A 461,373-nucleotide genomic window follows, 5' to 3' on the forward strand; every position below is an offset into this window, starting at 1 on the left:
GATTACACCGGACAATCAGGTGATGGCCTTAGCGGAAGACTTCCTGTCGCGCCGCCAATACGGCATTCGCTTCCGTAATTTGCAGAGCGGTAGCTGGTATCCGGAAGTGCTGACCAATGCGTCATCCAGCGTTGCCTGGGCCAACGATTCCCGCACGCTCTATTACGTGCGTAAGCATCCGAAAACGCTGCTGGCGTATCAGGTGTGGCGCCATGAGCTGGGCCATCCGCAATCTGACGATCAGCTGGTGTATGAAGAGAAGGATGACTCTTTTCACCTCAGCGTGCATAAAACCACCTCCGAGCACTTCATTCTGATTGCGTTGTACAGCACCAACACCAGCGAGATTCTGCTGATCGACGCCGAATATCCGGATGCGCAGCCGCAAACCTTTTGTCCACGTCGCCGCGACCACGAATACAGCATCGATCACTACAATCATCAGTTCTATATCCGCTCGAATCGTGATGGCAAAAATTTCGGGCTCTATCGCAGCGCGTGGCTGGCGGAAGCACGCTGGCAATCGCTGATCCCGGCGCGTGACAACGTGGTGCTGGAAGATTTTCAGCTGTTTCGTCATTGGCTGGTAGTCGAAGAGCGTCAGCACGGCGTAAACACCTTGCGGCAGATAAACTGGGAGAGCGGCGAAAGCTTTGGTATCGCCTTCGACGATCCCGCCTATGTCACCTGGCTTGCCTACAATCCTTCGCCAGAAAGCGACACCTTGCGCTACGGCTACTCTTCCATGACCACGCCGACCACCTTGTTTGAACTGAACATGGAAACCGGCGATCGTCGCGTGCTGAAGCGCACGCCGGTGCCGGGCTTCAAATCGGAGGATTACAAAAGTGAGCATCTGTGGATCACGGTGCGTGATGGCACAGAGGTTCCTGTTTCGCTGGTCTATCACCGCAAGCATTTCCAGCGCGGCAGCAATCCGTTGCTGGTGTACGGTTACGGTGCTTACGGCAGCAGCATGGATGCCAGCTTTGGCACCAGCCGCATCAGCTTGCTGGAGCGCGGCTTCGTCTACGCCATCATTCACGTGCGCGGCGGCGGCGAGCTCGGCCAGCAATGGTATGACGGTGGCCGCCTGAAGAATAAAATCAACAGCTTCACCGACTTTATTGATGTCACCGAAGCGCTGGTGGCGAAGGGTTATGGTCATCGCCAGCAGCTCTACGCGATGGGCGGCAGCGCTGGCGGATTACTGATGGGCGGCGTGGTGAACATGGCGCCGGAGCTGTTCCATGGCGTGGTGGCGCAGGTGCCATTTGTCGATGTGGTGACGACGATGCTCGATCCGACAATTCCGCTGACCACCGGCGAATACGATGAGTGGGGCAATCCCGAACAGGCGGAGTTCTATCACACCATTCGCAAATACAGTCCGTATGACAACATCGAGGCCAAAGCCTATCCGCATTTGCTGGTCACCACCGGTCTGCACGATTCACAGGTGCAGTATTGGGAACCGGCTAAGTGGGTGGCGAAATTGCGTGAGCTGAAAACCAACGATTCACTGCTGTTGCTCTGCACCGAGATGGATTCTGGCCACGGCGGCAAATCGGGCCGCTTCAAAGCGTATGAAGGGGTGGCGCAGGAGTTCACTTTCCTGATTGGCCTGGCGCAGGGCAGCTTGCCAGACCGCGTCGATTACTGATCGCTCTTCACATACTTGCGCAGCGCCTGCCGTAACGGTGGGCGCAAATCACGCACATTTTCCAGCACCCAACGCAGATAGCCGGGATCTTTACGCGCGATACTGCCAATACTCTGACCGCGATATTTGCCGAACGGGAACACATCGCCGCTCACGGGCGCGGGCTGGCACAAATTCGCCATCTGCTCGGCGTTCCAGCCGGAGGTTTCCATAATGCGGATCAGCAGCGCAGCGGTGACGTAGCAGTCATACAACGCGCGGTGCGCATGCAGTTCGGCCGGTGGCGTGACATCCAGCTTCAGGCTGTGGCGCAGCGCCTGATTGCCATATTTGATGCCTGGCCACAGCTGCCGCGCCAGCGTCATGGTGCAGATCCATTCGCCCGGCATAGTGGGCAACATGCGGCGATCAAAACTGGCGTTGTGCGCCACGTAATGCGGACTGCCGTGATAGCGGCCAATCGCTTCTTCGATAGTGGGTTTTCCCATCACCATCGCTTCCGTAATGCGATGTACCGCCATCGCCTGACGACTGATGGGGCGATCCGGGCAGATTAAGTCGCTCATCGGATTGACGATCTGACCATCAATGACATCCACCGACGCCACTTCCACCACGCCACCCTGCAGGCCGCAGGTTTCGGTATCAATTACACGTAACATAAATTACTTCTGCTTCGGTTCGTAGGGCAGGCGCGACAGGCTAAGCGAAGCCTGGCGATAGTTCATTAAGCGCTGACGAAACCAGTCACGCAGCGCTTCAGGCTGCTCGCGCTCCACCATTTCGGCAATCACCGGCATATTGTAGCGCTCTTTGAATGCAACGCCCGCGGCGGCCAGATCGACATTGACTTTGTCTTTCTCTTCCTGCGAGAGCAGGGCAAGGTTTTGGCTCATGCTTTTCTCCTGATAAACAGGGGCAAAAGTAATGGTTTCGGACCCTGGGATCAAGCGGATTGGATCGCACCGCAAGTCTCGACACCTGCGGATCGGCGGCGTATCCTGCTGCCACGTTTGCGGTGGTTTGCCGCATTTAATAGGGAAGAAGTCATGAAGAAAACTGCGTTCAACGCTGTCGTCGCGCTACTTCTGGCGTCATCAACGCTGGCCTTCAGCCAGGTTGCTATGGCACACGCTCACCTGAAAACCCCGGTCCCAGCCGACAAAGCGGTGGTGGAAACCTCCCCGCAGAATTTAACGCTGACCTTTACCGAGGATGTTGAAGCGGCATTCAGTGGCGTGGATGTGCTCAATGCACAACATCAACCGATGGCGGTTGGAAAAGCCAAACTCAACGATAAACAACACGATCAGCTGATTGTACCGATCAGCCAGCCGCTGCCGTCGGGCAACTACCAAGTGAACTGGCATGTGCTGTCCGTTGATGGGCATAAAACCAAAGGCAGCTATACCTTCAGCGTGAAGTGATTGATGAGTTTGAGCACGCTGTGGATTGGACTGCGAGCGCTGCATTTTATGTCGGTGCTGCTGCTCGCCGGTAGCGCCTTTTATACCGCGCTACTGGCGCCGCGCCGCTATCGTCCGCTGCTATCACAGCGTTTAGCTTTACTTCTCCGTACCAGCGCGCTGCTGAGTTTATTCAGCGCCCTGTTGATGCTGGCAACGCAAACCGGCTTGATGAGCGGCGACTGGCGTAATGTCAGTGACAGCGCAACCTGGCAGGCGGTGCTCAGCACGCGCTTCGGCCGGGTTTGGCGTTGGGAAATCGCGTTCGCACTGCTGAGCACGTTAGCGCTACTGCTGCGTGGCACACTGCGGCAAAATCTGCTGCTGTGCAGCGGCCTGTTGCAGTTGGTGGCATTAGCCGGTGTTGGGCATGCCGCGATGCGCGATGGCTGGCCCGGATTGCTGCAACAAGGCAATCACGCGCTGCATTTAATTACGGCTGCATTCTGGGCGGGCGGATTACTGCCGTTGTTATTACTGATGCGTGAAGCGCGGCAGATCGCTTTTCGCACCGATGCGATTCGCTGCATGATGCGCTTCTCGCGTTACGGTCACCTGGCGGTGGCGCTCGCGCTGCTGACGGGCATCATTAATAGCGTGCTGATTGCCGGTTCGCCGTTGCATTGGCAAGCCACGCTTTGGAGCGAACTGCTGGTGGTGAAAGTGCTGCTGGTCATTCTGATGATCGCTATTGCGCTGACCAATCGCTATCTGCTGGTGCCGCACTTTCGCCTGGCGGCCAGTAACGCAGCGCATCTGTTTATTCGCCTGACGCAGCTTGAGCTGCTGCTGGCCATTATTGTAATTGGGTTGGTGAGCGTGTTTGCCACGCTGTCACCGGCCTGAATGTAACATTCAAGAAGATAAATGAGGTCGATATTTTGCTGAAGAAACTGATTCCAGCTTGCGTATTGATGGCGCTGTGCAGCCAGGCGATGGCGGCACAGATTATTACCGTCAGCCGTTTTGAGATTGGAAAAGACAAATGGCCCTTCACCCGTGAAGAGGTGATGTTGACCTGCGAGAAAGACGGCGCGCTGTTCGCGATTAATCCAGGCACTTTGTTGCAGTATCCGCTCAACGATAAAGCCTTTGCGCGCAAAACGGCCGGGCAGGGCACGCTGCAATCGATCGACACCATTGTCGCTGTTGATAAAGCCCATCCAGGCCAGAAAATGAGTCTGCAACCGATCATCGACCGCGCGCAGCAACTGTGCGGTAAGTAATCCCTATATTCTCAGGCGTAGCGCACAATTCTGCCGCTACGCTTGCTTCCTCGTTCTGTCACCACGATCACAGAGTTGTCACCTTTCGCAACCAAACCGCATGATTGGCTGGAAAACCAGCAATCCTGGTCTACCTTTAAATGGCAAGGCGTCCTCGCCTGCAAAAATGCCAACTTTTAGCGCACGGCTCCCAAAGAGCCATTTCCCTGGACCCGATACAGGAATCGTATTGGGTCTTTTTTTATCTGTATAATAATAAATTGTCTGCACGCGTTAGGCTTACCTTTATGCTGGCATCTACACTTAATTCTCTAAGCAACTCAGGAGGATTTATGTCTGATAGACCGATTGAAGCGGATGAGCTTGAAGAAGATACTAAGGTGAAGCCGGATGAGCATGAAAAAGACGATGAGAGTCTGGCACCGGAGTCGGGCGACAAGCAGCCTGATTGATGATTAAACCCACTTCGGTGGGTTTTTTTATTTTCTGCCTTTCTTTTTTATATGAAATAAAAATTTTTTTACCTTGCTACCTGGTAAGATAAATGCGTTAATGCGTCGTCGGTCTGAATAGCAGACAGTTAGAAGGTTAGTTCCCATTGTATTTCTCATCCCGGTTAGTGCCGCTTCAAGCCCTTTCTCTTTGAGTCTTATCCTAAGTTCTGATTCGTATCTGCAACTCGGCCCTTACGCCAATAGGCTCATTTAAAAGGTAAAAATTATGTCTAATAAAATTCTTGGAACGGTAAAATGGTTCAACTCAGAAAAAGGCTTCGGCTTTATTTCTCCTGAAAATGGCAGCAAGGACGTTTTCGTCCACTTCTCAGCCATTCAGGGCACTGATTATCGCTCACTTGATGAAGGTCAGCGTGTTGAGTTTTCAGTTGAAGATGGTCCAAAAGGTCCGTCTGCAACAAATGTATTAGGTCTGTAATTATTCGCATTTATAATCGTTTAAGATGTCCGCATTGCCAGAGTTCACAATATCGCACCTCCGCGTTCGATATTACGAAAATGAACCCACATGGCGCTAAATGTATTTTCTGCAAATCATCAATGATTGTGTTGAAAACTGCGTAATAGCGGATATTCTGCCCTGATAATTATCAGGGCTTATCAGGCAATTGCCTGATATCAGAATCATTAGCACTGCTCAGGCAGTGCTTTTTTATTTTAAATACCCCCGCACATCTTCACTTATTCCCACGTTTACCCTCTTACCCACATGCTACTTTTTCTCTTATTCCGAAATAAATTACCGTCGTAGAGAGAATCTTGCGAGATGCACAAGCCCGTTATCCTGATCGCCTTGCTGCTGAGTGGTTGCGCACTGAAACAGTATCCGCAGTCCGCCAAAGTGAGCGATGCCGAAGCGCAAACCTATGACTGTGCAGCACTGAATCAGGAGATCGCTAAAAGCCAAAGCGTTCAGCAGCAGATTGATAAAACCGGTGAGTTTGATGCGCTAACGGTATTAGGATTCGTCGGGGATTTTGGTATCGGTAACGGCATTGCAAAGGTCAGCGCTAACAGCAAAGTGAAGGCGCGCCTGGAGCAGTTGCAGAAACTGCAATCAGTGCGTTGCGCGCACGGTGCAACTTAATAATTAGCCTTCTGAGCATCTACCCCGACAATTTTGCGGTCAAATAGCTGCAGCCAGCATGCATGAAAAATGGTATAAAGTTGGCGCATCTGTTTTATTGCCGGTTAATAAGGATCCTTCATGGCAAACACACAATATCTTCTTTGGGTAATGATTGGCACGTTAACTCTGCTTTGTATCTTTATTGGTGTGGTCGTTGGGCGGGCAAAAACGCCGCGTATTGGAACAATGACTTTCGCGGGTTTATTAGCCTTCTTCTTAGTGGCGATATTTTTAATTACTCGCTAAAGCATTGAACGCTGTAACGAGCAATATTTGCTGGGATCATTTCTGTACAGTGTCCCAGCGACTACCATTACGGATGTGCCCCCAGCGTGGGATAATCTCCTGTTCTAACTGATAAATCAGAGCAAGGATGAGATTAAGATTATATCGCGTGACTTCATTATGATGAGTGATGCAAGGCGATGCTGATTCGATCAAATTGAAGTTTTGATATTTTTCAAGCAACTCCAGGTGAGGCAGAATCTCCTGTTCACGCTGATAATCAGCGAGAGCAGTAAATAGGTAAATATTCTTGTCCGTTTGGCGATCGCGTCGAATAGCGTTCGGCAAAAGCTTATTTAATAGCGAGATGGCTGCGGGCGTTGTCGATCCCATCATTGCGTCACCCACATTCGGCCACATTGTGGCTGCATAATCCCCGAGATAAAACTGTGGTACGGCAGTAATGATATTTTTAATATTATGCCTAACACCGAAATAGAGCGCCGCGCTGCCACCTTTTGAGGCGCCAACTATGGAAACGTTTGAGGGTGTTGTCAGCTCAATTACCGAGCGAATAAGCTGGCTTACCCCATGCTCAATTTCAAAATTCATATTGTTGCACAGATAGTAAGCGGGCAAGCCGTTGAAATCATCCTTAATCCACAACACCGCCGATTGAGTATGCTCCAAAAGGGTGAAATCGTAGATGGTGGGATCAGGAAGGTTAAACCCTGACATCACAATCAATAAATGCTGATTGTCTACTGAAGCCGGTTTATAGCGATAGTGTATATCGAGATGAGGGCGAAAATTAAAAATGCAATCAGTCACGGTCAGCGGCTCAGAGAAGGAATTCGCCCAAGACAGGCGACCAATTTGTCTGATAATTAAGAATGGCGATAGATGGAATAACGACGTGGCAGCATCCTGCCGCCACGAGAATATTCAGAGCGGTTTACGCGCGGCTAGCAAGAACATCATCGGGCGATCGCGTTCTTCCGCCAGCGCGGGATTGAGTGCAACCATCTCTTCGCTCGGGCCCCATTCATCAAGATGCACGATCTCAAATCCTGCGCCAATTAACGCATTGATCCAGGTTGCCAGCTTGCGATGTTGCTTCTTCACGCCATCGGCAAACCAGTTGCTGATGCGTTCCCCTTCCTGCTGGTAATGATTAACTGGCCAGCTGCGCTGCTGCTGTTCATCCACAATCCACTGCTGTTGAGTAGGTGCAGTGTAAATCGGATGCTCACAGGAAAACACCAGCGCGCCGCCCGGCGTTAGCGCCTCAAACACGGTTGCGAAGAGTGCGTCAATATTGCTGAGGTAGTGCAGCGCCAGCGAACTGTAGGCGAGATCATAGGATTCGTTCAGTTGCAGCGATTCTAAATCGGCGCGCTGATAGCGAATCCCGGTTCCCTGCGTCATGGTCGCGGCTTGCGCTAACATCTTCTCGGAAACGTCCAGACCCAGCACCTCACGCGCGCCTTGCTGCTGCGCGTAGCGGCAAAACCAGCCGTAACCGCAGCCGAGATCCAGAATACGTTTATCATGCAGGTCGGGTAGTAGCGCACGCAGTGCGGGCCACTCTGGCGCGCCGTCTAATCCCTTAACGGAACGTGGCAAGGTGGCGTAACCGGCAAAAAAAGTGGGGTTGTCGTAAATATTCTGGCTCATACAGGCTCCTTTATATGATGCGCAAAGGAGTTTAGGCGTTTAGCGCGGAATGTAAAGTCGCGTAATTATCCCACAAATAACAGATGTACCAGACGAGCGAGTGATTCCAGCAGCAGCAAGCTACCGATGAAAATAACGATTAATACACCAATGAATTGCTTCCGTCCGCTCATGCTGTTCCCTCCGCTGGCTAACCTTGCCGGACTATACTTTAAGCCGGGCTCACTAAACTTCCAGTCAACCGGGAAAGATTACATGCTTTACCAAAAGGTGAACGCGCAAATGTGGCGAAATATTTGGGTGGTTGGCGATCTGCACGGTTGCCGCGCCCAACTCGATGCGCAACTGCTCAAGCGGGATTTCGATAAGCAGCAGGATCTACTGCTGTCTGTGGGCGATTTAATCGATCGTGGCCCGGACAGCCCCGGCTGTTTAGCGCTGATGCAGGAGCCCTGGTTTCGCTGCGTGCGCGGCAATCATGAGCAGATGGCGCTCGCTGCGCTGGATGGGCGCGACCAAACCTTGTGGATGATGAACGGCGGCGAGTGGTTCTGGCAACTCAAAGGCGCAGCGTTGATCGCTGCGCGCCATGCGTTGAAGCGCTGTGCTGAGTTACCGTTAATCCTGCATCTGGATTTCGGCGATCGCGTGGTGGTGATTGCCCACGCCGATTATCCCGCCAGTCATTATGCGTTAGGGCAAGAGGTTGACTGGCAGCAAGTGGTGTGGAGTCGCGATCGACTGGGACGCCATCAACGCGGCAGTTCAGCCCGCATCGATGGCGCCAGTGATTTCTACTTCGGCCACACGCCGTTAGAACAACCGCTTAATGTGGCGAATCAGCATTACATCGATACCGGCGCGGTCTTCGGCAATCGCCTCACCCTGGTGCAGTTGCAGTAACGCTTAGCGGAACAGACGTCCGTCGCGCACCAGTTCACGCGGATAACTGTTTTTAATCCGATTACCCACTTTCTTCGCCAATCCCAGCGGCTGCTGCTGGTAAGTGACGATCACCTCATCCCGGCTGGGCAACGTGTCCGGATGAATATCCTGACCGCGATACCAGGTTTCCGCTTCTGCATCGGTGAGTTCGAAATCCAGCGCACTGCCTGGTTGCGTCAACGCCACGACCGCTTCATGCTGCCAGCGATAGCCTTTCGGGAAGGTTTCGGCCAACTTGAGGCCGATGCGCGAGAAGCGCACTTTACCCAGCCAACCCTCCAGCGCCGCGGGGAACAGCCACAGCTCTTTATCGCGCTGCCATAGCGTGTGATTTTCATCCCACTGCAAGCCGACTTTGGCCGCGGCCTGTTGCACTTCGGCGCTCAGCTTGCGGCTGGCCGGAGAGAAGGGCAGTTTGCCGACTTTGTAGGTTGGCGTTGGCAGCGCGGGAATACTGGCGGTTTTACGCAGACGCGCAACGAAGAAACCTTCACTATCGAAAATCTGCGGGAATACGTGCAGGAAACCTTCGGCGGTTAACGCCTGATCGGCTCCGTCGAATAAACCGTTCAGCGGCACGATTTCAACCGCGTCGGGATAACGCTGCTGCAACCAATTAATCACCTGCTGATTCTCGATTTGATTCAGTGTGCAGGTAGAGTAAATCAGCGTGCCGCCTGGCTGTAAGGCATGGAAAGCGCTGTCGAGCAGATCGCGTTGGGTTTCCGCAATCGCTTCAGTGCTGGCCAGCGTCCAGTTACGCAACGCATCAGCATCTTTGCGCACCACGCCTTCGCCAGAGCAGGGCGCATCGAGCAGAATGGCATCGAAACGCTCCGGCAGCGCGGCGCCAAATACACGGCCATCAAAATGGGTCAGCGCAACATTGCTGACGCCACAGCGGCTGATGTTAGCGTGCAGCACTTTAACGCGGCTGGCCGAGTATTCGTTCGCCAGAATGGCGCCTTCATTGCGCATCAGCGCGGCCATCTGGGTGGTTTTAGAACCGGGCGCAGCAGCCACATCCATCACCTGACGCGCATCGGGTGCGGCGTCAAACAGCGCGGTAACCGGCAGCATCGAGCTGGCTTCCTGAATGTAGAACAGTCCGCTCAGATGCTCCGCCACGCTACCCAGCGGCAGCGATTCGTCGTCACGCTCGATCCAAAACCCTTCGGCGCACCACGGAATGGGCGATAAGCGCCAGCCATAGTCGGCGGTGCGGGCGAGGAAATCATCCACGCTAATTTTTAAGGTGTTGACGCGTAAGCTGCGACGCAGCGGTTGCTGGCTAATGGCGAGAAAGCGCTGCAGTTCGGCGTCGTCAGCAAGGCTGGCGCGCATCAGCGCGAGGAAATCTTCGGGAAAGCGATCGGACACGGGCATCTACCGGGAAACGAAATGAGCGCGAAGTGTAACACGCGAAAAAGAATCGGGCAGCCAGGCTGCCCGATTTGCTTAAGGTTGATGAGGGTCCGGAATCGCCGTGCCCCAGTCGCGCCACGCTTTCGGCGCTTCATCCTGTAGCAGGAAATGTTTATTGGCGCCGGCCTGCGGTGCTAATGGCACCGTCGGCGGGGTGGCAAACTGTACGCCGCCGCGAATGAACTGCTGGAAGGTGCCGGTTTTCAACACGCCGCCGATCAGACCGAAATCGAAGTTATAGCCGGAAGCCAGCCAGAACACCGAATTGTTGCGCACCAGATGCTGGTACTTTTTGCTGATACGCAGCGCGATCTGCACGCGATCCGCCATATTGCCCAGCGACGTTCCGGTGACGGTGCCCACTTCAACGCCCCGGAACAGCACTGGCGTGCCCACCGACAGCGATCCCGCGTCAGCGGCATCGACATATATTGTCAAGCCGTTCAGGTAGCGTGAATCGGTGATGGTGCTTTCCTGCAGTTCAAAGGTGCGCGCCGGCGAACCTTTGCCCGGATCGACGTTGAGATAAGGCTGCAGCAGCGTTTCGATATGGTTAACGCCCGCCGCAGAAATCTCCGGCGACACCACCGAGAAGCGGCTGCCGATGCGCGCAAAGTCCTGCACGTATTCCGGATAAAGCACCGCTTTGGCGACAACCTGATTGTTATCAGAACTCAGCGCCAGTGATTCAACCTGGCCAATATTGATGCCGAGATAGCGAATCGGCATGCCCGCCGCCAGTTTGCTGGCATCGAAGGTGTGCAGCGTAATCTGGCTGCCAACTGCACGCGCCGCGGTTTCTGACGAGTAGAGCACGCGTTTCACGCCTTTCGCCGCCTGCGCGCCGGTGAGATTATCGAAACTGATCGCGCCTTTGAGCGCGCGGTTGAGCGGGGACGCTTGCACCGTCAAACCGCTGCCGTTGAGCTGCACTTTGGCGCCACCTTCGGCCCAGAACACGCTCTCGCTGGTCAGCAACTTGCGATACTGCGGCTGGATATGAATCGAGATTTCAAACGCATCCGCGCGCGGCACTACATCCACCACTTCACCGACCTGGAATTTGCGGTACAGCAGCACTGAACCGGCCTGTACATCCGGCAAGCTTTTGGCGGTAAGTTTCAGCGTGGTTGGCGGCTGTTCACCCACGATGCCTTCTTCGGCACGTTCCGCATCCGCATATAAAGGATAACGACTGGAAGGATTGCCCTTCGCGCCAGGAATCAGGCGAATGCCGCCCTCAACCCACTCGCGCGCGCTGGCGCCCAGCACTTTCATCCCGTCAAGTCCAAACTTCACATCGAGGCGGCTATTCACCACAAACTTGCTGTCAGCGTGTACCAGATTACGGTGCTCCGGATTGATGGCCGCCACAAAGCTGATGCCATTTTCATCCAGCGTGCGTGAAATCACCTGACCGATTTTCATGCCATACAACATCACCGGCTGGCCGGCATCGATACCGTAGGTTTCCGGCGCGCTGAGTTTTACCGTCAGCACGTCAGGTTTCTGCAGCAATGTTTCGCTGGCTGGCAACACGGTAAAGTGATCCTGCGGCTCGCCTTCGCCTGGCACCAGTTCAAAAGTATTACCGGTTAACAGGCTGCTGAGATTGGTGTCGGTCAGGCTGATCTTCGGCGTGCGCATTTCAATGCGCGTCCCGCTGCGCATCAAACCGGTTACTGAAGGATCAACCGTCAGCTCGCCGGTGACTTTGCCGCCATCCAGCAGGTTGAGTTTGGTCAAGGTGCCGACTTCCAGTCCCTGATACATCAGCGGTGTGCTATCGGCTTTCAGGTTATCGCCGCTCGGCAGGTTCAGTTTCACTTGCACGCCGCGCTGACTGCGCGCCAAATCCGGATAGAGCTGGTAGTTGGCATCCACCTGAGCTTGCTCGCCGTCATTGGGTGAATCGAAGGCAATCGCGCCATTCACTAACGCGGCCAGGCTTTCCAGCTTCACTTTGGCACCGCTCAGGCTGACATCCGCATCAACGCCGGAAACATTCCAGAAGCGGCTCTGCTTTTTCACCAGATTGATAAAGCGGCGCTCAATCAGCACATCAATGGTAACGCCGTCGGTGCTGTTGTTGAGGCTGTAATCGTAAACGCGACCCACCGGAATTTTGCGGTAATAAACCAGCGAACCGGTGTTGAGCGAGCCGAGGTCGGGCGCGCGCAGGTGGATAAGCAGTTCGCCGGTATTAACGCGATACTTCGGTTGGGTATCGAGTGCGGTGAAGTGATCGCTCTCTTTACCTTTACCCGGCATCATGCCGATGTAGTTACCGCCGACCAGCGCATCAAGCCCGGAGACGCCCGCCAGTGACGCTTTCGGCGTCACCAGCCAGAACTGAGTGTCTTCACGCAGTGCATCGCGCATGTCGCTTTTGATGCTGGCTTTAATCTGGATGCTGCGATAGTCATCACTCAGCACAATGCCTTGCACCGTACCCACTTCCACGCCCTGATAACGAATCGGCGTACGGCCTGGCACAATCCCGTCGGCAGTCTGGAAGTTAATGGTGATCGTCGTACCGCGCTCCTGATAGTTTGTCCATAGCAGCCAGCCAGCAATCAGCAGGGCGATGATGGGCAATAACCAGAATGGCGAAATCTTGCGCTTGTTGCGCAGATTGGCGCTAGTCGGTGTAGTCGGCGTTTCCTGTTGCATGTGCATCCCAGATCAGGCGGCTATCAAGCCACTCTACAGCCATAATGGTCAGGACAACGGCGGCACCAAAATAGAAGGCGGCCGGTCCCATGGTGAAAGCCAGCAGCTGATCACGATTGACCAGCGACATGGTTACAGCAATGACGAACAGATCCAGCATCGACCAGCGGCCCACCCAGGTGACGGCGCGCAGCAGGCGAATGCGGGTTTTTAAGCCCTGTTCGCATTTAAAGTGAATGCTGAGTAACAGAGTCAACATCACTAACACTTTGGTAAAGGGCACCAGAATGCTGGCGATAAACACCACCGCGGCCACCGGTATATTGCCCGATGCCAATCCCAGAATGCCGGAGAAGATGGTGTCTTCACGGCGTGCGCCATTAACATAGACCACCGAAATCGGCAGCAAATTGGCGGGGATCAGCAGCACAATCGAGGCGATGAGCGCTGCCCAGGATTTCTGCAAACTGTGGCGTCGGCGGTAGTCAAGCGGCGTGTGGCAACGCGTGCAGCGCCCACGCTCATCGGCTACACCGGTTTGATGGCAATTCAGGCACACTTGCCACTCTTCAGGCGGGGAGGTGGGCATCGCTTGCGGATAATAGTGTTCCCACAGTTGCTCGACGTTCAGGTGGATCAGCGTCAGCAGGCTCAGCACCGTCAGTGCAATATAGGCCACTAAACCGTAGCCCACTTCCAGTGAGGCGTAATCCTGCACTTTGATCGATGCCACCGCCACGCCGACCAGATAGATATCCAGCATCACCCACTCTTTGAGCTTGTCCATCATCAACAGGACCGGGCGCAGGTTCATTCCGAGCGCGTTGCCCACCCACAGATAGAGAATGCCGATGACCAGCGTGACCGGCGCGCCAATGGTGCAAAACGCCACCATTGAAGCGGTGAGGATGTTGCCTTGCTGCGTCATTTGGATCACGCCCTCCAGCAGGCTGGCGTTAATGCGCATGCCAAGCAGACGAATATCAACCAAAGGCAAGCTAAAGGCGAACGGCATCAGCACGATCATGACCACCGCCATGGCGGTGAGTCGCGTCATCGACCAGTCACGACCGCTCTGAATTTGTGCATGGCAGCGCGGGCAATAGGCTGTCTGATGCGATTTCACATCCGGTAAGGAAAAAAGGGTATCGCATTGCGGACAACGCTGATAACGTGCGTGGGGCAACGTCTGGCTGATAGCGTGAATTTTCATAGGTGACGCAAGTGCCCATCGTTCGTTACGGTTACCGGCATGCTGAGTAGCGCAAAGTTGCCTGCAATATTCGGTGGTACCAGAATACGCTTATCCACCGACTGCTAAGGGTATAGTAACTAACAGAATGATTCACCTTCTGCGCCTGGATTATTAGTGCTTATTTTAACAACTGAGTGACAACAAGGTCACCCCAGTGACGAGTTATGGTTGAACAATGAACAAAAAAGCTTTTTACGAGGATTTGAATCGCGATGTCCGCGCTCTGTTGGCGGGTGAAACCTCGTTCCTGGCCGCGCTCGGCAATTGCAGTGCACTGCTTTTCGAACGCCTGGAAGGCGTGAACTGGGCTGGATTCTATTTACTGACGGAACCGAACACGCTGGTGCTGGGCCCGTTCCAGGGCAAAATCGCCTGCGTACGTATTCCGGTTGGTAAAGGCGTGTGTGGAACCGCGGTAGCCGAGGACAAAGTGCAATTGGTGGAAGACGTGCACGCGTTCCCTGGCCATATCGCGTGTGACGCCGCCAGCAATGCCGAAATCGTGATTCCTCTGAAAGTAAATGGCACCCTCGTGGGTGTTTTAGACATTGATAGTACGGTTTATTCTCGCTTCGATAGCGAGGACGAAGCGGGGCTGATGGCCCTTACCGACGGGCTTTGTGAAGTGCTGGCGGGCAGCGACATCGTAAAATTTATTCAGCTGACGCACAGCTAATCGACTGGATCACATAGCATTTGGCGATGTTGTCATTATAATGTCGCCTGTTCATGCCTGCTCTGGTCGGCAAATCCGTTGTAATCAGGAAATTTCATGGAAAATCAACCTAAGTTGAATAGCAGTAAAGAAGTCATCGCCTTTTTGGCGGAACGTTTTCCGCAATGCTTTAGCGCCGAAGGCGAGGCGCGTCCGCTCAAAATCGGCATTTTTCAAGATCTGGTCGAGCGTGTTCAAGGCGAACTGAGCCTGAGCAAGACGCAACTGCGTTCTGCCTTACGTCTTTATACCTCTAGCTGGCGTTATCTTTATGGCATCAAAGCGGGTGCCATTCGTGTCGATCTCGATGGCAACGCCTGTGGCGTGCTGGATGAGCAACACGTAGAACATGCGCGCAAGCAACTGGAAGAAGCGAAAGCCCGCGTTCAGGCGCAGCGCGATCAGCAGAAAGCGAAGAAGCGTGAAGCCGGTGAAGAGACCGCTGAACGTCGTCCGCGCAAGCCTGCTCCGCGTAAAGCTGCCGAAGGTGATGCAGCGCGTAAGCCACGTCCTCAGGCGCCGCGTGCGGCCGCGACTGAGCGTGCAGCCGCACCGCAGCCACCGCGGGCCAAACCTGTCACTGATACCTCAACGTTGCAGCCCGGCCAGAACATCAAAGTGACTGCAGGCAAAGGTGCAATGGACGCTACCATTCTTGAAATTACTAAAGATGGCGTTCGGGTTCAGCTCGCTTCCGGCATGGCTATGATTGTGCGCGCAGAACATTTGCAGTTCTGAAACGGAGGCTGACCCTGGCATGAACAACATTTTAAAGATCGGTATGATCGCGGGCCTGCTTTTAGCAGGCCCCACCTTTGGTGCAGATAATATTACCCGCGCCGACCAGATTCCCCAGCTACACGAAGAGCCACAGCATCCCACCGTCAGCGAACGCGTTACCTCGCGTTTCACCCGCTCTCACTATCGTCAGTTCGATTTGAATCAGGACTTCTCCGCGAAAATTTTTGATCGCTACCTGAATCTGCTCGACTACAGCCATAACGTGCTGCTGGCATCGGATATCGCGCAGTTCGCCGATAAGAAAACCACCGTGGGTGATGAGTTCCGCAGCGGTAAGCTGGATGTGTTTTACGATCTCTACAATCTGGCGCAGAAACGCCGCTTTGAGCGCTATCAATATGCGCTGAGCGTGCTGAATCGCCCAATGAATTTCACCGGCAATGACACCATTGACATTGACCGGGCAAAATCGCCATGGCCAAAGAGCGTCGATGAGCTCAACGCGCTGTGGGATGCCAAAGTTAAATATGACGAACTGAGCCTGAAACTGGCCGGTAAAGATGAGAAAGAGATCCGCGAAACGCTGACCAAGCGTTACAACTTTGCCATCCGTCGTCTGGCGCAAAGCAACAGTGAAGATGTGTTCCAGCTGGCGATGACTGCGTTCGCGCATGAAATCGACCCGCACACGAACTATCTTTCGCCGCGCAACACCGAGCAATTCAACACCGAAATGAGCCTGTCGCTGGAAGGTATCGGCGCAGTGCTGCAGATGGATGACGATTACACGGTGATCAACTCAATGGTCGCAGGCGGTCCGGCGGCGAAGAGTAAAGCGATCAGCGTAGGCGACCGCATTGTCGGTGTCGCTCAGCCGGGCAAACCGATGGAAGATGTGATTGGCTGGCGTCTGGATGATGTGGTTTCTAAAATCAAAGGACCGAAAGGCAGCAAAGTACGCCTCGAAATCCTGCCAGCGGGCAAGGGCACTAAAACCCGCACCGTCACGCTGACGCGTGAAAAAATCCGTCTGGAAGATCGCGCTGTGAAAGGCACCGTGCATAACGTCGGCAAACAGAAAGTTGGCGTTCTCGACATTCCTGGCTTCTACGTTGGTTTGACTGACGATGTGAAGGTGCAGCTGCAGAAGCTGCAGAAGCAAAACGTCGACAGCGTGGTGATCGATCTGCGTACCAACGGCGGTGGCGCGTTGACCGAAGCCGTTTCACTTTCGGGCCTGTTTATTCCAAGCGGTCCGGTGGTGCAGGTGCGTGATAACAATGGCCGCGTGCGTGAAGACAGCGATAACGACGGCATCGTCTATTACAAAGGTCCGCTGGTGGTGCTGGTCGATCGCTTCAGTGCTTCGGCTTCTGAGATCTTCGCTGCGGCGATGCAGGATTACGGCCGTGCGCTGATTGTCGGTGAGCCGACCTTCGGTAAAGGCACCGTGCAACAGTATCGTTCGCTGAACCGTATTTACGATCAGATGCTGCGTCCAGAGTGGCCAGCGCTGGGTTCTGTACAATACACCATTCAGAAGTTCTACCGCATTAACGGTGGCAGCACGCAGCGTAAAGGCGTAACGCCAGATCTGCTGATGCCAACCGGCGTTGAAGCGGCAGAAACCGGCGAGAAGTTCGAGGACAACGCGCTGCCTTGGGACAGTGTGAATGCGGCAAGCTACACCAAAACCGGCGATATCGCGCCGCTGGTACCGCAGCTGACCAAAGAGCATGCCGATCGCATCGCTAAAGATCGCGAGTTCCAGTACATCATGAAAGATATTGCGCGTTTCGATGCGATGAAAGACAAGCGTAATATCGTGTCGCTCAATCTTGCCCAACGTGAGAAAGAGAACCGTGAAGATGATGCACTGCGTCTGGAGCGCATTAACGCGCGCTATCAGGCGGAAGGTAAAGCGCCGCTGAAGAGCATCGAAGATCTGCCGAAAGACTATAAAGAGCCGGATCCGTATCTGGATGAAACGGTGAAAATCGCTAACGATATGGCGCAGCTGGAGAAATCTCAGCCTGCTGCCGCAAGCGCGAAGTAACCGTCTGGCTTGTGAAATAGCACCGCTTCGGCGGTGCTTTTTTTTACGCTAAAATCGTTGTTAAGCGTTACTGATGCAGCGAACTTCGCACTTCACTGCCTAATGTAAAGTTATGTCTTTTTAGGCACTTAAAGATTAAGGTTGCTTGAAATGCGCGGCGATGACCATAGGATAGATATCCGCGCATATGCGCGTGCACAACTGAGGAAGATTAACGTTTATGATGCGTATTGCTCTTTTCCTGCTCACCAACCTGGCGGTGATGTTGGTATTCGGACTGATTTTGAGTCTGACAGGAATCCAGTCAAGCAGTGTTATGGGTCTGATGATTATGGCAGGTCTGTTTGGCTTCGGCGGTGCGTTTGTTTCACTGCTGATGTCTAAATGGATGGCGTTACGATCCGTTGGCGGTGAAGTCATTGAACAACCGCGTAATGAGACGGAACGCTGGCTGATGGATACCGTCGGCCGCCAGGCACAACAGGCTGGCATTGCGATGCCGCAGGTGGCGATTTATCACGCGCCCGACATTAACGCCTTTGCGACAGGCGCACGCCGTGACGCGTCGCTGGTCGCTGTTTCCACCGGCCTGTTGCAAAACATGAGCCGTGATGAAGCTGAAGCGGTGCTGGCGCACGAAATCGCCCATATCGCCAATGGTGACATGATCACCATGACGCTGATTCAGGGTGTGGTGAACACCTTTGTCATCTTCATCTCGCGCATTTTGGCGCAGATCGCTTCCGGCTTCCTGTCGGGTAACCGCGACGGTGAAGAGAGCAGCAACGGAAATCCGATGGTGTATTTCGCGGTCTCGATGGTGCTGGAACTGCTGTTTGGCTTCCTCGCCAGCATCATCACCATGTGGTTCTCACGTCACCGTGAATTCCACGCCGATGCGGGTTCTGCCAAACTGGTTGGACGCGAGAAGATGATTGCCGCACTGCAGCGTCTGAAAACCAGTTACGAGCCGCAGGAGCCAAGCAGCATGATGGCGTTTTGCATCAACGGTAAAAACAAATCGTTGAGCGAGCTGTTCATGTCGCATCCGCCGCTCGATAAACGTATCGAAGCGCTGCGTAGCGGCGAATACCTGAAGTAGTCGGTAATAGACAGAAAAAAGGGCGCCAGATGGCGCCCTTGCTGTTTCTATGACTCAGCAGCCTGCCGCGACTGCGTCATGCGCGCCAGGCTCACCAAGGCAGCGACGCTGGCAAAGCTGCCCGCTAACAGCAGTGAGGCGTGTGTTCCGCTGTCGTTGAACAGATTAAACATTAGCGCCACTAGCGCCGCGCCGCTGCTTTGTCCCACCAGACGCGCGGTACCCAGCATTCCGCTGGCACCACCGCTGCGGTTACGCGGTGCTGCGGTGATGATGGTGTGATTGTTAGGCGACTGGAACAGGCCGAAACCGGCACCGCACAGCATCATGCGCCAGATGATATCCACGTCAGTTGGCTGCGTCGGTAAAAGCGCCAGCAGGAATAGCCCGGCAGCGAACATCGCTAATCCCAATCCGCCTAATAATCCGGCATGGAACTTCTCGATCAGGCGACCTGCAATGGGTGCCATCACCATGGTTGCCAGCGGCCACGGCGTGAGCAGCAAGCCGGTTGCCACTTCATCCCGGCCCAGCACGTTTTGCAGGAAGAACGGCAACGCCACCATCGCCAGCATCTGCGCGCAGAATGAGCAAATTGAGGTGCCGATCGACAGCGAAAAGATCGGAATGCGCAGCAAGTCCACCGGCAGCAATGGCACCGGCATCGCTAACTGGCGACGAACGAAAACAATGCCCACCAACACCAATGCCACCAATTCGGCCACAATCAGCCAGCCGTTTTGTCCCTGCGAGAAACCGCTCAGTGCAGATATGAGCAGGCCAAAGAACAGCGCATTCATTACGGCGCTTGGCACGTCGAATTTCTGTTGTTTGGCTTTCTGGGTGTTATCCGGCAGGAAACGCAACGCCAGCCACAGCGCAACAATGCCGAGCGGAATGTTGATCAGAAACAGCCATTTCCAGCTGGCAACAGACAGGATCGCCGCCGCTACGGTTGGACCGGCCGCGCTGGAGACCGCAACAATCAGCGAATTGATCGCCATACCGCGCCCGAGGAAGCGCTGCGGATAGATGATGCGGATCAGCGCCGTGTTCACGCTCATCAACGCGGCACCACCAAAGCCTTGCAGCACACGCGCCACGGTCAGCGTATTCAACGTTGAGGAGAGGGCGCAAAACAGTGAGGTAGCGATAAACAGCGCGAGTCCAACCTGATAGACGCGGCGGTAGCCGAGCATATCGCCGAGAAACGACAGCGACAGCAGCGAAATAACGATGGCGATTTGGTAGGCGTTAACAATCCAGATCGATTCGGCTGGGCTGGCATTCAATTCACGCGCAATGGTTGGTAAGGCCACGTTGGCGATAGCTCCATCCAGCACCGCCATCATAATACCGAGTGCAATGGTGATGATCGCGCCATAGCGCTGTGGAAGGGGTAATCCATCCTGGGCAACAGTAGAAGGCATAAGTAAAGTAAGTAAAGAGAGTGAATATCATCATGCTAATCAATTCGCTGCCGAAAAGCACCGCATTCATTGACATAAAATTACGTGTGGATGTGTCACTTAGCGTCAGTCGTTGCCGCCATCAGGCTGAAACGCATATACTGGCGCTTCTGTTCCGTTTTTTTTGAAACACTGTCAAAAAGGATACGCGCCATGGCGAGCAGTGATAATGATAAACAGCCAGACTCGGTTTCATCAGTGATGAAAGTGTTTGGCATTCTGCAGGCGCTGGGCGAAGAGCGCGATCACGGCATCACCGAATTGTCCCAACGCGTGATGATGTCAAAAAGTACCGTTTATCGCTTTTTACAGACCATGAAATCGCTTGGCTATGTGGCGCAGGAAGGAGAAAGTGAGAAATACTCGCTGACGCTCAAGCTGTTCGAACTCGGCGCCAAAGCGTTGCAGAACGTCGATCTGATTCGTAGCGCCGATATTGAGATGCGTGAGCTGTCGCGTCTGACTAAAGAAACCATTCACCTCGGCGCGCTGGAAGAAGACAGCATCGTCTACATCCATAAAATCGATTCTCTTTATAACCTGCGTATGTATTCGCGCATCGGCCGCCGCAATCCACTGCACACCACCGCGATTGGTAAAGTGCTGCTGGCATGGCGCGATCGCGCTGAAGTGCAGGAGATCCTCAGCGAAGTGGAATTCCGCCGCAGTACCGCGAAAACCATTGTCACTGCAGAAGCATTGCTGACGGTGTTGGATCAGGTAAAAGTACAGGGGTTTGGCGAAGATAATGAAGAGCAGGAAGAAGGCTTACGTTGCATCGCGGTGCCGGTATTTGACCGTTTTGGCGTGGTGATTGCGGGGCTAAGCATCTCGTTCCCCACCATTCGTTTTTCTGAAGAAGCCAAAAATGAGTACGTGGCGATGCTGCATCGTGCGGCGCGCAATCTGTCTGAACAAATGGGCTACCACAACTATCCTTTCTGAAATGAAAAACGGGCTGTTGCCAGCCCGTTTCAACGCTTAATTGTCGACCACTTCGCCACTTTTCTTCAGCAGTGGACAATCCGTTACGCCGACGATACCGCTGTCTGTGTGCAGATACTGTGCCGTAATCATACCGCGTGCGGTCAGATAGCTGCATTGCAGCCCCAATCCCGCCGCATTCTTATTGCTGCCGGTGAGTACGCCATAGCCGGTCAGCAGCATCGCTAACCAAATTAATGCCACCAGCATAATCGTCCGAATAAGTAGTTTCATCTTATCTCCTTGTGATACACAACGCAGCGCATCCAACGTTGCTGCGAATCTACTGTAGCAGCATGCCGCGCTTTAGCCATCGAATCGATCAGAGATAACTGAAAGAGAGGGCAGGCGGGATAATCTGCTTTCCGTCGCTACCCATTATCTTTTGCGTCGGCAGCGAGTAGAATCAGCGGCGGAGTAGATGTTTGATTTTTGACTATAGAGGCAGTTATGAACGAATTAGCCGCAAACACCAGCCCGCTGTTTAACTATGGCGTTCTGGCCATCATCATTCTTGTGGCCTTTATTGTCTGGTTCTTTGTCAACCGGGCAAGCGTGCGTGCCAGTGAGCAGATTCGTTTGCTGGAAGCCGTTATCGAAGAGCAAAAGAAACAGAATGCGCTCCTTCGCCGTCTGGTTGACGCACAGCCATCCACAGCAAAACCAACAGCGGATGAAGACGCGGATGAAAAACGCGATTTTATTCGGATGATCCCGGAACGTTAAGCCGTTAAAAGGGGGAAAATAATCGTCGTTATGGCAACCGCTGCGCACTGAAATGGTGCGTGGCGGGATAATGGCTTCTAATAATTTCCCTTCTAAGCCCGGTGTGAATAGCAACCATACCTGCCAGAAAGAATTTCAACTAAGATTTATCCTAAGGAGTTTTTGTTAAATCAAGCTCTTCAATGTTCTTTTTAACATTTAATTGTTGGGTAGATAGTTAAAATTGAGATAAATGCCACCTAATGTTAATGCGTTTATATGGGGCGCATATTATTGGTTTCTCCTGATTTTGGTGCAAAGCAATTAATAACTTATACCTGAGAAAACTATTTGTACAAGATTTGAACGGCGCGCAGTTGTTGTGTGGCGAGCGAAGTTTTCAGTGGAATATCTTATTGATGCCATATTAGTGCAATATTTTTGTCGTACTGTTAACCCCTAAAATTGTACCAATATAGACATTACCGCTGCGCTTGACTAAGCGGCAATCAAGCGCTAACTATACTGACTGATAACCTTTTTTTGCGCACCTTCCGCGCTGGGTGTCAATATGTTGATTGATGAAGTGCCGCGCCAATTAACTAATTATGTGCGTCACGTCGATCACCGTTTAAAAATGGCTTGCCATTAATTTACGGATATGTGATAACAAATCGTAGGTCAAACGAGGTACAGTTCTGTTTATGTATGGCATCTTCAGTAAAGAAGTTACGAGTAAAGACGTTGACGTTGAATACCGCTTCCTTGCCGAACCTTAAATTAGTGCCTCATTCAGTAATGTCTCTGGTTTATCTGTAAGTCTGCCTGCGGGCAATATAATCATTGAAAGGAAATTTGCGAAATGGCAAAGATTAAAGGTCAGGTTAAGTGGTTCAACGAGTCTAAAGGTTTTGGTTTTATTACTCCTGCTGATGGTAGCAAAGATGTGTTCGTACACTTCTCTGCAATCCAGGGCAATGGTTTTAAAACTCTGGCCGAAGGCCAAAGCGTTGAGTTCGAAATCCAGGATGGCCAGAAAGGTCCTGCTGCGGTCAACGTTACCCCAATCTGATTTCGCCCTCAGGCTCGGTGCCATGCACCACTGAAACGAATCCTAAAGCCCCGTTCACTGAACGGGGCTTTTTCTTTTATTCTTTCTGTAGCCAGATGATCAGGGTAAACTGCGCCGCGAATTGCTAACCCGGAGTTGTCTATGTCTTTGATTTGCCCACTTTGTCATCAGCCTTTATTGCAGCAGGCGAATAGCTTCCGCTGTGATGCAGGTCATCAGTTTGATCAGGCGAAAGAAGGGTACGTTAATTTACTGCCGGTGCAGCACAAAGGTTCGCGCGAACCGGGCGATAGCGCCGAGATGCTGCAGGCACGACGCGCCTTCCTCGATGCCGGACACTATCAGCCGTTGCGCGCGGGTGTCGCCGGGATCCTCGCTCAGCATCTGGGTGAGCAAGGTGCGCAGCTGTTAGACCTCGGATGCGGAGAAGGTTATTACACTGCGGCGATGGCCGATGCGTTACCGCAGGCGCAACTCTTTGGTCTGGATGTGGCGAAAGCAGCGATTCGCATGGCCGCTAAACGCTATCGTGCGGTGAAATTCTGCGTGGCGTCCAGCCAGCGTTTGCCTTTTGCCGATGCTTCTCTGGATGGCGTGGTGCGCATCTATGCGCCCTGTAATGAAGATGAGCTGAGCCGCGCGATCAAAGCGGGGGGTTACCTGCTAACGGTGACGCCGGGACCGCATCACTTGCAGCAGTTCAAGGCACTGATTTATCGCGAAGTGCAGCTGCACGCGGCGGAAGAGAAAGTGTATGCTGGCTTCAGGCAGGTCGATCAACAAAATCTGCATTACAGCATGACGTTGAGCGGAAGTGAGGCGGTGAGCTTATTGCAGATGACGCCATTTGCCTGGCGTGCACGCGAAGAAGTGTGGCAGAACCTGGCGGCATCCAGCGAGTTTAACTGTGATGCCGACTTTATGCTGACGTTATGGCAGCGCGATTAACGCGCTTCCACCAGCGTATTGTAGATCCGTTCCAGGTCATCAAGCTGTTTGACAGCAATCAGCAGGCGGCGCTGCTCCAGTTGCATCACCAGAATGCCATCCTCTGACAGATTCATACTCTGAATGCGACCGTAGTCGATCCACACGCTGCCAAAAAACAGTCCATTTTCTTTCATCAACAGCTTCGGGCTGCGAACCCAGAATAACCAAATCGCCATAAAGCACAGCACCATCAGCAAATTGGTGGTGAGTTGTGTGCCATGTTTATCCATGTTGTTCCACAGCAGAATCAGCAGCAGCACCACGAAAATGGCGCTATCGATTTTATGGCGACGGCGCAGTGCGACGCGCAGTTTTGTCGGGCCATTGCGGCGCGGCAGGATCGCTTCATCATAGATGGCGAACAGAATGAAGCCTGCAATCAGCAGCGCGATCAGGGTGTCAGTCAGTGACATTAGGTGTTCTTCCTCAAGCGAAATTATCTCAACGTGGGCGCTCAGATAATGCCGCTCAATATTAGCCGGGAGCAGGGCTCCCGGCGGGATGATTACAGACCGAGCAGGCCGATCCAGTAACCGAAGATACCGAGGGCGAAAAAGCCGACGATAATCCACAACGCATTCACCTTACGACGCAGCAGCCACATACAGCCAAAGGTTAGCAGCAGTGGAATCAGGCCTGGCATCAGCTGATCAAGGATAGATTGCACCGTGGTAACCGTGGTTTTACCGGTCTGGTCGGTGATGCGTGACACCACCAGCGGCACATTCACATGCGTCCACTTGTTAACCAAGGCCCCCATGACAAAGAGGCCGAGAATCGACGCGCCCTCCGTCAGTTTCTGCAGGAAACCGCCGCCCATATCGCTGACGATATCCACGCCTTTACGGTAGCCATATGCCACACCGTAATAACGCGTCAACAGACGCACGGCGTTAAACAGGATGAAGAACAGCAATGGACCCAGCAGGCTACCGCTCATCGCGATACCGGCACCCAGCGCAGCAAACACCGGACGCACGGTACCCCAGAAGATCGGGTCGCCCACACCCGCCAGCGGACCCATCAGACCCACTTTGATGCCGTTAATCGCCGCATCATCAATGGGCGCACCGTTGGCACGCTGCTCTTCCATCGCCATGGTAACGCCCAGCACCGGCGCAGCTACATAAGGATGGGTGTTGAAGAACTCGAGGTGACGTTTAATCGCCTGTTTACGTTCGTCGTTGTTTTCTGGATAGAGGCGACGAATCACCGGCACCATTGAGTAGCAAAAACCCAGCGCCTGCATACGTTCAAAGTTCCACGAACCCTGAAACAGGTTAGAGCGCAGGAACACACCGCGGACATCGCCGGGGGTGAGTTTCTTTGGAGTGTTAGTTGTATCAACCATGATTTCACCTGTTCCTAGTCGAGTTCGTTATCGAGGTCATTGTTTGCAGGACCGCTGGTTGCAGCACCTGCAACGCGGTTATATTTCGGTGCCAGCTGGATATACAGCACCGCCATCACCACGCCAATCACGCCAAGCGCAACCAGGTTAAAGTTGGTGAAGGCTGCAGTAACGAAGCCAAGGTAGAAGAACGGCATCAGGTAGCCCGCGCGCATCATGTTGATGACCATCGCGTAACCCACCACCACGATCATGCCACCGGCGATGTTCAGGCCGTTGGTGACCACGTCAGGAATTGAGTTCAGCAGTTCCTGAACCACGTGAGTACCGACAGAAATTGCCACGATCAGTGCTGGGATGGCAATACGCATCGCCTGCAGTACCAGCGCGGAAACGTGGATCCAGCTGATCGCCGTCAGGTTACCTTTCTCGGCTGCCTTATCGGCGGCGTGCTGGAAGGCCACGGTGATGGTACGCACGATGATGGTCAGAACCTGACCGGCCGCAGCCAGCGGAATCGCCAGCGCGATTCCGGCGCCCACGCTTTGACCACCGGCAATAACCAGAATGGTTGAGATAATCGAAGCCAGCGCCGCATCCGGTGCAACGGCCGCACCGATGTTCATCCAGCCCAGTGCAATCATCTCCAGCGTACCGCCGATGATGATACCGGTTTTCATATCACCGAGGACCGCACCGATTAAGGTACAAGCCACCAGCGGACGGTGGAACTGGAACTCATCAAGAATCGATCCCATCCCGGCAATACAGGCCACAATAAATATCAAAATGATTTGTAGCGTGGTTATCTCCATTGCATTTCTCCTCTGCAAGGTCTCTAAAATTCGCCCACGTATGCAGGCAAAGGGCGAACTACGGATTGACCTTGGCGATCAGGTCCATCATTTTCAGTCGCTGATCGCTGGACACTTTACGTACTTCCAGTTCGATACCGCGCTCGTTAAGTTTGCGGAACGCCGTGATATCTTTTTCATCTACCGATACCGCGTTGTTCACCTGCGTTTTGCCCTGACGGAACGCCATGCCGCCAATATTGACCGACTTAATGTCCACGCCTTGCTCAACAATCCTCACCACATCGGTGGGATTGGTGAACAGCAGCATCACTTTGTCATTGCCATATTTCGGGTTGTTCCACACGCGAACCATCTTATCGATATCCACCACGTGCGCGGTAACGCCCGGCGGGGCCACCTGCGTCAGCAGCGTTTTGCGCACATGATCGTTCGCCACTTCATCAGACACCACGATGATGCGGGTAACGTTGGTCTCTTTTGTCCAGCGCGTGGCCACTTGCCCGTGAATCAAGCGGTCATCAATACGCGCCAGGCCAATTTTCATGTGATCGCCTGCAGCCATTGGTTTTTGCGGCTGAGCAGGCGCTTTCGCTGCAACCGGAGCAGGCGCAGCTGCGGCTTGCGCTGGCGTTTCAGTTTTGAGGGCTTTAACGCCTTCACGACCGGCTTCCACCGCGATGTGAATAAGTTCTTCCAGCGATGGGTTGTCATCACGTCCCATCAAGGTTTCCACCAGCATCGGGATGTTGACGCCAGCGATGACATCATAGCCATCCTTATCCACCACAATGCGGCTGGCCGCATTAAATGGACTGCCACCCCAGGTATCGACCAGGAACAACACGCCCTTTGACGTGTCGAGATCGGCCAGCCGTGCCTGATACTTTTCGATTAGCGTTTCTGCATTTTCGCCGGGAACGAAATCAATCCATCCGACATTTTCCTGCTCACCCAACAGCATCTCTGCTGTTTTAAGCAACTGTTCTGCCGCCCAGCCATGTGTACCAATTACAATAGCAATGGTCACTTGCTACCTCCGTTCGCGTGAGAGATTCTCTGGCATTGCCGGGAATCATTGAATATTACCGTTAGTGTTTCAGGTGGATCGTTGATGATGTGATAGAGAAAAAGCATCAATAAATAAAACGCAACAATCCGCTGCACAGCGATAAGGTCGCGATTTATTTTAGTGATCGAAAAAATAAATTATGTGATGTTTGTCAGCTATTTCGCGCGTAACGGCGCTAATGTGCACTTTTGTTCGATATTCCTGCGTTAACGTAGATATTTGTAAATGTAATAAATTTTTTTGACGTCGTTGATGTAACTGATACATTAGCGTTCTGTTTTTTATTCAGGAGTACCGGGCTTCAGCTCACCTTTATGGACCGTCACCGACGTCGCTCAACATGTTCTCAGCGCTTTTCCGCGCCCGCTTCCACGCTCTTCAGCGTTATCACCGCCTGTAACGATCTCTCGTCTCGCCCTCTGGTGCAGACTCAACTTCGTGCGCCTTCACGTCCGTTAAGGAGTCATTGATGGAATTTCTCTTCGACCCCTCAATTTGGGCGGGTTTGCTCACGCTGATCGTGCTGGAAATTGTTCTCGGCATTGATAACCTGGTGTTTATCGCCATCCTCGCGGACAAATTGCCGCCGAAGCAGCGCGATAAAGCCCGTCTAATCGGATTGTCGCTCGCTCTGGTGATGCGTCTTGGCTTGCTGTCGCTGATCTCCTGGATCGTGACGCTGACGCGGCCCCTATTCAGCGTAGGCGATTTCAGCTTTTCCGGACGAGATTTAATTCTGTTGTTTGGTGGTTTGTTCCTGTTATTCAAGGGAACCATGGAACTGCATGAGCGGCTCGAGAACCGCGGGCTCGAACATCAGGGCAATAAGAGCTACGCCAGCTTCTGGGCGGTGGTGATTCAAATCGTGGTGCTGGATGCGGTGTTCTCACTCGATGCGGTGATTACCGCGGTCGGCATGGTGAACCATCTGCCGGTGATGATGACCGCCGTGGTGATCGCCATGGGCGTCATGCTGCTGGCCTCGAAACCGCTGACGCGTTTTGTGAATGAACACCCAACTGTGGTGGTGCTGTGTCTGAGCTTCCTGCTGATGATTGGTTTGTCGCTGGTGGCCGAAGGTTTTGGTTTCCACATTCCCAAAGGTTACCTGTACGCTGCGATCGGCTTCTCGATCATCATTGAGCTGTTTAACCAGATTGCGCGCCGTAACTTTATTAAGCATCAGGAACACCGCCCGATGCGTGAACGCACCGCAGAAGCGATTCTGCGTTTGATGGGTGGACGCCAGCGTAAGCAAGCGACGACAACTGAAGAAACCTCATTGACCGAAGCGATGCCGCAGGAAGCGTTTAAGGACGAAGAGCGCTACATGATCAACGGCGTATTGACGTTATCGCAGCGTTCAATCCGTAGCATCATGACGCCGCGCGGTAACATTTCGTGGGTGGATGTTTCGCGTCCGCTGGATGAAATTCGTATTCAGCTCCTGGATACGCCACACAGCTTGTTCCCGGTATGTCGCGGTGAGCTGGATGAAATCATCGGCGTGGTGCGTGCCAAAGAGCTGCTGGTGGCGCTGGAACACGGCATGGATGTGGCGACCTTTGCGGCTAACACGCCGGCGATAGTGGTTCCGGAAACCCTGGACCCAATCAATCTGCTGGGCGTGCTGCGCCGTGCTAAAGGTAGCTTTGTAATTGTCACCAACGAATTCGGTGTGGTGCAGGGCTTAATCACGCCGCTGGACGTGCTGGAAGCGATTGCCGGTGAGTTCCCGGATGAAGACGAAACGCCAGATATCATTGCCGATGGTGACGGTTGGTTAGTGAAGGGCGGGACCGATTTACACTCGCTGCAACAGCTGCTGGATCATCACGAGTTGGTGAAAGCCGATGAAGATCACGCCTCGCTAGCCGGTTTGTTGATTGCACAGAAAGGCCAGTTGCCGCTGCCCGGCGAAGTGATTGATTTACCGCCGCTGCACTTCCAGGTGATTGAGGCGACCGATTACCGTATCGACCTGGTGCGCATCACCAAAGATAAGCCATTCGATCACGAAGAACACGCCGGGTAAGTCATCGGAATGAAGTAAACAATAACGGCCACGCCAAAAGGAGTGGCCGTTTTTTTATGCGCTTAGCTGCGCCTGATGCTGCTCCAGCCATTGCGGGAAATCCTCAATCGGCATCGGGCGCGCGTAGAAATAGCCTTGCAGATGGTCGACGCCGCGCTCACGCAGATAGTGTGCCTGCTCGGCAGTTTCCACACCTTCCGCCACCAGTGAAATATTCAGGCGCTGCGCCAGCGAGATCACCATATCGGTAACGGTCGCGTTAATCGCATCGGTGCCAATGGCGGCGGTGAAAATCTTGTCGATTTTAAGCACATCCGGTTGGAGGTCTTTCAGATAAGCCAGCGAACTGTGGCCGGTACCGAAATCATCAATCGCCAGACGCACACCAATTTCATGCAGTTGCGACACCACCGATTGATCGATGATTGGCAGGGCATCACGCTCCGTCAGCTCAACCACCAGTTTTGGCATGGGATTGGCCGGCCACCAGATATTTTGCAGATCTTCCACAATGGCGCGATCGCGAAAATGGCTGGCGGCAACGTTAATCGCAATGTGGAACGACGGACATTGCGGCAGATTGGGCAGCTCAGCCACGACTTTCGCCAGCACGAAGCGGGTCAACGGCGCGATCAGGTTTTGCCGCTCGGCCAGCGGAATAAACACGTCCGGCGCAATCCAGCCCTGACGCTGGTTATGCCAGCGCAGCAGCAGCTCCATGCCGTCACACTCGCCGCTTTTGGCGTTAATCAGCGGCTGGCAATAAACCATAAATTCGTTAGCGGTGATGCCATAACTGATCTGCCAACTGAGGCTCATGCGATTGGCGGTCGCCAGCCAGACGATGTACCCCATCAGCAGGCTGAGCATCAGCGCCAGCGGCAGCTGTGAAGGTAGCGTGTTAAGCGCCAACCGGGCGGGAGAAGGGCCGTACAAGGTGATGCTAAACGGATAACGCAGTGATGCCTGATCGTACGCCACTTCATCTTCAGACGGTTCAGTTTGTTCAATCAGCGGATTACCGTATTCAAGGCTCTGACCACCCACATTGAATATGGCGCGCTCAACCCACGGCAACTGCGGCTCCAGCAGATAATTGGTCATCAATTCAATATTAATGACTTGCAGCAGACCTTCGCGATTATCCAGCGATTTTGGCGTCCACAGCAGCAGCACCGGCGAGCCTTTCAACAGATCACTGTCCGTGGCCAACATCATGCGCTGATTATTGATAGCTAATTCAGGATAGGTTTGGCTGAAGGAGAGGTTTTGCGGGCCAAAAATGCTGGAGCAGTAGAGCGCGTCGTCCTTAACAAGCAGCACGGTGCGCACGGTTTGCAGCGCGGCAATTTTCTCAATCAGCGGATAACGCACTTGCGCACAAGGTACGCCAACCAGACCGAGTGTGTTGTTGGCGGAAACATCCAGCGGCGAGAACATACGATCAAAGCGTTCAATCGCGCGGGTGGCGAAATTCAGCGACTGCTGCTCAATACGCGATTTCTCTTCGATATAACGAAAAGTTAGCGTCAGGACCAGAACCAGCGAGGCGATCACTAACGCAATAAGCAGTCGCTTACGGCGAAATTGACCCACAAATTGCTGGGGAATGAGCATCAGTAACCACCTTGCAAAACAAAGATTGAAGCCAAATTAACGTGTAGGTTATCGGCATTGAGGCGGCCAGGTTTAGCGCGGCTGAATAAAAAATACGGCACTAAAAAAAGCGCGGCCACAAAGGGCCGCGCTCAAAATCAATGTATCTGTTTTACTCAGTTGGAGGTAGCTACAGATGAATAAAAATAGCCAACTGTTGTTTAAATCACCAGCGAAGCGTTAATCGCACTGGACCTTAATCGCTAATCCGCCGCGAGAGGTTTCACGGTATTTAGCGTTCATGTCCTTACCGGTTTCGTACATGGTCTCAATCACTTTATCCAGCGACACGCGTGGTTCGCTGGTACGGCGCAGCGCCATGCGCGCGGAGTTAATGGCTTTTACGGAAGCGATGGCGTTACGCTCAATGCACGGCACCTGAACCTGGCCGGCGACGGGATCGCAGGTTAATCCCAGATTGTGTTCCATGCCGATTTCCGCCGCCACGCACACCTGTTCCGGGCTGCCGCCCAGCAGTTCCGCCAGACCGGCGGCTGCCATGGAACACGCCACGCCTACCTCGCCCTGACAACCCACTTCGGCACCCGAAATAGAGGCGTTCATTTTATACAGCACGCCAATCGCACCAGAAGAGAGGAAGTACCGGATGAAGATATCGGGCGTAACGGGTTCGATAAAGTGATCGTAATAGGCCAGCACCGCTGGCACGATGCCGCAGGCACCGTTAGTAGGCGCCGTCACCACACGACCGCCGGCCGCGTTCTCTTCATTCACTGCCAGCGCAAACATATTCACCCAGTCGATCACATCCATCGGATCTTTCGAGTGCTTTGAGGATGACACCAGCAGACGGCGCAGTGAAGCCGCACGACGAGGTACGCGCAACGGACCCGGCAGCACGCCTTCGGTATTCAGACCACGATCGATACAGGCCTGCATGGTTTGCCACACGTTGCCAAAATAGGCATAAATCTCGTCGCGAGTATGCAGCGCCAGTTCGTTTTTCATCACCAAACCGGACAGCGACAGCCCACTTTCGCGACAGTGGCTGAGCAGCTCTTTAGCAGAGTGGAAAGGCCACGGCACGGAAACTTCGTTCAACACCGGTTGGCCGAAATGCTCTTCATCGACGATGAAACCGCCGCCGATGGAGTAGTAGGTTTTGCTTAGAATGAGCAGATCACCCGCGAAGGCAAACACCGTCATGCCGTTTTCATGCAGCGACAGGTTTTCACTGCGGAACACCATGCCACCTTCACGCGGGAAATCCACTTCGCGCGCGCCGTTGGCTAATAGCAGACGCTCGCGCTGCTCCACGTCTTTAATGAACGCAGGAATGCCATCGATATCCACGGTGGCCGGTTCGAAGCCCGCCAGGCCCATGATAATCGCGATATCAGTGTGGTGACCTTTGCCCGTGAGCGACAGCGAACCATAGACGTCAACCGCCACGCGCGTCACGTCCTGCAATTTGCCTTGTTCGGCCAGCAGATCAACAAACTGCTTGCCCGCTTTCATCGGGCCGACGGTATGTGAACTGGATGGGCCGATGCCCACTTTAAACATGTCAAAAACACTAATCACCGGTGACACTCCTCACAAATCTTATTCTGCACGGCATAAGCCGTTTATGCGGCTAATAGTAATCGCCCATGCCGTATAACGAGCAGCTTTTCGCATGAAATAAACTAATTATAAACCCCAGAAATAGTTATCCGTTTGTACAGTTGTGAAGCGGATCGGTTTTCCCGGCGAAAGGCTAACGTTCAGCGCTGCGGATTGCCGGCCCAAAAGTGGCCCCGGCCTGCTCCGAAGCTTCAGTGTGTGCTGCTGAAGAGGGCACCTTTGCCTGAGCTCGCATCAGATCCAAAGCAAAAAGATATTTTAACTGGCAAGCATTAGGCGATTTACGGCAGGGCGATTTGTTGACCGAGCGCACGAATAATCCCGGCGGTCATGCCCCAGATAAAATAATCCTCATACCAGGATAACCAAACCTGATGTTGGCGATGACCACGGCGCAAGGTGAGATCGCTGTAGCGGCTCAAACGCAATGCTTCCGCCAGCGGCATGGCAAAGGCGCTTTCCACTTCGTCCGGATTGAGCTGCAAAGCAAAATCAGCCGGAATAATGCCCACTACCGGCGTCACAGCGAAACCGGTGCTGCTGGTCACCGGCGGCAGAACACCGATGATCTGCACCTGTTCCGGCTGAATTCCCACTTCTTCCTGCGCTTCACGCAGTGCGGTGTGGATCAGCGAGGTGTCAGTGGCATCCTGCATGCCGCCGGGAAAGGCGACTTGCCCGGCGTGTTTACGCAGGTGTGATGAGCGACGCGTGAGCAGCAAGCCAGGTTCTGCGCCGTCGATTACCGGCACCAGTACCGCCGCACGGCGTACGCTGATGGCACTTTTCGGCGCATGCAGCGGCGGTTGCAGGACAAAGCGGCTGAGGAACTGCTCAAGGGTTAAATTCATTTCAGGTCCCATCACGCAGGCTGGGCAAAATACGGTTCACCTTATGGAAGGTTTCCTGATATTCGGCATCAAGGTCGCTATCTGCCACTAATCCGCCACCGGCGGCGCAGTAAAGCTGATGGTTTTCCGCAATCAGCGTGCGAATGGTGATGCTGGTATCCATACGGCCACACAGGCTGATGTAGCCGATGCTGCCACACCACGCATTGCGGCGATGCGGCTCTAACTCTTCGATGATCTCCATCGCGCGGATCTTCGGTGCGCCGGTGATGGAACCACCGGGGAAGCAAGCACGCAGCAGATCGGTTGCGCTCAGCGTCTCAGGCAAACGTGCACGCACGGTGCTGACCAGATGATGCACCGCCGGGAAAGGTTCAACCACGAACAGTTCCGGTACGCTGACGCTGCCGGGCACGGCCACGCGGCCAATATCATTGCGCAGCAGATCCACAATCATCAGGTTTTCAGCGCGATCTTTCTGCGAGTTGGCGAGCTTCTCTGCCTGCAAACGGTCGGCCTCGGCATCAGCAAGACGCGGCAAAGTACCTTTAATCGGACGCGTTTCAATTTCCTGCTGCTGTAAAGCGAGGAAGCGCTCAGGCGATAAACTTAGCAGCGCGCTGTCCGGCAAACGCAGGAAGGCGCTGAACGGCGCGCGATTCGCCTGCGTAAGACGCAAAAATGCCTGCCACTCATCACCGCGATAGCCCGCCTGAAAACGCTGTGCCAGATTCACCTGATAGCAATCACCGGCTTGAATATAGGCCTGCACCGCGTGGAAGCGCTGCGCATACTGGTCATAACTGAGGTTGGATTGCCACTCGCTGGTCAAGGCGAAAGGCTCGGCGGGCGACGCGGTTTGTGCTTGCAGCCAGTGCCAGCGCTGCTCGGCATCGGTGAGCGAAACCAGCGTCAGTTTTTGCAGATGGTGATCGGCGATTAGCGCCCAGTCATAAATGCCCACCGCCATATCCGGCGTGGTGAGATCCTGCTGCGCGCGCTGCGGCAGGTCTTCAAAGCGTCGTCCTAAATCGTAACCGAACAGGCCAAGGGCGCCGCCCTGAAACGGTAACCCGGCATCAAAAGCCGGCGTGACGCCCAGCGCGGCACATTGCTGTTGCACCAGCAGCAGCGGATCGGCGGCGGAGTGAATGACGTCATCACCGCAGATAATTTCAGTGCTGGCACCGCGTGTAGTCAGCGTCGCGCGCGGATCGGCGGTGAGGATATCAAAGCGATTATCCGCGTGATCGGCCTGGCCGGAGGTCAGCAACATCGCCCAGCGTTGGTGGGCTAGCGGAGCAAAAAGGTGTAACAGCGTTTCGGGCGTATACTTCAGAACGAGGCTTTTTACCATCATGGGACAAATCACTTCAGCAAGCAGGTCGCTAGCCTGACATATTTTTTTGTTGCTGGCACCCGTTTGTTCCACGTGGTAATAATGCGTCCCCCATGCACCAGGAGTGAATTATGTTTACAGGTCTTCCAGCGTTATCCCATGAGCAACAGCAGCAAGCGGTTGAACGCATCCAGGAATTGATGGCGGGCGGTATGTCGAGCGGACAGGCGATTGCGCAGGTGGCGCAGGAGATTCGTCAAACCTATAAAGGTGAAGCCATTCGGGCGATGTTCGAAGACGACGAGGATGAAGAAGACGACAACGAATAACGCCCGAACGGATTTTACAGCGCGGCGATGATTTTAATTTCGACTTTATACTTCGGGTTCATCAAACCGGCCTGCACGGTGCAACGCACCGGCGCATTGCCTGGCGAAACCCACGCATCCCAGGCGCGATTCATCGCCGGAAAATCGCTTTTCTCCACCAGAAAAATGGTGGCGTCGAGGATCTTGCTCTTGTCCGATCCCACGCGCGTCAGAATGGCGTCAATCACCGCCAACGCATTGGCGGTTTGCGCTTCCGTATCTTCATCCAGGTTTTCCGGTACGCTGGTGTAATAGACGGTTTGGTTATGCACCACGGCTTCCGACATGCGGTGCTCTGGATCAATACGCGTAATGGTCATGCTGTTCTCCTTTAATTTTGCTGCGCTAGCCTGCCATATCCCAGGGGCGCATGTCATCTGTTGTGGTTGCCCGCCGGGAATCCTGACATAATTACAGTGGTTTTAATTTTTGATGTGAGGAAGTGTGGCAGACGATTTTGCAGCTGATGGCGCACTGGCGCAGGCAATTCCGGGCTTTAAACCGCGTGAAGCACAGCGCCAAATGGCCAAAGCGGTAACCGAGGCGGTGAAAACAGGCGGCGAGCTGGTAGTAGAAGCGGGCACCGGAACCGGTAAAACCTATGCCTATCTGGCGCCGGCATTGCGGGCAAAGAAAAAAGTCATTGTCTCCACCGGATCCAAAGCGTTGCAGGATCAGCTCTATAATCGCGATCTGCCTACCATCGCGCGTGCCCTGAAGTTCAGCGGCAAAACTGCGCTGCTGAAAGGACGCTCCAACTATTTATGCCTCGAACGTCTTGAGCAGCAGAATCAAACCGGCGGCGATCTCAGCGTTCAGGCGCTGGGCGATTTGATCAGCGTGCGCGGCTGGTCGTCAGAAACCACCGATGGCGACGTCAGCAACTGCAACGGCGTGGCCGAAGACAGCCCGATCTGGCCGTTTGTCACCAGCACCAACGATAACTGCCTCGGCAGCGATTGCCCGCTGTATAAAGATTGCTTCGTGGTCAAAGCGCGCAAAAAAGCCATGGACGCCGATGTGGTGGTGGTGAACCATCATCTGTTTCTTGCCGATCTGGTGGTGAAAGAGGGCGGCTTTGGCGAACTGATCCCGGAGGCCGATGTGATGATCTTCGATGAAGCGCATCAGCTCCCCGATATCGCCAGCCAGTATTTCGGTCAGCAGCTGTCGAGCCGTCAACTGCAGGACCTCGCCAAAGACATCATCATCGCCTATCGCACCGAAGTGCGGGATGTGCAGCAGCTACAAAAATCTGCCGATCGTCTGGCGCAGTGCGCGCAGGATTTTCGTTTGACGCTCGGCGAACCGGGTTTTCGCGGCAATCTGCGCGATCTGCTGAGCGATAACAACATCATGCGCATGTTTACCTTGCTGGATGATGCGCTCGAACTCTGTTACGACGTGATCAAACTGTCGCTGGGGCGCTCTGCGCTGCTGGACGCCGCCTTTGAGCGCGCGGCGTTGTATCGCACGCGCCTGAAACGGCTGCGCGCCATTGACGAGCCCGGCTTCAGCTATTGGTATGAGTGCAATAGCCGCCATTTCACGCTGGCGCTGACGCCGCTGTCGGTGGCGGAACGCTTCCGGGAAGTGATGGATAACCGCAAAGCCGCGTGGATTTTCACGTCTGCCACGCTGGCGGTGAATGAGCAGATGAGCCATTTCTCCAGCCGCCTTGGCGTGGATAACGCTACTACGATGATCCTCGACAGCCCGTTCGATTACACCCAGCAAGCGCTGCTGTGTGTGCCACGCAACATGCCGGAACCCAATCATCCCGGCGGCGCGCGCCAGCTGGCGCGCATGATGAAGCCGCTGATTGATGCCAACAAAGGGCGCTGCTTCTTCCTCTGCACCTCGCACAAGATGATGCGCGAGTTAGCCATTGAGTTTCGTGCTTCCATGACGTTGCCGGTATTGCTGCAAGGTGAAACCAGTAAAGGACAGCTGCTAAAGCAGTTCCTGGAAGCCGGTAACGCACTGTTGGTCGCCACCAGCAGCTTCTGGGAAGGTGTTGACGTACGCGGCGATGCGCTGTCGCTGGTAATCATCGACAAGCTGCCATTTACCTCGCCGGAAGATCCGCTGCTCAAAGCCCGCATGGAAGATTGTCGCCTGCGCGGCGGCGATCCCTTCAATGATGTGCAACTGCCTGATGCGGTAATCACCCTGAAACAGGGCGTGGGGCGTTTAATTCGTGATACCGAAGATCGCGGCGTACTGGTGATTTGCGATCAGCGCCTGGTTTCTCGCCCCTACGGCGGCCTGTTCCTGAACAGTTTGCCACCCACGCCGCGCACCCGCGATATTGCGCGTGCCATCGAATTTGTCCGTCAGCCAGTGGATCACTAATTGTGCCAGGCTGTGATAAGATGCGCGCCATTTTGACTCTCTGAGGTTGTTATGTCCGCCCGAATTTTAGCCCTGGACACGGCGACAGAAGCCTGTTCTGCCGCGCTGCAAAATCTGCAGCAGATTGATGCCCGCTTTGAAATCGCCCCGCGCGATCACACCCAACGTATTCTGCCGCTGGTTCAGGAGCTGTTGCAGGCGCAGCAGCTGGAGCTGACCGCGCTTGACGTGCTGGCGTTTGGCCGTGGACCGGGCAGTTTTACCGGTGTGCGCATCGGCATTGGCATTGCTCAAGGGCTGGCGCTTGGCGCGAATCTGCCGATGATTGGCGTCTCCTCGTTAGCGACCATGGCGCAGGGCGCGTGGCGTTTGACCGGCGCGACGCGCGTGCTGGCTGCAATCGATGCGCGCATGGGCGAACTCTATTGGGCTGAATATCAGCGCGACGAAAACGGTGAATGGCAGGGTGCGGAAACCGAAGCGGTGATCAAACCCGACGTGGCGCAGCAACGTATTGCCGCATTAGGTGGCGAATGGACGGCTGTTGGCACCGGCTGGCAAGCCTATCCGCATCTGCTCACCTCGCCAGGCGCGCAGCTTATTGCCTCAGAGGTATTGTTACCGGCGGCGGAAGATATGCTGCCGCTGGCGCTCAGCGCCTGGCAGCGTGATGAAGCAGTTGCGGTGGAGAATGCCGAGCCGGTTTATCTGCGCAATGAAGTGGCATGGAAAAAGTTGCCGGGACGCTAGGCCGCGCGCAACTTATCTTCGCGTGCTCAGTCTAATCAGAGAAATAACAGGAGAAGTGCTATGCCAATAAGTCGTAAAGGGATGTCTGGCGCTCTGTTAGCCTGCGCAATGCTGATCAGCGGCTGTGTTTCGGTGCCAGATTCAATTAAAGGAAGTTCTGAGCTTCCACAGCAAGATTTACTGCGCGTGATGAACGCGCCGCAACTGTTTGTCGGTCAGGAATCACGCTTCGGCGGGAAAGTGGTGAAGGTCACCAATCTCAACGGCTTAACACGCGTGGAAATTGCGACCCAGCCGCTGGATGAGAGCGCGCGTCCGCGTTTAGGCGCAGCTTCGGTTGGCCGCATCTTTGCTGACATCCGCGGCTTTGTCGATCCGGTCGATTTGAATAACCAATACATCACGGTGCTGGGCAACATCAAAGGCACCGAGAAAGGCGATATTGGTAAGGCCAGCTACAACTTTGTGGTGATCGATGTGCGCGGCTATCAGCGCTGGCATCTGACGCAACAGGTGATGACGCCGCCGCAGCCGATTGATCCCTACATCTGGTATGGCCCAACGCGCCATCGTCCGGGATATTGGGGACCCAATCCGTATTGGGGTATGAACCTCGGCCAACCGGCGCAGGTACAAACTATCCTCACCGAATAAGCTATTAATGGTGTTATTTACGGCCCGGTCGCGGTGCGTGCGAACGGGCCTTTTTATTGGGCGCGCAACCGATGCGCGAAATTTAGTGATGCGCTTCGCAACCTGAAAATGCCGAAACAGGCAAACTGGTACAATCAGTTAAAATATTGTTAACAACATTGATTGTCGAGGCGGCGATGGCTACGCAACAGGATTATCGGGGTGATTCTTTGAATAAGGTTTGGCTCAAACGCTATCCGGCAGATGTCCCTGCGGAAATTAATGCGGATCGTTACGCTTCTCTGGTCGATCTTTTCGAGCACGCAACAGAGCAATACGCCGATCAGGTGGCTTTCATCAATATGGGCCAGCCGATGACCTATCGGCAGCTGGAAAAGCAAAGCCGCGCCTTTGCCGCCTGGCTGCAGCAAGGTTTAGGGTTGAAGCAGGGCGATCGCGTGGCGCTAATGATGCCCAATCTGCTGCAATATCCCGTCGCGCTGTTTGGCGTACTGCGCGCTGGCATGGTGGTGGTCAACGTCAATCCGCTCTATACGCCGCGTGAACTCAAGCATCAGCTCGTTGATAGCGGCGCCAGCGCCATAGTGATCGTCTCGAACTTTGCCCACACGCTGGAAAAAGTGGTGGCCGAAACGCCGATCAAACATGTGATGTTAACGCGTATGGGCGATCAGCTGGCGCCGGTGAAAGCCACGCTGGTGAACTTCGTCGTTAAATACGTGAAAAAGCTGGTGCCAAAATACCATCTGCCGGGCGCGGTCCCGTTCCGCAGCGCCTTGTCGCAGGGCGAACAGATGACCTATCAACGCCCAACCGTGACCAATGACGATCTCGCTTTCCTGCAATATACCGGCGGTACCACTGGCGTGGCCAAAGGCGCGATGCTGACGCACCGCAATATGCAGGCCAATCTGGAACAGACTAAAGCTACTTACGGCAAGCTGCTGCGTCCGGGCAAAGAGCAAGTGGTGACCGCGCTGCCGCTCTATCACATCTTCGCGCTGACGGTGAACGGGCTGTTGTTCCTTGACCTTGGCGGCACCAACCTGCTGATCACTAATCCGCGCGATATTCCCGGCTTTGTTAAAGAGCTCAGCAAGTTCCCATTTACCGCCATTACCGGCGTGAACACCTTGTTCAATGCGCTGCTGAATGATGCCAATTTCAATAAGCTCGATTTCTCTACGCTGCGCCTGTCAGCCGGCGGCGGCATGGCGGTGCAAAAAGCGGTCGCCGAGCGTTGGGAAAAACTCACCGGACACTATCTGCTGGAAGGTTACGGTCTGACCGAGTGTTCGCCGCTGGTGTCAGTGAATCCCTATGACATTACCTGTCATACCGGCAGCATCGGTTTGCCGGTGCCTTCCACCGATGTGCGCATCGTCGATGATGAAGACAAGGATGTGGCGCCAGGTGAACCGGGCGAGTTGTGTATTCGCGGACCGCAGGTGATGACCGGCTACTGGCAGCGCGCCGACGCTACCGATGAAGTGCTGAAAAATGGCTGGCTGCATACCGGTGATATTGTTACCGTTGATAGCGAAGGCTTTATTCGCATCGTCGATCGTAAGAAAGACATGATTCTGGTGTCAGGCTTTAACGTGTATCCTAACGAGATCGAAGATGTGCTGATGCAGCACGAGAAAGTGCGTGAAGCCGCGGCGATTGGCGTTCCCAGCGATCTGTCGGGCGAAGCGGTAAAAGTGTGCATCGTGAAGAAAGATCCGTCACTGACGAAAGAAGAAGTGCTGGATCATTGCCGTCGCCAGCTCACCGGCTACAAAGTGCCGAAGATTATCGAGTTTCGTGACGAGTTGCCGAAGACCAACGTCGGCAAAATATTGCGTCGCGAATTGCGTGATGAGGCGAAGCGAGAAGGGCAGTAACGCGCCATTCTCCTCAGGTTAACGCCGGCACAGTCCGGCGTTTTTATTGCTTTTAACATGGAGCGCTGCGCGTTGTTTGCCGCAGCGAGAAAGACAACGTGAATTACACCCTGATCGACCAAAATGACCAACTGGCCGCCGTGTGCGAGAAAGCACGCCAGCACGCCGCCGTGGCGCTGGATACTGAATTCGTGCGCACCCGCACCTACTATCCGCAGCTCGGCCTGATTCAGCTGTTTGATGGCGACCAGCTGATCCTGATCGATCCGCTTAATATCAGTGACTGGACGCCGTTTGTGGCGCTGTTGCAGGACAAGCAGGTCACCAAATTCCTGCACGCCGGCGGCGAAGATCTGGAAGTGTTCCTGCATCGCTTTAAATGCCTGCCCGATCCCATGATTGATACGCAAATTCTGGCGGCATTTACCGGCCAGGCGTTGTCGTGGGGCTTTGCCTCGATGGTGATGCATTTCAACCAAATCGAGCTGGATAAAAGCGAATCGCGTACCGATTGGCTGGCGCGTCCGTTGACCGAACGTCAATGTGAATATGCCGCTGCCGATGTCGCCTATCTGCTGCCGATTGCCCATCAGCTGGTGGCGCAAACTGAAGAAGCCGGCAACATGGCGGCGGCGCTAAGCGAATGCAATATGCTGTGCCAGCGCCGCCTGGATGTGCTGCAACCGGAAGAAGCCTGGCGCGACATCACCAATGCGTGGCAACTGCGTCCGCGTCAATTGGCGGCGTTGCAACGCTTGGCCGCGTGGCGTTTAAACCTTGCGCGTCAGAAAGATATGGCGGTGAACTTCGTGGTGCGCGAAGAGAATCTGTGGAAAGTGGCGCGCTTTATGCCGGGCAGCCTTGGCGAGCTGGATCATTTAGGGCTGAACGGCCACGAAATCCGCTTCCACGGTAAAGCGATGGTGGCGCTGGTGGCTGAAGCGCAGGCGCAGGATGAAGCGACCTTGCCGCAGCCGCTGCCCAATCTGATCGATCATCCGCACTACAAGCAGGCATTCAAAGCCATCAAAGCGCTGGTGCAACAGGTGAGTGAAGAGAGTGGCTTCAGCCAGGAACTGCTGGCATCACGTCGCCAGATTAATCAGGTGCTGAGTGTGCATTGGGGATTGAAAAACGCGTCGCGCACACCCGAGTTACAGACAGGCTGGCGGGGCGACTTACTGAAAGCGGGTATCAGCGAGATTCTGCAGGCACTTTAATGCGAGCATTTTCCCCTGCGCAACACCGCAGGGGAAAATCAGGAAACCGCTTTAATCATTTAGGAACGTCTTCCGGCTCCGGCAGTGTCACGTTGAGCTCGAGGATCGAGATATCATCCCCTTTCTGATCCAGCTGAACGGTCACCATATCCGGGTCAATTTTTACGTATTTACAGATCACTTCCAAAATATCGCGCTTCAGCTGCGGCAGATAGTGGGGCTCACTGTCGCCCCTTCTGCGTTCGGCTACGATAATCTGCAGCCTTTCCTTGGCTATATTGGCTGTGTTCTTCTTACGGGATAAAAAGAAATCAAGTAATGCCATTGGTTATCCCCCGAACAGGCGTTTAAGGAAACCCTTCTTCTCTTCTTCGATAAAGCGGAAGGGGCGTTCTTCGCCAAGCAGGCGATCTACGGTATCAGCATAGGCTTTACCGGCGTCAGCGTTTGCGTCGAGGATCACCGGCTCACCCTGGTTAGAGGCGCGCAGGACAGATTGATCTTCCGGGATGACGCCAACCAGAGGAATGCGCAGAATTTCCAGCACATCTTCCATGCTCAGCATATCGCCACGGGTTACGCGGCCAGGATTGTAACGGGTCAGCAGCAGATGCTCTTTCACCGGATCCTGGCTGTTCTCTGCACGACGGGATTTCGAAGAGATGATGCCGAGAATACGGTCGGAGTCACGTACTGAAGAGACTTCCGGGTTGGTGGTGATGATGGCTTCATCGGCGAAGTACAATGCCATCAGCGCGCCGGTTTCGATACCTGCTGGTGAGTCACAGACGATAAAGTCGAACTCCATCGCCGCCAGATCGTTCAGCACTTTTTCAACGCCTTCACGCGTCAGTGCATCTTTATCGCGCGTCTGTGAAGCCGGTAGAATGTAGAGTTGCTCTGTGCGCTTGTCACGAATTAGCGCTTGATTCAGCGTTGCATCGCCCTGAATGACGTTTACAAAGTCATATACCACGCGGCGTTCACAGCCCATGATCAAATCCAGGTTACGCAGACCGATATCAAAATCGATGACGACGGTTTTCTTGCCTTTCTGCGCTAACCCGGTAGCGATGGCCGCGCTTGACGTGGTCTTGCCAACGCCCCCTTTACCCGATGTAACTACAATAATGCGTGCCATAAATGTTGATTTCCTTAACGAAAGAAAAGGGGCTTAATTAAGAGTCTGAATGGAAAGCGCGCCCTCTATCAGGCTGAGGCGCGCCGCTTTACCAAAGAATTCCGCCGGGATTTGATCGATCATCCAATATTCTCCGGCAATAGAGACCAACTCTGCGGCGAGGTTGGTGCAAAAAATCTGGCTGTCGCGTTGTCCGCCGACGCCGGCTAACGCGCGACCGCGCATCATGCCGTAAATATGGATGTTACCGTCGGCGACCAGTTCGGCCCCGGCGCTCACGCTGCTGGTGACGATGAGATCGGCATTGCGCGCATAAATTTGCTGGCCCGAACGCACCGGCGTATTAATGATGCGGGTTTTACTGGCGGCATCCGCCACCACTGCCGCAACAACCGGTGCGGCTTCAGCGACCGGCGCCGCGGCTTGTTTGCGGCTCTCTTTACCTTCAGAAAGGACCGGCAAGCCCGCGCGGGCGATCATTTTTTTCAGGGCTTCATCTTTGCATCCGCTGACACCCACGATACGCAGACCGGTCGCCATCACCGCTTGTTGCATTTGTTTCCAGTTAATGTCGCCGGTTAACGCTGATACATTTAGCACCACCGGCGCATTCAGCAAAAAGGCCGGTGCCTGATCGATTTTGTCCTGTAGCGCCTGACGAATCACCTCGGGTTGCGAATGATGCAGATGAACGACTGACAGGGTAAAACTGCTTCCCTTGAATTCGATTGGCGTTTGCGACATCTGTGCTGACTCAGTCCTGTTTTACGACCCTAAAATGCTCGCCGATAAAATCGGCAATAACATCAAACGGTCAATATTCGAAGTTCTGCAAGCATGTTATAGTTACTGCTATATTCAGGCAAGTGACGCCATCGGTTAATTCGAGTAAAAAATATGTTTTGTGTGATCTACAGAAGCCCGCAACGTGAACAGACTTATCTGTATGTTGAAAAAAAAGACGATTTCTCACGGGTGCCGGAAGAACTGCTGCGTGGCTTCGGCAAACCCCAGCTGGCCATGGTGCTGTCACTGGATAAGCGTGACAAGCTGGCTAACGCGGATATCAATAAAGTTAAGCAAGGTTTAAGCGAACACGGCTTTTATTTGCAAATTCCACCACCGGTTGAAAGTCTGCTCAACATTCATCTCGATCAGGGTAAAAAAGATTAATTCAGATTCCTCTGTAAATATATCCTGTAGAAATAATCAGTGCTATTTGCGTTAATTAACTGCCCGCTTTAACCCTTTATTGCGGGCAATTATCCCGGCGTTTAGCTGATTTTGTTGTATACGATTAACGACTTTTGACAATTTCCGCCACGCCTGCTGCCATAAACCCGCTAATATATTCCACCTCAGCGTGCCGCGTTCCGGCACTGAGCCAGACTTCATCGCCAGATGCACTGGCGGCAAACACAACCAAAGCAGGGGAATAGCATGTATCAGCATCGTAACTGGCAGGGCGCTCTGTTGGATTATCCGGTCAGCAAAGTGGTTTGCGTCGGCAGCAACTATGCGAAGCACATAAAGGAAATGGGAAGTGCCACGCCAACCGAACCGGTAGTGTTTATCAAACCGGAAACCGCGGTGTGTGATCTGCGCCAGCCGCTGTCAATCCCGGCAAATTTTGGTGAAGTGCATCATGAGGTGGAGCTGGCGGTGTTGATTGGCTCGACGCTGAAGCAGGCGAGCGAAGAGCATGTGGCGAAGGCGATTGCCGGTTATGGCGTCGCGCTGGATTTGACCTTACGTGACGTGCAGGCCGGGTTGAAGAAAGCGGGCCAACCGTGGGAAAAATCCAAAGGTTTCGATAACTCGTGTCCGCTGTCAGGTTTTATTCCGGTTGCCGAGTTCAGCGGCGATCCCCAGAACACCGAACTGAAGCTGATGGTTAACGGCGAAGTGCGTCAGCACGGGACGACCGCCGATATGATCCACAAAATTCTGCCGCTGATTGCCTATATGAGCCAGTATTTCACCCTGCGCGCGGGCGATGTGGTGCTGACCGGTACGCCTGAAGGCGTTGGCCCGATGCGTTCTGGCGATAAGCTGGAAGTATCGCTGGCGGGTCACGGTATTTCGACGCGCGTTCTGTAAAACTTGCATCACCGCACCTGAACCTTTATAAGGTGCGGTCTCTTTGCTAACCCGGACCGCCATCATGACTGAACAACCTTTCTGGCAGACTAAACGCCTTGACCAAATGAACGACGCAGAGTGGGAATCCCTGTGCGACGGCTGCGGCCAATGTTGCTTGAATAAGTTGCAGGATGCGGATACCGACGAAATCTACTTCACCAACGTGGCCTGCAATCAGCTGAATATCAAAACCTGCCAATGCCGTAACTACGAGCATCGTTTTGAGTTAGAAGAGAATTGCATCAAGTTGACGCGTGAAAACCTCACCAGCTTTGAATGGCTGCCTCGTACCTGCGCCTATCGCGTGTTAGGGGAAGGCAAAACCTTGCCGGCCTGGCATCCGCTGATCGCCGGTTCTAAAAAGGCGATGCATGCGCAGCGCATTTCAGTGCGTTTTATTGCGGTGCGTGAGAGTGAAGTGCGGGATTGGGAAGAGCATATAATCGATCGACCTGATCGCAACGGTTAAACATACAACAGGCAGCCAGGGCTGCCTGTTTTTTTGTGTTTAACGTCCGAACAGATCGCGGCGTTTCGGTTTGAACGGTTGTGCAATCAACACCAGCAGCGCCACCAGCAGATAAGCGCCGAAAATCACGATCATCCACTGCGGCATGCTCCAGGTCAGGAAAGTCCAGCCGCGCTCGGCGCAGTCACCGCTGGCCACAAACACCGAAGGCAACCATTTATCCAGTGGCAACCAGGCTGGGAAACGTGCGGCAAAGTCGCAGGTGACAAACGGATTGGGATGCAGCTGAATCATGGTGTGATCGTAAGAGAGGCGAGTGCCTTCAATAGCGCTATAAATCCAGATGAGGATCGCCGCCCAGCGCAGCGGGGTTTTCGGTGCAATCGCACCCACGATGCCCGCGCCCATCACGCCAAACAGCGCGCAACGCTCATAAATACACATTACGCAGGGTTGCAGCCCCATGACGTGCTGAAAATACAACGCCGTCAATTCAAACGCTAGCGCCGTCAGGGCCAGCAGAAGCCAGGCACCGCGTCCACGCGAGCATTGATTCAAATATCGCAACATATTGCTTTTCCTGTAACCGTTAATGTTTCGCAGTGTAAACCAAAAGCGCAACCGTGCCAGCCAGGTAAAGGGAAAAAATCATGTACAAAAATGACTTAAGTCGCGTTGAGGCCAAAAAAGATCCGGCCATGCGCTTCATCCGATAAGTGCAAGCCACGGACGCAGCGCAAACGTGTGCTTGCCAACGTTGTTTCATCTGAATTCACGGCTGAATTTTGCGACAGCGCGCGCTTTTAATCGGTTGGCAGGCTATTTCCGCTATAGCCGCTCTGGTATGATGAGTCGCATTACGATAAAGAAAGCAACGAGAAATAAATGCTATGGTGATTAAGGCGCAGAGCCCCGCGGGATTTGCGGAAGAGTATATTATTGAAAGCATCTGGAACAGTCGTTTTCCGCCGGGATCCATTCTACCTGCCGAACGTGAGCTTTCTGAACTGATTGGCGTGACCCGCACCACGTTGCGTGAAGTATTGCAGCGTCTGGCGCGCGATGGCTGGTTGACCATTCAACATGGTAAACCGACGCGCGTTAACGATTTTTGGGAAACCTCCGGTTTAAACATCCTCGAAACCCTGGCCCGACTCGATCACGATAGTGTCCCACAGTTGATTGATAATCTGCTGTCGGTGCGGACTAACATCTCTTCGATTTTTATCAGCCGTGCGCTGCGTCATCATCCTGATAAAGCGCGCGAAGTGCTGGAAAATGCACTGATCGAGGAAGACAAAGCCGAAGCCTATACCGAGCTGGATTATCGCGTGTTCCGCGGCCTGGCGTTTGCATCAGGTAACCCGATTTATGGTCTGATTTTGAATGGCCTGAAAGGGTTGTATACCCGCGTGGGTCGTCACTACTTCTCCAGTCTGGAAGCGCGTGAACTGGCGCGTAACTTCTATCGCCAGCTGGCTGACCTGTGCGTGGCTAATCCTTCGCAGGAGCAGATTGTCGATAGCGTGCGTGAATACGGACGCCGCAGCGGTGAGATTTGGCACAAGATGCAGAAAAGCATGCCGGACGATTTAGCCAGCAAGCGATAAAAGAAAAACCGGACTTCGACAGTCCGGTTTTTTTTTCCTTACAACGTTGGGCCGCGCGTGGGCGAACGATCCAGCAACTCGACGCTGCCGTCTTCATTCTGCTGTTCCAGAATCACATCAAAGCCCCACAAACGGTGCACATGCTTCAACACTTCTTTGCGGCTCTTATCGAGCGGCGCACGCTGTTGCGGCACATAACGCAGCGTCAGTGAGCGGTCGCCACGCAAATCCACGTTGTAGACCTGAATGTTAGGTTCCAGATTGCTCAGATTGTACTGCGCCGACAGCTGCTGACGAATGGCGCGGTAACCCGCTTCATCATGGATCGCTGCAATTTCGAGGAAATTGTTGCGGTCATCATCCATCACCGTGAACAAGCGGAAATCACGCATCACTTTTGGTGACAAGAATTGGCTGATAAAGCTTTCGTCCTTGAATTCACGCATCGCGAAATGCAGGGTTTTCAGCCAGTCGGAACCGGCAATGTCCGGGAACCAGTAGCGATCTTCTTCGGTCGGTGTCTGACAGATGCGTTTAATGTCCTGGAACATCGCGAAGCCCAGCGCATACGGGTTGATGCCGTTATACCACTGGCTGTTATACGGTGGCTGATACACCACGTTGGTGTGGCTGTGCAGGAACTCCATCATAAAGCGTTCCGACACTTTGCCTTCGTCATACAGATGATTAAGGATGGTGTAGTGCCAGAAAGTGGCCCAGCCTTCGTTCATCACCTGCGTCTGTTTCTGCGGATAAAAATACTGGCTAACTTTGCGCACAATGCGCAGCACTTCACGTTGCCAGGATTCCAGCAGCGGCGCATTTTTTTCCATGAAATAGAGCAGGTTTTCCTGCGGTTCAGAAGGGTAGCGCGATGCCTCAACGTGCACCGACTCTTTCTCTTTACGCGGCAGGGTGCGCCACAGCGTATTCACCTGACTCTGCAAATACTCTTCGCGGCTCTGCTGGCGCGCCTTCTCTTCCTGCAGCGAAATTTTCTGCGGACGCTTATAGCGGTCCACACCGTAGTTCATCAACGCATGGCAGGAATCGAGCAGCCGCTCAACCTCCTCCACGCCATAGCGCTCTTCGCAGTCGGTAATATAATTTCGCGCAAACAGCAGGTAATCCACAATCGAGCTGGCATCAGTCCAGCTGCGGAACAGATAGTTATTTTTAAAGAAAGAGTTGTGACCGTAACAGGCGTGCGCCATTACCAGCGCCTGCATGGTCATGGTGTTCTCTTCCATCAAATAGGCGATACACGGATTGGAGTTGATGACGATCTCATACGCCAGGCCTTGCTGACCATGCTTGTAGCGCTGTTCCGTTTCGATGAATTTCTTGCCGAACGACCAGTGCGCATAGTTGATCGGCATACCCACGCTGGAGTAGGCATCCATCATCTGCTCGGAGGTGATCACTTCAATTTGGTGCGGATAGGTTTCCAGTCCGTAACTTTTGGCTACGCGGTCAATTTCCGCCAGATAATCATCCAGCAGTTCGAAGGTCCAGTCGGGACCATCACTGAGTCGTTTACTGTTGCGGGTTGGCTCGTCAAAGATTGTCGTCATAGCGCACCTCTGTTTTGCAAGCGGCAGGAGTTACCTGTCACGATCGTTTAAGGCCTCATCCTGAGTAAAGATGGCCCAAAAAACTGAGCGAACACTTCAATGATAGTCCACTGTCGCCTATCCGAAACTGAATCTCAATCGAATTCTTTTGGCAGAAAATCATTCAAAAAGCGTTAGTTAAGCCAATACTGATGGCAAATGTTGGGTATTATTCATTTAGCAGAATAATGCTCTGTTTATAAGTGGATTGTATGACTGCGGCGCTTTCTCCTGAAAAAAGTCAAAACCGCTCCCTTCCGCATAATAAATGGCTGATTAAGGGATTTAAGGCATAAAAAATCCTGATTTTGCCGCTGTTGCATGATTTCAGTGTGCAGTCAGGTAAAAAACATGTGAAATAAGTCGGTCGAATGTAAGATTTCAATAGCGGTCGGGTTATGCTGTGTTGGGCTGGGTTAATAGTTAATTATTCTTTTGCTGCGACGAGGGGCTTATGCGCGTAGTGATTCTTGGTAGTGGTGTGGTTGGGGTAGCGAGCGCATGGTATCTGGCGCAGGCCGGACATGAGGTCACGGTTATCGATCGTCAACCTGCCGCCGCGCTGGAGACCAGCGCCGGTAATGCGGGACAGATTTCACCGGGCTATGCTGCGCCCTGGGCGGCGCCGGGCGTTCCGCTGAAAGCGGTCAAATGGATGTTCCAGCGTCACGCGCCGCTGGCGGTACGTCTCGATGGCAGCAAATTCCAGCTGGAATGGATGTGGAATATGCTGCGAAACTGCGACATGCAGCACTATCAAGAGAATAAAAGCCGCATGGTGCGCATCGCGGAGTACAGCCGCGACTGCCTGAAAACGCTGCGCGCCACTACCGGCATCGCCTATGAAGGTCGGCAGGGTGGCACGCTGCAGCTATTCCGCACGCAGCAACAGTTCGAAAGTGCCAGCAAAGATATCGCCGTGCTGCGCGATGCGGGCGTGCCCTATGAGCTGCTGGAAGCGCATCAGCTCAAAAATGTCGAACCTGCGCTGGCGGCCACGGCGCATAAACTCACCGGCGGTTTGCGTCTTCCTAACGACGAAACCGGCGACTGCCAACTGTTCACCCAACGTCTGGCTGCGATGGCAGCGGCGGCGGGCGTAACCTTCCGCTACAACACCTCGGTTGATCAGTTGTTGCGTGAGGGCAATCGCATTTATGGCGTGAAGTGTGGCGATGAAGTGATCAAAGCCGATGCTTACGTGGTGGCATTCGGTTCCTATTCAACCGCGCTGCTGAAAGACATTCTGGCCATCCCGGTTTACCCGTTGAAAGGCTATTCGCTGACAATTCCAATCAAGAATGCCGATGCCGCACCGGTTTCCACCATCCTCGATGAAACTTATAAAGTGGCGGTAACGCGCTTTGACGATCGCATTCGCGTGGGCGGCATGGCAGAAATTGTTGGTTTTAACACCAAACTGTTGCCGGCACGACGCGAAACGCTGGAGATGGTGGTCCGCGATCTCTATCCTGAAGGCGGTTTTGTCGAACAGGCCACGTTCTGGACCGGACTGCGTCCAATGACGCCAGACGGTACGCCGATTGTCGGGCGCACGCCGCTCTCCAATCTCTATCTCAATACCGGTCACGGTACGCTGGGATGGACGATGGCTTGTGGTTCCGGTCAGCTTCTGGCTGATTTAATTTCTGGTCAGAAACCGGCGATTGCCGCAGATGATTTGTCAGTGCTGCGCTACCTGCCAGGTTTTGAGCCACATTCTTCGCCACTGCGTAACGCCAGCGCGGCGCGCTGAGACCTCAGGGAGAGTAAAAGCATGTCACGTCCAACCGGTGCCACCATCAATCAACAGGCACTGCGTCATAATCTGGCCGTTGTTCGCCGGGCGGCCCCGCAATCACGCGTCTGGTCGGTGGTAAAAGCCAATGCGTATGGTCACGGTGTGGCTCGCGTGTGGCAAAGCCTGGCAGAAACCGATGGTTTCGCGCTGCTGAATATGGAAGAGGCGATCCTGCTGCGTGAGCAGGGCTGGAAAAAACCGATCCTGCTGCTGGAAGGTTTCTTTCATGCCGAGGATTTAGCGCTAATCGATCGTTACCGCCTCACCACCAGCGTGCACAGCAACTGGCAGATTCAGGCGCTGGCGAAAGCGCAGCTGTCGGCACCGGTCGATGTGTACCTCAAAATCAACAGCGGCATGAACCGGCTTGGCTTCCGTCCTGAGCAGGCTCATGCGGCGTGGCAAAAACTGCACGCTCTGCCGAACGTCGGTGCAATGACGTTGATGGCGCACTTCGCTGATGCGGAGAATCCGCAAGGAGTCGTTGAGCCGATGAAGCGCGTCGAACTGGCGGCGGAAGGGCTCAATTGTCCGCGTTCTCTGTCTAACTCTGCGGCTACGCTGTGGCATCCTGAAGCGCATTTTGACTGGGTGCGTCCCGGCATTATTCTCTATGGCGCGTCACCGAGCGGCGACTGGCAGGATATCGCCAGCACCGGATTGCAGCCGGTGATGACGCTCACCAGCGAAATCATTGGCGTGCAGCAGCTGAATGCCGGTGACGGCGTGGGTTACGGTTATCGCTATCACGCCAGCGGCACCCAGCGTATCGGCATTGTCGCCTGTGGTTACGCCGACGGTTATCCGCGTCATGCGCCCACCGGCACGCCAGTCAGCGTGGATGGCATACGCACGCAAACGCTGGGCGCCATCTCCATGGACATGATGATGATCGATTTAGAACCTTGCCCGCAGGCCGGCATCGGTTCAAAGGTTGAGCTGTGGGGCAATCAGGTGAAGATCGATGAGGTGGCAAAAGTCGCCGGAACGGTGGGCTACGAGCTGATGTGTGCGCTCGCGCCACGCGTTCCGGTTGAGGTTATTTAAGCGCGGTCACGCGACCGTGCATTTTCTTACTGCAGCGCCAGGCGGTCAGTGCCAGCGCTGCACCCAGCAGCATCATCAATGCCAGTGACGACTTCTCAGCAACGGGCAATGCTACGATTGCCATGCTGCCGCCCGCACCACACGCCATCTGAATAAATCCCTGCAGTGCTGAGGCCACGCCCGCTTGCTGCTGATACGGCTCCAGCGCGTAGCTGGTGGCGGGACCGACCGTGAACGCCAGGCCAGCAACGGAAACCGCCACGGGAATCATGTACAGCGCCCAATGGTTTTGCCACGCCGCCGGTAACAGCGTGGTGCCCATCATCAGAAGAATTGCGCCGATCAACATGGTGGCGAAACCCATCGCCAGGCAGAACGGGCGTCCCGCTTTGCGAATGGTTTTGTTTACGAACGCGCTAACCAGCATGATCCAAAACCCGTTGGCGCCAAAGGCGAAAGAGAATTGCAACGGCGTCAGGCCGCCTTCGGTCATCAGCACGTGTGGCGCCAGCGACACATAGGTCAGCACCATGCCCAGCGCGCCGGCATTGGCAAAGGCAAAGGCGAGAAAGCGCGGTTCACGGGCTATGGCAGCATACTGCGTCAGCGGTAAACCTTTAACGCGTAAGGTGTCCGCCGGGCGCGTTTCGGGCAGCCACAGCAGGACGATCAAGCCGATCACCACCGCATAGCCGCACAGGAACCAGAACGGCATCCGCCAGCCGTAGGCTTCGGCGAGGATCCCACCCAGCAGTGGCGCCAGCGCGGGAACGATATTCAGCGCACCATTGAGAAAGCCGTAAGCGCGTGCGGCATCCTCGCCACTGAGACGGTCACGCACGCCGCTGAAGGCCACCACCGCCGTGCAGCACACCGCGCAACCCTGAATGATGCGGGCGAGAAAGAACACCGGCCACAGCGTGCTCGTGGCGGCAATCGCGCTGCCAATGATGTAAAGCGCAAGACCAATTAACGCGAGCGGCTTACGACCAAAATTATCCACCAGCGGACCGGTAATCAATTGGCCAATGCCCATCACCAATAAAAACAGAGGAATCGTGATTTGGATGAGGCTCACCGGGCTGTTAAGACCTTCGGCGATTTGCGGCAATGTCGGGAGGTAAAGATCAATGCCAAGCGGCGCCAGCAGCACCAGGCTAAGAAGTATTAAGGTGAATTTTTGCATTACGAACCGGACGACCTGTTAAACAATCCGGAAGGGTAATGACTCTTAGGGGAAAAAGAAAGGGATAATAAAAGCGATGCCTGCCGAAATGCACAAGCATCGCCTCGAGGGTATTAGTAAGCGCCGTCGCGACGAACCACTACGCCAGCGGTTTTGAACAGAATTGCAATGTCAGTCCATAACGCCCAGTTTTTCACGTACCAGGAATCGAAGTAGACGCGCGTATCGTAGTCGATGTCGTTACGTCCGCTGACCTGCCACAAGCCGGTCATGCCCGGTTTCGCCATCAGGTAGTAATCCACATCACCGGCATAACGCTCCAGCTCTGCTTCAATCACCGGACGCGGACCGACCAGACTCATTTCGCCACGAATGACATTCCACAACTGTGGCAGCTCATCAAGGCTGGTTTTGCGCAGGAAGTTACCAATTTTGGTCACACGCGGATCGTTTTTCAGTTTGAAATCACGGTCCCATTCGGCACGCGCTTCCTCGCTGGTCGCCAGCAGGTTTTGCAGCACTTCCTGCGAGTTGGTCACCATTGAGCGGAACTTCAGGCACTTAAACTTCACGCCATCTTGCCCAACGCGTTCATGACCATAAATCGCATTGCCGCCGTCACGTTTCACCATCGCACACAGCAGACCAAATACTGGTCCGAGGAACAGCAGCAGCATGGATGCCACCACGATATCGAAGGTGCGTTTCAGGAAGCGCGAAGAGCGTTTCGCCAGGTTGTTGCTGACGCGCAAAATCATGACTTCATGGCTGAAGATGAATGACATATCGGTGCCATACAGCGGCACGCCGCGCAGCGTTGGGATCACGGAGATTGAACGGCACTTCATTTTGGACAGGAACTTCAGCCATTTATCGCGCACCACTTGCTGCTCAAATTCGGTGGCGACGATAAATTGGGTGTTGTCACGGTCCATGGTTTGCCAGTTGATGTCTTTCCAGGTGATCACCGGAACGCCATTAACCTTCTCATGCTGTTGGTCATCATCCAGCGAGATAAACGCCTGCACGTTATAACCGAGGATCTCCTCGCTCTGCAGCGCCGCATAAGCTTCCATGGCATTTTTACCGGAACCAATGATGATGGTTTCCTTCTGCCACTGACCTGCGCGGTTGATGGCGCGTTTTACCACGGCACGCATCAGCGGCAGCAGCAGCAGGGCGTAAGTCCAGCTAAATACCCAAACCATGCGCGAGAAGTCCCATTTTGAAAAGGCAATCAACGCCAGATCAAGCAGAGAGAAGACGAACAGGGTTTTAATCACTTCTTTCAGTTCAAACCAAAACGGCTTGCGATAAGTGTAGTGACGCATACGCACCCAGAACCAGGCGGTGCAAAGAATAGAAAGGCTAAATTGGGCAATAAACCGGTATTCAATCTGCTGGGGCGGAATAAAGGTATCCAGTTCGCCCCAAATACCTTGAACGGTGGCGGCAGATAAAAACAATGCCAGATTTAATGCAATTAAATCCGAGAAACTAAGTGCGACTTTTGCGATGAGGTTTTTGCGCAGTCCGCTCCACGAGCGGGTTGCATCATTCATTATCAAAGTACTTGCCATAAAACCTGCTCTCTTTTCTTAAGTAAAAGATGGCCTGACCAGAATCAAGTACGCGCTCAGGAGTGGTCCGCTGAAAAATGGAAAGAATAATTCTTTCAGCGAGATATAAGTCAGTGCTGCCATAAGCGCTGCAAGGAAAGGACCGTTTGAGACGTGATGCACGTCACGAAAAGCTGCAGCAACGTTTAAGAGTATGCAGGAGTTATTTGACAGAGTTAATATGGAAATAGTCTGAAAAGGAAATAAATGACTAAAGAAATAATTGGCTATTTAATTGAAATGTATGGTTAAAAGTTAATTAATCGCGAATATTACGCTTCATTTTAAGACACCTTTTCGGAATGACCGCCATTCACATCAATGGCGGCGCCAGCCAATCAGGCGGGTTTTTTTAATACCCACAGGTCCTGCTGCTTGTCATAGTGTCCGATTTGCAGATCGACAGCCTCTTCATCAATCCATGCCGGTACACTGGTATCCACATCCCAGCCGTCGAGTTGGTCACTCAGGCCGGGATTGGTATGGCAGGGAATACTGACAGTGTCGCCATTGTCACTATTGAACTCTGCATCAACGATTTCATATTGACCAATCTTCACCACGCGTCCCATTACATTCTCCCGTATTTGCTGGGTTGAATAGTGAGCATAGTCGTTCACACGCAGTTTACGAGCGATAAAGCCTCGGATTAATCCTTGTCTTCGCTGACGCGCACACCGACCTTCACAATCTGGTTATCTTCTTTCTCTGCCACCGTCCAGGTTAACTGCTTCCATTCCACCTGATCGCCAACCACTGGCGTGCTGCCGAGCAAACTCATTACCAGCTGTCCTAGCGACTGCTGATCGTTGGTCTGTTCATCTAACTCCAGGCCGTAAATTTGCGCCACGTCGCGCAGGCGCGCCTCGGCATCCAAAATAAAGTCGCCGAAGAAGCGCTGATCCAGCGATACCGGCGGCGATTGGCTGAACATTTTACCCAAGGCGGGGAGATCACGTTCACGGCCAATCACACACAGCACATCGCCTTCTTTCAGGCGCGTATTGCCGTTGGGATGCATTAACGCGTTATCGCGGAACAGGGCGGCGATGCGGGTTTCGCGCGGCATCTGCAAATCACGCAGCGCTGCGCCGACGCACCATTTGTCGGCGCTTAGCTGGTAAATAAATTGTTCCCACGGATTCTCCGGATGGATATCCAGCCCAACCCGGCTAATCGGCGAGGCGGTTGGTGGCACCACCACTTTGGCGCGTTTGGCGGCATAGCCCAGCGACGTGCCTTGCAGCATCAACGACACCAATACTACAAAGAAAGCGATGTTGAAGTAGAGCTTGGCGTTCTCCAGCCCGGCCATCATCGGAAATACGGCGAGGATGATTGGCACTGCGCCACGTAAGCCCACCCAACTGATGAAGATACGTTCGCGTCCGGTGAAGCCTTTGAACGGTAACAGACCAACCAGAATCGACAGCGGGCGCGCTACCAGAATCAACCACAGCGACAGAATCATCGCCGGCACCGCGATGTGCCACAAATCGGAGGGTGTCACCAGCAAGCCCAGCACAATGAACATGCCGATTTGGCTCAGCCATGCCATGCCGTCAAAGGTTTGCAAAATACCGTGGCGGTTGCGAATCGGGCTGTTGCCCAGCAGGAAGCCGCAAAGATACACCGCCAGAATGCCGCTGCCTTCCATCACGGTGGTGAGCGCAAACACGATGATGCCGCCACTCACCGCCAGCAGCGGATATAAACCTTGCGCCAGATTGATACGGTTAATCAACTGCTGCAGCGCCCAGCCGCCGCCCAGGCCTAATACGATGCCAAGACCAAACTGCTGCACCAGATGCACCACAAACATCCAGCTCAGGCCGGACTGGCCTTGCTGAATCATGTCGATCAGCGTGATGGTGAGAAACACCGCCATCGGGTCGTTGCTGCCGGATTCAATCTCCAGCGTGGAGCTGACACGTTCGTTGAGGCCTTTATCACCCAGCAGCGAAAATACGGCGGCGGCATCGGTAGAACCGATAATCGCGCCAATCAGAAAGCCCTGCATCAGATCGAGCTTAAACAGCCAGGCAGCGGCAACACCGGTTAACCCTGCGGTGATCATCACGCCAACCGTCGCCAGCGATAATGCCGGGCCGAGCGCCACCTTTAGCGAAGACGCTTTGGTGCGCATCCCGCCATCAAGCAAGATGATGGCTAAAGCGAGGTTGGAGACCAGATAGGCGACGGGATAGTTATCAAAGGCGATGCCACCGATACCATCAATCCCGGCCAACATGCCGAGAGCGAGGAAGATCACCAGAATCGGAATGCCAAGGCGTGATGAAAAGGAACTGAGCAAAATACTTGCTGCTACCAGCACGGACCCAATAATGAACAAACTGTAAATCATGCTGGTATTCAACGGCGTTCTCCTGCGGTGGGGCAAAAAAGACAAACTGCGGGCGATTCACACAGACAAGGTGGAAAGATAATGCCTTATCAATAGCTTGTCAGCGCTTAATTGCACATTTTTTCATTCTGTGGGGCCGCATCCCATATACAGCTAAATTTGTATGAAAAAACAACAGGAAATGGCGCGAAGTGAGCGGGGCTGCTGCAAAGAAAAAGCCGGTCAGTGACCGGCTTATGGACTCAGGCTTCTGCAGCCTGTTTGTGGAAAAGTTCTCTAAATACCGGATAGATGTCTTCTGGCTCGCGAATATGTTGGATTGCGAAGTTATCAAACATTGCCTGCAGATGTTCATACTCGCGCCATAAGGTCTGGTGCGCGCGACGCGTGATCTCGATATAGCTGTAATAACGCACAACCGGCAGAATATGTTTGGCTAAGATCTCGTGGCAGAGCGGTGAATCATCGGCCCAGTTATCACCATCCGACGCTTGCGCCGCATAGATGTTCCACTGTGACGGGTCATAACGCTCTTTAACCACCTCATCCATCAACTTCAGTGCACTGGAAACAATGGTGCCGCCCGTTTCCTGCGAGTAGAAGAACTCCTGTTCGTCGACCTCTTTCGCCTGAGTGTGATGCCGGATGTAAACCACGTCGACGTTCTTGTAGGTACGGCTCAGGAACAGATACAGCAGAATGTAGAAACGCTTCGCCATATCTTTGGTGGCTTGATCCATCGAACCTGACACGTCCATCAGGCAGAACATCACGGCCTGGCTGGAAGGTTCTGGTCGCTTCTCGAAGTTTTTGTAGCGCAGGTCAAAGGTATCGATAAACGGCACGCGGTCGATGCGCGCACGCAACTCAGCGATCTCTTTACGTAAACGCTCCTCTTCCAGTAACTGCGCCGGTTCGCTGGTTTCCACTTCGGATAGCGTAGCTTCCAGTTCGTTTAACATGCGGCGTTTACCCGCCGTCATCGCCGTACGACGAGCCAGCGAGTTCTGCAGCGAGCGCACCACGCTGATATTAGCCGGCGTACCGTTTGAGGTGTAGCCCGCGCGATGGGTTTTGTACTCGTTTAACTGACGATGTTGATTCTTACGCAGGTTTGGCAACGCCAAATCTTCGAACAGAAGATCGAGATATTCATCTTTAGATATCTGGAAGCTGAATTCATCCTGGCCTTCACCATCCTGACTGGCGTTGCCCTGGCCGCTACCGCCGCTGCCGCCGCCACCTTGCGGACGTTCAATGCGATCGTTTTGCACGAAATGATCATTCCCAGGATGCACGCGATGGCGACTGCCGCCGCGGCCCTGATGGAAGCTCGGTTCGTTGATATCGTCAATTGGAATCGAGACCGATTCGCCGCTCTCGACATCGGTCACCGAACGCTTGTTGATGGCCTCGGAGATCGATTGCTTGATTTGCGACTTATAACGGCGCAGAAAGCGCTGCCGATTGACGGCGCTTTTGTTCTTACCGTTGAGACGCCGATCGATAAAATAGGCCATAAAAATCCCCCAAACTGCATTGCAAGCTTAGGCCGGGAAAACCCGGCCTCCTGTTGCAGCACCGTAGCACCGCGACGCTTACAGATAACGATTATGAAGATTTACGCACGCGCAGATACCACTCGCACAGCAGGCGTACTTGCTTGCGGGTATAGCCTTTTTCCATCATGCGATCGACAAAATCATCGTGTTTTTTCTGCTCGTCCGTTGAGGTTTTGGTATTGAACGAAATCACCGGCAGCAACTCTTCGGTGTTCGAGAACATTTTCTTCTCGATGACCGTGCGCAGTTTTTCGTAGCTGGTCCAGTTCGGATTGCGTCCGCTATTCTGCGCACGGGCACGCAGCACAAAGTTGACAATCTCGTTACGGAAATCTTTCGGGTTACTGATCCCGGCAGGTTTCTCGATCTTTTCCAGCTCGGCGTTCAGCGATTCGCGGTCAAACAGCTGTCCGGTGTCGGGATCGCGGTACTCTTGATCCTGAATCCAGAAATCAGCGTAGGTAACGTAGCGATCAAAGATGTTTTGACCGTATTCCGAGTAGGACTCCAGATACGCGGTCTGAATCTCTTTACCGATAAATTCGGCGTATTTTGGAATCAAATAGCCTTTCAGGTGCTCCAGATACTTCTCGGCTTGATCCTGAGGGAACTGCTCGCGCTCAATTTGCTGCTCCAGCACGTAGAACAGATGCACCGGGTTGGCCGCTACTTCGGCATGGTCGAAGTTAAACACGCGCGACAGTATTTTAAACGCGAAGCGGGTTGAAAGACCGTTCATGCCCTCATCAACGCCCGCGTAATCGTGATACTCCTGCCAGGATTTGGCTTTTGGATCGGTATCTTTCAGGCTTTCGCCATCATAGACGCGCATTTTGGAGTAGATGCTGGAGTTTTCCGGCTCTTTCAAACGCGATAGGATCGAGAAGCGGGCCAGGGTTTCCAGCGTGCCCGGCGCGCATGGCGCAGTGGTCAACTCACTGTGATCCAACAGTTTGTTGTAGATCTTGATCTCTTCGGAAACGCGTAGGCAATAAGGCACTTTGACGATGTAAACACGGTCGAGGAAGGCCTCATTGTTTTTGTTATTACGGAAGGTGACCCATTCTGATTCGTTAGAGTGCGCCAGAATGATGCCGTTGAACGGCAGGGCAGAAATCCCTTCGGTACCGTTGTAGTTACCTTCCTGCGTGGCGGTCAGCAGTGGATGTAGCACTTTAATCGGTGCTTTAAACATCTCAACGAATTCCATCACGCCTTGGTTTGCGCGGCAAAGGGCACCTGAATAGCCGTATGCGTCAGGATCGTTTTGCGCGTGATTTTCCAGTTTACGGATATCCACTTTGCCGACCAACGCAGAAATATCCTGGTTGTTCTCATCGCCTGGTTCTGTTTTGGCAATTGCTACCTGCTCCAGAATTGACGGCCACACTTTCACCACTTTGAAGCGGGTGATATCGCCGCCAAACTCATGCAGGCGTTTCGCCGCCCAAGGCGACATGATGGTGCCCAGATAACGCCGTGGCACGCCATACTCTTTTTCCAGAATATTGGCGTCTTCCTGCGGGTTAAACAGGCAGAGCGGATGATCGTTTACCGGGCTGCGCTCGCCGTCGGCGCTCAGCACATAGATCGGCACACGCTGCATCAGCGCTTTCAGGCGCTCGGCCAATGAGGATTTACCGCCACCCACCGGGCCCAGTAAGTAAAGGATCTGTTTCTTCTCTTCCAAACCCTGCGCGGCGTGTTTCAGGTAGGAGACGATTTGCTCAATCGCTTCCTCCATACCGTAAAACTCTTCGAAGGCCGGGTAGCGTCCCATGACTCGGTTGGAAAAGATTCGGGAAAGGCGAGGCTCTTGCGCAGTGTCAACCATCACCGGCTCACCGATGGCCATTAATAGTCGCTCGGCAGCGTTGGCGTATGCACTGCGATCCTGTTTACAGATGGCGAGGAATTCCTGCAATGAGAACTCTTCGTCCTTGGCAGCTTCATAACGCTGACGATAGTGATCGAATATATTCATAGCGATGCCCGTCCTTTCGTTTTTAGCACAGGTAAAGGAGCGTAATAAAAGTTTGTAGCAGCTCCCGGAAGATATTCTTTATTGAGTACAGCAACCCTTATGCCAACCTGACGTTTTTTTATCGGGATACACAATTCTTATGGTTACTCTGCTCGTACAAAAAGTCTCGTCTTACATTTAACTGTAGAAGGCATTCAGAAAACCTGCAGCCACTTTTCTCCTTATTCGGCGATATATCAATAACAAAGTCTCATAAGCACTGAGGCAATCAACCTAAGCCGTGAGAGCGATGAAGCCACTGAGAATATTTCGCTATGCTGGTTAGAGAGCATCATTAAACGTTAACCGATAGCAAAAATTTGGTTAGACTCTGCGTGTGATTGTTATATTAATGGACTGAATAAATTGTGAACCAATTCAAACTTAAAGCGCTTACTCTGGCTATTCCTTGTTATTTTGCGGCGTTCGGCACTCATGCAGAACCCTTATCTCTTGGCGCTTCGGTGATTTATGCGCAGTCACCTTATCGGGGCGGACAAGACCGCTATCTGCCGATTCCGGTGATTAATTATGAAGGTGAAAACTTCTGGTTCCGTAGCCTGCAAGGCGGCTATTACCTGTGGAAAGACCCGCAGAATCAGCTGTCGCTGACGGTGCTGGGATCGCCGCAGCAGTACGATCCGAAAGACAACGATTTGGGTGACATGAAAGCGCTGGATAAGCGCCGTATGACGCTGATGGCCGGCGCCAACTATCGCCATGTTGCCGATTGGGGTATCGTGCGCACCGCTCTGCTGGGTGATGTCCTCAATAACAGCAATGGGTTAATCTGGGATCTCACCTATCTATATCGCTTTGATTTCGGCGCATTCAGCCTGACGCCGGGCATTGGTGCAATGTGGAACAGCGCCAATCAGAACCGTTATTACTACGGTGTTTCATCCCATGAAAGTGCGCGAACCGGCATCGCTGAGTATCATCCAGACGACAGCTGGTCGCCGTATGTCGAGATGAATGCCAGCTACCAAATCAGCCAAAGCTGGAACGCCAGCTTGTCTGGTCGTTACACGCGCTTCGACAGCGAAATCAAAGACAGCCCGATGGTCGATAAGAGTGGCCAGTTCACACTCTGGACCGGCATCAGTTACAGCTTCTGACGATTAAATAAACGCCTCGTAATGAGGCGTTTTTCTTACATTGCACCAATTCAGAGCCCCATATCAGCGCAACAGGAGGAGTGATGAAGACTATCCAATTTCACGGTGAATCAGCTTTACCCGCTATTGGTCAGGGAACCTGGTATATGGGTGAAAATGCAGCGCTGCGCAGCCAGGAAGTGGCGGCACTGCAGGCGGGTTTAGATCTTGGACTTAAGGTTATCGACACGGCGGAAATGTATGCGGAAGGCGCAGCCGAAGAGGTGGTCGGCGAAGCATTACGCGGCCGTCGCGATCAAGCCTGGCTGGTATCGAAGGTGTATCCCTGGAATGCCGGTGAAGTCGATGCTATCGAGGCCTGCGAGCGCAGTCTGCGTCGTCTGCAAACCGATTACCTCGATCTCTACCTGCTGCACTGGAGCGGCAATGTGCCCTTAGAAGAAACCATTCGCGCGATGGAATCCTTGCAGCAGCAGGGCAAAATCCGCTATTGGGGCGTCTCGAACTTTGACCATGACGATATGCTGGAACTGTGGCAAGAGCCCGGCGGCAAATCCTGTTTAATCAATCAGGTGCTGTACCACTTAGCGTCACGCGGGATCGAGTACGATTTGTTGCCGCAGTGTCAGCAGCGCGAGATGCCGATTATGGCCTATTGCCCGTTAGCGCAGGCTGGACGACTGCGACAGGCGCTGTTTGACGATGCGCATCTTAAACAGATTGCACAACAGAAGGGCATCAGCGTGGCGCAAGTGCTATTGGCTTGGGTGATCCGTCAACAAGGCGTTTTGGCCATTCCTAAAGCCAGCAGCGTTGCACATGTGCAGCAAAACGCGGCCGCGCTTAGCATCAATTTGACTGATGAAGAGCTGAGCATCATTGATCGGGCGTTTCCTGCGCCTCAATCTAAAACTGCATTAGATGTGGTTTAGCGGCGCAACGGCGCCGCATCTTATTACTTATTAACGATACGAATTGTGGTGCCCAAACGCGCAGGGGATTCACCCGCGCTTTTTAACGGCTTGCTAATGCGCGCCGTTTCCACGCACACCATGGTTTTATAGCCTTCATTTGGCATGTCCCCCATGCTGCATGATAACTCCGGACCTGGATTCCACGTGACAACGTCACTCTGATAATGGTGATAGACTTCAATCTGGCGTTTGCCCGCTTTATCGTGAATCACGCTGCAGTCATCCGCTGCGGTGTGAATACGATCTACGCGGTTGGGATAGGTCTGCTTGCCGTCGGATGCGCCAATCGCATTATCGTTAACCTTATCGATAAAGTTATTGCCCAATCCGCTCACTTCGACCTGTGAGATATCCGCAATCTGGAAGTAGCTGTGCAGCGCTGCGGTGGCTTCATAGTCGCCGTAAGCTTCCAACTCAATTTCACAATGCTCAGCAATCCGGAAGCGAGCAAGCAGGGTGAAATCGTGCGGCCAGAGCTTTTTGGTTTGTGCGTTGCTTTCCAGCGTAAAAGTCAGCATTACCGCATCTTCGTTTTCGTCATGGGCGGTCAGCGTCCACGGCATATTGCGTGCAAAACCGTGCGCCGGTTCACCTGCCGGACCAAACCACGGCCAGCAAATCGGCACGCCGCCGCGGATTGCTTTACCTGTGGTAAACGGGGTTTTTTCACTGAGCCAAATCACCGGTTTTTGGCCGCTAGGCTGCCACGAAAGCAGATGCGCACCTTGCAGGGCAATCGCCGCACGCACTTTAGGATGGCTGATTACCACAATCGGCAAATCATCCTGCTGGCGCTGTGACAGATAAGGGGTGATTTGATTCACTACCGGAAGGGTATAAAGCGTATCTTGCATGGTCAGACCTTCTCTTTTATCCAGTCGAAAAAAAGGGGCGACCGAAGTCACCCCTTGTCCGTTAAGCCGGTTAGCTTACTTAGAAGCAACCAGTGCAATCAGATCGAGAACTTTATGTGAGTAACCAGTTTCGTTATCGTACCAGGAAACCAGTTTCACGAAGTTGTCGTTCAGAGCGATACCTGCTTTAGCATCGAATACTGAAGTCAGGGTTTCGCCGTTGAAGTCGGTAGAAACCACGTCGTCTTCAATGTAGCCCAGAACGCCTTTCATTTTGCCTTCTGACTCAGCTTTGATCACTGCACAAATTTCTTTGTAGGTCGCTGGTTTTTCCAGGCGAACAGTCAGGTCAACAACAGACACGTTTGGAGTAGGAACGCGGAACGCCATACCGGTCAGTTTGCCGTTCAGCTCTGGCAGAACAACGCCAACTGCTTTAGCTGCACCGGTAGAAGATGGGATGATGTTCTGCGCTGCGCCACGGCCGCCGCGCCAGTCTTTGTGAGACGGGCCATCAACGGTTTTCTGCGTCGCGGTGGTTGCGTGAACGGTGGTCATCAGACCTTCAACGATACCGAAGTTGTCGTTGATAACTTTAGCCAGTGGAGCCAGGCAGTTGGTGGTGCAAGACGCGTTAGAAACGATGTCCTGGCCAGCATATTTGTCAAAGTTAGCGCCACGTACGAACATCGGGGTGCTGTCTTTAGATGGACCAGTCAGAACCACTTTCTTCGCGCCAGCGGTGATGTGTTTACGTGCGGTTTCGTCGGTCAGGAAGATACCGGTCGCTTCAGCAACAACGTCAACACCCACTTCGTCCCACTTCAGGTTAGCCGGGTCTTTCTCAGCGGTAACACGGATTTTCTTACCGTTAACAATCAGTGCACCGTCTTTCACTTCTACAGTGCCGTCAAAACGACCGTGAGTAGAGTCATACTTCAGCATGTATGCCATGTAATCGGCGTCGAGCAGATCGTTGATCGCGACGATTTCGATGTCAGAACGCTGCTGCGCAGCACGGAAAACGATGCGACCGATACGGCCAAAACCGTTAATACCTACTTTGATAGTCATATATTCCACCAGCTATTTGTTAGTGAATAAAAGGTTGGCTGTAAAATTACAAAAACCTTACCAGGCGTCAAGCGGAATCGTGTCAATTGTTGCGACAGGTCAATTCCAACACCAGGAATAATTCGTTGCGCAATCGCTTACGCAGCACCCTTATTGCGCGCCTATGTTACGCCGAATGCGGGCTGAAAAGGGATGACTTTTGCAAAGGGTGATCGCCATCACAAAATCGTGCTATGGAACAGATGTCAGAGGCGTTAGCACGAAAAAAGACCCGATAGATGTTGTACGTTTGTTAGAATACTAGTCGATTTTTTCAGAATGACACTCCGGAACTCAAAATGGCTAAATACACCGCACCCGACGCAAAAATTGCGCAGCTTTCCGAAATGCAGCGCTATGTCACTCAGCATCGTGGAACGGAGCCCCCTTTCTCGGGCGCCTTGCTGCACAACAAGCAGGAAGGGATTTACCACTGCTTAGTTTGTAATTCGCCGCTGTTTCTCTCCGAAACCAAATACGATTCAGGCTGTGGCTGGCCAAGTTTCTATCAGCCTTTCAGTGACGACGCTATCCGCTATCTGGAAGATGATTCACACGGCATGCACCGGGTTGAGATTCGCTGTGGCAACTGTGATGCGCATTTGGGACATGTGTTCCCGGATGGCCCACAACCGAGCGGCGAGCGCTACTGCGTGAACTCCGCCTCGCTAAACTTCACTGATGAGCAGGGCAATCAGCAAGAGGGCTAAGCATGAAACAGGAACTGGAAGCGATGCTGGAGGCGATGACGCCGGAAGTGTACGAGCGGCTCTCCACAGCGGTTGAAATCGGCAAATGGCCAGATGGCGTCGCGCTGACGCCAGAGCAGAAAGAGAATTGTCTGCAGCTGGTGATGTTGTGGCAGGCTCGGCACAATGACGATCCGCAACATATGACCATTAGCAAAGGTGGGGATATGGTGATGAAATCGAAGAAACAGCTGAAAGAAGAGTTTGGCATTGAGCCCGACGTCACGCGCATCAACCTGCACTAAAAATCAAAAGGGCTGGTTCTCACCAGCCCCTTATTTTCAGATTAATACCGCACCTTGTGCTTCCATCTGAGCGAAAGCAATTTCACTGTCATCCGGATTCAGGTTCACACCGCGGCAGCCCTCTTTAACCACCTCCACGTTGTAACCTAACTCCAGCGCATCCAGCACGCTGTATTTGACGCAGTAATCGGTCGCAATACCCAGCATCACTAAATCGCTAATGCCGCGCTCGCGCAGCCAACTGTCGAGTTCTGTCTTGCGTCGATGGCCGTTATCGAAGAAGGCGCTGTAGCTATCCACCTCAACATCGCCCCCTTTATGAAACACGGCATCAATCAGAGAGCGATCGAGATCGGGATGAAAATCCGCCCCGACAGAATTCTCAATACCGTGATCGGGCCACCAGATCTGCGCTAAACCGTTTAATTCGCCGAGCGTGTAGACCGGCTCGCCGGAGATCGAGGCGAAGCTGCCGTGATTGGCTGGATGCCAGTCTTGCAATGCCACCACACATTCACCCCGATCGTGAAACTCACGCGCAAATCGATTGGCGACGGCAACCGTTTGGTCACCCTCACGCACCGCCATTGGGCCGCCGGGGCAAAAATCGTTCTGAATATCGATGATTATCAATGCCCGCTTCATTGGTTTCGCTCCGTATCAATCTTCGGTCAGTTCGCCGCGTAAATTCTGCTGCATTTTGGCACGAATTTCCGCGCTGGTAAGGTTCTGACTCAATAAAAAATGCAGTTTGGTTAATGTGGCCTCAACGGTGAGATCAAAGCCGCTGATCACGCCCGCATGCTCAAGCGCATTGCCGGTGGCATAGCCGCCCATATTCACTTTGCCGGACATACACTGTGTCAGATTCACCACCACGATGCCGCGATCGCTGGCCTGTTGCAGTTCCGAAAGGAACTCGGCATTTTGCGGCGCGTTGCCAACGCCGTAAGAGCGCAGGATCAAGGCTTTCACCGGCTGACGCAGGAAATTACCCACCACGTCGGCAGAAATACCCGGATAAATCGTCACCACGCCAATCGGCTGTGGCGTAATCGGATGCACAATCAGCTCGCCATGACCTTGCGGTGCGGGCGGGGTATTTAACCGGCGGATATGAATACCCGCTTCCAGCAAAGGCGCAAGGTTTGGCGATGCGAAGGCATTAAAGCCGTCAGCATGTGCCTTAGTGGTACGGTTGCCGCGGAATAGCGTGTTGTTGAAAAACAGGGCAACTTCACTGATCGGATAATTGGCCGCCACATACAGCGAGTTCAGCAGGTTTTGCTGCCCATCAGAACGCAACTCTGCCAGGGGAATTTGCGAGCCGGTGACAATCACCGGTTTAGCGAGATTCTCCAGCATAAAGGAGAGCGCCGAAGCGGTGAAAGCCATGGTGTCGGTACCATGCAAAATCACAAAGCCATCGTAGCGATCGTAGTTTTGCTTAATATCGTTCGCAATCGATTGCCAATCCTGCGGCGTCATGTCCGAGGAGTCCATCAGCGGCTGATATTCATGGATGGTGAAATCCGGCATTTCAGGCCGATGGAATTCGGGCATGTTTGCCAGCTGCTGTTGCAGATGACCCGATACCGGAATGTAGCCCTGCGCAGAGCGCTGCATCCCGATGGTGCCGCCGGTGTAGGCTACGTAGATATTTTTCTTTTGCATGAAGGAACTCAGACTTGCCGTAAAACGCGCAGTATAAGGGGATTGCGAACGAAAAGCAGCCCGACCAGCGGCCGGGCTGTAAAGATTAGCGTACGTTGCCGCAGTTCAGGCAGAAAGCGTAGCGATTTTGCGGATCGTTGAGGTTATTCAGTAAGCCAGGTTGCTGTTTCAGTGCGCTCATTACGTCCAGCATTGGCGCAGGCAGCCAGACTTTCAGCGCAGCCGGCAACACCGACTGAACCGACGCGTTCATCTGATTCAGCAGCAGATCGATCATGCCCGGATCGTCCTGATACCAGCTCAACTCCGGCTTAGCGACTTTCGCCAGCTCAGCAGCTTTCGCCACGGCATCATCAAAGTCTCCCAACGCATCGACCAAACCATTGGCTTTCGCATCGCTACCGGTCCAGACGTGACCCTGCGCAATCGCATTGATCTCCTCAGGCGTTTTGTGACGCGAGGCCGCCACCAGGCCAACGAAATTACGATAGCCGTTCTCAATGGTCAGCTGCATCAGCTGCTGCACTTCAGTTGGCAGTGCTTTGGTGGTGGCGACGTCCGCCAGCGGTGATGTGGCAACGCCGTCAGTATGCACACCCACCGAACTCAGGCTGTTTTCAACGGTGTTAATCACGCCAAAGATACCGATGGAACCGGTCAGCGTGCTGGGTGCCGCCACGATGTAATCGGCAGGCGTTGAAATCCAGTAACCGCCGGAAGCCGCCATGCCACCCATTGAGACGACCACCGGTTTACCCGCATCGTGGGCTGCCGCCAGCTCTTCACGAATCGCTTCCGATGCCGTGACGCTGCCGCCAGGGCTGTTGACACGCAACACAATGGCTTTGATTTTAGCATCCAGGCGCGCATCGCGGATTTGCGACGCCGTGGTATCACCGCCGACGTTTCCGGCACTCTCTTCACCGTCCATAATCGCACCGCTGGCGAGGATCACGGCGATATTGCCATCCTGGCTCTGCAGCGGCTGTTTAACGGTGTAATCGTAGATACTCACGCTACGGTAATCGTTATTCGCCTTATCCCAGCCGAAGGTTTTCACCAGTTCCTGATCGGCGGCTGCACGCGTATCCAGTACATCCACCAATTTATTATTCAGCGCATATTTCGCGGTATCACCTTGCACCGCTTGCAAGCCGCTAATGATGCCGGCTGCACCTGGGAACAGCTGTTCTGGTGTAATTTGACGATTGGCTGCCACAGTATTCAGATAATTCTGCCACAGCTGGCCAATCCAGCGCCCATCAGCGTCGCGCGCTTCCGGTGACATATCGTCACGCAGGAACGGCTCAACCGCAGACTTATAAGTGCCTACGCGGAATACATGCGAATTAACTTTCAGCTTTTCCAGCAAAGTCTTGTAGTACAGGCCGTTGGTGGCGAAACCGTGTAGATCAACCGTGCCCTGAGGTGAGAGATACACCTTGTTGGCGTAACTGGCGATGTAGTATTGCGCCTGGCTGTAACTGTCGCCGACTGCATAAATAGGTTTGCCGGCGTCACGGAATTCGCGCAGTGCTTTACCCACATATTGCAGCGAAGGTTGATCGCCACCGGCAAAGTCACGCAGCTCCAGCACGATGCCAGTGATGTTTTTATCGGTTTTTGCCTGGCGGATCGCATCGACGACATCGAACAGGGAATTCTCCTGCAGGCGATCGCTATTTGCGCCTAACAGTTGACGGCTGATACGACTTAGACGATTGCTGACGGAAGGTTTATCGACCAGCACTCCACTCAGATCGATTTTCAATGCGCCTTGCTGTACAGGCTCACTGTTGTTGGAACTGGAAACCTGCAGCCAAATCCCGACGCCCGCCAGGATCAAAACAATAAGAAATAAATTAAGAATAAATTCCCGAATAAAATTCAGTACCCGCCAGGTCCAGCGGAACAGACCGGAAATAATTCGCCACAAAGTGCGCATAAACTCTCCATATTCACGTAGCAGGGCAGCCAGCACGCGGTCTGCCCCGATGTCGGGTTCATCCTAAAGAGCGGCGTGCGAAAAGTCAGCAGGAAATCGCGCCAGACTGTTACAAAAGATCGTGCTGTGCCAGGATTAGCCCACGCTTTTTATTCACGGGAGAAGAATAATGGATGCATTGGATTTATTAGTTAATCGCCGCTCGGCGTCTCGTCTGGCAGAACCGGCTCCGGCAGGTGAAGCGTTGCAAAATATTCTGCACGCCGCGATGCGCGCCCCCGATCACGGCACATTGCAGCCATGGCGTTTCATTATTGTCGAAAATGAGGGGCGCGAGCGCTTTGCTAACTTGCTGGAACAGGCCGCGCGTGACAGCAATCTTGAGCAGAAGGCGATTGACAAAGCAGCCTCCGCGCCTTATCGCGCGCCGATGATCATCACCGTGGTGGCGCATTGTGAAGAGAACGCCAAAGTGCCGCAGTGGGAGCAACTGGCGTCTGCCAGCTGTGCAGTGATGGCGATGCAGATGGCCGCCGTGGCGCAAGGTTTTAATGGCATCTGGCGCAGCGGTCCGTGGACTGATCATCCGTCCGTGCGCGAAGCCTTTGGCTGCCGCGAGCAAGATGCGATTGTTGGTTTCCTCTATCTCGGCACGCCACAGTTGAAAGCCAACACCACCGTGGTTGCGCCGGACACCGCGCAGTTTGTCAGTTATTTCTGACAGACAATGCTGGACTTTTGCGGCAGGTTAGGCGCCGTTGCAAAGATTGCACAGAGCCTGTGCGAAAGATCGAGGTTAGGTCGTGCAACACTTACTCCCAACTGACAGCCAGGCTAACATAGCGCCTTCTGTTCATCGCATAAGGAAGTCGCCATGAGTGAACCTGTTCGTTTAACGCAATACAGCCACGGTGCGGGTTGTGGGTGCAAAATTTCGCCGCAGGTGTTGGAAACCATTCTGCGCAGTGAGCTCAGTCCGTTTCACGATCCGCAACTGCTGGTTGGCAATGAAACGCGTGATGATGCTGCAGTCTACGATCTCGGCAACGGTACTGCGGTGGTAAGCACCACCGACTTCTTTATGCCGATCGTCGACGATCCTTTTACCTTTGGTCGTATCGCCGCCACTAACGCCATCAGCGATATCTACGCCATGGGCGGGAAACCAATCATGGCGATCGCTATATTAGGCTGGCCGGTGAATCTACTGAGTCCGGAAGTGGCGCAGCAGGTGGTCGAGGGCGGGCGTGCCGCTTGTCAGGCGGCGGGAATCGCCCTGGCGGGCGGCCATTCGATTGATGCGCCAGAGCCGATCTTCGGCCTGGCCGTAACCGGTATCGTCGATGTGGCGCGGGTGAAAAAGAACAGCGCGGCGCAGGCCGGTTGTCAGCTTTTCCTCACCAAACCATTAGGCATTGGCATTCTCACTACCGCCGAGAAAAAAGGCCTGCTGCGGCCTGAACACCGTTCGCTGGCTGCCGATGTGATGTGCCAGCTGAATAAAGCCGGAGCGGAGTTCGCCAAACTGGCGGGCATCAGCGCGATGACCGATGTCACCGGTTTTGGCTTGCTCGGCCATTTAAGTGAAATCTGCCAGGGTTCAGGATTGCGTGCCGAAGTGATTGCAGCGCAGGTACCGCGCCTGGCGGGCGTCGATGACTATATCGCTGCGGGAGCGGTGCCCGGTGGCACCAGCCGCAACTTCGCCAGCTATGGCGAGCAGGTTTCACCCTTAGATGACGCCACCCGCGCGTTGCTGTGCGATCCACAAACCTCCGGTGGTCTGCTGGTGGCGGTTCAACCCAGCGCCATTGAGGCATTCCAGCGCTGCGCCTCTGCAGCAGGCGTGCAAGCAACGTCGATTGGCGAACTGTTTGCCGCTAGAGCCGATCGTCCACTGATTACCGTAGTTACCTGACGTTAAGGAACGACGCCATCCATGCGTTTGTTTATTGCCGAAAAACCCAGCTTAGCGCGTGCGATTGCCGACGTGTTGCCAAAACCGCATCGACGCGGAGACGGCTATATTGCCTGCGGGAATGACCAGGTTGTGACCTGGTGTGTAGGGCACCTGCTGGAGCAGGCGCAGCCCGACAGTTATGACAGCCGCTATGCGCGCTGGAATCTGGCTGATTTACCGATTATTCCGGAAAAATGGCGCTTGCAGCCACGTCCATCCGTGGCTAAGCAGTTAAAAGTGATTGAAGGCCTGCTGCAACAAGCCAGCATGGTGGTGCATGCGGGTGACCCCGATCGTGAAGGTCAACTGCTGGTGGATGAAGTGCTGGATTATCTGCAGCTCGCACCAGAGAAACGCAAAGCGGTGCAGCGCTGCCTGATTAACGATCTTAATCCCTCGGCGGTTGAACGTGCGGTTGGGCGCCTACGTGAGAACCGCGAATTCATTCCGCTGTGTGTGTCTGCGTTAGCGCGTGCGCGCGCCGACTGGCTGTACGGCATCAACATGACGCGCGCCTTTACCTTGCTGGGCCGTAACGCCGGTTACGACGGCGTGCTGTCGGTTGGCCGCGTGCAGACGCCGGTGCTGGGTTTAGTGGTGCGCCGCGATGAAGAGATCGAAAACTTTATCCCTAAGGACTATTTCGAAGTTAAAGCGCACATCGTCACGCCAAAAGACGAGCGTTTTGTCGCGACATGGGTGCCAAGCGATGCTTGCGAGCCGTGGCAGGATGAAGAGGGGCGTTTGCTGCATCGTCCGCTGGCGGATCACGTGCTTGAGCGCATTAATGGTAAGCCGGCGCTGGTCACCGGATATAACGACAAACGTGAATCCGATACCGCACCGCTGCCATTTTCGCTTTCTGGCCTGCAGATCGAAGCCGGTAAGCGCTTTGGCCTCAGCGCGCAGAACGTACTGGATTGCTGTCAGCGGCTGTATGAAACCCATAAGCTGATCACCTACCCGCGTTCCGATAGCCGCTATCTGCCCGATGAGCACTTTGCCGGACGCCATGCGGTGCTGAACGCCATTCAGGCGCATCAGCCCAATCTGACACCGCCAGCGGATTTCAATCCCGATCAGAAGAACCGCTGCTGGGACGACAAAAAGGTCGATGCGCACCATGCCATCATTCCCACTGCGCGTGCCAGTAAGGTTAGTCTGACCGAAAATGAGGCCAATATTTACGGATTGATCGCCCGCCAGTATCTAATGCAGTTTTGCCCGGATGCGGTGTTCCGCAAATGCGTTATTGAACTTGATATCGGCGGCGGAAAATTTATCGCCAAAGCGCGTTTTCTGGCCGAAGCCGGCTGGCGTGCGCTGCTCGGCAGCAAAGAGCGTGACGAGGAGAACGATGGCACGCCGCTGCCGGTCGTCGCTAAAGGTGATGAGCTGCTGTGCGAGCGCGGCGAAGTGCTGGCGAAGCAGACGCAACCGCCGCGTCCGTTTACCGATGCGACGCTGTTATCTGCGATGACCGGCATCGCTCGCTTTGTGCAGGATAAAGAATTAAAGAAAGTGCTGCGTGCAACCGATGGTTTAGGTACGGAAGCGACGCGTGCGGGCATTATCGAATTGCTGTTTCGCCGCACTTTCCTGGTGAAAAAAGGCCGTTATATTCATTCAACGGATGCGGGCAGGGCGTTGATCCATGCACTGCCAGAAATGGCCGCCCGGCCCGATATGACGGCGCAATGGGAATCGACGCTTACCCGGATTAGCGAGAAGTCTTGTCGCTATGATGAGTTTATGCAGCCGCTGGTCAGCACCTTGATTGGGCTGATTGGTGAAGCACGCCAGCGGCCGTCGTTACAGGCCTTTCGCGGATTGACAGCGCCTGGGGCCAAAAAGAAAGCCAAACCGAAAACGGCTCGTCGCAAAACCAAGGAGACAGAGTGATGCGTTATGCAATGATGTTGCTGGGCGGATTGTTGTTATGCAGCACCTCGGCGCTGGCCAACCGCCAGCCGGAAAACAATCGTATGGGCAATACCGATGTGGTGGTGGATCTGCCGCCAGAAGCTTGGACACAAGGGCAAAACAATCGTCAGAGCAATTGCATGCAGTGCTGTACCTATGAGAACCGCAGTTATTCTGAAGGTGCGGTGGTCAAAGCAGAAGGCGTGTTATTGCAGTGCGGCAGGGATGAGAAGGTATTAGGCACTAATCCGCTTATCTGGAAAATCATCAAATAAAAGCGCGTGGCGCCAGACGCCACGCTGCTTCATCACAGCTTAAATGTCGACCAAACCGGGGCGTGATCCGACGGTTTTTCCATGCTGCGGATATCGTAATCGATGCCACTCTCAATGCAGCGCGAGGCAAGCGGTTGGCTTGCCAGCAGCAGATCAATGCGCAGACCACGGTTGTCGTCAAAGCCTTTCGAACGGTAGTCAAACCATGAGAAACGATCGTTGGTTTCCGGGAACTTAGCGCGCCAGGTATCAACCAAACCCCACTTTAGCAAGCGATCCATCCACTCGCGCTCCTCAGGCAGGAACGAGCATTTTCCGGTACGCAGCCAGCGTTTACGATTGTCTTCACCAATGCCGATGTCAAAATCGGTGCTGCTGATGTTCATGTCGCCCATGATCAATACCGGTTTATCCACGGCTAGCTGTTGCTCAAGATAGCTTTGCAGATCGCGATAAAACTTCTCTTTCGCCGGGAACTTGGTGGGATGGTCGCGGCTTTCACCCTGCGGAAAATAACCGTTCATCACCGTGATATCACCAATCGGACTCGGGATTTCCGCCATGATCAAACGACGCTGTGCATTTTCCTCATCGCCAGGGAAACCACGGTAGACGTTGACAGGCTCAGCTTTGGTCAGCAGCGCGACGCCGTAATGACCTTTCTGTCCATGATAAAACACGTGATAACCCAGTTTGCTGACGTCTTCGAGCGGAAACATATCGTCATGCACTTTGGTTTCCTGCAAGCCGATGACATCGGGTTGATGCTGTTCAACCAGCGCGGCTAATTGATGAGGACGCGCACGCAAGCCGTTGATGTTGAAAGAGACAAATTTCATTTCGCTGCCATTTTTATCCGCAAAAGTATGGCGCGATGGTAACGAGTTTTTGGGGAAAAGTCATGGTGTGAATCAGGAGGTTACAACGATTAAAACAAGTGGGAAAAACAGGAGAATGGTATTGATGGTGGTGGGAGAAGGATTCGAACCTTCGAAGTCTGTGACGGCAGATTTACAGTCTGCTCCCTTTGGCCGCTCGGGAATCCCACCGGGGATATGACATATTGTGGCTTCAGGCAGAGACGATTCAGATGGTGGTGGGAGAAGGATTCGAACCTTCGAAGTCTGTGACGGCAGATTTACAGTCTGCTCCCTTTGGCCGCTCGGGAATCCCACCACTGGCCTGAATCATTGCGTCTTAAAGCGGGGCGCATCATAACAAATGCGCTCAGCCTGTAAAGCGCCGTCACTGAAAATAAAAACTGTTTGCCCACTTTTTATGCGTGGCGCTGAAGAGTTGTGCAGTTCAGCGCCGAAGTGGTTAAAGAATGATCGTGCGGTTGCCGTAAACGAACACGCGCTGGCCTAACACTTTATACAGCGCGCGGCTCAGCACATTCTTCTCAACGTCTCGTCCTGCACGCATCATCTCTTCTGCGGTGTAGCTATGATCGACGTTGATCACGTCCTGCATGATAATTGGACCTTCATCGAGGTTATCGTTCACGTAGTGCGCGGTAGCGCCGATGATTTTCACGCCGCGCTCATAAGCCTGATGATACGGACGCGCGCCAATGAACGCCGGCAAGAAGGAGTGGTGAATATTGATGATCTGGTTTGGATAACGTTGCACAAAGGCGGGCGTCAACACGCGCATATATTTTGCCAGCACCACGTAATCAGGCTGATAACGGTCAATTTCATCCGCCATGCGGTTGTCGTGCTCTTCACGCGTGTGGCCTTCGTGGCTCACCATCACAAACGGAATATCGAAACGTTCAACCAGTGAACGCAGCGTTTCGTGGTTACCGATGACTGCAGCAATCTCCATATCCAGACCGCCAAACGCGCTTTTCATTAGCAGATCGCCCAAGCAATGCGCCTCTTTGGTCACCAGAATCACGACACGGCGACGACCGGCACTTTGCAGTTCACGCACTGAACCGACGGGTAGCGCGCTATCGAGATCGGCCAGCAAGGTATTGTCGTTGAAAATGCCTTCCAGCTCGGTGCGCATGAAAAAGCGTCCGGTGCGGTGATCGACAAACTCATTGTTCTGCACAATGTTGAGTTCGTGCTTGTAGCAAATGTTGGTGATCTTGGCGATCAAACCTTTCGCATCAGGGCAAATGGTTCGTAAAACTTTTCGTTGGATGGTTTGCGCTTGCATCTCGATCAGAGTCCTGTCAAAGCGATGAATGGTAAAGCTGTTGTGTATCTGTCCAGATTACCCACAACATTTTTTGTATTTTTTATCGGCGCCACAAGGACAGCGATCGTTACGTCCCAACTCAGGCGTTGTTCCGTCGACATAGTACCAGCGTTGATCCTCGCGAAGAAAGCGCGAACATTCATAGATGGCTGAAGTGCGGCCTTTTTCGAGGTAACGCGCAAAAAACGTCACGAAGGCTTCATTCTCATGGCTTCCATGATTACAACGAGTTACATTCAAGCCCAGCCATTCAGTACCGGCAAAACTTTCGGATAATAACGTCTCAAGGTCGGCCACGCGTTTACTGGAGTGCCAGGTTTTCGCCAGCCACGCGGCATCTTTCACGACGTAAGCGGTGTAACGTGAGCGCATTAATTGTTCCGCGCTGGACGGGTTCGCTTGGCCATTCAGAAAGGGCTGGCAACATACGCTATACTCCTTTCCGCTGCAGCAAGGGCACTTTTCAGACACGTCATCTCCTGGAAGTGATTAAAGTAAATTTAAGCGTGCGCTATGGTAGCCGACTGTCAGGCGTGATGCTACGTACCATGCCAATCATGAGGTGAGATGAGAAAGGTCAGGATTGGGCTGGCACTGGGTTCAGGTGCTGCCAAAGGTTGGTCGCACATCGGCGTGATCAATGCGCTGGAACGCGCAGGGATTGAAATCGATGTGGTGGCCGGATGTTCTGTTGGCGCGTTGGTCGGTTCGGCTTACGTGAATGGACGGCTGGGCGTGATGGAGAAGTGGGTGAGTGCATTCCGTTATTGGGATGTCATTCGATTAATGGACCTGTCGTGGCAGCGCGGTGGTTTATTGCGCGGCGACCGGGTGTTTAGCCACATCCGCCAGCTGATTCCCAACGACCTCATCGATGAGTGCGATAAGCCATTTGGCGTCGTCGCGACCAATCTCAGTACCGGACGAGAAGTGTGGTTGACCGAAGGCGATTTGCATCAAGCTGTGCGTGCGTCCTGTAGTATGCCAGGCTTATTGCCACCCATTGCTTACAATGGATACTGGTTGGTGGATGGCGCGGTGGTGAATCCCGTGCCGATCTCATTAACCCGCGCATTGGGTGCTGACATCGTTATCGCCGTGGATTTACAGCATGACGCACATCTGATGCAACAGGATTTATTGTCAGTTACGCCGCAGAGCGGTGAAGAAGCGGCGGCAGTAGAAGCGCTGAGCTGGGGAAAGAAACTGCGTCAACGCCTGATTGGCCTGACGCATCGCCGTGCTAATCAAACGCCGGGTGCGATGGAGATTATGTCGACATCAATCCAGGTTCTGGAAAATCGCCTGAAACGTAACCGCATGGCGGGCGATCCGCCGGATGTGCTGATTCAGCCGTTTTGTCCACAAATTTCCACACTGGACTTCCATCGTGCAGAAGAAGCCATTGCGGCTGGCAAGGCCGCCGTTGAGAAAAAAATGGATGAACTATTACCGCTGGTCCGTGGCAGATAGTCAGGTTGTTCATTCACAGGTGTTGCGACTTCAGCCAATTCTGAAAGGCGCAACGGCATTTTATGAACCACTATTGAATTATCTGGTACGCAGGGGGAGAGAATGGAAAAACCGCTAATCGGCAAAAAGATACTCATTGTCGAAGATGAGGTCGTTTTCCGTTCATTGATAGACAATTTATTAACCAGCTTAGGTGCAACAACGCTTGAGGCAGGTGATGGTGTTGATGGCTTAACCTTGTTGTCGGCGCAATCAGTGGATCTGGTTATTTGCGATCTTGAAATGCCGCGTATGGGCGGTATCCCGTTCGTTGAGCGTCTTCGCACGCGCGGCAACAATGTGCCCATTCTGATTATCTCCGCCACACAAAATATGGCGGATATCGCGCATGTGTTGCGTTTGGGCGTGCAGGACGTATTGCTAAAACCGCTCAAAAATATGGAACGTTTCCGTGAAGCGGTGTTTGAGTGTCTCTATCCATCCATGTTTACCTCCAAAGTCGAGGAGGATGAACAGCTCTTTCAGGATTGGGATGCGCTGGTCAGCGATCCGCTGGCGGCATCTAAATTACTTAAACAGCTCCAGCCGCCGGTGCAGCAAACCATTGCCAATTGCCGTATCAATTACCGTCAGCTCACCATGGCGGAACAGCCGGGTTTAGTACTGGATATCGCGGCGCTATCAGATAACGATTTGGCATTCTATTGCCTTGATGTGACGCGCGCTGGCGATAATGGCGTGTTAGCCGCGCTGTTACTGCGCGCACTGTTTAATGGTTTGCTGCAGGAGCAGCTCTCCGGCCAGAAGCAGCGACTGCCTGAGTTAAATGGGCTGCTGCGTCAGGTCAACATGCTGTTAAGGCAGGCGAATCTCAGCGGGCAGTTCCCGTTGCTGGTGGGCTATTATCATCGCCAGTTAAAAAACCTAATCCTGGTTTCAGCAGGGCTCAACGCGACGTTGCATGTCAATACTCATCAAATCCAACTCAGTAATGGTGTGCCGCTTGGTACTATGGGCAGCACTCATCTTAATCAAATCAGCCAACGTGCCGACGCCTGGCAGTGTCATATTTGGGGCGCCGGAGGCAGGTTACGTTTGATGCTTTCAGCCGAAGAATAACCGGTTAGATTTAATTTTTCCGTGGGTTAAAGACAGGACCAGGAGCAAGCTTTACACTTGGGTAATAGTCCTAAATTCCGTGGATTAACTTCTTCCAGGATAATTCCACCTGATAGTAACTGATATACTCATTTCGTTTTTAAACCGACATATCAAGTATTAACTTGAACGGCCTATTAAGAGAGGTATTTTTGATGTCTGCCTATAAGACTAAAGTTAAAAAAGCGGTAATCCCAGTTGCAGGCCTCGGCACGCGTATGCTGCCTGCGACCAAAGCTATTCCAAAAGAGATGTTACCGTTGGTCGATAAGCCGTTGATCCAGTATGTCGTAAATGAGTGCATTGCAGCAGGCATTAACGAGATTGTGCTGGTTACGCACTCTTCTAAAAACGCCATCGAAAACCACTTTGATACCAGTTTTGAGCTGGAATCTATGCTGGAAAAACGTGTTAAGCGTCAGCTGCTGGACGAAATCCAGTCAATCTGCCCTCCACACGTCACCATCATGCAGGTTCGTCAGGGTATCGCGAAAGGCCTGGGCCACGCAGTAATGTGCGCACATCCGCTGATTGGTGATGAGCCATTCGCCGTAATCCTGCCAGACGTAATCATCGACGAATACGAATCTGATCCAACCAAAGACAACCTGGCAGAGATGCTGGCTCGTTACGAAGAGAGCGGCCGCAGCCAGATCATGGTCGAGCCGGTTGCTGATGTAACCGCTTACGGTGTAGTTGATTGCCAGGGTGCTGAACTCTCTGCAGGTCAGAGCGCGCCAATGGTTGGCGTGGTTGAGAAGCCTAAAGCTTCAGAAGCCCCATCAAACCTGGCCGTTGTAGGACGTTACGTGTTGTCTGCTGAAATCTGGCCGCTGCTGGCGAAAACGCCTCCAGGTGCAGGTGGCGAAGTTCAGCTGACTGACTCCATTGCGATGCTGATGGAAAAAGAGACCGTTGAAGCTTATCACCTGAACGGTGTCAGCCATGACTGCGGTAACAAACTGGGTTACATGCAAGCGTTTGTTGAGTACGGCGTTCGCCATCCAGTGCTGGGTAAAGATTTCACCCAGTGGCTTGAAGGCGCGGTAGGCAACAAAAAGTAACTCAATAAACACAGGATAATTCAATGAAAGTCACTGTATTTGGTATCGGCTATGTCGGTCTGGTTCAGGCTGCGGTGTTGGCCGAAGTCGGACATGACGTTCTCTGCATTGATGTCGACGAAAAGAAAGTCGAGAACTTAAAGAAAGGCAATATTCCGATCTTTGAACCAGGCCTGACGCCGCTTGTTATGTCTAATTACGAGTCGGGTCGCCTGAAGTTCAGTACGAATGCGGAAGAAGGCGTTAATCATGGCGTGATGCAATTTATCGCCGTGGGTACGCCACCGGATGAAGACGGTTCTGCCGATCTGAAGTATGTGACTGCCGTTGCGCGCACGATTGCGCAGCACATGAACGATCACAAAGTTGTTATCGACAAATCTACTGTACCAGTGGGTACCGCAGATCGCGTGCGAGCGGTAATGACGGAAACCCTGCAAAAGCGTGATGCAAACATCGCCTTTGACGTGGTTTCAAACCCGGAATTCCTCAAAGAAGGTGCGGCAGTCAATGACTGCATGCGTCCTGAACGTATCGTTGTCGGTACCGATAATGATGAAGTGGTTGAGCTGTTACGCGAGCTGTACGAGCCGTTCAACCGTAATCATGATCGTATGATTTTGATGGATATCCGCAGTGCAGAGCTGACCAAATATGCGGCTAACTGCATGCTGGCAACCAAAATTAGCTTCATGAACGAGATCTCTAACCTGGCAGAACGTCTGGGAGCCGACGTTGAGAAAGTTCGCCAGGGTATTGGTTCAGATTCACGTATTGGTTATCACTTCATCTATCCTGGCTGCGGCTATGGCGGTTCTTGTTTCCCGAAAGACGTGCAGGCGCTGATTCGTACTGCTGAGTCAATTGGTTACACTCCGCGTCTACTGCAGGCGGTTGAAGACGTCAACGATTCGCAGAAGAACAAGCTGCCAACCTTTATTAAACGCCATTTTGGCGACGATCTGCGCGGCAAAACCTTTGCTCTGTGGGGACTGGCGTTCAAACCGAACACTGACGATATGCGTGAAGCCTCCAGCCGCGTGCTGATGGAGACGCTGTGGGAAGCAGGGGCAACGGTTCAGGCGTTCGACCCAGAAGCGATGGACGAAGCGCAACGCATTTACGGCCATCGTAACGATCTGAAGTTGATGGGTACCAAGGAAGCAGCGCTGCAGGGTGCGGATGGCTTAGTGATCTGTACTGAGTGGCAAAACTTCCGTGCGCCAGACTTTGACGTCATCAAAAGTGCGTTAAAAGAACCCGTGATTTTTGATGGTCGTAACCTGTATGATCCTGAGCGTATCAGCAAGCGCGGTTTCACGTACTATGCAATCGGCCGCGGAGCGTCAATTAAAATCATAGAATAATGAGGGATGTATGAAGTTTCTGGTCACCGGCGCGGCAGGTTTTATTGGATTTCACGTCAGTCAGCGTTTGCTGGCCGCTGGTCACCAGGTTGTCGGTATCGATAACCTGAATGACTATTATGATGTCAGCCTTAAACAGGCTCGTTTAGACCAGAACACCCAACATCCTGATTTTATTTTCGTAAAAATGGACCTGGCGGATCGCCAGGCCATTTCCTCTTTATTCGCTGAGCATGCGTTTGAACGCGTTATTCATTTGGGCGCTCAAGCCGGCGTGCGTTATTCAATCGAAAATCCCCATGCTTATGCCGAAGCAAATCTAATCGGCCACCTCAATATTCTTGAAGGTTGCCGTCATCATAAAATCGGCCACCTTTTGTATGCCTCATCCAGTTCAGTTTATGGCCTGAATCGCAAAATGCCTTTTTCAACGGACGATTCCGTTGACCATCCGGTTTCACTTTATGCGGCCACAAAAAAAGCCAACGAATTGATGTCGCATACCTATTCACACCTTTATCAATTGCCCACTACGGGATTACGTTTCTTCACCGTGTATGGCCCATGGGGCCGTCCGGATATGGCATTGTTCAAATTTACACGCGCGATGTTAGCGGGTGAGCAAATTGACGTCTATAACAACGGACAAATGACGCGTGACTTTACGTATATCGATGATATTGCTGAAGCAATCGTGCGCTTGCAGGATGTGATTCCTCAACCGGATGAAAAGTGGACGGTGGAAGCAGGTTCTCCCGCCAGCAGCTCGGCTCCTTACCGCGTTTACAACATTGGTAATAGCCAGCCGACCAGCTTAATGACGTATATTGAGTCGCTGGAAAAAGCATTGGGCATTGAAGCGAAAAAAAATATGCTGCCCATGCAACCTGGCGACGTACTGGGCACCAGCGCTGACACGCAACCTTTGTACGACGCGATCAATTTCCGTCCTCAAACTAGCGTAGAGCAAGGTGTTCAGCATTTTGTTGATTGGTATCGCCGCTTCTATCAACAATAATTAAGCATGAAAAAAGGAAGCCATTGGCTTCCTTTTTCTTACCTGGTCAAAGTGAATTAGCGATGAACTAATTACAATGCTGAGCGCTGGAATGATTACAGTAGGAAATCGTCCAGTTGTTTACCTTGTTCTTCAATTGCTTTTTTAATCACAGCAGGAGTGCGGCCCTGGCCAGTCCAGGTACGGTTTTCACCGTTTTCATCAACGTAAGAATATTTAGCTGGACGCGCAGCGCGCTTAGCTTTGCCCGGAACTTTCGTTTCAGATAATGCCTGTAACAGATCATTTGGGTCAATACCATCGGCAATTAGCATCTCGCGGTATTGTTCGAGTTTGCGTGTGCGTTCTGCATTTTCCGCTTGTGCATGAGTATCATCTTCACGACGCTCATTGACCACAACTTCGAGTTTTTCAAGCATCTCTTCCAATGTTTCCAGAGAGCATTCCCGAGCTTGTGCGCGCAATGTACGGATATTATTAAGAATTTTAAGTGCTTCGCTCATTGTCCTAATCTCAAAATATAATAAATGGGAGTTGTTCTGCCGACTCATAATAATGGTGCAAAAAAATAACTGCAATAGCCAGATTTAAAAGCAAAACGTAAAAATAAAAAAGAAGGGCAGATTGATAACGCTCTTCAGAATATATTTACTTATTTGGTAATCTTTTCTAACTTGCTGACCAGACTGAACGCTGAACCTGACGCTTCGGCTTTAATTTAAATGAATAAAATATCGGCGTAATCGTTATTTTGTCAAAACGTGCTTTCTTTCAATAGTGACTGTGATATCCATCTTAATGGTGATGTTATTTTGAGCAGATGATAAAAATAATGCATCGCTACAGCTATACAGGTTTATGGTAAACTGCGCCGCAACAGATATAGGCTGCGATGAGATTTTCTAATGGCTCAACTTTATTTTTATTACTCTGCGATGAATGCGGGTAAATCAACGGCTTTGCTACAGTCTTCTTATAATTATCATGAACGTGGTATGCGATCGTTGGTTTATACCGCCGAGATCGACAACCGCTTTGGTGCAGGCAAAGTCAGTTCACGTATCGGGCTTTCGTCTCCTGCATTTTTATATAACGATGAGACAAAGCTCGATGAGGAAATAGCTGCAGAACATGCGAAGCAACCCGTGCATTGCGTGTTAGTCGATGAAAGCCAGTTCCTTACGCGCGAACAGGTCAAAGCATTATCTGATGTTGTCGACAATCTGGATATTCCGGTGCTTTGCTATGGCCTGCGCACCGATTTCCGTGGAGAGCTGTTTGTTGGCAGCCAATATTTACTGGCATGGGCGGATAAGCTGGTTGAGCTTAAAACCATCTGCCACTGTGGCAGAAAAGCCAGCATGGTGCTTCGTCTTGATGCTAAGGGTAAACCTTTCAGCGAAGGTGAGCAGGTGGTGATTGGTGGCAATGAGCGTTATATATCGGTCTGTCGTAAACACTATAAGCAGGCAATCGATGAGGGTTCACTTCAGGCGATATATGGCTCACAATCGCCGCAGGTTTAACTCATCAGCAAGCCATAAAAAAACCCGCCGTAGCGGGTTTTTTGTTTAAAGCGGTTTACGCTTTTTTGGTTTTCTTATCAATTTTCACTTCGGCTTTAACTTCTTGAGCATTCTCACTTAATGACTCAGAAAATTCACGGCCGTAGAAGGTATCCAGCATGATTTGTTTTAACTCAGCAATCAGCGGATAGCGTGGGTTCGCACCGGTACATTGGTCATCGAATGCATCCTCAGCCAGTTTGTCCACTTTCGCGAGGAAATCAGCTTCCTGCACGCCCGCTTCGCGGATTGAGGTTGGGATGCCCAACTGCGTTTTCATCTCTTCAAGCCAGGCGAGCAGTTTTTCAATTTTCTGCGCGGTGCGGTCGCCAGCGGCGGAGAGTCCCAGATGGTCAGCAATCTCAGCATAACGACGACGTGCTTGTGGGCGGTCGTACTGGCTGAAAGCCGTTTGCTTAGTCGGGTTGTCATTGGCGTTATAGCGAATGACGTTTGAAATCAGCAGGGCGTTTGCCAGACCGTGTGGAATGTGGAACTCCGAGCCCAGTTTATGCGCCATTGAGTGACACACACCCAGGAAGGCGTTTGCGAACGCAATCCCCGCGATAGTTGCCGCATTGTGAACGCGTTCACGTGCTACCGGATTTTTTGCGCCATCGCGATAACTGGCTGGCAGGTTCTCTTTCAGCAGTTTCAGTGCTTGCAAGGCCTGGCCATCAGAATACTCATTCGCTAATACGGAGACATAGGCTTCGAGTGAGTGCGTTACCGCATCGAGGCCACCGAAGGCGCAAAGTGAACGCGGCATATCCATCACCAGGTTGGCATCAACTATGGCCATATCTGGCGTCAGCGCATAATCCGCTAATGGATATTTCTGGCCGGTCGCATCGTCCGTCACCACGGCAAACGGCGTTACTTCAGAACCCGTACCGGAAGTGGTAGTGATGGCCACCATACGCGCTTTAACACCCATTTTCGGGAACTTATAGATGCGTTTACGGATGTCCATAAAGCGCAGTGCCAGCTCTTCGAAATGCGTCTCAGGATGTTCGTACATCACCCACATGATTTTTGCTGCATCCATCGGTGAACCACCGCCGAGTGCGATAATCACATCAGGTTTAAAGCTGTTCATCTGCTCTGCACCTTTACGGACGATGCTCAGCGTTGGGTCAGCTTCTACTTCGAAGAAGACTTCGGTTTCAATACCGTGAGATTTCAGTACGCGAGTCACCTGATCGGCATAGCCATTATTGAACAGGAAGCGGTCGGTAACGATAAAGGCGCGTTTGGCACCATCAGTTGCCACTTCTTCCAGAGCAATCGGCAGTGAGCCGCGACGGAAGTAAATAGACTTCGGAAGTTTATGCCACAACATATTCTCAGCTCGCTTGGCCACGGTTTTCTTGTTGATGAGATGTTTTGGTCCCACGTTCTCAGAAATGGAGTTACCGCCCCATGAACCACAGCCCAACGTCAGTGATGGAGCCAATTTGAAGTTGTACAGGTCACCGATACCACCTTGTGACGCCGGCGTGTTAATCAGAATACGCGCGGTCTTCATTTTGTCGCCGAAGTAATGCACACGCTCGATCTGATTATCCTGATCGGTATACAGACATGAGGTGTGGCCAATACCGCCCATGGTTACCAGTTTTTCAGCTTTATCGACCGCGTCGTGGTAATCCTTCGCCCGGTACATCGCTAAGGTTGGAGAGAGTTTTTCATGCGCGAAAGGCTCTGATTCATCAACCAGTTTCACTTCACCAATCAGAATCTTGGTGGTTGCCGGCACGCTAATTCCCGCCAATTCGGCAATCTTAGTCGCCGGCTGGCCGACAATCGCCGCATTCAGCGCGCCATTCTTCAGAATGATATCCTGAATCGCTTTCAGCTCTTTACCTTGCAACAGATAGCCGCCGTGGCTGGCAAAACGCTCACGTACCGCGTCATAGGCCGAATCAACCACAATTACGGATTGCTCAGACGCACAAATCACACCGTTATCGAAGGTCTTCGACATCAGGATGGATGCGACAGCGCGTTTGATATCCGCTGTTTCATCAATTACGACTGGCGTGTTACCGGCACCAACACCAATTGCGGGCTTACCGGAACTGTAAGCGGCTTTGACCATGCCCGGACCGCCGGTTGCAAGGATCAGGTTGATATCAGGGTGATGCATTAACTGATTAGAAAGTTCGACGGATGGGGTGTCGATCCAGCCGATGATATCTTTTGGCGCACCCGCCGCAATCGCTGCCTGCAGCACAATGTCAGCGGCTTTGTTAGTGGCATCTTTCGCACGTGGATGCGGAGAGAAGATAATGCCGTTACGGGTTTTCAGGCTGATCAGTGCTTTGAAAATCGCCGTAGAAGTTGGGTTGGTGGTAGGAACGATGCCACAGATCAGGCCAATCGGTTCAGCAATAGTAATCGTGCCGAAGGTGTCATCAGTGGCGAGAATACCGCAGGTTTTTTCATCTTTATAGGCGTTATAGATGTATTCAGAAGCAAAGTGGTTCTTGATGACTTTATCTTCAACAATACCCATACCTGATTCGGCAACGGCCAGCTTGGCCAGTGGAATTCGTGCGTCTGCAGCGGCGAGGGCGGCAGCGCGGAAGATTGCATCAACTTGTTCCTGACTAAAATTAGCGTACTCACGCTGTGCCTTTTTTACACGTTCAACCAGTGCATTAAGTTCGGCAACATTAGTAACGGCCATAGTGCTCTCCTGAAGGAAGTTAAACTCTTTTAGTAAACAAGCCTGAATCCAGAAGTATAGTCACGCTATGCTTATATATTGGGCAGGTAGGCGTCTGTTTTGCCGTTGCTTACTAAAAGGGTTTCCTGGTCAAGATACTTAAGCGTCAGGAAGTTGTTTCGACGGGGTAAGATTACCCCTGATGAGGTAGGTAAATTTTGATGCAGATCAATCCGGATCTAAGCTGACACCTTTCAGCACTAACTTTCGCAAGTAAAGTTAGCGCGATGTGCCACATATTCTGCACGCATCGGCTGCATCGCAATAACCAACGGTTAACAGCAGTTGAAAAAACTGGCTCAAAGCCAGACGTATAGCATAAATTTCTGCCGTCAACTCTGGTTTTTCGCCCGGCTTATGCACTACATTAAGCGCGCTTTTCTACTCAGACTTTACCGGAGCCTACTTTGAATCCCGTGCTACTCGATCTTTCCGGCTACATTAAGTTTTTTGTCGGTTTGTTTGCCCTGGTAAATCCGGTAGGTATCATCCCGGTCTTTATCAGCATGACCAGCTATCAGGCGGTGGTTGAACGTAATAAAACTAATCTTACCGCCAACCTGGCCGTGGCCATCATCCTCTGGACGTCACTGTTTCTTGGCGATGGCATCCTGCATCTGTTTGGCATTTCGATAGATTCATTCCGTATTGCTGGCGGTATTCTGGTGGTCACTATCGCGATGTCGATGATCAGCGGAAAACTGGGTGAGGATAAGCAGAACAAGCAGGAGAAGTCAGAGAGCGCTATTCGCGAAAGCATTGGCGTGGTACCGCTAGCGTTACCGTTAATGGCTGGTCCCGGTGCAATTAGTTCAACCATTGTCTGGAGTACGCGTTATCACAGCTGGCAGAACTTAATTGGTTTTAGTATCGCGATTGCCATTTTCGCCTTTTGCTGTTGGCTGCTGTTCCGCGCAGCACCGCTGATGGTGCGGGTGCTTGGACAAACCGGGATTAACGTGATTACCCGTATTATGGGCTTGTTGTTAATGGCGTTGGGCATCGAGTTTATTGTTACAGGTATGAAATCTATTTTTCCTGGTTTGCTGAATTAAACGAAGTTATTTTTTTCTTTTAAGAGATTTCACGATCCAAAATGGTGCATATCTTCATTTTATTGCACCATTTTGGTTAATTTATTCATTAACCTTAACTGCAAACGTCCAGCATCACTTTTACTACTATCCTCATCCCATCCGAGTAAAACCTCACACTAAACTGTGATAATTGTCACAGATAATTGTTCTGCATATAACTTTGAAATTAGCATTTGAGAAAAGTTGATAAGTTAATCGATGACTCTTTATGCGGATAATGGCTATTTTTATAGTCGAATTCGTAAAAATCATATTGAAAGAACAATAACGAGTAAAATACATGCAGTTATCCTACAAATAACTTTAAAATCATTTGGTTAATCGATAATTCAATAAAAGAATTAACACTTCTCCTACTCTCGCGAACGTGATAAAAGAGAATCTGCTAACATTTTTGCAGTTTAGCTTTGGCGTGCGGGCATCGGTTCTGATAATTTTCGGCACATCACAAATTTTTTATCTGATAGTGACAAATGTGTACGCTTCTTGCTTACAGGCTATCAGGCTTATGATTAAGGTTGATATTTGTTGATGAAATGCATGGTAGCGAAAACGGCCGTACTTTCAGTGCTTGCCTTCTGCCTTACAGACGCACTGGCAGCAAGCCAGGCAGCCCAAATTCCCGCGGGCACGCAATTATCAGAATTACAGCGTATCGTGATTAATAATGGCGGTGAGGTGGCAACGCTTGATCCGCAGAAAGCAGAAGGCGTGCCGGAATCCAATGTCATGCGTAATTTACTGGAAGGCTTGGTTGAAACCGATAATAACGGTCAACTGGTCCCCGGCGTGGCTAAGCAATGGCAAAGCGAAGAAGGGCGCATCTGGATTTTCACGCTGCGTGACGATGCGCGCTGGAGTAACGGCCAGCCTGTTACTGCTCAGGATTTCGTCTACAGCTGGCAGCGCCTGGCCGATCCTAAAACAGCTTCGCCTTACGCCAGCTACTTACAGGCTGCGCATGTGGCGAACGTTGACGCCATTCTGTCTGGCAAAGCCGCACCCTCTGAACTCGGCGTTAAAGCCCTCGATAATCGTCATCTGCAAGTCACCCTTTCTGAACCCGTTCCCTACTTTGTTGCCATGCTGGCTCACAGCGCGATGCAACCGGTCTACCGTCCGGCGATAGAACAATGGGGCGAGCAGTGGACGCAGCCGCAACATTATGTTGGCAACGGCGCTTTTACGCTGGCGGAGTGGGTGGTAAATGAAAAAATCGTGGTGAAACGCAATCCACAGTATTGGGATAATGCCCACACGGTGATGGAAGAGGGCGTATTTTTACCGCTCTCCTCAGAGAACAGCGATATCAACCGCTATCGCAGCGGTGGCACTGATATGACCAACAGCGTTGTGCCGCCGGAAATGTTCAAAAAGTTACAGCAGGATCTCGGCGATGAGGTCAAAATCAGTCCGCTGCTGTGCACCTTCTATTACGAAATCAATAACAAAAAAGCGCCATTCGATGACGCGCGCGTACGCGCCGCGCTAAAGTTAACCCTCGATCGCGACATCATTGCGCAGAAGATCATGGGCCAGGGCCAGATTCCTGCCTACGGATTGACGCCGCCGTTTACCCACGGTATCACGCTTTCCCCACCGGCCTGGGCGCAACAAACGCAGTCCGAGCGTAATGCCAGCGCCAAACAGTTATTAGCCGATGCCGGCTTTAATCAGCAAAACCCGCTGCGTTTTACGCTGCTGTACAACACCTCCGAACAAAACAAGCGACAGGCGATTGCTGCGGCCTCGATGTGGCAAAAAAATTTGGGGGCGGTGGTTACATTGCAGAACCAGGAGTGGAAAACGCTGCTGGAGACGCGCCATCAGGCGCAGTATGACGTGGTGCGCGCCACATGGTGCGCGGATTACAATGAACCTTCTACCTTCCTGAATATGCTGTTGAGCGGTTCGTCCAATAACACCGCGTTTTACCACAGCCCGGCGTTTGACCAGTTGATGAAGCAAACATTAACCAGCGCAGACGAAGCAAAGCGCGCCTCGCTTTATCAGCAGGCGGAAGCGCAACTCGATAAAGACTCGCCAATCGTACCGGTCTATTACCGCGTTAGCGTGCGGTTGGTAAAACCCTGGGTGGGTGGTTTTACCGGCAAGGATCCGCAGGACATGCTGGCGTTGAAATACTATTACATAAAGAAACATTGAGTAATGGGCCGATCCGGCGCTACAGTCGGGCGGCACTTTACCGTGGTAAACCCTGAAGGGTGATTAGGGTCTTCGTTCAGACACGCGAAGATCACCTGGAAACGGGGTACGCCGGGCGTTAAATCGACCCGGTAAAGATAATAAAACTGGAGCGTAATAATGAACAACATCACAAAAAAAAGCCTGATTGCCGCGGGCGTATTAGCCGCAATCGGCGCGCTGGCAGGGAATGCCGCGCTGGCAGCAACAGTGCCAGCAGGCGTTGAATTGGCAGCAAAACAGGAACTGGTTCGCGGTAACGGCGATGAAGTACAGTCGCTGGATCCCCACAAGATTGAAGGTGTACCCGAAGACAACATCGCGCGTGACCTGTATGAAGGTTTAATCACCAGCGACAGCGATGGCAAACCGGTACCGGGCGTGGCAGAAAGCTGGGAAAACAAAGATTTCAAAGTCTGGACTTTCCACCTGCGCAAGAACGCTAAATGGTCCAACGGTGAGCCGGTCACTGCACAAGATTTCGTATATAGCTGGCAGCGCCTGGTCGATCCGAAAACCGCATCGCCTTACGCCAGCTATCCGCAATACGGCCACATCGTCAATGTTGACGACATCATCGCCGGTAAAAAGCCAACTTCCGAGCTGGGCGTAAAAGCCATCGACGATCACACGCTGGAAGTGACGCTGAGCGAGCCCGTACCCTACTTCTATAAGCTGCTGATCAACTCCGTGATGTCTCCGGTGTATAAGCCGGCGATCGACAAATTTGGCGATCAGTGGACTCAACCGCAAAACTGGGTCGGTAACGGCGCCTTTAAACTTGAATCGCACGTGATCAACGAACGCGTAACGCTGGTGCGTAACCCGCAGTATTGGGATAACGAGCACACCGTGCTGAACAAAGTCACCTTCCTGCCAATTAACTCCGAAGTCAGCGACGTTAACCGTTACTTCTCTGAGAACGGCAGCGATATCACTTACAACAACATGCCTATCGAGCTGTTCAAAAAACTGCAGCGGGACAACGGCAAAGAGTTGATGGTCAAGCCATACCTGTGCACCTATTACTACGAAATCAATAACCAGAAAGCGCCATTCACCGATCCACGCGTGCGTACCGCGCTGAAACTCGGTCTGGATCGCGACATCATGGTGAACAAGGTTCTGGCACAAGGTCAGCAACCGGCTTACAGCTTCACCCCGCCAGCCACCGATGGCATGGAACTGCTGCCGCCGGATTGGTTCAAGTGGGATCAGAACAAGCGTAACGAAGAAGCGAAAAAGCTGCTGGCTGAAGCGGGTTACACCGCGGATAAACCGCTGACCTTCAACCTGCTGTACAACACCTCCGATCTGCACAAAAAACTGGCGATCGCCGCCTCTTCTATCTGGAAGAAAAACATCGGCGTGAACATTAAGCTGGAAAACCAGGAGTGGAAAACCTTCCTCGACACGCGTCATCAGGGCAACTTTGATGTCTCTCGTGCGGCATGGTGTGCGGATTACAACGAACCGACTTCATTCCTGAACATCATGCTGTCTGACAGCAGCAGTAACACCTCGCATTACAAAAGCGCTGACTTCGATAAAGTTATTCACGATGCGGTTAAAGCCACAGACGATAAAGCGCGCGTAGCGGATTATCAGAAAGCTGAGCAGATTCTGGATAAAGACAGCACCATTGTACCGGTTTACTACTACGTCAATGCGCGTTTGGTGAAACCTTACGTGGGCGGTTACACCGGCAACGATCCGCTGGATAAAACCGTCGATAAAAACCTGTATATCATTAAACATTAATAGCACTCAGGCTATCGACAGTGGCGGTGCTGCGGCACCGCCTTTTTACTTTGTGAAGCAACAGCCTGGTAGGTACGGCAATGTTAAAATTCATCCTGCGTCGGCTCCTTGAAGCCATCCCGACGCTGTTTATCCTCATCACCATCTCTTTCTTTATGATGCGACTGGCACCCGGCAGTCCATTTTCCGGCGAACGTGTCCTCTCGCCGGAAGTTATGGCGAATATCGAAGCGAAGTACCATCTCAACGATCCAATTGGCAAGCAGTACCTGAGCTACCTGGTGCAGTTGGCACATGGCGACTTTGGCCCTTCGTTTAAATACAAAGATTACTCGGTCAATTATCTGGTCGGCCACGCCTTCCCGGTGTCAGCCAAACTTGGTCTGGCTGCCTTCTTCCTCGCCGTGGTGCTGGGCGTAACGGCTGGCGTGATCGCCGCCCTGAAGCAAAACAGTTTGTGGGATTATGCCGTGATGGGGGTCGCGATGACCGGCGTGGTGATCCCCAGCTTTGTCGTGGCACCGTTACTGGTGCTGGTGTTTGCGATTACCTTACGCTGGCTACCAGGCGGCGGCTGGAACGGCGGCCAATGGAATTACATGTTGCTGCCGATGGTGGCGCTGTCGCTGGCCTACATCGCCAGCATCGCGCGTATTACCCGTGGTTCGATGATTGAAGTGATGCATTCAAACTTCATCCGTACCGCGCGCGCTAAAGGACTGCCATTGCGTCGTATCGTGCTGCGTCACGCGCTTAAGCCTGCCATGTTGCCGGTGCTTTCCTATATGGGACCGGCGTTTGTCGGCATCATCACCGGTTCCATGGTGATTGAATCCATCTATGGTTTGCCGGGCATCGGCCAGCTGTTCGTTAACGGGGCATTGAACCGTGACTACTCGCTGGTGATGAGTCTGACCATTCTGGTTGGCGTGCTGACCATTCTGTTTAACGCGATCGTTGATGTGCTGTACGCCGTGATCGATCCGAAAATCCGTTACTGATTGTGGAGCTCGCCCATGATGTTAAGTAAGAAAAACAGCGAAGCTCTGGATGCCTTCAGTGAAAAACTGGAAGTCGAAGGGCGCAGCCTCTGGCAGGATGCGCGTCGCCGCTTTATTCACAACCGCGCAGCCTTCATCAGCCTGCTGGTGCTGCTGGTGATCACTTTGTTCGTGGTGTTCGCCCCGATGTTGTCGCAGTTCAAATATGACGACACCGACTGGGCGATGATGTCTGCCGCGCCGGATACCGTCTCCGGCCACTGGTTTGGCACCGATTCATCGGGTCGCGACCTGCTGGTGCGTGTTGCGATTGGTGGCCGTATCTCGCTGATGGTGGGCATTGCCTCCGCGCTGATCGCGGTGCTGGTGGGCACGCTGTATGGCTCACTGGCGGGTTATCTGGGCGGTAAAATCGACTCGGTGATGATGCGTATTCTGGAGATCCTCAACTCCTTCCCGTTCATGTTCTTCGTTATCCTGCTGGTAACCTTCTTTGGTCGCAACATTCTGCTGATCTTTGTGGCGATCGGCATGGTGTCGTGGCTGGATATGGCGCGTATCGTACGTGGGCAGACGCTGGGCCTGAAGCGCAAAGAGTTCATCGAAGCGGCGCAGGTCGGCGGTGTGAGCACCTTCAAAATCGTGCTGCGTCACATTGTGCCAAACGTATTAGGCGTGGTGGTGGTGTATGCCTCGCTGCTGGTGCCGAGCATGATCCTGTTCGAATCTTTCCTCAGCTTCCTTGGCCTCGGCACTCAGGAACCGCTGAGCAGTTGGGGCGCATTGCTAAGCGATGGCGCCAACTCGATGGAAGTGTCGCCGTGGTTACTGATGTTCCCGGCAGGTTTCCTCGTGGTCACGCTGTTCTGTTTTAACTTTATCGGCGATGGCTTGCGTGATGCCCTCGACCCGAAAGATCGTTAAGGAGTTTCCCGATGACCATTCATGAATTTCAGCCAGCCCTGGCTGCACGTGCGGGAAACAATAACCTGCTGCTTGATGTAAAAGACCTGCGCGTCACCTTCAGCACCCACGATGGCGATGTCACCGCTGTGAACGACCTCAACTTTTCACTGCATGCGGGTGAAACGCTGGGCATTGTTGGCGAATCCGGCTCGGGGAAATCGCAAACCGCGTTTGCCTTAATGGGCCTGCTGGCAAAAAATGGGCGCATTGGCGGTTCAGCGAAATTTAACGGCGCAGAGATCCTCAATCTGCCGGAAAACAAGCTCAACAAACTTCGCGCAGAGCAGATTGCGATGATCTTCCAGGATCCAATGACGTCGCTTAACCCTTACATGCGCGTCGGCGAGCAGTTAATGGAAGTGCTGAAGCTGCATAAAGGCATGAACAGCGCGCAGGCGTTCGAAGAGTCGGTGCGCATGCTGGATGCGGTGAAAATGCCGGAAGCGCGTAAGCGTATGAAGATGTTTCCGCATGAGTTCTCAGGCGGTATGCGTCAGCGTGTGATGATTGCGATGGCGCTGCTGTGTCGGCCGAAGCTGCTGATTGCCGATGAGCCGACTACGGCGCTCGACGTGACCGTACAGGCGCAGATCATGACGCTGCTGAATGAGCTGAAGCGCGAATTCAATACCGCGATTGTGATGATTACCCACGATCTCGGCGTGGTAGCGGGTATCTGTGACAAAGTGCTGGTGATGTACGCCGGTCGTACCATGGAATATGGACGCGCACGCGATGTGTTCTATCATCCTGCCCATCCATACTCGATTGGCTTGCTGAGTGCGGTGCCGCGTCTGGATGCTGAGGAGGGCGAGTCGCTGACCACCATTCCAGGCAACCCGCCAAATTTGCTGCGCCTGCCGCAAGGCTGTCCGTTCCAGCCTCGCTGCGCCTACGCCATGGACATTTGTGCCAAGGCACCGCCGCTGGAGCCTTTCGCTGAAGGGCGCTTACGTGCCTGCTTCAAGCCGGTGGAGGAGTTAGTATGAGCACCGTAGTCGAAGAGAAAAAAGTCCTGCTGGAGATCGCCGACCTTAAGGTGCACTTCGAGATTAAGGATGGCAAACAGTGGTTCTGGCAGCCACCGCATACCCTGAAAGCGGTCGACGGCGTCAGTCTGCGTTTGTACGAAGGTGAAACATTGGGCGTGGTAGGCGAGTCAGGCTGCGGTAAATCAACGCTGGCCCGTGCCATCATTGGCCTGGTAAAAGCCACAGAAGGGCGCGTCGCCTGGTTAGGACGCGATCTGCTCGGGCAAAGCCAGGAGCAATGGCGTCAGGCGCGCAGCGATATCCAGATGATCTTCCAGGATCCGCTGGCATCGCTCAATCCGCGTATGACCATTGGCGATATCATTGCGGAACCGCTGCGCACCTATTACCCAAAGATGCCGGGCCAGCAAGTGAAGGATAAGGTGAAAACCATGATGATGAAGGTCGGGTTGTTACCTAACCTCATCAACCGCTATCCGCACGAGTTCTCGGGCGGCCAGTGTCAGCGTATTGGCATTGCGCGTGCGCTGATTCTCGAGCCGAAGCTGATCATCTGCGATGAGCCTGTATCGGCGCTGGACGTGTCGATTCAGGCGCAGGTCGTTAACCTGTTGCAGCAATTGCAGCGAGAAATGGGGCTGTCACTGATCTTTATCGCGCACGATTTGGCGGTGGTAAAACACATCTCCGATCGCGTGCTGGTGATGTATCTCGGGCATGCGGTTGAGCTGGGTACTTACGATGCGGTGTATAACAATCCGCAGCATCCGTACACCCGCGCGCTGATGTCAGCGGTGCCAATTCCCGATCCGGACCTGGAGAAGAACAAGCAAATCCAGCTGTTGGAAGGAGAGCTGCCATCGCCGATCAATCCGCCATCGGGATGCGTGTTCCGCACCCGTTGCCCGATTGCCGGACCAGAGTGCGCGAAAACCCGGCCGCTGCTGGAAGGCAGCTTCCGTCATGCGGTCTCTTGTTTAAAAGTCGATCCGCTGTAAATGAAAACGCCGGGCGATTGCCCGGCGTTTTTTTGTCTGTCGCTTACTCGCGCCACAGGATGTGGCAGAGTTTGTGATCTTTCTCGCGGCAAAGCAGGACGCGTGCGAACACATCAGTGATCGGCTCGCCGTCGGCTTCACCTAAGCCAATCACCACTTCTGCGAAGAAGTCTGGGTTGAGATCGAAATCAACATGTTCCTGCCAGTCTTCTGCAGGATCGAACAGTTCTGCGCCACCGCGCTCTTCAAACTGCAGATTGAACAGAATTATGTCAGCGGGATCGAGATTGTCGCCAGCCAGCTCAAGAAAAATATCGTAAGCCTGCTCCAGCGTTTCATCTTCAGTAAGGCGATTATTTAAATCCATGGTCATTCCTGCTTGCCTTGAGGCGGTAATATTTTCGCTCGTTTTACAGTAAAGGACTAAAGAAGTAAAACAGTCGTTCAACGATGCGTTGCCACCAGGCACGTTTAGCCCAGCGAGCACCATCCAGTAAGCGTGAGCGGGCGATGTAATCATCCTGCACGGTAGCGAGATCGCTGCCAAAGCCGTCATCATCAACCACCAGAGTGATCTCAAAGTTGAGCCACAGGCTGCGCATATCCAGATTTACCGTGCCGACCAAACTCAGCTGCCCGTCAACCAGCACACTTTTGGTATGCAACAGGCCATCTTCAAACTGGTAAATCTTCACGCCGGCTTCCAGCAGTTCGGTGAAGAAGGCACGACTCGCCCAGCCTACCAGCAGCGAATCATTATGGCGCGGCACAATGATGCTCACTTCCACCCCGCGTAACGCTGCGGTACAGATGGCGTGCAGCAGGTCATCGCTCGGCACAAAGTAGGGCGTGGTCATAATCAGCTGCTGACGCGCGGAGTAGACCGCTGTGAGTAACGCCTGGTGGATCATATCTTCCGGGAAGCCGGGACCAGAAGCGATCACCTGAATGGTATGCCCGCTCTCCTGTTCGAAGGGCATCACGTTGCCATCCGGCGCGGGCGGCAGAATGCGTTTACCGGTTTCAATCTCCCAGTCGCAGGCATACACAATGCCCATGGTGGTGGCCACCGGGCCTTCCATGCGCGCCATCAGGTCAATCCATTGGCCCACGCCGGCTTCCTGCTTAAAGAAGCGTGGATCGACCAGATTCATGCTGCCGGTATAAGCGATGTAGTTATCGATCAGCACCACTTTGCGATGCTGACGTAGGTCCATGCGGCGCAGGAACACGCGCAGCAGGCTTACCTGCAATGCTTCAACCACGTCGATGCCGGCATTGCGCATCATATTGACCCACGGACTGCGGAAGAAGGTGACGCTGCCCGCTGAATCCAGCATCAAACGGCAATGTACACCGCGACGCGATGCAGCCATCAGCGATTCCGCCACTTCATCGGCCAGCCCGCCGGGATGCCAGATATAGAACACCATCTCGATATTATGCCGTGCCAGCTGGATATCACGGATCAGTGCGTGCATCACGTCATCGGAGTTGGTCAGCAACTGCAGCTGATTACCTTTCACGCCGGCGATGCCCTGACGATGGCGGCACAAATCAAACAGGGACCGCGCCACGTCGCTGTGTTCAGTGGCGAAGATATGCCGGCACTGTTTGAGATCGTTGAGCCATTTGGCGGTGGAGGGCCACATGGTGCGCGCTCGTTCAGCACGCCTTTTACCTAAATGCAGCTCACCAAAAGAGAGATAAGCGATTATACCCACCAGCGGTAGAATGTAGATGATCAGCAGCCAGGCCATTGCTGAGGTGACTGCGCGGCGTTTCATCAGAATACGTAGCGTGACACCCGCAATCAGCAGCCAGTAACCAAACAGCAGCAACCAACTGATTAGGGTATAAAATGTGGTCATTAAGTGGACGTCCTGTTCGCGCTTTGTTGTGCAAAGTTTACGTGCTGATCACAGGGAGTGAAACCTTTAATCGTGAATGACGTTTCGATGAAGCTTTCGATTTGGCATTTACTGGCAGATCTTTATAATGCCTGCCGAGTTTAGCCTGTCTGAGAGGATGTGATGAGACGCAGCAAAAATGAAGTGGCGCGCTGGAGAATGTTACGTCAGGTACACCGTCGTCGTTCTCGCTGGCTGGAAGGGCAGTCGCGTCGTTATAAGCGCATCCATACCATTCGTCATCAGGTGGCGCAGCAACATCGCCGCTCCATCCTGTTTATCTCGCAAATGGACTGATGGGTTTACGCGGCCATCATGCGCCGCGTAGCACCCGGATGACATTGACCATCTCTACTGCCGCTGCCAGCACAATCAACATCACAATGTGCTGACGAGCGTTGCGCCAGCCTTACTGACGCCATAGCCAAAGTGCTCTGCCGATGAGAGCGAATGCTATCACCAGCAGTAAAACTGACAGCCACATAGATTAGAAAACGCGTTTGAACGGTTTGACCGCGACTTTCTCATACACGCCTGCGGCAATGTAGGGATCATCCTTGGCCCATGATTCCGCGACTTCCAGTGAAGAGAATTCGGCGATGATCACGGAACCGCTGAAACCGGCCGGGCCTGGATCGTTGCTGTCAACTGCTGGCAGCGGACCCGCAGCAATCAGTCGACCTTCATCTTGCAACAGCTTCAAACGAGCAAGATGCGCGGGACGTACCGAGTTGCGTTTTTCCAGTGAATCAGCGGTATCTTCCGCATAAATGACGTAAAGCACGATGGGATACTCCCGTTAGACTTGCCGAAATTGCGTGACACGTTAAGTGATCGTTGATCAGAGTGCAAACGAAAGATAAATACGCTGTCATTCAGCGCAATCAGGGTTAAAAAAGACCTTTCTGCGGGGCGCTTGCACATCGCTTATTGAAACTGATTGCTATTTGCATTTAAAATCTGCGCTTCACTCAATGAACATGAATGATATGACCACGTTGACTACGCCTTTACCTTCACGTACCCCCATTGCTGTAATTTTATCCGTGGTACTTCACGGTTCGTTGATCGCTGGCATTCTCTATGCATCGTTTCATCAGGTGATTGAAGTTCCAAAAGCGTCCCAGCCTATCAGCGTTTCGCTGGTGGCTCCGGAAGTGCAACCCGAACCTGCGCCTGCCCAGGTCACGCCGCCGCCACCTGAACCTGAGCCGGAGCCTGAAGTGGCGCCAGAGCCGCCGAAGGTTGAGCCGGTACCGATTCCTAAACCGGAGCCTAAGCCGAAGCCAAAACCTAAACCGAAGCCAAAGGTTGAAAAGAAGGTTGAGCCGAAACCGCGTCAGCAAGTGAAGCCGCAGGAAAATCCGTTTAAGCAGGAAGCGCCAACCACGCAGACGCGTCCAACAACCGCGCCGAAAGCCAATCCGACCGCAACGCCGAGCATTTCAGATGGTCCGAAAGCGATGAGCGTCAGCAAGCCTGCCTATCCGGCACGTGCGTTCGCGCTGCGTGTTGAGGGACGTGTGCGGGTGCAGTTTGACGTTGATAGCGACGGTCGTGTGGATAACGTCCAGATTTTGTCGGCAGAACCGCGCAACATGTTCGAGCGCGAAGTGAAGCAGGCGATGAAGAAGTGGCGTTATCAGCCAGGTCGTCCGGGCAAGAATCTCACCATGAACATCGTATTCCGCATAAATGGTGGCGCCAATATCGAATAAGCACTCGTGGCTGAGAGGCAATAAGAAAGCGGTCAGATGACCGCTTTTTTAATGTTACAGATCGCTTAAATTGCTTCTGCCGGGCGGCAACGGGCGAGATTGACCGGTATTGTCCACAGCGACGTAGACAAACACCGCTTCGGTTGCGCAGTAGGTCTGTCCAATCGGTTCGGACGACACTTTCTTGATCCACACTTCGACGTTTATGGTCATGGAACTGTTGCCGGTGCGGATGCAGCGTGCGTAGCAGCTCACCACATCGCCAACCGCCACCGGTTTAAGGAACGTCATTCCGTCCACGCGCACGGTGACGACACGTCCTTCGGCAATCTCTTTCGCCTTAATTGCGCCGCCCATATCCATCTGCGACATCAACCAGCCACCAAAGATATCTCCGTTAGCATTGGTATCCGCTGGCATGGCCAGGGTACGCAACACCATCTCGCCTTGCGGCGACTTATGTTTTTCGTCCATTGCTCAGTTCTTCTGCAGGTGAAGAGAAGCCCGACGCTGTCGGGCGGAGTGGCATTATTTTTGTTCTTGTTGCGGCATCTGTCGCCAGATATACACGCCGCTTAACAGGGTAAAGAGTAGGGTCAGGCCGGTCAGACCGAACACCTTAAAGTTAACCCAAAATTCCTGCGATAACCAAAACGCAACATAAATATTCGTTAAGCCGCAGGCGAGGAAGAAAATTGCCCAGGCAATGTTGAGATTGCGCCACACGCCTGAAGGCAGTTGTAACTCTTTACCCAGCATGGTTTGGATCAGCGGTTGCTTCATAAACCACTGGCTGTAGAGCAGCGCGACGGCAAACAGCGAATAGATCACCGTGACTTTCCATTTGATGAATTCATCGTTATGGAATACCAGCGTCAGCGTGCCGAATACCGCGACCAGCACAAAGGTAAAAATGGTCATCTTTTCCAGCTTGCGGTAGAGCACCCAACTGACGACCAGCGCCAGACCGGTGGCAACGATCAGTGCGCCAGAAGCAACAAAGATGTCGTACAGCTTGTAGAAGATGAAGAAAACCACCAGGGGAAGAAAATCGAGTAACTGCTTCATAGCGTTTCCAAGTAGGCAGGAGCGTACAGTTATGGCGCCCGGGTGAGCGCCATAACGATTAACGTAACAGCATATACAGCCGGTACAGGTAGATAATCAGCACTGCGGAGACCAGGTTACCCAGCGCGTTCAACACCACGGAGGCGATATTGGCGGGCAGCACGGTCAGCGATGAGAAGAAGAACATCAGCACAATTTTGGCCAGCAGCCACAGCACAATAGCCGGTGCGATAACCTTAATATTCTTCCAGGCGAGACGCATGCTGGCACGCATCGCGCCAATCACGCCGAGCTTCTCATTGGCGAGAATCACCGGTGCCAGTGAAAACAGGATCGCCAGAATCACGCCCGGTACCATCAGCACCATAAAGCCCAATTGAACCAGCAGGGTAATCAGGAAGGTCTGCAGCAGCAGCTTTGGCAGGATGGGCGCAGATGCACCAATAGCGCGCAGCGCGCTGACGCGTTGTCCGCCCGATACCATAGGGATCAGAAGCAGCATGCCACCCAGCAGCAGCGTGTTGCCAATCAACGCAGCGAACGTGCCTGCAGCGGAAGCGCGCAGCAAAATGCGCTGCTGATCCGGAGACATATTTTGTACCAGCTCAAACAGCGACGATGCGCTGTCATCGGACTGGCTCAACAACGAGAGCTGGTCTTCACCTGGCGTTAACGCGTGGCCGACGATCACAGTAATGAACGAGGTCAGCAGCGCCAGCAGTAAAATAGTAACCAACTGATGGCGCAAAAAATTTCCTGTGTCACGGTATAACGAGCTTGCCGTGATAGACATGTAAACTCCTTGAAAGAACCGGATTAATTAACCCGGCGATTGTACATGTTCTACTGGCGTGCTGGCACCCGCATTGGGATAACTTTCTGTCATAACAGGTAAAGAAGGGTGAAAAAGCGCAGGAAGACCGTAGCGAGCACGGGCGCGATCGCAAGCTTCGTTCTGTTCACCGTTCTCGCCGGACATCGAAAACTCCCGACAGGGCGAAGGGCGCTGCTGATAAATGCCGCAGGATACGCAGCCGCCGACGTCGCCCTGCAGCGCAATACAGCGCGGCTGGCGTTGGTTGGTGCCGCGCATATTGCGCATAAACGGGGTTAACGGTTCGGTTAATTCAACGGGAACAGCACCGGCGCCATCATCGGCTTCGGCCCAGTAAAATGAGACACGGAAGTGCGCGCAGCATGCGCCACAGGTCACGCAAGGATTTAGTGAATCGCTCATCTGATCGCCCGCCACCTTTAAGGTATCGAACCAAAATCACACAGGGGAAAGTTAAAATAGTCACGGCGAAAAATTTTCGCAAGCGGACTTTTATTACGTGCTGTAAAGCCAAAATTGATCTGAATCAATTCATTGTTTTTTAAGTGATTAATTTAGATTGATGCAGATGATCTTTTACCAAAAAAGGGGTAAATGTTGTGCCGCATTCAACATTGTGACCCATCTTTATTTGGCAAAGGAGTGATTATGAAACTGGCAAAATGCGCACTGCTGATGGCGCTGGCAATTCCGCAACTGGCTCTGGCTCATGTAGCCGGTGATTTCTTTATGCGTGCAGGTAGCGCCACCGTTCGTCCGACCGAAGGCTCTGACAATGTGCTGGGTATGGGCGGCTTTAACGTTAGCAACGATACGCAGCTGGGCTTGACCTTCACCTATATGGCAACGGATAACATCGGCGTTGAGCTGCTGGCTGCAACCCCGTTCCGTCATAAGGTTGGACTGGGCGCCACCGGTAATCTAGCCACCGTGCGTCAGCTGCCGCCAACCTTGATGGCGCAGTACTATTTCTTTGATAGCAAAAGTAAAGTCCGCCCGTACGTTGGCGTCGGTATCAACTACACCACCTTCTACGATGCCAAATTCAACCAAACGGGTGAGGATGCCGGATTAAGCGACCTGAGCGTGAAAGACTCGTGGGGCATGGCGGGCCAGGTTGGTCTGGATTATCAAATCAACCGCGACTGGATGCTGAATGCATCGCTGTGGTACATGGATATTGATACCGAAGTGAAATTTAAAGCTGGCGGTGAGCAGCAAAACATCAACACGCGTATTGATCCGTGGGTGTTCTTCTTTGGTGCGGGATATCGATTCTAATCGGCAACCAGAAATGAAGCGGGCGACCAAAAGGTCGCCCGTTGTGTTATTTGATCTGCATATTGTTAACCACAGATTTCACGCCCGCCACGCTACGCGTTACGGCCACCGCGCGATTTGCCATCTGCGGTGAGCTGACAAAACCGCTCAGCTGAACTTTACCCTTGAAGGTTTCAACATTGATTTCGGTCGATTTCAGCGACTCGTCATTTAACAGTTGAGCCTTAACTTTGGTGGTTACCACGGTATCGTCGATGTAACCGCCAGTGCCTTCTTTGGTTGCTGTGGGTGCACACGCGCTAAGTGCCAGCGCCATTACCGCAGCCATCATAAATCCTGCAACGACTTTGAAAAATTTCATTGGTTATCTCCCTGTCTTAGATGATGTTTCGCCGCAATGGGGCGGCGCAGTTAATTGTGGTCTGGAGATGCGAAATCAGCAAATCGGCGCGCGCGAAAAAGTCAGAAAGAGGGCATTTTTACCACTTAATGATCCAATCGCAGTTTTCGCTGGGCATGAAAATCTGAGAGTAGACGGGAATTTGAGTTTGGGGATAATTGTGGCAATAAAAAGGCCTTATCCGCACCAGCGAATAAGGCCCTGAAGATTTTAGCGGGTGGCTGCTTTCAGACTGCTCACAAAGGCTTTCAGTTCGCTGAGCAGCGTTGCCGGATCGTTCTGGTTACGCTCAATAATTTTCACAATTGCCGACCCGGAAATGGCACCCGCCGCACCGGCGGCGATGGCTTCTTTCACCTGGCCGGGTTCAGAGATACCAAAGCCCTGCAGCGGCGGCGCAGCGTTAAACTCACGCAGCTTTTCGATCAGGTGATGCAGCGGCAGGCTGGCACGATTTTCCGAACCGGTGACGCCTGCGCGTGACAGCAAATAGGTATAACCGCGACCGTGCGCAGCGATCTCACGCAGCAGTTCATCGTCAGCATTTGGTGGACAGATAAAGATCGGCGCCACATTGTGGCGCAGCGCAGCCTGACGGAAGGGAGCAGACTCTTCCAGCGGCACATCCGCAACCAGCACGGAATCGACGCCCACCGCTTCACACTGCGCATAAAAGTTGTCGATACCTTTGCTGAACACCAGATTGGCGTACATCAGCAAGCCAATCGGCAGCTCGGGATATTTCTGACGCACGGTCGCCAGAATTTCAAAGCACTGCGCCACGGTGGTGCCGGAAGCAAAGGCACGCAGCGTCGCGCCCTGTATGGTTGGGCCGTCGGCCAGCGGATCCGAGAACGGAATACCGAGTTCTAGCGCATCCGCACCGCCTTCCAGCAGGGTATCGATAATTTTTAGCGACAGTTCAGGTGACGGATCGCCGAGAGTAACGAAGGGGACAAACGCGCCTTCTTGCTGCGCCGACAGACGTTGAAACAGCTGATTATAACGTTCCATCAGATCTCTCCCTTGGCTTTCAAAATATCGTGAACGGTGAAGATGTCTTTATCGCCGCGACCAGAAAGGTTAACCACCAGCAGCTGCTCTTTTTCCGGATTTTCGCGGATCATTTTCAGTGCATGTGCCAGCGCGTGTGAGGATTCGAGCGCAGGAATAATCCCTTCAGCACGGCACAGCTCTTTAAAGGCGCTGAGCGCTTCGTCATCGGTGATCGAAACATATTCCGCGCGGCCGATACTGTTAAGATGCGCATGCTGAGGACCCACTGACGGGAAGTCCAGACCTGCAGAAATTGAGTAGGATTCTTCAATCTGCCCCTCTTCGGTCTGCATCATCGGCGCTTTCATACCGAAATAGATCCCCACGCGACCGTGCTTGAGCGGCGCACCGTGTTCTCCGGTTTCGATCCCGTGACCGGCCGGCTCTACGCCGATCAGGCCAACACTTTCTTCTTCGATAAAATCAGCGAACATGCCGATAGCGTTCGAACCACCGCCCACGCAGGCTAACACCGCATCCGGCAGGCGACCTTCGCGCTCCAGAATCTGCGCTTTGGTCTCTTCACCAATCATGCGCTGGAATTCACGCACGATAGTCGGGAACGGATGCGGGCCAGCGGCGGTGCCGAGCATGTAGTGCGCGGTTTCATAGCTGCCAGACCAGTCGCGCAGCGCCTCGTTACAGGCATCTTTCAGCGTGGCTGAGCCGCTATGCACCGGAATCACTTCCGCGCCCATCAGACGCATACGGAATACGTTTGGCGACTGACGCTCAACATCCTTGGCACCCATATAAATGCGGCACTTCATACCCAGCAGGGCACAGGCTAACGCTGACGCGACACCGTGCTGACCGGCGCCGGTTTCCGCGATGATCTCGTTTTTGCCCATGCGCTTAGCCAACAGCGCCTGACCCAGCACCTGGTTGGTTTTATGCGCACCACCGTGCAGCAAATCTTCACGCTTAAGATAAAGGCGGGTTTTGCTGCCTTTAGTCAGGTTGCTGCACAGCGTCAAAGCCGTTGGGCGTCCAGCGTAGTTTTTCAGCAGGTCAGTAAACTCGGCCTGAAACTCGGGATCGCGCTGCGCTTCAACAAACGCATTTTCCAACTGGCGCAAGGCTGGCATCAGGATTTGTGGTACGTACTGGCCGCCAAACTCGCCAAAATAGGGATTCAATAACGTGGTCATTTTTTCATCTTCCTTATTCGGCCCGCGCCATGGCGGGCAAGCGAAATTAATAGGCGCGCAGCGTGCGGAATACCGCCGCGACTTTGCTGGCATCTTTAATGCCTGGCGCAGATTCTACGCCGGAGTTGAAATCGAGGCCGGCACAGCCCAGCTGCGCGGCCTCTACGCAGTTGTCAGCGCTTAGGCCACCGGCCAGCAGCACATTGCTGAGATCCTGGCCTTGCAGCAGTGACCAATCGAAACGCTGGCCGGTGCCGCCCTGGCCATTATCAAACACGTAACGATCGACGTGCGGCCAGTCGCGCGCAGGTAACTGCTCTTTAATGCTCAGCGCTTTCCAGATTTTGGTGTCTGCTGGCAGCGCCTGACGCAATTCTGCGACGAACGCCTGATCTTCATCGCCGTGCAGCTGTACCGCAAAAAGTTTTAAACTTTCCGCTAGCGTGACAATGTCACTTGCTGCATTGTTGCGGAATACGCCAACATACTTCAGCGGGGCAGCCGCCTGCACAATCTGCGCCTGCTCGCGGCTGATTTTACGCGGTGAGCCTTCAGCGAAGATCAAGCCACCGTAAATGGCGCCGGCTTCCTGCGCTGCGCGTGCATCTTCGGCGCGGGTCAGGCCGCAGACTTTATTATCACCGAGCAATACGCGTCGCACGCCAGCAGTGAGATCGGCTTCTTCCATCAGCGCGGAGCCAATCAGGAAGCCGTTAGCGAAGTGGCTCAGCTCACGTACCTGCGCATAATTGTGAATGCCAGATTCGCTGATGACGGTGACGCCATGTCCGAGGCGCGGCGCTAACTGACGCGTGCGATTCAGGTCGATGGACAGGTCGCGCAGGTCGCGGTTATTAATGCCGACGACTTTGGCTTCCAGCGCAATCGCGCGTTCCATCTCTTCTTCATTACTGACTTCGGTCAGCACGCCCATTTTCAGGCTGTGCGCCACGGCGGCGAGCTGACGATATTGCTCATCATCGAGCACCGACAACATCAGCAAAATGGCGTCGGCCTGATAATGACGTGCCAGATAGATTTGATACGGATCGATGATGAAGTCTTTGCACAACACCGGTTGCGTGATGGCGGCGCTAACAATCGGCAGGAACGCAAAATCGCCCTGGAAGTATTTTTCATCGGTTAACACCGACACCGCAGAAGCGTAATGACGATATACGCCAGCGATGGTGGCGGGATCGAAATCCTCGCGAATCAGCCCTTTGGAGGGCGATGCTTTTTTGCATTCCAGGATGAATACGGTGCGTGAGCCACGCAGTGCATCGTAAAAATGACGTTCCGCAGGCTGCAAATCGTTCTGGAAGGTGGCCAGCGGCTGCTGTGCTTTGCGCGCTTCAACCCAGACGGCTTTATCTTGTACGATTTTCTCTAAAACAGTGCCCTTAATACTCATCTCATCCTCTCGCTGCCAGAGCGACAACGCGCTTGTAGGCCTGTCCGCTGCGAATGGCAGCGATGGCGCGCTGTGCGTTGTCGCGCAAATCTTCATTTCCGAACACTTTCAGTAACATTGCGACGTTCACCGCCACCGCCTGCTCATGGGCGGGCTGGCCTTTACCCTGGAGTAAACGGGTCAGAATGTCACGGTTTTCTTCCGGCGTGCCGCCTGCCAACGCGTCTTTATCATGGAAGCCAAAACCGAAGTCTTCTGGCGTCAGCTGATAGCCAGTGATTTCGCCATCACGCAGCTCGGCGACCTGCGTTGGGCTGTGCAGCGCCACTTCATCCATGCCGCCGCCGTGAACCACAGCCGCACGTTGATAGCCGAGCACTTTTAGCGTTTGGGCGATTGGCAGTACCAGCTCCGGGCTATACACGCCAATCACCGCTAGCGGTGGACGCGCAGGGTTAATCAGCGGACCCAACACGTTAAAGATGGTACGGGTTTTCAACTGCTGACGTACCGGCATCGCGTGACGAAAACCGCTGTGATACTGCGGAGCAAACAGGAAGCAGACGTTGAGATCGTCCAGCGCCTCACGTGCTTGTTCCGCAGGCATATCCAGATTGATGCCAAATGCCGCCAGCAGATCGGAAGAACCCGATTTGCTGGAGACGCTGCGATTACCGTGCTTTGCCACTTTCAGGCCGCAGGTTGCCGCAACAAAGGCGCTGGCGGTCGAGATATTGATGCTGTTGCTGCCGTCACCGCCGGTACCGACGATATCGGCAAAGGTGTAATCCGGGCGCGGGAACGGTTTTGCATCGGCCAGCAGCGCGGAAGCGGCACCAGCGATCTCTTCCGGACGCTCGCCACGGACTTTCATGGCAATCAGCGCGGCGGCTAACTGCGTCGGCTCCAGCTGACCGGTAATAATAGCGCTAAATAGCTGGTGGCTCTCGCCCTGGCTCAGCGTCTCAGACTGATAAAGTTTTTCCAGAATAGTTTGCATCATAATCTCCCTATTACTTCGCCAGCGCCCAGGCTAACGTCTGTTCTAATAAGCGCGCGCCTTGAGTGGTGAGAATGGATTCGGGGTGGAACTGGAAGCCACAGACGCGGTCGGCATCGTGGCGCACGGCCATCACCATGCCGTTGTAGCTGGCGTTAACGGTCAATTCGGCTGGCGTATTGCTACCGACCAGCGAGTGATAGCGCGCCACCGGCAGCGGATTGCTCAGGCCAGCGAACATGCCTTCGCCATCGTGGGTAATAGAAGAGGCTTTGCCATGCAGGATCTCGCCGGCCTGGCCGACATGGCCGCCGTAAGCTTCAACAATCGCCTGATGACCGAGACAGATGCCGATAATCGGCAGACGACCGCGCAGCGCTTGCAGCAAATCTGGCATGCATCCGGCATCTTTCGGCGCGCCCGGACCCGGCGACAGCATCAGAATCGGGTTTTCCATCTGTTGCAGGCGTTCAATCAGCACCTCAGCGGGCACGTTGTTGCGGTAAATCACCACGTTATGGCCAAAGGTACGCAGCTGATCAACGAGGTTGTAAGTAAAGGAGTCGATGTTATCGAGCAGCAGGATATCGGCCATCAGAAAATCTCCTTGCAGTGATGGGCTGTTGCGATTGCACGCAATACCGCGCGCGCTTTATTGCGGCTCTCGTCCGCTTCTGCCTGAGGCTGGGAATCCAGCACCACGCCGGCACCGGCTTGCACGGTGGCTACGCCGTCTTCAACCCACGCGGAACGGATAACGATGCAGGTATCAAGATCGCCGTTAGCGGTGAAATAGCCGACTGCGCCGCCGTAGCTGCCGCGACGTGTGCCTTCTTTCCCGGCAATCAGTTGCATCGCACGCACTTTCGGTGCGCCGCTCAGCGTGCCCATGTTCATGCAGGCGCGGTAGGCGTGCAGCACGTCGAGATCTGCGCGCAACGTGCCGACCACGCGTGACACCAGATGCATCACAAACGAGTAGCGGTCAACTTTAGTCAGGTCTGCCACGTAACGGCTGCCCGGCACACAGATACGCGCCAAATCGTTACGTGCTAAATCCACCAGCATCAGGTGCTCAGCCATCTCTTTATGGTCGGTGCGCATTTCCAGTTCGATGCGGCTGTCGAGATCGCGATCCAGCGAGCCATCGGCATGGCGGCCGCGTGGACGCGTACCGGCAATCGGGTAGATCTCAATCTGACGCGACGTCGCGTCATATTTCAGTGAGCTTTCTGGCGAGGCACCAAACAGCGCGAAATCCTGATCCTGCATAAAGAACATGTAAGGACTTGGATTGCTGTTTTTCAACGTGTCGTAAGCGGCCAGTGGAGAAGGGCACGGCAGCGAGAAGCGACGTGAAGGGACAACCTGGAAGATTTCGCCAATGCGAATCGCTTCCTGCATCTCACGCACCACGTTGCAGTACTCTTCATCGCTCTGACTGGTGCTCAGCGTCATGTGCTCGACGCGCTGGACCGGCAATGCGGGCGCTGCTTGCGTCATCTGGCCGCGCAGTTGTTCGATGCGGCCTTGCAGACGCTGGAACTCGCTGGTCGATGGGCTGAATAAGCTGGCCTGCAGGCGAGCAGTGCGCTGCTGGTGGTCGATCACCAGTAAGGTTTCGGCCAGATAGAAGCAGTAATCCGGGCAACGCTGTTCGTTGCGCAGTTGCGGCAGATCTTCGAAACCGGCCACTAAGTCATAAGCGAACAAGCCGCCAAGTAGCATCGCTTCACGCTCCTCTTCCGGGCTGTTCACCAGCTGCGGGATCAGGCGCAGCGCATCAAATACGGAAAGGGCCTTCAGGCGGGAATCTTCGTCCTGCATGCCTTGCGGCTGGGTGAAATGCAGCTCGCGGCCATCAGGGCGCACCTCGATACGCACCTCAGAGGGCAGCGCCTCGTCCAGCAGCGGCAAGATGGCGCGACCATTTTCCGACAGCGCTTTGATGGTGACGATGTTGCCCAGCGCACTGACGCGCAGCGCGCTATCGACGATTAACAGGCTTTTCAGGTTTTGTTTGCTGTCGATATCTGCGGATTCAAGCAGCAGAGTTGCTGGACGTGCGCCGCATAACTGATGAAACACTGCGGCCGGATCTTCGCGGTAGGGCGCGGTACCGGTTATCAACTTCAATGTAGGTTTCGCAATAGCCATAATGGATTCTCTGAATTTCGCTCAAAAAAAAGCCCGCTCGGCGGCGGGCTTAGGTATCAATCTGCACTGCGGTTACGCAAATTGTGCACGACGACGTCGCCCGATAAAGGGATCTTCGCGCCACCAACCATTTAGATGCGTACCAAAAATAGTCATGATTAAATACCCGTTACGTGTGAACTTGTGTACTAGTTAACTGGTTCGGGCGAAAAATGTCAATACTCTTTTTCAGCCAGGGGCAAAATCGTTATCATGCCTGCCGGTTTATGCAGTTGCTGGAGTTATTTTGTCGGACATCGCTCGTTTTCCCCTTTACGATTTACACAGCCATACGCTGGCTTCTGACGGCTTATTGACGCCGACCGCGCTGGTGCAGCGCGCGGTTGAGATGAAAGTCGGTGTGCTGGCGATTACCGATCACGACACGGTGGCGGGCGTGGCAGAAGCGCAGGCGGCAGTGATGCAACAGGATCTACCGATCCGCGTGCTAGCCGGTTTAGAAGCATCAACCTTATGGGAAAATCACGAAATCCACATTGTGGGGCTGAATGTCGATTGCCAGCATCCCGCGCTGACTGAATTCCTTGCGCAGCAGTATCAGACACGCCTTGATCGTGCGCAGCAGATTGCTGAACGCCTCGAGCGCGCTCGCATTCCTGATGCGCTAGCCGGTGCGCAGCGACTGGCGCAGGGCGGCTTGATCACGCGTGGCCACTTTGCGCGTTATCTGGTGGAGATTGGCAAAGCCGACAATATGGCGCAGGTATTCAAGAATTATCTGGCGCGCGGGAAAACCGGCTACGTGCCGCCGCAATGGTGTACAATTAAACAAGCCATTGATGCTATTCATCATTCTGGCGGCTATGCCGTTTTGGCGCATCCCGGTCGTTATGGTTTGTCGGCTAAATGGTTAAAGCGGCTGATTGCGCATTTTGCCGACGTGGGTGGCGATGCCATGGAGGTCGCGCAGTGCCAGCAAGCGCCCAACGAGCGCACGCAGCTGGCAACCTATGCGCGTGACCATCAGTTAGCCGGGTCGCAGGGATCAGATTTCCACCAACCTTGTCCGTGGATAGAACTGGGACGCAAGTTATGGCTACCGGGCGGCGTGGAGCCGGTTTGGGAACGCTTCCCCGCATTGGCGCCCAGCATTGCTGTTACAGACAGGTGATATGAGGTTTTTATGAGTCAATATTTTCACATTCATCCCGACAATCCGCAGCCGCGCCTGGTAAATCAGGCCGTTGATTATCTCAATAAAGGCAGCGTGATTGTTTATCCAACCGATTCCGGCTATGCGCTGGGGTGTCGTCTGGAAGAGAAAAATGCCATGGAACGCATTTGTCGCATTCGCCAGTTGGATGGCAATCACAACTTTACGCTGATGTGCCGCGATCTTTCGGAGCTGTCGACGTACGCGCAGGTGGATAACTCCGCGTTTCGCCTCCTGAAAAACAACACGCCGGGCAACTACACCTTCATTTTGAAGGCGACGAAAGAAGTGCCGCGTCGTCTGATGAATGACAAACGTAAAACCATCGGGCTACGCGTGCCGTCCAACCCGGTGGCGCTGGCGCTATTGGAGCGCCTCAACGAGCCGATGATGTCGACTTCGCTGATGCTGCCCGGCAATGATTTCACCGAGTCCGATCCGGAAGAGATTCAGTACAGCATTGGCAAGCTGGTGGATCTGATCATCGATGGCGGCACGCTGGGACAGCAGCCGACCACGGTGATCGATCTCACCAGCGATGCGCCGGTGGTGGTGCGCGAAGGTGTCGGTGACACGCGCCCGTTCCAGTAATCATGCATGGTCAGGCGTGGCTTCCTGCGTCTGACCAATATTGGATTCCAGCCAGGTTTTGAAATCCCCGTACGGAATATATAGCGAGACATCTTTTAAGATGACTTTCTTGCTGCGAACGTTAGATATTTCATGGCTGTAACCGACAATCACCCCGCCAATAGTTTGGTCCGCATTATATACCGCGCCACCCGACATCCCTTGCACCACGCCAGCATTTGATGCCATCGCCATACAGGGCTTTTTATTCCATTTATTGGTAATGGCGGTACGCGCTAAATTAACGCCGCTCGATTCCACCGGCATAGCGGAAATAAAGCTGTAACCGTACATTTTAATCGGTTCGCCAATAGCACCGTTGCGGAATTTCGCCAGCGTTTCTGGACTGTTTTTATGATAAATAATCGCGACGTCGCAATAAGGATGATAGGCCTTGACACGCTGCACGGCCGTTTTTGCCACGTGCGCCGCCGTCAGGCTGTATTCTGGCGTCAAAGGAATGGTTGTACCGAGAATGCCCAAACCCAGCACGGTCGGGATGCCTGTCACGCTCATATCAACGTGTTGCATCGCAGTACGACTGTACTCAGTGTGGCCCACGGAACAACCGCTCAGTGCCAGCGCAGCGAGCGCAGGCCAAAGCAGAGAGGTTTTCATGGCTGTGATCTTCTTTAAAGCATGTCCGTAAAATCCCTGGTGAAGACTTTCGACATGCAAATTAAATTCATTCCGTAAATGAATAAACGCGTCTAATCCCGCGCGCGCCGGTTTGTAATATCAGTGAAATTACACTGTGGTTCGTTAATGATTTGTAAGTTGAACGAATATAAATAGTAAATGAAAGCTATGTTATTATGACGACGCACTGGATTTCAGGCTTAAATTTTACACAGTTTTTTCTGCAGAACAATTCATCAAATTTAATATTAATCAAATAATACAAAAATACAGACTTAATCCAACCTGTAGTGCCAATAAACTATCAGTTTGCATTTATTACTGTAATGGACCTTATTTAATGCTATTAAATAGTTTTTTATGCTGTTTTATTGTTTTTACTTAGATTTAAAGTTTGTGATTATCCTTAAGCGTGGCGAGCAATAGCGGTTAAGCAGTCTTTCAAAGCGCTAATGTATCAGTTGTCTTAAGTTGATAACAGGCTCAGGCGGGAAAGGTTAGGGACAAGTAATAATAATTCAGTCACTTGGCGTGGATGCTGCGGATGCAAATAAGATCGATCTATCAGCCAGCTGAATGTTTATCGTCATGGTCTTAATGGCCATGTTTTTACCAGACCCTCTGTTATCGGCAGCAAAGGAAAAGGTGTTAACGAAACTTGCGTTAGTGTAAAATCGCGGGCCGTCTGAGATTGCAGCAGCGATGCAGAGCGGTAACAGATTCTGATATGGGAATTGGTAATCCCTGTATCGCACCTCTTCTTACCACGACGCCTGGGAAGGCGACAACGAGGCTCCATGAGCGAAAAATTACAGAAAGTATTAGCGCGCGCCGGTCACGGTTCGCGTCGCGAAATCGAAACCATGATTTCAGCCGGACGCGTCAGCGTTGACGGCAAACTGGCGACGCTTGGCGATCGCATCGAAAGTGATAAATCCCTGAAAATTCGTATCGATGGCCATCTGGTTTCCATCGCTGAGTCGGCGACCGAAGTGTGTCGCGTATTGGCGTACTACAAACCAGAAGGTGAACTCTGCACGCGTAACGATCCGGAAGGGCGTCCAACCGTATTTGATCGTCTGCCGCGTCTGCGTGGTTCACGCTGGATTGCCGTCGGTCGTCTGGATGTGAATACCTGCGGTTTGATGCTGTTCACCACCGATGGTGAACTGGCTAACCGTTTGATGCACCCAAGCCGTGAAGTGGAGCGTGAATATGCGGTTCGCGTGTTTGGCGAAGTGGATGACGATAAAATCCGTCAGCTGAGCAAAGGCGTGCAGCTGGAAGATGGCCCGGCATCGTTCAAAACCATTAAGTTTGCCGGCGGCGAAGGCATTAACCAATGGTACAACGTGACGCTGACCGAAGGTCGTAACCGCGAAGTGCGCCGTCTGTGGGAAGCGGTTGGCGTGCAGGTTAGCCGACTGATGCGTGTGCGTTACGGTGATATCCAGTTGCCAAAAGGCTTGCCACGCGGCGGCTGGATCGAGATGGAATTACCGGCAGTCAACTATCTGCGTACGTTAGTCAGTATGCCGGAAGAGACGGTAACGAAAGTGGCCGTTGAAAAGGATCGTCGTCGCACCAAAGCTAACCAAATTCGTCGTGCGGTAAAACGTCACGGTGTGGTGAGCAACAATCCGCGTCGGAATAACACCAAACGCGGTTCCTGATCCTAAGCCTGACGCCGCGCTCTGCGGCGTCAGCGTGTTACCAATCTATTCCGTGCTGTGCCTGAATTCCCGCATCAAACGCATGTTTCACCGGACGCATTTCCGTTACGGTATCAGCCAAATCCAGCAACGTGCGATGACAGCCTCGACCGGTAATGATTACGCTTTGCTGAGCAGGGCGCTGTTGCAGCACATCGACCAGCTCCGCTAAATCCAGATAATCCATGCTCACCATGTACGTGATTTCATCCAGGATCACCAGATCGACGCGGCTATCGGCCAACATACGACGCGCCTGCTGCCACACCAACTGACAGGCGGCAGTGTCGGTCTCGCGGTTCTGCGTATCCCAGGTAAAACCGGTGGACATCACCTGAAATTCGACGCCGTGCTGTTCCAGCAAGTTACGTTCACCGTTGGGCCATTCGCCTTTAATGAACTGTACCGCCGCCACTTTTTTACCGTGTCCGCAGGCGCGCAACGCGGTGCCAAAAGCCGCGGTGGTTTTCCCTTTGCCGTTACCGGTGAACACCATCAAAATGCCGCGCGTCTCGGTGGCGGCGGCGATTCGGGCATCAACCTGCTCTTTTAGTCGCTGCTGGCGTTGCTGATGGCGATCATTCATGCGGTTGCCGGCCCCGCTTTGCGTCCCGGCTGCGCATCAAAGCTGGTGCCGGTTTTACGTCGGCTGTCATCACCCATCAAATAGAGGTAGAGCGGCATCAAATCCGCGGGGGTTTTGAGTAAATTGGCATCCTCATCCGGGAAAGCGCTGGCGCGCATTTTGGTGCGCGTACCGCCAGGATTGATGCAGTTCACCCGCAAGTGACGGTTTTTATACTCGTCGGCCAGCACCTGCATCATACCTTCGGTGGCAAACTTCGAAACCGCATACGCGCCCCAGCCTGCACGGCCGGTGCGGCCCACGCTGGACGTGGTAAACACCAGCGATCCGGCATCTGATTTCAGCAGCAGCGGCAGTAATGCTTGAGTTAAATAGAAGGTGGCATCAAGGTTAATCTGCATCACGTCACGCCAGATCTGCGGATCGAGCTCCTCCAACGGTACGATTTCGCCCAGAATGCCAGCGTTGTGCAGCACGCCATCCAGACGCGGCACCAGCGCAGTAACCTGGTCGGCTAACTGCTGGCAGCTTTCTGGCGTAGCTTTGGCCAGATCCAGTAATAAAGAAGCGGCTGGCTGCTTATTTAACTGGTTAATGGCCTGCTCCGTTTTCTGCAGGGTGTCGGCGTTGCGGCCCAACAGGATGACGCGCGCGCCGTAGCGCGCATAGGTCAGCGCCGCTTCACGGCCGATGCCATCGGAAGCGCCGGTGACGAGGATGATGCGATTTTCCAGCAGATCGCTTTTCGGTTGATAATGCACAGCGATGTCCTTTGCTCGGGTCAGAAGGTTTTTGGCTTTATGCCTGAATTTGCCGCGCGGTGCAACGCTTGAGCCTCGCATTCTGTGCCGCCTGCGGGCATTTCAGGCGACGACAGCGCGTAAAGCGGGTAAACTTACAGCTGTTGTAATTTACTGTTTAATAAGGCGGCAGAATGGATTTTTTCTCCAGTTATGGATTATTTCTGGCTAAGGCCGTTACCGTGGTGGTGGCGATCGCAGCTATTGTTCTGATTGTGCTAAATGCCGCGCTGCGTAAACGTCACAGCAGCGGTCAGCTGCGTTTGACGCATCTCGATGATGATTATCGTGAGATGAAGGAAGATCTGCAGCTCGCCAAAATGAAGCCACAGGCGCAAAAAGTGTGGCTCAAGCAGCATAAGAAAGAAGAGAAGCAAAAGGCGAAAGCCGATAAACGCAATGCTAAAGCGGGCGTGAGCGAGACGCTGAAGCCCACGCTGTATGTGCTGGAGTTCAAAGGCAGCATGGACGCGAGTGAAGTCACCTCATTGCGTGAAGAGATCTCCGCGGTGCTGGCAGTTGCGGTGCCGGGCGATGAAGTGCTACTTCGCCTGGAAAGCCCCGGCGGCGTAGTACACGGCTACGGTTTGGCGGCTTCGCAGCTGCAACGCCTGCGCGATGCCGGTCTGCAATTGACGGCGGTGGTGGATAAAGTCGCTGCCAGCGGTGGTTACATGATGGCATGCGTGGCGGATCGCATTGTGGCCGCACCGTTTTCTATTATTGGTTCAATTGGCGTGGTCGCGCAGATTCCCAACTTCAACCGCCTGTTAAAGCGTAACGATATTGACGTCGAGCTGCATACCGCCGGTCAGTACAAACGGACTTTGACGCTGTTTGGTGAAAACACCGAAGAAGGGCGCGAGAAATTCCAGGAAGATCTTAATGAAACGCATCAGCTGTTTAAAGATTTCGTGCAGCAGATGCGTCCGTCGCTAGATCTGAACAAAGTGGCGACCGGCGAGCATTGGTATGGCCGTCAGGCGCTGGATTTGGGTTTAATTGATGAAATCGGCACCAGCGATGCGTTGATTATCAAGCATATGGATCGCTTCACCGTGCTGGGCGTCCATTACGCACGTAAGCGTAAAATGATGGATCGCTTTACCAACAGCGCCAGTCTGGCGGCAGAACGGTTGATTCTGAAAATATGGCAGCGCGGCGAGAAGCCGCTGTTGTAACCGGGCCCGGCAATTGCCGGGCTTTTTTATGCCAGATGATATTGAGAGGAGAGTTCAACCGCGAGGTGCTTAAACACGTTAAATACCGTGGTGGTTTTGGCGGTGGGTAAGCCTTCATCATCGAGAAAATAGGGACCGCGAAACACCAAAACATCACCTTGCTGAATCACATCATTGGCTTCTAATCCGACAAAATAATTTTCGTGCTGCGTGATTATCTGATTGGCTATTTCCAGTAACGCCTGGCGTGAAATAGATTCCGTTGGCACTGACATTTTTCACCTCTTTTTTGACAGCCATTTTTCTCCTTCTATATTACTTGCGAGCTATCGCGTTCAGCAAATCAGCATGGCGTCACAAAACTGGCGCAAAATTAGGCAGAATGCTAATTAAGTTGCGTAACGGATTTTATCAGGTAGAGTGTGGGCGATTCAGCTTTCAGGGAGATCACACCCGGATGTGTGGTTCTGTCAGATGGAAAACTCGCTCCTAATCATAAAGTTGCAGAAGTCGACGCAATCTGACCTGAGATTATCCCTGCTGCCTTGAAATGCGAAATGCCGGCAGCAATATTGAACCCATTGGGTTTTGGGACCTCCAATTCTCTCCCGTTTATCAGGACGTTTCATTTAGGTAAAGGTACATATGGGTAAATCACTCGTAATCGTTGAGTCCCCGGCAAAGGCCAAAACAATCAATAAATACCTCGGTAATGACTACGTGGTGAAATCCAGTGTCGGTCATATCCGTGATTTGCCGACCAGCGGTTCAACTGCCCGTAAAAGTGCCGACGGGGAAAAAGCGAAATCTGGAAAAAAGGTTAAAAAGGATGAGAAAGCCGCACTCGTAAACCGCATGGGTGTAGATCCCTGGCATGGTTGGGAAGCGGATTATCAAATTCTGCCGGGCAAAGAAAAAGTTGTCGCTGAGCTGAAAAACCTGGCTGCCGATGCAGACCACATCTATCTCGCAACCGACCTTGACCGCGAAGGGGAAGCCATTGCCTGGCACCTGCGGGAAGTGATCGGTGGGGACGATAAGCGCTTTAGCCGCGTAGTATTTAACGAAATTACCAAGAATGCGATTCGTCAGGCGTTTGACAAGCCTGGCGAGCTTAATATTGAACGTGTCAACGCACAGCAAGCGCGCCGCTTTATGGATCGCGTGGTGGGTTACATGGTGTCGCCACTGCTGTGGAAGAAAATTGCCCGCGGCCTGTCAGCCGGTCGCGTTCAGTCGGTTGCGGTGCGTCTGGTTGTTGAGCGCGAGCACGAAATCAAAGCTTTTGTGCCAGAAGAGTATTGGGAAATCGATGCTGATTTCGCCACGCCGAAAGGCGCCGATCTGGCCATGCAGGTGACGCATCAGAATGACAAAGCGTTCCGTCCGGTTAATCGTGAGCAAACTCACGCGGCGGTAGCGATTTTGCAGAAAGCGCGTTACGAAGTGCTGGATCGTGAAGACAAGCCGACCAGCAGCAAGCCTTCTGCACCTTTTATTACCTCAACGCTGCAACAGGCGGCGAGTACGCGTTTGGGCTTCGGCGTGAAGAAGACCATGATGATGGCGCAGCGTTTGTATGAAGCGGGCCACATCACTTATATGCGTACCGACTCCACCAACCTGAGCCAGGATGCCGTGGCGATGGCGCGCGGTTATGTTGAGAGCAGCTTCGGTAAAAAGTATCTGCCAGAAGCGCCGAATACCTATGCCAGCAAAGATAATTCACAGGAAGCGCACGAAGCGATTCGTCCTTCTGATGTGAATATCGTGGCTGAGCAGCTGAAAGATATGGAAGCTGATGCGCAGAAACTCTATCAGCTGATTTGGCGCCAGTTTGTTGCCTGCCAGATGGTTCCGGCTCAGTATGACTCCACCACGCTGACCGTGGGCGCGGCTGAATTCAAATTGAAAGCCAAAGGCCGCACGCTGCGTTTCGATGGCTGGACGCGCGTGATGCCTGCGCTGCGTAAAAATGATGAAGATCTGACGCTGCCGCCGGTAGATGTTGGCGACATGCTGGATCTTAAAGAGCTGATGCCAAGCCAGCACTTCACCAAACCGCCGGCGCGCTTCAGTGAAGCATCACTGGTGCGTGAGCTGGAAAAACGTGGCATTGGTCGTCCATCGACGTATGCCTCGATTATCTCCACCATTCAGGATCGTGGTTACGTGCGTGTTGAGAACCGCCGTTTCTACGCTGAAAAAATGGGTGAAATTGTTACCGACCGTCTGGAGTCTAATTTCCGCGAGCTGATGAACTATGACTTCACCGCGCGCATGGAAAATAGCCTCGATCAGGTGGCGAATAATGAAGCCGAATGGAAAGCGGTACTCGACTCATTCTTCAGTGATTTCAGTCAGCAGCTAGATGATGCTGAGAAAGATCCGGAAGAGGGCGGCATGCAGCCGAACCAGATGGTGTTGACGTCAATTGATTGTCCAACCTGTAGCCGCCCGATGGGGATTCGCACCGCCAGTACCGGCGTGTTCCTGGGTTGCTCGGGTTATGCTTTGCCGCCGAAAGAGCGCTGCAAGCAGACCATCAACTTGATCCCGGAAAATGAAGTGCTCAACGTGCTGGAAGGCGATGATGCTGAAACCAATGCGCTGCGCGCTCGTCGTCGTTGCCAGAAGTGTGGCACCGCGATGGACAGCTATCTGATCGATAACCAGCGCAAGTTACACGTCTGCGGTAATAACCCAGAGTGCGACGGCTACGAGATTGAGCAGGGCGAATTCCGCATCAAGGGCTACGACGGTCCGATTGTTGAGTGCGAGAAGTGTGGTTCTGAAATGCATCTGAAAATGGGTCGTTTCGGTAAGTACATGGCGTGTACCAACGACGAGTGCAAAAACACCCGTAAGATTTTGCGTAACGGTGATGTCGCGCCGCCAAAAGAAGATCCGGTGCCGCTGCCAGAATTGCAGTGTGAAAAGTCGGATGCTTACTTTGTGTTGCGTGATGGTGCAGCGGGCGTGTTCCTTGCCGCTAATACCTTCCCGAAATCACGTGAAACGCGCGCGCCGCTGGTGGAAGAGCTGCAACGCTTTGCCGACCGCCTGCCAGAAAAGCTGAAATATCTGTCAGAAGCGCCAGCCGCCGATCCGGAAGGGAATAAGACGATGGTACGTTTCAGTCGCAAGACCAAACAGCAATACGTCTCTTCCGAAAAGGATGGCAAAGCCACTGGCTGGTCAATGTTCTATGTTGATGGCAAATGGCAGGAAGCGAAAAAGTAATTCCCCGCAAGGCCAGCATTCGCTGGCCTTTCTCTTATCCTTATAGCTAATCGTTCTACATTCTTCCTTTAACTGATATAGTAGTTATAGAACTCTTTTCGTTTCGCTGACTCGCTTTCCCTCCCTCACCGCAATTAAAGCGGAAACACGCCTGCCGGGAATGCACCTCTGTCGCTACCAGGAAGATATAACTATGAAATTGCAGCAGTTGCGTTACATCGTCGAAGTGGTTAATCACAATCTTAATGTCTCATCGACCGCCGAAGGCTTATATACCTCGCAGCCAGGCATCAGTAAGCAAGTCCGTATGTTAGAAGATGAGCTGGGCGTGCAGATATTTGCACGCAGTGGTAAGCATCTGACGCAAGTAACGCCTGCAGGTGAAGAGATTATCCGGATTGCGCGCGAAGTGCTGTCCAAAGTTGACGCAATTAAATCTGTTGCTGGTGAACACACCTGGCCAGATAAAGGCTCGCTGTATGTAGCAACTACCCATACGCAGGCACGTTATGCGCTGCCAGGCGTGATTAAAGGCTTTATTGAGCGCTATCCTCGCGTCTCTTTGCATATGCATCAGGGATCGCCGACGCAAATAGCTGAGGCGGTTTCAAAGGGCAATGCAGACTTTGCCATTGCCACAGAAGCGCTGCATTTGTATGACGATTTGATTATGCTGCCGTGCTATCACTGGAACCGCGCCATTGTGGTAACGCCAGATCATCCGTTGGCGGGTAAATCAAATGTGACGATTGAAGAGCTGGCGGATTTCCCGTTAGTGACTTACACATTTGGCTTTACAGGCCGTTCAGAGTTGGACACCGCGTTTAATCGCGCCGGATTAACGCCACGCATCGTCTTCACTGCGACGGATGCTGACGTCATTAAGACGTACGTGCGTTTAGGCCTGGGCGTTGGCGTAATTGCCAGTATGGCGGTTGATCCGGTTGCAGACCCCGATTTGGTGCGTATTGAAGCTTCAGAAATCTTTACGAATAGTACGACCAAAATTGGCTTTAGACGTAGCACTTTCCTCCGCAGCTATATGTATGATTTCATTCAACGTTTCGCACCACACCTGACGCGTGATGTGGTGGATGCGGCGGTCGCATTGCGCTCCAATGAAGACATCGAAGCTATGTTCCGCGACATCAAGTTACCCTTCAAGTAAATTCCTAACTCATTCTTTTGCCAAGGTGTCCAGTGGGCACCTTCGGAATCCCTTAGCGCTTAGCGCCACGAGTACTTCAAAAAAAATCATTATTTTTTTGTAAATGAAACATGGGTCACATGTTTTTTCATTGTTATCTATTAAATGCGAATCAGTACACAATTTTTACGATGCTGCTTTGCAGCTCGCCAGGAATATTCCCATACTCTAGTTAAGAGTTGATGAAGAAGGGCTTTTTAACTGGCATGGTAAATTAAACTCAAATTTAGATTGGATCTAATTTGCTGTTAACCCAAATTTACAATGTAACGATTTAATTAATAGTTGTGTTGGTAATTAAATTTATCTCATCAATTTTTGGCGTTTTGATAAATAGCGTTAATCGTTGTGCTCAATAAAAATAACTGGATTTTCGGTCTTAACAAGTTTAGGATTCGTCCTAAATCTTAATCGTCGTCATCAATCGTTTTATTGAGAGTGATTATCAAAAACTATGAATACGAGAATAACTGTACAGCCGGGCTTCCGGACTAAAAGCACCAAAGTTGAGCGTACTGGTAATACCCGTCGCAAAGCTTGGATGACTGTCTTCGCTGCTTCAGCACTGTTCTGGGTAGTGGTGGCGTTAATGATTTGGCGTATGTGGGGTTAAGCCATGTGGGCAAATACACTCAGTCGTAAGCATCCGGTTTCTGCACGTCAGCCGCAAACGCCTGCGTGCAAAGTTAAAGACGTTGTATCCACTGAACCTCAGGTCACCATTCCGACTTCGTGGGAACTCAGCGAGAATCAGCGCAACTTTATTGAATCCTTCATGGATATGAAGTCGAAATAACGCAGCATGCGTTCCGTACTATATTTAGTCGTTTAGTCCCTCTTTTTGCCGGATTATCCGGTGGGCAAGTTAAAAGCCCGTCCTTTAACACTCAGCATTAAAAAAACGGTGTCATCAGTACAACGCTGAAGACGGTGGACTTTTTTTGCCCGGAATCCGGGAGGGAGTGAATTATGAGCATCAATACAACAACATTATCCTGGGTGAGCGTTTATACCTTTTCCCTGGCTTTTTGGGCCGCCGCCTTTTGGGCGATGATTTAAGCCCTAACTCAAATTATACTGAATTTTATAAATGCCCTGACAAACGTCGGGGCATTTTTCATTGTGTTTTAATGTGTCTATTCGTGTTGTTATCAAAACGTTAACGGCAATGTAGTCTATCTTTAAGTTAAACCTTGCAGTCACTGAGGTTTAAAAAAGATTCACTTACATGGAGGCGCTATGTCGTTAACGTTACGCGAGCAGAGTCAGGACACGCTGGATGTTCGGGCAAAAAAATATCATTACTACAGCTTGCCCAAAGCAGCTCAGCAACTGGGCAATATCGATCGCTTGCCCAAGTCGATGAAAGTCCTGCTGGAAAACCTTTTACGGTGGCAGGATGGTGATTCTGTCACGCTTGAAGATATTGAAGCGCTGGTCGCCTGGCAAAAAGATGCTCACGCCGATCGTGAGATTGCCTATCGTCCCGCGCGTGTATTAATGCAAGATTTTACCGGCGTACCGGCGGTGGTAGATTTGGCTGCCATGCGCGAAGCGGTGAAACGCCTTGGCGGCGACGTCGCCAAAGTCAATCCCTTATCCCCGGTAGATTTGGTTATCGACCACTCTGTCACCGTGGACCATTTCGGTGATGACAAAGCCTTTGATGAAAATGTGCACCTCGAAATGGAGCGCAACCATGAGCGCTACGTTTTCCTGCGTTGGGGGCAAAAAGCCTTTAATCGATTCCGCGTAGTACCCCCGGGCACCGGGATTTGTCACCAGGTCAATCTGGAATACCTCGGTAAATCTGTCTGGCATGAGACGCTGAATGGGCAAGAGATCGCCTATCCCGATACGCTGGTGGGCACCGATTCGCATACCACCATGATCAATGCGCTCGGCGTATTGGGTTGGGGCGTTGGCGGGATTGAGGCTGAAGCGGCGATGCTTGGCCAGCCGGTCTCAATGCTGATTCCTGACGTAGTCGGTTTCAAACTCACTGGTAAATTGCGTCCGGGCATCACCGCAACGGATCTGGTGTTAACCGTTACGCAAATGCTGCGCAAACATGGTGTTGTGGGTAAATTCGTAGAATTTTACGGCGACGGCTTAGCCGACCTGCCGCTTGCCGATCGCGCCACCATCGCTAACATGGCGCCTGAGTATGGTGCGACCTGCGGCTTTTTCCCCGTCGATGATGTTACCCTGAGTTATATGACGCTCACCGGCCGCGATGCGGAGCAGGTTGAACTGGTTGAGGCTTATGCTAAGCAACAAGGTATGTGGCGTAACGCGGGTGATGAGCCGGTGTTCACCAGCTCTCTAGCGCTGGATATGGGCGACGTCGAGTCCAGCCTGGCCGGTCCAAAACGTCCGCAGGATCGCGTATCACTCGGTGATGTTCCTACTGCCTTTGATGCCAGCAACGAACTGGAAGTTAATCAGGCGCAAAAACCGCATAAAAACGTGAGCTACCGCGATAGCGAAACCGGAGAAAGCTATCAGCTTGATGACGGTGCGGTCGTGATCTCGGCGATTACCTCTTGTACCAATACCTCTAACCCTAGTGTGCTGATGGCTGCCGGTTTACTGGCGAAGAAAGCCGTTGAACGCGGTCTGATGCGCAAGCCCTGGGTTAAGGCCTCACTGGCACCCGGTTCCAAAGTGGTTTCTGACTACCTTGCTGTGGCCCAGCTTACGCCATATCTGGACGAGTTAGGATTCAATCTGGTCGGTTACGGTTGTACTACTTGCATCGGTAATTCCGGCCCGTTACCGGACGCGATAGAAAGTGCGATTAAAGAGGGTGATCTCACGGTTGCCGCGGTGCTTTCGGGTAACCGTAACTTCGAAGGCCGTATTCATCCGTTAATTAAAACCAACTGGCTGGCTTCGCCGCCGCTGGTGGTTGCTTATGCCTTAGCGGGTAATATGAAGCTCAATCTGCAATCCGATCCGCTCGGCCAGGATCGCCAGGGCAACGATGTTTTCCTCAAGGATATCTGGCCTTCACCGGAAGAGATTGCGGAAGCGGTGCAAAAAGTCACCAGCGATATGTTCCACAAAGAGTATGCCGAGGTGTTTAACGGCACGCCTGAGTGGCAGCAGATCAAAGTCAGCGAAGCGGCAACCTACGATTGGGATGGCGATTCCACCTACATTCGTTTATCGCCATTCTTTGACGACATGGAGAAAACGCCGAAGCCGGTGCAGGATATCAAAGGCGCGCGCATTCTGGCGATGCTGGGTGACTCCGTCACCACCGACCACATTTCTCCAGCGGGGAGCATCAAAGCCGAAAGTCCAGCCGGACGCTATTTGCTGTCGCATGGCGTTGAGCGCACCGATTTCAACTCTTACGGTTCGCGTCGTGGTAACCACGAAGTGATGATGCGCGGCACTTTCGCTAATATCCGTATTCGTAACGAAATGGTGCCGGGTGTAGAGGGCGGTTATACCAAACACTTCCCGACTAACGAGCAGTTGGCGATTTACGATGCGGCGATGAAGTATCAGCAGGAAGGTGTGCCGTTAGCGGTGATTGCTGGTAAAGAGTACGGTTCAGGCTCAAGTCGTGACTGGGCAGCAAAAGGGCCGCGCTTACAGGGCGTGCGCGTGGTTATCTCCGAATCCTTCGAGCGTATTCACCGCTCTAACCTGATCGGTATGGGGATTCTGCCGCTCGAGTTTCCGGCTGGCGTGACGCGTAAAACGCTGCAGCTTACGGGTGAAGAGTTTATAGATGTGGCAAATCTGTCGCAGCTTAAGCCGGGTGGCACGGTAACCGTAATTCTGACGCGTGCGGATGGCAGCCAGGAGACGCTGGAAACGCGCTGCCGTATCGATACGGGTAACGAGCTAACCTATTACCAGAACGACGGCATTTTGCACTATGTGATACGCAATATGCTGAACTAAAAGAAAAAGCCGGGATTTCCCGGCTTTTTTTATCTGCTATAAAGACCGCTTACGACTTTGGCAACAGATGACCCATTTTTTCGGCTTTCGTATCGAGATAGTGCGCGTTTTTCGGGTTACGCCCGACAACCAACGGCACGCGTTCGACGATATTGATACCGGCTTCACTCAGGATCTCAACTTTGCGCGGATTGTTTGTCAGCAAGCGCACTTCATTGACGCCCAACAGTTTGAACATATCTGCACATAGCGTGAAGTCACGCTCATCAGCGGCGAAACCGAGCTGATGGTTGGCTTCGACCGTGTCGTAGCCTTTATCCTGCAATGCATAAGCACGAATTTTATTCAGCAAACCGATGTTACGACCTTCCTGACGGTGATACATCAGAATGCCACGACCTTCTTCCGCAATCGCCGTTAACGCCGCTTCCAACTGGAAACCGCAGTCACAGCGTAAGCTGAACAGGGCATCGCCGGTGAGACATTCGGAATGGACGCGCGCCAGCACCGGATTGTGATCGCTAATATCACCATAAACCAGCGCGACATGGTCGTGGCCGGTTGCCAGTTCTTCAAAACCAACCATCAGGAAATCTCCCCATGGCGTGGGCAGTTTGGCTTCTGCTACCCGTTTAAGCTGCATGTGACTCTCCAGAACCTTCAGAGGATGCGCTATCATCATGATAACGCACGGGCCATGTGGCCCGATGAAACTTACGCTATTGTGCCACAACCCGAACGGCTGCCGTTAATCGGTCAGAGTGATTGTAGTGATAAAGCACAATTATCCAAGCCGCAACAGGTATGTTATTCTTTTTTCAGCTAAAGTTATGCTTAACGCACCTGTTAATCCGGATCTAAAAGGAAGCGAATGTTAAAGATCATTCAGCGCACCACCTTAGGGGCGTTTTTATTGTTGTTGATGCCGTTGGGCGTGTGGATATCAAACTGGCAATGGCAACCCGGGGAAAGCGGCAATCTACTTCGCGTGCTGTTTTGGATGACGGAAACCGTTACCAGTCCGTGGGGTATCCTCACCAGTATCATCCTCAGCGCCTGGGTGTTGTGGTGTTTACGCTTTCGGCTCAAACCCGCGATTCTGCTCATTCTTATCATGAATGGTGCGATTCTTGCTGGTCAGTACACCAAATCCTCAATCAAAGAGCATGTGCAGGAACCGCGCCCCTACGTCATCTGGCTGGAAAAAAGTCATGGCATTAACGGTGATGAGTTTTATCAGCTTCATCGCCAGCAGCGCGGCGAAATGGTCTCAACTTTGCTGGCCAATGACACTCAGCTGCCGCAATGGCTGAAGAATCATTGGGCATTTGAAACCGGTTATGCGTTTCCTTCCGGGCATACCATGTTTGCCGCCAGCTGGGCGCTTTTAGCCATCGGCCTGTTATGGCCGCGCCGTCATTTTGCCACCGTTGCCGTATTATTCGTTTGGGCGACCGCGGTGATGGGCAGCCGTTTAGTGCTGGGTATGCACTGGCCGCGTGATTTAGTGATGGCAACGCTGATATCCTGGTTATTGGTGACCGTAGCTACGCTGCTGGCCCAGCGTTTCTGCGGCCCGCTCACCATTCCACCAGAGGAACATCGTGAGATCGCGCAACGTGATGATGGATTGTAATCAGCCTATTCATCCCCATATGATTGATTGTGCTTGTAGAAAAAAGCGCTAACTGATGTGGGGATAAGCAGCATCGACGGCGGTTTTTTGGCATACTTCTATTGGATAACCTCTCGACAGGACGCATTGTGAAATATTTGCTTATTTTTCTCGTGGTATTGGTCATTTTCATCATCTCCGTCACGCTCGGAGCGCATAACGACCAAATCATCACCTTTAACTATCTGCTAGCGCAGGGCGAATTCCGCATTTCAACACTGCTCGCCAGCTTGTTTGGCGCTGGATTCCTGCTGGGATGGGCGATTTGCGGTCTGTTCTGGTTACGCTTACGTGTTTCTCTGGCAAATGCACAGCGTAAGCTTAAACGTATGCAGGCACAGAATGAACAATCTACTGCAGTGACCCCATCACCAACTGCCAGTCGTCGGGATTAATTTTCGATGCTTGAATTGCTGTTTCTGCTTCTTCCTGTTGCTGCGGCGTATGGCTGGTATATGGGCCGCCGCAGTGCACATCAGGATAAGCAACAGGAAGCGAACCGCCTGTCGCGCGATTATGTGACCGGCGTAAACTTCCTGCTCTCCAATCAACAGGACAAAGCGGTTGATCTCTTTCTCGACATGTTGAAAGAGGACAGCGGCACGGTTGAGGCGCATCTGACGCTTGGCAATCTGTTCCGTTCGCGTGGTGAAGTTGATCGCGCCATTCGCATTCACCAATCCCTAATGGAAAGTGCGTCGCTCAGCTACGAGCAGCGCTTGCTGGCGATCCAGCAACTCGGCCGCGATTACATGGCAGCCGGATTGTACGATCGTGCCGAAGATATGTTTGGGCAACTGGTTGAAGAGACCGATTTCCGTATTGGCGCGTTGCAGCAGTTATTGTTGATTCATCAGGCAACCAGCGACTGGCAAAAAGCCATCGACGTGGCGGAAAAGCTGGTTAAGCTCGGCAAAGACAAGCAGAAAGGGGAAATTGCCCATTTTTACTGTGAGCTGGCGTTGCAGGCATTAAGCAGTGATGACCTTGATCGGGCGATGAGCTTGCTGAAGAAGGGCGAGTCAGCCGATCATCAAAGTGCGCGCGTCTCAATCATGATGGGCCGCATTTTGATGGAGCAGGGCGAGTACGCCAAAGCCGCCAGCCGACTGCAGCGCGTGCTGGAGCAGGACAAAGAGCTGGTGAGTGAAACGTTACCCATGCTGGAAACCTGCTACCAGCGCCTGAACCAACCCGAAAACTGGGCGCAATTTTTACAGCGTTGTGTCGACGAGAATACTGGCGCCGCAGCAGAGCTTTATCTCTCTGATATTCTTGAGCAACAGCAGGGACCGGAAGCGGCACAGCTGTATATCAATCGTCAGCTTCAGCGTCATCCGACGATGCGTGTGTTTCATCGTTTGATGGATTTCCACTTACACGAAGCGGAAGACGGACGTGCGAAAGAGAGCTTGATGGTGCTGCGCGATATGGTCGGCGAGCAGATCCGCACTAAGCCGCGATATCGCTGCCAGAAATGTGGCTTCACTGCCCATGCTCTGTACTGGCATTGCCCATCTTGTCGCGCCTGGTCTTCAGTTAAACCCATCCGTGGACTCGACGGCCAATAAATGGCCGCATCACGCGTCTGGTTACATCTATTTAGTTACAACATACTTGTGAGTTTGATTAAGAAACTGCCCTGGCATCGTGCAGCCAGCAGTCAAACAGGCAAGTTCTGGCGGTAGCGTGATTGTCGGCACCGGCCTGCGCAGGTAGAATGCTTGCCGTTTGTCCATCGCGCCTGCGGGTGCCAGTTACTGAGGAAACGTTATGCCTGTAACCACTTCACCTATTCTGGTGGCACTCGACTATCATGATCTCAACAGCGCGCTGCAGTTTGTAGACCGCATCGATCCAAGCCAGTGTCGCCTGAAAGTGGGCAAAGAGATGTTCACACTGTTTGGTCCATCGCTGGTGAAAACGCTGCAGGAACGGGGTTTTGAAGTGTTCCTCGATCTCAAGTTTCATGACATCCCAAACACCACCGCACATGCAGTCGCGGCAGCGGCGGATCTTGGCGTGTGGATGGTGAACGTGCATGCCAGCGGAGGCGCTCGCATGATGAACGCGGCTCGTGAAGCACTGGTACCATTCGGCAACGATGCGCCGCTGCTGATTGCCGTCACCGTATTGACCAGCATGGATGAAGACGACCTCAAAGGTTTGGGCATTACCTTATCTCCAGCCGCGCAGGCTGAGCGGCTGGCACGTTTGACCCGCGATTGCGGCCTGCACGGCGTGGTTTGTTCGGCCCAGGAAGCCGCGCATTTTAAGCAGGTGATAGGTCAGGATTTCGCGCTGGTTACGCCAGGCATTCGTCCGGCCGGCAGCGATGCGGGCGATCAGCGCCGTATCATGACGCCGCAGCAGGCAAAACACGCCGGCGTGGATTATATGGTCATCGGGCGTCCGATCACCCAATCCGCCGATCCGGCCGCCACGCTGCAGCAAATCCTGCAAAGTTTACAGGAGGCTTAATGGCTCAGGACAATCGATTGGTGTATTCGACCGATAGCGGTCGTATCACCCATGAAGAAGAGAAAGCGCCACGACCTAAAGGCGATGGCATCGTGCGTATTCAACGCCAAACCAGCGGACGTAAAGGTAAGGGCGTGTGTCTGATTACCGGTGTCGATCTGGATGATAGCGCTCTCGAAAAACTGGCTGCTGAACTGAAGAAAAAGTGTGGTTGCGGTGGAGCAGTGAAAGAGGGCGTGATTGAGATTCAGGGCGATAAACGCGATTTGATAAAAACGCTGCTGGAAGCCAAAGGCATGAAAGTCAAACTGGCGGGCGGTTGAAGCAGTTCGGGCCACTTTTAGGTGGCCCGTTGTTAAGTAGATGCGCTGCGTAGCCTGATAATTATAATTTATTTGCTGATCTGGTGGCCGATGATGCCGCCGACAGCTGCGCCACCAACGGTACCAAGTCCGCTACCGTTGGTCAGCACTGAACCACCAATGGCACCTGCACCCGCACCGATTGCGGTATTACGGTCGCGTTTAGACCAATTCGAACAGCCGCTCAGCGCGACAACTAGTGTTGTTGCCAATACGGCAGCAGTAAGACGTTTCATTGTTGTAGTCATTAACTTCTCCTTGATTGTTAACACCGTGGTAACCATATAAGTATAGATGTTACACCGCACTCGGCAGGGTAAAACGGTCCTAAAATGCGAGTTTGCAAGCCACTTCTTGTTTAATCATCAAAACCAACCCGCGCCACACATTTAACGCCTTAGCCACTTTCCGCAGCTTTTACAGCCGTTCCATCCATAACGCTTTTTCTTCCTGCTCCGCACAATTCAGCTATCACAGTTCGCAGGAGAAAAAAGATGCTGGAAGCGTTAAAGCAGCAGGTGCTGGAAGCCAATCTCGATTTACCCCGTTACAACCTGGTCACCTTTACCTGGGGCAACGTCAGTGCGGTGGACCGCGATCGGGGTTTACTGGTGATCAAGCCGTCGGGCGTGAAGTACGAGCAGATGCAGCGCGACGATATGGTGGTCGTCGATCTCGCCAGCGGCGAGGTGATAGAAGGGAAAATGCGCCCATCTTCGGATACCGCCACCCACCGCGCGCTCTATCTTGCCTGGCCAGAGATCGGCGGCATCGTGCATACGCACTCGCGCCATGCCACCATTTGGGCTCAGGCTGGACGTGAAATCATCGCGTTAGGCACCACGCACGCCGATGATTTTTACGGCACCATTCCCTGCACGCGGCAGATGAAGCGCGAAGAGATTGAGCAGGAATACGAGTGGAATACCGGCCAGGTGATCATTGAAACTTTTGCGCAGCGCGGAATTGAACCAACGGCAATCCCCGCCGTGCTGGTGAATTCCCACGGCCCGTTTGCCTGGGGTAAAGATGCGCATGCTGCGGTACACAGTGCGGTGGTATTAGAAGAGGTGGCCTATATGGCATTGCATACCGAGCAGCTGCGCACTGAGTTACCGCCGATATCGCAAACACTGCTTGATCTGCACTATCTGCGTAAGCACGGTAAAAATGCCTGGTATGGGCAGAATTAAAGTCAATTCTGAAACATATACGCCTGCTGGCGTAATGCCAGTTAATTAAGCTAATGGTGAGCGCGCAGGCCGGGGGCACTTTTGGTCCGGCGGTCCTCGCGCCGCTAGCGCGGTACCTTCACTTCGTTCGTCTGCCTGACGGACCGGCGGAGACGGGACGTCCTTGTCCCGGCTCCGCCTTTCGCCTGCGTCCTGCGGGCTCTCCTGGCCTCCTCGCTTCGTTCAGCGCTGCGGATTGCCGGCCCAAAAGTGTCACCGGCCTGCTCACGAGCTTCAATACGAGTTGTTGACAAGGGCAGATGCGTCAAAGCCCGCACAGATAATCCATCCCTACAGAAAAAACGCCTCCCGGTGCCTCTCATTTAACTTCCAATCATCTGGTATGGCGATGCGTATCATAAATACAAAATGATCGATCAATAAAAATAAAACAGCGTTTCATAAATGCATTTGCGATCACTTTTTTCCTTTCTGCCAATCGTTATCTTGCTCGCCATGCCATCTGGCAATTCATAAAAACACCTCCCTCTGGCTCAGTTAAGGTGACACCTTTATGCATATCAAACGTGCAATCGATAAAATTCCTGGCGGCATGATGCTGATTCCGCTGTTTTTGGGCGCGCTGTGCCATACGTTCTCTCCGGGCGCAGGTAAATACTTTGGTTCGTTCACCAATGGGTTGATGACCGGCACCGTCCCGATTCTTGCAGTGTGGTTCTTCTGCATGGGCGCATCCATCAAACTCAGCGCCACCGGCACAGTACTGCGTAAATCGGGCACGCTCGTGCTCACCAAAATTGCGGTGGCGTGGGTAGTAGCGGCGATTGCTTCACGTGTGATGCCGGAAAATGGCGTGGAAGTGGGCATGTTTGCCGGTCTCTCGACGCTGGCGTTAGTGGCGGCGATGGATATGACCAATGGCGGTTTATACGCATCCATCATGCAGCAATACGGTTCGAAAGAAGAGGCCGGTGCGTTTGTCTTGATGTCGCTGGAGTCCGGGCCGCTGATGACGATGGTGATTCTCGGCACCGCAGGCATTGCGTCGTTTGAGCCACATGTCTTCGTTGGCGCGGTACTGCCGTTTATCGTCGGGTTCGCGTTGGGTAATCTCGATCCCGAACTGCGCGAGTTCTTTGGCAAAGCGGTGCACACGCTGATTCCGTTCTTTGCCTTCGCGTTGGGCAACACCATTGATTTAACCGTTATCGCGCAAACCGGTCTGCTGGGCATTATGCTGGGCGTCGCAGTTATCATTGTCACCGGCATTCCGCTGATTATTGCCGATCGCCTGATTGGCGGTGGCGATGGTACGGCGGGAATTGCGGCATCGAGTACCGCCGGGGCTGCGGTGGCCACGCCAGTGTTGATCGCCGAGATGCTGCCACAGTTTAAACCGGTCGCACCCGCCGCAACGGCGTTAGTCGCCACGTCGGTCATTGTCACCTCCGTCATTGTCCCCATCATCACCGCGGTTTATTCACGACGCGTTAAGCGTTCTCATGTTGCTGTGGGGCAACGCGCTGCCATCAAGTAAGCCCGCTAATGCTTCCCCGGCCGCTGGTCGGGGATATCTCTGGATTTTGCTTTATAAATCAATCTCTCATTTGGTCTGGCCTCACTCTGGATTACGCTGATGTGGCGTTTAACGCACTACATAAACATAAACAGAGGATGAGACAATGACAGTAATTAACCAACCAACATGCAGACTGTTCACCGAAGTTGGACAAACCACACAGCTCGCGGCCTACTATGAAGAGGGTCGCCGCACCATGTGGATGATGCTGCGTGCGCAACCCCGTCCGAGTTTTAACCACGAATTAATTGAGGAGATCATGAACCTGAGCTATTCCGCTCAACGTTCCGGTCTGCCGATTGATTTCTGGGTGACGGGTTCGTTAGTGCCACAGATGTTTAACGCCGGAGGCGATTTGCGTTTCTTTGTGGAATGCATTCGCAACAACCGTCGTGAAGCACTGCGCGCTTATGCGCGTGCCTGTGTCGACTGCATTCACTCCGCAGCGCGGGGTTTCGATACCGGTGCGGTCACGCTGGCGATGATTGAGGGCAGTGCGCTCGGCGGCGGCTTTGAAGCGGCGCTGGCACATCACTTCATTCTGGCGCAGAACAGCGCGCGCATGGGTTTCCCGGAGATCGCATTCAACCTGTTCCCGGGTATGGGCGGCTACTCGTTAGTGGCGCGTCGGTCCGGCATGAAGCTGGCCGAAGAGCTGATTATGGAAGGTGAGTCACACAGCGCGGAATGGTATGAAACGCGTGGTCTGGTCGACAAGGTGTTCCAGCCGGGCGATGGTTATCGCACCACACGCACCTTCATCGATACGTTACGTCCAAAACTGAACGGCGTGCGGGCAATGCTGAAAGCGCGTCAACGCGTATTGCAGTTATCACGCGCTGAGCTAATGGATATCACGGAGGACTGGGTCGATTATGCCTTCACACTGGAACCTAAAGACATTGCTTACATGGAACGACTGGTACAACTGCAGAACCGTCATAGCGCATCCTTGCGCAAAGCCGGCTAATCTCGCAGACCAGCGTTAAACGCGGGCAGGATGCTTAGCCAGCCAATGCCCGAGCTGTTCTGCGGGCATTGGTTTTGCATAATAATAACCTTGACGCCCATCAACACCGTTGGCCATAACAAACTTCTCTTCGGCTTTGGTTTCAATGCCCTCGGCGATCACCTGCAGCTTCAGGGCTTTGGCCACCGCGACAATCGCACGCACCAGCGACTGCGCCACGGGTTGTTTGTTGATATTACGTACAAAGCTCTGATCTAGCTTAATGGCATCAATCGGGACGCGCGCCAGCTGAGAAAGTGAGGAGTAACCGGTACCAAAGTCATCCAGATGCACCTGCGCACCCAGCTCCTGAAACTGTTTCATCAGCATCAGCGCACCAGCTTCGTTCTCAATCAAACAGCTTTCCGTCAGCTCAATATCAATTGGACACTCGGTCAAACCGGCTTCATTCAATGCCTGTTTCAAATCGGTGTAAATGCTCTGGTCGATCAGCTGCTTGGCCGAGACGTTAACCGCGACGCGCAGAAAGATGCCTTCGCTGCGCCATTTAATGATCTGCTGCAGCACGTTGAGCATCACCCAGCGGCCCAAGGGCACAATCAAACCGGACTCTTCGGCGTAGGAGATAAAATCGCCCGGCGGCACCAGACCACGCTCTGGAGAATTCCAGCGCACCAGCGCCTCGGCGCTCAGCACTTCGCCTTCGGCATTGAGTTTTGGCTGGTAATGCACCACCAGATGATCCAGCTCGAGCGCTTTGCGCAGGTTGGTATCGAGCCACAGATACTCAAACACGCGCTGATTCATCTCATTAGCGAACACGCAAAATTTGCCGCGGCCGTTTTCTTTGGCATGATACATCGCGGTATCGGCGTTACGAATCAGGCTTTCACGATCTTCACCATGCAGCGGGGCGAGGGCGATACCCAGCGAGCAGCCGCTGTAAACCTCAATCAGGCCAATGCGGAATGGCTGACGCAGCCGCTCAAGAATACGCGACGCCATCGCTTCCAGCGCTGCCTGGCTGGTGTGTTCCGCCAGCACCACGAACTCATCGCCACCAAGGCGCGCCAGCGTCTGGTCTTTGCCAAGACAGCTGAGGATGGCCAGCGACACGGCTTGCAGCAGCTGATCGCCAAACATATGGCCGTAAGCGTCGTTCACCTTCTTAAAATTGTCTAAATCGAGGTACACCACACCGGTTTGACTGCCATTCGCCAGCTCCAGTGCCAGACTAATCTGCTGATGGATCGCGTTGCGATTGGGTAAGCCGGTGACGGTATCGGTATTGGCCAGCACGCGCAGACGTTCCTGAGCGCGGCGCTCTTCGGTTATGTCGGTTCCGGAACAGATGAGGAAAATTTCATTTTTCCCGCTGCCGCTGTGAACGAACTTATTACGAAACAGAAACAGTCGCTGACCTTTACGGGTTTTTATCCAGCGTTCAACTTCGTAAGAACTGCCTTCACGGAAGAAACCGGCGATATTACGGCGTGATGCCTGCGCTTCCTGCTTGGTCATAAACAGCTGGAATACGTTGCGGCCAATCACTTCCTGCTCTTTCAGCCCGGTGTACTCTTCACTCAAACGGTTGAAACGCTGGATATTGCCGCGTTGATCGAGGATCACGATGACGGAATTCGCCTCAGAAACCACTTGCTCGGCGAAGGATAAACCCAGCGTCAAATCACGCGCGACAGACGACGTATCGCCCCAGGCTGACGAGGTGCCTGCCCAGGTAGATTGATTGACTTTACGGCCGACAAAATGCATCGGAACAGGTTCGCCATGCAGCGACAGCGTGAGGTTAATACTTGAGGTAATGACCGTCATCGCACGTAATAAACTGGCTTGTGCGGGAGTCAGCGGCACCGCCATATTGGTGTTTGCGTTCTCATCTTCGGCAAAATGCAGAGCATCACTATCTGAAGTTAAACGCCAATGAGGGCTGGTGGTGCCAAACAAGGTATATAGCAATGTTTGCCCTTGTTCATCGGTCATGGAAACTTCCTCCGGGGGAATGCTCAGCGGGCGGTATCTCATTATTTTAGCAACAGTATTCAACCTCCTGCGTCAGCACAAGATGCAATCCAAATATATTTTTGTTTTTATTAAAGAATGGCACGAAAAAGCCCCGACAAGCGGGGCTAATCGCTGTTAGCAAGGGCACTTACCGAGTTTTCCGGCCTGGCTGGGAAAGCGGGCATCGAGGCAGTGACGGTGAAAAGCGCGCTCATCCATGGGGGCGATCGTTGGATGATGTTCGCGCATATGCTTCAGATAAGTTTGATAGTCATGAACGCCGACCATTAAACGAAAACTTTGCTGCAATCCCCGCCAGATGCGCTGCCAGCGCGTAAGATTTTGCCCAGCCGTGGCGGGGGCGATTGGTAAGCACTGCTGAATGTGCCACGGCCCGTTGGGTTTTCTCCAGTGATAAATGGACTCAGACATTTCGCACCTCTTTGCGCAGTGAGATCTCAGATTCATGGGTGGTTGGCACCGTGCTGTTGAGCGCCCGACGAATCACGAAGAAGGCCGCCACCAGCATGGTCACCGCCACCAGCATGAAGAAGGCGCACAGGGCCGCGTTAATTTGATTGCTGAAGACGATGGTTTGCATGTCAGCAACACTCTTCGCCGGGGCGATGACGATGCCGTCATCAATGCCTTTGCGGAACTTGTTGGCCTGCGCCAGGAAACCAATCGAAGGTTTTTCGTGGAAAATCTTCTGCCAGCCCGCGGTCATCGAGGTAATGAACAGCCAGGCGGTTGGAACAATCGTCACCCACGCATAACGCTGCTTCTTCATTTTGAACAGCACCACGGTGCCGAGAATCAGCGCCATTGACGCCAGCATCTGGTTGCCGATACCAAACAGCGGCCACAGCGTATTGATGCCGCCGAGCGGATCGACCACGCCCTGATACACAAAGAAGCCCCAGCCAGCCACCGCGACGGTGGTTCCCGCCATGTTGCCCAACCATGAACGGTTATTCGCCATCGACGGTACCACGGTGCCCACCAGATCCTGCACCATAAAGCGACAGGCGCGGGTGCCGGCATCCACAGCGGTCAGGATAAACAGCGCTTCAAACAAGATGGCGAAGTGATACCAGAACGCCATCATGGCCCGGCTGTTAAACACTTCGGTAATGATATGCGCCATGCCGACCGCAAAGGTTGGTGCACCACCGGCACGCGAAAGAATGGTGCTTTCGCCGACGTCGCGCGCAATGCCGCTCAGCATCTCGGGCGTCACCACGAACCCCCAGCCATTAATCACCTGCGACGCATTTTCCACCGTGGTGCCAATCAGCGCGGCAGGGGAGTTCATGGCAAAGTAGACGCCCGGATCAAGCACCGATGCGCAAATCAGCGCCATGATCGCCACAAAGGATTCCATCAGCATCGCGCCGTAGCCGATAAAGCGGATATGACTTTCGCGCTCCACCAGTTTCGGCGTGGTACCGCTGGAAACCAGCGCATGGAAACCTGAAATGGCGCCACAGGCGATGGTGATAAACAGGAACGGGAATAACGCGCCGGAGAAGACCGGCCCGGTACCATCAATAAATTTGGTCACTGCGGGCATCTTCATCTCGGGCATGGCAAACACGATGCCAATGGCCAGACCGATGATCACGCCAATTTTCAGGAAGGTGGAGAGATAATCGCGCGGTGCCAGCAGCAGCCATACCGGCAGCGAAGAGGCGACAAAACCGTAGATCACCAGCACCCACGTCAGCTCAGTGCCTTTCAGCGTAAACAGTGGGCCCCAATAGGGATCGGCCGCCACATTGCCGCCGTAAATAATCGCCGCCATCATCAGCACGAAGCCAATGATCGACACTTCCGCGATTTTTCCCGGACGCAGGAAGCGCATATACACGCCCATAAACAGCGCAATCGGAATGGTTGCGGCAATGGTGAACAAACCCCATGGACTGTTGGCCAGCGCCTTCACCACCACCAGCGCCAGCGCGGAGAGGATGATGATCATCACACCCAGCGCGCCGAGCATGGTGACCACGCCAGCGAATGAGCCGAGCTCCTGACGCGCCATCTCACCCAATGAGCGGCCATCACGACGCGTTGAGATAAACAGGATCAGGAAATCCTGCACCGCACCGGCAAACATTACGCCAACCAGAATCCAGATGGTGCCCGGCAGGAAGCCCATCTGCGCCGCGAGAATCGGGCCGACCAGCGGGCCCGCACCGGCAATCGCCGCAAAATGGTGGCCGAACAGCACCCATTTATTGGTCGGCACATAATCGAGGCCATCACTTAAGCGCTCCGCCGGCGTGCGACGGCGATCGTCCAGTTCGAAAATACGCTTGGCGATAAACAGGCTGTAAAAGCGATAGGCAATGCTGTAGCAGGCGACGGAGGCAATCACCAGCCACACCGCGTTGACGTGTTCGCCACGGCTGAGGGCCAGCATGGCAAATGCGCCCGCGCCAATTAACGCCACCGCTAACCAGATGAGACTGGTTTTGACGTTGTTCATGAGTTAACTCCTTGTAGGGACCGGGAAAAGAGGCGATCGAATACAACAAGTTAAAAGTAATGTAATGAATTGTTAACGACAGACAAAGGCATTAGAAATGTGAAGCGGAATGCAAATTTAACATTTGCTAAAGCGGGCGGAGAGAAATGCGGGATAACGGCTGTTATCCCGCGAGTTTTCATGCTCAGGCGGCAGGACGCGCGACCACGCTGCGGGTTTCCATACGCACTTCGGCGATGGTCACGTCGATGATGTCAGTGACACGGTAAGCGACTTCACCTTTTATCTGCACGGTGCCGCTTTCCTGCGAGCACACCAGCTCATCACGCACCGCGTGGATGAACGGCGCAGGAATGAAGGCTACCGCGCCATTCTCCAGCAGACGAACGCGCATGCCGCCGCGAGACACGTCGATGATCTCGGCGCTGAACTTGCGATCGGTAGCGGCAAACGGTGCGAGGAAGCGGGCATACAACCAGTCCCCAACATCGCGCTCGGCCATGCGGTTCAGGCGACGACGTTCGCTCATGATGGTGGTCAGCTCATCCTGCGGACGGCCAGTGCTTTCACCGCGCACAATTGCCTTCAGCAAGCGATGGTTGATCATGTCGCCAAACTTACGAATCGGCGAAGTCCAGGTCGCGTAGGCTTCGAGGCCAAGACCAAAGTGCGGGCCCGGCTCGGTGCCGACTTCTGCAAACGACTGGAAGCGACGAATGCGGCTATCCAGATACTGGGTTGGCTGCGCATCGAGTTGACGACGCAGCTGGCGGAAGCCTTCCAGCGTGGTAATCGCCTGCGGATCCACGGTGATGCCATGCCCCGCCAGCACGCCAGCGGCCTGCTCAGCATTGGCCAGATCGAAACCGGTGTGCAGGTTATAGATACCGAAGCCCAGTTTCTCCTGCAGCACTTTCGCGGCACAGACGTTAGCCAGAATCATTGACTCTTCCACGATGCGGTTCGCGATGCGACGTGGCTCAGAGATGATATCCAGTACTTCGCCTTTTTCGCCCAACACAAAGCGGTAGTCCGGACGATCTTTAAACACCAGCGCGTGGGTTTGACGCCATTCGCTGCGCGCCAGGCAAACCTGATGCAGCAGGCGAATCTGCTGAGCAATGGCGTCGTTTTCAGGCTGCCAGCTGCCGCTGTTTTCCAGCCAATCAGAAACTTCGTCATAAACCAGCTTGGCTTTCGACTCGATCCACGCAGCAAAGAAATGCACGTCATCAGCCAGGCTGCCATCTTTCAGCACGGTAACGCGACAAGCCAGCGCGGGACGACGCTCGTTCGGACGCAGGGAACAGACGTCGTCAGAGAGTTCGCGCGGCAGCATCGGAATGTTGAAGCCCGGCAGATAGTTGGTGAACGCGCGTTTCGACGCCAGCTTATCCAGCTCGCTGCCTTCTGCCACGTAAGCGGTTGGATCGGCGATAGCGATGGTCAGGATCAGATTGCCGTCGGCAGCCTCTTCCACGTACAGCGCATCATCCATATCCTGGGTGCTGGCGCTGTCGATGGTGACGAAGTTCAGTGCGGTCAAATCTTCACGCTGCAGATTTTCGTCGAGCATCTCACCAAAACCGACGTCCGGAGCCTGACGTTCGAGGTTATGGCGCGACAACGTTACCCACCACGGCGCGAGGTGATCGTCCGCAGTGACAATGAATTCGGTCAGCTCAGCATAGAAACCGCGATCGCCTTTCAGCGGGTGACGACGCATCTCTGCTACCGCCCAATCGCCGTTCTGGAAATCGTGGGTCACGCCACGTTCGGCGCGGCACTGAATCGCCTCTTTCAGCAGCGGATGATCCGGCACAATTGACAGGCGATCGTCTTTCTTCTGCACGCGGCCGACAAAGCGGGTCAGGAACGGCTCAACCAGGGTTTCCGGCTCGACACTCTCGCGGTCTTTATCGGTGTGGATCACGGCCGAAATACGGTCGCCGTGCATCACTTTCTTCATCTGCGGTGGCGGAATGAAGTAGCTTTTCTGGGCATCAACTTCGAGGAAGCCAAAGCCTTTTTCCGTACCTTTAACAACACCTTCGACGCGCGGAGTCTGCGCGTGAAGCTTCTCTTTAAGCTGCGCGAGCAGCGGATTATCCTGGAACATAATTTATATAGTTTCGTGGCCTAAGAGCGGCTGACAGTTTTACGCGAATCGGGTCCGCGCGGCAAGGCCAAAACAGGCTAAAAAGCCGCTTTACGCGGCTTTTTACCTTCTGATAACGCTTTGGTCAGGCGATACGTTGTGACGGTGTGGCGGCGCTTAATGCCAGCTTCACCGGCACCGATTTTGAGGTCGGCGTACCGCTGCCGTCGCCAAAACTCGAGAGCGGCACCAGCGGGTTGGTTTCCGGATAATACGCCGCGAGGTTACCGCGCGGAATGTTATACGGCACCAGCTTGAAACCGCTGACGCGACGGGTTAAACCGTCATTCCACAGCGTCTCGATATCCACCAACTGGCCTTCAGTGACGCCCAGCGACGCCATATCATCCGGATGGATAAACACCACTTCGCGCTGACCGTACACGCCACGATAACGGTCATCGAGGCCGTAAATCGTGGTGTTGTACTGATCGTGTGAACGCAGCGTTTGCAGCGTGAACGGCACCGCGACATCGCCCAACTGCGGGAACAGCGACGTTGGCAGGGCGGCGGCGCTGAACTCGGCGCGTTTGCTTGGCGTATTGAAGCGCAGCTCGGCGGCAGCGCTACCCAGGTAGAAACCGCCCGGAATGTCGCACTTATTATTGAAATCAGCAAAGCCGGGAATCGTGGCGGCGATGTGATCGCGAATCAGATCGTAATTGCCTGCCATCGCCAGCCAGTCGATTTTATCGCTGCCTAATGTCGCATGGGCGATGCCAGCCACAATCGCGGTTTCAGAGCGCTGCGTCTCCGCCAATGGAATGCCGACGCCTTCTGAGGCGTGCACCATGCTGAACGAGTCTTCCACGGTAATGTACTGATTACCGCTTGCCTGACGATCGCGTTCGGTACGGCCCAGCGTTGGCAGAATCAGCCCTTCGCGGCCTGGCACCAAATGGCTGCGATTGAGTTTGGTGCTGATGTGCACGGTCAAACCGCAATGCTGCAACGCTTCTTCGGTGACTGGTGAATCCGGTGCGGCCGCCGCGAGGTTGCCGCCCAGCGCAATCAGCACTTTCACTTCGTCACGTAGCATCGCGTTCAGCGCCTCAACGGTGTTGTGACCATGCTCGCGCGGGGGTTCGAAATCAAAGTGCGCGCCGAGTGCATCGAGGAACGGCTTGCCCGGCTTCTCATCGATGCCCATGGTGCGGTTGCCCTGCACATTACTGTGGCCGCGCACCGGACACAGGCCTGCGCCTTTCTTGCCCAACTGACCAAACAGCAGCTGCAGGTTGGTGATCTCGCGAACGGTATCCACCGAGTGTTTATGCTGAGTAATGCCCATCGCCCAGGTGACAATCACGCGTTCAGCACTTTGATAGATCGCCGCCGCCTCACGAATCTGCACTTCGCTGAGACCGGATTGGCGCACGATATCGTCCCAGCGGGTGTTATCAACGGCGGCAAGATACGCATCAATGCCATGAGTGTTGGCATCGATAAACGCCTGATCGAAAATGCCTTCTTCACCGGCAGCTAAACGTGCACGCTGTAGCTCAAGCAGGGCTTTCACCATGCCGCGCACCGCCGCCATATCGCCGCCCAGATTAGGTTGGTAATAGGCGGAACTGATGGTGCCCGCCATCGACGTGACAATCTCCAGCGGCTTTTGCGGATCGGCAAAACGCTCGAGGCCGCGCTCGCGCAGCGTGTTAAAGGTGACGATTTTCGCGCCGTGATCGGCCGCGTGCCGCAGGCTGTGCAGCATGCGCGGATGGTTGGTGCCCGGATTCTGACCCAACACGAAAATCGCGTCGGCGTGATCAAAATCGTCCAGACGAATGGTGCCTTTACCCACGCCGATGCTGCGTTTCAGGCCGGTGCCGCTGGCTTCGTGGCACATGTTGGAGCAGTCGGGAAAGTTGTTGGTGCCCATCACACGGCCAAACAGCTGATAAAGCCAGGATGCTTCATTGCTGGCGCGGCCGGAGGTGTAAAGCTCCATTTGATTTGGATGATCCATCGCCTTCAAATGGCGAGCAATCAAGGATAACGCATCGTCCCAGCTGATCGGTTCGTAGTGGTCGGTCTCGCTGTTGTAGCGCATCGGATGGGTTAAGCGTCCCTGATACTCAAGGAAGTAATCGCTCTGTTGATAAAGAGTGCTGACGCTGTGCTGGGCAAAAAATTCCGGCGCAACCACACGACGCGTGGCTTCCCACGTTACCGCTTTTGCTCCGTTTTCACAGAAGCTGAAGGTGCTTTTGTTGTCATCGCCCCATGCGCAACCTGGGCAGTCGAAACCGCGCGCTTTATTCATGCGCATCAGGTTTCGCATGTTCTTCAGGGCAGCTTTACTATCAAAGACGAAACGGGTGGTGGCTTCCAATGAACCCCAGCCGCCCGCAGCAGCGCGATAGGGTTGAATCTTACGTTTAAATTTCATAGTTGCAGGCTTATTTGTTTATGAGTTGTTATCAGAATATGTCTTCTGTTAGCGGGAAGTGTGCGACTCTCCTTAAAAGTTGTCTAATTGATTGGTTTAATGGTGCGATAGGCGGCGTTTATCGTGAAACGCACGCAAAGCGTGACCTAAGTCAAACTTCCCCGGCTGTTAAGGGGCGGCAGTTACGTGCTGCTGAGATAACTGACTAATAATTGCTCTTTCCATTCTGAAAAGGGCACGCAGCATGAAGAATCTGGCAAGCCAAATTCACGCCTTCGGTAAAGCCTTAATGATGCCCATCTCGGTGATTGCTGCCGCAGGGATCTTTCTTGGCCTGGCCGCCGCAATGCAAAATCCGGCCATCACCGGCGATGCCTTCGCCAGTCTGCAGGTGCCACAGCTGATTATCGGGTTTATCCGCAAGGTGGCGGGCGCGCTGTTCGCCAATTTGCCGCTGTTCTTTGCGGTGGCCAGCGCCATCGGGCTGGCGAAAGCGGAGAAACCGACCGCTGCCTTTGCCGCCGTAATTGGCTATATCGCCATGAATGTTGGTATCAGCTCCACGCTGGCGTCGAAAGGTTTGACAGCCGCTACCACCACGCCAGAAGCGCTGCAGAAAGCGGGTATGGATCAAACTGCAGCGATGATGACGTCGGCCGAATACATCGACATGCTCGGCATCTTTACTTACAACATGAGCGTGCTGGGCGGCGTGATTGCTGGATTGATTACCGTGCTGCTGCATAACCGTTTTTACACTCAGCAACTGCCGACGGCGATCAGCTTCTTTGGTGGACGCCGCTTTGTGCCGATCGTGACCGTGGTGGTGCTGCCGCTGGTGGGCGTGCTGCTGGCGTTGATTTGGCCGACCATCGGCGAAGGCATCGCGTGGGTGGGTTTGATGATTGGTAAAAGCGGGCAATACGGCGCCTTCCTGCTTGGCACCAGCGAACGCTTACTGATTCCCACCGGTTTGCACCATATCCTCAACGAAACCGTGCGCTTCACGCCAATTGGCGGCATGGCAACGGTTGATGGACAAAGCATCGTCGGCGCGCTGAACATCTTCAACACCTCGCTAACGCATCCCGGCGCCATCCCGGACGATACGGTGCGCGGCGCGACGCAGTTCCTCGCGCAGGGCAAAATTCCGGTAATGATGTTTGGCTTACCAGCCGCCGCGCTGGCGATCTACCACACTGCGCGCCCTGAGCATAAGCAGCGCGTTAAAGCGCTGGTGCTGGCCGGTGCACTGACTTCCTTTACCACCGGCATCACCGAGCCGCTGGAGTTCTGTTTCATCTTCGTGTCGCCGGTGCTGTATATCCTGCATGCGCTATTAACCGGCCTGTCATTTATGTTGATGTCGATGCTGCATTTGATGATTGGCAACGTGCAGGGCGGCGCCATCGATCTGGTGGTGTTCGGCATTCTCGGTGGCAGCAAAACGCATTGGTGGTGGACGATTGTGCTCGGCGTAATTTATGTGCCGATTTACTACTACGGCTTCCGTTTTGTCATCACGCGGATGCGGGTTGAAACGCCGGGACGGGAATCCGATGAAGAACACAAACCCGAACAGGTGGCGGCGGATGAGCGCACCAAAGTGATCATCAGCGGGCTGGGCGGCGAAGCCAATATAGAGGACGTCGATTGCTGCTTCACCCGGCTGCGCGTGCGGGTCAAACAGATGAATGAGGTGGTCGATCAAACGTTACTGACCACCGGCGCGAACGGCATCAATCGCGTCAGCGAACACGATATCCAGGTGATTTACGGCCCGCAGGTCGAGAAGATCGCCAACGACGTAAAAAGTGCCTTGGGTGTGGCGTAACACAATGGCCGCTGCGCGTGGACGCAGCGCAGCGGCAACCGCCATGATACACTGCTGTTTTCCAGCCAATTCTGCTTTCCATGGACATCAAACAATTAATCTATCTGACAAATCTTGAACGCGAACGCCACTTTGGCCGCGCGGCAGAGGTCAGCTTTGTCAGCCAGCCGACACTATCGATGCGCCTGAAAAACCTCGAACGCGAATTAGGGCTTTCGCTGATCAACCGCAGTAATAATTTCGATGGCTTTACGCCGGAAGGCGAGCGCGTGCTGACCTGGGCGCGGGAAATTGTTTCGGTGTATCAGGGATTGAAGCTGGAAGTGGAGTCGCTCAAGCATGGCGTCAACGGCACCTTGCGGCTGGGTGTTATGCCGCAGTGCAGCGTGGCGCTGCCTGCGTTGTTGAAAGCGGTTGAAGCGCGTTATCCACAGCTGGATTATCGCGTGGCCGCGATGAGCGCCGATCAGCTGCTGGAAGCGCTTAACAGCCACACCGTGGATGGCGGTATCGGCTTTTTTGAACTGACGTCACTGCGCGAGCTGCATTTTCAAACTGCGCTGTTGAAAGATCCGGGCGTCGAGGCGCTGTTCAATCCGGCGCACTTTCCGGCGCTGCTCGAGCAAGAGAACATCTCGCTCGCCACGCTTGCCTGCCAGCCGCTGTGTCTGGCTGAGCCCACGCGCTATTTTCGACGTTATCTTGATGGGCAGTTGCGGGAAACCGGCTTGATCCCACGCGTGATCGTTGAGAGCGCGTCGATTATGCAACTACTGCAAAGCGCGCAGGTTGGTTTGGGCGTGATGGTGTCGCCATGCGGACATCTGTTGCCGGAGCTGATGCAGAATCTGGCGCGGCGGCCGATTGAGATGGCGCCGATGGGCCGGCAGGCGGCATTAGTGATTGCCGAGCCGGGCAGAGCATCGCCGCTGGCTCAGCATTTCTTTGATGAAGCGCGGCGACATCTGCCCGATTAACGGGTTTCGCCTAGCGCCATCAGCAGGCGATCCTGCCAGCTGGCGAAAGCCACCGCTTGCAACAGCGTGAAGATGCGTTCGCTGCCCCAGCCCGCGTTCAGCAGCGGCTGCAAATGCGCAGCGCTGAAGCGGTCGGGCAGGCGAGTGAGCTGGGCGCTGAGTGAAATCACTGGCGATGCTGCGCCAGCGCTTTCGACATCCTGCAGCAGTGCGTCACGCCATTCATCGGTAACAAAATCAAACTGACGTCGACAACCCAGCACGCGTGCGCTAACCGCCTGCGCCAGCGCTTCTTCCCCGGCAAAATGTTCACTCAGCCGCTGTTTTAGCGTGGCGAAGCCATACAGCACTTGCGCATCGTGCACCAGCAGCCAAATGGCATCATCCAATCCCTCAATACCCTGACAGAAAGTAACCGCCGCCAGTTGATCGGCGCTGGCATAGCGCAGTTCAACCGGTTTCAACGCGTGCTGCCAGCCGTCGTTGCCGGTAAACAGCGCTGCGCTGGCGTCCGGCGGCGGTGTTACGCCCGGAATCCAGCGCACCGGCAAGCCCATCATCGCCTGCAGCGATGCCACCACGCGTGACTGATAGCTGACATATCCCACCAGTTGATTCAGCGTGACGATATCGGGCTCGGTTAAGCCCACCGCGTCCAGCGCGCTGATGCTATTGGCGGTGATCAGTTCCGGCTGCATCGCCAGCTGACGCGCATATTGGGTGATTTGCGTCAGGCGATTATTGCTTTCACGTGATGAGTCCGGACCCGGCAACGGATTGAGCCGGGCTGAGTAGTGATTGCACAGGCGCTGCACGCCGGCGACCTGCGCCACCGTTAGCGCGGTGCTGAGACGATCGTACAGCGTTAAGGTGTGGGTCAAACTGGTGGCAAGCGTATCGGGAAACAGAATCTGGCTGAGATCGCGCGCGGCCAATAACGCAGGCTGAAAACGCGACAGCAGCGGCTGTAACGCGGTCGCTTCCTGTTGCAAACCGAGTAAGAAACGATCGTCGATATAGGCGGCTTCGGGCACCAGCGGCGCAGTGGCGGTGCTATTCGGGCGAGTCTGGCTTTCATAAAACCAGTGGTCATGGCCGGGAGAACGGCGTTGTTCCATGGTCATTCCTTGCGCTAAAAACGGACTTGCTGCACAGCGTGCGAATCTGAAAAGCAGGCATGCAACAAAGGGCTAGCTTATCGTCGCTGAACGGCTGTCCACGGCAAAAGAATGTTGGGGAATAATTAATAGCTTACGAGTATAAGGAGGGCGTTATTTGAAGAGGAGGTCGCCATGAAAGGCGACCTTAGGTAAATCTTATTTCAGTTCCAGCTCGTTCATTGCGGCAATGCTGAAGCCGCCATCAACGTGTACCACTTCACCGGTGATACCACCCGCCAGATCAGAGCACAGGAATGCAGCTGAGTTACCCACGTCTTCGATGGTAACGGTACGACGAATCGGGGTAACCGCTTCGCAGTGCGCCAGCATTTTACGGAAATCTTTGATGCCTGATGCAGCCAGCGTACGGATTGGACCGGCAGAAACGGCGTTAACACGCGTGCCTTCTGGACCCATCGCGTTCGCCATGTAGCGTACGTTAGCTTCCAGAGACGCTTTCGCCAGACCCATCACGTTGTAGTTCGGGATGGCGCGCTCTGCACCCAGGTAAGACAAGGTCAGCAGGGCGGAATTCGGGTTCAGCATCGCACGGCACTCTTTCGCCATCGCAACAAAGCTGTACGCGCTAATGTCGTGAGCGATCTTGAAGCCTTCACGGGTCACGGCATTCACGTAATCGCCATCCAGCTGATCGCCAGGTGCGAAACCGATGGAGTGAACGAAACCGTCAAATTTCGGCCAGGTTTTTGCCAGTTCGGTGAACAGCGCAGTGATGCTCTCGTCTTCCGCCACATCGCATGGCAGAACAATGTCTGAACCCAGATCTTTAGCAAACTCTTCCACACGACTTTTCAATTTGTCGTTCTGGTAGGTGAAAGCCAGTTCTGCGCCCTGTTTGTGCATCGCCTGCGCAATACCGTAGGCGATTGAGAGTTTACTGGCAACGCCAGTAATCAGAATGCGCTTACCGGAAAGAAAACCCATAGCTGTAATCCTTTTGGTCATTGTTGTTGGCGGTCGCGGTGGTTGAAAAACAGGCGACCGACGTTAATCTCGTGCGAAGTCTAGCACGTCTCTATAAATGCGGTAAATCGCACCGCGTTTTCGGCGCCTTAACGCTCGCGGCGCCAGGCTTCAGCGGTTAAGGCTTCACCAAAGTGGCTGGTGATCAGGCGCTTGGTGAGATCGTGCAGCGGCGAGGCCAATACATCGGCGGTGCCGCCGCGCTCGACCACTTCGCCCTGATGCATCACCAGCACCTGATCGCTGATGTGCTTCATCATGCCGAGATGCTGCGTGACATAAATATAGGCGATGCCGTGCTTCTCCTGCAGTTCCAGCATCAGGTTTACCAGCTGTGAACGCATGGTCATATCCAGCGAGGCGAGGGCTTCATCGGCGACGATCACTTTTGGCTGCAGAATCAGCGCTCGCGCCAGCGCCAGGCGCTGCTTCTGGCCCGGCGCCAGCATGTGCGGATAGTATCCGGCGTGGTCGCGCAGCAAACCGACCTGACGCAGCGTGGCGATGATGCGTTTTTCACGCGCGTCATCATCCAGCTCCGTATTCAGGCGCAGCGGGAAATCGAGTATCTGGCTGATGCGCTGGCGCGGATTCAGCGAGGTTGAAGGATCCTGAAAAATCATGCGAATGCGCTGGCTGCGATAACCATAATCACCGTACTCCAGCGGATGATCGTCAATCAGCATTTCGCCCTCGCTCGGCTCGACCATGCCGCTGAGCATTTTTGCCAGCGTCGATTTTCCCGAACCGTTTTCACCAATCACCGCCAGCGTCTGTTTTTCACGCAGGGTAAAACTGACGCCTTTCACCGCCTCAACGTGCTGACGACGGAACAAACCGGTGCGATAGCGGTAGGTTTTACTCAGGTTGCGCACTTCCAGCAGCGTTTCCATTTTTACTGGCTCTCCATATTCAGCGGGAAGTGACAAGCAAACAGATGCGCTTTATTGCCGGTCAGGCGCGGTGTTTCGATGCACTTACGCTGCGCATACGGGCAGCGCGGCCCCAGACGACAGCCAATTGGCAGATGTTCCAGTGAAGGAATCGCGCCAGAAAGCGTGTTGAGGCGGCTTTTGTGCGGCAGCGCGCTACCGAAATCGGGCATCGCCCGGATCAGCGCCTGCGTGTAAGGATGATGCGGTGACTCCATTAACTCTTCGCTTTGCGCGATCTCCACCGTCTGGCCGCAATACATCACATTAATGCGGTCGGCCCAGTGGCTCATGGTGCGCAGATCGTGGCTGATCAGCAAAATAGTGGTGTTATTATTCTGATTGAGGCGGCTCAGCAGGCGGAAAATTTGCGCCTGCGTGGTCGGCTCCATCGCATTGGTTGGTTCATCGGCGATCAGCAAACGCGGCTGATTGGCCAGCGCGATGGCGATCATTACCTTTTGGCATTCGCCGTCGGTGAGTTCATACGGGAAACTGCGCATGATGTCTTTATGATCTTTGATGCCGACGCGATGCAGCAGCTCAATGGCGCGCACTTTGCGCCAGAACCACAGACGTTTAAACCAACGGCCCTTATGTGTCCAACGCGGAATCGCCTGCATCAGCTGGCGACCAATACTTTCTGACGGATCAAGACAGGATTGCGGCTCCTGAAAAATCATCGACACATTATGGCCGACAATCCGACGGCGTTCGCGCGGTGACAGGCGCAGCAGATCAATATCATCAAATACCATGCGATCGGCGGTGACGCGCCAGTTATCTTTAGTGACGCCGCAAATGGCTTTGGCGATCAGGCTTTTACCTGAACCCGATTCACCCACCAAACCGCGGATTTCGCCTTCGCTTAGCGTCAGGTTGATGCGATCAACCGCTTTGACCGGACCGTCAGCGGTCATAAATTCGATGGTCAGGTTACGGATATCCAGTAGCGGCATTATTCAACTCCCGCTTCTACAGCGCGACGAATGCCGTCGCCCAGCAGGTTAACGATCAACACGCTGACCATCAGCGCCACGCCCGGCAGCATGACCGTCCACGGCGCAACGTAGATCAGCTCCAGCGCGTCACCCAGCATCGCACCCCATTCGGGTGAGGGCAGCTGCGCGCCAAGATCGAGGAAACCGAGTGCGGCGATGTCCAGAATCGCCATCGACAGCGAGCGGGTAAATTCGCTCACCAGCAGCGGCAGCACGTTAGGCAGCACCGCATTCCACAAGATATTCAGGTTGCGCGCGCCATCGAGACGCAGCGCCACCACATACTCTTTTTCCATCTCATCATGCACAGCAGTATAGATCTCGCGCACCAGACGTGGGATCAGCGCGAGAAACACCGCCAGCATTGCGTGTTCCAGGCGCGGGCCGAGAAACGCCACCACGATAATCGCCAGCAGCAGCGAGGGAATCGACAGTAAGGTATCCAGCACGTGATTCATCACCGCCGAGCGCATGCCGTGCGTGATACCGGCAAACACGCCAAGCACCAGCGCACAAATTGCCGCCAGCACCGTCACCAAAATCGCCGATCCCACGGTCGGCGCTACGCCGCTCAGCAGGCGGCTCAGCACATCACGGCCTAAATCGTCGGTGCCGAGGAAAAAGGAGACATCGCCGTAGCGCGACCACGATGGCGGCAGCAGCTGATAACCCAGGAATTGCTGATCGATGCCATACGGCGCCAGCAGGCCGCCAAACAGGCACAGGAACAGCAGCAGGCCAAAGCCGTATAAGCCGACCATGCCGCTGGTATCGCGATACAAGCGCTGCCAGCTGCGACGCAGCGTGCTGGGCAGCCGCTTCTCGTCGTAGACATTATCTAAGGGCATACCATTCCTTATGTTTCAGCGGGTTAAGCGCCGCACCCAGAATATCGGATAACACGCTGACCAGAATCACCAGACCGCCCACCACCATCACGCCAGCGGAAATCGCCGCGTAATCCTGCTGGCGAATGGCGTTAATCAGCCAGCGGCCGAGGCCCGGCCAGTTGAACACCACCTCGGTGATCATCGCCAACGTCAGCATGGTGGAAAATTGCAGCCCAAGGCGCGGAATCACCGGCGGCAGCGCATTGTGCAGCACGTGGCGGCGGATCACCGTGAAGCGCGACAGGCCGCGCGTGGCGGCGGCTTTGACGTAGTTTTTGTCCATCACATCGCTGGTGCTGCTGCGCAGTAAGCGGATCATCTCGGTAGCAGGCGCAACGGCGAGAACGACCACCGGCAGAATCATGTGCGTTAAGGCGCTGACCAGCATTTCATGACGCCATGGCGACGGGCTTAGCCAGGCATCAATCAGCGCAAAGCCGGTAACGTTTTGCACCGGATAGAGCAGGTCGAAACGTCCGGACACCGGCAACCAGCCGAGCGTTAACGAGAAGAACAGCGTAAACAGCAGCGCCAGCCAGAATACCGGCATCGAGAAGCCAAGCAGCGCCAGCGCGCTAATGGCTTTATCCTGCCATTTTTTGCGCATCACGCCGGCGCAAATTCCCAGCGGAATCCCCACCAGTAGCGCCAGAATAAATGCCATTACGCACAGCTCCAGCGTGGCGGGAAACACTTCGCGCAGCTGAAGATCAATCGGCTGGCCGTTGGTGCTGGAGACGCCAAAATCGAACTGCAGCAAGCCCTTGAACCAGAACCACCACGCATCAAACAGCGATGCGCCTTCGAGCGGGGCGTTTGGTGTGAAGTAGCTCAGACTGAAGCTCACCAGCGACAGCAAAAACAGGGTGATGAGCAGCAGCACCACGCGACGCAGAATATAGATAATCATGCTTACTCCTCGCTGCTCTCATCGCGGTAAACGCCGGCGAACGAAGCGTTACCAAACGGGCTCAACACCAGGCCTTTGATGTCATGCCGATAGGCTTGCAAACGCAGCGACGACGCCAGCGGCAACACCGGCAACTCCTGCGCCAAAATCTGCTGCGCCTTGTCGTAACTATCAATGCGCGCCGACAGCTGCTGGGACAGCAGCGCGTGCTGCAACGCCTCATCAAAGGCGGGCGAGCACCAGTGTGCGTAGTTGGTTTGCGAACGGATCGCCGCGCAGCTTAACAGCGGACGGAAGAAACTGTCGGGATCGTTACTGTCGGTTGCCCAGCCGGTGAGCGTGAGGTCATGGTTCATCTCCATCAACTGCGCTTCCTGGAAGCGGCCTTCCACCGGCGCGATAGTGACGCGCACGCCAACCTGAGCCAAATCCGCTTGCAACAATTCAGCGGTTTTTAGCGGGCTGGGATTCCACGACTGCGAGGAAGAGGGCACCACTAAACGTAAATGCAAATCTTCCAGCCCCAGCGCTTTCAACTCTTCACGCGCTTTAGCCGGATTGTATTCGGTGACGCGCGCATCGTTGTCATACGCCCAGGACGCACGCGGCAAAATGGAGGCGGCAGTTTCGGCGGTGCCGTAATAGATCGACTCCATCAGGCGTTCGTTATTGATCGCCAGCGCCAGCGCGTGACGCACTTCCGGGCGATCCAGTGGCGGTTTGCGCGTGTTGAACGCCAGATAGGCGATGTTCATGCCAGGACGCAGCGTCATGCGCAGGCGCGGATCGTCACGCAAAATGCTCAGCTGGCTGGCGGCGGGATAGGCCAGCACATCGCATTCGCCGGTCAGCAGTTTGGATAACCTTCCGGTGCCGCCGACGCCCAAATCAATCACCACCTGCTGCAGACGCGGCACGCCCTTCCAGTACTGCGGATTACGCGCCAGGCGGAGATATTGCCCGGTACGATATTCGCTCAGCTGGAACGGGCCGGTGCCGACCGGTTCGCGGTCCAGCTGTTCCTGCTGGCCTTTAGCGCTGAGTTTATTGGCGTACTCCTGCGACAAAATCGGCGCGTAATGCGTCGCGATATGCCACAAGAATGAGGCGTCCGGGCTGTTCAGGCGGATTTCAACCGTATCGCTATCCAGCTTTTTCACACTCTGCACTGAATCGGCAAACTGCAGGCTATCAAAATAGGGATAGCTGCCGCCGTTGACGTTGTGCCACGGATGCTTGCGATCAAACATGCGTGCAAAGCTGAACACCACATCATCGGCGTTCATTTTCCGCGTCGGTTTAAACCAGTTAGTGTGCTGGAAGGCGACATCTTTACGCAGGTGAAAACGGTAGGTTGCGCCGTTATCACGCACTTCCCAGCTCTGGGCGAGGTCGGGAATCAGTCGATAAGTATAAGGATCCACGTCCAGCAGCCGGTCATACAGCTGCGCCGCCAGCGTATCAACGACTAAGCCGCTGCTAACCATTTGTGGATTGAAGGTATTAACCGTGCCGTTAACGCAATAGACAAAACCGCTGTTGCGGATGTTGTCCGTTGGCGCGGCCCACGCTGACGCGCTCATCATGCTGAGACCCAGCAGCAGAGAGGGGAATAATTTTGGCATAGAACTCAACGATTCTGAGGCAATAGCGTGAGTGTATCTTAAACGCCACGTACTCCCCAAATTCGCGACGCTTCTGCTGTGTTTTTCGCCAAACTGGCGATGGGGTAATCACAATCTCTGTGTGGAGATGAGAAAAATTCTCAATTAGGGGTTTACAGATGATAATAAGAATGATTATTATTCTTCTGCGCTTCGACGGTGGCTCTACCGAAGAAGAGCACGACATTGCTCACATTGCTTCCAGTATTAGTTGCCCGCGTTAACCCGCGGGCCTTTTTTCGTCCTGTTTCGAGCGGCTGCCGCGTTGGCTGCGCTCGTCCACCCTGGTCACATACTTATGTATGCTCCCAGGGATGTCCTCGCTTGCCGCCTTGCATCCACTCGAAACAGTTAGAAAAAAACACCGTGCGATTTGCTTTAAAAAAGAAAAATCAAATGAATACGTATAGGCGACGTTTATGGCGATTTGGCTAATCCTCGTCGCGTGCCTGAATACCGTGCTTTTTCATCATGGCGCGCAACTGATGGTACGTCACACGCAATAACTCGGCGGCGCGGCGCTGGTTGTATTTGGCTTGTTGCAAACTCGCTTCAACCAACTCGCGTTCCTGTTGATTTTGCCACTGACGCAAATCCAGCGGCAGGGAAGGCAAGGCAGATACGTCCGCCTGGGCAATGACGTCGGCGGGCGGCGTGCGGGGGGCGAACGGGTTAATGATAATGTTATCCAGCTCATCGTCGGCGCTGTGATGGCGATAAACCGAACGCTCGACCACGTTCTTCAGTTCACGCACGTTGCCGGGCCAGCTGTGATTGAGCAACGTCAGCTGAGCGCGATCGCTGAAGCCGGGGAACAGCGGCAAGCCCAGTTCGCGGCACATCTGAATGGCGAAATGGTTAGCCATCACCAGTATGTCGCTGCGGCGTTCACGCAGCGGCGGCAGCTGCACCACATCAAAGGCGAGGCGATCGAGCAGGTCGGCGCGGAATTTACCGGCGGCGGCAAGCGCCGGTAGATCTTCATTGGTGGCGCACACCAAACGCACGTTCACCTGCAAAGATTGATTACCGCCAACGCGTTCCAGCTGTCCGTATTCAATCACGCGCAGCAATTTCTCCTGCACCAGCATCGGCGCGGTGGCGAGTTCATCAAGAAACAGCGTGCCGCCATCAGCGCGTTCGAAGCGTCCCAGATGGCGTTTTTGCGCCCCGGTAAACGCGCCCGCTTCATGACCGAAGAGTTCGGAATCGAGCAGGTTTTCATTTAGCGCGGCGCAGTTCAGTGAAACAAACGGACCTTCCCAGCGGTTTGACAGATAATGCAGGCGGCTGGCAATCAGCTCTTTGCCGGTGCCGCGCTCGCCAATCACCAGCACTGGTTTTTCCAGCGGCGCTAAGCGCGAAACCTGTTCCAGTACTTCCAGAAAGTTATTCGATTCGCCTAACAGGTTGTCTGAACTGTTCGCCATGATGAAATTCGCCACTGATTAATCAATTTCACTACCTTAAGCGATGTTCTGGCGGATGTAAAATAAACAAATTGCGTAAAATCAATTAATTAAAAGTTGGCACACGAATTGTATTAGTGAAGAGCGCCTCGCGCACCTACATACAAAATTTGAGGAACATCATTATGGGTATTTTTTCTCGTTTCGCCGACATCGTGAACGCTAACATCAACTCTCTGCTGGAGCGCGCCGAAGATCCGCAGAAACTGGTACGCCTGATGATTCAGGAAATGGAAGATACGCTGGTAGAAGTCCGTTCAACCTCAGCCCGTGCGCTGGCCGAAAAGAAACAGCTGCTGCGCCGTAGCGAGCAGGCTGAAATTCAGCAGGCCGAATGGCAGGAAAAAGCGGAGCTGGCAATCAACAAAGGTAAAGAAGATCTGGCGCGTGCTGCTTTAATTGAGAAGCAGAAGCTGACCGATTTGATTGCTGCGCTGCAGCAGGAATCGACCCAGGTTGAAGAGACGCTGGACCGCATGAAAGGCGAGATTGGTGAGCTGGAGAAAAAACTCACTGAAACCCGTGCGCGTCAGCAGGCGTTAACGCTGCGTCATCAGGCAGCATCGTCATCACGTGATGTGCGTCGTCAACTCGACAGCGGCAAAATTGATGATGCGATGGCACGTTTCGAATCCTTTGAACGTCGCATCGATCACATGGAAGCAGAAGCAGAAAGCCAGCGTTTTGGTAAACCAAAAGGTCTGGATCAGGAGTTCGCCGAGCTGAAAGCCGATGATGAAATCAGCCAGCAGCTGGCCGCGCTGAAAGCCAAAATGAACCGCCCTGAGTGATCGCCACGGGCCTGATTGCGGGCCCGAGTTAAAAATGGTGTTAGTGATTAAGGAGAGTCAATGAGCGCACTTTTTTTAGCCATACCTTTAACGATTTTCGTGCTGTTTGTCGCACCAATTTGGTTATGGCTGCATTACAGCAACAAACGCAACGGCGGCGCCGATCTATCGTCGAGTGACCTGCAGCGTTTGCAACAAATTACCCAGGATGCGCGCCGCATGCGTGAGCGTGTTGAAGCACTGGAAGCCATTTTGGATGCCGAACATCCAAACTGGAGGCAACCATGATGAATGGCCGTAAACTGTGGCGCATTCCGCAGCAGGGCAAAGTACGCGGCGTCTGCGCGGGTATCGCCGAGTACCTCGACATTCCGGTGCGCTTGCTGCGTGTGATTGTGGTGCTGTCGCTGTTCCTTGGGCTGTTTATGTTCACCATCGTCGCCTATTTTATTCTGGGCTTTGTGCTGGACGAGAAACCCGTTGATGCGACATCTGAACGGGCACCCAGCGCACGTGAACTGCTCGACGAGCTGGAAACAACGCTGCAAAGCGATGAGCGAAAGGTGCGTGAAGTTGAACGCTACGTCACTTCAGAGACGTTTAGCGTGCGCAGCCGCTTCCGCCAGATTTAAATTCCCGGGCTTTCGGGCCCACTTCTTCTATTGTGATAAGAGGCTCTATGCAAACTCAACGTTTTACTGCTCTGCGCCGTCGCGCGACACCTGCGTTGATGTCGGCGGGGAAATTTATCATCATTAGTGCAGTAACTTACGGGCCCGGCGGTATCGCTGGCTGGGCGGTGAAATCGGTGGCGCGCCGTCCGCTGCGCCTGTTGCTGGCGGCCGCCCTGGAACCGTTGCTGAGCAAAGCGTTTAAACGCTTATCGGCACGATTCATCAGGGAGAACGATGAAAAGACTGCAAAATGAATTTGTGGCGTTGATGAACCGCGGTGTTGACCGCCATCTGCGCCTGGCTGTAACCGGTTTAAGCCGTAGCGGCAAAACCGCGTTTATCACTTCGCTGGTTAACCAGCTTCTCAATGTTCACAGCGGCGCACGTTTGCCGCTGTTTTCCGTGGTGCGCGAAGATCGCCTGCTGGGCGTCAAGCGCGTGCCGCAGCGTGAACTCGGCACGCCGCGTTTCACCTACGACGAAGGTCTGGCGCAGCTGTACGGCACGCCGCCGATGTGGCCGACGCCGACGCGTGGTGTGAGCGAAATGCGTCTGGCGCTGCGCTATCGTCCGGATGAATCGCTGCTGCGCCATTTCAAAGATACCGCCACGCTCTACCTTGAAATTGTCGATTACCCCGGCGAATGGCTGCTGGATCTGCCGATGCTGGCGCAGGATTATCTCAGCTGGTCACGCCAGATGGTGGGCTTGCTGCAGGGCGATCGCGCGGGCTGGTCAGCACAATGGCGCAGCTTGTGCGCCGATCTCGATCCTTTTGCGCCCGCCGATGAAAATCGTCTGGCAGCGATTGCCGCTGCCTGGACCGACTATCTGCACCAATGCAAAAGCGAAGGTTTGCACTTTATCCAGCCGGGCCGCTTTGTATTGCCGGGCGATATGGCCGGCGCGCCCGCGCTGCAGTTCTTCCCGTGGCCGCAGGTCGACGAGATGCAGGTTAGCAAGCTGGCGCAAGCGCCAGCAGGCAGCAACTTCGCCATGCTGCAGCAGCGTTTCAACTATTACTGCCAGCACGTGGTGAAAGGATTCTATAAAAATCATTTCCTGCGCTTCGATCGCCAAATCGTGCTGGTCGATTGCCTGCAACCGCTTAACAGCGGGCCGCAAGCGTTCAACGATATGCGCCTCGCCTTGACGCAACTGATGCAAAGTTTCCACTACGGTCAGCGCACGCTGTTCCGCCGTCTGTTCTCTCCGGTGATCGATAAGCTGCTGTTTGCCGCCACCAAAGCCGATCATGTGACTTCGGATCAGCACGCCAATATGGTGTCCCTTTTGCAGCAGCTGGTGCAGGACGCGTGGCAGAACGCGGCGTTTGAAGGCATCAATATGGATTGCCTCGGTTTAGCCTCGGTGCAGGCCACAGAAAGTGGGCTGGTTGATCATCGTGGCGAGAAATTACCGGCGTTGCGCGGTCATCGTTTAGCCGATAATGAAGCGCTGACGTTTTATCCCGGCGAAGTGCCGCCACGCCTGCCTGGCCACAATTTCTGGCAGCAGCAGGGATTTCAGTTTGAACAGTTCCGGCCGCAGCAGCTGGATGTCGATCGCCCGCTGCCGCATATTCGCATGGATGCCGCGCTGGAATTTTTACTGGGAGATAAATTGCGATGAGCGACGAAACACCTTTGAAAGGACGCATTGATTTTGCCCGTCCGCTGACGGTGGAAGCGGAAAAACCGCTGCGCGCCGCACAAACCTTTAGCGCGGACAGCGAGAAAGCCTTTCTCGCCACGGCGGAAGCCGAGCCGTTGGAAGAGGGCGAAGGCGAAAAAGTGGTGGAAGCCGCGCTGCGGCCGAAGCGCAGCCTGTGGCGTAAAATGGTGGGCGTTGGCCTCGCTATTTTCGGCGTCAGCGTGGTGGCGCAGGGCGCGCAAACGCTGCACGATGCGTGGCTGCTGCGCGACTGGTTTACCCTCGGCACCGGCGTGGCAGGCACATTGATAGTTGCCGCCGGGGCGGGTGCGCTGATTGGCGAATGGCGGCGTTTATATCGTCTGCGTCAGCGGGCCGAAGAGCGCGATATTGGCCGCGAATTGCTGCACAGTCACGGCGTCGGAAAAGGTCGTGCGTTCTGTGAAAAGCTGGCGCAACAGGCGCAGCTTGATCAGGCGCATCCTGCACTGCAGCGCTGGCATGCGGCGCTGCATGAAACCCACAACGATCGTGAAATCGTCACCTTATATGCCCAACTGGTGCAGCCAGTGCTGGATCGTCAGGCGCGCCGGGAAATAAGCCGTCACGCCGCCGAATCGACGTTAATGATCGCCGTCAGCCCGCTGGCTTTGGTCGACATGGCGTTTATCGCCTGGCGCAATCTGCGGCTGGTCAATCGCATCGCGGCGATCTATGGCATTGAGCTGGGTTACTTTAGCCGCATCCGCCTGTTCCGCTTAGTGCTGCTCAATATGGCGTTTGCCGGGGCTTCCGAACTGGTGCGCGAAGTCGGGATGGATTGGATGTCACAGGATCTTGCCGCACGCCTGTCAACCCGCGCTGCGCAAGGGATTGGTGCCGGTTTGCTCACCGCACGTCTCGGCATTAAAGCCATGGAGCTGTGTCGCCCGTTACCGTGGCTGGAAGATGATAAGCCGCGTCTGGGCGATTTCCGTCGCGAGTTAATCGGTCAGTTGAAAGAATCCCTGGTAAAAAGTGGGGATAAAGTAGGGCAGGCTGCTAAATAATCAGCACTTGCGTACCTTTCACGCTGCAACTGGCGTGAAAGGTAAAATTATCTGTGTTACCACGCATATTCGGCGGGATTTTTGTTGGTCGCTCCGTTACACTTCCCTTTATCACCTGCCTCTGGCTGTCAACTTTTCCTGACAGGCCTCTTCTGAGGCGCTGCAAGTTAGCGTATTATCACTAAAATCAAAACCTGACTAAGGCTCATCGCAATGCGTTTGGAAGTTTTCTGCCAGGACCGAATCGGTCTGGCGCGCGAGTTGCTCGACCTGCTGGTTGCCCGCAATATCGACCTGCGCGGCATCGAAATTGCGCCACTCGGTCGCATTTATCTCAATTTTACCGCGCTGGAGTTTGAACCCTTCAGCAATCTGATGGCGGAAATCCGCCGTACACCTGGCGTGACAGATGTGCGTACCGTTTCGTTTATGCCCTCTGAACGCGAGCATCGCGCATTGAGCGCGCTGCTGGTGGCGATGCCAGAACCGGTGTTATCCATCGATCTGAAATGCAAAGTCGAGCTGGCCAATCCGGCAGCACAGAATCTGTTCACCCTTGATGAACAGAAGCTGCGCAATCAAAACGTTGGCACCCTAATCACCGGCTTCAATTTCCAGCGCTGGCTGGAGAATGATCGCGTTGACGCACAGGCGCAGCATGTGGTGATTCAGGGGCGCGATTTCCTGATGGAAGCGCGACCGATTTATCTGGCAGAAGAAGAGGGCCAGAGCGATCTGCCGGTCGGCGCGATGATCACCCTGAAATCGACGGCGCGTATGGGCCGACAGCTGCAAAATCTTACCGTTACCGATGAATCGGAGTTCGATCATATCGTGGCGGTTACGCCAAAAATGCGTCAGGTGATTGATCAGGCGCGCAAACTGGCGATGCACGATGCGCCGCTGTTGATCGTCGGTGATACCGGCACCGGCAAAGATATGCTGGCACGCGCCTGTCATTTGCGTAGCGCGCGTGGCAAAAAACCGTTCCTGGCGCTGAACTGCGCCTCATTGCCGGATGATGTGGCGGAGAGCGAGCTATTTGGTCACGCTGCCGGTGCATATCCCAATGCGCTGGAAGGCAAGAAAGGCTTCTTCGAGCAGGCTAACGGCGGCTCGGTATTGCTGGATGAGATTGGCGAAATGTCGCCACGCATGCAGACCAAACTATTGCGTTTCCTCAACGACGGCACGTTCCGCCGCGTGGGCGAAGAGCATGAAGTGCACGTTGATGTGCGCGTGATTTGCGCCACGCAGAAGAATTTGATTGAGCTGGTGCAGCGTGGTGAGTTCCGCGAAGATCTGTTTTATCGCTTGAATGTGCTGACGCTCAATCTGCCGCCGCTGCGCGAACGTCCACTGGATATTCTGCCGCTCACCGAAATGTTTGTCGCGCGTTTCGCCGATGAACAAGGCTTGCCGCGTCCGCGCCTCTCATCGCAGCTAACGCCATTCCTGACGCGTTATAACTGGCCCGGTAACGTACGCCAGTTAAAGAATGCGCTGTACCGCGCGCTGACGCAGCTGGAAGGTTACGAGCTGGGACCACAAGATATTGTGTTGCCAGAGCAGGCGCTGGATGTGTCATTGGGCGAAGAGGCGATGGAAGGTTCGCTGGACGATATCACCAGCCGTTTCGAACGTTCGGTGCTGACGCGTCTCTATCTCTCTTATCCCAGCACGCGCAAACTGGCGAAACGCCTCGGCGTGTCGCATACCGCAATTGCCAATAAGCTGCGTGAATATGGGTTAGGGCAGAAGCGCAACGAGAGCGAGTAATAGAGCGCGTGCATCTCGCAACGCTGTTCTACGTTTACGTTCACCATTCATGGCGTAATGCCTGTTAGTTAAGCCAACGACGAGTGCGCTGGCCGGAGCTTCCGTGCGTGTTGTTGAAAAGGGCACATTTGCCAGAGGCGCTGGCGCGTCTGCTGCGGCAAAAGGGCCATTCGCAGCGCTGAGGCTTTTACGTTGGGCCAGGAGCCTCACGCATGGATGCGTGAGGCAGTTCGGGGCCGGCCAGGACGGCCGATCCCCGAATGGTCCGTTGGCACAACGTGAAAGCCGAAGGTACCGCGCTAGCGGCGCGAGGACGGCCCATGACGCAGCAGATGTGTCAGTTCCCGCACTAGATTTAAAGCAACATGCTCTCTAACTGACAAGCATTACGCCATTCATGGCGACCTTTCGTAAATCTGCATCTACTCTGGCACGCGGATGTCTACCTGACTTCCTGCTCTCGTAAACACCGGAATTTCACTCAGTGGCGCGGCGACGCTGATGCGTTGGCCGCCTTGATAGCACTCACCATTGCGGGTAATCCATTGTTCACCAGCAGGTAACCACACTTCACGTTCACGCTGCCCGGCGTGCAGTACCGGCGCGATCAGGAGGTCGCGGCCCAGCAGATACTGATCTTCCACTTGCCAGCTCTCTGGCTGCTGCGGGTAGTGATAGAACAGCGGGCGCATCACCGGATCACCGAGCTCATGGGCTTCGCGCATCAGGCCATCAATATAGGGGCGAATCTGCTCACGTTGCAGCAGGCAGCTTTTCATCAGCGCGTAATTCTCCTCACCGTAACTCCATACCTCATTGGGTGAGCCGCTGTTACACTGCGCAATACCATCGCGCCAGGCTTCTTCAGGTGCAATTTGTGGCTCGCGGTAACCATGCAAACGCATCACCGGACAGAATACCGCCCATTGGAACCAACGGATCAACAGTTCATGAAACGCCGGATCATGAATATTCCCGCCCTGAAAACCGCCGATGTCGGTGGTCCACCATGGAATACCTGCCATCGCCATATTCAGCCCGGCAGTAAACTGATTACGTAAGGCATGGAACGAGGAGTGAACGTCGCCCGACCAGGCAAGCACGCCGTAACGCTGGCTGCCCGCCCAGGCGCAGCGCACCAGATTGACGACCTCGCTCTCGCCCTGTTGTTGCAGACCTTCATAAAATCCGCGGGCAAACAGCTGCGGATAGATATTGCCCACTTCCTGTACCGGGCCGAGATGATAGCGGTAATTATCAAAATCGTAGGCGCGGTATTCTGGCTCTGCTTCGTCGAGCCAAAAAGTGCGGATGCCGTGGTCATAATAGTTGCGCTTAACTTCCTGCCAGACGAACTCGCGAGCGGCGGGATGCGTGGCGTCAAAAAAGGTGGTGTTGCCCATAAAATCAAGGTTCACCGATACGCCGCGCTCGCTGTTAACCAGCAAGCCTTTGGATTTCATCAGACGATAGTTATCACTGCGGCTATCCACCGTGGGCCACACCGACACCATGGTTTCGATGCCCATCTCTTTCAGCTCCTGCACCATAGCACGCGGATCCGGCCAGTCGCGCGCATCGAAACACCAGGTTCCCTGATTTGGCCAGTGGAAAAAGTCGATGACGATCACCGAGAGCGGTAGCTGCAGGCGGCGATATTCGCGCGCGACCTCCAGCACTTCCTGCTGAGTGCGATAGCGCAGTTTGCATTGCCAGAAACCGGTCGCGAAGCTGGGCATCATCGGAGCTGTGCCGGTGGCGCGTCCATACTGACGCACGATCTCAGCGGGTGTGTCGCCTGCGGTGATCCAGTAATCCATCTGATCGGTTACTTCGGCTTGCCAGCGCGTGCCGTTTTTACCAAAGGTCACTTCGCCGATGGCCGGATTATGCCACAGCAAGCCGTAGCCGAGATTGGATACCATAAACGGCACGCTGGCCTGCGAGTTGCGCTGCGCCAGCTCAAGCGTGCAGCCTTTCAGATCGAGACAATCCTGCTGATACTGGCCCATGCCATAGATTTTCTCTTCGGCACGCGCTTCAAAGCGCACGCTCAGCTGATATTTCCCTCCCGGAATCGGTCGAAAGGCGCGCGCATCCAGCTTGAGGGCGCTGATGTATTTGTCCTGGCTCTTTTCGCTGGCACCGATGCCCACGGTGCTGCGCTGACGCCAGAACTCCTCGAGCAGCAATTCGCCGTGCTGATTATAGAAAGCCAGCTGGCCGCGAATATTCAGTGTGGCGGTGATATTGCCGTTACGCAGGCTGAGAGATTCATGCTCGCGCTGGATCTCCACCTCGCAAGCCGCAGGCGATAACAACGCCCAGTCATGGTCGATCAGTTCGGGCTGACAGGTGGCTCGTACTCGCAGGCTATGCGCGCCCCAGGGTTCGATAACCAGCGTCTGACGGTCAAATGTCCAGATAATACGCTGGGATTCGGCGCGTAATTCACTCATGACAACTCCTGTGGTTGTAAAAGGGGGGAAGCAGTGGCAGCCGGTTGGGCTGACACTTTGTGCTGATTGATGGTGCGCATGGTGGCATCGTTAAGTTTGTAGCCGCGCATCGCCAGCGCGCTTAACAGCGACAGCAGGCCGGGAACCACCGAAAACAGCGCCACGATGGCCATCATGGCGGCGGGTTGCTGATGCGGTGCCTGAGCGACGTAACCGCTCAGGCCAAGCGTCCAGCCGACAATCGCACCGCTGATGGCCATGCCCATTTTCAATACGGCGAGCAGAGTCGAGAAGACGGTGCCATCGAGGCGTTTTCCCTGACGATATTCACCGTAATCCACCACGTCGGCCATCATCACCCACATCAGCGTGGTGGTGACCTGATAGAAGCTGGAGACGATGAATGTCATGCCAACCAACAGCGCCAGCGAGCCGGGCAGGAACACGATGCTGATGCTTAGCACGCCAGCAGTAATGGCGCTGAGCGTAAAGGCGGTGATTTTGTTCAGGCGGCGCGTCAGCAGTTTCGCCAGCACGCTACCGACGCTTTTGCCGACAATATGCGCGGCCAGCAGCCACATGAAGAGGCTGGCATCACCCAGAAAATAGGTGACGTAGTACATCATCGCGCCGAGCCGCACCACGCCGAATGAGATATTGCAGAACACCAGCAACGCGACCACGCGCCACTGATCGTTACGCAGCAAATCGCGCAGATCGGCAAGAAAGTTGCCGTGGTTAGCGGGAGCATTGATGCGTTCGCGTGTATTGAGAAAACAGATAAAAAACAGCAGGGTTGCCAGCGTCGCCATTATCGACATTGCTGCGAAGTAACCGTCCAGTTTGTTACCGCCGCCCAGCCAGGTGGCGAGCGGGATCATCAGGAAAGTGGACATCGCGCCGCCCAGCGTGGCGAGGAAGAAGCGCCATGATTGCAGGGAGATGCGCTGATTATCATCGGCGGTGATAATCGCCCCCATCGAGCAGTAAGGAATATTGATGGCGGTGTACATCAGCATCATCAGGCTGTAGGTCACGGCGGCGTAAATCATCTTGCCAGTCAGCGACAGGCTTTCCGGCACCGCATAAATCAACATACAGCTGACGCCGAACGGTACCGCGAGCATCAATAGCCAGGGACGGAATTTGCCCCAGCGTGAACGGGTTCGGTCAGCCACCATCCCCATCGCCGGGTCGATCACCGCATCGGCGACGCGCGCCAGTAAAAACAGCGTGCCAACAAAGATTGCGGGCAAACCCACCACATCGGTGTAGTAAAAGGTGAGAAAAATAATGACGTTATCGATGGCGATATGGCTGGCCATATCACCGAGGCCGTAACTAAACTTTTCTTTAATGGATAAGCTTGCTTGCATAAAGATTCCCGCCTGTCTTTAAATCGCTTAAGTGCAATTGACGGTTAGTTATAGGTAGCGATGCTGATGGGAACAATTGCGGGATTTGTTACAGGTTTTATGTTTTTTAATTAATGTGATACGGGTAACAAGAATCACAGTAAAAATGCAACATGGCGGGAATAAGTGCTACGTATCGCGATAAATCAACAGGTTGAAAATTGAGCCATCCTGAAGGTGAGCATAAAAAAAGCACCGACGCGTTAATCATTCGGTGCTTTTTGTTTCGCCTGGCAGGCGAGAGATTTACTTCAGCGCAGCCAGCGCGGCATCGTAGTTTGGCTCTTCGGTGATTTCATTCACCAGCTCGCTGTAAATCACTTTATCGTTTTCATCCAGCACCACAACCGCACGTGCGGTCAGGCCTTTCAGCGGGCCATCAGCAATCGCCACGCCATAGTTTTCTTTGAACTCAGCGCCGCGCAGGGAAGAGAGCGTGATCACGTTGCTGACGTTCTCTGCGCCACAGAAGCGTGACTGGGCGAAAGGCAGGTCGGAGGAGATGCAGAGCACAACCGTGTTGTTCGCTTCACCTGAACGCTCGTTAAACTTACGCACCGATGCCGCACACACGCCAGTATCAATGCTTGGGAAAATGTTCAGAACTTTGCGTTTGCCTGCATAATTAGCCAGGGATACGTCAGTAAGATCTTTTGCGACCAGGTTGAAAGGTTTAGCTTGCTCGCCAACTTGTGGGAACTGGCCTGCAACCGGCACCGGATTGCCCTGAAAGTGAACAGTCTGAGACATGCGATTTCCTTTTTTAACGATGAAATATCTGACTTTTGGAACGTCAGAACAGGTATAGCGCTTGTTTATGACATAATTTTTAAGGGTTTACGAGCGCATTTCCTGCCGATAATCGAGCCGGCTCGCATTAAAGCGACGGATTTAAGGAGAAATAATGAGAACAGTGAAGAGTTATCCGGAAGCCTGGCCGTTACATTCGCCTTTTGTTATTTCGCGCGGCAGCCGCACCGAGGCGCATGTTGTGGTAGTGGAAATCGAGCAGGATGGCGTTAAAGGTGTTGGCGAAGCGACGCCTTACGCGCGCTACGGTGAAAGTGAGGAGTCGGTGCTCAAGCAGATCGCCTCGCAGCTAAGCGCGTTGCAAAGCGGCATGACGCGAGAAGCGCTGCAACAGGCGTTACCGGCGGGCGCGGCACGCAACGCGATTGACTGCGCAATGTGGGATCTGGCACGACAGCAGCAGGGCGAAAGTCTGGTGCAATTGTGCGCGGTGCAACTGGCTGACGAGATTGTCACCGCACATACCATCAGCATCGATACGCCAGATGCGATGGCCAGCAGCGCGCAGGCGCTGTGGCAACATGGCGCGCGTTTATTGAAGATTAAAATGGATGATCACCTGATCAGCGAACGTTTGGTGGCGATACGCAGCGCGGTACCTGACGCGACTTTGATTGTCGATGCCAACGAATCCTGGCATGCCGAAGGCCTGGCGGCACGCTGTCAGCTGCTGGCCGACCTCAATGTCGCGATGCTGGAACAGCCGCTACCGGCCGCAGAAGACAGCGCGCTGGGCAACTTTATCCATCCGCTGCCAATCTGCGCCGATGAAAGCTGCCATACGCGTGAAAGCCTGCCGCAGCTGAAAGGGCGCTATGAGATGGTGAATATCAAGCTGGATAAAACCGGCGGATTAACGGAAGCGCTGGCGCTGGCAGAGGCGGCGCAGCAGCAGGGATTCGCGATTATGCTCGGCTGCATGCTCTGCACGTCGCGGGCGATTCGTGCGGCATTACCGCTTACGGCGCGCGCGACCTTCGCGGATCTCGACGGTCCAACCTGGCTTGCGGCCGATGTTGAACCGTCGCTGCATTTTTCTCACGGCGTACTCAAGCCGCTGGCTGCCAGCGCAGCAGATTGATCATCGCTTCCAGATAGACTTCGGTGGCTTCGTCCACCGAAATCGGCGGCATCTCGGCGGTAATGCATAACAGGCCGAGGTCGTCGCACCAGCTGCCAAACGAACCCGGCGTAGCATAACCCACGCTGCTCACCACCGGCAGCGCGGTCTGCTGCGCCAGCCACTGCGCTAATTCGCTGTGGTGCGGATCATCAATACAGGCCAGCGGCTCATGCCACGAAACCACCCAACGCGGTTTGATCTGATGAATGAGCTGGCACAGCGCGCGGGTTTCTGGTTCGGAAGAGGGCGCTGATCCGGTTGAAAGCACCACATCACGCTCATCCGCTTCGCTGTTCCAGCGATACACCGTGTCGCCATGCTGCCAGTTAGCGGCGGGGAAGTTACGGTTGAGATCGACGCCATTGGCGTTGGCGCGCAGCCCCAACTGACAACCATCGGGATTGACCGCCAGAACAACGTGATGACGCCGCAGCCCGTCCGGCAAGGTGCGCATCGCGCCCGATAAGGTGGCAATCGCGGCATTCTCGTCGCCGTGCGTGCCAGCAATAATCAGCCCGCTTTCGGCATCGGCGGCGGGTGCCGGAAACCACAGCAGCGGTGCACCCAGCACCGATTGCCCGTATTGTTGCCAGACAGCGTCCAGCTTGCCGCGCAGCGGACGTGGATGGTATGACGACATGACGTTCCTCTATGAAATGCTTCCAACACCGCCAAAAGCCTTCTGGCGCTCAAGGTAAAAATGTGACCGGGAATCCAGCCTCAACATAACGGTAAATAGCCTGCGGGGAAATAGCTATATATCAATCAGCAATTTGCGATAAAGTGCCAAAAGTTGCTGGCGACACAATCTCTTCGCGGTCGCCATTTTTTTCGCGTAAAGGAGTGGTGATGAAACTAACGTTCAGCAAAACGCTGACTGCCTTAATTGTAGCCAGTGCAGCCTCACCCGCATTCGCCGCCAACGTGCCGCCGGGCGCACAGCTGGCCAGCACCCAGGAAATTGTTCGCCATATTAAAGATGAACCCGCTTCACTCGATCCGATGAAGGCGGTTGGTTTGCCAGAAATTCAGGTGATGCGCGATCTATTTGAAGGGCTGACCAATCAGGACGCCCACGGAAACATCGTGCCGGGCGTAGCGCTAAGCTGGAGCAGCAACGACAACAAAACCTGGATCTTCACCCTGCGGAAAGATGCGCGCTGGTCAAATGGTGAGCCGGTTACCGCGCAGGATTTTGTCTATAGCTGGCAACGTTTAGTTGAGCCGAAGAACAGTTCGCCGTTTGCCTGGTTCGCCGCCTTAAGCGGCATTGAAAACGCCGAAGCAATCACCAAAGGACAGATGAGCGCCGATAAGCTGGGCGTAACGGCAACCGATGCGACCCACCTTAAGGTGACATTGTCACGTCCTGTACCGTGGTTCCCGAGCATGGTCGCCAACGCCGCGATGTATCCGGTATCGAAGCAAGTGATTGAAAAAGAAGGCGATAGCTGGACATCACCGGGCAAGCTGGTGGGCAATGGCGCTTATCAGCTGCAGGATCGCGTGGTGAACGAAAAAATTGTATTGGTGCGCAACGCTAACTATTGGGATGACCAAAAATCGGTGCTGACGAAAGTCACGTTTATTCCGATTAATGAAGAATCCAGTGCTACCAAACGCTATCGTGCCAACGATATCGATATCACCGAATCCTTCCCGAAAAACATGTACGCGCTGCTGAAAAAAGAGTTGCCTGGTCAGGTGTATACGCCGGATCAGCTTGGCACCTATTACTACGCGTTCAATACCGAGAAAGGGCCAACCGCTGATGTACGCGTACGCAAGGCGCTGTCGTGGAGCATCGATCGTCGCATCATTGCGGAGAAAGTATTGGGCACCGGCGAAAAACCGGCCTGGCACTTCACGCCGGACGTTACCGCCGGTTTCACCCCGATGAAGAGCTATCTGCAGCAACATAGCCAGCAGGAGCTGAACGCGCAGGCCAAAGCATTGCTGACAGCGGCAGGTTATGGACCGGGCAAACCGCTGCATTTGACGCTGCTCTACAACACCTCGGAAAGCCATCAGAAAATTGCTATCGCGGTGGCGTCAATGTGGAAGAAGAATCTTGGCGTAAATGTCACCTTGCAAAATCAGGAGTGGAAAACCTATATCGACAGCCGTAACAGCGGCAATTTCGATGTGATCCGCGCTTCATGGATCGGCGATTATAATGAGCCTTCAACCTTCCTCAGTCTGCTGACCTCGACCCACACCGGCAATATCGCGCGCTTCCGCAGTGCCGATTACGATGCGGTGATCACCAAAGCCAGCACTGAAACCAGCGTGGCGGCGCGTAACACCGATTACAACAAAGCCGAGCAGATCATCGCCGATCAGGCACCAATCGCGCCGATCTACCAATACACTAACGGCCGCTTAATCAAGCCGTGGGTGAAAGGTTATCCGATCACCAATCCTGAAGACGTGGCGTACAGCCGCGAGCTGTGGATTGAGAAGCATTAATCCTGCACATCCGCAGGCGGTGATTGTCACCGCCTGTCATCTTTGCTCACAGCCTGATGATTGCAACTGGTCTGCGCCACGCTAGACTGTATCGTATTGATTTTGATAGTGAGGCGAGTTCGTGAACGTCATTGAAGGAAAAGCGTTACAAGTATCCGATGCCATTGTGTCCTGTCAGCTGGATGGCGCAGGCGGCATGATCCCCATCGAAGATAAAGACGTCATCAACTGCGAACGTCCCTGCTGGTTGCACCTCAATTACACCCAACGACAAAGTGCGGAATGGCTGCAAAACACGCCGCTGATCCCCGATTCGGTGCGTGATGCGCTGGCGGGCGACAGCATGCGGCCGCGCGTGGCGCGGCTCGGTGACGGCTTCATGATTGTGCTGCGCAGCGTGAACCATAACGCCGATTCACGTCCCGATCAGCTGGTGGCGATGCGCGTATTTATCAACGACAAGCTGATTGTCTCGACGCGCCGTCGCAAAGTGTACGCCATTGATGCCGTGCTGACCGATCTACAACAAGGTAACGGTCCTGTTGACGGCGGCAGCTGGCTGGTGGATGTGTGCGATGCGTTAACCGATCACGCCAGCGAATTTATCGAAGAGATGCACGATAAAATTATCGAGCTGGAAGATGCGCTGATGAATCAGGAAGTACCAGCGCGCGGCGATTTGGCGCTGCTGCGTAAGCAGCTGATTGTGATGCGTCGTTATATGGCACCGCAGCGCGATGTCTATGCGCGGCTGGCTATCGAGAAGATGGCGTGGATGAACGACGACGATCGTCGCCGTATGCAAGAAGTTGCCGATCGCTTAGGTCGCGGATTGGACGATCTCAATGCCGGCGTGGCGCGTACTTCGATTCTGGCGGATGAAGTGGCGTCAATACTTGCGGAATCGATGAATCGCCGCACTTATACCATGTCGTTGATGGCGATGATTTTTTTACCGGCCACGTTCCTTACCGGCTTATTCGGCGTCAACCTCGGCGGCATTCCGGGCGGCAATTGGGCGCTGGGCTTTACCGCTTTCTGCGTGCTGCTATTGGTGATGGTTGGCGGCGTGGCGATATGGCTGAAACGGCGGAAATGGTTGTAAGGCAGAAAAGCGGATTAAACCTGATCGATATCAATATCCCGCCAGCGCAATCGGGGCAAACTCTTTCCCGCAGGTGAATGCAACGTCAAGCGATGGGCGTTGCGCTCCATATTGTCTTACTTCCTTTTTTGAATTACTGCATAGCACATTTGATTCGTACGACGCCGGCTTATCCGCCGGCTTTTTTTTGCCCGCCTGGCTTGCTCGGCCAACCTTTCCTATGCTTAAAGAACATTCAGCGACAAGGAGAAGGGCATGCAAGAGATCATTGCCAGCGAACCGATTCCTACCGATCCACCACCGATTCCCGAACCGATTCCACAACCGCAGCCGATACCACCCGCACAGCCACCACACGATCCCGAATTCCCACCGATCCAGGATCCTCCGCCGCACCGTTAATAAAAAAGGCGCGTAGCCGAAGCGACGCGCCTTTTTCACAGCAAAACCGATTACTTAATTTCCAGCACATCAAGACGTACGCTGAGATTCGGCGCATCATCCTCTTCTGGCTGCCAGCCCGCGGGCTGCACCGGCAAGCTTTCGCGATCAAACGCCAAATCACCGCCATCCACCACGGCATCACCGTGTTTGATGCCTTTGAAATCGAACAAATTAATGTCGGCCATGTGTGATGGCACCACATTCTGCATCGCGGTAAACATGGTTTCGATACGGCCCGGATAACGTTTATCCCAGTCACGCAGCATGTCGGCAACCACCTGACGTTGCAGATTCGGCTGCGAACCGCATAGGTTGCACGGAATGATCGGGAACTGGCGCGCTTCCGCAAAACGAATGATGTCTTTCTCGCGGCAGTATGCCAGCGGACGAATCACGATATGTTTACCGTCATCGCTCATCAGTTTTGGTGGCATGCCTTTCATCTTGCCGCCGTAGAACATGTTGAGGAACATGGTCTGCAGAATATCGTCGCGATGATGACCTAAGGCGATTTTGCTACAACCCAACTCGGTGGCGGTGCGATACAGAATCCCCCGGCGCAAACGCGAACAGAGCGAGCAGGTAGTTTTGCCTTCAGGAATCTTATCTTTAACGATGGAATAAGTGTCTTCGTTAACGATGTGATACTCAACGCCCTGTTGTTCCAGATAGGCCGGCAAAATATGCTCCGGGAAACCGGGCTGTTTCTGGTCGAGATTCACCGCCACCAGCGAGAAGTTCACCGGCGCGCTCTGCTGCAAATTACGCAGGATCTCCAGCATGGTGTAGCTGTCTTTACCACCAGACAGACAAACCATGATGCGATCGCCTTCTTCAATCATGTTGAAGTCAGCAATGGCTTCGCCAACGTTGCGACGCAAACGCTTCTGCAGTTTGTTGAGGTTGTACTGCTCTTTTTTTGTTACTTCTTGATTTTCTGACATTATTTTCACGCTTGAGAGTGAAGGCGAGGGCCGTTAGCGGCTGAAGCAATCTTCAACGGCAATAAACCCTGTAAACATGACTGCGTATGGTACGGATTGCGGGCGCGAATGCTAGCCTGAAGTGATCTCTTTTCTGATGATAACTCATTGCGCTTGAGACAAAGGCGCACACTTTGTCAGAACAATCTGGCTATTTATTGATCTGGGCAAATATTTACCTCATCTGGGCCTGACAGGATGGCCGAAGTGCTTTTTTTACTTTCTTTAGGTGAGGAGCGGCAAATGCAAACGTACGATATGGTTTTTGAAGAGGCGTGTCGGCTGGTGGGGCAATGTTATCTGGAGCTGGCACAGCGAGGCGCAGCAACCGAGAAAGAGGTGCTAGCCAGCGAGTTGCGCAATCTACAGTTGCGCTATCGTGAACTCACCGGCTCACCGAATCGGGCGGTAGAGATGGCCATCGTTCAGCTCAAGCCGTGTTAATCCATCAACATTAACCCAGCAAAGAAACGCCCGGCCATCGCGCCGGGCTTTTTCATCTACTCGCTTTTCTCGGTTTTCCCGGCTAACTCGGCCAGCCGCTGATAACGCTGACTGGCGGCTACCGTTGCATCACGCCACAGCTGCGACGCTTCTTCTGGCCGCTGAGTTTGCAATTGGCGGAAACGCTGCTCGTTCATTAATGCTTGTTCGAGTTCCGAGGTCGGCGGACGCGAATCCAGCGCCAGCGCGGCTTTACCTTGCTCGGCGCGTCGAGGATCAAAACGATAAAGCGGCCAGAAACCGCTGGTGGTCAGCAGGCGCATCTGCTCGTGGCTATAAGCCAGATCGTAGCCATGCTCTTCACACGGGCTGTAAGCGATGATCAGCGAGGGTCCCGGCCAGGCTTCCGCTTCCTGAAACGCTTTCACGGTTTGATTGAGCTGCGCGCCCAGCGAAATCTGCGCCACATACACATGCCCGTACAGCAGCGTCGACATGCCGAGATCCTTGCGCGCCTTGCGTTTCCCCTGTTCGCCAAACTTGGTCACCGCGCCGAGCGGCGTCGCTTTTGATGCCTGGCCGCCCGTATTGGAGTAGCACTGCGTATCCAGCACCAGCACGTTAACGTTTTCGCTCAGGCTCATCACGTGATCGAGGCCGCCGTAGCCAATGTCATACGCCCAACCATCGCCACCGATCAGCCAGACCGATTTCGCCACCAGCGCATCCGCTGTGTCGTTTAGGGCTTTGGCTTCAGGCTGCGGTGAAGCCGCGAGCAGGGCGCGCAGCTGTATAATCTGCTCGCGTCGTTGGGAAATGGTGACGCTGTCACCTTTTAATGCGTCAACCAATGCCGCCGGTAGCTGCGCAGCGCATTGATCAAGTAGTCTGAGCGCGCGCTGTTTCTGCTGGTCGACGCTCAAGCGGAAGCCCAGACCAAATTCGGCATTATCTTCAAATAGCGAATTCGCCCACGCCGGACCGCGACCTTCAGCATTGGTGGTGTAAGGCGTGGAAGGCAGATTACCGCCATAAATGGAGGAGCAGCCGGTGGCATTGGCAATCAGCAAGCGATCGCCATACAGCTGCGTCAGTAGTTTGATATAGGGCGTTTCCCCGCAGCCCGAGCAGGCACCGGAATATTCAAACAGCGGCGTAATCAGCTGCGAGGTGCGAATATCAATACGTTCCAGCTGCTCGGCGGTGATCTCCGGCAGCGCAAGGAAGGCAGCGTAATTGACCTTTTCCGTCTCAACATGCTCCAGGCGTGATTTCATGTTGATGGCTTTGATTTCCGGATGCTGGCGATCGCTGGCCGGGCACACTTCCACACACAAATTGCAGCCGGTGCAATCTTCCGGCGCCACCTGCAGCACGTATTTCTGTCCGCGCATATCGCGCGATTTCACATCCAGAGAAGCGAGCGAAGATGGCGCATCGTCCAGCGCTGCAGGATCAACCACTTTGGCGCGAATCGCCGAGTGCGGGCAGGCGGCGACGCAATGGTTGCACTGCGTACAGAGATCGGGCTGCCAGATCGGCACGGCTTCGGCGATATTGCGCTTTTCCCATTGCGTGGTGCCAACTGGCCAGGTTCCATCAGGCGGCAGCGCCGAAACCGGCAGTTTATCGCCAAGGCCGGCAAGCATCGCTGCGGTGACGGTTTTGACGAAATCCGGCGCGCTATCGGCTACCACCGGCGGGCGATGCGGACTGCGAACGTCTACCGGTTGCAGCGGCACCCTCTGCAGCGCTTGTTGTGCCATCGCCAGCGCTTGCCAGTTGCGCTGCACCAGCTCTTTGCCTTTGCTGCTGTAGCTGCGCGCAATGGCGTTTTGCAGTTCGGTTAACGCGCTATCGCCCGGCAAAATCTGGGTCAGCTGGAAAAAGACCATCTGCATCACGGTGTTGATGCGTGCGCCCAGCTGGCATTCGCGCGCGATACGCGCAGCGTTGATCACATAAAATCGCGCCTGTTTATCGTTGAGCTGGCTCTGCACTTCCTGCGGCAGGTGCGGCCACACCTCCTCAGCGCTGTAGGGCGTATTGAGCAGAAAAATCCTACCCGGCTTAAGCTGATCGAGCATCGAATACTTATCGATAAACTGCAGCTGATGGCAGCCAATGAAGTCGGCTTGCTGAATCAAATAGGCGGATTGAATCGGATATTCACTGACGCGCAAATGGGAAACCGTCAGGCCGCCGGCTTTCTTCGAGTCGTAGACGAAATAGCCCTGCACCTGCCACGGCGTGGCGTTACCGATTATCTTCAGGTTGTTTTTACTGGCGCTAACGCTGCCGTCGCTGCCCAAACCATAAAACAGCGCTTCGAGCCGTGCGCGATTCGGCACGATATTGGCTTCCAGCGGCAGCGAAAGATGGGTGACGTCGTCGTAAATGCCGACGGTAAAACGCGCTGGCGGTGTTTCGCGCAGCAAGGCACGAAACACTGCCAGCACCGCATCGGGTGCGAACTCTTTCGACGACAAACCATAGCGACCGCCGATCACCTTCGGCAGCGACACACGCTCGCCACGGCTGTAAGCTTCAGCCAGCGCGGTCATCACATCCAGGAATAGCGGTTCGCCGAGCGCACCGGGCTCTTTGGTGCGATCGAGCACCGCAATCCGCTGGGCGGAAGCGGGGATCTTTTGCAGCAAGTGCACCCCCGAAAACGGACGATAGAGGCGCACTTTAACCAGCCCGACTTTCTCGCCGCGCTGCAGCATCTCATCAATCGCATCTTCAGCCGTGCCGCAGCCGGAGCCCATCATCACCATTACGCGCTCGGCCTGCGGATGGCCGTAAAACTCAAACGGCTGATAATGGCGGCCGGTATTTTCGCCAAACGCGGTCATTGCAGCCTCAACGTGCTGGGTGCAATCGTCATACCAGCGGTTGGTGGCTTCGCGTGACTGGAAATAGGTATCAGGATTGGCGGATGTGCCGCGAATCGTTGGACGATCCGGCGTCAATGCACGGGCGCGATGGGCGTTGATTGCCTCGGCGGGCATCAGCGCCTGCAAGGTTTCATCGCTGAGCGGCACGATCTTGTTGATCTCGTGCGAGGTGCGGAAGCCATCAAAGAAGTGGATGAAAGGGATGCGGCTATTCAGTGAGGCGATTTGTGCAATCAGGGCAAAATCCTGCGCTTCCTGCACGCTGGAGGCGCAGAGCTGCGCGCAGCCGGTTTGTCGTACTGCCATGACATCGGAGTGATCGCCAAATATCGACAGCGCGTGCGTCGCCACGGTCCGCGCCGCGACGTGCAGCACAAACGGCGTCAGCTGGCCCGCCAGTTTGTAGAGCGTCGGGATCATCAACAGCAATCCCTGCGACGAGGTGAAGGTTGTTGAGAGTGCACCGGTTTGCAGCGCGCCGTGCACCGTGGCAATCGCGCCGCCTTCAGATTGCATCTCGACCACGCGCGGCACATCGCCCCAGATATTACGGCGGCCTTCGCCGGACCAGCTATCCGCCAGCTCGGCCATGGTTGAGCTGGGCGTGATGGGATAAATGGCAATCACTTCGCTGGTGCGGAAGGCGACTGAAGCCACTGCACCGTTACCGTCGACGGTAATCATAAATCGTCCTTTGCTACGCTGAGAAACCCGCAAACTTTACGGGGGTTATCAGTTCAGTTTAGCAAAGGGCTTGGACGCGACTTTTTCATCTGTGTGCTAGCGAGATGGCAGCGCACCGCAATCTAACATTGATGATTTTTACATCATCTCTAGCGATTGAACGCCTTTGATTTCCATCACTTTGTCATAGATATTATGCATTGGTGTACGTCGTGACAACGTCACCTCAACGCTCAGTTCGCACAGACCAACCTCTTCATCACGGTTCACTACGGCGATGTGACCGTAGCGCACATTTTCGCGTTGCAGCACCAGCAGCACCAGCGGCACGCTTTTGGGTTTGAGGTGCACCAGCAGCGTATGGTGACGGCCAATCAGCCAGTGACTGATGCGACGGAACGTCTCCAGCACCACCAGCGCCAGCACGGTGCCGTAGATACCGATTTCATACATGCCGCTACCGATCACCAGACCAATCGCCGCAGTGACCCATAAACCGGCGGCGGTAGTAAGACCTTTCACCACTTGCTTCTGAATAATGATGGTACCGGCGCCAAGGAAGCCCATGCCGCTCACCACCTGCGCCGCAATACGGCTGGGATCGAGCGCTACATGGTCGCTGACTAACATATCGGCAAAGCCATATTTCGATACCAGCATAAACATCGCGCTGCCGATACCGACCAGGATATGGGTGCGCAAACCGGCCTCTTTGGCGCGCAGCTGCCGCTCTAGCCCAATCAGTCCGCCGAGAATTCCAGCCAGCGCGATGCGGATAAGCATATCCGTCAACATCGTTCTCTCCTTAGTTATTGAAAAACAAACCCTCTGCCGGGCGAAAAGGGCGGAAATAACTCAAACAGGATAATTCTGCTTGCAAACAATGAAATTAAATTTTGTAAAAAGCTGTGTCGCCTATCGATCCCTCAGCGCACCTGACATATGCTGGTGCGACTTTTTCGCTCAATCCCCGGAGCCCCATCGATGAAAGCCGCTCTCTTCCTGCTGGCTGGCGCCACCTTGTTACTTTCTGCCTGCAGCAGTAACAGTGACAACGAACCGCCGCAACAAGCTACTGCCGCCCACGTACAACCGCGCGTTGTGATGTCATCAATGGCTGAAGTGAATTGCAGTAATGCCGGGGGATCGCTGGCGTTTTCCCGTCAGTTAGACGGTTCACGCATCGGTATGTGCCAGTTGGCGAATGGTCGTCGCTGTGACGAACAGGCGCTGATGGGTGGAAGCTGCGCCCGCTAAGGCAGGCGCAGAAGGGTTAGGCGGTGACCTGATTCGGGCTGATTTCGCCGCGTTCCAGCTGTTGCAAGTTGCTGAGCGTGGTTTCTGAAATTGCCGTCAAGGCTTCGGCGGTCAGGAAAGCCTGATGGCCGGTGAACAGCACGTTGTGACAGGCCGACAGACGACGGAACACATCATCCTGAATCACGTCATTCGATTTGTCTTCAAAGAACAGATCGCGCTCGTTTTCATACACATCCATCCCCAGCGAACCAATCTTCTGCTGTTTAAGCGCATCAATTGCCGCTTGTGAATCAATCAAACCGCCACGGCTGGTGTTGATGATCATCACGCCATCTTTCATTTGGCTGAACGCCTGCGCGTTAAGCAGATGGTGGTTTTCCGGCGTAAGCGGACAGTGCAGCGTAATCACATCGGCTTCAGCGAACAGCGTTTTGAGATCGACATATTCCGCGCCCAGCTCCAGCGCCGCCTGGCTTGGATAGGGATCGAACGCTAACAGGCGCATGCCAAATCCCTTGAGAATACGCATCGCCGCGATACCAATCTTGCCGGTTCCGACTACGCCCGCGGTTTTGTTATGCATGTTGAAGCCGGTTAAGCCATCCAGCGAGAAGTTAGCGTCGCGCGTGCGTTGATAGGCGCGGTGAATGCGACGATTCAGCGTCATCATCAGGCCAACCGCATGTTCCGCTACCGCTTCTGGCGAATATGCCGGGACGCGCACCACGTTTATGCCGAGCGCTTTCGCCGCCGACAGATCGACGTTATTGAAACCGGCACAGCGCAGCGCAACGTGCTTCACGCCCAGCGCCGCCAACTCTTCCAGCACCGCTTTGCTGGCATCATCGTTGACGAAAATACACACCGCATCACAGCCCGCGGCGTTCTTTGCCGTCGCCGGTGTCAGCAGGAAGTCAAAAAACTGCAGCTCAAATCCGTAGCTGTCGTTGACGTGTTCAAGGTATTTTTGGTCGTAATGCTTGGTGCTGTAAACCGCAACTTTCATTGTTTCGCTCCTGAAAAATGCAACGTCGGTATCACAACAGGATAACGTTTTCCGCGTCATTTTGCTGTGCTTCAGCCAGACTATGTCGCTAACACCTTCATTTGCCGGACGTAACATGCCATCATTTGGCTCCTCGTCAGGATTGTGTAAAGAACAGGAACGTTAACTGCCATGACGCGTGGCCTTCGCCGAACACTTGCTGCGCTGCTGGCGCTGATACTGCTGCTATTGGGATTGCTGCTGACGCTCACGCAATGGTTGCCGCGTCTGGCCGGTATCTGGCTGCCTGAAAACACCCGAGTGGAACTTAACGGCACGCCGCGCTGGCAGCAAGGCGCGCTGCATTTCCCGGCGGTGCGCTATCTGGCGGGCGATTGTGTACTGGCAAACGTCAGCGATGCGGCGCTCGGCTGGCAGCAAAAGCGCTGGCAACTTAGCGCGGGAGAAGTCCAACTCAATAGCGACTGCCTGCAATCGCTGCCGCACAGCGAAGCCAGCGGTGCGCCGCGCAGCCTGACTGACTGGCAGAAGATGTTGCCTGGCGCCGATGTCCACCTGCAAAAAATCACCATTCTGCCGTGGCAACAATATGCCGGACGTTTCGATCTCACCTTAAATAACGATGTGCAGCGGCTGCATTATCAGGGCGACAACCTGAGTGTGGATGCGCGGTTGCAAGGCCAGCTGCTGCAGATTGCCCAGCTGCAGCTCAGTCATCCTTTACTGCCCAAACCGCTCAACCTGCATGGCGATGTCACCTTGCCAACCTTTGCCGATGGTTTGCCGGTAGCGGGCGAACTCAGCGCTGACCTCAATATTGTGCAGTGGCCGCAGCCGCTAGCGCTGGCGCTCAACTGGCAGCAACAGCAAGGCACCTTGACGGTGAAGCAGCAGGATGACGATCAGCCGCTGCTGCAGCTGCCGTGGCAGGTCGATGAGCGGCAGATTCGTATTACGCAAGGTCAATGGCGTTGGCCGCAGGCCGATCAGCCGCTATCAGGTGGCATGGCGCTAACGCTGGAAAACTGGCAGCAAGGACTGGAAAACACGCTGGTCAGCGGGCGATTTAATTTGCTGACGCAAGGGCGCGGCGGCAAAGGCAATCTGGTATTGAGCGTTGGCCCGGGCAAACTGAGCATGGTCGATAGCGCCTTGCCGTTCCAGTTGACCGGCGAGAGCAAATTCGCCGATCTGCAGCTGTTTGGCAGCATGCCGGGCTTACTGCACGGCGTGCTGACCGATCCGCAATTGACCCTGAAACAAGGCGCGCTGCTGCGTTTGCGCGGTCGCTTGCTCTCAACGCTGGAAGTGGATGAAGCGCGCTGGCCGCTGGCGGGCGTGACGGTGGCGTCGAGCGGAATTAATGGTCGCCTGCAGGCGATACTTAAGGCACACGATCCCAGCTTTGGTCGCTTCAGGTTGCATCTCGATGGCCGCGCCAGCGATTTCTGGCCCGACAGCGGCGTGTGGAACTGGCGTTATTGGGGGGACGGCCTGATCGAGCCGCTCACCGCCAAATGGGACGTGAAGGGCACCGGCAGCTGGCAGGACACTTTGATCAGCCTCGACACGCTGAATACCGGTTTCGATCAGCTGGCGTACGGCATGGTGCAAGTGGCTAAACCGCGCCTGACGCTCAATGCGCCGGTGCGCTGGCAGCGCGATCCCTCGCATCCGGCGTTTAACGGTGGCTTCACGCTCAAATCCGGTCAAACCCAGTTCAGCTACGGCGGCTGGCTGCCGCCATCAGAACTTAATTTTGAAGCCAAAGGCAGCGATCCCAGCCAGTTTATCTGGCGCGGTCAGCTGACGGCGGAGGATATTGGCCCGGTACGCGTGCATGGCCGCTGGGACGGCGAACGTCTGCGCGGCGAAGCCTGGTGGCCGGCGCAATCTTTGACGGTGTTCCAGCCACTGCTCAGCAGCGATTTAAAAATGCGTATCCAGTCGGGTGAACTGCGCGCGCAGGTGGCATTCTCGGCGGCTAGCGAGCAGGGCTTTGAAGCGGGCGGTCACTGGACGGTGAAAAACGGCAGCCTGTGGATGCCGGACAGTGAAATCAACGGCATCGATTTCTCGCTGCCGTTTCGGCTGAAGGATCATCAATGGCAGCTTGGACGGCGCGGCCCGGTTTCACTGCGTATCGCCGAAGTAAAAAATCAGTTCTCACTGCAAAACATCACCGCTGATTTGCAAGGTCACTATCCATGGCAGGAGCGCCAGCCGCTAACGCTCAGCAACGTCAATCTCGATCTGTTAGGCGGACACGTCAGCATGCCCGAACTGCGCATGCCACAGCATCAAGCGGCGCGCGTCTCGCTGAAGGAGATCAATCTCAGCAAGCTGGTCAGCGCGATCAAACCCAAGCAGTTTGCCATGTCTGGCAAGGTCAATGGCGAATTGCCGCTGTGGGTGAATAATCCGCAATGGCTGGTTGAAAAGGGCTGGATCGCCAACAGCGGTCCGCTCACCTTCCGGCTGGATAAAGATATGGCGGACGCGATTGTCAGCAATAACTTTGCGGCCGGAGCGGCGCTGGATTGGCTGCGCTACATGGAAATCTCGCGTTCATGGGCCACTATCGATCTGGATAACTTCGGCAATCTGATCATGCAATCGGAAGTGAAAGGCGTCAGCCAGTTCAGTAACCGCCGACAGACCGTTAATCTGAACTACCGGCATCAGGAAAATTTGTTCCAGCTGTGGCGCAGCCTGCGCTTTGGCGATAATTTGCAATCCTGGGTGGAGCAAAATGCCACCTTACCCTCGAAGAAGGATCCCCAACCATGAGCCTCAGGGCATTACTGGTGCTGGCAGCCTGGCTGCCGCTGATTGGCTGCGTGCCGCGCATTGAAGTTGCGGCGCCGAAAGAGCCCATCACCATCAATATGAACGTCAAAATTGAGCATGAGATTCACATCAAGGTGGATAAAGATGTGGAAGCGCTGCTGAAGAATCAGAGCGGACTGTTTTGAGGAGAAGCATGATGAAACGCAAGGGGATCGCGCTGCTTGTGGCGCTGCTGCTGATGCCGTCTGCCTGGGCGCTCACGCTGGATGAGGCGCGTCAACAGGGGCGCGTGGGCGAAACGCTCAGCGGCTATGTGGCGGCGCGTCAGCAGGACGAAGAAACGCTGGCGCTGGTCAAGCGCATCAACGATGGCCGCCTGCAGCAATATCAGCGCGTGGCGCAGCAAAATAACCTGACTGCCAGCGAAGTGGCGCGCATCGCCGGCGAAAAGCTGGTGAACCGCGCAGGTAGCGGCGAGTATGTGCGCGGCATCAATGGGCAGTGGCTGCGTAAGTAAAGCGACTTGTTTTTACAGCGGCTGCCGGGCAAAGGCCGTTTTTTACGCATAGTAGGGCTTGGGTTAACGAATATATAAAGTGAAGTAAATGTGTAGCTGTTATGCGTTACCTGCTGGTTGAAATAAATGACTAATTGATTTGCCAAAAATTCAATATAAGTTAAGCATTCTTAATCAACTGGCCCTTGTTTTCCAAAGTGCTCAGTGTATGATTTTCGCCATTCTGATGCTTACTGACTATGTGATAAGACAAAATCTTGAATTGTCTTGAGAGACTTAATTATTTAACACAACATAAAATGTAATCATAATCTCTGAATTACGAGTTCGCGTGAAGCATCAATCAACTTGCCCCACACTCCGGACAGACTCCGCCCGGGTGTGATGCGCGATTTAGTTAATTACTTTAATTTAAAACTTTAAGGCATGTTATGGCAGAGTACTCTTCATCAGAAGATGACAGTTCACAAGCTTATATTCTCAAATCACTTGAGGATATGCGGCGCAAGTTACTGGATTTAACTTCACGCAACAGGCTGCTAAATTTCCCGGTCGCTCAAAAACATTCTTCATTACGGATTGTTGATGAGTTACCCGATCAGCTTTTTAGAACCTTGATTTCGGAAGAGCCTATGCAGTTTGCAGGCGTTCCAGACCCTTCAAGACATCAGCTCCAAAAGTTTGGCTTTCTTGATAAAAACCAAGATTTGACAGATGAGAAAAATAAAAAGTCGATGCCTGATGCCAAGAGCTGGGCGGCAAAATTAGGCATTAATACAAGCTATGAATTGCTGAGCCAACCAAAAGACAATGTGTCTGCTGAAGATTACCAACAGGTGGTCAAAGCCTGGCAGGATATTCTTGATTCACTGAAAGATAATGCTACATCTCGACCGGGGGCATGGAATAACGCATTGCAGTCTGAGCCACCAGCTGAGCGACTGATCGCTACACTTATGCAACTCGGTTATAAAGATTTAGGTGAATTCGAACGCGATGCAAAAGCGGGAAAGCCGCTTCGCACCCCTTCTATACGTGCATCCCTAACTGATACTCAAATTCAGACACTTTATTATCCTTCAGAGCTTGAGGCCATGTTGCGCTCATTGCATGGCAAAGCCCAAGTTGCGATTGAGGAAACTGGAGCTGGAATTCTTTATCTTGCTTTGGGATTTTTAGAATGGTTTGAAAGTGAGGATTCCGATAAGCCGAGGCTGGCGCCTCTTTTCACTATTCCTGTTACTTTGGAAAAAGGCAAACTTGACCCGCAGGCAGGTCTTTACCGATATCATTTGCGGTACACAGGTGAAGATATTCTGCCAAATCTTTCTTTGCAGCAAAAACTTCAGGGTGATTTTGGTATTGCGCTACCTAATCTAAGTGATGACATGTTGCCTGAAACCTACTTCCAACAAATCCAGGCGATCATAGAGAAAAGTAAACCACGTTGGTCTGTTCGTCGTTATGGCGCGTTAAGTCTGCTGAACTTCAGCAAGATGCTAATGTATCTCGATCTCGACCCTGACCGTTGGCCGCAAGGCAGCAAGAATCTACTAAACCACGAAATTATCAAACGACTTTTCACCTCACAAGCTGGAGATGTTCCGGACTACACCTCCGGCGGGTCAAATGAGTATTCGATTGATAATTTCAGCGATATTCATGAAAAATTCCCTTTGATTTATGACGCTGACAGTTCCCAGCATAGTGCACTTATCGACTCCGTTAATGGAGAAAATCTTGTCATTGAAGGTCCACCTGGGACGGGCAAATCTCAGACGATCACAAACCTGATCGCTGCAGCAATGCTGAACGGTAAGAAAGTTCTCTTTGTTGCTGAAAAACTTGCGGCTTTAGAGGTGGTAAAACATCGCCTTGATAAGGCTGGATTGGGCGATTTTTGTCTTGAGTTACATAGCCATAAGTCCCACAAGCGTAAGGTAATAGAAGATATTCAGAAGCGATTGCTTAATCCAGCATTGCAGCAATCTCCTGCACAAATTGATGCAGAGATATCACGTTATGAAGACCTAAAAAACCAGTTAAACAGTTACGCCCAGGAAATCAATCAAGGATGGAAAAATACAGGCCTGACGATTCACCAAATCCTTACGGGGGCAACGCGCTATCGACGCGAATTGGGTATTGAACCCACGCTTCTACATATTGAAAACTTTTCGGGACAGACCTTTGATCGTGTTTCACAGTTGAGACTGCGAGATCAAATTAAACAGTTTAAAGACGTCGTGGTCGAGTTTCGCCTGCAAGTCGGCGAGCAAGCTGAATTGGCCGAACACCCGTGGTATGGCGTCAACAATATTGACATCCCGCTATTCGATTGCGATAGGATCGTTGCATTGCTGAGTGAATGGAATGCCGCGCTATTTTCCTGGCAGGAGGCACTTTCTGATTTTCTACAAAAACATTCAATTTCCTCAACAAGCTATGATGATCTCTGCTGGCAGACTCAACTAATTGAATTAACCGTACAACTACCGCAGCTTTCTGACAACATCGAGTTTGACGCTTATAAAAAACTCGATGAACACAGTATTGAACAACTGAAAAAATGGTTAATTAATTACGACGAAGTTCAAGCCGACTATGTTCAACTAGCTGGTTTTGTTGCCACTGAAAAATTGCATTTTCTTGAAGAGGATGCTGCCGTTAAAGACTTACCCGATATTGCAGTAACGTTTGGCCTTGAAGGTACAATTACACTTGCTGATGTTGTGCGCTTAATCCGGGGGCTTGAACAACTGTACGAAGATTTTGAGTCCGATAGTGCGGGCTTATCTGCACTACTCGAAGCGTTGCCTCCAATAGTTGCTCAAAAGTTTCCAGCTACTGCCCAAGGATTTAGCCAGGTTATCACCTTTATTGATATCGCCTCTGCGCTACCAGCCGATTTAGTCAAATTCAGACACGACAGATTTGATGATGACAGCATTGATTCGGTACTCAGTGACTTATATCAGCGTCTGGCATCATTGCAGATATTGCGTGACCAGCTCAAACCACGCTTTGTTTTAAGCCGAGTCACAGATGATGAACAGCTAAAAAATATAGAAATTAGCTTACATGACTCTGGATTGCTGAGTAGATTGAGTAGTACCTGGCGCCAGGCAAAAAATACGCTTATTGGATTATCTACCGACTCCACCGCCAAATGGAAAACACTGAGTGATGAGTTACCTAAACTTCGCCAGTATGCGCAAGAGCTGGCTGAGCTTGAAAGTCGAAACTTCAACCAACTTTTAGGAGAGCTTTACCTAGGGCTTGATACGAATACGGATCACCTGAGGCAAATCCGTGATTGGTATTGCAACGTGCGCAAAGCCTGGGGTATAGGATTCGGAACTAATGTTGCGATTGGCAGTGCATTGCTCACGTTAGACGGCCAGATTTTTAGAGGCATTCAGCATTTAAAACAGCAGGGAGCAGACGCACAAATCTCTCTGCATCTTGCCCGCCTTAAAGAGCACGAACGGACGTTTTCATCGGGCATGTTGATTGTGGGTAATGATCAGTTGCTGGCCGGCGAGATGAACTTATTTACACCGATTATTACAAAGCTTAAAGAGGCGCTAGTACCGATTCAACAATGGTTTACGGCTGAGCAGCTTACGCTGAATACGGTAAGTGAAAAAATTTCAATCCTGAAGCAGTTACATATTCGGCAGCGTGCTTTAATCGATAATACACTGCCCGCCGAAATCTTTGCCGCTGCTGGTGAAATCGTTTTAGGCGTGAATAAAAATAACGCATATCCTTTAAAAGTTATTAATGAAACCATCACGTTTACCGAACAGTTACGCGATAAAATTCATAGTACCGATCTGGCTCGCTGCATTAAAAAACTCAACGGTGGTGATGCTTATCGCAATTTACAGTCTGAATTAGTCTCTCTTCAGCGCGTGTGGCAAGCGCATGTTGATGCTCAGGATAACTTTGTAGGTGAGACACAACTAACATTGGCCGAATGGTATCAAAAAAGCGGCAACAGCCTTGATGCGCTGATTGGGCGTAATAAAGATGCCATTAATAAGCCTCGATGGCTCAATGGCTGGCTTAACTTCATACGCAGATCGAAAGAAATAGAGAAAAGTGGACTGCAGCGTATTCGTGATGTAGTCATGAACCATACGCTCGCGATTGAGCTTAGTGATGCTGGATTACAGGTGGCGGTCTATGACCAGCTAGCACGTGAAGTGGCTTCGGAGCGTCCACATTTGCTTCGTACTTCAGGCAATAGCCGTAGCGCACTGCAAAAACAATTCCGGGATTATGACAAAGCGTTACAGAAACTGCAGCGTGAGCGCATTGCGGCTATTATCGCCAGTAACCCAGTTCCTCAGGGCTCAGCCGGGGGGCGAAAAACTGATTACACGGAGTTAGCTCTAATCCGTAACGAGGCAGGTAAGAAGACGCGACATATTCCAATTCGGCAGCTGATTAACCGTGCTGGCCAGGCGCTACTTCAGCTGAAACCGTGTTTTATGATGGGGCCTATGTCTGCGGCTAACTATCTTGAACCTGGTGATATAGAGTTTGATCTGGTTGTGATGGATGAAGCGTCACAGGTTAAACCTGAAGATGCGTTAGGAGTTATTGCTCGTGGAAAGCAGATTGTTGTAGTTGGCGATCCCAAACAGCTTCCTCCAACGAGTTTCTTCGATCGCGCAGGCATTGATGATGACGATGAAGACACTGCGGCTGTAAGCCAGACAGACAGTATCCTAGATGCCTCTCTGCCGCTTTTCAAAATGCGTCGCCTGCGATGGCACTACCGATCAAAACACGAAAGCCTAATTGCCTATTCTAATCGCCATTTTTATAACAGTGATTTAGTTGTGTTCCCTTCGCCGAACGCTAAGGCACCAGAGTTTGGCGTTAAATTTAGCTTCGTCCAAAACGGCCGCTTCGTTAATCAGCAAAACATTGAAGAAGCTCGCGTCATTGCTAAGGCGGTTGCCCTACATGCAATCCAGTCACCTGATGAGTCACTAGGTATTGTTGCGATGAACTCTAAGCAGCGTGAACAGATTGAGCGTGCCATTGACGAAATGTGCCGTGAGGATGCACAGGTAAACGTTGCCATCGACCGCCTGAGAATTAAAAGTGATGCACTGTTCGTTAAAAATCTTGAAAACGTGCAAGGTGATGAGCGCGATGTCATTTTCATTTCCTTCACTTATGGGCCGGGTGAGACCGATGGCAAAGTTTATCAACGCTTTGGCCCGATAAACTCAGATGTCGGTTGGCGTCGATTAAACGTGCTTTTCACGCGCTCTAAAAAGCGTATGCATGTGTTTAGCTCAATGCGCTCGGAAGATGTGCTTCTAAATGAAACGTCTAAGCGAGGTGTGCAAGCGCTGCGCGGATTCCTGCACTTTGCTGAAAAAGGCAATATGGACGGACTCGGTCAATCCACAGGGAAAGCCCCAGACAGTGATTTCGAAGTTGCTGTTATTAATGCGCTCGAGCACGCGGGCTTTAGCTGCGAACCTCAGGTAGGTGTGGCAGGCTTCTTTATTGATATCGCTGTGCGAGATCCTGGCAAGCATGGGCGCTATCTCATGGGGATTGAGTGCGATGGTGCAACATACCACTCAGCAAAATCGGCTCGAGATCGTGACCGCCTGCGGCAGGATGTTTTGGAAGGACTGGGCTGGAGAATTCGTCGTATTTGGTCAACTGATTGGTTTAGTAATCCAAATGAAATCTTAGATCCAATTATTCGTGAATTAAATCAGTTGAAAACGCTTATCGACAAAAACGATTATTCCGAAGAAGAGGCGATTGCAGAGTTAGTTGCAGAAGAAAGAGAAAGCTGTACCGATCTGGCTGATTACAGCGATGTCATGGAGCCCCTTAAAATACGGCTTGAGCGGTTTGCTCGAGAAGTCATTGATGTAGAAAACCCATTCATAGCGGATGAAAGCAAGTTACTTAGGCCTGCCATGATCGAGGCTTTGGTTGAGCACCAGCCTCTTTCGCGATCGGAGTTTGTAGAACGTATTCCCAAATACCTAAGGGAAGCTACCGAAAGCAAAATGAGTAAGGCCTACCTCGATAGTGTACTGGCTATTATTGATGGCCAAGAGATACTCGATTAGCGTTGTATGTGAATTCCGCCTGGAGCATATGTGCCTCAGGCGGAATAATTAACGCCTCTACGAAAGGGGACTTAAGAACAATTCTTTTAATTATCCAGTTGCTTAACTGCTTCATGCACCGGCACTTCACCGCCGGTTAACTCAATGATCACCCGGCTGACCGCCGGTTGATCGATGATTTCAGCCAGCGTCGCCGCCACGTCATCGCGAGGAATATCGCCATACGGGATGGCCAAACCAGCACGCACCCGGCCTTGGCCTTGCTCATCCGTTAGCCTGCCGGGGCGTAAAATCACCCAATCCAGATCGCTTTGCGCCAGCTCGACATCTGCTGCTTTCTTCACGCGCATGTAGTTTTCGAAGCTGGCGGAGAGGTTTTTGTTTCTGCCGGCTTCAGGGAAAGCCGAAACCAGCAGAAAGCGTGAGATGCCGGCCTGCTGCGCGGCAGCAACTGCGGTAGTTAATCCTTTGCCATCAATGGCGTTCGTCATCTCTTCACCGCCTTTGCCACCGGCACCAGCGGTGAAGACCACCACATCGCTGCCCTTCATCAGCGCGGCCAGCGATGTTGCGTCCAGCGCGGTTAAGTCGCCGTTAACCGGCTCAGCACCCCGTTCACGCAAAGGCTGCTCCTGTTCCGCTTTGCGAAACAGCGGGCGCGCAACGTGCCCGTTTGCGGCCAGCAGTGATGCCAGACGACGGCCAATGTTGCCTGCGCCGCCAATGATAAATACCTTGGACATGAGTACCTCTTCAATTGCGTGGATAACAGCGAGTCAGTATAGACAACGTCAATTTGCGGAGAAAAAGCAGCGCAGCTTTTGCCTTTCGCGTCCGTGCTGATCCATATTCTCCACCGCCAGCCATTGGCTTAAAGCCTGCTGAATCGGCGGCCATTCACCATCAATGATCGATAACCAATCGGTATCGCGATTGCGCTGTTTGCGCGTCATGGCCTGACGAAAACGACCTTCAAAGGTAAAGCCGATACGTTCAGCTGCGCGTCGGGACGCCAGATTTAGGGAATCACAACGCCAAGCCACGCGGCGATAACCGAGCGCGAAGGCCTGCTGCAACAGCAGATATAACGCTTCAGAGCCCAATACGTTGCGCTGCATCAGCGGCGACCAGGTCACATGGCCAATCTCAATCGCGCCGTTCTGCACGTCGATATTGGCGAAACAGACCGCGCCAACCGCTTGCTGATTAGCCTGATCGATCACCGCATAACTGACCAATCCACGGTCACCTATTTTGTTAGCAATCCAATCGTTCATCTCGGCTAACGATTGCGGCTGCGATGCGCCAAGCCAGGTCCAGTCGCGATCGTCGGGTGCCAGCAAAAAGGAGGTCAGCAGGGCAGGCGCGTGATTGAGTTGAAGCGGTGTGAGATGGCAAAAGCGGCCAGTGAGAATAGCAGCGGGCGGGAAGATTGCGGGTTGCCAGTCGGGTAGCGCAAAACCGATAGGCTGACCATATTGATTGTGTTGTGTCACTTCATCTCCTTTCGCTGTGCTGAAAAATAACAGCAAAAAAAATGCCCGCCAGTTAAGCCTGGCGGGCATTGATCATGCGAAAAAAATGATTACGCAGCAACGATTTGTTTGATGGCGTCTTTTGCATCGTTAGCCGCTTTGGTCGCCACTTCTGGACCATAAGCGATGCCTTCCGCGAACACGAACTCCACGTCAGTGATACCGATGAAGCCGAGGAACAGCTTCACGTATGGCGTCAGCAGATCGCTGGCAGTATCTTTATGGATGCCGCCACGGCTGGAGAGAATCACCGCACGTTTGCCGGTCACCAGACCTTCCGGGCCTGCTTCGGTGTAACGGAAGGTCACGCCAGCGCGGGCAATCAGATCGAAGTAATTTTTCAACTGAGTTGGAATGTTGAAGTTGTACATGGGTGCGGCAATAACCACGGTGTCATGGGCTTGCAGTTCAGCAATCAGCTCATCGGAGAGAGACAGCGCTTCCTGCTGACGTGGTGACAGTGGGGCATCGGATGGGCGCAGCGCGCCAACCAGCTCACCATCCAGCACCGGAATCGGCTGCGCGGCTAAATCACGTACGGTAACCGAGTCACCTTTAGCGCGTGCTTCGTCAGCGTAGAAGTCAGCCAGTTGATTTGACTGAGAGTAACCAGCGAGGATGCTTGATTTCAGAACTAAAACTTTGCTCATGGTATTTTCCTGTGCGTTACGCGGTTGGCTTACCGCTCAATGCTTTACACTGTACGGAGTTAGCCCGCGGGGTAAAAGCGCAATATTTCGAGATCAATGTTCGAAATAATTGAATAACCTCGCACGTCCCGTTCAGGCAGGTGTTCCAAATTGTGCTATGATGCCGACCATTAATTGCTTGAATCCGCCGGGAAATCATCTGCCCGCTGCAACAACAGGTACGCATCGCTATGTCATCATCCGACTCTTCACCTTTAGCCTCCCTCTGGCCGCGGCTCGATAATCTGACGCTGCGCGACAGTCAACGTCTGCGACGTCGACTGCTGGGCGCTGCAAAGGTGAAAAATCCTGCGGCGCAGCAGGGCATTGTGGCTGAACTGGAGCCGGAATTTGTCGCGGCGGAGCAGCGCCTGGCGCAGCGCACGGCGGCGACACCGCGCATCACTTTCCCGGACAACCTGCCGGTAAGTCAGAAGCAGCAGGACATTGCCGATGCGATCGGTCAGCATCAGGTGGTGATCGTTGCGGGTGAAACCGGATCGGGTAAAACCACGCAGCTGCCGAAAATCTGCCTGGCGCTGGGGCGCGGGGTTAAAGGGCTGATTGGTCATACTCAGCCGCGTCGTCTGGCGGCGCGCACCGTGGCCAACCGCATTGCCGATGAGCTGGAAACCTCGCTCGGCGGCACCATCGGTTACAAGGTGCGCTTTAACGATCAGGTGAGCGAAACCACCCAGGTTAAGCTGATGACCGACGGTATCCTGCTGGCGGAAATCCAGCAGGATCGCCTGTTGCTGCAGTACGACACCATCATTATCGATGAAGCACACGAACGCAGTCTGAACATCGATTTCCTGCTCGGCTATCTGCGCGAACTGTTGCCGCGTCGTCCTGACTTAAAAGTCATTATCACGTCAGCGACCATCGATCCGCAGCGCTTCTCACGCCATTTCCACAATGCGCCGGTGATTGAAGTGTCCGGCCGGACGTATCCGGTCGAAGTGCGTTATCGCCCAATGGTGGAAGAGGCTGACGACACCGATCGCGATCAGCTGCAGGCGATTTTTGATGCGGTCGATGAGCTGGGACAAGAGAGCCGCGGCGATATCCTGATCTTTATGAGCGGCGAGCGCGAAATCCGCGATACTGCCGATGCGCTGATGAAGCGCGATATTGCGCACACCGAGATTCTGCCGCTGTATGCGCGCCTGTCGAACGCCGAGCAAAACCGCGTGTTCCAGTCGCACAGTGGACGCCGCATCGTGCTGGCGACCAACGTGGCGGAAACCTCGCTGACCGTGCCTGGCATCAAATATGTTATCGATCCTGGCACCGCACGTATCAGCCGCTACAGTTTCCGCACTAAAGTGCAGCGCTTGCCGATTGAGCCGATTTCGCAGGCTTCCGCTAATCAGCGAAAAGGGCGCTGCGGCCGCGTTTCGGAAGGTATCTGTATTCGCCTCTATTCCGAGGATGATTTCCTCAGCCGCCCGGAATTTACCGATCCCGAAATTCTGCGTACTAACCTCGCCTCGGTGATTCTGCAGATGACCGCGCTGGGACTGGGCGATATTGCGGCCTTCCCATTTGTCGAAGCACCGGACAAGCGCAATGTTCAGGATGGCGTGCGCCTGCTGGAAGAGCTGGGTGCAATCACGCTGAGTGAAGACGAAACCTACAAGCTGACGCCTTCGGGCCGCCAGCTCGCACAGTTGCCCGTCGATCCGCGTATGGCGCGCATGGTGCTGGAAGCGCAAAAATTTGGCTGCGTACGCGAAGCGATGATCATCACCGCGGCGCTATCGATTCAGGACCCGCGCGAGCGTCCTTCGGATAAAAAGCAGGCATCTGACGAAAAACATCGTCGTTTTGAGGATAAAGAGTCTGATTTCCTCGCCTTCGTCAATCTGTGGAATTACCTGCAGGAGCAGCAAAAAGCGCTCTCCAGCAATCACTTCCGTCGCTTGTGTAAAACCGAGTTCCTTAACTATCTGCGCGTGCGTGAATGGCAGGATATCTACACGCAGCTGCGTCAGGTGGTGCGGGAACAGGGGATGCCGGTCAACAGCGAACCTGCGCCGTATCGTGAAGTGCACTGCGCTTTGCTCACCGGCTTGCTGTCGCATATTGGTCAGAAAGATAACGACAAGCAGGAGTTTACCGGCGCTCGCAACGCGCGCTTCGCCATCTTCCCCGGTTCCGGGCTGTTCAAGAAGCCGCCGAAGTGGACCATGGTGGCAGAACTGGTGGAAACCAGCCGTTTATGGGGCCGCGTTGCCGCCCGTATCGATCCGGAATGGATCGAACCGCTGGCGCAGCATCTGATTAAACGCAGTTACAGCGAACCGCACTGGGAAAAAGCACAGGGCGCGGTGATGGCGACGGAAAAAGTGACGCTTTACGGCCTGGCAATTGTGCAGGCGCGTAAGGTTAATTACAGCCGCATCGATCCGCAACTGAGCCGCGAGCTGTTTATCCGTCATGCGCTGGTGGAGGGCGATTGGCAGACGCGTCACGCGTTCTTCCGCAATAATCTGAAACTGCGCAACGAAATTGAAGATCTGGAGCACAAATCGCGTCGTCGCGACATTCTGGTCGATGATGAAACGCTGTTCGCTTTCTACGATCGCCGCATCGGCAGCGACGTGGTGTCTGCACGCCATTTCGATAGCTGGTGGAAGCAGGCCAGCAAAGAGAATCCGGATCTGCTGAGCTTTGATAAGCAAATGCTGATCAAAGACGGCGCGGACAAAGTCAGCCAGCTCGATTACCCCAACTTCTGGCATCAAGGCAACCTGAAACTCAAACTGAGCTATCAGTTTGAACCGGGCGCAGATGCCGATGGCGTGACGGTGCACATTCCGCTGCCGCTGCTGAACCAAATCGAAGAGACCGGTTTTGAGTGGCAAATTCCGGGCGTGCGCCGCGAACTGGTTATCGCGCTGATCAAATCGCTGCCCAAGCCGGTGCGCCGCAATCTGGTACCCGCGCCCAACTACGCCGAAGCGTTTCTCGGCCGCGTTACGGCGATGGAACTGCCGTTGCTGGATGCGCTGGAACGCGAATTCCGCCGCATGACCGGCGTCACCATTGACCGGGAAGCCTGGCAGTGGGATCAGGTGCCCGATCACCTGAAAATGACTTTTCGTGTAGTTGACGAACACAACCGTAAGCTGCAGGAAGGCAAAAATCTGCATCAGCTGCGGCTGCTGCTGAAAGGCAAAGTGCAGGAAACGCTGTCGAAAGTGGCGGATGATGGCCTGGAACAGAGCGGTTTGCACATCTGGAGCTTTGGCGATTTGCCGCAAAGCTACGAGCAGAAGCGCGGCAGCTATCAGGTCAAAGCCTGGCCGGCGCTGGTGGATGAAAAGGACAGCGTGGCGATTCGCCTGTTCGATAGCGAAGTGGAACAGCAGAAAATGATGTGGCGCGGTCAGCGTCGCCTGCTGCTGCTCAACATTCCGTCGCCAACCAAGTATCTGCACGAGAAGCTACCGAACAAAGCCAAACTCGGTTTGTACTTCAATCCCTACGGCAAAGTGCTGGAACTTATCGATGACTGTATCGCCTGCGGCGTGGATAAGCTGATGGCGGAGGCGGGCGGCCCGGCGTGGCAACAGGAAAACTTCGAACAGCTGCGCGACAAAGTGCGTGCTGATTTGAATGAAACCGTGGTCACCATCGCTAAACAGGTCGAACAGATCCTGACCTGCGTGTTCAATATCAACAAGTTCCTTAAAGGACGCGTGGATATGTCGCTGGCGCTGGCGTTAGGCGATATCAAAGCGCAAATGAATGGCCTGGTGTATCGCGGTTTCGTCACCGGCAATGGCTGGTCGCGTCTTGGTGATTCGCTGCGCTATCTGCAAGGTATTGAGCGTCGTCTCGAGAAGCTGCCGGTCGATCCTCACAGCGATCGTGCGCGTATGCTGAAAGTGCAGGCGGTGGAGCAAGCCTGGCAGACGTGGCGGAATAAATTGCCGCCTCAGCGTCAGGATGATGCCGACGTGCAGGCGATTCGCTGGATGCTGGAAGAGCTGCGAATTAGCTATTTCGCCCAGCAGCTGGGCACGCCTTATCCAATTTCGGATAAGCGTATTCTGCAGGCGATGGAGCAGTTGAGTTAATTGTTAGATGGCGCGATAAATCGCGCCGCTACGAAACAGCGCGGTTTTAACATCGCACAATTCTCGAAGAAAACGGCAAGACGGTGCAGAGGCCCCAGGGATGGGTCCACGGCGACTTTACGTAGCGGCCCCGCCTTTTTGCCTGAGAGGGCGGAATTACTGAGCTAACTCTTCCAGCTTATCTTTAAAGGACGGCACCGCAATCGCGCGGTTATCGGCACGGTAACGATCGGCCGGCGCGGGTGCTGAACTCTGTACCGCAATCAACTGCCACTCATCACCGTTCTTTAACAGCAGCGGCGAACCGCTGTCGCCCGGCAAGGTATCGCACTGATGCGACAACACTGCACGCTGTGCCCAACCGGTCACTAAACAATCGCTGTGCGAATAGAGCGTATCCAGATGATCGGCCGGATATCCGGCTTGCGTCACTTTACGTTGCGTGGTTTTCAACGCGGCGGTTAAATCGCCACGCGAACCCTCAAACAATGGAATCGGCACAATGCCGGAAGGCGGGTTATGCAAAATAACCAGCCCATAATCGTAGGGTGCGGCTCCCGGCGGCACGATCCAGCCTTCGCCGTCTGCCTGCAACCGGCGCGCTAAAGAGGGTTCAACGCGCGCATCAATATCATGAATCTCGTAGCGCCAACCTTTCGCGCTGGCCATAAAACGCAGCGCCACCGGCTTATCAAACTTGCCGGGCGGAGCCAATAAACAGTGTCCGGCGGTCAACGCCAGATGGGCAGAAATCAAGGTGGCAGTGCAGAGGTTACCGCTTTCGGTCTCTAACTGACCGATGGCATCCCAAGGCGCGGCGCTCACGTCGCTGATCGCCTGGCGATGATCTTTGCCAAAAAACAACGTTTTGATGTCTTCCGGGCTTGGCCCATCTTCATCATCGGCATGTGCTGTGTGGGTAAAACTGAAAAGACCAACGAGTAACAGGATAGCCAGGCGCATAGTTCTCTCAATGGCGAGAATAAGTAGAAGTTGTTGTCATCACGCTTGAGCGATAACTATAGTCGGTGAGCGGTGAAAAAGGGAGAAATATTGGAGTAATCAGCACGCTACAACGACTAGATAAAAAAGCTGGCTGCAACTATGCCACAGAGGATCATCACAATCAGAATAATTTCGAAGCGATAGCGACGCACCATTTTTCGCTACTCCAGTAAATAAACACCCGGCATAACCGGGTGTTTTCAATCATCAATACGGTGTTGGCGCTAAAGCGATCTTATTTAGCTGCTTTTTTCACTTTGTGGTGCTTTTTAGCAGCCTGAGCTTTCTGCGCAGCTGGCTTGGTTACTTTGTGGTGCTTTTTAGCAGCCTGAGCTTTCTGTGCAGCTGGTTTGGTTGCTTTGTGGTGCTTTTTAGCAGCCTGGGCTTTCTGTGCAGCTGGCTTGGTTGCTTTTTTGTGGTGCTTTTTAGCAGCCTGGGCTTTCTGTGCAGCTGGCTTGGTTGCTTTTTTATGATGCTTTTTAGCGGCCTGAGCTTTCTGTGCAGCTGGCGCTTTCTTCTCTACTTTTTTGTGCTTCTTAGCAGCCTGCGCTTTCTGAGCAGCAGGTTTCTTATGATGTACTGCTTTGTGTTTCGCTGGCGCTGCAGTGGTTGCTGGCGTTGCTGGAGCAGCTGTGGTCTCAGCAGCGAAAGCAACAGAAGACATACCCATAGCAGCGGCGATCACCAGTGCAAATAATTTTTTCATTGCAAAATCCTCGAACTATTTTTTCATGTGTAGCCCACTGCGGGGCCGGTGAAAACACTATATGAAAAACAATTCAGGCTTTCCGTGAGGCATTGGTATCGGCGTGTAACGGATTGTACAAAGCGGCGTAAAGGAAGTGAAAAGGGCGGCCGCATCGGCCGCCGCGCAGTTTACTCAGAGAGATAACGTTGTTCAAGGTGCTGACGGAAATAGCGCGGATTCAGCGCTTCGCCGGTGGCATTGATCAGCAGCTGCTGCGTTGGGAAACGGCTGCCGTGCTGCCAGATGTTCTGCTGTAACCAGTCAAACACTGGCTGCAACTCACCTTGCTGGATCAGCGTCTCAACCTGCGGAATGGCACGTTTCACCGCCTGAAACAGCTGGGCTGCATACATCGCACCCAAGGTGTAGGTTGGGAAATAGCCAAACGCACCGTCGGTCCAGTGAATATCCTGCATGCAGCCATCGCGATAATTACCACACGTATCAATGCCCAACGATTGCTGCATCTTCTCGTCCCACAGCGCCGGGATATCTTCAACTTCAATCTCGCCTTCAATCAGCGCGCGCTCGATTTCGTAACGTAAAATCACGTGCGCCGGATAACTCAGTTCATCAGCGTCGACACGAATAAAGCCCGGCTTCACGCACTGCGCCTGACGGATAAAGTTGTTTAACGTCAGCGCAGGCTGATCGCCCATCAGCGCCACCACCTGCGGATGAATATGCTGAAGGAAGGCTTTACTGCGCCCCAGCTGCATCTCCATAAACAGGCTTTGTGACTCATGAATTGCGGTAGAACGCGCTTGCGCCACCGGCTGACCGCGCCACTGTTTTGGCAAATTCTGCTCGTAGCGCGCATGGCCGGTTTCATGGATCACGCCCATCATGGCGCTGAGGAAGTCGTTCTCGTTGTAACGCGTGGTAATGCGCACATCTTCCGGCACGCCGCCGCAGAACGGATGCGCACTCACATCTAAACGGCCGTGATTGAAATCGAAGCCCAGCGTTTTCATCACGCTCAGGCCGAGCTGTTTCTGCGATTCGATAGCGAACGGACCCACCGGCTGCGCGATCGGGGTTTGCTGCTGCTTCGCCACTGCTCTTTGTAGCAGGTCGGGCAACCAGCTTTTCAGATCGCCAAAGGTTTGATCCAGCTGCGCGCTGGTCATGCCAGGCTCAAACACATCCAGCAGCGCGTCGTAGCGCGATACGCCGAGTGCATCGGCACGTAGCTGCGCCTCTTGACGACTCAGCTTGACCACTTCTTTCAGATTGGCGGAGAAACCTTGCCAGTCGTTCGCCGGACGCTGTTGACGCCAGGCGTGTTCACAGCGCGAACCGGCCAGCGACTTGGCTTCAACCAGTGAGGCGGGCAGCAGCGTCGCTTGCTGCCAGGCGCGCTGCATCTCGCTCAGGTTAACCTGCTCGACATCATTCAATGATTCCTGCTGCGCGGCATCAAACAGCCCGCCGAGGCGTTTATCGGTCAGCACTTCGTGCATGAACACACTCAGTTCGGCCATCGCTTCACCGCGCGCCTGGCTGCCGCCCGGCGGCATGGTGGTTTGCATATCGACACCGGCAATGGCGCCTAAATGGCCAAAGCGGGAGAGACGCTGAAAAGTGCGGCTAAGTTCTTGATAAGCTGAAGTCACGTAAAAAGCTCCTTATGACGGTAAGCGTGGCGCAATGTCCCGCAAGGGTAGATCAACCGGCCAGCAAAAGCGAACGCTGGCGCCGCCAAGTGGGCTGCTCTCAATCGAGACCTTTCCCTGCATGGCCAGCGCAATGGAGTGCACGATCGCCAGACCCAAACCACAACCGCCGGTGGCGCGATCGCGGCTCGGATCGAGGCGTACAAAAGGTTCGAACACGCGGGCGCGCTCTTCCTGCGGAATGCCCGGACCGTCGTCTTCCACCTGCAAACAGCCCAGCGCGCCATCAAACCATAAGCTGACGCGCAGGCGCTGTTGCGCATAGCGCAGGGCGTTATTCACCAGATTATCCAGCACACGCTCCATCAGGCGCGTATCAGCGCTGCCGACGTTCTCCAGCTGCGGGATATCCAGCGCAATCTGCGTCTGCGGATTCATGGTTTGCACGTCTTCAATATGTACACGTAGCCATTGCGCCAGATCGAAGGATTGCAGATGAAGATCAACGCGCGGACGATCGAGGCGCGCATACGTCAGCAACTCCTCAATCAAACTCTCCAGCTGGCCCACATCGCGGTTCAGCGCGGCGGATTCCGTGGCGGTGAGGTTATCGCTCATCTCCAGCCGGTAGCGCAGTCGCACCAGCGGCGTACGCAACTCGTGTGCGATGCCGTCAATCAGCTGTTTCTTGCTGGCAACCAGCGTGTTGATGTTCTCCGCCATCTGATTAAACGCTACGCCAAGACTGTGCAGGCTGGAGGTGCTTTCAAAATGGGTGCGCACGTCGAGTTCGCCACGGCCAAAACGCTGCGCGGCTTTCTCTAGCCGCTGCATCTCTTGCCAGTGCGGACGCAGCCAGATAAACACCGGCAGCGCCAGCGACATCCCGATAAATGCCAGCAGCGCGATATCCAGAATGCGCATCTGATGCAGATAGAAAAGATACGGAATCGGGCCAACGGAAAGCACATAGTGGCTGCGCGGAATATGCTGTAAGAAGGTGTACTGATCGTCAATCGCCACGATTTCCCCGGCGCGCAGGCGCTTCATGTCTGCATCACCCAGCTGATATTTGCTCATCGGTTCAATATTCAGATCAAACGACAGGTCAAGATCGAGGCTGCGAATGGTTTTGCTCCAGTCGCGCGGTGGGATCTCGCGCAGTTCGCTGCGCATCAAAAAAAGCGAGCTGGCCATCAAGTCGTTCATCGACTGGCGTCCGGCGCGTTCGGCGGTGAATTTGTATACCAGCCCAACCAGCAGCGTCATCACCAGAAAACAGACGAACAGCAGCAAATAGAATTGAATAAAGAGCTTTCTCATGCGGAACGGGTATCCCAGGCCTGCGGCGCGAACAGATAGCCTTTGTTACGGATGGTTTTAATGCGGAATGGCTCGGTGGCGCTGTCGTAGAGTTTTTTGCGTAAGCGAGAAATCGCCACGTCGATGCTGCGATCCATGCCATCGTAGGTCACGCCGCGCAGGGTTTTCAGCAGCGCATCGCGATTGAGGATCTGTCCGGCGTGATTCGCCAGTTCCCACAGCAGATCGAAATCGGCGGTGGATAGCACAATATTTTCCTCAAACAGCGTCACCTGACGATTGAGCGAGTCGATGGTCAGGGAACCAAAACGCAGCACGCGTTGTGAGCTTTGTAGGGCGGGCGTCACTTCCGGCTGACCGACATGCGCCTGACGCAGATGCAAACGCAGGCGCGCCAGCAACACCGCCGGCGGCGTGGTTTTGAGGATGTAATCGTTAGCGCCCATCTCCAGCGACAGAATGTGGTTCATGTCGCTATCGAGCGAGGTGAGCAGCACAATCGGACCTTGCCAGCTAGCACGCAGATCGCGGCACAATGTCATGCCATCTTTGCCGGGTAACATGATATCCAGCATCACTAAATCGGGATCGTGCAGGGCGATGGTGGCTTCGGCGCGGTCACCGCGCGTTTCAACAATAACTTCAATATCGTGGCGGCCAAGATAAGCGGCGATCAGTTCGCCTACTTCTGGCTCATCTTCCACATAGACGATTTTGTTCATAATTCACTGTGACGGATGAGAATCTCAGCAGCATAGCTTTTCCTGGTCCTGAGCTCTACGCTATCGCACGAAATATCCCTGCGTGACTGGTATGTATACCGTGAAATGTGCCATCATTAGCGGCGCGTTGTCGCGCAAGGTTCGGAACCGTAACGAAAAACAGGAGGAGTGCGAGAGTGTCTGATAAAGAGCTGGCTTCAGCCGGATACAGTGATCGCATCTGCTTCAATTACAGTGATTTTCTCTCCGCTTCCTGCAAAAAACGCTGGAGTTTTGTCGATGCCATTTATGGCGTGATGCCTATTTTTGGCATGGTGACGCGTAAATCGGCGCACAATCTTCAGGCCAGCGACGACCATCTGAAAGAATTAGCATTACAAATCATTTCAACACAGGTGAGCGACGAGATTAATATCGCGCGTTTGATAACCCTGGCCGAACAACAACACATCAGCCGCTTTGATATTCAGCTGCCGTATCCGCTGTCAGCGGAGCAGCTTGACGCTATTCATCAGGAATACCGTAAGCCGCTCAATCTGACACAGCAGGATGACCTGCTGTGCGTTTCCATTCCCGTCCAGCCGCACTAATTCGTTAGCTGCCACAACGCGGGCAGTGACGCCGCAATCAACAACACAATCGCGATGCGCTCCAGCTGTGACAACATTTTGTCGCCACGGCCGCCGCGTCGTGCGTACAGAAACAGCAGCAATCCGGGCGCATAGAGCACGACTGAAAGCAGCAAATGCAAAGGACCCGATGCATACAGCAGCCAAACGCCATACGCGCTGGCACCGACGCCGGTAAACATCGCCCAGGGTTTGTTCTGCCCGCGTACTACCTTAATCAGATACAGACCCACCAGCAGATAGGGCACCAAAATCATTTCTGAAGCGATGGTCAGCAGCGTGTTGTAATCCGCACCGGTTAAGGCGATCAAAATCAGGCAAACCTGCACGCTGCCGTTGGTGAGCCATAACGAGGCAGAAGGGGAGTTGTGGCGGTTCTGACGCGCGATGCTGCGCGGGAAGGCACCTTGTTGTGCGGCGAGGAACGGCACTTCAGCGGCCATAATCGTCCAGCTCAGATAAGCGCCGCACACCGAAATAATCAATCCGACCGCAATCACCGCATCGCCCCAATGACCGAGCAAATGCTTCATCAAACCCGCCATAGAAGGATTGCGCATCTGCGCCAGCTCGGCACGCGGAATCACGCCTAACGACAGCAGCGTAACCAGCAAGTAGACCAGCAGCGCGGCCAGCACCGCCATCAGCGTGGCGCGTCCGACATCCTGTTTATTACGCGCACGCGCAGAAACCACCACCGCGCCTTCCACACCAATAAATACCCACAAGGTGATCAGCATGGTTTGCTTCACCTGCTGCCACAGCGGCTGACCGAGTTCCACGCCGCTGAAATCAAAGCGGAAGCGATCGTAGTTGAATGCCAGCAGCGCCAGCACCACAAACAGCAACAGCGGCACCATTTTTCCCAGGGTCGCCAGCACATTAATGCTGGCCGCAGTTTGCACGCCGCGCAGCACCAGACAATGCACCAGCCACAGCAGCACCGACGCGCCGAGCATCGCCTGCCACGTATTGCCATCACCAAACACCACGCGATCCGGCGTGTCGGTAAAGAAACTCAGCGCCGAGAAGACAATCACCAGATAAGAGACGTTGGCAATGACCGCACACAGCCAATATCCCCACGCCGAGCAGAAGCCCATCAGCTCGCCAAATCCGGCGCGCGCATAGGTAAAGATGCCGCCATCCAACTCCGGCTTCAGCCGCGTCAGCAACAGCATGGCGAGCGACAGGAAGATGATGCCAACGCCGGTGATGAGCCAGCCGATCAGCAGCGCCGCCGGGCCGGCAACCGCTGCCATATTTTGCGGCAGGCTGAACACGCCAGCGCCCAGCATAGAGCTGAGTACTAACGCGGTGAGCGCACTAAGACCTAATTTTTTATCCAAAACGCCCATCCTAAACAGCAGAGTATGCTGGGTGGTGACGATTCCGCTGGAGTGTCGCGTGGCAATGAGCCAACTTTGAAACGGAATCCCCTAAAAACAGGCGGCAGATTTTACGGAGTGCAAACGGCGAAGGCAATGCAAGACTATGCAAATCTGCGCACAGATTATGCAGTTAGTATCAAGGAGATTTTGAAAAGGGCGACGGACGCCGCCCTTAATCGCTATTACTTGAACAGATCGGCGGTGACGGTCAGGTTACCGCCGCTCTGGTTCTGCCATTGACGCGTGATGTGGTAGTACTTAGCGCCTTTTTCCACTGCGCGTTTGCCAACCGCTTCCGAGATTTCGGTTGGGGTACCAAAGTGATCGGAGAAGGTGATGGTGTCAAACGGCTGCATCTGCGCAGCAGTAATCGCATTTACTTCCTGCACGCTACGGCCATCGGCAGTTTTCACCGTGTAACGTTGGCCGGTTGAGCTTTGCGTTTCGAAGAAACGACCAACGTTGCGGCTTGGGGTATCCGAAGAGGCCACGCCAGGAATGGCCACTTTAGTGGCGGCGGTGCCACCAGCGGCCAGTGCTGCTTTACCGGCTTCAGAATCTGCTGGGATTGAATCAGAGGTGTTCTGTACTTTACGCTCTGGCGCATCAGCCTTGTAAACATACGCGGTCACGTACTGGTTGCCGCCGTTGTTCGCATCAACCTGACGCACGATAAAGAACGATGCCGCACCTTTATTTTTGGCTGCCTTGGCAATCGCTTCATTAACATCTGGCTGGCTGGAGAAAAAGCCATTTACCGACACGGTGTCATACGGCTCAAGGCGATAGGCTTCTGCTTTCGGCAGCTCTTTCACGCCTGAGAAGGTGCGATATTTAGTGGAGTCATCCGCTTTTGGTGCGTTAGCTTTATACAAATCAGCCGTTACGCGCCAGTTACCGCCGTTGCCGTTGCTATCATTAATACCCTGAACATAGAAAGAGTCAGCGCCTTTGGCATCGGCTTGTTTGGAGATGGCATCAGTTGCATCGCCAATCGCATTGAAACGGCCGCTGATATTAATACGTTCGAATGGTTTCAACGCGGCCGCTTCCTCTGGCGTTAACTCTTTAGCAGCAAACGCATTCGCTGCCAGCAGTGATAACAAGGTTGACGCCAGAATGGTGTTCTTCAGCTTCATAAAAATGATCCTTCGCCTTACGCAAAATGAGTACGAAAACGTGCTGGACTCTTGATGTATAACAGATTAGCCGCTGATTATTGCATGTAATAATCGGCCTGTCTCAGCCAATTTAAGCGCATAACATTGACAATCTCTGCCGTTTATTCATCGACCTGTCATTGACTTATGTTACGGCTCTTTTTTGCACAGATAACCACTTATTCTGGTAACACTTAGTGCCATAATAGTTAACGCATTGTTAATTAAAGGTTTTTAAAAACACTTAATTCGACATGACACGATTTTGCGCAGCAGAATATTTTTTAATAAACACCAAATGCAGTGGCAAAACATGGCATTCAATCTTTGTGTCTGAATATTTGTGTGAATGTCATAAGTGGGCGTTATCGCTGTGGATCACTCTTCATATTTTCAGTAGGTTATAAAGACTTTGTTTCATTGTGCATTTTGCTCATAAAAAGCTGAAACACTGTTTCGGCTTTTGAGCTTTTTGCCACTTACAGAACCTCATCCTTTAATTGTTGAAAGGAAACAGTATGTTAATTGGGATACCCAAAGAACGGTTAGCCAACGAGTCGCGCGTGGCCGCCACGCCAAAGACCGTTGAGCAACTGATCAAGCTGGGATTTAGCGTCACCGTTGAACAGAGCGCAGGACTTCGCGCCAGCTTTGATGATGAAAGCTTTATCGCCGTCGGCGCCACCATTACTAACACTCACGATGTGTGGCAATCGGACATCGTTTTGAAGGTGAATGCGCCGGACGATCAGGAGATTGAACTGACGCGCGCCGGTAGCACGCTGGTGAGCTTTATCTGGCCTGCGCAGAATCCCGCGCTGTTAGAAAAGCTGGCAGCACGCAACGTCACCGTGATGGCGATGGATTCGGTGCCGCGTATTTCTCGTGCGCAGGCGCTGGATGCGTTGAGCTCAATGGCGAACATCGCGGGTTATCGCGCCATCGTTGAAGCCGCTCATGAATTCGGCCGCTTCTTCACCGGCCAAATCACCGCTGCCGGTAAAGTGCCTCCAGCCAAAGTGATGGTGATCGGTGCGGGCGTCGCGGGATTAGCGGCCATCGGCGCGGCAGGCAGTTTAGGTGCCATCGTGCGTGCGTTCGATACGCGTCCGGAAGTGAAAGAGCAGGTGCAGAGTATGGGCGCCGAGTTCCTTGAGCTGGACTTTGAAGAGGAAGCGGGCAGCGGCGATGGTTATGCCAAAGTGATGTCTGAAGCCTTTATCAAGGCAGAGATGGAGCTGTTTGCCGCGCAGGCGAAAGAAGTGGACATTATCGTCACCACCGCGTTGATTCCTGGCCGTCCGGCCCCGAAGCTGATTACTGCCGAGATGGTTGCCAGCATGAAACCAGGCAGCGTAATCGTCGATCTGGCTGCGCAAACTGGCGGTAACTGCGAATTGACGGTGGCCGATCAGGTGACCTTAACCCCTAACGGCGTGAAGATTATTGGTTACACCGATTTGCCAAGCCGCCTGCCAACCCAATCCTCACAACTTTACGGCACCAACCTGGTCAACCTGCTGAAACTGCTGTGCAAAGAGAAAAACGGCGAAATTACCGTGGATTTCGACGACGTGGTGGTGCGCGGGGTGACGGTGATTCGTGATGGCGAAGTGACATGGCCAGCGCCGCCGATTCAGGTTTCCGCCGCGTCGAAAGCGCAACCCGCCGCACAGCCGCTGCCGAAGGCAGAAGCCAAACCGGTTTCACCATGGCGCAAGTATCTGCTGCTGGCGCTGGCGGTGGTGCTGTTTGCCTGCCTGGCCAACGTCGCGCCGCCGGACTTCCTGTCACACTTTACCGTGTTCGCGCTCTCTTGCGTGGTCGGCTATTACGTGGTGTGGAACGTGAGTCACGCATTGCACACGCCGTTGATGGCCGTCACCAACGCCATTTCCGGCATTATTGTGGTGGGTGCGGTGCTGCAGATGGGCCACGGCGGTTGGGTCACGATTCTGTCGTTTATCGCTGTACTGATCGCCAGCATCAATATCTTCGGTGGTTTCACCGTCACCCAGCGCATGCTGAAAATGTTTCGTAAGAATTAAGGGGTAGCAACATGTCTGGCGGATTAGTTACTGCAGCATATATTGTTGCCGCGATTCTGTTTATTTGCAGCCTTGCCGGTCTCTCGAAACACGAGACCTCAAAGCAGGGTAATATTTTTGGTATGAGCGGCATGGCGATTGCGCTGCTCGCCACCATTTTTGGCCCGAACACCGGGAACGTTGCCTGGATTCTGCTGGCGATGGTGATCGGCGGTGCGATTGGTTTGCGTCTGGCGAAAAAAGTCGAAATGACCGAAATGCCGGAACTGGTTGCCATTTTGCACAGCTTCGTGGGTTTGGCGGCGGTGTTAGTGGGCTTCAACAGCTACATCGATCACGCGCCGGGCCTTGCGCCGGTGATGGAAAATATCCATCTGACCGAAGTGTTCCTCGGCATTTTCATCGGTGCGGTGACCTTTACCGGTTCACTGGTGGCGTTTGGCAAACTGCGCGGCAAGATCTCCTCATCAGCGCTGATGCTGCCACATCGTCATAAAATGAACCTCGCGGCGTTGGTGGTCTCTTTCCTGCTGATGCTGTGGTTCGTACAAACTGATAGCACCGGTGCGCAGGTGTTTGCGCTGCTGCTGATGACCGTCATTGCGCTGGTGTTTGGCTGGCATCTGGTGGCGTCAATTGGCGGCGCGGATATGCCGGTTGTGGTCTCGATGCTGAACTCTTACTCCGGTTGGGCGGCGGCGGCGGCAGGCTTCATGCTGAGCAATGATTTGCTGATCGTTACCGGTGCGCTGGTCGGTTCCTCGGGTGCCATCCTCTCTTACATCATGTGTAAAGCGATGAACCGCTCCTTTATTAGCGTGATCGCCGGTGGTTTTGGTACCGACGTAAGCGTAGACGGCGAAAGCGATGAAGTGGGCGAGCACCGTGAAATTACGGCGGAAGAGACGGCAGAAATGCTGAAAGCCTCTTCTTCTGTAGTGATCACGCCGGGTTATGGCATGGCGGTGGCGCAGGCGCAGTATCCGGTTGCGGAGATTACCGAAAAGCTGCGCGCGCGCGGTATCAAAGTTCGCTTTGGTATTCACCCGGTTGCCGGTCGTTTGCCGGGTCACATGAACGTACTGCTGGCGGAAGCGAAAGTGCCTTACGATGTGGTGCTGGAAATGGACGAGATTAACGATGACTTCAGCGATACCGATACCGTTTTGGTGATCGGCGCGAATGACACCGTTAACCCAGCCGCACTGGAAGATCCGCGCAGTCCAATCGCTGGCATGCCGGTGCTGGAAGTGTGGAAAGCGCAGAACGTGATTGTGTTTAAACGCTCGATGAGCACCGGATATGCGGGTGTCCAGAATCCGCTGTTCTTTAAAGACAATACGCAGATGCTGTTTGGCGATGCAAAAGCGAGCGTGGAAGGCATTCTGCGCGCGCTGTAAAAAAGCAGGGCGGTGATGTGATTCACCGCCCTGAGTAGAAATAAGTAGGGCGGCCATGGCGAGCCGCCCTTTTTTTAATCAATCGTCTTCATCTTCTTCGTCATCGTGATCAATCGGCGATTTGAAATCGTCTGGCTTGATCGCCAGCAAATCACAACGCAGATGATCAATCACCTGTTCCGCAGTGTTACCCAGGAACGCGGCTGACAAACCGGTACGGCCAATGGTGCCGAGCACCACAATGCCGGCGTCCAGATGCGAGGCAATATCCGGAATCACTTCCTCAGGCAAACCTTTCGCCACGTGGGTGAACTCTTCACTGATGGAGAATTTTTGACGCAGCGCTTTCATCGCCACTAAATGCTGGCCGCGAATCGCGTCGTTGTAAACGCTGGGATCAAAGTCGGGCAGTTCGATAGCAATATTGATCGGGGTGATGGGGTAAGCGCCGACCAAATGCACTTCGGTGTGATTCACCATCTCGGCAAGCAGCGTGGTTTCACGAATCAGCTTCTGATTCAGCTCATCATGATGCGGCTCTTCGCTGGCTAAGTTGACCGCTACCACCGCTTTGCCGCCTTCAGGCCACGCCTGATCTTTCACCATCCACACCGGACATGGACATTTACGCAGCAGATGCCAATCCGTCGGCGTAAATATTACCGCTTCGAGGCGATCGTGCTGGTGCGCCATTTTCAACACTAAATCATGCTGATGTGCCAGAATTTCCTGAATAATGGCTTCATACGGACGGTTATGCCAAACCACTTTGATTTCAATTTCAACGCCTGCCTCAATATATGCCTGGGCCTGTTGGCGGATCCATTCGGTACGTTGGCTGATCACCCCTTTGCGCATATTGGAGCGCTCGTCGGGCGACAGCAGCGTGGTCATTTCATATGAGAAGTCGTAAATAGGCAGGAAAGCTTTGATTTTTCCGCCGATTCGTTGATTGAGATAAACCGCACGACGCAGCGCGGGCTGATCGTCCTGCTGGGCATCAATAGCCACCAGAATATTTTGGTACCGGGACATAAGCCGATCTCCTAAAACCAAAGCAAGTTGGGTTAAAGATAGCCTAAGTTTGGACAGGGCAGAAGCGGAAAAGTTGTTGCCGGATCAATAAAATAACTTTTATTAACCCGGCACAGAATCACGCGGCTTGTTCGGTCTGGCCAGCTAATTCTGCCAGCAGAGCGTGGTTCTCAATGGTGATATATTTGCCTTTTACGGCCAGCATGCCACTTTTCTGGAAGCGACCCAGCAGACGACTGATGGTTTCTACGGTTAGTCCCAGATAGTTACCAATGTCGCCACGCGTCATGGTCAAACGGAATTCACGCTGTGAGAAGCCGCGCTGACCGAAACGACGCGACAAATTCCAGACAAACGCCGCCAGACGCTCTTCGGCATTTTTCTTCGACAGCAGCAGAATCATATCCTGATCGCCTTTGATTTCACCGCTCATCAAACGCATCATCTGCTGACGCAGCGCCGGCATTTTACCGGAGAGGTCGTCAAGCGTTTCAAACGGGATTTCGCACACCATCGCCGTTTCCAGCGCTTGCGCAAAGCTTGGATGTTTGGCACCAACAATGGCGTCAAAACCCACCAAATCGCCTGCCAAATGGAAGCCAGTAATTTGCTCGTCGCCTTGTTCAGTGATGGTGTAGCTTTTGATGGTGCCGGAGCGGATTGCGTAGAGAGATTTCAGTTCATCACCGGCTTTGAACAGCGTCTGGCCTTTTTGAATCGGCTTTTTGCGCTCAATGATGTTATCCAGCTGATCCAGTTCGTGCTCGTTCAGCGTGAAGGGAATACACAATTGGCTGATACTGCAATCCTGACAATGGATGGCACAACCGCCAGACTGAATACGTCGAATGCTGCGTTTTTCCTGGATCATATAGTTACGCTCGATGATTATTGACTGCGGTCAATTTTAACATTTTTCTAAGCGAAGGGAACTCATCCGAGCAGTAAATGTCCTTAAAACCCCACAAATGTCAGGTATTACGGGGTTTGCGCTGGTCTGACTGAAGCGCATTTATTGATCTGGAACGTTTTGTTGCCAGGTTTACAGCTAAAGCGCGCTTATTACAGCGCAAAAAGTGACAGATGTTTTGCCCATAATCCTTTGCTACTCTTTTGCTTTAGCGTCGAATTGGACGCGCAGGCAAACACCAGGCGAGAGGAAACACCATGAACCTTGATGATGAAGACCTTTTCCGTGATGCCATGGGTGATGTGACACCATTAAAAAATTGCGCTAATACCCAATGGCTACGCGCACCTTCGCCTAAAGCGCCGCGTGCGCCGCAGGAAAGTGACGAGCAGGAAAATTTCCTCACGCGTGGCTATCTCGACATCGTTCCGCTGACCACACCGCTGGAATTTAAAGTTGATGGCGTACAGCAAGGCGTGCTGGATAAGCTGCGACTGGGCAAATATCCGCCTGAAGCCAGCCTTAATCTGTTGCGTCAGCCAGTAGAAACCTGTCGTCAGGCGCTGTTCAGCTTTATGCAGCAGGCCAATAAACATGGGTTGCGCAATCTATTGATTATTCATGGCAAAGGGCGTGACGATGAGTCGCACGCCAATATCGTGCGCAGCTATGTGGCGCGATGGTTGCCGGAGTTTGCAGAAGTGCAGACGTTTTGTACGGCGCAGCCGAAAGATGGTGGGGCGGGCGCGCTCTATGTCGGTTTACGAAAAACCGAACAGGCGCGCCTGGAGAACCGTGAGCGTCATGCAAAACACAGTCGCTAGCTGTGGAATTTGCGGATGGTCGCCATCAGCACTTCGGCGCTCAGGCTTAATGGACTGCCGCTGCGCGTAATAATGCCCACCGGTTCGCCCGGCCCCGGCGAGGCAATCGGTAGCGCGCACAACGCATCGTGATTCAAATCTTCTTTGATGGCGCCAGAAGGCACAAACCACACATAGTCGTAACGCAATGCCAGCTGTCGCGCCAGCGATGTCGATGAGGTTTCAACGCAGTTTGCTGGCAAGGTACAACCTTGCTCATTCAGCATATGCTGCGCGATACGGCGCGGTGCGGTGCCTTCCGGCGAAATCACTACTGGCCACTGCATCGCGCGCGACAGCATAACGTTCTCGCTTAATAGCGGATGATCGGGGCGCACCACCAGTTTGAGTGATTCCAGAAACAGCAATTCATAAGTGAGTCCGGCCATCATATCGCTGTCCGCCATACGACCAATCCCGACATCAAACTCACCGGCACGTAAACCGGCCAACAACACGTTGTTATGCAATGTCGCAACCTGCACCGTGGTGTTAGGTTGCTGTTCATGGAAGCGATCGAGAATTTGCGGCAGCATGCCCATCGCCGCAGTCGTCAGCGCGCCGAGTCGAATCACCACCGGTCGGCCCGGCTGCGGCGCGTTGAAGCTTTGACCAGCATGATTAAGCGCATCCAGCACTTTCACCGCATGAACCAGAAACTGTTCGCCCAGCGTGGTGAGCTGCGCGCCGAGTCGTCCGCGCTCAAACAGTCGCGCACCTGCCAACTCTTCCAGCTCATTCAGTGTTTTCGATAAAGCGGGCTGGCTCAGATTGAGCGTTTCAGCGGCACGACCGAGCGTGCCTTGCTGCGCCACCGCCACAAAGGTATGTAAATGACGCAAGCGAATGCGCTGATTGAAAAGGATATTTTTGTCCATACGCCCAACATAATGAGTTATGCCGAAGAGCAGCAATGAGGAAACGTTAATTATGTTAACTTGCCTGCAAATTTATATTAACAAAAACACCGCTATGCAAGCTTCGCCGCTAACCTGATGTATTTATGAATAAAGTTGAAAAAAGACACTTTTTGCAGCATATTCGCGCGCTATAAAATCAATAACATACAGCGTGAAAAGTTGAATAATTCTCAATTACATCCAAAAAGAGTGCCTGTTATTGTTAACGATGAGCTATGATAAGCGCCGTTTTTTTTACTAAAACTGATGCCCTAAACGGTTAAAAGTGCAGGAGTCGTTACGTGACCAGCGTTGAAGCAGTAGACGTTCGCCAGCTTATCAATAAGAGTGCGCTTAGCAGCTGGCAGAAGCGCTTAATCGCGCTGTGCTTCGTGGTAGTGGCGCTGGACGGCATGGACATTGCGCTGATGGGCTTTATTGCGCCCACGCTGAAAGCCAGTTGGGGCGTCACGAATCATCAACTCGGCATGGTGATCAGCGCGGCGCTGATTGGTCTGGCATTGGGGGCGATGGTCGCTGGACCGCTGGCCGATCGCTATGGTCGCCGCGTGATGATCCTCATCAGCGTGCTGTTTTTCGGTCTGTGGACGCTGGCCACGGCGATGGCGCAGAACATCGAACAGATGATGCTGTTCCGCTTTCTCACCGGCTTAGGGCTTGGGGCCGCGATGCCCAACGTGGGCACGCTGGTGGCCGAATACGCGCCCGAACGTCGCCGCTCATTTATTATTACCGTGGTGTTCTGTGGCTTTACCTTTGGTGCCGCGACGGGAGGCTTTGCCGCTTCGTGGCTGCTGCCGCGCTATGACTGGCACTCCGTTATGCTGATGGGCGGCGTGCTGCCGCTGCTGGTGCTGCCTTTTTTAGTGCGCGGCTTACCGGAATCGGTACGTTTTCTGATTAGCCGTCGCGCGCCTGCCGCACGTATTCACGCCATCCTCGAACGTATGCTGCCCGGCAGCGTGCAGCCGGATAGCCATTATCAAAGCACTGAGCTGCCGACCGCGCGTAAAGGCTCGGTGGCGACCGTGGTGTCGCGCCGATATCTGTTCGGCAGTTTGATGTTGTGGGGCGGCTACTTTATGGGGCTGTTCCTCGTTTACCTGATTGGCAGTTGGATGCCTTCATTGATCAGCACGCTCGGCATGTCGGTGACGGAAGCGGCGATTGTCACGGCGATGTATCAGGCTGGCGGAACCCTTGGCTCGCTGTTTGCGGGTTGGTTGATGGACCGCATCAACGCCAACCTGGCGCTGGCGGTGATCTATTTCTGCGGTGGCATTGCCATTGTGGCACTGGGTTTTTCACCCGCGCAGGTCGGCTTAATGAGCGCCATCGCTTTCTGCAGCGGCTTCTGTTTTAACGGCGCCAATACCGGCATGAATGCGCTCTCCGCCAGTTATTACCCAACTCATGCGCGTGCCACCGGCTCCAGCTGGATGCACGGCATTGGTCGCATCGGCGCCATCATTAGCGCCTTTGTCGGTGCCGAGTTGTTAACGCTTGGCTGGACGTTCAGTCAGATCTTCCTGCTGCTGGCGATTCCCGCCGTGTTAACCACCATCATGCTGGTGCTGAAATGTCGCTTTGGTGACCAGTCAAACCTCACCGAGTGACAAGGCGATCACAGTTCCATGAAATTGTTACCCGCCGCTAAAGGGTTGATCTACAGTAGCAACAACCCGTTAGCCCAAGGTGATGATGATGCCAAACTTTCTCAGCAGCGATGCCATCCGCACGCTGTTCTCGCAGGCAATGTCGACCCTGTATCAGCAGGAAGTGCCGCAATACGGCACGCTGACGCAGTTGGTCACCGCTGTTAATGAACGTACGCTGGAAGCCAATCCCGAGTTAAAAAACCGCTTGTCGGCCGCCGATGAACTGAGTCGCCTGAGCGTCGAGCGTCACGGTGCGATTCGCGTCGGCAAGGCTGATGAACTCAGCACGTTGCGCCGGATGTTCGCCGTGATGGGCATGGAAGCGGTGGGGTATTACGACCTGTCGCAAGCCGGTGTGCCGGTGCACTCCACGGCGTTTCGTCCGGTCAGCGATCGCGCGTTGCGCCATAATCCATTCCGCGTTTTCACTTCGTTGCTGCGTCTGGAACTGATTGATGATGCGGCGCTGCGCGAGAAGGCCGCTGCAATTCTCGCCGCGCGCGATATCTTTACGCCAGGTTGCCGCGCGTTGATCGCTAAGCATCAGCAGCAGGGCGGTTTGAACGCCGCGGATGCCGCCACTTTCGTGCAGGAAGCGCTGGAAACCTTCCGCTGGCATGCGCATACCACCGTAGACAGCGCCACTTATCGCGCACTGAGCCAGCAGCATCGTCTGATTGCCGATGTGGTGTGTTTCCGTGGTTGCCACATCAACCATTTGACGCCGCGCACGCTGGATATTGATCGGGTGCAAGCGCTGATGCCTTCGCGCGGCATCGATCCCAAAACCCTGATTGAAGGCCCGCCGCAGCGTAAAGTACCGATTCTGCTGCGCCAGACCAGCTTCAAGGCGCTGGAAGAAGCGGTGCACTTTAACGATGGCACGCCGGGCACGCATACCGCGCGCTTTGGTGAGATTGAACAGCGCGGCGCGGCGCTCACCCCAAAAGGACGCGAACTTTACGATCGTCTGCTGGCCGAAGCCGGTACCGGCAGCGATAACCAGCATCACCAGCAACATCTTAGCGCGGTGTTTAGTGATTTCCCCGACGACGAAGAGTCTTTGCGCGAGCAGCAGCTGGCGTGGTTCCGCTATCGCCTGACCGAAAAAGGCGAGCACCTGCCGCCACGCGCGGGCGAAAGCGTGACGCAGTTGCTGGCTGAAGAGCGTTTGAGTGCCGAACCGATCGTTTACGAAGATTTCCTGCCGGTCAGTGCTGCGGGGATTTTCCAGTCGAATCTGGGGGATGTGGCGCAAACACGCAGCGCGGGGAATGCCAGCCGAGCGGATTTTGAAAGCGCGTTAGGTTGCGCGGTGCAGGATGAAATGGCGTTGTACCAGCAGATGCAGCAGCGCAGTCTGGAACGCTGTGGCGTGGCCTGAGGAGAAATGTTACAGCCGGTCTGAAATTCAGCAGACCGGCTGCTTTTCTTGTGGTTATTGCAAGCGCGCGTCACGCACCAGCGTGTACTTCCCGGCACCTAAAAACATAATGGCGAGCGCACCCAGCAGGTAAAGCGCTTCTGTCTCCAGCGCCCACGCACCGACGTCGGTGCGATGCCAGACAGCGCCCATTTTTACCAGCAGTGTCGCAACAATCATGTTCACCGCAATAATGAACGCCGCAGGGCGCGTCAAAAATCCGATGATCACCATTACAGGTGCCGCTATTTCCCCGATGTAAGCACCGTAAGCGATGAAACCTGGCATTCCTTTGACGGCGAGCATGTGCGCAATCCAACCCACGCCATGCACCACTTTGAACGCCCCATGAAACAGCAGCAATCCGCCAAACGTCAGGCGCAAAAGCAGTTTGCCAAGGTCCGGGTGATCGCACATCCGGTTGAACATTTGATTAATGCCACCAAACATGGTGTTTCTCCGTCGCGCCAGGTTAACTTGTAACCTTAAAACAAATGGCCTCGATGGGGTTAGCCAAAATATTTGATGGAGTTGTTCAAAGAATCGCGCCGCGTTTCGGCTTAATCTGCAAATGCTTTCAGAACATGGACATTCGTCCAAGGCCTGCAAATAATGGAACGATGCATTATCAGGGAACCCGAGATGAAAAATGAACGACGTCTGAGGATCATGACCGCAGAAGGGGAACTCAGAGGCCTGATGGACGAAGATCTTTTTGTCTTTAAAGGAATACCGTACGCAGCTGCACCTACTGGCGCTTTACGCTGGCGACCGCCGCAGCCGGTCCAGCCGTGGCAAGAGGTGCGTGATGCGACCGAATGGGGCGCAGCAAGCTGGCAAAATCGTGACTATTGCGTGGCCGCCGGCGGTGGCGATCCCGGTCGCTTTAGTGAGGATTGTCTTTACCTGAATATCTGGACGCCGGATGTTGAGCCTTCGCGGCCGTTGCCGGTAATGGTCTGGTTGCATGGCGGGGGATTTTCCATCGGCGCCGGTAATCTTGATCCTTATCGCGGTAAAGCGCTGGCGGCGCAAGGTGTGGTGGTGGTAACGCTCAATTATCGCCTTGGTCACTTCGGTTTCTTCTCTCATCCGGCGCTGGATGCGCAATACCCCGACGGGCGCGTGATCAACAACTTTGCCTTACTCGATCAAATTGCTGCTTTGCAGTGGATTCAGCGCAACATTCCTGCCTTTGGCGGCGATCGCCATAACGTGACGCTGTTTGGTGAATCCTCCGGTGCGCGCAGCGTGTTATCGCTGTGCTGCTCGCCGCTCTCCGAGGCGCTGTTTCACAAAGGCATCGTACAAAGCGCCTACAGCCTGCCCGACATCCCGCAAAAGCAGGCACAACAAATCGGTTTGCAGGTCGCGGCGCATTTTGCGTTACCCGAAGATGCCAGCGCCGAGCAGCTGCGCGAGCTACCGGCCGAACAATTCTGGCCGTTAGAACGCCCGCTGGCGCTCGGCCCGGTGCCCATCAGCGGCGATGCGGTACTGCCGAAACCGATGTTAACCACGTTTATCTCCGGCAAGCAGCATCGCATTCCGTTAATGATCGGCAGCAACAGCGATGAAGCCAGCGTACTGGACTATTTTGGCGTGGATGCCACGGCAGTATTGCGACAGATGCGCAGCAAAAACCGCATCAGTTATCGCCTGATGAAGTGGCTGTACGACATTCATGATGATGCGCTGCTGGGACGTGCGGTGGCGCGCGATATGGCGTTCACGGTGTTACCGTTAATCATCGCTCAGGCGCAGCACAATATCGGCCTGCCCGCATGGCGTTACTGGTTCGATTACGTCTCCGAAAATGCGCGCGACCTCTATCCGCACGGAACATGGCACGGCAACGAAATTCCCTATGTCTTTAACACGCTGGATACGCTAGCGCCGCCAGCGGAACGCAGCTACAGCGAGCAGGATAAAGCGTTCGCCTCCACAGTCAGCGCTTATTGGGTCACCTTCGCGCGTGAAGCCAGCGAGTTCAGCTCGCACTTAGCGGGTGAAGTAGATTGGCCAGCCTGGCGACCGGGCGACGATCTGACGCTGGCGCTGGGCGATCAGGGCAAAGCCCAGGCGGTGGTGAAGGCGCGCTTTATGCGTGGACGGCTGCGTTTGTTCCGTTTGATGATGCGCAGCCACGTTAAGCTTTAATGAGCGTGCTAATGGTGTAATCTGGCAAATCAATTTATAAGGCAAATTTTCGCCTATCTTGCTGATAAATCTTAAAAGCGCATATTCCTCACCCGCGTCAGTAAGCAATTAATTAGCTTACAAAACCGTTACATTTTCCCAATCCGATGCCGATAAACGCAATATGCCCGATTTTATCGGGCCTCCTTCGCGTTTCACACCAAGGGATTATGTATGGGTATCTTAAAAAATTTCACCATCCGCGCCGTATTGCTCACCATTCTTGGGCTGTTTTGCCTGCTGTGGTGTGCCGTTGGGCTGTTTAGCGTCCACTCACTGAACGCCCTCGGCGAGGGCAACGAGATTGACCGCCAACTGGTCAATCAAATGACGATTTTAAGCAAAGGAAATGATCAATATTTTCGTGTCGTTACGCGTCTGTCTCGCGTGATGGAAGGCCGCGCCTCAGGCAGCGCAGTCGGTGCTGATGCTTTTACCCCGGTGCAACAAGCGCTCGACAATATGAAAACGCTGCTGGCGCAGTTTAAAACCATGGCGCCAGGTCCGATGGATGCGGAGACCGCCAATAGCGTCATCACCAACTGGCAAAAACTGCTCGATGAAGGCATCGCACCGCAGGTTTCGCTGGCGCAGCAGGGCACGCTTGAAGCCTATCGTGCGCAAGCCAATAACGTCACGCCGCCGCTTAGTCGTGCGTTTGGTGCCAGCGCGGAAGCTTTCAATAAAGCCGCAGGCAGCAAACTGGATGAGACGCGCGTCACCGTCGATAAGCTCACCAGCATCACTAAAGTCATTATTCTGGTGGCGGTGGTGATTGGCTTGTTTATCTTGCTGTTTACCGATCGCTATCTGGTGGCGATGCTGGTGAAACCACTGGAGAGTATCCGTAACCATTTCACGATTATTGCGCAGGGCGACCTCAGCCAGCCGGTGGAAGATTTTGGCCGTAACTGCGTCGGCAAGCTGGTGCCGCTGCTGCGTGCCATGCAGGACAGCCTGCGCGAAGCGGTAAGCGCGATTCGCAGCGGCACTGAAAACATCTATCGCGGCGCAGCGGAGATCTCCTCTGGCAACAACGATCTCTCATCGCGCACCGAAGAGCAGGCTGCAGCGCTGGAGCAAACCGCGGCCAGCATGGAGCAGTTAACCGCTACCGTGAAGTTCAACGCCGACAACGCGCGACAGGCCAGTTCGCTGGCCGAAACCGCTACCGGTACCGCGCAGCAGGGCGGACGGTTGGTAGGCGAAGTGGTTACCACCATGCAAGGCATCTCCGGCAGCTCGAAGAAGATCGCTGAGATCACGAGCGTGATTAACAGCATCGCTTTCCAGACCAACATCCTGGCGCTGAACGCCGCGGTAGAAGCCGCACGCGCCGGTGAACAGGGCCGCGGTTTTGCCGTGGTGGCCAGTGAAGTGCGCAATCTGGCACAGCGCAGCGCCGGTGCGGCGAAAGAGATCGCCACATTGATCGAAGATTCCGTGCAGCGCGTGGAAAAAGGGTCGGCGCTGGTGAGCAGCGCGGGCAGCACCATGCACGACATTCTTAAGTCGGTGCAGGATGTAAATGAAATCATGAAGCACATCGCTGCGGCGTCAGAAGAGCAGAGCAAAGGGATTTCGCAGGTCGGTACCGCCGTCACCGAGATGGACAGCGTCACTCAGCAGAACGCCTCGCTGGTTGAGGAAGTTTCTGCCGCTGCCAGCGCGCTGGAGCGCCAGACGCAGGAGCTGCAGGCCTCTGTGGCGAAATTCCGTCTATCGGACAGCGCGCCGGTAAATAAGGCCGTGGTATCGCCAACCGCGCTGCGTCGGCCGGTGTTGACCGGCGCAGGCCTTGCACAGCCGAAATCAGCCTCTGACGAATGGGTCTCGTTCTAAACCTCAGATAACCACGCCACCAGTTCCGGCAGGAACGGTGGCGCATCTTTTTCCGCCCGCTGTAACAGGCTGTAGCTTGCGCCGGTCGCCACACTGGTGGCAAACGGCGCAATCAGCCGCCCATTAACCACATCGTTCTGCACCAAGGTGACATCCGCCACCGTGATGCCAAATCCCTGAATCGCAGCGCTGATCGCGAGATCCATGGTGGCGAAATGCTGATTGCGCGCCATTGGTAACGCGGCATCCAGCCCGGCCAGCCAAAGCTGCCAGTCGCGTGAATCCGGCGTGGGATGCAGAAAAGTAAACTTCGCCAGTTCGCCAATCTGCGTTGGCGGCGTGACGCTGCTGGCCATCACCGGCGTTAAACGCTCCTCAAACAGGCAAATCGAACCGGCTGGTGACGGGCCAAACACAATCGCCGCGTCAAAATTATCGAGCTGCGAGCCATGATCGAGTGTGGTGGTCAACGCTACGTGAATATCTGGCCGCTGCTGTTCCAGCGCCACCAGACGCGGCACCAGCCAGTGCATGGCGCAGGTAGGCGCTTTCAGGCGAATCGAGGCATTGCTGCGGCTGGCTTTTTCTGTGGCATTCACCAGCATGGCGAAACCTTGCTGCAATTCCGGCAGCAGCGCGGCACCTTGTTCGGTGAGATGTAGACCACGTGCGTGGCGGGTAAACAGCGCGAAGCCCAGCCAACTCTCCAGCGTGGCGATTTTACGGCTCACCGCGCCTTGGGTGATGCACAGCTCGCTGGCGGCACGCGTCAAATTGAGATGGCGCGCGGTGACCAGAAACGCGTGGATGGCATTGAGCGGCAGAGCAGAGCGGGACATAACAACCTCAAGCTATGATTTTTAATCATGGCTATTATGACAACAATTCGCTTGTCGACTCAAGCCGCACACCGTTGAATAGAAATCTACTTTCGATACGTGGTTATGCAACCTTACGAGGCACCGATGACCTTGAACAGCAGTGTGAACATCTCTTCCAAACAGCCCGATGTCGGCACGACGATTTTTAGCGTCATTGGCCAGCTGTCGGCGCAGCATAAAGCCATTAACCTGTCGCAAGGCGCACCCAACTTCCCGTGTGATCCACAGCTGGTTGATCTGGTCAGCCAGGCGATGCGTGACGGTCATAACCAATACGCTTCAATGACCGGCCTGCCGTCGCTGCGTGAAGCGCTGGCGGAGAAAGTTCACACGCTGTATGGCCAGCACTATGATGCCGGCAGCGAAGTGCTGATCACCGGCAGCGCCAGCCAGGGCATTTACATGGCGATTTCCGCGCTGGTCCACGCAGGCGATGAAGTGATCTTCTTCGAGCCGGCGTTTGACAGCTACGCGCCGGTGGTCCGTCTGCAGGGCGCTACGCCAATTGGCCTGAAGTTGCAGGTGCCGGATTTCGCCATCAATTGGGACGAACTGCGCGCCACCATTACGCCGCGCACCCGCATGATCATCATCAATACGCCGCACAACCCCAGCGCGCAGGTGCTGTCAGCTGCGGATCTGGATCAGTTAGCCGCGTTGACGCGCAACACCGATATTGTGGTGCTGTCTGACGAAGTCTATGAACACATCCTGTTTGATGGCCGTACGCACTGCGGCATGGCAACGCATCCGGAACTGGCGCAGCGCAGCGTGGTGGTTTCCTCCTTCGGTAAAACCTTCCATGTCACCGGCTGGCGCGTGGGTTATGCGCTGGCACCGGCAGCGCTGATGGAAGAGATCGTCAAAGTCCATCAGTTCATGATGTATGCCGCCGATACGCCGATGCAGGTCGGTTTTGCTCACTATCTGCAAAATCCGAAGAACTATCTGCAGCTGTCGCCGTTCTATCAGGAGAAGCGCGATCGCCTGCTGACCTTGATGGAGGATTCGCCGTTTAAACTGCTGCCGAGCGCCGGTTCGTTCTTTATGTTAGCCAGCTACGGACATTTCAGTGACGAAAGTGATAGCGAAATGGTAAAACGTCTCATCGTCGATCACGGTGTGGCCACCATTCCGTTGTCGGCGTTTTATATGGACGGCACTGACAATAAATTAATTCGCCTGTCATTCGCAAAAGACGACGCAACACTTCAGGCCGGTGCAGAAGCGCTCTGCCAGGTCAAAGGGTAACTTAGGGGTAAATATAATGAAAAAATTGAACGCACTGTTTGTCGCTTTGGGCATGCTGACTTCGGCGCACGCGCTGGCGCAGGAAACCTTACGCTATGGTCTTGAATCGCAGTATCCGCCCTTTGAGAGCCGCAACGCGCAGGGCGAACTGGAAGGTTTCGATATCGAACTGGGTAAAGCGATTTGTCAGGTAGGCAACTTCGACTGTAAGTGGGTGGAAAGCAGCTTTGATGCGTTGATTCCGGCGCTGCAGGCGAAAAAATTTGATGCCATTAACTCCGCAATGAACATCACCGAAGCGCGGGCGAAAAGCATCGACTTCACTAAGCCGATCTACCGCATTCCGACCATGTTAATCGTGAAAGAGGGCGAGAAGCTGCTGCCAACCGCCGAATCACTGAAAGGGAAAAACATCGGGGTGCTGCAGGGTTCGATCCAGGAAACCTATGCCAAGAAGCACTGGGAAGCGCAGGGCGTTACAGTGACCTCTTATCAGGATCAGAACCAGGTTTACAACGACATGGTTGCCGGTCGTCTTGACGGCACGCTGGTGATGTCAGCTGCCGGTCAATCGGGCTTCCTCGAAAAGCCGCAGGGTAAAGGTTTCGCCTTTGCCGGCAAGCCGGTAGAAGATGACACCATTCTCGGCACCGGTATCGGTTTTGGTCTGCGTAAAGGCGATGACAAATTGAAACAAGAGCTGGATGCGGCAATCACCAAGGTGCAAGCCGATGGCACCGTCACTAAGCTGGCGGCGAAATTCTTCCCTGGGATTGATGTTTCAGCGAGCAAATAACCTAAAAAAGGTCGCCATGAAGGGCGACCTTTTTTTATTTCGCGGCTAAATAACACAACGCTTCGGCCACCTGATACGACTTCACAAACGAGGGAACCGGCAAAAACTCAAAGCGCGAATGGAAATTGTGCGCGCCGGTGAAGAAGTTCGGCGTCAGCAGCCCTTTCGCTGACAGCGCTGCACCGTCGGTGCCGCCGCGCATCGGGATCACCTTGGGTTCCACGCCCACTTGCTCTAGCGCGGCAAAAATCAGGTCAATCGCACGACGATCTTCACCAATTGCATTACTGATATTGCTGTAAATATCGTTAATCGTCAGCGCTACATGGCCGGTGGGATAACGCGCGGCGATTTCATCGGCCACTTCCACCAGTTGCTGTTTCTTCGCATCAAAACCCTGCAAATCGAAATCACGAATCGAGGCTTTCAACACCGCGCGGCTGGCGTTGGCATTCATATCGTTGAACCAGATATAACCTTCGCGGCCTTCGGTGTGTTCGGGGGTTTTTAAGCGATCGAAGCGGGAGATAAAGTCATGCGCCATCAGCAGCGGATTGACCAATACGCCTTTGCCCGACATCGGATGCGCCGGCACGCCGGTAAACACCAGCTCAGCGGCGGCGGCATTGAAGTTTTCATACACCACTTCACCCAGCTCGCAGCAGTCGATAGTCCAGGCGAAATCGACGTTAAAGCGCTGCTCCAGATCCAGCGCTTTAGCGCCGCGCAGGCCAATCTCTTCATCGGGCACAAACGCCACCACGATATCACCGTGATCGCCGCGCAGGTTCTCCAGCAACGTCATCACCACCGTCACCGCTGCTTTGTTATCGGCGCCCAGCACGCTGGTGCCGTCGCTGAAGATAATCTCCTGCCCGAGATAAGGTTTGATCTCCGGATGTTCCGCCACGCGCAGCCAGATGTCCTGCGTGCTGTTAAGGCACAGATCTTCCCCGGTGAACCTGAGGGTTTGCGGGTGGATATCCGGCGACAGGCCAACATCCACGGTATCAATATGGGTGATAAAACCGATACGCGGCGCATCAGGGCGATTACCGGGTTTCACCGCAGTGACCGTGGCGTGCTGGTCAATCACGATATCCTGCAAACCCAGTTCGCCCAGCTCCTTTGCCAGTAACTCCGCCATCGCATGTTGGGACGGCGTACTCGGCAGCGTGGTTGATTTGGCATCGCTCTGGCTGGAAACCGCCAGATAACGGTAGAAACGCTGGGTCAATTGGCTGGCAAGTTGGTCTGTCATCACAATTCCTTATTAGCATTGCGGCGTCTGTAGTACGCGTGCTGGTTAAATCATGTTATTTATTAATCAGATGAACATTACATAACGAAGCAGACTCATGGAAGTCAATAAAAAGCGAGGATCATGATGAAAAAAATGATGGCAAATCTCACTCTCACTGCAATCGGCTTGGCGGTCGCGGGCGGGGTTTCGGCAAAAACGCTGGTGTACTGTTCAGAAGGATCGCCAGAGAACTTTAACCCGCAATTGTACACGTCGGGAACCAGCGTCGATGCCAGCGCGGTACCGATTTTTAACCGACTGGTGGACTTCACGCCCGGCACCACCGAACTGGTGCCGAGCCTCGCCGAGAGCTGGGATATCAGCCCGGATGGTAAGGTCTACACCTTCCATCTGCGCAAAGGGGTGAAATTCCAGAGCAACAAGCTATTTAAGCCGTCGCGCGATTTTAACGCCGACGACGTAATCTTCTCGTTTATGCGCCAGATGGATGCCAAAAACCCCTACCACAATGTCTCCGGCGGTAACTATGCCAACTTCGAAAGCCTCGAGCTGGCGAAGCTGATCACCAGCATTGAGAAGGTCGATGACAATACCGTGCGCATCACCTTAGCTCACGCTGAAGCGCCATTCCTCGCCGACTTAGCTTGGTATTTTGCCTCGATCCATTCGGCAGAATACGCCGACCAGATGTTTAAAGCCGGCACGCCGGAGAAGGTCGATATGGAGCCGATTGGCACCGGGCCGTTTGAGCTGGTGCAGTATCAAAAAGATTCGCGCATTCTCTATAAAGCCTTCCCGGAATACTGGCAGGGCAAGGCGAAGCTCGATCGTATTGTCTTCTCGATCACGCCGGACGCCTCGGTGCGTTATGCCAAGCTGGAGAAAAATGAATGCCAGATTATGCCGTTCCCCAATCCGGCCGATCTGGAGAAGATGCGCACCAATCCCGATTTAACGCTGGAACAGAAATCAGGCCTGAATACCGGTTTCCTGTCGTTCAACACCACCAAAGCGCCGCTGGATAACGTCAAGGTGCGTCAGGCGCTGGCGATGGCGATTAACAAACAGGCGATCATTGATGCCATCTTCAAAGGTACTGGCACGGTAGCGAAAAACATCCTGCCGCCGGACGTGTGGAGTGCAGATAAAGATCTGAAGGATTACGACTACGATCCGCAGAAAGCCAAAGCGCTGCTGCAGGAAGCGGGGATTAAGCCGGGCACCGAAATCGCCCTGTGGGCAATGCCGGTACAGCGACCGTATAACCCGAATGCGCGACGAATGGCGGAGATGATTCAGGCGGACTGGGCCAAAGTGGGTATCAAAGCCAATATCGTCAGTTATGAGTGGGGCGAATACCTCAAGCGCGTGAAAGGCGGTGAGCATCAGGCGGCGCTGATGGGCTGGACCACGGCGACCGGCGATCCGGATAACTTCTTCGGTCCGCTTTACAGCTGCACCTCGGCAAATGGCGGCTCCAACTCGTCGAAATGGTGTTATCAGCCGTTTGAGAAGATCATTACCGAAGCGCGCGCCGAGCAAAATCACGACAAACGCGTGGCGCTGTATCAGCAAGCGCAGCAGATTATGCATGATCAAATGCCAGCGGTGATGATTGCTCACTCAACCATCTTCGAGCCGGTGCGCAAATCGGTGAGTGGTTATCAGGTCGATCCGTTCGGTAAACACATCTTCTACCCGGTGGATATCAAGAACTGAGTCACGGCTTCCAGCGCTGGCGCAGCGGTTCCTCTAACGCATCCAGCTGTTGCAGCATAAAGGTGAGAAACACATTCAGGGCGGCACTGCGAGGTCGCCCTGATTGCGTCTGCAGCTGCAAGATGCGCTGGCTCAGCTGATCGATGCCTACCGAGCGCAAAATCAAACCGTGCGTTTCCGCTTCCTGTAGCACGGTAAAGGCGCTGCAAATTGTCACCGCCTGCGGCGTGCGCAGCAGGAATTGAAACAACATCGAAAAGGTATCGCAGGTCATCACCGGCTCAACCAGGCTGCCGTTCATATGGCTGGCGAGCTCAAACAGTTGCCGCACGGTGGTGTTTTGCTGCGGCAAGGCCAGCGGATAGTGACTGAGATCGGCGAGCGTGACCTGCGGCGCGTTGGCCAGCGGATGCGTTTGATGCATCACGATTAATACCGGTGCCGGCCACGAACCCATCACTTCCACACCGCGCTCAGCGTGAAGACTAAATTGCAGCGCCACGTCACACTCGCCGTTGCGCAGCGCTTCCGCCACGCCTTGCGTGCTGGCGACTTTCACATCAAACAGCACGCCCGGATTGTCATTGCGAAAATCTGCGATCAAACGCGGTAGCAGCGTAAACGCCAGCCCATCGGTGCAGGCCACGCGAATCAACGTGCGGCGCACCGCTTTCAGTCCCTTAATTTCCGCCAGCGCATACTCCATATCCAGCAGGTTCTTTCGTACGTGATGTGCAAAAATTTCGCCCGCTTCGTTCAACACCATGCCGCGCGCGTGACGCGCAAACAGCGGCACGCCAACCTGATTTTCCAGCCGCTGAATTTGCCTGCTAATCGCCGACACCGCCACAAACAGCTGTTCGCTGGCGGCGCTGAGCGAGCCAGTATTAGCGACGGCGAGAAAATAGCGGATTTCACTGCTTAACATGCGGATGCCTCATGGTGGTGCATGCCTCGAAATCGGGCAGGCTAGCTTTGCTATAAAAGCAAATCTTACTCGATAAATTGATAATTGTGGCAAAGCAGTGTTTCCGCAAAGATGCCTTAACGACAAAACAATAAAAGACAGGGCAAACATGACAGCACAACGGGCGGTTCAACAAGCCACCGCTTATTTTGACAGCGGGGAGTTTCAACGAATTTTGGCGCGTCGCGTGGCGCAACGTACCGAAAGCCAGCGCGACGATCGTGACAACGAATTACAGCGCTATTTGCAGGATGCGATCGGTCCGCAGCTGATCGCTTTGGGCTTCACGTTGCATTTCATCGACAACGCGGAAGCCGCTAATCGACCGTTCCTCGTGGCGGTACGCATTGAAGATCCCATGCTGCCAACCTTGCTCAGCTATGGTCACGGCGATGTGGTGTTTGGTGATGATGAAAACTGGCGCGACGGCTTATCGCCATGGCAGATGGTTGAAGAGGGCGATCGCTGGTATGCGCGTGGCAGCGCAGATAATAAGGGCCAGCACTGCGTCAATCTGGCGGCGCTGGAGCAGGTGTTTGCGTTGCGCGGTGGCAGCCTGGGCTTTAACTGCAAAATACTGTTCGAGATGGGTGAAGAGATCAGCTCGCCGGGGCTGGCGCATTTGTGCCAGCAGCATGGCGAGCTGCTACAAGCCGATCTGTTTATTGCTTCAGACGGTCCGCGTCTCAATGCGGTTCGTCCGACGCTGTTCCTGGGCTCACGCGGCGCGGTTAATTTCCGTTTGACCGTTAACGCGCGTGACAACGCCTATCACTCCGGCAACTGGGGCGGATTGTTGAGCAATCCGGGTACGCAGTTGGCCAACGCCATCGCCTCGCTGGTCAACGCGCAGGGCGTGTTGCAGGTTGAGGCGCTGAAACCCAACTCTTTGACGCCGCAGGTGCGCGATATTCTCGGCGATATCGAGGTGGGCGGCATGCCGGGCGATCCCGATATCGATGTGCACTGGGGCGAGCCGGGACTGACGCCAACCGAACGCCTGTATGGCTGGAACACGCTGGAAGTGTTGTCGTTTCTCACCGGCAATCCGGCGCGTCCGATGAATGCTATTCCGGGCAGCGCCACCGCCGTTTGTCAGTTGCGTTTTGTGGTGGGTACCGACTGGGAAAATCTCGCTCAGCATGTGCGCGCCCATCTGCATCAGCACGGTTTTGACTATGTGGAGGTGGAGTTTATGCGCGGATCGCCCGCGACACGCCTTGATCCCACCGATCCGCTGGTCAACTGGGTGCTGACCAGCATGGTGGAAACCAGCGGCAAGAAACCGGCGCTGCTGCCTAATCTTGGCGGCTCGCTGCCCAATGACGTGTTCTCCGACATTCTCGGTTTGCCAACCTTGTGGGTGCCGCACTCGTATCCAGCTTGCGGCCAGCATGGCGTCAACGAGCATATGTTGAAATCGATTGCCCGCGAAGGTTTGCAGATTATGACGCGTCTGCTGTGGGATCTCGGCGAGCAGGGAACGGAACTGGTGGCGCAGCATCGTGCGCACGTTGGAGGTGGCCAATGAGTACATTAAATACCACGATGCCGTTGAACGCAGCGAAGCCCAATCTGCACAAAACGCTGTTCGCGACCTGCATCGGTAACGCGCTGGAGTGGTTTGATATCGCCGTGTACGGCTTTTTTGCCAGCTACATTGCGCATGCCTTCTTTCCTACCAGCGATCCGTCGGTTTCAATGTTGCTGACCTTTGGCAGTTTTGGTGTGTCATTCCTGATTCGTCCGCTGGGCGCGATTGTGCTGGGCAACTATGCCGATCGTCACGGTCGAAAAAAAGCGCTGCTTTTATCGATCAACCTGATGATGCTCGGCGGCGCGGTCATCACCTTTATGCCGAGCTACAGCAGCATTGGCCTGATGGCACCGCTGCTGATTTTGCTGGCGCGTCTGGTGCAGGGGTTCTCTGCCGGGGGCGAATTTGGCAGCTCGACGGCGTTCCTGGTTGAACACTTCCCGGAGCGCAAAGCCTTTATCGCCAGCTGGCAGTTCGCCACGCAGGGCGCCAGTACGTTGATGGCGTCGGCATTTGGACTCGGACTGACGCAGATTCTCAGCGAAAGCCAGATTCAGGATTGGGGATGGCGTATTCCCTTCGCCTTCGGCCTGCTGATTGGCCCGCTGGGGATCTATATCCGACGTCACGTACATGAACCGGCGAGCTTTGCTGAGCACAAACCGGAAGCCGCGCCGCTGAAAAGTCTGTTTGGTCGCCAGAAGGAGTTGATGCTGTTGGCGATCGGCCTAATGGTGATTTCGACTGCGGTGAACTACATGCTGAACTATGTGCCGACTTACGCCACCAAAAATTTGCACCTGTCGGGCAGCGTGGCGTTTACTGCTACCTTGTTGGCGGGCGTGATTCTGACGGTGGTCACGCCCATTATGGGGTTATGGGCCGAGCGGGTGGGGCGCGTGCCGCTGATGTGGGGATCGTTGGTTTTGCTGATCGTCACCATCTATCCGGCGTTTAAGCTGGTGGTTGATCACACCACGCCGACTACGTTGATTTTGCTGGTGTGCTGGATGGCGCTGCTGAAGTCGATCTACTTCTCAACGGTGCCGTCGGTGATGGCGGATCTGTTCCCGATGGGTACGCGCGCCAGCGGCATGGCGATCAGCTATAACGTGGCGGTTACGGTGTTTGGTGGCTTTGCCCCGCTGATTTGTACACTGCTAATTAGCGTGACCGGCACCAGTCTGGCGCCCGGTTATTATCTGATGGCGATGTCGGTGTTAAGCGGCCTGGCGCTGCTGCGCAGCCAGAAGCGGGTTTTATAAAGGTTTCAGGGTTACAGGTCGCCACTTATGGCGTAATGCTTGTCCGTTAAGAAACCATTTTGCTTTAAATCTGGTGCGGGCTCTGACACATCTGCTGCGGCAGAGCCTCTGGCAAATGTGCCCTTTTCAGAAACACGCACTGAAGCTTTAAAGCAGGCCGGGGGCACTTTTGGGCAGGCAATCCGCAGCGCTGAACGAAGCGAGGAAGCCAGGAGAGCCCGCAGGACGCGGGCGAAAGGTGGAGCCGGGACAAGGACGTCCCGTCTCCACCGGTCCGTCAGGCAGACGGGCGAAGTGAAGGTACCGCGCTAGCGGCGCGAGGACCGCCGGACCAAAAGTGCCACCGGCCTGCGCCCTCGTCGTTGGCTTAATTGACAAGCATTACGCCATGAATGTCGATCCTAAGAGAACTGCAAATATGCCACGTGCGTCTGCAAGAACTCTTCCAAACCGTGACGGCCATCAGCACCGCCAATGCCCGATTTACGCCAGCCCGCATGGAAACCTTGCATCGCTTCGAAATTCTCGCGGTTGATATAGGTTTCTCCAAACTTCAACTTACGCAGGGCAACCATCGCGGTGTTGAGGTTCTGAGTGTAAATCGATGAGGTCAAACCATATTCACAGTCATTCGCCAGCGCTATGGCTTCATCAAGGGTTTTAAAGGTCATCACTGGCAGCACTGGACCAAAAATCTCCTGCTGCATGATCTCCATATCCTGACGCACGCCCGTGATAATGGTTGGTTCAAAATAGAAGCCTTTGCTGCCTGCACGCTTCCCGCCCAGCACTACTTTGCCGCCATCCGCGACCGCGTTCGCCACTTTCTGCTCAACGCGTTCCAGCGCGGCCGCAGTGATTAGCGGCCCCATATCGATATCGTTTTGCTCGGCCGGATTACCAAACTTCACCTGCTGCATGGCGGTAGTCAGCGCGCTGATAAAGCGGTCGTAGATGCCTTCCTGCACGTAAACGCGCTCAGCACAGTTACACACCTGTCCGGTGTTGATCACGCGAGAGCTAACAATCGCTTTAACCGCCAGATCGAGATCGGCATCATCCATGACGATGGCTGGCGCTTTTCCGCCCAGTTCAAGCGAGACTTTGGTAACGTTTTTCGCTGCGGCTTCCATGGTGGCTATACCGGCGTTGACGCTGCCGGTCAGACTGACTAAGCCGACTTTCGGGTTGCCTGCCAGCTCCTGACCAATCTCCGGGCCATAGCCGTAAACAAAGTTGATCACGCCTTTCGGCAGACCAATTTCATGGATGATGTGCGCAAAAATCGCCGCATTGTTAGGCGTCAGCTCACTTGGCTTGATAACAATGGTATTGCCGGTTACCAGCGCGGGCGCGGCTTTACGTGCAATCAGGAAGAAGGGGAAGTTCCACGGCAGAATGCCGGTGGTGACGCCAATCGCTTTCCTGAACACAAAGATGTTTTCGTTGGGACGATCGCTATTAACGATCTCGCCATCATAACGGCGTGCCCATTCGGCCATGTACTCAAGATAATCAGCTGTAAACAGTACTTCAGTTTGCGCCAGACCCTGGGTTTTTCCGCCTTCGGCGACGATAGTGGCGGTCAGTTCTGGTTCACGCTGACGAATAGCAGCGGCAATTTTGCGCAGCCAGTTGCCGCGTTCAACGGCGGGGAGCGCTTCCCAATTCGGCTGCGCCACTTCAGCAGCGTCGATGGCCTGCGCGGCGTCGTGTTTACTGCCTTCCGGCACGCGCGAAAGTAATGCCTCAGTTGCTGGGTTAATCACTTCTATCCACTTATCGTTCTGATCGGCAACAAACGCGCCATTAATATAATGTTGATGGTGTGTTGTCATGTGCAGGTTCTCCGCGATCGGTTTCGTTAAAGATTTGTGAATTGCAGAGTGAAACAGATCAGGGTGTAGCACCTTTTTGCTATTGCCAATGCGACTTGAGGGATGGCAAAGAAGGGAAGAACAACACGACAGACGCAGCATTCCTGGCGAAATGCCGCGCTTTCAGCGGCTTAGTAGTGATTTAAGGTATGTTAAAAAATGTCAGGAACCTGGCATCGCCGCGCCGCTGACAATAAACCACGCCAAAAAACTGACGCCAGCAATGATGATGGCAATAGGGAAAAGCAGTCCGATTTTCATAGTCATCCCGAGAGTTAAGCGATCTGCACGATCGCGCGATGGGTTTTCATCATACTGAACAGCTGGAATTGCGTGGCGTCGTCGACCTGACGCAGATGCTCACCTTTCTGATAATGAATCGCATGAACGTGACCCAGCTGTCGCCACACCACAATCACCGAAGCCAGCAGGGCGCAATTCTCCTCGCTCTGCACGCAATCCAGCGTGGCGTAATGTGCTTCATCTAATCCATTAATAAAGACGTTCAGCGCCTGCGCTGGCACGATGGCCCGGATGTCATCCAGCATCACGCGGCTCACCGATTGTGACAGCAACAGCCGCAATCTTTTGGTATTCATCTCAATCCTTCGTCCTGATGATTTTCCCAACGTTATACGGATTAAACGCCTGCGGGGAAAGTCTGGTACGCGGCTTTGTGTGACTGCCATGTTAACTGTTGCAGTGGCAGTGAATCAAAAACTGTGCTGATCGGCACAGCATAATAGAAAAATATGTTGAAGAATAAGCCACTTATAAAAATCACCCCGTGACCTGCCTGCGAATGCGATTTTGTGATCCTTATGTTGACGACCCACCGAATTTTGCCAGCAACCTCCGCTTTCCGGCAGCCATCCAAAGGCTGACGAAAAGCTGCCCACCGTAGACTGCCGGTAATCGGGAAACCGCCGGTTTCCTGTTGGCCTCAACCTTACGAAGGAATAACAATGAACAGTGCCATCATTGCAGGTATTTTCTGGCATCTGGTGGGTGCCGCCAGTGCCGCCTGTTTTTATGCTCCATTTAAGCAGGTGAAAAAGTGGTCCTGGGAAACGATGTGGTCGGTAGGCGGCGTCATGTCGTGGCTGATTCTTCCCTGGGCAGTCAGTGCGGTATTATTGCCGAACTTCTGGGCGTATTACGGCAGCTTTAGTTTCTCCCAATTGATGCCAGTATTTCTGTTTGGTGCCATGTGGGGCATCGGTAACATCAACTATGGTTTGACCATGCGCTACCTCGGGATGTCGATGGGCATTGGTATTGCCATCGGTATCACGTTAGTGGTGGGAACCTTGATGACGCCGCTGCTGCAGGGCCGCTTTGTCGAGCTATTCAGCTCACCAGGCGGACGTATGACACTGCTCGGCGTGTTAGTTGCGCTGATCGGCGTAGGGATTGTATCGCGTGCCGGTCTGTTAAAAGAGCGGGCGCTGGGCATTAATGCCGAAGAGTTCAATCTGAAAAAAGGGCTGATTTTGGCCGTAATGTGCGGCATCTTTTCGGCCGGCATGTCGTTTGCGATGGATGCCGCTAAGCCGATGCATGAAGCCGCAGCCAATCTGGGTATCAATCCACTCTATGTTGCGTTGCCAAGCTATGTGGTGATTATGGGCGGTGGTGCGTTAATCAATCTGGCTTACTGCTTCATCCGTCTGGCGGTAAAAACCGATATTTCAGTACGCCGTGATTTCTCAGTCGCCAAACCAATGCTGCTGGCCAATATCGCGTTTGCCGTGCTGGGCGGCACCATGTGGTATCTGCAGTTCTTCTTCTATGCCTGGGGACACGCCAAAATTCCGGCACAGTATGACTTCATCAGCTGGATGCTGCATATGAGCCTCTACGTGCTGTGCGGTGGTTTGGTTGGTCTGGTACTAAAAGAGTGGAAATCGGCGGGTCAACGTCCGGTTCGCGTTCTCTCGCTGGGTTGTGTGGTGATTATCATTGCTGCCAACATCGTTGGATTAGGCATGGCAGCCTGATGTAAAGCCTGACGCCGCTACGGCACGTCAGGCTTTCACTTTCTCTGCTGAGAGTTCACGCTGCGGCAGGAAACGCTGCCGCCAGGCGCTCGGCGTTAAACCGGTTTCCCGCGTAAACACCACCGAAAAGTAGTTACTGTCATCGAAGCCGCAACGCGCGGCCACTTCACTGATTAAGCAATCCTGCGTCCGCAGCAGGTATTTCGCCTGACACAGCTGTAGTTGCCGCAGATAGTGTCCCACGGTCATACCGGTTTGCTGGCGAAACAGTTGCTTCAACGCACGCTCGCTCAACTGATTCTGCTGGCAGAACACTGCCAAATCGAATGGACGGCTGATGGCACCTTGCAGCGCCGACATCAGCAGATCTAATTGTTCTCCTTCAGGTAATGCCCAGGGCCGATCGGCAGCATAACCGTGACGGCGCAGAATCAATGCTAATTGCAAAAACAGCGCCTCAGAGAGTTGAATCGATAGCGAATCACTTTTGCGGCTTTCGCGTTCCAGCTGGCTAATCACACCGCGCGCTAACGCCATCCCGCGGGTGGTCAAACGCCAGCAGCCCGGCGAATCTTCTTCTTGCGGCGGCAACAACTGGCTCCAGTCAAGGCTAAGACGAAAGCGATCGCGGCAGTAAAGAATGTTATCCAGCGCCAAATCGTTGACGCTGTCATAGCTGTGGCAGTCGTTATCGTGAATGTAAAAAACGTCGCCGCAGGTTACCAACCATGGACGATCGTTCAACACATGCAGGCCGTTACCGCGCCAGACGATAACGATTTCACTGAATTCATGACGGTGCGGAGGAAAGGAGGGCTGCGGCATGCGCTCGGCCACCGCAATCGGCAGATTGGAGGCCGGAAAATAGTCTTCCCGCGTTAAGATCAGCGACATGAGGAAACGCTCCAGTTATAGCATCTGCTGGCGCTCCGCTCTGGGCGCACAGCCAAATTCCCGCCGGAACAGCGTGGAGAAGTGATTGCTGTCACCAAATCCACACTGGTAGGCGATGTCTGTAATGCGCATATCGCTATGACGCAGTAAATGCCGCGCCTGTAACAGGCGAAGCCGATTAAGGTAACGCTGCGGTGTATTACCGGTTTGCTGCTTCATCTGGCGGTGCAGAGTGCGCAGCGACAATGAAAAACGATCGGCTAATGCATCCCACACAATCTCTTCACTGTAGTGCTCATTGAGCCAGTCGAGCAACCGATGTAAGCGTGCTTCCTGATCCTGTAATTGATCGTTGTGAGCCGCTTCGCGCAATAACACCAGCAGTTGCAGAAAAAGTTGCTCCTGGCGTGCGTGACGTTCCAGTGACCACACATCTTGCTGCTTCATCTGCGTAACGATTTGTAGCGCCTGCGCCATCACCTTGTGATTAATGCGCCAGTGCGACGCGTAGTGATCCTCTTCTTCGCGCGGCAGGAGCGCCTGCAAACCCGAGAGAAAACGAAATGACGCCGGACTGCGATACAGCACGTTGGTTAGACACAAATTTTCCGTTTGCTCATAAAGATGACGATCGTGATCGCGCACAAAGCACACGCATCCTGCGGATAAAGCTTGCGGCTGACCGTTAAACACATGAATGCCAGAACCTTGTTCCACCAACACGATTTCATGGAAATCATGATGGTGCTCCGGAAATGCCTGCTGCGGCACACGCGGCTCGATGGCGATGGCGTAATTCCCTTCAGGGAAGAAATCTGCGCTATGTAGAACGGTCATGATTCGCCTCTTAATTAACTCAACCGTTGCCGAGTCTACGCAGGCGCCCCGCACCTTACCTTGAATTTTCATCTTAGTGACGCAGGAAAATGGCTAATTTTTCAAGATCTCACCGGCGATTGACAGAAATGCGGCAAGGCTCACATCTCGCCACTTGTGTGGTTCTGTGAGCTTTCTCACGAACTTCTTTGTCAGCCTGCCAGTGACTATTACGCACTGGCAGTAAGGGGAAGGTGGCAAAAAGCGGAGATTTCTAATCTGTAGTCATCTCATTACAGGAAGAACACGCCATGAGTATGCGTAACATTGTTGCCATTGATTTAGGCGCATCCAGCGGGCGCGTGATGCTCGCACAATGGAGTTCAGCGAATCAGCAGATCAGCCTGCGCGAAGTGCGTCGCTTCACCAATCAGCGTGTGCGCCGTGCAGATTATGATTGTTGGGATTTGGATCGCCTGGAGCAAGAGATTCGTTTAGGGCTGGCCCAGCTTGATGATGAAGGCATTGTGCCGGACAGCATTGGCATCGATACCTGGGGCGTTGATTTGGTGCTGCTGGATGCCAACGGTGAACGCGTCGGCGAGGCGGTAAGTTATCGCGATAAGCGCACAGAAGGGCACATGGCTCAGGCCATTAACGATCTCGGCAAAGGTGCAATCTATCAGCGCACCGGCATTCAATTCTTGCCGTTCAACACCCTTTATCAACTGCACGCACTGCATCAGCAGCAGCCAGATTGGCAGGAAAAAGTGCAGTATGCGCTGATGATTCCTGACTATCTGCACTATCGCCTTACCGGCCAGATGAACTGGGAATACACCAACGCCACCACCACACAACTGCTCAATATTCACAGCGGCGAATGGGACAGCGATTTGCTTGCTTGGGCTGGCGTGCCAGCTAAGTGGTTCGGCAAACCAACATCGCCAGGTAACACTGTCGGTTACTGGACCAGCGCCAGCGGCAATCACATTCCGGTGATCGCGGTTGCGACTCACGATACGGCGAGCGCGGTTTTGGCCACCCCGTTAATGCAGGATGATGCCGCTTATCTCAGCTCGGGAACCTGGTCATTGATGGGGATTGAGAGCTTGCAGCCTTGTGTCAGCACGGCGGCGCTCAATGCCAACGTAACCAATGAAGGTGGAGCAGAAGGCTACCGCGTTCTGAAAAACATTATGGGTTTGTGGCTGCTGCAACGTGTCTGCACTGAGCTGCAAATTACCGATCTCTGTTCGCTGATCAAAGAAGCCGCAAAAGAGCCCGCCTGTCGTGCGCTGGTTAACCCCAATCATAGTCGTTTTATCAATCCAGACAGCATGGTTCAGGAGATTCAAAACGCCTGCGCCGAACAGAACATGCCCGTACCGCAGACGCCGGCTGCGCTGGCTCGCACCATCTTCGACAGTCTGGCCTTACTCTATCGCCAGGTTATTGGCGAACTCGGCACACTGCGCGCGGCACCGCTGCGTCAACTGCATGTGGTGGGCGGCGGCAGTCAGAACCCGCTGTTAAATCAATTGTGTGCCGATGCCTGCCAGCTGCCGGTATTGGCGGGGCCGATTGAAGCCTCGACGCTCGGCAACGTCGGCTGCCAGCTCATTGCTTTGGGCGAACTGCGTGACGTCAGCGATTTACGCCGCTGCATTAGCCAAAACTTCCCGTTAGAAAAATTTGAACCGTTGAACAACAGCGCCTTCGCTGCCCATCAGGCACGCTTTACCGCGCTCAGCCAACCTGCTAAGGAACTTGCATATGACTAAGCTGATTGAACAGGCCTTCGAACTGGCCAAACAACGTTACGCCGCCATCGGTGTGGATGTGGAACAGGTAATGGCGCAGCTGGATGGCATTCCGGTCTCGATGCACTGCTGGCAAGGTGATGACGTGCGCGGCTTCGAAAATCCGAACGGTGAACTGACCGGCGGTATTCAGGCTACCGGCAACTATCCGGGACGTGCACGTAATGCTGATGAGCTGCGCTCTGATGTTGAAAAAGCGATGTCACTCATTCCGGGTGCTAAACGCCTCAACCTGCATGCGATTTATCTGGAGAGCGATAAGCCGGTCGAACGTGATGCGATTGAACCGAAACACTTCAGCAACTGGGTGGAATGGGCCAAAACGCACAAGCTGGGCCTCGATTTTAATCCAAGCTGTTTCTCCCATCCGCTGAGCGCCGATGGTTTTACGTTGTCACACGCCGACAAAGGGATTCGTCAGTTCTGGATCGATCACTGCAAGGCCAGCCGTCGTATCTCTGCACACTTTGGTGAGCAACTGGGTACCGCATCCGTCATGAATATCTGGGTGCCGGACGGAATGAAAGATCTCACCGTCGATCGTTTAGGACCGCGTCAACGCCTGGCGAGTGCGCTTGATGAAGTGATCAGTGAAAAACTCAATCCCGCGCACCACATCGATGCGGTAGAGAGCAAACTGTTTGGCATTGGCGCAGAAAGCTACACCGTGGGTTCCAATGAATTCTGCCTGGGGTATGCCAGCAGCCGCCAGACCGCGCTGACTCTGGACGCCGGCCACTTCCATCCAACCGAAGTGATTTCCGACAAAATTTCCACGGCCATGCTCTATGTGCCGCGCCTGCTGCTGCACGTAAGTCGTCCGGTGCGCTGGGACAGCGATCACGTGGTGATTCTCGACGATGAAACCCAAGCCATCGCTACCGAGATCGCGCGCCACAAATTGTTCGACAAGGTGCACATCGGTCTCGACTTCTTCGATGCGTCAATCAACCGCATCGCGGCGTGGGTAATTGGGACACGCAATGCCAAAAAAGCGCTGCTGCGTGCTCTGCTGGAACCTACCGACCAGTTACGCAAGCTGGAGAGCGAAGGGGATTACACCGGCCGCCTGGCGATGATGGAAGAACAAAAATCGTTGCCGTGGCAAGCGGTGTGGGAAGCCTGGTGTCTGCGCCACGATGTCCCTGCTGATGCTAGCTGGCTGAGCGAAGTCCGTCATTATGAACAACAAACACTGCGTCAACGTTGAGGGACAAACCATGCAAAATATTCTCTCTTCCGCTTTTGTTCAGGGAATGGTTAAAGCGACCAGCGACATGTGGTTGAAGGGCTGGGATGAACGTAACGGCGGCAACGTCAGCTTACGTTTACTGCCGGAAGAAGTTAAAGATTTCGCCGGTGATTTCTATGCCGAGCCGCGCTGTATTGAGCTAACCAAACCTGCTCCAGCACTGGCCAATGATTGGTTCCTGGTCACCGGGTCGGGTAAGTTTTTCCGTAACGTTCAGCTCGACCCGGCCGACTGTCTGGCGCTGCTTCAGGTGGATGACAAAGGCTTGTCATACAAAATCCATTGGGGTTTGAGTAACGGCGGCCTGCCAACATCAGAGTTGGCAGCCCACTTCCAGTCGCACAGCGTGCGCAAGCAGGTCTCAAACGGCATTGATCGCGTCATCATGCATTGCCACGCCACCAACTTTATGGCGCTGAGCTATGTGGTAAATCTGGATTCCGCACGATTCACACGCCTGTTGTGGGAAGGCAGCACCGAATGTCTGGTGGTGTTCCCGGATGGCGTAGGTATTCTGCCATGGATGGTTCCCGGTACCGATGGAATTGGTCAGGCAACGGCAGACGCAATGGCAAATCACAGCATTGTGATGTGGCCGTTCCACGGCATCTTTGGCGCGGGTCCAAACCTCGACGAGACTTTCGGCCTGATCGATACGGCGGAGAAATCCTCCGAAGTGGTGGTAAAAGCGCTGTCAATGGGCGGTATTCGTCAAAGCATCACTACTGAGCAGCTGATCGCGCTGGGTGAACGCTTCAACGTTAAGCCGTGGCAAGCCGCGCTGCAGGCGGAGCGCAGCGATGTTGCGTAAAGCCTTTGTGATGCAGGTGCATGCACACTGTCACGATGAGTATCTGCGCCGTCATACGCCAATTTGGCCGGAGCTAGCTGAGACGCTAAAAGCGCATGGCGCGCACAATTACGCTATCTGGCTGGATGCTGAACGCAATCTGCTGTTTGCCAGCGTGGAAATTGAGTCTGAAGCGCGCTGGGAAGCAGTGGCAAAAACGGAAGTGTGTCAGCGCTGGTGGGCATCGATGAAGGATTTAATGCCATCGAATCCGGATAACAGTCCGGTGAGTGCAGCGTTGAAACCGATGTTTTTCCTGCCTTAACGCGCGCTCGCCTAAGTATTCGTACGGAGGCAATAATTTTAGGCCGACACGGAAGTCGGCCTGAATTTTATTTGGTGCTCAATTCACAATATCCCGCCAGAGCGGGCCAGATTGCCATCTGCGTATCCACGATCTGGTCAAGGTCCTCACGGTTAGCGCCTTCACGCGCACGCACCGACATTCCCTGCAGTAAACACGCCAGGTAGCGGGCTAACCTTGTACTATTGGCACATTGCGGTAACTCGCCGCGCTGCTGCCGGGTATCAAGAAATGCTTTTAACGCTGATTCCTGCGCGTGATGCTGTTGAGCCAGCATTTGCGCCACTTCTTCTGAGCCGGAAGAGAGCGCGCTCGAGGTACAAATGAAGAAACAACCAGCAGGCCTATCACATGCGGTGAAGCATGCGGCGGTTGCGCGAAAATAGGCTTCAATGGCCGTTTTCACGTCTAAAGCATCATCATTTAGCACGGCGTTGCGTTGTGCGCTGAACGTTTCAATGTATCGCTGCATCGCCGCACGGAATAACCCTTCTTTATTTTCAAACTCAGCATAAAGGGTTGGGGCCTTAGCGCCGGTAGCGTTAACCAAATCGGACAGCGAAGTGCCTTCATAGCCATGCGCCCAGAACAACATCAATGCCTTGTCCAGGGCATAGTTGCGATCAAACACTTTCGGACGGCCGCGCGTTTTCCTGTTCACCACATCGATAACTTCTGTCATTGGGCACCTCAAAGCGTAGAAATACCCCATTAAATTACCGATCATTAAATAAATATGCAAGCGCAGCCGGGAATGAGTCTATTCGTCTTTGCCCGTTTGTGCTTTTTGCTTGCGAAAGCACCCAAATGGATAAGTCAAAAAGGGCTGGGAAGCCCATAATCACGCCACTTCAGATTAAAATAATGATCGTTAATAAAATGATTAACGCGCGGGTCCATTCGGCAGTAGCATTTAATTAACGGTTGTTAACTTAATCGCGACCGACCCCAATTCACCCGTTTAAGAGAGCAAAATTATGAAAAGCATCAAACTGACTTTGGCCGCTGTAGCATTGTCTTCAATCGCGTTTGGTAGCATGGCTGCAGACTTAGTAAACGAAGCGCCGTTGAATCAACAACAGATTGGTGTGGTTAGCGCATCAGGTAGCACTAACCTGACATCGCTGGAGAATCAGCTAGCGGAAAAGGCCAGTGCTGCCGGAGCAAAGTCATTCCGCATCACTTCGACCTCTGGCAACAACAAGCTAAATGGCACAGCAGTAATTTATAACTAAGAGAATTGAGCGGAGGGCAATTAAGCATCCCGCAGGAAGTGAATAAAAGGCTTCAGAAGATAACCTTCTGAAGCCTTTTTTCTTATCCGTTAGAACGCAGCTGAGGATAGCGGCGGAAGATAGCGATACACCAGAACAGTGCGGCGAGGCCAATAATGCCGCCGACGTTACCAACATCCGACATTTGCATATGCAAACTGACCTGATTACCCAGCAGCGCACCCGCGCCGATACCGATGTTGTAGATACCCGAGAACAGCGACATCGCGACGTCGGTGGCATCCGGTGCCAACGCCAAAACGCGCACCTGCATCGCCAGACCAATCATCATCATTGCCATGCCCCAAATGATGCACAGCACGGTGATTGCAGCGGGACGTACAGCAGCAAACACCAGCAAGCCCATGCTTAGCGTGATCATCGCAATCGCGGCGATCAGCATCGCAGAAGGGAATCTATTGCCCAGCGTACTAAACAGCACGCTGCCGAGAATGCCCGCTGATCCAAACAGCAGTAACAGCAGCGTGGTGAAATTATTATCGGCATTAGCCACCACCTGCATAAACGGTTCGATGTAGCTGTAAGCGGTGTAATGCGCCGTCACCACCACGGTAACCAGAACGTACATTGCCACCAGCGCCGGACGGCGGAATAGCATCGGAACGCTGCTCAGTGAACCCGTGTGCTCGCTCGGCAGACGCGGCAGTATGCGCATCAGCAAAATCAGCAATACCAAAGCAGACAAGCCGATCATGCCAAAAGTAGTGCGCCAGCCAAGATATTGACCGACGATACGCCCAATCGGCACGCCCAGCACCATCGCCAGCGCGGTACCGGTTGCCAGCATACTCAACGCCTGAGTTTTCTTGCCTGCAGGCGCCACGCGAATGGCCAGCGAAGCGGTAATTGACCAGAACACGGCGTGCGCTAAGGCAATACCGATGCGCGAGATAACCAGTGAGGTGAAATCCCATGCCAAAGACGAGAGCACATGGCTGGCAACAAACACAATGAACAACACCGCCAACAGCAGGCGACGCTCAATATTGCGCGTTAACAGCATCAACGGCAGTGACAATAGCGCGACAACCCACGCGTAGATGGTCAGCATAATGCCAACATCGGCAGTCTTCATGTCATAGCTGGCGGCGATATCCGACAGCAGACCGACAGGCACGAATTCTGTGGTGTTAAAGACAAAAGCAGCAATAGCCAGCAGTACAACGCGTAGCCAGGCCGTTTTACGGGAAACAGTAGTAGATTGCATGGAGTTCAAATCAGTCAGACGGCAAATGAAAGGGCAAAAAGCACCCCAGAAAGTGACCGGAGTCACAAATTGCCGCTATTGTGGAGCATTAATGAGCGGAGGGAAACCGTTTGTCGGGCTTTTATTACTGAATATTTTTTATCAAGAGTGGCGTAATTAATAGCCTTACGTTTTTACGCTTTCTGTCATCAATATGAGCGCGAACAAGATCAAAAACGGGGAGATAGAGGCGACTGGACCTGACGCCACTTTGAGCGCCTTAAGGTCCAGTTATTATTACACTTAAATTTATAGTTATTATTAAACGCCGCAGTGCTGCTTAACAAAAGAGTTAAGTCTGCTGACCACTCTCACATCATGATTATCAGAGTCGCACCATGTGTTTTAGTGCCACACTATTTTGAGTCGTCATGTTTTTTTTTAACCCCACCGGACAGCAGTGCTCGCAGCCCAGCGCGCTGGCATAAAATTTACGCGCTTGCTGAATGGCGGCATTTGGCGTGTAGAAAGTCCCAAGAAAACGGCGTGCCTCATCGGCGGGTAGGTATGGGCATCCCGTTGCGTGTACTACATGGTTGTCGTTATAGCCGGCATGCTTATCGACGTAATAATAGAGTCCCATCTATCGTCCTCATTGCTGTGAAATAATAAAAGTCTAACTATTGTTGGAATGGAATGAATTATAGCGACGAATGGCCGTTTTGTTTTATCTGGGACTGTGAGATCACCGGATGGCGTGGACTTGATGAGAGAACGGGGCGCATTAGCCCCGTTTAACAGATGAAAGGTATTACAGTTTCCGGCACTGCAATCGCCAGCCGACCAACAAAGCCATTAATAATAGCAAGCTAATGAATGCCGTAACGCCCATCCAGCCATAGCTGTGCCAGAACACGCCGCCCAATGTACCCGCGACGCTGGATCCGACGTAATAGCTAAACAGATAGAGTGACGATGCCTGGCCTTTAGCCCGACGCGCACGCGGGCCAATCCAGCCGCTGGCAACGGAGTGCGCCGCAAAGAATCCGGCGGTGAACAACATCATGCCGGGTAAAATCAGCCACAGTGAGTTAAACGCCGTCAGCAGCAATCCCGTCAGCATAATCGCAGTTGCGCCAATCATCACCGGACCGCGTCCAAAGCGGCTGGTCATCGCGCCGGCTTTCGGTGAACTCCAGGAGCCGGTCAGATAGACCACCGACAACAATCCCACCACCGCCTGGCTCAGCGACCAGGGCGCACTCAGCAGGCGATAGCCGATGTAATTGAACAGCGTGACGAACGCGCCCATCAGCAGGAAGCCTTCAGCGAACAGCAGCGGTAATCCTTTGTCGCGCCAGTGCAAACGGAAGTTGATCAGCAAACTACGCGGACGCAGCGAGGCTGGACGGAAATGACGCGACGCAGGCAGGATTTTCCAAAACATCAGCGCGCCCGCCAACGCGAAACAGCCAATCACGCCCACCGCAACGCGCCACGAGAAGAAATCAGTCAATACGCCCGTCAACAGGCGTCCGCTCATGCCGCCAATCGAGTTACCGCTGATGTACAGCCCCATGGAAAAGGCGATAACGCGTGGATGAATCTCTTCACTCAGATAGGTCATGCCAACCGCCGCAACCCCGCTCAGCGATAAGCCAATCAGCGCGCGCATCAGCAAAATCCCCTGCCAGCTGCTCATGGTGGCGGAAATCAAGGTACAGATAGCCGCGAGCAACAGCGCGGTAACCATCACCGATTTACGCCCAATCGCATCTGACAGCGGCCCGGTAAACAGCAATCCCAATGCCATTAAGCCGGTCGATAGCGAGAGAGAAATACTGCTTTGCGCTGGAGAAACACCAAACTGTTGCGATAACACCGGCAAAATGGGCTGTACGCAATACAGCAGGGCGAAAGTGGCAAGACCGGCAGAGAACAGCGCCAGCGTCACGCGCATAAACTGCGGCGATCCACGTTCAATCCATTCTGAAGGGGCTGCAGCTGGAGCAGGCTTTACGGACAACTCGTCTTCATCGAGTATCACCGCCTGAGAAGAGCGACTCACGGAACATCCTCGTTTGAACAATCATGCCGTTACTGTAGGAAAGGGCGAATAGGTTGTACAATATATTAATAATCTCAAATGAGACGTTTAAAATATGAATGTTGAGTTGCGTCATTTACGCTATTTCATTGCCGTCGCGGAGGAGTTGCATTTTGGCCGCGCCGCGCAGCGCCTGAATATTTCGCAACCGCCACTAAGCCAGCAGATTCAGCAGCTGGAGCAGGAAATTGGCGCGCAGCTGTTTACCCGCACCAATCGCAGCGTACAGATCACGCCCGCCGGCGCGCTGTTTTTGCAGGATGCGCGTGCCATTTTGTTACAGGTGGAGCAGGCCACCCGCCGCGCCGCACGCGTGCATAGCGGGCAGGAGGGCGAGTTGCGCATCGGCTTTACTTCCTCAGCGCCGTTTACCGGTCTGGTTTCTGACGCGCTGTACCAATTCCGCCAGCGTTGGCCAGAAGTGCACATTCAGATGCAGGAGAACAATACGCGGCAGCAGCTTGCGCCACTTCATGACGATCGGCTCGACCTCGGTGTGATGCGCAATACGCCACTGCCCAGCGATCTGCAACACCGCGTGCTACTGCGTGAGCCGCTATGCGCGGTAGTGCATTGGGCGCATCCGCTGGCCGATGCAGAGTCGATTTCCATTCAGGCATTAGCCAACGAGCCGTTTGTATTTTTCGATCCGCAAGGCGGCACCGCGTTGTACGGTGAAATCCTGGCGCTGCTGCATCGCTATCAAATCAAACCTTTTATTACGCAGGAAGTGGGCGAGGCGATGACCATTCTTGGTCTGGTGGCGACCGGACTCGGCGTGTCGATTCTGCCGGCGTCATTCAGCCGTGCACGTCTGGCCGATGTGGTGTGGATCCCTTTGCAGGAGAGCGACGCGATTTCTGAAGTTTGGCTGGTCTGGTCAGCGACGCGAGAACCGACGGCGCAAATGACCAATATGATGTCGCTGATGCTGCAAAATGCAGAGAATTGAGTCCGCAGTGGAATGAGGGCCCAAACTTTATGTGCGATAAATCACATTTCTAATCAAATATTTGACGCTGCTGGTCAATCTGCATCACCATAGCTGCTGTTTATTTAGAAGCGCGAAAATAATGGGAGCTGGGCGTGAATCTGTACAGTCAACCTGGTCATATTGATCAGATAAAACAGACCAACGCAGGTGTGGTTTACCGACTGATTGACCTTTACGGCCCGATTTCGCGTATTGAGCTTTCTAAACGTGCCCAGTTAGCACCCGCCAGCATTACCAAAATCGTGCGTGAAATGCTCGATGCCCATCTGGTTCAGGAAACTGAATTTCAGGAGCCGGGCAGTCGCGGTCGTCCCGCGATTGGTTTGATCCTCGATACGCTCGCCTGGCACTATCTCGCCGTTCGCATTCAGCCCGGATTCATTACGCTGACGCTGCGCGATCTCAGCAGCCGCGCGCTGCAGGAAGATCGCCTGCCGCTGCACGCCAGCGCCGACAAACCACTGCTACAAACCTTGCACGAGACAGTGAATGACTTCTTTATTCGCCACCAAAGCAAGCTGGAGCGTTTGACCGCCATCGCCATTACCTTGCCAGGATTGATCAACGCCGCTTCTGGCGTGGTCCATCGCATGCCGGGTTATGACGTGCAGGATATGCCGCTGGGAGAAACGCTGGCGCAGCGCACCGGTCTGCCGGTGTTCGTGCAGCATGATATTTCCGCCTGGACGTTAGCCGAAGCGCTGTTTGGCGCATCCAGTGGCGCGCAACATGTGATTCAGATTGTGATTGATGAAACCGTCGGCGCGGGCGTGATCAGCGGCGGACAATTGCTGCACAAAAATGGTCGTACGCTGGTGGAAATTGGTCATACGCAAATCGATCCTTACGGCCAGCAGTGTTATTGCGGCAATAATGGCTGTCTGGAAACCGTCGCCAGCATCGGAAGCTTGCTTAATCTCACCGCCCAGCGTTTGCCGTCGCAGCCGGACAGTGTATTGCATCAGACGCCGTTGACGATTGAGAGCTTATGCGCAGCCGCGCAGCAGGGCGATCGCCTGGCGCGTGATGTGATTGCGGGCGTCGGACACCATATTGGCCGTATGCTGGCGATGATGGTAAACATCTTTAATCCTCAACAAATCCTTATCGGTTCGCCGCTGAATCAGGCCGCCGATGTGCTGTTCCCTGCGGTGAGCAGTACCATTCGACAACAAGCCTTGCCCGCATATAGCAGTGAAATCCAGCTCACACCAACGGCTTTCAGCGATCCCGGCACCTTTGGCGGCGCCGCACTGATAAAAGACGCGCTCTATAGCGGCCATTTATTGGTAAAACTGTTGCAGGGATAATTACAGCTCACCTTAAGTTTGTCCTAACGCAATCTGCCCGTGAAAACATTTCCTTAAACTGCCTCCTTCGCACGTTACACATCGCTTTAATGAAGGAGGAGAATGGTGAAAACGCTTTTTGTCACCGGTACCGACACCGCGGTGGGTAAAACCGTGGTATCACGCGCATTATTGCAGTGCTTTGCCAAGGCGAATCTGTGCGCCGCAGGCTTCAAACCTGTCGCCAAAAGCGCGCAACTCACATCTGAAGGCTTATGTAATAAAGATGCCCTGTTATTACAGCAGGCTTCAGGTCTCGCTCTCGATTATTCCGCCGTCAATCCTATCGCCTTACAAGAGGATGAAATCAGCACCAGCGCGTCGCAGCGTATAGATTATCCGTTGCTCAGCCGCAGTCTAAACGATTTGCAGCAGCGCGCCGCGCGCGTGGTGGTAGAAGGCACCGGCGGCTGGCGCAGTTTAATGAACGACTTACAGCCTTTGTCCCACTGGGTGCGGCAGGAACATTTACCCATTGTGTTGGTAGTCGGCATTAAAGAAGGTTGCATCAGCCACGCTTTACTGACCGCCGAGGCGATTGCGCAGGATGGATTGCGACTCGTGGGTTGGGTAGCCAACCGTATTAATCCCGGTCTGGCGCATTACGCTGAAATTATTGATGTTTTGAGAGAAAAGCTAGGCGCACCTTTACTAGGCGAGTTGCCTTATCTGCCGCGCGCAGAACAGCGGGAACTGAGTGGTTATCTGGATATTTCACTGCTCGATGAAAATTTTACGCACGACAACAGTGCAAAGCCTGCGGCTTGATGAAACAAAAAGCCGCAAATGATCAATGGCTGAATCTAAGATTTCAGATTCAGCCCTCCTCTTTACTGAATTAATTGCCATAATATTCAATATCTTACTTACAAATTTTAATAAACCCCTTGTTCTGGCGTGATTCATGCATCAGCAGCTCTGATGAATATCTTGCCGGAGCACCTGTATGTCGCAATCAGATGAGAAAGGTTTGTTGTATGGGCTGAATGACCGCATCGGTCCATTGCCTGCATTTTGTGCCGCACTGCAACATGTGTTGGCCAGCGTAGTGGGCATCATTACGCCGCCGCTGATTATTGGTTCCGTGTTGGGATTACAGGCATGGATCCCTTATCTGATCAGCATGTCGCTGCTCGTTTCCGGTCTCGGTACTTTCCTGCAGGCGCGCCGCTTTATGGGCATTGGCGCAGGCATGATCTGCCTGCAGGGCACCAGCTTTGCCTTTCTCGGGGTGATTCTGTCGGGCGGATTGATGGTCAAAGCGCGCGGCGGATCGCCAGAAGAGGTCATGGCGATGATCTTTGGTTGCAACCTGGTGGCGGCGATGATTCCGATGTTGATCAGCCGCTGCATCTCGCCATTACGCAAAGTGTTGACGCCGGTGGTTACCGGCACCGTTATTACCTTAATTGGTATCAGCCTGATTAAAGTCAGCATCACCGATTGGGCTGGCGGCCATAACGCCAACGATTTTGGCGCGCCCGGCAATCTGGCGCTCGGTGCCTTGACGCTGCTGGTGATTATCGTACTTAACCGTTCGCAAAATCGCTGGACGCGGCTGGTTGCGGTGGTGGCCGGCATTGCTGCGGGCTGTATCGCCGCAGCGTTAACCGGCCATCTCACCCTTAAGCCAATGGGTGATACGCCGTGGCTGGTAATGCCGGCGCTGTTCCGTTTTGGTTTTGCCTTTGACTGGACCATCTTCATTCCCATCGCGCTGGTATCGGTGATAGCCGTGATTGAAGCGGTGGGCGACCTCACGGCGAACTGCATGTTGTCGCAGCAGCCGATTGAAGGCGAAGCGTTTGAGCGCCGCATGCAGGGCGGTATTTTCGCCGATGGCATCAGCTGCTTGCTCGCCGCCGTGTTCTCTGCCTTTCCCAACACCACTTTTGCGCAAAATAATGGCGTCATCCAAATGACCGGCGTTGCCAGCCGTTATGTTGGCATGGTGATCGGCGTAATGCTGGTGCTGCTCGGTATGTTCCCGGCGATTGGCTATATGCTGCAGCAGATTCCACCGCCGGTACTGGGCGGCGCGACCATCGTGATGTTTGGTAGCGTGGTGGCGGCCGGCATCCGCGTGATGACGCAAACGCCGCTTGGCCGTCGCGAGATGCTGATTGTTGCCGTGTCTTTTGGTATCGGTTTGGGTGTCGAAGCGGTACCTGAAGTGCTGAAACAGTTCCCGACACTGATCAGCAACCTGTTTGGTCACGCGGTGACTACTGGCGGGATACTGGCGATTATTTTGAATGTCGTGCTGCCTTCAGAGCGCAGCGAAGCAGTGGCGGCAAAAACGGCTGAGGAGTCGCGTTAACAAAGCGCACGGAGTCAAATAGCCGAGGGGCATATGGCAGAGGAGTAAAGCATCCCGCGCCAGGGAAGGCGCGGGCTGAGCCTCAGGGATGATTTATGGCGACTTTACGATCTGCCATATGCCCCTCGGCGACTGCTTAGGGTTTTACGGATTCAACCGACGGCGCGTACGTCCAGAACTGAGATAATCGGCAATGTAATCCTGCGATATCTCGCCGCTATAACGACCTTCCTCATCGACGATCGGCATCCACACCGTGTTGTGCTCATACAGCTTCGACAGCACCACGCGTAGGTTTTCTTCCGCTTTGCCGGTCACTTTAAAGGTATGCAGCATCTCTTCGCAGCGGCCAGTGGCGCCGCGCGCTTCACGCCGCTTCACAAATCCCAGTGGCTTGCCATCTTCATCAACTACCGTCACCGAACGCATATCGTTATCGTCCATGGTGGCGAAGGCCTCCTGCAGTGGCGTATTACGCTGCACGGTGATGGTGGGCTGCTGATCGGTGACATCGCCGGCCTGCACCAGCAACAAACGTTTCAGCGTACGGTCCTGACCGACAAAGGAGCCAACAAAGTCGTTCGCCGGTTTGGCTAACAGCTCATCCGGGCTGGCGCACTGCACAATTTTCCCCTGACCAAACACCGCAATGCGGTCGCCGAGCTTCAGCGCTTCATCAATATCATGGCTAACCAGCATCACGGTCTTCTTTAACTGGCGCTGCATCTCAAGGAATTCGTTCTGAATCACTTCACGGTTGATTGGGTCGACCGCACCGAAAGGTTCATCCATCAGCAATACCGGTGGATCCGCAGCCAGCGCGCGAATCACGCCAATACGCTGCTGCTGACCGCCGGACATTTCGCGCGGATAGCGATGCAGGAACTTGGTCGGATCGAGCGCCACCATGCTCATCAATTCCGTGGCGCGTTCGCGGCAGCGCTTCTTATCCCAACCCAACATGCGCGGCACCACGGTAATGTTCTCCTCGATGGTCATATTCGGGAACAGACCAATCTGCTGGATGACATAGCCAATATTGCGGCGCAGGGTGACGGTATCTTGTCCGCTGGTGTCTTCACCGTTGATCAAAATCCTGCCGCTTGAGGAGGGAATCAAACGGTTAATCATCTTAAGGGTGGTGGTTTTGCCACAACCCGATGGGCCGAGCAGCACGCACATTTCCCCGGCAGGCACTTCAAGGCTGACGTTGTCCACGGCATTGAGTGATGTGCCGTTCTTTTGAGTAAAGGTTTTCGTCAGGTTTTCCAGTTTTATCATTATCGAATCCCCTTAGGAGTCAGCGCCGACTGCAAACGGTGCAGCAGCCAATCAAGCACAATCGCGAGCAAACAAATCATCAAGGCACCGGCAATCAACATGCGCACATCGCTGCCGCTGATCCCGTCGAGCAGTTGCAGGCCCAAACCGCCCGCACCAATCACGGCGGCAATCGCCATCACGCCGACGTTCATCACCACCGCTGTACGAATACCGCCAAAAATCACCGGCAGCGCCATCGGAATTTCTACCCAGCGCAGACGCTGCCAGAAGGTCATGCCAATCCCGCGACCGGCTTCACGCAGTCCGGGAGACAAATTCTCCAGCGCGGTGTGGGTGTTACGCACAATCGGCAGCAGCGAGTAGAGGAACACGGCGGTGATAGCGGGAAGGGCGCCGATGCCCTGACCGATCATAGAAAACAATGGAATCATCAAACCAAACAACGCGATGGTGGGAATGGTTAACACAATAGTGGCGATGCCGAGCACCGGCGTGGCCAGCCACTTAAAGCGCACAATCAAAATGCCCAGCGGTACGCCAACGATGATGGCGAAACCGACCGCCACCAGTACCAGCCACGTGTGTTGCCAGGTGAGCGTCATCAAGGTGTGCCAGTTATTCATGATGTAATGCAAGGTATCCACAGCGCCTCCTTACAGCATGTTCTTGGATTGAAGGAAATCACGCGCCACCTGTTGCGGCGACTGATGATCAATATCGACACGCTTATTCATCTCGGTGATCGCTTCGTCATTAATCAACGCGGAGAGCTGATTAAGCGCCGTATCCAAACCCGGATGGCTCTCCAGCACATCCTGACGCACTACGGGCGTGACGTTGTAACTTGGGAAGAAGTGCTTATCATCTTCTAACACTTTGAGTTCGAACCCTTTCACGCGGCCATCGGTGGTGTAGATCAAACCGGCATCAACAAAGCCATCGCGAATCGCGTTGTAAACTAAGCCGGGATCCATCTGGCGAATCTGCGGACGATCGAGCGGCATGTTGTAGGCTTTCTGCAATGGCTTAAGACCATCGGAGCGGCCCGAGAATTCCAGGTCCAAACCCAGTTTCCAGTTATGATCCGGATCGTTCTTGCGTACCTCTTCCAGCTTCGCCACCAGTTGCGACATGGTGTTGATGCCTTCTTTCTCTGCGCGATCGCGTTGCATGGCAAACGCATAGGTATTGTTCATCGGTGCAGGATTAAGCCACACCAGGCCCAATTTCGCATCCAGCTGTTTTACCGTTTTATACGCGTCTTCGGTCGACATCGGCTTATTGATGTGGTTAAAGATGATCAGCGAAGTTCCGGTGTATTCCCATGTCATATCAATCTGTTTATTGATCATTGCGTTACGACCAATAGTGGTGGCGATATTGGTCTTGGGGATCACCTGAAAACCTTTCTTCTGCAACCAGATCACCGTCATCGCGGAGAGGATGTGCTGCTCCGTAAAGCTCTTGGTTGCCATGGTAATCGGTGTTGCAGCCGCGGCGCTTTGGCTGATTGCCAGCGTCGCGGTGAGTGCCAGCGCAGTACGTTTAACCCAGCGCGCCAGCTTATTGGCAGTGGCCATCACAAAACTCCTTGTGTTAAGCCGCAGAGTGCGGGCTGAGATAACGTCCCAATGCCGCGAGCAGCATGTCGAGCACCAGCGCAACCAGTGCGGTGGCCACAGCGCCGAGGATCAGCGTAGGGAAGTCGTTAAGGTAGATGCCGGGGAAAATCAGCTCACCAAAACTGCTGGCACCGATCAGGAACGCCAATGGCGCGGTACCGACGTTAATCGCCGTGGCGATGCGCACGCCTGCCAGAATCACCGGCAGCGCATTAGGAATTTCCACCTGACGCAAACGCTGAAACTTCGTCATACCTATACCGTTGGCGGCTTCGATTAGCGACGGCGGTACCGCGCTTAAACCGGCAAAAGTATTACGCACAATCGGCAGCAGCGAAGCGAGGAACAGGGCAATCAGCGCGGGACGATCGCCGATACCGACAATCACCATCGCGAGCGCTAATACCGCCAGCGGTGGTAGCGTGTTACCCACGTTGAAGATTTGCATCACGTACTCTGCCCAGCGACGAGCAAATGGACGACTCAGCAGGATGCCGCTGGGAATGCCTACCAACAGCGCAAAGAACATTGACCAAAACACCAAAAACAGATGCTGCTGCCCGAGATAAACCAAATCTTCCCGCCGGTCGCGCAGCGTATTCAGCCCCAGCCCCCAAACCAGCAGGGCAATCACCGCAACAATCGCGAGCAGAGCCAGCCCAGCGCGGCGGGCGAGCGATGCATTTTGCATAGCCAGTGTCTCCCTGATTCAAGAAATCGTTCGATAGGTAATGTCATTCCCAGGATGACGGCGCAGTGTTAAAACGCACACATACGAAAATCCTTCACCCCGTTAAATTGCAGTTAAAATGACTGTTATCAGATGCTTTTTCAGTGAATATCTGGAAAGCACCGCTTAGACCTATAGCAATGCTTGTCGATAAGCGCTAGTTTTTGCGGCAAAATCAGACAGATAGAAATAATAAAAAACGCCATCTAACCCGCGTGGAATAAGGCATCATCCGACAATAAAAAATTTTCATCGAAGTAAGTGACGTCGTCACAGATGGGGCGCACGCAGAGGAAACTGGTCTGATGAATTTTCAGCTAGCCTTATTAGAAATTAAGGAGACGTATGACTGAAACTGCAGAATTGAACACGGAACATCGCCACTGGATTCTTATCGGCTGCATGCTCGCTATGTTTATGGCGGCGATTGAAGTCACCATCGTAGCCACCGCCATGCCGACCATTATTGCCGATCTTGGCGGCTTTTCGCAGTTTGGCTGGGTATTTTCCATCTATCTACTGACGCAAGCCGTCAGCGTGCCGCTGTATGGCCGACTGGCAGATATGTGGGGCCGCAAACGGCTGTTGTTTATCGGTGTTTCGCTTTTTTTACTGGGATCGATTCTGTGCGGATTTGCCCACAGCATGGCGTGGCTGATCCTGTTTCGCGCTTTTCAGGGGTTAGGTGCCGGGGCGATTATGCCGCTAACGTCCACCATTGTGGCGGACGTCTATTCGCCGCGCGAACGCGCCAACGTACAGGGCTGGCTCTCCAGCGTCTGGGGCGTGGCGGCAATCATTGGTCCGCTGAGCGGCGCGTGGCTGGTGCAGCACTTTAGCTGGTCGGTGATTTTCTGGGTCAACGTGCCGATTGGCGCCATCGCCATGCTGCTGCTGGGGCGTTTTCTTCCATCGCGTGAACAAAATCAGGCCACCACGCTCAATCTCACCGGCAGCTGCTGGCTGATGATCTGCGTAACGGCGTTGCTGGTCGCGCTGCTGCAGGCAGAAGTGCTCGGTTTCTGGCTGGTGCCATTCCTGCTGCTGGCGGTCATTGCTGCCTGGCGTTTAAAACAGCATGAACAGCGTGCTGATGCGCCGCTGTTCCCGCTGGAAATCTGGCGCAGCCGGCTCATCGTTGCTGGCAACATCGGCAACCTGATCATCGGTGCCAGTATGATGGGCATCAGCGCCTTTCTACCAACCTGGATTCAGGGCATCACCGGCGGCACGCCGCTGCAGGCCGGCAGCGCACTGGCGATGATGTCGATTGGCTGGCCGCTGGCCAGTACATTGAGCGGTAGGTTGATGCTTATCACCTCCTATCGCTTCACCGCGCAGTTGGGCGCGCTGCTGCTGATTGCGGGCAGCGCATTACTGCTGCTACTGCGCAGCGACAGCTCAATTGTGCAGGCCGGATTCACCGCCTTTGTGATTGGTACCGGCATGGGCATGACCAGCACCACGTTTCTGGTATCGGTACAGAACCATGCGCATTACGACATTCGCGGCATTTGCACCGCCTCAATCATGTTCAGCCGCATGATCGGTTCGGCGATTGGTACCGCGTTATTGGGCGCGGTGCTGAACCTCAACTTGTCGCTGCGTCTGCCGCAGGCCGACGATCCGATGCAGAAAATCATGTCGCCTGAAAGCCGTCAGGCGCTGTCGGAGGCGACATTGCATGACTGGACCGGACAAATCGCCAGTTCTTTACATTGGGTGTTTGTCGTGTCGTTGCTGATTGCGCTGCTAACGTTGTGGGTGGCGTGGATAATGCCGCGGCAAAGGCCGGAAGTTGAATAAAAGCAGGGCGGCCAGAGAGCCGCCCGAAAGTTTACTGCGCTGGCGTATCCTGAGAGCTTCCCGCGCTGTCTGGCACGGTGCTGTCACCATCACGGCCATTTTTCTTGTAGACGATTTTCTGTGTGTCGTTCTCACAATGACCCACAACCTGGCCGCCGACCTGATCGGCTTGATCATTGGCCACGATATCCAGCGTGAAATCCGATTCGGCGACGCCGTTGTTAATGATTTTTTTGCTGATGTCCGCTTTAACGCTTTCACAAGAAGCTTGCGCCAATACCGGCAGCGACAACATCGCCATCAGCAGAACTGCATTACGTTTTTTCATCATTCACTCCTTTGGTCAGAAATCCTGTCAAAACTATAGCAGTGATAAACGATTAAGGTGCAATTGGACGTCCGGTGCGGCGGTCGAGGCAGCGCAGCGTATTCGGTTCCCAATAGGCGTTAACGTTGTAGCTCTTTTCGCAGGAGTCGCGGGTATCAAAGGCTTTGTCCGCTTTATCGAACTCTTTCTCAACGCGCGTATTGACCTTATTACGCAGGTTTTTGGTATCGTTCCACTGCTCTTTGCTCTGGCGCGCAGCTTCATTACTGGAGGCGCTGCTGCCATCTTCAATAATCAGGCGATCGGTTTTGGCCGCAGCGATGGGCGCAGCCATTAACAGGCTCGACGTCACCAAGGTAGCCAGCAGGGCGGAAAACAGTTTTTTCATCGTCATTTCCTTCAGTTAACACCAGCACAGCCGGGATCGCGGCTGTAACAACCATGGGCGCTAGTATATCATCGCTGCTTCTTTGCTCACCAGCGGTGAGCGCTTTGTTTAGCTTAGCGAGAGATTTTCTATGCTGGTCAAAACCGCCTTGCTGTTTTTTATCACTGCGATAGCGGAAATTGTTGGCTGTTTCCTGCCGTGGCTGTGGTTGAAGAAGGGCATGACGGCGTGGCTGCTGGTGCCGGCCGCGGCAAGTCTGGCGCTGTTTGTCTGGTTGTTAACGTTGCATCCCGCCGCGAGCGGGCGCGTTTATGCGGCCTATGGCGGCGTATATGTGCTGACGGCGCTAATCTGGCTGCGCGTGGTGGATGGCGTAAAACTGAGTACGTGGGATTGGGTCGGCGCGCTGGTCGCCTTGAGCGGCATGTTGATTATCGTGACCGGTTGGGGCCGCGCGTAATCATCGGCCACACCGGCGTGCGATATCAGGGGGGAAACATCCCGATGAGGTCGTCGCGGCGAAAGCCGCCGGAGCGCCTCACAGGATGGTCGCCCCGGGTATTACGATTAACCTTTATGCACCTTCAGTCCCGCGGTGGTTTGCGTCACCGGCATAATCTCCAGCGTATTGATGTTGACGTGCTTCGGCAGCGTCGTTACCCAATAGACCGCTTCGGTGACATCTTCCGCCGTCAGCGCGGTGGTGCCTTCATAAACCTGGCCCGCTTTATCGTCATCGCCCTTGAAGCGCACGTTTGAGAACTCGGTGCCGCCCACCAAACCTGGCTCGATATCGGTCACGCGCAGCGCGGTGCCGTGCAGGTCGGTACGTAGATTCAGGCTGAACTGGCGCACGAACGCTTTGGTCGCGCCATACACGTTGCCACCCAAATAAGGCCAGCTACCGGCAATCGAACCGATATTCACGATATGACCGACATTGCGCTCAACCATTGCCGGCAGCACCGCACGCGTCATGTACACCAAACCTTTATTGTTGGTGTCGATCATATTTTCCCAGTCTTCGATATTGGCTTTGTGCGCCGGTTCCACACCCAACGCCAGGCCAGCATTGTTAACCAGCACATCAATATTGCGCCATTCAGCGGGCAGGGAGGCGATCGCTTCATCGATGGCGGCGCGATTACGCACGTCCAGCTGAACGGTATACAGATTGTCGCCCAACTCATCTTTCAGCTCTTTTAAACGCTCAGCGCGACGTCCGCTGGCGATCACTTTGTGACCTGTAGCAATGAAGCGGCGGGTGATACTTTGACCAAAACCAGCAGTTGCGCCAGTAACAAAAATAATCATCTCACTGTTCCTTATACGATTTCAGGTTATCAGCCACACCTTAGCATTAACCTCGAACCCATGCTCATGAAAACCCAAAGCAGCGTGTTGCAGGATTTTTCCTGCACATTACGAGTGCAATGGCGCACCACAAAGACGCATCCCAACAGGCGATAATCACGCCATGCGCACTAAAACTCGCCGCAATGTTAAATAGCAACCGTTTGCTATAGCAGGCAACCGGTTGCGCATACGTTTGCTCGTTAAGCTTGACACAAAAACGCATCAGAACAACCTATTACATTGAAAGTAAACAGTATTTTTTGTTCTTTGCATTGGCATGCGCTTTGCAATCTATCTTTAAGGCAATCACCTGCACTCATAAAAAAGCATCAAGGAACCATTATGCCTTACGCACCCGAAACGCTGCTGCGCGCCAGCTTCTTTGATTTCACCGCTCTGGCCGCGCAGCCAGACGACATCGCTGCCAATGCGCGCTATCTCGAAGATGGCTTATTAACGCTGCGTGACGGCAAAGTGGTCAGCCTGGAAAGCTGGCAAATCGCGGAAGGGCGCGTTGATCCCACGCGCGTTACCGATCTGCGCGGTAAACTGATCGTGCCCGGCTTTATCGATACCCATATTCATTATCCGCAAACCGAGATGATCGGCGCCTTTGGCGAACAGCTGCTGGAGTGGCTCAACCAATATACCTTCCCGGTGGAGAGCCAATATCACTGTCCCGATCACGCGGCAAAAATGTCGGCGTTCTTCCTGCACCAGCTGCTGTCGAACGGCACCACCACCGCGTTGGTATTCGGCACCGTGCATAAGCAGTCGGTCGATTCGCTGTTCAGCGCCGCGCAGCAGCTGGATATGCGGCTGATCGCTGGCAAAGTGATGATGGATCGTAACGCGCCGGAATACCTGACCGAAACGCCGGAAGAGAGTTATCAGCACACGCGTGAACTGATTGAGCGCTGGCATCAGCGCGGTCGCCTGAGCTATGCGCTCACACCGCGTTTTGCGCCGACCTCGTCGCCGGAACTGCTGGATAAAGTGCGTCAGCTGCGCGAAGAGTTTCCTGATGTCTGGATGCACACGCACCTAAGCGAAAATCCGCAGGAGGTCGCCTGGGTAAAAGCGCTATTCCCGGAGCGCGCAGGCTATCTTGATGTCTATCATCACCACCAACTTACCGGCAAACGCAGCGTGTTCGCGCACTGCCTGCATCTGGAAGATCAAGAGTGGCAATGTCTGCACGACACCGATTCATCGATTGCCTTTTGCCCGACCTCAAACCTGTTCCTCGGCAGCGGCTTATTCAACATCAAACGCTGCTGGCAGCAGGGCGTGCGCATGGGCATTGGCACCGACGTGGGCGCAGGCACCACCTTTAATCTGCTGCAAACGCTGGGCGAAGCCTACAAAGTCGGCCAGCTACAGCAATACAAACTCAGCGCCTGCGAAGCGTTTTATCACGCCACCTTAGGCGGCGCGCACGCGCTCGATCTGGATGACGTTATCGGCAATTTTAACCCCGGCAAAGAGGCCGATTTCGTGGTACTCGATGCGGCTGTGTCGCCGCTGCAGAAGCTGCGCAATGCCAACAGCAAAGACATCTGGGAGCGGCTGTTTGTAATGATGACGCTTGGCGACGACCGCAACATCGCGCAAACCTGGGTGAGCGGCAAGCCGGTTTGGCAGCGCGAAAGTGAGGAGCAAATCGCATGATCCAATTCTTACTCAACGATCGTTTAGTCACCGAACACGAGCTTGATCCCAATCTCACCGTGCTTAACTACCTGCGCGGCCAGCAGCAGCGTCGCGGTACCAAAGAGGGCTGCGCGTCTGGCGATTGCGGTGCCTGCACCGTCACGCTCGGTAAAGTCGTCGATGGGCAGATGCAGTATCAGGCGGTGAACAGCTGTTTGACGCTGGTCAGCAGCCTGCAAGGCAAGCAATTGATTACCGTGGAAGATCTCAAGCAGGGCCGCGAACTGCACAGCGTGCAGCAAGCGATGGTGGATTGCCACGGCTCGCAATGCGGCTACTGCACGCCGGGTTTTGTGATGTCGCTGTTTACTCTGCAGAAAAACAGCGCTGGCTGGGATCGACATCAGGCGGAACAGGCGCTGACGGGTAATTTATGTCGTTGCACCGGCTATCGTCCGATCATGGATGCGGCGCAGCAGGCGTGTGAACAACCAGATGCAGATGCCTTCCGTGCTAATGCACCCGCGCTAGTGCAGCGTTTACAGGCGCTCAGCAACAATGAAGTACAGATCATCGAAGCCGCGGGCAGCCGCTGCTATCTGCCGAAAACAGTAGCGCAACTCGCCGAACTCTATCAGCAACATCCTGAAGCCCGCCTGGTAGCCGGCGGCACCGATCTGACGCTGCAAATCACTCAGCAATATCAGCGCTTGCCGCTGCTGATCGCGCTGGAGCAGATTGATGAGTTGAAGGTCTGCCACGAAGATGAAACGCTTCTATATCTCGGTGCTGCCGCCTCATTGCAGCATTGCTATCAGTTTTTAGCACAGCACATTCCAGCGTTTAGCAGCATGCTGGAGCGTTTTGCCTCATTGCAAATTCGTAATCAGGGCACGCTCGGCGGCAACATTGGCAATGCATCGCCGATTGGCGATTGCGCGCCGATGCTGCTGGCACTGAATGCGCGTCTGGTTCTGCAGCAGGGTGAAAAGAGGCGAGAAGTCCCGCTCGACCATTTTTTTACTGCATATCGCCAAACGGTCTTGCTGCCAGGTGAATTCATTCGCAGCATCACCATCGCCAAAGTGACGGTGTCACCCAACTTTGCGGCGTGGAAAGTGGCTAAACGGCTGGATGATGATATTTCCGCGGTTTTCGCCGCCATCAATCTGCAAATTGAAGAAGGTGTGATTGTGAAAGCGCGGCTCGCCTTTGGGGGTATGGCCGCCACGCCGAAACGCGCGCTGGCGGCTGAAGCACAACTGCTGGGCCAGCCGCTGCATCTCAGCGCCATCGAAAAAGCCTGCGCCGCGCTGAGTGAGGATTTCCAGCCGCTAAGCGACTTCCGTGCCAGCGCCGATTATCGCCTGCAGGTGGCGCGCAATCTGTTGCGCCGCTACTACGCACAAGCGTCTGGCGAGCTGACCATTACCGAGGTATCGCGCTATGTCTCATAACCGTCCGGAACTGAACGAAACGCTGCTGAAAACCCAGTTCGCCACCGGCATGCAAACGGGCGTGGGGCGCAGCAATAAACACGAAAGTGCCGACAAGCATGTCTCCGGTGAAGCGCTGTATATCGACGACAAGCCGGACCTGCCAGGATTGCTGCATCTCTGTCCGCGTCTGAGCGAGCATGCGCATGCGCGCATCACCAAACTGGATGTGCAGCCATGTTACGCGGTGCCGGGCGTGGTCAGCGTGCTGACCTGGCGCGATGTGCCGGGACTCAATGATGTCGGTCCGCTCGAACCGGGCGATCCGCTGCTGGCGCAGGATAAAATCGAATATTTCGGTCAAATCGTCATTGCCGTCGCCGCTGATTCACCGGAAGCGGCGCATGCCGGCGCCGCAGCGGCGATCGTTGAGTACGAAGCGCTACCGGCCGTCCTCGACGTGCGTGAAGCGCTGGAACAGCGTTTCTTTGTACAGCAGCCGCATATTCACCAACGCGGTGATGCCGACGCTGCGCTGGCGCGGGCGTCACGCCGTATTCAGGGCGAATTTCACATCGGCGGTCAGGAACATTTCTATCTGGAAACCCAGACGGCGCTGGTGATCCCCGGCGAAGATGACAGCTTGCAGGTGTTCTCTTCGACGCAAAACCCCACCGAAGTGCAGAAACTGGTGGCGGAAGTGATGGGCATCACCATGAACAAAGTCACCATTGATATGCGGCGCATGGGCGGTGGCTTTGGCGGCAAAGAGACGCAGGCGGCGGGCGTGGCGTGTTTGTGTGCCATCGCCGCGCGTCAGCTGCGAAAACCGGTAAAAATGCGTCTGGCGCGCCGCGACGATATGCAGATCACCGGCAAACGCCATCCGTTTTTTGTCCGCTACGATGTCGGTGTCGATGACAATGGTCGCTTCTGCGGCGTGAAGATCGATCTGGCCGGCAACTGCGGTTATTCACTCGATCTCAGCGGATCGATTGTCGATCGTGCGATGTTCCACGCCGATAACGCGTATTACCTCGGCGATGCACTGATTACCGGCTATCGCTGCCGCACACATACCGCCTCGAACACCGCGTACCGTGGCTTCGGCGGGCCGCAAGGCATGGTGGCGATTGAGCAGATCATGGATCACGTTGCGCGCGAAGTAGGAGTAGATCCACTCGAACTGCGCAAACGTAACTATTACGGCAAAACCGATCGCAACATCACCCATTACCACCAGCAGGTGGAAGACAATCTGCTGGATGAGATGACGGAGCAATTGGAAACCAGCAGCGAATACGCCGCGCGGCGTTGTGACATCAGCGCATTTAACGCCAGCAACCGTTTTATGAAACGCGGACTAGCGCTGACGCCAGTGAAATTCGGCATCTCTTTTACCTCCAGCTTCCTCAATCAGGCCGGCGCGCTGATTTTGATTTACACCGATGGCACGGTGCAGCTCAATCACGGCGGCACCGAAATGGGCCAGGGCTTAAACACCAAAGTGGCGCAGATTGTGGCGGAAGTGCTGCAGATTGATATCAGTCAGATTCAGGTGACCGCCACCGATACCGGCAAAGTGCCCAACACCTCGCCAACCGCAGCGTCCAGCGGGGCCGATCTCAACGGCAAAGCGGCGCAAAATGCGGCGCAAATCCTGCGCGATCGCATGACCGAGATGCTGTGTCAGCAACATCAATGCGCGGCAGACGCGGTGCATTTCAGCAACGGTATCGTGCGCGTCGGCGAGAAACACTTCACCTTCGCCCAGGTTGCACAGCAAGCGTGGCTTAATCAGGTGCCGCTGTCGGCTACCGGTTTCTACAAAGTGCCGGGCATCCATTACGATCGCACCGCCGGACGCGGCAAACCGTTCTATTACTTCTCCTACGGCGCGGCCTGCTGTGAAGTGCTGGTGGATACGCTGACCGGCGAATATCGTTTGCTGCGCGCCGACATTTTGCATGACGTGGGCGCGTCGCTGAATCCGGCCATTGATATCGGCCAGGTTGAGGGCGGTTTTGTGCAGGGCATGGGCTGGCTCACCTGCGAAGAACTGGTGTGGAACGACAAGGGCAAATTGCTCACCGATGGCCCGGCCAGCTACAAAATCCCGGCGATCAGCGATGTGCCCAGTGATTTGCGCGTCACGCTGGTTGAGAACCGCAAAAACCCGCAGGACACGGTGTTCCACTCCAAAGCCGTCGGCGAACCGCCGTTCATGTTGGGCATCGCCGTGTGGTGCGCGCTACAGGATGCGGTTGCCAGCGTTGATAACTATCGTCGCCATCCGCAGCTGGACGCGCCCGCCACGCCGGAGCGGGTATTCTGGGGGATTCAGCGCTTATCAGGAGCGGACCATGATTTATCATGACTGGATCGGCGTATTGCACAGCCTGCGGGAAAAACGCGAAAGCTGTGTACTGATTACCGTGCTCAGCGAGCGGGGCTCCGTGCCGCGCGATCGCGGTAGCAAAATGGTGGTCAGCGCCACTGACACTTTTCTCACCATTGGCGGCGGCCATCTCGAATATCAATGCATTGCGCAGGCGCGCGAGATGCTGCAGCAGCGCTGCACTCAACCGCGCAGTGAAGAGTTTGCGCTGGCCGCGCGTCTCGGCCAATGCTGCGGTGGTCACGCCACTTTGCTGTTTGAACCGCTGATGCAGCAGCAGCCGGAAATCCAGGTGTACGGTGCAGGTCACGTTGGCCAGGCGCTGGTAAATCTGCTTGCCACTTTGCCGTGCCGCATCACGTGGATTGACAGCCGCGCCGCGCAGTTTCGCGCCGTGCCGCCCGGCGTGACGGTGCGTCAGGTTGAGGATCCGATTGATTGCGTGCAGGAAGCCGCGCCCGACAGCTATTTTGTGGTGATGACGCACGATCATCCACTCGATCTGGCGCTCAGCGAAGCGATCTTGCGCCGGGGCGATTTTCGCTATGCCGGTGTGATTGGTTCTGCCACTAAAGCCCAGCGCTTTCGCTATCGCTTAGAGGGCAAAGGCATTGCGGCAGATTCCCTCGCACGTTTGCGCTGCCCGATTGGTTTGGCGGATGTGAAGGGGAAGTTACCGGCGGAAATTGCCGTCGCGGTGGCGGGAGAAATCATCAGCGTTTATCAGCAGCAGGCGATAAGTTGTTGAGTGACGAGGAAACTGCCAGGATAGAACCATCCCGCCGCCACCGTGCGGCGTTGCTGATTATCAGGAGCGATAATGAATTCACGAGCTAATCCGTTTTTCACCGCCAGCACCTTGCCGTATCAAACCCCGCCATTTGACCAGATTCAGGAAGAGGATTTTCTGCCGGCGCTGGAAGCGGGGATTGAAGAGAAACGGCGCGAAGTGGCGGCGATCGCCAGCAATCCTGACGCGCCAACCTTCGCCAACACCTTTGAGGCGCTGGAGCGTAGCGGCCAGTTGCTGAAGCGCGTGAATCTGGTGTTTGGTGCCATGACTTCCGCCAACACCAGCGATCGCCTGCAGGAAATCGATGAACTGATTACCCCGCAACTCACCGCGCTCAATGATGAAATCTACCTGAACAGCCAGCTGTTTGCTCGCCTCGATACCGTTTACCAGCATCGCGGCTCGCATTGCCCGGATGCCGAAGCGATGCGGCTGGCGGAAGTCACCTGGCAGCATTTTCAGCTGGCCGGTGCCAGCCTGAGCGAAGCGGATAAAACCCAGCTGCGCGCCTGCAATCAGGAGCTGGCGAGCCTCAGCACCCGCTTCGGCAATAAGTTGCTGGCGGCCACCAAAGCCGGTGCTTATGTGGTGAGCAATGTTGCGGCGCTGGCCGGATTAAGCGAGGAAGAGCTGGCGCATGCCAAAGCGGCGGCCGAAGCACGCGGCTTGCACGGCGAATGGCTGATTGCGCTGCAAAACACCACGCAGCAACCGGCGCTGCAGGCGCTGGAAGTGCGCGCCACGCGTGAAGCGCTGTTCCAGCAGGCGCTAACACGCAGCGAGCAGGGCGATGATAACGACACGCGCGACATCGTGTTACGCATGGCGCAACTGCGCGCGCAGCAGGCGAGTTTGCTCGGTTTCAAAACCTATGCCGAATGGAGCATGCAGGATCAGATGGCGAAAACGCCGGAGGCGGCTTTTGCCTTTATGCGCAATATTGTCCCTGCCGCGCGGGCCCGCGCGGAACGCGAAGCCGCCGACATTCAGCAGGCCATTGAAGCCGCGCATCACCGTTTTCCGCTGCGCGCATGGGACTGGAGTTTTTATGCCGAGCAGGTGCGTAAAGCCCAATACGCGCTGGATGAGAGCCAAATCCGCCCGTACTTTGAGCTGAATAACGTGCTGGAAAAAGGTGTGTTCTGGTCGGCCAGCCAGCTTTTTGGCATTCGCTTTAGCCAGCGCCACGATCTGCCGGTTTATCATCCGGACGTTAACGTCTACGAGATTTTCGATGCCGACGACACGCCGCTGGCGCTGTTCTACACCGATTTCTTTAAGCGTGATAACAAAAGCGGCGGCGCGTGGATGAGTAATTTCGTCGACCAAACCACGCTGCTCGGCACCAAACCGGTAATCTACAACGTGTGCAACTACACCAAGCCGCAGGCGGGCCAGCCGGCGCTGCTGAGCTGGGATGAAGTGATCACGCTGTTCCACGAGTTTGGTCATGCGCTGCACGGTTTGTTCGCCACGCAACGCTATCCGAGCTTGTCGGGTACCGCCACGCCGCGCGACTTTGTCGAGTTCCCGTCGCAGATTAATGAGCATTGGGCCAGCAACGAGGCGGTGTTTGCCAACTATGCGCGCCACTACAAAACCGGCGAGGCGATGCCTGCTGAGCTGCGTGACAAGATGGTTCGCGCCGCAAAGTTCAACAAAGGTTACGACATGACCGAGCTGCTGGCCGCCGCGCTGCTGGATCTGCAGTGGCATTCACTGACCACGCACGACAATCCGCAGGACGTCAGCCACTTCGAGCTGCAGGCGCTGGCCGCCGAAAACATTGCGCTGGCGACGGTTCCGCCTCGCTATCGCTCCAGCTATTTCCGCCATATCTGGGGCGGCGGCTATGCAGCCGGTTATTACGCCTATATCTGGACGCAGATGCTCGCCGATGATGGCTATCAAGCCTTTGTCGAACGCGGTGGATTAACACGTGAAAACGGTCAGCAGTTCCGCGAACATATTCTGTCACGCGGTAACAGCACCGATTTGCAGCATCTGTGGCTGGCGTGGCGCGGCAAAGAGCCGGAGATCGGCCCTATGCTGAAAAATCGTGGATTAGAGTCGTAGAACCGCCATTGATGGCGAGCTGGTTTAACCCAGCGGACCGCCTTCAATGGTATCGCACATGCCGGCCAGCACGCGCTCGCCGGTTTCGTTTTTCAAATCTGCATACCACGCCGCCGTCACTTCCGCGTCTTTAGCGTGGGTCACATCGCAGCGCTTACGGGCTTTCAACACCAAATCTTTGGTGCGATCCACACGACGGGCTTCATAACGCAACAACGCATCCTCAATCCCTAAAGAGTGTGACGCCAGCGTCTGCGCCAGCACCACCGCATCTTCCATCGCCGCACAACCGCCTTGCCCGATATCCGGCGTGGTGCTGTGTGCGGCATCGCCCAGCAACGCCACGCGACCTTTAACAAAACGGCTAAACGGTTCGATGTCGTGGATTTCCACGCGGTTGGTGGTTTCCGGATTGAGGCGTTCAATCAGACGCTGCACCGGTTCAGCCCAGCCGCTGAAGTAGCCTTTGAGATCGTTTTTCAACGTTGCGCGATCTTCCGGCAAGCCTTTTGGCAGAGGAACATCAAAGAAGAAGTAGAAGCGGTTATCGCTGACCGGCATCAGCGACACGCGTTTGCCTTCGCCGACAAAAGTGGTCCATTGATCGGCGGGCGCAATCGCTTCATCAATCGTCACCAGGCCGTTCCAGTTGACGTAACCGGCGTAACGACGTTCCACGCATTCACCCAGCACATAGTGGCGGATCACCGAGTGCGTACCATCGGCGGCAATCAGAAAATCACCTTCGGCCTGGCTACCGTCATCAAACCAGGCGGTGACGCCATGCTCGGTTTGCTCAACCTGCGTGACGCGTTTACCAAAGCTAATGCGCGAACGTCCGTAGGTATCGATCAGCATCGCCTGTAACTCCGCGCGCGCCACCGGATAGGGATATTCCCCCACCTGCTGCACCAGCGGTTTCATGCTGAAGCGGGTGAGCGTGCTGCCGCTGTGCGCATCGTTGTAGGCCATAAACGCCATGTTGCCGCCCAGTGCGCGCAGCGGCTCTTTCATGCCCAACGCGTTGAGACATTTCACGCCGTTGGGCCAGATAGAGATCGCCGCACCCACCGGCTTCATCTCTTTCACTGCTTCAAACACCGCGGTGTCAAAACCCGCTTTCTCCAGCGCAATCGCAGCACTCATACCGCCAATGCCCGCGCCAATCACAATCGCTTTCATATCCGTCTCCTTTGCTATGCATTAAAGATTGCAACTTTTGTACCAGGTTGGAAGATTGGCCAAATGAAGGCTAACTCATTGATTTTAAATTAACGAAGCAGCATCTGATCTTGCCACTCTGCACTACAGTGGCGCACGCCCATGCACTGTAGCAGAGCAACTTCTGTGAAAGAGTGAATCGATTGTTTCAGCATGGTAATTGGCCCCGCAGCAGCCATACTCATTACACCCGTTCTGCGAGGACTCAATCATGAAATGGATAATGGCTTTTACCTTGCTGTTCAGCGCCAGCGTGCTGGCACAACCGCAATGGCAGCCGGAGCGAAAAGCACCGGTGGTGCAGTTGACGCCGATTGCCGCGAAGTGCGATGTTTCAGCCTGTCAGCAAAACTGCTATGTGCAGCAATCACAGTGTAAAAATGACAATAACGGCGGTTGCGGCTCGCTGGCACAAATTTGCGTACAAAACTGTGCCAGTCAGTGTCGTTAAATGAAATAAATCTGTCATAACCGAGTGCTAGCGTGTTTCCCCGGCAAGGTAATATTTTGATAACAGGGGAAAATAATGAAAACCCGCTTCACACTGATTGCAACGGTTATTCTGCTGGCACAGCAAGCACATGCGGTTTCACTGCCCGATGCGGCCGCATTGGCAGGCTTAACCTCTACCGGTTCCACCTCCGCTTATAGCGATCTCGAACAGCAATCGCTGCAGGCTGAACGTCAGGCGCTGCAAGGTGACAGCAGCACGTTGACGCGCGAGCAACTGGAAAAAGCCAAACAGACCGCGAAACAGGCAGACACGCAGTGGCTGAAAAACAGCGGCTACGATTTCAAAATGAAAGAGAACCAGCAGGCCGGAATTGCGCTGCTTTCGGGCTTTAGCACGTTGCCCGCCAGCGTACTTGATGCCAGCCAAGCCACCGCCACCCACATCAACCTGAACGCCACGCAAAATGTGCGTCATCAGGCTCTGGCCGATGCAGAAGCCATCAGCTATCTCTATTTCCTCTCCGATGCGCTTGGTCCGCGCCTTGGCAAAGCCTTCCTCGCCGCTTACGACAAAGGTGAGATCGGTAAGGCCGCCGCGCTGATTAAAGCCAGTGAAGTCAGCACCAGCGCGGCGAAAAAGCACTTCAACTATCCGCGGCCGTTCCTGCGTAAAGGCAACAGCATCCATCTGGTGCCGGACGATGTAGTGGTGAAGGATAACGTGCGTTACACCGCCGACGGCGGCTCTTTCCCGAGTGGTCACACCAACACCGGTTATACCGATGCTTTGTTGCTGGCCGAAATGGTGCCGGAACGTTTTGAAGCATTGGTGACGCGCGGCGCACGCTACGGTTATTCGCGTTTAGTGTTGGGCGTGCATTACCCGCTGGATGTGATGGGTTCGCGCATGGTGGCGCAGCGCAACGTGGCGAATTATCTCAACGATGCGCGCTATCAGGCACTGTTTAGCGAAGCGCGTAATCAGTTGCGTGCCGCGCTGGAAAAAGAGTGTGGCACGTCGCTGGCAGAGTGTGCGCGCAGCAATGGCAAGGACGATCCGTATCGCTCACCGGCGATGAAGCAGTTCTATCGTTTCACCATGAGTTACAACCTGCCGAGAGCCAATGTGCAGAACGCGCCTGTCAAAGTCCCGCAGGGCGCGGAGATCCTGCTAAAAACCGCGTTGCCGCAGCTGTCTGATGCGCAGATTCGTAGCCTGATGGTGAAAAGCGCGCTGCCAAACGGCTATCCGCTGTCTGGCAATGATGCAGATCAGTCATTCTGGCAACGTGTGGATTTAACGGCGGCGTATGCTTTAGCGAAACCGGCGCGTTGATAGGTAGGTCGCCATGAATGGCTTAATGCTTGTCAGTAAAGACATGAAAATCCCTAATTACCGAGAGCACACATTGTAGCGGCGCAATTCATTGCGCGATAAATCGCGCCGCTACGGAATGTGCGGTGATTTGTTACGATGCTTAACTGAGCAGCATTACGCCATGAATGGCTATCCTCCGAAAGCCTTGTTCATCCTTTAATCCGGCGATCAAGCGCGAAGGGCGATGACGTGGCTTGTGCCAGAAGGGCGGCAGCGGCGGGGTGGTCGGGATTGAGAATGGCGTTGTCTTCGCCGGTCAAAATGCTGGGTACCGTTAATAGCAAAGGAAAGCCGCCTTGCACATCGAGGAATGCGGCGCCAATCGCCTGTGTCTCTTCTTGCTGCTGATACTTTTGCCAATCGTCGGGCAGTTTATTGCTGTCCAGCGCCATGATTTCGCTCTCAGGAATCGGCAGAGTAAAAATCACAAAGCGACTTTTCTCCAGCATCGCTTTACCGGCATGCACCACCAGTTCCAGCGTGGCGAGCGCCTTTGAACTGCTGAGGTAAACCGTCTTAATACCGGGCGGATTCCAGCGTCCGCCCCATTTTTCAGCGCCAGCGCCGCTAAATGCCTCGCTGGCGTACTCTTCTTTCACGAGTCGATAAAACAGCCGATAAGGAGCATCCGGTTCCTTCCGTTGCGTCATTACACAATTACTCCGTGTTCCAGGCGACCAATCAGCGTTAACACCGCATCACAACCCGCAGGCGTGCTCAGCATCTCCATCGGCAATGCATCATCCAGTGCCAACGCAGGTTGATACATCCAGCGCATGGCAGCGTCAACGTCACCGGAAAATAATTGCAAAACGGCATCCAGAATTTCGAACACCTGATACACGCGCGCACCTTGCTCCACCGAAAGTTGCGATCCGGCTTTCTCGCGGCGGCGATAGGTATTGCGATCGATAGAGACCATTTGGGCCACATCCAGCGGCGTTGCTTTCAGCACCGTGGCCGCGCGTTCAACGATGCCGACATCCAGACCTTCGGTGATCAACTGGTGCGCTTTCAGCGGATTACGCGGTAAGCCCATTTGATCCATAAACGATTGCTGAGCGTGCTGGATCAGCGTGGGATCGAAGACGCGTGCGGCATTGCCGTGATTGAATGGGGATGCAGTTGTCATAACAACCTCCTGAACAATGTTCATTTGAACATTTTGATAGCTCAAGTGTACATCACTGCGCAGGGGTTGTCATTTTTTATACGATCTTAAAACTAATGCATTGTTAATAAACAATAATCAACTGGCTTCCTGCCACATCTCGCGCATCGCCAGCTCCAGCTTTTTAAACACCCGATAGCGTACGTCGTGAAACGCAACGCGCTCTGGTCGCGGCAACAATTTGCCGGGATTGATCTGCACCGCCTGCTGCGCGGCCTCGGCAAGATTGCGCCACGCGCCGACGCCCACACCGGCACACAAGGCGGCGCCCAGCGCGCCGGTCTCTTTGCACTCCGCCACGCGAATCGGTATGCCTAACACGTCAGCAAACATCTGCGGCCAGATGCAACTGCGCGCCGCGCCGCCCGACAAAATGGCCTGCGTAAAAGGGATGCCTGCCGCACGCAAGCGATCAATATGCGCCCGATGGGCAAAGGTCACGCCTTCAAACAGCGCAAACAGCATATCGGCGCGCGTATGCCAGCCGCCTAAGCCATAAAACCCGGCCTTGGCCGGTTCCGATTTGCGTCCGGAATAAAGATAAGGATGATAGAGCGGTAGCTGGGCATTGGGTTGCACGTGCGCCACGCTATCGCTGCTGCGCGCCGCGCCCTGACCGCCGCGACCATCGTCAAATTCGCGCAGGAACCAGTCGAGATTCGCCGCCGAGGTGGCGCTGGCCTCAATCGCCATATAACGGTCGGACTCAATAATGGAGTTCATAAATACCGGGCGCAGATAATCGGGTTTATCTACCACCACCTGATTGATGCTCCACGTACCGGCGACAATCGAGGCTTCACCGGTGTTCACCACGCCAGAACCCACGGCGCTGGCCACCACATCAAATATGCCCGCCACCACCGGAATGCCCGCCGGTAATCCGGTGAGTTGGGATGCACGTTCTGTGACATGGCCAACCACCTCGCAGGATTCACGCAGTGCGGGCAGCAGGGCGAGCGCGTCTTCGATGTCGTACAGCGCCATCAATTCACGGCTGTAGCTGCGCGCACGATAATCAATTAAGCCGGCACCGGCGGCATCTGAAAAATCAGCGCTAATCGCACCGCTGAGAAAATGGGCGATAACGTCTTTCGCCAGCAATAAATGTCCGATTTGCGCCCAGCGCTCGGGTTGATGTTGCTTAATCCAGCTGATCAATACCGGCGTTGCCGCAGGCCAGGGTTTTTGCAGCGAAATCTGGTAGATGCGCTTATCCGCGCCGCTCATTTCCAGCGCGTGCACCTTGTCACAAGCTCGATGATCGATAGATTGAATACCAAAAAGTGGCTGCTGATGCTTATCCAGCGCGTACAAACCGTTGCCGTGACCGGCCGCGCCAACCGCAATCACATCACTGGCGGGCGTCTCCGCCTGCTGCAGACAACGGCTCACCGCATCGCTGACGCCATGCCAGATATCCGCCACCGGCCGTTCGGCGTAGCCTTCCTGCGGACGATGCGTTTCTCCCGCGCACTCGGCCACCGACAATACGCGACCGCTGAGATCAAACAGCACCGCTTTGATCATGGTGTTTCCGGCATCAATACCGACTATCTTCATATCCGACTCCGTGCAACTGGCGAAGACGGCGCACCGCTTAAGCGCCGGTGCAGGTAAGGCTCAACCCTGCTGATAGATTTCCAGGGCGTCCGCGCCGCTGACGCCCTGATGAATAATCGCCATCAGCGCTTTCACCACGCGTGACGGATTATCGTGTTGATAAACATTGCGGCCATACACCATACCGCTGGCACCTTGCGCCATCAGCGCAGCACTTTTCGTCAGCACGCCAGCCAGTTCACCTTTGCCGCCGCCGCGTACCAGCGTGGGACAGCGTGCCGCTTCCACCACGCGATGAAAATCTTCCACGTTCTCAGTGGGATCGGCTTTGATGATATCGGCACCTAACTCACGCGCCAGCCGCACCAGCGGCACAATTTTCTCGACATCGCCGAGTGAGCCGTAAGCCGCGCCTTGTCCGGCGGGGGCCATCACCAGCGGCTCAATCATCAGCGGCATGGCGTAGCGATCGCAAGCCTGGCGCAAGCGGCCAATATTTTCGACGCACATGCGGAAAATGCCCGGTTCATCCGGGATCAGATAGAGATTCACTACCACTGCGGCGGCGTCCATCTGCAACGCGGCAAGAATCGGTTCATCCGGATTGTGCAGCACTGCCCACATTTCACGGTGACGCGCCGCGTTATAGGCATTGCCCACATCGGTGCGCATCACCAGCGCCGGTTTACGTCCCGCCACACGCTGCAGCAGATCAGCCTGACCGTAGTTGACCTGAATCGCATCCGGCTGCGCGGCGATCAGGTTATCCATCACGCCCTCAATATTCTCCAGACCGATGAGAAAATCGGGCTCGTTGGCGATACCGTGATCAATGGCGACATCCAGGCATTTACCGTGCTGAAACAGACGCTGCATGCGCACTTTATTGGTTACTAACATGTCGTGTTTCCTCCTGAAAAACCGTGGGGTAAAGGCCGGTAAGTCCGTGCAACCGTGCCAGATTGGCGCAGCCGCACTGCAGCTGCTGAGCGCGTTCGCTATCGCTCCAGCCGAGCGCTGCGGCCATGATCTGCGCGATCTCCTGCACCAGCGGCGCGGTGAGTTCACCGCAAATCGCCAGCGAGGTGCGGCGCACCAGCAAATCCTCCAGCTGACAAACCTGCTCGTACTCAATCAGATACCGTAATTCGACATCGCTGTAGGCGGCGTGATGCTGCAACATTTGCTCGCCGTGCTGCTGGATCAGCGCCAGCAGCGGCAGGGCGCGGCTGCCGTAACGTTTGGCGAGTTGCATTACGCGCGGTAGCGGCACGCCATAACGCTGCGCCAGTTGCGCCAGCCACACGGTTTGTCCTGAAGGTTTGGGGAAATCACGTCCGCCGCCAATCGGCACATCACCACTCGAGACCTGACGTTTTTCGCCGAGCAGCCGCAGCACGCGATCTGCCGCCTCTTCACCAAACTGGCGGAAAGTGGTCCATTTGCCGCCGACTAAACAGAGCGTGCTCCAGGCGCGATTGGCGTCAGCAGGCAATACCACTAACGAGTGATTGCGCGAGATTTGGCCGTTAAGTTTGGCCTCGCTGGCGGGCAGCGGACGCACGCCGCAGAAGGTGTAAACGATGGCGGAATCCGCCACCTCGATATGTGGGAAGACGAAGCGCAGTGACTCCAGGATATAACTCTTTTCCTCCTCTTCGCACACCACTGCATCGGGATCGTCCACGCGGATATCGGTGGAACCCACCAGCACCTTGCCAAACCACGGAAACATGATGCAGACGCGGCCTTCCTGGTTTTCGAAATAGACCATTTCGCCGTCCAGCATCTGCAGCAATTCGGGATGGTCGAGGATCAGATGCGATCCTTTGGTGCCGCCAATCAGCTTGGGCAGATCGTTGCGTGAAGAGATGCGTTGGTTGAGCTGATCGATCCAGGCACCACCGGCATTCACCAGCACATGCGGTTGCAGGCTAAATCGCTCACCGCTCAACGCATCCTGCAAAATAACCGTTTCGCCCTCGGCGCTGACCAGCTGCAGATAATTGAGCGCCAGCGCCTCTGGACAGGCTTTTTCGGCATCATCAATCAGCTCAAATCCCAGCCGCTCGGGCGCGCTGATCCAGGCATCGTAATAGCTGGCGCTGTATTTCACCCAGGGCGCGAAACCCGGCCAGCGGTCACGCGTGGCGGCTTCATTGCGCACCTGATGCTTCGGCATCGATCCATATTGGCGGGTGTAAATGTCATACAGGCTAAGCCCGGTTTTGATCAGCAACGCCCCGCGCCGCGTCGGTTTATCGCTCAGGCGCAGAAAACGGCGCGTGGCATTCACTAAACCGCCAGCGAGATTATCGATCGGCACCGTGGTGCGTAGGGGGAAAACATAGTGCGAGGCATTTTTCAGCAGGCGATCGCGCTCGGTGACCGACTCTTTGACCAGCGTAAATTCACCGGTTTCCAGATACCGCAAACCACCATGAATCATGCGCGATAGCGCACCGCTGGCGGCCTGACACCAGTCGCCTTTTTCCACCAGAATCGCCGGAATGCCCTGCAGCGCCAGCTCACGAAAAGTGCTGATGCCGTTGATGCCGCCACCGACAATCAACACCGGTGTCGATGAACGCAGGCGCAGGGCGCTCAGGCGTTGTTCGCGGGTTTTGATGTTATCCATGAGATGCTCCATTTCCAGTACGTCAGGATGAGATCGTAGTCGCTGGAGCCGCGCTGAAGGACGAAAGGTGAACGAATTGTTAATGGAAGGATTGAGAGTTGAGAGGTCGGTCACTTAACTCGTCTCTGAGAAACTGACAAATCTGTGTCAAGCGATGGCATTACCCGCTTTCAGAAGGAGAACGGGTAGGGGGAGATTAATAGCTGGCAACTTGAATTGCGTGAAGTTAACTTCACTCATATTTATTTCATTTCAAGGAGATGGTTGATGCTCATCACGTTTAGTGGATTACCCGGCACCGGCAAAAGCACCATTGCGCGCTTATTAGCGCAGCAGATCGGTGCGGTGTATTTACGCGTCGATACTATCGAACAGGCGTTGCGATCGGGTGAAGAGAGCGAGAAAGCGATCGGGCCGGAAGGATATTTCGTTATCTACGGATTGGCACGCGACAATTTGCTGCTCGGTTCCACCGTTATTACCGACTCGGTTAACGACCTGCAACTGATCCGCAACGCTTATCGCGATATCGCCTTGTTGAGCGGTGCGCCGCTGCTGGAAGTCGAAGTAATCTGTTCCGATCGTAACAAACATCGCTTTCGCGTCGAAAATCGCGCTTCCGATATTAAAGGTTTGAAGCTGCCGGATTGGCAGGCAGTTGAACAGCGCGAATATCAAGCCTGGGAGCGCGATCATCTGCAGCTTGATAGCGCCTTACTCTCGGCGCAGCAGTGCGTGGATGCCATTCTACAAGCGCTGCCTAAAACGTCACAATCCTGATCTTTCAGTGGTGGCGTAAAACGCGCCGCCACTTTCACCTGAAACCCATTCTTCGATCTTAATGTGATCAACCTCCGGATTCGGCGGTTGCATTATTGTTTATTGCTGCGCATTTGTTATGAATGAAGCGTACTTTAGTTTCGAATGAAACGAGCAAGTTAACGAATCGGAGCATGTCATGAATCATACTTTCACTTCATTACAACAACCTGATGATTTCAAACATAACGTTCGCCTGATGAAAAGGGTGTTAAGAGAGCAGATCGGCGATGTCGAAGGTCTGTTTGAACAAGTCAGAAGCAAAATCGTCAGCGAAATTGCCGCTGCTCGCGCGGAAGAGGCGCAAAACGGCAGCGCGTGGCCGCAGGTGAGTCAGCAGGATATTGCGGCGGGACGTATCACCGATGAGGTGAAGGATCATATTCGTCGACGCGGTTGTGTAGTGGTGAAGCAGACATTCCCGCGCGATCAGGCGCTGGCCTGGGATGAATCAATGCTCAAATACCTCGATGACAATGATTTCGACAACGTCTACCAAGGGCCGGGCGATAACTTCTTTGGCAATCTTGATGCGTCACGTCCGGAAATCTATCCGATTTACTGGAGCGATGCGCAGATGTCAGCGCGTCAAAGCGAGGCCATGGCCCAGACGCAATCCTTCCTCAATCGCTTGTGGACGTTTGAGTCGCGCGGCACGCGCTGGTTTGAACCTGACGTTAGCATCATTTATCCCGATCGTATTCGTCGTCGCTTGCCAGGCACCACCTCCAAAGGTCTTGGCGCGCACACTGATTCAGGCGCATTGGAGCGTTGGTTACTTCCAGCATATCAGCAGGTGTTCAGCAAAATTTTCACCAACCAGTTTGATCAATACGATCCCTGGGATGCGGCGCATCGCACTGAAGTGAATGAGTATCAATCGGGGACTACCACCAAGTGCTCGGTATTCCGTACCTTCCAGGGCTGGACCGCGCTGTCGGATATGCAGATTGGTCAAGGCTTGCTGCATGTGGTGCCGGTGCCGGAAGCGATGGCCTATTTGTTGCTGCGTCCGTTGTTGAAAGATGTACCGGAAGATGAGCTTTGCGGCGTTGCGCCGGGCAAGGTGCTGCCGGTTTCAGCGCAGTGGCATCCGGAACTGATTGAGGGCTTGTGTTCGATTCCCGCGCTGCAGGCTGGCGATTCGGTTTGGTGGCATTGTGATGTGATCCACTCGGTCGCGCCGGTAGAAAATCAGCAAGGCTGGGGCAATGTGATGTACATTCCCGCCGCACCGCTGTGTGAGAAAAATGCCGCCTACGCTACCAAAGTGGCGCAGGCGCTGGCCAGCGGTGCGTCGCCTGGCGATTTCCCGCAGGAGGATTATGAAACGCAGTGGCGCGATCGCTTCACCCTCGACGCGCTGAATGCCAATGGTCGCCGCAGTCTGGGATTGGGCTAAATTTCTGGTAAGCTTGACAAAAATTTCACAGCAGCGGGTGTTATGAACGCACGTCATCAGCAGATTATCCAATTGGTCAGCGAGCGCGGCAGCGTCAGCGTAAATGAGCTGGCGCACACCACCGGCGTCTCAGAAGTGACGGTGCGTCAGGATCTCAATCTTCTGGAGAAAGGCGGCTTTCTGCGCCGCGTGCACGGTTCCGCCGTGGCGCCAGAAAGTGATGATGTTGGCGCGCGTATGCAAACCCGCTTCGCGGTGAAAAAGCGTCTGGCCGAGTACGCGGCGTCGCTGGTGAACAGCGGTGAAACGGTGTTTATCGAAGGCGGCAGTACTAACGCTTTGCTGGCGCGTGAACTGAGTGAACGCAACGATATCACCATCATTACCGTGAGCCATTACATCGCCGGATTGCTGCGCGAAAAGGGCGGCGATGTGATCATCCTTGGCGGCCTGTTCCAGAAAAGCAGTGAATCGGTGGTGGGGCCGCTAACTCGTCTGTGTATTCAGCACCTCAATTTCCATAAGGCGTTTATCGGCATTGATGGCTGGGATGCGATCACCGGCTTTACCGGCCGCGATATGCTGCGCTGTGACGTGGTCAACGCCATCATGGAAAAACCTACACACACCATCGCGCTGACGGATTCCTCAAAGTTTGGCCAGATTCATCCGTTTGCGCTGGCACCGCTTCAGCCGTTTAACCAACTGATCACCGATGCCGAACTGGAGGCGAGCTATCAAAAAGCGCTGCGTGAGAAGGGCGTGGAAGTGAGTTTGGTCTGATTCACGCGATCAGCTATTCAAGTGAAAAAGGATTGATGAACTGCCTGTGCCACAAGCTTTCCCGATCCACCTTGCTCAAATCGGCTTCATCACAAACATGATGCCAATAGGTTTCAATCGACGTTTTTAACAGCATGAAATGCGCATGCGCGTCAGCGCGACTCAAAGCAAAGTGATGAGCGGCATCCAGGCAGCTGCTTAAGCGACTAAGATTATTGTTGCCACTAATCAGCATCGCCTGTGAGGCTTCGTTGCCAGCACGACCTTGCGGGCAGATATCATAAGCAGGCGTAAGACTGAAGCTTTTACCATCCCAAAAGGCGGCATGATTGCGGGCATGGTCATCGGTATTGCCGCAGAGAATATTGAAGCAAAGCCGTTTATACAGCTCTAGCAAAGTCTCTTTGGGCGAGGCAAAACGTTGACGAATAATTTCAGCGAGTGTTTCGTAGCTGGCATAGCGCGCCAGCATATCGTCGAGTTCAAATAGGGTCAGCGCCGAAAGCATCACTTTTCGCGTCCATCCATCGGCTTTATGTTCGCGGTCAAAGCGCTCAATCATGATCACATCGCGTCCGGCGGCTTTGACTAGCTTCACCGGAGCGACATGCAATCCTGCCAACTGCGCCAACCGCATCGCCAGGAATTCGCCTTTCACCACGTTCCAGATATCCGCACTGGCAGAAAATTTCGCGATGTATTTTTTTCCCTCGGCCTCGATCAGCGCTTTTGGCCGCGCGCCACCGATCGACGTCCCATGGAAAAGCGCCTGATCCAGTTCGGGTGTTAGCGGCACGCCTTTTTCAACCCGATCAGCCGACTCCAGTAATTCAGGAAGGGTGACATTCGCAGTTGAGCGCGGAATGTATTCCGTTGCCGAGTGCTGGAAATCCAGGGCACCAATGCGATCTGAACCGGACTCAATGAGATACGTCAGCTCATCGAGTATTCCGATATCGACGTTGGCGCCTTTCCGTACCATTCGACGGTTGATAATGACCCGGCGTCCCCAGGCATCAGGTGCGCTGTCACGGATACAGCCCGCAATGTTTAACCCATTCAGCGGCGGAATAACGCCAGTCCGCAGAGGAAGTTCATTGGGATTGAGCGGAATGCGGTTTTCTCGCTGCAGATAACTACGACCATAGTTGAAAAGCAGCGTATCGCCTTCAGCCTCAAGCCTGCCCGCCACCACTGGTGATGTTTCACCAGGCAGCCATATCCATACGTAAGCGTCTCTAAAACGCGCTTCAGAAGTCATCCTTCACCTTCCTGCTACTCTTTTTTTTACTGGTGTGTTTGGGTAACAGCTTGAGCTTTTCCTCAACGCGATTTCGATGACTGACCAATGATGGCAAACTCACCTCTGCATCAAACAGGGGAATGCCCAATATGGCCGCAATCTCGAAATAACTGCCAATCTGACATTTCACGTCGCCTTGCTCAATGCGATGTAAAGTCCCACGCGAAATACCGGCTCTTTCTGCTAACTCAGATACTGGAATTTGCTTCTCGATACGTTCAGCACGAATCAAGGAAGCTAATAGAGCAATCGCTTCCTGAGCATAGCGTGAGGTGGGTGAAGTGATAGAAGCCATGACTTGTTCCATACAGGGTACCAATAAACGTAATTTGTACTATATATGGAACATCTTAGCCTGATGTGAAGAGTTTTTTCAACGGCGCATAATGTCAGAGATGTTCACTGTGTAGTACCAATTACGCTTATTGGTACTACACAGTGAACATTTATCATTGCAATTCAGCCCACTAATGCCTGCGCGGTGACCTCATCAGTGATCAAACCGGTCACCAGACCGCTGGCCAGCACTGCGCGAATCGCGGCGACCTTACTGGCGCCGCCCGCCAGGGCGACAATCTCTGCGCGATGCGAGAGATCGAGATCCACCGACAACGTGCGGGCCGTTAAGTTGGTGTGAATCATCTGTCCGTTGGCATCGAAGAAGTGGCCCAGCAGCTCGCCGACCGCGCCGGATGAGGAGATATCGTTGATCTCCGCTTCATCAATCATGCCGGCTTCAACCAGCTGAGCCGCGGGTTCCACGGTGCCAATTCCCACCAGTTTGACTTCACTTTGCGCCGCCATGGCAAACACCTCGCTCACGCCGCGCTGCGCCAGTAACACTTCGCGATCTTCCTGGGTATTGGCAAAGAAAGGCACGGGCATCATGTAGGCCTGCGCACCGGTTTTCTCGGCGATGCGGTGCATAACGTCGTGAGGATTGAGCGCGTAGTTGCGGGTTAAACAGCCGAGCAGCGAGACAAAGCGCATATGCGGCGCATCAATACGTGGCAATTGATGGATGGCGGCGGAAAGGGTGCGACCATGCCCCAGACCTAAGGTGGTAGAAGGCGACGCGGTGATCAGGTTACGCAGGTAATCCGCGCCCGCCATGCCCAGCGTGCGCACCGGCAAGCCTTCTTCGCCGAGATCGGGTGCGACATGACAGAAGTTAAGCGCGAATTTCGCGCGCAGACGATCTTCTAATTGGACGCAGGCGACGATATCGCCATCAATCGACACCTTCACCGCGCCTTCCGCCACCATGCGCGCAATCATGCGGTGCGTTTTCACCGACGGCAGCCCGAGTCGTTTCGCCACTTCCGCCTGCGTTAAACCGCCGACGTAGTGCAGCCAGGCGGCGCGCAGCGCCAGAGATTCGTCGCGTTCAGTCGAGTTTGGTGCCGGTTTCATGGGTTGTCCTTTGGTTTATATGGTGCGCTTAAGCCCTCATCCCAACCTTCTCCCACAAGTGGGAGAAGGGGCCGTTCGAGCAGCGTGCGCGGACAGTTCCCTCGCCCGCTTGCGGGAGAGGGTTAGGGTGAGGGGGAAACCGCGCACCTCACTCCGCCAAATGCAGATCCTGCACGCCGGTATCAATATGCCCGGCCCAGAAGGCGACGCTTTCGGCGATCTCCGCCACCACGTTGCTATCGGTTGGCTCGCGCTCTTTAAAGCTCAGCTCAAGGCAGATCTCATTATCCTGCGCTCCGCCGCGCGCCAGCGCGTCCAGCAGCGGCTGCGGCTGAATGCGGCCGCCGGCATTGTACTGCAATGTAAAAGGTCTGTGTCCGCCTTTATCCAGCATGCTCTGTTTAATATGGATAATCGGCGAGTAGCGCGGCACCGCTTCAGCCCACGCATAAGGATCGTAATCGCGCGGATCGGCGGAAGTGACATCGCCGTGATCGATATCCGCCATCATCCACATCGGCAGCGCCATTGAGGCAGCACTCAAACGCTGCTGTAGCGCCAGACAGGCCGGAATGGTTTCGCCAAACTCGCGGCCCACGCTCATGGGTTCCCAAAACAGGTATTTCAATCCGGCGGCTTTGGCGTGTTCGGCAACGTCGGCCCAGCAATCAATGGCGATGTCGATCAGTGCGTCGCGGCGCGCAACATCGTTGAAATCCTGCTGGGTAAAGATGGCGAACTGCGAACCCACCGCGTCGCCGCCCAGCTCGGCGGTGATATCAGCGAAGGTTTTAAACCAGCCAACATAATAGCGGCGTACTTCGACATCAGGATGACCAAAATGGTTGAGGCGACCATAGGGGCCGGTCATGCCGGAGGTCACGCGCACGCCGGTGGCGCGCAGCGCCTGCTGCATCTTGCGCGTCATGCGCGTGAGGGTCGCAGCAGGCCAGCCGGGATTGATAAATTCATGGGTGAGCTGCACATCACGGATGCGGATCTGCTGCGCCACGGTGGTAATCAAATCCTGCGGGTCGGCAAAGCGGTTCACCAACGGATTAGTATTCAGTGACAGCGTTAACGGCATGATTCACCTCTTATCCGGCATGCGCACGCAGCGGCGCGGGAGCAGCAAAGGTGGCGTTGAACCACTGGGTGAAAGCCTGTTGCTGCGCGTCATCGAGGTGCAACTTATGCTTGGTGCGGCGCCACAACACATCCTCGGCCTGCTGCGCCCACTCGTTTTCCACCAGATAACGCACCTCGGCTTCGTACAGCTGCCCACCAAAGTGGCGGCCAAGATCGCCCAGCGCATTGGCATGACCGATCAGCTTATCGATGCGTGTGCCATACAGCCGCGCATAGTGTTTGCGCAGCGCCTGCGGTAGCCACGGCCAGCGCGCTTTGACCTGCTCTAAGAAACTGTCGAAATCGGCATGTGGCATATCGCCGCCCGGTAAGGTGGCGCCCCGCGTCCAGTCCGCGCCCATGTTGGGGAAGAACGGCGCCAGTTTCTGTATCGCGTGTTCAGCCAGCTTGCGGAAGGTGGTGATCTTGCCGCCAAACACATGCAGCAGCGGGGCGTTTTGTTGATCGTCGAGATCAAACACGTAATCACGCGTCACCGCCGATGGATTGCCTTTGCCGTCATCAAACAGCGGACGCACGCCGGAGAAGCGCGTGATCACATCACTGGCGCGCAGTTTCACCTTGAAGTAGCGATTCACCACGTCGATCAGGTATTGCTGCTCGCTGTCGTCGGCGGTAACCGCTTCCGCTTTGCCTTGCCACGGAATATCGGTGGTGCCGATCAGCGCTTTATCGCCTTCATACGGGTTGATAAAGATCACCCGCTTGTCGGTGTTCTGCACCAGATACGCCTGCTGACCTTCCCAGAATTTCGGCACGATGATGTGCGAGCCTTTGACCAGCCGCACGTTGCGACTGCTTGTGGTGTGCGTGACCTGATTAACGATATCCAGCACCCACGGCCCGGCGGCGTTGACCAACACTTTGGCAAACACGGTGCGTGAGGTACCGCTGGCATCCTGCAGGGTGATTTCCCACTTGCCGTTATGACGTGTCGCCGCTACGCAGCGGGTACGCGGCAGAATGGTGGCGCCGCGCTCGGCGGCATCCAGCGCATTCAGCGTCACCAGCCGCGCATCATCCACCCAGCAATCGGAGTACTCGAATCCTTTACTGTAACTGTCCAGCAGCGGCGCACCTTCAGGATCGCGGCGTAAATCCAGCGAACGCGTGCCCGGCAGTTTCTGACGGCCGCCAAGGTGGTCATATAAAAACAGGCCAAGTCGCACCAGCCACGCCGGGCGATCGGTTGGGCTGTGCGGCAAGACAAACCGCATCGGCCAGATGATATGCGGCGCGGCGTTGAGCAGCACTTCGCGCTCGATCAGCGCCTCACGCACCAGTCGAAACTCGTAATACTCCAGATAACGCAGCCCGCCGTGCACCAGTTTGCCGGAGCGCGATGACGTGCCCTGCGCGAGGTCATCTTTCTCACACATCATTACCGACAATCCGCGACCGGCAGCGTCACGCGCGATACCGGCACCGTTGATACCGCCGCCAATCACAAACAGATCCAGCATGTGTTCACTCATGATTTACTCCTTAAAACTGTTTTAGCGCGTGCCAGGCGGCAGGAAGATCGTTACGCAGCTGCTGATAGGTGGGGAACAGCTGGTTGTAGCGCTGCATCAGTTCGCTCGCGGGCGCTTCGGGCGCATCCAGCAGCGGCATTACCCAGGTTTTGACGCAGCTCTCCATCGACGGATACGCGCCAATCGCCACCGCCGCCATCATCGCGGCACCGGCCGCTCCGGCTTCGTCGCGCTGGCTGATGCGCACCGGCGCACCAATGCAGGCAGATAAAATCTGGCGTAACGGCTGCGAACGCACCGCGCCGCCGGTTAAACGGATTTCTCCCGGCAAACTGCCCATCGCCTGATAGCAATCGCGCGCTGCAAAACCGATGCCTTCAATGACCGCCCGCACCAGATCGCCAAAATTGTGGGTGTAACTCAGGCCGGTAAAGCTGGCGCGCGCCTCGGCATTAACAAACGGCCCGCGCTCACCGGCAATCGAGATATACGGGTGATAGAGCAGGCTGCCGGGCTTCGCCGCGTTGAGCCAGCGATCGATATGGCCCACCAAACGGGCATGATCGATTTCACAGCCAAAGCTGTTAAGCAGATCGCTGGCGAGATTCAGTAGCCAGTCAAGATTGAGCGTTGATGCCATATTGGTTTGCACCTGCGTGACATAACCCGGCCACGGCAGTGGGATCACGTAGCCGGTTTGTGCCGGATTCAGCCACACCTCATCAATGGTGACGCTGCGCAGATGTACGCCGGTCGAGCCAACAATCGAGCAGGCGGTATTGGCTTCGCCGGTATGCACGCCCGCGCCGAGCGCGGTCATCGCCATATCGACATAGCCGAGGCAGATCGGCGTGCCAGCCCGTAAACCGGTGGCCTGCGCGGCTTCCGCGGTTAACGGATGCGTGGTTTCTGTGCCTTCAATGACCTCCGGCAGCAGATGACGATGCTGTTCCAGGCCTAGCGTGGCAATCACCTGATCGTCATAGCGCTGGTGGCGGAAGTTGCCAAAGGTAAAGCTGGCCTCAGAGGGGTCGGTGGCGCGGATGCCAGTGAGATTGAGGTAGAGCCAATCTTTGCAGTGCAGCGCCACTTCGCTGTTAGCTAACAGCTCGGGATAGAAGTGATCCATGTGCGCCAACTGCGATCCCTGCTGACAGGTGTTGAGTCCGGTGCCGGTAGCGCGAAAGCGCTCGGCGGCTAACGGGTGCTGATTGAGTTTTTCAACCGTTGGTGCCGCACGCGCATCCAGCCAGATCCAGGCATCGCCGACCGGCTGATTGTTGGCACCCACCAGCCAGCTGCCGTCGCCTTGTGCGGTGACGGCCACCGCAACCACCCGCGCGGCCAGGTTGTCGACGCGTTCACCCAGTTTGCGTATCGCTGTGACCGCATCCTGCCAGGTTTGGCTCATTGACTGCTGCGCTGCGCCGCCTTCGCTGCGGTAATAACGGTTACGCACCGATGCGCATGCCAGTTGCGTGCCTTCCAGATCAAACGCCACCGCTTTAACCACTGAGGTGCCGGAATCCAGACCCAGAATGATATCGCCACTGTCCACATACACCTCCGAAAGAAGAAGAGTTCAATTCATCGCCGCCAAAACCGAAAGGTGTTAACGGGCTGTGATGAATTTGCTAAATAATGTCTTACACCACTTCTCACTGAGATAACATATCAACTGTATTATTTTTCGATAAAACCAATAAATTTCACCTGAAATAGCGATTGTGATCACGAATCAGGCGTCAAAACCTTACAGATTGAAATGAGATAACACGGTGAACAGGCTGATAGAGCGGGGTTTATTGCGCTTTGTGATGGGGCCGACATCAATTAAGCGATCCAGATCGCTCTCCTGAAAAAATTGCGCGTCACCTGTTGACAATTTAGTCACATCAGCACAATTCTCATCACACAAGTTATCACATTTATAACATTATCGGCGCGATTATCGCAGCTGATGTCAGTGAGAGGTCACGTTATGTCCGATGTCTCAATCCAGGCCCAGCAAATTTCCCGCAAGCGCGTCCAGCGTTATGCCACCCTTGGCGTGATGGTGATTGCGCTGATCGCGGCGATGGCGCTCGACACCAAGGTGGTAAAAATTGGCTCCGCCGATGATGCGCAGGAGCAAGGCTTCTCGCCCGAGAGTTACGGCCAGAAAACCTTCCCGACTATCCAGCAGGATGTGGCATCACGCGCAGTAGACGCCAAAACGTTAGCCGATGCGCTGCAAACTAATCAGCAGGAAGCGGTGCAGAAATATGGCGTTGGCGCACCGCTGCCGGTCTTTGCCGTCAAGTTCTCCGGCGTGGTGCAAGCCGGGCAGATGGGCATCTTCCCGCTGAAAATCGATGGATTAGCAGGTGATATGCAGGTGCGGCTGCAAACCGGTCCAGCGATCACTGGTACCGATCTGCGTGACGCTAATGGCAAGATCCAGTTCGGTGATTTCACGAACCAAATCGAATATCAAAATGCCGGTTCCGCCATCAATCGTGCGATGAAAAGCGCGGTGCTCGACAAGCTGGATCGTGATGCGTTGCCGGGCAAAACCGTGCAGGTGGTTGGCGTGTTCCGCTTACTCAACGCGAAAAACTGGATGGTGACGCCGGTCAGCTTGGAGGTGAAATGAAACCGTTCAACCTCAATCCCGCCTTGCTGAAAGGCGAAGTGATCCTGCAAGCGCGCAACGTCAGCAAAGTGTACGGCTCCACGCACGCGCTGAAGGGCGTCAATTTCGAAATTCGGCGTGGCGAAGTGACCACGCTGTTTGGTGAAAACGGCGCGGGTAAATCGACGCTGATGAAAATTTTGTCTGGTGTGATTACGCCAACAACCGGGGAAATCTTGCTACACGGCGAGGAGAAGACCTTTCGATCCGCCACCGAAGCGCGTGACTGTGGCATCTCGATTATCCATCAGGAGCTGAATCTCGCGCCGAATATGAACGTGCGCGACAACATCTTTATGGGCCGCGAAATCATGAAGCCGGGCGGCGTCGATTATGCCGAAGAGGCGCGCGTGACGGCGCACCTGATGGCGGCGCTGGAGGAGGAGATCGATCCGCTGACGCCGGTGGAAAACCTGCGTCTGGGACAGCAGCAGATTGTGGAGATTGCCCGCGCGCTGTCGGTGAATTCGCAGATTCTGATCATGGATGAACCGACCTCGGCACTGAGCGCGGCGGAAGTGGCGGTGCTGTTTCAGGTGATCCGTGATTTAACCAGCCAGGGCGTGGCGATTGTCTATATCTCGCATCATCTGGAGGAGGCGCTGGAGATTACCGATCGGGCGGTGGTGCTACGCGATGGCGTGATGACCGCCTATGCCAAACGCGATGAGATCGATCTCGAATGGATCGTGCGCAACATGGTGGGCGATCACTTTGATCTGGGATCGCCGCCGCAGGGCTACGACTTCGGGCTGCCGGCGCTGACGGTGAAAGATCTGACGCTGAAAAGTAAAACCGGCATTCGGCTGGTGGACAACTTATCGCTGGCGGTGCAAGCCGGGGAGATTGTCTGCATTTACGGGCTGATGGGCGCGGGGCGCACCGAGCTGCTGGAGTGCATCGCCGGACGTCTGCAGCAAAGCAGCGGTCACATTCTGCTGCAGGACACCGATATCTCCGCGCTAACCATCTCACAACGCATTCAAATTGGGCTGGCGCTGGTGCCGGAAGATCGGCAGCGCGATGGCCTGGTACAAACCATGTCGGTGGGTGAAAACCTGTCACTGGCCAGCATCGGCGACTTTGTACGCGGACTGGTGCTCTCCAGAAGCCGGGAAAAACAGCTGGTCAACGACAGCATTCGTAACGTGACGGTGAAAACCGCTGGCGGCGATGCGGCGATTGGATCGCTCTCCGGCGGCAATCAACAAAAAGTGGTGATCGGCAAAATGCTCGCCACCCGTCCCAAAGTGATACTGCTGGATGAGCCGAGCCGCGGCATCGACATCGGCGCCAAAGCGGAAGTGTTTCGCCTGCTGGCGGAGAACGCCAAAAAGGGGCTGGCGGTGGTGTATACCACCTCGGAAGTGGGCGAATGCCTGAGTATTGCCCATCGCATTGTGGTGATGAGCAAAGGGCGCATCTCCGCCATCTTCGACGCCAGCGTCAGTAAAGAACGCATTATGGCCGCTTCAGGCGAGTCTCTGGTGGCATGACATGAAAAGTGGAGCAAAAGGTATGACTGACAGAACCCAAACGCTGGACACGCCGCCGGTGGTAAACAAGAAAAAAAGCGACAAGCAGCTGAATGTGGCGCGTCTGCTGCTGGAAGGGCGCGCGTTTATCGCGCTGCTGGTGATTATCGCTACCTTCTCCATGTTGTCGCCCAACTACTTTACCGGCGCTAACTTTCTCACCATGGCGTCGCACGTGGCGATCTTCGGTTTGCCGGCGATCGGCATGCTGCTGGTGATCATCAACGGTGGCATTGATTTATCGGTGGGCTCCACGCTGGGTCTCGCTGGAGTGATGGCCGGATTTATGATGCAGGGCATCAACCTCGAAGCGCTCGGCGTGGTGCTCTATCTGCCGGTGTGGGCGGTGGCGATTTTGACGCTGGTGGTGGGCGCGCTGGTGGGATTAGTCAACGGCGTGCTGATCGCCTGGTTCCGCGTTCCGGCCTTCGTCGCCACGCTCGGCACGATGTATGTGGCGCGCGGCATTGCGCTGCTGATCACTAATGGTCTGACCTACAACAAACTCTCAGGCAGCGAAGCGCTGGGGAATACCGGCTTCGACTGGCTCGGTTTTAATCGCCTCTTCAATATCCCGGTTGGCGTGCTGGTGCTGGGCGTGGTGGCGCTGGCGTGTGGTTTCCTGCTTAGCCGCTCAGCGTTTGGTCGCTGGCTGTACGCGTCGGGTGGTAACGAACGTGCGGCCGATCTGTCGGGTGTGCCGGTGAAGCGCATCAAAATCAGCGTCTATGTGTTGTCTGGCGTCTGCGCGGCACTCGCCGGGCTGGTGCTCTCCTCACAGCTCACCTCGGCCGGCCCAACTGCTGGTACCACTTATGAACTGACTGCGATTGCGGCAGTGGTGATTGGTGGTGCGGCCCTGACCGGTGGACGCGGCAACGTGCGCGGCACGCTGCTTGGCGCGTTCGTGATTGGTTTTCTCTCTGATGGCCTGGTGATTATCGGCGTCTCTGCTTACTGGCAGACGGTGTTCACTGGTGCCGTGATCGTGCTGGCGGTATTGCTCAACACCTTGCAATACGGACGACGCGCTCGCTAACTCACGCGCGCTGTTTCAGCAGCGCGCGGATATCCGTAAAACCTGTACCCCAAATAATAACGGAGCACCAACTATGTTCACTAAACGTCTCTTCATCGCGGCTGCGGCTATGGCCATCACCACTTTTGCTGCACCCACCTGGGCAGATAACGGGTTAATGACCATCATCGTTAACGATCCTTCCAACCCTTACTGGCTAACGGAAGGCCAGGTAGCGCAGAAAGCGGCGGAAAAGCTGGGCTACAGCGCCAAAGTCAGTGCGCACAAAGGCGATACCAATACTGAAAGTCAGCTGATTGATACGGCGATCACCAATAAATCGAAGGCGATTATTCTCGATCCGGCGAACGCCGATGGTTCGGTCGGCTCGGTGAAAAAGGCCATCGCCGCCAATATTCCGGTATTTATCATCAATGCCGAACTGAACCAGAGCGGGCTCGCCAAAGCGCAGTTGGTTTCTAACAACGCGCAGGGCGCGGCGGTTGGCGCAATGGAGTGGGTGAAGCAGGTGGGCGATAGTGCGAACTATGTCGAGCTGGTCGGCCCGCCGTCAGATAATAACGCCGCTACCCGCGCCAACGGTTTTGATACGGTGCTGTCGCAATATCCCACGCTGAAGAAAGTCGGTCAGGAAGTGGCTAACTGGGATCGCACACAAGGCTTCAACAAAATGCAGTCACTGCTGCAAGCCAATCCCAACATCAAAGGCGTGATCAGCGGCAACGACGAAATGGCGCTGGGCGCGATCGCTGCGTTGAAAGAAGCTGGCAAGCTGAATCAGATCAAAGTCGGCGGTTTTGACGGTTCACCGGATGCGGTTGACGCTGTGAAAGCCGGTACGCTGGCCTACACTGTGATGCAGCCGGTGGCGCAGTTCGCGCAGAAAGCGGTAGAGCAGGCGGATAGCTTCCTGAAAACCGGTAAGACCGGTGCGGCCTCCGAGAAGCAGCTGTTTGACTGCATCCTGATCACTAAAGAGAACGCCGGTAACTTTGCTTCACCGTTTGTTCTGAAGCAGTAAAAGTTGCGCAATAAATTGCGCCACTACGCTATGTGCGTTTTTTATAACAACCACCTTTGAAACGCACGTATTCGTAGCGGCGCGATTTATCACGCAGTGTAACGTTAGTCGCAATTTGCCAAAATCCGTATTAAACGCTGTAATGAGTGCCGAAAACGCTTCTCGCTTCACTTTCCCGGATGAAATATGGCGCATAACCCGCAGGACTCTTCACTTGGCGTATTTATGGCCGAAACCTTACCCAGCGATAGCCGCCAGGCGCGTCAACTGGCCCGTCGCCAGTTAATCGCCGAAGCGGTGATGGCAGAAGGGGCGATCCGCATCGAAGACATCACCGATCGCTTCGGCATCAGTTTGATGACCGCCCATCGTGATATCGACGAAATGGTTGAGCGCGGCCTGCTGCATAAATCGCGCGGCGTGGTGTCTGCGACGCCAACCAGCCTGGTTGAATCCAGCGATATCTATCGCGCCACGCGTCAGCTGGAAGAGAAACAGGCGATTGCCGATGTCGCCGCGACCTACCTCGAACCGGGACAGGCGATTTTCCTCGATGATTCCACCACCGTGCAGCAGATGGCGCGGCTGCTCTCGGCGCGCGCGCCGCTGACGGTAATCACCAATTCCCTGACCCTCATGAACGAGCTGCGCAATGGCCGCGATATCACTTTGATGGGCCTCGGCGGGCAGTTCTATCACTGGTGCAATGCTTTTATGGGCCGCATGACGCGGGATGAAATTGCCAGCCTGCGCGCCGACGTGTTTTTCGTCAGCATGTCAGCGATTATCGATGATGCAGTGTTCCACCAATCCGCAGAAACGGTGGAGACCAAACGCGCGATGTTTGATGCCGCGCAGAAGCGCATTCTGATGATGGATAACACCAAGTTTGAACGCCGGGCGCTGCACCGTTTTGCGCATCTGAGTGAATTCGATGTGGTAATTGTTAATCAGGGCACGCCAGTGCCTATTTTGCGGCGTATGCAGGATTTAGGCGTGAATGTGGTGGTCGCCCCGATGAAAATAAATCATTCGGTTAATTCCTGAAAAGGCGGGCATCCTAAATGGCGACCTTTATATGACGTGCCAATCTTTACATTAATTTAAATATATCCCGCCTCGTTGATTTTTTTTACTTTCTTTAATCTGCTCAGCGTCTTATTCGGGGATTTCCTGGTTATGTACGCCGCGTAGTGCTCTATGGTTATTATTCGGCCCTGGTTCAGAATAATGAGGTATCTGATGCTGATTAAACTTAAACGCACACGAACGCATGATGAGGACAGGAATCTGGCAATGTGGCTCGCCACGGCCGCCGGTGTGCTCAATGCAATCGCCTTGGGGGCGTTTGGCTTTTTCCCCTCGCATATGTCAGGTAATACCTCTCAATTATCCAGTGAAGTATCGAACGTTAATTTCCGTGATATCACCTTTTTAGCCACCATCCTGTTTGCCTTTGTTTGTGGTGCGGTCACGGCGAGAATGGTGGTGATCAGCGGATTAGCCAATGGCAATCGCATTATATTCTGCCAAATATTGTGGGTTGAAGGGCTGGCCTTAATAGCGTTATCGCTGTTTGAAATGTTCTTTTATTCGTCGGCCAACAACCGGGAAGTTATTGTCATTCTGGGCTTCCTGATGGGCGTGCATAATTCAACCTCTACGCAGTTATCCAATGGCCGCGTACGTTCAACCCATATTACCGGCACGCTGACCGATGCAGGAATTTCGCTGGCATCGGTATTAGCCGCGCTGTTCCGCCGCGATCCGTCGAAACAGCTGTCGGGTCAGAAACGTCAGCTGTGGACGCATCTGACCACGATATTTTCCTTCCTGATCGGCGGGATTGTCGGCCTGATGATGTTTAAACATCTAGGTTTTAAAGCCATGTCGATGGTCGGCGGCATACTGCTGATTGTTGCCACATTGGCGATGGTGAGAACGGTGGCACGGGTAAAGCGGGCGGCTTCCTGAAATGATGGAGTGTGTGCAAGGCGGCGACTTTTTCGCCGCCTCGCTAGTGCCAGCCGCAAATAAGAATTTTTACCTTCCGTCTCATCATAAAACACCTTAAATTCACGCCGACGAGCAGTGCCAGTCACAACAGATTGGGTATTTTAACAACAATCAAATAAACACTTTTGCATGCCATCTATTCATGGCAGTGAGGCTTTGTATGCTTTTAAAACGCAGCTGTAATATTGCTATTGTCGTACTGGTCATGTTTTCTGTTACCGCGTGTGGCATGTCGCATCGTGGCAGAAATACCGCGATTGGTGCTGGTATTGGTGCGGTAGGCGGTGCGGTACTTACCGGTGGTAGCACCTTCGGTACATTGGGTGGCGCGGCGATTGGTGGTTTAATCGGGCACGAAGTTAGCAGGTAAGGCAATATTCTCGCGTAACTATGAACTTTATTTCACTCTCATTTATGCTGCATAGGATATCAATACTGTTCCTACCGCAAAAAGAGGTGATGACATGGAGTTCCACCGTAAAAACTGGCATGAGAAAGCCTTCGATTTAGCGAATCGAGGTATTTCACTTGGTTCGCTGGGTGAGCATCAGGCTGCAGCCTGTTCATGGGGTGCAGCCGCTGAATTAGCCAAAGCGCATCTGCGAGATGACGATATCTATTTCTGGATTATGAGCGGCTATGGCGCAATATTAATCCAGTGTCAGCGCTATCAAGAAGCAATTGAAGCGGCGAAAGAAGCCCTCGATTGGGAAGCGCAACAAAACCAAATACTTTCCCGAATGACGCTTGCGCGTGCGCTCTATGCTCTGGGCGCAGTTGATGGCGCAAAATTTTATTTTCAGCAAATTTATGACATGCAAGGTGATGGCATTTTTGCTGCATTACCCGAATTCGAGCACGCCACCCTGAAGGATTTAGTCCGTTTCAGGAAATAACCGGAGAGGCTTTCTCTCCGGTTATCCTTCAGAAAACCAGCTGGACTTTAGCCGCACGCTCTTTATCCGCTGCCAGCTCCAGCGCGAGTGCGGCATCCTGCATGGGCATTTCGGCTGAAAGCAGCGGCAGCGGATTGATTTTGCCTTGCTCAAGCCAGCGTACTGCGGTAGTGAATTCGCTGGTGAAGCGGAAAGATCCGCGTAACTGTATCTCTTTGACCAGCAACGGCCCGATGGGATAGTTTACCTCTGCCGCGCCCATGCCAAGCTGCACGATAATGCCGCCCGGACGGGTAAAGGCGACCAGCGAAGCCACCGCCGCGCCTGCGCCGGAAGCTTCAAAACAGACATCAAAACTGCCGCCATTTTCTGTCCAGCGCTCAATTTGCTGTTCGTCACGCGGATCCAGCGCCGCGCTGGCACCCATATTGATCGCCAACTGACGACAACGTTCGCTGATGTCGGTAGCCACCACTTCGGTGGCACCCGAAGCCAGTGCCGCCGCGATGACCAGACAACCGATCGGTCCGGCGCCGGTGACCAGCACGCGCTTGCCGGTCAGATCGCCAGCCTGGCGTACCGCATGAATACACACCGCCAGCGGTTCGGCAAAGGCCATCACTTTGGCATCCGCGCCATCGCTGTACGGTACGCACTGCACGGGATTAACCGCCACATATTGGGCAAATCCGCCGTTAACATGCGGGAAAAACTGCGCGCTGCCCATAAAGCGCATTGAGCGACAAAGATTCTGTTTTCCTTCCTGACACAGCGCGCACAGCTGGCACGGTTGGGAAGGATTGATCGCCACGCGCTGGCCAACCTTCAGGTCGCTGTTTTCTGGCACTTGCTCGATGATGCCAACAAATTCATGGCCTAAAATCATCGGCGCTTTCAGTACCGACATGCCCGCGCGGCCATGCTGGAAATAGTGAATATCCGAGCCACAAATCCCGCCACGCTCAACTTTGACTAACACTTGCTGCGCGTTCCACTCAATTTCCCGCGACTCACAGCGCACATCATGTGCGGCATTGACGATCACCGCGTTCACTGTTTTCTGCTGCATTATGCTTCTCTCTATGCGTTTGAAGGGGTTTCAAATTTCTTTTTATTTTCAGCCGGTTGTTCGCCGGGCGGCGTCATCACTTCAATTTTGCCAACCAGCAGCAGGTAGGCCAAAAAGCCCATCAGTGCGACGGCAGCGATGTACCACATCGCGTATTGGAAGTTGTGGGTGCGCTGCAAAATAACGCCGATGATGATCGGACTGACAATACCGGAGAGATTGCCAAAAATATTCAGAAAGCCGCCGATGGTGCCGATTAAGTGGCGCGGAATCACATCGCTGCACACCACCCAGCCGAGATTAGAGAAGGCGTTGGCGAAGAAGGCGATAGAGAGAATAGCGATGGCAATTATCGGGCTGTCCTGGAAGAAATTCACTAGCGCAATCGAACAGGTGAGCAACATCCCCAGCATTACCGGCAGCTTGCGTGCAAAGGTGCGGCTGCGGCCACGCTTGAGCAGGAAATCACTCAGCGTTCCGCCGCACAGCACGCCAGCCATCGCCATCAGATAAGGGAACATTGCGCCAATCCCCGCTTTATCGATCGACAGATGCAGCCCTTTTTCCAGATAGACAATAAACCAGGTCAGGAAAAAGTAGAGCGTCGATGAGGCCGCGAACTGCGCGATAAACAAACCCCAGGTGGTGCGCTGGCGCAGAATGTATTTTACCGACAGCCAGTTAACCTTGCCGTTTCCGGTTTGCTGATTCACTGAACTGTGGCCGCCGCCTTTGCGGATGATATCGAGTTCCGCATCATTCACTTTGCTGCTGTGCTGCGGGTCGCGATAGACAATCAGCCAGTAAATGCCGAACACAATGCCCACCAGGCCAGAGAGATAAAATGACATCTCCCAACCCCATTGAGAGACGATAAACGACAGCACCGGCGTCAGCAGCGCCAGACCAATGTATTGCGCGCTGGAATAGGTTGCCGTTGCACGCGCACGTTCATGGTCGGGAAACCAGGTGGCGATGATTTTGGTGTTGGAGGGAAAAGAGGGCGCTTCTGCTACGCCAATTAGCGCGCGGCACACCAACAGCATCATAAATGACGCGGTGGCGGTGGTGAAAAAGTGATGCGACGCCAATCCCATTAGCAGGGTAAACAGGCTCCACAGCACAATCGCGCTGCCGTACAGCCAGCGCGAACCAATACGGTCAAGCAGATAGCCGACCGGAATCTGGCTCAGAGCATAAAACCAGGTAAACATCGAAAACAGTAAACCTAACTGCGTGGCGGATAAGAAAAACTCGCCCTGAATATGAGAACCGGCTACCGCCAGGTTAGCGCGATCCATATAGTTGATAGCGGTGACAATAAACAGCATGAATAAAACGCTTAAACGCGTGCGCGTGGGTTTCATGGTCATGACTTCATTCTCTATGAGTGTGCAGAGCGGGTTTGTGCCGTTGGCATGCTCAGGCTACTAAAGGTGGTCAGTGCGGTGAGTAATACCGCCACAACCAGCGATCCGCCCATAAATACATAAGAGGCCGCTGGGCTGCCGGTCAGGCCATTGAGATAGCCCACAATCCATGCGCCGACGAAGGATCCCAACGCACCGAAGCAGACCACGAAGGACATCGCGCCCGCTACAACGTTGCGTGGCAGCATCTCAGGGATCGCAGCGAAGAAGGGTCCGTACGGCGTGTACATCGCACCGCCCGCGATCACCAGCAGCACCCATGAGAACCAGAAGTGCGTCGCACCGAGCGTAAAGGAAGCAATGAAGCACACCGCGCCCAGCCCAAGGAAAAGCAGCACGATGTTTTTACGCTGCTGGTATTTATCGGAGAACCAGGATGCGGTCAGCATCAGCGGCACGGCGAGCAGATAGGGCGCGGCTGAGAGCCAGCCGGTCGCGACAATACCCATGCCGGACGCGCTCTTCAGCATGGAAGGCAGCCACATGATGAAACCGTACATGCCGATATTCCAGAAGAAGTGGATAAACGCCAGCGCCAGCACTTTAGGCGAGCAGAAAGCTTCACGGTAATTCTTAACCGGTTTGATCGACTGCTGCTCTGCCGCCAGCGCGTTTTCCACCGCGCGCTTTTCGGCCTCGCTCAGCCATTTGGCATCACGCGGTCGGTCGGCATAAATTTTCCACCAGATAAACGCCCACAAGATGGCCGGCACGCCTTCGATAATGAACATGCCGCGCCAGCCAAAGGCGTTCACCAGATAGCCGGAGAGAATCGACATCCACAACACGGTAATCGGATTGCCGAGGAACAGAAAGGTGTTGGCTTTGGAACGCTCCGCGCGCGTGAACCAGTGGCTGAGGAAGATCAGCATCGCTGGCATCACCACACTTTCCGCTACGCCGAGCAGAAAGCGGATCACCGCCAGCAGCGCCACACTGTGCACCATGCCGGTGGCGGTGGCCAATGCGCCCCACAGGATCAGGCTCCAGAAAATCAGCTTCTTCGCCGAGTGCTTTTCCGCGTAAATGCCGCCCGGCACCTGGAAACAGAAATAACCGAGGAAAAACAGTGCGCCGAGTAATGCCGAAATGGCGGGCGTGATATTGAGATCTTCAGCCAGACCTGCGGCGGCACCAAAACCGTAGTTGGCACGATCGAGGTAGGCGAGGCTATAGGTAATAAAGGCAATCGGGATGAGTTTTCCCCACCGACTAGCCGGTAAAATCCCTGCAATATTCTGGTTCATGCTATGACCTCAGGTCGCTTGAGTAGGATACAGCTGAGTCTTGATGCCCAGCTTAGGTCGTTTAAATCGGTCCGTTATAAGGTGGCGAGCCAGCCGCCATCCACGTAAATCATCTGGCCATTGACGTAATCGGAAGCAGAGGACGCCAGATAGATGGCGGTACCAACCAGTTCGTCGGGTTTTCCCCAGCGACCAGAAGGATTACTGCTGCAGACCCATTTATTGAACTCTTCGTTTTCGATCAGCGCTTCGTTCATATCGGTGAGGATATAGCCCGGCCCAATGCCGTTGGTCTGGATATTGAACGGCGCCCATTCAGCCGCCATCGATTTGGTTAACAGCTTGATGCCGCCTTTTGCCGCAGTGTAGGGCGCGACGGTAGGGCGCGCGGCTTCGCTGGTCAGCGATCCGATATTGATAATTTTCCCACCGCGCTGGCGTTCCACCATGCGTTTGGCTGCAGCACGTGAGACGAGGAACGCGCTGGTGAGATTGACATCCAGCACCCGCTGCCAGTCGCTCAATGCCAGTTCCAGCATCGGTTTGCGGAACTGAATACCTGCGTTGTTGATCACGATGTCGACGTGAATATTCTCTTCATCAAGCTGCTGGAATACCGCTTCAATCGCGGCTTCATCTGCCACATTGAATAGAAAGCCTCGGGCATCCAATCCCTGTTGCTGTAATTGCTCCAGCGCCTTATCCATGTGCTCCTGACGCGTGCCATTCAGCAGCACTTTTGCGCCGGCTTGCGCCAGGCCTTGTGCATAAGCAAATCCCAAACCGCGCGTTGAGCCGGTAATCAGGGCGGTTTTCCCGGAGAGGTTAAATAAGGTCTGCATAACAAAACGTCCTTCATGTAACATGACTAACAAGTTGGATGAGTTACTTTTACGTTATGCGCAGAAAGGCAGCAATTGGCAGGCGAGAGATTTGTAAGATATCTCACAATTTTTTAATGTCATCGTCAGAAGGTAATTATCTACTTTTGAAGATTAACCTAATGAAAGTAATAGTTAAATTTCGGGGTTTTCCAGTATCGCTTTTGCTGCGCGAAAAATTGCTGCTTGTGTTGCAAGCAGTGACGCGTTAAAAAGCGGTAGACATGTAGGACAAGTGAGTAAAGCCGTGGCGCTGGAAAGTATCCAAAAACATAACGTGGTTGATGTCATCTACGAGCAGATGAAGCAGAACATTCAGGATGGTCTGTGGGAGCCGGGCTGTAAGTTGCCGTCAGAAGCGGAATTGACCGCAACCTTTCAGGTGAGCCGCGTCAGCGTGCGGAGTGCCGTGCAGAAGCTGCGAGACCTTGGCGTGGTGGTGACGCATCAAGGGAAGGGTACCTATGTTACCCGCGAAGTGGCGCGCTACGGATCGTTCAGCGATAACCAGCCCATTCTGCACCTTTCGCAGGAAGAGTTTGATGATATGCGGGTTTTCCGTCAGACCGTCGAGTTCAAATGTATGGAGCTGGCAGTGCAGAACGCCACAGATGAGGATGTCAAAGTGCTGGAAAGCGCCCTAAATCGCATGCTGGTGAGTAAAGATGACTACAAGAAGTACTCGCTGGCGGACTACGATTTCCATCTGGCTATTGTGAAAGCCTCGCACAACAAAGTGTTCATCCACGTCATGGAATCCCTCAAGGGGATTTATGTGCATTACCTCGAAGAGTTGAACCGCGTATTGGGCATTACGCTGGAAAGCGTTGAAGCCCACATTAAAGTCTTTATGGCGTTGAAAAACCGCGATGCCTCGCTGGCAGCCGAGACGCTTAATAGCGCGATGACACATAACGTGCACGCCATCGAGGATGTACGCCATAACTGAATAACCAAAAGCCCTGCACAGGGCTTTTTAATACACATAACATGTAGGACATCATACAGCATGTTATCCAGATACTGTGAGGATCATGATGAGTAACCTGAAAATTACCGATGTAAAAACCATCCTTACCGCGCCAGGCGGCATCGATTTGGTGGTGGTAAAAATCGAAACCAGCGAACCCGGTTTATACGGTTTGGGCTGCGCCACCTTTACTCAGCGTATCTACGCGGTCGCCGCCGCGATTGAAAACTACATGAAGCCGTTTTTGATCGGCAAAGACCCGGCGCGTATCGAAGACATCTGGCAATCGGCGGCGGTCAGCGGTTACTGGCGTAACGGTCCGGTGATGAATAATGCGCTCTCCGGTGTGGATATGGCGCTGTGGGACCTGAAGGGTAAAGTTGCCGACCTGCCGGTGTATGAACTGCTTGGCGGCAAATGTCGTGATGGCGTGCCGCTTTATCGCCACTGCGACGGTGCCGATGAGATACAAGTTGAAGACAACATCCGCGCGCGCATGGAGGAGGGCTATCAATATGTGCGCTGTCAGATGGGCATGTATGGCGGCGCGGGTACCGATGATTTGCGTTTGATCGCCGGCAAGCTGGCCAAGGCGCGCAATATCCAGCCGAAGGTGTCACCGCGTAATCCTACTCACGGCATCTATTTCGATCCGGATGCTTATGCGCGTGCCGTACCGCGCCTGTTTGATCATCTGCGCAACAAGCTCGGTTTTGGCGTTGAGTTTATTCACGATGTGCACGAGCGCATCACGCCAATCGCTTCGATTCAGTTGGCGAAATCACTCGAACCGTATCAGCTATTTTTCCTCGAGGATCCGGTTGCGCCAGAAAATATCGACTGGCTGAGTAAATTACGTAGCCAAAGCAGCACGCCAATTGCCATGGGCGAGCTGTTTACGCAAATCAACGAGTGGAAGCCATTAATTCAAAACCAGCTGATCGATTATATTCGCTGCCATGTCAGTACCATTGGCGGCATTACACCGGCGAAGAAGCTGGCGACTTTTGCGGAACTGTTTGGCGTGCGTACAGCGTGGCACGGTCCGGGCGATATCTCACCGATTGGCGTGGCAGCAAACCTGCATATTGATCTGAGCATCACCAATCTTGGCATTCAGGAGTACACGCCGGTGAATGAGGCGCTGCAGGAAGTGTTCCCAGGTTGTCCGGAGATTGATCGCGGTTATGCCTACCTCAGCGATCGTCCGGGGTTGGGCGTGGATATCGATCTGAAAGAGGCGGCGAAATATCCGGTGTCAGGTGGTATTCCGGACTGGACTAACGCGCGTCTGCCAGATGGCACGGCGGCACGTCCGTAAACGTATTTAAGATTGGAGAGGAACCACTGATTAGTTCCTCTTTTATTTAGTTTTCAAAACGTCCTGAGGTTGCTTCGAATCGAACGTTTCCGCAAAGGCATCCGCAGGTGAAATGGCTCATGAATTTTATCCGTAATGATGATGTTGAGGCGAATATCCGAATTTAGCCGTTACAAACCAAAGAGCGCATAATGTATATTATGTTAAATGAATCATCTCATTGCGCACTTCAACCATCATCCGCTCATCATCTGCCTTCTTTCACCTCCGTCACCAACAATCCGTAACCCGCGATCATCCCGGCGACGGACTGTTGAACGCACGTTGCCGTTATCTGCGCCCTTTAATCACCGACGCCTTCCAGTTGAAATCACTGACTTCACTCTCTTTCAACGATTCAGGTTTCTTCCTGCGGGTTGGCGTTTTCTTTGCCTTTTCAGCCAGCGCTTTCTCTTTGGCCAGTTTCGTCGTCATAATCTGCTGCCGGGCTTCCGCAGTGAACTCTTTCTCTTTCTTTGCATCCGGCTCTTTGCCAGTGCGCTGGCGATACTTCTCCATCAATCCCTTAAACGCTTCTTCTACTGCAACGCGTTCACTGAGATTGAACTGATCGATGGAAATCATTTTCTTGTCGTTCATAGCGTACCGTCCAATAGTGATTTTCTGGCAACAAGTGTACAGCATTTACCGGCAATGAAGATCGCACCATTGCCGCTTACGTGGCTTTCTTGTAACCTTTGCCGTCAACATTTTAAGGATTTCCTATGAACGATCATCGCTCCAAAGATCCCTTGCACGGCGTCACGCTTGAGATGCAAATTAATGCGCTGGTCGCCCATTATGGCTGGGCCGAACTGGGTAAGCTCATTAATATCAACTGCTTCAAAAGCGATCCAAGCGTTAAATCGAGCCTGAAGTTTTTACGCCGCACACCCTGGGCACGCGCTGAGGTTGAAGCACTGTATCTGGATTCACTGGATGATTTTGCTGCGGATAAGGCAGATGATTCCGCGCCAAATCCCTGGACCATGGGCAAAGATAAGTAATTTCAGGCGACAAAACCGGCAGCGCTACGTGAATTCTCGGCAACTTCCACCCTGCTCTTTTTGCAGAATTCACGTAGCGACATCATATAAGTTCTCCCATTTATCCTCCGCTCTGTCACTTTCATAACTTCCAACCTTGCCCGCGTCATCACATTTTCCAATGACCGATCGTATTGTAAGTTTCCATGCTGCATGACAATATCGCTACATGTATATACATGTACCACCAAGAGAAGCCACATCACACTAACAATAATTTCCCACCTTTAGCCGCTTCAGCGAGGAAACTATGTCAGCCGAATCACCTGCAGCAGATTACGCCGGCGCAGAGAAAAAGCGCCTGTCAGAAACGCGATCCATTGATTACATTCCTCCGAGCGAACGCCACGGACATCCTTTCAGCCAATTCACCTTGTGGTTTGGTGGCAATTTGCAGATCACCGCCATCGTAACCGGCGCGCTGGCCGTGGTGTTGGGCGGCGATGTGGTGTGGTCGATCATCGGCTTGCTGGTTGGGCAAGTTGTGGGCGCGGCGATCATGTCACTGCATGCCATTCAGGGACCGCGTCTCGGATTGCCGCAAATGATCACCAGCCGCATGCAGTTTGGCGTATACGGTGCGGTGATTCCGTTGGTGTTGGTGTGCATCATGTATGTCGGATTCTCTGCCAGCGGCACGGTGTTGGCCGGACAGGCGCTCGCCAAACTGATTAATACCAGCAATGCGTCAGGCATGATCCTGTTCAGTGCGATTATCGTCGTCATCGCGGTGCTGGGATATCGCGTGATTCACAAGCTCGGTAAAGTAGCCAGCGTGATTGGCGTGCTTGCCTTTGTTTACCTGTTTATCACGCTGCTCTCAACCCATGATCTGTCCGCGGTGTGGCAGAACCAGCATTTCACGGTCGCTAACTTCCTGCTTGCGGTTTCGTTGTCGTCGTCATGGCAGATTGCATTTTGCCCGTATGTTTCTGACTATTCGCGCTATTTACCGGCTAACGTCTCAGCCAAAAAACTTTTCAGCTGCGTTTTCTTCGGCACGGTTTTAGGAACGCAGGCTTCAATGACGTTGGGTGTAATTGTCGCGGCGATTGCCGGTAAGGCTTTCTCTGGCAACGAGGTTGGCTATATTGTCAGTTTAGGCAGCAGCGCTACGATGGCGATGGTGATCTATTTTGCGATCTGCTTCGGCAAAATCACTTTCACCACGCTGAATGCTTACGGCAGCTTTATGTCACTCACCACCATCGTTTCTGGCTTCCGTCAGAAAACCGCATTAAGTCGTGGCGGCCGCATTCTGTTTGTGGTGTTGATGGTGACGATTTCTTGTGTGATTGCGCTGATTAGCGAACCCGCTTTCCTGAAATCATTCACCCATTTCCTGCTGTTTTTACTGGCCTTTTTTGTGCCGTGGAGCGCAATCAGCCTGACCGATTTCTACCTGATCACCAAAGGTAAAGTCGATGTACCGGCACTCTCCCAGCCCAACGGACGTTACGGTCGCTGGAACTGGGCGGGCATAATTGTCTACTTCTGCGGCGTGCTGGTACAGTTGCCGTTCATTGATAATCCACTGCATCACGGTTCGTTAACCTGGATTTTTGCCGGTAATGATGTGTCGTGGATTATTGGCTGGATTGTCACCGCACTGTTGTGGTTAGCCGCAAGAAAGGTCGATCGTCGAGGGACTTTGTCGCACTCTGCTTACCCCAATCAGTGACATTGTCACGTATGTCATATTAATGAATCGCGCTCACAAGTGCTTGCGACTTTGAGCGCATTATCATTCAGCCAGCCCACCGCTACACTTTAACTAACGAGAAATATAAGCAACTGTAAGGCGCACCTGGTCGCCATTAATGGCAATCCTGAGGGATTATTTGTAACTCACCACCGTCACCCAATTGGCGTCACCGCCGGCCGGTGCTTTGCCAACGCGCTTTAGCGCCCCGCTTTCTTGATCAATGGCATAGCTGCCGGTCACCGCACTCTTTTCGCCGCTGGCAATCAACCAACGTCCGTCAGCGGTGATCGCGATGCCGCGCGGCTGTTTCTCGACTTGCCAGCTATCAATCAGCGTCAGTTTGCCGTCTGCTTTGTTAATCCGGTATCCGCTGATGGTGCTGCTGGTCCGCTCGCTGACATAGAGAAAACGGCCATCCGGCGTCAGACGAATATCGGCCGCCCAGATGCGCGGCGTGGTGTCGCTGTAGCCCGGCGGTCGCTCTTTGCCGTGTTGCAGTTGATATTTTTCCGCTACCGCATTTGGCGTCTCCGCTACTTTCACCAGCTCACCGCTGGCTTCACGACGAAACTGCGTAATGATGCCGCCCATTTCACCGATGTTGTAGAGATAGCGATTATCCGGCGACAACACCGAATGGCGCGGTCCGTTTTCTGTCGCCGTTTTAACATAGCCGTTGCCTAACCCCGAAAGCTCGCCCTCGGCGCTCAGTTTCAATTGCAGCACGCGATCGGTGCCGAGATTGCCGACATAAGCCTGCTCGCCGCTCGCATCAACAATCACCGAGTGCGCGGCATGTCCGGTTTTGTAACTCCCGACCGGCGGCGCAATCAGCTTGCCGTCGCTATTGAGTCGATAAACGTGCACCACATCGCCATCATAGGAAGCGCCCAGCAGAAAACGACCCTGCGGATCCGTGCTGATGTAGGGATAACTGGCCGCAGCGGATACGCTATTCAACGGGCTGAGATCGCCCGTTTTGCTGTCGATGTTCCAGCTCACCAGTTGCAGCGGTTTACTGCGAATCGCGGCGTAAAGATGTTTGTGATCGGCGCTCAACGCCATCGGCATCACTTTGCCGCCGACCTGAGTGCGTCCTAATAGTTGCAATGCACCGGTTTGCTCATACTGCGCGTAGCGCGCGATGGTGCCATCATCGGCTTCTGAAACGTAGACAAAAGTCTGCGCCAGCAACGGCGCGCTGGCGGCCAACGATGCTAAAAGCGTCGCCGCGCGTAATAGGTTCTTCATGCTGCTTCCTTAGCGTACCAATGACGGACGTTTGGCGTCATAGCGCCAGTTATCGATCAAAAACTGCATCCCCAGCGCATCGTTGCGATTTTTATCCGGCAGCGCGTTATATAGCGCATGCGCCTGTTCGATGCGATCCATATCCAGCTCGATGCCCAATCCCGGCCCCGGCGGTAACTCCAGATAACCATCGCGGATTTGCGGCGGTTGACGCGTAAGCTGCTGACCATCCTGCCAAATCCAGTGCGTATCAAAGGCGGTTTGACGATCGCCAGGCGCGGCGGCACCCAAGTGCGCCACCATCGCCAGCGAAATATCAAAATGGTTATTGGAGTGGCAGCCGGTTGTCAGCCCCCATTCGTTGCACAGCTGCGCCACCACGTTGGCGTTACGCATCGTCCAGAAGTGCGGATCGGCGAGCGGAATATCAATGGCATTCAGTTGCAGCGCATGATGCAGCTGGCGCCAGTCGTTGGCGATCATATTAGTCGCGACCGGCACGCCGGTGGCGCGGCGAAACTCGGCCAGCGTTTCCCGACCGGAATAGCCTTGTTCAGCGCCACAAGGATCTTCCAGATACGGCACCTTCCCCGCCAGCTGCTTGCCAAAGCGAATCGCCTCATCCACCGACCAGCTGGCGTTAGGATCGACGGTGACGCGTGCTTCAGGGAAGCGCGACAGTAGCGCTTCCACCGTTGCCACTTCCACTTCGCCTGCCTGCACGCCGCCTTTGAGCTTGAAGTCGCGGAAGCCATATTGCTCAACTGCCGCTTCGGCCAGTCGCACCACGGCATCGCTGTCCATCGCCGCTTCATGACGCAGACGGAACCAGCCTTCTTGCTCATGCTCCCCTGATCGATAGTGCATATTGGTGCGCTTGCGATCGGCGATGTAGAACAAATAGCCCAGCACCGGAATGCGATCGCGCTGTTTACCGCTGGCAAGCAGGTCCGCCACCGGCAGGTTAAACAGTTTGCCTTGCAGATCCAGCAACGCCGCTTCAATGGCGGCGGCGGCGTTATAAAACTTCTCCGGATTCATTTGCGGGATATGAATGTCGTTGGTGTGCGAGGTTTGTTGCTGACGCGCTTCGCTGCTGAACAGCTGGCTGAGTGTCGCGTTGAGACGCAGCAGCGAACTACCTTCTATCAGCGGGCGAAACTGTTCCAGCAACTGCAAGGTGGATGCATGACACGGCGTTTCGCCTACGCCGGTATGTCCGGCGGAATCGGTCAGTATCACGATGATGCGCGTGAAATAGCAGTTATGGGCGCCGCCAATGTTCAATAACATGCTGTCGTAGCCGGCAACCGGCACGATGCGCATCGATTTAATGACTGGACTGTCTGACATGGTTTCTCTCCGTGTGACCGAAAGCGGGTGGAACAGGTTTGCGACGCAGCAGCAAATAGAGTCCGGTAACCACAGACACGCTGGTTAGCGCGTAAAGTCCGCCGGTGGTGCTGCCGGTGTGCATTTCGAGGTAGCCGAATACCGTGGGCGCAAAGAAGCCACCGAGGTTGCCAATCGAGTTGATCAGCGCAATGCCGGGCGCGGCAATCGAGGCGGGTAATTCACTTTGCGGCATCGGCCAGAAGAACGCCGCGCTCACTTTGGATCCGATGCAGGCCACAATCATCGCCACAAAGCCAAACCACGGCGTACCCAGCGTAGCCATAAAGGTGCCGCACGCGGCGATCAGCATGGCGATGCCGAGCCCTTTATCCAGTTTATCGCGATAGCGGTCGGTGGCTTTGCCGAGCAGAAACAGCGCGACGATAGCGAACAGCCACGGCACGGCGGTCAGCAATCCGGTTTCAAAGCTGTTGAAGCCCTGAATACGCTGAATGATTTGCGGCAGCCAGAACACTAACGTGTAGCCGGTCATGGTCATGGTGAAGAAGATCAGGCAGTAAGACAAAAGGCTGCGATCGCTGATCAAGCCCCAGCGGCCGTGTTTCACCGCGTGCTCTTCGCGCGCATCATCTTCCAGCGCTAACTGCTGCGCCAGCGCTTGTTTCTCGGCATCGCTCAACCATTTCGCGCCTTGCGGTTTGGATACCAGCACAAAGGCGGCCAGCAAGCCGATCACCATCGATCCGCCGCCTTCCACAAACATCACCCATTTCCAGCCCGCGATGCCGCCAACATCATGCATCATCAGAATGGCACCGGTGAGCGGACCGGAGAACAGAAAAGCGCTGGCGGTAGCGCTTAACACCATCGCGGTAGCTCGCCCTCGCCACGCATTCGGCACCCATTGACGAAAATAGAACAGCACGCCAGGGAAGAAGCCGGCTTCCGCCACGCCGAGCAGGAAACGCAGCAGATAGAAATGCAGCGGCGTACTCACAAAACCGGTAAGCACCACCACCATGCCCCACGTAATCATGATGCGCGTCAGCCACACGCGTGCGCCGAGTTTCTTCAGCATCATGTTGCTCGGCACTTCAAACAGCGCATAGCCAATAAAGAACAGCCCCGCGCCTAAGCCGAAGGCGGCCGCACTAATGCCTGCATCCGTTTGCAGTTCGGCTTTTACGAAGCCAATGTTAGCCCGGTCAATTTGGTTCACAATTAACATCAGCGCCAGCATCGGAATGATGCGGCGGAAGAACTTGCCGATAGCCGAGGCGATATGCGCGTCATGATCGGGCGATAATACGTATTGTTGTTGTGTCATGCGTCACCTGTAGGGAGAAAAGCATCGCTATAGGTATACGCAGCAGAGTGTGGCCAGGTGTATGTGGCATTGCCCGATACCGCTTAGGCAAATGCCCTATGATTGTTAAAATTCATGGTGTTATATTAATTCGCGTCGACAAGTTTACGCTTGGTTTGTGCGCTGGCTCACTGGCATTTTACCAGGTGCGCATAAATGCGCACCCTACAGATATTTCGTAAGGCCGTCATTAATGGCGACCTTACCCTCAAACTTGCCTTTTCCTCGTCTACACTTGCCTCACGTGGAAACGCTAATAGAGGTAAAAATGTCGCAATCTACTCAACGTAATCAAGCTTGGCTACTAGCCTCACGCCCGCATGGCGAACCGGTAAAAGAGAATTTCCGCCTGGTAGAGCAGCCCATTCCTGACGTGAAGGACGGCCAAATCCTGCTGCGCACGCTCTATTTGTCGCTTGACCCCTATATGCGCGGGCGCATGGATGACAGCAAATCTTATGCTGCACCTGCTGAACTCGACCAACCGATGGTTGGCGGCACGGTGAGCGAAGTGGTGGAATCTAAACACGCGGATTTCCAGCAAGGCGATGTGGTCCTCGCGCAAAGCGGCTGGCAAAGCTATGCGGTTTCGGACGGAAACGGCGTGGCGAAATTGGGCGATCTGCCCCATCCTTCTTGGGCGCTGGGCATTCTCGGTATGCCGGGCTTTACGGCCTATATGGGCTTGATGGATATCGGCCAGCCAAAACAGGGTGAAACCCTGGTGGTCGCGGCGGCTACCGGCCCGGTCGGTGCAACGGTGGGTCAGCTTGGGAAACTCCAAGGCTGCCATGTCGTAGGCGTTGCGGGGGGTGAAGAGAAGTGTCGTTATGCGATTGAGAAGCTCGGTTTCTCCGCCTGTATCGATCACCATCGTGACGACTTTGCGGAACAACTGGCGGCTGCCTGCCCGGACGGCATTGATATCTACTTCGAAAACGTTGGCGGCAAAGTGTTTGATGCCGTATTCCCGTTGCTGAACACCGCAGCGCGCGTGCCGGTGTGTGGCCTGGTTTCTGGTTACAGCAGCCGCGAATTACCGCCAGGCCCAGATCGCACCCCGCAAATCATGGGCGGCATTCTTAAACGTCGTATTCGCATGCAGGGCTTTATCATCTTCCAGGATTACGGCAATCGTTATCCTGAATTCCTCAAAGCGATGACGCCGCTGGTGGAGCAGCAAAAAATCCACTACCGCGAGCACATGATCGACGGGCTGGAAAATGCCCCGCAGGCGTTTTTCGATATGCTGAAAGGCAAAAACTTCGGTAAAACTGTGGTGAAAGTCGCGCAGTAAACCGTTGTGTTAACGCTATTTTTCACTTTGCATAGCCGCAATTGAGATATGGCGCGCGCTGAGCGCATGAGAAGATATTTTCCCTACATCGTCATTATCGGGAGTTCTCATGTCGCTCAGCCAAACCCACATCCTGAAGGTCAATTCCCAACAGCCTGAAGCACCCGTTCCCTTACCTGCTGAACCGGCGCATATCATTCGTGATGATGCCGAAGCCATCGAGATTGCTCAACGTCTGGCCACAGAGTTTGCGCGTGACGCCGCACTGCGCGACCGCGAAGGCATCTTGCCGCTCAACGAATTGGATGCGTTCTCACAAAGTGGCTTGTGGGCGATGGCGATCCCTAAAATCTATGGCGGCGCGGGCGTATCCTGGGTGACGGTGGCGAAAGTCATCGCCATCATTTCGGCGGCAGATTCCGCGCTCGGTCAGCTACCGCAGAACCATTTAGCCGGCGTGGCGCATCTGGTGGCGGATGGCAGCGAGGCGCAGAAACAAGAACTACTGGGCGAAGTGCTGGCTGGCTTGCGCTGGGGCAACGCTTTCTCCGAGAAGAATTCACGCACCGTCGCCGATTTCCAGACGCGTTTTCAGCGTGAAGGTGATGACGTGGTGATCAACGGCGAGAAATTCTACGCCACCGGCGCACTGCTGGCGCATCGAATTCACGCAGTGGCGCTCGACGATCAGGATCGCGCGCATCTGATTGTGCTGGATCGCAACACGCCGGGCGTGACCATCATTAACAATTGGTCGAGCTTTGGTCAGCGCACCACGGCATCGGGCACCGTGCTGCTGGAGAACGTGCGCGCGCCGCTATCCCGCGTGATCCCGGCTTATCAGGCGTTTGAGCGCCCGACTGCCGCCGGTCCGATTTCGCAGATTATTCAGGCGGCGGTGGATGTGGGCATTGCTCGCGGCACTGTTGAAGACACGCTGCATTTTGTGCGCGAGCGGTCACGTCCGTGGATTGATAGCGGCCAGGAGCGCGCATCCGATGATCACTTTACGCTGGCGGCAGTCGGGGATTTGAAAATTCGCCTGCACGCCGCTGAAGCCTTACTGTGGCGCGCTGGCGAAGCGATTGATCTGGCGCTGCGGCAACCCGATGAAAGCACGGTTGCAGCAGCAACGGTTGCTACCGCTGAAGCCAAAGTGTTAACCACCGAAATCGCTATTCTGGCAGGCAACAAGCTGTTTGAACTTGCGGGTACACGCTCAACGCTGCAGGAGTTCAACCTCGATCGCCATTGGCGCAATGCGCGCACCCACACCTTGCACGATCCGGTGCGCTGGAAGTATTACCACGTTGGCAATTATTACCTCAATGGCACCCCGCCGCCGCGCCATGCCTGGAATTAACGGTGGCGAAAACGTGCCGCTGGATGGTCAGCCGTGAGTCGCGGCTGACCAAACAACCGTTCGCGCAACGTCACGGCTTGCGCGGGCGTTTCACGGATAAGCCCTCGGCTACGCAGCACCGGCATCACATGCTGGATAAAATCCTCAAAGCTGCCGGGACTAATCGCCCACGCCAGATTGAAGCCATCAACACCCGACTCCGCGGCAAACTGTTCCAGCTGATCGGCGATACTCTCCGGACCGCCGATCAGCAGCGGATGCAATCCGCCAATGCCGATGTAGCGCGCCGCATCACGCAGCGTCCAGCGTTTTTGATCGTCAATGCGCGTCAGGCTGGCTAAGGCTGAGCGACAGGCATCGGTTTCACGAAACGCTAGCGGCGTATCCAAATCCTCCTGTGACCAGTCGATACCGGTCCACGCAGAGAACAGCGCCAGCGCGGCCTCTTCGCTGATGTACTGCTGATAATCGCGATATTTAGCCTGCGCGGCTTCATCACTCTCTGCGGTGATCACCGTGATAGCCGTTACGAAACGCAGCGAAGCCGCATGGCGCCCTTCTGCTGCGGCTAACTGGCGAATGCGTTGGATATCCGCAGCAATGGCCTGCGGCGTAACGCCGCCGAGAAATATCACTTCCGCGTTGCGTGCAGCGAATTGCGCCCCGCGACTGGAGGTTCCCGCCTGAAACAGCACCGGCGTGCGCTGCAGACTGGGCTCGCTTAGGTGCGCATCCGGTACCTGATACCAGCGCCCGGCATGCTTGATAGCATGCACTTTGGCCGGATCGCTATACACGCTGTTTTGCTTATCGCGCCGCACCGCGTCCTCTTCCCACGATCCTTCCCACAGCTTGCCGGTGATATCGAGAAACTCCTGCGCGCGATCGTAGCGTTCATCGTGCGGAATTTGCTGCGTCAGCCCCAGATTACGTGCCGCTGAATCCAGCATTGACGTCACCACATTCCAGGCGATGCGCCCGTTGCTCAGGTGATCAAGCGTGGTGAATTTGCGCGCAAGCAGATACGGCTGTTCGTAGGTGGTAGAAACGGTGATGCCAAAGCCCAGATGTTGCGTCACCGCTGCCATTGCAGAAACCAGCAATAGTGGATCGTTAACCGGCATTTGTGTCGCCAGACGCAACGCCGCGTCCGGCTTGTTTTGCCACACGTCCAACTGACCCAGCGCATCGGCGATGAACAGCGCATCAAACCCGGCGCGATCCAGCTGTTGGGCAATATCGGTCCAGTAACGCAATTCGGTATAGCGATGAGCCTGATCCTGCGGATGCCGCCACAATCCTGCGGAGATGTGGCCCGGCACATTCATCATAAAACCAAACAGTAAAAACGGTGCCCGGCTCATCTTTGACCTCTCTCAGCTGTGATGACGCGCGCGCAGAGCCCCGACGGCCAGCACAATGAAAATTAATCCGCCGGTGGCGACCTGTTGCCAGTAAAAATTCCAGCCGACCAGCAGCAAGCCGTTGGCGATAAAGCTCAGCAGCACCACGCCAAGCAGCGTGCCTAACACATTGGGCCGACGTGATGGCGCGAAGGTGGCGCCAATAAAACTGGCACCAATCGCATTCAGCAGATAGGCATTGCCCGACAGCGGCACCCAGGCTTTGACGTTGGCCGCCAGAATCAAACCGACGATACCGGCAATCAACGCCGCGAGAATAAACGCCAGCGCAGTGAGTCGTTTCACTGGCACGCCCGAATGCTGCGCAACGCTGTACTGCTCGCCCATTACCCGCAATGAACGGCCGGTGGCGCTGCGATGCAGCAACTGATAGAGCGCCAGCGCTACCAGCAACAATAGCCACAACGGCAGCGGAATGCCGAGCAGCGCGCCGTGACCTATCGCCGAAAAACCATCGGGCAGTTTCTGGCTCAGCAGATAAACCGGTTGTCCGCCATTTGACGACAGCTGCTGCACGCTTTGTCCGATAAACAGCGTGCCAAGCGTGGCGAGAAACGGCTCCACGCCTAACTGTGTCACCAAAAAGGCGTTAAACACGCCAACCAGCAGCGCGGCAATTAATGCCGCGAACAGCGCCACTGGCAAACTGACCTGATGCAGCACCAGTGTCACCAAAACCAGACAGGCAATATCGATCGCCGTGCCCACCGAGAGATCAATCGCGCCAATGCGTGTCACCAACGTCATCGCCAGGGCGACGATCGCCAGCGGCGCGACGTTATTGAGCAACACACTGCGAATATTGGAGACAGTGGCAAAAGCGGGCACCGCGATAATAAAGAACACGAGCAGCGCTACAAAGGTCAGCACGATGATGGCGCGCAGCCAGCCGGTCTGGCGCGGGCGTGGCGCGACAGGTGATAACAAAGAGTCAGACACCTTGCGTTCTCCTTGACTGGCGACGACGTAACAGCGCGGTTAACGCCACCACTAATAGGATCAACACGCCTTCGACGCCGTTTATCCAGTAACTTGAGACATTGATCAGCTGAAAGCCGTTGGCAATCAGGCTGAGAAATAGCGCGCTAATCAGTGCGCCGCCAAGTGTCGGCACCAGACGACGGGAAAACACCACGCCCAATAGCGCCGCCGCGATCACCATCAACAGATTGTCGTTGGCGCCAGGCGAACTGCCGCTTAGTAGCGACACCGACGCAATTGCCGCGATAGCCGCGCTGACGCCACACAACACGTAGCTCAAACCCTGATAGCGTTTAACGCCGATGCCCGCCGCATTCGCCGCCTGCGGATGGCTGCCCACCGCCTGCAAGCGCAGGCCAAAGGACGTCAGGCGGCTCAAGGCGATCATGCCAAACGCCAGCAGCAGAAACGACCAGCCCAGCCACGACACCGCTAAAGGGCCGTTGCTTAACAACAGATTTTGCAGATCGCTGCTGGCCGACACCGAGGCGTTGCTGGTCAGCACCATTTCCAGGCCGATAGCGATATTCATGCTGGTGAGCGTTGCCAGCAGCGGCAAAATCCCCAGCCAGACAATCGCCAGCGCGTTAAACAAACCCACAGCCGCACCGGTAAACAGCGTCAGCAGCAAGGCAATCGCGATGGGCTGACCGGCGTTGAGCTGGCTGGCAAACACCGCCGCACTTAGGCCAAGGTTGGCGGCAATCGACAGATCAATGCCGCCGGTAATACCCTGCAAGCCGCCGCCGCTTAAAACCAGCGTTAAGCCAAGCGCCAGCGTGCCAACCACCGCGGTCTGCTGTAGCACGTTGCCAAGATTCATCACCGTAAGAAAAATCGGCGACAGCCAGGCAAAGACGGCTAAAACCAGCACAATAATCAGCAGCGAAACGTGTTGCAGCCACTGCTGACCACGCACGCTGCGCGGTGCTACAAGCGGTGCAGATTGGGTAACATCACTCATGAAGCACGCTCCGTTAACGCGCCGGTGCCCGAAGCCCAGGAGAGAATTTCCTGATGGCTGGTGTGCTGTGCCTCCAGCGTGGCGACATGTTCGCCGCGCGCCAGCACCATAATGCGATCGGCCAGCGTTTGCAGTTCGAGTAAATCGGTGGAGAACACCAGAATCAGGGCGCCGTCATCAGCCAACTGCTGCAATGTGTGATAAATCGCCGCCTTAGCCGCAATATCAACGCCCACCGTGGGCTCATCCAGCAAATACAGACGCGCACCGGTGTTTAACCATTTGGCCAGCACCGCTTTCTGTTGGTTGCCGCCCGAAAGCTGACGCAGCGCCGCCAGCTGCCCCGGCGTGCGGATATCCAGTTGCTGAATGTTCTTCGCCACCAGTTCGCTCTCCGCCTGACGCGAAACGCCGCCCCAGCGCAGCAAGCGTTGCACCGTGGTTAAGGTGACATTGTCACGCAATGACAAATTTAACGCGACGCCGTTGGCGCGGCGATCCTCCGGTACAAAGGCGATACCGCGCTTCACTGCGGCATGTGGAGAAGCCGGCACGCCGCTCACTTCGCCCAGCGTAACCTTGCCGCTGACGCCGTTTTCCAGCCCGAACAGCGCGCGAATCAGCGCTTTACCGCCGGAACCTAACAAGCCGGTGATGCCGATGATTTCGCCTTGTCGGCCGGTGAACGACACACTGTGAAAACTGCCGGGCGCGCTGAGCGCAGTAACCTGCAGTACTTGCGCACCGGCGCGGCGCGACTGACGCGGTGCCAGTTCATGACGCGCGTCGCCTACCATCGCCGCGATCAGTGCCGCCGGTGATAGTTGATCTGCGTTGAACTGCGCCACGTCTTTGCCGTCACGTAGCACCGTGACGCGTTGGCACAGCTCCTGAATTTCATCGAGATAGTGCGAAACATAAAGCAGCGCGATGCCCTGCTGGCGCATGCGTTCAATTACCCGGAACAGCGCATGCACTTCATGGCGCGCCAGCGCGGCGGTCGGTTCATCCAGCACCACCACGCGCGGCGCGTTTTGCAGCACGCGACAGATTTGCACCAGTTGCTGCTCCGCCACGCTCAGCGTGGCGATCAACGCATCAGGATCGAGTTGCAAACCAAAGTGCTGCTGCAGCTGCTGCTCTGCCTGCTGGCGCATACGACGTCGCAGGATAAACGGCGTACCGGCTAAGCGCGGTTCGTTGCCAAGCCACAGCGCTTCCGCCACCGTTAGCGAGCCGGGCAACAATCGCTCCTGATGCACGATGGCGATGCCCTGGCGTTGCGCCTGCGCGGGCGTAGCGAGCGTAAGCGGCTGGCCATCCAGCTCGATGCTGCCGCGATCGGCGGCGTGAATGCCGCCTAACACTTTGATCAGCGTCGATTTACCCGCACCGTTATGGCCAATCAAGCCGTGTACTTCACCGGCATGCACGCTGAGCGACACCGATTGCAGCGCAGGCACGCCATCAAAAGCTTTGCTGATGGCGTGCAGTTGCAACAGCGGCGCGTTATTTACCATCCGTTTGACCCAGGGTTTTCTGCGCTTCGGCAGCGTTCTCTTTAGTCACCAGAATCGACGGCACATAGGTTGCGGGCGGCAACGAACGATCGCCAGCGAGGTATTTCGCTACGTTCTGCACCGCCGTTTGGCCAATCACATACGGCTGCTGCGCCACCACCGCTGCCGCGCTGGATTTGGGATCTTTAACCAGCGACACCACATCCGGGCTGCCATCCACCGCGTACGTTTTGATTTCGTTGCGTCCGGCAGCGTCTACCGCCTGCGTGGCGCCGATTTGCGGCACATCCCACGCCGCCCAAATCGCCTGCACCGAACCTTTCGGATATTTATTTAGTAATTGACTGATTTGCGCATACGCATCCTGCACGGTATTCGGGATGACATCGCGCAATTCAGGTTGGATAATTTTAATTTTCGGATACCACTTCAGCACGGCTTTTAACTGGTCGTAGCGCATTGCGACTACCGGCACGCCATAGAAACCGTTAAATACCAAAATATTGCCTTCGCCGCGCAGGTCGTTTACCAGTTTTAATGCTAACTGTTCGCCAATATAAAAATTATCCGATGTGGTGACGTTAATACTGGATGGGCTGGCGGTATCAACGGTAAATAAAGGAATGCCCGCTTCGCGTATTTTTTTCAGCCAGGGTTCCAGCACCGACGCTGTGCCAAGGGTTTCAATAATGGCATCCGGTTTTTGCGCAATAAGCGTCTGAATCTGCGCAATTTGCTGCGACTCTTTACGCCCGCCATCCAGCGCAATCGGCGTTCCGCCAAGGCGCTTCACCTCATCGATTTGTCCCTGATAAGCTTTCAAATCCCAGTAGTGATCGGTACCCGCGACGGTAATGCCAATGCGTTTACCCGCCAGCGACGGAATCGGTTGATCCTCGGCGTGCGCCATTCCTGATAATAGTGATAGAGAAGCCAATAACAGACCTGCCAGGCGGTGCTTTTTCATTCTTAATATCCCTGGAAACAATAAAATAATGTTGTGTGACGCCTGTTATCTGGCGTGTGAAATAAAAATTATCACAGCCATTTTTTATCCATAATGCTATTTTCTCCTTAGGCTAGCTGGCGATTGGTAATAGCCAATACGCACTAGTTCGGTGCGTTTTTTCCCGCTGCGCTTTGTCGGTTTTTTATGCACAGTTACGTAAAGATACTGGTAATCCATACAGATAAGGTTCAGGATGGTCACTCATCCTGGATTAGCACCCACGGCCATTCACCCTCTATCTGAGGGCTCGTAATGAACTTTTATTCAACTGAAACCGTTTGCGCCATTACCGGTGCCAACCGCGCCAATTTACGTCGCTGGTTGCGCGGTGGATTAATTTCTGAGAATCACGTCAATAAGGACTGGAGCCGACATCAGGTTGATGAAGTGCTCGCCATGATGGCATTGACCTCGGGTGGCGCCACGCTGTGGCAAATCTATCAAGGCCGACACTGCGGGCTCGATTACTCTTCGTCTGGTTGGGTGGCACGCCGCGGCGATCTTTTACGGCAGCTGGAGTTAGGCTCTGATCGAGAACTGGCGCGTACTGTGCGCAATCTGGCGGGCGATTACAGCAGCGACGATTTCGTCAATGTGCTGATGAAACCGCTCAACCGCTGGCTGCGTGATGATACGCGTCGCGGGGCATCACGCAGGTTAACGCGCTTTCATGAAGCGATCGTTCATCACAGCGACTGTGTAAAACGCGCTTCAGCCCGTCAGCAGCAGATGCCACTGTTACTGGAAGTGGTCAGCACCGGCGATGAAACGGAAGTGTGGCTGGAAGCCATTCGCCTTACCGGACAAGGGTTCTGCGTCGAGGTGGATCAAACCTCACAACCGATGCTGTACAGTTCAGAAAGCCGCCACGATCATCACCTGCTGTGGTGCGGTGCCGGTATCAGCCATGAACGCATGACCCAGTTCCAGCGCGGATTACGCTCCGGTAAACCGGTGATGCTGAGCGGACCCGATCGCAGCGTTCATCCGGCTGTCGCTGAAGCCAGAGTCGCTTAGCCGGTGCTTTATGCACCGGTCTCATCGCTTATCCCATTCCGCACTTTGCTTATTCAAAAGAAGTAGTTAGCCACGGCAACAACGGTTAAGTCACATCACTCTCTCTTCTGCTACGCTCTCGCCTCCCAATCAGGAGGATCTATGAGTTCATTAATCGATATTTTCACCAGTCATAAAAGCGATCGCAGTTTTACCGACCTTCCCGTTGCGGATGCGGTGCTGGATCGCATCATTTCGGCCGCCTATCGCGCGCCAACCTCGGTGAACTCGCAGCAGGTCTCTTTGGTGGTGACGCGCGATGCTGAAAGACGGGCACAAATCTCCCAGATTGCTGGCGGTCAGCCGTGGATTGCCAAAGCGCCGGTGTTTATTACCCTGGTGCTGGATATGCATAAATCGCGTCTGGCGATAAACGCTATCGACCGCGAGCAGATCGCGCAGCAGAGCATCGAAAGCATTGTGTCGGGCTCAACCGATGTGGGTATTGCGTTGGGTTCTATCATGGCGGCAGCGCGTGCGGAAGGTTTGGGCATTGTGCCGATTGGCGGTATTCGTCGCGATGCGCAGGCGTTAATCCGCTTGCTGGATTTGCCGGAATATACCTTCCCGGTGGCGGGCGTGGTGATTGGCCATGTCGATCAGCCTGCGCATCAGAAGCCGCGTCTGCCGCTGGCTACCTTCCGTCATGAAGAGCGCTATCAACGTGATGGACTGGAGCAACACATCGCTGCCTATAATCAGGAGATGGTGCAGCACTGGAAAAATACCGGACGTGAGGATGGCGAGAGCTGGAGTGAAAGCGTTAGCGGTTATTATCACAAGATTTACTTCCCGCACGTGCTGGACGCGCTGAAGAAGCAAGGGTTTGGCAACGACAAGTGACGGCTTTTCCCCGCGCGCTGTGCGCGGGGAAAGAAAATTAACGCCCTTTCTTCTTACGACCTGGCTGGGCGAAACGCTGGCGATTAGCCGGTTTTGCTCCCGCTTTCTCACCCGGTTTAGCGCCAACCGTCGCGGGCTTTTTCGCCGCGCTGGCGGGTTTCTTTTTCGCCTGCGTCTTCTGCGTTTTTTGATCTTCGGATGATGAGTCTTCAATCAGTTTGAACAGATCAATCAGCTCGTCATCGGTCAAATCGCGCCACTCGCCGAGCGGAATGCCTTTCAGGCTGACGTTCATGATGCGCGTACGTTCAAGCTTGGTCACTTCAAAGCCGAAGTGTTTGGTCATTCGACGAATCTGACGATTCAGCCCCTGAACCAGAATGATGCGGAAGACAAAGGTCGACTCTTTTTTAACTTTGCACTTTTTGGTGACGGTGCCGAGCATCGGTACGCCCGCGCCCATTCCGGCAATAAATTCATCGGTGATCGGTTTATCAACGGTGACCACATACTCTTTTTCGTGGTTATTACCGGCACGCAGGATTTTATTCACCAGATCGCCGTGGTTGGTGAGGAAAATCAGTCCCTGCGAATCTTTATCCAGGCGACCAATCGGGAACACGCGCTTGCTGTGATTAACGAAATCACCAATGTTGTCACGCTCACCCTCTTCCATGGTGGTGATGATGCCCACCGGTTTGTTCAGCGCAATCAGCACTAAATCTTCTTCGTCACGCGGCTCAATCAGCTGCCCGTTCACTTTGACTTCATCCCCTGCAAACACCTGCGCACCGACGGCAGCGCGTTTACCGTTAATGAAAACGTTGCCTTGCTCGATGTAACGATCGGCATCGCGGCGTGAGCAGATTCCGCTCTCGCTGATGTATTTGTTCAGGCGTGTGGATGAGTTAGGCAGCATGGTTCCTCCGAAAAAAAACGGACTATACAGCAACCTTAGGCGTTGGTTAAGCCTCGCGACAATCATCAGCATTTCTCTTACCACGATATAACAGCACACTAACAATGTGGTTGTTGTCAACGGATCGATCAGCGACAATTCGCACCCATCGTTTTTTCTTATGACAGAGTGATTCCCTCATGACAAATCAGCCATCGGTGACGTGGATAACCTCCGTGCGCATCTTTCTGGCCCGCCTTTGGCCCCATCCGTTACCGGGAGGCAGAAAGCAGATGGTCATCGCCAGCATTGGCGCGGGATTGGGTTTAATGATGACCAGCCTGACCAGCCACTGGCTGCTGGGTGGAGTGAATCTGTGGTTTGTCGCGCCGATGGGCGCTTCAGCGGTATTACTGTTTGGTCTGCCGAACAGTCCGCTGGCGCAGCCGTGGTCAATTGTCGGCGGCAATTTGGTGGCGGGCGTTGTTGGCGTCACCACCGCGCTGTGGGTTCCCCATCCCGCGCTGGCGTGTGGTATCGCGGCCTGTGTGACGATCGCGTTGATGTTTCAACTGCGCTGTTTGCATCCACCGAGCGGCGCGGTGGCGCTGACCGCAATTTTGGGCGGTAACGGCGTCCAGCAACTGGGTTACCACTTTATTCTGACGCCGGTGCTGTTGAACTCGGTTTGCCTCGCGCTGCTGGCGTTGCTGTTTAACAATCTCGCCGGACGTCGTTACCCGCATCCGCTGGCGGCAACGGAAACCAAAGCGCCGCCTGTGGTGATCGACGTAGCGATTACGCGTGAAGACCTGCATCAGGCGCTGGAAAGCGGCGAAGTGCTGGATATCGATGAGGATGATTTGCAGCAGTTGCTCCAACGCGCCGAAGAGATTGCGACACTTCGTCAGCGCGGGCAGATGCCGGCATCATCATGAGTGGTCGCCATAAATGGCGACTCGACACCATATTCTTTCACGATAACTTCATCGCCCTCAATTTCAACCACCGCAAACGGCACCTCTTCTGCCCCATCCAGCATCCCTTTGAGCGTATAGAAGCCTGTTTGACCGATGCGCGCAAAGCCGCCGCGATGATCGTGTCCAGAGAAACAGCATAGTATGTTGTAACTAGAAAGCAGCTCTGCCAGCACGCTGCCGTTGAGTAAGTTGTGGCTGTTATGCGGCGCCAGCGGATAATGCCCAAACACCACCACTTTCTCCCCTTGCTGCTGGGCTTGCTGCAACTGCTGCTCAATCCACGCCAGTTGCTGCGTTCCTACCGCACCGTTCCAGGGTTTCGCCTGCGGCTGCTGGCGCGCGGTCAGGTCCACCAGCATCGCCTCCGCCTGCTTGCGATCGTCACCGTTCTGCGTGTTGCAATAGAGGCTGATGTCGTTGCCGTCATAAACAATAAAACGCCAGCCCTGCAGCCCAAAGGCGTAATAGCTTTTGGGTAGCGCAGCGGCTTCGTTGAGATGCTGCGCGATGGTCTGCGCATCGTGATTACCCAGCACCACCGCATGTGGATGTTCGAGGCGATCGTAAATCGGCAATATCGCCGCGTAGCTGTTCCAGTCGCGATCGACTAAATCCCCCAGCGTAACGACAAAATCCAGCGGCTGCTGATTCAACACCGCAATCGCCTGCGGCAGCTTATGCAGCGCGTGACGATAGTAGAGATTTTTCGCCATATCGGCGTCGATGTCGGCATATTGCGGATCGGCAATCAAACCAAAACGCAGCGTGCTGCTCAGCGGCGCGGAACGCACATCGGGCAAGGCATAGAGCTCGGCGACATCGCCCAGCAGTTCACGCTGCAGTTCAGTCAGCGGATGCGGATAAGACACGAAAAGCACTCCTTAGCGAATACCAGCACGCATAAAAGATTGAATAAACTGACGCTGGAAGATCAGGAACAGCACCAACAGCGGCAAGGTGGTCATTAACGTAGCAGCGCCAATCAATGCCCATTGCACGCCCTGCTCCGGCGCCGAGAACAGTTGCAGGCCCACGGTGAGCGGCCGCACGTTGACCGAATCGGTGATCACCAGCGGCCAGAGGAAATCATTCCAGTGGAAACTGATCGACACCAGCGCAAACGCCACATAGATCGGCTTCGCCAGCGGGATGTAAATCTTGCGCAGAATGTAAAAGCGGCTGGCACCTTCCACAATTGCCGCCTCTTCCAATACCAGCGGAATACTTTTAAAGGTCTGGCGTAGCAGAAAGATGGCGAAGGCCGATGAGAAATACGGCAGCGCGATGCCGGTCAGCGTATCGCGGAAACCCAGCGCGCCGATGGTTTTGTAGTTATTCAGAATCAGCACGTCGGGGCTGATCATCAGCTGCAGCAGGATCAGCGCGAAGATCGCGCCGGAGAATTTCAGGCGGAAGCGCACTAATGCGTAAGCGGCCATGGTCGCCAGAATCAGCTGCACCACCACAATCATCAGCACCAGCAAGCTGGTATTGAGGAAGTAGCGACCAAAGGGCGCGGCGTGCCAGGCATTAACGAAGTTCTGCAAGGTCAGCGGCGAAAAAAGCGAAAAGCTCGCCTGATCGGATGCCGGATGAATCGCCACCCAGATCGCCACCAGAATCGGTAAAAACCACAGCAACGCGGCAAGCCCAATGCCCATATTCAGACACAGGCGACCAAACGTGATTGTTGGCTTCATTGGTAATGGGCTCGCTTGTCCAGTAGGTTGAATTTAAGCAGTGCAATCGCGGCGAGGATCACCAGCAGTACCACCGTCATTGCCGCTGCGGCGGGCATATCCCAGAAGCTGAAGGCAGTGCGATAGATGTAGAACAGCAGCAGGCTACTGCTGTTATTCGGCCCGCCGTTGGTCATCGCGATCACCTGATCGACGATGCGAAACACATTCATCGAGGCATTGATCAGCACAAACAGCGTGGTGGGCATCAACAGCGGCCACTGCACGCGGCGGAAGAAATAGCGGCGTGACGCCCCTTCTATCTGCGCGGCTTCGCTCAGGCGCGGATCGATCTGCTGCAAAGCGGCGAGATAAAAGATCATAAAGAAGCCCGCTTCGCGCCATACCGATACCGCCATCAAACAGTACAAGGCACTACCCGGTTCGCCGAGCCAGTTCATCGCCGGCAAGGAAAACAGCGCCAGCAGCTTATTCAGCAAACCCAGCTGCGGCGTGTAGAAGAACAGCCACAGATTGGCGATGGCGATCATCGGCAGCAGCGAAGGAATAAAGAACGCGGTGCGCACCAACGCATTGGCACGCATGTGACGATTGACCGCCAGCGCCATCAGCAGCGCCAGCATGACCGCCAGCGGAATGGTGATCAACGCATACAGCAGATTATTCCACAGCGACTGGATGAAGATGTCGTCATCCAGCAGCGCGAGATAGTTATCCAGCCCAACAAAATGGGCTGGACGACCGTTACGTGCTGCGCTGAACAGGCTTTCCCATACGGTCGCAACCGCCGGATAGTGCGTAAACAGCAGTAAAAAACTCAGTGCCGGTAAAATCAGCAGGTAGCCATACAGCTGCATCGACCATAACCGGGGACGACGAACCGGCGCAACGGTGAGAATCGTGCTCGTCATTATTGATAAGACTTCAGCAGACGATCGGCTTGCTTCTGCGCGCCTTCCAGCGCTTCGGCTGGCGTTTTCGCCTGCGTCACCGCCGCTTCTACCGCGTGATTGAGCGCATCCTGAATCTGCACGCTGTTGTAAGTCGAGAGTTCTGGCTGCGCATACTTCAGCTGTTCACGCGCCACCAATGCCTGAGGAACCTCTTTAACGTAATCCTTCATCACCGTGGTATCCCATGCCGCCGGAGAGGTCGCTACATAACCGGTGGCGATACTCCAGCGCGCCGCCTGCTCGGGTGAGGTTACCCAACGGATAAACTCCATCGCCGCTTTCTGCTGTTCTGGTGAGGCATTTTTAAAGACATACAGGTTACCGCCGCCGGTTGGGCTGCCGCGCTGGGTTTTCTCCGGCAGCATCGCCACACCGAACGGGAATTTCGCATTATCACGCACGTTGGTCAGGTTGCCGGTGGTGGTCACCATCATGGCAGTTTTGCCGCTGATGAAGTCCTGCGGCGTGGTGCCCCACGCAATGGCACCCCTCGGCGACACCTCCTCTTTCTGGCCGAGATCGGTCAGCCACTGCAGCGTTTCCACGTTGCCCGGCGTATTGAAGTGCACCGCGGTGCCTTTGCCGTTATCCAGGCGACCGCCGTTGGTGGCGGACAAGCCCTGGAAGTTCCAGTAGCCGTTTGGCGTGGACGGAATCTCGATGCCCCATTGGCTGACGCCGTTAGCATCTTTGATCGTGAGCTTCTTACTGAATTCGACCACTTGCTGCCAGTTGGCCGGTGGCGTATCGGCGTTCAAACCGGCTTTCTCAAACGCCTGTTTGTTCCAGTACATCACCACGGTTGAACGCTGGAACGGTACGCCCCACACTTTGCCGTCAATGTGACGCAGAAACGCCGGATAGAAACCGTCGATCCATTTTTTGCCTTCCTCACCCTGCGCTAAATCGCTGGCCGCCACAATCGCACCGGCATCAATCAGTGAATACGCTTCGATATCACCGATCACCGCCAGCTGCGACGCGTTGCCACCACGAAAGGCGGTCAGCGCTTTGGTCACGGTGGTGGCGTAGTCACCGGTATACACCGGCTGAATGCTCACGTCCGGATGCACTTTCTGGAAATCCGCCACCAGCGAATCCACGGTGTGGCTCACTTTGCCGCCCACCGCGATCGGGTAATACATTTGCAGCTTGACCGGTTCAGCCGCAAAAGCTGAGGTGGTGACGGCGAGAACTAATGCAGAAAGACGTGAATAACGAATCGCAGACATGATTTTCCCTTGGGCAAATGACAACGGTTAAACGGCGTATTTTTTCTGTGAAGCAAACATCTGTTGTTCGGCTGGCACGCAGCGCTTACCGCTCTCGCGATGAAAAAGATATTGCCGCGCGGCTGACCACTGCAATCCCACTTCACTGCCATCGGTGAAGCGCTGCATGCCCGGCACTTTAATGGTCAGCGGTTCGCTGATGCCAGCAAGCAGGCACACCAGCAAGGTATCAGCGCCCATATATTCAGAACTGATCACCCGCGCGGTCAGCGCCGCCTGTTCTGCAGCGATCGGCTGGATATCTTCGGCACGCAATCCAAGGCTCAGCGGCGCGTCGCGGTATTCCACTACCGGCGCGGTGAGATGCAGCAGATAGTGATGCGCGCCATTGCGCTGCAGCGGCAGGATGTTCATCGGCGGTGCGCCAATGAACTGTGCGGCAAACACGCTGGCGGGATTGTTGTAGAGATCGTCTGGCGTGCCGTGCTGTTCAATGTGGCCATCGTTGAGCAGGATAATGCTGTCGGCCATGCTCATCGCTTCAGTCTGATCGTGCGTGACGTACAGCATGGTCAAACCGAGTTTTTTCTGCAGCGCGCGGATTTCACGGCGCATGCTTTGCCGCAGCCTGGCGTCGAGGTTCGACAGCGGCTCATCCATTAAACACAGCGTGTTATTGGCGATCACCGCACGGCCCAGCGCCACGCGCTGTTGCTGTCCGCCGGAGAGCTGCGACGGCAAACGATCCAGCAGCTTATCCAGCTCCATCAGCTTGCTGACGTTATCCAGGCGGGCAGCAAACGACTGTTTCTCCTCGCCGCGCGCTTTCAAACCAAACAGCAGATTTTCACGCACGTTAAGGTGGGGAAACAGCGCATAGGACTGAAACACCATCGATAGCTTGCGCTGCGACGGCGGCAGATGGGTGATGTCGGCGTGTTTAAAGTGGATCGCCCCGCGATCGGCTGTTTCCAGTCCGGCGATGGTACGCAGCAGCGTCGATTTACCGCAGCCCGATGGACCGAGCAGCGCGACAAACGCGCCTTCTGCCGCGTCGAAGCTGATGTCGTCCAGGGCGGTTTTCTCGCCCCAGGCTTTAGTGATGTGGTGAAGCGAAAGGTGGCTCATGCATCCGCAATCCAGAAATCAGAATGGCGGTAAGCTAGCGGAAGGAAATGAAGGTTTTATGTCATTGCGGTGACCGCGCGGTTAATCAGATGCGCAATGCATTACGCCGCTACAAATAATTGCACGCTTAGTAGCGGCAAGGTTCACGCGCTCTTTTGCTTTTTACTGATTGAAATAGTGCTGATGCAAAATCGCAGCCCCATCATCAATCGCTTTCATCAATATCTTTTCACTGGTAACCGCATCGCCGGCCTGTAACGCTTCCAGCAGGTGATCATAGTTATGATGCCCATTCACCACCTCGGCCGGCTGCGGATAGAGATAGTTAAAGCACGGACCGATCTGCACCCAAAGCTGTTCGATCAGTGCCTCCAGCGTTGGCATTTGCGCATAGCCATAGAGCGTAAAACGGAACGCGCGATTGGCTTCTAACGCCGCCTCGGCATCACCGCTTTGTTTGGCTTGCATAAAGCGCGCGCAGAGTTTTTTCAGCTCAGAAATCTGTTTTTTTCCCAAAAATGGCGTCGCCGCCCTCACCGCTAAACCTTCAAGCTGCTTACGAATCAGCGTAATCTCATCAAAGCGCTGGCGCGTCATTTCCGGGACCAGAAACGCCGCAGCTGGCGTGGCGTCTAATGCTCCGGCAGAAACCAATCGCAACAAGGCTTCACGCACCGGCGTGATGCTGGTACCCAATTGAGCTGCCAAATCGCGCGTCACCAGCCGTGCGCCAGGTTTTAACTTGCCAACAATCAGCGCGCTGCGCAGTGACGATTCCACCTGCGCGGTCAAACTCATGCGCTGCGCTTTATCCATTTCGATCATACGTTGAGGGCCTTCTACTGAATTTCGCAAATGGTAAGTTATTTTTAATGTTTTATTGCCAACTTGCCAGATTATAGGATATATCATGTATTACAAATAAGCACAGTCTTGATTCTGGCAGTATCCACTCTTTTCACTACCTTGCCGTTGGCAATTTTGGGAAACGTTATGAGATTACCTGCAGTGAAGTTTGCCACCACCGCGTTGCTATTTGCTCTGATGCCAGCCGTACAGGCAGCGGAACTGACCATTGGCCAACCCACGTCTGCCACGGCGATGGATCCCGGCTTTCTCAAAGAATCTGCCACCTTAGTCGACAACCTCTTCGATACCTTAGTGCGCCGCGCCGATGACATGTCATTACAGCCGGGCTTAGCCACTGAGTGGAAAGCGATTAACGACACCACCTGGCAATTTACCCTGCGCCAGGGCGTGAAATTTACCGATGGCGAGCCGGTGAACGCCGAAGCGGTGAAGTTCTCCATCGATCGTATTTTAGACCCCGCCAATCACGCACCGACGATTTCCTATATCCGCACCATCAAATCGGTGGACGTGATCAACGATTATCAGGTGCAGATCCACACCAACGGCCCGGATCCTCTGCTGCCCACGCGCATGAGCCGCTACCCGGCTTACATTGTGCCGCCCGCCTACGTGAAGAAGGTCGGCGCCAGCGAGTTTGCGCGCAAACCGGTGGGCAGCGGCGCTTACAAGCTGGATAGCTTTATCCCGGATGAAAAAGTGGTGATGGTCGCCAATGAAACTTACTGGCGCGGCAAACCGGCGATCGACCGCGTTACCTGGCGTCCGATTCCCGAAGCCACCGCACGCCTCACCGCGCTGCTGACCGGCGAAGTGCAGCTGATTGAAAGCGTGCCTGCTGATTTAGTGCCCGCGCTGAAAAATCGCCCCAACGTCGAACTGGAACAGGTGAAAGGCGGCGGACTGACGATTTACCTCGGCCTGAAAGATGATGAGAAACCGCTGAGTGATGTGCGCGTCCGTCAGGCGCTTTCGCTGGCGTTAAACCGTCAGGCTTATACCCAACAGCTGCTGCACGGTTTCGGTACGCCAACCGGCACCATGGCCGGTGCTAATGACTTTGGTTATCTGGCGGTTCCGGCCACCGCGCAGGATGTGGCGAAAGCCAAATCGCTGCTGGCTGCAGCCGGTTACGGCAACGGCTTTACCCTGCGCTTCCAGGCGCCGCGCCGCTATATTGCCAGCGCCGATGTAGCCCAAGCCATCGTGCAGGATTTAGCCGCCATTGGCGTGAAAGCCGAGCTGGAGGTACCGGAATGGTCGGTTTACACCCAGCAGGTCGCGTCCCAGAAACAGGCTCCGATGTATATGCTGGCGTGGGGATCCACGCAGACGCTGGATGCCGATGCCGCGCTGTTCCCGATTCTGCGCAGCGGCGAGCCCTATTCCACCGTGCATGATGCAGAGCTGGATAAGCTGCTCGATCAAAGCCGCCAGATTGTCGATCCCGTTGCGCGCAAAAAAGTGCTAGAGCAGATACAGCAACGCGTCGCGGAACAACAGCCGCTGCTGCCGCTGTACCGTGAAGACACCTTGTATGCGCACAGCACGTCGCTCAACTTCAAAGGCCGCGTCGATGCCCGCATCCCGCTGTTTGATCTGAGGCTGAAATGATTTCACCGGGCACCGTGCTGCAGCGCCGTCCACGCCGCCTGATTTACGGCGATGCGGTAATCGGCAGCCTTTTGCTGATCGTGGTGATTGCCGCGGCGCTGCTCTCTCCGTGGCTGCCGTTGCCCGATGCCTTAAGTAACAATCTCAATGAGATGTTCCTGCCGCCGGGTTCACCCGGTGCGCAAGCCACGCATTGGCTCGGCACCGATCAACTGGGCCGCGATCTGCTGGCGCGCATTCTCTCCGGCACGCGCTTGTCGCTGCTGGTGGTGTTGGTCGCGGCGGCGATTGGCGCGGTGATTGGCGTCGCGCTCGGTATGATCGCCGGTTACGCCGGCGGTTGGGTTGATGCGCTGATCATGCGACTGATCGACATCCAGCTGGCGGTGCCGTTTATTCTGTTGATTCTGCTAGTGATTGCGCTGATGGGCGCATCACTGACCAACATCATTGTGATTATGGGCTGCACCAGCTGGGCGATTTATGCCCGCGTGGCGCGCGCCAAAACCTTAGAGATTCGGGAACTGGAATATATTCAGGCGGTGCGCGCCATGGGCTTTTCGCCGCTGCGCATACTGCTACGGCATATCCTGCCCAATCTGCTGACGCCGCTGGTGGTGTTGCTAACGCTGGATATCCCACGCCTGATCGTGCTCGAAGCCTCAGTGGGTTTTCTCGGTATGGGCATTCAGCCACCCACGCCAACGCTGGGCAACCTGACTGGCGAAGGTCGCTCTTACATGCTGCTGTCGCAATGGCTGGTGCTCTATCCCGGTTTGGTGATTGCGGCGCTGGTGATTGGCTGCAACCTGCTCGGCGATGCGCTGCTACGTCGCACGCATACAAGGCTGGATTAAGATGCTGAACATTCTGCTCAATCGCCTTGGCCAATCGGTATTAGTGCTGCTCGGCGTGTCGCTGCTGATTTTCTTTAGCCTGCACATGACGGGCGATCCGGCGGCGCTGATGATGCCGCCCGGCTCCAGCCAGCAGGAGATCGCTACTTTTCGTCATAGCATGGGCTTTGATCGTCCGCTGCTGTGGCAATACAGCCACTATCTTGGCGGCGTGCTGCACGGGGATTTTGGTGAATCGCTGCGCTACAGCCAGCCGGTATTGGCGTTGATTGCCGAACGTCTGCCGGCGACGGCGCTGCTGGCGGTGAGTGCGCTGGCATGGAGTTCGCTGCTCGGTCTGCTGCTCGGCATTATCAGCGCCCTGAGACCGCACAGCCTGTGGGATTTGTTATGTCGCCTGCTGGCCTTCTCCGGCCAGGCGATTCCGGTGTTCTGGCTCGGGCTGCTGCTGATTCTGCTATTCAGCCTGAAGTTACAGTGGCTGCCCTCCAGCGGTTACGGCACTTTCGCCGCGCTGGTGATGCCGGCGCTCAGTCTGGGTGCGTTTTACATGAGCGCCGTGGCCCGCCTGACGCGCGCCAGCCTGCTGGATGTGCTGCAACAGGATTATATCCGCACCGCGCGCGCCAAAGGGCTCAGCGCCTGGCGCATCGTGGTACGCCACGGTTTGCGTAACGCACTGATTCCGGTGATCACCGTGCAAGGCATGTATTTCGCCTCGTTGCTTGGCGGCGCACTGGTGACTGAGATTATTTTTGCCTGGCCGGGCATTGGTCGTCTGGCGATTCAGGCGATTCAAAACCGCGATTTCCCGCTGGTGCAGGCGATTGTGTTGCTCGCCGCCGTGGTGTTTGTGGCGATCAATTTGCTGATCGACCTGCTCTATCTGGTGCTGAACCCGAGGATTCGTTTATGAGTCGCCTTGACGCCACGCTTGAACTGCTGAGTGAACTGACGCGCTGGCCAAGCGTAGCCGGTCAGTTATCCTCGCAGCGCGGGTTGGCCGCCTGGCTGGAACAGTGGATGGTGGCGCAGCTGAATGCCGCGATCGTCTATCCGGTGGCGTCTCAAACCGATGATGTCCCGCCGCTGGTCCATGTACGCATCGATAACGGCAGCAGCAAAACCGTGGTGCTGTACAACATGTATGACGTAATGCCTGCGGATGATGCCGGCTGGGATGTGCCGCCGTTTGTCGGTGGCGTGTGTCACTGGGACGATCTCGGCGCGGTATTTGTCGGACGCGGTGCAGAGAACAATAAAGGCCCGGTCGCCGCCCTGCTGATTCTGCTACGCGAACTACAGCAGAGCCAGCAGCTCGATTTTAATATCGAAATCCTGCTTGAAGGCGAAGAGGAAGTGGGCAGCGGCGCGCTTCGGCGTTATCTGGCGCAACAGCCTTGCCCAATTGCTCCCGCTGAAGCCGTGCTGTTTCCGTCACTGTGCGAATACGGTGGCGGCGCACCGCGCGTCTATCTCGGCTTTACCGGACTGGCCAGCGGACGCCTCAGCGTCACCGGCGGCGCATGGGGCGGACCGTCCTCCGCGATTCATGCCAGCAATGCCGGTTGGATCGCCAATCCGGCGTGGCGTTTAGTACAGGCATTAGATGCCATCGCGCCAGCAGAACACAGCGGCGTATTGGCGTGTCACGCCACGGACGATGAGGCGAATCAATTATTGGCGACCTTAGCCGCCGAATTCAGCATCGATGACGAACTGCAGTTCCGACGCAGTCAGCGCCTGATGATCGCCGGCGATACGCTGAGCTGCCTGCAAACGCTGCTTGGCAGCGCGGTCTTGACGCTGGCAGAACTGCACAGCGATCCGCCAGGCGGACGCGGCGTCATCCCGTTCCGTGCCAGCGCGGAACTGGCGTTTCGCATCCCGCCGGGTTTCGATCAGGACGCGATGATTGCCGACGTGCAGCAGCGGCTGGCACAAGCCGATTTAGCCGGCAGCGAGCTGCACCTGTTTGATCGCTATCCCGGCGTGCGCTTTAGTCGCAGCGCCAGCGGCGTCGATGCCCTAATCGCCAGCTATCAAACGCTGGGCGCGGCACCGCAAATCTGGCCGTGGGCGCCGGGCTGTGCGCCCGCCTACGCTTTCGCGGCCGTCGCGCCCGCTTTTTTGATTGGCGGATTAGGCCACGGCGGCAACGCGCACGCCGTCAATGAGTTTGTCACGCTGGCGGGACTCGAACGCTTCCAGCAATCCATGAGCCTGTGGCTCAACGCATTCAATGATTCGGCCATTGGCCGGGTCGCGCCACACCAGGGAAACACCGCAGTACACAAAAATAAAGGTAGTAAATAATGAAATCAGTAGAAGAGTTTGAACGCGTTCCGCTCGGCTTCTTCCCCACTCCTCACGAGCCGCTGCCGCGGCTCAGTGAGGCACTTGGGATTACGCTGACGATCAAACGTGATGACTACAGTGGCTTCGGCGGCGGCGGCAACAAAGTCCGCAAGCTGGAGTATCTGATTGCGGAGGCCTGCAAAACAGGCGTGAATGTGGTGATCACCACCGGCGGGCATCAGTCGAACCACGCCCGCATGGTGGCTGCCGCCGCACGCAAGTTTGGTATGCGTCCGGTGCTGGTGCTGCGGGGCAATCCGCCCGCAAGCTGGCAGGGTAATCTGCTGCTGGATAAGCTGTTCGGGGCCGAGGTGCAGTTCCTCGATCCCGACGGCTATTTCAGCCAGATTGAAGGTGCGATGCAGGCGCACGCGGATGCGGCTCTCGCGCAAGGTGAAACCCCCATGATTATTCCGCTGGGTGGCGCAACGCCACTCGGCGCATTGGGTTATGTACGCGCAGTGGAAGAGTTAGCGGCGCAGCTGGCACCCAGCCAGATGCCCGCACCCGATTTCATCGTCGCGCCCACCGGTTCCGGCGGCACGCTGGCGGGATTGCATGTGGGCACGCGTCGCTATTGGCCCAATACTAAGGTGATTGGCGTGAGCGTCAGCGCCAAAGCCGACTGGTTCCAGCCACGCATTGCCGGCATGGCGCAAGATTGTGCCGATCTGCTGCAATGGCCGCAGCAGTGGCAGCCGGAGGATATCTGGATTGAGGATGGTTATGTCGGTCAGGCGTACGGCGTGCCATCGGACGGCGGCATCGCTGCCATCTATCAACTCGCCCAACAGGAAGGCGTGCTGCTGGATCCGGTTTACACCGGTAAAGCGATGCACGGCCTGTTCTCGCTGGTCGAACAGGGGCGCATTCCGCAAGGATCGCGCGTGACCTTCGTGCATTGTGGCGGTTCTCCGGCGCTCTATCCCTTCGCCGATCGCCTGCTGGAGCAGTAATGGAAGCCTTATTGCGTGTACTGGATGAAGCCACCGTCGCGCAATTAGGCGGCGGGGATATCGCTTTGGCGCTGGAAGACGTCAAAGCGGTGATTCAGCTGATGCGTCTTGGCGAAGCGCAGATGCCCGCTGAAAATCACATCGATCTCGGTACGCCGCTCGGTAAAGCTTATGCCTTACCGGCGCGCGTTGGCGGCAGCTACAATGCCGCAGGCGTGAAGTGGACGGCACATCGTCCACAGCGACCAGATGCGTTGCCCGCCGCCCTAGCCTTGACCCTGATTAACGATGCGCAGAGCGGCATTCCGCGCGGCTTGCTGGCCAGCGGGGCACTCACCGCGGCGCGCACTGCGGCGGTGAGCGCACTGGCGTTACAGCTGGCCGCACCGCGTCCGGTAAAGCGCGTGCTGCTGCTCGGCGCCGGTTTACATGCTCAGGCGCATCTGCGCATGCTGCAGCAGCTGTTTCCGCAGCTGGAACAGATTGGCGTGTGGAATCGCTCCCCTTTTAAACTCAGTGCGTTGCGCGAAGTGCAGATCGAAACCGATCTGCCGCTCGCTCTGGCGCAGCCTTATGACGCCGTGCTGACCTGTACCAGCGCCGACCAGCCGATTGTCGACGCCGCAGCGGTACGTCCCGGTAGGATCATTGTGCAGGTCGGTTATCACGAAGTGAGTTTTGCCGCCATCAAAGCCAGCAGCAAGGTGGTGGTGGATGCGTGGGGCGATTTTGCCCAGCGCAGCGCCAAAAGCCTGTTCCAGATGTTCCGCGCCGGGGAGTTTGCTGAACAGGATGTGGCGGCCGATCTCGCCGCGCTGCTGCTGGATCACTGGCGTCCACAGCCCGATGACAGCGTCTATTTCTCCTCATTTGGCCTCAACGTGTTTGATATCGCCCTCGCCGCCCGCGTGTTACAGGCCGCTGAGCACGACGAGCTCGGTTCGTTGCAGTCGCTGTTTTCAGGAGTCCTGCATGATCATTGATGTGCTTTCACTGCATCAGCGCCAGGCGCACGGCGAAGCGTTTCTGCTGATCGATGTCCGCGAATTTGCCGACTGGCAACGCGCCACCTTGCCTGGCGCGCAGCACTGTAACGTCTACGACTATTTTATTGAGGATTGCAGCGAGGCAGGTTTAGCGGTGATGGCAGCCGAAGCCGCCACCGCGCTGCAGCCGATGTTTACCGCGTATCCCAACGCCACGCCGGTGTTTTTTGAGCAGCAGGTTGGCATGCGTTCACCGCGCGGCGCCTGGTTCGCATGGCTGCTCAAGCGTGATGATGCGCTGATTCTGGATGGCGGCGTCGATGCCTGGATTGCGGCAGGCTATGAGCTCGCGCCGGGATTGGGATTAAGCCGTACCGTGGCGCATCCACCGGCAGCCAACGCACCCGCGTGGAATCGCGAGCTGGTGTGCAGCCGTGAACAGGTACTAGCAGCGGATGGCGTGGCGGTGATCAACGTGGATGCCCGTCGCCCCAGCGAGTTTGACGGCAGCTTTGCGCATGCCTGCTGTCAGCGCGCGGGACGGATTCCACATTCTCAGCTGCTGTTCTGGGAAGATGTCATCGCCAGCGGCCATTTCTTATCAGCGCCGCAGATTGCCGCACGCGCCGAGGCGGCAGGACTGAGTAAAAACGCGAAGTTGCAGGTTTATTGCCATCGTGGTGCCCGCGCCGCCACGGTGTTGGCGGCGTTAAAACTGGCGGGCTATCCCCATGTTTCGGTGTATGTCGGTTCCTGGCACGAATGGGCCGAACATCACGAACTGCCGCTGTTACACGGCGGCTGATCGCAGCGCCAGCGCCTGCTGCACGTCGGGCGCAGCGGCGAGCAACTGGCGGGTGTAATTGTCCTGTGGATGGTTAATCACGCTGGCGGTTGCGCCGGACTCCACAATCCTGCCGTGATACATCACCACCACGCGGTCGCACAACTGACGCACCGCGCCGAGATCGTGGCTGATAAACAGCACCGATAATCCCAGCTTGTGGCGCAGCGTATTAAACAGCGCCAGAATCTGCCCGCGCACCGATAAATCCAGCGCCGCTACCGCTTCATCCGCCACCAGCAGCTTCGGCTCCATCGCCAGCGCGCGTGCAATGGCAATACGCTGACGCTGGCCGCCCGAGAACACGCCCGGCAGACGGGTGGCATGTTCGGCTTTCAATCCCACCAACGCCAGCAGCTCTTTGACTCGCGCATCCACCGCCGCGCCTTTGCGCAGTTGCCAGACGCGCAGCGGTTCGGCGATCTGCTCACCAACCGGGATTTTCGGATTCAGGCTGGCATAAGGATCCTGGAAAATAATCTGCGTGTGGCGACGTAAGCTATGCAGCTGACGTCCTTGCAAATGCTGCCCCTGAAAATGCACTTCGCCGCCATCCGCCGTAATCAGGCCAATCGCCGCGCTGCCCAATGTGGTTTTACCGGAGCCGGATTCGCCAATCAGTCCGACAATTTCGCCCTGCGCAATCGACAGATTCGCCGGATGCAACACGGTTTGCCGTTTGGCCGGCCACAGCGGCATGCGGCGCGGCAGCGGATAGCTTTTACTGATGTCGCGCAGCACCAGCAGCGGCGGCTGTGCAACCGGCGCAGTCGCCTCGGGGATTTGCGCTGCCGAAGCAGCAATCAATTTGCGCGTGTAAGGATGCGTTGGCGCGCCGAGCGTACTCAGTACCGCGCCCTGCTCAACCAGCTGCCCTTGCTGCATCACGCAGACGCGGTCGGCGTAGCGCGCCACCACCGAGAGATCGTGGGTGATCAACAAGATCCCCATGCCCATCTCCTGCTGCAACTCCTGCAACAGTGCCAGAATCTGCGCCTGAATAGTCACGTCCAGCGCGGTGGTCGGCTCATCGGCAATCAATAACTCCGGCTGACCGCTAATGGCGCTGGCGATCATCACCCGTTGCCGCATGCCACCCGACAGCTGATGAATATACTGCCGCGCGCGCTGCGCTGGATTGACGATGCCGACGCGATCCAGCAGCGCTATCGCTTCCTGCTGCGCCTGTTTCCAGCCAAACTGACGATGCCGCACCAGCACTTCGGCAATCTGTTCACCAATACGCAGCGTGGGATTCATGCTGGTCATCGGCTCCTGAAACACCGTGGCGATGCGGCAACCACGCAATTGCTGGGTTGTGCGCGCATCCAGCGGCTCGCCATTGAACACCACGCGGCCGCCACTCTGCTGCACGCCCGCCGGCAACAAACTCATCAGCGCCAGCGAGGTCAAGGTTTTGCCAGATCCCGATTCGCCAACTAACGCCAGGATTTCCTTGCGATCGAGATGAAAAGAGATGTTATCCACCAGCAAGCGCTGATCGTGAGTGTGCAGCGAGAGATTTTCAACCGAGAGCAAGCGCGCGTTAGTCATCAGGCAGGGATTCTCAACAAAGAAAAATACATGATATATCCTGAACATAGCACGAACAAGACCGTTAAGTTATGGCACTGCGCGTGGCGGAATAAGGCTGTACGCCAGGTTTAAAATACGCCGTATTAACGGCGATGATCGCCGTTGATGACCTAATGAATAAACGCAGTGAACCGTTTAACTAAACTTTCTCCTGCGACAAACTCAGAATGGTGCGGATGTTCTGCGCGGTGGTGGCGATAATATCAATCGCGCCAGTGCGCAGTGCGCCGAGGATCGCCATCGCTTTGGTATTTTCCGCGGCAATGGCAATCACGCAGGGAATCTTGCGTAGTTCATCAATGCTCAGCCCAATGACGCGATCGTTCATCACGGTATCCACGTGCTGGCCCTGCGAATTAAAGAAGTCGTAGCCGGCGACATCGCCCGTCACGCCCTGATTAACGCTGGCGTCGATGATTTCGTGCGGTGTGAACCAGCCGAGTTTCACCATATAGCTGTTTTCGTTCATGTCGCCGATGCCCACCAGCGCCACGTCGGCTTTACGCGCGCGGTCCAGCGTCTCTTTGATGGTGCCGTTTTGCATAAACGCATCGCGCAACGCGCGGTTCTCAACATAAGCGGGCGCGTAAAGCGTTTCGCTGATGCCGCCGAACTTCTTCGCCAGACGACGGCTGATATGGTCAGCGTTAATGGCATCACCGGGACGATGCGTGCCGCCAATACCGCTGATAAACAGACAATTACGCGTCGGCACCTGGCCGGGATAATCGGCGACAGCGGCCACGTTGCGTCCTTGCCCAACGGCAACAATGGCGTCGTCTTTCAGCGACTGCGCTAAATGTGACGACACCAGCGCGGCGACCTGACGTCGCTGCTCTTCCTGATCGGGCTGATCGAGCGCTATCAGCGCACGTTGCAGTTGTGGGAAGCGATTTTGCAGCTGTTGTTCGAGGCGGGTGCTGAAGACGGGATGGTAGCGCACGTTGATTTCGACGATGCCCTCTTCGCGTGCGCGTTTGAGCAGCCGGCCGACTTTAATGCGGGAAATACCAAACTTACGCGCAATCTCCTCCTGGGTGATTTCGTCCTGATAATAGGCGACAGCTATTTCCGTCAGCAGCTCGGAGTCCTGAGAAAGCGTGTTTTTTTCCATCCGTAACCTGTCTTATTTGAGATCGTGTATTAATGCCATTCGGTTAAGTACTGATTGCAATAACCGCACCTACTGTAGCGGCGCGATTCATCGCGCAATAAATTGCGCCGCTACAGTAGGTGCGTGCTGTTTGGTCTTAACTGACATGATTACACCAAAGGAAGGAGTTATATCATTGATACGACTCGCTTCGCCAGACCACAGCGCCGCGAGTCGATCGAGCGTCACGCTTAGCGCTTGATGGCGTCGATTTTCAGCATACGGGCAATCACGATATCCAGCTCTTTCTGATCGAAGATCTGTTTCCAGTCAGGTTTCACAATCTTCTCACGACCGTACTCCATGGCGATCATGCAGGCATCCGAGAACGGGTTGGTCGCGCGGAACGCCACGGCGAGCGCGATCTGAATATGGCCGTACAACATCGCTTTAGCCGCTTCTTCCGGCACGCCGCTGTGCTTAACGGTTTCATCCAGCGCCTCTTTCATAAACGCACCCACCATGCAGGCTACGGTTTCCACCAGCGTCGGTTCCAGATACGCCAGCTGCGTCACGGTGACCCAATGCACCTGCTCCACCGGGCCGTACATCACGCTGATCACCTTGCTCAGCTCGGCTTTCTGCTCATCAGAACCGGTTTCATAGGAAGCCGCCACGTGCTGAATCGCCGCGATACCGCCAAAGGCATCGGCATGTTCTTCTTTGGTGTAACGCTCAAGGAATACCGACGGATGGCAAGGATGCGCCACCGCGTATTCAATGCCATCACGATGGGCGATCAGATTGGCGTAGGCCGCCGCCGGATCCAGCGTCAGCAGAATCGCGCCCGGTTTCATCTGTGGCACCACGCCTTCAGACACTTTGCCCAGCACGATATCCGGCACCGCCAGAATCACCACGTCGCTCAATGGCACCACGGAGGCGGCATCAGAAAGTTCGCGCCCCTGCGCGCTCACCTGCTCTTGCGCCTTGAGTGAGTTCTCACAGTAAAACACCTGGTAATCGCTTTTCTGGAAGTTGGCAGAAATACGCATACCCATTTTGCCGCCCGCGCCAATCACGGTGATGGTTTTCAGTTGCACGCTCATGTTGTTACTCCTGATCTTGTTTACTACGTAAGAATTCCACGGTGCGGCGAGTCCATTCGGCTTCTCGCTCGCAGGTTACGGCGGCATCGTCTTGCCACGGCAACCAATGTTCGACGATTTGGTTAATGCCTTTATCCGCCGGGCGCACGCTGGCAATCATCCGGTCGTAATCCAGCAAGCCTTCGCCCATCGGGCAGCCGGCAAAGGTAAAGCCGACCCAGCCATCACGGCGCGTGAAGGCAAAGTCTTTGATGTGCAGATTGCCGACGCGCGCGGCGGTGTTGGCAATCACCTGCTCTGGCAATTCGAGTCCGGCGACACAGTTAGCGGGATCGAGACACACGCCGAGCCACGGCGACAGGAACTTGTTGATCACTGACATCATCGCGCCGCTGTTCACCTGCTCGTATGTCTCCAGACAGAGACGCACCTGCTGGCGGGCAAAATCCGGCAACACCGCGCCAATCAGCTCGGCGGCTTCGTCGAGCGTGGGACGGTGATCGGCGGTGTAGAACATCGAGCGTATGACGCGCGCATCAAGGATTTCCGCCATGTGCAGATAACGACGCAGATGCGCAGTGCCGAGGCCACGCGTGCCGAGTTCCAGCGTGATGCCGAGCGCATCAGCCTGCTGACGCAGCGTCAGCAGTTGTGCGTCAGTCCAGCTTTCAATCGCCGGGTAATCGCAGATTTGAAACACCGACACATCCAGTTCGGCGGTCTGTTGCAGCATCTGCTCCAGCGTCAGCGGATGAGGGACTTTCGATGACATGCGCCAGAAAAAGGCGTAGGTACTGAGTCCAATACGGCTCATTAACGGCGCTCCTGAGCCAGCTCACTGGCTTCATCAATAATTTGTGCCAACGCTTTGGGATCGTGGGCAAAGCGCCCCAGAAACAGGCCATTTACATCCGCGCCAAGGCGCTGAATCAGTCCCGGACCGGCACTGCCGCCGTAAATGATTTTCAGGGTGATGCCGGGCGGCGTGGCGAGTTGCTGCAATCCGGCGCACACGGCGCGGATGTAGCTGTCCGGTGCCGGTTGCGGCGCACCAATCGCCCACTGCGGTTCGTAGGCAAAGAACACCTCGCCCTTTAAGCCTTGCTGCGCTGACTCAGCCAGCGCTTCGGCCAGCTGCTGTTGGCACAGCGCGATTGCCTGCTGCGGTTCTGCCTGCACTTCTTCGCCAATGCACAGCACCGGCGTGATGCCGTGACGCAGCGACATCGCCACTTTGGCAGCAATTTGCACTTTGTCTTCGTGGAAATGACGACGGCGCTCAGCGTGACCAATTTCGGCCAGCGAGCAGCCTAACTCCTGCAACATACTGGCGCTGACTTCGCCGGTCCAGGCTCCGTTCTCAGCCTGGCAAACATCCTGAGCGCCGAAGCGCACCGGCGTGTCAGCGAAGATGGCTGCAACCGCCGGAATCGCCGGATAAGCCGGCAACACAAACAAGCCCACGTCGCCGTTTTTCACCGCAGCATGGTCGGCTAATGCCGCTACATCACGACACCATTGCAAGGTTTGCTGATAGCCGAAGTACATTTTTAAACTGACGCCGAGCCAGATTTTTGGCTGAGACATGCTTCAAGCTCCTTGTTCAGAGGCACTGTGTTCTTTTAGCAGATCGCCGACGGTATTGACGATCAATGCCAGCGAAATGGCTCCGGCATCCGGCGTGCCTACGCTTTTTTCTGCCAGCGGACGCGCACGCCCCATTTTTGGCACCAGCTGCGCGGTGTCCTGCGCAGCTTTATCAGCCACCTGCGCCGCCTTCAGCCAGGCGTCCGTTAACGACGCACCGGCGGCAACCGCCTCATTCAGGCTGTCGCTGAACGGCACCAGCACATCCACCATGGTTTTATCGCCAACGCGCGCTTTACCAAAGTGCATAATGCCTTCTTTTGCTTCACGTACGCCGGTGGCCACACGCTGTGCATCTGGTGTCTGACGATCGCCAAGCGCCGTACCCAATGCAGTGAGCGCCACGCCCCACAACGCGCCGGACGTGCCACCCGCTTTATCCGCCCAGGCATCTGCCGCGCGGCACAGCAAGCTGCCCGCCCCGGCACCGCGCGCAGCGACTTCACGCGCTTTCTCAACCGCGCCCAGCACGCCGCGCTCCATGCCGATACCGTGATCGCCGTCACCGGCCACCGCATCGATATCGCCAAGGCGTTCAGCGTTACGCTGTAACATTCCCGCCACGGATTCGAGTAACTGAAGTACGCGTTTCGCGCTCTCTTGCGATTCCGCGGTGGCTGCTGGCAAGGCTTCTTCCGTGCTTTCAACGCGCTCAGCGGCGCTTAACGGTTCGGCCACCAATACGCTGCCTTTGCGGTACGCTGGCGTATTAGTCGGCGCGCGCCACAAGGTTTCCAGCTGATCGTCCAGCCACATCAGCGTCAGTGACGCACCGGCCATATTGAAGCTGGTGACAAACTCGCCGACGTCCGGCTCAACCACCTGCAGGTTGGCGGCCTCCAGCAGTTGCGCGACGCGACGATAGACAACAAACAGCTCTTCATATTTCACCGAGCCCAGACCGTTGAGGATCACCGCCACGCGCTGACCTTCGGCCTGCGGGATATCGGCTGGCAGTTCATTGAGCAAGCGCTCCACGAAGATCTCGGCCAGCTCATCCGCACTCGGCATGTCGGTCTCTTTGATCCCCGGCTCGCCGTGAATGCCCAGTCCCAGCGCCATGCGCCCTTTTTCCACTTCGAACAGCGGATGCGAAGCGCCCGGCAGGCTGCAACCGGAAAACGCCACGCCAAAGGTACGCGTGCGTTGATTCGCGTGCTGTGCCAGCTGCAGGACCTGTGATAAATCGTGACCCGCTTCAGCCGCGGCGCAGGCGGCTTTGAACACACACAGATCGCCAGCCACACCGCGACGCTTCTCCAGTTCATCTTTACCTGCGCTGGAGATATCGTCGGTCACCGCCAGCACTTCACAGGCAATGCCTTCCGCCCGCAGACGCTCGCACGCCTGGCCGAAGTGCAGCACATCCCCGGCGTAGTTACCGAACATCAGCAACACGCCCGCGCCGTTGTGGGCCGCACGCGCTACGTTGTAGATCTGCTGCGCTGATGGCGAAGCGAATAAGTTACCCATCGCCGCGCCGTGTGCCAGACCTTGTCCAACCAACCCGGCGAACGCCGGATAGTGACCGGACCCGCCGCCCACAATCACCGCCACCGTATTCGGCTGGCTGCGGGTGCTGCGCACCACGCCTCCGGCGACCTGACGGACTTTATCGGCGTTGGCGGCGACAAAGCCTTCGATAAGCTCAGCGGCAAAGGCTGAAGGTTGGTTAAACAGGTACGTCATATTAATGCTCCTGAGCTAAAGAGGTCGGCTGAGACGGCGAGCGACGGCGATTAAGTAACAGCATGAGGAACGCGGACAGCAGCATGAATCCACCCACCACAAACATCGGCAAGGCGTAGCTGTTGGTGGCGTCATGCAGCGCGCCGGTGATGTAGCCCGCGGAGAAGCCCGCTACGTTTCCTAAGGTGTTGATCAAGGCAATGGCTGCGGCGGCAGACGCGCCGGTCAGGAACTGCGTGGGTAAGGTCCAGAAATTCGGCAGTGCAGCGAAGATGGAGCTGGCGGTGATCGCAATCACCATAATGGTGGTGAACGGCGAATCCATATACAGCGCCAGCGGCACGCTGATGCCGCCTGCCAGCGCTGGAATGGCGATATGCCAGGTTTTGCAACCGCGACGCGTGGCATCTTTCGACCAGAAGAACATCACCACCGCCGCAATCAGATACGGCACGCCGGTAATCAGCCCTTTCTGCATCACGTTAAAAGTGGTACCGAACTGCTGCTGGAAGCCCGCGATAATGGTTGGCAGGAAAAACGCCAGCGCATACAGGCCATAAATAAAGCCGAAGTAAATCAGGCACAGCATCCAGACGCGGCCGTTGCCCATCACCGAGCGCAGGCTGTGTTTTTGATGGCCCTGCTTCTGTTGATGCTCGGCTTCCAGTTCGGTGGTCAGCCAGGTTTTCTCTTCGGCGGTCAGCCACTTGGCCTGACGCGGCGAATCCACCAACCAGAACAGCGCGACGATACCAATCAGAATCGCGGGAATTGATACGCCCATAAACATCACGCGCCAGCCTTCCATGCCGAACAGGCCGTGCTGCTGAATCAGGGACGCGGCTAATGGCGCACCGAACACCACCGTCAGCGGCTGGGCAAGATAGAACAGCGACAGGATTTTGCTGCGATGACGTCCCGGCACCCACATGCTGAGATAGAGAATCGCGCCTGGGAAGAAGCCAGCTTCGGCGATACCCAGCAGCAAACGCAGCGTATACAAGCCTTCCACACTGCTCACCCAGGTAAACAGCAGCGAGACAATGCCCCAGCTGATCATGATGCGCGCCAGCCAGCGACGCGCGCCGAACTTATGCAGCGCCAGGTTGCTTGGCACTTCCAGCAGAATGTAGCCAATAAAGAAGATGCCCGATGCCAGGCCAAACTGCAGCGCGGTGAGGCCGAGGTCTTGCGTCATGCCGTTGGGGCCGGCAAACGAAATCGCGGTGCGATCGAGGAAGTTGATAAAGAACATCAGCGCCACGAACGGCACTAAGCGCCAGGAGATTTTTCTGATGGTGGATTGTTCCACCGCTGTCATTGATGGTTGGTTCATAACGCACCTCCACGACGTGCGTGAGTGATCATTTCTTGATGTGGTGTTGACCAATCGCCAAACAGGCGCTGGCTGCAGGAGTACTGAGAGGTACGGTGTAAATGACACATGTTCGAGTCCTCGATGGGTCTTCTTGTACATTGGTATAGTCATGCGAACATATGAACACTACACGGATAATTGTGCATCTCTCAACTGCAACACGCGAAAGTGTGAGCGGCTTCATGAGATCGGATTTTGGTCAATTTATCGGATTACTGCGCCCAAAGGGCTCGACACAGGCGGTTTAACAGGGTTTTCTGAGGCATTCAGGCGCGATCCTGAAGGCAATTCATATGAACAACCATTGAACATATGATTGATTTTGTGGCAGGCTAACTATGAACATCTTCTCGCCTGCTGAACAAACGTGCAGGCGTCATTGCACACCCTGCTGGAGAACGACGATGAAAACTATCGCAATTGGCGCCGATGATGCGGCTATCGAATTGAAAAATGTGATTAAAAAGCTGCTGGAAGAGAAAGAGTATGTGGTGACGGATTACACCAATGACGCGCAAAACGACCGTCCGATGTATCCGGATGTGGCATTTGCGCTCGCCACCGCTATCCAGAAGAACGAATTTGAGCGCGGCATTCTGCTGTGCGGCACCGGCATCGGCGTGGCGATTGTCGCCAACAAGGTGGAAGGCGTGCGCGCGGCGCAGTGTCATGACACCTTCTCTGCTGAGCGTGCTCGCAAGAGCAACAACGCGCAGATCATGACCATGGGCGCGCGCGTCATCGGGCCTGAGCTGGCGAAGAACATCGTGAATGCCTGGCTGGCATCGGAATTTGAAGGTGGCGGCTCAACCGCCAAAGTAGACAAGATCGGTTACTACGAACAAGTATCCCACGCTAAATAAGCGCCGACGTCGCACCTCTGGAGAACCTTATGTCTACACGCCGGGAAAGAGCCAACGCCATCCGCGCTTTGAGTATGGATGGCGTACAACAAGCCAATTCGGGACATCCGGGCGCCCCGCTGGGCATGGCGGATATCGCTGAAGTGTTGTGGCTCGACTTTTTGCAGCACAATCCACGCAATCCTCACTGGGCTAACCGCGACCGCTTCGTATTATCGAACGGTCACGGCTCAATGCTTATCTACAGCCTGTTGCACCTGAGCGGTTACGATTTGCCGCTCAGCGAATTAAAAAATTTTCGTCAGCTGCACTCCAAAACGCCGGGCCATCCGGAATATGGCTACACGCCGGGCGTTGAAACCACTACCGGCCCGCTGGGTCAGGGCATCGCTAACGCAGTCGGTTTTGCCATTGCCGAGCGTACGCTGGCAGCGCAGTTCAACCGTCCGGGTCATGACATCGTAGACCATAATACCTACGTGTTTATGGGCGACGGCTGCATGATGGAAGGCATCTCACACGAAGTCTGCTCCATCGCCGGCACCCTGAAGCTGGGCAAACTGGTTGCCTTCTACGATGACAACGGCATCTCCATCGACGGTCACGTTGACGGCTGGTTCACCGACGATACCGCCAAACGTTTTGAAGCCTACGGCTGGCACGTGGTGCGCGGCGTGGACGGTCACGATGCGGACGCGATTAAAAAAGCGGTGGAAGAGGCCAAAGCGGTTTCCGACAAGCCTTCGCTGCTGATGTGCAAAACCGTGATTGGCTTCGGTTCGCCGAATAAAGCCGGTACGCACGACTCGCACGGCGCGCCGCTGGGTGCCGATGAAATCGCGCTGACCCGCAAGCAGCTCGGCTGGAACCACGGTCCGTTTGAAATCCCTTCAGACATCTACGCGCAGTGGGATGCCAAAGAAGCCGGCCAGGCGAAGGAGTCCGCGTGGGACCAGAAGTTTGCCGCCTACGCCGCCGCGCATCCGGAGCTGGCTGCCGAGTTTAAGCGCCGCGTCAACAACGAGCTGCCGGCGAACTGGGCCAGCGAGTCGCAGAAGTTCATCGAGCAGCTGCAGGCCAGTCCGGCGAAAATTGCCAGCCGTAAAGCCTCGCAGAACGCCATTGAAGCCTTCGGTAAAATCCTGCCGGAATATCTGGGCGGCTCCGCTGACCTGGCGCCAAGCAACCTGACTATGTGGTCTGGTTCTAAGCCAATCAACGAAGACGCGGCGGGCAACTACATCCATTACGGCGTGCGCGAATTCGGTATGACCGCCATCGCCAACGGTATCGCGCTGCACGGCGGCTTCCTGCCGTACACCGCCACCTTCCTGATGTTCGTCGAGTACGCGCGTAACGCTGCCCGCATGGCCGCGCTGATGAAAATCCGTCAGATCATGGTGTACACCCACGACTCGATTGGTCTGGGCGAAGATGGCCCGACGCACCAGCCGGTTGAGCAGATGGCCAGCCTGCGCGTGACGCCAAACATGAGCCTGTGGCGCCCGTGTGATCAGGTTGAGTCAGCGGTGGCGTGGAAGTACGCGATTGAACGCGTTGATGGCCCGTCGGCGCTGATCTTCTCGCGTCAGAACCTGGCGCAGCAGGATCGTAGCGCTGAGCAGCTGGCTAACGTGGCGCGCGGCGGTTACGTGCTGAAGGACAGCGAAGGTACGCCAGAGCTGATCCTGATCGCCACCGGTTCAGAAGTGGAGCTGGCGGTGAGCGCTTATGAGCAGCTGACAGCGGAAGGCCGCAAGGTGCGCGTGGTGTCTATGCCATCCACCGACGCCTTCGACAAGCAGGACGCGGCGTACCGTGAATCCGTGCTGCCAAAAGCCGTTGCCGCACGCGTGGCGATTGAAGCGGGTATCGCGGATTACTGGTTCAAATACACCGGCCTGAACGGCGCGATCGTCGGCATGACCACCTTCGGTGAGTCAGCGCCTGCGGATCAGCTGTTCAAAGAGTTTGGTTTTACGGTTGAGAACGTGGTTAACACGGCGAGATCGGTTTTGTGATTTGAGGTCGCTAAATAGCGACCCAACAAAATAAAAGGCGGCTCTGTTGAGTCGCCCTTTTTACTACGCGGTAATACGAATGATTTTTTGCGTCATGCTCATGGCGGAATCAAATGGGCCGGTATTGCGCACGATTTTCACCATCAGGCTGGCGCCCACCCACAGCTGATACAGGCTCTCCGCTACACGCACAGGTTTGTCATCGACAGACAGCGACCCTTCCTCAACACCCGCTTCTAGCGCATCCGCCAGTCGCGCGATAATGCCGGCCGTGCCGGTCTGTAGCGTGCCGCGCATGCTATCCGAGAGATCGGCAACTTCCGCGCCCAGCTTCACCGCCAGACACTTGCCCTGACAATCGGAGAACGATTGCGATTCACGCCACAGCTGCCAGTAATTCATCAGCCGCTGCGCCATCGTCAAGCCCGGCTGGCTCAATGTCGCGTCTAGCTCAGCCAGATAATCATCGAAATAGCGCGCCAGCATATCCACCCCAAAAGCCTCTTTCGAGCTGAAGTAGTGATAGAACGAGCCTTTAGGCACACCGGCATCGGTGAGGATTTCATTTAATCCGACAGCCGAAAAACCCTTGCCGGCCATAATGCGTTGGCCAGTGGCAAGGATGTGATCGCGGATTTCATTGCTATGCAATTGGGATGTAGTCGTCATAGCGTTAGATTACCAAATACTAGACCAGTCGTCTAGGCGCTAAACATGCGTTTACTGCTGCGATAAGGGAGGCGGACAGCGGTTCGCCTCCCGATTCGTCTATTGCGCCAGTTGCTTGATCAACTGTTGCGCCGTCTCTGCTGAAGACGTTGGGTTTTGTCCGGTAATCAGCAAACCATCGCTGACGACATAGGAACTCCAGTCCGCGCCTTTCGAATACAGACCGCCCTTCGCAATCAGCTCGTCTTCCACCAGGAAAGGCACCACCTGAGTCAGACCAACCGCTTCCTCTTCGCTGTTGGTAAAACCGGTGACTTTACGGCCTGCTACCAGCGGTTTTCCTTGCGGGGTTTTGACGTGGCGCAGCACGCCCGGCGCATGACACACCAGTGCAACGTGCTTGTTGGCGGCCAGGAAGCCTTCGATCAGCGCGATTGAGTGCTGATCTTCTGCTAGATCCCAGAGCGGACCGTGACCGCCTGGGTAAAACACCGCGTCGAAATCGGCTGGCGATACGCTGTCCAGACGCACGGTGGCGGCAAGTTGCGCGGTTGCTGCTGCATCAGCTTCAAAGCGATGCGTTTGCTCCGTCTGGAAATCGGGTTCATTGCTTTTAGGATCTAACGGCGGATTGCCGCCTTTCGGTGACGCCAGCGTGATTTCTGCGCCAGCATCTTTGAAGGCGTAGTAAGGCGCGGCCAGCTCTTCCAGCCAGAAACCGGTTTTGCGGCCGGTATTACCCAATTGGTCGTGTGAGGTTAGAACCATAAGAATCTTCATCATCCATCTCCTGCTTGCTGGGTTTAAATTTCTAAACTAGACCAGTCGTCTAGCGCTTAAATTCAAAGTAACAGCTAATAGACCAGTCGTCTAGAGGTTAATTCATTTTTATTATTGAAATGGAATGCGCTGCTGTTTCTTACCTTTCGATCCGCTTCGGCGTACTCTGTCCCGGTTTGCCCTTTCTCACGGAACCGAAAAAATCATGTCCACCCTACGTTTACTCATTTCTGACTCACACGATCCCTGGTTCAACCTCGCAGTAGAAGAGTGTATTTTCCGCCAGATGCCGACAACGCAGCGCGTGCTGTTTCTCTGGCAGAACGCCGAAACCGTGGTTATCGGTCGCGCCCAGAATCCGTGGAAAGAGTGCAACACGCGACGCATGGCGGAAGACGGCATCAAGCTGGCACGACGCAGCAGCGGCGGCGGCGCGGTGTTTCACGATTTGGGCAACTGCTGCTTCACCTTTATGGCCGGCAAACCGGAATACGATAAGTCAGTCTCCACGGCGATTATCCTGCGCGCGCTGGAACAGCTCGGCATTCCGGCAACAGCCTCCGGTCGCAACGATATCGTGGTGAATGTGGATGGCGAAGTGCGCAAGATTTCCGGATCTGCTTACCGTGAAACGCCGGATCGCGGTTTTCATCACGGCACCTTTTTGATGAATGCCGATCTGTCGCGTCTCGCCGATTACCTCAATCCAGACATTAAAAAATTACAGGCGAAAGGCATTACCTCGGTGCGATCGCGCGTGGCCAACATTGCCGATTTGGTGCCAGGCATCAGCTTTGAGGCGATCTGCCGTGAGGTGATTGCCGCCTATTACGATTACTACCAGGAAGAGTGCGAGCCGGAGCATATCTCCCCCGCCGCACTGCCTGATTTGCCCGGTTTTGAAGAGCAGTTTGCGCGGCTAAGCAGCTGGGAATGGAATTTTGGTAACGCACCGGATTTCTCGCATCTGCTGAATGAGCGTTTTGTCTGGGGCGGCGTTGAGATCCACTTTGATGTCGAACGCGGCGTGATTTCTCGCTGCCAGATTTTCACCGACAGCCTGAACCCTTCGCCATTAGAAGCGCTGGCGTTGCGTCTGCAGGGCGCGATGTATCGACCTGAAACCCTATTGGCGCAATTAGCGCAGTTGAAAGCAGAATATCCTCAGCAGATGAATGAGCTGAGCGAGCTGGAAAACTGGCTGGTGGCGAGTGTGAGCTAAGCGTAAATTGGTCGCCATAAATGGCGACCAAACATTACTTATTCTCGGGCTGTACGACTAAATCCGGTTCTTTGCCTACCAACATCAATGTCAGACTAAACGACATAATAAGCGCAATGGCGACGCCGGAAATGGCCCAGATAAAGTACGGGCCAATATAGGCCGGCAAACTGAATATACTGGAAAGAATATAGCCGTATAAACGCACGCCAAAGAAACCGATAAAGGCCGAAGCCAGCGCACTGGAAACCGTTGCCGCAATAAAGGCTTTTTTGTAGCGCGTTAGCACGCCAAACAACGCCGGTTCTGTAATGCCTAATAATGCTGAAATGGCGGCTGAAAGTGTGACCACTTTGTCCTGACGATTTTTAGTCAATTTCCAGATAGCAAATGTGGCTCCGGCAATCGACATATTTGCCATAAACATCATCGGCATCAACATGTCATAACCGCGATCGCTGAAATTCTGTAACGCAATCGGTGTCATCGCGTGATGCATGCCGGTTAGCACCGCAACGGGGCGAATGGCACCGACAATTAAGCCAGCAAAGCTCGCTGAGATACTGAATAAGCCCTCAATAAACAGCGCCAAACCTTTGCCAAGCCAAATACCCATCGGGCCAATTACCACCAGCGCGGTTAATGCCGCCAGGAACAGCGTTAAGGTTGGGGTAAATACGGTTTTCAATACTTCCGGCATAATGCGATCCACCCCGCGATGGATATAGCTGAGAGCCAGAATAGAGAAGATGACCGGAATAACGCTGGAAGCATAATTAAATACCGAAACCGGCAGCACGCCCATCAGCCAAAATGCGCTTACTGCGCCCTCCTGATGCGCCGCCAGCGATTTTGCCGCATCGATTAAAGAGGGATACATTAAACACGCCGCCACGGCTGCGGCTAAATACTCGTTGGTTTTAAAAATTTTGGCGGCGGAGACCGCTAAAAAGAACGGCAGGAAATAGAATACGCCGCTGGCGATTAAATCAATCACCATCACCGTATCGCTTTTGGCCGAAACCAGCTGTAACGCCACCAATCCGGCCAGCAAACCTTTGATCATCCCGGCGCCAGCAATGGCGGGAACAATCGGGCCAAATACGCCCGAAACGGTATCCATAAACAGCGATACCAGACTTTTGCGCGCTTTCTCGTTTTGCGCGGGCTGAACGCCGTCGTTATTTAACACCGGTACGATTTGCTCATACCAGCTATTGACCTTGGGCCCGATAATAATCTGGAATTGTTCACTCTGCATTTGCGCGCCCAATACGCCGGGCAAGGTTTTAATTTCGCTCTGGTTAACTTTATTGTCATCAATAAGGTCAAAGCGCAGACGCGTCATGCAATGCCAGACTTTATTGATATTATTCTTCCCACCCACTAAGTGGATTATATTATTTATTACTTCCTGCGTTCCCATACGTGCTCCTGAGGGAAGAAAAACAGCCTGATGAAATCTGCACTGGATGGTAATAAATGACGCACATCAAAACAAACCAATAAATCATGACTGCGATCACAAAACCCGCCGCAACAGGGACATTAAGTTTTAAAATAGCAAATTGGTCTGTTTTATCGCGATAATCACTCTTTTTCACTGACCAATATTTATTGGCTGAAAAAGGGTTTGCGTCTCAATAAAAACCCGGTAATGATACGCCAAAATAGCTTATCAACAGGCCTTGAAATTGAGCGCAGTGACTGCGCCACAGGAGTATTTCACGTGACCCCAACCCTTATTGAAAGTATTGAGTGTTTTATTACCCGCCCCGATCGCCATAACCTTATTACCGTACGTGTTACCACCAATAAAGGGATTACCGGTCACGGCTGCGCCACCTTTCAACAGCGTCCTTTGGCGGTAAAAACCATGGTGGATGAGTATCTGGTGCCGCTATTAGTTGGACGCGATGCCAATAATATTGAAGACCTGTGGCAGATGATGAACGTTAATGCCTATTGGCGTAACGGGCCGGTGACCAACAATGCCATTTCGGGCGTGGATATGGCGCTGTGGGATATTAAATCGCAGTTAGCCGATATGCCTTTGTATCAGCTGTGGGGCGGCAAAGCGCGCGATGCGATTGCAGCTTACACCCATGCCAGCGGTGAAACGCTGGAGGAACTTTATACCTCCGTTGATAACGCCTTAGAGAAAGGCTATCGCCATATCCGCTGTCAGCTGGGCTTTTACGGCGGAACGCCGAAAGAACTCCACGCACCGGAAAATAGCACCTCCGGCGCTTATTACTCGCAGCAAGAGTACATGACGAATACGGTCGAGATGTTCCGCGCGTTGCGGGAGAAATACGGTCACTGTTTTGAAATATTGCATGACGTGCATGAGCGCTTATTCCCGCAGCAGGCCATTCAGCTGGTAAAACAGCTTGAGCCATATATGCCCTACTTCCTTGAGGATGTGCTCCCACCCGCGCAAACTGGCTGGCTAGCGCAGTTGCGTCAGCAAAGCGCGGTGCCGTTAGCGTTAGGCGAATTATTTAATAATCCCGCAGAATGGCACGAGTTAATTGTCAATCGTCGCATCGACTTTATTCGTTGTCACGTCTCGCAGATTGGTGGTATTACGCCGGCATTGAAACTGGCGGCACTGTGTCAGGCATTCGGTGTGCGACTGGCATGGCACGGACCGGGCGATATGACGCCAATTGGCGTGGCGGTTAATACACATCTGAATATTCACCTGCACAATGCTGCGATTCAGGAATTTATTCCACGCTCAACGCTGACGGATGCCATTTTCCCTGGCGCGCCGGAAATTAAAAATGGCTATCTCTATCCGCCGCAAGCATCAGGTATTGGCGTCGGCTTTGATCAGGCGTTAGCGGAAAAATATCCGGTGGTTTATCGTCCGCATGAATGGACGCAGAGTCGCCTGCCAGACGGCACCATGCACACGCCATAAGTTAGCGCTGTTGCTGGCGGAAACGCAGATTATCCGGGTTATGCGGAATCAGATAGGTGCAGGTGTAATGAATATCAACGATGTCGCTGATTTCATACACCTGCCCGCCCTGCAAAATACCACGATTAATAATGTGCATCGCCGGACTGCCTTTTTTACAACCCAGTAGCGTCGCCTGTTCGCGGTTAACGCTAATCGCACGATAGCTGGTGAGTAAATGTGAGATTTGGTAGCCTTTGGACAACACATATTGCTGTATCGAGCGCTCAATAATCTCACCGTTGAGATCGGTAAATAAGGTTGCGGGCATACGCGATATTTCAATTTGTACTGCCACATTATCGACATAGCGCAGGCGGGAAAACTCCCAGATAAAGGCGTTGTCGTTAATGGCGAATATCTGTTGCTCATCACTATCGGGGCGTCTTTTACGCAGGTTGAGTGAGCGGTAATGCATCTGATCAAAGCGCTTTTCGGTGATCGAATTATAAACCAGCGGGTTATTACGCACCGTTTCATTAATCCAGATACCTGATCCCTGCACGATACGCACCGCGCCGATACTCACCAGTTTCTCCAGCGCCTGGCGGATAGTGAAACGCGATACGCCATATTCTTCGGCCAGCTGGCGTTCAGGCGGTAATTTGCGTGGCGCGGAGGTATCTTCCTGATAGATCTTGCTCAGCAAATCCTGGGTAACGAACTCTTTCTTTTTCATTGAATTACCCTCCTCCGGTGTTTTATCCGCAGATGATAGCACGATGTTATGAGGAGGATGGGTTAGGTGCCCATGAATGGGGCTTTACAGGCTTTTCTGCACCAGAAACGCAATCAGCGTTGCATCCCGCTCGCCCATCAACGCTGGCAAAGCCTTGTTATCGCTGACGGAATCGCCTTTGTGCAACCGTTCATTATCCATACGCACAATGCCGTCCAGCACGGTAATCCAGCTGGAAAAGCCTGCACGCTGTGGCACATCCACCTGTTTGCCGCGCTCCAGTTTCAGGTCATAAATGTATACCGCCTGATTCAGCGCCAGCGGCGCCTCGCTGCCGTGCGGCCCTGCCAGTAACGTCCATGCGTTTACTGCCGCACCGTCCGCGCGGGTAAAGGTATTGACCTGCGGCTCACCGCCGGTTTGCGCTGGATTAATGGTGGCCTGCAACATCTCGGTTTCGATAAAAGGCGCAGACTCGGCAAAGCGCATGCCGCTACCGGCACTCAGCAGCAGCGCGCGTTTGGCGTTAAGGGAGTGCGTTTCACCCTGCTCGGTGCTGTGCAGCAGCGAACCGCGCCAAACGTAGCTGAAAATCTCGCTATCCTGATGAGAATGCAGCGGGATAGTGGCATCCAGTTGCAGCGTCATTTGGTCGACAATCGCCAGCGGTCCAAACGCTTCGCCGGGACGCTGACGGCGAATGGTGAAAGGACCATATTCAAACAGCTGATCGCGTTGAGCGCGCAGGATGTTCATGATGTTATTCCTTGATGTTTTTTTCTGTCCACCATCATAGAGGTCTGAAAAATCATGAACAGCAGGCAAAACTGCTCGCTTAAATCAAAAAAACTGAACAACGCTAAAGTGCCGAAATAATCAGGTTGGGTTAATGTTTTTATTCATCGCCAGTACAGCTTTAATTGCGTAAAATAGCCGCTTTATTCTGCGAGTGTAATAATCATGAACCGAAGCGAACAGATCCTGGCCGCCGCCGAGCAATGCATGCGGCTGAAAGGCTTTCACCAGACATCGATTCAGAATATTGCCAGCCAGGCCGACGTCAGTATTGGTTTAATTTATAAATACTATAAAAACAAAGAGGCGATCATTGAGGCATTAGTCACCAATGTGGTGCAGCGGATGATCACGCTACTCAATGCCGACTTTGAACGTATCGCGCATATGAAAGGACATTATCACGAAGCGGAGGATATTGTGCCGGCGGCAGTGGAAAACAGTATTATTCTGCTGATGGAAGTGTCATCTGAAGCCACGCGTAATAATCGCATCCAACAAATCATGCTCGATGCCTGGCATGATCTTAAAAATAATTTTATTACTCAGGAGCAGACGCTGCACCCCGAGCAGGACGCCAATGCCATTCACACCCGCTTATATGTGATGTCGCTAATTATTGACGGCATTATTATTCGCCGCTGCATGAAGCAGCGCGATATGGCGCCGGGCTTTATGCCGTTTTTCAATGCGGTGGTGAATGATGTCTATCCGCACGGTGCGATGTAAATTCAGCCGAACAGATGTTGGCTGAGAACGCCGTTCACCCGCTGCATTTCATGTTGGTTCAGGTCGCTATCGCTGAAGGCGCGACAGGCGACGCCATCGACCAGCAGCAATAAAAATTGAATACGATTGGCGCGCTGTGTTGGATCGATATCAGGTTGTTGCGCGCGAAAAATAGCCGCTAACTCAGCAAGTAATAATTGCTCCTGCTGGGCCAGAATGGTACGCACCGATTCATTACGCGACGCCTCAGAATACATTTCCAGTAATAATTTCCGGTCCTGACTCGGCCAATGCTGCCAGAATGGCGAATCAGCGTTGATAATATCCTGAGTCGATTGTTGTGCGGGCAAGTGTTGTATTAAAAACAGGCGCCAATTCTGCGCGATGCTTTTTATTGTTTCCATCACAATAAGCTCTTTACTGCTAAAGTAACGATATATTTGCCCTGCCCCTAACGCAGATTCACGGCTAATATCCGCCATGCTGGCGCCATGAAATCCGGAGCGACTAAAACAGACTTTCGCCGCAGAAATCACCTGCTGCTGACGCTGTAAGAGAAAATCGTCATGTTCAGAGTGACTCACATTGGCTCCGAAAAAGAATTTATCGTTTATTCCCGTCATCATACGTGATGCGTTTCCGGTGAGAAACCCAGACAATGTTTCCAATTCTTGCTTCCCCGCACGCAGGCATTGTAGCGGCGCAATTTATTGCGCGATAAATCGCGCCGCTACGAAAAGTGCAATTATTGCGCGCTCATTATTTCAGATTCTTTCAACGCCGTGCCGCCACCCATCACTTTATAGAAGGTGATCAAATTCAGGTAATAGGCTTGCTGCGTACTCACCAGATTGGTTCGGGCACTGTACAGCGTGCGCTGCGCGGTTAACGCATTGAGGTAGCTATCAACGCCGTTGCGGTAGCGCAGATCCGCCAGATGATAATAGGTTTGCGATGCCGCTACATTACGCTGCTGACTGCTGAGCTGATCGTTGATGGTGCCACGACGCGCCAGCGCATCCGCCACTTCCTGGAAGGCGGTTTGCACCGCTTTCTCATACGCCGCTACGTAATACTCTTTCTGTGCTTTGGTGTATTTCAGGTAAGAGACGTTGTAGCCGCCCTGGAAAATCGGCAGTGAAATGCTCGGTGCAAACGACCAAATGCCCGCCCCGTTTTTAAACAGCGTCGACAGATCGCTACTGCCGACTCCGCCGCTGCCCGTCAGCGTAATGCTCGGGAAGAAGTTGGCACGCGCCGCGCCGATACTGGCGTTGGCAGACTTGAGATTATGCTCGGCTTGCAACACATCAGGACGATTCAGCAACGCATCTGATGAGACGCCCGCAGGCACCTCGCGCAGTGCGTTACCGATCGACTCAATGCTGTCAGGCAGCAGGTTATCCGGCACGCTGCGGCCCACCACCAAATCCAGCGCGTTTTTATCCTGCGCCACCAGCGTGCTGTAGCTGGCGACATCGGCCTGCGCGGACTGATAGGTGGTTTCCGCAGACGAGACATCCACCATCGAGGCGATGCCATTTTCCATCTGCTTGCGCGTCACCTGCCACGATTGTCGCGCGCTCTCGGCGGTCTCCTTGGCAATCGCCAGATTGCTGCGATCGGCGGCGAGCTGCAGCCAGTAATCCACGGTGTTGTACAACACCGTCAGGCGCGTGCTGCGTGCGCCCTGCAGCGTGCCGAGATAGGTTTCATACTGCTCGCGCGTCAGGCTCTGGTTTTTGCCAAACAGATCGAGTTCAAACGAACTGACGCTGCCTTCTGCCGAATAACTGTTGCTGATGGCGGTTTGATTGCCTTCGCCTGTTAACGCGCGCGAACGCGTGCCGCTCACGCCGGCGCTAATAGCCGGGAACAGATTGGCGCGCTCTTCACCGTATTGCGCATGCGCGGATTTAACGCTGGCCACCGCTTCACGCAAGTCGCGGCTGCTATCCAGCGCCATCGCCACCACCTGCCGCAGTTTGGCGTCGAGCACATAATCCTGCCAGCTCAGGTCGCGGTAGTTGCTGGCTGGTGTGCCTTGCAATGAACGATAGGCTTCACCGCTCGGCATCTGGCTGCTGACCGCGCCTTGCGGGCGCTCATAGTGCGGATCGAGCGACACACAACCCGACAGCAGCGCGGGAACCAATACCATTAAGAGTTTTGCCGACATGTTATTCCCCCGCCTTGGCCACAGATGCATGATTATCGTCATGCGGTATCGCCGGGAACACGCGACGCACCAGAACAAAGAACAGCGGTACAAAGAAGATCGCCAGCAAGGTAGCGGTCAGCGTGCCGCCAATAATACCAGTACCAATCGCAATACGGCTGTTGGCGCCCGCGCCGGTGGAAATCGCCAGCGGCAATACGCCAGCGGTAAATGCCAGCGAAGTCATAATGATGGGCCGCAGGCGCATCGATGCCGCGTGCGTCGCCGCCTTCACCAGGCTTTCCCCTTTGCGGTAATTGTCTTCGGCGAACTCAACGATCAGAATCGCGTTCTTCGCCGACAAGCCAATGATGGTTAACAGCGCCACCTGGAAGTAGACGTCGTTTTCCAGCCCGCGCAGGCTGATCGCCAGCAGCGAGCCGATCACCCCCAGCGGCACCACCATCATCACCGAGAACGGCACCGACCAGCTTTCATACAACGCCGCCAGGCACAGGAACACCACAATCAGCGAGATGCCATACAGCGACATCGCCTGGTTGCCGGAGAGTTTTTCCTGATAGGACAAGCCGCTCCAGGCAAAAGTGGTACCCGCCGGCAGCTTCGCCGCCAGTTTTTCCATCGCGCTGATCGCATCCCCGGAACTCTTACCGGCCGCCGCCGAACCTTCGATTTCGTAGGACGCGAGGCCGTTATAACGAGACAGCACATCCGGGCCGTACGCCCACTCTGAGGAGGCAAACGACGCAAACGGCACCATGGTGGTATTGCTGTTGCTATCGCTGCCGCGCACGTACCAGCGATCGATATCTTCCGGCTTGCTGCGGAACTGCTGATCGCCCTGCATGTAAACCTTCTTCACGCGGCCACGATCGGTGAAGTCGTTGATGTAGCTGCCGCCAATCGCCGCACTGAGCGTGTCGTTGATGTCGCTGATGGTGAGACCTAGCGACTGCGCTTTTTCATCGTCGATATTGACCTGCAGCTGCGGCAAATCCGGCAAGGTGTTGGCACGCACCGCGCTGAGCAGCGGATCCTGATTGGCTTCAGCAATCAGCTGATTGCGCATTTGCAGGAGCTGATCGCGCCCGGTGGCACCACGCGCCTGCAGCTCAAAGGTGAATCCGTCTGACTGCCCCAAACCGGACACCGACGGCGGCGACAGCACGAAGATCTGCGCATCACGAATGCTGGCAAGATTGGCCATTGCACGCGCGGCAATGGCATCGGCACTGTTTTCAGCACCTTTACGCTCGCTCCAGTTCTTCAGCGAGATAAAGCCAATCCCGGCGTTCTGGCCGCTGCCGGCAAAACTGAAGCCATTCACCAGCATACTGACGTTGACGTTGTCTTTTTCTTTGGTGGCGAAGTATTCCTGCACCTGACGACGAACCGCGCTGGTGCGGTTTTCCGTCGCGCCCGGTGCCAGCTGGTATTGCACCATGATATAGCCCTGATCCTCAGTCGGCAGGAAGCCGGTCGGCAAACGCATATACAGCACCGCGCAACCGATCAGCAGCACCGCGTAGAGCAGCAGATAGCGCACCGAACTGTGCAGCACATGACCCACGCCGTTGTGATAACGCGCCTGCACGCGCTCGTAGCTGCGATTGAACCAGCCGAAAAAGCCCTTTTGGCAGCCTTCTTCGTTGTGCGGTTTGAGCAGCGTGGCGCACAACGCCGGCGTCAACGTTAACGCCACAATCACCGACAGCACCATCGATGACACAATGGTGATGGAGAACTGACGATAGATAACGCCGGTTGAGCCGCTAAAGAAGGTCATCGGCAGAAACACCGCCGACAGCACCAGCGCGATACCAATCAGCGCGCCGGTGATCTCTTTCATCGATTTCTCAGTGGCCTGACGCGGCGGCAAACCCTCTTCGCGCATCACACGTTCGACGTTCTCCACCACCACGATTGCGTCATCCACTAACAGCCCGATGGCGAGCACCATGCCGAACATGGTTAAGGTGTTGATCGAGTACCCGAACAGTGACAGCACGCCAAAGGTTCCCAGCAGCACCACCGGCACGGCAATCGCCGGAATCAGCGTAGTGCGGATATTCTGCAGAAACACGAACATCACGATCACCACCAGAATCACCGCCTCGATCAGGGTTTTCACCACCTCTTCGATCGAGATTTTCACGAAGTCGGTGCTGTCGAGCGGATACGCCACTTCATAGCCCGGCGGCATGCTGCTGCGGAACTCGTCGATGGTGGCTTTCACCTGTTCGGCGGTTGACAGCGCATTGGCGCCGGACGCCAGCTGCACCGCGATCCCTGAAGCCGGGTGACCGTTCGCCAGCACGTTGGCGCTGTAATCCTCATCACCCATTTCTACGCGAGCCACATCACTCAGATGCACCACCGATCCGTCGCTTTGGCTTTTCAGCACGATATTGCGGAACTGTTCCGGCGTTTGCAGACGTGAACGCGAACGCACGGTCGCCACCAGCTGCTGCTCTTTGCTGGCCGGTTGCGCGCCCAGCTGACCGGAGGAAACCTGGGTATTCTGGCTCTCCAGCGCGCTGGTCACATCGGACGGCATCAGCGAATAGGAGGCGAGTTTGGCGGGATCGAGCCAGATGCGCATGGCGTATTCGGCACCAAACACCTGCACGCTACCGACGCCCGGCACGCGCGCCAGCGTATCTTCCATGTTGCTGACCATGTAGTCCGCCACATCGGCCGAGGTGCTTTGGTTGGTTTTATCGTACAGCGCCAGAATCAGCAGGAAGTCGCTTTGCGCCTTCTCCACCGTCACGCCTTGCGTGGTAACGGACGTCGGCAAGCGGCTCTCGGCCTGCTGCACTTTGTTCTGCACCTGCACCTGCGCAATATCCGGATCGGTGCCCTGCTGGAAAGTGACGCTGATTTTTACCTGGCCGGTTGAGGCGGTGCTGGTGGAATCGAAATAGAGCAAGCCGTCGAGGCCGGTGAGCTGCTGCTCGATCACCTGCGTGACGCTGCTTTCCAGCGTTTCCGCCGACGCGCCGGTGTAAGTGGCCTGAATACTGATCTGCGGCGGTGCGACGTCGGGATATTGCGCAATCGGCAGGCTTTTAATGCTGAGCACACCAAACATCATGATGCAGATGGCGATCACCCAGGCGAATACCGGCCGACGAATAAAGAACTGAGCCAACATAATTACTGGCCTCCGCTGCGGGCGCTGTTTGGCGTCACTTCAACTGCTTTTACCGTCATCCCGGCCTGCACTTTGGCGGTGCCTTCGACAATCAGCTTGTCGCCGCTGTTTAAACCGCTGGTCACCAGCCAGGTGTTGCCGATAACCCGATCGGTCACCACTTCCCGGCTTTGCACTTTGTTCTCGTTATCCACCACCAGCGCCGTGGCGTTGCCCTTAGCATCACGCGTGATGCCCTGCTGCGGGGCCAGAATCGCATCCTTTTTAACGCCGTTAGTGACGCTGGCGCGCACATACATGCCCGGCAACAATTCATGCTGCGGATTAGGGAAAATGGCGCGCAGCGTAACGGTTCCGGTGGCTTCATCAACCGCCACTTCGGTTAGTTCCAGCTTGCCGGGATGATCGTAATTGCTGCCGTCTTCCAGCTTTACCGTTACTGGCACCACATCGCTGCTCTGCTGGAGGGAAGCCTGCTGACGCTTCAGTTTCAGCAGTTGCACGCTGGATTGCGTGAGATCGACATAGATCGGATCGAGCGCGCGAATGGTCGCCAGCGCCGTGGTTTGCGCCGAGGTCACCAGCGCGCCCGGCGTCACTGACGAGATGCCGATGCGGCCAGAAATCGGTGCTTTGATTTGCGTGTAGTTGAGGTTGATGCGGGCGCTTTCGACGGCGGCACGATATTGATCAACCGACGCCACGTTCTGTTGATAGGTTGCCAGCGCATCGTCGGCATCCTGACGCGATACGCCGTTCTCTTTCACCAGCGCGCTATAGCGCGCAGATTTTAACTGGCTGCTTTTCACTAGCGCCTGCGCATTTTTCAACTGCGCAACGGCCTGATCGTAGCTGGCCTGATAGCTGGCCGCATCGATTTGATACAGTATCTGACCGGCTTTGACTTCGTCGCCTTCGGTAAACAGGCGCTTCTGGATGATACCGTCCACCTGCGGACGCACTTCCGACACCATGCTGCCCACAACGCGTCCGGTGAGTTGGCTATCGAGCGTCACCGACTCAGTTTGCAGCGTTTTCACGCCGACTTCGGTGGTCATGTCACCCGCTGGCGGGGCGCTATTTTGGTCACAGGCGGCGAGCAATAACACCAGCACGGCGATGGCCGTGCGCTGAAAATTCTTCATGAATAATCCTGTAGTGAACGTTCATTCTCAATCGAGAGTCTACCAAATCGCGGATGTGGGCGTATGTCAGGAAAATGAAAAGAGCGCTCCTGAAAAGCGATAGCAGAATAGCGTCCTCTTTGATTGAGGATTTTTAAAGGTTAAATCGCGATAGGTTACAAAGTGTTGCTAACGATAATGAGTTATAACCACTAATGCAAATGATTATTATTTACATGAAAGTAAACGTTAACCTGATGCGCGGCCTTGCATGCGCACCCTACGAAAAATTATGTACCACCTTTAACGCCAGCTGCGGGCTGGTTAACGGCTGACTATCGGCGCTAAACAGCCTGGACGCCGCCGCCATGGAAACCTGGGCCAGCGCCACATGATCTGCGCCCTGCTGTTTCCCGTCTGCCACCGCTTGCGCAATCATTTGCAGATACGCATCCTGATGACCCGCTTTAAACGCCGCCCATGCGCCAGGAATCAGCTGCACAACAGGGTGCTGTTCAACCGGCAGCGTCGCTGGGCAAAACAGCGCTCGCGTTGCCGCCAGCGTGGATTCCGCCGCACACAGCACCAGAGATTTACCCGGCAAACGGTGCACCTCATCGGCCAGCATGCGATCGGTGCGATACACCGGGCAATCATGCCCTACAACGTTAAAATCATCGGCGACCGGACCCAGCGTCGAGCAGGTAATCAGAATCGCGTCGAACCACGGCGTCAGGCTGCGTAACAGCTGTTCCAGTTTGTGCTGCTGAGAAGCGGTCATGCCACCGGTCAGCTCGGCTTCCGCCAGCAAATGCGGCATCACGATATGACTCAGTGCGCCGTTGCTCATGCCCAATGAGTGCGCGGCGTCATCGAAAATAGCGATATTACTGGCGGCGGTATGCAGGCAGGCGATAGTCATACAGTTCCTTATCAGTGGCGTCTCTTAGGGATGCTCAATATAACCTGACAAAAACAAAAAAAGGCGCCACAGCGGGCGCCTTATTCTATTTTACTGCGATTACTTCAAACGGAATGCCACAACGCTGTCACCCGCCTGGGTGCCGAGCGAACCGTGACCGCCTGCGGCAATCACCACATATTGCTTACCGTCTTTACCCATAAAGGTAGACGGCGTGGCTTGCGCACCGGCACTCAGCTCGGTCTGCCACAGCAGTTCGCCGGTGGTGCTGTCGTAGGCGCGGAAGAAGTTATCCGCAGTTGCACCGTGGAACACCAAATCCCCTGCGGTCAGCAATGGACCACCGTGCGCCACCATGCCCATCGGGAAGCCGATGGGGAAGCGGCCAGGCAGGAAGCTGGTCTTCAGGTTTTTGGTGACGCCCACACGGCGCAGCCATTCGGTTTTACCGGTCTTCAGATCCACGCCCACCATGCGGCCCCAAGGCGGCGCAACACAGGGAATGCCGAGGCCTGACGCCATCTGCTGGATATGGATCGCGTAGTCACCGTGGAAGTTTTCGTTCCAGTATGGCGTGCCATCTTTGGTGAACAGGCGCTCGGTGGCGGTCTGCTCGGTGCGTTTGATCAGGTTGTATTTGTAGGCCAGACGCACTGGCGCGGCAATCAGCATTTGACGCTGCGGATCAACCGCAACAGAACCCCAGTTGAACACACCAATGTTGCCAGGGAAGATCAGTGAACCGCCTTCCGTTGCGGGCGTCCACGGATTGCCATCATAGCGCAGGCTACGGAAATCCATGCGGCATGACATCTGGTCAAACGGCGTGATGCCCCACATTGACTTCTCGGTCAACGGCTGCGGGATGAAGTTTAGGCTGGAAACCGGCTGAGTCGCCGCAAATTTCTCACCCGCTACGCCACCTTCAGTCGAAACCTTCACCTGGTTTACCGGATACACCGGCTGGCCGGTAAGACGGTTCAGCACAAACAGGTTGCCGGTTTTGGTCGGCAGGATCACCACAGGCTGCTTCTGGCCTTGATAATCGATGTCCACCAGCGAAGGCTGTGACGGATTATCGCGGTCCCACAGATCGTGGTTGGAGCTCTGATAGCGCCATTTGAACGCACCGGTTTGCAGATCCAGCGCCACCAGCGCATCACGGAACTTCTCGGTGTTGCTGTTTGGATCGCGTTCAATGCCCACTTCATCCGGTGAAGCGTTACCAAACGGCACATAGACTACGCCATTTTTCAGGTCAGCACTCAACGTGCCCCACGCCACTGGCGTGTCCTGCGGGTAGTTTTGACCGGCAGCAATTGGCGCGGTGTTTTCCGGGTTAGCCGGATCAAAGTTCCACACCAGACGACCGCTTTGCACGTCATAGGCACGAATCACGCCTGACGGGTTGCCGCTGTTGAAGCCGTTATCCATCACGGAACCGCCAACGATCACCAGCTTGCCCGCCACCAGCGGTGCTGCGGTTTGCATCAGCGCATGTGGACGCACTTCACCCATGTTGGCGTGCAGATCAACCACACCGTTCTGACCGAAATCTGCGCACGGTTTACCGGTATCGGCATCCAGCGCAATCAGCTGCGCATCGGTGGTGGCGTTAAAGATACGCTTACGGCAGATGGCCGGATTTGCGGCGCTATCCTGTGCGGCAACCGGGGTTTCTTCGTAGTAGCTTACGCCGCGACAGGTCTGATGCTGCTGCAGGTAAGAGCGGTCTTTATTTGGCGTAAATTTCCACTTCACCGCGCCGGTTTCCGGATCAAGCGCATGCACTTCGTTATGCGGCGTACAGAAATACAGCATACCGTTGGCTTTCAGCGGCGTAGCTTCGAAGGTGTATTCGGTGGCATCCGCATCCTGGCGCAGATCGCCGGTGTGGTAGGTCCATGCAACTTCGAGGTTTTTGACGTTCTCTTTGCTGATCTGATTCAGCGCCGAGAAACGCAGGCCGTCAGACGAACCACCGTACGCGGTCCAGTCGTTAGCGGCGCCCTGCTCGCTGTTCTGCTCGCGGGCATTGCTGATGGTGCCTTGCTGCGGAACCGGATCGTAGAAGCACAGACCAATCACCACCACGATCATGATAATCACGGTGCCGCCGAGGAAGCCGTGGAAACGGCGTTCGCCGCGATACAGCGGTTTCACCACCCACGGCATCGCCAGCCACAGGCCGATAACGCCGAACAGGTCACCGCGTGGGATCCACTGCCATTTATCAAAGCCCACTTCCCAGATAATCCAGGCGAGCGTAATCCACATCAGCACCGCATACAGCGCCAGCGCGCTGCGCTGGTTGCGGAACAGTAATATTGCGGTGATGAGTAATCCCACCGCCATCAGCGCATAGAAGGCGCTGCCGCCCAGCATTAACAGCTTGCCGCCCATGTACAGCAAGGCAATCGCCAGAATCGCGAGCACAATACTGGTTAATTTGTTAACCATGCTAATCCCTCAACCATTTTCATCGAAAAACCTCAAAAATAACCCCACATAAAATCAACAGAATTTTAACGTACGTTACCGTTTAGTAAAAACCCGTTGCGAGGTGTGTCGTTAGCTCCGCTAATGAATGTAGTTTGGCTAATGGCTGCCAGCTACCGCCTCGTTCAATCTGTGACTGAAATCACGTTTCATTTTCGTTGAGAGAATTAATCATTAGTGAGGAAAATTCGCATTTTTTGATAACGAAAAATGGCGAGGATGCGCGATTTGGGGGCATTTGCGCCTGAGACATAACCTTGCGCAGATTTGTTACTACGCCCGCTGTAGTAGAAAACTTACGCTGTTTTCTTTTTACCCGGGAAACGTTATGAAAATCACTTTATTAGCCAGCTCATTGTTGCTCCTCGCGGTGACTTCTCACGCTGCAACTGACCCACTGATCGTCGGCGATCAAAAAGGCAATGCTCGCGCGGTGATGTCCGCCGCTGGCGAGCTCAACAATGTGCCGTATGAAATTAAATGGTATGAGTTCCCCAACGCTGCGCCGCTGCTGGAGTCGCTCAACTCCCAGCATCTGGATGCCGGCTTAGTCGGCGATGGTCCGCTGTCGTTTGCCGTGGCCGCAGGCGCGCAGATCCGCGCCATTCAGGCATCGCAATATCTCGGCAATGCCATCCTGGTGAAAAAGGACAGCGCCCTGCACAGCATCGCCGACCTAAAAGGCAAGAAAGTGGCGACGGTAAAAGGATCGGCCGGGCAAAACATGGTGCTGAATGCGCTGCACGAAGCGGGTTTGCCCGACGACAGCGTCAATTTTGTCTTCACCACGCCGTCGGAAGCCACGCTGGCGCTGGATAATGGCGCGGTGGATGCGGTGGCAACCTGGGAACCTTATGTGTCCTTTGCCGTGGCGCAGTCCGGCGATCGCATCGCCATCGACGGCAAAAATTCGCCGGTTTCAAACTATCTGGTGGCGACCGATAGCGCCATCGCCAGCAAGCGTGAGCAGCTCACGGACTTCCGCGAGCGCCTGATTCGCGCACGTGCGTGGGGCGTGGCGCATCCACAAGCCTACGCCAGCGAGATCGCCAAACTGCTGCGTCTGCCAGATGCGGTGGCGCTGAGTAAAGTGCAGCGTGAAAACAACGCGCCGGTAGAAGATTACGCGTTGGTAGAGAAACGCCAGCAGCTGGCGATTGATACCTTCACCCGCGGCGGCCTGATCAAACCCGGCTTAAAAGCTGACAAACTGGTGGATGCCTCCTTCTTTAACGCCAACGGAGCCGCCAAACCATGATGAATCTGGCGCTCTACCTCGACTCCGGCATTCATCAGGGCGGCTGGCGCCATCCCGATTCAGCTGCGACCGGCGGCAGTAACTGGCCGCTGTACCGCAAAATCGCCCAGCGCGCCGAAGACGCGAAGCTGGACATGATTTTTGTCGCGGACAAGCTGGCGATTGATGATGTTTACGGCGGGCATCTGGCGCACACCGTGCAGCATCGTCAGGTTGGCTGGTCTGAACCCTTAACATTATTAGCCGCGCTGGCGGCGGTGACTGACCACATCGGCCTCGGCGGCACGGTTTCCTCCTCCTATTCGGTGCCTTACACCACCGCGCGTCAACTGGCAAACATCGACCATATTAGCGGCGGGCGCGCAGCGTGGAACGTGGTTACCTCGCTGAGCCACGCCGAAGCGCGCAACTTTGGTCGCAGCGAGCACTTCTGCCATGAAGATCGCTATCGCCGCGCGGCCGAATTTATTGATGTCATGAAAGCGCTGTGGGACAGCTTTGAAGAGGACGCGCTGATTCTGGATAAAGCGCAGGCGCACTTTGCCGACCCGGCACGCTTCCATAGGCTTGATCATCAGGGTGAATCTTTCAACGTGCAGGGACCGCTTAATCTGCCGCGTCCGCCGCAAGGTCATCCGGTGGTGATCCAGGCTGGCGTATCGGAAGCCTTTATCGATCTGGCCGCGCAACAGGCGGAAGTGCTGTTTGTGGTGCAACCTAATCGGGAACGCGCGCAGCAGTTTTATCAAACCCTGAAACAGCGTGCGCTGCAGTATCAGCGTCAGCCCGATCAACTGCGCATTCTGCCCGGCATGGTGCCGATTGTCGGCAATACGCAGCGCGATGCCGAGGAGCGTGCGGCGTACCTGAAATCATTGATTACCGTGGAATCGGGCCTCAGCTTTGTTTCGGCCAGCATGAATATCGATCTTTCGCAGTACCCCATTGACGGGCCGGTGCCTGACCTGCGTGAAAAGATCACCGGCAGCAAAGGCCGTTTTCAATATGTGATCGCCAGCGCCATTGAGCAGAACCTGACGCTGGGCGAGATGGCGAAACGCTACGCCGAGAGCTTGTCGTTCCCGGCACCGACCGGCACAGCGGATAGCATTGCGCAGCAGATGATTGACTGGTATCAGCATCAGGCCTGCGACGGTTTTGTCATTCTGCCCACCTACATTGACGAGAACGAAGATTGCTTCCTCGAACAGGTTGTCCCGCGCCTGCAGGCTGCGGGCGTCTTCCGCAGCGACTATCAACCGGGCACGCTGCGCGATCGTTTAGGCTTAGTAAAGCCGGAAAATCGCTTTAACCGTTCATCATCAATTGAAATAACTTAATTAATCATTAATGCGCTGCTGCGATTATTCCTGGCAACAATTATCATAGCAGCGCGAATAAGTGCGGTTTTATTACAGTTTTATTTATCCCCTCTTCATTTAATCTTTTTTAAATTGATTAGCCATTGCGCCGCAATGACTTTTTGAGAGTTTCCTCAGCCTGTTATCCCGGATTAAGCGTGATATAAATCACGTAACTGCTCTGCGGCAAGGCCGCTAATAAAAAGAAGGTTATGATGATTAGCGCAGATTTCTTTTATCGTAAATTACGTTTTCCTTTTAAACTCACACACGCTGCTTTTAAGTTTCCGGTTGCCAATGCGCGAGCCCGGCAATATCAGGTGATGTCGCCTGAACAGACCATTGACCTGCTGCTTAGCAACCACAAGCTCTCCGTAAGCCGCTATGGCGACGGCGAACTGGAAATGACTTTGTTCAAGAATATCGGCTTTCAATCTTTTGATGAACGACTCTCTATTCGCCTTAAAGAGATATTACGGCGCGGGAGTCAGCCGAAGAATTCGTGTTTATTATGTATGCCCGATGCCTTTCGTGGCACCGCGAATATGCGTTTTGGTTCGGCCCTATTCTGGTTTTTTCATAAAGCGTTTTATTTTCGCCATTATGAAAGCTTATTAAAGAAAGATTATCGCTACGGCAACACCTCCGTTACGCGTCCCTATCACGATTATAAGGATAAGCAGCAGGCGGTTCGCGTATTTAATAAGTTCAAACAGCTGTTCAGCGATAAAAAGATATTAATTGTGGAAGGCAGCGGCACGCGTCTCGGCATCGGAAACGATCTGCTCGATGGCGCGCGGGAGATTAAACGCATCACCACGCTCAATCGCAACGCCTTCTCGGTTTACAACGATCTCTACAGCTCGGTGCTGGCGCACGCACGCGATTACGATATGGTGCTAATGTCGCTCGGCCCCACCGCCACGGTGCTGGCTTACGATCTCAGCCAGCATGGCATTCGCTGCATTGATACCGGCCACATTGATATCGAGTACGAATGGATGCGCAGTGCCGCGCGTGACAAGGTGCAGGTGGCTGGCAAGAACGTCAATGAAGTGGGCGTGTTACTCAGCGACGATGCGCGCGACGCCGACAATCATTATCGCCAGCAGATTTTGCTGCATGTCGGGTTGCCGCAGGAAGCGGTGCTGTCGGTGATGGTAATGCATCCGCCGATCTAATCCACATCGCAAGTAATCGCAAAAATAGGGCATTTTGAGATTGCTTGCGATAACGCTGTTACCCTTCGCGCTTTTTCAGCCACTCCTGCAGCTTGCGCAATGAAACAGGCGCCTGATACACCGTTCCTTTCCCCTCCTTTAGTGGACGCAACAATCCCTGTTCGGTGAGGTTTTTCAGGCGCGCACGCGCGGTGTTATCCGCGATGCCGAGCCGCGATTTAATCCCGGCAGAGCTGAGTAACGAACCCGGCGCATTCAGCGCGATGGCCATGATATCCAGCTCCCCTTTGGCTAAAGTCATATGCTCTTCCACCCACGTCACTAAACGCTCCCGCTCTTTGTGTAGCGTGGCGATTTGCTCGGTGAAGGCAGTCACCGCGCGCATGACCACTTCGCATTGAAACTGCACGAAATAGGTCAGATCCATCTCATCAGTTTCGCTGTAAAGATAGGAAATGCCGTATTTTACCGCGGCGGCTTTCAACAGCTTGCTGATGGAGATGTAGCGGAACGCGCTGTAACCGTGACGAATCAGATGATGGTAGAACAGCCCGCGCGCGGTGCGCCCGTTGCCATCATTGAACGGGTGAATGTAGCCGATGGCAAAGTGCATCACGCAGGCCACCAGCAAAGGATGCGTGCCCTGCTGCTCCAGCCAGGCAACTTCGGCGCATAACGCGTCCAGCAGGCTATTGAGCCGCTGATAATCCGGCGGCTGATGAATGATTTCGCCGTCGCGCCCGGCAACAAACACATCGTTATTGTCGCGCACGGCGCCAGGCCGATATTTTTCATCATTAATGCCGGCGCAGGCGATGTGATGAATTTCCAGAATATCGGCGCGCGTCAGCGGCGCGTCACCCAGCGTGGCAATGTGCTGCATCAAGCGCCAGTTGCCCATGATCATGCTTTCATCTTCGTTGCGCGGTGCACGCCCCACCGCCAGCAACTCCATCGCCACGCGCGAGGTGGTCGCCGCGCCTTCCAACTGGCTGGATGAAATCGCCTCTTCCATGATCAGCTGTGACATCAGGTAAGAAGCCGAGTCCTCATCCGTTGGTTCGCCGTTGCGCGCAAAGGTCATACGATCAACCATCGACATCGCCGCCGTGATTTTGGCCGTAAGATTACAGGTCACGGTTTGATCGGCGATCACAAAGTGCTGCGCGCTGCTGCGGCGCTTGAATTTCAGTGCGCTCCACACTTTCTCACGCGTCTGACTATCTCTGACACGACGATACAACTCATCGAAATGCAGATAGCGCTCATCCCACTCGGCATGACTGGCGAGGAGCGAATTAATCTCACTGATACTCAGCGAATCAATAAGTTGAGCGGGTGGGCGGCGCAGCTTCATCTCAAGCAATCTCAAAAACAGGGTATTATGAGTTTACTTGAGATTCGCTGCGACGACAAATGGCGCTTGCAGCGCGGTTAGCTGCCGTGCCGCTGGCAAAATGCGCGAAGATCGGAGGATTGGAAATCGGCCAGATTCGCCATCAGCTTCTCCAGCGGCCAGTTCCACCAGGCAATCGCCTGCAGCTGCGCGGCAATATCCGCCGCGAAACGTGCACGGATCACTTTGGCTGGCACGCCACCGACAATGGTGTATGGCGGCACCTCTTTCGTCACCACCGCACCGGCCCCCAGCACCGCGCCGTCACCCACCGCCACGCCCGGCAGTACGATCACGCCATGCCCAATCCACACATCATTGCCAATGATCACGCGATCGGCGCGACGGTCAGCAAAGAAGCCATTATCGCGTTCCGCCTGCGCATCGTAGTATTCCGGACAGTAGGTGAAACGGTGCTGCGAGGCGCGATCCATCGGATGATTGGGTGCGCCAATCCGTACATGATTGGCAATGGCGGTAAAGCGTCCGATTTGCGCATCGGCGACGCAGCAATGTTCTCCGAGATAGGAGAAGTCGCCCAGTTCGCTGTATTCGATATAGGTTTCGGCCAGCACTTCACATTGCGCGCCAATCTGGGTTTCGCGCATGCGCACGCTGGGATCGATAACGGTGTGTTGCAGTTTTGTCGGTTGCACAGCAGCAAGTGCCATAATCAAAGCTCCGTGTGGTCAGATGTCTGGATGACCGGTTGCGACTGGGCAACCGCGAGCGACAACACTACAGCGGCAAAATGACACTAATGCTATTGTGCGTATCTGTTTCAGGCGATTCGAGGAAAAGGAATGAGAACACCGTGGTCAATACTGGCGCTGTTATGGTCAGCCGGACAGGCATCCGCCGCGCTGCCCGCCGACATCAAGGCCGGTGATATTGTGCAAGTGCAGTTAGCGCAACTCCATCCAACGCAGGCTGCGATTGGCTATCGTCAGCTGGATTACAAACAGCATCGTTATGAAGCCGAACCGAAAAAGCTGTTCGATGATTATTGCGAAAGTATGGGGCAGAAAGGCGTTGATAAAATTGACAATAAATCACGTCTCTCGCAGCCCAGCAGCTTCAGCTGTAAAGCGCCGGTCGGCAGCGAACCGGGGCCGATGAAAACGGCGGTGATTGCGCCGGATAACGTGCTGTACCTTACCGATGGTCATCATACTTTCAGCAATTTCGCCGATATCGCCGGTCTTAACACGCCGGTGCAAGTGCGCATCACCGATGACTTCCGCAGCCTGAAAACCATGTCCGCCTTCTGGCAAAAAATGGAAACGGCACATCTGGTGTGGCTGGATACGCCAGCTGGCAAAATTAAACCGGACGCGCTGCCGAAAGAGTTGGGCCGCCAGCATATGCAGAATGATGAATATCGCTCGCTGGTCTATTTCGTGCGCGATATTGGCTTTGAGAAGGAGCAGAATCCGCCGCCGTTCCTCGAGTTCTACTGGGGCAAATGGCTGGAAACGCAGCTGCCGCTGAAGAACTTTGACCTCAATAACCGCAACGGTTACGCCAAAGCGCTGGAAACCATCGCTGAGAAGATGACCAGCGTGCCGAAAGACACGGTGATTGCGCACAGCGATAGCGGCCCGCTGACGGCGGATCGGTTAGGCGCACGCAAGAAAGTGAACGAGAAGAAGCTGGAGAAGCTGGTCTCTGACAATGGCAAACTGACGTGGGCTTTTGCGCAATAATCGTGTGGTCGCCATTCATGGCGTAATGCTCGTCAGTTGAGACATGAAAACCCTTAATTATCGAGAGCACACATTGTAGCGGCGCAATTTATTGCGCGATAAATCGCGCCGCTACGGAAGGTGCGGTGATTTGATACGGCGCTTAACTGATCGGCATTACGCCATTCATGGCGACCCATTTACCCATCAACGCCCTTTCAGCGTTAAACCAATTCGCAGTTTTTCACACCCGCCGATGGCGCCAGCAGATTTTTATCAAATGCGCGCAGTGCCACGCCATCACGAATACGCATCGGCCAGTCGGGATTGGCTAGCGCGCTTTTGCCTATCGACACATAATCCGCGCCCTGCTCCAGCGCCTGCGCCGCCGTGCTGGCATCACTTAACGCGCCATTGGCGATAATCGGCAATTTCGGTGCTGCCTGGCGCGCAATTTGCACCAGCGACAGCGGCGAATCGGCAAATGCCGGTTGCAGCGCGTCATATTCAGTCAGATGCAGATAATCCACGCCGGCCTCAGCAATCGCGGCGAATACCAGACGCGCGCCCGCTTCACCTTCTTGCCATTTGTGATGAAAATCATTCACTTTGCCCTGTGAGAGGCGAATTCCCAGCGTAACATCCTTGCCTACGCGCTGGCGCACCGCGGCGATCACCGCCAGCGTCAGAGACAAACGTGCCACGATATCGCCGCCCCAGCGATCGTTGCGCTGATTGGTGTAATCGGTAAAGAACTGGTCAAGCAGATAGCCGTTAGCGCCATGAATTTCGATGCCATCAAAACCCGCTTCGCCGATTGCCCGCGCCGCAGTGTGCGCAAAGCTGTCGATCACCTGCTGGATCTGCTCTTCATTCATTTCGCGTGGCAGCGGATAGGCGCCATGACCGTGATAGAAACCGAGTTGTTCCCCGCGCGGCTGCACCGCTGAGGGCGCGAGCGTGTCCGGTCGATAGATATTGCCCTGCGATATCGCCCCGGCATGCATCAACTGCGCAATGATTTTGCCGCCATGCTGATGCACCCGATCGGTGATCGCACGCCAGCCGGCGCTCTGTTTAGCGTTAATCAGCCCCGCCTGAAACGCATAGGTTTGCGACCAGGCTTCATCGATATAGATGCCTTCGGTGATGATGGCGCTAAAGCCGCCGCGCACGAAGCGCTGATAGTAGTGCTGCATACGTTCGCCCGGTATGCCGTCAACGCTGGCGGAGATGCGCGTCATGGGCGCCACCATAATGCGATTCTTCAGCGCCAGCCGGTTCAGTGTGCCGCTCTGAAAAAGATGTTTATCACTCATATTGCTCTCTGGATGCGGATTATCTACAGAGCGCAGTATATTCGGTCGCCACAGGGACAAAAATGGCCGATGATGATACGTCTGTATAACGGAAATCGTTACAATGAACTCAAAAGATGTTGAGGTGTTTCTGATGGTCACCCAGACGCGCAGCTTGACGCAGGCCGCGCGGCGACTGAACACCACGCCGATGACGGTCTCACGCCGACTCGCCTCGCTGGAAGAAGATCTCGGCGTGCGCCTGCTGCATCGCACCACCCGCGCCATTGCGTTAACAGATGAAGGTGAAGAGTTTCTGCCCTACGCCAAAACCCTGACGGAAACCGAACAGAGCGCGCGCAATCTGTTCTCGCCGAATAAACAGGGCGCCACCGGCCAGCTGCGCATCACCGCACCTTCTGGTTTTGGCCGCCGCACCATTATTCCGTTGCTGCCCGCGCTGATGGCGGAGAATCCCGAACTGAAGATCGATTTCCAGCTCAGCGATAACGTCACCGATATTGTTGGGCTGGGCTACGATGTCGCCATTCGCATCGCCCCGCTGCGGGATTCGCGCTTAGTCGCGCAGCGGCTGGCGGATAATCCGCGCGTGCTCTGTGCTTCTCCAGACTATCTGGCGCGCTTCGGCACGCCAAAACTGCTGGCAGATTTGCATCAGCATAACTGCCTGCGCTTATCCGGCGTGCCGCAATGGAGTTTTATAGTCGACGACCATATTTCCAGTGTCAGCGTTGAGGGCCGTTTTAGCGGCAGCAATGTGGAAGGCGTGCGTACCTTATGCGTAGCGGGCAGCGGCATCGCCCAGCTCTCTGCGTGGGATGTGCAGCAAGAGTTGGCGGCAGGTGAACTGACTGAGATTACCTTGCGAGATGCCCAACCGCAGCTGCTCGGCGTCTGGGCGCTGTTTCCCACCGCACGGCATCTGCCAACGCGCGTCACGGTTTTTCTAAACGCCCTAAAACAGGCGATGGCACGTTAATTCAGAAAATGTGAATGGCGAATCAGGGGCAAAATCTGGATGCGGAAGAGGTGGGATTAACCGCGAAGAAAATTAAAATCGATGCGTTTCTTGAACTGATTCTGGCAGGAAAGATCAGCGATGCGACAACGGTCACCGCGTTTCTGTTGGCGCGAGCGAAAGGGTTAATCGACTGATCTCTCTACTTTATTCCAGGTGCGCATGAATGCGCACCTTACGAATACAACATCGATGTTGTGCCGCCATTCAGGGCGATCGATTACTCCGCAGCAATATCCGCTAACACCGCTTCTGCCTGCGCCTTATCCACCGCCACGCCATCAATAAACAGCTGACGCTGTTCGCCCGGCGGCAATGTAACGTTCAGCGTTTGCCAGGCTGGCTGGAAGCTACCTTTGCGCTGGAAGTTGAGGTGAATCGCCTCAGCATCGCTGCGCATTTTCCAGTAGAGCCACAGCGCATTGCCCTGCTGATAACCCCAGCTTTCGCCATCATCCTCAAACAGCATACCGTGGCTGACACCTTTGCCTTTCAGCGGGAACAGCTGCAAGGTGCGGCGATCGTCAGTTTTAGTGTCAACATGACGCAGGCGCTCGCTGAGCGGTAAGCCCGCTCCGGCACGCACCAGCATCGGCTGGGTTTCCAGCGGAGCCGCCAGCGTGATCCATTGACCGCCTCTGAACCATTGCTGGGTAGCGAAGTCATACCAGCCAGTTTGGTTGTCGGGCAGCCACAGACGACGCTCGCGCTGGCCGGGTTCGACCACGCTGGCCACCAGCAGATCGCGGCCCAGCATAAACTCATCGCACTCGGCGAACGTCTGCGCATCCTGTTCATGATCGAGGAAAGTCGGACGCAGCATCGGTTCATCGTCAGCATGCGCCTGCCACAGTAACGTATAGAGGTAAGGCAGCAGACGATAACGCAGTTCAATCGCGGCGCGGATCGCAGGCGTAGCCGCCGGATACATCCAGGGTTCATTGACGGTGTGATCGTCATTCCACGAGTGAATGGTGAAACGCGGATGCATCACGCCGTTTTGTACCCAGCGCACAAACAGTTCTGCATCTGGTTTATCGCCGGAGAAGCCACCGACGTCGTGCCCTACGTTGTACAAACCGGACAGGCTCATACCCAATCCCATGCGGATGTTGTAACGCAACGTGGTCCAGTTGGTGCGGTTATCGCCGCTCCAGGTTTGCACATAGCGCTGCATCCCGGCGCAACCCGAACGGGAAATCAGGAAAGGACGTTTTTCCGGCGCGAAGCGCTGTTGCGCTTCCATCGAGGCGCGCATCATCAGCAGCGGCATCACCGGGCGAATGTGTTTGATGGCAATTGGCGTGCCGAAACCGTGACAACGCGCTTCGCCGTCCCACACTTCATATTCGTTATTATCGTTCCAGGTGGAATCGATGCCCTTTTCCAGCAGCTGTTTGGTGACGTTTTCCTGCCACCAGGCGACGGCTTGCGGATGGGTAAAATCGAGATGTGAACCTTCGTCATCCCAGAACACCGAACGTTCAGGCGCATCTTCTTCGGAGTCACGAATAAACAGCCCTTGTTCCGCCACTTCGTTATAACGCGGATGATCCTGCAACAGACACGGTTTGATATTGGCGGCGAGGCGCAAGCCGGCGTCGTGAAACGCCTGGCTCATCACCTCCGGCTGCGGCACTTTGTCGTAGTTCCAGTTGAACACGTAGCGCTTGTTGTTAATTGAGGTGTAGCCGGACGAGAGCTGGAATGAATCGCACGGAATTTCGTGCTCTTCGCAGAGACGAATGAAGTTCATCAGCTGATGTTGTGCATCCGGCGCATCGGTGTAATGCATGGTTGAACCGCTGTAGCCGAGGCTCCATTTCGGGCCGAACAACGTTTTACCTGTGAGACGCACAAAGGCTTTGGTGACATCCAGTACCTTGTCACCAACAAACAGGTAATAGTCGATATCACCGCTTTCCGCCTGCCAGCGGCGATACGGTTGGTGATAGTTATCGAGTTCATTACCCAGATCAAACCAGCTGCTGCTGAGGTTATCGTAATAGAGACCAAAGCTAACATCGGTACGACGGGTGATGGTAAAAGGCACATGCTTGTACAGCGGATCGGTGGAGGCCGCGTTGTAGCCCATCGCATCAAGGTTACGCATCTCATAGCGCTGGCCATTACGCTGCAAATCGCCGGTTTTCTCGCCTAGACCATAATAGCGATCGTCGTTCATGCGGCACTGATAGTGCGCCACGCCATCCCCGTGCGCGTTGATTTGATAAGCGCTGGTTGGACGGTCGCAGGTCAGCAGCTGCCATGCGCCGTGGCTGTCGCAATATTGCCACTCCAGCGCCAGCGGTTGATGGACGATCACCCGCAGCTTATCGGTGGCCACCACCAGCGTGTCGCCCTCTTCTTCCAGCGTGAACGATGGCAAGGTGAATCCGGCCAGGCTGTCACGCTGACGCCCTTCCCACGGCACATCACTTTGTGGCGCGATGCTCCAGGTGCGATCGAGGCTGTATGCGCCATGACGTTTAATCGCCACGCGGAACATGCCCGTTTCCAGCACATACAGACACAGCGTGTGTTTGCCGTCGACGGTTAACGCCACGTGGTGTGCATCGGAACCGGCTAATGACCAATTTTTTAACGTTTTCATCGTTACCCACTTTTTCATGCGCGCTGGGCGCGACGTTCAGCAATAAAAGCAATCAGGAATACGGCGCCAATCAGGTCGAAGAAGCCCATGGCGACAAACAGCGGATTAAAGCCAATGGTGTCGGCGGTAACGCCGATCAGCAGTGAGAACAGGAAGCTGGAGATCCAGGCGAACGAGCCGCGCATGCCGTTGACGGTGGCCATCTGGCCTTTATCAAACTTCTCCACCACCAGCGCGCTCAGCATGCAGGAGATGATCTGATGGCCGAAACCACCAATCGAGATCAGCGCAATCGCTACGTAAGGATCTTTAGTGACCGCCACCAGCGCCAGCGACAGCATCAGGAAAGCGCCCGTCACCGAACTCGCCACCACGGAATTAACCTGGGTAAAACCAAAGATTTTGGTGTAGAGCCGCGTCAGATAGCCGCTGGCCGCGCTGCCTAAATCGGCGGCGAGGAACGGCAGCCAGGCGAACATAGCAATCTGCTTCAGATCCATACCCAGCTCTTTCGCCAGATAGAGCGGCACCCAGAAGCTCAGCACGCCCCAGGCAGGTTCAGCCATAAAGGCGGGAATGGCGATGCCGTAAAAACGTTTGTTTTTCGACACGGTTTTCAGCGCGGTAAAGAACGGCAGTTTCACTGCTGGCGGTTCATTATCCTGACGAATAAATTCCAGTTCCGAGGCCTGCAGATTGGGATGCTGCTCCGGATCGCGATAGAACAACCACCACAGCACCACCCAACCCAACGCCAGGCAGCCGGTGAACAGGAACGCGCCCTGCCAGCCAAAGGAAGCGTGCGCAAAGTAGATAATCGGCGGTGCCAGCATCGCGCCAAGCGAGAAGCCCACGCCCGCCCATCCGGCGGCGATAGGACGCTCTTTTTTCGGGAACCATTCGCCAATCACTTTGGCGTTAGCGGGCGTGGCTGCTGCTTCTGCACCGCCCATGACAAAACGCAGGATAGCCAGATGCACCCAACTGGCCGCGCCAGCGTGGAACAAACAGGCGACGGCCCAAATGGTGGCGCAGATCAGGAAGCCGACTTTCAGGCCAATAACGTCGATCAGCCAGCCGCAAATCGGTTGAAAGAAGGTATACGCCAGCTGGAATGCGCCAACGATCCAGGAATATTGTTCGGTGGTGATGTTGAGGCTGGTTTTGAGCTCCGGTGCCAGCAAGCCCAACGAGTTACGGGTGATGTAGTTGACCGTGACGCCTGCTAAGAACAGCACCAATACCCACCAGCGCAGATTGCGCAAGGTGCGTTTGGTGCCTGCGGCGGTTATCCCTGGGTTTAAACTGCGGTTCATCTGATTCTCCGTTAGTGAGTCATTTATAACCATCCGCCAGGAGTGAACCACAGTTGCGAAAAGTGGTCGCCAGATTGATGTCGCAAATGTGATCTGGTTAACCAAAATCACTTACCAGGTTGACTTAACCCCGTAAAGAGCAGAGTTTTAATCCGGAATCGCGTAGTTATTATCTGATGTAGCGCGCTAATAAAGAATATTGGTCAACCAATAGTGAGTGAGGTAACAACATGAAGCAGACCTGGCGCTGGTACGGCCCCAACGATCCTGTCTCTCTGTCCGATGCGCGCCAGGCGGGCGCAACCGGCATCGTCACCGCACTGCACCACATCCCTAATGGCGAAGTGTGGTCAGTCGACGAAATCATGCAGCGCAAGGCGCAGGTGGAAGCCGCCGGTTTGGTGTGGTCGGTGGTGGAGAGCGTGCCGATTCATGAAGAGATTAAAACAGGCAGCGGCCGCTGCCAGCACTGGATCAGCAATTATCAGCAGTCGCTGCGCAACCTGGCGCAGTGCGGCATTAAAACCGTGTGCTACAACTTCATGCCGATCCTTGACTGGACGCGCACCGATCTCGAATATCTGCTGCCGGATGGCGCGAAAGCCCTGCGTTTTGATCAGATTGAGTTCGCGGTGTTTGAACTGCACATTCTGCAGCGTCCCGGCGCGGAGCAGGATTACAGTGCGCAAGAGATCGCCGAGGCTGCTGAACGCTTTGCAACGATGAGTGAAGAGCACCGTAACCGCCTGATGCGCAACATCATCGCCGGTTTGCCGGGTGCGGAGGAAGGCTACACGCTGGATCAATTCCGCGCCCAGCTGGCGCGTTATCAAGGTATCGGTAAGGCCGAGCTGCGAGAGAATTTTGCCACCTTCCTGCGCGCCATTGTCGCGGTGGCGGAAGAAGTGGGCGTACGCATGGCGGTACATCCAGACGATCCGCCACGCCCAATTCTCGGCTTGCCGCGCATCGTTTCCAACGCCGACGATCTGCAATGGATGATCGATACCGTCAGCAGCCCCGCCAACGGTTTCACCATGTGTACCGGCTCGTACGGCGTGCTGGCAGAGAATGATTTAGCCGGCATGATCAAGCGCTTCGGCCCACGCATCTACTTCGCGCATCTGCGCTCCACCAAGCGGGAAGAGAACCCCAACAGCTTCCACGAAGCCGCGCATTTGGGTGGCAATGTCGATATGTTTGCGGTGATCAAAGCGATTGCCGAAGAGGAACAGCGACGTAAAGCCGCGGGGGAGGAAGATTTGATTCCAATGCGTCCCGACCACGGCCACCAGATGCTGGATGACCTGAAGAAGAAAACCAATCCCGGCTACTCGGCGATCGGTCGCCTCAAAGGATTGGCGGAAATTCGCGGCGTCGAACTGGCGATCCACCGCGCCTATTTTGCTCAGGAAGCCCAATAATGCGCTTTATGGATGAAGATTTTCTGCTGCAGAGCGACGTCGCGCGGCGCTTGTACCACGACTTCGCTGCGGATATGCCAATCTACGATTATCACTGTCACCTCAATCCTCAGGAGATTGCTGAAGATCGTCGCTTCGCCAACCTCGGCCAAATCTGGCTGGAAGGCGATCACTACAAATGGCGCGCGCTGCGCGCTGCGGGCGTCGATGAGTCGTTGATTACCGGCAAGAGCACCAGCGACTACGACAAGTATCTCGCCTGGGCGCAAACGGTGCCAAAAACCCTCGGTAACCCGCTCTATCACTGGACGCACCTTGAACTGCGGCGCCCGTTTGGCATCACCGATACGCTGTTTGGCCCGGACACCGCGCCTGCGATCTGGCAGCGCTGTGCGGAACAGCTGGCGACGCCGGAATTTTCCGCGCGCGGCATCATGCACCAGATGAAGGTGCGCATGGTCGGCACCACCGACGATCCGGTTGATTCACTGCACTATCACCGCCAAATCGCCGATGACCGCAGCTTTGATATTGACGTTGCGCCGAGCTGGCGTCCGGACAAGGTCTTCAAAATCGAGCTGGAGGGTTTTGTCGACTATCTTGCTCGTCTGGAAGCCGCCGCCGATGTCGCCATCGACAGCTTCGAGGCGCTACGCCGCGCGCTGTTACGACGCCTTGACCACTTCTCCGCCCACGGTTGTCGCGCCTCAGACCACGGTATTGAAACCCTGCGCTTTGCGCCGGTGCCGGACGACCGCGTGCTCGATACGATTTTGGCGAAACGTCGCCGTGGCGATGCGCTGGATGAATTGGAAATCGCCCAGTTCAGCAGCGCAGTGTTGGTGTGGCTTGGCAGCGAATATGCGCGACGCGGCTGGGTAATGCAGCTGCACATCGGCGCGATCCGTAACAACAGCACGCGCATGTTCCGCCAGCTCGGGCCAGACAGCGGGTTTGATTCGATTGGCGATAACAATATTGCCTGGCCGCTGGCGCGCCTGCTGGATGCGATGGACCTCAACGATCAGCTGCCGAAAACCATTCTCTATTGCCTCAATCCGCGCGATAACGAAGTGCTGGCTACTATGGCGGGCAACTTCCAGGGCGCGGGCGTTGCCGGCAAGGTGCAGTTCGGTTCCGGTTGGTGGTTCAACGATCAGCGCGACGGCATGCTGCGTCAACTGGAGCAACTGTCGCAAATCGGCTTGCTCAGCCAGTTTGTCGGTATGCTGACCGATTCACGCAGCTTCCTCTCCTACACGCGCCACGAATACTTCCGCCGTATTCTGTGCAATCTGCTGGCGCAGTGGGTAAAAGACGGCATTGTGCCGCACGATGAGCCGATGCTCGGCAACATGCTGCGCGACATCTGCTTTAACAATGCCGAACGCTATTTCGCGCTGAAAGCCCAGTGATGGTGGCCTGGTCACTGCGCGCCGTGACCAGGCCGATTCTTATTCGCTATGCTATAGTGCGCGTCTCTGAGTGAGGCTGTATCAGAGATTGTGAATCCTTTAACACACAGAAAAGAGCACGATGAAAACTCAAACTTCAGCACAGCGCCCTTATCAGGAAGTCGGGGAAATGCTCCGCCAGATGATCACGCAGAAGCAGTATGCGGTGGGCGAACGGCTGCCGCCGGAGCGCGAACTCGCCGCGCTATTGAATGTGACGCGTACGCTGGTGCGTGAAGCGCTGATTATGCTGGAGCTGGAAGGATTAATTGAGGTACGTCGCGGTGCGGGCATCTATGTGATTCACGATTCGCCGCAGCAACCTGTTTCGCTTCACAAAGCCAGCAACGATGCCGGACCGTTCGAGATGTTGCAGGCGCGTCAGCTGCTGGAGAGCAATATTGCCGAGTTCGCCGCGCTGCAGGCGACGCGTGAAGACATCATGAAGATGCGCCAGGCGCTGGAGCTGGAAGAGAAAGAGCTGGCGTCGGGAGCGGTCAACCAAAGTGAAAACGGTGATCGCAATTTCCATCTGGCGATTGCCGAAGCCACCCACAACAGCATGCTGGTTGAGCTGTTTAAGCAATCCTGGCAGTGGCGCGAAGATAACGTGATGTGGAGCCAACTGCATCGCCATCTGGTCAACAACGATTACCGCAAACAGTGGCTCGACGATCACAAAAAAATCCTCGCGACGCTGATCAAAAAAGACGCGCGCGCCGCCAAGCTGGCGATGTGGCAACATCTGGAAAATGTGAAACAGCGGCTGCTGGAGTTCTCAGACGTTGATGATATTGATTTCGATGGTTATCTGTTTGAATCCTGGCCGCTGTACGCCACCCATAATCCCCCTAACTAATTTGCGTTAACGGCTTACCTTGTAAGGCTAATTACCGAGAGCACACATTGAAGCGGCGCAATTCATTGCGCGATAAATCGCGCCGCTACGGAGGGTGCGCTGATTCGGTACGGCGCTTGACTGATCGGCATTACGCCATTCAGGGCGACCTCACGACATCAACTCACCACGCTAAACGCCTGATCCTTTGCTAAAAAGAACGGCCTTAGATACGCCACGCTATTCGATAAAGGCAAGATATCATCGCTGAGCTGAATGCCGATGGTTTCCCGCAGATAACGGCGGCGGATTTCGATGCGCTGCCACAGCGCCGGATAATGGTTGCGGATGTCGCTTTGCAGCGCCGCATCGGCCAGCACCACGCACTCTTCGGCGCTGGCACCGCTGTAGCCCGGCACTGACGGGATGATGTCAATTTGCAGCATCATGCCGCTCTCGAGCAATTCGGTGGACTGATGATAAATCGGCGACGACATCCACTCTTCGTCCGCCACCAGATGTCCCGGATTGAGGTGCCAGCCAAAACGGGCCTTCGGCAAAACCTGCTCGATAAGCTGGTACAGCGCACCACCGCTCATGCCGCAGCGAATGTTTTCCAGCCAGGCCACCACGGCTGAGAAATAGGGTTTGGCGATGCGCTCCAGATAATCTTGCTGGCCTGGCGGCAGCTCACTTTGATCGGCAATGACGAAGCCGCTGCGGCTGGAGAGTCCGCCTTTGAAGGCGGTGGTTAGCGAGAGCGGATCGCCGCGCTGCACTTTTTTGTCGGTGGGATAGAGGTTCGCTTTGTCGAAACGGTTGCCGGTGGCGGCGATAGTCACCACCGTGTTGCATTGCCCTTCGGCGTGCAGTAACGCGCCCAATTCTGTTTCACGCACGCCTACCTCGATGGCATTCAGCGCGTCCAGCATGCACTTTGACGCGAGGTTTGCGCCATATTCGTAATGGGCAATTTCATTGGCATTGCAGGTGGTGCGCGCGCCGTTATCGCCAATAAACAAGTGGATGGCATTTTCTAACATGGCGTCATCGTTGAGCGTGCGCTGAATGGCATCGACAATAAAGTACGGCAGATCAAACATCGCACGCCCATTGCCGGCGGCGGGCGTAAACATCTTCCATCCCACCAGCCCGACTTTATGGCCGTTCGCTAAGCCCGCATCATTGAAGAGACTTTCCAGCGGCACTTCATTGTCCATGGGCTGATTGGGAAGTGAGAAGTACGGCGTGTGCAGCAGCGCGGCCGCTGTGCGTGAGAAGCACGCCATTTTCAGGTTTTCGTTGCCCAGCACCAGCGTGCAAGCTCCGGAGTGATTCAGTAGCAGCAATCCCTCTTCAAAACGCGGGATAAATCCGCTCAGATATTCGAAATTGCCGCCGTGTTCCTTGTCGGCATAGATCACCAGCCAGTCAAAACCCTCGCGCCGCATGCCCGCCAGCAGCGCGTTCTTGCGCTGCACAAGCGTATCATCGGTGAGAAAAACCGGTTCAACGTCGCTGAACGTCATCGGCGCGGTAATTGGCCCAAACGTGATTGCCATGATGCACTTCCTCGCATTACAGAATGAGATGAGGATAGTCGCATTTTTAGCGCAGCGGATTTTGATCCACGCGAAAAAAGGCGGAGGGGTGAGCTCCGCCTTGTCTCAAGTTCCAGTCAGTGTGCCTGACCGGTCAGTTGCAAAAGGGCAACGATGATTTGAAGAATGATGCGGACGATGTCCAGCAGCAATCGAACAATTTCCATCACTTTCCTTCTCCTCTGAGAGGAGCGCGCCTTTCAGCTGCCGGGGCTTTGACTCCACCCGCCGACCGCCTAAGCACAATTGTGAGGAGTGCTGAGCGGCTCTCATTGTAAAAGCCACAGGCCAGCACCACCTGAAACCTGCCGGGATTTAACTATCCGCGCCCCTGGAGTCATCAGAAAAACAATGAGGCTTCGCTCGTCACTCAACACCTGTATAACCATACAGTATTATGGCAAAACTTGAAATATCTCGCCGCACATTTTATTATCGCTGTTGTGAGGAGTGCTGAGCACCCCGTTCGCGGCGCGGTTACCAGCCGTTTAGCGGACATAAAAAAAAGGATTTGGCTTAATGCCAAATCCTTTTTTATTACCTGCGATTAATTATCTGGCGGAACTGATACGCCAAATGGTATTTCCCGCATCATCGGCAATTAATACGCCGCCCTGCCGATCGGTGGCTAAACCAACCGGCAAGCCGCGCACCTGCTTCTGATCGTCGGTGAGGAAACCAGTCACCACCGGCTGTGGTTGTCCCACCGGTTTCCCATTCTCGAATTTCACCCACACCACCTGATAGCCGTTGAGCGGCGTACGGTTCCAGCTGCCGTGTTCGCTGATAAACGCCCCGCCGCGATACTGCGGCATATTATCCGCGCCGTAGAACAACAGACCGAGTGGTGCGACGTGCGAACTCAGGGCGTAATCCGGTTTAATCGCCTTCTCTACCAGATCCGGCCTCTGCGGCTGCGCGCGCTCATCCACGTGCTGGCCATAATAGCTGTACGGCCAGCCGTAGAAGCCTTTGTCCTGCACCGACGTCATGTAATCCGGCACTAAATCAGAACCGATCTCGTCGCGTTCATTCACAATCGCCCACAGCTTGCCGCTCTGCGGCTCCCACTGCAATCCGGTGGGATTGCGCAGGCCGCTGGCATAAATCCGGCTGGCACCGCTGGCCGCATCCACTTCCAGCACCGCCGCACGGCGATACTCCTCGCCAATGCCGTTTTCCGTCACGTTACTGTTCGAACCCACGCCAACGTACAGCTTGCTGCCGTCGGGGCTGGCGAGCAGCGATTTGGTCCAGTGATGATTAATCGGCCCGCCCGGCAGCTCGGTCACTTCCACCGGCGGCGTGCGGATCTCGGTTTGCCCGGTTTCATACGGGAATTTCACCAGGCTATCGGCGTTCGCCACATACAGCGTGTTGCCCACCAGCTGCATACCAAACGGCGCCGTCAGGTTGTCGATAAAGCGATGTTGCTCCCATTTGCCGTTAACGTTACGCAGCAAGGTAATGCGATTACCGCCCTCGCCGCCCTTGCCAGACGCTTTCTGCACAATGCCCATAATCAGCTGCTTCGGTGCGGTGGTCGGTTTCGGTGTGCCATTGGATTCCGCCACCAGCACATCATTGTTCGGCAGCACCAGCACCTGACGCGGATGCTGCAGATTGTCGGCGATCTTTTCGATCTTTAACCCGTCTGCCACTTTCGGCATTTCACCGGCTTTCCACGGCGTGCCTTCCGGCACCTGCATCGGCGGCATAAAGAAGTTTTGCGCCTGCGGCAGTTCAGGATTCGCACCGATTTGCTTTTGAGGATCGATCAGCGCCCCGTCGTCACAGGCGCTGAGCAGCATCGCGATGGCTACCGCACTGAGTAAGTGTTTCATACGCGACCTCCTTGCGTGCGACGTTGGCGCAACACCAGCTGCACGTTAGCGATCAGCAGCAGCGCCACCACCAGCGTCGACAGCGTGATGCCCAGTGGCACCACCGCGTAAGCATCGCGACTGTGAATGAAGGCATTCACCACCGCCAGCACGATCGCCAGCAGCGACAGCCAGAAATGGGTTTTCTCGGTCGGCCGCGCGCCACGGAATAAATAAACCAAACTGATTAAACGTGGCAGGATGGCCAGCACCAGACCGATAGTGATCAGCCAACTGGCGGATTTGGTCCACATGATGACGAAGGTTTGCAAATAGAGGATATCGAAAAACCAGGCGGCGACAAAAAAGCCCAGCGGCAACGGTTCCAGCAGCGTATACAACGTCACACCGAACACCGATCTTCCTGAGGTATGAAACATTACTCTCTCCCTTACCGTATTATTGTCAGATGGTGCACGCGTTTCGCTTTTATAAAACAACGTGCAGCCACCTGTGAAATATTAGTAAAGATAAACAGTAACGTTTAACACTTATCTAACACACTCTAACTTAAGACTTATCTGCCGGCAGGCTTACCCAATAACCCGGTTGATACGGCAAAGGCAGAAACTTTTCGTGGAACTCACGGAACGTGGCGTCCGGATCAAGATCGGCAAACAGTTCAGGATGTAGCCACTTCGCCAGCGCCTGAATCGCGACAAACTGATACGGGCTGTCGTAGAACTGATGCCAGATGGCATGCGCGTTACCGTTGTGCGCCACCGGCAGTGTTTTGAAGGCATCACGCATCATTAGCAGGCGTAAACGCGCCGTCGCTTCTTTCACATCCGCACCGGGCCCCACGCCAACCCATCTACCCACGGTGTTGTAGTTTTTCCAGTTCGCGCCTGTCACCACCACCACATCGGGACGGCTGGCGATGATCTGCTCGGGATTGAGTGTGCCGAACGTGCCTGGAATCAACGCTTTGGCGATGTTGCTGCCGCCCGCCAGTTCTACCATCTGACCAAAGTTCTCGTTACCAAACGACATGCAGCACTCGTCGCTGTAGCCGCCAGCACGATCAATCATCACTTTCGGGCTCGTGCCGTTAAAGTTTTTCAGGCGATCGGTCACCTTTTCGATTTGCGCACGGCGGAACGCCACGATCTCTTCGGCGCGCTGTGGATTGTTAACCAGCTCGCCCATGATGCGGATGCTTTGCTCAGCATGTTCCATCGGCTTCTCGCGGAAGTCGATAAACACCACCGGCACGCCCACCGCTTGTAGCTTCTCGATCAGCTTGCCTTCGTCGGTCGCGGCTTTGGATTCGAGGTTCATCAGCACCAAATCGGGCTTCAGCGTCAGCGCCTGTTCGACGTTAAAGGTGCCATCTTTCGCGCCACCAAAGGTCGGCAGCTTTTTGATCTGCGGATATTTCTTTTCATACGCCATATAGCCGTCGTAGTCGGCTTTATGGAAATCGTCACGCCAGCCCACCACGCGCTGGAACGGCGCAGCGGTGTCAAACGCCGCCAGCAAATACATCTGACGCCCTTCGCCGAGAATGATGCGTTTAGACTCCTCCTTGACCTCGACCTGTCGTCCAGCCACATCGGTAATGGTTTTCGCCGCAGCGTGACCCGTCACCGCCAGTAATCCCAGTGCTATCAGCCATGATTTCATTTAATACACCTAGAATGATAATGATTATTATTTAAATTTCGCGGCGTCACTATTACCTGGCAGACAGGAAATGAAAAGCCCTGGATACACATTTTTTTACATTCCCCGCGCTTTTTCCCACTGTGCAATCGCTCACAAAATGCCCTTCATTCGTGAAAAACCTCACAGCTTACCGGGCAAATGCCCAATTAATCGCCGCGCTATCCCGCGCTTTGGCTAATGCGTAAACAAAATGCGAACGCTAAATTACAAAATGAAACGATGTTTTATTTTTTATGTTAATGCCTGATTTGGGCAAGCCACTGAGTTGAAGGAGGAGTTACCGTGAAGATCAGTGCCATTGATGTCACCCTGTTTAGCTACCCCACGCGACGCGTCTCTGACAGCGCCGGACATTCGCATCCCGGCGCAGAGACCGATGCCCAAATGGCGCTGCTAACGATCGCCAGCGAAGATGGCGATTGCGGCTACGCGTTTGCCCCCGCCGAAGTGATTCGGCCGCACGTGGTGAATGCCTTCTTCCGCAAAGTGCTCATTGGGCAAAATGCCTTTGATCGCGAGCGTCTGTGGCAGGATCTGGTGCACTGGCAGCGCGGTAGCGCCCATCAGCTCACCGAACGTGCGTTATCGGCGGTGGAACAGGCGTTGTGGGATTTGATTGGTCGCAAGCTCAAACAACCGGTCCACAAACTGCTTGGCGGTTATCGCGAGAAAATTCCCGCTTACGGCAGCACCATGTGCGGCGATGAGCTGGAAGGCGGTTTATCCACGCCCGATGAATACGCGCAGTTTGCCGAAAAACTGGTCGCGCGCGGTTATCAGGCCATCAAACTGCACACCTGGATGCCGCCGGTTTCATTCGCGCCCAGCACCCAAATGGACATCAAAGCCTGCGCCGCGGTGCGCGAAGCGGTCGGCCCGGACATCGCCCTGATGCTCGACGGCTATCACTGGTACAGCCGCAGCGAGGCGCTCACCATCGGCAAAGCGCTGGAAAAACTCAATTTCGCCTGGTTCGAAGAGCCGATGGAAGAGGAAAGCATGGCGTCATACGCGTGGCTGGCGGAAAACCTCAGCATTGACGTGCTCGGCCCGGAAAGTCTCGGCGGCAAACACCACAGCCGCGCCGATTGGGTGCGCGCTGGTGCCTGCGACATTCTGCGCGCTGGCGCTAACGGCGTCGGCGGCATCTCCGCCACCATGAAGGTCGCCAGCCTGGCCGAAGCCTTTGGTATGGATTGCGAAGTACACGGCAACGGTGCCGCCAGCATCGCGGTGGTCGGCGCTATCCGCAACTGCCGCTGGTACGAACGCGGTCTGCTGCATCCGTTCCTTGATTACGAACAGCCGCCGGCCTATCTCAACGCGCTGGTCGATCCCATGGACGCAGAGGGTTTTGTCCATCTGCCAACGCGTCCCGGACTTGGGGAGGACATCAATTTCGCGTGGATTGAGACACACACGCTAAATCGCTGGTAAGCGCCCAACACAAGCAGTACGGCATAAAAACGATAAACCTCTGACCTGCTGGACTTTGCTTATGAACCTGATGAACCCCTGCAGAGCGTGGTGCGCCGCGCTGCTGCTGCTCACCTGTAGCCCATCGTTGCTGGCGGCCACGCCAGACGACCAGCTGATTGTGGGCATGAACATGAATAACCTGCTCACGCTCGATCCCGCCGCCATGACCGGCAACGAAGTGGTCGGCATTGTCGTCAATCTCTATGACGGTTTAGTCGAGTTAGATCCGCAACAGCTCACCAACGTGCGCCCGGCGCTGGCGGAGCGCTGGGAGATCAGCCCCGACAATCGTCAACTCACCTTTCATCTGCGTGACAATGTCACCTTCCACTCCGGCAATCCGCTGAGCAGCGCCGATGTGATCTGGTCGATGCGCCGCGTGCTGCACCTGAATCTGGCGCAGGCCTCGGTATGGAAATCTTACGGCTTCAGCAAAGAGAACGTGGATGAGATGATTAGCGCGCCGGATGCGCGCACGGTAGTGATTCGCCTGCCCAAGCCCAACGATCCCAAACTGGTGCTCTACTCGCTGGCGGCGCTCGGCAGCATGGTGGTGCTCGACAGCAAAACTGTGCAGGCGCAGGCGGTGAATAACGACTGGGGCAATCGCTGGCTCACCACCCACGAAGCGGGTTCCGGACCGTTCCGCCTGGATGTGTGGCAGGCCAAAGATGTGCTGCGCATCAGCCGCGATGCCCACTACTGGCGCGGTGCGCCGAAGCTGACGCGTGTGGTGTTCCGTCATCTGCAGGAGTCGCAAACCTTGCGTCTGATGATGGAGAAAGGCGATCTCGATATTGCCAGCAACATGGCGATCCCCGATGTAAAAGCGCTGCGCCACGATCCCGATCTCACCATCGACGCGGTACAAAAAGGCACGATTTATTACCTGGCGATGAGCATGAAGGACGATCACTTCGCCCATCCGCAGGTACGCGAAGCACTGCGTTATCTGGTGGATTATCAGGGGATTAACAAAACGCTGATGGCCGGTTACGGCACGCTGCATCAGCGGCCAATTCAAGCCGGCATGCCGGCAACGCTGCCCGATCCTGGCTACAAGCTGGATGTGCCGCGCGCCAAAGCCTTGCTGGCCGCCGCCGGTTATCCCAACGGGTTTGATACCACGCTGCGCGTGCTGGCCGATCAGCCGTTCCTCAATGTCGCGATTGCGATTCAGTCCACGCTGATGCAGGGCGGCATTCGCGCCAAAATCATCACCGGCACCGGTAACCAGATTTACGGTGCGATGCGCGATCGTCAGTTCAATCTACTGGTCGGGCGCGGCGGCAGCGGCGTGGAGCCGCATCCGCACTCCAGCCTGCGCGCGCTGGTGTACAACCCCAATAACGCCGACAGCGCGCGCCTCACCAATTTTCAGGGCTGGCGCACCGGTTTTTATGACGCGCAGCTGAACAGCATGATCGATAAAGCGCTGCTGGAGCGCGATGTAAAACAGCAGCAGCAGGATTACTTCGCTATCCAGCAGCGCTACGACCAGCTGATTCCGGCGCTAATGCCAATCTCGCAAATGACCGATTCGGTGGTGGTGAATAATCGGGTGCAGGATTACGTGCCGCATCCATCGGCCACCACTTTCCTGCGTGACGTATGGAAAACGCCAGACAGCCTGGCGGGAGGTGCGCAATGAAGCTGACAAAAAGCCACTGGCGGCGCCTGCGTAGCCGCACCGTTCAGGTGGCGATCACGCTGTTTGGCCTGCTGTTGCTGACCTTCTTTATTGGTCGTGTGATGCCGCTCGATCCGGTGCTGGCGATTGTCGGGCCGGATGCCGATCACAACACCTATCAGCAGGTTTATCACCAACTCGGCTTCGATAAACCGCTGTGGGTGCAGTTTGGTATCTATCTGCAAGGCCTGCTGCACGGCAACCTGGGGCTGGCGCTACTGACCGGGCAGCCGGTGATCAACGATATCCTGCGCGTCTTCCCGGCCACGGTAGAACTGGCGACGCTGGCGATTGTGATTGGTACCGGCCTCGGCGTCCCGCTGGGCGTGTGGGCCGCCGCACGCCGCAACAGCGTGATTGACTATCTGGTGCGCATCATCAGCCTGGCGGGTTACTCCACGCCGATCTTCTGGGTGGGCATGGTGGGTCTGCTGCTGTTTTATGCCCATCTCGGCTGGGTCGGCGGCGCGGGCCGTGTTGATTTCAGTCTCGATGGCATTGTGCCGCGTCGCACCGGTTTTCTGCTGATCGATGCCTTGCTGGTGGGCGACTTCACGGTGTTCAGCAATGCACTTAATCATCTGATTCTGCCCGCCTCCCTGCTCGGCTTTCACTCGCTGGCTTACATCAGCCGCATGACGCGCAGCTTTATGCTGGCGCAACTGTCGCAGGAGTTCATTTTGACGGCGCGGGTGAAAGGACTCAGCGAATGGCAGGTGATTTGGCAGCACGCGTTCCGCAATATTCTGGTGCAGCTGCTCACGGTGGTGGCGCTGGCGTACGGCTCGCTGCTGGAAGGCGCGGTGCTGATTGAAACCGTGTTCTCATGGCCCGGTTTTGGGTCCTATCTCACCGGCAGTTTGATGCTCGGCGATATGAATGCGGTGATGGGCTGCGTGCTGGTGGTCGGCCTGATATTCGTGCTGCTCAATCTTCTCTCTGACCTGCTCTATCAGGTGTTCGATCCGAGGACCAAAGTATGACGATTTCTCTCGATACGCCGTTAGCCAGCCAGACGCGCGAACGGCTGGCGCGCTGTCGCCGCACCGGCGCGCGCATCGGCCATTTTCTCGGGCAAATGGCGCGCAACCCGCTAACCGCGATTGGCGGCGGCATCATTTTGCTGCTGCTGGTGGTGGCGCTGTTCGCACCCTGGATCGCGCCCTACCATCCGCTGATTCAGGATCTCAACAACGCGCTGACGCCGCCCAACGCGCAGCACTGGTTTGGCACCGATGAGTTTGGCCGCGACATCTTCAGCCGGCTGGTGTGGGGCGCGCGCATCACGCTGTATATTGTGCTGCTGGTGTCGATCACCGTGGGTCCGCTGGGCTTGCTGCTCGGCGTCACCGCCGGTTACTTCGGCGGTAAAGTAGATAGCGTATTGATGCGCGTCACCGACATCTTCATCTCCTTCCCTAGCCTGGTGCTGGCGCTGGCGTTTGTCGCCGCGCTCGGTCCGGGGCTGGAGCATGTGGTGATCGCCATTACGCTCACCGCCTGGCCGCCGATTGCCCGCCTGGCGCGCGCTGAAGCACTGTCGCTGCGTCAGGCCGATTTTGTCTCCGCGGTGCGCTTACAGGGCGCCTCGTCACTGCGCATTTTGTGGAAACACATTGTGCCGCTGTGCCTGCCGTCGGTGATTATCCGCATCACCATGAATATGGCGGGCATCATTCTCACCGCTGCCGGACTCGGTTTTCTCGGTTTGGGCGCGCAGCCGCCGGATCCGGAATGGGGTGCGATGATCGCCAGCGGCCGCACATACATGCTGGAGTGTTGGTGGGTGGTGACGGTGCCAGGTCTGGCGATTCTGATCAACAGCTTAGCGTTCAACTTCTTAGGAGATGGCTTACGTGACATCCTCGATCCCCGCAGCGAATAGCGCTGCACCGTTGCTCGACTTGCAGGATTTACAGGTCAATTTCGTCAATGGCCGGCTGGTGACGCCCGCCGTGCGCGGCATCTCCTTCCAGTTGGGCAAGGAGAAACTGGCGATTGTGGGTGAATCCGGTTCCGGCAAATCCACCGTTGGCCGCGCGTTGTTACAGCTGCATCCGCGCAGCGCGCAGGTCACGGCACAGCGCATGCAGTTTGGTGACGTGGACCTGCTGTGTGCCACGCCGGCGCAGATGCGCGCCATTCGCGGCAAGCGCATCTCCATGATTATGCAGGATCCGAAATATTCGCTGAATCCGGTGGTACGCGTGGGTGAGCAGATTGCTGAAGCCTGGCGCAGTCATCATCCCGGCCAGCGCGAGGTTGCGCGGCAGCGGGCGATGGAGATGCTCGACGTGGTGCAGGTGCGCGATCCGGGCCGCATCTATCAATGTTATCCGCATGAAATTTCCGGTGGTCAGGGCCAGCGCGTGATGATCGCCATGATGCTGATTACCGAGCCTGAGCTGCTGATTGCCGACGAACCCACTTCGGCGCTGGATGTTTCGGTGCGTTTGCAGGTGCTGGCGCTGCTGGATGATTTGGTGAAACAGCGCGGTCTGGGGCTGATTTTTATCAGTCACGACATCAATCTGGTGCGGCGTTTCTGTGACCGCGTGCTGGTGATGTATGCCGGGCGCGTGGTGGAGTCGCTGGCGGCCAGCGAACTCGCTCAGGCGCAGCATCCCTATACGCAAGGCCTACTCGCCGCGCTGCCCGATATGGACCAGCGTCGCGCCCGTCTGCCGGTGCTGCAACGTCAGGCCAGCTGGCTGCAAACCTAAGGAGCAATGATGAACGAGATGATCCGCGTGAGTAATCTCAACCTCAGTTTTGGTGAGGAGGAGCGACGTAATCAGGTGCTGTTCGACGTCAATTTGTCGATTCGCCAAGGTGAAATCTTTGGCCTGGTTGGCGAATCCGGATCGGGTAAAACCACGGTGCTGAAGTGCCTCGCCGGGCTGTTCACCCACTGGCACGGCGAGCTGGCGATTGATGGCGTGCCGCTGGCGCATCGCATCGCGCGCGAGCGCTGCCGCAGCGTGCAGATGGTGTTTCAGGATCCGTACGGATCGCTGCATCCACGCCACACCATCGGCGATATTCTCGAGGAGCCGCTGCAGATTCACGGCATCGGCCAGCGTCAGCAGCGCGTTATCGCCATGCTGGAGAAAGTTGGCCTCAATCGCGCGTGGCAAACCCGCTATCCGCACCAACTTTCTGGCGGTCAGCGCCAGCGCGTTGCCATCGCCCGCGCGCTGATTCTCGAACCGCGCGTATTGCTACTGGATGAACCGACCTCGGCACTGGATGTCTCGGTGCAAGCGGAGATCCTCAATCTGCTTAGTGATCTGCAGCAGCAGGAGAAGCTGACCTACTTGATAGTGACGCACGATCTCGGCGTGGTGGCGCATCTGTGCCATCGCGTGGCGGTGATGCAACACGGCAAAGTGCTGGAGACGCTGGATGTCGATGCGCTGGTGCACAATCGCGCGCAGGTGGCGTATACGCAGATGCTGGTGGATGCGAGTCGGCAGGATAACGGGGTTTTAGCGTAGGATCGCCATTTATGGCGTAATCCTTACTGATAAGGACATTTTGCTTTGAATAGGTAGCGGGCTCTAACACATCTGCTGCGTCACGGGCCGTCCTCGCGCCGCTAGCGCGGTGCCTTCGGCTTCCACGTTGTGCCAACGGACCGTTCGCGGATCGGCCTTCCCTGGCCGACCCCGAACTGCCTCGCGCATCCATGCGCGAGGCTCCTGGCCCAACGTAAAAGCCTCAGCGCTGCGAATAGCCCTTTTGCCGCAGCAGACGCGCCAGCGCCTCTAACCTATGAGCCCTTTTCAATAACACGCACTGAAGTTTAAGCAGGCCGGGGCCGCTTTTGGGCCGGCAATCCGCAGCGCTGAACGAAGCGAGGAAGCCAGGAGAGCCTGCAGGACGCGGGCGAAAGGCGGAGTCGGGACAAGGATGTCCCGTCTACGCCGGTCCGTCAGGCAGACGAGCGAAGTGAAGGTACCGCGATAGCGGCGCGAGGACCGCAGGACCAAAAGTGGCACCGGCCTGCGTACTCGTCACTGGCTTTAACTAACATGCATTACGTCGTCTGTGGTGACTTGAATGAACAATTGAGACGTCTGCAACGGTTGGTCGGTAGGATAAATACGCGTGACTGTTGAATCGAAGGGATAACAAAGTCGAGTGCTTCACTGACTCTGAAGCTGCCTAACTCTTAACGTCTTCTCCGACATTTTTTCCGACATTTCCTCCAACATTTTGATGCCGGAGTGCAAATGAAGAAGGACATAAACAGCAAAGCCAGGTTTCCCTGGCTTTGCTTAACCGATATTGATTACTGCGTCAGTTCACGCACAAAACCCACGATCTCCTGATTCTGCCCATGTTCAAACAGGCAATGCTGCAGGCGCGGGCCGCTCACTGCGGTTTTCACCAGCTCAGGATCGATGGCGCGCAGTGAATCAAGGTAATTCTCTTTCAGCAGCGCCGCTTTCACTTCGTTCAGAATGCCCGCATTACGCACCTGCGGCTCTTTGCGCTCTGGCGGGTAGCCGTGCCCTTTTTCACCGATAAAGGCTTTTTCGAAGATAAAGCGCAGGTTTAGTTCCGCTCCCCAGCCGAAACCTTTGGCGAACGGCAGCGACAGCGCATTGCCGTTGTTGATTTGCGCAAACAGGTAAGCATCCGCCGGATCGATGCAGTAGCCGCACACCACGCCGGGATGCAGGTTGAGCGACATCAACGCGCCCTGGCCGGTGCCGCAACCGGCCACCACGAAGTCCACCGCTTTGCTGTTAAGCAGTACGTTGGCCATGATGCCGAGGTGAATATAGGTAAGATGGTGATCCTGTTCGTCGCTCATACCGACGTTAAACACCTGATGCCCGAGCGGTTGCGCCACAGACTGAAGCTCTTTCAACACCGTTGCGTTCTTCGCAGCCTGGCTGTTTTCCATCATCAAAGCGATTTTCATGATCCATCCTCAGATTAAATTGAAACACCGTTTCATTTTAATCAAAGAACGTTAAAATGCAGCCTTTAAATGCCTTTTTGACTGTGAGTTAAGTCACATATTGACGATGCAACCTGCAAGGAGAAATCATGTTTATCTTTAAAAGCGCAACCCGACTGGACGATTTAGGTAACGGCGTAACGCGCCGAATACTGGCGCACGGCGGCACCCTGATGGCGGTGGAAGTCACCTTTAAGCAGGGTGCTGTCGGTCCGCTGCATCACCATCCGCATGAGCAGCTCACCTACGTGCTGTCCGGACGTTTTGCCTTCACCATTGATGGCGTTACCAAAGAAGTGAGCGCCGGCGATACGCTGTATAAAGCGCCGAACATTGTGCACGGTTGTGTGTGTCTGGAAGCGGGCGTATTGCTGGATACCTTTACGCCGCAACGCGAGGATTTTCTGGCGGCACCTTAACGTGCCGCCAGAACGATTAGCGGGAAGCCCACCAAAGTCGCAGTTTCAGCCCCCAACCGCTGGTCCAGCCGCTGCTGGTGCTGATGACTTTGCCCTGATGCAGCACGATAAAGGTCGGCGTGGCGTTGATATCCCAGCGCTGGCCGATCGCCCCGCTCTCATCATTGATCGCCACGCCTTGCAGCCCTTTCTTCTCCAGCCAGGTTGCCACGCGCGCGTCACTGCCGGAACGCAGCGCCACGCTCACCACCTTGTCACCTTCCTGACTCATCGCCGCCACGGTTGGCGTGGTGAGTTTGCACACCCCACACCAGGTTGCCCAGACGTACACCAGCAGTGGCCGTTCCTGACTGAGTTCCGCCAGATTCACCTCACCTTGCAGCGAGGTCAGCGGTTGTTGCGCCAGGTCGGCAGACAGCTGCGGTGCCCGCAGCCAATCCATGCCCCACAGCGCAGCCGCGACAATCAGCACCAGCAGCAGTGCCTCACGCAGCCAGCGCTTTAATCGACTCATTGCTTCGCCTGCAGCGCGCCTTTCACTGCCGCTTCCAGCTGCTCATATGGCACCGCGCCGCTGATCATCTGGTCGCCCACCAGCGTGGCTGGCGTGCCCTGAACGCCGAGCTGCTGCGCCAGCGTCAGGTTGCTGTTGATGGTATCGAGGCTCACTTTGCTTGGCTCTTTCAGCTTGATGCCGGTTTTCTCCAGCGCCGCGTCGATGCTGGCGTTATCGTGATTGCCCTTTTTCGCCATCAAACGCTCATGCAGCTTTAGGAAGTTTTTCGGCTGCTGCTCCCACACGGTGAGCGCCAGACGCGCCGAGGTGAGAGAGGTTTCAGCACGGTACGGCAGCGGTTTGATCACCACCGCTACCTGCGGATAAGCCTTAATCAGTTTTTCGATATCGGCTTCAAACTTCTTGCAGAACACGCAGTTGTAATCGGTGAAATAGACCAGCGTCAGCGCCGGTTTTTCAGCGCCAATGCGCGGTGAACCGGCGTCGTTGAACAGCGCATCGTGGTTTTTCTTCACCATCTGCGCCACTACGTTTTGCTGCTGTTGCGCTGCTTCTTTATCAAAGGCATCAGCGGCTTCCGCCAGAATCGACGGATTCTGCACCAGGGTTTCACGGATCAATTCTTTGATGCGCGCCTCCTGCTCAGGCGTAAAAGGCGCGGCCGCCAGTGCAGGCATGGCAAGAAACATCAGTGGCAGTAACAGGGATTTCTTCATTATTTTTTCGCCTCAGAGAGAGTGGAGATCACCGCTTCACGACTCAGCAGCGGTGACAAAATCTGGCCTTGCGGCAGTGCCGGGCCATAAATTTGGTTAAAAGGGATCGCCACGCGGTCGCGGCGGCGCAGGAATTCACCAATGGCGGGATCGGGCTGCGTCCAGTCGCCGCGCAGCAGTACCACATCATCGGCTTTGAGCGCAGCACGCACATCGGGCTGATTCAGGACGCGAGATTTATTCACTTTACAGGTGATGCACCAGTCGGCGGTGACATCGACAAACACCCGTTTATCCTGCTCAAGTGCCTGATGGATCGCCGCTTCGGTCAACGGCTGCCAGTGCAGCGCCTCCTCTTCCGGCGAGATACGCGTCATCAGGAACAGCGCTCCGGCCAGCGTCAGGGTGATAAACACCACGCCCGCCTGCTGCAGCGCGCGACGTTTCACCAGCCAGCCACACAACACCACGAGTAACACGCCCGCCAGCACCAGCGCGAAGGTGCTGCCCCAATGCGGCACCAGCAACGTCACCAGCCAGAAGGTGGCGAGCAGCATCAACAGGCCGAGCACGCTGCGCAGATGCAGCATCCAGCGCCCCGGACGCGGCAGGCAGCGCGCCATGCCCGGTAACGCCGCCACCAGCAGCCACGGCAAACTCATGCCAACGCCGAGCGCGACAAACAGCAGCCATAGCTGCGGCAGCGGTGCCGTCAGCGCATAAGCCACCGCCGTACCGAGAAACGGCGCGCTGCACGGCGTGGCCAGCAAGGTGGCAAACGCGCCCTGGCCGAAGTGGCCGAGCAAGCCGTCGCCGCCCTGCGTCGCCAGTTTGGTATTCAAACCCGACGGCAAGCGGAAATGCAGCAGATCAAACAGGCTGGCGCTAAACAGGAACATCACCAGCACCATCACCAGCAGGAAGCCGCTGCTCTGGAACTGAATGCCCCAGCCCAGCGCCTGACCGCTGAGTCGCAGTCCCGTCATCAGCAGCGCCAATAGCAGGAAGGAGAAAATGATTCCAGCGCTGGAGGCGAGAAACTGCTGGCGCGTCTGACGCTGCGTTTGCCCTTGCTGCTGCACCAGGCTGCTGAGCTTGATCGCCAGCACTGGCAACACACACGGCATCAGGTTGAGGATCAAGCCGCCGAGCAGCGCCAGCAGCAACACCGACCATAAGGTTTGCGCCGCACCGCCGGACACCAGCGTTTCCGTGCCGATATTTATCGCGCTTTGCTGCGCAATGCCAGCATCCGCAACCACCAGCGACAGCGTTTTGCCGCGCAGATCCGGTGCCGCTTCGCCCCATTCATCGGTGACCGCTACGCGCGCGCTGAGCGTGTCGCCATTCACACGGATCGTCGGTGCCGCCAGCATGCTGCCCGGCGGATAATCGAAGAACAGTTCAGGCTGTTGCCAGCCGCCCTGACGCTGTGCGCGGATCTGCAATTCGCCATTTACAAAGCTGGCGTGGAGTTGATCGGTTAAGCCGCTAGCCGCCGGGATGCGCCCCATCGCCTCGGCGAAATCGCGGGCAAAATCGGCGTCTGCGGGCTGGGTCAGATCGAGGCTGAACGGGAAGTCGGTGAGGATGCAAACATCGCTACAGGTTGAGAGCGTCAGCGTTCCCACAAGTTGCTGGCTCGACAGTTTCGCCAGCTCGATCGGCAGCGTGATATCGCCTTTATAGCCTTGCGTGGTCAAGCCGCTGACGTCAAAACGCTCGGGCGCGGGCCAGAACCATTGCGCCTTGACCGCCGGGGTTTGCCAGCGGATTTCCGGCGCAACGCCGCCTTCGCCAGGCGTGCGCCAGTAGGTTTTCCAGCCGGGTTGCAGGCGAATATCCAGCAGCAGTTGCTGATTATCGTTGTGGCTGGCGCTGCGCAAGCGCACTTCGGCGTGGCTGTTTTGCGCATTGCGCAGCCAGCCGGTGTCTGCCGCCTGCGCAGTAATTGCGCAGCTCGCCAGCAGGAGCAGCAGGCTCCTGATCAATACAGTCATGTGAATTCTCCAGTGAATAACAGGGTTTACGCGATGTAACGCGCAGGTGTTATTCCCGGAAGACGCAAAAGGTCAGATGCCGCCGTCGCAGAGGCGGAAACAGCGGTGCGCGGCGATAGCCGACGCAAGTGGTAGTTTGTTTGAAAGTGGCGATCAGTGCCAGCAGCAACAGCAGGAAAGGCAATGCGGTATCAAGGATTGGCGCGGCGGCACTCAGCGATTTGGCGCTTAGCGCACAGGGTTTTTCGCTGCCGCTGGCATCATCACTGCTGTTGGTGTGCGCGGACGCGCTGACCTGCGCTAAAGGTGCGGAAGGCAAATTGAAGCTGCGCTGGACGAGACAAAACGCCAGCACCAGACAAACCAGTGCCAGAATCCATTTTGCGCGTGATAGCGATATCGTCATGCCGCAGCCTCAGAGAAAAGTGCGGACATTTTAAGCATCTGCAGCAGAAACACCAAGCTTTGCTGTGTAAACTTTTGTCTTTGTGGTGTTCAACCCAGATCCAGGATCGTAGCGGCGCGATTTATCGCGCATCTCAACGAAGGCATATTACCCACCTAAACACGACGCAATAAATGGCGCCGCTACGATGATTGCGGCCATCAAAATTTGATCGTTACACGGCGTTAAACAATATCATCCACCACGCCACCATCGACGCGCAGCGCGGCACCGGACGTCGCCGACGCCTGTTTCGAGCAAACATACACCACCATATTCGCCACCTCTTCCACCGTGGCGGCGCGCTGGATCACCGAACTTGGCCGCTGCGCCATCACAAACTCTTTCGCCAGCTCTTCCAGCGCCTTACCGGTGCGCTTCACCTCATCTTCCATCATCGCGGCAAAGCCATCAGAGAGCGTTGGGCCGGGCAACACGCTGTTTACCGTCACGCCGCTGCCCGCCACCACTTTCGCCAGACCGCGCGCCAGCGACAGCTGCGCCGTTTTGCTCACGCCGTACTGCAGCATATCGGCGGGAATGTTCAAGGCTGATTCAGAGGAGATAAACACCACGCGGCCCCAACCACGCTTCACCATCTCCGGCAATAAAGCCCGCGACAGACGCACGCCGGACATCACGTTGGTTTGCCAATAGGCATCCCAGGTTTCGTCATCCACCTGATAGAAATCCTGCGGACCGTAAATCCCGGCGTTATTCACCAGAATATCGATCGGCGGCAAGCCGTTAAGCAGTTGCTTAACGCCCTGTGCACTGCCGAGATCGGCGATAAAGGTGTGAATTTTGGCCCCCGCCACTACGCCGTTAAGCTTCTCCCGCGCACGACTCACCGATGCTTCGCTGCGCCCGTTCAGCACCACTTCCGCGCCGCTGGCCGCCAGACCTTGTGCAATGGCAAAACCGATACCGCCAGTTGATGCGGTAACTAAGGCTGTTTTTCCGTGTAAATCGATATTCATCATGCTTTCCTCTGTGAGCGTAATCACAAAGCCTGGTTCAGGCAGGAGAAGATGCATTGACGAATCATGCGATGGTGCTGTCGGCCACAGGGCTGATGTGCGATCAGCCTGCTGCCGACATTATTTAGCCCGAGGCCGATAAAGCCGGTTGAGCGCTGATCGGCAGCCGCAGTTGACGCTGTAACCAGGCGCAGGCTGCCGCCTGATCCGGATTGCGTGCGTTAAGCTGCAACACCGGACCCAGCGCCATCGGTTGGGCGGTTTCTGCTAACTTGCGCAGTTCTGGCAGATACTCCGCGCCCGGATGTCCCGGCATGCGATCGGTTAAACGAGCCTGATAACGCGCTACCGCCTCATCCGGCGTGATCGCCAGCCACAGCTCCAGCACCCGCGTCACGCCCGCCTGCTGCAATCCCTGCTGCAGCACCTCTTTCGGCTGGAAGCCAAACCAGGCATCGATGACATAGATACAACGCGTCGGCGCTTGCGCCACCACTTGCCAGATCGCCTGATACGCCGCACAACCTAACTGGCGATTGCGCAGGCGATCCACCGGCGCAAAGCTGGCCATAAACGGCTCTTTCAGGCTATCCAGCGTCAGCACCGGAAAGCTGAACTGCTCGGCCAGCGCGCGCGTTAGCGTGCTTTTGCCGGAAGCCGGAATGCCGTTCACCAGCACGACAATTTTCTCTTCAGTGTCGGTTGTCATAGGATTTCTATCACCTCCGCGGCACTGCTGGCCTTTCGCAGTCGCACCAGCGTCTCCTCATCCTCCAGCAGCGTAACAATCGCGCGGATGCCCTCTTCAATGTGGGCGTTGCTGTCACGTGCACCGAACATAATCACGATGTCGGCTTTGTCACTGCCGTCGAATGAGATCGGCTCATCCAGCACAATCATGCTGAAACAATCTTTCAGCACGCCGGCCTCCGGCCGCGCATGGGGAATGGCGATGCCCTCCTCAAACACGTAATAGGCGCCATGCTCCAGCGTGTTAGCGATCACCGCTTCCGGGTAACTGGCTTTGATGTAACCGCCGTTCACCAGCGGCAGCGCCGCCAGCGCGATCACTTCGCGCCAATCCCTGGCGCTGATCCCCACCTGAATCGCACTTGCCTCCTGCAGCAGCTGTTTAATACTCATACTGCCTCCTTAAAACGATTTGCGAATGGTGTTACGCAGTTCATCAATTTTGACAAACAACGGATCAATTTCCTGACGATAGTGTCGACTTTTGGCAAAGATATTTAATGCACGATTATATTCCAGCATTAATTGTTTTTGCGTGTCTGCCGCCTGCGGATTACTAGCCAACTGTTGTTCCAGTTCGCTTATTTTCCCGCTGATGGTTTCAGCCTGAAGATCTATTTCCTGTGAATCCTGGCTCTTATTATCAGAGCCCTTTTTCAAGAATCCAAACATAGCATCTCCTGCCCCGAATGGCGCCGGGCACCTCAGGTTATTACGTCATGAGTAAGTCGGAATTAGCGGAACAGTTGAATCTTTTCTACCAGCACATTGGTCACGGCATCGTTGGCCGGCACAAGGAAATTACGCACGCTGTCGTTGACCTTGCCCTTTTCAAACGTCTGCTTGCAGTTTGCAACCCACTGCACATTCATCTCGGTGCCAACGTTGACTTTCTCAATCCCGCTGCGCACCGCAAGACGCATATCCTCATCGCTGACGCCGGTACCACCGTGCAGCACCAGCGGCGTTTTCGTAGCATCGGTAATTTCCGCGAGGCGCTGATGCTGAATATGGGCTTTACCGGTGTACAAGCCGTGCACCGTGCCGATGGAGATCGCCAGCATATCGACGCCGGTTTCATCGACAAAGCGTTTGGCTTCATCGACGGTGGTAAACGCCGCATCGTTCATTTCCACCTCTTTGCCATCTTCCGAACCGCCAATCGCGCCCAATTCCGCCTCAACCGAAACCGCCAGCGGGCGCGCCATATCAATAACACGGCGCGTATTGGCGATGTTCTCTTCAATCGGTAAATGTGAACCGTCATACATAATTGAACTGAAGCCCGCATCCAGCGCGGTTTGGATAGCGTCCAAATCCGAACAGTGATCGAGGTGCAAACAGGTCGGCACATTACGGCTTTCCGACAATGAGCGAATCGCATCTACCAATAATTTATGTCCGAGATATTTGGCGGTTCCGGTTGAGATCTGAATCATTAATGGGCTATTCGTTTTCTCCGCTGCTTTAAAAAAGGCGGGCAACATTTCCAGGCAGTGCAAATTAAAGGAACCGAGCGCTTTAAATTCACGTTCTTTAGCCACCTGTAACAGATCGGTAAAGTTATAAAGTTTCATGGAGCTTTTCCTCATGGGATTTAGACTTGGTGGATTTTCCGTTAACAAACCAGGCGATGAGAGTAATAAAGGCGATAAACAGCGCGACGAACAGCCAGTTATTCTGGAATGCATGGCCGAGCACCAGGCCGGTACTGATGACATCCGAATCACTGAAGGTGACGCCGGTAAAACCGTAGCTTTCCAGCATCGGCACCAGAATCGCCGGCAGGAAGGTAATGAACAGACCGTGCACGAAACCGCCGATCATTGCGCCGCGACGCCCACCGAGCGCATTACCGAACACGCCTGCGGTGCCACCGGCAAAGAAGTTAGTCAGCAATCCTGGCAGAATCATCGCCAGACCAAACATCGGGAACACCAGCATGCCCACCACCGAACCCAGCGTGGTGGCGAGGAAGCCGACGATCACCGCGTTCGGGGCGTACGGGAACATCACCGGGCAGTCGAGCGCCGGTTTTGCATCCGGCACCAGACGCATGGCGATACCACGGAAAGCCGGCACCAGTTCGTTCAGCAACAGACGCACGCCGCTATACAGCACGAACACACCGCACACGAACTGAATCGACTGCATAAAGGCGTACATCAGGTAGTTCATGCCGTTGCTGTACTGGCCGATAAATTCCGGACCGGCGGCGACCGCAGGGATCAGGTACATCGGCACCATCACCACCGCCATCGACAGATAGGTGTCCTGCAGGAATTTAAAGTTGTCGGGCAGTTTGAGATCTTCGGTGGAGCGCGACCCTTTGCCCACCACCTTTGCCACCGCCGCCGTCAGCAGATAGCCAATGGTGCAGAAGTGCCCGAGCGCCACGTCGTCAGAATCGGTGATGCGGCGCACCACCGGTTGGGCCAGTGCAGGCATCACCACCGCCATAATGCCGCCAAAAATGCCGCCGGTAAGGATCAGAGGTAAACCTGTCAGCCCCGCTTTATAGCCAATCACCGCACCGATGGTCGCCATCCACAGCAGCGCCTGTCCGGTAAGGAAGATGTATTTGAACGGTGTCAGACGCGCAATGATGATGTTGACGATAAAGATCACCAACAGCGTCAGCGCCACTTCTGAACCCAGCTCGCGGTTTGCTAACCCGGCAATGGCGGCAACGTCGGTGATATAACCCTGCATGCCAAAGCCGTGGGTGAAAATGGTGTTCAGGAAGGTCAGCGTACCGACAATAATGTTGATACCGGCCATCATAATTAAGAAACCGAGCAGGGTTTTAAAGGTGCCTTCCACCACCTTGCCCGCCGATTTTTTTTGCAGTAGCAGACCAATCAGGGCAATAAAGGCGATCAGTATCGATGCCTGCCCCAATAAGTCTTTTACCAGGAAGTCGATGACACTATTCATGATTAGCAACCTTTAAGTTACGTTCTTTCATAAACGCCACGATTTTCTCTTCAATTTCTGCTTTGTCGGTCAGCTTATTGAGAATAATCACCCGCTTGATCTGTTCCGGGCTGGCATCGGCATTTAACACATCAGCAAAGGCTTTCTGGGTTAAAATCATGTCGGATTTAAAGGCGTTGGCTTCAGAAATGGTGGTGTGATCAATATCAGCATCAATTTCGAGTTTCTTTAATACTGACTTGGCGCTCATTTCAATCGCAAAGCTTGAACCCAAACCACATCCACAGACACATAATATTTTCAGCATGGCTATTTCCTCACAGAATTTGCAGTTGTTTAGCGAGTTTATAATGATGCCCTTCCGTATCGACCAGGCGTTTTTTCATGCTTATTAAATCAATCGGAATCGGTCGATTACTGCCATTAATAATCACCGCTTTATTGCGCATTCCCGACTGAATACAACGCGCGACTTCACTGGCCATAATGGTGCCCTGATAAATCTCTTCACAGGTAGGATCGCCATTACGCAGGCCATAACCGATAATCGTTTTACGAATACGCACACCAATTAACGGTTCAATTTGTTTAATTAAGGTATCGATAGCGCCCTGAAAGCCCGGCGAATATTCACGGGTATAACCTTCCGAGCACAAAATTATTACGCTGTTCTGCGCCGCCAGCCGCTGCGTGATGCGCTCCGCCAGCTCCTGCGGTGCAATCTGGCATTCCGGGATCAGCGCGAAATCGGCATTGGATTTGATCGCTGACTGCAAGGTTAATTCACCGCAATAACCACCCAGCAGCTCCACCATAAATACACGACCGGTTAAGGCGCGGCCGGTATTACGTAACTTCGCCACCTCTTTTAACACCTGCTCACAGGCGGTGGAGAAACCGATGCTGTAATCACTGCCAAAGACATCGTTATCGATGGTCATGCCGACGCCAAAACAGTTAACACCAAATTCGCTCAGCGTATGCAGGAATTGTAATGAACCATCTCCGCCCGCCATAATTAATACATCGATGCGCAGCGATTTAAGGTGTTTGGCGATCATCTCATATTCCGGGCGAATTAATTTCCTGCTGGTTCGTCCCGATTGCATCACCGGAATAGCGGCGATGGCGTAATCCACTAAATCACGTTGGGATATTTCCTGATGATTGTTTTCCAGCAAACCTGGAATACCACCATTAAATAACACCATTTCCGCTTGAGTTAAGCGCGATATTTGATACACAAAGTTATTAATCCCGGTGACATCGCCACCGCTGATCACCATGCCAATTCTCATTGTCATCATCCTTTATGCTGTGCGTCTGGAATTCATTCTTCCGATTAACCGCATTGTTATTTGCAACGAATGTCACACTTTTGCGATGAATTTCCCGAGTGAGATAATTGACAGCATCCAACAAAGGCTTATTTTTGTGATATAAATCACATGGCATTTTTCACCTTAAAACCTTAATAACAAATAAAATCATAGGTTTATATATATTTTGCGCAGTAAAATCAGCAAGCCAAATAAACGCGCCCTTGGCGATTTTTATTTCGATCTATTTTGTGATTTCCCGCGCATTTTTATCGGTTCCTGCCGGTTATTCCGTAAAGTAAAAAGGGATAATGATTCCGTGCGTTATTTACGCGTCAGGGCCAGTGAATGATTGACTCAGTGCAGCTGCGCTTGTCCAATACCGTGGCAGATAAAGAATAAAGAAGAGAAAAATGAGCATGCAGAAGGATATTTTGCTTAAGTTGGCCGCGGTGGTGGGTGACAAACAGTTATTAACCCATGCGGATGATAAAGCCTGGTACATAAAGGGGTTCCGCGTCGGGCGCGGTGACGCGCTGGCGGTGGCGTTACCGCAAACCTTGTTGCAGCTGTGGCAAACACTGCAGGTGTGCGTGGCGCACGATGTGATTGTGTTGATGCAGGCGTCAAATACCGGCGTCACCGGCGGCTCAACGCCCGACGGCAATGATTACGACCGCGATATCGTGATCATCAGCACCCGCCAGCTCAAAGGCGTGCAGGTGATCGATCAGGCGCGCCAGGTGATCGCCTTCCCCGGCACCACCTTGACTGAACTGGAACACACCTTACAGCCGCTCGGTCGAGAGCCGCACTCGGTGATTGGATCATCCTGCATCGGCGCGTCGGTGGTCGGCGGGATCTGTAATAATTCCGGTGGCTCGCTGATTCGGCGCGGCCCCGCGTTTACCGAAAAATCCTTGTTCGCCCGTATTCATGAGGATGGTCGCTTAGAGATGGTTAATCACCTCGGCATCGAGTTGGGCGACACGCCAGAAGTGATGCTGGCAAATCTCACGCAGCAGCAGTATCAAACCGGCGAGCAAGCCGACTGGCAGGGTAAAATCTGGGCCGATGACTACGCCGACCGCTTACGAGATGTGACCGCGGATTCCCCAGCACGCTTCAATGGCGATCTGCGCTACCTGCACGACAGCTCGGGCAGCGCCGGTAAAGTGGTGGTGTTCGCTGTACGCTTGCCCACCTTCGAAGCCAGCGCCGGCAGCGACACCTTCTACATCGGCACTAACGATGAGAACGTGCTGGTGGCGCTGCGCCGTTTCCTGCTAACCGAAATGAGCGAACTGCCGCTGCAGGCGGAATATATCCATCGCAATGCCTTCGATTTAACCGTGCGCTACGCCAAGCATATGTATCTGGCGATTCGCAAACTGGGCCCGCAGGCCATTCCGCAGATGATGGCCAATAAAGCCAAATGGGATGTGCGCGTCAGCCATCTTAAATTCCTGCCGCGCAATTTTGTTGATCGGGTGCTGCAATTCTTTAACCAATTGACGCCGAGCTTTATCGCGCCGCGCATCATGGATTACCGCAGCGAGTATCAACATCATCTGATGATCAAAGTAGAGTCGCCGCAAACCGCCGAGTTGCAGAGTTTACTGCAGCAATTCTTTGCTGAGCAGCACGGCGGCTTTTTCCGCTGCAATACGCGTGAAGCGGCGGATGCGTTTTTGGTGCGTTTCGGCGTGGGCGGCTGCACCATTTCCTACTGCGACGCGCTGGGTTACAACCCCAACGAGCGGCTGGTGGCGTTTGACGTGGCGCTGCGTCGCAATGATGACGCGTGGCGTTTGACGCTGCCCGATCATCTGGCGGCGCAGGTACAGGTTGATTCGTGCTGCGGGCACTTCTTCTGCTTCGTCAATCATCAGGATTACGTGCTGAAACCCGGCTACGACGCAAAAGTGTTTAAGGAAGAGGTGAAACGGTATCTGGAACAGCGCGGCGCGAAGTATCCCGCCGAGCACAATGTTGGGCACCTTTATCAGGCGTCGTGTGAGCATGTCGCGCACTGGAAACAGCTTGATCCCACCAACAGCTGTAATCCAGGGATTGGTAAAACCAGTAAGAAGAAGTTTTGGCGGGAAATGTAGCAGCGGCAACCAGGTCGCTCTAAATGGCGGTCCTACGAGATTTGTGGCGAATTAATTCGCGTACGCTTCGGTTGAAATCGTATTTGTGAGCGAATTTGACATCACACAATCAATGTCCGGATTGATTTCATAGCCCAAAAGCTATAACCTATCCCATAGCAAATAAGCTATGGGATGGCATTATGTGGGAAATATTAACAACGGATGTTTTTGATCAGTGGTTTGTGGCGCAAAGTGAAGCACTACGTGAAGACGTGTTAGCGGCGATGACGATTTTAGGAGAGATGGGACCACAACTTGGCCGCCCCTATGTCGATACATTAAAGGGTGGCGAATTCCCTAATCTGAAAGAGCTGCGCGTTCAGCACGCCGGTAAGCCCATCAGAGCCTTTTTCGCTTTTGATCCGGTGCGACGCGCTATCGTGTTATGCGCTGGAAATAAGACCGGTTTTAACCAAAAACAATTTTACCGAACGATGATTCGCCTCGCTGAAGTGGAATACTGCAAGCATTTAGCGCGGATGGAGGGATAAGATGGCTACTCTAAAAGAATTAATGCAAAAACAATCACCTGAAAGCCAGCAGCGCATCGCTGTGAAAGTCGAAATATTGCGCCAGGAGATTGCTTTAAGCCAGTTACGCGAAGAGCTCAACCTTTCGCAAACCGAACTGGCACGCACTATCGGCGTCTCGCAGCCCACGCTGGCAAAGATGGAAAATCCAGGCAACGATCCGCGCCTGTCCACATTGAAACGTTACGTCGCGGCATTGGGTGGCGAACTTCGTATCGACGTGACACTGCCCAACGGCAAAACCATCGCCTTTCAGCTTTGATTAACCAAAATCAACCAGCGATGCCGTTCGCGCAGCAGAAGCTGATGCAGTTGCTCGAGTTGCTGCAGCGTTAGTGCCTGAATAGCCGCGCGATTGAGAGTGGCCAGGCCGTGCTGCTGGCGCAGGGTTTCGAGTGCGGCCTCGCCATTATCTTTGCTTGCGCATTGCGTCATTAAGCTTGCCTGCCATGCCGCCAGCTTTTGCGGCGAGATTGCCGCGATCTCGGCTACCATCTCACGCATAAAGCGTTTGCAGTGACCCAGCAGCGCGCGCCAGGAGATATCCGGTGATTGCAGCGCCAGCATCAAGCCATCCACATCCGCCACCCGCTGATAGCGCGCCGACACCACATAGCCAATTTGCTGATCCACGCGCAACCGCTGGAAGAAGCGCGTTTCCAGCATTAGCGCCAGCACGCGTAAAGCGGCCAGGCTGGCATCATCGGCCTGCGGTAACGGCATAAACAGCAGCAGCGCCTGATCGCGCCCGTCGCAGGCGATGGGCACGATGCCGTGTTGCAGTCGTGCCGGCGGCGTGTCGCGCGCCAGATCCGGCGTAAAATCGCTGAGCAGATGCGCCACGCGCTGGCTTAATGCGGTATTGGTGCCGCACCATGCCGCCAGCCATTGTGGCGCGGGTAATGGCTTGATCAAGCGAGTGGGCAACGCGGCGAGCAATTGACGAATCACAATCGAAGGAGTATTCGCTGCGGGTTGCGCCAGCATCGGCGTGTTCAGCGCCTGTAATGCCTGATGCACGCTAAACAACGCGCGATCGGCGGATGCAGGCAAATTGAGCAGTAGCTGCCAACTGGCATGCGTCTGTTGCCAGCTGCCGTTGCCACCCGCGTGGCGCAATTCCGCCAGCAACGGGCGTAACTGGCGCTGCCGCGACTGCGCGTCTTCCTCACTCAAGGTCTGATAAAACGCCGGACGCAGCAGCAGCGTTTCAACCTGTTTTAACGGTGCAATCAGCGGCAACGGCTGCGCAACGGGTGGGAGACGAGGGAGCGGAACAGCGGCTGAAGCAGGATAGAAGTGAAACGCTGCGGGTTTGGTCGCAGCCAACGACGGCGGCAGCCACTCGGCCAGCTGCAAGGTGAAGCCCTGCGTGTGATGCGGTGCGCCGTCAATCTGTTGCTGCGTGAGCAGACGCGTGCGCGGACAATCTGGCAACGCTGCGGCAAAATCCGCAAAGTTGTCTGGCAGCGCGCAACCCGGCGCGAAGCCCAACGCCCGGCCGCGCAACTGTTCCAGCGGCGACAAGGTCGCGAAATCCTGCTGCGCGAGCTGTGCGTAGTGCCGCAGCTGAAGCGCCGTACATTCAGCTAACGCAGCCAGATGCTGCCAAACGCGTTGCTCAATCTGTTGCGCCTGCGCCGGGGAAATGCGCCTGGCGCTAAAGCGCAGCGCCAGTAACGCTTGTTGCTCATCTTGCCATAACCAATGCGCGTCAAAGGTTTCGCATAACGCCTCAGCGCGCAACTGCGCCAGCAAGCTGCCGGGCGCTTCGTCCTGCCAGAATGCTTTTAATAATGTGACATTGTCACACACAGTATGCTCATCGCCCGCCACCAACATCGTCAGCCAGAAATTTTCTTCACCGCCTGATAGCAGTAAACGATCGCCTTGCAACAGCGTAGCTTTAACAGTCGCAGCGCGTTCTCCACCTGCCAGCAAACTGCCGCCGAAGCGTGCCGCCAGCTGTTCGAGCTCATCCAGTGATTGCGGGCCTTGTAGCCAAAGTTCCATGTTTTCAGCGCAATACAGGCGGCTATGGAAGTCGCGTAATGCGGACTGCAACTCCGTGACATTGTCACCAAAAGCCTGCCGACTGCCGACGCGGAAGCGCTGGAAACGTCCCTGCAACTTTTCCAGCACGGCAGCTTCACTCAGCGTGTCGGCATGGTTTTGCAGCAGTTGATACTCAGCCTCAATCACCGCCGCTTCCTGCTGAATGGCCTGCGCCGTCAGCAACGGTGACGCCAACATATCGCACAGCCGCTGCACGCCCGCTGACAACGCTGCGGCTGAGAGCTGAAAGAAATAGGCGCTGCGGCTTAACTGCGTGGTGGCGTTCACCTGGCCGCCCTGCTGCTGCAGCCACGGCATCAGGCGGTCGTCGGCGTGAAAAGCTTCGCTGCCGCAAAACAGCAGATGTTCCAGCAGATGTGCCAAACCCGGCCAGCGATCCGCTTCATCCAGACTGCCGGCCTGCACGCGCATCAGCGCCGCCGCCTCACGCGCGTCGGGCTGATGATAAAGATGGCAGCGCAGGCCGTTGGCGAGCGTGAGCTGGCGCGCGTGCATCAGGTGACGCGCTGCTTAAAGATCAGTTCGGAGTTGCTGCGATTGCGGAACTGCAGCTGCTGGATTTTGATGTCGCTGCAGTTGGCTTCACGTCGTGCTTCGAGGATCTTGCCGTGATGCGGCGATTTGCTGCACACCGGATCGGTGTTATCGGCATCGCCGGTCAGCATAAAGGCCTGACAGCGACAGCCGCCAAAGTCTTTCGCTTTTTCATCGCAGGAGCGACAGGGTTCCGGCATCCAGTCAAAGCCGCGATAGCGGTTAAAACCAAACGAGTTGTACCAGATATCGTCCAGCGTGCGCTCCAGCACCGACGGGAACGCAACCGGCAGCTGACGCGCGCTGTGGCACGGCAACGCGGTGCCGTCAGGCGTGACGCTGAGGAAGATCGATCCCCATCCGCCCATGCAGGGTTTCGGCCGCTCTTCGTAGTAATCCGGCGTCACGAACAGCAGATTGGTGAGATTGCCGCTGGCGCCCATGCGCTGACGATAATCGGCCACCACCGCTTCGGCGTTGGCGATCTGCTCGCGCGTCGGCAGCAATCCTTCACGATTGAGTTGCGCCCAGCCATAGAATTGGCAAGTCGCCAGCTCGACATCGTCGGCATCCAGTTCGATACAGAGATCGATGATTTTGTCGATCTGGTCGATATTGTGGCGATGCAGCACGAAATTCAGCACCATCGGATAGCCGTGCGCTTTCACCGCTTTCGCCATCTCCAGCTTCTGCTGGAAGGCCTTTTTTGACCCGGCCAGCGCCGCGTTCAGCGTTTCATCGCTGGCCTGGAAGCTGATCTGGATATGATCGAGTCCGGCGTCGGCAAAGGCATCGAGTTTTTTCGCCGTCAGGCCGATGCCGGAGGTGATCAGGTTGGTGTAGAAACCGAGATCGCGCGCGGCGCGAATCAGCTCCGGCAGGTCTTTACGGGTTAGCGGTTCGCCGCCGGAAAAACCGAGCTGCACGCTGCCCATGGCGCGCGCCTGACGAAACACCTCAATCCACTGTTCGGTGGTCAGCTCTTTCTCCTGCTGGGAAAAATCCAGCGGATTGGAGCAATACGGACACTGCAGCGGGCAGCGATAGGTCAGTTCTGCCAGCAGCCACAGCGGTGGCGTCACGCTTTTACTCGGGTTCACGACACTGTATCCATTTTTGTTCGATGGCGGATTGCAGGAACTCTTTGACGTCGTCGCCGACACCGCCCGCGTCCGGAAAACGCGCATCCAGCGTGGCAACGATCGCCGCCACATCCTGTTTGCCATCCACCAGTTCGAGGATCGCCACGGCGGTCTCGTTCAATTTGGCCATGCCTTCTGGATAGAGCACCACATGGCTATCCTGCGCCGCTTCCCACTGCATGCGGTAGCCGCGACGGAAAGCCGGAATCACATTATCTTTCATGTTGTTATACCAGTCTTGTGCTGTGCCAGGACACCTGATCGGTGACCGTATGATAAGGCGGACGTTGCAGCGCATACGCCATGGTCATGGCATCGAGCATGGTCCAGAGAATATCGAGTTTAAACTGCAGGATCTCCAGCATGCGGTTCTGCTGTTCGGCGCGGGTAAACACCTCAAGCGCCAGCGCCAGCCCATGCTCCACATCGCGGTTGGCCTGGCTCAAACGGCTGCGGAAGTAGAAATAGCCTTCCTCTTTGATCCACGGATAGTGCTGCGGCCAGCTGTCGAGACGCGACTGATGAATCTGCGGCGCAAACAGCTCGGTGAGCGAGCTACAGGCCGCTTCCTGCCAGTTAGCACGGCGCGCGAAGTTCACGTAGGCGTCCACCGCAAAACGCACGCCCGGCAGCACCAGCTTCTCGGACAGCAACACGTCACGTTCCAGCCCCACCGCCTCACCCAACTGCAGCCAAGCTTCAATTCCGCCTTCGTGACCGTTGCTGCCGTCGTGATCGAGGATGCGCTGTACCCATTTACGCCGCGTCGCCGCATCCGGGCAATTCGCCATGATCGCCGCATCTTTCAGCGGAATGTTGGTCTGATAATAGAAGCGGTTCGCCACCCAGCCCTGAATCTGCTCGCGCGTCGCCTCGCCATTGTGCATGGCAATGTGATAAGGGTGATGAATGTGGTAGAACGTGCCTTTGTCGCGCAGCGCCTGCTCAAACGCGGCGGGCGATAATGCTTCAGTGATGATCACAATGCAAACTCCTGCAGATGAATCGCCATGCCATCCCAACTCACTTCAATGCCCTGCTGCGTCAAATAGGCGCGCTGCGGCGATTGCTCATTAAGGATCGGATTGGTGTTGTTAATGTGAATCAAAATCTTGCGTTTGGCCGGCAGCGCAGCCAGCAACGCCATTAAACCTTGTTCTTCGGCCAGCGCTAAGTGGCCCATGGCTTTGCCGGTATTTTTGCCAACGCCGGTGGCGAGCAGCTCGTCGTCCTGCCACACCGTGCCATCAATCAACAGGCAATCGGCTTTTTGCAGCCACGGCATGATCACCGCATCCGGCTCGCCAAGTCCCGGCGCGTAGAGCAGCGTTTGGCCGTTGGCGGTGTTTTCAATGAACAGCGCCACGTTGTGGCCCGGCAGCGGGCGATCGCGATACGGCGAATACGGCGGCGCGTTGCTGAGAATCGGAATCGCGGTGAACTGCAAACTGTGGCAGACATCGACGCGGAACGGCTCCAGCGGCGTTAACGCATGATGCTGCAAGCCGCCATTCCAGTGCTGCAACATGGTGAAAATTGGGAAACCGCTGGTGAGATCGCCATGCACTTCCGGCGTGCACCACACCTGATGCGGACAGCCTTCGCGCAGGCTCAACAAGCCAGTGGTGTGATCGATTTGGCTGTCGGTGAGAATGATGCTGCCAATCGCCGTGCCGCGCAGCACACCCTTTTTGATCAGTTCTGGCGTGTGGGCAATTTGCTGGCTGATGTCCGGCGAGGCGTTGCACAGCACCCAATCTTCACCGTTGTCGCTGACAATGATTGAAGATTGGGTGCGCGCCTGCGCCTGAATGCTGCCGTTACGCAGGCCGCTGCAATTGGCGCAGTTACAGTTCCACTGCGGGAAGCCGCCGCCCGCCGCTGAACCGAGGACTTTAATAAACATGAACGTTGACCAAAGAGAGAAAACAAAATGCCCGCACGAACGGCGGGCAGAAGTCTTAGCGGTTGGAGATGTACAGAGTCACTTCCAGGCCCAGACGCAGGTCAATAAACGCAGGTTTTTTCCACATAATGGTCTTCCTCATAAAACAAAAACGCAGAGAGATCTCTGCTGAAGAGGATTGCGGCTGTGACTTAGATCACATCGCAATCCGTACGCGCGCAGATGTTGCGCCAATGTAGCGAGCAGATCAACCCTGATTCGGTAAGGGAATGGTGCTAATCCTGCCAAATTTGTTGCAACACGCGCTGCCAGTTGCCCCATGCGAGCTGCTCAAGAGCTGTTTGATCGTAGTCGAACGAACGCAACAACGCATAAAGATGCGGTAATCCGCTCACGTCTTTCAGCGCCTCAGGCACGCTGATGCCATCAAAATCGGAGCCCAGCGCCACATGATCGCGGCCCATTATCGCGATCAGGTGCTCAACGTGTTTAACAATTTCGATCAATGCGGTATCGCTGTCGCGTTTTCCGTCGCTGCGCAGAAAAGCGTTGCCAAAATTCACGCCCACCACGCCGCCGCTGTCGCGGATGGCGCGCAGCTGATCGTCGGTGAGATTACGCGGCTGCGCGCAGAGCGCGTGCGCATTGGAGTGCGTCGCCACCAGCGGCGCGGTTGACAGGCGCGCGGTGTCCCAAAAGGCTTTCTCGTTCATGTGCGACATATCGATCAGCATGCGATGCCGATTGGCAGCGGCGATCAGCTGCTCACCTTGTTCGGTCAAACCTAGCCCGCTGTCCGGTGAGTTGGGGAATGATCCGCTGACGCCTTCGCCAAAGCGATTGGGCAGATTCCAGAACGGCCCGATGCTGCGCACGCCCGCCTGGTAAAACGCATCAAGCGCTTCACCCTCGCCATCAAACCCGTCTGCGCCCTCAATATGCGCCACCAGCGCCAGCACGCCGTCAGCGCGACAGGCGGCAATATCAGCGATGTTTAGGCATAACCGCGCCCGCCCATCAGATTGCGCCGCCAGCGTTTTCAGGATGTCGAGCTGCTGCCAGAGAATCGTCAGCGGATCGAGATTTTCCTCCGCTCGCTGCGGCGCGACCTCTTTGACATAGCGCGCTGGCGGCACGAACATCGCGAACAGCCCACCGGCAAAACCGCCCTGCTGCATGCGCGGAAAATCCAGATGGCCCTTTTCGATGCCGTGAAAAAAGGCCTGCGCCGGATCATCGCGATGATGCAGCCACAGATTGAGAAGCAGGTCGTTATGACCGTCGAAGGTTTTTAGCAACATGAGGGAATCTTTGACGAAACAACATGGCGCCATGCTACGCGCGCGCTGCTGTTTCGCCAAATGCGGGCGCACAAAGGGTTAGTTCTGCGCAACCTTTAAGCCGTGATAAAAAGTCGGTTTCACATCAAGATGCTGCTGGATCAAACCGTATTTCTGGTAGAAATCGGCGGTCTCCTGCTGCTGGCCGATGGTAGCATCATCAATGCTCTGCCAGTGCGATTTGCGACGTGAGAAGGATTTCGCCGCCGCCTCTTTCGGGAAACCGATGATTTTTGCCAGCGTGGTCGAGTACTCATCGACATGGCTGTTGGCCCAGCGATCGGCGGCGGCTAAGCGATTGACGTAATCCTGCAGCGCCGCGCGTTTGGCTTCATCGTTTAGCGCGGCGTCGGTGGCCGCGAGGAAGCTGTTGCCGCTGGACAGGCCGACGCCGTTCACCAACACGCGTCCGGTGTGGGTCACTTCCGCCAGCGCGGTATAAGGATCCCACGTTGACCAAGCATCCACCGAACCGTTTGCCAGCGCGATGCGCGCATCCGCAGGCGTTAAGAAGCGCCAGTTGACTTCTTTATCGCTGACGCCCGCCTGCTCCAGCGCTTTGAGCGCCTCATAGTGACCAATCGATCCGCGTCCGGTGGCGATGTTTTTACCCTTTAGCTCCGCAACGGTTTTGATGGGTGAATCCGGGCTGACCAGCACCGCCAATCCTTCGGGTACCGATTTGCTCACCGCCACCGCTTTCACCTGCGAACCGGCCGCCAGTGAGAACAGCAGCGGCGCATCACCGATAATACCGGCATCCACCGCACCGGCATTCAGCGCTTCCGCCAGCGGTGCCGCCGCCGGGAACTCGGCCCATTCGATTTTATAATTGAGGTTGTTCAACTGCTGCGCCGCTTCCATTTCGGCGTGCATATTTCCCTTTTGATCGGCAATGCGCAGCGTCACGGTTTCTGCCGCCGCCGCGCCGCTGGCTGTCACGATTAATAGTGCCAAAGCTGCTCTTTTCATTGTGTTTTATCCCATCGCGCAAAACCCCAGCCTAACCCGCGCGCGCCAAATGACCGATGCCGATTTCGCATGAGATATGCCGCGTGCCGCATAAAGACTGTGCATGCAATCACCGCAATTATCGTAGCGGCGCAATTTATTGCGCAATGTCGGGAGAAGCGCGGTGTCGCCTGAAAAATGCGCGATTAATCGCGCCGCTACAGAATGTGCGCGCAAGAGTTGAACCCGGTTGTCACTTTTGCGCGAGTGGTTGTCAGCAATGCGCGAGCCGCGCCGCGCGATGCCAGGCGAGACTGAACGCCACATTACAAGGAGATCGTTATGCTCACGCAACCCGCTACAAAATACCGCCCGTTTCCGGTTATCGACTTACCCGATCGTCAGTGGCCCTCGCACCAGCTGACGCAGGCACCGCGCTGGCTCTCTACCGACTTACGCGACGGCAATCAGGCGCTGGCGACACCGATGGACAGCGCGCGCAAGCTGGAGTTCTGGCAACTGCTGCTGCGCTGTGGCTTTAAGGAGATTGAGGTGGCGTTTCCGGCGGCATCGCAGACCGATTTTGATTTTGTCCGTTTGCTGATTGAGCAGAAGCACATTCCAGACGATGTGACGATTCAGGTGTTGACCCAGGCGCGCAGCGATCTGATTGATCGCACTTTCGACGCGCTGCGTGGCGCGCCGAACGCCATTATTCATCTCTATAACGCCACCGCGCCGCTGTTCCGCGAGCGCGTATTCCGCCAGAGCAAAGCCGAAATTATCGAACTGGCCTGCGCCGGTGCGCGTCAAATTCGCGCCCGTTGCGAAGCGCAAAAGGATACCGCGTGGACCTTCGAGTATTCGCCAGAAACCTTCTGCTTTACCGAACCGGAGTTTGCGCTGGAGATTTGCGAAGCGGTGGCGGCGATTTGGCAACCGGGCCCGGCGCGTCCAATGATCATCAACCTGCCCGCGACCGTCGAAGTGAACACGCCGAACGTCTATGCCGATCAGATTGAGGTTTTCTGTCGCCACTTCAGCCAGCGATTGCAGGTTGCGATCAGCGTGCATCCGCATAACGATCGCGGTACCGGCATCGCCTGCGCCGAGCTGGCGCTGCTGGCGGGTGCCGATCGCGTGGAAGGCTGTTTGTTTGGTAACGGCGAGCGCACCGGCAATGTCGATATCGTCACGCTGGCGCTCAATCTCTACACTCAGGGCATCGCGCCGCAGCTCGATTTCAGCGATATCCAGCAGGTGCTGGAAGTGGTGACGCGCTGCAACCAGCTGCCAGTGCATCCGCGTCATCCGTATGCCGGTGAACTGGTGTTTACCGCCTTCTCCGGTTCGCATCAGGATGCGATACGCAAAGGCTTTGCCGCCCGTGCTGAGCGTGAAGAAGCAATCTGGCAGATGCCGTATCTGCCGCTCGATCCGCTGGATATCGGCTGCAGCTACGAAGCGGTGATCCGCGTTAACAGTCAATCGGGTAAAGGCGGCGCCGCCTGGCTGCTGGAGCAGAATCACGGTCTGCAGCTGCCGCGCGGCTTGCAGCAGGATTTCAGCCGTCTGGTGCAACAGCAAACCGACCAGCACGGTCAGGAGATGACCCATCACGCGCTGTGGCAGTTGTTTTGTCAGCATTACGGCTTAACGCAGCCCGTGCGTTGTTTGCTGGAAGCGGAAAGTCACAGCGACGATAAAGGCGAAACGCGCCTCAAGGCGCGGCTGCAACAGGGCGCGAAGCGGTTGATGCTGGAAGGTAAAGGCAACGGCTTGCTCTCAGCCGCCGTTGCCGCGCTGCGTCAGCGCTATGACGTAATCATCACCATTGAGGATTATCACGAACACACGCTGGGCAAACGCAGCGACAGTCGTTCGGTGACCTACATCAGCTGCATTAATGCACGCGGGGAACGCGCGTGGGGCGTGGGCATTGATAATGATGTGGCGCGCGCTTCACTGCAGGCGCTGCTCAACGCAGCGCACGCTTTTCTGCCGCAGGAAAGTAGTTCGCTGGCGTGACGCCGAGCACGCGGCGAAACATCGCGCTGAAGGCGCTCGGGCTGTCATAACCGAGATCGAGCGCCACCGTCAGCACGCTATCGCCCTGCGCTAAGCGGGTTAACGCCACGCTCAGTCGCGCGCGGCGCACCCAGTCGCTGAATTGTAACCCGGTTTCGCGACTAAAATGGCGCGCCAGCGTGCGTTCGGCCACGCAGAGTTGCGTAGCCGCGCGGGCCAGCGTCCAGTTTTCCCCGGGCGCTTGCTGGATCTGCTGGCACAAACTCAGCAGCCGCTCGCTCTCCGGCAGCGGCAGACCAAACGGCAGCACATCCATCACGCGGATCTCATCGAGGATCAGCTCGTAAATCCGCTCAGCGCGGCTGCCGGTAACGTACTGCTCCGGCAGCGCCAGCGCGCTAACAATCAACTCACGCAGCAGCGGCGAAATCTGCACCACCTGACAACTGGCGGGCAGATCGGCGCGCGCCAGCGGATCCACAAACAGCGTGCGCGCGGCCACCGCGCCAACTATGTGCAGTGCGTGACGCGTCCCCGCCGGCAGCCAGACGCCGCGACTCGGCGGCACAATCCAGCTGCCGTGCTGCGTTTCCACTTTCACCACGCCGCTCAGCGTGTGGATCAGCTGGGCGCAAGCGTGGTGATGCCACGGCTCCGCGTCGCCATGCGCATAATCGTGCGCATAGGGCACCAGCGGACGATAGGCGAAGTCGAAGTTGAGCCGCGCACTCATGTTAGCGTTTCAGATATTGATAAACCGCCGCCAGATCCTGCTCGCCGTAACCGGCATCTACCGCTTGCTGCCAGACATCCACAATGTTTTCCAGCGCCGGCAGTTTGCTATCGCCCGCCGCATCCAGCGCCAGTTTGGCGTCTTTCAGCGCCCACACCAGATGCATCTGCGGGGTGAAATCGCCGCTGGCAATCATGCCGAGTTTCATTTTGGCGTACGGTGCCGCCAGCGGACCGCCATCCAGCACTTTCCACAGATCGTCGGTGCTGAAACCAAACTCTTCCGCCAGACGCGTGCTTTCCGCCAGGCTCTGCATCAGACCAATCAGCCAGCTATTCACCACCAGCTTCATGCGCGAACTGGCGCCCGCCTCGCCCAGCCATTGCGTGCCTTTACCGATCGCGGCGAACACCTGCTCGGCGGCCTGCGCATTGCTCTGATCGCCGCTGGCCATCACCAGGATTTGCGCATTCTCTGCTGGCGCTTTAGTGCCGGAAACCGGTGCATCGATAAACACTACGTCCGTACGCGTGCTTTTGAATTCCGCGATCAGTTGATCGGTGGCGGCCACGCCGATGGTGCCCATCTGGCAAATTGTCGCGCCCTGCTTGAGCGCGGAGCTGGCGTCGTTCAGCGCCTGACGCGTGGTATCGCCGTCGGCCAGCATGGCGATCACCACATCCGCGCCACTCACCGCTTGCGCAGCGCTGTCGGCCAGCGTGATACCTGCATCCAGCAGATCTTCGCCTTTGGCACGCGTGCGGTTCCAGCCGCGCACCGTGAAGCCTTTTTTCAACAGGTTAGCGGCAAACGCATGCCCCATCGCGCCCAATCCCAGTACCGCGACCACAGGTTGTTGACTCATCATTCCCTCTCTTTTGTGCCTTAAGACAAAACCGCCAGACTGACAGAATTTCCCTGACGCAGCCAGCCAGAGATGCCATGAAAAAACATTTTCAACACCGCAATGATGAATAATCCGTCATACTATTTACGCTTTTCAAACAAATGATAAAACGATTAACATACGCGCCATTAATGTTCCATTCGGTACATTCCACGCCCTTTTTACGGTCTTTCATAATGAAAATAGCTTTACTGCGACAGGCTTCGCTGCTGATGCTGCCTGCGATGTTACCGGTCTCGGCGCTGGCGGCAAACGCGGCCAGCAACACCATGGTGGTGAGCGCGGCGCCGTCCGCATCCGGACTCTCTGAACTGGATACGCCAGCGGCAGTTAGTGTGGTGTCCGGCGACGATATGCGCCACGCGGCACCGCGCGTCAATTTGTCAGAAAACCTCAGCAGCGTGCCCGGTTTGCAAATTCAAAACCGCCAGAACTATGCGCAGGACCTGCAGATTTCGGTGCGCGGTTTTGGTTCGCGTTCCACCTTTGGCCTGCGCGGCATTCGTATGTATGTCGACGGGATCCCCGCCACCATGCCCGACGGCCAGGGACAAACTTCCAACATCGATATCGGCTCCATCGATCACATCGACGTGCTGCGCGGCCCCTTCTCGGCGCTGTACGGCAACTCGTCGGGCGGCGTGATTAACGTTGAAACCGAAACCGGACAGCAACCCACCACGCTGGAAGCCAGCAGCTGGTACGGCAGTTACGGCAGCTGGCGCAACAGCGTTAAAGCCAGCGGTGCAACCGGCGACGGTACGCAAGCCGGCGACGTCAACTACACGGTTTCCGCCTCGCGTTTTACCACGCACGGCTTCCGCGATCACAGCTCGGCGCAGAAAAACCTCGGCAACGCCAAACTCGGCGTGCGCATCGATGATGTCAGCACCCTGACGCTGCTGTTCAACAGCGTGCACGTTGAAGCGCAGGACCCGGGAGGTTTGACCGCTGAGCAGTGGAAAAATAATCCACGCCAGGTCGCCAGCAACGTGAGCTTGTACGACGCGCGTAAAACCGTCGATCAGACGCAAGCGGGCCTGCACTATCAGCGCCAGATGAGTGAAAACGACGACCTGAGCGTGATGATGTACGCGGGTGAACGTGAAACCACGCAGTATCAATCCATTCCTAAAGCCACCCAGCTGCGCGCAGGTTATCCCGGCGGCGTGATTGCTTTGTCGCGTCATTATCAGGGCATTGATACCCGCTGGACGCACCGCGACGCGCTGTTCACCATTCCGGTAACCTTCACCGGCGGGCTCGACTATGAAACCATGACTGAGAAGCGCAAAGGTTATCAAAACTTTAGCGGCGACGAGTTGGGTGTACAGGGCGAGATGCGTCGTAATGAACGCAACCTGATGTGGAACCTCGATCCCTATCTGCAAACCGCGTGGCAGCTAACCGATAAACTGTCACTGGATGCTGGCGTGCGTTTCAGCACGGTGAATTTCGACTCCAATGACTATTACGTCACCGACAGCGATCCCGATGACAGCGGCAATCGTCGCTATCACCGCTGGTTACCTGCCGCTGCGCTGAATTACGCCATTGATAACAGCTGGAACGCCTACGTTTCTGCTGGTCGCGGCTTCGAAACGCCGACGCTGAATGAGTTGTCCTATCGCGCCGCCGATCAGGCCGGGCTGAATCTCAACCTGCAACCTGCCACCAGCGAAACGGTTGAACTGGGCAGTAAAAAACGCATCGGCAACGGACTGTTAACGGCAGCGATGTTCCAGACTGACACCAAAAACGAGATCGTTTCTGACAGCAGCTTTGAAGGCCGCACCAGCTACAAAAACGCCGGTGAAACCCGCCGTCGTGGATTGGAGCTGGGCCTCGACCAGCAATTCGGCGAGAGCTGGCGCTTCAAAGCCGCGTGGACCTTGCTGGATGCCCGCTACCGCTCTAACGCCTGCGGCACCGAAAGCTGCGATGGCAACCGCATTCCCGGCATTGCCCGTAACATGGCTTACGCCGGACTGGCTTACGCGCCCGATCAAGGCTGGTATGCCGGAACCGATGTGCGCTACCTGAGCGATATCGCGGCGGATGATGAGAATGACGTGAAAGCGCCGTCTTATACCGTGGTCGGCGTGAACAGCGGTTATAAGTGGCTGGTGCAGAACTGGACGCTGGATCTGTTTGGTCGCGTCGATAACCTGTTTGATCGCAACTACATCGGTTCGGTGATCGTGAATGAAAGCAACGGTCGCTACTACGAACCGGCGCCGGGTCGCAATTACAGCGTGGGCCTGACAGTGAGTTACGCGTTTCAGTAAATAAACGCGTTGGATAGATGATATTAAAGCCCTGCAAGCCGCTTGCGGGGCTTTTTATTGGTTGAATATTGTCCAGCACGGCATATTGCTTTATAGTTATGTAGCAACATCTCTACATATCATGGAGGTCGTGATGACAGTGACGAGAATCAGCAGTCGAGCTTTTAATCAGGAGGTATCCCGGGCCAAGAAAGCCGCCGAGGAAGGCCCGGTTTATATTACTGACCGTGGCAATCCTGCACATGTTTTACTGACATTTGAAGCGTATAAAAAACTCACGGGTTCAAACCGAAGCATCGTAGATTCACTCGCCATGCCGGACGGCGTAGATATCGATTTTGAGCCACAACGTGCGACCATAATCAACAGGGATGTGGAGTTCTAATGCGCTATTTGCTGGATACCAATGTTATTTCAGAATTACGTAAGGCAGGGACGCCTAAAGCCAATCCTCAGGTGATTGCCTGGGCTAAAAGCATTGATGCTGAAGAGATGTTTATTTCAGCATTGACGCTGATGGAAATTGAAAAAGGTATCCTTGAGTTCGCCCGTAAAGACCCTCAGCAAGCCCATCATTTACAGCGCTGGTATCAAGAGCAGGTTCTGACAGAATTTGCCTGGCGCACACTCTCTATTGATAGCAGCGTGGCCCGCCTTTGCGCTCAGCTGCATATTCCTGATGAACGCCCACATACCGACGCGCTGATCGCGGCGACAGCGATTCATCACGAGCTGATTCTGGTCACGCGTAACGTACGGGATTTTGATACCACTGGCGTGATGTTGCTGAATCCATGGCAGGAACGGTAGGCTCGCCATTCATGGCGTCCTGCAAGCCAGGTGCGCATGAATGCGCACCCTATGATGATCCTTACTTCAACAACGCCAGCACATCATCGGTGGTGCCGGTTTCGCCCAGGCGCGGGAAAATGCGCTCGACGCTGTTTTTATGCGTTTCGGCATTCAGGCAGGTCATGGCGTCGGTTGCCAACGTGACGTTGTAACCCAGCTCATACGCCTGACGCGCCGTGGATTCCACGCCGATGCTGGTGGCGATGCCGCAAATCACCACTTGTGTGATGCCGCGCTGCTGCAGCTGCTCGTGCAGATCCGTGTTATGGAAAGCGCCCCAGGTTTTTTTGGTAACGATGATGTCGCCGCGCTGCTGCGCCAGGTCCGGCACCAACGTCGCCCAATCGGCTGGCAAATCGCCAGCGTGTTTCGGCTGCTCATTACGGCCAGGCGCGCCGCCCGCAACGTTGACCAGCACCACCGGGCGCTTTTGCCCGCGGAATGCATCGGCCAGACGCGCTGAGCGCTCAATCACTTCATGCGCCTCTAACGGTGCGACCGGCAGCGCAACAATGCCGTTTTGCAGGTCAATCACAATCAGCGCGGTGTTGTCGTCAAGGGTAGTTAAAGCCATGTTGAGTCCTCTCAGGATTATTGGTCGGCAAGTCGTTGCAGTAAGGGAAGCGCGGCCAGCAGCGTGTGCTGTTCCTGCGGGTTCAGTTGCGTTGCGATGCTGTTGAGCAGCCAGTCATCGCGTTGTGCGCGGTTGGCAGCAATCAGTTTCAGGCAGGCATCGGTGGGTTGATAGCGGGTTTTGCGGCCATCCAGCGGATCGGCTGCACCCTGCACCATACCCAGCGTCTGCAGGCTCGCCACGGTGGCGCCCATCGACTGCGTGCGCACCCCTTCCAGCGTAGCCAATTCTGTTACCGTCATCGCGCCATCGCGCACCAGATAGCCAAGTACCGACACCTGCGGCCAGGTGAGATCGCCCGGCGGCGCCGATTCACGCAGGCGACGCGCCAGTTTGCCATTGATGCTGCGCAGTAACGCTGCCGCACTGTTGAGATCGCTCATGGCACCTTCTCCTTACTGATGAGCCGCGAGTATATAAATACGAAGGCAAACTGGGTAGTTTACCTTCGTATCAATTTGTAATTGTGCCAGATTGTTAGGTGGTCGCCATGCATGGCGATCCTAGGCGCGCTGCAGATAATGAATCAAACTGTGGAAACGCAGCGGCGTGCTGAGGGGATTGCGGTAGCTGTGCGGCGTATCGGCGGCGAACTGGCTGGCTTCGCCCGAAAGCAAGCGGCGCCATGTGCCTTCCACGCCCAGCAACAATTCGCCTTCCAGCACCACAACCTGCTCAATCACCCCGCTTTCATGCGCTGATGAATCACTCTGCGCGCCACCCGCCAGCGTCACTTCCAGCAGATCAAAATGCAGTCTGGCGTCGTACGGCAGCAGCGGCTTGACCTGCATCTGCGCGTTGGGCTGGCTGAAGGTCGCCACGCTGCCCGGCGGTTGATCGCTGCCCTGCACAAAGAAGGAAAACGGCACGTTAAAGCCGGTGGCGATTTTCCACAGCGTCGCCACCGTGGGGCTCGATTCGCCGCGCTCGATTTGGCCGAGCATCGCTTTGCTCACGCCGGTGCGATCCGCTGCCAGCGTCAGGCTCCAGCCGTTGGCCTGACGCAGCTGTTTCAGCGCCAGACTCAAATGTTGATGCAAATTTTCCATGTGTTCTCCCGAAAAGCTCGCGCGCAGTGTAGCACTTGTGCGCTATAACGCTCCATGCCACAATGTGCGTTATAACGCACAATCGGATGTGACCTGATGACCACCGCCACCACACGCAGTGCCTTCTCTTTCCCGATGCTGATTTCGGGTTTTATCGCCGTGCTGGTGGGCTACAGCAGCACGGCAGCGCTGATCTTCCAGGCGGCGCAGGCGGCGGGCGCTTCGCCGGCGCAGATTGGCGGCTGGCTGTCGATGCTCGGCGTAGGTATGGGGTTGGCCTCGCTCGGCTTATCGCTATGGACACGCATGCCGATCCTCGCGGCCTGGTCGACGCCTGGCGCGGCGCTGCTCGCCACCAGCGTGCAGGGTTTGACGCTGAATGAAGTGGTGGGCGTGTTTGTCGCCACCAACCTGTTAATTGTGTTATGCGGCGTTACCGGCCTGTTCGCCCGCCTGATGAATCACATTCCGCAGTCGCTGGCGGCCGCGATGTTGGCCGGGATTCTGCTGAAATTTGGCATCGGCACCTTTAGCGGTTTGCAGAGCAATTTCGCGCTGTGCGGCAGCATGTGTCTGGTGTGGTTGTTGAGCCGCCGCTGGCTGCCGCGCTACGCCATCATTCTGGCGTTGATCGCGGGCGTGCTGGTGGCGCTCGGCCAGCAATCGATCCACTTTCCGTCGCATGCGCTGGCGATCAGTCGGCCGGAATTCATCATGCCGCAGTTTACTCTGGCGGCGCTGATTGGCGTGGGTTTGCCCTATTTTCTCGTCACCATGGCGTCGCAAAATGCGCCCGGCATCGCCACCTTGCAGGCGCACGGCTATCAGCCGCCGGTATCAGCGCTCACCGGCTGGACCGGCTTTATCGCTTTAGTGCTGTCGCCATTTGGCGGGTTTTCGGTGTGTATCGCTGCGATTACCGCTGCTATCTGTATGGGCGACGATGTCGATCCGAATCCGGCGCGCCGCTGGATGGCATCGGCATTGGCGGGCGTGTTCTATCTGCTGACCGGATTTACCGGCGGATTGATCGCCATCATGCTGAGCGCCTTGCCGCCGGTGTTAATTGCCACGCTGGCGGGCCTCGCGCTGCTGGCTACGCTGTCCGGCAGTTTGCAGCGCGCCTTAGCCGAACCGGATCAGCGCGACAGCGCCATCGTGGCGTTTCTGATCACCGCCAGCGGTGTTTCGCTGCTCGGCATCGGCTCCGCCTTTTGGGGTTTGCTCGGCGGCATGCTGACCTATGTGATCCTTTCCCCGCGCAGCCGCGCTTAAAATTTCAGCAATCTTCTCCGCACGGGGGAAAAACGCCCTGTTTTTCCCCCTTTATCAGCCGTTTGATTTCGCTGCATTTGGCTTAAGATCACTATCATCGCCAAAAACACACACTGTTCTGCCTCAGACAACCACCGATAAGGGCCCAACGAGTGGCAAAAACTTTTCTGCGCAGCGGCAATCTGGACACGGTACTGGCACTGGGTGAAAACGGCCAGCCGGTCTGGACGTCCGCGCTGCAAATCCGTGAAACCCTGCGCCTGCGCCGCCAAACCACGCTGGCCAATTGCCTCGCGATCCCGCAGGTCAACGAGCGCGGTGACCGCCTCGATTGGTACGCCCCGTTTACTGGCAAAGTAAAATCCTGGCTGGGTGCCAGCGATCACGAGCGCCGTCAGGCGCTGGAACGGCTGACGCTAAACCAGCAGGATCTGCAGGCGCTGAGCCTGCGTGCACGCGATGCGGAGAATCCGGCGATGCGCTTGTTTGGTGCGTTGCTCAGCAAAACGTTGCAGTTCCCGGATCAGCAGTACGTTTATCTGGTGGATGGCAAGCCGGTGATCACCTTCTGGGGCTTTGTTGATCCGCAGGCGCGTTCGCGTGATGACGCGATGGCCTGCCTGCGCGATTCGCTGGAAGATGCGCTGCCGCCGCTGCTGCCAGAACCGCCAGCACCTGCTCCGCTGGTGGTTGCGCCGGTAATTGCGCCGCTGATCGAGGTGCCGCCTGCTGCTGCTCTACCGATGATTGAGCCGGAACCTGAAGCCGAAGAACCGGCGGTTGAGGACATTGCTGAGCCCGCGCCTGAACCGCTACCCGAACCTGTCGCGCCGCCACGTCGCGCCTTTGCCGTGCGTCCGCTGATGCTGCTGTTGCCGGTTGCGGCGCTAGTGGCTGCGGGCGTCGCCTACTGGCTGCACAGCGCGCCGCAATCAGCTGCGATTAGCGTTGCGGATGTGCCGGTGCCGGTGAGTAAGCCGCCTGCCGTGATGGTTAAAGCGGAAAAACTCGCCACCACGCTGCCACAAACCGCCGCCACCGTCGTTGCCGCCGCGCCGGTTGCCACACCTGTCGCGCCGCCTGAGGTGGTGGCTGAACACACCGAACCGGCCAAAGCGGATGATTTGGTGATGACCACCGAAGATGCGCGCGTTGGATCGGTGAAATTTATTAACGGCACCTGGCGCGTCACGTTGCGTCAAACAAATCTGCCGACCGGCAAACCGCCAAGCCTGCGCTATCAAATCCGCAACGGCAAAGGCACCGCCACCATTACCCAGGGCGACAACATCCGCTGTAAAGCCGATGTCACCGCCGCGATGACCAGCGCCGGCAGCATGGAAGTGCGCAGCCGCTATACTGCGACCTGCAGCGATAAATCGCGTTACCGCATGCCGGAACTGGTGTGTAAAGCCGGTGATGGCATCGCCAGCTGTACTGCGCAATACGGCGCAGATCAGGTCTTCCCGTTGACGATTAAGCGTGAGAGTAAGTAAACATGTTGGCTCCCCTCATCGATGACAAACAGAAAATCACGCTGATTGAAGATAGCGGTGTGCAGTTTCTTGATTTCGGTTTGCGTTTACCTGCGTTGCAGGCACGTCGTCAGTTCGTGCGGCAAACCGCCAACGGCCCGCTGCTGCGTCTCAACGTCGACGGCAACAGCGGCAAGTTCCTGCTCTATCCGGAAGATGGCGGCGCGGCGGAAGTGGTGCGTCCGGAAACGGACATCGCGCTAGCCGACTCTCTGAAGCTGCTGGCTCATCAATGGCTGCCGCTGCCGGTGCTGCGCTGCACCAGCGGACGTCGTTTTATCGGCGGCCCGGACAACTGGGCACGTCTGCATCTGGCGCCGCTGGCGCAACCCGACGCGGCAGGCAACACCCATCGCATCACCCTCGCCTTTGATACGCGCATTGTGTCTGAGCAGGATGGCGGCGAGCAGCACGGTTTAAGCAAAGCCGATGCGCAGAACGGCGTCAGTTTCGCCCTCGCCTGGCACAACTACGAGCTGGGTGAATTCCTCGACCATACATGGGTTGATGGCTGGCTGCGTGAAACCTTTAGCCAGCAGGTGCATGCACTGGAATCACGCCGTGAGCAGGAGCTGAACCAGGCGCTGCGTGAATTCGAATATCAGGCACACTATCTCAACCTGCTGGAACTGCTGGGCGAACAGCTTGATCTGGCGGAAATCTACATTCAGGCAACCTCGCTGCAAACCCCGGCGGTCAACGTCGATATCATTCTCGACGTCGGCAACTCGCACACCTGCGGCATTCTGGTGGAAGATCACGCCGAAGAGAGCAGCGGCCTGCGTCAAACCTACGAGTTGCAGCTGCGCGATCTCTCCGAGCCGCATCAGGTTTACAACGAGCTGTTCGACAGCCGTCTGGAGTTTGCTGAAACCCGTTTCGGCAAGGCCAACTTCTCGCTGGAGAGCGGCCGCGAAAACGCCTTTATGTGGCCGTCGCTAACGCGCGTAGGACGTGAAGCCAGCCGTCTGGCGTTGCTGCGTGCCGGCACCGAAGGCAGCACCGGTTTGTCCAGCCCGCGCCGCTACTTGTGGGATGAAGCGCGCTATCAGCCAGGCTGGCGCTTCAACGCCAACGGCAGCAGCGATGAGCCGCAGGCCACCGCGCTGCCGTTCACGTTACTGATTAACGACGAAGGCCAGCCGCTGCACGCACTGGCGGAAGACGACCGTCTGCCGGTGTTCTCCGCCAGCTACAGCCGCAGTTCGCTGATGACCTTTATGCTGTGCGAACTGCTGGCGCAGGCGATGATGCAGATGAACAGCGTGGCGCAGCGCCAGCGCATGCCGCAAAGCCAGGCGCCGCGCCAGCTGCGTCATGTGATCCTGACGCTACCGTCAGCGATGCCGAAGCCGGAGCGTGAGATTTTCCGTCGCCGCATGCAGGAAGCCATCGCGCTGGTATGGAAAGCCGAGGGCTGGCATCCGGCCGAAGAGGAATTTACCGCCGCCAGCCAGGCAAACAGCCTGCGTCCGGTGCCGGATGTGCAGATGGAGTGGGACGAAGCCACCTGCGGTCAAATGGTGTGGCTGTTCAACGAAACTCAGGTCAACTTTGCCGGCCGCGCAGAAGATTTCTTCAGCAGCATGGCGCGCCCGGATCGTCCGCGTGAAGTTGACGAGCTGCCGGGTAAAAGCCTGCGCATCGCCTCGATTGATATCGGCGGCGGCACCACCGATTTAGCCATTACCCAATATCGCCTCGATGACGGCCAGGGCAACAATGTCAAAATCACCCCGCGCTTACTGTTCCGCGAAGGCTTCAAAGTCGCCGGTGACGATATTCTGCTGGACGTGATTCAGCTGTGGATTCTGCCAGCGTTGCAGCAGAGCTTGCAGAAAGCCGGTTTGCAGTTGGCCGAACCGCTGATGAACAAGCTGTTTGGTCACGACAGCCGCATGGACGGACAAGCCACGCTGCGTCAGCAAGTGACGCTGCAGCTGTTTATTCCGCTGGCGCAGGCGGTGCTGGAGCAGTATGAAAATTGGGATCCGCTCGACAGCCATAGCGAGATCAACGCGCTGTTCGGCGAGCTGGTGCCGCAAAAACCGGCTAGCAGCGTGCTGGCGTTTGTGAACGGCGAAATTCAGCGCACGCTCGGCGGCGACAGCCGATTCGATCTGCTCCAAGTGCCGCTGGTGGTCAGCATGGCGCAGCTGCACGGCGAGTTCCTGCAACACCGTATGGCGATCATTCCGGCGCTGCGCGCGATGTGTGAAGTGGTGTCGCTGTATCAGTGCGATGTGCTGCTGCTCACCGGTCGTCCGTCACGCTTCCCTGGCATTCAGGCGCTGGTGCGACATCTGCAACCGCTGCCGGGCAGCCGTATTTTGTCGCTGGAAGGCTATCACACCAGCGACTGGTATCCGTTCAACAAGCAGGGCCGCATTGATAACCCGAAATCCACCGCCGCAGTCGGCGCGATGCTGTGCCTGCTGGCGCTCGATCTGCGCCTCAGCAGCTTCTGGTTCCGCGCCGGTGATTTCGAACCGTACTCCACCATTCGCTATCTCGGCGTGCTGGATGAGACCTCGACGCTCAGCGACGATAATCTGTGTTACAGCGAGATCGATCTCGACAGCAGCAGCTTCGCGCTGGATCGCAAAAGCAGCTTCCGCATTCGCGGCAACGTTTGCCTCGGCTTCCGCCAGTTGGAGAACGATCGCTGGCCAGCCTCGCCGCTGTATAGCCTGAGCATTGTGGACCCGACGCTGGCACGTCAGGTTGCCGGCGAAAGCGTACTGCGCATTAAGCTGGCGGTGCAGCCCGGCCCGGATAATCTCGGCCCTGAACGCTTAGTGTTAAGCGATGCACGCATGGATGACGGCACGCGCGTGCCGCTGGAGCAGCTGAGTCTGAAACTGAACACGCTTTCTGCCACCGGCAACGCGAATGCGCAATATTGGATCGACAGCGGGAGCGTCTGCAAACGATGAGAACTGCCAAAAAAGCCTCGCCGGTTACGCCCGCGAAACGTCTTAGCCTGATGCAGGAAACGCTGGATGGCGCGCTGAACTGGGTGGAAACCCATCAGGCGCACGCACCGCGTCTGGCAATGGAAGCTGAAACTCTGACGCTGCAGCTGCGCCGCGCGCGCGTGGAGAGCCATGCATTGGCGCGCCAGCTGGCGCGTCCGGTGACGCTGGCGCTGTTTGGCCAGTCGCAGGCGGGCAAAGCCTGGCTGCTGAGTGAGATGGTCGGTGATGCCCAGGGCCAGTTAATAGCGCGCCTTGGCGATAAGACTCTGAATTATTTCCAGAACATCAATCCCGGCAATCTCGATTTCGCCATCGCCACCCGCTTCAGTCACCAGCGTGAAACGCAATCCAACGCCTGGCCGCTGGAGATGACGCTGCTGAGCGAAGTAGAACTGATTCGTTTGATGCTGGCCTGTGCCAACACCGAGCTTCAGCCGGACACGGCGCAGATCGATGCCGCGTTGCAGCGTTTGCAGCGCCACCGTCAGGATGAAGCACAGCCTGGCCTCGATAGCGATGCGCTGATCACGCTATGGGCGTGGAGCCGTCGTCACCATCGTCATGCCGAGATTCTCGATCGTCACTTCTGGCCGCAGGCGGTAGCGCTGGCGCCGTGGCTCAACGTGGACGACCGCGTGCAGCTGTTTGCCCTGCTGTGGCCGGGACAGAACGCGCTGAACGAAAGCCTGCGTAGCCTGATGCATTTGCGCCACCAGCTGCGCCATGCGCCGCGCGTGTTAGCGCCGCTCAGCGTGCTGGTGGACGATGCCGCGCTGCCAGCAGAAAAACTGATTGGTAATGATGCCGACTGGCAGGAGATGATCGAAGTGTGTCCGATCGTCGCCAATCGCGTGGGGAAAGCGCAGCATGTTCCGCTGGGATTGCTGTCGCTGCTGACGATGGAGATCACCTTGCCGCTCAGCTCCACGCCGCGTCAGGCGCTGTACGATGATGCGGATATGCTGGAGCTGCCTGCGCCGGGCACGCCAGCCGATCGCGCGCAACAGGATGAACTGGCGCAGCTGCGCAAACGCGATCCGCTGCGCGCCACGCTGCTGGAACAGAAACGCACGCTGCTGCCGGGCCTGTACGCCGCGCGTCAGGGCATTGATCTGATGCTGATCTGTACCGCTGCCAGCCAGCGTCACGACACCGATGTCGCCGCCAGCGCGCTGCGCGAGTGGCACATACATCAAACCATCGCCGCCAGCGGTGAGAAGCCCCGTCTGATTTGGGCGATCACGCCACATGATGCGCGCTATCAGCAGCAGCAGATTAACGTTGATGAAGCGGTGCAACGCCAGATTGGTCAGCCGGGACAGAGTTGGGGGTCGATGCTGGCGCTGGATCGCGCGGGCGTCGATCGCATGGGCAGCTGGTTGCAGGATGAGATGCAGCCGGAAGCGCGCCGTGAGCGTTTAGCGTTGCAACTCAGCGCGCTACAGCACAAGCTGGTGGAACGTTTGCAGCCGTGGACCGAATCCAGCGCCACGCCAGAACAGGCAGCTCGCAAGCAGGCGATTTCCGATACGCTGCTGAAATGCTTGCAACATCGCACCGGTTTGCACGGCGAACTATTGGAGCGTTTGCAGCCGTCGCGTGAAGCGGTGCGTCAGCTGTGGCTGAGCCAGAGCAGCAGCCATCACATTCAACACAGCGCCAAAACGGCGGCCGCTGAGCAGAGCTATTTCGGCATCGGCTTCGAGTTCGATCTGTTTAAAGATGAGCCGGTAGCTGCCGCTGAGCCGCGCAGTTCGGGCGGTCAGCGCGATCAGCAGTTCCCGCAGCAGGTGTTTGCGCTGTGGCTGGAGCACCTGCGTCAGTTGCCGGAGAGCCGCAGCCTGCTGGCGCTGCTCAACGTCGATAAGCCGACGCTGGAGATGCTGGTGGAAGAGTTAATAACCGCTAGCTTCCGTCTCAAGGTGCTGAGCAAACTGCAGAGCGCGCTTAACGAGCCGGATGCGCAGGCCAGCGCCCATGAAGCGCGTACCGATCGTCAGGTTTCACGCGCCATGACGGTGCTGGGGGATTTTGTGGCGTGGCTGGGCTTTTTACAGCGTCCGGAGAGCGAGCGCCCTGAAAGCCGCGTCAATCGCGGTCAGACCATTTTCGCACGTCCGCCTGCACCGAGCGTCAGCTTCTCGCCGGGACAGCGTTTGACGCGTCTGTCGGCCGCTCCCGCCAATCATACCGCTTACTACATCTATGACTGGCTGGTGGGGTTAAATTCGGTGATCGTTGAGAACAACGGCTACACCGGCGGCGGTGATTTGCCCGCTAATGCCCGCCAGATGCTGGCGGTTTTGCTGTTACCGCTGCACGCGTAATTTATTCTCCACGCACCAGGCGCAGCTCGCCTTCTAACTGCTGCTGCGCCTCTTCCAGTAACGCCAGCACCGGCGCAAATTCTGCACTCTCGCTGGCGTCATCGGCATGCGCTAAATAGAAGGTGGCCGGCAGCGCCATGCCGCCGGTCAGCCAATCCCATAGCGCATCAAGATTGTTACCGAAATCCACTGCGCAGGCACTCTGCTGCACCAGCGCGCGGTAAAACGCCTGGCGATCTGACAAGATTGCAAAGTCAAAATGGAGCGTCAACATGGTTAAGGCACCTGTTTGAAGCTGCGATAGTGATCGGTGGTGAGGAAAATCAGCCCATCATTTGAGTAAAGCAGACGATCGGCGTCGCGGTGACCGCAATCGTAATTCACGTCAGCTTCATACCATTGCCTGCCCGCCTGCATCGGCAGCCTTCTTTCGCGGTTGCTAAAGCGATCGCCACCAATCGCACGGCCCGGTAATACCTCACACAAGTTGCCCTTGCTGGGATTCCAGCCCTGACGACGCGCTTCATTTTTGGTGAGATAGAGATCGGGTAATGTGTGATGCTGCTGCAGCCAACGCGCCACGGTGTTGGCATCGGTGAGCTGTGAAATATCGGGGTGGCTAGCTGACCATTTATCGGACAAACGCGGTTTTAGCCCGAGCCACAACGCGGCCAGGATCAGAATTAAGGCAATCCAGAGTTTTTTTGACATGGTGGCATCCTGAAAAACAGGACGACGATAATAACAGATTTAGGGCAGGGAAAAACGCGGGCCAGCAAAGCTGGCCCTGGCGGGGTTTACTGCATCGCGCTGGCGGATGGCGCGGCGTGACGACGCCATGCTCCCGGCGCTACGCCATACTGGCGTTTAAAGCTGCGGTTAAACGACTGCTGCGAGTCGAAACCGAGTGAAATCGCCACGTTAAGAATCGGTTCATTACTGGTGGTCAAGCGATCCGCTGACTTCTTCAGCTTCTTCTCACGGATGTATTCGCCCAGAGGTAAACCCGTGTGCTCTTTGAACATACGCTGCAGGTGCCATTTCGAATAACCGGCGCGCCCCGCTACGGTATCCAGATCCAGACGCGTTTCAATATTGTTGTCAATCCAGTCGATCAAATCGTGAATAAATGCGGTGGTCATCATCTCGTTTTCTCCGGTCGCCGTTGCGAACAGTATCAGTATCAGTTGCAATTACACTTTAAGGTTGAACGACTATGCCAGTTAATGCAAGTTTTATTATTGCATTAAATGCCGCACTGCGCGTAGGGGCTTTGATCCTTCTGCAACGTAATGATCAAAACCGCACATAAAGTGTATCAGATATTCTTGCAGATGCAGTTTGAGCAAGCCTACACTCGTGGCGTTTTAATGCAATCATAAAAGTTGCAGATTTTTCGTACGTCTCCTTTCATTTTCACCAAAGCGGAATAACAACAATGCATCTGCAAACGTACAGGGTTCAATGGGCGGTAAGCCTGTCAGGAGTGATGTTGCTGGGAAGCCTGCTGGCCGGTTGCGATCGCGGTGTGGCGCAAAACGCCCCGCCGCCACCGCCCGAAGTAAGTGTCGCGCAGGTGGTAGAGCAGAAAGTCAGCCAATGGGATAGCTTCAATGGCCGTTTCGAAGCGGTGCAGAGCGTGCAGCTGCGGCCGCGCGTTTCGGGCTATATCGATCAGGTTAATTATCGCGAAGGCGATGAGGTGAAAAAAGGTCAGGTGCTGTTCACCATTGACGATCGCACCTACCGCGCCACGCTCGAGCAGGCGCAGGCCGAACTCGCCAACGCGCGCAGCCAGGCTACGCTGGCCCGCAGTGAATCGGCGCGTACCGATAAACTGATCGGCACCAATGTCGTGTCACGGGAAGAGTGGGAACAGCGTCGCTCGGCGGCTAATCAGGCGCAGGCCAGCGTGCTGTCAGCACAGGCGGCGGTGGATATGGCGCAGCTGAATCTTGATTTCACCCGCGTTACCGCGCCGATTGAAGGTCGCGCCAGCCGCGCGATGATCACCACCGGCAACTTAGTGACCGCCGGTGACAGCGCCAGCGTGCTGACCACGTTGGTATCGCAGGATCGTATGTACGTCTACTTCGACGTCGATGAAGCCACCTATCTGCATTATCAGGCGATGGCGCGTAAAGGCGAAAATCGCGGGTCGCTGCCGGTAGAAGTAGCGCTGACCGGCGAAGAGGGTTTTCCGCATCGCGGCACCGTGGATTTCCTCGATAACCAGCTGACCGCCAGCACCGGCACCATCCGCATGCGCGCATCGCTGGATAATCAGCAGCGTCAGTTCACACCGGGCCTGTTTGCGCGCGTGCGCTTGCCGGGCCGCGCCGACTTCACCGCCCTGTTGATTGATGATAAAGCCGTGCTCACCGATCAGGATCGTAAGTACGTTTACGTGGTCGATGCGCAAGGTAAAGCCCAGCGCCGCGATATTCAGGCCGGCGAGTTAGCCGATGGTCTGCGTATTGTGCAGCAAGGCCTGAAGCCCGGCGACAAGGTGATCGTTAACGGCTTGCAGAAAGTCTTTATGCCTGGCATGCCGGTGAACGCCCAACCGGTGGCGATGCGCTCCGCTCAATAACCTTCGAGACTGCCTTTTATGGATTTCTCCCGCTTTTTTATCGACCGACCGATTTTCGCCGCGGTGCTGTCGATTTTGATCTTTACCACCGGACTGATCGCCATTCCGCTGCTGCCGATCAGTGAATATCCCAACGTGGTGCCACCGAGCGTGCAGGTGCGCGCGGAATATCCCGGTGCCAACCCCAAAGTGATTGCAGATTCTGTGGCGACGCCACTGGAAGAAGCCATCAACGGGGTAGAAAACATGATGTACATGAAATCCGTGGCGGGTTCCGATGGCGTGCTGGTCACCACCGTGACCTTCCGTCCGGGCACCGATCCGGATCAGGCGCAGGTTCAGGTGCAGAACCGCGTGGCGCAGGCTGAAGCGCGTCTGCCGGAAGAGGTGCGCCAACTCGGCCTCACCACGCAGAAGATGTCGCCGACGCTGACGCTGGTGGTGCACATGTTCTCGCCGCACGGCAAGTACGATTCCCTCTATCTGCGTAACTACGCCACCCTGAAGGTGAAGGATGAACTGGCGCGCCTGCCAGGCGTCGGTCAGATTCAGATCTTCGGTGCCGGTGAATACGCGATGCGCGTCTGGCTCGATCCCAATAAGGTGGCGGCACGTGGCTTGACCGCCTCCGATGTGGTCAGCGCGATGCAGGAGCAGAACGTGCAGGTTTCTGCCGGCCAGCTTGGCGCGGAGCCGCTGAAGAAACAGAGCGATTTTCTGCTGTCGATCAACACCCAGGGTCGTCTTGAGAGCGAAGAGCAGTTCGGCAATATCATCCTGAAAACCGCTGATGACGGCACGCTGGTGCGCCTGCGTGACGTGGCGCGCATCGAGATGGGTTCCGGCAGCTACGCGCTGCGTTCACAGCTGAACAACAAAGATGCGGTCGGTATCGGTATCTTCCAGGCGCCGGGCGCCAACGCCATCGATCTGTCAAATGCGGTGCGCGACAAGATGGCCGAACTGGCCACCCGTTTCCCGGACGATGTGCAGTGGGCCGCGCCGTACGACCCAACGGTATTCGTGCGTGACTCGATCCGTGCCGTGGTGCAAACGCTGTTCGAAGCGATTGTGCTGGTGGTGCTGGTGGTGATTCTGTTCTTGCAAACCTGGCGCGCCTCGATTATCCCGCTGCTGGCGGTGCCGGTTTCGGTGGTCGGTACCTTCAGCATCCTTTATCTGCTCGGCTTCTCGCTCAATACCTTAAGTTTGTTTGGGCTGGTGTTGGCAATCGGTATCGTGGTGGATGACGCCATTGTCGTGGTGGAAAACGTCGAACGTAATATCGAGCAAGGCTTGTCGCCGACGGCGGCTGCGCATCAGGCGATGCGGGAAGTGTCCGGGCCGATTATCGCCATCGCGCTGGTGCTGTGTGCGGTGTTCGTGCCGATGGCGTTCCTGTCCGGCGTGACCGGTCAGTTCTATAAGCAGTTTGCGGTGACGATTGCCATTTCAACGGTGATCTCCGCCATCAACTCGCTGACACTGTCACCGGCGCTGGCGGCGCTGCTGCTGAAGCCACATGATGCCGCAAAGGATATGCCGACGCGCATTATCGATCGCCTGCTCGGCTGGCTGTTCCGTCCGTTCAACCGCTTCTTCCAGCGCAGTTCGGATGGCTATGAATCGCTGGTGGGTAAAACCTTGCGTCGTCGTGGCGCGGTGTTCGGCGTCTACGTGCTGCTGCTGGCCGGTGCGGGCTTTATGTTCCATACCGTGCCGGGCGGCTTTATTCCGACGCAGGACAAGCTCTACCTGATTGGCGGCGTGAAGATGCCGGAAGGTTCGTCGCTGGCGCGTACCGATGAAGTGATTCGCAAGATGAGCGAGATCGGCATGAACACTGAAGGCGTGGCTTATTCGGTCGCCTTCCCCGGTTTGAACGCGTTGCAGTTCACCAACACGCCGAATACCGGCACGGTGTTCTTCGGTTTGAAGCCGTTCAGTGAACGTACGCGCACCGCCGCGGAAATTAATGCTGAGATCAACGCTAAGATCTCGAAAATCCAGCAAGGTTTTGGCTTCTCGATTATGCCACCGCCGATTTTAGGTCTGGGACAAGGTTCGGGTTATTCGCTGTATGTGCAGGATCGCGCGGGGCTCGGTTACGGTGCGCTGCAAACCGCCATCAACACCCTTACAGGTGCGGTGTTGCAGACGCCGGGCATGATGTTCCCGATTTCATCCTACCAGGCCAACGTGCCGCAGCTGGATGTGCAGGTGGATCGGGATAAAGCCAAAGCGCAAGGCGTGTCGCTGACCGAACTGTTCAGCACGCTGCAAACCTATCTCGGATCGTCGTACGTCAACGATTTCAATAAGTTTGGTCGCACCTGGCGCGTGATGGCGCAGGCGGACGGCGATTTCCGCGATAGCGTGCAGGATATCGGTAACCTGCGTACCCGCAACGATCGCGGCGAAATGGTGCCGATTGGCAGCATGGTGAATATCACCACTACATACGGCCCGGATCCGGTGATTCGCTATAACGGCTATCCGGCGGCGGACCTGATTGGTGATGCCGATCCGCGCGTGCTCTCTTCGGCGCAGGCGATGCAGAAGCTGGAGGATATGTCGACGCAGGTGCTGCCGAACGGCATGAACATTGAATGGACCGACCTGAGCTATCAGCAATCAACGCAGGGCAATACCGCGCTGATCGTCTTCCCGGTCGCGGTTTTACTCGCATTCCTGGTGCTGGCGGCGCTGTATGAAAGCTGGACGCTGCCGCTAGCGGTGATCCTGATTGTGCCGGTAACCATGCTCTCGGCGCTGGTCGGCGTGTGGCTGACCGGTGGCGATAACAACGTGTTTGTGCAGGTTGGGCTGGTAGTGCTGATGGGACTGGCGTGTAAGAACGCGATTCTTATCGTCGAGTTTGCGCGCGAGCTGGAGATGCAAGGCAAGAGCATTGTCGATGCAGCGCTGGAAGCCTGTCGTCTGCGTCTGCGTCCGATCGTTATGACCTCGATTGCCTTTATCGCCGGTACTATTCCGCTGATTCTTGGTGAAGGTGCAGGCGCAGAAGTGCGCGGCGTAACCGGGATTACCGTGTTCTCCGGCATGTTGGGCGTGACGCTGTTTGGCCTGTTCCTGACGCCGGTGTTCTATGTGACGCTGCGTAAGCTGGTGACGCGCAAGCAACCACAGGCTGAAGTGCAAACGGTGTAAGGGTTTTAGGTGAAATGAACAATCCGGGCCAAGTGCCCGGATATTTTTTGCGTGCAGATTGAGGCAATAAAAAAGGGCGTCATGAATGACGCCCTTACGGATGAGAGTGGTTTTAGCGGCCTTTTTTACACAGGTCGGCGAGTTCGAGATCGGGCAACTCTTCGCAGTTGCTGGTGTCGTTATGCTTCAGTTCGGCCAGCGCGTCCGCTACGGTGCGGGTTTCCAGCACTTTAAGCGACGCTTCTTCAGCCTCTTCAGCAATCGATTTGAAATACCAACACAGGTTGGCACTGACCAGACAACGCGGTGCCACATCGGGACGTGACGCCCAGAGTTTTTTATCTTCAATCACAGAAGTATAAATGTCGCGCAGTGTGATTTCGGCGGCCGGGCGACCCAGATGAATGGAACCGGTGCGGCCAAGCGTTGAGACGATGATGCCGTCACGCGTGAGCGGAACCATAAGTTTCCGAATGAAACTGGGGTTCGCTTCAAGACCATACGCCAGTATGGCACTGGTCGAGCGTTTGCCCAGTTGCTCCGCCATCGCTACGCTCAAAACCATCTGCAAAGCTGTCGGGAAGCGGTAATCAAGCATTTCAATATCCTGAGTTGCGGTTATCTTGTTGTTTTTATGCCGCGACAGTGAGTAATCAATGAGCAATAAATATAACAAACACTGTTGCTTTTTAGAAGTCAACGCCCGTGATCCAGGCACGTATTCCCCATTTAATCGGGCAGAAGCGCACAGGCTGCTTAGTTTATCACTCCCCTTTCCGACTGTGGGCTGGCCTGCGGCAATTTCTGCTGCAAAAGCGCGACCAACAGCACGTTAATCAACGCCAGAACGCATAACAACCACAGCGTGGCGCTGGCACCGAGGTGCTGAAACACATAGCCACCAACCAGCGGCGTCAAGGCCTGACCAATCAAGGCGGGACGCGCCATGCGCCCTACCACAATCGCGTAGGCCTCTGGTTTGACCATCACCAGCGGTAAAGTTCCCCGCACAATGGCGCGCAAACCATTTCCGGCACCGTACAGCACCATGCTGAGCACCGCAAACTGCGGGTAACACGCCAGCAGCAGCAAGCCAAGCGCCACCAATCCCACCGAGAAAAAGGTGGTCCAGATCGGGTGACCGCGCTTAAAGGCGATATCCACGATGCGCGATGCCACCTGACACGGACCGAGAATCGCACTGATGGCCAACGCCGACGCCAGCGTGTGGCCGCTGGCCTGCAGCAAGGTGATCAGCTGCACCGAAATCGCCGTCATGATCACCGATGCGAGCGTGAAAATGCTGCACAGCAGCCAAAACAGTGTCGGTGCCAGTTCGTTGCCTTGCGCGGTCGGTTTTGCTTTGGCGGCGGCGATTTTCGCTTCTGGCGCGGGTAGCGCGTAGAGATAGGCGGGCAACACTGAAACACATAACAATCCGGCGATGGCAAAACAGGCGTTACGCCAATCCAGCCAGTGATTCAGCAGCGCGGTGCCCGGCCACACGATAGTGGTACAGAAGCCAGAAATCAGCGTAATGCCGGTTATCGCGCCGCGTGCCTGGCCGCCATAGAGCGTGCCGAGCGTGGCAAACAGCGCATCGTACAGGCCCATCGCCATACCCACGCCGATAATCAGCCAGGCAAACAGAAACAGCGGCAGATTGTGGCTCAATCCCATGATCACCAGACCGATCGCCATCACCGCCCCGCTCGCCGCCAGCAATGCACGGCCATAGGAGCGGGAAATCAGTCGCCCACTCAGCGGCGCCAGCAAACCGGAAATCAGCATGCCGAGCGATAACGCGCCATACACCCATTGCTGCGACCAGCCGGTTTCCGCCACGATCGGATTGGCCATCACCGCCATAAGATAGAAAGATCCGCCCCACGACAGGATTTGTACTACGCCAAGCGTAACTATGGCGGCGGCAGGTGGCTTTGGCTGAGGCTTCACAACATTATTCCGTTAGCAGGCAAAGCATTGTTATAACACGTTCATCCAGCTTGAAAAATCCCACGTTTCCCTGCTTAACAAAATCCCTGCGCTATGCTGGCAGACCGGCGCCTAAGCCAGTACACTGAAAGCATGTTGTAACTATGGAGGCGTTTTATGGCTCGTTATGATTTGGTTGCCGATCTGCACGAATGCGTTAATGCGCTGGAGGCGGGATTGGGCGCGTTACGTCAACACATTGAGCAGCAACCGCTGTTGATTGCGCGCGTGTTTAGTCTGCCGGAAATCGAGAAAGGCCGCGAACATGATGAAATTGAACGCATCGCGGTGACGCAGCATCTTGGTAAAACGGCACGCGACATGGCGCTGACGCATTACTGCCGCCTGTTTATGCAGCATCAATCGGAAAAGCTCAGCACCAAAGCCGCCGTGCGCTTGCCGGGCGCGATTTGCATTGAAGCCGACGGCGATGTGCATGCGCAGATTACGCAGCAGGTTGCCGAGATTAATACTTTGAAGCAGCGGCTGGAACAGCTGATCACCGTGGAGTCGGGCTTGCCGAGCGAGGCGCGCTTTGAGTTCGTCCACCAGCATCTGCGCGGGTTAATTACGCTTAACGCCTACCGCAGCGTCACGCTGCTCAACGCGCCGGACAGTTTGCGCTTTGGCTGGGCGAATAAAAACATCATCAAAAACGTCACGCGTGATGCGGTGGTAGAACAGCTGGAGCGCAGCCTGAAGGCCAATCGTGCGCAGGCACCGTGGACGCGGGAACAGTGGGCAGAGAAAGTGCAGCAAGAGCTGGAAGCAATCCTCGCGTTGCCAGCCGGTGCGAAGCTGAAAATCAAGCGTCCGGTGAAGGTGCAGCCGATTGCCCGCGTATGGCGCGCCAGCGAGAAGAAACAGGTGCAGCTTGCCTGCCCTTCTCCGCTGCTGGTGCTGTGCCGCGATCGCACGCAGGTGCCGATTCTGGGAGAACTACTGAACTACGATGCCGATAACGTTGCCTGGCGTCATAAACCGCTGGCCGAGCCGCTGCATCTGATCATTCCGCGCCTGCATTTGTGGAGCGATCGGCTGGCGTAAAATTTATTTTTAAATCGCTGCATCCAATTCGCAGGCTGCCCTCGTATATCAGAGTGTGAGCAACTTCTTCGCTCCCTACTACGAGGATTTATGATGAAAAAGCTAATGAGCATTGCAGTCGTATCCAGCACTTTACTGTTCACCGCAGGTGCATTTGCCGCCATGAATGATGACTCCGTGATGGTCGGCGGCGCAGCGATGTATCCGCAAAAGAACATCGTTGAAAACGCGCTGAACTCCAAAGATCACACCACGCTGGTTGCTGCTGTTAAAGCGGCGGGTTTGGTGGAAACCCTCGAAGGTAAAGGTCCGTTTACTGTCTTCGCGCCAACCAATGCGGCCTTCGCCAAGTTGCCTGCGGGCACCGTTGATAGCCTGGTCAAACCGGAGAACAAAGCGAAGTTGACCAGCATCCTGACTTATCATGTGGTGGCCGGTAAATACGACATGAAAGCGCTGGAGAAAAAGATTAAGCAAGGTGGCGGACATGCCGAGCTGAAAACCGTCAACGGCCAACCGTTGTGGATTATGAATAATGGCCCGCACAATATTCAGCTGAAAGATGGTCAGGGTAACGTGGCGAATATCAGCACCTATGACGTCAATCAGAAAAATGGTGTGATTGATGTGATTGATACCGTCTTGATGCCTAAGTAATTGCCTATACTCGGATTGGGCATTTTAGCCAACCGGGAAGATGATGGATAACAGGCTTGCAGAACGGTTAGACAACTTATTGCCGGCGATCGCAAAAGGCGATCGCCGCGCGTTTGAGCAACTGTATCGACTTACGTCGCCGCACCTGTTCGCCCTCGCCCTGCGCATGCTGCGTCAGCAAGGTTGGGCGGAAGAGGTGCTGCACGATTGCTACCTCACCATCTGGAACCGCGCCGCCTCTTACGATGCTGCCCTGAGCGCGCCGATGACGTGGATGACGCACATTGTGCGCAATCGCTGCATTGACGGGTTACGCAGCGGACAGGCGCGCCTGATGCTGGAGGCAGAAGAGTTTAGCGACCTGCTACCAATCACCAGCGAAGACGAACAGAATAACTGGCACGATCCGGCACAAGCCGATCGCCTGCGACACTGCATTGGCCATCTGAGCAGCGAACAGCAGCAAAGCATCACGCTCGCCTATTATCAGGGGATGTCCCACAGTGATATTGCCGCCTGGCTGCAACAGCCGGTTGGCTCGGTAAAAAGCTGGATTCGCCGCGCGCTGGAGCATCTGCGGGAGTGTGTGGGCCTATGAACGATAAACTACAACGCGATGATGCCTTATCAGCCGAGTATGCGCTGGGCACCTTGAGTGGGCTGGCGCGTTTGCGCTTTGCACGCAGGTTGCGTAACGAGCCTGCCCTTGCGGCCAACGTTGCGCGCTGGCAAGCCCTGCTGGCGGGCCTGGATAATCAGCTTGCACCCGTCACGCCACCGGAAAAGGTGTGGAAGAAGATTACATTGAGTTTGCCCGAGCAACGCGTCATTCAACCCAAACGCCATTATGCGGGCTGGCTTGCGGCTGCCAGTGTCGCGGCGTTCGCCCTGCTCGCCTCACTGTTCCTGCAGCAGCCGACGTTGACGCCGTTGACGGTACTGAACGACGCCCAGCATCAACAGCAATGGGTGGTCAGCGCGGACAGCAAACTGGCACAGCTGAGCCTGACGCCGTTACATCCTGTGACCATCGCCGATAACAACAGTTTGCAGCTGTGGCTGATTCCGCCAGGCAAAGCGCCGATTTCATTGGGTTTGTTGGATAACCAGAAGGCAACGGATGTGGCGTTGAATAGCACGATTTCCCGCTCAGGCATCATTGCCATCAGCCTTGAACCGCGCGGCGGCTCGCCAACCGGGCAGCCAACCGGTCCGGTGTTGTATAGCGGGCAGCTATAAATCACCGCACAATCCGTAGCGGCGCGATTTATCGCGCAATCAATTGCGCCGCTACGAGGGTGCTACGTCTGCCAGTTTTTAACAGCGGTTTACTGCTTCATGCTGCCCACCATCTCCTCCGGACGCACCCACTCATCGAACTGCTCTTCGGTCAGATAGCCCAGCTTCAGCGCCGAGCCTTTCAGCGTCAGGCCTTCTTTATGGGCTTTCTTGGCGATTTCCGCCGCTTTGTCGTAGCCGATATGGGTATTCAGCGCCGTCACCAGCATCAGCGATTCGTTCAGCAGCTGATCGATGCGCTCGCGTACCGGTTCAATGCCAATCGCGCAGTGGTGATTGAAGCTGTCCATGCCGTCGGCCAGCAGACGCACCGATTGCAGGAAGTTGTGGATCACCATCGGACGGAACACGTTGAGCTCAAAGTTGCCGGACGCGCCGCCAATATTCACCGCCACGTCGTTGCCCATCACCTGACAACACAGCATGGTCAGCGCTTCGCACTGCGTGGGGTTCACTTTGCCTGGCATGATCGAGCTGCCTGGCTCATTTTCCGGGATCGCCAGTTCGCCAATGCCGCAACGCGGGCCTGAGGCCAGCCAGCGCACGTCGTTGGCAATTTTCATCAGCGAAGCCGCCAGGCCTTTCAGCGCACCGTGCGCGTGCACCAGCGCATCGCAGGTCGCCAGCGCCTCGAACTTGTTCGGCGCGGTGACAAACGGCTGTTTGGTCAAATCGGCCAGCGCTTTAGCCACGCGAACCGCGTATTCCGGATGGGTATTCAGGCCGGTCCCGACCGCGGTGCCGCCCAGCGCCAGCTCCGCTACGTGCGGAATACTGTTCTCAATATGTTTGAGATTGTGCTCAAGCATCGCTACCCAGCCGGAGATCTCCTGACCGAGCGTCAGCGGTGTCGCATCCTGCAAGTGGGTACGACCAATCTTGACGATATCTTTGAAGGCGTCGGATTTTTCACTCAGCGTCTTTTTCAGCACGTGAATCTGCGGAATCAGCTGCTCCCGCATGGCGATGACCGCGGCCACGTGCATGGCGGTGGGGAACACATCGTTGGAGCTTTGGCTTTTATTCACGTCGTCATTTGGGTGCACCAGACGCGACATGCCACGCTCGCCGCCAAGAATTTCACTGGCGCGGTTGGCCAGCACTTCATTCATGTTCATGTTGGTCTGGGTGCCGGAGCCGGTCTGCCAAATTGCCAGCGGAAACTCCTCGCTGTGCTTATCGGCCAGCACTTCGTCGGCGGCTTTGAGAATCGCCTGGGCACGATCGGCCGGAAGCAAGCCGAGATCCTGGTTCACCTGCGCCGCCGCGCGCTTGGTCAGCGCCAGCGCATGCACCAATGCCACGGGCATTTTCTCGGTTGAGATTTTGAAATGTTCCAGCGAACGCTGGGTTTGTGCGCCCCACAACTTATCTGCCGGTACTTCAATCGGTCCCATTGAGTCTTTTTCAATGCGATTGGCTGCCATGACTACGTCTCCTTAGCTCAGATTTTGAGGTTTCCGCTCTAAACGCCTTCCCGCGACGCCATTGAGCGAGCAAGATTGTCACATACAAGAATTTAACATTATGCGAGCCTATCGCCTTTATTGCACTTGTTCGTGTATTTTCTATGGCACTTTCTGCTTTAATAAGCCTATTTACTTACGGTTATTAAGGGTAAACGATGCAAAAATTGAACAATTCGCTGCAAAATTACGCGTGGGGCAGCAAAACTGCGCTGACCGAACTCTATGGCATCGAAAATCCACAAGGTTTGCCGATGGCGGAACTGTGGATGGGCGCGCACCCGAAAAGCCCGTCTACCGTTGAGGTCAACGGCGAAGTGCGTTCGCTGCGTGAAGTAATTGATGCCGACAAAGTCGCCATGCTCGGCAAAGCGGTGGCTGAACGTTTCGGCGAGCTGCCGTTCCTGTTTAAAGTGCTGTGCGCCGATCAGCCGCTGTCGATTCAGGTGCACCCCAGCAAAGCCGCTGCCGAACAGGGTTTTGCGCGTGAAAATGCCGCGGGCATTCCACTCAGCGCTGCCGAACGTAACTATAAAGATGCTAATCACAAGCCCGAGCTGGTGTATGCGCTGACACCCTTCCAGGCGATGAACGGTTTCCGTGAGCTGCATGAGATTGTCTCGCTGCTGGAGCCGGTGGCCGGTGCGCATCCGCAGATCGCTCACTTCCTCGAAAACACTGATGAAGCCAATCTGGCAAAACTGTTCGCCACGCTGCTGTCGCTGCAAGACGAGGCCAAATCGCGCGCCATCGGCGTACTGAAATCGGCGCTCAATGGGCGTGAAGGCGAACCGTGGCAGACCATCAAATCTATCGCCATCGATTATCCGGATGACAGCGGTCTGTTTTCGCCGCTGCTGCTCAATGTTATTACCCTGCAGCCCGGCGAAGCGATGTTCCTGTTTGCAGAAACGCCGCACGCCTATCTGAAAGGTGTGGCGCTGGAAGTGATGGCGAACTCCGATAACGTGCTGCGCGCCGGTCTGACGCCGAAGTTCATCGATATCCCGGAACTGCTGGCTAACCTGAAGTTTCAGGCAAAACCGGCCGCGACGCTGCTAACGCAGCCGCAGCGCGACGGCGAAACCCTGAACTTCCCGATTCCGGTAGAGGACTTTGCCTTTGCCATTCATGGGCTTTCCGCTGCGCCGCAAACGCTGGCACAAAACAGCGCGGCCCTGCTGTTCTGCATTGAAGGTCAGGCGATAATTGAGAAGTCCGGGCAACAGCTGGTGCTGAAGCCGGGTGAATCCTGCTTTGTCGCTGCCAATGAGTCGCCGGTCAACGCGGCAGGCACCGGACGTCTGGCGCGCGTATTTAATACGCTCAACTGAGATCCGGCTGACGCTGCCAGCATTAACTGCTATTCTTTTAAACTATTAATTTAAAACGCCTGCGGGCGTTTTTCTTCACCCGTCGCGCACCGACCAGCGGCGTGCGGACGCAAGGATAAGGACGACACAGCGATGAAAAAGACCCAGGTTGCCGTAGGTGTGATTGTGGCGCTCGGCGTGATTTGGACTGGTGCTGCATGGTTTACCGGTAAACAACTGGAAAGCCATATGGATGAGATGTTGCAGAACGCCAACGCGCAGCTGAATGCTTACGCGCCGAACAGCCGTTTGACGCTGAGCTATCAGGATTATCAGCGCGGCGTGTTCAGCAGCAAAACCAAATTGGTGGTACAGGCCAGCTCGCAAACCAATGACAATCCGCTGTTGAAGCCTGGTCAAAGTATCGTGCTGAACGAGACGATCGATCACGGTCCTTTCCCGTTCGCCCAGTTGAAGCGCGGCAGCCTGATCCCAAGTATGGCGTCTGTGCATACCGAACTGGAAAACACCGATGCGGTGAAGAAACTGTTTGAACTGACCAACGGCAAATCGCTGGTCAACGCCGATACCCGCGTCGGCTACAGCGGTGCGACCAATACCGATCTCAACCTGCTGGCGGTGGATTACAACAATCCGCAGACCGGCGATCGTCTGGCCACCAATGGCGGTACGCTGAACATCAGCGCCGACAGCAAAGGTGACAAAGTCAGCCTTGACGGCGACTTCTCCAGCATCGCGGTCACCAGCAAAAATCAGGTTGAACTGCCGGTGCTGTTTACGCTGAATGGCCTGAAGCTGAGCGGCGATACCCATCTCAGCCCGGAAGGCGTGCGCGTCGGCGATCAGTCGATCTCTCTGGATAAACTGGATGCCAGCATTAACGGCCAGGAAGGTTTGTCGCTGGAGAAGCTTAAAACCACCTCATCCTTCGACAATAAAGAAGGCAAGATTGGTGGGCAGTTAGATGTCGATGTTGACAAAATTACCCTGCAGAAGCAGCCGTTTGGTGAAGCTAAGCTGGCGATGAAGTTTGCGCAGTTTGATGCGCAGGCGGTGAAAGCCTTCTCCGATACTTACAACGCGCAGATGCAGGATCTGCTGAACCAGCCGGGCGTGGCGGAAGATCCGATTCGCTATCAGGCCAGCGTGCAAACCATTCTGCGTAATAACCTGCCAACGCTGTTGAAAGGCTCGCCAACGCTGAGCATCGCGCCGCTGAGCTGGAAAAATGATAAAGGTGAAAGCACCTTTAACCTGAACGTGGGCTTTAACGATCCGGCCACCGTGAGCGGCGAGGCGCAGAGTTTGGGTGCCGCAGTGGATCGCGTGCTGAAAACCCTCGACGGCAAGCTGGCGATCAATATGCCAATGGCAACCGAAACCATGCGTCATGTCGGTTTGGCGGAAGGTTATCAGGGTGACGATGCGCAGAAACTGGCGGATCAGCAGGTTAAGGGTTTAGCAGCGATGGGCCAGATGTTCCGCCTGACGCAGCAGCAGGATGATAACATCGTCACCAGCCTGCAGTACGGCAACGGCCAGGTCACCATGAATGGCGACAAGATGACGCTGGAGCAGTTCCTGTCACGCTATATGCTGGGCGCACCAACCAGCGAAGGTATGCCAGAGTAATTCATGGGGCGGCCAATTGGCCGCCCTTACACTTCGCCGCGCATTAGCTGCGGCGGCACAATCAAACTCTGAATCTCCGCTTCCGGCTGCGCCAGCCGCTGCAACATCCGCTCCGCCGCTCTTCTCCCCACATCACGCGCTTCACTACTGACAAAGGTCATGGTGGGATCGTGCAACTCCCGCTGCGGATCGTCATTAAAGCCCACCAGCGCCAGCTGCTGCGTGTAGTAGCTATCCACCGCGCCTTCACCAAAGGTTCGCCCACAGCGTAACGCGCCAAAATAGCAGCCGAGCGCGGTGCTGCCGTTATGCGCCAGAATCGCGGTGATGCCGGGATGTTGACGCAACAACTGCAGCGTTAACGCGGACACGCTTTGCTGGCGATCGTCGCACTCGATAATCCAGTCGTACCGGAACGATAGGCCATATTGCAGCAAAGTGGCGCAATAGCCGCCAATCCGCTCGGCGCGCGTCAGTGACGATCCCAAACCGCCCATCCAGGCGATGCGCTGATGTCCCTGCCGAATCAGATACTCCGTTGCTATGCGCGCCGCCTGGCTGTTATCGGGCCGCAGTGAGTCGACATTGTCGAGGCTGCTGGCGCGCGAAGCGCAAACCAACGCGATGTTTTGCTCCTGCGCCTGCGGCACCAGCGTTTCTGCTTGCGCCGCCGCGCCGCCGAGCACAATGCCTTCCGTGCCCTGCGCCACCAGCGTGTCAAAACAGCGTTTAAGGTGTTGTCCGTGCTGACCGCTTTGTGTCAGCACCAGCACTTTGCCCTGCTGCTCCAGCACTTCACTGAGTCCGGCCGTCATCGCGGCATAAAAGGGCTGGCTGAGATCGCGCACGATCAGGCCGATCACGCCGCTTTCGCCGCCGCGCAAAATCGAGGCTGAGCGATTACGCACGTAGCCAAGCTGCTCAATCGCCTGATTAACGCGTATGGCCGTAGCGGGCGAGATGCGCCCTTTGCCGGAGAGCACCAACGACACGGTAGAGACCGACACCCCGGCGACCAACGCCACATCATGAATAGTGGTTTTCTGCTGGGACATAGTGTTCCGTTACCGACGTCCAAATCAAAGAGATAAAACGTTACACTGATTGCACCAAAAATAAAGCCTGCAATTAGTCACTCTTTGTGATTATAGCCACAAAAATAAGTGGTAAAACGTTTTATCATCCTTGACCACATTGAAGCCTTTCACTTTTTATTGCCAGGAGAATCTATGTCCGCCAGCCGCCCCAAAATGTCACTTTGGGAGTTTTTCCAAAGTCTGGGTAAAACCTTTATGTTGCCCGTCGCCCTGCTGTCGTTCTGCGGCATTCTGTTAGGAATTGGCAGTTCTCTCAGCAGTCATGACGTCCTGACGCTAATTCCTCTTCTCGATCAGCCTTTCCTGCAATACCTGTTTATCTGGCTCGCGAAGATTGGCTCTTTTGCCTTTAGCTATCTGCCGGTGATGTTTGCCATTGCCATTCCGCTCGGTATGGCGCGCGAGAATAAAGGCGTCGCCGCCTTTGCCGGTTTTGTTGGCTACGCGGTGCTGAACCTGAGTATCAACTTCTGGCTCAACATCAACGGCATTCTGCCAACCACTGATGCGGCGGTGCTGAAAGCCAATAACGTACAAAACATCCTCGGCATTCAGTCCATCGACACCGGTATTCTCGGCGCGGTGATCGTCGGTATCGTGGTGTTCTGGTTACATGAGCGCTTCCACAACATTCGCCTGCCAGATGCGCTGGCGTTTTTCGGTGGGACGCGTTTTGTGCCGATCGCTACGGCGATGGCGATGGGCGTGCTGGGCCTGGTGGTTCCGCTGATTTGGCCATTCTTTGCACGCGCGATTACCGGCCTCGGCTGGGTGATTAACAGCGCCGGTGAATTTGGTCCGATGATCTTCGGTACTGGCGAACGTCTGCTTTTACCTTTTGGCTTGCAACACATTCTGGTGGCAATCATCCGCTTTACCGATGCGGGCGGCACCATGGATGTGTGCGGTAAAAGTGTTAGCGGTGCGTTAACTATCTTCCAGGCGCAATTGGCCTGTGCGGATACCCACGGCTTCGCCGAGAGCGCCACGCGCTTCCTGTCGCAGGGTAAAATGCCAGCCTTCCTCGGGGGTTTGCCGGGTGCGGCATTGGCGATGTATCACTGCGCCCGTCCGGAAAACCGTCATAAAATTAAAGGCCTGCTGATTTCCGGCGTGGTGGCTTGCGTGGTGGGCGGTACCACTGAACCGCTGGAGTTCCTGTTCCTGTTCGTCGCGCCGGTGCTGTATTTGATCCACGCGCTGTTGACCGGCTTGGGCTTCACCGTAATGGCGATGCTGGGCGTGACTATCGGTAATACCGACGGCAACGTGATCGACTTCTTCGTCTTCGGCGTGCTGCACGGCCTCTCCACCAAATGGTATTGGGTGCCGGTGATTGCTGCGGTGTGGTTCGTGGGTTATTACGCCATCTTCCGCTTTGCTATCAGTCACTTCAACATCAAAACGCCAGGCCGCGAAGTGGAAACCAACAGCGTAGCGCAGCAGGTTAATCGCGCGGTTGTGGGTAAATCCGGCTTTAATACGCCAGCGATTCTGTCGGCGCTGGGCGGCGTGGAAAACATCGCCTCACTGGATAACTGCCTGACGCGTCTGCGCATTACCGTGGTCGACATGAGCAAGGTGGATGATGCAACACTGAAAGCCAACGGTGCGATTGGCGTGGTGCATGTTAATGCGACCAATCTGCAAGTGGTGATGGGCCCGCAGGTGCAATCGGTCAAAGATGAGATGGCACACTTGATGAGCGCGACGGTGTAATGATGCAGGATTTCGCTTTCAATCAGGTGGTGGATCGCCACGGTAGCTGGTGTACGCAGTGGGATTTCGTGGCCGATCGTTTCGGCGTGGCGGACTTGCTGCCCTTCACTATCTCCGATATGGATTTCGCCACCGCGCCATGCATCCTCGAGGCGCTGCAACAGCGCCTCGCACACGGTGTGTTTGGCTACAGCCGCTGGCAGCATGATGATTTTCTTTCTGCCATTCAACATTGGATGCGCAGCCGTTTCGCTACCGAAGTGGCAGCAGAATCGCTGGTTTATGGCCCGTCGGTGATTTACATGGTGGCGCAGCTGTTGCGCCACTGGACGCAGCCGGATGATGAAGTGCTGATTCACACCCCCGCTTACGATGCATTTTATAACACCATCAATGGCAATCAGCGTCGCGTGCTGGAGCTGCCGCTGCAGCGCCACGCTAACGAATGGCTGTGTGACATGACGCAGCTGGAAAGTTTGCTGGCGCGTCCGCGCTGTAAAGTGATGCTGCTGTGCAGTCCGCACAATCCTAGCGGCAAAGTGTGGCGCGAAGATGAGCTGCGCCAGATGGCGGCGCTGTGTGAAAAGCATGGCGTGAAGGTGATTAGCGATGAAATTCATATGGATATGGTGCTGAATGATGCGCAGCATACGCCCTGGAGCCAGGTTGCGCAGTCCGCCTGGGCGCTATTCACCTCGGCCTCCAAGAGCTTCAACATTCCGGCGCTGACCGGCGCGTGGGGCATCATTCCTGATGAGCGCGATCGTCAGGCGTGGTTCCATGCGCTGAAGCATAAGGATGGCTTATCCTCGCCAGCGGTAATGGCGCTTGCCGCTACCATCGCCGCTTATCGCGCGGGCGCGCCGTGGCTGGATGCGCTGCGCGACCATCTACGTGGCAACATGCAGCATATCGCGCAGCGCCTGAACACGGCGTTTCCGCAGCTTAACTGGCAACCGCCCGCCGCGACTTACCTGGCGTGGATCGATCTCAATCCGCTTGGCATTGATGAACAGGCGCTGCAACAGCGTCTGATTCATCAACACAAAGTGGCGATCATGCCGGGTTCGACCTACGGCGCGGCGAGTCGCGGCTATCTGCGTCTCAACGCCGGTTGCCCGCGCAGCAAACTGGATGATGGGCTGGATCGCCTGATTGCCGGGCTAAAATCGTTCTAAAATGCCACGGATGCTGATTAATTCAGCATCCGTTTTGCTGTTTGCGCAAATCGCTGGCGCTGTTGCGCAAGATGTTTTTATAATCCTCTGCACTTTATGAAACTTAAGCGAGTGCGCCATGATTGATCCAAAACTCCCCCTTACCGACATTCACCGCCACCTTGATGGCAATATCCGCGCACAAACCATTCTCGATTTAGGTCGTCAGCATAATCTTGCGCTGCCCGCTGAAACGCTTGATGCATTGCGTCCGCATGTGCAGGTCACGGCTAATGAACCGGATCTGGTGAGTTTCCTGCAGAAACTCGACTGGGGCGTGAAAGTGCTGGGCGATCTTGATGCCTGTCGTCGTATCGCGCTGGAAAACGTCGAAGATGCGGCGCGCGCTGGCATTCACTATGCGGAACTGCGCTTCTCACCGGGCTACATGGCGATGACGCATCAATTGCCGATTGCCGGCGTGGTTGAAGCGGTGATTGATGGTGTGCGCGCCGGCATTCAGCAATACGGCGTTGATGTACGCCTGACCGGCATTATGAGCCGCACCTTTGGTGAAGAAGCTTGCCTGCGCGAGCTGGAAGCTTTGCTGGCACATCGCGAGGGCATCACCGCCGTCGATTTGGCCGGTGACGAGCTAGGCTTCCCAGGCAGTGAATTCCTCAGCCACTTTAATCGTGCGCGTGACGCCGGTTTCCGCATTACCGTTCACGCCGGTGAAGCCGCAGGCCCGGAAAGCATCTGGCAAGCGATTCGCGAGCTGGGCGCGGAGCGTATTGGTCACGGCGTGAAGGCGATTGAAGACCGTGCATTGATGGATTTCCTTGCTGAGCAGCGCATTGGGATTGAGTCATGCCTCACTTCGAATATTCAGACCAGCACCGTTTCGTCGCTGAGCAGCCATCCGCTGAAAACCTTCCTGCAGCACGGCATTCTCGCCACCATTAACACCGACGACCCGGCGGTTCAGGGCGTTGAGCTGGCCCATGAGTATGAAGTGGCGGCACCGCAAGCGGGATTGACGGCAGAAGAGATGCGTCAGGCACAGGATAATGGTGTAACCATCTCGTTCCTGAGTGATGCAGAGAAAGCCGCGCTGCGCGCGCGCGTAGCGGGATAAAATATTCCCTCTCCCTTTGGGAGAGGGAATAAAGCGAGTATTGGCGCTCCCATGGGAGAGCGAGTAAAGCGAATTAACGCAACGATAGGGTCTGACGCTTCTCGGCGGACTGCAAGCCCAGCTCGATCAACTCCATCACCTGAATCGCCTCTTCTGCCTGCACCGGATTCGCACCTGTGCCCGCAATCGCATCACGGATACCTGCGTAGTACGCCGGATAGTTACCTGGCAAGGTCAACAGCTCTTTCTCCACCATCACATCGCCTTCCGCCAGCGTCAGCGTGCCGTTGCGCATGTCGTAGCCCCAATCTTCCTGCGGCGGACGTTCACCCGCTTTCAGACGATCTTCCTGCGGATCCAGCCCGTATTTCACGTAGCTGCCGCGCGTACCGTGCACCACAAAGCGCGCGGATTCAGCCGCCACCAGCATGCTGGCATGCAGCACCACGCGACGCGTAGGATAGGTCAACACCGCATGGAAGTAATCGGTGGTTTGCGCGCCCGGACGCAGCTCTGCCATATCGACATTGATCGCAACCGGCGTGCCAAACAGCTGCAAAGCCTGATCCAGCACGTGCGGTCCGAGATCGAACCAAATGCCGCTGCCCGCGCCTTTCATTTCACGCCAGCGCTGACGCACTTCCGGACGGAAACGGTCAAAGTGGGATTCGAAGTAACGCACTTCGCCCAGCGTACCGTCGTTCAGCAGGGATTTCAGCGTCAGGAAATCGCTGTCCCAACGGCGGTTATGGAACACCGACAGCAGCAGACCTTTGGCTTTGGCCAGCGCATCCAGCTCACGTGCTTGTGACAACGTCACGGTAAACGGCTTATCGACCACCACGTGTTTACCGGCGTTGAGTGCCGCTTTGGCTAATGGGAAGTGGGTGTCATTCGGGGTCGGAATAACAATCAGTTGCAGTGTCGGGTCGTCCAGCAGCGCTTGTGGATCGGAAACCACCTGCACTGACGGCCAGTCAGCATGCACTTTGCTGGCATCGCTGCTTGAGATCGCCGCCAGCTCAACATCCGGCGTACCGGCGATCAAGGGTGCATGAAAGGTTTTGCTGGCAAAACCGTAGCCGATTAGGCCGACACGTAATTTATCGCTCATTCTCATTCCTCTTGTTCGTTACCAGAATGATTTAAGACGAATCGATCTATAAGAACAAGGCGGAATCACCTGAAAACTCAGGAAATAGCACTCCGTGCGGATTGCCAGCTCTCGTGCGCTACCAAAGCATCCTGCGCATCCTGGCTGCGGCGGCGGAAGTCGCTGGGGCTGACGCCAACGCGTTTGCGGAACACGCGTGAGAAGTAAAGTTGGTCATCGTAGCCCACTTCACGCCCGACGGAAGCGATCGGTTCCTGAGTGGTTTGCAGCAGCAGTTTGGCGCGGATCACCCGCTGATCTTCGCGCCAGCGCAGCAGATTAATGCCCATTTGCTCGCGGAACAGATGCGCCAGCCGTGACGGCGACAGGCAAACATGGCGCGCCACTTCTTCAATCTTCACTTCGCCCGCCAGATGATTGGTGACGTACTGGCAAGCTTCAATCACGCGCGGATCGCGGATCTGTTGATGGCTACGCGGGTCCTCTTCCACCGCGCGCAGCAGCAAGCGCTCCAGCAGATTCATCGCCAGCTCTTCGGCGAAGCGACGTCCGGAGTTGTGGGTTTGCTCGATGCTGGCAAACAGGCGATCAAACTCGGCACGCTGCGCTTCTGACAGATGCAAGCGCCCCACGCCCTGGCTCTCATCCTGCCACTGCAACCAATCGGTCCAGTAAGCGCGCGGGCGGAAATAGACCCAGCGATGGAACCAGCACGGGCTGTCTGGCGCGCGGCCGTAATAGTGCGGGGTTTTCGGTTGAAACAGCAGCAGATCGCCCGGCTCGCAGTCGAAGGCAGATTCGCCATCAAACACGCGCCCCTGACCTTTAATGGTCAGATTAAGGATGTAGCCTTTCATGCCGTGCGGACGATCGATAAAGAAATCGAGTGCGTCATTGGCATTAATCGGCGTTAAGCCTGCCACCAGCCAGGCATTGAACGCATAGCCCGGCAATAAGGGATTCTGCTGCTCACTTGGGGGTTCGCGATGGTACATAATGCCCTCACTTTTCCGTTTCGCGGCGCTAAGCGTGCCCACTTTCCGGCACGCTCAGCCTGGGTTATCAGGCGGCTTTACTTTTCTGTTTGTAGCGGTCAAAAATCACCGCCGCTAACAGTATCAAACCGCGCACTACATACTGTGAGAATGGCGAGATATTCAATAAATTCATCGCATTCTCAACCGTGCCCAGAATTAGCACGCCCGCCACTACGTATGAAATTTTGCCGATGCCGCCTTTCAGCGAGACGCCGCCCAGCACGCAAGCTGAAATCACAATCAGCTCGTATCCGAGCGAGGTCATAGGCTGGCCGCTGGTCATGCGCGACGCCAGAATGATGCCCGCCGCCGCCGACACTAAACCGGACAGAATGAAGATAATGATGCGCGTGCGTACCACCGGCACGCCGGCCAGACGCGCTGCTTCTTCATTGCCGCCAATCGCCAGCGTGTTGCGACCAAAGGTGGTTTTGTTCAGCAGGAAACCGAACAGCACCATGGTAGCGATGGTGAGCCAAATCGGTGCCGGCACGCCGAGCCAGTTGGCGTATCCGAGGGTAAAGAAGCGCTCGTCTTCAATCCCCACCGCTTTGCCGTCGGAGAAGATGTAAGCCAGGCCGCGCACAATCTGCATGGTGGCCAGCGTGGTGATCAGGGCGTTGATTTTCAGCCGCGCAATGACGAAGCCGTTGATAAAACCGGTGGCCATGCCGAGCAGCAAACCGGCTGCCACGCCAATCCACAGGCTTTCGGTCATATTGATCACCACCGCGGTGACCACACCGGCGCAGGCAATCACCGACGCCACAGACAGGTCAAAGTCGCCGGAAGCCAGGCAGAACAGCATGCCGCACGCCACCATGCCGGACATCGACATCGCCAGCCCAAGCCCTTTCATGTTGATGATAGAACCAAAGTTCGGCACGAAAATGACACACACGATAAACAGCAGTGCGAACACCACCAGCATGCCGAAGTTGTCCCAAATCCGCCCCAGTTGTAGCCCGTTGCGCTGCACCGGTGGCGTGTTGGAAGTGGTAGATGAAGCCATTATTGCTCTCCTTTACATCAGGCCACGGCGGCCGCTTGAGTGGTTTTCGGCATCGCCAGGCTCAGCGTCAGCTGCTCTGTGGCCGTGTCATGGGACAGTTCACCGGCAATGGAACCTTCACGCATCACCAGAATGCGGTCGGCTAATCCCATCACTTCCGGCAGATCGCTGGAGGCAAACAGCACCGCAATCCCCTTTTTCGCCAGTTGATAAATCAGGTTGTAGATTTCGTGTTTGGCACCGACGTCAATGCCGCGCGTCGGCTCATCGAGCAGGATCACGTTCATCTCTTCCGACAGCCAGCGGCCCAGAATCGCCTTCTGCTGGTTGCCTCCGGAAAGATTCATGATCAGCTGCTGCGGGCCTGGCGTTTTGATGTTGAGTGAACGAATGTGGATATCGGCGTTTTTCGCTTCCCAGCTCGGTTTGATCAGGCAACCAGCGGTGAGATTGTGGCGACGCGCGCTGATGTTGATGTTATCGCGCACCGAATGCACCGGAATGATGCCTTCAGATTTGCGATCTTCCGGGCACAGCATGATGCCGGCGCGGATGGCGTCGATCGGCTGGCGAATGTTGAGCTTTTTGCCATCCAGCGTCACGCTGCCGCCGCGCAATTTAGTGGCACCGAACAGCCCTTTCATCAGTTCACTGCGTCCCGCGCCCACTAAACCAAACAGGCCAACGATTTCACCGGCACGCACCGTCAACGAAATCGGCGTGCGCACGCCCTTTGCCTCCACCGCGTCCAGCTGCAGACGCACCGGGCCCAGTTCACGCGGCGCGTAACCATAAATATCCCCCAGATTGCGCCCCACCATCGCCTGCACCAAATCATCGTGATGGGTGTTTTTCATGTCGGTGAAGGTGCGCACGTAGCGGCCATCTTTAAACACGGTGATGGCATCGCTCAGGGCAAAAATCTCCTCCATGCGATGCGACACGTACAACACGGTGCGGCCCTGCTCGCGTAGCTGACGGATGACGCGGAACAAGTGATCAATTTCGCGCGCCGACAGCGAGCTGGTCGGTTCGTCAAAAGCGATGATGCGTGCGTTACGCGCCAGCGCTTTGGCGATCTCCACCATCTGCCATTGGCCGAGCGACAGATATTTCAGCGGCATGTCCGGATCGATATCCATGCCAAGATTTTGCAGCTGCAAACCGGCTTCATAGCGCAGCAGTTTGCGATTCACCAGACCGCGCTTGTGCGGCAGCTGGCCGAGATAGATATTTTCCGCCACGCTCATTTCCGGCACCAGATGCAGTTCCTGGTAAATGATCGCCACGCCGGCATCCAGCGCATCCACGGTGGTGTTGAAACTCTTCGGCTGGCCTTTAATGCGGATCTCGCCGCCGCTGGGCTGGTAGCTACCGCTGAGGATCTTCAACAGCGTCGATTTACCGGCACCGTTCTCCCCCATCAGCGCGTGCACTTCGCCGGCACGGCAGCTGAATGAGATGTCCTGCAGCGCTTTCACGCCGGGAAAGGTTTTGCTGATGCCATGAAACGACAGAAAGGCTTGATCAGTGTTCATGGTGACTCCTCTAAGCCTTCATGCTTCGCACTGTAACTGCGTTGGCTGCGTGAACTTACCCCGGTCACTTACAAAAGTAAGCTCCCGGGGATAAGTGCACTTGCCGCCTTGTTACAGCACGAATCATTTTGGCTAAACATTTAGATGGTGCTGCTCAAACAACGAACAACGTGATTACTTCAGCCCTTTCTTATCCAGCTCGGCTTTGAAGTTATCGCGGGTAATCAGCACCACATCGGTGACCTCGGTGAACTTCGGCGGCTCCTGATCTTTGGTCACCCAGTTGTAGAGCATCTCGCTGCTCTTATAACCGTGCACGTCCGGGCTTGGCAGCAGCGAACCGTAGAAGCCGGTGGCGGAACCTTTCGACAGCTCACTCACCGCATCAACACCGTTAATGCCGATACCGATCACATCGGGCGCTTTAAAGCCCTGACCTTCGGTGGCGCGAACGCCGCCCAGCACGGTGTTATCGTTCATGCCGAGAATCAGCCAGTGTTTCACTTCCGGATGCTGCACCAGCAGCGAGTTACCGGCGTCAAAGGCGCCTGGGATATCATTGGATTTGGTTGGCACCTGATAGATCTGCTTCTCCGGGAAACCGGCGGCTTTCAGCGCGTCCATCGAACCGCTGGTGCGACGGCGTGCGGTGTCGAGTTCGTTCGCGGTGATGGCCATCACGCCGGTCTCTTTCACATCCCAGCCGCGTTTCTGCATCTCTTTATACAGTTCCTGCCCCTGACGCTCACCGATCTTGGTTGCCGCCATCATCACCAATGGCACGGTATCCATCGGCTTGCCTTTGGCGGTCACGAACTGATCATCGACGGCAATCACTTTCAGACCGTAACCGCGCGCTTTGGCGACAATCGCGGAGCCGAGTTTCGGATCTGGTGTACAGATGACGAAGCCTTTCGCGCCGCTGGCGGCCAGGCTGTCGATGGCGTTGAGGGTTTTCTCACCGTCGGGCACGGCAATTTTGATCACTTCAAAGCCGAGATCCTTGCCGGCTTTATCCGCGAATTTCCATTCGGTCTGGAACCAGGGTTCCTCCGGTTGTTTAACGAGGAAACCGAGTTTCATGGTCTCGGCGATAGCGGATTGTGACATAACCGCAGCGAGACCTAGCGCCGCCAGCGTTTTAGTGAATTTATGCATGATGCTCTCCGGCATAATGTTGTTTTAGGCTGTTATTAACCAATCGGTGTAAACGCTACCAATCAAATCATTCTGTGGGGTACAGCTAAAAATCAGCGCGTTAGCGCAAAGGTTGTGCAAAGGCTGCGCAAACGCTGGGCTAGTTGTAGCGGGAATGGACAGGAAAAATGTAGAGCGGTATCACATCCCAAAACGATGACAAAATCCTCCATATATTCAGCAAATTTAACCGGTCGTTAACTTTTGCAGTGGATCACACATCCTCGCCGATGGCAGAAAAGTGCATATTCTCAGCGACTGATGACTAACCGCTTCTGCCACCCCATTCCAGGATAGAGCCAGATAACTCACACAGGAGAATCCCAATGGGTGCTGGCACCATAACAATTGGGCTGGATTTTGGCAGTGACTCGGTGCGTGCGCTGGCCGTGGACTGTCACAGTGGAAAAGAGCTGGAAAAAGCGGTGGTCAACTATGCACGCTGGGCCAACGGCGAATTTTGCGATGCGCACGCCAACCGCTTTCGTCACCATCCGCAGGACTATATCGATGCGTTAGAACAGGCGATCGTCACCGTGGTTAACGCCTTAACGCCCGAACAGCGCGCCGCCGTAGTCGGGATTGGCGTGGATTCCACCGGCTCGACGCCCGCGCCCATCGATCGTGATGGCAACGTGCTGGCGCTGCGCCCGGAATTCGCCACCAACCCCAATGCGATGTTCGTGCTGTGGAAAGATCACACCGCGATTGAAGAAGCCGAAGAGATCAATCAGCTGTGTCGTAGCGGTCATTTCAACGATTACACCCGCTATATTGGCGGCGTTTATTCGTCGGAGTGGTTCTGGGCCAAGATACTGCACGTGTCACGCGCAGATGCTGCGGTACGTGACGCGGCAGTGTCTTGGGTGGAACTGTGCGATTGGGTGCCCGCGCTCCTCAGCGGCACTACCGCGCCCGCGCAACTGCGTCGTGGACGCTGTGCCGCCGGACACAAATCACTGTGGCATCCGGAGTGGCAAGGCTTGCCGCCGGCTGATTTCTTCCGCGCGCTCGATCCTCTGCTGGTCGAGCAGCTCGATTCTCCCCTGTTCACAGAAACCTGGACCGCCGATGTGCCGGTTGGCACGCTCAGCAGCGAATGGGCGCAGCGCCTCGGCTTATCGCAACAGGTGATTCTTTCGGGCGGCGCGTTTGACTGCCACATGGGCGCCGTCGGTGCCGGTGCGCAGCCTTACACGCTGGTGAAAGTGATTGGCACCTCAACCTGCGACATTCTGATTGCCGACAGCGACACCGTTGGCGACCGCGCGATCAAAGGTATCTGCGGTCAGGTGGATGGCAGCGTGGTGCCGGGCGCGATTGGCTGCGAAGCCGGTCAGTCAGCGTTTGGCGATATTTATGCCTGGTTTAGCCGCCTGCTCGGCTGGCCACTGCAGCAGGCGGCGCAGCATCATCCGGAGCTGCAACCGCAGTTAGCCGCGCTGCAAAAAGATCTGATCCGCAACCTCACCGAAGCCTGGGCGGCCAATCCGCAACTCGATCATCTGCCGGTGGTGCTTGACTGGTTCAACGGCCGCCGCACGCCAGACGCCAATCAGCGCTTAAAAGGTGTGATTACCGATCTCAATCTCGGCACCGATGCGCCCGCGCTGTTTGGTGGCCTGATCGCCGCCACCGCGTTTGGCGCACGCGCCATTATGGAGTGTTTCGAACAGCAGCAGATTCCGGTGCAGAGCATCCTGACGCTCGGCGGCATCGCCCGCAAATCCCCCGCCATCATGCAGGCGTGCTGCGACGTCATGAACCGTCCGCTGGATATTGTCGCCTCTGACGAATGCTGTGCGCTCGGCGCGGCCATTTTTGCCGCCGTGGCCGCGGGCGTGTATGCCAATGTGCCTGCCGCCCAGCAGGTGATGGCCAGTCCGATTGATGTGACGCTGCAACCCAACGCCGCGCGCGTGGTGGTTTATCAGCAACTTTATCAACGTTATCAAAACTGGTGCCAGGCTGCTGAACCGCAGTACGCCGCGCGCACCGCATCCGCTCAGTAAAGGAGAGATTTAATGGAACAGCACAACGCACAACAGGTGTGGTTTGTTATTGGTACGCAGCACCTTTACGGCGCGGAAACCTTGCGTCAGGTAGAACAGCACGCTCGCCAGGTGATGGACGGATTGAATCAGGCCGGCACCTTGCCGGTGTCGCTGGTGCTGAAGCCGCTGGTGAAATCACCAGACGAAGCGCTGGCATTGTGCCGCGACGCTAACCACGATAATCAGTGCGTCGGTATCATTACCTGGCTGCACACTTTCTCGCCAGCCAAGATGTGGATTGGCGGCCTGAGCATCCTGAATAAGCCGCTGCTGCAATTCCATACTCAGTTCAACGCGGAGATTCCGTGGGACAGCATGGATATGGACTTTATGAACCTTAACCAAACCGCGCACGGCGGTCGCGAGTTCGGCTTTATCGGCGCGCGCATGGGTTTGCAACACAGCGTGGTTACCGGTCACTGGCAGGATAAAGCCAGCCAGCAGCGCATCGGACGCTGGATCAATGCCGCGCTGGCAAAACAGGCCAGCCAGCAGCTGAAAGTGGCGCGCTTCGGCGACAACATGCGCGAAGTGGCGGTGACCGAAGGCGATAAAGTCGCGGCGCAGATTCAGTTTGGTTACTCCGTGAATGGCTGGGGCGTGGGCGATTTGGTCGAGGTGGTGAATAGCGTCAGCGATGGCGACGTCAACGCGCTGATCGATGAATACGAAAGCCAATATCGCTTCACCGATGCCGCCGCCGTCAATGGCGACAAACGTCAAAACGTACTGGATGCGGCACGCATTGAGCTGGGTCTGAAACGTTTCCTCGAAGCCGAGGGCTGCAAAGCCTTTACCACCAACTTCCAGACTTTGCACGGCATGACGCAACTGCCCGGTTTGGCGGTGCAGCGCTTGATGGGCCAGGGCTATGGATTTGCCGGTGAAGGCGACTGGAAAACCGCCGCGCTGCTGCACATTCTCAAGATCCAGGCAGGCACACGCGCGGGCGGTACTTCCTTTATGGAGGATTACACCTATCACTTCTCACCGGGCAATGATTTGGTGCTGGGCTCGCACATGCTGGAAGTGTGCCCGTCCATCGCCAAAGAGGAGAAGCCGCTGATTGATGTGCAGTTCCTCGGCATTGGCGACAAAGCCGATCCGGCGCGCATGATCTTCTCCACGCCGGCCGGACGCGCGGTGAATGCCAGCGTCATCGATCTGGGCGATCGTTTCCGTTTGCTGGTGAATGTGGTGGATGCGATCGAACAGCCCAAACCGCTGCCAAAATTGCCGGTGGCCCGTGCGCTGTGGCGTGCCCAGCCGTCGCTGGCCACCGCATCAGAAGCCTGGATTCTGGCCGGCGGCGCGCACCACACGGTGTTCAGCCAGGCGCTGGATCTGGATGATATGTATCTGTACGGCGAGCTGAATGGCATTGAAGTGCTGGTGATTGATGAGGAGACGCGCTTACCGGCATTTAAAGATGCGCTGCGCTGGAATGAGGCGTATTACCGCCTGGCACGTTGATTTCGTCCTCTACGATATTCCCCTCATCCTAACCTTCTCCCGCAAGCGGGAGAAGGAACCGTTTTATAAACGCTGTCACTCCGAACTCAACGTATGTTTTTGCTTCAGGGAAGAGTGCTGCTTATCGCTGCACCGGCGGCTCCCTCTCCCGCGCGCGGGAGAGGGTTGGGGTGAGTGAAAGGCGGGTGAAGAAGTTAGGAGGTCAAACGCTTAACAGGTGCGTTCTGCTGGCGATCCCACATCACGGTGAGCAGGCGTTGCAGCGCGATAAATGCAAACAGCAGAATGCCGATGGCGATCTTGGTCCACCATGAACTCAAGGTGCCGTCGAAGTTAATCCACGTCTGAATCAATCCCTGAATCAACACGCCGAACAGCGTGCCCAACACCGTGCCCACGCCGCCGGACAACAAGGTGCCGCCAATCACCACCGAGGCAATCGCGTCCAGTTCCACACCCAATCCCGCTAGCGCATAGCCTGCCGAGGTATAAATGGAGAACACAATGCCCGCTAATGTCGCCAGCGTGGTCGACAACATATAAATCCTGATGGTGGTCGCGCGCGTTGACACGCCCATCAACTGCGCCGAAGTCAGGCTGCCGCCAATCGCATACACCTGATTACCAAAGCGCGTACGGTGCGCCAGAATAATCCCGCCGAGTACCACCACCAGCATAATCAGCGCCAGCAAACTCAGGCGTCCGCCGCCGGGGATCTTCCACGCCAGACTCGACAGCGTGGTATAGAGCGGATGATCGATAGGAATCGAATTCTCCGACACCAGATAGCTGCAGCCGCGCAGGAAAAACATCCCCGCCAGCGTAATGATAAACGCCGGGATTTTCAGCGCATCGATCAGCCAGCCCATCATCGCGCCAAACAGCGCGCCCATCGCCAGCACCAGCGCAAACGCCAGAAGCGGATCGAGATGATAATCACCAATCACCCGTGCCAGGAACACGCCGCTAAAGGCAATCACCGCGCCCACCGACAGATCAATCCCGCCGGACAAAATCACGAACGTCATCCCCACGGCGATAATGCCGAGGAAAGCGTTATCGGTGAGGATATTGCAGATCACGCGCGTTGAAGCGAAGCCGGGAAATTGGCTCAGGCAAAACAGATAACCCGCCACAAACACCAGCAGCGTGATCATCAAGGGCAGATGACGTTTCATCATTTCGGGCGTCTCCGTTTCAACATGGCAATAAAGCGTGGCGACTGCAGCAGCAATACGCACATCACCACCACCGCTTTCACCACCTGATTGAGTTCAGGCTGGAAGCCGGACAGCAAAATACCGGTATTCATCGACTGAATAATCAACGCGCCAATCAGTGACAGCACCAGATTGAAGCGCCCGCCCATCAGCGAGGCTCCGCCAATCACCACCGCCAGAATGGCATCCAGCTCCAGCCACAAACCGGCATTATTAGCATCGGCACCGCGAATATCCGCAGCGACGATCATGCCTGCCACCGCCGCGCACATGCCGCTAATCACATAGGTCGACATCACCACCAGCCAGCCATTCACACCGGCATTGCGCGCCGCGCGCAGGTTAATACCGACCGCTTCGATAAACAGTCCGAGCGCGGTTTTGCGCGTCAGCAGCCACACCACGAGCGCCACCAGCAGCGTAATCCATACCGGCACCGGCAGCAGCCACAGCGAACCGCTACCAAACCACGCCAGGCTATCGCTGTTGAAGGTAACGATTTGGCCCTGTGTAATCAGCTGCGCCACGCCGCGTCCCGCCACCATTAAAATCAAAGTGGCGACAAACGGCTGAATTTTTAGTAGCGCCACCAAAATGCCATTCCATAAACCGCAGGCCAGGCCGGTACCGAGCGTCGCCAGAATGATGAACGGCAAACTGTGCCCCGCCACCGTCAAGGTCGCCGCCGTTGCGCCGGCAATCGCCATTACCGCGCCCACCGACAGATCGATGCCGCCGGTGGCAATCACCAGCGTCATGCCAATCGCCAGCAGCGCCACCGGCGCGGCGCGATTGAGGATATCAATCGGGCTGCCGAACAAACGGCCATCCTGAATGTGAATGGCAAAAAAGTTATTCGCCACCAGGCTATCCACCAGCAGCACCAGAATCAGCGCCACAATCTGCGGCATGCCAGGCGGCAGCTTCGGCTTACGCCGTTCGGGTTTGTCATGTGTCATAGGGGATTCAAGCATGTTGTACTCCTCCATCGGCGATGGCGTTGACGATCGCGGATACCGACAGCTGCTCCAGCGGGATTTCGGCCACCTGCTTCAAATCGCGCATGATCAACACGCGATCGGCATAGCCCACCAGTTCTTCGAGTTCAGAGGAGATAACCAGTAGCGCCAATCCGTCGGCGCACAGGGTTTCAATTAAGCGAATGATTTCGGCGTGCGCACCGACATCGATGCCGCGCGTTGGCTCGTCGAGGATCAGAAATTGCGGTTTGGTCACCAGCCAGCGCGACAGCAGCACCTTCTGCTGATTGCCGCCGGACAACAGCTCAACCGGCTGATCGGCATGCGGCGTGCGAATGCCGAGGCTCTTGATAAAGCGCTCGGCGATCTCCTGCTGCTCACGACGCTTGATCGGTCGCAGCCAGCCGCGCTGCGCCTGCAGCGCCAGAATGATATTTTCGCGCACCGATGCGCCACCAATGATGCCGTCGGTTTTACGATCTTCCGGACAGAAACCCATACCGAGGCGCGAAGCCTTGGCGGGCGTGCGGATGTTCTGCACTTTGCCCTTGATGGTCGCGGTGCCACGATCCGCCCGGCGAATGCCAAACAGCACTTCGGCGGTTTCGGTACGGCCTGAGCCGAGCAATCCGGCCAGTCCCACCACTTCACCCGGACGTACCTGCAGGTTGAACGGTTCAATGGTGCCCTTCTTGCCGTAATTTTCAAACGACACCACCGGCTGATTGCTGCGCAGCGTGCTGCCCTGACGCTGCAAAGCGGTTTCCAGCAGCTCGCGTCCCAGCATCAGCTTGATCAGTTCAATCTGCGGCAGTGTGGCGGTATCGCGCGTGGCAATAAACTGGCCGTTACGCAGCACGGTGATGCGATCGGTAATGCGGTAAACCTGGTCGAGAAAATGGGTAACAAAAATCAGGCTCATCCCTTTGGCTTTTAGCTGCGCCATCAAGGTAAACAGCATTTCGACTTCATTGGCATCGAGGCTGGCGGTCGGTTCATCAAGGATCAGCACCTGCGCGGAGAGATCGACCGCGCGGCAAATCGCAATGATCTGCTGCATCGCCACCGAGTAATGCCCCAGCGGACGCGTTACGTCGAGTACAAAGCCGTAGTTGCGCATCAGCGCATCGGCATCGCGCACCATGCGCTTACGATCAATCATGCCGAAGCGCCGCGGCTCGCGGCCAATGTACAAATTATCCGCCACCGACATATTCGGCAGCAGGTTCACTTCCTGATAAACCGTGCCAATGCCCATCTCCTGTGCATCAGCGGTGTTGTGCGGCGTAATCGCCTTGCCGTTCAGGGTTACCGTGCCGGCATCACGGGTATACACGCCGGTCAGAACTTTAATCAGCGTGGATTTGCCCGCGCCGTTTTCGCCCAGCAACGCCATGATCTCGCCCTTACGGATGCTGAACGAGACATTATCCAGCGCCTTCACGCCGGGAAAGCCTTTGCTGACGCCGCTAATGGTCAGCAGTGCGGTTTCATCGGAGGTGCTCATCAGGTTCTCCCACGCCTTACGTCATCATAAACCGCCCCGAAGGGCGGTTGCGGGGATCAGTAACCCATGCCTTTTTTGGTATCGAGCTGCGCCTGTGCGGAGTCCGGCAGATACAGTTTCGATTCTGTTTTGATGATTTTCGGCGGCATCGTGCCGTCTTTCTTGAATTTCTCCAGCGCGTCGAATGCCGGACCGGCCATATTAGGCGTCAGCTCCACGTTGGCATTGGCTTCACCGGCCAGCATCGCTTTATAGATATCGGGCACGCCATCAATCGAACCGGTCAGGATATCTTTGCCTGGCTTGAGGCCAGCTTCTTTAATCGCCTGAATCGCACCGATCGCCATATCATCGTTATGCGCGTAAACCATGCAGATGTTCTTGCCGTTGTTTTCCGCCTTGATAAAGCTCTCCATCACCTCTTTACCTTTACTGCGGGTAAAGTCACCGGACTGCGAGCGAATCACTTTGATGTTGTCGTGGCCGGCGATGGCTTCGGCGAAGCCTTTCTTACGGTCAATCGCCACGCTGGCGCCGACGGTACCTTGCAACTCGACGACGTTACATTTTTTGTCCGCGACCGTTTTCACCAGCCAGTCGCCAATCAACTTGCCTTCCAGCACGTTGTCCGCAGTGACCACCGCCATGTACAGCGATTTGTCTTTCACCACGATGGCGCGATCGAGTAAGAACACCGGGATTTTGGCGTCTTTGGCTTCTTCCAGCACGGGTTCCCATCCCGTTTGCACCACCGGCGCAATGAAGATGGCATCAACGCCCTGCGCGATGAACGAGCGCACCGCTTTAATTTGGTTCTCTTGTTTCTGCTGGCCATCGGCGATTTTCAGCGTGATACCGCGCTTTTGCGCTTCACTTTTTGCCACATTGGTTTCTGCTGAACGCCAGCCAGATTCCGAGCCAACCTGTGAGAAGCCCACCGTCATATCAGCAGCCAACACCGACGTACTCAGTGCCGAGCTCACCATGGCGGTCAAGAGTAAACGTTTCCACATAATTTCATTCCTCTGAAGGGAGTGTGTTGTAGGGGTACAAAACGCGAATTAAGCCTGGCTGAAAAGCGCGTAAACAAGCGCGACATACTTCACAAATCAGAGTGAATTAAAGGAGTTACGTGGACAGGCAATGCTTTATAGATCGTGGCATTATGGACAAAATGCCTGCTAATTATTGCGGAGGGCGTTAAATAAATGTAATAAACAGAATCGGTTATGCTTCTCACTTCTGGAAACGATTACAGCGGGCGCGTAAAGAATGGTTATGGTCTGCAGCGACAATCAATTATTGGTTTTGTGACTGCTCGCACAGAATGTGAGTGCCGGTTTCACGGCGTGTGCATAAATTTGCTGACCAGAGCGGAATAAACAGCGGATTCATTCGCAGCACGATCGCAAATACCTATTATAGAGACGGAGAAATAACGGCTTTCCAATAATGCGTTAATAGCGTGAGATTTTCTCACAATCCCGCTAAATACCGGCCTGAATTTGCCTTAAATCGTACTTTATATGCGCGTTTAAAACGCGTAAAAGGCAAAAAAGTGTCGTTTCATGAGCGAATTAGCGCATGTTGTCTGAATTTTGTATTTTTTTATGAGTCGCGTATGGACTCTCGCCGCGTGCTCCCTATACTTGGGCACTTCCAAGTACTTTATATTTAAATGGCAATCATGACTGCATTAGATTACCTGCTGAAATTCCGCAAAGTGAATAATCTCGATAGTCTGGAAAAACTCTACGACCATCTGAATTATTCGCTGACTGATGATAAAGAGATCATCAATATGTATCGCGCCGCCGACCATCGACGTGCTGAACTGGTCTCTGGCGGACGTCTGTTCGATATGGGCCGCGTGCCGAAAACCGTCTGGCGTTACGTGATCTAATTGATTTATCCCCTCTCTATCTGCGCTCTTGCGTTGTCCAGGTCGGGCGTGCCCCGTTTGGACATGATACGCTCTGCATCGCCCTCTTCTCTGCAAACAGGATCTTGTCGATGACCCAACTGGTGAACCCGCCACGTATTGCTGGCTGGCTACTGCTGCCGCTGGCGTGGCTGATCATGACCATGCTGACCAGTGCGCTGGTGGTGGCAATGTATCTGAGCCCGCTGTTTAAACCCGAATTACGCACGACGCTGTTCTCACACGGCGGCACTTTGCTGACGCAATGGTCGATCTCGCTGCTGACTGCTGCGGTGGTATGGGCGTATAGCATTTGGGTGTGCTGGATTTTCTGTAAACGTTCGCGTCGCTTACCGCGCCATTACATTCTGTGGCTGCTGATGACCATCTTGCTGGCGTTAAAAACCTTTGCCTTCACGCCGGTGGCCGATGGCAAAGCGATTCAGACTTTACTGCTGTCGCTGCTGGCGGCTGCGGTGTTTGTGCCCTATTTCAAACGCTCTCAGCGCGTAAAACAGACGTTTATCCAGCCATAATGACGTGAGTTTCGTCAGCAATTTAATTCTGAGTGCTCTCAATGCTCACACAAACCCGTTGAAGGTTGAGATGCACCTCTCAATTCCGGATAATAGACGCCTTTCGGCTTCCCAGGTTAAAAAATGACCGATTACTTACTTCTCTTTGTTGGCACGGTGCTGGTGAACAACTTTGTGTTGGTCAAATTCCTCGGCCTTTGCCCATTTATGGGCGTGTCAAAAAAACTGGAAACGGCCATTGGCATGGGACTTGCCACCACTTTCGTGATCACGCTGGCGGCGATCTGCGCCTGGCTGGTGAATCACCTGATTCTGGTGCCGCTTGATCTGGTCTATCTGCGCACCCTCGCCTATATCCTGGTGATTGCTGTTGTGGTGCAGTTCACCGAAATGGTGGTGCGTAAAACCAGTCCGTCGCTCTATCGCCTGCTGGGTATCTTCCTGCCGCTGATCACCACCAACTGTGCGGTGCTGGGCGTGCCATTATTGAGCGTTAACCTCAATCACACCTTCCTGCAGGCGGCGCTGTATGGCTTCAGTGCGTCACTCGGCTTCTCGCTGGTGATGGTGCTGTTCGCCGGCATGCGCGAGCGTCTGGTGCTGGCGAATGTTCCCGCGCCGTTTAAAGGTAACTCGATTGCGCTGATCACCGCAGGTCTGATGGCGCTGGCCTTTATGGGCTTTACCGGGCTGGTGAAATTCTAATGACCGCGATTTGGATTGCGATTATCGCGCTGGCTGCATTGGGCCTGGTGTTTGGTGCCCTGCTGGGTTACGCCTCACGTCGCTTCGAGGTGGAAGAAGATCCGATTGTTGAGCAGATCGATGAGATTTTGCCGCAGAGCCAGTGTGGTCAGTGCGGCTATCCCGGCTGCCGCCCGTATGCCGATGCGGTGGGTAACAACGGTGAAGCGATCAATAAGTGCGCGCCCGGCGGCGAGCAGACCATGCTCAAGCTGGCCGCGCTGCTCAACGTTGAACCGCAACCGCTCGACGGCGGCGCAGACGTGCTGGAGCCGATACGTACTGTGGCCTGGATCGATGAAGAGAATTGCATCGGCTGCACCAAATGTATTCAGGCTTGCCCGGTGGACGCCATCGTGGGTGCCACGCGCGCCATGCACACCGTGCTGAGCGATGTCTGCACCGGCTGCGATCTCTGCGTTGCGCCTTGCCCGACCGACTGCATTGAGATGCGCCCGGTTGCCACCACCACGGCCAACTGGAAGTGGAATCTCGACACCATTCCTGTACGGGTGATCCCGGTAGAAACCCATGCTTAATTTGTTAAACCTGTTCCGCAAAGAGAAGTTGTGGGATTTTCAGGGCGGTATTCATCCGCCTGAGATGAAAACACAGTCCAACGGTACGCCGCTGAGCCAGTTACCCCTGCCTGAGCGCTTTATCATTCCGTTAAAACAGCATATCGGCCATGAAGGCGAGATTTGCGTGGCGCCCGGCGACAAAGTGCTGCGCGGCCACCCGCTGACCTTTGGCGGCGGACGCATGCTGCCGGTGCACGCGCCAACGTCCGGCACCATCGAAGAGATTGCGCCACACATGACGGCGCATCCTTCTGGCCTCTCCGAGCTGTGCATTTTCCTGCGTGCCGACGGCGAAGATCGCTGGACCACGCTCGATCCGCAGCCCGATTTTCGCGCCCTGTCGCGTGAAGAAGCGGTAAAACGCATTCACAATGCGGGCATCGCCGGATTAGGCGGCGCGGGCTTCCCGACCGCCACCAAACTGCGCGGCGGCCTGCGCGGCGTGAAAACCCTGATCATCAACGCTGCCGAATGCGAGCCGTATATTACTGCCGATGACCGTTTAATGCAGGATTGTGCCGCCGAAGTGCTGGAAGGCTGCCGCATTCTGGCGTGGGTGTTGCAGGCGGAACGCGTGCTGATCGGCATAGAAGATAACAAACCAGAAGCCATTGCCGCGCTGAAACAGGCATTGGGCGGCGATCGTGAATTGCAGATTCGCGTGATTCCGACCAAGTATCCGTCTGGTGGCGCGAAACAGCTGACGCAGATTCTCACCGGCCTCGAAGTGCCACACGGCGGACGTTCCAGCGATATCGGTGTGCTGATGCAAAACGTCGGCACCGCGTGGGCGGTAAAACGCGCCATCGTAGACGGCGAACCGATCACCGAACGCGTGGTGACGCTGACCGGCGCAGCGCTGGCGCGCCCGCGCAACGTCTGGGGACGGCTCGGTACGCCGATCAGCCACCTGCTGCAGCATGCCGGTTTTACGCCGGGATCGCGCCAGATGGTGATCATGGGCGGCCCGCTAATGGGCTTTACCCTGCCGTCGCTGAACGTGCCGCTGGTGAAAATCTCCAACTGTATTCTGGCGCCGTCGGCCAGCGAAATGGGCAACGATCAGCAAGAGCAATCCTGTATCCGCTGCAGCGCCTGCGCGGATGCCTGCCCAGCGAAACTGCTGCCGCAGCAGCTGTTCTGGTACAGCCAGGGCGGCGATCACGAAAAAGCACGCGCGCACAATATTGATGACTGCATTGAGTGCGGCGCCTGCGCTTACGTCTGCCCGAGTAACATTCCGCTGGTGCAATATTACCGCCAGGAAAAAGCCGAACTGCGCGCCATCGATCTTGAAGCGAAACGTACCGCCGAAGCGAAAGCGCGTTTTGAAGCGCGTCTGGCACGTCTCGAACGCGAAAAACAGGCGCGTGAAGCGCGTCATGAACAGGCTAAACAGCGCGTGGCGCGTAGCGATCAGGGTGAACTCGACGCCGCCGTGGCACGCGTGAAAGCGCGTCAGGAAAAAACGCCGGAGCAGGATGCTGCGGAACGCGAAGCGCGTCATGCACAAGCCTTAGCGCAGCAGGCCGAGAAGCAAGCTGAAACGCAGGCGCTGAGTCGTCAGTCCGGCGATCCGCGTAAAGCGGCGGTGGAAGCGGCAATTGCCCGTGCGAAAGCGAAGAAAGCGGGCGCACCGGCGGCTGACGTCGCGCTTGCCGAGCCGCCAGCTGATGCGCCTGCGGCAGAAGTCGATCCGCGTAAAGCGGCGGTTGAAGCCGCGATTGCGCGTGCGAAGGCGAAAAAAGCTGCCGCTGCGGCAGAACCAGCACCCGCTGAGCCGCCAGCCGTCTCGCCTGCTGCTGAAGTCGATCCGCGCAAGGCCGCCGTTGAAGCGGCGATTGCGCGCGCCAAAGCCAAAAAAGCCGCCGCTTCCGCACAACCCGCTGCACCGGCACCCGCCGAGCCGCCTGCCGATGCATCTGCTGCTGAAGTTGACCCGCGCAAGGCCGCCGTTGAAGCGGCGATTGCGCGTGCCAAAGCGAAGAAAGCCGCGGCTGCCGCTCAGCAGGCTGAAGCCACATCTCCTGAAGTGGAGGCTGCTGCCTCTCCTGACTCCGCCGACCCACGCAAAGCGGCGATTGCCGCTGCGGTCGCCCGTGCCAAAGCGCGTAAAGCGCAGCAGCAGCCTTCGACGACTGAGGATTAAATGGCTTTTCGTATTGCAAGTTCTCCCTATACCCACAACCGCCGCAGCACCGGCAATATCATGCTGCTGGTGGTGTTTGCCGCGCTGCCGGGCATGGCCGCACAATGGTATTTCTTTGGCGTCGGTTTCTTAATTCAGGTTTTACTGGCCACCGCCACCGCGTGGGCCACCGAAGGGGCGATTCTGCGCCTGCGTAAAACGCCGGTGGTGCCGACCTTATCCGATAACTCTGCCCTGCTCACCGCGTTGCTGCTGGGCATCAGCCTGCCGCCGCTCGCGCCATGGTGGTTGGTGGTGTTAGGTACCATTTTCGCCATCGTCATCGCCAAACAGCTGTATGGCGGTTTGGGGCAAAACCCGTTTAACCCGGCAATGGTCGGTTACGTGGTACTAC

At 55.1% G+C, this 461,373-nt stretch carries 414 protein-coding genes, 2 tRNA genes, 1 pseudogene and 1 other annotated feature (2 of these 418 only partly in view); of the genes and pseudogenes, 202 read left to right on the forward strand and 215 right to left on the reverse strand.

All coding sequences use genetic code 11. The features are described from left to right. Positions 1-1,663, forward strand: the 3' portion of a protein-coding gene (locus ACFQW4_RS08660) for a prolyl oligopeptidase family serine peptidase (protein WP_377724873.1). 401 nt of this gene lie to the left of the window's left edge; 1,663 of the gene's 2,064 nt are visible here — the last part of the coding sequence; its start codon lies off the left edge, out of view; the stop codon is at positions 1,661-1,663. Here ACFQW4_RS08660 and exoX read toward each other — a convergent pair. Next, the gene (gene exoX, locus ACFQW4_RS08665; RefSeq protein WP_101764169.1) at positions 1,657-2,325 is read right to left on the reverse strand and encodes an exodeoxyribonuclease X; all 669 of its coding nucleotides are present in this window, start codon (positions 2,323-2,325) and stop codon (positions 1,657-1,659) included. The genes ACFQW4_RS08660 and exoX overlap by 7 nt on opposite strands. A gap of 3 nt (positions 2,326-2,328) precedes the next feature. Beyond that, entirely contained in the window at positions 2,329-2,559 is a 231-nt protein-coding gene (locus tag ACFQW4_RS08670; protein WP_008110458.1) for a DNA polymerase III subunit theta, read from the reverse strand. A gap of 153 nt (positions 2,560-2,712) precedes the next feature. Here ACFQW4_RS08670 and copC point away from each other — a divergent pair, with 153 nt between their 5' ends. From copC to ACFQW4_RS08705, 7 genes are all read left to right on the forward strand, one after another. Continuing rightward, positions 2,713-3,090 (forward strand): copper homeostasis periplasmic binding protein CopC, encoded by a 378-nt coding sequence (gene copC, locus ACFQW4_RS08675; RefSeq protein WP_377724876.1) that lies wholly within the window; start codon positions 2,713-2,715, stop codon positions 3,088-3,090. 3 nt (positions 3,091-3,093) lie between these two features. Next, complete coding sequence (gene copD / locus ACFQW4_RS08680; RefSeq protein ID WP_377724878.1) at positions 3,094-3,975, forward strand: copper homeostasis membrane protein CopD; 882 nt, start codon at positions 3,094-3,096, stop codon at positions 3,973-3,975. Between the two features lie 32 nt (positions 3,976-4,007). Continuing rightward, the gene (locus ACFQW4_RS08685) at positions 4,008-4,355 is read left to right on the forward strand and encodes a YebY family protein (RefSeq protein ID WP_061718597.1); all 348 of its coding nucleotides are present in this window, start codon (positions 4,008-4,010) and stop codon (positions 4,353-4,355) included. Positions 4,356-5,075: 720 nt separating this feature from the next. Beyond that, positions 5,076-5,288: a cold-shock protein gene (locus tag ACFQW4_RS08690; protein ID WP_007889586.1), complete on the forward strand. Its 213-nt coding sequence runs from the start codon at positions 5,076-5,078 to the stop codon at positions 5,286-5,288. Positions 5,289-5,290: 2 nt separating this feature from the next. Then, the gene (locus ACFQW4_RS08695) at positions 5,291-5,434 is read left to right on the forward strand and encodes a cold-shock protein (protein WP_101764610.1); all 144 of its coding nucleotides are present in this window, start codon (positions 5,291-5,293) and stop codon (positions 5,432-5,434) included. Between the two features lie 202 nt (positions 5,435-5,636). Further along, entirely contained in the window at positions 5,637-5,957 is a 321-nt protein-coding gene (locus tag ACFQW4_RS08700) for a hypothetical protein (RefSeq protein ID WP_101764174.1), read from the forward strand. Between the two features lie 120 nt (positions 5,958-6,077). After that, positions 6,078-6,245, forward strand: a complete 168-nt coding sequence (locus tag ACFQW4_RS08705; protein ID WP_167391209.1) for a hypothetical protein — start codon at positions 6,078-6,080, stop codon at positions 6,243-6,245. Between the two features lie 36 nt (positions 6,246-6,281). Here ACFQW4_RS08705 and ACFQW4_RS08710 read toward each other — a convergent pair whose 3' ends face one another. Then, positions 6,282-7,055, reverse strand: coding sequence for a hypothetical protein (locus ACFQW4_RS08710; RefSeq protein WP_101764175.1), 774 nt, complete (start codon positions 7,053-7,055; stop codon positions 6,282-6,284). A 114-nt stretch (positions 7,056-7,169) separates the two neighbouring features. Beyond that, positions 7,170-7,901, reverse strand: a complete 732-nt coding sequence (locus tag ACFQW4_RS08715) for a trans-aconitate 2-methyltransferase (protein ID WP_101764176.1) — start codon at positions 7,899-7,901, stop codon at positions 7,170-7,172. 255 nt (positions 7,902-8,156) lie between these two features. Between ACFQW4_RS08715 and ACFQW4_RS08720 the strand changes: the two genes are divergently transcribed. Then, positions 8,157-8,804, forward strand: coding sequence for a metallophosphoesterase (locus ACFQW4_RS08720; RefSeq protein WP_377724882.1), 648 nt, complete (start codon positions 8,157-8,159; stop codon positions 8,802-8,804). Positions 8,805-8,807: 3 nt separating this feature from the next. Here ACFQW4_RS08720 and rsmF read toward each other — a convergent pair whose 3' ends face one another. From rsmF to yebS, 3 genes are all read right to left on the reverse strand, one after another. Continuing rightward, positions 8,808-10,232, reverse strand: a complete 1,425-nt coding sequence (gene rsmF, locus ACFQW4_RS08725) for a 16S rRNA (cytosine(1407)-C(5))-methyltransferase RsmF (protein ID WP_336767666.1) — start codon at positions 10,230-10,232, stop codon at positions 8,808-8,810. A gap of 72 nt (positions 10,233-10,304) precedes the next feature. Then, the gene (locus tag ACFQW4_RS08730; RefSeq protein WP_377724886.1) at positions 10,305-12,944 is read right to left on the reverse strand and encodes an MlaD family protein; all 2,640 of its coding nucleotides are present in this window, start codon (positions 12,942-12,944) and stop codon (positions 10,305-10,307) included. Further along, a complete protein-coding gene (gene yebS, locus ACFQW4_RS08735; protein WP_137385925.1) occupies positions 12,913-14,157 on the reverse strand; it encodes a membrane integrity lipid transport subunit YebS in 1,245 nt (414 codons plus the stop codon). Before yebS ends, ACFQW4_RS08730 begins: the two co-directional genes overlap by 32 nt. Before the next feature lie 217 nt (positions 14,158-14,374). On the opposite strand from yebS, the gene ACFQW4_RS08740 reads away from it, so the two are divergent. From ACFQW4_RS08740 to htpX, 4 genes are all read left to right on the forward strand, one after another. Further along, positions 14,375-14,875, forward strand: coding sequence for a GAF domain-containing protein (locus tag ACFQW4_RS08740; RefSeq protein WP_101764180.1), 501 nt, complete (start codon positions 14,375-14,377; stop codon positions 14,873-14,875). 96 nt (positions 14,876-14,971) lie between these two features. Further along, a complete protein-coding gene (gene proQ, locus ACFQW4_RS08745) occupies positions 14,972-15,652 on the forward strand; it encodes an RNA chaperone ProQ (RefSeq protein WP_110866294.1) in 681 nt (226 codons plus the stop codon). 19 nt (positions 15,653-15,671) lie between these two features. Continuing rightward, entirely contained in the window at positions 15,672-17,711 is a 2,040-nt protein-coding gene (gene prc / locus ACFQW4_RS08750) for a carboxy terminal-processing peptidase (protein ID WP_110866293.1), read from the forward strand. Between the two features lie 220 nt (positions 17,712-17,931). Next, positions 17,932-18,813: a protease HtpX gene (gene htpX, locus ACFQW4_RS08755; protein WP_101764183.1), complete on the forward strand. Its 882-nt coding sequence runs from the start codon at positions 17,932-17,934 to the stop codon at positions 18,811-18,813. A gap of 47 nt (positions 18,814-18,860) precedes the next feature. Here htpX and ACFQW4_RS08760 read toward each other — a convergent pair whose 3' ends face one another. After that, positions 18,861-20,243 carry an MFS transporter gene (locus tag ACFQW4_RS08760; RefSeq protein WP_377724891.1) on the reverse strand — a complete coding sequence of 461 codons (1,383 nt, stop codon included), beginning with the start codon at positions 20,241-20,243 and terminating at the stop codon, positions 18,861-18,863. A 192-nt stretch (positions 20,244-20,435) separates the two neighbouring features. On the opposite strand from ACFQW4_RS08760, the gene kdgR reads away from it, so the two are divergent. Next, positions 20,436-21,227, forward strand: coding sequence for a DNA-binding transcriptional regulator KdgR (gene kdgR / locus ACFQW4_RS08765; RefSeq protein ID WP_137385921.1), 792 nt, complete (start codon positions 20,436-20,438; stop codon positions 21,225-21,227). A 36-nt stretch (positions 21,228-21,263) separates the two neighbouring features. On the opposite strand, the gene ACFQW4_RS08770 is transcribed toward kdgR, so the two are convergent. After that, positions 21,264-21,500, reverse strand: a complete 237-nt coding sequence (locus ACFQW4_RS08770) for a YobH family protein (protein WP_008110416.1) — start codon at positions 21,498-21,500, stop codon at positions 21,264-21,266. Positions 21,501-21,716: 216 nt separating this feature from the next. Here ACFQW4_RS08770 and ACFQW4_RS08775 point away from each other — a divergent pair, with 216 nt between their 5' ends. From ACFQW4_RS08775 to rlmA, 4 genes are all read left to right on the forward strand, one after another. Then, positions 21,717-21,992: a YebO family protein gene (locus ACFQW4_RS08775; RefSeq protein ID WP_137385919.1), complete on the forward strand. Its 276-nt coding sequence runs from the start codon at positions 21,717-21,719 to the stop codon at positions 21,990-21,992. 683 nt (positions 21,993-22,675) lie between these two features. Continuing rightward, positions 22,676-22,750: a DUF2627 domain-containing protein gene (locus ACFQW4_RS08780; protein ID WP_110866451.1), complete on the forward strand. Its 75-nt coding sequence runs from the start codon at positions 22,676-22,678 to the stop codon at positions 22,748-22,750. Between the two features lie 83 nt (positions 22,751-22,833). Continuing rightward, a complete protein-coding gene (cspE, locus tag ACFQW4_RS08785) occupies positions 22,834-23,043 on the forward strand; it encodes a transcription antiterminator/RNA stability regulator CspE (RefSeq protein WP_008110414.1) in 210 nt (69 codons plus the stop codon). Positions 23,044-23,184: 141 nt separating this feature from the next. Beyond that, entirely contained in the window at positions 23,185-23,991 is an 807-nt protein-coding gene (gene rlmA / locus ACFQW4_RS08790) for a 23S rRNA (guanine(745)-N(1))-methyltransferase (RefSeq protein ID WP_192234070.1), read from the forward strand. On the opposite strand, the gene ACFQW4_RS08795 is transcribed toward rlmA, so the two are convergent. From ACFQW4_RS08795 to manX, 4 genes are all read right to left on the reverse strand, one after another. After that, entirely contained in the window at positions 23,988-24,446 is a 459-nt protein-coding gene (locus ACFQW4_RS08795; protein WP_377724895.1) for a DUF986 family protein, read from the reverse strand. The two genes, rlmA and ACFQW4_RS08795, sit on opposite strands and share 4 nt — an antisense overlap. Positions 24,447-24,538: 92 nt before the next feature. Further along, positions 24,539-25,384, reverse strand: a complete 846-nt coding sequence (locus ACFQW4_RS08800; protein ID WP_008110411.1) for a PTS mannose transporter subunit IID — start codon at positions 25,382-25,384, stop codon at positions 24,539-24,541. 14 nt (positions 25,385-25,398) lie between these two features. Then, positions 25,399-26,199, reverse strand: coding sequence for a PTS mannose/fructose/sorbose transporter subunit IIC (locus ACFQW4_RS08805; protein ID WP_064738889.1), 801 nt, complete (start codon positions 26,197-26,199; stop codon positions 25,399-25,401). Between the two features lie 58 nt (positions 26,200-26,257). After that, positions 26,258-27,229: a PTS mannose transporter subunit IIAB gene (gene manX / locus ACFQW4_RS08810; RefSeq protein WP_222182319.1), complete on the reverse strand. Its 972-nt coding sequence runs from the start codon at positions 27,227-27,229 to the stop codon at positions 26,258-26,260. A 511-nt stretch (positions 27,230-27,740) separates the two neighbouring features. On the opposite strand from manX, the gene ACFQW4_RS08815 reads away from it, so the two are divergent. Beyond that, positions 27,741-29,306, forward strand: coding sequence for a TerC family protein (locus ACFQW4_RS08815; protein WP_192234063.1), 1,566 nt, complete (start codon positions 27,741-27,743; stop codon positions 29,304-29,306). A 54-nt stretch (positions 29,307-29,360) separates the two neighbouring features. Here the strand turns inward: ACFQW4_RS08815 and ACFQW4_RS08820 are convergent, their stop codons facing one another. From ACFQW4_RS08820 to pabB, 4 genes are all read right to left on the reverse strand, one after another. Next, entirely contained in the window at positions 29,361-30,923 is a 1,563-nt protein-coding gene (locus tag ACFQW4_RS08820) for an EAL domain-containing protein (RefSeq protein WP_192234061.1), read from the reverse strand. A gap of 219 nt (positions 30,924-31,142) precedes the next feature. Further along, complete coding sequence (locus ACFQW4_RS08825) at positions 31,143-32,507, reverse strand: L-serine ammonia-lyase (RefSeq protein ID WP_101764191.1); 1,365 nt, start codon at positions 32,505-32,507, stop codon at positions 31,143-31,145. A gap of 323 nt (positions 32,508-32,830) precedes the next feature. Further along, positions 32,831-33,400, reverse strand: coding sequence for a CoA pyrophosphatase (locus ACFQW4_RS08830; RefSeq protein WP_377724899.1), 570 nt, complete (start codon positions 33,398-33,400; stop codon positions 32,831-32,833). 1 nt (position 33,401) lies between these two features. Beyond that, a complete protein-coding gene (gene pabB / locus ACFQW4_RS08835; protein ID WP_377724901.1) occupies positions 33,402-34,760 on the reverse strand; it encodes an aminodeoxychorismate synthase component 1 in 1,359 nt (452 codons plus the stop codon). Between the two features lie 110 nt (positions 34,761-34,870). Between pabB and ACFQW4_RS08840 the strand changes: the two genes are divergently transcribed. Further along, entirely contained in the window at positions 34,871-35,068 is a 198-nt protein-coding gene (locus ACFQW4_RS08840) for a YoaH family protein (protein ID WP_008110398.1), read from the forward strand. Positions 35,069-35,082: 14 nt separating this feature from the next. On the opposite strand, the gene ACFQW4_RS08845 is transcribed toward ACFQW4_RS08840, so the two are convergent. Further along, positions 35,083-35,427 carry a RidA family protein gene (locus tag ACFQW4_RS08845; protein ID WP_377724903.1) on the reverse strand — a complete coding sequence of 115 codons (345 nt, stop codon included), beginning with the start codon at positions 35,425-35,427 and terminating at the stop codon, positions 35,083-35,085. Between the two features lie 124 nt (positions 35,428-35,551). Between ACFQW4_RS08845 and ACFQW4_RS08850 the strand changes: the two genes are divergently transcribed. From ACFQW4_RS08850 to rnd, 5 genes are all read left to right on the forward strand, one after another. Then, positions 35,552-37,462: an ATP-dependent DNA helicase gene (locus ACFQW4_RS08850; protein ID WP_176970030.1), complete on the forward strand. Its 1,911-nt coding sequence runs from the start codon at positions 35,552-35,554 to the stop codon at positions 37,460-37,462. Between the two features lie 51 nt (positions 37,463-37,513). After that, a complete protein-coding gene (tsaB, locus tag ACFQW4_RS08855; protein WP_101764196.1) occupies positions 37,514-38,212 on the forward strand; it encodes a tRNA (adenosine(37)-N6)-threonylcarbamoyltransferase complex dimerization subunit type 1 TsaB in 699 nt (232 codons plus the stop codon). A 60-nt stretch (positions 38,213-38,272) separates the two neighbouring features. Further along, positions 38,273-38,866, forward strand: a complete 594-nt coding sequence (locus ACFQW4_RS08860; RefSeq protein WP_217546471.1) for a Slp family lipoprotein — start codon at positions 38,273-38,275, stop codon at positions 38,864-38,866. A gap of 209 nt (positions 38,867-39,075) precedes the next feature. Continuing rightward, entirely contained in the window at positions 39,076-40,752 is a 1,677-nt protein-coding gene (gene fadD, locus ACFQW4_RS08865) for a long-chain-fatty-acid--CoA ligase FadD (RefSeq protein ID WP_146001316.1), read from the forward strand. 98 nt (positions 40,753-40,850) lie between these two features. Then, positions 40,851-41,972 carry a ribonuclease D gene (rnd, locus tag ACFQW4_RS08870; protein WP_192411700.1) on the forward strand — a complete coding sequence of 374 codons (1,122 nt, stop codon included), beginning with the start codon at positions 40,851-40,853 and terminating at the stop codon, positions 41,970-41,972. Between the two features lie 55 nt (positions 41,973-42,027). Here the strand turns inward: rnd and minE are convergent, their stop codons facing one another. Genes minE through minC form a run of 3 tightly spaced genes read right to left on the reverse strand, consistent with a single transcriptional unit; the run spans position 42,028 to position 43,857 of the window. After that, positions 42,028-42,297 (reverse strand): cell division topological specificity factor MinE, encoded by a 270-nt coding sequence (gene minE, locus ACFQW4_RS08875; protein WP_007889661.1) that lies wholly within the window; start codon positions 42,295-42,297, stop codon positions 42,028-42,030. A 3-nt stretch (positions 42,298-42,300) separates the two neighbouring features. Next, positions 42,301-43,113 (reverse strand): septum site-determining protein MinD, encoded by an 813-nt coding sequence (gene minD, locus ACFQW4_RS08880; RefSeq protein ID WP_007889662.1) that lies wholly within the window; start codon positions 43,111-43,113, stop codon positions 42,301-42,303. 33 nt (positions 43,114-43,146) lie between these two features. Continuing rightward, entirely contained in the window at positions 43,147-43,857 is a 711-nt protein-coding gene (gene minC, locus ACFQW4_RS08885) for a septum site-determining protein MinC (RefSeq protein WP_377724908.1), read from the reverse strand. A gap of 153 nt (positions 43,858-44,010) precedes the next feature. Between minC and ACFQW4_RS08890 the strand changes: the two genes are divergently transcribed. From ACFQW4_RS08890 to ACFQW4_RS08900, 3 genes are all read left to right on the forward strand, one after another. After that, a complete protein-coding gene (locus ACFQW4_RS08890) occupies positions 44,011-44,286 on the forward strand; it encodes a YcgL domain-containing protein (protein WP_176970024.1) in 276 nt (91 codons plus the stop codon). A gap of 267 nt (positions 44,287-44,553) precedes the next feature. Then, complete coding sequence (locus tag ACFQW4_RS08895; RefSeq protein WP_101764202.1) at positions 44,554-45,213, forward strand: fumarylacetoacetate hydrolase family protein; 660 nt, start codon at positions 44,554-44,556, stop codon at positions 45,211-45,213. A gap of 64 nt (positions 45,214-45,277) precedes the next feature. Further along, positions 45,278-45,724 carry a YcgN family cysteine cluster protein gene (locus ACFQW4_RS08900; protein ID WP_008110381.1) on the forward strand — a complete coding sequence of 149 codons (447 nt, stop codon included), beginning with the start codon at positions 45,278-45,280 and terminating at the stop codon, positions 45,722-45,724. 39 nt (positions 45,725-45,763) lie between these two features. Here the strand turns inward: ACFQW4_RS08900 and dsbB are convergent, their stop codons facing one another. Further along, entirely contained in the window at positions 45,764-46,294 is a 531-nt protein-coding gene (gene dsbB / locus ACFQW4_RS08905) for a disulfide bond formation protein DsbB (protein ID WP_101764203.1), read from the reverse strand. Positions 46,295-46,614: 320 nt separating this feature from the next. Between dsbB and fadR the strand changes: the two genes are divergently transcribed. Further along, complete coding sequence (gene fadR, locus ACFQW4_RS08910) at positions 46,615-47,334, forward strand: fatty acid metabolism transcriptional regulator FadR (RefSeq protein ID WP_101764204.1); 720 nt, start codon at positions 46,615-46,617, stop codon at positions 47,332-47,334. A 38-nt stretch (positions 47,335-47,372) separates the two neighbouring features. On the opposite strand, the gene ACFQW4_RS08915 is transcribed toward fadR, so the two are convergent. After that, on the reverse strand, positions 47,373-48,908 hold the full coding sequence (locus ACFQW4_RS08915) for a SpoVR family protein (protein WP_101764205.1): 1,536 nt from the start codon (positions 48,906-48,908) through the stop codon (positions 47,373-47,375). 493 nt (positions 48,909-49,401) lie between these two features. On the opposite strand from ACFQW4_RS08915, the gene ACFQW4_RS08920 reads away from it, so the two are divergent. Together ACFQW4_RS08920 and dadX are read left to right on the forward strand one after the other, a co-directional pair. Then, a complete protein-coding gene (locus ACFQW4_RS08920; RefSeq protein ID WP_377724912.1) occupies positions 49,402-50,703 on the forward strand; it encodes a D-amino acid dehydrogenase in 1,302 nt (433 codons plus the stop codon). 21 nt (positions 50,704-50,724) lie between these two features. Next, on the forward strand, positions 50,725-51,795 hold the full coding sequence (dadX, locus tag ACFQW4_RS08925) for a catabolic alanine racemase DadX (RefSeq protein WP_377724914.1): 1,071 nt from the start codon (positions 50,725-50,727) through the stop codon (positions 51,793-51,795). Here the strand turns inward: dadX and ACFQW4_RS08930 are convergent. The 6 genes from ACFQW4_RS08930 to yeaG all read right to left on the reverse strand — a co-directional run bounded on the left by ACFQW4_RS08930 (position 51,788) and on the right by yeaG (position 60,511). Next, entirely contained in the window at positions 51,788-52,981 is a 1,194-nt protein-coding gene (locus ACFQW4_RS08930) for a multidrug effflux MFS transporter (RefSeq protein WP_350260693.1), read from the reverse strand. The two genes, dadX and ACFQW4_RS08930, sit on opposite strands and share 8 nt — an antisense overlap. Before the next feature lie 113 nt (positions 52,982-53,094). Beyond that, positions 53,095-54,561 carry an undecaprenyl-phosphate galactose phosphotransferase WbaP gene (wbaP, locus tag ACFQW4_RS08935; RefSeq protein ID WP_008110368.1) on the reverse strand — a complete coding sequence of 489 codons (1,467 nt, stop codon included), beginning with the start codon at positions 54,559-54,561 and terminating at the stop codon, positions 53,095-53,097. Positions 54,562-54,938: 377 nt separating this feature from the next. Beyond that, the gene (locus tag ACFQW4_RS08940) at positions 54,939-55,172 is read right to left on the reverse strand and encodes a DUF1480 family protein (protein WP_110866277.1); all 234 of its coding nucleotides are present in this window, start codon (positions 55,170-55,172) and stop codon (positions 54,939-54,941) included. Positions 55,173-55,249: 77 nt separating this feature from the next. After that, positions 55,250-56,977, reverse strand: a complete 1,728-nt coding sequence (locus ACFQW4_RS08945; protein ID WP_101764211.1) for a potassium/proton antiporter — start codon at positions 56,975-56,977, stop codon at positions 55,250-55,252. A gap of 230 nt (positions 56,978-57,207) precedes the next feature. After that, positions 57,208-58,485, reverse strand: a complete 1,278-nt coding sequence (locus tag ACFQW4_RS08950) for a YeaH/YhbH family protein (protein WP_137385905.1) — start codon at positions 58,483-58,485, stop codon at positions 57,208-57,210. Positions 58,486-58,576: 91 nt separating this feature from the next. Further along, the gene (gene yeaG, locus ACFQW4_RS08955) at positions 58,577-60,511 is read right to left on the reverse strand and encodes a protein kinase YeaG (RefSeq protein WP_008110364.1); all 1,935 of its coding nucleotides are present in this window, start codon (positions 60,509-60,511) and stop codon (positions 58,577-58,579) included. A 407-nt stretch (positions 60,512-60,918) separates the two neighbouring features. Between yeaG and ACFQW4_RS08960 the strand changes: the two genes are divergently transcribed. Together ACFQW4_RS08960 and ACFQW4_RS08965 are read left to right on the forward strand one after the other, a co-directional pair. Next, positions 60,919-61,668: a MipA/OmpV family protein gene (locus tag ACFQW4_RS08960; RefSeq protein ID WP_110866275.1), complete on the forward strand. Its 750-nt coding sequence runs from the start codon at positions 60,919-60,921 to the stop codon at positions 61,666-61,668. Between the two features lie 80 nt (positions 61,669-61,748). Beyond that, positions 61,749-62,600: an aldo/keto reductase gene (locus ACFQW4_RS08965; protein ID WP_377724919.1), complete on the forward strand. Its 852-nt coding sequence runs from the start codon at positions 61,749-61,751 to the stop codon at positions 62,598-62,600. Between the two features lie 23 nt (positions 62,601-62,623). On the opposite strand, the gene ACFQW4_RS08970 is transcribed toward ACFQW4_RS08965, so the two are convergent. Further along, positions 62,624-63,496, reverse strand: a complete 873-nt coding sequence (locus tag ACFQW4_RS08970) for a D-hexose-6-phosphate mutarotase (RefSeq protein ID WP_377724921.1) — start codon at positions 63,494-63,496, stop codon at positions 62,624-62,626. A 75-nt stretch (positions 63,497-63,571) separates the two neighbouring features. Beyond that, positions 63,572-64,570: a glyceraldehyde-3-phosphate dehydrogenase gene (gapA, locus tag ACFQW4_RS08975; protein WP_007889697.1), complete on the reverse strand. Its 999-nt coding sequence runs from the start codon at positions 64,568-64,570 to the stop codon at positions 63,572-63,574. 338 nt (positions 64,571-64,908) lie between these two features. On the opposite strand from gapA, the gene msrB reads away from it, so the two are divergent. Both msrB and ACFQW4_RS08985 read left to right on the forward strand, forming a co-directional pair. Continuing rightward, on the forward strand, positions 64,909-65,319 hold the full coding sequence (msrB, locus tag ACFQW4_RS08980) for a peptide-methionine (R)-S-oxide reductase MsrB (RefSeq protein WP_377724922.1): 411 nt from the start codon (positions 64,909-64,911) through the stop codon (positions 65,317-65,319). A 2-nt stretch (positions 65,320-65,321) separates the two neighbouring features. Then, the gene (locus tag ACFQW4_RS08985; protein ID WP_101764217.1) at positions 65,322-65,603 is read left to right on the forward strand and encodes a YeaC family protein; all 282 of its coding nucleotides are present in this window, start codon (positions 65,322-65,324) and stop codon (positions 65,601-65,603) included. A 36-nt stretch (positions 65,604-65,639) separates the two neighbouring features. Here the strand turns inward: ACFQW4_RS08985 and pncA are convergent, their stop codons facing one another. The 3 genes from pncA to sppA all read right to left on the reverse strand — a co-directional run bounded on the left by pncA (position 65,640) and on the right by sppA (position 69,222). Continuing rightward, positions 65,640-66,248, reverse strand: coding sequence for a bifunctional nicotinamidase/pyrazinamidase (pncA, locus tag ACFQW4_RS08990; RefSeq protein WP_101764218.1), 609 nt, complete (start codon positions 66,246-66,248; stop codon positions 65,640-65,642). Positions 66,249-66,263: 15 nt separating this feature from the next. After that, complete coding sequence (ansA, locus tag ACFQW4_RS08995; RefSeq protein ID WP_101764219.1) at positions 66,264-67,277, reverse strand: asparaginase; 1,014 nt, start codon at positions 67,275-67,277, stop codon at positions 66,264-66,266. A gap of 85 nt (positions 67,278-67,362) precedes the next feature. Then, on the reverse strand, positions 67,363-69,222 hold the full coding sequence (sppA, locus tag ACFQW4_RS09000) for a signal peptide peptidase SppA (protein ID WP_377724924.1): 1,860 nt from the start codon (positions 69,220-69,222) through the stop codon (positions 67,363-67,365). A gap of 169 nt (positions 69,223-69,391) precedes the next feature. Here sppA and ACFQW4_RS09005 point away from each other — a divergent pair, with 169 nt between their 5' ends. The 4 genes from ACFQW4_RS09005 (at position 69,392) to ACFQW4_RS09020 (ending at position 73,380) form a co-directional block, all read left to right on the forward strand. Then, entirely contained in the window at positions 69,392-69,943 is a 552-nt protein-coding gene (locus tag ACFQW4_RS09005) for an NAD(P)H nitroreductase (RefSeq protein WP_110866269.1), read from the forward strand. A 153-nt stretch (positions 69,944-70,096) separates the two neighbouring features. Next, positions 70,097-71,140 carry a selenide, water dikinase SelD gene (gene selD, locus ACFQW4_RS09010; protein WP_217546479.1) on the forward strand — a complete coding sequence of 348 codons (1,044 nt, stop codon included), beginning with the start codon at positions 70,097-70,099 and terminating at the stop codon, positions 71,138-71,140. A 21-nt stretch (positions 71,141-71,161) separates the two neighbouring features. After that, a complete protein-coding gene (locus ACFQW4_RS09015) occupies positions 71,162-73,084 on the forward strand; it encodes a DNA topoisomerase III (protein WP_377724927.1) in 1,923 nt (640 codons plus the stop codon). Beyond that, positions 73,084-73,380 carry a YnjH family protein gene (locus ACFQW4_RS09020; protein WP_137386880.1) on the forward strand — a complete coding sequence of 99 codons (297 nt, stop codon included), beginning with the start codon at positions 73,084-73,086 and terminating at the stop codon, positions 73,378-73,380. Before ACFQW4_RS09015 ends, ACFQW4_RS09020 begins: the two co-directional genes overlap by 1 nt. 32 nt (positions 73,381-73,412) lie before the next feature. On the opposite strand, the gene xthA is transcribed toward ACFQW4_RS09020, so the two are convergent. The 5 genes from xthA to ACFQW4_RS09045 all read right to left on the reverse strand — a co-directional run bounded on the left by xthA (position 73,413) and on the right by ACFQW4_RS09045 (position 76,062). Then, positions 73,413-74,219 carry an exodeoxyribonuclease III gene (gene xthA, locus ACFQW4_RS09025; RefSeq protein ID WP_377724929.1) on the reverse strand — a complete coding sequence of 269 codons (807 nt, stop codon included), beginning with the start codon at positions 74,217-74,219 and terminating at the stop codon, positions 73,413-73,415. 125 nt (positions 74,220-74,344) lie between these two features. After that, positions 74,345-74,429: transfer RNA gene (locus tag ACFQW4_RS09030), tRNA-Tyr, on the reverse strand. 42 nt (positions 74,430-74,471) lie between these two features. Beyond that, positions 74,472-74,556: transfer RNA gene (locus ACFQW4_RS09035), tRNA-Tyr, on the reverse strand. A gap of 144 nt (positions 74,557-74,700) precedes the next feature. Next, complete coding sequence (purU, locus tag ACFQW4_RS09040) at positions 74,701-75,549, reverse strand: formyltetrahydrofolate deformylase (RefSeq protein ID WP_101764236.1); 849 nt, start codon at positions 75,547-75,549, stop codon at positions 74,701-74,703. Positions 75,550-75,606: 57 nt separating this feature from the next. Next, positions 75,607-76,062 carry a YchJ family metal-binding protein gene (locus ACFQW4_RS09045; protein ID WP_101764237.1) on the reverse strand — a complete coding sequence of 152 codons (456 nt, stop codon included), beginning with the start codon at positions 76,060-76,062 and terminating at the stop codon, positions 75,607-75,609. A 96-nt stretch (positions 76,063-76,158) separates the two neighbouring features. Here ACFQW4_RS09045 and rssA point away from each other — a divergent pair, with 96 nt between their 5' ends. The 5 genes from rssA to ACFQW4_RS09070 all read left to right on the forward strand — a co-directional run bounded on the left by rssA (position 76,159) and on the right by ACFQW4_RS09070 (position 81,671). Beyond that, positions 76,159-77,064: a patatin-like phospholipase RssA gene (gene rssA, locus ACFQW4_RS09050; RefSeq protein WP_101764238.1), complete on the forward strand. Its 906-nt coding sequence runs from the start codon at positions 76,159-76,161 to the stop codon at positions 77,062-77,064. A gap of 102 nt (positions 77,065-77,166) precedes the next feature. Next, positions 77,167-78,183, forward strand: a complete 1,017-nt coding sequence (rssB, locus tag ACFQW4_RS09055) for a two-component system response regulator RssB (RefSeq protein ID WP_101764239.1) — start codon at positions 77,167-77,169, stop codon at positions 78,181-78,183. Positions 78,184-78,377: 194 nt separating this feature from the next. After that, on the forward strand, positions 78,378-79,286 hold the full coding sequence (gene galU, locus ACFQW4_RS09060) for a UTP--glucose-1-phosphate uridylyltransferase GalU (RefSeq protein ID WP_101764240.1): 909 nt from the start codon (positions 78,378-78,380) through the stop codon (positions 79,284-79,286). A gap of 23 nt (positions 79,287-79,309) precedes the next feature. Then, positions 79,310-80,653 carry a UDP-glucose/GDP-mannose dehydrogenase family protein gene (locus ACFQW4_RS09065; protein ID WP_192234033.1) on the forward strand — a complete coding sequence of 448 codons (1,344 nt, stop codon included), beginning with the start codon at positions 79,310-79,312 and terminating at the stop codon, positions 80,651-80,653. 10 nt (positions 80,654-80,663) lie between these two features. After that, the gene (locus ACFQW4_RS09070; RefSeq protein WP_101764242.1) at positions 80,664-81,671 is read left to right on the forward strand and encodes an NAD-dependent epimerase; all 1,008 of its coding nucleotides are present in this window, start codon (positions 80,664-80,666) and stop codon (positions 81,669-81,671) included. A gap of 95 nt (positions 81,672-81,766) precedes the next feature. On the opposite strand, the gene hns is transcribed toward ACFQW4_RS09070, so the two are convergent. Beyond that, positions 81,767-82,174: a histone-like nucleoid-structuring protein H-NS gene (gene hns, locus ACFQW4_RS09075; RefSeq protein ID WP_101764243.1), complete on the reverse strand. Its 408-nt coding sequence runs from the start codon at positions 82,172-82,174 to the stop codon at positions 81,767-81,769. A gap of 402 nt (positions 82,175-82,576) precedes the next feature. Here hns and tdk point away from each other — a divergent pair, with 402 nt between their 5' ends. Then, the gene (gene tdk, locus ACFQW4_RS09080; RefSeq protein ID WP_101764244.1) at positions 82,577-83,197 is read left to right on the forward strand and encodes a thymidine kinase; all 621 of its coding nucleotides are present in this window, start codon (positions 82,577-82,579) and stop codon (positions 83,195-83,197) included. Between the two features lie 55 nt (positions 83,198-83,252). Here the strand turns inward: tdk and adhE are convergent, their stop codons facing one another. After that, positions 83,253-85,928 carry a bifunctional acetaldehyde-CoA/alcohol dehydrogenase gene (gene adhE, locus ACFQW4_RS09085; protein ID WP_101764245.1) on the reverse strand — a complete coding sequence of 892 codons (2,676 nt, stop codon included), beginning with the start codon at positions 85,926-85,928 and terminating at the stop codon, positions 83,253-83,255. 446 nt (positions 85,929-86,374) lie between these two features. Between adhE and ACFQW4_RS09090 the strand changes: the two genes are divergently transcribed. From ACFQW4_RS09090 to oppF, 7 genes are all read left to right on the forward strand, one after another. Continuing rightward, on the forward strand, positions 86,375-87,022 hold the full coding sequence (locus ACFQW4_RS09090) for a YchE family NAAT transporter (RefSeq protein WP_008106584.1): 648 nt from the start codon (positions 86,375-86,377) through the stop codon (positions 87,020-87,022). Between the two features lie 573 nt (positions 87,023-87,595). Beyond that, positions 87,596-89,230: an ABC transporter substrate-binding protein gene (locus ACFQW4_RS09095; protein ID WP_377724936.1), complete on the forward strand. Its 1,635-nt coding sequence runs from the start codon at positions 87,596-87,598 to the stop codon at positions 89,228-89,230. 159 nt (positions 89,231-89,389) lie between these two features. Continuing rightward, the gene (oppA, locus tag ACFQW4_RS09100) at positions 89,390-91,030 is read left to right on the forward strand and encodes an oligopeptide ABC transporter substrate-binding protein OppA (protein WP_110866261.1); all 1,641 of its coding nucleotides are present in this window, start codon (positions 89,390-89,392) and stop codon (positions 91,028-91,030) included. A gap of 80 nt (positions 91,031-91,110) precedes the next feature. Further along, positions 91,111-92,031 (forward strand): oligopeptide ABC transporter permease OppB, encoded by a 921-nt coding sequence (gene oppB, locus ACFQW4_RS09105; RefSeq protein WP_222233351.1) that lies wholly within the window; start codon positions 91,111-91,113, stop codon positions 92,029-92,031. Positions 92,032-92,046: 15 nt separating this feature from the next. Then, positions 92,047-92,955, forward strand: a complete 909-nt coding sequence (gene oppC, locus ACFQW4_RS09110) for an oligopeptide ABC transporter permease OppC (protein ID WP_008106577.1) — start codon at positions 92,047-92,049, stop codon at positions 92,953-92,955. Between the two features lie 11 nt (positions 92,956-92,966). Beyond that, positions 92,967-93,986 carry an ABC transporter ATP-binding protein gene (locus ACFQW4_RS09115; RefSeq protein WP_222182260.1) on the forward strand — a complete coding sequence of 340 codons (1,020 nt, stop codon included), beginning with the start codon at positions 92,967-92,969 and terminating at the stop codon, positions 93,984-93,986. Further along, on the forward strand, positions 93,983-94,987 hold the full coding sequence (gene oppF / locus ACFQW4_RS09120) for a murein tripeptide/oligopeptide ABC transporter ATP binding protein OppF (protein ID WP_101764250.1): 1,005 nt from the start codon (positions 93,983-93,985) through the stop codon (positions 94,985-94,987). The genes ACFQW4_RS09115 and oppF overlap by 4 nt, the downstream gene beginning before the upstream one ends. 43 nt (positions 94,988-95,030) lie before the next feature. On the opposite strand, the gene ACFQW4_RS09125 is transcribed toward oppF, so the two are convergent. Together ACFQW4_RS09125 and cls are read right to left on the reverse strand one after the other, a co-directional pair. Then, positions 95,031-95,360 (reverse strand): HI1450 family dsDNA-mimic protein, encoded by a 330-nt coding sequence (locus tag ACFQW4_RS09125; RefSeq protein ID WP_196761379.1) that lies wholly within the window; start codon positions 95,358-95,360, stop codon positions 95,031-95,033. Between the two features lie 37 nt (positions 95,361-95,397). Continuing rightward, positions 95,398-96,858 carry a cardiolipin synthase gene (gene cls, locus ACFQW4_RS09130; protein WP_101764252.1) on the reverse strand — a complete coding sequence of 487 codons (1,461 nt, stop codon included), beginning with the start codon at positions 96,856-96,858 and terminating at the stop codon, positions 95,398-95,400. 162 nt (positions 96,859-97,020) lie between these two features. Here cls and ACFQW4_RS09135 point away from each other — a divergent pair, with 162 nt between their 5' ends. After that, positions 97,021-97,194 carry a YciY family protein gene (locus ACFQW4_RS09135; RefSeq protein ID WP_137385893.1) on the forward strand — a complete coding sequence of 58 codons (174 nt, stop codon included), beginning with the start codon at positions 97,021-97,023 and terminating at the stop codon, positions 97,192-97,194. A gap of 190 nt (positions 97,195-97,384) precedes the next feature. Here ACFQW4_RS09135 and ACFQW4_RS09140 read toward each other — a convergent pair whose 3' ends face one another. Next, positions 97,385-97,681 carry a YciI family protein gene (locus ACFQW4_RS09140; protein WP_101764253.1) on the reverse strand — a complete coding sequence of 99 codons (297 nt, stop codon included), beginning with the start codon at positions 97,679-97,681 and terminating at the stop codon, positions 97,385-97,387. Between the two features lie 205 nt (positions 97,682-97,886). Here ACFQW4_RS09140 and tonB point away from each other — a divergent pair, with 205 nt between their 5' ends. Further along, positions 97,887-98,615: a TonB system transport protein TonB gene (gene tonB / locus ACFQW4_RS09145; RefSeq protein ID WP_206098231.1), complete on the forward strand. Its 729-nt coding sequence runs from the start codon at positions 97,887-97,889 to the stop codon at positions 98,613-98,615. Between the two features lie 54 nt (positions 98,616-98,669). Here tonB and yciA read toward each other — a convergent pair whose 3' ends face one another. Genes yciA through ACFQW4_RS09165 form a run of 4 tightly spaced genes read right to left on the reverse strand, consistent with a single transcriptional unit; the run spans position 98,670 to position 100,920 of the window. Further along, positions 98,670-99,089 carry an acyl-CoA thioester hydrolase YciA gene (gene yciA, locus ACFQW4_RS09150; protein ID WP_007892397.1) on the reverse strand — a complete coding sequence of 140 codons (420 nt, stop codon included), beginning with the start codon at positions 99,087-99,089 and terminating at the stop codon, positions 98,670-98,672. A 54-nt stretch (positions 99,090-99,143) separates the two neighbouring features. Continuing rightward, positions 99,144-99,683, reverse strand: a complete 540-nt coding sequence (locus ACFQW4_RS09155) for a septation protein A (protein ID WP_277973662.1) — start codon at positions 99,681-99,683, stop codon at positions 99,144-99,146. Between the two features lie 58 nt (positions 99,684-99,741). After that, a complete protein-coding gene (locus tag ACFQW4_RS09160) occupies positions 99,742-100,476 on the reverse strand; it encodes a YciC family protein (protein ID WP_101764255.1) in 735 nt (244 codons plus the stop codon). A gap of 27 nt (positions 100,477-100,503) precedes the next feature. Continuing rightward, positions 100,504-100,920, reverse strand: a complete 417-nt coding sequence (locus tag ACFQW4_RS09165; protein WP_101764256.1) for a YkgJ family cysteine cluster protein — start codon at positions 100,918-100,920, stop codon at positions 100,504-100,506. A 246-nt stretch (positions 100,921-101,166) separates the two neighbouring features. Here ACFQW4_RS09165 and ompW point away from each other — a divergent pair, with 246 nt between their 5' ends. After that, on the forward strand, positions 101,167-101,799 hold the full coding sequence (gene ompW / locus ACFQW4_RS09170) for an outer membrane protein OmpW (protein WP_377724944.1): 633 nt from the start codon (positions 101,167-101,169) through the stop codon (positions 101,797-101,799). Between the two features lie 46 nt (positions 101,800-101,845). On the opposite strand, the gene ACFQW4_RS09175 is transcribed toward ompW, so the two are convergent. The 6 genes and pseudogenes from ACFQW4_RS09175 to ACFQW4_RS09200 all read right to left on the reverse strand — a co-directional run bounded on the left by ACFQW4_RS09175 (position 101,846) and on the right by ACFQW4_RS09200 (position 108,977). After that, the gene (locus tag ACFQW4_RS09175; protein ID WP_101764257.1) at positions 101,846-102,160 is read right to left on the reverse strand and encodes a BON domain-containing protein; all 315 of its coding nucleotides are present in this window, start codon (positions 102,158-102,160) and stop codon (positions 101,846-101,848) included. A gap of 249 nt (positions 102,161-102,409) precedes the next feature. Further along, a complete protein-coding gene (gene trpA / locus ACFQW4_RS09180; RefSeq protein ID WP_377724946.1) occupies positions 102,410-103,213 on the reverse strand; it encodes a tryptophan synthase subunit alpha in 804 nt (267 codons plus the stop codon). Beyond that, positions 103,213-104,406 carry a tryptophan synthase subunit beta gene (gene trpB / locus ACFQW4_RS09185; protein ID WP_101764259.1) on the reverse strand — a complete coding sequence of 398 codons (1,194 nt, stop codon included), beginning with the start codon at positions 104,404-104,406 and terminating at the stop codon, positions 103,213-103,215. The genes trpA and trpB overlap by 1 nt, the downstream gene beginning before the upstream one ends. A 46-nt stretch (positions 104,407-104,452) precedes the next feature. Beyond that, positions 104,453-105,820, reverse strand: coding sequence for a bifunctional indole-3-glycerol-phosphate synthase TrpC/phosphoribosylanthranilate isomerase TrpF (gene trpCF / locus ACFQW4_RS09190; RefSeq protein ID WP_350260681.1), 1,368 nt, complete (start codon positions 105,818-105,820; stop codon positions 104,453-104,455). A gap of 1 nt (position 105,821) precedes the next feature. After that, a pseudogene (gene trpD / locus ACFQW4_RS09195) lies at positions 105,822-107,415 on the reverse strand (bifunctional anthranilate synthase glutamate amidotransferase component TrpG/anthranilate phosphoribosyltransferase TrpD). Continuing rightward, positions 107,415-108,977: an anthranilate synthase component 1 gene (locus ACFQW4_RS09200; RefSeq protein ID WP_101764262.1), complete on the reverse strand. Its 1,563-nt coding sequence runs from the start codon at positions 108,975-108,977 to the stop codon at positions 107,415-107,417. The pseudogene trpD and the gene ACFQW4_RS09200 overlap by 1 nt, the downstream one beginning before the upstream one ends. Before the next feature lie 23 nt (positions 108,978-109,000). Then, positions 109,001-109,109: a sequence feature (Trp leader region), on the reverse strand. 154 nt (positions 109,110-109,263) lie between these two features. On the opposite strand from ACFQW4_RS09200, the gene ACFQW4_RS09205 reads away from it, so the two are divergent. Both ACFQW4_RS09205 and ACFQW4_RS09210 read left to right on the forward strand, forming a co-directional pair. Next, the gene (locus tag ACFQW4_RS09205) at positions 109,264-110,148 is read left to right on the forward strand and encodes a PHP domain-containing protein (RefSeq protein WP_377724950.1); all 885 of its coding nucleotides are present in this window, start codon (positions 109,264-109,266) and stop codon (positions 110,146-110,148) included. A 12-nt stretch (positions 110,149-110,160) separates the two neighbouring features. Beyond that, complete coding sequence (locus ACFQW4_RS09210; RefSeq protein WP_110866253.1) at positions 110,161-110,781, forward strand: L-threonylcarbamoyladenylate synthase; 621 nt, start codon at positions 110,161-110,163, stop codon at positions 110,779-110,781. On the opposite strand, the gene ACFQW4_RS09215 is transcribed toward ACFQW4_RS09210, so the two are convergent. Next, positions 110,782-111,438 carry a serine protease gene (locus ACFQW4_RS09215; RefSeq protein ID WP_110866252.1) on the reverse strand — a complete coding sequence of 219 codons (657 nt, stop codon included), beginning with the start codon at positions 111,436-111,438 and terminating at the stop codon, positions 110,782-110,784. 818 nt (positions 111,439-112,256) lie between these two features. Between ACFQW4_RS09215 and rluB the strand changes: the two genes are divergently transcribed. Further along, positions 112,257-113,132 carry a 23S rRNA pseudouridine(2605) synthase RluB gene (rluB, locus tag ACFQW4_RS09220; RefSeq protein WP_101764266.1) on the forward strand — a complete coding sequence of 292 codons (876 nt, stop codon included), beginning with the start codon at positions 112,257-112,259 and terminating at the stop codon, positions 113,130-113,132. 37 nt (positions 113,133-113,169) lie between these two features. Here rluB and cobO read toward each other — a convergent pair whose 3' ends face one another. Further along, positions 113,170-113,757 carry a cob(I)yrinic acid a,c-diamide adenosyltransferase gene (gene cobO / locus ACFQW4_RS09225; RefSeq protein ID WP_377724953.1) on the reverse strand — a complete coding sequence of 196 codons (588 nt, stop codon included), beginning with the start codon at positions 113,755-113,757 and terminating at the stop codon, positions 113,170-113,172. Next, positions 113,754-114,518 (reverse strand): YciK family oxidoreductase, encoded by a 765-nt coding sequence (locus ACFQW4_RS09230; protein WP_101764612.1) that lies wholly within the window; start codon positions 114,516-114,518, stop codon positions 113,754-113,756. Before ACFQW4_RS09230 ends, cobO begins: the two co-directional genes overlap by 4 nt. Positions 114,519-114,691: 173 nt before the next feature. Between ACFQW4_RS09230 and sohB the strand changes: the two genes are divergently transcribed. Next, positions 114,692-115,738 (forward strand): protease SohB, encoded by a 1,047-nt coding sequence (gene sohB / locus ACFQW4_RS09235; RefSeq protein WP_110866249.1) that lies wholly within the window; start codon positions 114,692-114,694, stop codon positions 115,736-115,738. Positions 115,739-115,764: 26 nt separating this feature from the next. Here sohB and ACFQW4_RS09240 read toward each other — a convergent pair whose 3' ends face one another. Then, a complete protein-coding gene (locus ACFQW4_RS09240) occupies positions 115,765-116,013 on the reverse strand; it encodes a DUF2498 family protein (protein WP_137385883.1) in 249 nt (82 codons plus the stop codon). A 370-nt stretch (positions 116,014-116,383) separates the two neighbouring features. On the opposite strand from ACFQW4_RS09240, the gene topA reads away from it, so the two are divergent. The 5 genes from topA (at position 116,384) to acnA (ending at position 124,109) form a co-directional block, all read left to right on the forward strand. Further along, a complete protein-coding gene (gene topA / locus ACFQW4_RS09245) occupies positions 116,384-118,981 on the forward strand; it encodes a type I DNA topoisomerase (protein WP_377724956.1) in 2,598 nt (865 codons plus the stop codon). A gap of 193 nt (positions 118,982-119,174) precedes the next feature. Beyond that, positions 119,175-120,149 carry an HTH-type transcriptional regulator CysB gene (cysB, locus tag ACFQW4_RS09250; RefSeq protein WP_064738814.1) on the forward strand — a complete coding sequence of 325 codons (975 nt, stop codon included), beginning with the start codon at positions 119,175-119,177 and terminating at the stop codon, positions 120,147-120,149. A 493-nt stretch (positions 120,150-120,642) separates the two neighbouring features. Beyond that, positions 120,643-120,801, forward strand: coding sequence for a YmiA family putative membrane protein (locus ACFQW4_RS09255; RefSeq protein ID WP_071531660.1), 159 nt, complete (start codon positions 120,643-120,645; stop codon positions 120,799-120,801). Between the two features lie 3 nt (positions 120,802-120,804). Further along, positions 120,805-120,984, forward strand: a complete 180-nt coding sequence (locus ACFQW4_RS09260; protein ID WP_064738813.1) for a hypothetical protein — start codon at positions 120,805-120,807, stop codon at positions 120,982-120,984. A gap of 443 nt (positions 120,985-121,427) precedes the next feature. Further along, a complete protein-coding gene (gene acnA / locus ACFQW4_RS09265; protein WP_377724958.1) occupies positions 121,428-124,109 on the forward strand; it encodes an aconitate hydratase AcnA in 2,682 nt (893 codons plus the stop codon). A gap of 49 nt (positions 124,110-124,158) precedes the next feature. On the opposite strand, the gene ribA is transcribed toward acnA, so the two are convergent. Next, on the reverse strand, positions 124,159-124,752 hold the full coding sequence (gene ribA, locus ACFQW4_RS09270) for a GTP cyclohydrolase II (RefSeq protein ID WP_097097212.1): 594 nt from the start codon (positions 124,750-124,752) through the stop codon (positions 124,159-124,161). A gap of 228 nt (positions 124,753-124,980) precedes the next feature. On the opposite strand from ribA, the gene pgpB reads away from it, so the two are divergent. The 5 genes from pgpB to yciH all read left to right on the forward strand — a co-directional run bounded on the left by pgpB (position 124,981) and on the right by yciH (position 128,588). Continuing rightward, positions 124,981-125,745 (forward strand): phosphatidylglycerophosphatase B, encoded by a 765-nt coding sequence (gene pgpB, locus ACFQW4_RS09275; protein WP_101764272.1) that lies wholly within the window; start codon positions 124,981-124,983, stop codon positions 125,743-125,745. 128 nt (positions 125,746-125,873) lie between these two features. Then, a complete protein-coding gene (locus tag ACFQW4_RS09280) occupies positions 125,874-126,179 on the forward strand; it encodes a LapA family protein (protein WP_137385878.1) in 306 nt (101 codons plus the stop codon). 6 nt (positions 126,180-126,185) lie between these two features. Then, a complete protein-coding gene (gene lapB / locus ACFQW4_RS09285; protein WP_110866246.1) occupies positions 126,186-127,355 on the forward strand; it encodes a lipopolysaccharide assembly protein LapB in 1,170 nt (389 codons plus the stop codon). 202 nt (positions 127,356-127,557) lie between these two features. Next, complete coding sequence (gene pyrF / locus ACFQW4_RS09290) at positions 127,558-128,265, forward strand: orotidine-5'-phosphate decarboxylase (protein ID WP_350260677.1); 708 nt, start codon at positions 127,558-127,560, stop codon at positions 128,263-128,265. Next, positions 128,265-128,588 (forward strand): stress response translation initiation inhibitor YciH, encoded by a 324-nt coding sequence (gene yciH / locus ACFQW4_RS09295; RefSeq protein ID WP_110866244.1) that lies wholly within the window; start codon positions 128,265-128,267, stop codon positions 128,586-128,588. Before pyrF ends, yciH begins: the two co-directional genes overlap by 1 nt. A 68-nt stretch (positions 128,589-128,656) precedes the next feature. Here yciH and osmB read toward each other — a convergent pair whose 3' ends face one another. After that, the gene (gene osmB / locus ACFQW4_RS09300) at positions 128,657-128,875 is read right to left on the reverse strand and encodes an osmotically-inducible lipoprotein OsmB (protein ID WP_008106509.1); all 219 of its coding nucleotides are present in this window, start codon (positions 128,873-128,875) and stop codon (positions 128,657-128,659) included. 246 nt (positions 128,876-129,121) lie between these two features. On the opposite strand from osmB, the gene araD reads away from it, so the two are divergent. The 3 genes from araD to ACFQW4_RS09315 all read left to right on the forward strand — a co-directional run bounded on the left by araD (position 129,122) and on the right by ACFQW4_RS09315 (position 132,369). Beyond that, positions 129,122-129,820 carry an L-ribulose-5-phosphate 4-epimerase gene (gene araD / locus ACFQW4_RS09305; RefSeq protein WP_192233999.1) on the forward strand — a complete coding sequence of 233 codons (699 nt, stop codon included), beginning with the start codon at positions 129,122-129,124 and terminating at the stop codon, positions 129,818-129,820. Between the two features lie 553 nt (positions 129,821-130,373). Continuing rightward, positions 130,374-131,357, forward strand: coding sequence for a 2-keto-3-deoxygluconate transporter (gene kdgT / locus ACFQW4_RS09310; RefSeq protein WP_007892437.1), 984 nt, complete (start codon positions 130,374-130,376; stop codon positions 131,355-131,357). A 145-nt stretch (positions 131,358-131,502) separates the two neighbouring features. Continuing rightward, entirely contained in the window at positions 131,503-132,369 is an 867-nt protein-coding gene (locus ACFQW4_RS09315; RefSeq protein ID WP_007892438.1) for a crotonase/enoyl-CoA hydratase family protein, read from the forward strand. A 15-nt stretch (positions 132,370-132,384) separates the two neighbouring features. Here the strand turns inward: ACFQW4_RS09315 and pdeR are convergent, their stop codons facing one another. The 5 genes from pdeR to ACFQW4_RS09340 all read right to left on the reverse strand — a co-directional run bounded on the left by pdeR (position 132,385) and on the right by ACFQW4_RS09340 (position 141,432). Next, on the reverse strand, positions 132,385-134,370 hold the full coding sequence (pdeR, locus tag ACFQW4_RS09320) for a cyclic di-GMP phosphodiesterase (protein WP_222233365.1): 1,986 nt from the start codon (positions 134,368-134,370) through the stop codon (positions 132,385-132,387). 156 nt (positions 134,371-134,526) lie between these two features. Continuing rightward, positions 134,527-134,823, reverse strand: a complete 297-nt coding sequence (locus ACFQW4_RS09325) for a YbdD/YjiX family protein (protein ID WP_110866241.1) — start codon at positions 134,821-134,823, stop codon at positions 134,527-134,529. Continuing rightward, positions 134,816-136,882 carry a carbon starvation CstA family protein gene (locus ACFQW4_RS09330; RefSeq protein ID WP_110866240.1) on the reverse strand — a complete coding sequence of 689 codons (2,067 nt, stop codon included), beginning with the start codon at positions 136,880-136,882 and terminating at the stop codon, positions 134,816-134,818. Before ACFQW4_RS09330 ends, ACFQW4_RS09325 begins: the two co-directional genes overlap by 8 nt. Before the next feature lie 184 nt (positions 136,883-137,066). Then, positions 137,067-139,001: an exoribonuclease II gene (locus ACFQW4_RS09335; RefSeq protein WP_377724965.1), complete on the reverse strand. Its 1,935-nt coding sequence runs from the start codon at positions 138,999-139,001 to the stop codon at positions 137,067-137,069. 124 nt (positions 139,002-139,125) lie between these two features. After that, complete coding sequence (locus tag ACFQW4_RS09340) at positions 139,126-141,432, reverse strand: FdhF/YdeP family oxidoreductase (protein WP_377724967.1); 2,307 nt, start codon at positions 141,430-141,432, stop codon at positions 139,126-139,128. A 244-nt stretch (positions 141,433-141,676) separates the two neighbouring features. On the opposite strand from ACFQW4_RS09340, the gene ACFQW4_RS09345 reads away from it, so the two are divergent. Then, positions 141,677-143,266: a PTS transporter subunit EIIC gene (locus ACFQW4_RS09345; protein WP_101764284.1), complete on the forward strand. Its 1,590-nt coding sequence runs from the start codon at positions 141,677-141,679 to the stop codon at positions 143,264-143,266. A gap of 80 nt (positions 143,267-143,346) precedes the next feature. Next, positions 143,347-144,243: a LysR family transcriptional regulator gene (locus ACFQW4_RS09350; protein WP_110866237.1), complete on the forward strand. Its 897-nt coding sequence runs from the start codon at positions 143,347-143,349 to the stop codon at positions 144,241-144,243. Here ACFQW4_RS09350 and ACFQW4_RS09355 read toward each other — a convergent pair. From ACFQW4_RS09355 to pspF, 8 genes are all read right to left on the reverse strand, one after another. Further along, entirely contained in the window at positions 144,240-145,361 is a 1,122-nt protein-coding gene (locus ACFQW4_RS09355; protein WP_377724970.1) for a CMD domain-containing protein, read from the reverse strand. The two genes, ACFQW4_RS09350 and ACFQW4_RS09355, sit on opposite strands and share 4 nt — an antisense overlap. Before the next feature lie 198 nt (positions 145,362-145,559). Beyond that, positions 145,560-146,348 carry an enoyl-ACP reductase FabI gene (fabI, locus tag ACFQW4_RS09360; protein ID WP_007892455.1) on the reverse strand — a complete coding sequence of 263 codons (789 nt, stop codon included), beginning with the start codon at positions 146,346-146,348 and terminating at the stop codon, positions 145,560-145,562. Positions 146,349-146,476: 128 nt separating this feature from the next. After that, on the reverse strand, positions 146,477-147,280 hold the full coding sequence (gene sapF, locus ACFQW4_RS09365; protein WP_110866235.1) for a putrescine export ABC transporter ATP-binding protein SapF: 804 nt from the start codon (positions 147,278-147,280) through the stop codon (positions 146,477-146,479). Positions 147,281-147,282: 2 nt separating this feature from the next. Then, entirely contained in the window at positions 147,283-148,278 is a 996-nt protein-coding gene (sapD, locus tag ACFQW4_RS09370) for a putrescine export ABC transporter ATP-binding protein SapD (RefSeq protein ID WP_222233372.1), read from the reverse strand. Beyond that, the gene (gene sapC, locus ACFQW4_RS09375; RefSeq protein ID WP_101764289.1) at positions 148,278-149,168 is read right to left on the reverse strand and encodes a putrescine export ABC transporter permease SapC; all 891 of its coding nucleotides are present in this window, start codon (positions 149,166-149,168) and stop codon (positions 148,278-148,280) included. The genes sapD and sapC overlap by 1 nt, the downstream gene beginning before the upstream one ends. Beyond that, on the reverse strand, positions 149,155-150,120 hold the full coding sequence (gene sapB, locus ACFQW4_RS09380) for a putrescine export ABC transporter permease SapB (protein WP_101764290.1): 966 nt from the start codon (positions 150,118-150,120) through the stop codon (positions 149,155-149,157). The genes sapC and sapB overlap by 14 nt, the downstream gene beginning before the upstream one ends. 2 nt (positions 150,121-150,122) lie before the next feature. Next, positions 150,123-151,745 carry an ABC transporter substrate-binding protein SapA gene (gene sapA / locus ACFQW4_RS09385; RefSeq protein ID WP_110866234.1) on the reverse strand — a complete coding sequence of 541 codons (1,623 nt, stop codon included), beginning with the start codon at positions 151,743-151,745 and terminating at the stop codon, positions 150,123-150,125. 470 nt (positions 151,746-152,215) lie between these two features. After that, the gene (gene pspF / locus ACFQW4_RS09390) at positions 152,216-153,214 is read right to left on the reverse strand and encodes a phage shock protein operon transcriptional activator (protein ID WP_137385865.1); all 999 of its coding nucleotides are present in this window, start codon (positions 153,212-153,214) and stop codon (positions 152,216-152,218) included. A gap of 164 nt (positions 153,215-153,378) precedes the next feature. Between pspF and pspA the strand changes: the two genes are divergently transcribed. The 7 genes from pspA (at position 153,379) to tyrR (ending at position 159,199) form a co-directional block, all read left to right on the forward strand. Beyond that, positions 153,379-154,044 (forward strand): phage shock protein PspA, encoded by a 666-nt coding sequence (gene pspA / locus ACFQW4_RS09395; RefSeq protein ID WP_008106471.1) that lies wholly within the window; start codon positions 153,379-153,381, stop codon positions 154,042-154,044. A 60-nt stretch (positions 154,045-154,104) separates the two neighbouring features. After that, positions 154,105-154,332, forward strand: coding sequence for an envelope stress response membrane protein PspB (gene pspB / locus ACFQW4_RS09400; protein WP_007888081.1), 228 nt, complete (start codon positions 154,105-154,107; stop codon positions 154,330-154,332). Then, positions 154,329-154,676, forward strand: coding sequence for an envelope stress response membrane protein PspC (gene pspC, locus ACFQW4_RS09405; RefSeq protein ID WP_101764292.1), 348 nt, complete (start codon positions 154,329-154,331; stop codon positions 154,674-154,676). Before pspB ends, pspC begins: the two co-directional genes overlap by 4 nt. Before the next feature lie 47 nt (positions 154,677-154,723). Continuing rightward, positions 154,724-154,972, forward strand: a complete 249-nt coding sequence (gene pspD, locus ACFQW4_RS09410; protein WP_007888070.1) for a phage shock protein PspD — start codon at positions 154,724-154,726, stop codon at positions 154,970-154,972. Beyond that, the gene (locus ACFQW4_RS09415; protein ID WP_222182220.1) at positions 154,953-156,350 is read left to right on the forward strand and encodes a YcjX family protein; all 1,398 of its coding nucleotides are present in this window, start codon (positions 154,953-154,955) and stop codon (positions 156,348-156,350) included. The genes pspD and ACFQW4_RS09415 overlap by 20 nt, the downstream gene beginning before the upstream one ends. Beyond that, positions 156,347-157,420 carry a YcjF family protein gene (locus ACFQW4_RS09420; RefSeq protein ID WP_377724978.1) on the forward strand — a complete coding sequence of 358 codons (1,074 nt, stop codon included), beginning with the start codon at positions 156,347-156,349 and terminating at the stop codon, positions 157,418-157,420. The genes ACFQW4_RS09415 and ACFQW4_RS09420 overlap by 4 nt, the downstream gene beginning before the upstream one ends. Before the next feature lie 213 nt (positions 157,421-157,633). Then, positions 157,634-159,199: a transcriptional regulator TyrR gene (gene tyrR / locus ACFQW4_RS09425; protein WP_101764295.1), complete on the forward strand. Its 1,566-nt coding sequence runs from the start codon at positions 157,634-157,636 to the stop codon at positions 159,197-159,199. A 422-nt stretch (positions 159,200-159,621) separates the two neighbouring features. Here the strand turns inward: tyrR and ACFQW4_RS09430 are convergent, their stop codons facing one another. The 3 genes from ACFQW4_RS09430 to tpx form a co-directional block, all read right to left on the reverse strand. Further along, entirely contained in the window at positions 159,622-161,658 is a 2,037-nt protein-coding gene (locus ACFQW4_RS09430; RefSeq protein ID WP_377724981.1) for a TIM-barrel domain-containing protein, read from the reverse strand. After that, positions 161,655-163,034, reverse strand: coding sequence for a glycoside-pentoside-hexuronide (GPH):cation symporter (locus ACFQW4_RS09435; RefSeq protein ID WP_271459721.1), 1,380 nt, complete (start codon positions 163,032-163,034; stop codon positions 161,655-161,657). The genes ACFQW4_RS09430 and ACFQW4_RS09435 overlap by 4 nt, the downstream gene beginning before the upstream one ends. A 285-nt stretch (positions 163,035-163,319) precedes the next feature. After that, positions 163,320-163,823, reverse strand: a complete 504-nt coding sequence (gene tpx, locus ACFQW4_RS09440; RefSeq protein ID WP_101764298.1) for a thiol peroxidase — start codon at positions 163,821-163,823, stop codon at positions 163,320-163,322. 154 nt (positions 163,824-163,977) lie between these two features. Here tpx and ycjG point away from each other — a divergent pair, with 154 nt between their 5' ends. Beyond that, the gene (gene ycjG / locus ACFQW4_RS09445; protein ID WP_377724986.1) at positions 163,978-164,964 is read left to right on the forward strand and encodes an L-Ala-D/L-Glu epimerase; all 987 of its coding nucleotides are present in this window, start codon (positions 163,978-163,980) and stop codon (positions 164,962-164,964) included. Here ycjG and mpaA read toward each other — a convergent pair. Then, a complete protein-coding gene (mpaA, locus tag ACFQW4_RS09450) occupies positions 164,933-165,646 on the reverse strand; it encodes a murein tripeptide amidase MpaA (RefSeq protein ID WP_217546524.1) in 714 nt (237 codons plus the stop codon). The genes ycjG and mpaA overlap by 32 nt on opposite strands. Before the next feature lie 209 nt (positions 165,647-165,855). Here mpaA and ACFQW4_RS09455 point away from each other — a divergent pair, with 209 nt between their 5' ends. The 3 genes from ACFQW4_RS09455 to ACFQW4_RS09465 all read left to right on the forward strand — a co-directional run bounded on the left by ACFQW4_RS09455 (position 165,856) and on the right by ACFQW4_RS09465 (position 168,982). After that, positions 165,856-167,475: an ABC transporter substrate-binding protein gene (locus ACFQW4_RS09455; protein WP_377724988.1), complete on the forward strand. Its 1,620-nt coding sequence runs from the start codon at positions 165,856-165,858 to the stop codon at positions 167,473-167,475. A gap of 121 nt (positions 167,476-167,596) precedes the next feature. Then, on the forward strand, positions 167,597-168,580 hold the full coding sequence (zntB, locus tag ACFQW4_RS09460) for a zinc transporter ZntB (protein WP_210080723.1): 984 nt from the start codon (positions 167,597-167,599) through the stop codon (positions 168,578-168,580). 255 nt (positions 168,581-168,835) lie between these two features. Continuing rightward, positions 168,836-168,982, forward strand: coding sequence for a hypothetical protein (locus ACFQW4_RS09465; protein ID WP_167391210.1), 147 nt, complete (start codon positions 168,836-168,838; stop codon positions 168,980-168,982). 50 nt (positions 168,983-169,032) lie between these two features. On the opposite strand, the gene ttcA is transcribed toward ACFQW4_RS09465, so the two are convergent. Continuing rightward, on the reverse strand, positions 169,033-169,968 hold the full coding sequence (ttcA, locus tag ACFQW4_RS09470; RefSeq protein WP_101764303.1) for a tRNA 2-thiocytidine(32) synthetase TtcA: 936 nt from the start codon (positions 169,966-169,968) through the stop codon (positions 169,033-169,035). Between the two features lie 282 nt (positions 169,969-170,250). Here ttcA and ACFQW4_RS09475 point away from each other — a divergent pair, with 282 nt between their 5' ends. Next, complete coding sequence (locus ACFQW4_RS09475; protein WP_008106442.1) at positions 170,251-170,451, forward strand: DUF2767 family protein; 201 nt, start codon at positions 170,251-170,253, stop codon at positions 170,449-170,451. Positions 170,452-170,507: 56 nt separating this feature from the next. Here ACFQW4_RS09475 and nifJ read toward each other — a convergent pair whose 3' ends face one another. Both nifJ and ACFQW4_RS09485 read right to left on the reverse strand, forming a co-directional pair. Continuing rightward, on the reverse strand, positions 170,508-174,035 hold the full coding sequence (gene nifJ, locus ACFQW4_RS09480; RefSeq protein WP_377724991.1) for a pyruvate:ferredoxin (flavodoxin) oxidoreductase: 3,528 nt from the start codon (positions 174,033-174,035) through the stop codon (positions 170,508-170,510). A 138-nt stretch (positions 174,036-174,173) separates the two neighbouring features. Continuing rightward, positions 174,174-174,830 (reverse strand): MgtC/SapB family protein, encoded by a 657-nt coding sequence (locus tag ACFQW4_RS09485; protein WP_061718808.1) that lies wholly within the window; start codon positions 174,828-174,830, stop codon positions 174,174-174,176. Positions 174,831-175,019: 189 nt separating this feature from the next. On the opposite strand from ACFQW4_RS09485, the gene ACFQW4_RS09490 reads away from it, so the two are divergent. Then, positions 175,020-175,292 carry a DUF333 domain-containing protein gene (locus tag ACFQW4_RS09490; RefSeq protein WP_061718809.1) on the forward strand — a complete coding sequence of 91 codons (273 nt, stop codon included), beginning with the start codon at positions 175,020-175,022 and terminating at the stop codon, positions 175,290-175,292. A gap of 16 nt (positions 175,293-175,308) precedes the next feature. Here ACFQW4_RS09490 and ACFQW4_RS09495 read toward each other — a convergent pair whose 3' ends face one another. After that, positions 175,309-176,301: a 2-hydroxyacid dehydrogenase gene (locus ACFQW4_RS09495; RefSeq protein WP_377724994.1), complete on the reverse strand. Its 993-nt coding sequence runs from the start codon at positions 176,299-176,301 to the stop codon at positions 175,309-175,311. 171 nt (positions 176,302-176,472) lie between these two features. Here ACFQW4_RS09495 and ACFQW4_RS09500 point away from each other — a divergent pair, with 171 nt between their 5' ends. The 4 genes from ACFQW4_RS09500 to hhe all read left to right on the forward strand — a co-directional run bounded on the left by ACFQW4_RS09500 (position 176,473) and on the right by hhe (position 185,727). Continuing rightward, positions 176,473-179,091: a YdbH family protein gene (locus tag ACFQW4_RS09500; RefSeq protein ID WP_377724996.1), complete on the forward strand. Its 2,619-nt coding sequence runs from the start codon at positions 176,473-176,475 to the stop codon at positions 179,089-179,091. Next, positions 179,088-179,276 (forward strand): YnbE family lipoprotein, encoded by a 189-nt coding sequence (locus ACFQW4_RS09505; RefSeq protein WP_008106429.1) that lies wholly within the window; start codon positions 179,088-179,090, stop codon positions 179,274-179,276. The genes ACFQW4_RS09500 and ACFQW4_RS09505 overlap by 4 nt, the downstream gene beginning before the upstream one ends. An 11-nt stretch (positions 179,277-179,287) precedes the next feature. Next, positions 179,288-179,608, forward strand: coding sequence for a YdbL family protein (locus ACFQW4_RS09510; protein WP_277974925.1), 321 nt, complete (start codon positions 179,288-179,290; stop codon positions 179,606-179,608). Between the two features lie 431 nt (positions 179,609-180,039). Continuing rightward, complete coding sequence (gene hhe / locus ACFQW4_RS09515) at positions 180,040-185,727, forward strand: DUF4011 domain-containing anti-phage protein Hhe (protein WP_377724998.1); 5,688 nt, start codon at positions 180,040-180,042, stop codon at positions 185,725-185,727. An 86-nt stretch (positions 185,728-185,813) separates the two neighbouring features. On the opposite strand, the gene ACFQW4_RS09520 is transcribed toward hhe, so the two are convergent. The 3 genes from ACFQW4_RS09520 to ACFQW4_RS09530 form a co-directional block, all read right to left on the reverse strand. Further along, entirely contained in the window at positions 185,814-186,470 is a 657-nt protein-coding gene (locus tag ACFQW4_RS09520) for an NAD(P)H-binding protein (RefSeq protein ID WP_377725000.1), read from the reverse strand. 48 nt (positions 186,471-186,518) lie between these two features. Then, a complete protein-coding gene (locus ACFQW4_RS09525; RefSeq protein ID WP_350260660.1) occupies positions 186,519-187,223 on the reverse strand; it encodes a GNAT family protein in 705 nt (234 codons plus the stop codon). 89 nt (positions 187,224-187,312) lie between these two features. After that, entirely contained in the window at positions 187,313-187,912 is a 600-nt protein-coding gene (locus tag ACFQW4_RS09530; protein ID WP_110866220.1) for an FMN-dependent NADH-azoreductase, read from the reverse strand. Between the two features lie 230 nt (positions 187,913-188,142). Here ACFQW4_RS09530 and hrpA point away from each other — a divergent pair, with 230 nt between their 5' ends. Next, a complete protein-coding gene (gene hrpA / locus ACFQW4_RS09535; RefSeq protein ID WP_377725003.1) occupies positions 188,143-192,039 on the forward strand; it encodes an ATP-dependent RNA helicase HrpA in 3,897 nt (1,298 codons plus the stop codon). Between the two features lie 156 nt (positions 192,040-192,195). Here the strand turns inward: hrpA and ACFQW4_RS09540 are convergent, their stop codons facing one another. The 5 genes from ACFQW4_RS09540 to rstA all read right to left on the reverse strand — a co-directional run bounded on the left by ACFQW4_RS09540 (position 192,196) and on the right by rstA (position 197,453). After that, entirely contained in the window at positions 192,196-193,002 is an 807-nt protein-coding gene (locus tag ACFQW4_RS09540) for a serine protease (protein WP_137385851.1), read from the reverse strand. A gap of 277 nt (positions 193,003-193,279) precedes the next feature. After that, positions 193,280-193,750, reverse strand: a complete 471-nt coding sequence (gene asr, locus ACFQW4_RS09545; RefSeq protein ID WP_007888004.1) for an acid resistance repetitive basic protein Asr — start codon at positions 193,748-193,750, stop codon at positions 193,280-193,282. Positions 193,751-193,920: 170 nt separating this feature from the next. Then, positions 193,921-195,408, reverse strand: coding sequence for a carboxypeptidase M32 (locus ACFQW4_RS09550; protein WP_377725006.1), 1,488 nt, complete (start codon positions 195,406-195,408; stop codon positions 193,921-193,923). A 12-nt stretch (positions 195,409-195,420) separates the two neighbouring features. Then, positions 195,421-196,731 (reverse strand): two-component system sensor histidine kinase RstB, encoded by a 1,311-nt coding sequence (gene rstB, locus ACFQW4_RS09555; protein WP_350260658.1) that lies wholly within the window; start codon positions 196,729-196,731, stop codon positions 195,421-195,423. Continuing rightward, positions 196,728-197,453 (reverse strand): two-component system response regulator RstA, encoded by a 726-nt coding sequence (gene rstA, locus ACFQW4_RS09560; protein ID WP_176971912.1) that lies wholly within the window; start codon positions 197,451-197,453, stop codon positions 196,728-196,730. The genes rstB and rstA overlap by 4 nt, the downstream gene beginning before the upstream one ends. Positions 197,454-197,629: 176 nt before the next feature. On the opposite strand from rstA, the gene ACFQW4_RS09565 reads away from it, so the two are divergent. Continuing rightward, the gene (locus tag ACFQW4_RS09565) at positions 197,630-198,043 is read left to right on the forward strand and encodes a hypothetical protein (RefSeq protein ID WP_008106403.1); all 414 of its coding nucleotides are present in this window, start codon (positions 197,630-197,632) and stop codon (positions 198,041-198,043) included. Here the strand turns inward: ACFQW4_RS09565 and ACFQW4_RS09570 are convergent. Further along, complete coding sequence (locus ACFQW4_RS09570; RefSeq protein ID WP_377725009.1) at positions 198,040-199,431, reverse strand: amino acid permease; 1,392 nt, start codon at positions 199,429-199,431, stop codon at positions 198,040-198,042. The genes ACFQW4_RS09565 and ACFQW4_RS09570 overlap by 4 nt on opposite strands. A gap of 224 nt (positions 199,432-199,655) precedes the next feature. Further along, a complete protein-coding gene (gene ydgH, locus ACFQW4_RS09575; RefSeq protein ID WP_377725011.1) occupies positions 199,656-200,612 on the reverse strand; it encodes a DUF1471 family protein YdgH in 957 nt (318 codons plus the stop codon). A 539-nt stretch (positions 200,613-201,151) separates the two neighbouring features. On the opposite strand from ydgH, the gene pntA reads away from it, so the two are divergent. Continuing rightward, a complete protein-coding gene (pntA, locus tag ACFQW4_RS09580; RefSeq protein ID WP_377725012.1) occupies positions 201,152-202,681 on the forward strand; it encodes a Re/Si-specific NAD(P)(+) transhydrogenase subunit alpha in 1,530 nt (509 codons plus the stop codon). A gap of 11 nt (positions 202,682-202,692) precedes the next feature. Then, the gene (gene pntB, locus ACFQW4_RS09585; protein ID WP_377725013.1) at positions 202,693-204,081 is read left to right on the forward strand and encodes a Re/Si-specific NAD(P)(+) transhydrogenase subunit beta; all 1,389 of its coding nucleotides are present in this window, start codon (positions 202,693-202,695) and stop codon (positions 204,079-204,081) included. Positions 204,082-204,159: 78 nt separating this feature from the next. On the opposite strand, the gene uspE is transcribed toward pntB, so the two are convergent. Both uspE and ACFQW4_RS09595 read right to left on the reverse strand, forming a co-directional pair. Then, entirely contained in the window at positions 204,160-205,116 is a 957-nt protein-coding gene (uspE, locus tag ACFQW4_RS09590) for a universal stress protein UspE (RefSeq protein ID WP_101764321.1), read from the reverse strand. A gap of 118 nt (positions 205,117-205,234) precedes the next feature. Beyond that, on the reverse strand, positions 205,235-205,987 hold the full coding sequence (locus ACFQW4_RS09595) for an FNR family transcription factor (protein WP_008106391.1): 753 nt from the start codon (positions 205,985-205,987) through the stop codon (positions 205,235-205,237). A 296-nt stretch (positions 205,988-206,283) separates the two neighbouring features. Here ACFQW4_RS09595 and smrA point away from each other — a divergent pair, with 296 nt between their 5' ends. Continuing rightward, positions 206,284-206,850, forward strand: a complete 567-nt coding sequence (gene smrA, locus ACFQW4_RS09600) for a DNA endonuclease SmrA (protein ID WP_192411789.1) — start codon at positions 206,284-206,286, stop codon at positions 206,848-206,850. On the opposite strand, the gene ACFQW4_RS09605 is transcribed toward smrA, so the two are convergent. Beyond that, positions 206,847-207,767, reverse strand: a complete 921-nt coding sequence (locus ACFQW4_RS09605; RefSeq protein ID WP_101764323.1) for a LysR substrate-binding domain-containing protein — start codon at positions 207,765-207,767, stop codon at positions 206,847-206,849. The two genes, smrA and ACFQW4_RS09605, sit on opposite strands and share 4 nt — an antisense overlap. Positions 207,768-208,090: 323 nt before the next feature. On the opposite strand from ACFQW4_RS09605, the gene ACFQW4_RS09610 reads away from it, so the two are divergent. Next, complete coding sequence (locus ACFQW4_RS09610; protein ID WP_101764324.1) at positions 208,091-209,425, forward strand: aromatic acid/H+ symport family MFS transporter; 1,335 nt, start codon at positions 208,091-208,093, stop codon at positions 209,423-209,425. An 88-nt stretch (positions 209,426-209,513) separates the two neighbouring features. Next, complete coding sequence (locus tag ACFQW4_RS09615; RefSeq protein ID WP_192411973.1) at positions 209,514-210,851, forward strand: VOC family protein; 1,338 nt, start codon at positions 209,514-209,516, stop codon at positions 210,849-210,851. A 54-nt stretch (positions 210,852-210,905) separates the two neighbouring features. On the opposite strand, the gene ACFQW4_RS09620 is transcribed toward ACFQW4_RS09615, so the two are convergent. Further along, on the reverse strand, positions 210,906-211,340 hold the full coding sequence (locus ACFQW4_RS09620; RefSeq protein WP_101764325.1) for a DoxX family protein: 435 nt from the start codon (positions 211,338-211,340) through the stop codon (positions 210,906-210,908). 192 nt (positions 211,341-211,532) lie between these two features. Here ACFQW4_RS09620 and ACFQW4_RS09625 point away from each other — a divergent pair, with 192 nt between their 5' ends. Together ACFQW4_RS09625 and ACFQW4_RS09630 are read left to right on the forward strand one after the other, a co-directional pair. After that, positions 211,533-213,050, forward strand: a complete 1,518-nt coding sequence (locus ACFQW4_RS09625; protein WP_101764326.1) for a carboxylesterase/lipase family protein — start codon at positions 211,533-211,535, stop codon at positions 213,048-213,050. 213 nt (positions 213,051-213,263) lie between these two features. After that, positions 213,264-214,931 (forward strand): methyl-accepting chemotaxis protein, encoded by a 1,668-nt coding sequence (locus ACFQW4_RS09630; RefSeq protein WP_377725016.1) that lies wholly within the window; start codon positions 213,264-213,266, stop codon positions 214,929-214,931. Here ACFQW4_RS09630 and ACFQW4_RS09635 read toward each other — a convergent pair. Next, positions 214,928-215,770, reverse strand: coding sequence for a LysR substrate-binding domain-containing protein (locus ACFQW4_RS09635; RefSeq protein ID WP_377725018.1), 843 nt, complete (start codon positions 215,768-215,770; stop codon positions 214,928-214,930). The genes ACFQW4_RS09630 and ACFQW4_RS09635 overlap by 4 nt on opposite strands. Positions 215,771-215,896: 126 nt before the next feature. Between ACFQW4_RS09635 and ACFQW4_RS09640 the strand changes: the two genes are divergently transcribed. Continuing rightward, positions 215,897-217,063 (forward strand): methionine aminotransferase, encoded by a 1,167-nt coding sequence (locus tag ACFQW4_RS09640; RefSeq protein ID WP_377725020.1) that lies wholly within the window; start codon positions 215,897-215,899, stop codon positions 217,061-217,063. A gap of 16 nt (positions 217,064-217,079) precedes the next feature. After that, a complete protein-coding gene (locus tag ACFQW4_RS09645; protein ID WP_110866208.1) occupies positions 217,080-217,859 on the forward strand; it encodes a transporter substrate-binding domain-containing protein in 780 nt (259 codons plus the stop codon). A 34-nt stretch (positions 217,860-217,893) separates the two neighbouring features. On the opposite strand, the gene pepT is transcribed toward ACFQW4_RS09645, so the two are convergent. Next, positions 217,894-219,120 (reverse strand): peptidase T, encoded by a 1,227-nt coding sequence (pepT, locus tag ACFQW4_RS09650; RefSeq protein WP_101764331.1) that lies wholly within the window; start codon positions 219,118-219,120, stop codon positions 217,894-217,896. A gap of 126 nt (positions 219,121-219,246) precedes the next feature. Between pepT and ACFQW4_RS09655 the strand changes: the two genes are divergently transcribed. Next, positions 219,247-220,842 (forward strand): ABC transporter substrate-binding protein, encoded by a 1,596-nt coding sequence (locus tag ACFQW4_RS09655; RefSeq protein ID WP_377725359.1) that lies wholly within the window; start codon positions 219,247-219,249, stop codon positions 220,840-220,842. A 1-nt stretch (position 220,843) separates the two neighbouring features. Here ACFQW4_RS09655 and ACFQW4_RS09660 read toward each other — a convergent pair whose 3' ends face one another. Then, entirely contained in the window at positions 220,844-221,770 is a 927-nt protein-coding gene (locus tag ACFQW4_RS09660) for a LysR family transcriptional regulator (RefSeq protein ID WP_377725023.1), read from the reverse strand. A gap of 148 nt (positions 221,771-221,918) precedes the next feature. On the opposite strand from ACFQW4_RS09660, the gene ACFQW4_RS09665 reads away from it, so the two are divergent. Continuing rightward, positions 221,919-223,340: a M20 family metallopeptidase gene (locus tag ACFQW4_RS09665; RefSeq protein WP_377725025.1), complete on the forward strand. Its 1,422-nt coding sequence runs from the start codon at positions 221,919-221,921 to the stop codon at positions 223,338-223,340. Beyond that, complete coding sequence (locus ACFQW4_RS09670) at positions 223,337-224,611, forward strand: MFS transporter (protein ID WP_110866203.1); 1,275 nt, start codon at positions 223,337-223,339, stop codon at positions 224,609-224,611. Before ACFQW4_RS09665 ends, ACFQW4_RS09670 begins: the two co-directional genes overlap by 4 nt. 401 nt (positions 224,612-225,012) lie before the next feature. Here the strand turns inward: ACFQW4_RS09670 and aldA are convergent, their stop codons facing one another. The 3 genes from aldA to ACFQW4_RS09685 form a co-directional block, all read right to left on the reverse strand. Then, positions 225,013-226,449 (reverse strand): aldehyde dehydrogenase, encoded by a 1,437-nt coding sequence (gene aldA / locus ACFQW4_RS09675; protein ID WP_354466148.1) that lies wholly within the window; start codon positions 226,447-226,449, stop codon positions 225,013-225,015. A 201-nt stretch (positions 226,450-226,650) separates the two neighbouring features. Next, complete coding sequence (locus tag ACFQW4_RS09680) at positions 226,651-226,749, reverse strand: YoaK family small membrane protein (RefSeq protein WP_137385834.1); 99 nt, start codon at positions 226,747-226,749, stop codon at positions 226,651-226,653. Positions 226,750-226,763: 14 nt separating this feature from the next. Next, positions 226,764-227,087 carry a hypothetical protein gene (locus ACFQW4_RS09685; protein WP_101764337.1) on the reverse strand — a complete coding sequence of 108 codons (324 nt, stop codon included), beginning with the start codon at positions 227,085-227,087 and terminating at the stop codon, positions 226,764-226,766. Positions 227,088-227,453: 366 nt separating this feature from the next. Here ACFQW4_RS09685 and rhaT point away from each other — a divergent pair, with 366 nt between their 5' ends. Further along, the gene (rhaT, locus tag ACFQW4_RS09690; RefSeq protein ID WP_101764338.1) at positions 227,454-228,488 is read left to right on the forward strand and encodes an L-rhamnose/proton symporter RhaT; all 1,035 of its coding nucleotides are present in this window, start codon (positions 227,454-227,456) and stop codon (positions 228,486-228,488) included. A 27-nt stretch (positions 228,489-228,515) separates the two neighbouring features. Here the strand turns inward: rhaT and rhaR are convergent, their stop codons facing one another. Continuing rightward, complete coding sequence (gene rhaR / locus ACFQW4_RS09695) at positions 228,516-229,382, reverse strand: HTH-type transcriptional activator RhaR (protein ID WP_377725029.1); 867 nt, start codon at positions 229,380-229,382, stop codon at positions 228,516-228,518. A gap of 15 nt (positions 229,383-229,397) precedes the next feature. Then, positions 229,398-230,219 carry an HTH-type transcriptional activator RhaS gene (gene rhaS, locus ACFQW4_RS09700; RefSeq protein ID WP_222210391.1) on the reverse strand — a complete coding sequence of 274 codons (822 nt, stop codon included), beginning with the start codon at positions 230,217-230,219 and terminating at the stop codon, positions 229,398-229,400. A 290-nt stretch (positions 230,220-230,509) separates the two neighbouring features. On the opposite strand from rhaS, the gene rhaB reads away from it, so the two are divergent. From rhaB to rhaM, 4 genes are read left to right on the forward strand one after another with little or no spacing between them, the layout of a single operon-like run. Then, positions 230,510-231,982 (forward strand): rhamnulokinase, encoded by a 1,473-nt coding sequence (gene rhaB, locus ACFQW4_RS09705; RefSeq protein ID WP_377725031.1) that lies wholly within the window; start codon positions 230,510-230,512, stop codon positions 231,980-231,982. Then, positions 231,975-233,231 (forward strand): L-rhamnose isomerase, encoded by a 1,257-nt coding sequence (locus ACFQW4_RS09710; RefSeq protein ID WP_377725033.1) that lies wholly within the window; start codon positions 231,975-231,977, stop codon positions 233,229-233,231. The genes rhaB and ACFQW4_RS09710 overlap by 8 nt, the downstream gene beginning before the upstream one ends. 10 nt (positions 233,232-233,241) lie before the next feature. Next, complete coding sequence (gene rhaD, locus ACFQW4_RS09715; protein WP_101764343.1) at positions 233,242-234,084, forward strand: rhamnulose-1-phosphate aldolase; 843 nt, start codon at positions 233,242-233,244, stop codon at positions 234,082-234,084. Next, a complete protein-coding gene (gene rhaM, locus ACFQW4_RS09720; RefSeq protein ID WP_008108878.1) occupies positions 234,074-234,388 on the forward strand; it encodes an L-rhamnose mutarotase in 315 nt (104 codons plus the stop codon). The genes rhaD and rhaM overlap by 11 nt, the downstream gene beginning before the upstream one ends. 67 nt (positions 234,389-234,455) lie before the next feature. On the opposite strand, the gene ACFQW4_RS09725 is transcribed toward rhaM, so the two are convergent. Continuing rightward, on the reverse strand, positions 234,456-235,109 hold the full coding sequence (locus tag ACFQW4_RS09725; protein WP_377725362.1) for a TetR/AcrR family transcriptional regulator: 654 nt from the start codon (positions 235,107-235,109) through the stop codon (positions 234,456-234,458). A 295-nt stretch (positions 235,110-235,404) separates the two neighbouring features. On the opposite strand from ACFQW4_RS09725, the gene ACFQW4_RS09730 reads away from it, so the two are divergent. Further along, positions 235,405-235,662: a YdgH/BhsA/McbA-like domain containing protein gene (locus ACFQW4_RS09730; protein WP_101764345.1), complete on the forward strand. Its 258-nt coding sequence runs from the start codon at positions 235,405-235,407 to the stop codon at positions 235,660-235,662. 82 nt (positions 235,663-235,744) lie between these two features. Here the strand turns inward: ACFQW4_RS09730 and ACFQW4_RS09735 are convergent, their stop codons facing one another. The 3 genes from ACFQW4_RS09735 to ACFQW4_RS09745 all read right to left on the reverse strand — a co-directional run bounded on the left by ACFQW4_RS09735 (position 235,745) and on the right by ACFQW4_RS09745 (position 238,976). After that, the gene (locus tag ACFQW4_RS09735) at positions 235,745-236,929 is read right to left on the reverse strand and encodes a sugar transporter (RefSeq protein ID WP_377725036.1); all 1,185 of its coding nucleotides are present in this window, start codon (positions 236,927-236,929) and stop codon (positions 235,745-235,747) included. Between the two features lie 364 nt (positions 236,930-237,293). Then, positions 237,294-237,551: a hypothetical protein gene (locus tag ACFQW4_RS09740; RefSeq protein ID WP_101764347.1), complete on the reverse strand. Its 258-nt coding sequence runs from the start codon at positions 237,549-237,551 to the stop codon at positions 237,294-237,296. Between the two features lie 168 nt (positions 237,552-237,719). Continuing rightward, the gene (locus tag ACFQW4_RS09745) at positions 237,720-238,976 is read right to left on the reverse strand and encodes an MFS transporter (RefSeq protein WP_277974893.1); all 1,257 of its coding nucleotides are present in this window, start codon (positions 238,974-238,976) and stop codon (positions 237,720-237,722) included. Positions 238,977-239,070: 94 nt separating this feature from the next. Here ACFQW4_RS09745 and ACFQW4_RS09750 point away from each other — a divergent pair, with 94 nt between their 5' ends. From ACFQW4_RS09750 to ACFQW4_RS09765, 4 genes are all read left to right on the forward strand, one after another. Continuing rightward, complete coding sequence (locus ACFQW4_RS09750) at positions 239,071-239,967, forward strand: LysR substrate-binding domain-containing protein (RefSeq protein ID WP_377725039.1); 897 nt, start codon at positions 239,071-239,073, stop codon at positions 239,965-239,967. Positions 239,968-240,101: 134 nt separating this feature from the next. Beyond that, positions 240,102-241,319, forward strand: a complete 1,218-nt coding sequence (locus ACFQW4_RS09755) for an ROK family protein (protein ID WP_101764350.1) — start codon at positions 240,102-240,104, stop codon at positions 241,317-241,319. A 105-nt stretch (positions 241,320-241,424) separates the two neighbouring features. Beyond that, the gene (gene bioD, locus ACFQW4_RS09760) at positions 241,425-242,126 is read left to right on the forward strand and encodes a dethiobiotin synthase (protein ID WP_377725364.1); all 702 of its coding nucleotides are present in this window, start codon (positions 241,425-241,427) and stop codon (positions 242,124-242,126) included. 178 nt (positions 242,127-242,304) lie between these two features. Continuing rightward, positions 242,305-243,678 (forward strand): nucleobase:cation symporter-2 family protein, encoded by a 1,374-nt coding sequence (locus tag ACFQW4_RS09765; protein WP_377725041.1) that lies wholly within the window; start codon positions 242,305-242,307, stop codon positions 243,676-243,678. A 144-nt stretch (positions 243,679-243,822) separates the two neighbouring features. Here ACFQW4_RS09765 and osmV read toward each other — a convergent pair whose 3' ends face one another. Genes osmV through ACFQW4_RS09785 form a run of 4 tightly spaced genes read right to left on the reverse strand, consistent with a single transcriptional unit; the run spans position 243,823 to position 247,275 of the window. Continuing rightward, positions 243,823-244,959 (reverse strand): osmoprotectant ABC transporter ATP-binding protein OsmV, encoded by a 1,137-nt coding sequence (gene osmV, locus ACFQW4_RS09770; protein WP_101764353.1) that lies wholly within the window; start codon positions 244,957-244,959, stop codon positions 243,823-243,825. Next, positions 244,959-245,606, reverse strand: a complete 648-nt coding sequence (gene osmW, locus ACFQW4_RS09775; protein WP_064738719.1) for an osmoprotectant ABC transporter permease OsmW — start codon at positions 245,604-245,606, stop codon at positions 244,959-244,961. Before osmW ends, osmV begins: the two co-directional genes overlap by 1 nt. A gap of 9 nt (positions 245,607-245,615) precedes the next feature. Beyond that, positions 245,616-246,542: a glycine betaine ABC transporter substrate-binding protein gene (locus tag ACFQW4_RS09780; protein ID WP_008108905.1), complete on the reverse strand. Its 927-nt coding sequence runs from the start codon at positions 246,540-246,542 to the stop codon at positions 245,616-245,618. Positions 246,543-246,558: 16 nt separating this feature from the next. After that, on the reverse strand, positions 246,559-247,275 hold the full coding sequence (locus tag ACFQW4_RS09785) for an ABC transporter permease (RefSeq protein ID WP_101764354.1): 717 nt from the start codon (positions 247,273-247,275) through the stop codon (positions 246,559-246,561). Positions 247,276-247,659: 384 nt separating this feature from the next. Here ACFQW4_RS09785 and ACFQW4_RS09790 point away from each other — a divergent pair, with 384 nt between their 5' ends. Continuing rightward, positions 247,660-249,120 carry an MDR family MFS transporter gene (locus ACFQW4_RS09790; protein WP_377725045.1) on the forward strand — a complete coding sequence of 487 codons (1,461 nt, stop codon included), beginning with the start codon at positions 247,660-247,662 and terminating at the stop codon, positions 249,118-249,120. Positions 249,121-249,151: 31 nt separating this feature from the next. Here ACFQW4_RS09790 and ACFQW4_RS09795 read toward each other — a convergent pair whose 3' ends face one another. Together ACFQW4_RS09795 and ACFQW4_RS09800 are read right to left on the reverse strand one after the other, a co-directional pair. Beyond that, positions 249,152-249,448: a DUF1161 domain-containing protein gene (locus ACFQW4_RS09795; protein WP_110866185.1), complete on the reverse strand. Its 297-nt coding sequence runs from the start codon at positions 249,446-249,448 to the stop codon at positions 249,152-249,154. A gap of 52 nt (positions 249,449-249,500) precedes the next feature. Continuing rightward, on the reverse strand, positions 249,501-249,836 hold the full coding sequence (locus ACFQW4_RS09800; protein ID WP_377725047.1) for a DUF1283 family protein: 336 nt from the start codon (positions 249,834-249,836) through the stop codon (positions 249,501-249,503). 130 nt (positions 249,837-249,966) lie between these two features. On the opposite strand from ACFQW4_RS09800, the gene ACFQW4_RS09805 reads away from it, so the two are divergent. Continuing rightward, positions 249,967-250,296, forward strand: a complete 330-nt coding sequence (locus tag ACFQW4_RS09805) for a YnfA family protein (protein WP_192233901.1) — start codon at positions 249,967-249,969, stop codon at positions 250,294-250,296. A 107-nt stretch (positions 250,297-250,403) separates the two neighbouring features. On the opposite strand, the gene ydfG is transcribed toward ACFQW4_RS09805, so the two are convergent. Further along, positions 250,404-251,150 carry a bifunctional NADP-dependent 3-hydroxy acid dehydrogenase/3-hydroxypropionate dehydrogenase YdfG gene (gene ydfG, locus ACFQW4_RS09810; protein ID WP_101764358.1) on the reverse strand — a complete coding sequence of 249 codons (747 nt, stop codon included), beginning with the start codon at positions 251,148-251,150 and terminating at the stop codon, positions 250,404-250,406. A 384-nt stretch (positions 251,151-251,534) separates the two neighbouring features. On the opposite strand from ydfG, the gene guaD reads away from it, so the two are divergent. The 5 genes from guaD to dcp all read left to right on the forward strand — a co-directional run bounded on the left by guaD (position 251,535) and on the right by dcp (position 259,548). Next, positions 251,535-252,863 carry a guanine deaminase gene (gene guaD, locus ACFQW4_RS09815; protein WP_377725049.1) on the forward strand — a complete coding sequence of 443 codons (1,329 nt, stop codon included), beginning with the start codon at positions 251,535-251,537 and terminating at the stop codon, positions 252,861-252,863. Continuing rightward, positions 252,860-254,302 carry a xanthine dehydrogenase small subunit gene (gene xdhA, locus ACFQW4_RS09820; RefSeq protein ID WP_377725051.1) on the forward strand — a complete coding sequence of 481 codons (1,443 nt, stop codon included), beginning with the start codon at positions 252,860-252,862 and terminating at the stop codon, positions 254,300-254,302. Before guaD ends, xdhA begins: the two co-directional genes overlap by 4 nt. Then, on the forward strand, positions 254,292-256,658 hold the full coding sequence (gene xdhB / locus ACFQW4_RS09825) for a xanthine dehydrogenase molybdopterin binding subunit (RefSeq protein ID WP_377725053.1): 2,367 nt from the start codon (positions 254,292-254,294) through the stop codon (positions 256,656-256,658). The genes xdhA and xdhB overlap by 11 nt, the downstream gene beginning before the upstream one ends. Next, positions 256,645-257,427 (forward strand): xanthine dehydrogenase accessory protein XdhC, encoded by a 783-nt coding sequence (gene xdhC, locus ACFQW4_RS09830; protein ID WP_256696481.1) that lies wholly within the window; start codon positions 256,645-256,647, stop codon positions 257,425-257,427. Before xdhB ends, xdhC begins: the two co-directional genes overlap by 14 nt. Positions 257,428-257,499: 72 nt before the next feature. Then, positions 257,500-259,548, forward strand: coding sequence for a peptidyl-dipeptidase Dcp (gene dcp, locus ACFQW4_RS09835; protein WP_377725056.1), 2,049 nt, complete (start codon positions 257,500-257,502; stop codon positions 259,546-259,548). A 24-nt stretch (positions 259,549-259,572) separates the two neighbouring features. On the opposite strand, the gene hpxO is transcribed toward dcp, so the two are convergent. Further along, entirely contained in the window at positions 259,573-260,730 is a 1,158-nt protein-coding gene (gene hpxO, locus ACFQW4_RS09840; RefSeq protein ID WP_377725058.1) for an FAD-dependent urate hydroxylase HpxO, read from the reverse strand. Positions 260,731-260,980: 250 nt separating this feature from the next. Here hpxO and ACFQW4_RS09845 point away from each other — a divergent pair, with 250 nt between their 5' ends. Continuing rightward, positions 260,981-261,220 (forward strand): hypothetical protein, encoded by a 240-nt coding sequence (locus ACFQW4_RS09845; protein ID WP_101764365.1) that lies wholly within the window; start codon positions 260,981-260,983, stop codon positions 261,218-261,220. A 75-nt stretch (positions 261,221-261,295) separates the two neighbouring features. Next, on the forward strand, positions 261,296-262,558 hold the full coding sequence (locus ACFQW4_RS09850; RefSeq protein ID WP_377725059.1) for a phosphatase PAP2 family protein: 1,263 nt from the start codon (positions 261,296-261,298) through the stop codon (positions 262,556-262,558). 191 nt (positions 262,559-262,749) lie between these two features. Here ACFQW4_RS09850 and ACFQW4_RS09855 read toward each other — a convergent pair whose 3' ends face one another. The 5 genes from ACFQW4_RS09855 to ACFQW4_RS09875 form a co-directional block, all read right to left on the reverse strand. After that, positions 262,750-263,250, reverse strand: coding sequence for an RES family NAD+ phosphorylase (locus ACFQW4_RS09855; protein ID WP_377725061.1), 501 nt, complete (start codon positions 263,248-263,250; stop codon positions 262,750-262,752). Further along, complete coding sequence (locus tag ACFQW4_RS09860; RefSeq protein WP_101764368.1) at positions 263,250-263,732, reverse strand: antitoxin Xre/MbcA/ParS toxin-binding domain-containing protein; 483 nt, start codon at positions 263,730-263,732, stop codon at positions 263,250-263,252. The genes ACFQW4_RS09855 and ACFQW4_RS09860 overlap by 1 nt, the downstream gene beginning before the upstream one ends. A gap of 117 nt (positions 263,733-263,849) precedes the next feature. Further along, positions 263,850-265,334, reverse strand: a complete 1,485-nt coding sequence (locus ACFQW4_RS09865) for an FGGY-family carbohydrate kinase (protein ID WP_377725062.1) — start codon at positions 265,332-265,334, stop codon at positions 263,850-263,852. 60 nt (positions 265,335-265,394) lie between these two features. Continuing rightward, complete coding sequence (locus tag ACFQW4_RS09870; RefSeq protein WP_210080679.1) at positions 265,395-266,234, reverse strand: class I fructose-bisphosphate aldolase; 840 nt, start codon at positions 266,232-266,234, stop codon at positions 265,395-265,397. Next, the gene (locus ACFQW4_RS09875; protein ID WP_377725064.1) at positions 266,218-267,972 is read right to left on the reverse strand and encodes an FAD-dependent oxidoreductase; all 1,755 of its coding nucleotides are present in this window, start codon (positions 267,970-267,972) and stop codon (positions 266,218-266,220) included. Before ACFQW4_RS09875 ends, ACFQW4_RS09870 begins: the two co-directional genes overlap by 17 nt. 267 nt (positions 267,973-268,239) lie before the next feature. On the opposite strand from ACFQW4_RS09875, the gene ACFQW4_RS09880 reads away from it, so the two are divergent. The 3 genes from ACFQW4_RS09880 (at position 268,240) to ACFQW4_RS09890 (ending at position 270,976) form a co-directional block, all read left to right on the forward strand. Continuing rightward, positions 268,240-268,752 (forward strand): AAA family ATPase, encoded by a 513-nt coding sequence (locus ACFQW4_RS09880; RefSeq protein WP_110866168.1) that lies wholly within the window; start codon positions 268,240-268,242, stop codon positions 268,750-268,752. Between the two features lie 178 nt (positions 268,753-268,930). Continuing rightward, complete coding sequence (locus tag ACFQW4_RS09885; RefSeq protein ID WP_377725067.1) at positions 268,931-270,193, forward strand: DUF1479 domain-containing protein; 1,263 nt, start codon at positions 268,931-268,933, stop codon at positions 270,191-270,193. Positions 270,194-270,235: 42 nt separating this feature from the next. Next, entirely contained in the window at positions 270,236-270,976 is a 741-nt protein-coding gene (locus ACFQW4_RS09890; RefSeq protein WP_350261948.1) for a DNA-binding transcriptional regulator YciT, read from the forward strand. 13 nt (positions 270,977-270,989) lie between these two features. Here ACFQW4_RS09890 and ACFQW4_RS09895 read toward each other — a convergent pair whose 3' ends face one another. The 6 genes from ACFQW4_RS09895 to ACFQW4_RS09920 form a co-directional block, all read right to left on the reverse strand. Continuing rightward, entirely contained in the window at positions 270,990-272,237 is a 1,248-nt protein-coding gene (locus ACFQW4_RS09895) for a type II toxin-antitoxin system HipA family toxin (protein WP_377725069.1), read from the reverse strand. Continuing rightward, positions 272,227-272,574 (reverse strand): helix-turn-helix domain-containing protein, encoded by a 348-nt coding sequence (locus ACFQW4_RS09900; protein WP_110866164.1) that lies wholly within the window; start codon positions 272,572-272,574, stop codon positions 272,227-272,229. Before ACFQW4_RS09900 ends, ACFQW4_RS09895 begins: the two co-directional genes overlap by 11 nt. Positions 272,575-272,738: 164 nt before the next feature. Further along, positions 272,739-273,692: a sugar-binding transcriptional regulator gene (locus ACFQW4_RS09905; RefSeq protein ID WP_377725071.1), complete on the reverse strand. Its 954-nt coding sequence runs from the start codon at positions 273,690-273,692 to the stop codon at positions 272,739-272,741. A 148-nt stretch (positions 273,693-273,840) separates the two neighbouring features. After that, a complete protein-coding gene (locus tag ACFQW4_RS09910; protein WP_377725073.1) occupies positions 273,841-274,779 on the reverse strand; it encodes a sugar phosphate isomerase/epimerase family protein in 939 nt (312 codons plus the stop codon). A 10-nt stretch (positions 274,780-274,789) separates the two neighbouring features. Beyond that, positions 274,790-276,316 carry a glycerol-3-phosphate dehydrogenase gene (locus ACFQW4_RS09915; protein ID WP_192233867.1) on the reverse strand — a complete coding sequence of 509 codons (1,527 nt, stop codon included), beginning with the start codon at positions 276,314-276,316 and terminating at the stop codon, positions 274,790-274,792. Between the two features lie 10 nt (positions 276,317-276,326). Beyond that, positions 276,327-277,874: an FGGY-family carbohydrate kinase gene (locus tag ACFQW4_RS09920; protein WP_377725076.1), complete on the reverse strand. Its 1,548-nt coding sequence runs from the start codon at positions 277,872-277,874 to the stop codon at positions 276,327-276,329. Between the two features lie 423 nt (positions 277,875-278,297). Here ACFQW4_RS09920 and ACFQW4_RS09925 point away from each other — a divergent pair, with 423 nt between their 5' ends. From ACFQW4_RS09925 to ACFQW4_RS09960, 8 genes are all read left to right on the forward strand, one after another. Beyond that, positions 278,298-278,951: a DUF2291 domain-containing protein gene (locus ACFQW4_RS09925; RefSeq protein WP_377725078.1), complete on the forward strand. Its 654-nt coding sequence runs from the start codon at positions 278,298-278,300 to the stop codon at positions 278,949-278,951. After that, entirely contained in the window at positions 278,948-280,486 is a 1,539-nt protein-coding gene (locus ACFQW4_RS09930; RefSeq protein ID WP_217546622.1) for a sugar ABC transporter ATP-binding protein, read from the forward strand. Before ACFQW4_RS09925 ends, ACFQW4_RS09930 begins: the two co-directional genes overlap by 4 nt. A 22-nt stretch (positions 280,487-280,508) precedes the next feature. Further along, complete coding sequence (locus tag ACFQW4_RS09935) at positions 280,509-281,564, forward strand: ABC transporter permease (protein WP_377725080.1); 1,056 nt, start codon at positions 280,509-280,511, stop codon at positions 281,562-281,564. A 73-nt stretch (positions 281,565-281,637) separates the two neighbouring features. After that, entirely contained in the window at positions 281,638-282,585 is a 948-nt protein-coding gene (locus ACFQW4_RS09940) for a D-ribose ABC transporter substrate-binding protein (RefSeq protein WP_101764388.1), read from the forward strand. 186 nt (positions 282,586-282,771) lie between these two features. Further along, positions 282,772-283,632 (forward strand): DeoR/GlpR family DNA-binding transcription regulator, encoded by an 861-nt coding sequence (locus ACFQW4_RS09945; protein ID WP_101764389.1) that lies wholly within the window; start codon positions 282,772-282,774, stop codon positions 283,630-283,632. Between the two features lie 195 nt (positions 283,633-283,827). Then, positions 283,828-284,559 (forward strand): YoaK family protein, encoded by a 732-nt coding sequence (locus ACFQW4_RS09950; protein WP_192411833.1) that lies wholly within the window; start codon positions 283,828-283,830, stop codon positions 284,557-284,559. 202 nt (positions 284,560-284,761) lie between these two features. Next, complete coding sequence (locus tag ACFQW4_RS09955) at positions 284,762-284,971, forward strand: glycine zipper 2TM domain-containing protein (protein WP_377725083.1); 210 nt, start codon at positions 284,762-284,764, stop codon at positions 284,969-284,971. 94 nt (positions 284,972-285,065) lie between these two features. Next, positions 285,066-285,497, forward strand: coding sequence for a hypothetical protein (locus tag ACFQW4_RS09960; protein WP_110866155.1), 432 nt, complete (start codon positions 285,066-285,068; stop codon positions 285,495-285,497). Between the two features lie 28 nt (positions 285,498-285,525). Here ACFQW4_RS09960 and idnD read toward each other — a convergent pair whose 3' ends face one another. From idnD to ACFQW4_RS09980, 4 genes are all read right to left on the reverse strand, one after another. Further along, positions 285,526-286,566, reverse strand: coding sequence for an L-idonate 5-dehydrogenase (idnD, locus tag ACFQW4_RS09965; protein ID WP_255610235.1), 1,041 nt, complete (start codon positions 286,564-286,566; stop codon positions 285,526-285,528). A gap of 11 nt (positions 286,567-286,577) precedes the next feature. After that, positions 286,578-287,933: an MFS transporter gene (locus tag ACFQW4_RS09970; protein ID WP_377725366.1), complete on the reverse strand. Its 1,356-nt coding sequence runs from the start codon at positions 287,931-287,933 to the stop codon at positions 286,578-286,580. Positions 287,934-287,950: 17 nt separating this feature from the next. Continuing rightward, positions 287,951-289,243 (reverse strand): MFS transporter, encoded by a 1,293-nt coding sequence (locus tag ACFQW4_RS09975; protein ID WP_377725086.1) that lies wholly within the window; start codon positions 289,241-289,243, stop codon positions 287,951-287,953. Positions 289,244-289,317: 74 nt separating this feature from the next. Continuing rightward, positions 289,318-290,085, reverse strand: a complete 768-nt coding sequence (locus ACFQW4_RS09980; RefSeq protein WP_377725088.1) for an SDR family oxidoreductase — start codon at positions 290,083-290,085, stop codon at positions 289,318-289,320. 286 nt (positions 290,086-290,371) lie between these two features. On the opposite strand from ACFQW4_RS09980, the gene ACFQW4_RS09985 reads away from it, so the two are divergent. Continuing rightward, positions 290,372-291,073 carry a FadR/GntR family transcriptional regulator gene (locus ACFQW4_RS09985; protein WP_110866446.1) on the forward strand — a complete coding sequence of 234 codons (702 nt, stop codon included), beginning with the start codon at positions 290,372-290,374 and terminating at the stop codon, positions 291,071-291,073. An 88-nt stretch (positions 291,074-291,161) separates the two neighbouring features. Further along, positions 291,162-292,415 (forward strand): enolase C-terminal domain-like protein, encoded by a 1,254-nt coding sequence (locus ACFQW4_RS09990; protein ID WP_377725090.1) that lies wholly within the window; start codon positions 291,162-291,164, stop codon positions 292,413-292,415. Between the two features lie 330 nt (positions 292,416-292,745). On the opposite strand, the gene ACFQW4_RS09995 is transcribed toward ACFQW4_RS09990, so the two are convergent. Next, the gene (locus ACFQW4_RS09995) at positions 292,746-293,054 is read right to left on the reverse strand and encodes a hypothetical protein (protein ID WP_110866151.1); all 309 of its coding nucleotides are present in this window, start codon (positions 293,052-293,054) and stop codon (positions 292,746-292,748) included. A gap of 125 nt (positions 293,055-293,179) precedes the next feature. On the opposite strand from ACFQW4_RS09995, the gene ACFQW4_RS10000 reads away from it, so the two are divergent. Continuing rightward, positions 293,180-293,461 carry a VF530 family DNA-binding protein gene (locus ACFQW4_RS10000; protein ID WP_137385789.1) on the forward strand — a complete coding sequence of 94 codons (282 nt, stop codon included), beginning with the start codon at positions 293,180-293,182 and terminating at the stop codon, positions 293,459-293,461. A gap of 289 nt (positions 293,462-293,750) precedes the next feature. Then, a complete protein-coding gene (locus ACFQW4_RS10005; RefSeq protein ID WP_192233849.1) occupies positions 293,751-295,181 on the forward strand; it encodes a cytosine permease in 1,431 nt (476 codons plus the stop codon). Between the two features lie 156 nt (positions 295,182-295,337). On the opposite strand, the gene ACFQW4_RS10010 is transcribed toward ACFQW4_RS10005, so the two are convergent. From ACFQW4_RS10010 to ACFQW4_RS10020, 3 genes are read right to left on the reverse strand one after another with little or no spacing between them, the layout of a single operon-like run. Beyond that, complete coding sequence (locus ACFQW4_RS10010) at positions 295,338-296,456, reverse strand: lactonase family protein (RefSeq protein WP_377725093.1); 1,119 nt, start codon at positions 296,454-296,456, stop codon at positions 295,338-295,340. Between the two features lie 9 nt (positions 296,457-296,465). Further along, on the reverse strand, positions 296,466-297,809 hold the full coding sequence (locus ACFQW4_RS10015) for an enolase C-terminal domain-like protein (RefSeq protein WP_377725095.1): 1,344 nt from the start codon (positions 297,807-297,809) through the stop codon (positions 296,466-296,468). After that, complete coding sequence (locus ACFQW4_RS10020; protein ID WP_110866146.1) at positions 297,787-299,139, reverse strand: MFS transporter; 1,353 nt, start codon at positions 299,137-299,139, stop codon at positions 297,787-297,789. The genes ACFQW4_RS10015 and ACFQW4_RS10020 overlap by 23 nt, the downstream gene beginning before the upstream one ends. A gap of 307 nt (positions 299,140-299,446) precedes the next feature. Between ACFQW4_RS10020 and ACFQW4_RS10025 the strand changes: the two genes are divergently transcribed. Next, entirely contained in the window at positions 299,447-300,475 is a 1,029-nt protein-coding gene (locus ACFQW4_RS10025) for an NADP-dependent oxidoreductase (protein ID WP_377725098.1), read from the forward strand. 109 nt (positions 300,476-300,584) lie between these two features. After that, the gene (locus tag ACFQW4_RS10030; RefSeq protein WP_222233441.1) at positions 300,585-301,838 is read left to right on the forward strand and encodes an SfnB family sulfur acquisition oxidoreductase; all 1,254 of its coding nucleotides are present in this window, start codon (positions 300,585-300,587) and stop codon (positions 301,836-301,838) included. Here ACFQW4_RS10030 and ACFQW4_RS10035 read toward each other — a convergent pair. Genes ACFQW4_RS10035 through ACFQW4_RS10055 form a run of 5 tightly spaced genes read right to left on the reverse strand, consistent with a single transcriptional unit; the run spans position 301,835 to position 307,694 of the window. After that, a complete protein-coding gene (locus tag ACFQW4_RS10035; RefSeq protein WP_271459790.1) occupies positions 301,835-303,202 on the reverse strand; it encodes an LLM class flavin-dependent oxidoreductase in 1,368 nt (455 codons plus the stop codon). The two genes, ACFQW4_RS10030 and ACFQW4_RS10035, sit on opposite strands and share 4 nt — an antisense overlap. A gap of 12 nt (positions 303,203-303,214) precedes the next feature. Further along, positions 303,215-304,201 carry an ABC transporter permease gene (locus ACFQW4_RS10040; protein WP_377725101.1) on the reverse strand — a complete coding sequence of 329 codons (987 nt, stop codon included), beginning with the start codon at positions 304,199-304,201 and terminating at the stop codon, positions 303,215-303,217. Then, a complete protein-coding gene (locus tag ACFQW4_RS10045) occupies positions 304,194-305,207 on the reverse strand; it encodes an ABC transporter permease (RefSeq protein ID WP_217546629.1) in 1,014 nt (337 codons plus the stop codon). Before ACFQW4_RS10045 ends, ACFQW4_RS10040 begins: the two co-directional genes overlap by 8 nt. Beyond that, a complete protein-coding gene (locus ACFQW4_RS10050) occupies positions 305,204-306,727 on the reverse strand; it encodes a sugar ABC transporter ATP-binding protein (RefSeq protein ID WP_336767553.1) in 1,524 nt (507 codons plus the stop codon). The genes ACFQW4_RS10045 and ACFQW4_RS10050 overlap by 4 nt, the downstream gene beginning before the upstream one ends. Then, the gene (locus ACFQW4_RS10055; RefSeq protein ID WP_101764408.1) at positions 306,717-307,694 is read right to left on the reverse strand and encodes a sugar ABC transporter substrate-binding protein; all 978 of its coding nucleotides are present in this window, start codon (positions 307,692-307,694) and stop codon (positions 306,717-306,719) included. Before ACFQW4_RS10055 ends, ACFQW4_RS10050 begins: the two co-directional genes overlap by 11 nt. Positions 307,695-307,988: 294 nt before the next feature. Here ACFQW4_RS10055 and ACFQW4_RS10060 point away from each other — a divergent pair, with 294 nt between their 5' ends. Then, the gene (locus ACFQW4_RS10060) at positions 307,989-308,753 is read left to right on the forward strand and encodes a hypothetical protein (RefSeq protein ID WP_110866144.1); all 765 of its coding nucleotides are present in this window, start codon (positions 307,989-307,991) and stop codon (positions 308,751-308,753) included. Between the two features lie 141 nt (positions 308,754-308,894). After that, positions 308,895-309,635 carry a nitroreductase family protein gene (locus ACFQW4_RS10065; RefSeq protein WP_377725104.1) on the forward strand — a complete coding sequence of 247 codons (741 nt, stop codon included), beginning with the start codon at positions 308,895-308,897 and terminating at the stop codon, positions 309,633-309,635. A gap of 37 nt (positions 309,636-309,672) precedes the next feature. On the opposite strand, the gene rluF is transcribed toward ACFQW4_RS10065, so the two are convergent. Beyond that, positions 309,673-310,554, reverse strand: a complete 882-nt coding sequence (gene rluF / locus ACFQW4_RS10070; RefSeq protein ID WP_101764411.1) for a 23S rRNA pseudouridine(2604) synthase RluF — start codon at positions 310,552-310,554, stop codon at positions 309,673-309,675. A gap of 179 nt (positions 310,555-310,733) precedes the next feature. Between rluF and ACFQW4_RS10075 the strand changes: the two genes are divergently transcribed. Further along, positions 310,734-311,471 carry an HPP family protein gene (locus tag ACFQW4_RS10075; RefSeq protein WP_377725107.1) on the forward strand — a complete coding sequence of 246 codons (738 nt, stop codon included), beginning with the start codon at positions 310,734-310,736 and terminating at the stop codon, positions 311,469-311,471. On the opposite strand, the gene ACFQW4_RS10080 is transcribed toward ACFQW4_RS10075, so the two are convergent. From ACFQW4_RS10080 to ACFQW4_RS10105, 6 genes are all read right to left on the reverse strand, one after another. Beyond that, positions 311,441-312,382, reverse strand: coding sequence for a metallophosphoesterase (locus ACFQW4_RS10080; protein WP_377725109.1), 942 nt, complete (start codon positions 312,380-312,382; stop codon positions 311,441-311,443). The two genes, ACFQW4_RS10075 and ACFQW4_RS10080, sit on opposite strands and share 31 nt — an antisense overlap. 12 nt (positions 312,383-312,394) lie before the next feature. Beyond that, complete coding sequence (locus ACFQW4_RS10085) at positions 312,395-313,213, reverse strand: carbohydrate ABC transporter permease (RefSeq protein WP_110866140.1); 819 nt, start codon at positions 313,211-313,213, stop codon at positions 312,395-312,397. Further along, positions 313,210-314,124 carry a carbohydrate ABC transporter permease gene (locus ACFQW4_RS10090; protein WP_377725111.1) on the reverse strand — a complete coding sequence of 305 codons (915 nt, stop codon included), beginning with the start codon at positions 314,122-314,124 and terminating at the stop codon, positions 313,210-313,212. The genes ACFQW4_RS10085 and ACFQW4_RS10090 overlap by 4 nt, the downstream gene beginning before the upstream one ends. Then, positions 314,124-315,398, reverse strand: coding sequence for an ABC transporter substrate-binding protein (locus ACFQW4_RS10095; protein WP_377725113.1), 1,275 nt, complete (start codon positions 315,396-315,398; stop codon positions 314,124-314,126). Before ACFQW4_RS10095 ends, ACFQW4_RS10090 begins: the two co-directional genes overlap by 1 nt. Before the next feature lie 27 nt (positions 315,399-315,425). Beyond that, positions 315,426-316,526, reverse strand: coding sequence for an ABC transporter ATP-binding protein (locus ACFQW4_RS10100; protein WP_377725115.1), 1,101 nt, complete (start codon positions 316,524-316,526; stop codon positions 315,426-315,428). A gap of 162 nt (positions 316,527-316,688) precedes the next feature. Next, positions 316,689-317,351 carry a GntR family transcriptional regulator gene (locus ACFQW4_RS10105; protein WP_101764418.1) on the reverse strand — a complete coding sequence of 221 codons (663 nt, stop codon included), beginning with the start codon at positions 317,349-317,351 and terminating at the stop codon, positions 316,689-316,691. Positions 317,352-317,519: 168 nt separating this feature from the next. On the opposite strand from ACFQW4_RS10105, the gene ACFQW4_RS10110 reads away from it, so the two are divergent. From ACFQW4_RS10110 to ACFQW4_RS10140, 7 genes are read left to right on the forward strand one after another with little or no spacing between them, the layout of a single operon-like run. After that, positions 317,520-319,010 (forward strand): ABC transporter substrate-binding protein, encoded by a 1,491-nt coding sequence (locus ACFQW4_RS10110; protein WP_377725118.1) that lies wholly within the window; start codon positions 317,520-317,522, stop codon positions 319,008-319,010. Continuing rightward, on the forward strand, positions 319,007-319,867 hold the full coding sequence (locus ACFQW4_RS10115; RefSeq protein WP_377725119.1) for an ABC transporter permease: 861 nt from the start codon (positions 319,007-319,009) through the stop codon (positions 319,865-319,867). The genes ACFQW4_RS10110 and ACFQW4_RS10115 overlap by 4 nt, the downstream gene beginning before the upstream one ends. Position 319,868: 1 nt before the next feature. After that, positions 319,869-320,783 (forward strand): ABC transporter permease, encoded by a 915-nt coding sequence (locus ACFQW4_RS10120; RefSeq protein ID WP_064738660.1) that lies wholly within the window; start codon positions 319,869-319,871, stop codon positions 320,781-320,783. Beyond that, a complete protein-coding gene (locus tag ACFQW4_RS10125) occupies positions 320,780-322,183 on the forward strand; it encodes a M20 family metallopeptidase (protein ID WP_192233829.1) in 1,404 nt (467 codons plus the stop codon). Before ACFQW4_RS10120 ends, ACFQW4_RS10125 begins: the two co-directional genes overlap by 4 nt. Then, positions 322,183-323,181, forward strand: a complete 999-nt coding sequence (locus tag ACFQW4_RS10130) for a 1-aminocyclopropane-1-carboxylate deaminase/D-cysteine desulfhydrase (protein WP_377725121.1) — start codon at positions 322,183-322,185, stop codon at positions 323,179-323,181. Before ACFQW4_RS10125 ends, ACFQW4_RS10130 begins: the two co-directional genes overlap by 1 nt. Then, a complete protein-coding gene (locus ACFQW4_RS10135) occupies positions 323,181-324,164 on the forward strand; it encodes an ornithine cyclodeaminase (protein ID WP_377725122.1) in 984 nt (327 codons plus the stop codon). Before ACFQW4_RS10130 ends, ACFQW4_RS10135 begins: the two co-directional genes overlap by 1 nt. Then, complete coding sequence (locus tag ACFQW4_RS10140) at positions 324,154-324,972, forward strand: sulfurtransferase (protein ID WP_377725124.1); 819 nt, start codon at positions 324,154-324,156, stop codon at positions 324,970-324,972. Before ACFQW4_RS10135 ends, ACFQW4_RS10140 begins: the two co-directional genes overlap by 11 nt. Here the strand turns inward: ACFQW4_RS10140 and ACFQW4_RS10145 are convergent. From ACFQW4_RS10145 to ACFQW4_RS10175, 7 genes are all read right to left on the reverse strand, one after another. After that, positions 324,958-326,565 (reverse strand): dipeptide ABC transporter ATP-binding protein, encoded by a 1,608-nt coding sequence (locus ACFQW4_RS10145; protein WP_377725126.1) that lies wholly within the window; start codon positions 326,563-326,565, stop codon positions 324,958-324,960. The genes ACFQW4_RS10140 and ACFQW4_RS10145 overlap by 15 nt on opposite strands. Before the next feature lie 181 nt (positions 326,566-326,746). Next, positions 326,747-327,721 carry a sugar-binding transcriptional regulator gene (locus tag ACFQW4_RS10150; protein ID WP_008104043.1) on the reverse strand — a complete coding sequence of 325 codons (975 nt, stop codon included), beginning with the start codon at positions 327,719-327,721 and terminating at the stop codon, positions 326,747-326,749. Between the two features lie 230 nt (positions 327,722-327,951). Continuing rightward, positions 327,952-328,809 carry a phosphogluconate dehydrogenase C-terminal domain-containing protein gene (locus ACFQW4_RS10155; RefSeq protein WP_377725129.1) on the reverse strand — a complete coding sequence of 286 codons (858 nt, stop codon included), beginning with the start codon at positions 328,807-328,809 and terminating at the stop codon, positions 327,952-327,954. 4 nt (positions 328,810-328,813) lie between these two features. Further along, positions 328,814-329,623, reverse strand: a complete 810-nt coding sequence (locus ACFQW4_RS10160) for a sugar phosphate isomerase/epimerase (protein ID WP_101764428.1) — start codon at positions 329,621-329,623, stop codon at positions 328,814-328,816. Further along, positions 329,623-330,396, reverse strand: coding sequence for a triose-phosphate isomerase family protein (locus ACFQW4_RS10165; protein ID WP_101764429.1), 774 nt, complete (start codon positions 330,394-330,396; stop codon positions 329,623-329,625). The genes ACFQW4_RS10160 and ACFQW4_RS10165 overlap by 1 nt, the downstream gene beginning before the upstream one ends. 3 nt (positions 330,397-330,399) lie before the next feature. After that, positions 330,400-332,145 carry a dihydroxyacetone kinase family protein gene (locus tag ACFQW4_RS10170; protein ID WP_280172820.1) on the reverse strand — a complete coding sequence of 582 codons (1,746 nt, stop codon included), beginning with the start codon at positions 332,143-332,145 and terminating at the stop codon, positions 330,400-330,402. 1 nt (position 332,146) lies between these two features. After that, entirely contained in the window at positions 332,147-333,481 is a 1,335-nt protein-coding gene (locus tag ACFQW4_RS10175) for an MFS transporter (RefSeq protein WP_101764431.1), read from the reverse strand. Positions 333,482-333,927: 446 nt separating this feature from the next. Between ACFQW4_RS10175 and ACFQW4_RS10180 the strand changes: the two genes are divergently transcribed. Beyond that, positions 333,928-334,386 (forward strand): RpiB/LacA/LacB family sugar-phosphate isomerase, encoded by a 459-nt coding sequence (locus ACFQW4_RS10180; protein WP_101764432.1) that lies wholly within the window; start codon positions 333,928-333,930, stop codon positions 334,384-334,386. A 29-nt stretch (positions 334,387-334,415) separates the two neighbouring features. Then, positions 334,416-336,407, forward strand: coding sequence for a transketolase (tkt, locus tag ACFQW4_RS10185; RefSeq protein ID WP_101764433.1), 1,992 nt, complete (start codon positions 334,416-334,418; stop codon positions 336,405-336,407). 63 nt (positions 336,408-336,470) lie between these two features. Here tkt and ACFQW4_RS10190 read toward each other — a convergent pair whose 3' ends face one another. Beyond that, positions 336,471-337,076 carry a TetR/AcrR family transcriptional regulator gene (locus ACFQW4_RS10190; protein WP_271459806.1) on the reverse strand — a complete coding sequence of 202 codons (606 nt, stop codon included), beginning with the start codon at positions 337,074-337,076 and terminating at the stop codon, positions 336,471-336,473. A 99-nt stretch (positions 337,077-337,175) separates the two neighbouring features. Next, a complete protein-coding gene (locus ACFQW4_RS10195; RefSeq protein ID WP_222233858.1) occupies positions 337,176-337,856 on the reverse strand; it encodes a type 1 glutamine amidotransferase domain-containing protein in 681 nt (226 codons plus the stop codon). Between the two features lie 205 nt (positions 337,857-338,061). Between ACFQW4_RS10195 and ACFQW4_RS10200 the strand changes: the two genes are divergently transcribed. After that, positions 338,062-339,078 (forward strand): lipoate--protein ligase A, encoded by a 1,017-nt coding sequence (locus ACFQW4_RS10200; RefSeq protein ID WP_377725134.1) that lies wholly within the window; start codon positions 338,062-338,064, stop codon positions 339,076-339,078. Positions 339,079-339,112: 34 nt separating this feature from the next. On the opposite strand, the gene ACFQW4_RS10205 is transcribed toward ACFQW4_RS10200, so the two are convergent. Beyond that, positions 339,113-340,504: a PTS transporter subunit EIIC gene (locus tag ACFQW4_RS10205; protein WP_377725136.1), complete on the reverse strand. Its 1,392-nt coding sequence runs from the start codon at positions 340,502-340,504 to the stop codon at positions 339,113-339,115. Positions 340,505-340,807: 303 nt separating this feature from the next. Here ACFQW4_RS10205 and ACFQW4_RS10210 point away from each other — a divergent pair, with 303 nt between their 5' ends. Continuing rightward, complete coding sequence (locus tag ACFQW4_RS10210; RefSeq protein ID WP_192233810.1) at positions 340,808-342,007, forward strand: enolase C-terminal domain-like protein; 1,200 nt, start codon at positions 340,808-340,810, stop codon at positions 342,005-342,007. Between the two features lies 1 nt (position 342,008). Here ACFQW4_RS10210 and ACFQW4_RS10215 read toward each other — a convergent pair whose 3' ends face one another. Further along, positions 342,009-342,725 (reverse strand): GntR family transcriptional regulator, encoded by a 717-nt coding sequence (locus ACFQW4_RS10215; RefSeq protein ID WP_110866119.1) that lies wholly within the window; start codon positions 342,723-342,725, stop codon positions 342,009-342,011. Positions 342,726-342,809: 84 nt separating this feature from the next. Next, the gene (locus ACFQW4_RS10220; protein WP_377725140.1) at positions 342,810-343,481 is read right to left on the reverse strand and encodes a pirin family protein; all 672 of its coding nucleotides are present in this window, start codon (positions 343,479-343,481) and stop codon (positions 342,810-342,812) included. Positions 343,482-343,685: 204 nt separating this feature from the next. On the opposite strand from ACFQW4_RS10220, the gene ACFQW4_RS10225 reads away from it, so the two are divergent. Further along, positions 343,686-344,249, forward strand: a complete 564-nt coding sequence (locus tag ACFQW4_RS10225) for a TetR/AcrR family transcriptional regulator (protein WP_377725143.1) — start codon at positions 343,686-343,688, stop codon at positions 344,247-344,249. Positions 344,250-344,251: 2 nt separating this feature from the next. Here ACFQW4_RS10225 and ACFQW4_RS10230 read toward each other — a convergent pair whose 3' ends face one another. The 6 genes from ACFQW4_RS10230 to ACFQW4_RS10255 all read right to left on the reverse strand — a co-directional run bounded on the left by ACFQW4_RS10230 (position 344,252) and on the right by ACFQW4_RS10255 (position 354,091). After that, positions 344,252-344,875: a TetR/AcrR family transcriptional regulator gene (locus ACFQW4_RS10230; protein WP_377725145.1), complete on the reverse strand. Its 624-nt coding sequence runs from the start codon at positions 344,873-344,875 to the stop codon at positions 344,252-344,254. 119 nt (positions 344,876-344,994) lie between these two features. Then, the gene (locus ACFQW4_RS10235; RefSeq protein ID WP_110866116.1) at positions 344,995-346,428 is read right to left on the reverse strand and encodes an efflux transporter outer membrane subunit; all 1,434 of its coding nucleotides are present in this window, start codon (positions 346,426-346,428) and stop codon (positions 344,995-344,997) included. A 1-nt stretch (position 346,429) separates the two neighbouring features. Further along, complete coding sequence (locus ACFQW4_RS10240; protein ID WP_377725147.1) at positions 346,430-349,585, reverse strand: efflux RND transporter permease subunit; 3,156 nt, start codon at positions 349,583-349,585, stop codon at positions 346,430-346,432. A gap of 2 nt (positions 349,586-349,587) precedes the next feature. Beyond that, positions 349,588-350,730, reverse strand: a complete 1,143-nt coding sequence (locus ACFQW4_RS10245) for an efflux RND transporter periplasmic adaptor subunit (RefSeq protein WP_377725149.1) — start codon at positions 350,728-350,730, stop codon at positions 349,588-349,590. 259 nt (positions 350,731-350,989) lie between these two features. Next, entirely contained in the window at positions 350,990-351,631 is a 642-nt protein-coding gene (locus ACFQW4_RS10250) for a glutamate racemase (RefSeq protein ID WP_377725151.1), read from the reverse strand. A 99-nt stretch (positions 351,632-351,730) separates the two neighbouring features. Beyond that, positions 351,731-354,091, reverse strand: coding sequence for a membrane-bound PQQ-dependent dehydrogenase, glucose/quinate/shikimate family (locus ACFQW4_RS10255; RefSeq protein ID WP_377725153.1), 2,361 nt, complete (start codon positions 354,089-354,091; stop codon positions 351,731-351,733). Between the two features lie 367 nt (positions 354,092-354,458). Between ACFQW4_RS10255 and ACFQW4_RS10260 the strand changes: the two genes are divergently transcribed. From ACFQW4_RS10260 to ACFQW4_RS10270, 3 genes are all read left to right on the forward strand, one after another. After that, positions 354,459-355,388 (forward strand): aliphatic sulfonate ABC transporter substrate-binding protein, encoded by a 930-nt coding sequence (locus ACFQW4_RS10260; RefSeq protein ID WP_277974842.1) that lies wholly within the window; start codon positions 354,459-354,461, stop codon positions 355,386-355,388. Then, positions 355,385-356,728, forward strand: coding sequence for an NtaA/DmoA family FMN-dependent monooxygenase (locus ACFQW4_RS10265; protein WP_377725156.1), 1,344 nt, complete (start codon positions 355,385-355,387; stop codon positions 356,726-356,728). The genes ACFQW4_RS10260 and ACFQW4_RS10265 overlap by 4 nt, the downstream gene beginning before the upstream one ends. A gap of 236 nt (positions 356,729-356,964) precedes the next feature. Further along, on the forward strand, positions 356,965-357,930 hold the full coding sequence (locus ACFQW4_RS10270) for a GT-D fold domain-containing glycosyltransferase (protein WP_377725369.1): 966 nt from the start codon (positions 356,965-356,967) through the stop codon (positions 357,928-357,930). Positions 357,931-357,988: 58 nt separating this feature from the next. On the opposite strand, the gene ACFQW4_RS10275 is transcribed toward ACFQW4_RS10270, so the two are convergent. Both ACFQW4_RS10275 and ACFQW4_RS10280 read right to left on the reverse strand, forming a co-directional pair. Next, positions 357,989-359,287 carry a Fic family protein gene (locus ACFQW4_RS10275; protein WP_377725158.1) on the reverse strand — a complete coding sequence of 433 codons (1,299 nt, stop codon included), beginning with the start codon at positions 359,285-359,287 and terminating at the stop codon, positions 357,989-357,991. Positions 359,288-359,364: 77 nt separating this feature from the next. Next, on the reverse strand, positions 359,365-359,997 hold the full coding sequence (locus ACFQW4_RS10280) for a DapH/DapD/GlmU-related protein (protein ID WP_377725160.1): 633 nt from the start codon (positions 359,995-359,997) through the stop codon (positions 359,365-359,367). A gap of 132 nt (positions 359,998-360,129) precedes the next feature. On the opposite strand from ACFQW4_RS10280, the gene ACFQW4_RS10285 reads away from it, so the two are divergent. Beyond that, a complete protein-coding gene (locus tag ACFQW4_RS10285) occupies positions 360,130-361,032 on the forward strand; it encodes a ParB/Srx family N-terminal domain-containing protein (protein ID WP_101764452.1) in 903 nt (300 codons plus the stop codon). Between the two features lie 203 nt (positions 361,033-361,235). On the opposite strand, the gene ACFQW4_RS10290 is transcribed toward ACFQW4_RS10285, so the two are convergent. Next, positions 361,236-362,330 (reverse strand): tRNA-dihydrouridine synthase, encoded by a 1,095-nt coding sequence (locus ACFQW4_RS10290; protein ID WP_377725162.1) that lies wholly within the window; start codon positions 362,328-362,330, stop codon positions 361,236-361,238. 103 nt (positions 362,331-362,433) lie between these two features. Here ACFQW4_RS10290 and ACFQW4_RS10295 point away from each other — a divergent pair, with 103 nt between their 5' ends. Further along, entirely contained in the window at positions 362,434-363,309 is an 876-nt protein-coding gene (locus ACFQW4_RS10295) for a LysR family transcriptional regulator (protein WP_101764454.1), read from the forward strand. A gap of 14 nt (positions 363,310-363,323) precedes the next feature. Next, positions 363,324-363,485, forward strand: coding sequence for a hypothetical protein (locus tag ACFQW4_RS10300; RefSeq protein ID WP_225608150.1), 162 nt, complete (start codon positions 363,324-363,326; stop codon positions 363,483-363,485). An 83-nt stretch (positions 363,486-363,568) separates the two neighbouring features. Here the strand turns inward: ACFQW4_RS10300 and ACFQW4_RS10305 are convergent, their stop codons facing one another. Together ACFQW4_RS10305 and ACFQW4_RS10310 are read right to left on the reverse strand one after the other, a co-directional pair. After that, positions 363,569-365,962: a TIM-barrel domain-containing protein gene (locus tag ACFQW4_RS10305; RefSeq protein ID WP_377725165.1), complete on the reverse strand. Its 2,394-nt coding sequence runs from the start codon at positions 365,960-365,962 to the stop codon at positions 363,569-363,571. Positions 365,963-365,976: 14 nt separating this feature from the next. Continuing rightward, entirely contained in the window at positions 365,977-367,278 is a 1,302-nt protein-coding gene (locus ACFQW4_RS10310; protein WP_110866104.1) for an MFS transporter, read from the reverse strand. 230 nt (positions 367,279-367,508) lie between these two features. Here ACFQW4_RS10310 and uxuA point away from each other — a divergent pair, with 230 nt between their 5' ends. The 3 genes from uxuA to uxuR all read left to right on the forward strand — a co-directional run bounded on the left by uxuA (position 367,509) and on the right by uxuR (position 371,015). Continuing rightward, the gene (gene uxuA / locus ACFQW4_RS10315) at positions 367,509-368,702 is read left to right on the forward strand and encodes a mannonate dehydratase (protein ID WP_377725167.1); all 1,194 of its coding nucleotides are present in this window, start codon (positions 367,509-367,511) and stop codon (positions 368,700-368,702) included. Next, on the forward strand, positions 368,699-370,117 hold the full coding sequence (gene uxaC, locus ACFQW4_RS10320; protein WP_377725371.1) for a glucuronate isomerase: 1,419 nt from the start codon (positions 368,699-368,701) through the stop codon (positions 370,115-370,117). The genes uxuA and uxaC overlap by 4 nt, the downstream gene beginning before the upstream one ends. Positions 370,118-370,238: 121 nt before the next feature. Next, positions 370,239-371,015: a Uxu operon transcriptional regulator gene (gene uxuR, locus ACFQW4_RS10325; RefSeq protein ID WP_137385745.1), complete on the forward strand. Its 777-nt coding sequence runs from the start codon at positions 370,239-370,241 to the stop codon at positions 371,013-371,015. Positions 371,016-371,173: 158 nt separating this feature from the next. Here the strand turns inward: uxuR and ACFQW4_RS10330 are convergent, their stop codons facing one another. The 4 genes from ACFQW4_RS10330 to ACFQW4_RS10345 all read right to left on the reverse strand — a co-directional run bounded on the left by ACFQW4_RS10330 (position 371,174) and on the right by ACFQW4_RS10345 (position 376,104). Further along, a complete protein-coding gene (locus tag ACFQW4_RS10330; protein ID WP_377725170.1) occupies positions 371,174-372,556 on the reverse strand; it encodes a M24 family metallopeptidase in 1,383 nt (460 codons plus the stop codon). Positions 372,557-373,146: 590 nt separating this feature from the next. After that, a complete protein-coding gene (locus ACFQW4_RS10335) occupies positions 373,147-374,439 on the reverse strand; it encodes a sorbosone dehydrogenase family protein (RefSeq protein WP_101764461.1) in 1,293 nt (430 codons plus the stop codon). After that, positions 374,436-374,858, reverse strand: a complete 423-nt coding sequence (locus tag ACFQW4_RS10340; protein WP_377725172.1) for a DUF2231 domain-containing protein — start codon at positions 374,856-374,858, stop codon at positions 374,436-374,438. Before ACFQW4_RS10340 ends, ACFQW4_RS10335 begins: the two co-directional genes overlap by 4 nt. 130 nt (positions 374,859-374,988) lie before the next feature. After that, positions 374,989-376,104 (reverse strand): ABC transporter substrate-binding protein, encoded by a 1,116-nt coding sequence (locus ACFQW4_RS10345; RefSeq protein WP_377725174.1) that lies wholly within the window; start codon positions 376,102-376,104, stop codon positions 374,989-374,991. A gap of 324 nt (positions 376,105-376,428) precedes the next feature. Between ACFQW4_RS10345 and ACFQW4_RS10350 the strand changes: the two genes are divergently transcribed. The 6 genes from ACFQW4_RS10350 (at position 376,429) to ACFQW4_RS10375 (ending at position 382,812) form a co-directional block, all read left to right on the forward strand. Further along, positions 376,429-377,583: a mandelate racemase family protein gene (locus ACFQW4_RS10350; protein WP_137385741.1), complete on the forward strand. Its 1,155-nt coding sequence runs from the start codon at positions 376,429-376,431 to the stop codon at positions 377,581-377,583. Positions 377,584-377,644: 61 nt separating this feature from the next. Further along, positions 377,645-379,276: an ABC transporter substrate-binding protein gene (locus ACFQW4_RS10355; protein ID WP_277974831.1), complete on the forward strand. Its 1,632-nt coding sequence runs from the start codon at positions 377,645-377,647 to the stop codon at positions 379,274-379,276. Next, positions 379,273-380,298, forward strand: a complete 1,026-nt coding sequence (locus tag ACFQW4_RS10360) for an ABC transporter permease (protein ID WP_101764466.1) — start codon at positions 379,273-379,275, stop codon at positions 380,296-380,298. The genes ACFQW4_RS10355 and ACFQW4_RS10360 overlap by 4 nt, the downstream gene beginning before the upstream one ends. After that, positions 380,295-381,200: an ABC transporter permease gene (locus ACFQW4_RS10365; protein WP_101764467.1), complete on the forward strand. Its 906-nt coding sequence runs from the start codon at positions 380,295-380,297 to the stop codon at positions 381,198-381,200. Before ACFQW4_RS10360 ends, ACFQW4_RS10365 begins: the two co-directional genes overlap by 4 nt. Continuing rightward, positions 381,172-382,038, forward strand: a complete 867-nt coding sequence (locus tag ACFQW4_RS10370) for an ABC transporter ATP-binding protein (RefSeq protein WP_377725176.1) — start codon at positions 381,172-381,174, stop codon at positions 382,036-382,038. Before ACFQW4_RS10365 ends, ACFQW4_RS10370 begins: the two co-directional genes overlap by 29 nt. 18 nt (positions 382,039-382,056) lie before the next feature. Further along, the gene (locus tag ACFQW4_RS10375; protein ID WP_377725373.1) at positions 382,057-382,812 is read left to right on the forward strand and encodes an ABC transporter ATP-binding protein; all 756 of its coding nucleotides are present in this window, start codon (positions 382,057-382,059) and stop codon (positions 382,810-382,812) included. A gap of 797 nt (positions 382,813-383,609) precedes the next feature. Here ACFQW4_RS10375 and ACFQW4_RS10380 read toward each other — a convergent pair. Further along, entirely contained in the window at positions 383,610-384,248 is a 639-nt protein-coding gene (locus ACFQW4_RS10380; RefSeq protein WP_377725179.1) for an RpiB/LacA/LacB family sugar-phosphate isomerase, read from the reverse strand. 128 nt (positions 384,249-384,376) lie between these two features. Here ACFQW4_RS10380 and ACFQW4_RS10385 point away from each other — a divergent pair, with 128 nt between their 5' ends. Beyond that, entirely contained in the window at positions 384,377-384,706 is a 330-nt protein-coding gene (locus ACFQW4_RS10385) for a cupin domain-containing protein (RefSeq protein WP_101764470.1), read from the forward strand. A 16-nt stretch (positions 384,707-384,722) separates the two neighbouring features. Here the strand turns inward: ACFQW4_RS10385 and ACFQW4_RS10390 are convergent, their stop codons facing one another. From ACFQW4_RS10390 to ACFQW4_RS10445, 12 genes are all read right to left on the reverse strand, one after another. Next, positions 384,723-385,220, reverse strand: coding sequence for a protein disulfide oxidoreductase (locus ACFQW4_RS10390; RefSeq protein ID WP_377725181.1), 498 nt, complete (start codon positions 385,218-385,220; stop codon positions 384,723-384,725). Beyond that, positions 385,217-385,939 carry a DsbA family protein gene (locus ACFQW4_RS10395; protein ID WP_110866094.1) on the reverse strand — a complete coding sequence of 241 codons (723 nt, stop codon included), beginning with the start codon at positions 385,937-385,939 and terminating at the stop codon, positions 385,217-385,219. The genes ACFQW4_RS10390 and ACFQW4_RS10395 overlap by 4 nt, the downstream gene beginning before the upstream one ends. Next, positions 385,939-387,939, reverse strand: coding sequence for a protein-disulfide reductase DsbD family protein (locus tag ACFQW4_RS10400; RefSeq protein ID WP_377725184.1), 2,001 nt, complete (start codon positions 387,937-387,939; stop codon positions 385,939-385,941). Before ACFQW4_RS10400 ends, ACFQW4_RS10395 begins: the two co-directional genes overlap by 1 nt. A gap of 49 nt (positions 387,940-387,988) precedes the next feature. Beyond that, a complete protein-coding gene (locus ACFQW4_RS10405; RefSeq protein WP_377725186.1) occupies positions 387,989-388,345 on the reverse strand; it encodes a hypothetical protein in 357 nt (118 codons plus the stop codon). Positions 388,346-388,569: 224 nt separating this feature from the next. Further along, the gene (locus tag ACFQW4_RS10410; protein WP_377725375.1) at positions 388,570-389,364 is read right to left on the reverse strand and encodes an SDR family NAD(P)-dependent oxidoreductase; all 795 of its coding nucleotides are present in this window, start codon (positions 389,362-389,364) and stop codon (positions 388,570-388,572) included. 124 nt (positions 389,365-389,488) lie between these two features. Beyond that, entirely contained in the window at positions 389,489-390,073 is a 585-nt protein-coding gene (locus ACFQW4_RS10415) for an AAA family ATPase (RefSeq protein ID WP_354466065.1), read from the reverse strand. Beyond that, a complete protein-coding gene (locus ACFQW4_RS10420) occupies positions 390,070-390,507 on the reverse strand; it encodes a PTS sugar transporter subunit IIA (protein WP_101764476.1) in 438 nt (145 codons plus the stop codon). Before ACFQW4_RS10420 ends, ACFQW4_RS10415 begins: the two co-directional genes overlap by 4 nt. Positions 390,508-390,516: 9 nt before the next feature. Next, positions 390,517-390,786: a hypothetical protein gene (locus ACFQW4_RS10425; RefSeq protein ID WP_277974825.1), complete on the reverse strand. Its 270-nt coding sequence runs from the start codon at positions 390,784-390,786 to the stop codon at positions 390,517-390,519. Positions 390,787-390,848: 62 nt separating this feature from the next. After that, positions 390,849-391,691, reverse strand: coding sequence for a class II fructose-bisphosphate aldolase (locus tag ACFQW4_RS10430; RefSeq protein ID WP_101764478.1), 843 nt, complete (start codon positions 391,689-391,691; stop codon positions 390,849-390,851). Then, positions 391,678-393,051, reverse strand: a complete 1,374-nt coding sequence (locus ACFQW4_RS10435; protein ID WP_008110085.1) for a PTS sugar transporter subunit IIC — start codon at positions 393,049-393,051, stop codon at positions 391,678-391,680. The genes ACFQW4_RS10430 and ACFQW4_RS10435 overlap by 14 nt, the downstream gene beginning before the upstream one ends. After that, positions 393,044-393,358, reverse strand: coding sequence for a PTS sugar transporter subunit IIB (locus ACFQW4_RS10440; RefSeq protein ID WP_008110086.1), 315 nt, complete (start codon positions 393,356-393,358; stop codon positions 393,044-393,046). The genes ACFQW4_RS10435 and ACFQW4_RS10440 overlap by 8 nt, the downstream gene beginning before the upstream one ends. Before the next feature lie 10 nt (positions 393,359-393,368). Continuing rightward, complete coding sequence (locus tag ACFQW4_RS10445; RefSeq protein ID WP_101764479.1) at positions 393,369-394,349, reverse strand: 6-phosphofructokinase; 981 nt, start codon at positions 394,347-394,349, stop codon at positions 393,369-393,371. 434 nt (positions 394,350-394,783) lie between these two features. Here ACFQW4_RS10445 and dld point away from each other — a divergent pair, with 434 nt between their 5' ends. The 3 genes from dld to ACFQW4_RS10460 all read left to right on the forward strand — a co-directional run bounded on the left by dld (position 394,784) and on the right by ACFQW4_RS10460 (position 397,318). Continuing rightward, positions 394,784-396,484 carry a D-lactate dehydrogenase gene (gene dld / locus ACFQW4_RS10450; RefSeq protein WP_377725191.1) on the forward strand — a complete coding sequence of 567 codons (1,701 nt, stop codon included), beginning with the start codon at positions 394,784-394,786 and terminating at the stop codon, positions 396,482-396,484. A gap of 182 nt (positions 396,485-396,666) precedes the next feature. After that, a complete protein-coding gene (locus tag ACFQW4_RS10455) occupies positions 396,667-397,017 on the forward strand; it encodes a type II toxin-antitoxin system RelE/ParE family toxin (protein WP_222233503.1) in 351 nt (116 codons plus the stop codon). 1 nt (position 397,018) lies between these two features. Next, positions 397,019-397,318, forward strand: coding sequence for a helix-turn-helix domain-containing protein (locus ACFQW4_RS10460; protein WP_137385728.1), 300 nt, complete (start codon positions 397,019-397,021; stop codon positions 397,316-397,318). Here the strand turns inward: ACFQW4_RS10460 and pqqF are convergent. From pqqF to ACFQW4_RS10500, 8 genes are all read right to left on the reverse strand, one after another. Continuing rightward, positions 397,309-399,627 (reverse strand): pyrroloquinoline quinone biosynthesis protein PqqF, encoded by a 2,319-nt coding sequence (gene pqqF, locus ACFQW4_RS10465; protein ID WP_377725194.1) that lies wholly within the window; start codon positions 399,625-399,627, stop codon positions 397,309-397,311. The two genes, ACFQW4_RS10460 and pqqF, sit on opposite strands and share 10 nt — an antisense overlap. Then, complete coding sequence (gene pqqE / locus ACFQW4_RS10470; protein ID WP_377725196.1) at positions 399,627-400,766, reverse strand: pyrroloquinoline quinone biosynthesis protein PqqE; 1,140 nt, start codon at positions 400,764-400,766, stop codon at positions 399,627-399,629. Before pqqE ends, pqqF begins: the two co-directional genes overlap by 1 nt. Then, positions 400,753-401,031, reverse strand: coding sequence for a pyrroloquinoline quinone biosynthesis peptide chaperone PqqD (pqqD, locus tag ACFQW4_RS10475; RefSeq protein ID WP_061720121.1), 279 nt, complete (start codon positions 401,029-401,031; stop codon positions 400,753-400,755). Before pqqD ends, pqqE begins: the two co-directional genes overlap by 14 nt. 4 nt (positions 401,032-401,035) lie before the next feature. After that, positions 401,036-401,791 carry a pyrroloquinoline-quinone synthase PqqC gene (pqqC, locus tag ACFQW4_RS10480; protein ID WP_377725198.1) on the reverse strand — a complete coding sequence of 252 codons (756 nt, stop codon included), beginning with the start codon at positions 401,789-401,791 and terminating at the stop codon, positions 401,036-401,038. Next, complete coding sequence (pqqB, locus tag ACFQW4_RS10485) at positions 401,788-402,714, reverse strand: pyrroloquinoline quinone biosynthesis protein PqqB (protein WP_377725200.1); 927 nt, start codon at positions 402,712-402,714, stop codon at positions 401,788-401,790. Before pqqB ends, pqqC begins: the two co-directional genes overlap by 4 nt. 55 nt (positions 402,715-402,769) lie before the next feature. Further along, positions 402,770-402,841 (reverse strand): pyrroloquinoline quinone precursor peptide PqqA, encoded by a 72-nt coding sequence (gene pqqA, locus ACFQW4_RS10490; protein WP_002905689.1) that lies wholly within the window; start codon positions 402,839-402,841, stop codon positions 402,770-402,772. A gap of 148 nt (positions 402,842-402,989) precedes the next feature. Further along, positions 402,990-404,015 carry a dipeptidase gene (locus ACFQW4_RS10495; RefSeq protein WP_377725202.1) on the reverse strand — a complete coding sequence of 342 codons (1,026 nt, stop codon included), beginning with the start codon at positions 404,013-404,015 and terminating at the stop codon, positions 402,990-402,992. Between the two features lie 78 nt (positions 404,016-404,093). Further along, a complete protein-coding gene (locus tag ACFQW4_RS10500; RefSeq protein WP_210081634.1) occupies positions 404,094-405,026 on the reverse strand; it encodes an ABC transporter substrate-binding protein in 933 nt (310 codons plus the stop codon). A gap of 321 nt (positions 405,027-405,347) precedes the next feature. Here ACFQW4_RS10500 and leuA point away from each other — a divergent pair, with 321 nt between their 5' ends. Beyond that, a complete protein-coding gene (leuA, locus tag ACFQW4_RS10505) occupies positions 405,348-407,033 on the forward strand; it encodes a 2-isopropylmalate synthase (protein WP_377725205.1) in 1,686 nt (561 codons plus the stop codon). Here leuA and ACFQW4_RS10510 read toward each other — a convergent pair. Then, positions 406,984-407,766 (reverse strand): helix-turn-helix transcriptional regulator, encoded by a 783-nt coding sequence (locus ACFQW4_RS10510; RefSeq protein WP_271459839.1) that lies wholly within the window; start codon positions 407,764-407,766, stop codon positions 406,984-406,986. The genes leuA and ACFQW4_RS10510 overlap by 50 nt on opposite strands. A 1-nt stretch (position 407,767) precedes the next feature. After that, the gene (locus ACFQW4_RS10515; RefSeq protein WP_369415261.1) at positions 407,768-408,745 is read right to left on the reverse strand and encodes an NAD(P)-dependent oxidoreductase; all 978 of its coding nucleotides are present in this window, start codon (positions 408,743-408,745) and stop codon (positions 407,768-407,770) included. A 104-nt stretch (positions 408,746-408,849) separates the two neighbouring features. Between ACFQW4_RS10515 and pqqU the strand changes: the two genes are divergently transcribed. The 3 genes from pqqU to ACFQW4_RS10530 all read left to right on the forward strand — a co-directional run bounded on the left by pqqU (position 408,850) and on the right by ACFQW4_RS10530 (position 411,771). After that, the gene (gene pqqU / locus ACFQW4_RS10520; RefSeq protein ID WP_377725207.1) at positions 408,850-410,961 is read left to right on the forward strand and encodes a TonB-dependent receptor PqqU; all 2,112 of its coding nucleotides are present in this window, start codon (positions 408,850-408,852) and stop codon (positions 410,959-410,961) included. A gap of 133 nt (positions 410,962-411,094) precedes the next feature. Beyond that, positions 411,095-411,346, forward strand: coding sequence for a type II toxin-antitoxin system prevent-host-death family antitoxin (locus ACFQW4_RS10525; RefSeq protein WP_377725209.1), 252 nt, complete (start codon positions 411,095-411,097; stop codon positions 411,344-411,346). Next, entirely contained in the window at positions 411,346-411,771 is a 426-nt protein-coding gene (locus ACFQW4_RS10530; RefSeq protein ID WP_377725211.1) for a type II toxin-antitoxin system VapC family toxin, read from the forward strand. Before ACFQW4_RS10525 ends, ACFQW4_RS10530 begins: the two co-directional genes overlap by 1 nt. 61 nt (positions 411,772-411,832) lie before the next feature. Here ACFQW4_RS10530 and ACFQW4_RS10535 read toward each other — a convergent pair whose 3' ends face one another. The 3 genes from ACFQW4_RS10535 to ACFQW4_RS10545 form a co-directional block, all read right to left on the reverse strand. Then, positions 411,833-412,387: an isochorismatase family protein gene (locus tag ACFQW4_RS10535; RefSeq protein WP_110866079.1), complete on the reverse strand. Its 555-nt coding sequence runs from the start codon at positions 412,385-412,387 to the stop codon at positions 411,833-411,835. A gap of 17 nt (positions 412,388-412,404) precedes the next feature. Continuing rightward, a complete protein-coding gene (locus ACFQW4_RS10540; protein WP_192411906.1) occupies positions 412,405-412,830 on the reverse strand; it encodes a MarR family winged helix-turn-helix transcriptional regulator in 426 nt (141 codons plus the stop codon). 120 nt (positions 412,831-412,950) lie between these two features. Further along, positions 412,951-413,496 carry a helix-turn-helix domain-containing protein gene (locus tag ACFQW4_RS10545; protein ID WP_377725214.1) on the reverse strand — a complete coding sequence of 182 codons (546 nt, stop codon included), beginning with the start codon at positions 413,494-413,496 and terminating at the stop codon, positions 412,951-412,953. Between the two features lie 96 nt (positions 413,497-413,592). Here ACFQW4_RS10545 and ACFQW4_RS10550 point away from each other — a divergent pair, with 96 nt between their 5' ends. From ACFQW4_RS10550 to ACFQW4_RS10565, 4 genes are all read left to right on the forward strand, one after another. Continuing rightward, positions 413,593-414,771, forward strand: coding sequence for a benzoate/H(+) symporter BenE family transporter (locus ACFQW4_RS10550; RefSeq protein WP_377725216.1), 1,179 nt, complete (start codon positions 413,593-413,595; stop codon positions 414,769-414,771). Between the two features lie 152 nt (positions 414,772-414,923). Further along, on the forward strand, positions 414,924-416,267 hold the full coding sequence (locus ACFQW4_RS10555; protein WP_377725218.1) for an SrfA family protein: 1,344 nt from the start codon (positions 414,924-414,926) through the stop codon (positions 416,265-416,267). 2 nt (positions 416,268-416,269) lie between these two features. Next, on the forward strand, positions 416,270-419,242 hold the full coding sequence (locus tag ACFQW4_RS10560; protein ID WP_377725220.1) for a virulence factor SrfB: 2,973 nt from the start codon (positions 416,270-416,272) through the stop codon (positions 419,240-419,242). Further along, a complete protein-coding gene (locus tag ACFQW4_RS10565; protein ID WP_377725223.1) occupies positions 419,239-421,611 on the forward strand; it encodes a virulence factor SrfC family protein in 2,373 nt (790 codons plus the stop codon). Before ACFQW4_RS10560 ends, ACFQW4_RS10565 begins: the two co-directional genes overlap by 4 nt. Before the next feature lies 1 nt (position 421,612). Here ACFQW4_RS10565 and ACFQW4_RS10570 read toward each other — a convergent pair whose 3' ends face one another. The 3 genes from ACFQW4_RS10570 to ACFQW4_RS10580 all read right to left on the reverse strand — a co-directional run bounded on the left by ACFQW4_RS10570 (position 421,613) and on the right by ACFQW4_RS10580 (position 422,756). Further along, positions 421,613-421,885 (reverse strand): barstar family protein, encoded by a 273-nt coding sequence (locus ACFQW4_RS10570; RefSeq protein ID WP_192233716.1) that lies wholly within the window; start codon positions 421,883-421,885, stop codon positions 421,613-421,615. Between the two features lie 2 nt (positions 421,886-421,887). After that, a complete protein-coding gene (locus tag ACFQW4_RS10575; protein ID WP_192233715.1) occupies positions 421,888-422,322 on the reverse strand; it encodes a ribonuclease domain-containing protein in 435 nt (144 codons plus the stop codon). Between the two features lie 86 nt (positions 422,323-422,408). Continuing rightward, on the reverse strand, positions 422,409-422,756 hold the full coding sequence (locus ACFQW4_RS10580; protein ID WP_008110158.1) for a helix-turn-helix domain-containing protein: 348 nt from the start codon (positions 422,754-422,756) through the stop codon (positions 422,409-422,411). Positions 422,757-423,049: 293 nt separating this feature from the next. Between ACFQW4_RS10580 and ACFQW4_RS10585 the strand changes: the two genes are divergently transcribed. Together ACFQW4_RS10585 and oqxB are read left to right on the forward strand one after the other, a co-directional pair. After that, the gene (locus ACFQW4_RS10585) at positions 423,050-424,204 is read left to right on the forward strand and encodes an efflux RND transporter periplasmic adaptor subunit (protein WP_101764498.1); all 1,155 of its coding nucleotides are present in this window, start codon (positions 423,050-423,052) and stop codon (positions 424,202-424,204) included. Positions 424,205-424,222: 18 nt separating this feature from the next. Beyond that, positions 424,223-427,375, forward strand: a complete 3,153-nt coding sequence (gene oqxB / locus ACFQW4_RS10590) for a multidrug efflux RND transporter permease subunit OqxB (RefSeq protein WP_192411914.1) — start codon at positions 424,223-424,225, stop codon at positions 427,373-427,375. A gap of 112 nt (positions 427,376-427,487) precedes the next feature. Here the strand turns inward: oqxB and ACFQW4_RS10595 are convergent, their stop codons facing one another. Together ACFQW4_RS10595 and ACFQW4_RS10600 are read right to left on the reverse strand one after the other, a co-directional pair. After that, the gene (locus ACFQW4_RS10595) at positions 427,488-427,973 is read right to left on the reverse strand and encodes an Rrf2 family transcriptional regulator (protein ID WP_008110154.1); all 486 of its coding nucleotides are present in this window, start codon (positions 427,971-427,973) and stop codon (positions 427,488-427,490) included. Between the two features lie 158 nt (positions 427,974-428,131). Next, positions 428,132-429,331: an MFS transporter gene (locus ACFQW4_RS10600; RefSeq protein WP_377725228.1), complete on the reverse strand. Its 1,200-nt coding sequence runs from the start codon at positions 429,329-429,331 to the stop codon at positions 428,132-428,134. A gap of 156 nt (positions 429,332-429,487) precedes the next feature. Between ACFQW4_RS10600 and tus the strand changes: the two genes are divergently transcribed. The 4 genes from tus (at position 429,488) to ACFQW4_RS10620 (ending at position 432,313) form a co-directional block, all read left to right on the forward strand. Further along, positions 429,488-430,417 (forward strand): DNA replication terminus site-binding protein, encoded by a 930-nt coding sequence (tus, locus tag ACFQW4_RS10605; protein WP_192233699.1) that lies wholly within the window; start codon positions 429,488-429,490, stop codon positions 430,415-430,417. Between the two features lie 93 nt (positions 430,418-430,510). After that, the gene (locus ACFQW4_RS10610) at positions 430,511-431,074 is read left to right on the forward strand and encodes a fasciclin domain-containing protein (RefSeq protein WP_101764502.1); all 564 of its coding nucleotides are present in this window, start codon (positions 430,511-430,513) and stop codon (positions 431,072-431,074) included. A 43-nt stretch (positions 431,075-431,117) separates the two neighbouring features. Continuing rightward, positions 431,118-431,672, forward strand: coding sequence for a sigma-70 family RNA polymerase sigma factor (locus ACFQW4_RS10615; protein ID WP_101764503.1), 555 nt, complete (start codon positions 431,118-431,120; stop codon positions 431,670-431,672). After that, on the forward strand, positions 431,669-432,313 hold the full coding sequence (locus tag ACFQW4_RS10620) for an anti-sigma factor domain-containing protein (RefSeq protein WP_192411916.1): 645 nt from the start codon (positions 431,669-431,671) through the stop codon (positions 432,311-432,313). Before ACFQW4_RS10615 ends, ACFQW4_RS10620 begins: the two co-directional genes overlap by 4 nt. An 89-nt stretch (positions 432,314-432,402) precedes the next feature. On the opposite strand, the gene fumC is transcribed toward ACFQW4_RS10620, so the two are convergent. Continuing rightward, complete coding sequence (fumC, locus tag ACFQW4_RS10625; protein ID WP_350261871.1) at positions 432,403-433,800, reverse strand: class II fumarate hydratase; 1,398 nt, start codon at positions 433,798-433,800, stop codon at positions 432,403-432,405. A gap of 197 nt (positions 433,801-433,997) precedes the next feature. Between fumC and manA the strand changes: the two genes are divergently transcribed. After that, positions 433,998-435,173 carry a mannose-6-phosphate isomerase gene (manA, locus tag ACFQW4_RS10630; RefSeq protein WP_280172769.1) on the forward strand — a complete coding sequence of 392 codons (1,176 nt, stop codon included), beginning with the start codon at positions 433,998-434,000 and terminating at the stop codon, positions 435,171-435,173. Between the two features lie 132 nt (positions 435,174-435,305). Next, the gene (locus ACFQW4_RS10635; protein WP_110866063.1) at positions 435,306-436,805 is read left to right on the forward strand and encodes a YdgA family protein; all 1,500 of its coding nucleotides are present in this window, start codon (positions 435,306-435,308) and stop codon (positions 436,803-436,805) included. Between the two features lie 26 nt (positions 436,806-436,831). Here ACFQW4_RS10635 and malI read toward each other — a convergent pair whose 3' ends face one another. After that, a complete protein-coding gene (malI, locus tag ACFQW4_RS10640) occupies positions 436,832-437,860 on the reverse strand; it encodes a Mal regulon transcriptional regulator MalI (RefSeq protein WP_377725231.1) in 1,029 nt (342 codons plus the stop codon). Between the two features lie 174 nt (positions 437,861-438,034). Here malI and malX point away from each other — a divergent pair, with 174 nt between their 5' ends. From malX to add, 3 genes are all read left to right on the forward strand, one after another. Next, positions 438,035-439,621: a maltose/glucose-specific PTS transporter subunit IIBC gene (gene malX / locus ACFQW4_RS10645; RefSeq protein ID WP_377725232.1), complete on the forward strand. Its 1,587-nt coding sequence runs from the start codon at positions 438,035-438,037 to the stop codon at positions 439,619-439,621. Continuing rightward, complete coding sequence (locus tag ACFQW4_RS10650; RefSeq protein ID WP_377725234.1) at positions 439,621-440,799, forward strand: MalY/PatB family protein; 1,179 nt, start codon at positions 439,621-439,623, stop codon at positions 440,797-440,799. Before malX ends, ACFQW4_RS10650 begins: the two co-directional genes overlap by 1 nt. Positions 440,800-440,917: 118 nt before the next feature. Further along, on the forward strand, positions 440,918-441,916 hold the full coding sequence (gene add / locus ACFQW4_RS10655; RefSeq protein WP_280172766.1) for an adenosine deaminase: 999 nt from the start codon (positions 440,918-440,920) through the stop codon (positions 441,914-441,916). A 73-nt stretch (positions 441,917-441,989) separates the two neighbouring features. On the opposite strand, the gene ACFQW4_RS10660 is transcribed toward add, so the two are convergent. From ACFQW4_RS10660 to ACFQW4_RS10680, 5 genes are all read right to left on the reverse strand, one after another. Next, positions 441,990-443,030 (reverse strand): oxidoreductase, encoded by a 1,041-nt coding sequence (locus ACFQW4_RS10660; protein WP_061720150.1) that lies wholly within the window; start codon positions 443,028-443,030, stop codon positions 441,990-441,992. Positions 443,031-443,107: 77 nt separating this feature from the next. Then, a complete protein-coding gene (gene araC / locus ACFQW4_RS10665) occupies positions 443,108-444,025 on the reverse strand; it encodes an arabinose operon transcriptional regulator AraC (protein WP_101764513.1) in 918 nt (305 codons plus the stop codon). A 67-nt stretch (positions 444,026-444,092) separates the two neighbouring features. Continuing rightward, a complete protein-coding gene (araH, locus tag ACFQW4_RS10670; protein ID WP_377725237.1) occupies positions 444,093-445,079 on the reverse strand; it encodes an L-arabinose ABC transporter permease AraH in 987 nt (328 codons plus the stop codon). 17 nt (positions 445,080-445,096) lie between these two features. Continuing rightward, positions 445,097-446,617 (reverse strand): L-arabinose ABC transporter ATP-binding protein AraG, encoded by a 1,521-nt coding sequence (gene araG / locus ACFQW4_RS10675; protein ID WP_110866058.1) that lies wholly within the window; start codon positions 446,615-446,617, stop codon positions 445,097-445,099. Between the two features lie 174 nt (positions 446,618-446,791). After that, complete coding sequence (locus tag ACFQW4_RS10680; RefSeq protein ID WP_101764515.1) at positions 446,792-447,775, reverse strand: arabinose ABC transporter substrate-binding protein; 984 nt, start codon at positions 447,773-447,775, stop codon at positions 446,792-446,794. 365 nt (positions 447,776-448,140) lie between these two features. Here ACFQW4_RS10680 and ACFQW4_RS10685 point away from each other — a divergent pair, with 365 nt between their 5' ends. Together ACFQW4_RS10685 and araA are read left to right on the forward strand one after the other, a co-directional pair. Then, positions 448,141-449,826, forward strand: a complete 1,686-nt coding sequence (locus ACFQW4_RS10685) for a ribulokinase (RefSeq protein WP_336767497.1) — start codon at positions 448,141-448,143, stop codon at positions 449,824-449,826. A 12-nt stretch (positions 449,827-449,838) separates the two neighbouring features. Continuing rightward, positions 449,839-451,341 carry an L-arabinose isomerase gene (gene araA / locus ACFQW4_RS10690; protein WP_110866056.1) on the forward strand — a complete coding sequence of 501 codons (1,503 nt, stop codon included), beginning with the start codon at positions 449,839-449,841 and terminating at the stop codon, positions 451,339-451,341. A 194-nt stretch (positions 451,342-451,535) separates the two neighbouring features. Here the strand turns inward: araA and yjfF are convergent, their stop codons facing one another. The 4 genes from yjfF to ytfQ are packed head-to-tail and all read right to left on the reverse strand — an operon-like array spanning position 451,536 to position 456,061. After that, on the reverse strand, positions 451,536-452,522 hold the full coding sequence (gene yjfF, locus ACFQW4_RS10695; protein ID WP_101764518.1) for a galactofuranose ABC transporter, permease protein YjfF: 987 nt from the start codon (positions 452,520-452,522) through the stop codon (positions 451,536-451,538). Continuing rightward, positions 452,519-453,535 carry a galactofuranose ABC transporter, ATP-binding protein YtfT gene (gene ytfT, locus ACFQW4_RS10700; protein WP_101764519.1) on the reverse strand — a complete coding sequence of 339 codons (1,017 nt, stop codon included), beginning with the start codon at positions 453,533-453,535 and terminating at the stop codon, positions 452,519-452,521. Before ytfT ends, yjfF begins: the two co-directional genes overlap by 4 nt. Next, positions 453,528-455,048, reverse strand: a complete 1,521-nt coding sequence (locus ACFQW4_RS10705) for a sugar ABC transporter ATP-binding protein (RefSeq protein ID WP_377725242.1) — start codon at positions 455,046-455,048, stop codon at positions 453,528-453,530. Before ACFQW4_RS10705 ends, ytfT begins: the two co-directional genes overlap by 8 nt. A 56-nt stretch (positions 455,049-455,104) precedes the next feature. Beyond that, positions 455,105-456,061 carry a galactofuranose ABC transporter, galactofuranose-binding protein YtfQ gene (ytfQ, locus tag ACFQW4_RS10710; protein ID WP_008110249.1) on the reverse strand — a complete coding sequence of 319 codons (957 nt, stop codon included), beginning with the start codon at positions 456,059-456,061 and terminating at the stop codon, positions 455,105-455,107. Between the two features lie 674 nt (positions 456,062-456,735). Here ytfQ and ydgT point away from each other — a divergent pair. The 6 genes from ydgT to rsxD form a co-directional block, all read left to right on the forward strand. Beyond that, positions 456,736-456,951 carry a transcription modulator YdgT gene (ydgT, locus tag ACFQW4_RS10715; protein WP_167391211.1) on the forward strand — a complete coding sequence of 72 codons (216 nt, stop codon included), beginning with the start codon at positions 456,736-456,738 and terminating at the stop codon, positions 456,949-456,951. A gap of 110 nt (positions 456,952-457,061) precedes the next feature. Continuing rightward, the gene (locus tag ACFQW4_RS10720) at positions 457,062-457,505 is read left to right on the forward strand and encodes a DUF2569 domain-containing protein (RefSeq protein ID WP_101764523.1); all 444 of its coding nucleotides are present in this window, start codon (positions 457,062-457,064) and stop codon (positions 457,503-457,505) included. 123 nt (positions 457,506-457,628) lie between these two features. Beyond that, complete coding sequence (gene rsxA, locus ACFQW4_RS10725) at positions 457,629-458,210, forward strand: electron transport complex subunit RsxA (RefSeq protein ID WP_101764524.1); 582 nt, start codon at positions 457,629-457,631, stop codon at positions 458,208-458,210. After that, the gene (gene rsxB, locus ACFQW4_RS10730) at positions 458,210-458,788 is read left to right on the forward strand and encodes an electron transport complex subunit RsxB (RefSeq protein ID WP_110866053.1); all 579 of its coding nucleotides are present in this window, start codon (positions 458,210-458,212) and stop codon (positions 458,786-458,788) included. The genes rsxA and rsxB overlap by 1 nt, the downstream gene beginning before the upstream one ends. Next, positions 458,781-460,979: an electron transport complex subunit RsxC gene (rsxC, locus tag ACFQW4_RS10735; RefSeq protein ID WP_377725246.1), complete on the forward strand. Its 2,199-nt coding sequence runs from the start codon at positions 458,781-458,783 to the stop codon at positions 460,977-460,979. The genes rsxB and rsxC overlap by 8 nt, the downstream gene beginning before the upstream one ends. Further along, positions 460,980-461,373 carry the 5' portion of an electron transport complex subunit RsxD gene (gene rsxD, locus ACFQW4_RS10740; protein ID WP_101764527.1) on the forward strand. Its footprint extends 665 nt past the window's final position, so the window shows 394 of its 1,059 coding nt (coding positions 1-394); it begins with the start codon at positions 460,980-460,982; the stop codon falls past the right edge of the window.

This window comes from Pantoea sp. GCM10028869 (genome assembly GCF_042666835.1).
GTDB classification, from domain to species: Bacteria; Pseudomonadota; Gammaproteobacteria; order Enterobacterales; family Enterobacteriaceae; genus Pantoea; species Pantoea leporis.

What these genes read in the sequence shown, in the direction of transcription:
- exoX (WP_101764169.1), bottom strand. Translation starts at nt 2,325, where the DNA reads ATGTTACGTGTAATTGATACCGAAACCTGCGGCCTGCAGGGTGGCGTG.
- ACFQW4_RS08670 (WP_008110458.1), bottom strand. Translation starts at nt 2,559, where the DNA reads ATGAGCCAAAACCTTGCCCTGCTCTCGCAGGAAGAGAAAGACAAAGTC.
- copC (WP_377724876.1), top strand. Translation starts at nt 2,713, where the DNA reads ATGAAGAAAACTGCGTTCAACGCTGTCGTCGCGCTACTTCTGGCGTCA.
- copD (WP_377724878.1), top strand. Translation starts at nt 3,094, where the DNA reads ATGAGTTTGAGCACGCTGTGGATTGGACTGCGAGCGCTGCATTTTATG.
- ACFQW4_RS08690 (WP_007889586.1), top strand. Translation starts at nt 5,076, where the DNA reads ATGTCTAATAAAATTCTTGGAACGGTAAAATGGTTCAACTCAGAAAAA.
- ACFQW4_RS08700 (WP_101764174.1), top strand. Translation starts at nt 5,637, where the DNA reads ATGCACAAGCCCGTTATCCTGATCGCCTTGCTGCTGAGTGGTTGCGCA.
- ACFQW4_RS08705 (WP_167391209.1), top strand. Translation starts at nt 6,078, where the DNA reads ATGGCAAACACACAATATCTTCTTTGGGTAATGATTGGCACGTTAACT.
- ACFQW4_RS08715 (WP_101764176.1), bottom strand. Translation starts at nt 7,901, where the DNA reads ATGAGCCAGAATATTTACGACAACCCCACTTTTTTTGCCGGTTACGCC.
- ACFQW4_RS08720 (WP_377724882.1), top strand. Translation starts at nt 8,157, where the DNA reads ATGCTTTACCAAAAGGTGAACGCGCAAATGTGGCGAAATATTTGGGTG.
- rsmF (WP_336767666.1), bottom strand. Translation starts at nt 10,232, where the DNA reads ATGCCCGTGTCCGATCGCTTTCCCGAAGATTTCCTCGCGCTGATGCGC.
- ACFQW4_RS08730 (WP_377724886.1), bottom strand. Translation starts at nt 12,944, where the DNA reads ATGCAACAGGAAACGCCGACTACACCGACTAGCGCCAATCTGCGCAAC.
- yebS (WP_137385925.1), bottom strand. Translation starts at nt 14,157, where the DNA reads ATGAAAATTCACGCTATCAGCCAGACGTTGCCCCACGCACGTTATCAG.
- ACFQW4_RS08740 (WP_101764180.1), top strand. Translation starts at nt 14,375, where the DNA reads ATGAACAAAAAAGCTTTTTACGAGGATTTGAATCGCGATGTCCGCGCT.
- proQ (WP_110866294.1), top strand. Translation starts at nt 14,972, where the DNA reads ATGGAAAATCAACCTAAGTTGAATAGCAGTAAAGAAGTCATCGCCTTT.
- prc (WP_110866293.1), top strand. Translation starts at nt 15,672, where the DNA reads ATGAACAACATTTTAAAGATCGGTATGATCGCGGGCCTGCTTTTAGCA.
- htpX (WP_101764183.1), top strand. Translation starts at nt 17,932, where the DNA reads ATGATGCGTATTGCTCTTTTCCTGCTCACCAACCTGGCGGTGATGTTG.
- ACFQW4_RS08760 (WP_377724891.1), bottom strand. Translation starts at nt 20,243, where the DNA reads ATGCCTTCTACTGTTGCCCAGGATGGATTACCCCTTCCACAGCGCTAT.
- kdgR (WP_137385921.1), top strand. Translation starts at nt 20,436, where the DNA reads ATGGCGAGCAGTGATAATGATAAACAGCCAGACTCGGTTTCATCAGTG.
- ACFQW4_RS08770 (WP_008110416.1), bottom strand. Translation starts at nt 21,500, where the DNA reads ATGAAACTACTTATTCGGACGATTATGCTGGTGGCATTAATTTGGTTA.
- ACFQW4_RS08775 (WP_137385919.1), top strand. Translation starts at nt 21,717, where the DNA reads ATGAACGAATTAGCCGCAAACACCAGCCCGCTGTTTAACTATGGCGTT.
- cspE (WP_008110414.1), top strand. Translation starts at nt 22,834, where the DNA reads ATGGCAAAGATTAAAGGTCAGGTTAAGTGGTTCAACGAGTCTAAAGGT.
- rlmA (WP_192234070.1), top strand. Translation starts at nt 23,185, where the DNA reads ATGTCTTTGATTTGCCCACTTTGTCATCAGCCTTTATTGCAGCAGGCG.
- ACFQW4_RS08795 (WP_377724895.1), bottom strand. Translation starts at nt 24,446, where the DNA reads ATGTCACTGACTGACACCCTGATCGCGCTGCTGATTGCAGGCTTCATT.
- ACFQW4_RS08800 (WP_008110411.1), bottom strand. Translation starts at nt 25,384, where the DNA reads ATGGTTGATACAACTAACACTCCAAAGAAACTCACCCCCGGCGATGTC.
- ACFQW4_RS08805 (WP_064738889.1), bottom strand. Translation starts at nt 26,199, where the DNA reads ATGGAGATAACCACGCTACAAATCATTTTGATATTTATTGTGGCCTGT.
- ACFQW4_RS08815 (WP_192234063.1), top strand. Translation starts at nt 27,741, where the DNA reads ATGGAATTTCTCTTCGACCCCTCAATTTGGGCGGGTTTGCTCACGCTG.
- ACFQW4_RS08820 (WP_192234061.1), bottom strand. Translation starts at nt 30,923, where the DNA reads ATGCTCATTCCCCAGCAATTTGTGGGTCAATTTCGCCGTAAGCGACTG.
- ACFQW4_RS08830 (WP_377724899.1), bottom strand. Translation starts at nt 33,400, where the DNA reads ATGAATTTAACCCTTGAGCAGTTCCTCAGCCGCTTTGTCCTGCAACCG.
- pabB (WP_377724901.1), bottom strand. Translation starts at nt 34,760, where the DNA reads ATGATGGTAAAAAGCCTCGTTCTGAAGTATACGCCCGAAACGCTGTTA.
- ACFQW4_RS08840 (WP_008110398.1), top strand. Translation starts at nt 34,871, where the DNA reads ATGTTTACAGGTCTTCCAGCGTTATCCCATGAGCAACAGCAGCAAGCG.
- ACFQW4_RS08845 (WP_377724903.1), bottom strand. Translation starts at nt 35,427, where the DNA reads ATGACCATTACGCGTATTGATCCAGAGCACCGCATGTCGGAAGCCGTG.
- tsaB (WP_101764196.1), top strand. Translation starts at nt 37,514, where the DNA reads ATGTCCGCCCGAATTTTAGCCCTGGACACGGCGACAGAAGCCTGTTCT.
- ACFQW4_RS08860 (WP_217546471.1), top strand. Translation starts at nt 38,273, where the DNA reads ATGCCAATAAGTCGTAAAGGGATGTCTGGCGCTCTGTTAGCCTGCGCA.
- minE (WP_007889661.1), bottom strand. Translation starts at nt 42,297, where the DNA reads ATGGCATTACTTGATTTCTTTTTATCCCGTAAGAAGAACACAGCCAAT.
- minD (WP_007889662.1), bottom strand. Translation starts at nt 43,113, where the DNA reads ATGGCACGCATTATTGTAGTTACATCGGGTAAAGGGGGCGTTGGCAAG.
- minC (WP_377724908.1), bottom strand. Translation starts at nt 43,857, where the DNA reads ATGTCGCAAACGCCAATCGAATTCAAGGGAAGCAGTTTTACCCTGTCA.
- ACFQW4_RS08890 (WP_176970024.1), top strand. Translation starts at nt 44,011, where the DNA reads ATGTTTTGTGTGATCTACAGAAGCCCGCAACGTGAACAGACTTATCTG.
- ACFQW4_RS08895 (WP_101764202.1), top strand. Translation starts at nt 44,554, where the DNA reads ATGTATCAGCATCGTAACTGGCAGGGCGCTCTGTTGGATTATCCGGTC.
- ACFQW4_RS08900 (WP_008110381.1), top strand. Translation starts at nt 45,278, where the DNA reads ATGACTGAACAACCTTTCTGGCAGACTAAACGCCTTGACCAAATGAAC.
- dsbB (WP_101764203.1), bottom strand. Translation starts at nt 46,294, where the DNA reads ATGTTGCGATATTTGAATCAATGCTCGCGTGGACGCGGTGCCTGGCTT.
- fadR (WP_101764204.1), top strand. Translation starts at nt 46,615, where the DNA reads ATGGTGATTAAGGCGCAGAGCCCCGCGGGATTTGCGGAAGAGTATATT.
- ACFQW4_RS08915 (WP_101764205.1), bottom strand. Translation starts at nt 48,908, where the DNA reads ATGACGACAATCTTTGACGAGCCAACCCGCAACAGTAAACGACTCAGT.
- ACFQW4_RS08920 (WP_377724912.1), top strand. Translation starts at nt 49,402, where the DNA reads ATGCGCGTAGTGATTCTTGGTAGTGGTGTGGTTGGGGTAGCGAGCGCA.
- dadX (WP_377724914.1), top strand. Translation starts at nt 50,725, where the DNA reads ATGTCACGTCCAACCGGTGCCACCATCAATCAACAGGCACTGCGTCAT.
- ACFQW4_RS08930 (WP_350260693.1), bottom strand. Translation starts at nt 52,981, where the DNA reads ATGCAAAAATTCACCTTAATACTTCTTAGCCTGGTGCTGCTGGCGCCG.
- wbaP (WP_008110368.1), bottom strand. Translation starts at nt 54,561, where the DNA reads ATGGCAAGTACTTTGATAATGAATGATGCAACCCGCTCGTGGAGCGGA.
- ACFQW4_RS08940 (WP_110866277.1), bottom strand. Translation starts at nt 55,172, where the DNA reads ATGGGACGCGTGGTGAAGATTGGTCAATATGAAATCGTTGATGCAGAG.
- ACFQW4_RS08950 (WP_137385905.1), bottom strand. Translation starts at nt 58,485, where the DNA reads ATGGCCTATTTTATCGATCGGCGTCTCAACGGTAAGAACAAAAGCGCC.
- yeaG (WP_008110364.1), bottom strand. Translation starts at nt 60,511, where the DNA reads ATGAATATATTCGATCACTATCGTCAGCGTTATGAAGCTGCCAAGGAC.
- ACFQW4_RS08970 (WP_377724921.1), bottom strand. Translation starts at nt 63,496, where the DNA reads ATGCAAGATACGCTTTATACCCTTCCGGTAGTGAATCAAATCACCCCT.
- gapA (WP_007889697.1), bottom strand. Translation starts at nt 64,570, where the DNA reads ATGACTATCAAAGTAGGTATTAACGGTTTTGGCCGTATCGGTCGCATC.
- msrB (WP_377724922.1), top strand. Translation starts at nt 64,909, where the DNA reads ATGGCTAAATACACCGCACCCGACGCAAAAATTGCGCAGCTTTCCGAA.
- ACFQW4_RS08985 (WP_101764217.1), top strand. Translation starts at nt 65,322, where the DNA reads ATGAAACAGGAACTGGAAGCGATGCTGGAGGCGATGACGCCGGAAGTG.
- pncA (WP_101764218.1), bottom strand. Translation starts at nt 66,248, where the DNA reads ATGAAGCGGGCATTGATAATCATCGATATTCAGAACGATTTTTGCCCC.
- ansA (WP_101764219.1), bottom strand. Translation starts at nt 67,277, where the DNA reads ATGCAAAAGAAAAATATCTACGTAGCCTACACCGGCGGCACCATCGGG.
- sppA (WP_377724924.1), bottom strand. Translation starts at nt 69,222, where the DNA reads ATGCGCACTTTGTGGCGAATTATTTCCGGTCTGTTCCGCTGGACCTGG.
- ACFQW4_RS09005 (WP_110866269.1), top strand. Translation starts at nt 69,392, where the DNA reads ATGGATGCATTGGATTTATTAGTTAATCGCCGCTCGGCGTCTCGTCTG.
- selD (WP_217546479.1), top strand. Translation starts at nt 70,097, where the DNA reads ATGAGTGAACCTGTTCGTTTAACGCAATACAGCCACGGTGCGGGTTGT.
- ACFQW4_RS09015 (WP_377724927.1), top strand. Translation starts at nt 71,162, where the DNA reads ATGCGTTTGTTTATTGCCGAAAAACCCAGCTTAGCGCGTGCGATTGCC.
- ACFQW4_RS09020 (WP_137386880.1), top strand. Translation starts at nt 73,084, where the DNA reads ATGCGTTATGCAATGATGTTGCTGGGCGGATTGTTGTTATGCAGCACC.
- xthA (WP_377724929.1), bottom strand. Translation starts at nt 74,219, where the DNA reads ATGAAATTTGTCTCTTTCAACATCAACGGCTTGCGTGCGCGTCCTCAT.
- purU (WP_101764236.1), bottom strand. Translation starts at nt 75,549, where the DNA reads ATGCAAGCGCAAACCATCCAACGAAAAGTTTTACGAACCATTTGCCCT.
- rssA (WP_101764238.1), top strand. Translation starts at nt 76,159, where the DNA reads ATGAGAAAGGTCAGGATTGGGCTGGCACTGGGTTCAGGTGCTGCCAAA.
- rssB (WP_101764239.1), top strand. Translation starts at nt 77,167, where the DNA reads ATGGAAAAACCGCTAATCGGCAAAAAGATACTCATTGTCGAAGATGAG.
- galU (WP_101764240.1), top strand. Translation starts at nt 78,378, where the DNA reads ATGTCTGCCTATAAGACTAAAGTTAAAAAAGCGGTAATCCCAGTTGCA.
- ACFQW4_RS09065 (WP_192234033.1), top strand. Translation starts at nt 79,310, where the DNA reads ATGAAAGTCACTGTATTTGGTATCGGCTATGTCGGTCTGGTTCAGGCT.
- ACFQW4_RS09070 (WP_101764242.1), top strand. Translation starts at nt 80,664, where the DNA reads ATGAAGTTTCTGGTCACCGGCGCGGCAGGTTTTATTGGATTTCACGTC.
- hns (WP_101764243.1), bottom strand. Translation starts at nt 82,174, where the DNA reads ATGAGCGAAGCACTTAAAATTCTTAATAATATCCGTACATTGCGCGCA.
- tdk (WP_101764244.1), top strand. Translation starts at nt 82,577, where the DNA reads ATGGCTCAACTTTATTTTTATTACTCTGCGATGAATGCGGGTAAATCA.
- adhE (WP_101764245.1), bottom strand. Translation starts at nt 85,928, where the DNA reads ATGGCCGTTACTAATGTTGCCGAACTTAATGCACTGGTTGAACGTGTA.
- ACFQW4_RS09095 (WP_377724936.1), top strand. Translation starts at nt 87,596, where the DNA reads ATGAAATGCATGGTAGCGAAAACGGCCGTACTTTCAGTGCTTGCCTTC.
- oppA (WP_110866261.1), top strand. Translation starts at nt 89,390, where the DNA reads ATGAACAACATCACAAAAAAAAGCCTGATTGCCGCGGGCGTATTAGCC.
- oppB (WP_222233351.1), top strand. Translation starts at nt 91,111, where the DNA reads ATGTTAAAATTCATCCTGCGTCGGCTCCTTGAAGCCATCCCGACGCTG.
- oppC (WP_008106577.1), top strand. Translation starts at nt 92,047, where the DNA reads ATGATGTTAAGTAAGAAAAACAGCGAAGCTCTGGATGCCTTCAGTGAA.
- ACFQW4_RS09115 (WP_222182260.1), top strand. Translation starts at nt 92,967, where the DNA reads ATGACCATTCATGAATTTCAGCCAGCCCTGGCTGCACGTGCGGGAAAC.
- oppF (WP_101764250.1), top strand. Translation starts at nt 93,983, where the DNA reads ATGAGCACCGTAGTCGAAGAGAAAAAAGTCCTGCTGGAGATCGCCGAC.
- ACFQW4_RS09125 (WP_196761379.1), bottom strand. Translation starts at nt 95,360, where the DNA reads ATGACCATGGATTTAAATAATCGCCTTACTGAAGATGAAACGCTGGAG.
- cls (WP_101764252.1), bottom strand. Translation starts at nt 96,858, where the DNA reads ATGACCACATTTTATACCCTAATCAGTTGGTTGCTGCTGTTTGGTTAC.
- ACFQW4_RS09135 (WP_137385893.1), top strand. Translation starts at nt 97,021, where the DNA reads ATGAGACGCAGCAAAAATGAAGTGGCGCGCTGGAGAATGTTACGTCAG.
- tonB (WP_206098231.1), top strand. Translation starts at nt 97,887, where the DNA reads ATGACCACGTTGACTACGCCTTTACCTTCACGTACCCCCATTGCTGTA.
- yciA (WP_007892397.1), bottom strand. Translation starts at nt 99,089, where the DNA reads ATGGACGAAAAACATAAGTCGCCGCAAGGCGAGATGGTGTTGCGTACC.
- ACFQW4_RS09155 (WP_277973662.1), bottom strand. Translation starts at nt 99,683, where the DNA reads ATGAAGCAGTTACTCGATTTTCTTCCCCTGGTGGTTTTCTTCATCTTC.
- ACFQW4_RS09160 (WP_101764255.1), bottom strand. Translation starts at nt 100,476, where the DNA reads ATGTCTATCACGGCAAGCTCGTTATACCGTGACACAGGAAATTTTTTG.
- ACFQW4_RS09165 (WP_101764256.1), bottom strand. Translation starts at nt 100,920, where the DNA reads ATGAGCGATTCACTAAATCCTTGCGTGACCTGTGGCGCATGCTGCGCG.
- ompW (WP_377724944.1), top strand. Translation starts at nt 101,167, where the DNA reads ATGAAACTGGCAAAATGCGCACTGCTGATGGCGCTGGCAATTCCGCAA.
- ACFQW4_RS09175 (WP_101764257.1), bottom strand. Translation starts at nt 102,160, where the DNA reads ATGAAATTTTTCAAAGTCGTTGCAGGATTTATGATGGCTGCGGTAATG.
- trpA (WP_377724946.1), bottom strand. Translation starts at nt 103,213, where the DNA reads ATGGAACGTTATAATCAGCTGTTTCAACGTCTGTCGGCGCAGCAAGAA.
- trpB (WP_101764259.1), bottom strand. Translation starts at nt 104,406, where the DNA reads ATGACCACGTTATTGAATCCCTATTTTGGCGAGTTTGGCGGCCAGTAC.
- trpCF (WP_350260681.1), bottom strand. Translation starts at nt 105,820, where the DNA reads ATGAGTATTAAGGGCACTGTTTTAGAGAAAATCGTACAAGATAAAGCC.
- ACFQW4_RS09200 (WP_101764262.1), bottom strand. Translation starts at nt 108,977, where the DNA reads ATGGCTATTGCGAAACCTACATTGAAGTTGATAACCGGTACCGCGCCC.
- ACFQW4_RS09210 (WP_110866253.1), top strand. Translation starts at nt 110,161, where the DNA reads ATGAGTCAATATTTTCACATTCATCCCGACAATCCGCAGCCGCGCCTG.
- ACFQW4_RS09215 (WP_110866252.1), bottom strand. Translation starts at nt 111,438, where the DNA reads ATGAAAACCTCTCTGCTTTGGCCTGCGCTCGCTGCGCTGGCACTGAGC.
- rluB (WP_101764266.1), top strand. Translation starts at nt 112,257, where the DNA reads ATGAGCGAAAAATTACAGAAAGTATTAGCGCGCGCCGGTCACGGTTCG.
- cobO (WP_377724953.1), bottom strand. Translation starts at nt 113,757, where the DNA reads ATGAATGATCGCCATCAGCAACGCCAGCAGCGACTAAAAGAGCAGGTT.
- sohB (WP_110866249.1), top strand. Translation starts at nt 114,692, where the DNA reads ATGGATTTTTTCTCCAGTTATGGATTATTTCTGGCTAAGGCCGTTACC.
- ACFQW4_RS09240 (WP_137385883.1), bottom strand. Translation starts at nt 116,013, where the DNA reads ATGTCAGTGCCAACGGAATCTATTTCACGCCAGGCGTTACTGGAAATA.
- topA (WP_377724956.1), top strand. Translation starts at nt 116,384, where the DNA reads ATGGGTAAATCACTCGTAATCGTTGAGTCCCCGGCAAAGGCCAAAACA.
- cysB (WP_064738814.1), top strand. Translation starts at nt 119,175, where the DNA reads ATGAAATTGCAGCAGTTGCGTTACATCGTCGAAGTGGTTAATCACAAT.
- ACFQW4_RS09255 (WP_071531660.1), top strand. Translation starts at nt 120,643, where the DNA reads ATGAATACGAGAATAACTGTACAGCCGGGCTTCCGGACTAAAAGCACC.
- ACFQW4_RS09260 (WP_064738813.1), top strand. Translation starts at nt 120,805, where the DNA reads ATGTGGGCAAATACACTCAGTCGTAAGCATCCGGTTTCTGCACGTCAG.
- acnA (WP_377724958.1), top strand. Translation starts at nt 121,428, where the DNA reads ATGTCGTTAACGTTACGCGAGCAGAGTCAGGACACGCTGGATGTTCGG.
- ribA (WP_097097212.1), bottom strand. Translation starts at nt 124,752, where the DNA reads ATGCAGCTTAAACGGGTAGCAGAAGCCAAACTGCCCACGCCATGGGGA.
- pgpB (WP_101764272.1), top strand. Translation starts at nt 124,981, where the DNA reads ATGTTAAAGATCATTCAGCGCACCACCTTAGGGGCGTTTTTATTGTTG.
- lapB (WP_110866246.1), top strand. Translation starts at nt 126,186, where the DNA reads ATGCTTGAATTGCTGTTTCTGCTTCTTCCTGTTGCTGCGGCGTATGGC.
- pyrF (WP_350260677.1), top strand. Translation starts at nt 127,558, where the DNA reads ATGCCTGTAACCACTTCACCTATTCTGGTGGCACTCGACTATCATGAT.
- yciH (WP_110866244.1), top strand. Translation starts at nt 128,265, where the DNA reads ATGGCTCAGGACAATCGATTGGTGTATTCGACCGATAGCGGTCGTATC.
- osmB (WP_008106509.1), bottom strand. Translation starts at nt 128,875, where the DNA reads ATGACTACAACAATGAAACGTCTTACTGCTGCCGTATTGGCAACAACA.
- araD (WP_192233999.1), top strand. Translation starts at nt 129,122, where the DNA reads ATGCTGGAAGCGTTAAAGCAGCAGGTGCTGGAAGCCAATCTCGATTTA.
- kdgT (WP_007892437.1), top strand. Translation starts at nt 130,374, where the DNA reads ATGCATATCAAACGTGCAATCGATAAAATTCCTGGCGGCATGATGCTG.
- ACFQW4_RS09315 (WP_007892438.1), top strand. Translation starts at nt 131,503, where the DNA reads ATGACAGTAATTAACCAACCAACATGCAGACTGTTCACCGAAGTTGGA.
- pdeR (WP_222233365.1), bottom strand. Translation starts at nt 134,370, where the DNA reads ATGACCGATGAACAAGGGCAAACATTGCTATATACCTTGTTTGGCACC.
- ACFQW4_RS09325 (WP_110866241.1), bottom strand. Translation starts at nt 134,823, where the DNA reads ATGTCTGAGTCCATTTATCACTGGAGAAAACCCAACGGGCCGTGGCAC.
- ACFQW4_RS09330 (WP_110866240.1), bottom strand. Translation starts at nt 136,882, where the DNA reads ATGAACAACGTCAAAACCAGTCTCATCTGGTTAGCGGTGGCGTTAATT.
- ACFQW4_RS09335 (WP_377724965.1), bottom strand. Translation starts at nt 139,001, where the DNA reads ATGTTCCAGGATAATCCGCTGCTCGCGCAGCTTAAAGAGAAGCTTCAC.
- ACFQW4_RS09340 (WP_377724967.1), bottom strand. Translation starts at nt 141,432, where the DNA reads ATGAAATTTAAACGTAAGATTCAACCCTATCGCGCTGCTGCGGGCGGC.
- ACFQW4_RS09345 (WP_101764284.1), top strand. Translation starts at nt 141,677, where the DNA reads ATGAAGAATCTGGCAAGCCAAATTCACGCCTTCGGTAAAGCCTTAATG.
- ACFQW4_RS09350 (WP_110866237.1), top strand. Translation starts at nt 143,347, where the DNA reads ATGGACATCAAACAATTAATCTATCTGACAAATCTTGAACGCGAACGC.
- ACFQW4_RS09355 (WP_377724970.1), bottom strand. Translation starts at nt 145,361, where the DNA reads ATGGAACAACGCCGTTCTCCCGGCCATGACCACTGGTTTTATGAAAGC.
- fabI (WP_007892455.1), bottom strand. Translation starts at nt 146,348, where the DNA reads ATGGGTTTTCTTTCCGGTAAGCGCATTCTGATTACTGGCGTTGCCAGT.
- sapF (WP_110866235.1), bottom strand. Translation starts at nt 147,280, where the DNA reads ATGGAAACGCTGCTGGAAGTGCGCAACCTGAGTAAAACCTACCGCTAT.
- sapD (WP_222233372.1), bottom strand. Translation starts at nt 148,278, where the DNA reads ATGCCGCTACTGGATATCCGTAACCTGACCATCGAATTTATGACCGCT.
- sapC (WP_101764289.1), bottom strand. Translation starts at nt 149,168, where the DNA reads ATGCCCTTAGATAATGTCTACGACGAGAAGCGGCTGCCCAGCACGCTG.
- sapB (WP_101764290.1), bottom strand. Translation starts at nt 150,120, where the DNA reads ATGATTATCTATATTCTGCGTCGCGTGGTGCTGCTGCTCATCACCCTG.
- sapA (WP_110866234.1), bottom strand. Translation starts at nt 151,745, where the DNA reads ATGCCAAAATTATTCCCCTCTCTGCTGCTGGGTCTCAGCATGATGAGC.
- pspF (WP_137385865.1), bottom strand. Translation starts at nt 153,214, where the DNA reads ATGGCGAACAGTTCAGACAACCTGTTAGGCGAATCGAATAACTTTCTG.
- pspA (WP_008106471.1), top strand. Translation starts at nt 153,379, where the DNA reads ATGGGTATTTTTTCTCGTTTCGCCGACATCGTGAACGCTAACATCAAC.
- pspB (WP_007888081.1), top strand. Translation starts at nt 154,105, where the DNA reads ATGAGCGCACTTTTTTTAGCCATACCTTTAACGATTTTCGTGCTGTTT.
- pspC (WP_101764292.1), top strand. Translation starts at nt 154,329, where the DNA reads ATGATGAATGGCCGTAAACTGTGGCGCATTCCGCAGCAGGGCAAAGTA.
- pspD (WP_007888070.1), top strand. Translation starts at nt 154,724, where the DNA reads ATGCAAACTCAACGTTTTACTGCTCTGCGCCGTCGCGCGACACCTGCG.
- ACFQW4_RS09415 (WP_222182220.1), top strand. Translation starts at nt 154,953, where the DNA reads ATGAAAAGACTGCAAAATGAATTTGTGGCGTTGATGAACCGCGGTGTT.
- ACFQW4_RS09420 (WP_377724978.1), top strand. Translation starts at nt 156,347, where the DNA reads ATGAGCGACGAAACACCTTTGAAAGGACGCATTGATTTTGCCCGTCCG.
- tyrR (WP_101764295.1), top strand. Translation starts at nt 157,634, where the DNA reads ATGCGTTTGGAAGTTTTCTGCCAGGACCGAATCGGTCTGGCGCGCGAG.
- ACFQW4_RS09430 (WP_377724981.1), bottom strand. Translation starts at nt 161,658, where the DNA reads ATGAGTGAATTACGCGCCGAATCCCAGCGTATTATCTGGACATTTGAC.
- ACFQW4_RS09435 (WP_271459721.1), bottom strand. Translation starts at nt 163,034, where the DNA reads ATGCAAGCAAGCTTATCCATTAAAGAAAAGTTTAGTTACGGCCTCGGT.
- tpx (WP_101764298.1), bottom strand. Translation starts at nt 163,823, where the DNA reads ATGTCTCAGACTGTTCACTTTCAGGGCAATCCGGTGCCGGTTGCAGGC.
- ycjG (WP_377724986.1), top strand. Translation starts at nt 163,978, where the DNA reads ATGAGAACAGTGAAGAGTTATCCGGAAGCCTGGCCGTTACATTCGCCT.
- mpaA (WP_217546524.1), bottom strand. Translation starts at nt 165,646, where the DNA reads ATGTCGTCATACCATCCACGTCCGCTGCGCGGCAAGCTGGACGCTGTC.
- ACFQW4_RS09455 (WP_377724988.1), top strand. Translation starts at nt 165,856, where the DNA reads ATGAAACTAACGTTCAGCAAAACGCTGACTGCCTTAATTGTAGCCAGT.
- ACFQW4_RS09465 (WP_167391210.1), top strand. Translation starts at nt 168,836, where the DNA reads ATGCAAGAGATCATTGCCAGCGAACCGATTCCTACCGATCCACCACCG.
- ttcA (WP_101764303.1), bottom strand. Translation starts at nt 169,968, where the DNA reads ATGTCAGAAAATCAAGAAGTAACAAAAAAAGAGCAGTACAACCTCAAC.
- ACFQW4_RS09475 (WP_008106442.1), top strand. Translation starts at nt 170,251, where the DNA reads ATGCAAACGTACGATATGGTTTTTGAAGAGGCGTGTCGGCTGGTGGGG.
- nifJ (WP_377724991.1), bottom strand. Translation starts at nt 174,035, where the DNA reads ATGATTACCGTCGACGGTAACGGTGCAGTGGCTTCAGTCGCCTTCCGC.
- ACFQW4_RS09485 (WP_061718808.1), bottom strand. Translation starts at nt 174,830, where the DNA reads ATGTTGACGGATATGCTTATCCGCATCGCGCTGGCTGGAATTCTCGGC.
- ACFQW4_RS09490 (WP_061718809.1), top strand. Translation starts at nt 175,020, where the DNA reads ATGAAAGCCGCTCTCTTCCTGCTGGCTGGCGCCACCTTGTTACTTTCT.
- ACFQW4_RS09495 (WP_377724994.1), bottom strand. Translation starts at nt 176,301, where the DNA reads ATGAAAGTTGCGGTTTACAGCACCAAGCATTACGACCAAAAATACCTT.
- ACFQW4_RS09500 (WP_377724996.1), top strand. Translation starts at nt 176,473, where the DNA reads ATGACGCGTGGCCTTCGCCGAACACTTGCTGCGCTGCTGGCGCTGATA.
- ACFQW4_RS09505 (WP_008106429.1), top strand. Translation starts at nt 179,088, where the DNA reads ATGAGCCTCAGGGCATTACTGGTGCTGGCAGCCTGGCTGCCGCTGATT.
- ACFQW4_RS09510 (WP_277974925.1), top strand. Translation starts at nt 179,288, where the DNA reads ATGAAACGCAAGGGGATCGCGCTGCTTGTGGCGCTGCTGCTGATGCCG.
- hhe (WP_377724998.1), top strand. Translation starts at nt 180,040, where the DNA reads ATGGCAGAGTACTCTTCATCAGAAGATGACAGTTCACAAGCTTATATT.
- ACFQW4_RS09520 (WP_377725000.1), bottom strand. Translation starts at nt 186,470, where the DNA reads ATGTCCAAGGTATTTATCATTGGCGGCGCAGGCAACATTGGCCGTCGT.
- ACFQW4_RS09530 (WP_110866220.1), bottom strand. Translation starts at nt 187,912, where the DNA reads ATGAGCAAAGTTTTAGTTCTGAAATCAAGCATCCTCGCTGGTTACTCT.
- hrpA (WP_377725003.1), top strand. Translation starts at nt 188,143, where the DNA reads ATGTCATCATCCGACTCTTCACCTTTAGCCTCCCTCTGGCCGCGGCTC.
- ACFQW4_RS09540 (WP_137385851.1), bottom strand. Translation starts at nt 193,002, where the DNA reads ATGCGCCTGGCTATCCTGTTACTCGTTGGTCTTTTCAGTTTTACCCAC.
- asr (WP_007888004.1), bottom strand. Translation starts at nt 193,750, where the DNA reads ATGAAAAAATTATTTGCACTGGTGATCGCCGCTGCTATGGGTATGTCT.
- rstB (WP_350260658.1), bottom strand. Translation starts at nt 196,731, where the DNA reads ATGAGAAAGCTCTTTATTCAATTCTATTTGCTGCTGTTCGTCTGTTTT.
- rstA (WP_176971912.1), bottom strand. Translation starts at nt 197,453, where the DNA reads ATGAACAAAATCGTCTATGTGGAAGATGAGCCAGAAGTAGGCGAACTG.
- ydgH (WP_377725011.1), bottom strand. Translation starts at nt 200,612, where the DNA reads ATGAAGCTGAAGAACACCATTCTGGCGTCAACCTTGTTATCACTGCTG.
- pntA (WP_377725012.1), top strand. Translation starts at nt 201,152, where the DNA reads ATGTTAATTGGGATACCCAAAGAACGGTTAGCCAACGAGTCGCGCGTG.
- pntB (WP_377725013.1), top strand. Translation starts at nt 202,693, where the DNA reads ATGTCTGGCGGATTAGTTACTGCAGCATATATTGTTGCCGCGATTCTG.
- uspE (WP_101764321.1), bottom strand. Translation starts at nt 205,116, where the DNA reads ATGTCCCGGTACCAAAATATTCTGGTGGCTATTGATGCCCAGCAGGAC.
- ACFQW4_RS09595 (WP_008106391.1), bottom strand. Translation starts at nt 205,987, where the DNA reads ATGATCCAGGAAAAACGCAGCATTCGACGTATTCAGTCTGGCGGTTGT.
- smrA (WP_192411789.1), top strand. Translation starts at nt 206,284, where the DNA reads ATGAACCTTGATGATGAAGACCTTTTCCGTGATGCCATGGGTGATGTG.
- ACFQW4_RS09605 (WP_101764323.1), bottom strand. Translation starts at nt 207,767, where the DNA reads ATGGACAAAAATATCCTTTTCAATCAGCGCATTCGCTTGCGTCATTTA.
- ACFQW4_RS09615 (WP_192411973.1), top strand. Translation starts at nt 209,514, where the DNA reads ATGCCAAACTTTCTCAGCAGCGATGCCATCCGCACGCTGTTCTCGCAG.
- ACFQW4_RS09620 (WP_101764325.1), bottom strand. Translation starts at nt 211,340, where the DNA reads ATGTTTGGTGGCATTAATCAAATGTTCAACCGGATGTGCGATCACCCG.
- ACFQW4_RS09625 (WP_101764326.1), top strand. Translation starts at nt 211,533, where the DNA reads ATGAAAAATGAACGACGTCTGAGGATCATGACCGCAGAAGGGGAACTC.
- ACFQW4_RS09630 (WP_377725016.1), top strand. Translation starts at nt 213,264, where the DNA reads ATGGGTATCTTAAAAAATTTCACCATCCGCGCCGTATTGCTCACCATT.
- ACFQW4_RS09635 (WP_377725018.1), bottom strand. Translation starts at nt 215,770, where the DNA reads ATGTCCCGCTCTGCTCTGCCGCTCAATGCCATCCACGCGTTTCTGGTC.
- ACFQW4_RS09640 (WP_377725020.1), top strand. Translation starts at nt 215,897, where the DNA reads ATGACCTTGAACAGCAGTGTGAACATCTCTTCCAAACAGCCCGATGTC.
- ACFQW4_RS09645 (WP_110866208.1), top strand. Translation starts at nt 217,080, where the DNA reads ATGAAAAAATTGAACGCACTGTTTGTCGCTTTGGGCATGCTGACTTCG.
- pepT (WP_101764331.1), bottom strand. Translation starts at nt 219,120, where the DNA reads ATGACAGACCAACTTGCCAGCCAATTGACCCAGCGTTTCTACCGTTAT.
- ACFQW4_RS09655 (WP_377725359.1), top strand. Translation starts at nt 219,247, where the DNA reads ATGAAAAAAATGATGGCAAATCTCACTCTCACTGCAATCGGCTTGGCG.
- ACFQW4_RS09660 (WP_377725023.1), bottom strand. Translation starts at nt 221,770, where the DNA reads ATGTTAAGCAGTGAAATCCGCTATTTTCTCGCCGTCGCTAATACTGGC.
- ACFQW4_RS09665 (WP_377725025.1), top strand. Translation starts at nt 221,919, where the DNA reads ATGACAGCACAACGGGCGGTTCAACAAGCCACCGCTTATTTTGACAGC.
- ACFQW4_RS09670 (WP_110866203.1), top strand. Translation starts at nt 223,337, where the DNA reads ATGAGTACATTAAATACCACGATGCCGTTGAACGCAGCGAAGCCCAAT.
- aldA (WP_354466148.1), bottom strand. Translation starts at nt 226,449, where the DNA reads ATGACAACACACCATCAACATTATATTAATGGCGCGTTTGTTGCCGAT.
- ACFQW4_RS09680 (WP_137385834.1), bottom strand. Translation starts at nt 226,749, where the DNA reads ATGAAAATCGGACTGCTTTTCCCTATTGCCATCATCATTGCTGGCGTC.
- ACFQW4_RS09685 (WP_101764337.1), bottom strand. Translation starts at nt 227,087, where the DNA reads ATGAATACCAAAAGATTGCGGCTGTTGCTGTCACAATCGGTGAGCCGC.
- rhaT (WP_101764338.1), top strand. Translation starts at nt 227,454, where the DNA reads ATGAACAGTGCCATCATTGCAGGTATTTTCTGGCATCTGGTGGGTGCC.
- rhaR (WP_377725029.1), bottom strand. Translation starts at nt 229,382, where the DNA reads ATGTCGCTGATCTTAACGCGGGAAGACTATTTTCCGGCCTCCAATCTG.
- rhaS (WP_222210391.1), bottom strand. Translation starts at nt 230,219, where the DNA reads ATGACCGTTCTACATAGCGCAGATTTCTTCCCTGAAGGGAATTACGCC.
- rhaB (WP_377725031.1), top strand. Translation starts at nt 230,510, where the DNA reads ATGAGTATGCGTAACATTGTTGCCATTGATTTAGGCGCATCCAGCGGG.
- ACFQW4_RS09710 (WP_377725033.1), top strand. Translation starts at nt 231,975, where the DNA reads ATGACTAAGCTGATTGAACAGGCCTTCGAACTGGCCAAACAACGTTAC.
- rhaD (WP_101764343.1), top strand. Translation starts at nt 233,242, where the DNA reads ATGCAAAATATTCTCTCTTCCGCTTTTGTTCAGGGAATGGTTAAAGCG.
- rhaM (WP_008108878.1), top strand. Translation starts at nt 234,074, where the DNA reads ATGTTGCGTAAAGCCTTTGTGATGCAGGTGCATGCACACTGTCACGAT.
- ACFQW4_RS09725 (WP_377725362.1), bottom strand. Translation starts at nt 235,109, where the DNA reads ATGACAGAAGTTATCGATGTGGTGAACAGGAAAACGCGCGGCCGTCCG.
- ACFQW4_RS09730 (WP_101764345.1), top strand. Translation starts at nt 235,405, where the DNA reads ATGAAAAGCATCAAACTGACTTTGGCCGCTGTAGCATTGTCTTCAATC.
- ACFQW4_RS09735 (WP_377725036.1), bottom strand. Translation starts at nt 236,929, where the DNA reads ATGCAATCTACTACTGTTTCCCGTAAAACGGCCTGGCTACGCGTTGTA.
- ACFQW4_RS09740 (WP_101764347.1), bottom strand. Translation starts at nt 237,551, where the DNA reads ATGGGACTCTATTATTACGTCGATAAGCATGCCGGCTATAACGACAAC.
- ACFQW4_RS09750 (WP_377725039.1), top strand. Translation starts at nt 239,071, where the DNA reads ATGAATGTTGAGTTGCGTCATTTACGCTATTTCATTGCCGTCGCGGAG.
- ACFQW4_RS09765 (WP_377725041.1), top strand. Translation starts at nt 242,305, where the DNA reads ATGTCGCAATCAGATGAGAAAGGTTTGTTGTATGGGCTGAATGACCGC.
- osmV (WP_101764353.1), bottom strand. Translation starts at nt 244,959, where the DNA reads ATGATAAAACTGGAAAACCTGACGAAAACCTTTACTCAAAAGAACGGC.
- ACFQW4_RS09780 (WP_008108905.1), bottom strand. Translation starts at nt 246,542, where the DNA reads ATGGCCACTGCCAATAAGCTGGCGCGCTGGGTTAAACGTACTGCGCTG.
- ACFQW4_RS09785 (WP_101764354.1), bottom strand. Translation starts at nt 247,275, where the DNA reads ATGCAAAATGCATCGCTCGCCCGCCGCGCTGGGCTGGCTCTGCTCGCG.
- ACFQW4_RS09790 (WP_377725045.1), top strand. Translation starts at nt 247,660, where the DNA reads ATGACTGAAACTGCAGAATTGAACACGGAACATCGCCACTGGATTCTT.
- ACFQW4_RS09795 (WP_110866185.1), bottom strand. Translation starts at nt 249,448, where the DNA reads ATGAAAAAACGTAATGCAGTTCTGCTGATGGCGATGTTGTCGCTGCCG.
- ACFQW4_RS09800 (WP_377725047.1), bottom strand. Translation starts at nt 249,836, where the DNA reads ATGAAAAAACTGTTTTCCGCCCTGCTGGCTACCTTGGTGACGTCGAGC.
- ACFQW4_RS09805 (WP_192233901.1), top strand. Translation starts at nt 249,967, where the DNA reads ATGCTGGTCAAAACCGCCTTGCTGTTTTTTATCACTGCGATAGCGGAA.
- ydfG (WP_101764358.1), bottom strand. Translation starts at nt 251,150, where the DNA reads ATGATTATTTTTGTTACTGGCGCAACTGCTGGTTTTGGTCAAAGTATC.
- guaD (WP_377725049.1), top strand. Translation starts at nt 251,535, where the DNA reads ATGCCTTACGCACCCGAAACGCTGCTGCGCGCCAGCTTCTTTGATTTC.
- xdhA (WP_377725051.1), top strand. Translation starts at nt 252,860, where the DNA reads ATGATCCAATTCTTACTCAACGATCGTTTAGTCACCGAACACGAGCTT.
- xdhB (WP_377725053.1), top strand. Translation starts at nt 254,292, where the DNA reads ATGTCTCATAACCGTCCGGAACTGAACGAAACGCTGCTGAAAACCCAG.
- xdhC (WP_256696481.1), top strand. Translation starts at nt 256,645, where the DNA reads ATGATTTATCATGACTGGATCGGCGTATTGCACAGCCTGCGGGAAAAA.
- dcp (WP_377725056.1), top strand. Translation starts at nt 257,500, where the DNA reads ATGAATTCACGAGCTAATCCGTTTTTCACCGCCAGCACCTTGCCGTAT.
- hpxO (WP_377725058.1), bottom strand. Translation starts at nt 260,730, where the DNA reads ATGAAAGCGATTGTGATTGGCGCGGGCATTGGCGGTATGAGTGCTGCG.
- ACFQW4_RS09845 (WP_101764365.1), top strand. Translation starts at nt 260,981, where the DNA reads ATGAAATGGATAATGGCTTTTACCTTGCTGTTCAGCGCCAGCGTGCTG.
- ACFQW4_RS09850 (WP_377725059.1), top strand. Translation starts at nt 261,296, where the DNA reads ATGAAAACCCGCTTCACACTGATTGCAACGGTTATTCTGCTGGCACAG.
- ACFQW4_RS09855 (WP_377725061.1), bottom strand. Translation starts at nt 263,250, where the DNA reads ATGACGCAACGGAAGGAACCGGATGCTCCTTATCGGCTGTTTTATCGA.
- ACFQW4_RS09860 (WP_101764368.1), bottom strand. Translation starts at nt 263,732, where the DNA reads ATGACAACTGCATCCCCATTCAATCACGGCAATGCCGCACGCGTCTTC.
- ACFQW4_RS09865 (WP_377725062.1), bottom strand. Translation starts at nt 265,334, where the DNA reads ATGAAGATAGTCGGTATTGATGCCGGAAACACCATGATCAAAGCGGTG.
- ACFQW4_RS09870 (WP_210080679.1), bottom strand. Translation starts at nt 266,234, where the DNA reads ATGTTAGTAACCAATAAAGTGCGCATGCAGCGTCTGTTTCAGCACGGT.
- ACFQW4_RS09875 (WP_377725064.1), bottom strand. Translation starts at nt 267,972, where the DNA reads ATGGATAACATCAAAACCCGCGAACAACGCCTGAGCGCCCTGCGCCTG.
- ACFQW4_RS09880 (WP_110866168.1), top strand. Translation starts at nt 268,240, where the DNA reads ATGCTCATCACGTTTAGTGGATTACCCGGCACCGGCAAAAGCACCATT.
- ACFQW4_RS09885 (WP_377725067.1), top strand. Translation starts at nt 268,931, where the DNA reads ATGAATCATACTTTCACTTCATTACAACAACCTGATGATTTCAAACAT.
- ACFQW4_RS09890 (WP_350261948.1), top strand. Translation starts at nt 270,236, where the DNA reads ATGAACGCACGTCATCAGCAGATTATCCAATTGGTCAGCGAGCGCGGC.
- ACFQW4_RS09895 (WP_377725069.1), bottom strand. Translation starts at nt 272,237, where the DNA reads ATGACTTCTGAAGCGCGTTTTAGAGACGCTTACGTATGGATATGGCTG.
- ACFQW4_RS09900 (WP_110866164.1), bottom strand. Translation starts at nt 272,574, where the DNA reads ATGGCTTCTATCACTTCACCCACCTCACGCTATGCTCAGGAAGCGATT.
- ACFQW4_RS09905 (WP_377725071.1), bottom strand. Translation starts at nt 273,692, where the DNA reads ATGAAACCGGCACCAAACTCGACTGAACGCGACGAATCTCTGGCGCTG.
- ACFQW4_RS09910 (WP_377725073.1), bottom strand. Translation starts at nt 274,779, where the DNA reads ATGCCGTTAACGCTGTCACTGAATACTAATCCGTTGGTGAACCGCTTT.
- ACFQW4_RS09915 (WP_192233867.1), bottom strand. Translation starts at nt 276,316, where the DNA reads ATGAGTGAACACATGCTGGATCTGTTTGTGATTGGCGGCGGTATCAAC.
- ACFQW4_RS09925 (WP_377725078.1), top strand. Translation starts at nt 278,298, where the DNA reads ATGTCCGATGTCTCAATCCAGGCCCAGCAAATTTCCCGCAAGCGCGTC.
- ACFQW4_RS09930 (WP_217546622.1), top strand. Translation starts at nt 278,948, where the DNA reads ATGAAACCGTTCAACCTCAATCCCGCCTTGCTGAAAGGCGAAGTGATC.
- ACFQW4_RS09935 (WP_377725080.1), top strand. Translation starts at nt 280,509, where the DNA reads ATGACTGACAGAACCCAAACGCTGGACACGCCGCCGGTGGTAAACAAG.
- ACFQW4_RS09940 (WP_101764388.1), top strand. Translation starts at nt 281,638, where the DNA reads ATGTTCACTAAACGTCTCTTCATCGCGGCTGCGGCTATGGCCATCACC.
- ACFQW4_RS09945 (WP_101764389.1), top strand. Translation starts at nt 282,772, where the DNA reads ATGGCGCATAACCCGCAGGACTCTTCACTTGGCGTATTTATGGCCGAA.
- ACFQW4_RS09950 (WP_192411833.1), top strand. Translation starts at nt 283,828, where the DNA reads ATGCTGATTAAACTTAAACGCACACGAACGCATGATGAGGACAGGAAT.
- ACFQW4_RS09955 (WP_377725083.1), top strand. Translation starts at nt 284,762, where the DNA reads ATGCTTTTAAAACGCAGCTGTAATATTGCTATTGTCGTACTGGTCATG.
- ACFQW4_RS09960 (WP_110866155.1), top strand. Translation starts at nt 285,066, where the DNA reads ATGGAGTTCCACCGTAAAAACTGGCATGAGAAAGCCTTCGATTTAGCG.
- idnD (WP_255610235.1), bottom strand. Translation starts at nt 286,566, where the DNA reads ATGCAGCAGAAAACAGTGAACGCGGTGATCGTCAATGCCGCACATGAT.
- ACFQW4_RS09970 (WP_377725366.1), bottom strand. Translation starts at nt 287,933, where the DNA reads ATGAAACCCACGCGCACGCGTTTAAGCGTTTTATTCATGCTGTTTATT.
- ACFQW4_RS09975 (WP_377725086.1), bottom strand. Translation starts at nt 289,243, where the DNA reads ATGAACCAGAATATTGCAGGGATTTTACCGGCTAGTCGGTGGGGAAAA.
- ACFQW4_RS09980 (WP_377725088.1), bottom strand. Translation starts at nt 290,085, where the DNA reads ATGCAGACCTTATTTAACCTCTCCGGGAAAACCGCCCTGATTACCGGC.
- ACFQW4_RS09990 (WP_377725090.1), top strand. Translation starts at nt 291,162, where the DNA reads ATGAGTAACCTGAAAATTACCGATGTAAAAACCATCCTTACCGCGCCA.
- ACFQW4_RS09995 (WP_110866151.1), bottom strand. Translation starts at nt 293,054, where the DNA reads ATGAACGACAAGAAAATGATTTCCATCGATCAGTTCAATCTCAGTGAA.
- ACFQW4_RS10000 (WP_137385789.1), top strand. Translation starts at nt 293,180, where the DNA reads ATGAACGATCATCGCTCCAAAGATCCCTTGCACGGCGTCACGCTTGAG.
- ACFQW4_RS10005 (WP_192233849.1), top strand. Translation starts at nt 293,751, where the DNA reads ATGTCAGCCGAATCACCTGCAGCAGATTACGCCGGCGCAGAGAAAAAG.
- ACFQW4_RS10010 (WP_377725093.1), bottom strand. Translation starts at nt 296,456, where the DNA reads ATGAAGAACCTATTACGCGCGGCGACGCTTTTAGCATCGTTGGCCGCC.
- ACFQW4_RS10015 (WP_377725095.1), bottom strand. Translation starts at nt 297,809, where the DNA reads ATGTCAGACAGTCCAGTCATTAAATCGATGCGCATCGTGCCGGTTGCC.
- ACFQW4_RS10020 (WP_110866146.1), bottom strand. Translation starts at nt 299,139, where the DNA reads ATGACACAACAACAATACGTATTATCGCCCGATCATGACGCGCATATC.
- ACFQW4_RS10025 (WP_377725098.1), top strand. Translation starts at nt 299,447, where the DNA reads ATGTCGCAATCTACTCAACGTAATCAAGCTTGGCTACTAGCCTCACGC.
- ACFQW4_RS10030 (WP_222233441.1), top strand. Translation starts at nt 300,585, where the DNA reads ATGTCGCTCAGCCAAACCCACATCCTGAAGGTCAATTCCCAACAGCCT.
- ACFQW4_RS10035 (WP_271459790.1), bottom strand. Translation starts at nt 303,202, where the DNA reads ATGAGCCGGGCACCGTTTTTACTGTTTGGTTTTATGATGAATGTGCCG.
- ACFQW4_RS10045 (WP_217546629.1), bottom strand. Translation starts at nt 305,207, where the DNA reads ATGAGTGATGTTACCCAATCTGCACCGCTTGTAGCACCGCGCAGCGTG.
- ACFQW4_RS10050 (WP_336767553.1), bottom strand. Translation starts at nt 306,727, where the DNA reads ATGGTAAATAACGCGCCGCTGTTGCAACTGCACGCCATCAGCAAAGCT.
- ACFQW4_RS10055 (WP_101764408.1), bottom strand. Translation starts at nt 307,694, where the DNA reads ATGAAAAAGCACCGCCTGGCAGGTCTGTTATTGGCTTCTCTATCACTA.
- ACFQW4_RS10060 (WP_110866144.1), top strand. Translation starts at nt 307,989, where the DNA reads ATGAACTTTTATTCAACTGAAACCGTTTGCGCCATTACCGGTGCCAAC.
- ACFQW4_RS10065 (WP_377725104.1), top strand. Translation starts at nt 308,895, where the DNA reads ATGAGTTCATTAATCGATATTTTCACCAGTCATAAAAGCGATCGCAGT.
- rluF (WP_101764411.1), bottom strand. Translation starts at nt 310,554, where the DNA reads ATGCTGCCTAACTCATCCACACGCCTGAACAAATACATCAGCGAGAGC.
- ACFQW4_RS10075 (WP_377725107.1), top strand. Translation starts at nt 310,734, where the DNA reads ATGACAAATCAGCCATCGGTGACGTGGATAACCTCCGTGCGCATCTTT.
- ACFQW4_RS10085 (WP_110866140.1), bottom strand. Translation starts at nt 313,213, where the DNA reads ATGAAGCCAACAATCACGTTTGGTCGCCTGTGTCTGAATATGGGCATT.
- ACFQW4_RS10090 (WP_377725111.1), bottom strand. Translation starts at nt 314,124, where the DNA reads ATGACGAGCACGATTCTCACCGTTGCGCCGGTTCGTCGTCCCCGGTTA.
- ACFQW4_RS10095 (WP_377725113.1), bottom strand. Translation starts at nt 315,398, where the DNA reads ATGTCTGCGATTCGTTATTCACGTCTTTCTGCATTAGTTCTCGCCGTC.
- ACFQW4_RS10100 (WP_377725115.1), bottom strand. Translation starts at nt 316,526, where the DNA reads ATGAGCCACCTTTCGCTTCACCACATCACTAAAGCCTGGGGCGAGAAA.
- ACFQW4_RS10105 (WP_101764418.1), bottom strand. Translation starts at nt 317,351, where the DNA reads ATGATCGAAATGGATAAAGCGCAGCGCATGAGTTTGACCGCGCAGGTG.
- ACFQW4_RS10110 (WP_377725118.1), top strand. Translation starts at nt 317,520, where the DNA reads ATGAGATTACCTGCAGTGAAGTTTGCCACCACCGCGTTGCTATTTGCT.
- ACFQW4_RS10115 (WP_377725119.1), top strand. Translation starts at nt 319,007, where the DNA reads ATGATTTCACCGGGCACCGTGCTGCAGCGCCGTCCACGCCGCCTGATT.
- ACFQW4_RS10120 (WP_064738660.1), top strand. Translation starts at nt 319,869, where the DNA reads ATGCTGAACATTCTGCTCAATCGCCTTGGCCAATCGGTATTAGTGCTG.
- ACFQW4_RS10125 (WP_192233829.1), top strand. Translation starts at nt 320,780, where the DNA reads ATGAGTCGCCTTGACGCCACGCTTGAACTGCTGAGTGAACTGACGCGC.
- ACFQW4_RS10130 (WP_377725121.1), top strand. Translation starts at nt 322,183, where the DNA reads ATGAAATCAGTAGAAGAGTTTGAACGCGTTCCGCTCGGCTTCTTCCCC.
- ACFQW4_RS10135 (WP_377725122.1), top strand. Translation starts at nt 323,181, where the DNA reads ATGGAAGCCTTATTGCGTGTACTGGATGAAGCCACCGTCGCGCAATTA.
- ACFQW4_RS10140 (WP_377725124.1), top strand. Translation starts at nt 324,154, where the DNA reads ATGATCATTGATGTGCTTTCACTGCATCAGCGCCAGGCGCACGGCGAA.
- ACFQW4_RS10145 (WP_377725126.1), bottom strand. Translation starts at nt 326,565, where the DNA reads ATGACTAACGCGCGCTTGCTCTCGGTTGAAAATCTCTCGCTGCACACT.
- ACFQW4_RS10150 (WP_008104043.1), bottom strand. Translation starts at nt 327,721, where the DNA reads ATGGAAAAAAACACGCTTTCTCAGGACTCCGAGCTGCTGACGGAAATA.
- ACFQW4_RS10155 (WP_377725129.1), bottom strand. Translation starts at nt 328,809, where the DNA reads ATGAGCGTGCAACTGAAAACCATCACCGTGATTGGCGCGGGCGGCAAA.
- ACFQW4_RS10160 (WP_101764428.1), bottom strand. Translation starts at nt 329,623, where the DNA reads ATGAGCCGTATTGGACTCAGTACCTACGCCTTTTTCTGGCGCATGTCA.
- ACFQW4_RS10165 (WP_101764429.1), bottom strand. Translation starts at nt 330,396, where the DNA reads ATGTCTCAGCCAAAAATCTGGCTCGGCGTCAGTTTAAAAATGTACTTC.
- ACFQW4_RS10170 (WP_280172820.1), bottom strand. Translation starts at nt 332,145, where the DNA reads ATGACGTACCTGTTTAACCAACCTTCAGCCTTTGCCGCTGAGCTTATC.
- ACFQW4_RS10175 (WP_101764431.1), bottom strand. Translation starts at nt 333,481, where the DNA reads ATGAACCAACCATCAATGACAGCGGTGGAACAATCCACCATCAGAAAA.
- ACFQW4_RS10180 (WP_101764432.1), top strand. Translation starts at nt 333,928, where the DNA reads ATGAAAACTATCGCAATTGGCGCCGATGATGCGGCTATCGAATTGAAA.
- tkt (WP_101764433.1), top strand. Translation starts at nt 334,416, where the DNA reads ATGTCTACACGCCGGGAAAGAGCCAACGCCATCCGCGCTTTGAGTATG.
- ACFQW4_RS10190 (WP_271459806.1), bottom strand. Translation starts at nt 337,076, where the DNA reads ATGACGACTACATCCCAATTGCATAGCAATGAAATCCGCGATCACATC.
- ACFQW4_RS10195 (WP_222233858.1), bottom strand. Translation starts at nt 337,856, where the DNA reads ATGAAGATTCTTATGGTTCTAACCTCACACGACCAATTGGGTAATACC.
- ACFQW4_RS10200 (WP_377725134.1), top strand. Translation starts at nt 338,062, where the DNA reads ATGTCCACCCTACGTTTACTCATTTCTGACTCACACGATCCCTGGTTC.
- ACFQW4_RS10205 (WP_377725136.1), bottom strand. Translation starts at nt 340,504, where the DNA reads ATGGGAACGCAGGAAGTAATAAATAATATAATCCACTTAGTGGGTGGG.
- ACFQW4_RS10215 (WP_110866119.1), bottom strand. Translation starts at nt 342,725, where the DNA reads ATGAAAAAGAAAGAGTTCGTTACCCAGGATTTGCTGAGCAAGATCTAT.
- ACFQW4_RS10220 (WP_377725140.1), bottom strand. Translation starts at nt 343,481, where the DNA reads ATGAACATCCTGCGCGCTCAACGCGATCAGCTGTTTGAATATGGTCCT.
- ACFQW4_RS10225 (WP_377725143.1), top strand. Translation starts at nt 343,686, where the DNA reads ATGAACCGAAGCGAACAGATCCTGGCCGCCGCCGAGCAATGCATGCGG.
- ACFQW4_RS10230 (WP_377725145.1), bottom strand. Translation starts at nt 344,875, where the DNA reads ATGATGACGGGAATAAACGATAAATTCTTTTTCGGAGCCAATGTGAGT.
- ACFQW4_RS10235 (WP_110866116.1), bottom strand. Translation starts at nt 346,428, where the DNA reads ATGTCGGCAAAACTCTTAATGGTATTGGTTCCCGCGCTGCTGTCGGGT.
- ACFQW4_RS10240 (WP_377725147.1), bottom strand. Translation starts at nt 349,585, where the DNA reads ATGTTGGCTCAGTTCTTTATTCGTCGGCCGGTATTCGCCTGGGTGATC.
- ACFQW4_RS10245 (WP_377725149.1), bottom strand. Translation starts at nt 350,730, where the DNA reads ATGAAGAATTTTCAGCGCACGGCCATCGCCGTGCTGGTGTTATTGCTC.
- ACFQW4_RS10250 (WP_377725151.1), bottom strand. Translation starts at nt 351,631, where the DNA reads ATGACTATCGCCTGCCTGCATACCGCCGCCAGTAATATCGCTATTTTC.
- ACFQW4_RS10255 (WP_377725153.1), bottom strand. Translation starts at nt 354,091, where the DNA reads ATGGTTAACAAATTAACCAGTATTGTGCTCGCGATTCTGGCGATTGCC.
- ACFQW4_RS10260 (WP_277974842.1), top strand. Translation starts at nt 354,459, where the DNA reads ATGAAAATCACTTTATTAGCCAGCTCATTGTTGCTCCTCGCGGTGACT.
- ACFQW4_RS10265 (WP_377725156.1), top strand. Translation starts at nt 355,385, where the DNA reads ATGATGAATCTGGCGCTCTACCTCGACTCCGGCATTCATCAGGGCGGC.
- ACFQW4_RS10270 (WP_377725369.1), top strand. Translation starts at nt 356,965, where the DNA reads ATGATTAGCGCAGATTTCTTTTATCGTAAATTACGTTTTCCTTTTAAA.
- ACFQW4_RS10275 (WP_377725158.1), bottom strand. Translation starts at nt 359,287, where the DNA reads ATGAAGCTGCGCCGCCCACCCGCTCAACTTATTGATTCGCTGAGTATC.
- ACFQW4_RS10280 (WP_377725160.1), bottom strand. Translation starts at nt 359,997, where the DNA reads ATGGCACTTGCTGCTGTGCAACCGACAAAACTGCAACACACCGTTATC.
- ACFQW4_RS10285 (WP_101764452.1), top strand. Translation starts at nt 360,130, where the DNA reads ATGAGAACACCGTGGTCAATACTGGCGCTGTTATGGTCAGCCGGACAG.
- ACFQW4_RS10290 (WP_377725162.1), bottom strand. Translation starts at nt 362,330, where the DNA reads ATGAGTGATAAACATCTTTTTCAGAGCGGCACACTGAACCGGCTGGCG.
- ACFQW4_RS10295 (WP_101764454.1), top strand. Translation starts at nt 362,434, where the DNA reads ATGAACTCAAAAGATGTTGAGGTGTTTCTGATGGTCACCCAGACGCGC.
- ACFQW4_RS10300 (WP_225608150.1), top strand. Translation starts at nt 363,324, where the DNA reads ATGGCGAATCAGGGGCAAAATCTGGATGCGGAAGAGGTGGGATTAACC.
- ACFQW4_RS10305 (WP_377725165.1), bottom strand. Translation starts at nt 365,962, where the DNA reads ATGAAAACGTTAAAAAATTGGTCATTAGCCGGTTCCGATGCACACCAC.
- ACFQW4_RS10310 (WP_110866104.1), bottom strand. Translation starts at nt 367,278, where the DNA reads ATGAACCGCAGTTTAAACCCAGGGATAACCGCCGCAGGCACCAAACGC.
- uxuA (WP_377725167.1), top strand. Translation starts at nt 367,509, where the DNA reads ATGAAGCAGACCTGGCGCTGGTACGGCCCCAACGATCCTGTCTCTCTG.
- uxuR (WP_137385745.1), top strand. Translation starts at nt 370,239, where the DNA reads ATGAAAACTCAAACTTCAGCACAGCGCCCTTATCAGGAAGTCGGGGAA.
- ACFQW4_RS10330 (WP_377725170.1), bottom strand. Translation starts at nt 372,556, where the DNA reads ATGGCAATCACGTTTGGGCCAATTACCGCGCCGATGACGTTCAGCGAC.
- ACFQW4_RS10335 (WP_101764461.1), bottom strand. Translation starts at nt 374,439, where the DNA reads ATGAAACACTTACTCAGTGCGGTAGCCATCGCGATGCTGCTCAGCGCC.
- ACFQW4_RS10340 (WP_377725172.1), bottom strand. Translation starts at nt 374,858, where the DNA reads ATGTTTCATACCTCAGGAAGATCGGTGTTCGGTGTGACGTTGTATACG.
- ACFQW4_RS10345 (WP_377725174.1), bottom strand. Translation starts at nt 376,104, where the DNA reads ATGAAATCATGGCTGATAGCACTGGGATTACTGGCGGTGACGGGTCAC.
- ACFQW4_RS10355 (WP_277974831.1), top strand. Translation starts at nt 377,645, where the DNA reads ATGAACCTGATGAACCCCTGCAGAGCGTGGTGCGCCGCGCTGCTGCTG.
- ACFQW4_RS10360 (WP_101764466.1), top strand. Translation starts at nt 379,273, where the DNA reads ATGAAGCTGACAAAAAGCCACTGGCGGCGCCTGCGTAGCCGCACCGTT.
- ACFQW4_RS10365 (WP_101764467.1), top strand. Translation starts at nt 380,295, where the DNA reads ATGACGATTTCTCTCGATACGCCGTTAGCCAGCCAGACGCGCGAACGG.
- ACFQW4_RS10375 (WP_377725373.1), top strand. Translation starts at nt 382,057, where the DNA reads ATGATCCGCGTGAGTAATCTCAACCTCAGTTTTGGTGAGGAGGAGCGA.
- ACFQW4_RS10380 (WP_377725179.1), bottom strand. Translation starts at nt 384,248, where the DNA reads ATGAAAATCGCTTTGATGATGGAAAACAGCCAGGCTGCGAAGAACGCA.
- ACFQW4_RS10385 (WP_101764470.1), top strand. Translation starts at nt 384,377, where the DNA reads ATGTTTATCTTTAAAAGCGCAACCCGACTGGACGATTTAGGTAACGGC.
- ACFQW4_RS10390 (WP_377725181.1), bottom strand. Translation starts at nt 385,220, where the DNA reads ATGAGTCGATTAAAGCGCTGGCTGCGTGAGGCACTGCTGCTGGTGCTG.
- ACFQW4_RS10395 (WP_110866094.1), bottom strand. Translation starts at nt 385,939, where the DNA reads ATGAAGAAATCCCTGTTACTGCCACTGATGTTTCTTGCCATGCCTGCA.
- ACFQW4_RS10400 (WP_377725184.1), bottom strand. Translation starts at nt 387,939, where the DNA reads ATGACTGTATTGATCAGGAGCCTGCTGCTCCTGCTGGCGAGCTGCGCA.
- ACFQW4_RS10405 (WP_377725186.1), bottom strand. Translation starts at nt 388,345, where the DNA reads ATGACGATATCGCTATCACGCGCAAAATGGATTCTGGCACTGGTTTGT.
- ACFQW4_RS10410 (WP_377725375.1), bottom strand. Translation starts at nt 389,364, where the DNA reads ATGAATATCGATTTACACGGAAAAACAGCCTTAGTTACCGCATCAACT.
- ACFQW4_RS10415 (WP_354466065.1), bottom strand. Translation starts at nt 390,073, where the DNA reads ATGACAACCGACACTGAAGAGAAAATTGTCGTGCTGGTGAACGGCATT.
- ACFQW4_RS10420 (WP_101764476.1), bottom strand. Translation starts at nt 390,507, where the DNA reads ATGAGTATTAAACAGCTGCTGCAGGAGGCAAGTGCGATTCAGGTGGGG.
- ACFQW4_RS10425 (WP_277974825.1), bottom strand. Translation starts at nt 390,786, where the DNA reads ATGTTTGGATTCTTGAAAAAGGGCTCTGATAATAAGAGCCAGGATTCA.
- ACFQW4_RS10430 (WP_101764478.1), bottom strand. Translation starts at nt 391,691, where the DNA reads ATGAAACTTTATAACTTTACCGATCTGTTACAGGTGGCTAAAGAACGT.
- ACFQW4_RS10435 (WP_008110085.1), bottom strand. Translation starts at nt 393,051, where the DNA reads ATGAATAGTGTCATCGACTTCCTGGTAAAAGACTTATTGGGGCAGGCA.
- ACFQW4_RS10440 (WP_008110086.1), bottom strand. Translation starts at nt 393,358, where the DNA reads ATGCTGAAAATATTATGTGTCTGTGGATGTGGTTTGGGTTCAAGCTTT.
- ACFQW4_RS10445 (WP_101764479.1), bottom strand. Translation starts at nt 394,349, where the DNA reads ATGAGAATTGGCATGGTGATCAGCGGTGGCGATGTCACCGGGATTAAT.
- dld (WP_377725191.1), top strand. Translation starts at nt 394,784, where the DNA reads ATGAGCATGCAGAAGGATATTTTGCTTAAGTTGGCCGCGGTGGTGGGT.
- ACFQW4_RS10455 (WP_222233503.1), top strand. Translation starts at nt 396,667, where the DNA reads ATGTGGGAAATATTAACAACGGATGTTTTTGATCAGTGGTTTGTGGCG.
- ACFQW4_RS10460 (WP_137385728.1), top strand. Translation starts at nt 397,019, where the DNA reads ATGGCTACTCTAAAAGAATTAATGCAAAAACAATCACCTGAAAGCCAG.
- pqqF (WP_377725194.1), bottom strand. Translation starts at nt 399,627, where the DNA reads ATGCACGCGCGCCAGCTCACGCTCGCCAACGGCCTGCGCTGCCATCTT.
- pqqD (WP_061720121.1), bottom strand. Translation starts at nt 401,031, where the DNA reads ATGAAAGATAATGTGATTCCGGCTTTCCGTCGCGGCTACCGCATGCAG.
- pqqB (WP_377725200.1), bottom strand. Translation starts at nt 402,714, where the DNA reads ATGTTTATTAAAGTCCTCGGTTCAGCGGCGGGCGGCGGCTTCCCGCAG.
- ACFQW4_RS10495 (WP_377725202.1), bottom strand. Translation starts at nt 404,015, where the DNA reads ATGTTGCTAAAAACCTTCGACGGTCATAACGACCTGCTTCTCAATCTG.
- ACFQW4_RS10500 (WP_210081634.1), bottom strand. Translation starts at nt 405,026, where the DNA reads ATGAAAAGAGCAGCTTTGGCACTATTAATCGTGACAGCCAGCGGCGCG.
- leuA (WP_377725205.1), top strand. Translation starts at nt 405,348, where the DNA reads ATGCTCACGCAACCCGCTACAAAATACCGCCCGTTTCCGGTTATCGAC.
- ACFQW4_RS10510 (WP_271459839.1), bottom strand. Translation starts at nt 407,766, where the DNA reads ATGAGTGCGCGGCTCAACTTCGACTTCGCCTATCGTCCGCTGGTGCCC.
- pqqU (WP_377725207.1), top strand. Translation starts at nt 408,850, where the DNA reads ATGAAAATAGCTTTACTGCGACAGGCTTCGCTGCTGATGCTGCCTGCG.
- ACFQW4_RS10525 (WP_377725209.1), top strand. Translation starts at nt 411,095, where the DNA reads ATGACAGTGACGAGAATCAGCAGTCGAGCTTTTAATCAGGAGGTATCC.
- ACFQW4_RS10530 (WP_377725211.1), top strand. Translation starts at nt 411,346, where the DNA reads ATGCGCTATTTGCTGGATACCAATGTTATTTCAGAATTACGTAAGGCA.
- ACFQW4_RS10535 (WP_110866079.1), bottom strand. Translation starts at nt 412,387, where the DNA reads ATGGCTTTAACTACCCTTGACGACAACACCGCGCTGATTGTGATTGAC.
- ACFQW4_RS10540 (WP_192411906.1), bottom strand. Translation starts at nt 412,830, where the DNA reads ATGAGCGATCTCAACAGTGCGGCAGCGTTACTGCGCAGCATCAATGGC.
- ACFQW4_RS10545 (WP_377725214.1), bottom strand. Translation starts at nt 413,496, where the DNA reads ATGGAAAATTTGCATCAACATTTGAGTCTGGCGCTGAAACAGCTGCGT.
- ACFQW4_RS10550 (WP_377725216.1), top strand. Translation starts at nt 413,593, where the DNA reads ATGACCACCGCCACCACACGCAGTGCCTTCTCTTTCCCGATGCTGATT.
- ACFQW4_RS10560 (WP_377725220.1), top strand. Translation starts at nt 416,270, where the DNA reads ATGTTGGCTCCCCTCATCGATGACAAACAGAAAATCACGCTGATTGAA.
- ACFQW4_RS10565 (WP_377725223.1), top strand. Translation starts at nt 419,239, where the DNA reads ATGAGAACTGCCAAAAAAGCCTCGCCGGTTACGCCCGCGAAACGTCTT.
- ACFQW4_RS10570 (WP_192233716.1), bottom strand. Translation starts at nt 421,885, where the DNA reads ATGTTGACGCTCCATTTTGACTTTGCAATCTTGTCAGATCGCCAGGCG.
- ACFQW4_RS10575 (WP_192233715.1), bottom strand. Translation starts at nt 422,322, where the DNA reads ATGTCAAAAAAACTCTGGATTGCCTTAATTCTGATCCTGGCCGCGTTG.
- ACFQW4_RS10580 (WP_008110158.1), bottom strand. Translation starts at nt 422,756, where the DNA reads ATGATGACCACCGCATTTATTCACGATTTGATCGACTGGATTGACAAC.
- ACFQW4_RS10585 (WP_101764498.1), top strand. Translation starts at nt 423,050, where the DNA reads ATGCATCTGCAAACGTACAGGGTTCAATGGGCGGTAAGCCTGTCAGGA.
- oqxB (WP_192411914.1), top strand. Translation starts at nt 424,223, where the DNA reads ATGGATTTCTCCCGCTTTTTTATCGACCGACCGATTTTCGCCGCGGTG.
- ACFQW4_RS10595 (WP_008110154.1), bottom strand. Translation starts at nt 427,973, where the DNA reads ATGCTTGATTACCGCTTCCCGACAGCTTTGCAGATGGTTTTGAGCGTA.
- tus (WP_192233699.1), top strand. Translation starts at nt 429,488, where the DNA reads ATGGCTCGTTATGATTTGGTTGCCGATCTGCACGAATGCGTTAATGCG.
- ACFQW4_RS10610 (WP_101764502.1), top strand. Translation starts at nt 430,511, where the DNA reads ATGAAAAAGCTAATGAGCATTGCAGTCGTATCCAGCACTTTACTGTTC.
- ACFQW4_RS10615 (WP_101764503.1), top strand. Translation starts at nt 431,118, where the DNA reads ATGGATAACAGGCTTGCAGAACGGTTAGACAACTTATTGCCGGCGATC.
- ACFQW4_RS10620 (WP_192411916.1), top strand. Translation starts at nt 431,669, where the DNA reads ATGAACGATAAACTACAACGCGATGATGCCTTATCAGCCGAGTATGCG.
- fumC (WP_350261871.1), bottom strand. Translation starts at nt 433,800, where the DNA reads ATGGCAGCCAATCGCATTGAAAAAGACTCAATGGGACCGATTGAAGTA.
- manA (WP_280172769.1), top strand. Translation starts at nt 433,998, where the DNA reads ATGCAAAAATTGAACAATTCGCTGCAAAATTACGCGTGGGGCAGCAAA.
- ACFQW4_RS10635 (WP_110866063.1), top strand. Translation starts at nt 435,306, where the DNA reads ATGAAAAAGACCCAGGTTGCCGTAGGTGTGATTGTGGCGCTCGGCGTG.
- malI (WP_377725231.1), bottom strand. Translation starts at nt 437,860, where the DNA reads ATGTCCCAGCAGAAAACCACTATTCATGATGTGGCGTTGGTCGCCGGG.
- malX (WP_377725232.1), top strand. Translation starts at nt 438,035, where the DNA reads ATGTCCGCCAGCCGCCCCAAAATGTCACTTTGGGAGTTTTTCCAAAGT.
- ACFQW4_RS10650 (WP_377725234.1), top strand. Translation starts at nt 439,621, where the DNA reads ATGATGCAGGATTTCGCTTTCAATCAGGTGGTGGATCGCCACGGTAGC.
- add (WP_280172766.1), top strand. Translation starts at nt 440,918, where the DNA reads ATGATTGATCCAAAACTCCCCCTTACCGACATTCACCGCCACCTTGAT.
- ACFQW4_RS10660 (WP_061720150.1), bottom strand. Translation starts at nt 443,030, where the DNA reads ATGAGCGATAAATTACGTGTCGGCCTAATCGGCTACGGTTTTGCCAGC.
- araC (WP_101764513.1), bottom strand. Translation starts at nt 444,025, where the DNA reads ATGTACCATCGCGAACCCCCAAGTGAGCAGCAGAATCCCTTATTGCCG.
- araH (WP_377725237.1), bottom strand. Translation starts at nt 445,079, where the DNA reads ATGGCTTCATCTACCACTTCCAACACGCCACCGGTGCAGCGCAACGGG.
- araG (WP_110866058.1), bottom strand. Translation starts at nt 446,617, where the DNA reads ATGAACACTGATCAAGCCTTTCTGTCGTTTCATGGCATCAGCAAAACC.
- ACFQW4_RS10680 (WP_101764515.1), bottom strand. Translation starts at nt 447,775, where the DNA reads ATGCATAAATTCACTAAAACGCTGGCGGCGCTAGGTCTCGCTGCGGTT.
- ACFQW4_RS10685 (WP_336767497.1), top strand. Translation starts at nt 448,141, where the DNA reads ATGGGTGCTGGCACCATAACAATTGGGCTGGATTTTGGCAGTGACTCG.
- araA (WP_110866056.1), top strand. Translation starts at nt 449,839, where the DNA reads ATGGAACAGCACAACGCACAACAGGTGTGGTTTGTTATTGGTACGCAG.
- yjfF (WP_101764518.1), bottom strand. Translation starts at nt 452,522, where the DNA reads ATGATGAAACGTCATCTGCCCTTGATGATCACGCTGCTGGTGTTTGTG.
- ytfT (WP_101764519.1), bottom strand. Translation starts at nt 453,535, where the DNA reads ATGCTTGAATCCCCTATGACACATGACAAACCCGAACGGCGTAAGCCG.
- ACFQW4_RS10705 (WP_377725242.1), bottom strand. Translation starts at nt 455,048, where the DNA reads ATGAGCACCTCCGATGAAACCGCACTGCTGACCATTAGCGGCGTCAGC.
- ytfQ (WP_008110249.1), bottom strand. Translation starts at nt 456,061, where the DNA reads ATGTGGAAACGTTTACTCTTGACCGCCATGGTGAGCTCGGCACTGAGT.
- ydgT (WP_167391211.1), top strand. Translation starts at nt 456,736, where the DNA reads ATGACTGCATTAGATTACCTGCTGAAATTCCGCAAAGTGAATAATCTC.
- ACFQW4_RS10720 (WP_101764523.1), top strand. Translation starts at nt 457,062, where the DNA reads ATGACCCAACTGGTGAACCCGCCACGTATTGCTGGCTGGCTACTGCTG.
- rsxA (WP_101764524.1), top strand. Translation starts at nt 457,629, where the DNA reads ATGACCGATTACTTACTTCTCTTTGTTGGCACGGTGCTGGTGAACAAC.
- rsxB (WP_110866053.1), top strand. Translation starts at nt 458,210, where the DNA reads ATGACCGCGATTTGGATTGCGATTATCGCGCTGGCTGCATTGGGCCTG.
- rsxC (WP_377725246.1), top strand. Translation starts at nt 458,781, where the DNA reads ATGCTTAATTTGTTAAACCTGTTCCGCAAAGAGAAGTTGTGGGATTTT.